Consider the following 456047-nt stretch of genomic DNA (forward strand, 5'->3'; position numbering starts at 1 on the left):
TGGTTCGCGCTGTGGCTGGCGTTTGTCGTGCGCCTGGGCATCGATGACCTGGCCAACCCTGTCCGTGATCACACCTGGCTGTTCATCACGGCGCCGATCATCTCGATCCCGCTGTTCATCCGCTTTGGTCTTTACCGTGCGGTGATGCGCTATTTCGGCAATGACGCACTGATCGCCATCATCAAGGCGGTGACCCTGTCGGCGCTGATCCTCGGTTTCATCATCTACTGGGCCAGCAACCACCAGAACGTGGTGCCGCGCTCGATCACCTTCAACTACTGGTGGCTGAGCCTGATCATGGTCGGCGGCCTGCGGCTGGCCATGCGCCAGTACTTCCTCGGCGACTGGTTTGCCACTGCCGTGCAGCACGTGCCCTTTGCCAACCGCGACGACGGCCTGCCACGGGTGGCCATCTACGGCGCCGGCTCGGCCGGTAACCAGCTGGTGGCGGCGCTGCGCATGGGCAAGGCCATGCGCCCGGTAGCGTTCATCGACGACGATGCCAGCATCACCGACCGGGTGATCGCCGGCCTGCAGGTGTACCAGCCGGAACAGCTGCAACGCATGATCGACGATACCGGCGCCGAAGAAATCCTGCTGGCGCTGCCCTCGGTCAGCCGCAGCCGTCGCCGCGAAATTCTCAACCTGCTGGAAGGCTACCCGCTGCACGTGCGCAGTGTGCCCGGCTTCATGGACCTGGCCAGTGGCCGGGTCAAGGTGGACGACATCCAGGAAGTGGACATTGCCGACCTGCTGGGACGCGACGCGGTGCCGGCGCAAGGCGACCTGCTACAGCACTGCATCATCGACCAGACAGTGATGGTGACCGGTGCCGGCGGCTCGATCGGCTCCGAGTTGTGCCGCCAGATCCTCGGGCAGACACCGCGCACCCTGCTGTTGTTCGATCACAGCGAATTCAACCTGTACACAATTGCCGGCGAACTGGAGCAACGCATCACTCGCGAAGGCCTGGCCGTGCAGGTGATCCCCATCCTCGGCTCGGTCCGCGATCAGGCCAAGATGCTCGACGTGATGCGCGCCTGGCAGGTGGACACCGTGTATCACGCCGCGGCCTACAAGCACGTACCGATTGTCGAGCACAACATTGCCGAAGGCCTGTCGAACAACGTGTTCGGCACCCTGTACACCGCCCAGGCGGCGCTGCAGGCCGGCGTTGCCAACTTCGTGCTGATTTCCACCGACAAGGCCGTGCGCCCCACTAACGTGATGGGCAGTACCAAGCGCCTGGCCGAAATGGTGCTACAGGCCCTTAGCCGTGAGCTGGCGCCGGTACTGATGGGCGAAACCGGCAATGTCTCGCAGGTGAACAAGACCCGCTTCACCATGGTGCGCTTCGGCAACGTGCTGGGCTCGTCGGGCTCGGTTATTCCGCTGTTCCACAAGCAGATCAAGGCCGGTGGGCCGCTGACCGTGACCCACCCGAAAATCACCCGCTACTTCATGACCATCCCCGAGGCCGCGCAGCTGGTGATCCAGGCCGGTTCCATGGGGCAGGGCGGTGATGTGTTCGTGCTGGACATGGGCGAACCAGTGAAGATCGTGGAGCTGGCGGAGAAGATGATTCACCTGTCCGGCTTCAGCATCCGCTCCGAGCGCAACCCGCTGGGCGACATCGCCATCAATTTCACCGGCCTGCGCCCGGGCGAGAAGTTGTACGAAGAGCTGCTGATCGGGGACAACGTGATTGCCACCCGCCACCCCATGATCATGAGCGCCCACGAGGACTACCTGCCCTGGGATGTGCTGAAGCAGCGCCTTGATGCCCTGCGCGCGGCGACTGCGGAAGATGACTTTGCCACCGTGCGACAGCTGCTGCGTGACACCGTAAGCGGCTATGTGCCTGGCGGCGAAATTGTGGATTGGCTGTACCAGCGCCGGCGCATGGAGCCCTGAACGCTGCACTTACAAAATGAACGGCGGTGCCGATACAGGAACGCCTACATGAACTTCAAACGCTGTGAAGTTTGAACGCGGGAATTGGGAAGAACTGAACGATGACTATTCTGGTAACTGGTGGTGCGGGTTTCATTGGCGCGAACTTCGTGCTGGACTGGCTGGCCGGCAATGACGAGCCCGTGGTCAATCTCGACAAACTCACCTACGCAGGCAACCTGCAGACCCTTAGCAGCCTGCAAGACGACGCGCGGCACATTTTCGTGCATGGCGACATTGGTGATTCCGCGCTGGTGGAACAGCTGCTGAAAACCCACCAGCCGCGCGCCATCGTCAACTTTGCCGCCGAGTCGCACGTCGACCGCTCGATTCACGGCCCGGAAGACTTCATCGAAACCAACATCGTCGGCACCTTCCGCCTGCTGGAAGCGGTACGCGCGTATTGGGGTGGCCTGGATGAGCCGGCGCGCAAGGCTTTTCGCTTCCTTCATGTGTCCACCGACGAAGTTTACGGTTCGTTGGCCGCCGGCGAACCGGCCTTTACCGAAACCCACCAGTACCAGCCCAACAGCCCGTACTCGGCCAGCAAGGCCGCTAGCGACCACCTGGTGCGCTCGTACCACCACACCTACGGCCTGCCGGTGCTGACCACCAACTGCTCGAACAACTACGGCCCTTACCACTTCCCGGAAAAACTCATCCCGCTGATGATCGTCAACGCCCTGGCTGGCAAACCGCTGCCGGTATACGGCGACGGCCAGCAGATTCGCGACTGGCTGTACGTCAAGGACCACTGCAGCGCCATCCGCCGCGTGCTGGAAGCCGGCAAGACCGGCGAGGTGTACAACGTGGGCGGCTGGAACGAAAAGCCCAACCTGGAAATCGTCAACCGCGTGTGCGCCCTGCTGGACGAACTGCGCCCCCGCGCCGACGGCAAGCCCTACGCCGAGCAGATCACCTACGTGACCGACCGCCCAGGCCATGACCGCCGCTACGCCATCGACGCCCGCAAGCTCGAGCGCGAACTGGGCTGGAAGCCTGCCGAAACCTTCGAAACCGGCATTCGCAAGACCGTGGCCTGGTACCTCGACAACCAGGAGTGGGTGCAGAACGTACAGTCCGGCAGCTACCGCGACTGGGTCGAGAAAAACTACGCAGGGCGTTCGGCATGAAGATTCTGCTACTGGGCAAGGACGGCCAGGTAGGTTGGGAGCTGCAGCGCAGCCTGGCCCCACTGGGCCAGGTGCTGGCGCTCAATTCCCGCAGCCAGGCACACTGCGGCGAACTGGCCAATCTGCCGGGCCTGGCCGAAACCGTGCGCGCCTACGCCCCCGATGTAATCGTCAACGCCGCCGCCTACACTGCCGTGGACAAGGCGGAGAGCGACCGCGAACAAGCCTTCAAGGTAAACGCCGAAGCCGTCGGCGTGCTGGCCCGCGCCGCCGCCGACTGCGGAGCATTGCTGGTGCATTACTCCACCGATTACGTGTTCCCGGGGCAGGGCACTCAAGCCTGGCGCGAAGACGACAGCGTCGGCCCACTGAATGCCTATGGCGAAAGCAAGCTGGCCGGCGAACAGGCCATCCAGGCCGCCGGTTGCCAGCACCTGATCTTCCGCACCTGCTGGGTGTATGCCGCACGCGGCAACAACTTCGCCAAGACCATGCTGCGCCTGGCCGCGGAACGCGACAGCCTGGGCGTGATCGACGACCAGCACGGCGCCCCGACCGGTGCCGAACTGATCGCCGACATCACCGCCCACGCCATCACCGCCACCCGCCGCGACCCGGCCCTGGCCGGCCTGTACCACCTGGCGGCGGCCGGCGAAACCACCTGGTGCGGCTACGCCCGTTACGTGCTGGAGCAGGCAGCGGCCCTAGGTGTGCCATTGAAAGCCCACGCCGAACAGGTCAACCCATTGACCACCGACGCCTACCCGACCCCGGCCAAGCGGCCGGCCAACTCGCGTCTGGACACCCATAAACTGCAGCAAGCCTTTGCCCTGAACCTGCCAGACTGGCGCCTGGGTGTGGCTCGCATGCTTACGGAAATACACGAGAAATGACCACTATGAAGCGTAAAGGCATCATTCTGGCGGGCGGGTCGGGTACCCGTCTGCACCCTGCGACCCTGGCTATTTCCAAGCAGCTGCTGCCGGTTTACGACAAGCCGATGATCTACTACCCGCTGACCACCCTGATGCTGGCGGGTATCCAGGACATCCTGATCATCTCCACCCCGCAGGACACCCCGCGTTTCGAGCAACTGCTGGGCGACGGTCACCAGTGGGGCATCAACATCAGTTACGCCGTGCAGGCCTCGCCAGACGGCCTGGCACAGGCCTTCCTGATTGGTGAAGACTTCATTGGCAACGACCTGTCGGCACTGGTGCTGGGCGACAACATCTATTACGGCCACGACTTCCAGCAACTGCTGCGCAACGCTATGGACCGCGGCGAAGGCGCCAGCGTGTTCGCCTACCACGTGCACGACCCCGAGCGTTACGGCGTGGTCGAGTTCGATGAGAAGGGCAAGGCGATCAGCCTGGAGGAGAAGCCGACCAAGCCGAAATCCAGCTATGCCGTGACCGGGTTGTACTTCTACGACAAGGACGTGGTCGAGATCGCCAAAGGCATCAAGCCGTCTGCGCGGGGTGAGCTGGAAATTACCGATTTGAACCGGGTGTACCTGGAACAGAACCGGTTGTCGGTGGAGATCATGGGGCGCGGGTATGCCTGGCTGGATACCGGGACGCATGATTCGTTGTTGGAGGCTAGCGGGTATATTGCGACTATTGAGCGGCGGCAGGGGTTGAAGGTGGCATGCCCGGAGGAGGTGGCGTACCGGCAGGGATGGATTGGGGCGGAGCAGCTGCTGAAGCTGGCTGAGCCGTTGGCTAAAAATGGGTATGGGCAGTATTTGAAGAGGTTGGTGGGGGATAGGGTTTATTGAGGAATTATATCTTCAATTTGACTACCCACCGTATAGTGGAAGTTGATTTTTACTGGTTAGCTAATATATATCGTTATGGTTCCAGTAAGATCGTGACTCACCAAGGTGTGTCACGATCTTTGTTAGAAATTCTATTGGCCATTAGATGGTGGTGTGATTCATGTCGCCTATAGATTTGACGCTACACTTGGCTAAAATTTGATCTTCTAGAATATCTTTATAAAATGCGATTATTTCCAGGTTGTCTATTGAGTCTGGAATGTCAAATTTTGCAGACGGTTCGGCCTCGTACCAGCGAACTGTATGACGAGTTCCGTTAACAATCAGATAGAATGCGAAATTCCCGCGCTCTTGAATTACGCCATTCTTTACTAAAGAACAATGTGCAAATATGCCTTGGTTGTTCCTATAGGCAGCAACATTAAGCTTCACCCCGGAGGATATCAATGGGGGATGCGGGAGAGGGGGGGGAATAGGCTCATCTGATCCTTTAAAGGCGGCTGACTTATTAATTATTTGTGCCAAAGCCTCTCTGTAATAGTTCTTGCAATAATGGAAGGCAGATGGCCCCCATTGGTGATGCTCGTCAGCCGTTAGGAGAGAAGGGTGGAAGGTAATAAATTGGTCTTCCCGCAATTCGCTGCGCAAGGCATCGTACATCCAAGCAAGCTCTATATTGGCTTTCTCGATAAAAGGATGCGCAACTGGAAACGGAGTATTTGTCTCAGTGTCAAATTTGGACGACCAGAAAACTTTGTTGATGATGACCTGGTCAATTTTCTTTAAGTCTTTCAAGAGCTGAAAGAATTTTCGCATTCCTTGGAGCCAAAGTTCGCGACGCTCAGTCGTACCCTGCTGGATTACCTTAAAGCCGGAGATGCTTTCATCATTGAGAAGGCCGCTTTCGGCCAGTTCATTCGAACTTGTAATTAGCTGGCCAGACGGCAAAGTTAAAAGATCGAATCGTTCATCAATTAGATCTATCAAAATAACATCGGCGGTAGAGAATTTATCTCTGGCGGATAAGATTTCCTTTGAAAAATCACATGCGACCATGCGGCGGCGAAACGCGGAAGGGATTCGGCTCAAAGCATTACTGTTCTCATAGGCATCGCTACACAATGAAGCCATTGATGACCGTGCATAGTAATCTACTAGCTTGAAATCCCGGCTTTCTTCTAGGTTGAAAATATCCCGAGATACGCAGCTACCATAAATTAATAAGTTTTTGATCACTATCTTTAAGCCTTCTTAAGTGAGCCTATCATTGAAATTGCATGCACAGGTCAGCTCACAAATTACGTTAAGTCAATGCCCTAAGGAGACCGCTTCCGTGTCGCATGGTTCAATTTTTTTTGTTGGGTAAACCGAGATCTACAGAGCAGAACAAGCTCATCGTAGGGCTCTCTACTGGGAAGCAGTATCCAAACTCGCATTATGAACAGAGCTGCTCGTATGTGGTAGAAATCAGAGTTTATTACCATGTTCTTTGAAAAACATCAAGGTTTATTTTATGTATATACATGTTGGATCCAAAATTGGCAGCTATCCTTCTTTAGGTAGAATGAGGGATCAAATTAAAGGCGCATGTTCATTATTGTAAGTGTGATTCTGGCTCATTAACTTTCTTCTAAAATTGAAGGATGGTTAGGGTGGTTAGCAAAAAGTGGTGGTCTTGAGGATCCTGCAGGGATCATTGAAAGTGCGTTATGCCCGTTGCACCATGGTTCGGATTATGTATAGCGCTTCATCGAGAGTCATGGTAATTATGTCTGGAGATGAGTTATGATAATCTTTTTTATGATGAGGGGCGTTAATGGAAGCCGTTCTGAGTGCCGCTAAGGAACTTATTGCAAAAGGCGAGGCGGACTTGTCAGCAGCAGGAAAACCATTCTGCGATCAGTTAACAGCTGAGCAGTGGCGTGTCGTTCGAGGGAAGAAGTTATCAGAAGCAGAGATTCATGCTATTGAGGAGTTGTCAATACATGCACACTTTGCAGACAAACCCCATGGTCGGCAGCGGTTGTATGAGCTAGCAAAAATTGCAAGGCTTGACGGAATGTTGAGTTCAGGCAACTCGCTTGAGTCGCTCATTTCCGGATTGGAGTCCGATATAAGATGTGGGATTAACATACCGTCGGCTTATGCGATGCTTGGTGCATCTCATGTAGCTGAGGGGCGCTATGATCTGGGCGTTTACTATTTTAATAAGTCGAATGCGATTGCAGGCCGTAATAATTGTATTACTGCATTTATGGGGTTGTCGCGTGCGATGCCAGCAATTGCCGCGTTTGAACGGCCTCGAACCAACTCAAGTGATAGCCCGCTTGTTTTTTTGAACGAAATAGTTAACTTTGCAGGTGGGCCGGTTGCGGTAGTCGCAGGTAATGCACTGTATGTCAACCGTTTTTTAGAGAATTATGCTAGATCGATTGCTGAAAAAGGATTAGGTTCCTTTAGCGGGATGCACGTCCATTGGGTGAAAGAAAAGAACGAACCATCTGATTCTATCGACTTGACAGTAAATAAAGCAAAATTGGCTTTCCCAAGCTTGAATGTGACGTTTGAGCAGGTTGAGGACGTATTGGATAAGAAGTCATATTTCGCTCAGTCTAGATTTCTAGTTGCGAGGCGTTTGAATGAACACTATCGCCTGCCACTATTGATTACTGATTTGGATTTTCAGTTGGGCCAAGATCCATCTGATGCAATTAAAAAGCTGAGCTTTATTGATGTCAGTTTTCTTCAGCACAGATCTAAAAGTGCTCAGTGGGCATTCCCTTGGCTACGCAGTATGGCGGGCAGTGTATGGGTAAATGATACTGATGCCGCCAGGGAGTTTTTCAGACTGATGGAGGTTGGATTTTCTTCTTGCTATAATCCGCATTGGTTTAATTGGGGGGTTGATCAGAATCTATTAACATCGGTTCTGGAGTACAGTCGTACAACGTTCCATTTGAATTTCGCTTCGTTTTCGGAGGTGGCAGGTCCCCATTTGTTTAATGTTCCAATGGATTTGAAGGCTGGCGTCAAAAGTCAAGCTATTTGAGTGGAGGCGACAGGCCAGCATTGAATGGCCTGTCGCCTTTTAGCTTAAACAAGATCCTGTATTCTAATTTTTTGAGGGGTATATTCAGATATGGCACCTTCGGAGAGATTTGTTTTAGTTGTGATATAAAAATACTAGGGTTCTCCAGGTCGAATCCTCCGAAGTCTAAAAACTTATACTTCCACCACTGAACCTCTTGAAGGTCATTGAGTAGCGTGTTGGATTCAAATCTCATTTTTATAAATTTCGCCGGATTTCCTCCGACTATAGTGTAGGGCTCAACATCTTTAATAATATGTGAGTTTCCTGCGATTACTGCTCCGTCACCAATTTTTAAACTGCCAGCGATCGTAACTCCTTCGCCAATCCAGACATCATTACCAATAGTTATCCCGTATTTTTCTGTGCCTTTGTACGGTGTAGGGGAAAACTTTTCTTCATCATCGAGTTCAGAGTGGATCTCAAAAAATTTTCTGTCGTACGTAAATGGGGAGGAAGATATTCTCTCATGAGGGTGGCGTGGGCCAAGTACCCGAACACCTGTTGCTATGGAGCAGTAACGCCCAATGGAGACGGAAACTGGCATTGAAGACATGCAATAAGTAAAGCTCCCGACGGAATACAAGTTATCGTGAACGGCCAGGCGGCATGTGGTTCAATTGCGAAATTAAAGGGAGCAATATTTCTTTATTTGGTACTGCGGTTGGGGGCGCAGTAGCAGGCTTACGCCTGACCCCAATTTTGTGCTGGGCAAGTGCAGTGATTATCGGAATGGCCGCGTACTTGTTCACTTGGGTATGCTCTATATGTTGTTTTCTGTTTTAGGGAGGGGCTTTGAGTGGCTAGAGATTTCTAAATATTGTTAATATACTAGTATTGGTGTGGTGTTCTTTTTGTTGATGTCTTGATTATGTCTTGAGCCATCTTTTTTTTAATTGTGGCACGTGAAAACTCGGCAACAAAATCTAGTCGAGGTGTGCTCTGTAGTTTTAGTTCCTCTAATGCTGTGATAGCTCCGTCAACGTCGCACGGGGAAAACAAGGCCACATTGTTTATACGTTTTTTGGCGAAGCGATTTGCATAACCTGATAGACCGCCCCATATGGGTTTGTTGGTTGCAGCGTACTCGAAGAGCTTTGAGGGTAGTACTCGTCGAAATGCCTTCAAGTTATTTAAGTGCAAAAAAAGTATGTCGGCTTCTTGGTATACACGAAGCAGTTGATCTCTTCTCATTGGTGCGGAAATTCTAACATTATTGACATTCGCATTTTCCAATGCACGCACCAGTGTTTTTTGCGCGCTACCTGCGCCGATTAGATGGAATTCTACTCTGTCTCGAAGTCGCTGAGCTAGTTCAGGAATAATTCGATGTAGTCCTTGGCCCGCTCCTATATTGCCCGCATAAACAATCCGTAATCGAGATTGGCAGAGTTCTGATGATGGTAACAGTTGTGTATATGCGGTTTTGACAAATAACTCATCAACCCCGTTCGTATAAAATGCAAAAGACCGTCCAGGGTAACGTGTGGCGAAATATGGTAGGAACCCAGGGGAAATGAGATTTACACGTAAAGCCGAATTAATAGTCCATCGTTCCAGTGGAGAAAATATGGAGGCTGCGACGCGTCCCCATCGAGACGGCAGTAAATCACGAATAGTATCTACAAATATATCGCGAATATCTAGATATAAACCGCAGCGGCTGCGCTTTGAGACTAGTGCTCCTAAAGACGCAGTCATCAAGCGGGATGAAGTGGAGAATACTAGCTTATAGCGCTTGCCATAGGTTAGTTTCAGTGTGTTCATGGCAAAGCACGCAAAGGCCCAAGCCTGATCTCTAATACCGCTGCGATGTGCGGGAATTTGAATGCGGCGAATGGTAAGGTTTTCTGACTGCTCTACACTAACTGCGTTCGCGATAAAAGAATGATAGCGGTTAGGTTGAGTAGTTATAATTTCAATCTCCACATCTGGCCCCAGTTCTTCGCGTAAAGCTTGGACCAATGCCCCTGCTCGAAAGGAACCAGCTGATAAATCCGGCGGATAATAAAAGCTAAGTAACAGGATTTTTGAGGCCATTACCGGGTCAGCGCTCCGAGGACATGATCATATAGCTCAACCAAGCGCGATTCTTGCTCCTCCCAATTTAGCTTGCATGCGGTTGTTCGAGCATTGGTCGCAAGCTTAGCGCGTAGCGAAACGTCAGCGACTAACTGGTTAAGGGCATTAGCTAATGCTGGCGAGTCATTGTGCGGGACGAGAAGACCTACTTCATTGCCCCGTACGATTTTTCGGATCTCAGGGAAGTCGGTAGCGACCACAGGCAAGCCTGCTGTTAAGTATTCGAACAGCTTATTGGAGTCAGTGGTGTAATGGTTAAGACAGGTGTTCTCAATTGGTTGAACGCCAATATCTGCTGATGCTGTATAGCTTGGCAAGTCTACAAGGCTGACCGTAGGGATAAAATATATACGCTCTTGTAAGTCTTTCTCGTTGGTTAATTGAGTCAGCGTTTGAGTTAGGCGTCCGCCGCCTATGAAAACAAAATAGGCATTTGGTACGAACGGCACGGTATGAATAAGTTTTTCTAACCCGCGGCCTTGCTGTAATCCGCCTTGGTATAGGATTATCGGCCATGAAGAATTTAGACCGAGTTCCTTCCGAATGCGGTTCGAAGCGTTAGAAGATGATAATCTAGGGCGGTTTTGTAAAACAGTAGGACGCTTTATATTATACGCGCGTGCGAAAAACTTCGCTCTGGCGTCAGTTGTAGTAATGCAGCCGTCAGCTTTCGGCATAAGTGCTTTTTCAACAAAACCCACCAATCGACGAAAGCTATTATAGCCTTCGCGACTAGTACTTATTTCATGTGCGTCATATACTAAATGCGATTTGCCTAATCTAGCTGCGAGCCATGCGGTGGGCAAAGTGTTTACATCATGGGCGTGTACTACGTCAGCTTGATAGCGCAGCATTTGAACCATGAGGCAAAGGTGGGTCCAGGTTCTTGTGATAACTCGTAGAAGCTGATGCTTAATGCTTAGAGTGCTCTTGTGCGAGCTTATGCCGTTGTTGCTGGCTCCATTAACCGCTGGCTTGCGCCATTTCCACAATGGGCTTCGTGCTACGCGAATAATTTCTATCCCGTCTGGGAGACGCTCACGTGCTTTGGTGACTCCAGGAGTGTGCAGAGCAAACACGCAAACTTGGTAACCTGATCGTTGAAGTGTTTGAGCTTCTTTAAGAACGCGGGCATCGTTTAGAAACTCATTCCAAACAACCATGGCTATACGCTTCATTTGACCACCGCAAGATTATCATTGTCTATTGATGACGCGAGCGCCGAAATTTCTGGAAGTAATTCAGCTGCGGATAGATAGTGCTGCCGTGATAAAAGCTGATCTAGCTTGTAGCAGAGGGCGGATAGCATAAGTTTTGTTTCATCAATCTGCTGGATGTCGTCACGATGTTGCTGCAGGTCGGCTAGCAATGAAGGTAAGCTAGCAGAGAGATTCTTGATTTGCAGGCAGGCACCAATCGGTTCAAGGCTCCAGTTGCCCCAGTAACTTATGTTTAGTACGCCGTTGCTTGATATTAGTATCTGGTCTTTACCGATTTGGCTATTGCTGATATAGAGTGGGATGCTTCGGAGAGTATCTCGGACCAGTTGCTTCAGTCCCATGAATTTTTTGATGTCATGGGTGTACTCATTGTTGCCTAGCGCAGTCCCGAAACTGTGGAGAACATTATCGCTCAAGCGATCCCAAAGGAGTGGGCGCGAACGTGAGTATTTTTGAATCAGGCTCTGGGGCGGAGTATAACGCATCAGGATTTTTGTAGAGGTCGCTTGGTGTATTCCAGTTTCAATTGCTGGAATCTTATCTAGTGATTGCGGCGAGAATATATGGCAGTGGAAGCCATCCAGAAGCGTTGCCTGGATAAGGGGCGCTGCAGGTATATTCGCAAGGTTTGGCTCTGTAAGGAGGGTTGCTTCATTGATTGCCAAAGTAGTTCTATTGGTGTTAAAGACTTTAATCAGGTAAGCGTCTTTTTGGCCGGTGTCTGTTTCGCTTTCTACCTCGATAGCGAATACATCATGGACGCCTGTTTGATGCCACTTGATATCGTGCTTAACGTATGGTTTTCCTGTCACCTCATGAATTAGGTCGTGCGCCCATAGTTTCGCATTGTCGCTGGTGAACAGACTCCAGAATTTTTCTGGTTTTCCGCGTGCTTCGCTAGGAAGCTTGTGATCTTTGAAGAACAGAGCGGAGATTTGTAAATGTTGCTCTTTTAGCGATACCAGGTCTTGAACAAGTAGCGTTGCTCGCTGCATGATTTGGCGTGTAAGAAGAATGCCAATGATAGCGGGTAATAATTTTGGCGGGGTGTCAGAGAGCAAGTCGTAAGCAAGATAAGAAAATGCAGCAAAAAAACCAATAGAACCGATCGGATTTATTGATTCATGATTTGTTTCATTGCCTTGTATGTTGCTGTTTTTCTTAATTCTTTTTCTTAGTTTTGTGATAATTCCCCAGCAAAGCCAAAAGGCTACTGTGGCAATAGTGAGTTCTAGATAGATATAGCCAAGTGCGGCTATTGTCAGGCCAAGAAATACAATAGCGGCTAGGCTTCGGGTAAACCTTAAGTATGCTTTGCTGGCTACTTCATTCTGGCCGTCAAAGAGAATTAACTTTCGACTGTTCAGTATGAGCCGTTCGCTACCTAGCTTAGTTAGTTTTTTTATTAGTGCTTCAGAAGTCAGGTATAGAACATAGAAAAGCGCAGCGGTACTACACAATAAAAGGAAAAGGTCTTTTCGCTCAAATGTTTTGAGGTACTCGGGGAAGTACGAAGGGATATTCGGTGAGCCTATAAGTATAATGGCTTTCAGTGGGAGGAATGATGCCGCTAGTAGGCTGATTTGAGCTGCTAGAGTCAGAATTATAATTGTTAGTGTGAGCCCCGGGATTATGCGAGTTATCTTGTTGGCTACGGAGTACATCCAGCGGCCAGCGTTGAAATTTAAAGACTTTATTTCGCTCATAATAACTTGCCTTGCTTCAGGCCTTCGCCTGAGTTAATCGTCGGGGCGTTTTGGCTTAATTTAGCTGCCAGGAAATTACAGCTTGGCTTGCAGTGCCTTTCTTGGGCTGAATTTGCTTGAAGTTGGCAACGATCAGCGCAGCGCTTGGCTTTTTGTAATAAACTTGAATTAGCGAATCGCTTTGAGTTCTGATTGTTGGTTTGTAACCGTTGGATTCAAAGGATTTATTAAAGTCTTGATAGGTAGAGTTTAGATCGGTCGAAGTTTCAAAGAAGTACAGTTGACGATCTTGATTGTCTTTTGTTGCGGTGTAGCTCTTGGTGATTTTAATGTTGTTGAAAGCGATCTGTTTACCTTCTTTTAGATCTACTTTCGCTACGTTCGGTGCGTCGCAGGCGGTCAGGAAGAGGGCCAGAATCGAATACAGAGCAATCTTTTTCATGTTTATTCCGAAATCACTTCAGTTTTGATGAGCTGTAATGGCAAACCGCGCTTTCAACGCGTTCTTCATTTCAAAGGCAACCATGGATGTATCGCCCTGTTGCATGAATCCAAGGCCGCTGATGCCCTTCACCAGCTGATCATCGTTCCAGCCAGTAACGATCGTGCAGGGGCAGTTCGAGGCGATGGTAACTCGATAGCTGGACGCAGGATGACGAATCTCCACGCCATCTTCAGTCTTTATCACCTCCGTGCCGTCACCGCAGTGGAACAGGCTGAACATGGGCTTGTCTTTCAGCGTGGTATGGATCTCGTCGCTGATGTCGAGCTGCAGGTATTCAAGATGACCTGTGATGCTGCGTTTGACGACAGTATCGGCAAAGGCGTCATGTGAGCCATGCAGGGCAAACTCATTATCAATGACCTCCCCGGCAAGTTGAGCGTGCCCTGGTTCAATGCTATATGGCACATCACCGATAACCGGATTGTTGTGCGAATAGGGACCTCTCAGGAAGCTTTGTATTGGTTTGAGGTACTCATGCGAATAGAAGCTTGGGTCGATCAGCCACTCAATACCATCCATGAACAATGTGAAAGACAGATTGTCCTGATGTTTGTGTGTTTTGCACAGCGAAGTTGCAAACATCGTCAGCATGTAAGCGGTCTGTGCGTGGTTGCCCTTGATAATCGCGTATCCTGCGGTCGGAAGGATCGTCGCGGACGCAGTTGGGTAATTCTTGCAATTACGTACCGTTTCCAGGTCCGGATTAGCACGGCGGAAGGTGTCGCCTTGCGCTGGGGAGCGATTATCCGGGTAGCGTAAGAAATCAGAGAACTTCAGCAATTCTTCAGCGACTGTGGGAATGGTCGTGATATGCGAACTCTGCTCCGCCAGCTCGCCGGCGAAGGCAATCAGGCGTTGTACACCCTGGTGATAGCCGATGGAGTTTTCTACAAATACCGCATAGCCGTTGTCGCGAACGATCAAGGTATCAAGCTGGTCGGTCAGGCGTGACAAGGCCAGTAACTGCCAGCGTTCGGAGCATGGGAAATCGGGCATGGCCAGGCTGGTCGCCAGCAGCGCCATATCCTGGAACCAGGCATGGTTGTGATAGCGGGATGCCTGGTGGGAGGCGTAGAACATCTCCGAAGCCAGCAACTGGGCGTGCTTGAAGATGGCTGCACGCAGGCGCACCATGAAACGGGTGTCGAACTGGTGCAGTACACCAATGTCCCAGATCATGAGGAACGCGAGCAGGCGCTCGGCGGTGCCGTGGTCATACCAGGCAAACTTCCTGTCCTCGTCAGCATTGAAGAAGCTTCGTTCCAGCCAGTTACTGGTGAACTCACGTGCCGGGAACAGAGGCGCTATGCTGCCTTCCTGCCGAGCATGCAGCATCAGGATGATTGCCGGATGCAGCGAATGCCACGAAAAACGATAGGTGCCAACCGCGTCGAGGTCGTCCGGCAACGTCAGTTGCCAATCCCAGTCCAGGCCAATGTTTCCATAGAGCGGGCAGATACCTTTTTGCAGGTAGTCATTCGCCTGAGTGGGTACATCCTTGAAGCATTTCTCCATGTACGCATACAGGGAGTCGCGAAGCGCTTCGGGCAGAGGCGTTCTTGCAAAACCTTCGGTCACCCAGGCAGCGGGCTGGTCGTTTTCATGCCAGCAGGTGAGGCGCTCGATTTCCAGTGTCGAGCCTTCTTCTCGCGGCTGCCCTTTGAAATAGAGCTTGATTTCTTCGAAATCGCAGGCCGGGGGCACAGCCCAGTCATTTTGAATACCGAATGCCAGATCGTTGTGCCCGATAGTAAAATCGATCCACTCACCTCGAGCGGCATTCACGATCTTCACATGGCGGTAGCTGCCTTCGAATGTGTAGCCCACACCGATATAGTTCAGCTTTTCCCAATCCGATATGCGGAACCTCAGGTGCAGGCCGTTTCCGTGGTAGCCCCGTGGCATTTTGAAACGTAGCTGGTAAACGCTCGCGCTCCCATTGAAGGTAAACACGGGATTACCATCCAGCATTGCGGCGCGCGCATTGCCACTGAAGCTCTGAAGGTTGAACGGCTCGTCGATTTCGCTACCGTGATTGCAGAACGATCTATAATCCAGAATGTCCCGGTCGGAAAGAAAGTCCAACGCCGGCTTATTCCCTCTGGCGATTGGTGCAGCCTCTATTTCGTCTTCCTTGCAGAAGTGATCACGGATTTTCTTGAGCATGTCTTTGTAGTGTTTTCTAAATAGTGAATAGGGCACGGCTCTCAGTGGCGCTATGGGGCGCTCAGTCAGTTCGCCGACAGGTGATCGCCATGCCCGCTGCGGCGGCAAGCCTGCTGCCGCGCGGTCAGAGATGCCAACAGTTGGCTCGGCGCCGGGATCATGCTTAGCAAATCAGCTCGATTTCACGGTTGATGATTGAATGCTTGGCGGTCTGTTTTTCAACACGTGCACGCGCGGCAGCGGACATCTTGCAGAACAATTCTGGCGATTCGATCACCCGCGCAATACCGTCGGCCATTGCTTGTGCGTCATCGCCAGGAGCAAGAATCCCACAATCGTCATCGACGAACTCAGGGATCGCAGTAACAGCGTTTGTCACGGCCACCAGACCGGAAGCCATCGCTTCGTCACGGGAGACCCCTTGGGCATCCATGCGGGTCGGACAGAGGAACAAGCCATATTGTTTGTGCAGAGCTGCAATTTCTTGATGCTTGAGGAAGCCGCGCTCGATCGTCACGTTGCTGAACTTACGCAGTGGGGCGAGGGTTTCGTCGAACAACACGCCATCACCGATCATGCGGAACTCAAGATCGTGGAAATACGGTTTCTTCGCCAACAGTTCGATCGCTTTGACACTCAGGTCGTTTGCGTACTTGGCCGACGCATAAGGGCGGATTGACAGCAACTTCATACGCTGCGCTTCCGGCTTGGCCTGGTACGAGAAGGTTTCCGTATCGATCGGGTTATGAATGATTTCATAGCGGTCTTCAGGGATACGGAAGCCGACATCCTCCATGACTTCTTCAGCGAAGTAGCGGGATACGAATACCAGTTTCAAATTGGCTGGCATGTTGCTCAGGGTCTCGCGCCAGAACGCCATGCGCTTTTCGCTCTCGGATTTTGCCAGCGCCAGCTGATGTTCATCGGAGTAGTTATACTCGCGACGCCACCAAGGCTGTACCTCCGCCCCGTGCACCCACACCACTACCTTGACCCGATGAGTGAAGCGCTTGAGCACTTCCCACATTTCGGGGTCCAGGAAGTGCACCAGCACACTTTTGTACTGGCCACTTTCAAGCATCTTGGCGAGCGTGGTCTGACACCCGGTTACCACATCTACGTTCTGGAACTCGTGATAACTGACCGCCTGGTTCTTGCGCATGCGGAAGATGTCGACATTCAGGTTTTGCTCCTGATACGCAATCACACGGCTGTGCACAAAGCCATTGCGATACAGGTCTTCATAAGCCGGGTAATGGTTAGTGACAACCAGGTGTTGCGAACGGCCCAGCATTTCCGAAGGTTGCAGGTTGCGATGGCCCAGCACCAGAGCCTTGATTTCGGTGTTGCCGGAAGCGTAAGCGCGCAGGCCGAAGCGCACGAAGGCGGCCTCCGGCGGAACTTCGCAAGTCTGGTTACGGTTGGCGTGCTGCATCACGTGGCTGATCCGCTGCTTCTCGGCATCGAGGAACAACACAACCAGTTGCAGGTTCAAGCCAGGCGTGCAGTCGAGGTAGAGCTTGAGCTTCCGGTCCTGGATATTCAGCTGGTCCAGACTCGCTTCATTCAGCGCATACACATACTCGTGCTTGCCATCTGCCAGCTTGGAGCTCACGCGCCAGTTATCGAGATCAACGGCCAGGTCGAGAAACTTGTTGTGTTTGACTCCGAACATCCCGGCCAAGGTGCGGCCGGTGATTTCCGGCGAGTCATGGCTTACCTTAAGAGGCGCAATGGCCTGGGCCCGCGCCTGTAGCTGGTCGATGCTCATGCCAACGTTCAAGTCCAGGTCATCAACCTTGGGGCTGATGTGGCCCTGTTGTGCTGAACCGTTCTCGCAATAGTTGAACGGATCAATAGCCAGGCCTTGTTCGTGTACGTACTCCAGCGAGGGCAGGCCCTTCAACCAGTTGAGCAATGGCTGGCCGGCAACCATTTCGGTGGCCACCAACGCGCGGCGTGCGCTCAGCTTTTGAGCAGGGCGGTATGCCTGTTCATTCGCCCGCAGTTCGGCTTCTTGTCCCTTGCAGGTGAAGTGAGCGGCTTTACCCACCATCTGCGCACGGCTGTAGCGTGTTGCCAGGGCAAGGTCCAGCAGGTAATTGGGCCCGTAATAGTCGCCCGGTACGAACGCGGCAACCCACGGCGTATTGCCAACCAGTTCGCCAAGGCTGGATTTCTTCAGCTGGGCTGGCTTGAACACCAGAATACGAGGGTCATCGCTGACGATGCTGCTCTGATAGGCATCGGTGATGATGACCATGCGCACCTGGTTGTAGGTCTGACGGTTCAAGTGGGCGCGCAACATGTCGAACTGCTGGCGATCTTGCGCTTCGCAGACCACCACGATTTCCGGCAGGCGCTGGGCCTTGGTGGTGCCTGTCACCTTGCTGACAACATATTCCAGGCGCTGGGTGTAGGTGTGCTCCTGCATGACTTTACGCAGGGCGGCGAGCTTCAACTTGTCACTATTTAGTGGGTCTTGGGCTAGCAGTTGCAGGCGGCGCAGCATTTCTTCGCCGTTGTCGGTGGTGACGACCAGGTCGCCGAACAACAGGCGCACTCCGCGCGAGAAGTTGCTGACGGTGATGGTGTTGCAGCCCAGCAGCTCAAAAACTCGACGCGCGAACATCGATTGCGATTGCTTGATCGAGTTGAGGTTGATCGCGTAGCGGTAGCCCTTGTAAGCCGTGTCGATTTTCTCGAAAGGCAGGGTACCTACGATGTAAGGCTGGTATTCCTCGGGGAACTGATAGTTCGCATCATTTTTGCCGAAGTTGCGGTCGAAGATTTCCAGCGGACGGAACTTGGGCAGCTCGCAGACGAAGTTGCCTAGGTCGCGGGTACGCTCCGGGTAGCGGGCATAGTAGGCGCCGGCAAAGCAGAAAGCGTCTTTGCGTTCGTACAACTCGATCGGATTATGCAGCGCTGGCTGGCAGGCGAACGGCAGCAGGTAGACACGGTCGTGACCGAGTGCGCCCTTGTAGCGGTGGATGCAGTCGATATCGGTGGTGAACACGTGATCGAAATGCTTGGCCGTGGTCAAGAAGGTTTCGAAGTGAACCGGGTCTTCCTTGTTCCAGAACACGGTCGGTACTTTGTTCTGGCGGCACCAGGCCAGGATATCCTGCAGTTCCTGGCTGTTGTGGCCGACTTTGCTGCCCCACAGTTCGTCCTTGCCGCGCCAGGCTGATTCGATGAACAGCAATTCCGGGCCGAAACCTTCCAGCTCCGCTTTCCAGTTGCCAGGCGTCAGTTGCATCAGGTCGCATTCATAGCGGTAGGAACCGAAGGTGAATTCGTCCATGACGCACGCCACTTTCAGGCGGCTCAAGGGTTGATCGGCCTGAAGCAGCAGCGTAGCGCGGCTCTGCTCGCTAGTCGGCAGGGCCACTGGCAGTTTGAGGTAGTTCTCATCCTGGACAATCGGTGCAGGAGGCAGCAGGGCTTTCATCGGTTCGTTGGCGATGCGCTTCTGTTCATTCTGCTGGCGTTGCTGGCTGGCCTTGCGGTACAGCCGCAGCAAGCGAACCGGCAGTTTCACCAGCCCGCCCAGGGAAGTGGCGCTGCTCTTTATCTGATAGCCCAGCTGGTAAGTGATGCTGGTGCGTGTCTTGACCAGACGCTGTTCGGCCAGGTGACGTTGCGTATTGGCACGGTGCAGATCTGCATTGAGCTCATCGATCTTGCGCTGCTGCGCGGCACTGCGTTCCAGCAACTGATTGAGGTTGGCCTTGAGTTGCGGGATCTGTTCAGTACTGACGGTACGGTACTTCATGTTCGCCGCACCCAGGCCTGCTTTCGACGAATTGAGCTCGTTTTCCAGCTGCATGCGCAGGCTCTGCCATTGTTCGTTTGTAGCCGCCAGGCTCGCTTCTGCGGCTTCGCGGCTGGCAGTCTCGAGCGTCAACTGTTCGATCAACGCATCGTTGGCCTGATTCAGCGAGGCAATGGTTTCTGCCTGTTCCGTCTGGGCGTCCTGTGCTTGGGAGTTGGCCTGGGTCAGTGCGTGCAGTTGTTCCTCTAGACCATTGCGTAGCTCCACCAGGGTATTGATGGTGTTGGCCTGGGCAGCATGTTCACGCTCATTGCGTGCCTGTGTTTCGCTCATCGTCTGCAACTGGCTTTCCAACTCAGCCTGACGTGCTTTCAACAGGGCGATGGTTTCTGCCTGTGCAGCATCGGCCCGTTGGGTTTGGGCCTGCAATTCCTTCATATACTCCAACTCGCTTTCAAGTTCGGCTTCCAGTTCCGCTTGGCGCATGCGCAGCGAAGTGATGCACTCATCTTTATCGGCAATATCCTGATTGCTCGTTTTTTGCAGCTGGTTCATTGCCTGTTTCTGCGTCTCCAGCGTGGCCTCCGAGGTCGCCAGTCGTTCGCGCAAGGAAGCAATGGTGTCTTCCAAGGCTGCGCTTGTCTGATCCGCCTGGGCTTGAGTTTCGGCCGATACCTGCCGTTGGCTTTCAAGGTCGGCTTGCAGAGCCGCCTGCTTGGCCCGAAGGGCAGTGATGGCTTCTATGTGACCGTCAATGGTCTGTTCGGCTTCGGTTGTTGCCTGTAGCTGATTTTCCAGCTTGGCTTGCATGGCGGCTTGCTGGGCACGAAGCACAGTAATTGTTTCTACATGACCATCGTTGATCTGCCGGGCTTGCACAAGTTGCCCGGACGATGCCGCTTCAAGCTCCGCCAGTTCCTGAATCCGCTGCCCCAGTTGGTCGTTGGCTGCAGCCAGTTCCCGGCATGCCTGGCTCCGAGCTTCTTCAAGCGCCTCGATTTGCTGTTCGAACTGGGCATGTTGCTTGGCACTAGCGAGATTTTTCGCGTTCGCCTCGTCCAGCTTGGCCCTGAGCGACTCGAGCTCTTCATTGAGTTCCAGAGTGCTGCGCGCGGCGGCCTGTTGAATTGCCGCAATGTCGGCATCACGGGTGTGCAGCTGTCTGGATAGCGCTTCAGCGTTCTGCGCTTCGGCCTTGAGATGGGCAATCTGTTCGTTGGCAGTGCGATACTTCTTGTTGGTATCCTCCAACTGCTTAGCGGTTACACCGAGGCTGGCGCGCAAAGCGCGCTCAATGGATTCGAAGGCTTTCTCAAGCTCCCGGACGCGATCGATCGTCAGCGAGTCAATAACGCCGGGCCTATGCGCTTCGCTCTTCACCGCCACAATACCCAGCCACTTGCCTAGCATCTTCACTTCAACGATCTGAAGATGCTCAGCCAGCAGTCGGAACGGCTCCATCAGGTAGAACGTGTGCTTGTGGTCAATGAAGTCATTGACCCCGAACGGCACGGTAATCACCAGGCGCCCCCCCTGCTTGAGCAGGTCGCGGGCTTTCTCGATGAACAGCTCTGGCCGCACCAGGTGTTCAAGCACTTCGCTGATGACAACGGTGTCCGGTTCTATCTCCAGCGTATCCAGCGCGAGGAAGTCCGAATTGATATACGTGACGTTCTGCTGGATGTGGGCCGGTTCAGCAGCCAGGTAGGCCTTGGCTTCTTCGATGGCTTGCGGGCTGGTGTCCACACCGGTGACCTGGCAGCCCTCACGGGCCAGCAGCAGGGGAACGATGCCCTGCGAGCAGCCGACATCCAGGATCCGGCGCCCTTTGACCTGGGCGCAGATCCAGTGGATGCGGGACTGCGTTTCCCGCATGAACTGATCCCCCAGCTTGCCGTAATAGGCTTCCATCACGCGGTCATGTATATCGGCCAAAGGTGAAGGCAGCTCAGTGTTCACGGTAGGTTTCTCAAGCGTGGGGTTGTTCATGCGGTTTGATCCATCAAGCCTGGGTGACGCCAGCGGCGTCGATCACGAATGCTGCTTCACGTACATTGAAGGTGCCGCGGAATTCGCGGTGCTTCACCAGCAGTACGTGGATGTCGGCGCTATCCTGCGCGTAGTCGAACGCCACATGCTCGTGGCGCGCCAGGCGCTGCGGCAAGGCTTCAATGTTCGGTTCCACCAGTTGCAGGGTGGCTTCCAGCTCATTGCCCAGGCGCTCGGCGATGCTCAGGGCCGGGCTTTCGCGCAGGTCGTCGATATCGGCCTTGAAGGCCAGGCCGTAGCAGGCAATTCTCACTTGCTGGGCCGACTTGCCTGGGTTCTTGATCAGGAAGTTGGCCAGGGCCATCTTGACCTTGTCGATCACCCACTCGGGCTTGCTGTCGTTGACCACGCGAGCGGTGCGGATCAGGCGCGCCTGTTCTGGGGTCTGGCTGACAATGAACCAGGGGTCGACGGCGATGCAGTGGCCGCCCACGCCAGGGCCTGGCTGCAGGATGTTGACGCGCGGGTGGTGGTTGGCCAGGCGAATCAGCTCCCACACGTCGATGTCCAGCTTGTCGCAGATGATCGACAGTTCGTTGGCGAAGGCAATGTTCACGTCGCGGAAGCTGTTTTCGGTCAGCTTGCACATTTCGGCGGTGCGGGCGTTGGTGACGATGCACTCGCCCTCAACGAAGGTGCGGTACAGGCGTACGGCCGCTTCGGAGCACTTCCTGGTCATGCCGCCGATGATGCGGTCGTTTTCCACCAGCTCGCGCAGCACATGGCCTGGCAGTACGCGCTCAGGGCAGTGGGCAACGCGGATGTCGGAGTCTTCGCCGTGGGTTTGCGGGAAGCTCAGGTCGGGGCGGGCCTGTGCCAGCCAGAAGGCCATCTGCTCGGTGGCGCCGACCGGGGAGGTGGACTCCAGGATGACCAGGTCACCCTTTTTCAGCACGGGCGCGATGGCCTTGCTGGCGGATTCGATGTAGCTCAGGTCCGGCTGGTGGTCATCTATGAACGGGGTCGGCACGGCGATCAGGAAGGCATCGGCAGCTTCCGGAACGGTGGAGGCACGCAGGAAGCCTTCGGTTACGGCGGCGTGTACCACCATGTCCAGCTCAGGCTCGACGATGTGGATTTCGCCACGGTTGATGGTGTCGACTGCGTGCTGGTTTACATCGATACCGATCACTTGCTTCTTGCGGGCGGCGAAAACGGCGGCGGTTGGCAGGCCGATATAGCCCAGGCCTACGACGGAAATCTTGCTGAAGCTCATGCTACTTCCTTGGAACGGGAGAAGTTGGAAAGTGCGTCGAGGATTCGCGCGCACGCTTTTCCATCGCCGTAGGGGTTGTGGGCGAAGCTCATCTCGCTATAGGTCGCATCGTCGGTGAGCAGCTTCGCCAGGTGTTCGGTGATCGAAGCCACGTCGGTACCCACCAGCTTGACGGTACCGGCGGCCACGGCTTCCGGGCGCTCGGTGGTGTCACGCATGACCAGTACCGGCTTGCCCAGGGCAGGGGCTTCTTCCTGGATACCACCGGAGTCGGTCAGGATCAGGTAGGAACGGGTCATCAGGTAAACGAACGGCAGGTAATCCAGCGGCTCGATCAGGTGAATGTTGTTGACGTCGGCCAGCAGACGGTTGACCGGTTCGCGCACGTTCGGGTTGAGGTGTACCGGGTAGACGATGTCCACATCAGGGAATTGACGCGCGGTTTGCACCAGCGCCTGGCAGATGCGCTCGAAACCGCCACCAAAGTTTTCGCGGCGGTGGCCGGTGACCAGCACCATGCGGCGCTCGGGGTTCAGGAAGCTGAACTGGTTTTCGAACTGGCTTTTCAGCTTGGGGCTTTCCAGCTTGCGGACCACTTCCAGCAGCGCGTCGATCACGGTGTTGCCGGTGGTGTAGATGGTCGTGGCGTCGGTGCCCTCACGCAGCAGGTTGTCCTGCGAGGTGGAGGTGGGCGCGAAGTGCAGTGCGGCCAGCGCGCCCGTCAGGCGGCGGTTGCCTTCTTCCGGCCATGGCGAATAAAGGTTGCCAGTGCGCAGGCCGGCTTCCACGTGGGCAATCGGAATCTGCTGGTAGTACGCGGCCAGGCTGGTGGCCAGGGTTGTTGCGGTGTCGCCGTGCACCAGTACCACGTCGGGCTTGAACTCAGCCAGCACAGGCTTGAGACCCCGCAGGATGGCAGTGGTCACATCGGTCAGGTCCTGACCGGGCTTCATAATGTTCAAGTCATAGTCGGGCGTGATCTCGAACAGCTCCAGTACCTGGTCGAGCATCTGGCGGTGCTGGCCAGTTACGCAAACACGCGACTCGAAACGGTCATCTTGGGCAAGGTTGAGGGCCAGGGGGGCCATTTTGATGGCCTCTGGGCGGGTGCCAAATACGGTGAGGGTCTTGAGGGACACGGCGACGGTCTTCTGTGTATTGAGTAAAGGCGATTGGATCTGGTGTTTACGGGGTGCAGATCACAGGTATTGCGCAAATCGGCCGGGGGGAGTGGCCTAGGGGGCTCCACACACGCAAGCGCGAACGGGGGGCTTTGAAGGTGGTGAAGAAAAATTCATGTGGCTCGGATCCTTCAAGCGTAGCGGTTGTCCAATGACCGCAAATTTATCATTTCGTCATCAAGATGACATCCCATGTGGCACGTTTTTTTCCGCTGATCGCCCGAATTTGCCCAAATCTATCGGGCGATTGGATCCTATTTTGAAGGTTACATCAAAAAAAACGATTGTTTGATGTTATTCAGACATCATGCCAATAAAGTCAATACAACCGAGACATACGACGAATGGGCTGGGGCCTTGTCCGGCAAGGGTTGTAGGAAAAACAACCTCTTTTGGTCTGAATGAAACCTTAGATAAACGGGAATTTACCTAGCGGCGATTTGCTATCGCCTTTATTTCATAAACTTATCCTGAATAGTGGCGTAAAGCCATTGCTTTTGGGTGGGCGAAGTTGCCTTTTTTAATGTCGGATTCGGTAACGATTAACTGGGTCGAGTGCCTTTTTGCAAAACGGCAGAGCCGCTAGGGTTGATTGCGCAGCTGAAGGAAACCGGCTGCTGGAAAATGACCAACCCAGGAGTGTTCACCATGCGTAACAACGTTCTGTCGTACTTGCTGCTGCCGCTGTTCGCCAGCCTGTCCTTTTCCCTTAGCGCCGCCCCGGCCAGCACCACGGCGATGGCCGAGCCGGTGCCGGTGGTAACCCCGCAGCAGGCCCAGCAGCCGCAGCGGCTGGACCTGAACACGGCTGATGCGCTTACTTTGCAGAAGGAGTTGAACGGGATCGGGAAGGCCAAGGCTGAGGCCATAGTGGCCTACCGGGAGGCCAATGGGCCGTTTGCTTCGGTGGATGAGCTGCTGGAGATCAAGGGGATTGGTAATGCGTTGCTGGAGCGTAACCGGGACAAGGTGATGGTGGAATAGGGGGAGGGGGCTGGGGTTTGTGTCCTGGCCCTGCCTTTGATAAAGATTCAATTCAGAGAACTGAATCCAAAAGCGGTCTGCGTACCCTGTGGGAGCGGCTTTAGCCGCGAACAACCAAACGCGGTGCATGGCACCGGCTGCGCCGGTATTCGCGGCTAAAGCCGCTCCCACAGGGACCCTGCTGATTCAATGAGTTATGTGCAATTCTATGAAAGCGGCCTTGCGACGGTACATGGACCGTATCAGCGGTCAGATCGTGCCAGCGACCAGCGGGGGTGCTAGCGGTCCTGCGCATCCTTGGCATCCGCTTCGGCATTGCGCTCATGTACCTTGCGCAGCTGTTCTTCGGTCAGTGGCAGTTTTTTTGCGGTGTCGCGCAGCAGCATCAGCCCGCCGACGATCGAGCCGAGGGCTATGATGAGTATCAGCCAGGCATACCAGGGCATTGTCGTTCTCCTTTGCTGGTGATGGGCAGCGCTTGTACAAATCTTGAGCAATTGCCCGTTCCGTTGGTTCAATTATAGGAGCCAGCCACTGTCGGGCCAATTCCGTGACCCGCGGGCCCCAAAGCCTGCGCCACTTCGTTTACAATGCGCGCCGTTTTCGACTTGCCAAGAGACCCTGCCCATGTCCGCCTGCCAGACGCCCCTGATCGTCGCCCTGGATTTCCCTACCCGTGAGGCCGCCCTGAAGCTGGCTGACCAGCTTGACCCTGCGCTGTGCCGGGTGAAGGTTGGCAAGGAGCTGTTCACCAGCAGTGCTTCGGGCATTGTCGAAACCCTGTGCGACAAGGGCTTCGAAGTGTTCCTGGACCTCAAGTTCCACGACATCCCCAACACCACCGCCATGGCGGTGAGGGCTGCGGCCGAGATGGGTGTGTGGATGGTGAACGTGCATTGCTCCGGTGGCCTGCGCATGATGGCGGCCTGCCGCGAAGAGCTGGCCAAGCGCAGCGGCCCGCAGCCGTTGCTGATTGGCGTGACTGTGCTGACCAGCATGGAGCGTGAAGACCTGGCCGGTATCGGCCTGGATGTCGACCCGCAAGAGCAGGTGCTGCGCCTGGCGGCGCTGGCCGAGAAGGCTGGTATGGACGGTTTGGTGTGCTCGGCGCTGGAAGCCCCGGCACTGAAGGCTGCGCACCCGTCGCTGCAACTGGTGACCCCGGGCATTCGCCCGGCGGGCAGCGCGCAGGATGACCAGCGCCGTATCCTCACCCCGCGCCAGGCACTGGATGCGGGTTCGGATTACCTGGTGATCGGCCGGCCGATCAGCCAGGCTGCCGACCCGGCGCAGGCGTTGGCTGCGGTTGTGGCGGAGATTCGTGGGTAAGTAGAAGTAGCCCGCGTTGTGAAGAAAGGCCGGCACGAGAGTGCTGGCCTTTTTTGTTTGGCTTGGTGCATGCACCGCCTTTGGCGGTGATCGCCGGCAAGCCGGCTCCCACAGAAGAGCGCAGCCTCACAGGCAGAGCTGGACCTGTGGGAGCGGGCGAGTCAGCTTTTGTATTTTGGGTTGTTCCCACAAAGCCTGTCAGTGCAGTTTGTTCTTGGCCAGTTCGATGTCGTTCATCAGGGCCTTGGCCATGGCCAGCAGGTAATCGGCTGAGCCCAGCAGCTTGTGGTCATCTTCCATGTCGCCTTCGCGTACAAGGTGCTTGATGTAGCCCAGCAGGACTGACACGTGCTCGTAGGCATCATCGATCGGTATGCCGGGTTGTACGCGGAGCAGGTCGAGGGTGGGGTTGCCAGCTTCGAGGAAGGTTTCCAGGCCTGCGGTGAGGATGGGGGAGGGGATGTACTTTTTCATGGTGAAAATCCAGTGCGTGATGAGGAGCAACCACCCGGATCTTTCTCACGGACAAAGGTGGCAGCCATTGCGCGGGGTGAGAAACCGGTGCACTGACGCCGGCCAAGCCGAAGCCTGCCCGCGAATGGCTGCCATTGAACAGTGGAGCAGCAGTGCATAACAGGTTCTCACACCCGGTCACCAACATGGCGACCCGGTGAAGTTATCCCTGAGGGATTTCCCCGACAATTCAGCTGCTTCCGACCGCTGCGTAGGATAGTTCGCTTGCTGCTTCAAGCTGAAGCGGTGGGGGCAAGGTTCAGGAAAGTCTGACGCGCTGCGAACGCGGTGCTGCAGTTATCGCCGGGGCCGCTGTGCGGCCCAATCGCCGGCAAGCCAGCTCTCATAGAACAACACATGACTCATTGGTTCGGCGAGGTTCTGTAGGAGCAGCCTTGTGCTGCGAAGAGGTCGGTACTGACAAAGCCTGTCTGTTGCTTGTACCGGCCTCTTCGCAGCACAAGGCTGCTCCTACAAAGGACGCGTCAGACGAGCGATATTTGTTCTCTGCGCGACAGCGCAGCCCAAAAGGGCTGGGTAATCTCTCACAGGTACAGCGTCGGGCTCGACGGTGGCGCTGTACCTGTGGGAGCTGGCTTGCCGGCGATGAGGCCAGTGTTGGCTACCTCAATCTCAAACCTTCAGCACCAACTTGCCAAAATTCTCCCCACTGAACAGCTTCAGCAAGGTCTCGGGGAAGGTCTCCAGCCCTTCCACCACATCCTCCTTGCTCTTCACCTGCCCGCTGGCCAGCCACCCGGCAATCTCCAGCGCGGCCTTGCCGTAATCCTTGGCGTAATCCATCACCACGAAGCCTTCCATGCGCGCGCGGTTCACCAGCAGCGACAGGTAGTTGGCCGGGCCTTTCACCGCTTCCTTGTTGTTGTACTGGCTGATCGCGCCGCAAATCACGATGCGTGCCTTGAAATTGATGCGGGTCAGCACGGCGTCGAGGATGTCGCCGCCGACGTTGTCGAAGTACACGTCCACGCCTTTGGGGCATTCGCGCTTCAGGCCGGCCAGCACGTCTTCGGCCTTGTAGTCGATCACCCCATCAAAGCCCAGTTCGTCCTTCAGGTACTGGCACTTCTCGGCGCCGCCGGCAATGCCGACCACGCGGCAGCCTTTGATCTTGGCAATTTGCCCGACAATGCTGCCCACCGCGCCAGCCGCGCCGGAAATGACCACGGTGTCACCGGCCTTGGGCTGGCCGACGTCCAGCAGGGCGAAGTAGGCGGTCATGCCGGTCATGCCCAGCGCCGACAGATAGCGGGGCAGGGGCGCCAGGTTGGGGTCGATCTTGTGCAGGCCCTGGGGTTCGCCAGTGAAGTAGTCCTGCACGCCAAGGGCGCCGCTTACATGGTCGCCCGGCTTGTAACTGGGATGGTTGGAGGCAACAACCTCGCCAACACCCAGCGCGCGCATCACCTGGCCCAGGGCCACGGGCGGGATGTAGGACTTGCCTTCGTTCATCCAGCCGCGCATGGCCGGGTCCAGCGACAGGTACAGGTTGCGCACCAGCACCTGGCCTTCGCCGGGTTGTTCGGCGGGCACGGTCTCGAAGCTGAAGTCGTCACGGCGCACGGCGCCGACCGGGCGTTTGGCGAGCAGGAAGCGGCGGTTGGTGTTGGTCATGGCGGGTCCTTGTGGGCAATGGAAGGGGGAGGCGTCAAATCTACCCTGTTGATGTAGGCAGGTCCTTAACATCACTGACAAGCATGGTAGCCCAACCGGTGGGGTGATGATGCTGCCCGGGCGGGTGGTGGCTGACTATGCTCTGAACCCCACCAAGCACGCTTTGGAGCACGCGATGAGCATGACCTTTTCCGGCCAGGTAGCCCTGGTCACCGGCGGCGCCGCCGGCATCGGCCGGGCAACCGCCCTGGCTTTCGCCCAGGAGGGCCTGAAGGTGGTGGTGGCCGACCTCGACCCGGCCGGTGGCGAGGCCACTGTGGCCCTGATCCACGCTGCGGGCGGGGAGGCGCTGTTCATTGCCTGCGACGTTACTCGTGACGCCGAGGTGCGCCAACTGCACGAGCGCCTGATCGCCGCCTATGGCCGGCTGGACTATGCCTACAACAACGCAGGTATCGAGATAGAGCAGGGCCGCCTGGCCGAGGGCAGCGAGGCGGAGTTCGATGCCATCATGGGCGTCAACGTGAAGGGTGTGTGGCTGTGCATGAAGTACCAGCTGCCGTTGCTGTTGGCCCAGGGCGGTGGGGCCATCGTCAATACCGCTTCGGTGGCGGGCTTGGGCGCGGCGCCGAAGATGAGCATCTACAGCGCCTCCAAGCACGCGGTGATCGGCCTGACCAAGTCGGCGGCCATCGAATACGCCAAGAAGGGCATCCGGGTGAATGCGGTGTGCCCGGCGGTGATCGACACCGACATGTTCCGCCGCGCCTATGAGGCCGACCCACGCAAGGCCGAGTTTGCCGCTGCCATGCATCCGGTGGGGCGCATTGGCAAGGTCGAGGAAATTGCCAGCGCCGTGCTGTACCTGTGCAGTGATGGCGCGGCGTTTACCACAGGGCATTGCCTGGCAGTGGATGGTGGGGCTACGGCGATCTGAGCCGATATCGATGTGGCCTTCTTCGCGGGTAAACCCGCTCCCACAGGTACTGCACCGCTCTCGGGTTGGGTGCGATCTGTGGGAGCGGGTTCACCCGCGAAAGGGTCGGGCCTGCCCACTCTGATGCCAGCCCACCCCCATCACCAGACACACCGCCAACCCTTTATGCTTAACTGTTTGCTCAAAACCAGCGAACGTTGGCGCGCGGCCACCGAGCTGGCCCAGGCAGTGCGTCAGGTAAGCCGTGGCAACCCGCAGGACCTGTTCGACTATTGCCCACCCCTGGGCCTGGCCAGCCTGCGCCAACAGCTGCACAAGCGCCTGGCGCAGCTGGGCATCGCCGCCGGCCCCGAACGTATCCTCACCACCCACGGCGCCAGCCACGGCCTGGACCTGCTGGTGCGCACCCTGCTGCGTCCGGGCGACACGGTCCTTGTGGAAAACCCCGGCTACTACAACCGTCTGGGCCCGGGTGCCAGGCCGCGATTTTGCCAGCCTGGAGCGCCTTGCACTGGAACACGACGTGCTGCTCACCCCCGGCAGCGCCTTCGATTACCAGGGCGCGGCCAGCGCCTGGCTGCGCATCAATGTCGCTTACGGGCAGGACTCCCGCGCCCAGGCCTTCCTTCAGCACGCAGGGCGACCTCTGCCAAGCTGATAGCGACACGCTCATAGCTATTTGACACTATTCTGACGTCAGGCCCTTGTTCATCGGCTGGCAACGTTGCCACCCTTGGCCTTCGGGATAACCTCGCACGCAGAAGGGGAATCGGCATGGGCACGAGCAAGCACGGTGTGCTGGCGAACCTGGGCATGGCACGCAAACTCGGCCTGGGCTTTGCCCTGGTGCTGGTGCTGACCCTGGCGGTGGCCGGCATTGGCATTGCCGCGTTGCACAGCGTTGGCCAGCGCTTCGACAGCTTGCGCCAGCTGGCCCAGTTCAATACTGACCTGCTGCGCTTGCGCCAGCACGAGCAGGCATTTGCCCTGCGCTCCGACCTGCAGCAGGCCGAGGCCTTGCGCAGCGGCTTGCAGGGCCTGGTCGAACGCGCCCGTGGCCTGCCGGCGCTGGCGGCGGCGGAAACCGACCTGGCAGCCTATGGCCAGGCGTTCGAGGCCTTTGTCGAGGCGGTGCAGGCCAAGGAGCTGGCGCTGGACATGGCCAGTTGGTCGGTGTCCAGCGTGGCCAATAACCTCGACGTACTGCAGGCCGGCCTGGCCGATGACGGCGTGTATACCCTCAAGCAGTCCCAGGGCCAGCAGGGCGGCGCGTTCCTCGAGCAGGCCGCGCAGGTGGCGCAGGTGTCGCGGCTGATGCTGCAGGCCATGGACGAAGCGCGGGTACGCCTGGAAAAAAGCCGCAAGGGCGAAGAGGGCGTCAGCCAGGAACGCATCGCCCAGACTGTAGAGGCCGCCAGCCTGGTTAGCCAGTTGCAGGGCGCTGTCAGCGATGCCGGCTACCAGAGTGTGTTGGGCGAAGTGGCGGGGCACATTGGTAGCTTCTCGGAAAAGCTTAACGAATACACGGACCAACTGGCCCGCGAGCAGGGCTTGAAGGCGCAGTTGCAGGCCAGTGCCGAGCAAGTCACCAACCGGGTCGACCAGGCTTACCTGGGGCAGGAGCAGGCCCTGCAGGGCGAACTGCAACGCAATGCCGTGGCCATCGGCCTGGCTACCGCATTGGCGCTGCTGGTAGGTGTGCTGGCAGCCTGGCTGATCACCCGCGCCGTGGTCGGCCCGCTCAAGCATGTGATTGCCCGCGCCCAGCGCATCGCTGCCGGCGAGCTGAGCTTCGACGCCCAGGCACCACGTCGTGACGAAGTAGGGCAGCTGATGCAGGCCATGCAGCAGATGGCGGCTGGCCTGTCGGGCATTGTCAGCGGTTTGCAGCAGGGCATCGAGCAACTGGCCGGCAATGCGCAGGCGCTGTCGGCGGTGACCGAACAGACCAACCGCGAGGTGGGCAGCCAGAAGGAAGAGACCGAGCAGGTGGCTACCGCCATGCAGCAGATGACCGCCACCGTGCACGATGTGGCGCGTAATGCCGAAGAGGCGGCGCAGGCGGCCCAGGCTGCGGATGAGAAGGTTGATTCCGGGCAACAGGTGGTGCGCCAGAGCATGCAGCGCATCGAGCAACTGGCGTCGGCGGCGGAGACGGCCAGCGCCGGTATCGACAGCCTCAGTGCCGAGATCCACACCATTGGCGACGTGCTGGAAGTGATCAAGAGCGTGGCTGAGCAGACCAACCTGCTGGCGCTGAATGCTGCTATCGAAGCCGCCCGCGCGGGTGAGCAGGGGCGTGGCTTTGCCGTGGTCGCTGACGAGGTGCGTGCGCTGGCGCGGCGTACCCGGCAGTCTACCGAGCAGATCGAGACCTTGGTCGCCAGCCTGCGGGGCAATGCCCAGCAGTCGGTGGCGCAGATTCGCGGCAGTACCGAGCTGGTGCGTTTGGCGGTGGCCGATGCGCTGCAAACCGAAAGCGCGCTGGGCAGTATCGCGGCGGCGGTGTCATTGATCCAGCAGATGAACCAGCAGATTGCCGCGGCGGCCGAGCAGCAGAGCTCGGTGGCAGAAGAGATCAGCCGCAGTGTCACGCAGATCCGTGGTAGTGCCGATCAGGCGGCGTTGGCGATGCAGGATAATGCCCGGTCGAGTATCGAGCTGGCGCAGCTGGGTACCGACCTGAAGGGGATGGTGGGGCATTTCAGGTTGTGATCTGGACCTGGGGCTTGTGTTGCCTGTACCGGCCCCTTCGCGGGTAAACCCGCTCCCACAGGAATACCACAATGCTGAATATTGTGTGATCCCTGTGGGAGCGGGTTTACCCGCGAAGAGGCCAGTACAGGCAACAAATACCTTCAGGCCCTGCGCGGGTTGAGGATCATCAAGGCCAGTACCCCCGCCACAATCCCCCAGAACGCCGAGCCGATCGAGAACAAGGTCAGCCCCGAAGCGGTCACCATGAAGGTAATCACCGCCGCCTCCCGTTCGCGCGCTTCGCTCATTGCCACGGTCAGCCCGTTCATGATCGAGCCGAACAGCGCCAGCGCCGCAATCGATAGCACCAGCTCTTTCGGCAGCGCCGCAAACAGCGCCGCCAAGGTCGCGCCGAACACCCCGGCAATGCCATAGAAAATCCCGCACCACACCGCCGCGGTATAACGTTTGGCCGGGTCTTCATGGGCATGCGGCCCGGTGCAGATTGCCGCGCTGATCGCCGCCAGGTTGACCCCATGCGAACCAAACGGCGCCAGCAGCAGCGAGGCAAAGCCGGTGGCCGAGATCAGCGGCGAGGCCGGCACCTGGTAGCCGTCGGCGCGCAGCACGGCCACACCCGGCATGTTCTGCGAGGTCATCGCCACCACGAACAGCGGAATGCCAATGCTGATGGTCGCCGCCAGCGAGAAGCTTGGCGTGGTCCACACCGGCGTGGCCATCTCCAGCCGGAAGCCGCTGAAGTCCAGCAGGCCCAGGGCGCCGGACAGCGCCGTACCCACCAATAGCGCGGCCAGCACGCAGTAACGCGGCGACAGGCGTTTGACCAGCAGGTAGCTGAAGAACATGCCCAGTACCAGCAGGGTGCGATGCTGGGCGGCAACGAAGATTTCGCTGCCGATCTTGAACAGGATACCCGCCAGCAGCGCCGAGGCCAGCGAGGCCGGGATGCGCTTGACCAGGCGCTCGAAGCTGCCGGTCAGGCCACAGATCAGCACCAGCACGGCACAGGTGATGTAGGCGCCGATCGCTTCGCCATAGCTGACCCCGCCCAGGCTGGTGATCAGCAGGGCGGCGCCGGGGGTGGACCAGGCCACGGTGATCGGTGTGCGGTAACGCAGCGACAGGCCGATGCTGCACACCGCCATGCCGATCGACAACGCCCAGATCCATGAGGAAATCTGCGCGGTGGTCAGCCCGGCTGCCTGGCCGGCCTGGAACATCAGCACCAGCGAGCTGGTATAGCCGGTGAGCATGGCGATGAAGCCGGCGACCACCGCCGACGGGGAGCTGTCTGCCAGGGGCCGCAGGCGTATGGAAGTGGCGTCGGTCATGAACAAAATCCTTGTAAAGGTGTAAGCAGTTTTTTCAGACTACAGCGAGCAAGGTTGATCCTTGCCATACAGCGGCCATTGCTTTTAGCCGTACAGTCGCCAACTATTGGGTGAAAATGCAGAACTGCACAGGCAGCCACAAGAATGGTGCCCGCTTTTGTAGGAGCAGCCTTGTGCTGCGAAGAGGCCGTTTCAGCCCATGCAGGTGCTGCGCCTGTAACGGCCTCTTCGCAGCACAAGGCTGCTCCTACAGGGCCAGGCGAGATCTTTGGCATAGAGGGGGAGAGGGGCGATGTACAAGGTCTATGGCGACTACCAGTCGGGCAACTGTTACAAGGTCAAGCTGATGTTGAGCCTGCTGGGCCGGCCATATGAATGGCACCCGGTGGACATTCTCAAGGGCGAGACCGAAACGCCCGAGTTCCTGGCGATGAACCCCAACGGCAAGGTACCGGTGCTGGAGCTGGAGGACGGCAGCTACTTGTGGGAGTCCAATGCCATTCTCAACTACCTGGCCGATGGCAGCGAGTTCCTGCCCACCGAGCCACGCCTGCGCACCCAGGTGTTGCAGTGGCAGTTCTTCGAGCAGTACAGCCATGAGCCGTACATTGCCGTGGCGCGTTTCATCCAGTTCTACCTGGGGTTGCCGGACGAGCGAGTGGAGGAATACCGCAAGCTGCACAAGGGGGGGTACAAGGCGCTGAAGGTGATGGAGCGGCAGTTGCAGATGACGCCGTACCTGGTCGGCGAACAGTATTCGATTGCCGATGTGGCGTTGTATGCCTACACCCATGTGGCGCAGCAGGGTGGGTTCGACCTGGCCGACTACCCGGCAGTGAGGGCCTGGCTGGAGCGGGTCAGCAGCCACCCGCGGCATGTGCCGATGGTTGGCTAGTTTCTAGCCTGTGCCGGCCTCTTCGCGGGTAAACCCGCTCCCACAGGGAAATCACAGGGCCTGAGGGCAGCGGAGTACCTGTGGGAGCGGGTTTACCCGCGAAAGGGCCAGTACAGGCCACCTGCAAACGGTCAGGCCGACGCGAACCGCTCATCCAGGTAGGCAATGATCGCCTTGGACTCATACATCCAGGTCACCTTGCCCGCTTCTTCAATACGCAGGCACGGTACTTTCACCCGGCCGCCACCTTCCTGCAGGGCCTGGCGGTGCACTGGGTCGTTCTTGGCATCGCGCAGCGCCACCGGCACGTTCAAACGGTGCAGGGTGCGGCGGGTCTTGACGCAGAACGGGCAGGCGTGGAACTGGTACAGCGCCAGGCCCTGGGCCGCTTGCTCGACGCGGGCCTGGGCGGCGGCGTCGCGCTTGCGCTTGGCCGGGCGGCTGATCCAGTCGCCGAACACGATGAGCTGGCCGAGGCCAACCCGCAGGGCTTTGACGATCATGGGCAACTCCTGAAATGAAAAAGCCGACCCGGCAGGGTCGGCTCGGGGTCAGCAGCCAATCACTTGATCAGGCTGAGGAACTCGCTGCGGGTGGCGGCGTTTTCGCGGAACTCACCCAGCATCACCGAGGTGATCATGGTCGAGTTCTGCTTCTCGACACCGCGCATCATCATGCACATGTGCTTGGCTTCGATGACCACGGCAACGCCGGCGGCACCGGTTACCTGCTGCACGGCCTCGGCAACCTGGCGGCTGAGGTTTTCCTGGATCTGCAGGCGGCGAGCGTACATGTCGACGATGCGCGCCACCTTCGACAGGCCCAGTACCTTGCCCTTTGGCAGGTAGGCCACGTGCGCCTTGCCGATGAACGGCAGCATGTGGTGTTCGCACATCGAATACAGCTCGATGTCCCGGACCAGCACCATTTCGCTGTTGTCAGAGCTGAACAGCGCGTTGTTGGTGACTTCTTCCAGTGTTTGCTCATAACCGCGGCAAAGGTACTTCATCGCCTTTGCAGCCCGCTTGGGCGTGTCGAGCAGGCCCTCACGGGAGACGTCCTCGCCAATCTGGCTGAGGATCTCGGTGTAGTTCTGTTCCAGGGACATGGATCTACCTGTGGGAAAAAATCGCAAAAACGAAGGGTACGGCGGTGAGGGCGGCGCTGCAAGCGCGGCGTTACTCGTCGCGGCCTTCGAGCATGGTTCGCTTGAGCATCACATACACCGCGCCGGTGCCGCCATGGCGGGCGCTGCACGAGGCAAAACCGAGCACCTGCGGGTGCTGGCGCAGCCAGGTGTTGACGTGGCTCTTGATCATCGGGCGCTTGCCGTCCAGGCGCGCGGCCTTGCCGTGGGTAACCCGCACGCAGCGCACTTCCAGTCTGGTGGCCTCGGCGATGAAATCCCACAGGGTTTCGCGGGCCTTTTCCACGGTCATGCCGTGCAAGTCGAGGCTGCCCTCGAACGGGATCTGCCCCAGCTTCAGCTTGCGCAGCTGGCCTTCCTGCACGCCGTCGCGGCGCCACAGCAGCTCGTCTTCGGCGCCAACGTCGATGACGAACTGGTCGGACATGCCGTCGATCACCAGCGCCTTGTCACTGCGCACGGTCGCCGCCTGGCGCAGGCCGGCCAGCTTCTGGCGGTCGGCCTTGGGCTTGCCGACTTCGGCGCGGTCGTGCGTGATCGGTCTGACACCGCGCACTTCGGCCTTGAACAGGGAAAAATCGTCGTCTTGCATGATGCCTCCACGTGGACGGCGTAGTTTACGCGACTGTGGGGCCTTGTGCAGCCTGTGCCGGCCCTTTCGCGGGTAAACCCGCTCCCACAGGGACCGCGTCAGCAGTGCCTCAATCGTGTTTTTTCATCAGGTGCGGCGACAGGTTCAGTTCCCGCCCGCGGCGCAGGCGAATGCGGCTGCGCCGCCAGAAGCGCACGCCCAGCCACAGCAGCAGCAAACCGGCCACGGTGAGGATGCCGGCCAGCGGTTCGTTGGCATTGAGCTCCGCCAGGGCAGGGTAGTTGCCCAGCAAGCCAGCAACGCCGGCCATCGCCAACAGCACGCCAAGGGTCGCCAGCATGGCCGACAGGCCGGCCGCCAGGCGGGCACCCCAGTTACGCGGTTCGCGCGGGCGCAGGCGCTTGGCGTCGAAACTGCCTTTGAGCTTCATTCCGCTCTCCTCTGTGGATATCCGGAATTCGACCTGGGGCCGCCCCTCGGGTTCCGCCCGGCTGCCGGGCGGTTGTACTCAGCCGCTCAGATCAGGCTGGCGGTGGGGGCCACGCAAGCGAAGTTGTCGGCCATCACGGCCATTTCGCACTGGTGGATCTGCGCGGCCGGGATCACCCTATCCTTGAATGCCAGGTCGCGGGTCGCCGAAGCGTCTTCCACCAGGGTGCAGCGGTAACCATAGTCCTTGGCGCGGCGTACCGTGGTGCTGACGCTGGAGTGGCTCATGAAACCGCAGACGATCAGGTCCAGGTGGCCCAGCGCCTGCAGGGTCTCATGCAGCTGGGTGTTCTTGAATGCATTGGGCATGCGTTTTTCAATGACGATTTCGCCTTCCAGCGGCTCCAGCCCCGGAATGAACTGGCCGGCCGGCCCTTGTGGGTCGAAGCGGCCACCGACAGTGCCCAGGTGGCGAACGTGGATGATCGGACGGCCGCTCTTGCGCGCGGCGTCGAGCAACCTGGCGATGTTGGCCACGGCCTCGTCCATGCCCGACAGCGCCAGGGGCCCGCTGAGGTACTCCTTTTGCGCATCGATGATGATCAGGCTGGCGTGGCTCAGCTTGGCCGGCGGGTAGTCGCGGCCAGTGAGGCGAAACATCGTGGTTGGAACGGACATCAAGGGCTCCTTGGATAGGGCTTTTGTATACCTATTCTCCCCTGCCTTGGCGCCAATGGGAATGGTTGACAACGCAAGCGGCATGGTTACTGGCTTGTGGCTAGCCATTGGGTAAGGCAAAGGAACAAATGTGCGGGTGGGGCTGTTAGACTTTTGTCCGGTCTGAATTAGGAGTACCCCGTGATCACATCCCGCCTGCGCACGCTGCGCGACTACATCCGCTGGGCGGTCAGCCGCTTCCACGAGCACGACCTGTTCTTCGGCCACGGTGCCGACAATGCCTGGGACGAGGCCCGCCTGCTGGTACTGGGGGCGGTGCACCTGCCGTGGGAGGTGGCCGACAGCTATCTGGACTGCATGCTCGAGGACGACGAGCGGGTACGCCTGCAGCACCTGTTCAAGCGCCGTATCGAAGAACGCGTGCCGGCCGCCTACCTGTTGGGCGAAGCCTGGTTCTGCGGCATGTCGTTCATCGTCGACGAGCGCGTGCTGGTGCCGCGTTCGCCGATTGGAGAGCTGATCGAGAAACGCTTCGAGCCGTGGCTGGCGAGCGCGCCGGCGCGCATTCTTGACCTGTGCACCGGTTCTGGCTGCATCGGCATCGTTGCCGCCGACGTGTTCCCCGAGGCCGAGGTAGTGCTGGCCGACCTGTCGTTCGAAGCGCTCGAAGTGGCCAACCAGAACATCGAACGCCACGGCCTGGACGGGCGCGTGTACACCGTGCAGGGCGACGGTTTTGGCGGTTTGCCAGGGCAACGTTTCGACCTGATCCTGTCCAACCCGCCGTATGTCGATGCCGAAGATTTCGACGACATGCCGGCCGAGTACCACCACGAGCCCGAGTTGGGCCTGGCCTGTGGCAACGATGGCCTGGACCTGGTGCGGCGCATGCTGGCCGAGGCGGCGGACCACCTCACCGACAAGGGCTTGCTGATTGTCGAGGTGGGCAACAGCCAGGTGCATGTCGAGGCGCTGTACCCCGAGGTGGACTTTGCCTGGCTGGAGTTCGAGCGCGGTGGGCACGGGGTGTTCATGCTGACCGCCGAGCAGTGCCGGCAGCATCAGGAACTGTTCAAGGCCCGGGTCTGATTCCAGGGCCTCTTCGCGGGTAAACCCGCTCCCACAGGTATAGCGTTGCCCTCAGGTGCGACGCGGACCCTGTGGGAGCGGGTTTACCCGCGAATTAGGCGACGCGGTCTCAGCGCGTGGCAATCCAGATCAGCAACCCCGCCTGGAACACCGCAAACGCCACCAGGCAGGTAATGGTAAAGCGCAACCCGCTGTCTTCACGCTGGTACTTGGCAACCCGTTCATCCCGCTCACGCAGTTGCCCTTCCTTCTCCTGCAACTGCTGGTCAGCCTGCTGCAGCAGGCCGGCAGCATCCAGTATCCCCACTCGCTGCAAGCGCTCGCTGTTCCATGCCCCCTTGAGCTCGCCCACCGTCATTTCCACGGTACGGCCCTTCAGATGCTGGCTGTCCTCGTACTCCACCTCGATACCCATCCCGCGCAGGCAGTGGTCACGACGCAGGCGTGAGTCTTCGTTCAGCGCATCCTTGCTCGGCAGCGCCATGCCCTCGATCCGGTAGTGCGACCACTTGCGCTGCAGCCATTGCGCGGCCTGGGCCAGCAGGAAGCGGCCGATGCCACGGTTCAGCGGCTCCAGTTGCAGGCCATGTTCATTGCCAATGCGCACCAGGCGCGCGGAGTGGTCGACGCGAATGTCCAGGCGGTTCTGTTCCTTGTGCACCTTCTGCCCGGGCAGCTGGATTTCCATGCGCAGCAGGCTGTGGGCCTTGTCGTGGCGTTCGGCATAGCCGAACTGCACGAAGCGCAGGGGCCGCGCGCCGGTGTTGCGGTCGGTGGGCAGGGCGGCCAGGCGCAACAGCTGGAAATGTTCGGGGGCCAGCTCGGCCCAGGGCAGGGCAGGGCTTTCCTCGGGCTCTTCGGCTGGCTCTACGGCGGCGGGGGCGGTTGTCATCAGGGCTTGTCCTTGGGTACGGGCATGCGGCAGGGGCTGCGCAGCAGGCCCCAAAGTTCCGCTAATACTGAAATATCGGCCGTACCGGCCAAGACCTGAGGGTCAGGCAGAAGGCAAATGCTGGATAAACGTCACAATCTGCTCGCCAAGCTCCCTTGCCAGCGGCAGTTCTGGGTTGAGGTAGCTGTCGCGCTGCTGGCTCATCGCCTTGGGGCTGATGCGCAGCATGTGGTTCATGCCATCGATCAGCACCAGTTGTGCATCCGGCTTGGCCGCCTTCAGTCGTTCGGCGTCGATCACGCCCACCTGCACGTCGTTGCGCCCCTGCACGATCAGCGCGGGCATGGGCAGGCGGGCGAAGGCCGCCGCCGGGTTTTGCTGGAACAGCGAAATCAGGTAGGGCTGCACGCTAGGGCGGAACACCTGACGCAGCGGCGCCGGTACCTCCAGGCTGGTCTGCCCGGCCTGCAGGCGGTCGAGCAGGGCGCTGCCGCCGGCCAGTTGTGCCGGCGGCAGGCGCTGGGCCAGCTGTTCGCGCAGCACGTCGGCCAGCGGTCGGCCGCTGCCAGCCAGTGTAATCACCGCGCTGGCGCCGGCCTGCTCGGCGGCCAGGCTGGCGATCAGCGCGCCTTCGCTGTGGCCGATCAGGATCAACGGGCCGAAGCGCGGGTCGGCCTTGAGCTTGCGGCTCCAGGCGACCACGTCGGCTACATAGCGCTCCACGCTCAGGTCACGCTCGTCGGGCGTGGCCGGCTGGCTGGCGGCCACCCCGCGTTTGTCGTAGCGCACGCTGGCGATGTGTTCGTTGGCCAGCAGCAGGGCCAGGCGCTTGAGGTTGTCGACCCGGCCTGACGCCGGGTTGTTGCCGTCTCGGTCGGTGGGGCCGGAGCCGGCGATGATCAGCACCACCGGTGGCGGGGTTGGCTGTTGCGGCAGCAGCAGGCTGCCGTGCAGCACGCCCTGGCCGGTATCGAGGTCGATCGGGCGTTGCAGCACGGTGGGGGCGGCGGCCTGGGCCAGGCCGGTGCACAGCAAGAAGAAGAGGGCGACGAGGCGCGACATCATGCGGTACTACATGGGGAGATGAGGGTTTGACCCAGTGTTTGCGGGAAGGTTCGAAGGGGAGGTTGCCTTTACTGGCTCTTCGCGGGTAAACCCGCTCCCACAGGTACAGCACAATTTTCGCATCTTGTGACTACCCTGTGGGAGCGGGTTTACCCGCGAAGAGGCCAGCACAGGCGATCAATCCATCTGTATACTGCCGCTTTCGTTCACTTCAGGCAGATCTCGCGGAGCGTCCATGTCCGGCAATACCTACGGCAAGCTGTTCACTGTCACCACCGCTGGCGAGAGCCATGGCCCGGCGTTGGTCGCCATTGTCGATGGATGCCCACCGGGCCTGGAGATTTCCCTCGCCGACCTGCAGCACGACCTTGACCGGCGCAAGCCCGGCACCAGCCGGCACACCACCCAGCGCCAGGAAGCCGACGAGGTGGAAATCCTCTCCGGCGTGTTCGAAGGCCGCACCACCGGCTGCTCGATCGGCCTGCTGATCCGCAACACCGACCAGAAGTCCAAGGACTACTCGGCGATCAAGGACCTGTTCCGCCCGGCCCACGCCGACTACACCTACCACCACAAGTACGGCGTTCGCGACTACCGCGGCGGTGGCCGCAGCTCGGCGCGCGAAACCGCCATGCGCGTGGCCGCCGGTGCCATCGCCAAGAAATACCTGGCCACCCAAGGCATCACCGTGCGCGGCTACATGAGCCAGCTGGGCCCGATCGAAATCCCGTTCAAGACCTGGGAGTCGGTGGAGCAGAACGCCTTCTTCAGCCCTGACCCGAGCAAAGTGCCGGAGCTGGAGGCCTACATGGACCAGCTGCGCCGTGACCAGGACTCGGTGGGTGCCAAGATTACCGTGGTCGCCGAAGGCGTGATGCCGGGCCTGGGCGAGCCTATCTTCGACCGCCTCGATGCCGAACTGGCCCACGCGCTGATGAGTATCAACGCGGTCAAGGGCGTGGAGATCGGCGCCGGCTTCGCCAGCGTGGCCCAGCGCGGCACCGAGCACCGTGACGAACTGACCCCGGAAGGCTTCCTCAGCAACAACGCTGGCGGCATCCTCGGCGGTATTTCCTCGGGCCAGCCGATCGTTGCACACCTGGCGCTGAAGCCGACCTCCAGCATCACCACCCCGGGCCGCTCCATCGACATCGACGGCAACCCGGTGGACGTCATCACCAAAGGCCGCCACGACCCGTGCGTGGGCATCCGCGCCACGCCGATCGCCGAGGCGATGATGGCCATCGTGCTGATGGACCATCTGCTGCGCCACCGCGCGCAGAATGCCGATGTGAAGGTGAATACCCCGGTGCTGGGCCAGCTCTGATTCGCCAGTACCGGCCTCTTCGCGGGTAAACCCGCTCCCACAGGAATATCACTGGGCCTGAGGGCAGTGGGGTACCTGTGGGAGCGGGTTTACCCGCGAAGAGGCCGGCACAGGTCCCCACAAGGCCACCCCATGCAACCAATCCCCTCCCACAGGAATATCACTGGGCCTGAGGGCAGTGAGGTACCTGTGGGAGCGGGTTTACCCGCGAAGAGGCCGGCACAGGTCCCCACAAGGTCACCCCATGCAACCAATCCCCTACTGGCGCCTGTCCAGCTTCTACCTGTTCTACTTCGCCCTGCTCGGTTCCACCGCTCCGTTCCTGGCGCTGTACTTCGACCACCTGGGCTTCTCTCCGGCACGCATCGGCGAGCTGGTGGCCATCCCCATGCTCATGCGCTGCATCGCCCCCAACCTGTGGGGCTGGCTGGGTGACCGCACTGGCCAGCGCTTGCTGATCGTGCGCCTGGGCGCGCTATCTACCCTGGCCACCTTCGCCCTGATCTTCCTTGGCAAAAGCTACGGCTGGCTGGCGCTGGTCATGGCCCTGCACGCATTTTTCTGGCATGCGGTGCTGCCGCAGTTCGAGGTCATCACCCTGGCCCACCTGCACGGGCAAACCGCGCGCTACAGCCAGGTGCGCCTGTGGGGCTCGATCGGCTTCATCCTCACCGTGGTCGGCCTGGGCCGGCTGTTCGAGTGGCTGAGCCTGGACATCTACCCGGTGGCGCTGGTCACGATCATGGCCGGCATCGTCGCCGCCAGCCTGTGGGTGCCCAATGCCCAGCCGGTGGAGCAGGGCGAGCGCGGCGGCGCGGGCGGTTTCCTGCAGCAGCTGCGGGCGCCCGGGGTGGTCGCGTTCTACGCCTGCGTGGCACTGATGCAACTCAGCCACGGGCCGTATTACACCTTCCTCACTCTGCACCTGGAACACTTGGGCTATGCCAGGGGGGCCATCGGTCTGCTGTGGGCACTGGGGGTGGTGGCTGAAGTACTGGTGTTCATGGCCATGAGCCGTATCTTCGCGCGGTTTTCGGTGCAGCGGGTGCTGCTGGCCAGCTTCGTGCTGGCGGCGCTGCGCTGGCTGTTGCTGGGCAACCTGGCCGGCGAGCCGGCGGTGCTGGTGTTTGCCCAGGTGTTGCACGCGGCCACCTTCGGCTGCTTCCATGCCGCCAGCATCGCTTTCGTGCAGGCCAGCTTCGGTGCCCGCCAGCAGGGCCAGGGCCAGGCGCTGTATGCGGCGCTGTCGGGCACTGGCGGTGCGCTGGGGGCATTGTATTCGGGTTACAGCTGGAAACTGCTGGGGCCCACCTTCACCTTTGGTATGGCCAGTGCCGCAGCCTTGGCTGCAGCCGTTATCATTGCCCTTTGTTCGCAACCGACCAGGACCCGCCCCTGATGAGCATTCTCAGCGTTTTCCACCCCTCCAGCCCGGAACTGCCGAACAAGGTGTTGACCCACCACGACGATATCGTTGCCACCCTGGCCGAGCAGGGCGTGCGCTTTGCCCATGCCGAGCATGGCCTGCGTGTGCGCCCTGGTACCGTCCAGGAGGAGGTACTGGAGGCCTGTCGCGAGCACCTTGACCAGCTGATGACGGCGCATGGCAGCAAGGCTTTCGTGGTACTCAACCGTGAGGGTGAGGCCCCTGCGCAGGTGGACGTTCGCGATGAGCATGTGCATGACGCCGACGAGGTGTTTGCCGTGGTCAGCGGGCGGGCTCAGGTTGGCCTGCGTGCGGGGGATTGGGTGTATTCGGTGCTGTGCGAGAAGGGCGACCAGCTGGTGCTGCCGGCGGGGACTCGGCGCTGGGTCGAGCTGGGCGATACACCGTTTTGCCTGGCGTTGCGGTTGTACGGCAGCGAGGAAGGGATGCAGCCGAGGTTTACCGGGGATGTGACTGCGCGGGCGTTTCTGGGCATTGATGAGTTGTGATGGCTTTGCCGGCCTCTTCGCAGCACAAGGCTGCTCCTACAAGTAAAACGCGAAGCTTGAGGCCAGCGCGGGCCCTGTAGGAGCAGCCTCGTGCTGCGAAGAGGCCAGATCAACCAACAAAAAACTCAGCGATAAGTCGGCAGGGCAAACCGCTGCTGGCTCTGCAGCATCGAAATCACCGGCAATTCACTGGCCTGCTCGGCCAAATCGCGGCGAATCGCACTGATCGCCCAGGACAGCTGCTCGGCACTGTGCAATTGCGCGTAGGTCAGCACGCGGCGGGTGACCTTGCCATCAGCTGCACGCAGGGTCAGCAGCACACCGCCGTCTGGGCGGGCCTGGGTATTCACCTGGTAGGCCGAAAATACCGAAACGAACTTTTCCTGGATGAGGTCCATATCAACTCCTGGCTGTTGCGTGGCAGACGTGAGTTGATGGTTGCAGTGACCGTGCCAGGAAGCATTTTCTGAAAAACCCTTTAATTTCAGTCGATTACGTATTTTTTGCCGAGGCGCTGTCGTGCAACCTGCATGGTCGTGCATTTTGCACAGTGCATATTGCACGACCCGCGGCCAGCTATCGCCCCGATAGAATCTGAACCTTTGACCCGGCAGCCTTGCCTGACAAAGACTTGGGCAACGATTTCTGCCAGGAGGTTCCAAATGTCCAGCCAACCCACGCCCACCACCATGACCGACGACGAGACCGCCGCCTTTGCCGAGCAGGTGTTCGAACGTGCCCGACAGGGCGATGCCGAGATGCTCGGACGCCTGCTGGCCAGCGGCCTGCCGGCCAACCTGCGCAACCACAAGGGCGACACCCTGCTGATGCTGGCCAGCTACCACGGCCACCACGACGCAGTGCGTGTGCTGCTGGCGCATGGCGCCGACCCGCTGATTGCCAACGATAACGGCCAACTGCCCATCGCCGGCGCCGCGTTCAAGGGTGACCTGGCCATGATTCGCTTGTTGCTGGAGCACGGCGTACCGGTGGACGCCGCCGCGCAGGATGGCCGCACCGCACTGATGCTGGCAGCCATGTTCAACCGCAGCGAAATCCTCGAGTACCTGCTGGCCCAGGGTGCCGACCCGGCCCGCCAGGATGCCCGTGGTACCACCGCACTGATGGCAGCGCAAACCATGGGGGCCGTGGACGCCGCAGCGCGCCTGCAAGTGCTGGCCGGCTAACCGCAAGGGGGCATTTGCGGCTATCCTTGGCGACTTTTCACCCGTCGCAGGCCCCCTTTCATGAAAACTCAGTTGCTCGAATTCATCAGCCTCATTGGCGCTGGCTGCATGCGCGAGGAAGACATCGAGCGCATCGCCGACGAGGCCGCCCAGGCCTACGCCGACCCCGCCGCCTTCCTGGCCGCCAACCCCGACATCAACTACGACGACAGTTTCCCCATTCCGCTGGGCGAATGGGTGGTGCTGGGCAGCCTGCCGGACACCGTGGTGTTCCAGGCCGACAGCTACCAGGACCTGTTCCAGCAGATTAGCGACTCGTTCGACCAGAGCGTGCCGTTCACCCTCAAGCCCAAACAACTGGCCCGCACCGAGCCGCTGACCGCGCTCAATCGCATTCAGGTGCAGATGGGGGCGCTGAACAAGGAGGCGGGTGGGTATGTTCTGCTCAACTTCAGCCAGTTGCTGGATGACGAGCTGCAGATGGTGATGGTAGGGCAGAACGACCTGGCGCGGGTGCTGGAGCTGGGGGCTGAGGTGGGGATCAAGGTCGAGCCGGCGCTTGAGGCATTGAAGGTCGCCGTACACGTCTGATTTCCGCGTTTGCTTCTTCGCGGGTAAACCCGCTCCCACAGGGACATCACTTCCCTCGGGCCCAGTGAGACCCCTGTGGGAGCGGGTTTACCCGCGAAGAGGCTGGCACAGGCAGCTTCAATCTTCAGCCCAGCGCGGTATCGAGGAACATCATCACCGCAAACCCACCCATCAACCCCAGGGTCGCCGCCGTCTGGTGCCCATTGCGGTGGGTTTCGGGAATCACCTCGTGGCTCACCACGAAGATCATCGCCCCCGCCGCCAGCCCCATGCTGACCGGGTAGGCCAAGGCAAAGCCGGTCGAAATCCCCAGGCCGATCACCGCACCCAGCGGCTCCATCAGCCCCGATCCGATCGCCACCAGCGCGGCTTTCAGGTTCGACAACCCGGTAGCGCGCAAGGCCAGCGCCACGGCCAACCCCTCGGGGATGTCCTGAATGGCGATGGCGCTGGTCAGCGGCAGGCCGATGTTCATGTCGCCATTGGCAAAGCTCACGCCAATGGCCATGCCCTCAGGCAGGTTGTGCAGGGTAATCGCCAGCACGAACAACCACACCCGGCTGATGCGCTCGGCCTCCGGGCCGCAAGGGCCGGTGCTTTCGTGTTCATGCGGGGTGAAGCGGTCCAGGCCCAGCATCAGCAGCACGCCCAGGCCCATGCCCAGCACCACGGTAAAGGCCGCGGCCGGGCCGTTGCCGGTAATTTCGCGGGCGGCATCCAGGCCCGGCAGAATCAGCGAAAACGAACTGGCCGCCAGCATCATGCCGGCGGCAAAACCCAGCATCACATCCTGGGTGCGGGCCCTGACATCGCGCAGCACCACTGCCAGCACTGCGCCCAGCGCCGTGGCGCCAAAGCCGGACAACCCGCCCAGCATGGCCAGGTGCAGGTTGTCGGCATGGTCGCCGTTCACTGCGTTCCACAGGCTGGCGGCCAGCAGTAGCAACACCGCCAGCAGGCTCAACCCCAGGCCAGCGCTGAGCCACGGGGTGTTCACGGCCTGCTGGCGCCAGGCATTCAGCAGCGAGGTTGGGGCGGCGCTTTGAGTGTGGGCGGGGGGCATGTGAACCTCGAATCATTGAATAACGGCAGTCTACTCAGGGACCTGTGCCAATCGCCAAGGATTCCCTTCTATCGCCTTGATAGCTGACTATGCTGTGCAGCAAAGCCTTTGACAGGAGTTTTGGCATGGGGTCGACGTTCAACAGTCTGGTAGGGCTGATCATCCTGGCGCTGGATATCTGGGCCATCCTGAATGTGATCAAGAGTGGCAGCGAAGTGGGCATCAAGGTGTTGTGGATCCTGCTGATCGCCTTGCTGCCGGTGGTGGGGCTGGTGATCTGGGCGATCGCCGGGCCGCGGGGGAATGTGCGGATCTGAATGGCTGTGCTGGCCTCTTCGCGGGTGAACCCGCTCCCACGGGGGGATCACTGGACCTGAGGGCAGTGATCTTCCTGTGGGAGCGGGCGTGCCCGCGAAGAGGCCGTAACAGACAAAAGCGGCAACACCCCCGTGACAAAATTTTCACATTGGTTTAAAGAGAATCCGCACCCGCACAATGCTGCGTTGGTATACACCTGCGCCATCTCCGCAAACCCGCAATCCTAGGACCTTCCCATTCATGGCTAACCTGGACGCCTTGAAGCAACGGGGCGCGCGAGCGTCGTTCTCGCCCACTCTGAAATCCCACCTGGCCTACACCCTGCTCAGTGGCCTGGTGATCATGCTGATGCTCAGCCTCGTGCGCCTGGCGCTGCTGGTCTACAACAGCGACATGATCGGCGATACCCCCAGCGCGACCGTCGCAGAAGGCTTCCTCAACGGTTTGCGCTTCGACCTGCGGGTAGTGGTGTACATCAGCATTCCGCTGCTGCTGGCCATCCTCAGTCCCTGGGCCATGGCCCGGCGTGGCCTGTTCCGTTTCTGGCTGACCATCACCTCGAGCGTGGTGATGTTCCTCGGCCTGATGGAAATGGACTTCTATCGCGAGTTCCACCAGCGCCTCAACGGTTTGGTGTTCCAGTACATCAAGGAAGACCCGAAGACCGTGCTGAGCATGCTCTGGTACGGCTTCCCGGTGGTGCGCTACCTGCTGGCCTGGCTGTTCGGCACCTGGCTGCTGAGCCTGCTGTTCAAGGGCATCGACCGCATGACCCGTGCCAACGGTGCCGGCGAGGTCACCCTGCAGCGCCGTGCAGCGCCATGGTACAACCGCCTGGCGGTGTTCATGGTGATCCTGCTGGTGGCCGTGGTCGCCGCCCGTGGCACCCTGCGTCAGGGCCCGCCGATGCGCTGGGGTGATGCCTTCACCACCGATTCCAACTTCGTCAACCAGCTGGGCCTGAACGGCACCCTGACCCTGATCGATGCTGCCAAGAGCCGCTTCGGCGAAGACCGCGCCAACATCTGGAAGCCGGTGCTGGAGCAGGACGTGGCCACGCAGAGCGTGCGCGAGCAGCTGCTGACAGCCAATGACACCCTGGTCGATGCCGACGAGGCTCCCATCCGCCGCGACTTCGTGCCGCCGGCCGAGCGCACCCTGCCGATCAAGAACGTGGTGGTGATCCTGATGGAAAGCTTCGCCGGCCACTCGGTGGGCGCGCTGGGCAGCCCCAACAACATCACCCCGTACTTCGACAAGCTGGCCAAAGAGGGCCTGCTGTTCGACCGCTTCTTCTCCAACGGCACCCATACCCACCAGGGCATGTTCGCCACCATGGCCTGCTTCCCCAACCTGCCAGGCTTCGAGTACCTGATGCAGACCCCGGAAGGGGGCCACAAGCTCTCCGGCCTGCCAGCCTTGCTCAGCGCCCGCGATTACGACGACGTTTACGTCTACAACGGCGACTTTGCCTGGGACAACCAGTCCGGGTTCTTCGGCAACCAGGGCATGACCACCTTCATTGGCCGTAACGACTTCGTCAACCCGGTGTTCTCCGACCCGACCTGGGGCGTGTCCGACCAGGACATGTTCGACCGCGGCGCCGAAGAGCTGGCCAAGCACGATGGCAAGAAGCCGATCTACGCGCTGCTGCAGACCCTGTCCAACCACACCCCGTACGCGCTGCCCAAAGACCTGCCGGTAGAGCCGGTAACCGGCCAGGGTCGCCTGGACGAGCACCTCACTGCCATGCGCTATTCGGACTGGGCGCTGGGGCAGTTCTTCGAGAAGGCGCGCAAGGAGCCGTACTTCAAGGAAACCCTGTTCGTCATCGTTGGCGACCATGGCTTTGGCAACCACCAGCAGGTCACCGAGCTGGACCTGGGTCGCTTCAACGTGCCGCTGCTGCTGATTGCCCCAGGCATCCAGGAGAAGTTCGGTGCGGTCAACCACACCGTGGGCACCCAGGTCGACATCGTGCCGACCATCATGGGCCGCCTGGGTGGCCAGGCCCGTCACCAGTGCTGGGGCCGCGACCTGCTCAACCTGCCTGAGGGCGACCAGGGCATGGGCATGATCAAGCCATCGGGCAGCGAGCAGATCGTCGGCCTGGTACAGGGCGACCGTATCCTGATCGAGTCCAAGGACATGACCCCGCGCATGTACCGCTACCAGCTGGGCAGCGAGTTCAAGGCCGAGCTGATCGAAAGCCCGGACCAGCCGGAAATGCTGAAGAAGCTGGAAGCGTATATCCAGACTGCGACCAAGAGCTTGCTGGATAACACTGCTGGTGTAGTGCACGGCACGCCTAAGTAAGGCTGCAACAGGGGCCGCTTTGCGGCCCATTCGCGGGTAAACCCGCTCCCACAGGGATATCACTGCCCTCAGACCCTGTGAAATCCCTGTGGGAGCGGGTTTACCCGCGAAGAGGCCGGCACAGACTGAACATTCTCTCCACCTCAAGGTCACTTGTTTCAGGCATTACACACCTGGTGTTCGTTGACTGAGAGGGTTCGTTCAATGAAAGAGTGGGAAGTCATCTTTGCCGACCAGAAAGGCGTGCTCACCACCCTGACGCTGCGCGGCGACCAGTGCCCCAGCGAAGAGGACGCCGCGCGGGCCATCCGTTCGCACCTGTTCCCGGTGATGGACGAGCTGGACCTCAACGACTTCCAGGACCGCACCATTTCCCCCACCGCACGCTGGCTGAAGGAGCAGAGTGGCGTGACCATCACCAGCATCCACGAAACGCCCTGAACCACACGTTTGCGTGGTGCCCTGGCAGGCACTACGCTGCATGAAGGTGCCGGCCTATTCTGCGGGGCGGCACCGCATCCCTTCGCGTCTTGCATCAGCTCGAACTGCCCGGCCGCTGCCGGCAGGTGCGTAGTGCACGGAAAGTCTATCCATCGCATTATTCAGGAGGACGTTTCATGAGCAGCCAGAACGACGATATCAGCAGCAACGTCCTGCGCCAGATGAAGGCAGGCGGTTTCGACTTCACCCAGATCCATCCCATCGAGTTCTACGCCATATTCCCCGACGAAGCAGGGGCCCGCCGTGCGGCCGGGCAGTTTCGTGGGGAATCGCTGAATGCCCAGGTCAAGGAGCTGGGCGACGGTGCATGGCATCTGGAACTGAGCAAGGTCATGTATGCCACCCATGGCGGGATTGGCGACTTTGAAGAGGCCTTCGAGCAGCTGGTGACACCTTATGGCGGTGAGGTGGAAGGGTGGGGGGTCAAGCAGGAGCGGCCCATAGCCTGAGATTTTGGGAATGTGGGGCCGCTTTGCGGCCCTTTCGCGACACAAGGCCGCTCTTACAGGCGTGCGTGTACCCTTGTAGGAGCGGCCTTGTGTCGCGAAAGGGGCGCAAAGCGCCCCCAGTTTCTCAAGGCCTGCGCCCAGCCATATGCCTCAAATAGGCCAGCAAGTCATCCAGCTCCGTTTCACTCAACACATTCTCCGCAAACCCCGGCATCTTTGCCTGCGGCCACTGCCGCAGGCTCTGTGGGTCACGAATCAGCTGGCGTAGATATTCAGGCCGAAAATACTCGGTCGGGTTATGCGGCATATTCAGGTCCGGCCCCACCTGTGCATCGCCTGCGCCATTCAACCTATGACACGCCAGGCAATTCTGCTGGAACAAGGCAAAGCCTCGGCGCACCGGGCTGTCGGCCGGCAACTTGGGGTCGGGCAGCAGCGCCGGAAAACGCGCTTCGACGGAGGCCAGCTTGCGAATCGTGGAAATCTGGAACGGCCACTGCTCTGGGCGGATACCGCTGGCCTGCGGTGCAGTCCACACCAGGTAGAACGGTCCTGCACTCGGCTTGCCTTGGCCCAGTGGTGGCCATGGCCGGTCAGGTTCCTCCACCGCCAGCCAGGCCTGTGCCGGCCCCTGCTGCAACAGTGGCGTCGCGGGCATTTCGGCGGCAAAACCGTCCAGCGCCACTGCCTGCAGGTGGTCGCTGGCGCTCACGCCGTCCAGCAGCGCGGCCAGCGGCACAGCCCGATAACGCATGGGCTGCTTGTAGGAAACGTCCTGGTCGATGCTGATGTCCCGGGCCTGCGGGTGGTCGAGCAGTTCTTCACTGCTCCATTGGCGCGTCGTAGCGCCCAGTTCAAGGTGCAGTTGCGCCGCCGACAGCGGCAGGCTCAGGAGCAACACTAACAGTGCAAGGCAGTGGCGCATGGGTAATCTCCGACCATCAAGGCCAGCAGGTTACCTGTGCGTTGCCTGTTGGCGCCACAGCGGCAGTCAGCCGAACAAACGTGTAAGGTTCGGCAGGATCAGCAGCAAAGTCGTGGCGAAGAGAATGAGCCCAGCTTGGCGAATTTTCGATTGTCTGAACATGGCGGACCGCCTTCTTGTTGTTATTCCTGAATACCCGTTGGCTTCCCTGTCGCGCTTCGGGTCGATCGCAGTGGCGTTGCGTGACGCCTGAACTGCCTGCCTCTTGAAAGTGGATATACAACCAACAGTAGGGTGTGCGTCATCCATGTTTGAGAACCCTTTGTTCTAATACTGTGGATCGTTGATTTCGTCTGGCTATGAGGCCAAGTGCCAGCCGGCTGGCATGCTCTCGCTAGACGGTGGCGCAAGTGCCAGCAGGGCACCGACGAAATGTGACCGTTCGTCAGTGCGGCCTACTTGCTTGTACGTGCCTTTCGCGTCAGTCTCTACAGCAGATTCCCACCCATGTCGTTCAGGACTATCCCTATGTCGTTACGCATCTGCATCCTTGAAACCGATGTCCTGCGACCGGAGTTGACCGCGCAGTACCAGGGCTACGGCAGGATGTTCGAGCAGCTCTTCTCGCGTCAGCCGATCGCCGCCGAATTTCGTGTGTACAACGTGATGAACGGCGATTACCCCGCCGACAATGAAGTGTTCGATGCCTATCTGGTGACGGGCAGCAAGGCCGACTCGTTTGGTACCGACCCGTGGATCCAGACGCTCAAGGCCTACCTGCTGAAGCTGTACGAGCGTGGCGAGAAGCTGCTGGGTGTGTGTTTCGGCCACCAGTTGCTGGCGTTGACCCTGGGTGGCAAGGCCGAGCGTGCCGAGCAGGGCTGGGGCGTGGGTATCCACCGCTATTCGCTGGCGGCCCATGCGCCGTGGATGGACCCGGAGGTGTCGGAGCTGACCTTGCTGATCAGCCACCAGGACCAGGTGACCGAGCTGCCGGAAGGCGCCACGGTGATCGCCTCCAGCGATTTCTGCCCGAACGCTGCGTACCACATTCGTGACCAGGTGCTGTGCTTCCAGGGGCACCCCGAGTTCGTGCACGACTACTCCCGCGCGCTGCTCGATGCGCGCCAGGAGTATCTGGGTGATGAGGTGTACCACAAGGCCGTGGCCAGCCTGGCCACCGAGCACCAGGGCGACCTGGTGGGGGAGTGGATGTTGCGGTTTATCCAGCAACCGGTGAGCAAACACGACGCGGCCTGAAGCCGAGCGCTGTTTTTGTAGGAGCAGCCTTGTGCTGCGAAGAGGCCCTCACGACCACATAGCATATGTTGGTCTTGCCGGCCTTTTCGCAGCACAAGGCTGCTCCTACAGGAAGCGCGCCGGGCCTGGGGTCAAAGCCAGCCAGACTTCTTGAAGCTGGCATACAGCGCGGTACAGCCCAGCCCGATTACCCCCAGTACCCCGAAGTACCCATAGTGCCACCCCAACTCCGGCATGTTCTGGAAGTTCATCCCGTAAACCCCGGCAATTGCCGTGGGGAACGCCAGGATCGCCGCCCAGGCTGCAAACTTGCGCTGCACGATGCTCTGCCGTGACGACTCCAGCAGCATGCCGATCTCGATGGTCTGGCTGGCGATGTCACGGATACCGGCCAGGTCTTCCATCTGCCGCGTCACGTGGATTTGCACGTCACGGAAGTACGGGCGCATGTTCTTGTCGATGAACGGGAAGCTCAGGCGCTGCAGTTCCTCGCTCACTTCCACCATCGGTGCCACGTAGCGGCGCAGGCGCAGGATGTCGCGGCGCAGGCTGTGCAAGCGGCGGATATCGTCTTCTTGCAGCGAACCGCCAAGCACGCTCTGCTCCAGCTCTTCGATCTCGCCATGAATGGCCTCGCTGACCGGCTGGTAGTTCTCGGTGACGAAGTCGAGCAGGGCGTACAGCACAAAGTCTTCGCCGTGCTCCAGCAGCAACGGCCGCGCCTCGCAGCGTTGGCGCACCAGGGCATAGGATTTGGAGTGGCCGTTGCGGCAGGTGATGATGTAGCCGTTGCCGGCGAAGATGTGGGTTTCGATGAACTCCAGCTTGCCTTCGTGGCGCACCGGCGAATAGGTGACGATGAACAGGGCGTCGCCGAAAGTTTCCAGCTTGGGCCGGCTGTGCTTTTCCAGGGCGTCTTCGATGGCCAGTTCGTGCAAATTGAACTGGCATTGCAGGTTGGCCAGTTCCTCAGCGTTGGGCTCTTCCAGGCCAATCCACACAAAATGCCCTGGCTTGCGTGCCCATTCGCTGCCTTCGTCGATGCTGATGTTGGTGACCTTTCTGCCGGCGCTGTATACCGCCGATGCCACGACTCGACCCATGGTTGTTCGCTTATTCCGGTTGGACACGGGTTACAGCTTGGGCTGTAGTGGGCTCAAGAGCAACCTAGCTCTTGGCCAGTTCCCCTTCCATGCGGTCGATGCATTGCTGCATCTGCCCGCGGCACTGTTCGATCAGCGCCGGCAGGTCCTGCAGGGTCATGCCCGCCGTGGCGATCGGTGGCAGCGAGCGCACGATCACCGTGCGCTGGCGCCAGCTGTTCAGGCTGAGGCGCCCGGCATAGCGGCTGACGCACACCGGCACGATCGGCACACCCGCCTCGATGGCCATGTGAAACGCGCCCTTCTTGAAGGCCAGCAGGTGCTCGCCGGGATTGCGCGTGCCTTCGGGGAAAATCCAGATCGAGGTGTCGTCCTGCAGTACCCGGGTGGTCTTCTGCATGGCCTTGCGTGCCTGGTAGGCATTCTTGCGGTCGACCAGCACGTTGCCACCCAGCCAGAACAGCTGGCCGAACAGCGGGATCCAGCCCAGGCTTTTCTTGCCGATGGCGACGGTGCGCTGCGGCACCACCTGGCCCAGCACGAACAGGTCGAAGTTGGACTGGTGGTTGGCGACGATCACGCAGCCTGGCGGCTGGTCCCACAGCGGGCCGACTTCGGCCTTCACCCTGATGCGCATCAGCCAGGTGGCCGGCAGGCTGTAGAGGCGTGCGAACACGCGGCTGTTGTCGGGGTTGAAGGGGCGGCACAGGCCAATGACCAGGCCCAGGGTACCAACCACAAGGAAATGCAGCGCCAGCAGGAACATGCGCAATGAATAAAGCATGGTACGACTCACACCAGACAGTCGCCGGGCAGTGTACGGATGTGCACTGGTCGGGGCAAACCCTGGTGCAAGCTTGTACTGGCCCTTTCGCGGGTGAACCCGCTCCCACGGGTACCTCACTGCTCTTGAGGCATGCGATATCCCTGTGGGAGCGGGTTCACCCGCGAAGAGGCCGGTACGGTCAACCTGTATAGTGCTGATCCAGCTCGATCGCCTTGTCCAGCGCCTCCAGCAGCTCTTTGCGCACCTTCAGCTTGGTGTGCTTGTGCGCCAGCATGTTCAGCTTCTTCAGCTCCCGCGCTTTCTCCAGTGCTGCATCCTGCAACTGCTCGGCCGGCACCACCTTGTCGAGGAAGCCGGCATCCACCGCGCCCTGCGGGTCAAACACCTCGGCATTGATCACCGAGCGGTGGAAGGCCGAGCGGCGCAGGCGGTCGCGGGCCAGTTCGATGCCGGCATGGTGCATGGTCATGCCGATCTGCACTTCGTTCAGGCACACCTTGTACGGCCCTTCGACGCCGATGCGATAGTCGCCCGACAGCAGCAGGAAGGCGCCCTTGGCCACGGCGTTGCCCGGGCAGGCGACCACTACCGGGAACGGGTGCGACAGCAGGCGACGGGCGAGGGTGGAGCCGGCGGTGACCAGGCTGATCGCCTCCTTGGGGCCGCTGGTCATCACCTTGAGGTCGTAGCCGCCAGACAGGATGCCGGGCTGCCCGGTGATGATCACCACCGCGCGCTCTTCGGTGGCGCGGTCGAGCGCGGCGTTGAAGGCGGCGATGACGTCTGGCGAGATGGCATTGACCTTGCCGTTGTTCAGGGTCAGGGTGACGATGCCGTCTTCGGCGTGGTAGGTAATCAGCTCGCTCATGGTAGAGTCCTTTTGTTGGCGTGGCGACGACGTTAACCAGCGCCAGGGGCGAGGTAAAGCAGTAAGGCTGACTGGTCGGTCAGCGTTCGCCGGGGCTCAAATGCAAATGCATGAAAAAATTGAAAAAAATGCTTGCCAAAGGGAAAGTCTTTCACTAAATTAGCGCACCTCGACAGGCTGCAAGGCTTGAAGGGAAACGGTGAAGTGTCCGAGTGGTCGAAGGAGCACGCCTGGAAAGTGTGTATACGAGAAATCGTATCAAGGGTTCAAATCCCTTCTTCACCGCCACATTCTACGAAGAGCCCCCGAGCTGAAAAGCCGGGGGCTTTTTGTTTTTGGGGCCTTCGGGGGCCGCTTTGCGGCCCATTCGCAGCACAAGGCTGCTCCTACAGGATGGGGTGCGCCCCTGTAGGAGCAGCCGTGTGCTGCGAATGGGCTGCAAGGCAGCCCTAAAAACCTAGAAGCTGACCGAAGCCGAAAGCCGAGCCGTCCGCGGCGCTCCCTGGAACAGGTAGTTATCCCCCAGGTAATCCCCCACATCGCGCCAATAACGCTTGTCGAACACGTTATCCACAGTCAGCCGCAGCACCGTGTCGTACCCCCCGATACGCGTACGGTAGCGGCTACCCACATCGAACACCGTATACCCACCAACTTCCACATTCCCCGCCTGGCTCGCATATTTGCTGGCGCTGTAGCGCGCCCCGCCCAGCAGTGCCAACCCCGGTACAGGCAGGGTGTATTCCGCCTGCAACGCCGCCCGGAACCTGGGGACGTTGATCGCCTGGTGGCCCTCATAGGCATCGGTATCGCTGTTCTGCACCCGCGCCCGAATCGCCGCAGCGCTGGCCTGCACCTGCAGGTTCGAGGTCACCCAGCCGCTGGCGCCCAGTTCCAGGCCGGTGTTCTTCTGCTGGCCTTGCTGCACGTAGGTGAAAGTGCCGGAGCCGTCCGGGCGCGCGTACTGGTACGCCTGGCGTATCTGGAACAGTGCGGCACTGAAGCTCAGGCCTTGCCAGTCATGCTTGAGGCCTAGTTCCAGTTGGTGTGAGGTCGTCGGTGCCAGGATTTCGAATCTGTTCTCGGCGAACCACGGTGCGGTACCGCCTGCCGACAGGCCTTTGGAATAACTGGCATATACCGTGGTATCCGGCTGCGGCTTGTAGATGAGCGCGGCGTTGGGCAGCAGTTCGTACTGCCGAGTATGGCGACCGGCAACGCCGTCCTCATTCCAGGTTTTCTCGTCCAGGCGTACTTCACGGGCACCCAGTACGGTCTGCCAGTGCTCGTTGAAGCTGATGCGGTCGCTCACGAACAACCCGTACTGGCGGCTGTCCAGGCGACGTTCGCTAGACCTGATGGGCTTGTCGGATGGATCGAAGGCCGGCGCACCGGTGTGGATATTGCCTGTACCTACCCATTCCATATAGCTGGGGCGCTGATCCAGCGTGCGCCGCTGCGCACTAGTGCCTACGGTCAGCTCATGCCCCACGCCCAGCCCATCGAAACGCCCGTTGAGCATGGCCTGCGCCTCGTCAGTACGGCGGGTGTCGTCCGGGCTGCGGAAGTCGTAGATGTCGTAGTCGCCGTTGCTGCCGAAGAACGCGCCTTCGCTCGAGCCCCAGGCAAACGAGCTGTAGTCATCGATCACCACCTTGCTGCGCGAGGCGCTCAAAGTCCCGGTCCAGGCTTCGTTGAAACGGTATTCGAAGCGCCCGCCCAGGTTCAGCGAATCGTTCTGCACCGGCTTGGCCCAGTGCTGGTAGGCCAGGCGGTCGTCCGGGTCGATGCCATGGGGTACTTCGCTGCCACCGAGCAACTGGTAACCCGGCACCGAGCGTTGTTCACGGTGCTGGTATTCGGCATCCAGCTGCAGGGTGGCATCCGGGTTGATCTGCCAGTCGAAGGCCAGCGAGGCGAAGTCGCGCTTGCCGTCGGCGTGGTCGACGTAGGAGCGGATGTCTTCATGAGCCAGATTGGCCCGCAGGCCAAACTGCCGCTCGCTGCCGAACCAGCCACCCAGGTCGGTGGCCAGGTAGCGCTCGCCCTGTTCGTTGGTCGACACCGTGACGCTGCGCACGTCTTCGGCGCGCTTGGTCACGTAGTTGATCAGGCCGCCCGGCTCCGATACGCCGCTCTGCAGCCCGGACAGGCCCTTGAGCAGCTCCACCTGCTGCTTGTTTTCCAGGGCCACGTTCTGCTCGCCGGCGATGGTCTGGCCATTGATTCGGTAGCTGCTGGCGGCATTCAGCTCGAAGCCGCGCACGTTGAAGTTTTCGTAGTAGCCGATGGGGGCGTAGCTTTCGCCCACCGAGGCGTCGCTTTGCAGCACTTCGCTGAGCTGGCGTACCTGGCGGTCTTCCAGCAGTTGCTGGCTGAACACGCTGATCGAGGCCGGGGTGTCGAGCAGGTGCGCGGGCTGGAAGCCGCCTACTGCTGCCTGGCGTGCCTGGTAGCCGTCGTTGGTGTAGGTATCGGAGACCTGCAGCGGAGCCAGTAGCACGCTGTCTTCGGCAAGCACATGGGGGCAATGCAGGGCCAGGCCCAGGCTGAGCAGGCTCAGGGGCAGGCGGGGGTGACGCGGGGGCATGCGGTGGGGCTCCTGGATGCGCGACACCTGCGCCGGCCTCTTCGCGGGTGAACCCGCTCCCACAGGAACAGCGCTGCCCTTGAGAGTGGCGCAGTTCCTGTAGGAGCGGGTTTACCCGCGAAGAGGCCAGTACAGGCCATAAAAAAGGCGGCATCTTAACAGCCGCCTTCAACATAAAACGATCCGGGCCCTGCGATATCCAGTCAGCCTTTGCTGGCCGGCCGCCTGTGCTGCTTCCAGTTGTCGTCGATCTTCGACCAGGTCTTGCCATCGGTAATGGCCATGAGCTTGCGCCCGTCCTTGAAAGTGGCCAGGAAGGTGGCTTCCTCTTCCTTGCCACCCAGCCACAGCCCGGCCAGCAACCCCACCGGCCCGGCCACCAGGGCCCCGGCCACGCCCCAGCCCAGGGCACTGCCCAGGCTGCGGCTGGATTCCAGGCTGGCCAGCCGCAGGTCGCTGATGCGTGCCAGGGAAATCCGCTCGCCCGGGGAGGGGCTGCGCGGGGTCTTGAGTGTGAGCGATCCATTGCGATACTCGCCTTCACCTTGCAAGAAATCGCCGGATTGCACCGTGAGTCTTGTCATAACGTTGTCCTGTCAGGGAAAGGGCATTGACCAGCGCCTACTGAGCGCTGACCCGGCAGGCAAGTCAACGGCCATGCGACGGAGGGTCGTGCGGTGCATTGTCGCTCAGGTCAATGGGCTTCAGGCGATCTGCAAAGCGTTCTTGCGCTTGCGCTCGGCCAAACCCCACGCCAGCAACGCCAGCCCGCCAATCACCAACCCGGCCAGCACAATCCCCATCCAGCCCTGGCGTTGGAACAGCTGCGTGCCCAGCAGCGATCCCAAGGCCCCGCCAATGAAGTAGCAGGTGATATACCCGGCATTCAGCCGCGTGCGCGCCTCGGGTCGCAGGGCAATTACCGCATTCTGGTTGCTCACGTGCACCAGTTGCACTGCCAGGTCGAGCATCAGCACGCCCAGCAGCAAGGCCAGCAACGACTGCTCGGCGAAGCCCAGCGGCACCCACGACAGCAGCAATACCACCAGGCCCACGGTGGTGCCCAGCGAACCCTTGCCACGGTCGGCCAGGCGACCCGCCCAGTTGGCCGACAGTGCACCCGCTGCACCGGCCAGGCCGAACAGGCCTATCACCGCGTCCGAATAGTGATACGGGCCTTTCGCCAGCAGGAACGCCAGTGGCGTCCAGAACAGGGCGAACAGGCTGAATGCCAGCAGGCCGAGCAGAGAACGCAGGCGCAGCACCGGTTCTTCGAGGAACAGGCGGAACACCGAGCCGATCAGCGCTGGGTATTTCAGCCCGGCATGGCTGTGGTGTTGTGGCAGGCTGCGGTACAGCGCCACGGCGGTGATGGCCATCAGCACCGCGGCCAGCACGTAGATGCTGCGCCAGCCACCCAGTTCGGCCATGAACCCGGCGGCGGTACGCGCCAGCAGGATGCCCAGCAGCAATCCGCTCATCAAGGTGCCGACCGCCCGCCCGCGCTGGTGTGGCTCGCTGAGGGTCGCGGCCATGGGCACGAGGATCTGCGCCACCACCGAGAACAGCCCGGTCAGCGCGGTGCCAAGTATCAGCCAGGGAAGGCTCGGTGCGCAGGCGCTGATGACCAGGCCAAGGGTGGAAATGGCAGTCATCACGGTGATCAGCCGGCGCTGCTCGAACAGGTCGCCCAGGGGCGCCAGCAGCAACAGGCCGGCGCCGTAGCTCAGTTGCGCGGCAATGACGATGCTGCCGGCACTGGCGGTGCTCAGGCCGAACTGCTGGGCGATGCTGTGCAGCAGTGGTTGCGCATAGTAGTTGCTGGCCACGGCCAGGCCGGTGGCGGTGGCCATCAGCAGGATCAGGGCGCGGCTGAGAGTGGGGGCGTTCATGCAGTTCTCGTGGCGGGCAGGAGTAAAGGGGGGATTATCGGAAAGTGTCGGGCACTACATCAATGCATTGTGCGGCAGAGCAGAGCGGGGGGAGGGGGAGGGTGGGCCGGTTGAGCCTGTGCCGGCCTCTTCGCGGGTAAACCCGCTCCCACAGGCACACCACTGGGTTCGGGGCCTGTGATATCCCTGTGGGAGCGGGTTTACCCGCGAAGAGGCCAGCACAGGCAACCCTTCATTCAGGCTGCAAACCCGCCATCGACCGTCAGGCTGGCCCCTGTGACATACCCCGCCTCAGGCCCCGCCAGGTAAGCCACGAAGCTGGCAATCTCATCCGCCTCGCCATAGCGCCCGATCGCCATCAGCGGGATCAAACTGTCTGCGAACTCGCCGCTGGCCGGGTTCATGTCGGTGTCCACCGGCCCTGGTTGCACGTTGTTCACGGTAATGCCTTTCGGCCCCAGGTCCCGGGCCATGCCGCGAGTCAGGCCGACCAGCGCCGATTTGCTCATGGCATAAGGGGCGCCACCGGCAAACGGCATGCGCTCGGCATTGGTGCTGCCAATGTTGATGATGCGCCCGCCTTGGCCCATGTAGCGTGCCGCGGCCTGGCTGGCGACGAATACGCTGCGCACGTTCACCGCTAGCATGTGGTCGAAGTCGGCCAGGTCGAACTCGGTCACCGGCGCTACCGCCAGTACACCGGCGTTGTTGACCAGGATATCCAGCCGGCCGAAGGCTTTCACGGTGTCATCCACGGCCAGTTGCACGGCCGCCGCGTCGGCACTGTCGGCACGCAGGGCCAGCGCCTTGCCGCCGGTTTTGGTAATTTCCTCAACCAGCTCCTGCGCCGGACCGGCGGAACTGACATAGGTGAAGGCCACCTGTGCGCCTTCGCGGGCCAGGCGTCGCACGATGGCTGCACCAATGCCGCGGGAACCGCCCTGTACCAGGGCCACCTTGCCTTCGAGTGAGTGTTGCTTGGACATGTTGATCTCCTGCTGGAAGCCAGGCCGGAATGCCTTGGATGGGCGCAGTATCGGCGCTTGATTACCTGCTGATAAGATGGCAATCACTATCAGCAGAGTAAACCTTTGGTTGCCAATCATGGCCATGGAATCATTTAACGCGTTGGAATGCTTCATCCGCAGTGCCGAAGTCGGCAGCTTTGCCGAAGCCGCCCGGCGCCTCAGCATTACCCCGGCTGCCGTGGGCAAGCATGTTGCCCAGCTGGAAGTACGCCTGGGGGTGCGGTTGTTCCAGCGTAGTACCCGCAAGCTGACCCTGACCGAGGCAGGGCAGCGATTTCTGGGGGAGGTCAGTGACAGCTTCCGCACCATCCAGTACGCCGTGGCCAACCTGGCCAGTAGCGAAGGCCAGCCGGCCGGGTTGTTGCGGGTAAGCATGGGCACGGTTTTCGGGCGCTTGTATGTGTTGCCATTGCTGGGTGAGTTCCTGCGTCGTTACCCGGCCATTACTCCGGACTGGCATTTCGACAACCGCCAGGTCGACCTGATTGGCCAGGGCTTCGATGCAGCGATTGGTGGTGGCTTCGATCTGCCGCCGGGGGTGGTGGCGCGCAAGCTGACCCCGGCGCACAGGGTGCTGGTGGCGGCGCCGGCGTACCTGGGCCGGCACCCGCCGATTGACGATCCGCAGGTGTTGCAACGGCATGACGGTATCCTGATCCGCTCGCCGCAGACTGGGCGGGTGCGCTCATGGCCGTTGACCAGCCGTTGGCAGGTGCAGCAGCCATTGCAGTTGCGCCAGACGATGACCATGAGCGATTCGGATGCGGCTTGCGCGGTGGCCGAGCAGGGCTTGGGAATTGCCCTGGTGAGCCTGCCGTTTGCCGTGCCGTACCTGGAAGGCGGGCGGCTGCGGCGGGTGCTGCCGGACTGGTATGTGGACGATGGGCATATCAGCCTGTATTTCGCCGAGCACAAGCTGTTGCCGGGCAAGACCCGGGCGTTTGTCGATTTTGTGGTGGAGCAGTTCGAGGAGCAGGGGCTGGCGCGGCGGTTCGATGCCTTGCAATCCGTGTAGGAGCAGCCTTGGGCTGCGAAGGGGCCGGTAAGGCAAAAGATCTTCTGTGTTGCTCATGGCCCCTTCGCAGCACAAGGCTGCTCCTACAAGGGGTATCACTGGCCTGAGGGGCGAAGAGGCCGGTTCAGACAACATCAACAATGAACAATGCCTGTGCCCCCAGGTTTACCTCATCATCAACCTTCTTACCGACCAGTTGTTGCCCCAGCGGCGAGCGCTGGGTAATCACCGTCACCAGCCCATCCCCCTCGCCAATCTTCAACCCCGCCGCCTCGGGCCCGAGGAACAGTCGGCGCTGCCTGCCATCTTCATCCTCCAGCGTCACCAGGTTGCTCACCTGCACCCCGCGTGCCGGGTCGTAATCGCGCAGCAGCAGTTGCTGGTAGGTCAGCAGCGCCTTGCGGATCTCGGCGCTGCGGCGGGCCTGGCCGGTGGCCAGGTACGAGGCCTCCAGGCCCAGGGTGTCGTACTTGTTCTCGGCGATGTTCTCTTCGGCAGTGGCGGCTTCGTACGCAGTTTGCGCCGCGCGGGTCAGCACATCCAGGTCCTGTTCGAGGGTGGCAACTATCTGCGCCAGCAGGCTGGGCTTGTCCATGGTCAGTAACAGAACTCCAGCACGTTGGCCTGGCTTTTGTCGGTGGGCGCGGTGCGGTTCTGCTGCAGCCAGAACTGGCACTTGGGGCTGTTGAGGTTGCGCGGGTTGCCCTGGGCGGCATCGGCGGCCTGTTGTAGCTCCTGCTTGTGCAGGATGTCCTTGTAGCGTTCGAACATTTCCGCCTGGGCATCCGCAGCAGGGGCTGGCGCTGGCGGCGCGGCAGGCCGGTACGCGGCGGGGGCCACGGCTTGGGCCAGTGGCTGTACCTGCTGTGGCCACAGTTGCAGGGCCAGCCACAGGCTGGCGGCGATCGCCACGGCGCCCAGCCACAGGCCAAAGGCGACGCACACGATCAACGGCAGCGGCTTGAGGGTGATCTTCAGTTCACGGTGGCGCGCCATGGCAGCCTCCTGGCAGGGTGTTCGGGGTGCATTGTCGCATGCGCCTGGGCATTTTTCCGCGCAGGTGCTTTTGTGAGCGACAATTTATACGCAGAATGCGCGGTTTTTCCGCTGGGCGAGGGCAGGGTACATGAAAGCCACTTGGGACATCTTCTGCAGCGTCGTCGACAACTACGGCGATATAGGCGTGACCTGGCGCCTGGCCCGGCAGCTGGTGGCCGAGCACGGCCTGGCTGTGCGCCTGTGGGTGGATGACCTCAATGCATTCACGCCCATGTGCCCCGGGGCCAATGCCACCGCCCCGCAGCAGTGGCAGCACGGTGTGGATGTTCGCCAATGGCCGGTAGCCTGGTTGCCGGTGGCGCCGGCTGATGTGGTAATCGGTGCCTTCGCCTGCCAATTGCCAGCAGCCTATGTGGAGGCAATGCGTGCTCGTGTCACGCCGCCGCTGTGGCTGAACCTCGAGTACCTCAGTGCCGAGGACTGGGTGGAAGGTTGCCATGGCTTGCCTTCGCCGCAGCCCAATGGCTTGCGCAAGGTATTTTTCTTTCCAGGTTTCACTGAAAAAACCGGTGGCCTGTTGCGCGAGGGCTCGCTGCTGGCACGGCGTGATGCGTTCCAGCAAGGTGCACGGCAGGCCTTCTTGCAGGGGCTTGGCGTAAACCCTGAAGCGGGGGCGTTGCTGATTTCCCTGTTCGCCTACGAAAACCCGCAATTGGGCAACTGGCTTGAGGCCCTGGCCTCAGGCGAGCAACCTTGCCACCTGCTGGTGCCGCAAGGGCGCGTTGTCGCGGGGCTCGGCCAGTGGCTTGGCGAGGCGGTACTGCAGGTGGGCAGCGTGCGCAAGCGCGGGGCGCTGACCCTGCAGGTGCTACCTTTCGTCAGCCAGGACGACTACGACCGGTTGCTGTGGAGCTGTGATTTCAATGCCGTGCGCGGCGAAGACTCGTTCGTGCGCGCGCAGTGGGCCGGGCAGCCGATGCTGTGGCACATTTACGTGCAGGACGAGAATGCCCATTGGGAAAAGCTCGAAGCGTTTCTCGCGCATTATCGACAGGGGTTGTCAGGCGATGCCGATGCCGCCCTGCTTGGCCTGTGGCGTGCCTGGAACATGGACCGCGACATGGGCCAGGCCTGGCAGGCAGCCCGTCAGCACTGGCCGGAACTGCAGCAGCATGCCCGGCTTTGGGCGGCGCGACAGGCTGCTCAGCCGGACCTTGCCACAGCGCTAGTACACTTTTACCGAAATTCGCTATGATACGCGGCCTCGATTTTTATAAATCCATCCAGATTCGGATACTTCGTAATGAAAACTGGTAAAGAACTGAAACCCGGTACCGTCCTGCGGATCGACAACGACCCGTGGCTGGTTCAAAAAGCTGAGTTCACCAAGTCGGGCCGCAACAGCGCGATCATGAAGACCAAGCTGAAGAACCTGCTGACCGGCTACAAGACCGAAACCGTCTACGGTGCAGACGACAAGCTGGACGACGTGATCCTGGATCGCAAAGAAGCGACCCTGTCGTTCATCAACGGTGACGAATACACCTTCATGGACACCACTGACTACACCATGTACGAACTGAACGCCGAGGACATCGAAGCCGTTCTGCCGTACATCGAAGAAGGCATGGAAGACGTCTGCGAAGCCGTGTTCTTCGAAGGCCGCCTGGTATCGGTTGAACTGCCGACCACCATCAGCCGCCAGGTTGTCTACACCGAGAACGCTGCACGCGGCGACACCTCGGGCAAGGTCATGAAGCCTGCCAAGCTGAAGAACGGTACCGAGATCTCGGTTGCCGACTTCATCCAGATCGACGAGTGGATCGATATCGACACTCGCGACAACAGCTTCAAAGGCCGTTCCAAGAAGTAATCCTTCTTGTGAAACGCAAAAAACCCGGCCTTGGCCGGGTTTTTTGTGCCTGCGATTCCTGCAGATCTCGATGCGTGCTCTTGCTCTTGCTTTTGTGGGAGCGGCCTTGTGTCGCGAAAGGGCCGCAAAGCGGCCCCGGCGATCTCAAGGTGTACCCAAGATTCCGGGGCCGCTTCGCGCCCCATCGCGACGCAAGGCCGCTCCCACAGCCCTACACGGTCACGTGCAGGCGCACATCCACATTGCCGCGGGTGGCGTTGGAGTACGGGCACACCTTGTGCGCCTTTTCCACCAGCCCTTCGGCATCGGCCTGGGCCAGGCCCGGCAGGTTGATGTGCAGGTCGATGTCCAGGCCGAAACCACCTGGAATCTGGCCAATGCCCACTTTCGCGGTGATCGAGGCGTCCGCCGGCAGGGCTTTTTTCTCCTGCCCGGCCACGAACTTCAGGGCACCGATGAAGCACGCCGAGTAACCGGCGGCGAACATCTGCTCGGGGTTGGTGCCGTCACCGCCTGCGCCGCCCAGTTCCTTGGGGGTGCTCAGGCTGACTACCAGCTTGCCGTCACTGGAGCGGGATTTGCCATCGCGCCCACCGGTGGAGGTAGCTTCTGCGATGTACAGCGGAGTGACCTTTTGCATCTTGAGCCTCGCTAATGTGCTGTGCGCTCCCCGTCTGGAGGAGGGCGCGGGTTGGTGTGGGATTTAAATTAGCGCGCAATTAGTTAGTGCGCAAGATAAATCATCACCGTTCATCTGAACGGCCATCGCACAGCATAGCTGTCAGAGGGTTTTCTGCAGGTTCTCGCGCAGCGCCAGCAGGTCGGCCTGCAGTTGTTGGAGCTGTTCCAGGCTGCGCCCGCTGGCCTTGAGGATGCACTGCGGCACTTCTTTGGCCTGCTGCTGCAAGGCGCGGCCCTTGTCGGTCAGCTGCACCAGTACCACCCGTTCGTCCTCGCGGCTGCGGTTGCGCTGCAGCAGGCCTTCGCTCTCCAGACGCTTGAGCAGCGGTGTCAGCGAACCGGGGTCGGTGAGCAGGTGCTGGCTGATCTCGCCTACGGTCAGGCCATCGTGCTCCCAGAGCACAAGCATGGCCAGGTACTGCGGGTAAGTCAGGCCCAGGGCCTGCAGCAGCGGTTTGTAGACCTTGGTCATCAGCAACGAGGTGGAGTGCAGGGCGAAACAGACCTGGTTGTCCAGCAGCAGCTCGTCACAGGAGGCTTGGGTGTCGGCGTTCATGCAGGTCCTTGAAGGTAATCAATGGGAAAGTCTGGCACGCGGATCGTTAGTGCGCGCTTTATTCGCGCAGTTCACTGCGCAAGGCCAGGTCCCAGGGTGGAATCGGGCTGAAGCGGCTCTTGAGAAATTCGAGCAGCAAACGGCTGCGAGAGTTCGTTTCATGTTCCAGGCGAAGTGCGTAAATACCGCTGGTTTCCGCTTTGGGCAAGCCACCGTCGCAAAACAACGGTATCAACTCGCCGCGCAGCAGGTATTCGCTGATCAGCCAAGTAGGCAGGTGGGCTATGCCTAAGCCTGCGAGCGCACCGAACAGCAGGGTTTCGGCGTTGTTGGCGGCCATGCGCATGCGTGAGGGGCGGTACAGGCGGGTTTGCCCGGCCACGTTGAAACGCCAGGCGAATGGTGGCGCAAGGCCGTCCCAGTCCAGGCCGTCGTGCCCTGGCAGCTCGCTGGGGCAGCTGGGCATGCCGCGGCTGGCCAGGTAGGCCGGGCTGGCGCAGGCGATGCGCACCATGTAGGCCAATGGCGTGGCGACCAGCCGGGTGTCGGCCAGGGGGCCGGCACGCAGCACCAGGTCGACCTCGCCCAGGTGGCTGCCATGCAGGTCGACGAAGCTGTCGATCAGGCGCAGTTGCACATCAAGGCCCGGGTAGGCGACCAGGAAATCGGCGATGGCCGGGGCCAGGTGACGGCGGCCGAATGCGGCGGGGGCGTCGATGCGGATCAGGCCTTCGGGGGCATTGCTCAGCGACACCGCTTCAGCGCGGGCCAGGCGCAGTTCCTCGATGATGCGCCTGGCCCGTTCGGCAAAGGCGTTGCCGGCAGGCGTGGCGCGCACGGCGTGGGTGCTGCGGGTGAACAGGCGGCTGCCCACGGCGCTTTCCAGGTTGTCGATGCGGCGGGCCACGGCGGAAGGCGTCAGCGGGTGGCGGCGGGCGGCGGCAGAAAAACTGCCGGTTTCCAGCACATCGAGGAACAGGCTTAGCTGGTCGGTCAGGGTATCGGGGCTCATGGCTGCCTTGCTTTTGCGAAAAACGCACAGCCATTGTGCGCTGCTGTGCGTTTCCCCGCCAGCCCGCAATCGTTAGCATGCTCGCATTATGTGTACAGGCGGATGAGGCCCCTGATGATCGAGTGGTTGTTGTATATCGTGCTGGGCGCAGCCCTGGGGACCATGGGTGGCCTGTTCGGCATTGGCGGCGGGCTGATCGCGATTCCGGCGCTGGGCGTGCTGTTCGGCCTGGACCAGCAACTGGCGCAAGGCACGGCGCTGGTGATGGTAGTGCCCAATGTGCTGCTGGCGCTGTGGCGTTATCACCAGCGTAACCGCATCGAGATGCGCCATGCGGTGCCGTTGTCGCTGTGCAGCTTCGTGTTCGCCTGGCTGGGGTCGATCTGGGCGGTGGGGCTGGATGCGCAATCCATGCGCCTGGGCTTTGTCGGCTTCCTGGTGGCCCTGGCGGTGTGGAACGTGGCGCGGATGTTCATGAAGGTAACGCCGCCCAGCGCCGAGTTGCGCTATGCCTGGCCGTGGCTGGGTGTACTGGGCAGCTTTGCCGGCACCATGGGCGGCTTGTTCGGGGTGGGTGGGGCCGTGGTGGCCACGCCGATCCTGACCAGTGTGTTCGGTACCACCCAGGTGGTGGCGCAGGGGCTGTCGCTGGCGCTGGCGGCGCCGAGTACCTTGGTAACCCTGGTGACCTATGGGGTGCACCACAGTGTTGACTGGGGGGTGGGGGTGCCATTGGCGGTGGGCGGCCTGCTGAGTATCAGCTGGGGGGTGAAATTGGCCCATGCGCTGCCGGAGAAGGTGTTGCGGGCGATGTTCTGTGTGTTTCTGGTGGGGTGTGCGGTGATGCTCGGGTTCGAGCTTTGAGATTTTGGGGCCGCTTTGCGGCCCATCGCGACACAAGGCCGCTCCAGGGGATCGCGTGCCCTTGTAGGAGCGGCCTTGTGTCGCGATGGGCTGCGTAGCAGCCCCAAGTTACTTGAACCCTTCGACAATGTAGTCGGCCATGCAGTCGGTAATCGGCGAAGGGTTCTGGGTACTGCGCACCAGCATCACATTGGCCACCGGCAACTGCGGCAACCCTTCGCTCTCGCCCAGAATGCGGATATTCCCGCCGATCAGGCTCTGCAACTGTGCGGTCACCGCCAACCCAGCGGTGACAATGGCGAAGATCGCTGCCAGGCTCGGGCTGGTATAGGCGATGCGGTAGTCGATGCCCTGGGCCTCCAGGGCATTGCAGGTCCAGGCCCGGCAGAAGCAGTCGGTGTTGAACAAGGCTACCGGCATGGGGCGTTGCTCCTGCGGGCAGAAGCCTTCCGCGGCGGCCCAGACCAGGCGTTCCTGGCGCAGCAGCTGGCCAATCTCGTTGCCCGGCTCACGGGTGACGATGGTCAGGTCCAGGTCCTGGCGCAGCATCAGTTGTTTGGAGGAGTCGCAATGCACCTCCACCTGCACCAGCGGGTAGGCCTGGGCAAAGCTCGACAGGATGGTCGGCAAAAAGCGCATGGCATAGTCGTCCGGCGTGCCGATGCGTACTACCCCGACCATGTGCGGCATGCGCAGGGTGTTGAACACTTCCCCATGCAACTTGAGGATGCGCCGCGCATAGCCGAGCAGCACCTGGCCCTCGGCGGTCAAGCGCACCTGGCGGCCATCGCGCTCGAACAGCTGGCGCTGGAGGATGTCCTCTTCCAGGCGTTTCATCTGCATGCTCACCGCCGACTGGGTGCGGTTGACCACCTCGCCAGCGCGGGTGAAGCCACCCTGCTCGGCGATGGCCACGAACGTGCGCAGTACGTCCGCGTCGAGGCTCTGGTAATGGGACATTGCATCAATCTCCGAGATGCATGGCATCAGAAACATTCGTTGGATTGATCTTATGCCTGGCAGGAGACTGGAGCCATCAACACGGAGGGCTTCACGATGAAAGGTCATGTCAGCAGCATCCAGCAACCTGCCTTTTCCCTGAACCACCTGTGGCATGCCGCCCTGCAGCGCCCTGCGCGATGGCTGCAGCTGTACCGCCAGCGCCAGGAACTGGCCAGCCTGAGTGATGCGACCCTGCACGACCTGGGGTTGAGCCGGGCGGATATCCAGCAGGAGGCCGAGCGGCATTTCTGGGATGATCCGTTGAGTAAGTGATGCCAAGCGTGGCAACAGATCTTGCTCTTGCTCGTTTCGGCTTTTGCTTTTGCTTTTGCTTCTAAGCGCGCGCCTGAACTATCGCGCGCCTAGAAGCAAGATCAAAAGCAAAAAGCGAAAAGCACTCAGCGCCGCACCTGCTTGAGGGTTTCGGCAATCAGGAACGCCAGCTCCAGGGACTGGTCGGCATTCATCCGCGGGTCGCAGTGGGTGTGATAGCGGTCGGACAACGCATCCTCGGTGATCGGCCGGGCGCCGCCGATGCATTCGGTGACGTTCTGCCCGGTCATCTCGATGTGGATGCCGCCGGCGTGGCTGCCCTCTGCCTGGTGCACCTGGAAGAACTGCTTCACCTCATCCAGGATCTGCGCAAAATCGCGGGTCTTGTAGCCGCTGCTGGCTTTGATGGTGTTGCCATGCATCGGGTCGGAGCTCCACAGCACTTTGCGCCCTTCGCGTTCGACCGTGCGGATCAGCCCCGGCAGGTGGTTGCCGACCTTGCCGGCACCCATGCGCACGATCAGGTTCAGGCGCCCGGGGTCGTTGGCTGGGTTCAGCGTGTCGATCAGGCGGATCAGTTCTTCGGGGTTCATGCTGGGGCCAACCTTTACCCCGATCGGGTTGTGCACGCCGCGCAGGAACTCCACATGGGCTCCGTCCAGCTGGCGGGTGCGGTCGCCGATCCACAGCATGTGCGCCGAGCAGTCGTAGTAGTCGCCGGTCAGGCTGTCCTGGCGCACGAAGGCTTCTTCATAGTTCAGCAGCAGTGCTTCGTGGGCGGTGAAGAAGCTGGTTTCGCGCAGCTGCGGCGCGCTGTCCAGGCCGCAGGCGCGCATGAATGCCAGGGTTTCGTCGATGCGGTTGGCCAGCTGGTGGTATTTGTCGGCCAGCGCCGAATTGGCGATGAAGTCCAGGTTCCACTTGTGCACCTGGTGCAGGTCGGCGAACCCGCCCTGGGCGAAGGCGCGCAGCAGGTTGAGGCTGGCGGTGGCCTGGTGGTAGGCCTGCAGCAGGCGTTCCGGGTCGGGGATGCGGCTTTTCGCATCGAAGCCGATGCCGTTGACGATGTCGCCACGGTAGGCGGGCAGGGTGATGTCGCCGATGGTTTCATCGCCCGATGAGCGCGGCTTGGCGAATTGCCCGGCCATGCGCCCGACCTTGACCACCGGGCAGCCGGCGGCGAAGGTCATGACAATGGCCATCTGCAGCAGCACCTTGAAGGTGTCGCGGATTTTCGCCGCCGAGAACTCGGCGAAGCTCTCGGCGCAGTCGCCACCCTGCAGCAGGAAGGCGCGGCCTTCGGTGACCTCGGCGAACTGCCGGCGCAGCTCGCGCGCCTCGCCCGCGAACACCAACGGCGGGTAGCTGGCCAGGGTCTGTTCGACCTTCAGCAGGTGCGCGGCATCGGGGTAGGTCGGTTGCTGCTGGATCGGCAGGGCGCGCCAGCTGTCGGGGCTCCACGGTTGGTTCATCTCGGGCTCGGTCTTGTCGGTTGTAGGCTATGGGCCATGGTAACAGTTGGCGCTGCGCTTGTTGCATCGAGGGTGTTGGCGGACAATGCGCGTTTTTGTGCGGGTAGGTGGTGAGCATGGCGGCGGAACGGGAAGAGCGGCTACTGGCACGGGTGCAGGACGCTTTTGGCGTCATCAGCGTGTATGAAGTCGACGACTACCGCTTTCTGGAATTCGGCGATGCGATCGAGCAGAGCTGCGTGTTCACGGCCGACCCCAGCTGGCTTGAGTACGACTATACCCGCGCCATGCTGGTGGGGGCGCTGTGCCACGAGCAGCCGGAGAGCGCGCTGTTTCTCGGCCTGGGTGCCGGCACGCTGACCCAGGCCTGCATGAAGTTCCTGCCGCTGGACGACATCGAGGCCATCGAACTGCGCCCGGACGTACCGCGCCTGGCCATGGAGTACCTGGGCCTGGATGACGATCCGCGGCTGTATGTACGCATCGGCGATGCGCTGGAGCTGTTGCCCACGGCGGAGAAGGCCGACCTGCTGTTCGTCGACCTGTACACCGACCATGGGCCGGGGGTGGGCCACCTGGCGTGGAACTTCCTGGAGAACTGCCAGCAGCAACTGAACCCGGGTGGTTGGCTGGTGATCAACCAGTGGGCCACCGACGACGGCAAGCCGCTGGGCGCGGCGTTGCTGCGCGGGTTGTACCACCGGCATTACTGGGAGCTGCCGGTGAAGGAGGGCAATGTGATCCTGCTGGTGCCGGCGGACCTGGAGCAGACGCTGGACCTGGATGGGCTGAAAGCCCGGGCCCAGGCGCTGGCACCGCGCCTGGGGTACTGCCTCGAGGGGCTGATCCGCGAGATTCGGCCGGCTACCTGAGTTGGCTTCTTCGCGGGCGTGCTCGCGAATCAGACGACGCGGTATCGCAGGCAGGAATCGTTTCAGCCGCACATTGCTGATGGCCCGACACTGGCCAGGCACCCTGAAAATATTCCTCACGTCTGCGCACGATTTCGGGTATAGTACGCGCCGGTCTTTTAGCGGACCGCAAAATCAGGTGGTGCAAACCCTCCGAGTCCAGCTTCGGCTGCACGTCCGCTAGGCGGACTTTCCCACGTTTTCTTTTTCAATCGTTTTCGCAAATCCCCGCCGCCAAAGCTGCCTGGGTGACCTGTCGGTCTTTCATGGCTTGTGCAGCTTTGGAGCATGGGTCTTTGCGGATGCACCTAGAGGCAGACCCATGACCCAGGAAACCGGCGGCTTCGCCGCTCTCGATCTCAATCCGAATATTGTTGCTGCCGTTCTGGCGACCGGCTACGAAGAGCCGTCCGCCATTCAGCAACAATCGATCCCGATCATCCTCGCCGGTCACGACATGATCGGCCAGGCGCAGACTGGCACCGGCAAGACCGCTGCCTTCGCCCTGCCGATCCTCAACAAGATCGATGTGAGCAAGCGCGAACCGCAAGCCCTGATCCTGGCGCCAACCCGTGAGTTGGCGCTGCAAGTTGCTACCGCTTTCGAAACCTACGCCAAGCAGATGCCGGGCGTGAATGTGGTCGCCGTCTACGGTGGTGCCCCGATGGGCCCACAGTTGCGTGCGATCCGCAACGGCGCGCAAATCGTCGTGGCCACCCCTGGCCGTCTGTGCGACCACCTGCGTCGTGACGAAAAAGTCCTGTCGACCGTGCAGTACCTGGTACTGGACGAAGCCGACGAGATGCTCAAGCTGGGCTTCATGGACGACCTCGAAGTGATCTTCGATGCCATCCCGGCCAGCCGCCAGACCGTGCTGTTCTCCGCCACCCTGCCGTCGTCGATCCGCTCGATCGCCGAACGCCACCTGCGCGAGCCCAAGCACGTCAAGATCCAGAGCAAGACCCAGACCGTTACCGCGATCGAGCAGGCCCACCTGATGGTCCACGCCGACCAGAAGATCCCGGCTGTGCTGCGTCTGCTGGAAGTGGAAGAGTTCGACGCGCTGATCGCCTTCGTGCGTACCAAGCAAGCCACCCTGGACCTGGCCTCCGCGCTGGAAGCCAAGGGTTACAAGGCTGCCGCGCTGAACGGCGACATCGCCCAGAACCAGCGTGAGCGCGTGATCGACTCGCTCAAGGATGGCCGCCTGGACATCGTTGTCGCTACCGACGTCGCTGCCCGTGGCCTGGACGTACCGCGCATCACTCACGTGTTCAACGTCGACATGCCGTACGACCCGGAGTCCTACGTACACCGTATCGGCCGTACCGGCCGTGCCGGTCGCGATGGCCGTGCACTGCTGCTGGTCACCCCGCGTGAGCGCCGCATGCTGCAGGTGATCGAGCGTGTAACCGGGCAAAAAGTTGCAGAAGCCCGCCTGCCGAATGCCCAGGCCGTGCTGGATGCTCGCATCAAGAAGCTGACCTCGAGCCTGGCGCCGCTGGTTGCTGAAGCAGAAGCCACCCACGGCGAGCTGTTCGACCGCCTGACCGCCGACCTGGGTTGCAGCGCGCGTGCCCTGGCTGCTGCCCTGCTGCGCAAGGCCACCAATGGCCAGGCGCTGGACCTGGCTGCGGTAGAGCGTGAGCAGCCGCTGGTGCCGAGCTTCGCCCCGCGTGGTGAGCGTACCGAACGTGGTGAGCGTGGCGAGCGTCCGGAGCGTGGTGACCGCGAGCGCCGTGCGCCGATGCCGCTGGCCGAAGGCCGTGTGCGTTGCCGTACTGCCCTGGGTGCCCGTGACGGCATCGCTGCCAAGAACCTGCTGGGCGCGATCCTCAACGAAGGTGGCCTGGCCCGTGACGCCATTGGCCGCATCCAGGTGCGCGACAGCTTCAGCCTGGTCGAGCTGCCGGAAGATGGCCTGGAGAAGCTGCTGTCCAAGCTCAAGGACACCCGCGTGGCCGGCAAGCAGCTGAAGCTGCGTCGCTACCGCGAGGATTGATCCTGGCGCAATGAAAAAATCCCCGGCTTTGGCTGGGGTTTTTTTTTGCCTGTGCCGGCCCTTTCGCGGGTAAACCCGCTCCCACAGGTACAGCACAAGCCTTGAAATCTGTCGAGACCCTGTGGGAGCGGGTTCACCCGCGAAGAGGCCCTTCAGTCGAACCGATAAATGTCCATCCCCAGCGCCCCCAAGGTAAACCCTTGGTGCACCACCCCGAACTTGCCCCCAGCCCCCAAGGCAAAGAACAGCGGCAGGAAATGCTCATCACTGGGATGGTTACGCACCGCAAACGGCGCCTGCTGCCGATAACCCAGCAACGCTTCCTGGTCATTCGCCCGCAGCTTTTCCACCACCCAATCCCTGAACGCCAGTGCCCAAGGCTCGATCACATCCGGGCCGGCATGCCAGTCCAGTTCGCCCAGGTTGTGGGTAATGCTGCCCGAGCCGATCAGCAGAACGCCCTGGTCGCGCAAACCCGCCAGCGCCTGGCCTACCTTGACCTGCAGCGCCGGCCCCATGTGGCTGGGCAGTGAAACCTGCACCACCGGAATATTCGCATCCGGGTACATCAGCGACAGCGGTACCCAGGCGCCGTGGTCGAATGGCCGCTGCGGGTCTAGGCGGGCTGTCAGTCCGGCAGCCTGCAGCAGTTCACTGACCTGGCCGGCGAGGGTGGGGTCACCCGGCGCCGGGTACTGCACCGCATACAGCGCCGGTGGGAAGCCGTAGAAGTCATGCCAGGTCTCTGGTTGTGCGCTGCCGGTAACCAGCAATTCGCGGCTTTCCCAGTGCGCAGATACCACCACGATCGCTTTCGGCCGGGGCAGGGCGTTGGCAAGCCCTGCCAGCGCAGGCCCGCTGGCGCCGGGTTGCAGGGCAAGCATGGGAGAACCATGGGAAATGAACAGGCTGGGCAGCATGGCGGGGTCCTGACGGTTAAGATGCAATCATCTTCGATCAACTACAGATCGAAATCCAAACCAACTTTTACCGACAAACCATCTAAAAATCAGGAGTGATCATGGAGCCAGCGTTCTGGCAGCAGCGGTGGGCCGACAACCAGATCGGCTTTCACCAGGCGCAGGTGAACCCCTATCTGCAGAGGTACTGGTCAACGCTTGGCCTGGCGCCGGGCAGCCGCGTGCTGGTGCCGTTGTGCGGCAAGAGCCTGGACCTGGCCTGGCTGGCCGGGCAGGGGTATCGCGTGTTGGGCGTAGAGTTGTCGCGGCAAGCGGTGGAGGCATTCTTCCGCGAGCATGGGCTTGAAGCCGAGGTGCAACAGCGCGGGGTTTTCGAAGTTTGGCGCAGTGGTGACGTTGAGCTCTGGTGTGGGGATTTCTTTGCGTTGAAGGTCGAGGATATTGGCGATTGCGCGGGGCTGTATGACCGGGCGGCGTTGATTGCCTTGCCGCCGCAGATGCGTGTGGCTTACATGCAGCTGTTGTCGGGCTTGCTGCCGGCGGGTTGCCAGGGGTTGGTGGTGACTCTGGATTATGACCAGGCTTTGCTGGACGGACCGCCGTTTTCGGTCGGGGATGAAGAGCTGCGGCAGGGGTTTACCGGGTGGCAGGTGGATGAGCTGGAGGCTGTGGAGGTGATTGAGGAAAGCCCGAAGTTTTTGCAGGCCGGGGTATCGAGTTTGTTGGAGCGGGTTTACCGGGTCAGCCGCTGACAGGTGTGTAGCCTGTCCCGGCCCTTTCGCGGGTGAACCCGCTCCCACAGGTACTGCACAACCTCAAGGTGTGTGGTGAACCTGTGGGAGCGGGTTTACCCGCGAAGAGGCCGGCACAGGTGTGCAAAAAAAGGGCGACCGAAGCCGCCCTTTTGTTTTACCGGTTGGATCAACCGCGACGGCGCAGGGCCTCGATACGGTCTTCCAGCGGCGGGTGGCTCATCAGCAGCCCGGCCAGGCCGTGCTTCAGGCCACCATTGATGCCGAAGGCCTTCATGGTGTCGGGCATGTGCACCGGCAGGCCTTGCTCCACGCGCAGGCGCTGCAGCGCACCGATCATCGCCGCGGTACCGGCCAGCTGTGCACCGGCTTCGTCAGCGCGGTATTCGCGGCGGCGCGAGAACCACATCACGATCATGCTGGCCAGAATGCCCAGGATCAGCTCGGCAACGATGGTCGCCACGTAGTAAGCAATGCCCTGGCCTTCTTCGTTCTTGAAGATCACCTTGTCGACGAAGTTGCCGATGATGCGCGCAAAGAACATCACGAAGGTGTTCACCACGCCTTGCACCAGCGCCAGGGTGACCATGTCGCCGTTGGCCACGTGGCCGATCTCGTGGGCCAGCACTGCGCGCACTTCATCGGGCGAGAAACGCTCCAGCAGGCCCTGGGACACGGCGACCAGCGCGTCGTTGCGGTTCCAGCCGGTGGCGAAGGCATTGGCCTCGTACGCCGGGAAGATACCCACCTCGGGCATCTTGATGCCCGCTTCACGGGACAGCTCTTCGACCGTTTGCAGCAGCCACTGCTCGTGGCGGGTGCGCGGCTGGCTGATGATCTGGGTACCGGTGGTCATCTTCGCCATCCACTTGGAGATGAACAGCGAGACGAGGGAGCCGGCAAAGCCGAACACGGCGCAGAACACCAGCAGGCTGCTGAGGTTCAGGTCGACCCCGTTGGCGGCCATGAACCCGTTGAAACCGAACAGGCTCAGGGTAATGCTTGCAACCAGCACCACCGCGAGGTTGGTGGCTACAAACAACAGAATGCGCATCATGGTTGTTACGTTCTCCTGACGGATGAGTTGTCGCTTACTGCGGGGTATATAAGGGGCCGGCCGTGCCGATTCAATCGGGCGACTATTTCAAACTGTGTACGGCGGAGTATGGCAGAGGATGGCGCGGGGGCTGTGGGATAGAGCGTTGCAGGATGTAAGAAACATCCTGTGGGGTTTTTGGGGGCTGCTTTGCAGCCCATTCGCAGCGCAAGGCTGCCCTACAGGTGCATGCGTTCTCCTGTAGGAGCAGCCTTGCGCTGCGAAGAGGCCATCACTTACTGCGAATAACCCTTCAGGAAGTTGCCGATCCGGCCAATCGCCGCCTCCAGGTCATCCACCCGCGGCAAGGTCACCACGCGGAAGTGGTCCGGCCACGGCCAGTTGAACGCAGTACCTTGAACGATCAGCAGCTTTTCCGACAGCAGCAGGTCGAGCACGAACTTCTCGTCGTTGTGGATCGGGCAAACCTTCGGGTCGATCTTCGGGAATGCATACAGCGCACCCATCGGCTTCACGCAGCTAACGCCCGGGATGTCGTTCAGCAACTCGTAGGTGCGGTTGCGCTGCTCCAGCAGGCGGCCGGGTGGCAGCACCAGGTCGTTGATGCTCTGGTAGCCGCCCAGCGCGGTCTGGATGGCATGCTGGGCCGGCACGTTGGCGCACAGGCGCATGTTGGCCAGCATGTCGATGCCTTCGATGTAGCTTTGCGCGTGGTGCTTGGGCCCGGAGATGATCAACCAGCCGGAGCGGAAGCCCGCCACACGGTACGACTTGGACAGGCCGTTGAAGGTCAGGCACAGCAGGTCGGGGGCCAGCGAGGCGGTGCTGATGTGCACGGCTTCGTCGTACAGGATCTTGTCGTAGATCTCGTCGGAGAACACCACCAGGTTGTGCTGGCGGGCCAGTTCCAGCATGCCCAGCAGCAGCTCTTTGGAGTACACCGCGCCGGTCGGGTTGTTCGGGTTGATGATTACCAGGGCCTTGGTGTTCGAGGTGATCTTGGCCTTGATGTCCTCAAGGTCGGGGAACCAGTCGGCCTGCTCGTCGCACAGGTAGTGCACCGGCTTGCCGCCGGCCAGGCTCACGGCGGCGGTCCACAGCGGGTAGTCGGGGGCAGGGATCAGCACTTCATCGCCGTTGTTGAGCAGCGCCTGCATCGACATCACGATCAGCTCGGACACGCCGTTACCCAGGTAGATGTCCTCGATGCCGACGCCTTCGATCTGCTTCTGCTGGCAGTACTGCATCACCGCCTTGCGCGCGCTGAACAGGCCCTTGGAGTCGCTGTATCCCTGAGCGGTGGGCAGGTTGCGGATCACATCCTGGAGGATTTCGTCAGGCGCCTCGAAGCCAAACGGCGCCGGGTTGCCGATGTTCAGCTTGAGGATGCGGTGGCCTTCCTCTTCCAGGCGCTTGGCGTGCTTGAGCACTGGGCCGCGAATGTCGTAGCAGACATTGGCGAGCTTGTTCGATTTGCTGAACTGCATGATGGGATCCCGATTGAGAAAACGCGCTACGCCCCGCCGAAAGGTTTGAAAGGGCAGGAAGCGGGTGCCAGACTGAACGCCTGGCACACGAAGCCAACTAATATACGTGCCACCCGCGCCCCGGAAAAGACGGTGCGCAGTGAAATTCAGCCTGCCGAGGTCCCTACATGCAAAAGATCGAGAAAACCCTGGAACAATGGCGGTCGATGCTCGACCCCGAGCAGTACCAGGTGTGCCGCCTCAAGGGCACCGAGCGGCCGTTCAGCGGCAAGTACAACAGCGAGCGTCGCGACGGCATCTACCATTGCATCTGCTGCGGGCTGCCGCTGTTCGATGCGCAGACCAAGTTCGATTCCGGCTGCGGCTGGCCGAGCTTCTACGCACCCATCGAGGAAAGCGCGATGATCGAGATTCGCGACACCTCCCACGGCATGATCCGCACCGAAGTCACCTGTGCCCGCTGCGATGCCCACCTGGGCCACGTGTTCCCCGATGGCCCGCCACCGACCGGCCTGCGCTACTGCATCAACTCGGTGTGCATCGACCTGCGCCCGCGCGACTGACCGGAGCCCGACCATGGCTGGATCGATACTGGACATCCCCTGTGTGACCCTGGGCGGCGAGCACAGGACGCTCGGCGACTTCCCCGGCAAGGCGCTGCTGGTGGTCAATACCGCCAGCCAGTGCGGCTTCACCCCACAGTACAAGGGGCTGGAGCAACTGTGGCAGGCCTACCGCGCGCGCGGTCTGGTGGTGCTGGGCTTCCCCTGCAACCAGTTCGGCAAGCAGGAGCCGGGCGATGCACGGGAAATTGCCCAGTTCTGCGAGCGCAATTTCGGCGTGAGCTTCCCGCTGTTCCGCAAGATCGAGGTCAACGGCCCCGGCAGCCACCCGCTGTTCGCCGAACTCAAGCAGCGCGCCCCGGGCATTCTGGGCAGCCAGAAGATCAAGTGGAACTTCACCAAGTTCCTGGTCGACCCGGCCTCTGGCCAGGTAACGCGCTACGCCCCCACCACCAAGCCGCAGGCCCTGGAAGCGGACATCGAGCGCCTGCTCAGCCGTTGACAGGCACCCAGTGGTCGACCAGCGCCAGCAACTCTTCACGGCGGAACGGCTTGGCCAGGTAGTCGTTCATGCCCGCTGCCCGGCAGCGCTCGCGCTCTTCGGGCATGGCATTGGCGGTGAGGGCGACGATTGGCAGGTCGGGCCAGCGACCGCTTTGGCGGATACGCCGGCTGGCCTCGTAGCCGTCCATCACCGGCATGTTGCAGTCCATCAGGACCAGGTCGAATTCGTCCTGTTCCAGTAGCTCCAGGGCCTCGGCGCCCTGGGTGGCCAGCTGCACCTGGCAGCCGAGCTTGGCCAGCATGCCCTTGGCCACCAGCTGGTTCACCGGGTTGTCCTCCACCAGCAGGATGCGCGCGCGGCCTTGTTCCAGGGTGATGGCCGGGGTCGCCAGCGGGTGTTCGGGCTCATGGCCCTGCAAGGTGCGGCGCAAGGTCTGGTACAGGGCGTTGCGCGCCAGTGGCCGGGCCAGTTGGTGCAGGGGGGCGAGGGCGACCGACTGTTCGCTGGGCAGGAAGTTGCCGTAGGCGGTCACCAGCAAGATAGGTGTTTTCAATGCCGGTCGCAGTTCGAACAGGTGGTCCAGGCTGTCGGTGATCAGCAGGTCGATGGCCGTGGCGTCGAGCCCCGCGCAACTGTCATGGTGCTGGTAGGCTAGGCCCCAGGCGGGCAACAGGTCCTGCAATAGTTCATCGAGGCCGCTACCGGCCGTGCTCAGCGCCGCCACGCGCCCGTGCAACGGTGCCGGCGCAATGGCCTCGGTGTGCACGGCCAGCGGCAGTTCGGCGGTGAAGCGGCTGCCGAAGCCGGGATTGGACTTGATATGCAGGTGGCCCTGCATGGCCTTGCACAGGTTGCGTGTCAGCGCCAGGCCCAGGCCGGTGCCGCCGTACTGGCGGGTGATGCCGGCGCCGGCCTGGGTGAATGGCTGGAAGATCCGTGCCTGGGCTTCTTCGGGGATGCCGATGCCAGTGTCGCGCACTTCCAGGCGCACACCGCCGACGATGGTCGACAGGCGCACATCCACGCGGCCGAAGCGGGTGAACTTGAGGGCGTTGGACAGCAGGTTGCTGACGATCTGCCGTACCCGCGTGGGGTCGCCAAGCACGCTGCTGGGGAAGTCGCGGGCGATCAGGCAGGTCAGCTCCACGCTTTGCGCGGTGTTCTGCGACAGCAGGTTGGCAGTGTCCTCGACCATCGAGCCCATGTCGAACGGAATGCGCTCCAGCTCCAGTTGGCCTGCATCGAACTTGGACAGGTCGAGAATATCGTTGAGCAACTCCACCAGCACCTTGCCCGAGTCATGGGCAATCGCCAGTTGCTGGCGTTGCTCGCTGGGCAGCGGGCTGTCCAGGGCGAGGGCGATCATGCCGAGCATGCCGTTGAGCGGGGTGCGGATTTCGTGGCTCATGTTGGCGAGGAAGGCGGCGCGTGCCTGGGCCATGTCCAGCGCCCGGCGGCGGGCTTCTTCCAGCTCCTGGTTGGACTGGCTCAGGCTGCTGTTGCTGGCCTTCAGCTCGTTGGTGCGTGCCGAGACGATATCTTCCAGCTCGTTGAGGTACTGGGTCAGGCGGTTTTCCGCGGTGCGCCGCTGATCGATCTCGGTGGCCATGCTGACGAACTGCTGGTTGGCGACCCTTACCAGTACGCCGATTTCGTCATGTTCATGTCCGGGTGGGCATTGCAGGCGGGTTTGCGTGGGTTTGCGCGGGTCGCTGCCGCTGAGCGCGCCAATTACCGTCACCAGCGGCTTGGTCAGCATCATGTAGAACAGCGCCAGGAGGATGCCGGTCAGCACCAGGCTACGGGCGAAGCCGTTGAGCAGGGTGATCCCGGCGCGGTCGAGAAAGCGGCTGCCGAAGGCGTAGGTGTCCACCTCCAGGTAGAGGGTGCCGAGGTTTTCCTCGGGCATGTGGGTCAGATACAGGCGTTCCTTGAACTGGCGCTGATCGCTGAACAGGAAGTCGCTGAGTGGCCGGTAGCGGTCCTCCAGGCGCGGCCGTTCGACGTCGGCCAGTACCGTTTCGTTGTTGTCGATCAGCCGCGCACGGATGATGGCCGGCGACTCCAGCAGGCCGCGAGTCAGCTCCAGCGCCAGTTCCGAGTCGATGTTGTAGGCGATGCGCGAGGCCGGGTTGTGGCTGATTTGCAGCAAGGCGCGTACTTCACGGTTGATGGACGCGTCTTCGCTGGCATAATCGATGCCGATCTGGATGAGACTGAGCAATGTTCCCAGGATGAAGCCGACCAGGACTGTCAACCGGGCTTGCTTGTATGACAGGCGATTGGTGAACTTGATATCCATGTGTCCCGAGCCGGTTTCACGTCCCTTGCGCTGCGCAAGCATAGCCGAATAGCCCCGGCTGCTGGTGGGTCTGTCACACATTCAGCCTTGATTGCTCTACTGGCTGTGCCGGCCTCTTCGCGGCTAAAGCCGCTCCCACAGGTACATCACAGGTCTCAAGGGCGGTGATAAACCTGTGGGAGCGGCTTTAGCCGCGAAGAGGCCGGCACAGCAGCCCCGAATCTGAATTTGCAGGAGCCCTGATGGACGCTCGCTTGATTGCTTTCCTGGACCGCGCCGAATCGGTACTGGCCCGCCTCGAACCCCTGTTGCCGGCCCAGCGCCCGAACATCGACTGGGCCACCACCCTGGCCGCGCGCTGGCAGCGTGATGGCCGCAGCGGCTACCTGCTGCCGCTGGAAGTCAGCCTGGACATTCGCCTGAGCGACCTGATCGGTGTCGACCAGCAGCGTGACCAGCTGGGCCGCAACACCCATCAGTTCATCAACGGCATGCCAGCCAACCATGCACTGCTGTGGGGCTCGCGTGGCACCGGCAAGTCGTCGCTGGTACGTGCCTTGCTGGCCGAGCACGCCGGTGCCGGCCTGCGCCTGATCGAGATCGAACGTGATCACCTGGCCGACCTGCCGCGTGTAGTCGAGCAGCTGCAGAAGCTGCCGCAGCGCTTCATCCTGTTCTGCGACGACCTGTCGTTCGAAGCCGGGGAGGGCGACTACCGGGTGCTCAAGAGCGTGCTAGACGGCTCGCTCGAGCAGGCTCCCGAAAATGTGCTGCTGTACGCCACCTCCAACCGCCGCCACCTGGTGCCGGAAAAGGAGAGCGACAACGAGAACTGGAAGCGCGTGGACGGCGAGCTGCACCCCAGTGAAGCGGTGGAGGACAAGATTGCCCTGTCCGACCGTTTTGGCCTGTGGCTGTCGTTCTACCCCTTCACCCAGGAACACTTCCTGAACGTGGTCGAGCACTGGATCGGCCAGCTCGCGCAAACTGCCGGCCTGGCCTGGCAGCGCAGCGAAGAACTCGACATCCTCGCCGTGCGCTGGGCCACCGGCCGCGGTAACCGTAATGGCCGTTGTGCCTATCAGTTCGCCCGCTACTGGGTCGGGCTGCAATTGCTGGAGCAAAAGTAAATGATCGACCTCAATGCCAGTGGCGCCGGCCTCGACGGCTACAACCTGCTGGCGGCGCAAGTGCAGGCGCTGTTTGCCGACGAGCGTGACTTCATCGCCAATGCCGCGCAGTTTTCGGCGTTCCTCTATAACCAGGTGGATGACCTGAACTGGGCGGGGTTCTACCTCAACCGCAACGAAGAACTGGTGCTGGGCCCGTTCCAGGGCCAGGTGGCATGCGTGCGCATCCCGTTCAGCAAAGGCGTGTGCGGGGCGGCAGCGGCCACCCGGCAGACCCAGCGGGTAGAGGACGTGCATGCGTTTCCGGGGCACATTGCCTGTGACAGCGCGTCCAACAGCGAGTTGGTGATCCCGCTGGTGAAGGAGGGCAGGCTGATTGGTGTGCTGGATCTGGACAGCCCCAAGCTTGGGCGCTTCAGTGAGGCGGATCAGGTGGGGCTGGAGCGGTTGGCGGCGATTTTTCTGGAGTTGACCGACTGTTGATATCTGTTGCCTGTACCGGCCTCTTCGCGGCTAAAGCCGCTCCTACAAGGATCGCACCAAGCCTGAGGGCGAGGCGGTCCCTGTGGGAGCGGCTTTAGCCGCGAAGAGGCCGGTAAAGGTTAAAGCATCAGTCGTACATCACCTTCTTCTTCCAGGTCTCTTCCTCATCGGTCTTGAGCCCCTGGGTCAGTTCATTCTGCTCGTCCTCCGCCGGGGCCATTCGGTCCAGCACCTGGGCATTGGCCCGGGCCAGCAGCTTCTCCAGGTACGTCAGCTGCTCTTCATACACCTTCGGTTCCGGCTGCTTGCGCAGGTACTGCACGCCGCGCTCGAAGGCCAGGCGCGCCTGGCCTGGCTGGTTTTTCTGCAGGGCCTGCTGGCCGAGGTTGTTGAAGAACTCGATATGCAGCAGCACCAGGATATGGCGGATTTCCTTGATCCATTGCTTGGCCTCGGGCGTGGGCAGGAAGCCCTCCTGGGCGGCGCGGGTCACCTGGTTGTGCAACGCTTCCAGCAGGAAGCGCACATCCTTGGCCTTGATCTCGGTCTGGATAGGGTTGGGCGGGTTGTTTACCGGGATTTGCGCACCCAGGGCAATCAGCCTCTCCAGTTCGGCGATGCGCGCCTTGATCTCGGCATTGTGCTTGTCCATCGCCAGTTGACGCTGGTTGAGGTTGAGCTCCAGGCGGGTCAGCAGCAACTTCAGGGCCGGGGTCATGAACTGGCCGGGGAAGGTCTCGGTGATTTCGCCACAGCGGCGCAGGCGGTCGGCCAGCTCGACCTTCATCCGGGCGCGTTCGAGCTTACCGTTCTCGACCACATTGTTTAGGTAGCCGATCACGATCAGCAACGCGATACCCGCCACGATGAGCAGGGTGATCAGAAGTGGTGTCACCGTTAATGCCTCATTGAAGAAGAATTACAGCTTTGAGTGTAGTGAGTTTGCCGGGGGGCGAATAGCGGCTTTAGCCGCGAAAGGGCCGGCACAGGATTGCTTCTCTCTATATCGGCAACCCATCCCGCATCTGCACCCCAACCCACCCGGAAGTCATTGATTTAAATAAATTTCTACAAAGGGGTTGACGCCTGTCCGAACCATCCATAGAATGCGCGCCACTTGCAGCGTAAAGCACACAGCGAAACGCGGCAGGGAGTGAAAGCAGGCAGTAATGCCAGCAGCGTGTCCCCTTCGTCTAGTGGCCTAGGACACCGCCCTTTCACGGCGGTAACAGGGGTTCGAGTCCCCTAGGGGACGCCAAATTGCGGGAATAGCTCAGTTGGTAGAGCACGACCTTGCCAAGGTCGGGGTCGCGAGTTCGAGTCTCGTTTCCCGCTCCAAATTTTGATCCACAGACTTCTACTGGGGTCTGTAGGTCATTGAAAAAAGGAGCTTCGGCTCCTTTTTTCATTCCAGCGAGTGCCACGGAAATCCACCCACAGCTACCGTTTTTGAGTGACCAAATAAGGCACAAGAATATGGGTGGGTTGGCTACCGGATAGTTGCTGGGGCTGAGCGGGAACCATGACGAGCATAGGGCCTAAGTCATTACTTAGGAGTCTCGAAATGGCGCTCTCTGATCTGACCGTCCGGCAGGCGAAGACCACCGGAAAACGCTACACCCTCTCCGACAACGACTGCCTGGGCCTGATGGTCTCAGCCGCAGGCGGCAAGTCATGGCAATTCCGCTACTACTGGCTGGGCAAGCAAAAGCGCCTGTGCCTGGGTGGCTATCCTGCCCTCAGCCTGCGCGAGGCCCGGACCGAGCGGGACAAGGCCCAGGCCCTGCTCGCCAGGGGGATCGATCCCCAGGTCGAGCGCGACCAGAAACGGCACGCGGCCAAGCTGGCGGGCGAATACACCTTCAAGACCGTCTTCGATGCTTGGGTAGAGCATCGCCGCAAGGAACTCAAGGAAGGCCGTCAGAGCACGCTTTCCCAGATCCTGCGCATCTTCAACAAGGACGTGCTGCCCACTCTGGGAAAGATGTCGATCTACGACATTCGTCGCCCCCAGCTCCTGGGCGTCCTGGCGGCGATCGAGAAGCGCAAGGCGTTCACCACCGCCGAGAAAGTCCGCACCTGGTTCAACCAGATGTTCCGATATGCGCTGGTCATCGCCGAGGGACTGGAAGTCAACCCGGCCGCGGACCTGGACGTGGTGGCCGAGCCCAAGCCCCCGGTGGCCCACAACCCCTACCTGCACCTGCCCGAGATGCCCGAGTTCCTTCAGAGGCTCCGGCTCTACAACCCCCGTGGCTGGCAGACCCAGCTTGGCGTCCGGCTACTGTTCCTGACCGGGGTGCGCACCGGCGAACTGCGGTTGGCCGAACCTGAACAGTTCGACCTCGACAGGGGCTTGTGGATCATCCCGCCGCAGATCGTCAAGCAGCTCCAGGACGAAATGCGCAAGGCGGGGAAGCGGCCGCAGGACGTGCCCCCCTATATCGTGCCGCTGTCCCTGCAGGCCATCGAGATCGTCCGCTACCTCCTGGGCGCAATGCGGCCGGCGCAAAAATACCTGCTGTCGCACCGTAGCGAACTCAAGAAGCGCATCAGCGAGAACACTCTCAACAAGGCCTTGCAGCTCATGGGCTACGAGGGGCGTCTGACCGGCCACGGCATTCGTGGCACCATCTCGACGGCGCTCAACGAGATCGGCTACCCCAAGATTTGGGTGGACGCGCAACTTTCGCACTCCGACCCGAACAAGGTGAGTTCGGCCTACAACCACGCCAAGTACGTGGAGCCGCGCCGCCGGATGATGCAGGACTGGGCCGATCGCCTCGACCTGCTCGAACAGGGCGAAGTGGGAGCCGCGAGCGCGCACCTGACCATCCGTATCGACGGGGTGCCGGCGATGGCGGAAGTGGAGGACGCGATGGACGCGGCCCCCGCGGTGGCCGAGCAGGCTCCCTCCGTCGCCCCGCCAGTGGTGGCCACGCCCATCGTCGTGACCCCGAACAGCGGCGGGATCACGTTCCAGCGGCTGTCGCAGGTGCCGCCACCGCCGACGCATGCCCCGGAGCCCGAAGTCTCTGCAATCCAGCGCGAGCGGGAAGAAATGCTGGCCATGTACGAGTCGCCGAACAACCTGCCGGTCCCGCTGTTCGGCAAGCTGGCCGGAAAATCCAAGGACCAGATCAACCGCGAGCTGAAGGCGGGCAAGCTGCTGTCCATCAGCTTGGGCAACCGGGGACAACGCGTTCCCGACTGGCAACTTGTACCGCTCAAGCACAGGCTGGCTCAGGTGCTCATGAATCAGTATCCACACGCGGATTCGTGGGACCTGTACCGCATGCTGACCCAGCCGCACCCTGACCTGGGGGACCGCGCGGCCATTGATACGGTCACGCCGACCAACGTGCCCGCGATCATCCGGGTCATCACGGGCGACTACCAGCACCATGCGGATACGCCCGAGACTATTGCCCCGCACCCCATCCCCGAGGATGTGCGGCAAAGCGTCCGCCGGTTGGTTGATAGCGCAGTGGTGCTTGAGGGTGCCTGACACTCGCGCTTCAACCTATGGCCGCGGGCGCCTGCTACGCAGCGCCTGCCCTGGCAACTTCCATCGCTCTGCGCTCGAACCGCTCAAAAACGGAGTCGGCTTGGGCGTGGGGCCGCTGCAGGTATGTCACGATCTCGTAGGGGCCGTCTGAAAGCGGGCGCATAGTGATCCCCCACGCATGGGCACGCTCAATGCGCGATTGCGCGGAGAGCCCCACTCCGTAGCCAGCGGTGACCCAAAGCGCCATCATCTCGAACGAAGTCACATGCTGAATGCTCTGTTGGCTCAACGGAAGGGAAGACAGTCGCTGATCGAGCAGTAGGCATGCCTCCGTCGGCCAGCGAAACACCGGATAGTCCAGAAGCTCGGCAAGCGTGATTTTCGCCTGGGCAAGTAAGGGGGACCCCAGCGGCATTGCAACGGCCATGTTCTCGACCCAGAGCGGCTGGCTTTTCACGGCCGGAGCACCAGTGTTCCGAAGCGACATTCCAGCGTCATAGCGGCCTTCCTCAAGGCCCGTCATCAGGTCGTCGCCTGAGGTCTCAAAGAACGCGATGGTGACTTCCGGCTCCTCCGCTCGCTGTAGGGCAAGAAGCGTTGTGAGGCAAGAGGATGGCACTCCAGGTGCGATAGCAAGCCTGAAATGGGAAAACTGGCTGGTGGCGTCATGCATGAGGGCCCCCAATAAGCGATCTGTCCAGAAAGGCAAACCAGCGTCGCAGGAAAGAGTGAAGTTTAACGTCGTTATTTTTAACGTGGTTAATTGTGGCAGATTGTTTGACGCTTCTGCTAATGCAGAAATCAACAATTCAGCCAGGCCGTCCTTCTGGCACATCGACGTATGAATCCGAGTCGGCGTTAGCCTTCGGACAGGCCGTGCGCGCTGCGCGCGTCGCTCAGGGAGTCGCGCAAGACGAGTTCGCATCTCGGGCAAGCATTTCGCGTTCTCACATGGGTAAGATCGAGCGTGGTGAGCACGTGCCCACGCTTCCGCTCATACTGAAAATTTCTACGGCACTCGGAATAAGCGCGGCTGACCTGATGACGGCGACCGAACGCAATCTGCGTGCCGACACTGATCCCTGAGTGTCTGGCCTGCCAGGCTTCGTCAACCGTCCGAAGAGTCGCGTAGGCGAACGATAAATCGCTCCACCGAAGCCGATAAATTGCTGCCGTCGGGCCGAAGCAGGTAGGTCGTGATCACGGCAGAATCCATCGCCAAGGGGCGGATCACCACATCCGGCCGTTGGGAGATGGGAATCTTGGTCGCCGTCATGAAGCCGATGCCGTAGCCGGCGCCGACCAAGGTGAGCATCATGTCGAGCGAGGATACTTCCTCGACAACATTCAGCTTGTGCTCCAACGTGTTGAGCAGCCGCTTGAGTTCGCGGCAATAGCCCTCGCATACCTGCGGGTCGCACAGGACAAGTGGATGGCCTTGGAGTTCTTGAAGTGGCACCTCCTTGTAGGTGAGCAATGAGTGTCGAGCTGGCACAGCAATCACCAGCGGGTCGCGCCAGATTGCTTCGGCAGCGATACCGTCGCCGACATCGGCCGTGTGCGCGAACCCGATCATGAAGTCGCCCGAACGCAAGCCACGCACTTGCTCTGCCAGAGGCACCTCTGACAAGCGTATTTCGATCTCCGGCTCCTCGGCGCGACAACGAGCCAGAAATGCCGACAGCCGTGGATCGATAGCTCCATCTGATACTGCAATGCGCAGGCTACCGCGCAAGCCCGCTGCCACAGCCTTGGCGTTTTCACGAGCCTGTTCCAGCACAGTGAATAGACGGCGTACATCTTGCAAGAAGACCGCACCCGCCGCCGTCAGAACTGTTCCTCGCCGGTTGCGGTCGAAGAGCACTACGCCCAACTCGTCCTCAAGTTCCTTGATGGCTCGTGATAGCGGTGGTTGTTCGATATGCAGGCGCTCAGCCGCCCGCGTGAAATGTAGCTCCTCAGCAAGAACTACGAAGCAGCGAAGATGGCGCAGCTCCATAGGCCACCCTCCCGTTCCGACTTATCCAACACTGTGCTATCTCCCTATAGAAGTGACTGCCATTCTGGCGGCGGCGAGTTCGGCCACGTCTTTGGAAACTTCTGGCTGAATGAGCCAGGGCTGGGTTGATCGTGCGATGGCCCGAGGCCGGCACAACACCAGGCGAGCCTGATCAAGTCCGTGGGGTGGTCAGGATCAGACGAAGGCTATGTCCAGCCATGCACGTCAATGGACGCCGTGCATCGCCTCCGTCCGACCCTTGGTCGATTGCGAACCAGGCGCCCGAACACGCCTGCGGTTGATCATCACCTGCGGATGCTGAGGCTCTGCTCCTGGCCCGAGCCAAGGCAAGTACCCCGTCAAAATCACAACGCCTTGGGGCAGCAGGCAAATGCCGGCGAAAATATTCGCCGGCTCCAGTTGCTGGCCGGGGACCTGCGGAGCCAGAATGCCTCTCACCAGAAAGTGTGAGACATCCTGATGCTTAGCCCGCGCCGGATGCTTACTGCCGCACTGAACCATGCGGGTCGATGACGTACTTGTATGCAGAACCCGCGTCGAACTCCTTGTACGCGGCGGGCGCGTCTTCGAGCTTGATGAACTTAGTGTTCATCATCGGCGAAAGGTAAGGCATGCGATCGTTCAGTATCGCCCGCATTAACGCGTGGTTGTAGTTGGCCGTCGGAGATTGACCAGCCGACATTCGCGGCGACTTGATCCAGGCGTTGGACCATTCCAGATCCATATGGCCTTTCTTGGCTTTCGGGTCTTTCGAGATCGGGTTTGCGCAGTACACACCGACCGTACTGGTCATTCCGCCGAAGCGGACATATTTGAGCATTGCGTTGGTAACAGCGCTCTCCACGATCTTGTCAGCCTCCGCGCCAAACCCGCGGCAGTCCACACCAACATAGTCGATGACGCGATCCACCTCCCTGTGCCCGGTAATGCGTTCGAGATGCTCCTCGATCGGCACGCCGTCGGAAAGGTTGATGGTTTCCACGCCGTGTGGCTTGAGAAGGTCCAGCCGCTCTTGAATGTAATCGGCAACGATGATGGCGCCTGCACCCAGAAGTCTGGCGCAGGCGGCACCCGCTCTGCCGACCGGCCCGGCACCGAAGATCAGGATGTTCTCGCCGACGACGTAGGCCGGTGCGGCTGGCCAGTCTGGGCCAGCGAACCCATGGAAAGCTGTGGGTAGTACGTCAGAGAGAAGGGTCAGATCGCGGATTTTTTCCATGGCGGCATCCTTGTCAGGGAAGCGAAGGAGATTGAAATCCGCATACGGTACGAAGAGATAATCACCTTGGCCCCCCGTCCAGCCACCGAGGTTGAACCCGTAGGCTCCGCAGTCGATTTCGGGGTTGGTGTTCTCGCATACATCGGAGCGCATATGCTTGCAGTTGTAACAACGCCCACACCCCACATTGAAGGGAACGGAAACGATGTCGCCCTTCTTCACGACTTCGACGTCTGATCCCACTTCGATCACTTCGCCGGTCATTTCATGGCCCATGGTCATTCCCTTGGGAACAGCAAACGAACCGCGATAAATGTGAAGGTCGCTGCCACAGATATTTGTGGTAACTATTTTGAGGATAGCGCCATGGGGTGCGCTTTTCCCTTGAGGGGTTATCAGCTCTGGAAATTTGAAGGTGTTGACCTTCATTTCCAAGGGCTTCTCGAAAGTCACGATTCGGTTACCGGTCGGAGTCATTTCGTCACCTCTGTGCGTTAATGTTTCCATCTTCTAAATCGAAGTGGGAAACGAGACTTACCGCTGTCAAGAAGAACGATCGTGGTACTGCCTAGCCGTTGGCCGCGTCTCCTTCTGCGGTCTTGACAGCATAGGATCAAGCTCAGAAGTGGTCAAACTGGAATAATCTATGTGCAGATAGGCACAATCTATCTACGCGGGCTCGTCGAGCCGTGCTCGTCTCCTAGCCGGGAGAGGGCAACGATCATCGCTACATCGCGCCTCCTAGCTTGATCTAGGAACAGTCAGCTCGACCCAGCGAAACATGAGGACGCCGCACGCAGCAGGTACTCCTGTCCCCCTAGTTGCCCCTGGACCTGGTGGACTTCGATGGGTTGCTCAGCACGTGGCGCCTGTTAGCGGCGCACACGGCATGCCTGCAATCTTCGCCTGGTTGAAGCAATACAGAGTTGCTCTTCAAGACTCGCTATTTCAGGGGGCTTTGAGATGAGTCTGCTTTGGGCTGGAACCGACGATGGATCGATATAACGGATTGAAGCGTGGCAGCGAGTTCGGGGGTGTGCACCATTTCGAGCAATGCACGCGATGACGGTGCCTCGAACGCATTTTTCCCAGCAACGAATCCGACATTTGAGTGCGACATTGGTCCATTGATTGCGATTGCGTGGAGATTTGGAATGTGCGCGAGTTGGCCGGCGAGAGATTGCGGAAGAACTGCCGAATATTTTCCTGTCGCCACGTGTGCCGATAGCACGTCAATTGAATCAGTGCGAATAGTCTGTGCGGTACATTGCGTCAGCCTATCTTGAATGGGTTCAGGTACTGCCGAGTTCAGCACGCAGAGTTGTCTATTGAGAACATGGTCCCACGTTGTGCTTCGGGGTTGCTGTGTTCTCGCGGCGTGAAAAAGGAAAATGCGTTCACGGTACAGAAGGTGAGTATCGAAGTCTTCCCCTGGGATATCCTCCAAATGCATGAGTGCGATATCCAAATTGTTTTCTCGAATCGCCTGTAGCAGGGAAGAAGCGCCGGAAACCAGAACTGATTGTTGAAGTAAGGGCGTTTTTTCAGCAAGGGCGATGCTTAATGTGGGCGCTACACCGGCAGTTCCTGGGAGTATCCCTAGCCGGAATTGCCCCTCTATACCTCGCCGTAGTGCGGAGAGTTCTCGCTCCAGCCCTTTGCAGTCGTCATACATCTGCTGAGCCCAAGACAGTACGCGCATCCCTTCAGAAGTGAGGCCGTCATAGCGTCGGCCATGACGCACGATCTCGACACCCATGTCTTCCTCCAATTGCTTAATGCCCGCGGAGAGTGTCGGCTGAGAAACATTGCAGCTTTTGGCCGCGTTGCCAAAATGGCCTTCACGGTGCAAAGCAAGCAAGTATTCAAAGTTTCTTACGATCATATATTTTCTTCTGATAAAGTTGATTAGATTTTATACTTTCACGAAAAACCCTGCGCACGCTTCGATCCGCGTCCAACCTTGGACACATAGCTGGCACGCATGAAAGGCTGCTGCGCGCAGTGCCCATACAGTAGGTTCGACTCGTCATCGACGGTCAGCACCACAACGCACGGGACAGCCAATAGCGCGAACACAGGTGCTTCGCGCTGTGGGGCGAGTCGTCCTCATGTAGCTTAGCAGTTGGCGCGTTCTGGAAGGGAGTAAGCGTGAGTGGTGAGGCACGCAACCGCAAAAGGCGGTGCTAAGCTCTTGAGCTGTTCGGGTCGTGGCCGCGAGTCGTTGAAGCGGCGAGAGAATGGAGCCTGCCGTGGCCGTTGTGGCGCAGCTAGTACACCATGCCCCCAGCGTTTCCTTAGCTGCGATTGACGGACATGCCTGGCGGTAGCTCAATAACAGCCATTTATGGATGAAGGAACGAGGGGAATGAGGCAGATGAAGATATTCACGATTGGATTCACTAAGACCTCCGCGCGGTCCTTCTTCACCAAGTTAAGTGCTTCTGGTGCCAAGCGCCTTGTCGATGTTCGCCTGAATAATGTTTCGCAATTGGCCGGCTTCGCTAAACGCGAGGATCTTCGATATTTTTCCGAGGCGTTGTGCGGGATGGAATATGAACATCTACCAGCACTTGCTCCAACCAAAGACATGTTCGAGGAATATAAAATAAAAGGGGGAGATTGGGATATCTACGCCAGGAAATTTCTGGATTTAATGTCGTCCCGAAAGATTGAGTCAATCGATAAAGAAAAGATTGATAACAGTTGCCTGCTTTGCAGCGAAGACAAGCCCCATCACTGCCATCGGAGGCTAGTGGCCGAGTACCTTGCAGGCAAATGGCCGAATGTTGAGATCGTGCATCTTTAGAGGGGCGACGTAGCTCCACGTTTCCAACGCCTCGTCTGGAGGGCTGAGAGAGACAAAGGCGCGTATCGGCGGGAGCCGGCGCCACACATTGGGCGTACAGAGCAACCTCGCCCGCCACGGCTCGATGTCGGCGCTCAACGAGGCGAGTGGCTCCAGGTGCATTGGCAGACGGGCCGCTGGCTGACGTCGTGGCGATCGGCGGATATGCACTGGGAAGCCCGCCCATGTGTTGGGCTATCATGTTGGCGACGCCTGCGCCCAGGTGGGGCGCGGCAGGATCGCCGTCATTTACACCCCAGTTTGGTACTGCTATAGGTCTTCTGAAATAGCCGATACATCAGGACAAATTGAAGTAGCTCAATTAGGAGATATCTAATGTCAACCGGTACGTTCATTCTGCACTCCAGCTATACGCCGGCGGGGGACCAGCCAGAGGCGATAGCGCGCCTACTGTCGGACATAGAAGAAGGTGCGACACACCAGACGCTGAAAGGTATCACCGGCTCAGGTAAGACCTTTACGATGGCGAATGTGATTCATCGTCTGAAGCGGCCCACATTGATCTTGGCTCCTAACAAGACGTTGACCGCGCAGCTTTATGGTGAAATGAAGCACTTCTTTCCCGAGAATGCTGTCGAGTACTTCGTTTCCTACTACGATTATTTTCAGCCCGAGATCTATATGCCGGGCACCGATCGTTTCATTCCAAAGGACTCGGCCATCAACGACCACCTTGAGCGCCTACGCCTGTCCACGACCAAATCCTTGATTGAGCGCCGCGATGTGATCGTCGTCGCTTCGGTGTCTTCAATCTACGGCCTGGGTGACCCGGATGCGTACCGAGCGTTACAGATCGCTCTGTCCCCTGGCGTCAAAATAAACCAGAGAGAGCTGATTCGTCGCTTGGCTCTGCTGCAATATGATCGCACTGAGCGCACTCTCAAACGTGCAACGTTTCGGGTGCAAGGTGATGTGATCGATATCTTTCCTGCTGATTCCGAGCATAGGGCAGTTCGGGTGGAACTGCTGGATGACTCTGTTGCGTCTGTTCAATGGCTAGACCCTGTTACAGGTAAAACGCTGGGGGCAATTGACCATTACTTGGTTTCGCCAAAGACGCTTTTTGCACCGCCCACGAATAAAATAGATTCCGCGTCCAAGAAGATACTCGCTGATATGGAAGAGCGGGTTGCCGAGCTTAACAGAAATAATCGCTTGGTCGAGGCAAACAGGCTGTACGAGCGGATCACGCATGACGTGGAGATGATGCGCGAGGTAGGCTATTGTTCGGGGATGGAGAATTATTCCTGCTACTTCAGCGACCGGGACCCGGCCTCGCCTCCGATCACATTGCTGGATTACCTGCCGAAAGATGGGCTTCTGTTCGTCGATGAATCCCACGTCATGGTGCCACAGATATCCGCAATGTACCGGGGGGATCAGGCGCGCAAGGAGACGTTGATAGATTACGGGTTCCGCTTGCCTTCGTCTAAGAACAATCGCCCGTTGAACTTTGGTGAATTCGAGAAGGTCAAGCCACAGACCATCTTCGTTTCCGCGACGCCGGGTGACTACGAGTTGAAGGTGTCGAAAGACAGGGTTGTCGAACAGGTTATCAGGCCGACGGGACTGCTTGATCCCGAGGTTGAGGTGCGCAAATCGGATGGGTACATAGATGATCTGCTTGCTGAAATATCGAAGTGCGTGAAGAAGAAAAATCGCGTGCTCGTGACCACGCTGACGAAGGTCAGTGCAGAAGAGCTAACGGATTTCTTGACGGACCATGGGATTCGAGCGCGCTACATGCATTCGGACATAAAAGCGGAGGATCGTGTTGAGATCATCAATGGCCTGCGCGCAGGAGAGTTCGATGTTTTGATTGGGATTAGCCTTTTGCGCGAAGGGCTGGATATTCCCGAGGCATCATTGGTTGCTATTCTCGATGCGGATCGGGCAGGCTTCCTGCGGTCGGCCCAGGCACTCATTCAGATGATAGGTCGAGTTGCTCGGAATGAAAACGGAAAGGCGATCTTGTACGCCGACGTGACGACTCCGGCGATGAAACAGGCGATCGATGAGACAAATAGGCGCAGGCAGCTTCAAATTGCCTTTAACGAAGAAAATGGAATTTCTCCGGTCTCCTCTGTGCGAAAACTAGCAGGAGAAGAGACGAGTACGGAGGAGCCCACAGTTCATACCGAGGCTTTTTGCGAGAATTTGTCCGACCTTTGCGACCAAATTACTGCCAAGGAGCAACAGTTGCTCGAATTTACTGATACTGGCGACGAGCAGCGCGTGGAAGATATCCGTCATCAGTTGGATGGGTTGTACCGGCAATTTATTTATATCTAATCGTTCGCCGGCATTGGATTGCATGGCCGACCGATCTGCACTTGGCGCAAGGGGCAGACGGTCGGCTCATCATTCAAACGGAGGGGTGAACCGCCGAGGCTCAGTGCCCCGCTTTCCAAGGCAGGTGTCCTACAGCGTCTTGCGGCGTGTCAGCGCAAAGCTGGCAACGATCCAACGGCGACCAGCATTTCATCAAATACCGCTCGAACCCTTCCCGGAATGGGGCCACGCTGAGGCCGATAGACGTACAACCCCCATGCCGGAGGTTCTTCGGTCTCCAGCACTCGCACGAGCTTCCCGCTGGCAATGTAGGGGGCAGCCATGTAGTCCGCCAGTTGCGCGAACGCGATTCCGGCCAACGCTGCCCCCATTTCCATGTCGGCGTTGTCGGCGACGAGGGTGGGAGCGGTGGGTGTCCACTGGCGTCCCGCCTTGAAGTGCCAAGGCCAGGGGCGGCCGGTATTGATATCCAAGGCCACGGTGACCGGCAGGCTGCTTAGCGCATCGATGTTTTCAGGTACACCCACTTTCTTGATCAGGCGCGGAGCGGCAACGATTGGGAGTCTCATGTCGGCCGCCTTGCGCGCGACGAAGCGGCTATCGCGCATGAATCCGACCCTGATCCCAACGTCAATCCCTTCGTCAACCGTGTTGCTGATGCGATCGGACAGGCGCACATCCAGAGTGATACCAGGATGACGCGCGGCCACGCGTTCCAGTGCAGGCAGCACCGCTCTGGTGCCCAAACTGTGCGGTGCGGTGATGCGAACCGTGCCGGACAGGGATGCCTGCTGGTCGGACCCAGGCGTCCGCCATAGATCCTCGAACCGCTCCAATGCCGGGCGCACCTGGTCTAACAGCCCTTCGCCGAAGGCGGTGATGCGCACCTGGCGTGTGCTTCGATGAAACAACACCTCGCCGTAGTGTTGCTCCAGTTGCTGGATGGCACGGGTGACACCTTGCGGAGAAGTCCCCAGCCGGACGGCCGCATCGCGAAAACTGCTGCTTTCGGCCGCCACCCGAAAGATGCGCAGTAGTTCCATTTCCTTGTTCATGACGAACACCTCATGGCCAGTTTCGCTGCTCGTTAATTGTTCCAGATAGTGGAATTATAAAATCGCAACAATTCCATATACAAGGGAGGCGCGGTTGCCCAAACTGGCAACACCCCCGAATGCTCCGCGCCTAACAACCCAACAAGGAACGCGAATGAACGCTGCGACTCTCATCACCGCCTACTACGACGCCTTCAACCGCGGCGATCGCGAGGCCATGCTGTCCATGTTGACCGATGACGTTGCGCACGACTTGAACCAAGGCGCTCGTGAGGTCGGTCGCGAAGCCTTCCGCGCCTTCCTGCGGCGCATGGATCGCTGCTATGGCGAGCAACTGCGCGGCATCGTGGTGATGGTCAGCGCCGACGGCCTGCGCGCAGGCGCGGAGTATGTGGTGCATGGCGAATACAAAGTGACGGACGACGGACTGCCGGAAGCACAGGGCCAGCGCTACGTGCTGCCGGGTGGCGCGTTCTTCGACATCCGCGATGGCAAGATCGCTCGTGTCACCAACTACTACAACCTCGGCGACTGGATCGCACAGGTCGGAGGGGATGCCTGAAATGACCAGCGACGTGCAGGTGCTGGTTCGTCGTGGATCGGACATTGCCGAATGGTTCGACACCGTGGCACATCTGCGGGCGAAGGTCTTCCGCAGCTTTCCATACCTGTACGAGGGCGACATCGAATACGAGAAGCACTACCTTTCCATGTACGCTCGTTCGGCAGACAGCCTGCTGGTGCTCGCGCTCGCTGATGACCTGGTCGTGGGTGCGTCCACGGGGTTGCCTCTCGGCGATGCAGAGCCGGCCTTCCAGGTGCCGTTCGCCGATCGAGGAGTCCCGATGGAGGCAGTGTTTTACTGCGGCGAATCAGTCCTGCTCCCGGCCTTCCGGGGGCTTGGCCTGGGCCACCGCTTCTTTGACGAACGCGAAGCGCATGCTCGTTCGTTGGGCGGCATGCAGTGGACATCGTTTGCGTCGGTGGATCGAGCAGACGACGATCCTCGGCGTCCTTCCAACTACCGCAGTAATGATCCCTTCTGGACCCGTCGTGGCTACGTGCGGCAGTCGGACATGAAGGTTACGCTGCCCTGGAAGCAGGTGGGTGAGCCAAGCGAAACCGAGCAGACGCTCACGATGTGGCTGCACTCCCTGGAGAACGCGAAATGAAAGTGGCAGTTGCGAAATACGCAGTGGGCCAGCCCACGGACTTCGAGGCATTTGCTGCGCGGCAGCGACTGGTTCTGGAGGAGGCGCGTCGTGGCGGGGCGGAACTGGCCGTGTTGCCCGAGTATCTATCCCTCGAACTGGCTGCAACGTGCGAGCCGAGCATTCGCCATGATTTCAACGCCTCTCTGGCCGCGCTGCAGGCCTTGCAGTCTCCGTGGCTGGCACTGTATGCCGACTTGTCGCGCGAGTTATGCATGACCATTCAGGCCGGTACGTTTTTGACCCAGGTTGGACTGAACCGCTATCGCAACCGGGCTTGGTGGTTTGCGCCTGACGGTACACGCGACTACCAGGACAAATTGCAGTTAACGGGGTTCGAGAAAGACACCGGCGTCATCGAGGGTGGCGACGAACTCAAGGTGTTCGATCTGAAAGGCGTGCGTGCCGGCATCGCTGTCTGCTACGACAGTGAGTTTCCATTGCCCGTGCGAGCCCAGCGAGAGGCGGGGGCGCGCCTGCTGCTGGTCCCGAGCTGTACCGACACCCGAGCAGGTGCAACCCGGGTCCGTGTGGGCTGCATGGCGCGGGCACTGGAGAACCGAATGTTCATCGCGCAGGCCGTGACGACTGGAACTGCCGACTGGAGTCCGGCGCTGGACACGAACACTGGCGAGGCCACGATCTACGCACCAATGGATCGTGGATTCCCGGAGGATGGCATTCTCGCGACGACTTGCGGCACGCAGACATGGGCGATCGCTGATCTTGACGTAGATGCGCTCGAACGAAACCAAGAACAGGCCCAGGTTGCAGTCGATCGCGACTGGGACGGTCAGATGTTGCCTGCACTGCGGAATGCTCGGTACTCGGGTCGTAAGGTCGCCTAGCCGGGGTCATCTTGATAGCTTCAGCTCGATGAATCCGTGTACATAGGCCATGTCTATCTGCACATAGATTTTTCCAGTTTGACCAGTTTTGAACTTGCCCCGATGCTGTCGATACATGCAAAAAATATTCATTGATTTGAATGTTTTGCGCTTCTTGGGAACAAATCTGTACTAGCCTGTAAGAGTGCTCGAAGAGCACAGAATTTGTGGCGAAGTTCGGCCGCATATACTATGGGGGAGTATTGTATAATGCGGCGATGTACCCAAGTAGAGAGGTGTTCGATGCCACACAGCCCGGAAGAAAAGAAGCAAGCACTGACGCGCATCAGGCGCATCAAAGGTCAGGTAGCGACTCTTGAGCAAGCGCTTGATGCAGGTGCGGAATGTCCTGCAATTCTTCAGCAGCTTGCGGCCGTTCGTGGGGCAGTCAACGGATTGATGGCAACCGTTCTGGAGAGCTATCTGCGGGAAGAGTTTCCCAGTAGCGAAATCAGGAGCGATTCGCAGAACAAGTCCATTGACGAGACCATCTCTATCGTCCGCTCCTATCTGCGGTAGAGGCACCAGGGTGCCCTCGGTGAGGGCAAATTTAGTTAGCTAGTAAAGGAAGCGACATCATGAAATCACGTGCAGCAGTTGCCTTTGGGCCAGGAAAGCCGCTAGAAATCGTCGAGATCGACGTCGAGCCGCCGCGCAAGGGCGAGGTGCTCATCAAGATCACGAACACCGGCGTTTGTCATACCGACGCCTTCACCCTGTCGGGCGACGACCCCGAAGGTCTCTTCCCGGTCGTGCTGGGTCATGAAGGTGCGGGTATCGTCGTGGAGGTGGGTGAAGGTGTGACCAGCGTGAAGCCTGGCGATCACGTCATTCCCCTCTATACCGCCGAGTGCGGCGAGTGCCTGTTCTGCAAGTCCGGCAAGACCAACCTGTGTGTCGCGGTTCGTGCAACCCAGGGTAAGGGGCTGATGCCCGATGGTACGACTCGCTTCTCGTACAACGGTCAGCCGCTTTACCACTACATGGGCTGCTCGACCTTCAGCGAATACACGGTCGTCGCCGAAGTCTCGCTGGCCAAGATCAACCCGGACGCCAATCCCGAGCACGTCTGCCTGCTGGGCTGCGGCGTGACCACCGGCATCGGCGCCGTGCACAACACGGCCAAGGTACAGCCCGGCGACTCGGTGGCCATCTTCGGCCTCGGCGGCATCGGTCTCGCTGCGATTCAAGGTGCACGCCAGGCCAAAGCGGGCCGCATCATCGCCATCGATACCAATCCGGCGAAGTTCGAACTGGCTCGTACCTTCGGCGCGACCGAATGTCTCAACCCGAAGGACTTCGACAAGCCGATTCACGAGGTTCTGATCGAGATGACCGGCTGGGGTGTCGATCACACCTTCGAGTGCATCGGCAACGTCGACGTGATGCGTTCGGCTCTGGAAGCTGCCCACCGCGGCTGGGGCCAGTCGATCGTCATCGGCGTGGCTGGTGCTGGCAAGGAAATTTCGACCCGCCCGTTCCAGTTGGTCACCGGTCGCACCTGGAAGGGTTCGGCTTTCGGTGGGGTCAAGGGCCGCACTCAGCTTCCCGGCATGGTGGAAGACGCAATGAAAGGCGAGATCGATCTCGCCCCGTTCGTCACCCACACCATGGGCCTCGACGACATCAACAAGGCCTTCGACCTGATGCATGAAGGCAAGTCGATTCGCACGGTGATCCACTACTGATCACCCACTATCCATTCAACACCAACCACCAAGGAAATTAACCATGTCCAATCCTGTCATTTCCGGCGACGGTATCTTCTCGCACGTCTTCGTCGGCGCCGCCGACCTCCAGAAGTCGACCGCGTTCTATGACGCCGCTCTGGGTGCTCTCGGCATCAAGAACCTCGGTCCTTTCGGCAACGGATGGGTGCTTTTCGGTCGCGAAAAGCCGGCTTTCATCATCGCTCGTCCGGGCAATGGTGAAGCGCCTTCCGGCAACGGCGTGACGGTCGGCTTTGCGGCCGCCACTCCCGCCGAAGTGGACGCCTTCCACGCCGCCGGCCTTGCCGCAGGCGGCACCGACGAGGGCCAGCCCGGCCCGCGTGGCCACCTGCCGGGTGCCTATGCGGCCTACCTGCGTGATCCGGCGGGCAACAAGGTTTGCGCGTACACCTTCGTCTGAAAGCCAGGAAGCTGAGGGCGTTCTGAAAAGGCCAGCACAAGCCTCTACACGGCGAGCCTATTGGACGGACCGTGTAGAGCGGTGCCCGCTCATGAAGATCGGCCCGCAGCCATGTGCGAAACGCATGGCTGCGGGCATTTGCTTTGAAGCGTGTTTTTCAACCAATGAGAAATGAGGTCGTTATGCAAGAGCCGGCCAACATCAATACGACGACCGTACAACCCGCCCCGACCGCCACCGTGTACGGCATGCCGGCCTATGCCGATCGTGCTGCGGCCGTGGGTGAAGTGCATGCGCGCCCGCATCTGTTGATTCAGGCCCCCCGCAGCATATTGCAGCTCGCTTTCATTACCGAAGGCGATCAGGCCAGGGATCAGATGGCGATGAGTGAGTTGTCTCATCGCTTCGGCGTTGCCGAACCCGACCATGCTACGCCGCTTCACGGCGTGACATGGGATGAAGGAGACCTGCACTGCGAAAAGCACACCGAGTTCTCGACGTATCTATGGTGCGCTTCGCTGGATTCCGAGACGGGAGAGCCGTGCGGCGAAAATCCGTTCAAGCATGGATTTGTTCCTCCCGGCCCGGTCGTATCCGGCATCCGTTTGAGACTTCTTCCGTGGACGCCGGAAACGGAGAAGGAGGTCGATCGCTTCGATCCTGCCAGCCTGTGCTACTCGCTGGTGGAGAACGGCTCTGCCGCCATCCTGACCGACTTTCGACAGGATGAGGATGGCCTGACGCAGATGCTCGTCCTGGCCCGCGATTTGACCCCGGCGCGGGCGGGTGCGCTGGCTCAACGTCTGCTGGAGATCGAGACTTACCGCACCTTGGCGTTGCTGTCCTTGCCGTTGACGCGGTCGATGACGTCGGAGCTGCGGCGCATGGAGTCGCGCCTTGCGGCGATCACCGACGAGATGTGTACGAGCTTGGTGGAACGGCGCGACAGCGACGTGCTGCTGTCCGAATTGACCGCCCTGGCTGCCGAGCTGGAAGCTGGCGTTGCGGCGAATCTCTATCGCTTCGGCGCCAGCCGTGCCTACTACGAGATCGTCGAGGAAAGGCTGGCAGCGCTTTCGGAAGAAGCCGTATCCGGGTACTTCACCTGGGCGGATTTCCTGCAGCGTCGCATCGCTCCCGCCATGCGGACATGCCAATCCGTAAAGGAGCGCCAGACCAAGCTCTCCGACAAGCTGACCCGGGCCATCGCGTTGCTGCGTTCCTGGATCGACGTCGAGCTTGAACGCCAGAACCGCGATCTGCTTGCGTCGATGAACAACCGGGCCAAGATGCAATTGCGCCTTCAGCAAACCGTCGAAGGCCTGTCGGTCGCGGCAATTTCTTATTACGTCGTGAGTCTTCTCGGCTATTTACTCAAGGGCATTCCGATGGTTCACGACAGCGTGGCGCCGGTGATGGCGGTTCTGGTGCCTGCGGTGATGCTGACGATCTGGTGGATCGTGCGCAGGATCAGACACGCCCACGGTGACACGGCAGCGGAAGAGAAATCTTCCTGAAGAGCTGCCGTCCTGGTGCGCGAGAGCTGCGCCGTTCCTTTGAACATAGGAGAACACCATGGAACGCATCGAACATCACGCCAGCTTTGATGGTTGGCAGGACGTTTATCAGCATGAATCCACGACGCTCGGTTGCACGATGAAGGTCGGCGTCTATCTGCCTCCGCAGGCACAGCACAGCAAGGTGCCGGTGCTGTACTGGCTTTCAGGCCTCACCTGCACCGAGCAGAACTTCATCACCAAGTCCGCCGTCCAGCGCTACGCAGCCGAACATGGCATTGCCGTCGTCGCGCCCGATACCAGCGCACGCGGCGAAGGCGTTGCCGACGATCCCGCCTATGACCTCGGACAGGGGGCGGGTTTCTACGTCAACGCCACGCAGGAACCCTGGGCTGCGAATCATCGGATGTATGACTACGTGGTGCAGGAACTACCGGCGCTGATCGAGGCCCACTTTCCCGTGACGGCGGAGCGGAGCATCAGCGGCCATTCCATGGGCGGGCATGGCGCCCTGGTCATCGCCCTGCGCAACCCGGGCCGTTATCGAAGCGTCTCGGCCTTCTCGCCCATCGTCGCGCCCACCCAGGTTCCCTGGGGACACAAGGCCTTCGAGGCGTACCTGGGCAGCGACCGGGAGGCGTGGAAGCAGTACGACACCGTGGAGCTGATTCGCACCGTGCAGGAGCGTCTGCCGCTGCTGGTGGATCAGGGCTTGGGCGACGAGTTCCTGGAGAGTCAGCTTCAGCCCGATCTGCTGCGCAAAGCCTGCGACGAGACGGGGCACCCGCTCACGTTGAATCTGCGCCCTGGCTACGACCACAGCTACTACTTCATTGCCAGTTTCATTGGCGAGCATATGGCATACCACGCATCGGCGCTGAAACGCTGAGAGAGATGAGATCAGGTTATGACAAAGACCTCCAAAAACCGACATCACGTCGTCATTATCGGAGCGGGCTTCGGCGGGATCGAGGTTGCCAACGAGCTTGCTGGTGCCGAGGTCGATGTGACGATCATCGATCGGCGCAATCATCACCTGTTCCAACCCTTGCTTTACCAGGTTGCAGGGGCGTCACTTTCGACATCCGAGATCGCATGGCCTATTCGCTATCTCTTCCGCAATCGCCCGGAAGTGAACACCTTGATGGCGGAAGTGGAAGGCATCGACCAGGACGCGCGTCAGGTCATTCTCAACAATGGCTCACGCCAAACCTACGACACGCTCGTACTCGCGACAGGCGCTACCCATGCCTATTTCGGACACGACGAATGGGGGGCTTTTGCGCCGGGGTTGAAGACGCTGGAAGATGCCACGGCCATTCGGGGCCGAATCCTCGCGGCTTTCGAGGAGGCCGAGCTCACGAGCGATCCTCAGCAGCGTGCCGCGCTGCAGACGTTCGTCATCATCGGTGGTGGTCCCACCGGGGTTGAATTGGCCGGGACCATCGCCGAGCTTGCACGAGACACGCTGGCGCGTGACTTCCGCTCTATTGACCCGAGCACGTCCCGGGTTGTACTGATCGAGGCGGGCCCGCGTCTGTTGTCGGTCTTTCCAGAGGATCTTTCGGCCTATACGCGCCAGGCACTCGAAAAGCTCGGGGTCGAGGTCGTGCTGGGTACGCCGGTCACCGAATGCTCGGCCGACGGCGTGGTGTATGGCGGCAAGCCCCTTTCGGCCAAGACCATCGTCTGGGCCGCAGGGGTCAAGGCGTCTCCCGCGGCTCGCTGGTTGGGTGCTGCGTCTGATCGTGCGGGTCGAGTGGTCGTTGGTCCCGACCTGACGGTGGCTGGTCGCCCGGAGGTCTTCGCCATCGGCGATACCGCCTCGTGCACTATGGCCGACGGGAAGCCCGTACCGGGCATCGCCCCGGCCGCCAAACAGCAAGGGAAGTACGTCGCCAACCTCATTGGACGGCGTTTGAAAGGCAAGTCCGCTGACGGGCCTTTCATATACCGGCATCAGGGGAACCTGGCCACCATCGGCCGCAGCCTGGCCGTGATTGACATGGGGCGGGTTAAGCTGCGTGGTGCCTTTGCGTGGTGGATCTGGAAGCTCGCGCATATCTACTTTCTGATCGGTACGCGAAATCGTCTCAGCGTCGCTTTGAGCTGGGTATGGAACCACAGCATCGGCTACCGCGGCTCTCGCATCATCATGCATGCGATTGCCGACAAAGAGCCCACAGCGTTGGATAAATCCGGCTCTCTGGATTGAGGTGCCCACCTTATCGGAACGTCAACTATCAGAAATGCCAGGGAGAGCAACTTGACCGATCTATTCACGACAAAGCCCAAGCCTCCCTTGGCCGAACTCCTGCGGCCCAAGACGCTGGATGAATTCGTCGGGCAACGGCACTTGCTCGGCCCCGGCAAGCCGCTGCGTCTCGCGTTCGAGGCGGGCAAGTTGCACTCGTTCATCCTCTGGGGGCCGCCAGGCGTGGGCAAGACCACCCTGGGGCGCCTGGCCGCCAGTGCGACCGACAGCCGATTCATCGCCATCTCGGCCGTGCTGGCCGGGGTGAAGGACATCCGGCAAGCCATCGACGAGGCCCAGGCTGAACTGGACAACCATGGTCGATCGACGGTGCTTTTCGTCGATGAGATCCATCGCTTCAACAAGGCGCAGCAGGATGCCCTGCTGCCCCATGTCGAGTCGGGGCTCCTGACCCTGGTGGGGGGGACGACCGAGCATCCGGGGTTGGCGGTCAATTCCGCACTGCTCTCGCGCGCGCAGGTCTATACCCTCGAACCGCTGTCCAGCGACGAACTGAACCAGCTCTACGAACGCGCACTGCCGCATCTCCAGGGCGTCAAGTTGGACGCGGACGCGCTGGACCTGCTAAAGGGCTTTGCCGATGGCGATGGCAGGCGCTTCCTCAATCTGCTTGAGCAGGTGACGAATGCGGCGTCGGGCGCGGGCAAGACCGTGGTCGATGGCGAGTTCGCCAATCTGTCCACGAGTCCATCGCTGCGCAGGTTCGACAAGGGCGGTGACGAGTTCTACTGGCAGCTCTCAGCCTTCCACAAGTCGCTACGGGGCTCCGACCCCGATGCGGCCCTGTATTGGCTGGCCCGCATCCTCGACGGCAGCGGCGACGTGAGCCAGGTGACCCGCCGCATGGTGGTGATGGCCAGCGAAGACATCGGCAATGCCGACCCGCAGGCGCTGCAACTGGCACTCAATGCCGCGCTGGCCTACGACAGGCTGGGCTCACCCGAAGGCGAGATACCGCTGGCCCAGGCGGTGACTTACCTCGCTCTGGCCCCCAAGTCGAATGCCGCCTATGCCGCCTGGGATCAGGCCAAGGCATTCGTCAAGCGCAGCGGCTCCCAGGCTGTGCCGCTCCATCTTCGCAATGCGCCGACGAAGCTGATGAAGCAGATGGGCTATCGCGAAGGCTACCGCTACGCGCATGATGAGCCCAACGGCTATGCCGCTGGGCAAACCTATTTTCCCGAGGGCGTGGCGCGGCCGGGCTGGTACCAGCCAACGGACAGGGGCGTCGAGCGAAGGCTGGGAGAAAGGCTCACTTGGCTGCGCTCGCTCGATGACGCGACGCCGCTAAGCCCGTACACTTGACCGATATCCCCCCCGAAATCGGCCCATCGCTACCTCACGAACTACAGAATAAGAACATGCCAGACGCTTCTCTCGGTGAATCCTCTGCGAATATCAGACGGAGTCGAGTTGCCCGCTATCTACGCACTGAGTCCGGGGCGGCGGTGCTGCTGGTGATCGTCACGGTTGTGGCGCTGGCGTGGGCGAACTCGCCGCTATCCGATGCCTATTTCGGGTTGTGGCACCTGGACGTCGGGTTCAACTTTGGGCCATTGGGCCTGCACATGGATCTGCATCACTGGGTCAACGACGGCCTGATGGTCGTCTTCTTCTTCCTGATCGGCCTGGAGGTGCGTCAGGAGTTCGCCCACGGATCGCTCCGGGATCGCAGCCGTGCCGGTCTCGCCCTGATCGCGGGTGTCGCGGGTGTCGTGCTTCCCGCTCTGGTGTACGTCCTGCTCGTGGGGCTGGCCGGAGGTCAGGGCCTGCACGGGTGGGGTGCGGTGGTCGGCACCGATACGGCGTTCATGCTGGGCACCCTGGCGATCGTCGGTCCGCGGCTGTCCGGTCAGTTGCGTGTGTTCCTGCTCACCCTGACCGTGGTCGATGACTTCCTCGCCGTGTCCATCATCGGCATCGTCTATAGCGAGGAGATCCGGGTCGTCCCGTTGTTGATCGCCCTCGCCAGTCTCGTTGCGCTGTGGTGGCTGGGGCGCACCCGCCAGTGGCGGGCAATGCCGTATGTGCTGATCGTGATCGTGCTGTGGCTCGCAACCCTGTACTCCGGCATCCATGCCTCCCTCGCCGGGATGGCCGCGGGGCTGCTGATCCCCGCCTATGCGACGCAACGTCACGGGGTCGTTGCGGCAAGACAACTGTTCCGCGACTTCTGGCAGTCGCCGAGTGCCGCATCGGCCCGCGCGGTGGACTGCGGGCTGTCCCGGGGTATCTCGGTGAACGAGCGATTGCACGAGTTCCTGCGGTTGCCGACGGCGCTGCTGATCGTGCCGATCTTCGCCTTGGCGAACGCCGGGGTGGACCTGCGTGGCGGGCTGCTCGCTGAGGCCTTCGGCTCGCCCGTGACCTGGGGCGTCATCGCGGGGCTCGTGCTCGGCAAGCTCCTGGGCATCGGGCTCACCACGCTCGTCGCCGTCCGTCTCGGCCTGGGCCGGCTGCCCGAGGGCGTCGGGGTGGGGAGCGTGTTCGGTGGGGCGGCGCTGTCCGGGATCGGCTTCACCGTGTCGCTGCTGATCATCGGGCTCGCGTTCGGCACGACCTCCGACCTGGGCCGCCAGGCGACGGTCGGCGTGCTCGTGTCGATGATGCTCGCCACGTTGCTCGGGTGGCTCATCTTCAAGGTTGCCGCTCGCAGGTGGGGTGAGGAGACCGCCGATCTGCCGATGGTGCTTGAGCCGCCGGTCGATCCCGAGGTCGATCACATTCGCGGGCCAGAGGACGCGCAGCTCACGCTGGTGGAGTACGTGGACTTCGAGTGCGAGTACTGTGCGCACGCTACCGGTTCTTGGGAGGATCTGCGCGCCCACTTCGGGGACGACCTGCGGTATGTGGTGCGCCACTTGCCGCACCACCCGCATGGGCCGATCGCCGCGCGTGCGTCCGAGGCGGCATCGAATCAGGGGATGTTCTGGCCGTGGCTGGACTTCGTGTTCACCCGTCAGCACGCGCTGGAGCGCGAGGATCTGATCGGCTACGCCGCAGAGCTTGGGCTCGACGTCGATCGGTTCATCGCGGATCTCGACAGCCCTGCGGTGATCGAGCGTGTCGAGCGCGACCTCGCCAGTGCGGTCGCCAGCGGTGCGCACGCCACGCCGACGTTCTTCGTCGAGGGTCGCCGCCTGCGCGGCAGCTACGACGCCCGCTCTGTCACCGCAGCGCTCGAAGCTAGCCGCCGCGGCACCCGAACTCAGGAAGTCCCGTCCTGAGCGGGACGAACTACCGGATAAAAACATGCCAAACAATTCTTTCGGTGAATCCTCTTGTACCGCTGCCGCCAGCGGCATGGTGGAAGTGCGCGGCGCGCGCGAGCACAACCTCAAGGACGTGGATGTCGCCATCCCGCGTAACGCGCTGGTGGTGTTCTCGGGTGTCTCCGGCTCCGGGAAGTCCTCGCTGGCCTTTGGCACCATCTATGCCGAGGCCCAGCGGCGCTACTTCGAGTCGGTGGCCCCCTATGCGCGGCGACTGATCGACCAGGCCGGCGTACCGGACGTCGATGCGATCGACGGCCTACCGCCGGCGGTGGCGCTGCAACAGCAGCGGGGCTCCAGCAACGCGCGTTCCTCTGTGGGCAGTGTGACCACCTTGTCCAGCCTGGTGCGGATGATGTATTCGCGCGCTGGCGCCTACCCAGCCAACCAGCCCATGCTGTACGCCGAGGATTTTTCGCCCAACACGCCGCAGGGAGCGTGCCCGACCTGCCACGGCCTGGGCCATGTGTACGAGGTGACCGAGGCCAACATGGTGCCCGATCCCTCCCTGAGCATCCGCGAGCGGGCGATCGCCTCCTGGCCCCCCGCCTGGCAAGGCCAGAACCTGCGCGACATCCTGGTCAGCATGGGCTACGACGTTGACCGACCGTGGAAGGACCTGCCGAAGAAGGATCGCGACTGGATTCTGTTCACCGAGGAAACACCGACGGTGCCGGTGTACGCCGGCTTCACGCCTGCCGAGACCCGCGCCGCGCTCAAACGCAAGATGGAGCCGAGCTACATGGGCACCTTCACCAGCGCCCGACGGTATTTGCTGCACACCTTTGCCAACACCCAGAGCGCGCTGATGAGAAAGCGCGTGTCCCGGTTCATGGAGGGCAAACCGTGCCCCACCTGCCACGGCAAGCGGCTCAAGCCCGAGGCGCTGTCGGTCACGTTCGCCGGCGTGGACATCGGCGAGTTCATGCAGATGCCGCTGGATCAGTTGGCGGCCTTGCTCGAACCCATCGCCCAGGGCGATTTCCGCGCCCATGCAGCGGGGGCGGCTACGGACAAGGAAGCGACCCGACGCGACCGTGCCGAACGCGCGGCCTCCGGCCGCGCCGTCCATGCGGTATCGCCCGACGTGCGCCGCACCTCGGCGCTATCGGAAGAAAAGCGCCTCGCCGCGCAGCGCCTGGCCGGTGGCGTGATGGCGCGCCTGCGTCAACTGCGTGGGCTGGGTTTGGGTTACCTGACGCTGGACCGAGCCACGCCGACGCTTTCGGCCGGCGAGTTGCAACGCCTGCGGTTGGCCACGCAATTGAGTTCCCTGCTGTTCGGCGTCGTGTACGTGCTCGACGAACCCTCGGCGGGCCTGCATCCCTCCGACAGCCAGGCCCTGTACGACGCGCTCGACCGGCTGCGCGATGCGGGTAACTCGGTGTTCGTGGTGGAGCACGACCTTGACCTGATGCGCCGCGCGCAATGGCTGGTCGATGTCGGGCCGGATGCCGGGGAGCGTGGCGGCCGCGTGCTCTACAGCGGCGAACCGGATGGCCTGCGCAAGATTGCCGAATCGCGTACTGCACGCTACCTGTTCGACGAGATCCCCGCGCCGGGAAGCCGAGCACGCGAAGCGACCGGCTGGCTGGAGCTGCAGGGCATTCACCGCCACAACCTGCATGGCGTGGATGCACGCATTCCGCTGGGCGTGCTAACAGCCGTCACGGGTATCTCCGGCTCCGGCAAATCCAGCCTCGTCGCGCAGGCCCTGCCGGAGTTGGTGCTGCTACACCTGGGCCACGAGCCTGAAGACGATGCGGCCGATAACGCCACCAGTGAAGGGCCGGCCGTGATCGAAGCGACCGGTGGTCATCTGGCGGGCGACGTGGACGCCATACAGCGCCTGGTGCAGGTGGACCAGAAACCGATTGGGCGCACGCCGCGGTCGAACCTGGCTACCTACACCGGCCTGTTCGATCATGTACGCAAGCTGTTCGCCGCCACGCCCGATGCGCGACGCCGCCGCTATGACGCCGGACGGTTCTCGTTCAACGTTGCCAAGGGGCGCTGCGAGACTTGCGAGGGCGAGGGTTTCGTGAGCGTGGAACTGCTGTTCATGCCCAGCGTGTACGCGCCGTGCCCTACGTGCCATGGCGCACGCTACAACGAGGCCACGCTGAAGGTGCAGTGGAACGGGCGCAACATCGCCGAGGTGTTGCAGATGACCGTGGACGAGGCCAGCGAATTCTTCGAGGGTGAAGATGCGGTGGCAAGGCCACTGCAACTGCTGCGTGATATCGGACTGGGCTATCTGCGCCTGGGGCAACCGGCCACTGAGCTTTCCGGTGGCGAGGCGCAGCGCATCAAGCTGGCGACCGAGCTTCAGCGCAGCCAGCGCGGCCGAAGCCTGTACGTGCTCGACGAGCCGACCACCGGACTGCATGCGTCGGATGCCGACCGGCTGCTGGTGCAGTTGCAGCGCCTGGTCGATGCCGGCAATACCGTGGTGATGATCGAGCACGACATGCGCGCGGTGGCCCAGGCCGACTGGGTGATCGACGTGGGGCCGGGCGCGGGCGCTGCCGGCGGCAGCATCGTAGTGGCGGGTTCCCCTCAGCAGGTGGCCCGAACGTCTGGCAGCCGAACCGCTCCGTTCCTTGCACAGGAGTTGGCGCGGGCCGAGTAGCTCAGTTCGCTAAATGTTGCCAGCTTTCGCGGGGCATTGATCGCCACACGGTGGTGGCGATCAATGCCCGAATCGCGTCATCCTTCCTGAGTCAGAGCAAGATAGGGATTGTTGGGCGGTATTTCGGGGAATGCCAAGGACCCATCTTCCAGGAGGTAGCCATGCAGTCGGCGGGACTTCCTCGGGCCCGTGACTTCACAAGTCCAAATGTTCAGGCCATTGGGGTGCTTGCGATGTAGCTGCAGCTTCTCGAAGCGCTTCTGCATCCACTGCCAATCCTGTTGATTCTCCTGCTTGGCAAGCGCGCCCACTTCGGGATGCTCCTGCGCATAGCGTTGGAACACACCAGGGCTGACCAGGTAGGCCGTGTCATTCACCGTATGCACGAGCGCCTTCGCGTCGTTGATGATGAGCCGTCGTGAGGCGATTCCCTGCTTCAGCCAAGCCATGAAATGTTCCCCGGATGGCTTCGTCGCCGATGACAGAGGCGTAGGCGCAGGTGCAGGTGATGGAAGGGAGGTTGCGGCTGTCGCTGGCGTGGGAGTGTGGAAGAACTCCTCGGCATCCTGGCCAACGCCGGCCGACTCACCCAAGCCCACCATCGCGAGCAAGTCCTCCATGACGTCGGGCATGGGCTGGGCTGCGGGAGGTGAAACGATGGTGGTGCCGTCGCCCTCCCAAATTGGAGGTTCTTGACCTCCCTGCGCTGGTTTCCCCGAGACAGTAGGCGCGGGAGCCGACGTGCTGGCATCGTTTTCTGCGGGCGTCGCGTCGATCTCTACCGTGCCTGCGAAAGGTGCTGGTCGCTCGCCAGACTCCCAGATCAGCGCGGGAGCGAGACGCAACAGGGTGAACGAATGGGACCAGCCGGTCGTGCTGGTCACGGTCGCGCGCCAGACCGCTTTGCCGTCCGAGGTAGGCTGGAGCATGCCGTGATCCTGCAGCACGTTGAACACGGCAGTGTTGTTCGCAGGAATGCCATCGATCCCTTGAGACAGGAGATGTGCGCGCAGTTTGTCCGAGACTGTCTTGCTCACCAGCCACAAACCATCCTCGGTGAGCCAGCCATCGGAGGCTTCCGGCTGGTTCAGCTTCAACTGTTCCTTGAGCAGGTAGCGCAACCCGTCCAGCAGCTTGCGTTGCAGTGCGTGCTTGGGCGCTGCCATGGCGCGGGCTGGATCGCCGCCCAACTCCTGAGCCACGGAAGCGCGGTCGGCCTGTACGACCAGTTCTCCCAGCACGCCGGCGTGCTCGTACTGTCCGGCCAGGACGTAAAGCAGCGGTGCCCAGAGAGATGGATAGCCGCTGAGCCAGTCCAGGATGTGGCGATCGAGCAGTTGGCGGTAGAGCAACCCCGTCGCGGCGCTGTGCAGGCGGTACTCGCGGTCTTCGCGGTAGCGGAATCGGTATGGCTGGACCAGAGGGTCATGCCACGGATGCCACACGGTCCCGTCGGCCAGTTCGACGTGCAGATCGACGGCGATCTTGCCAACGTCGTGGAGCAGCGCGGCATAGGCGACGGCGGCGGTCCAGGCCTCAGACTGCGCCGCCTGATCCTCGGGACTGGCACCGATGGGTAGCAAATGGGACTGCCGGAGCTTCAGGCTGTAGGCGACGATTTCCAGGCCGTGGTCCAGCATGCCGCCGGGGTATGCGTGATGATGCGCCTCGGAAGCCGGGAAGGCCTGGACCAGCTCGGCGTAGCGTTCCAGCGGCGCCCGGTACAAGGTGGCGAACTGCCTGCGCGAGAGCGACGTGCGCTGCCAGATGTGTTCCAGCAGCTTCTGTCGGCGCGGCGTCGCCAGCAGCGAAGCGGCCGACCCAGGCCGCAGCAGCCCTTTCGGGAGATCGATGGCGGGTGCTGGCGATGGATCGGCAGCGACCGAGGGCCGTTTTCGCTGGAACAGGGAGAGCATGTGAGGTGTCCTAATGACGGGCCGACCGGGAGGCCTTTTGGCCTTTTCGAGGTAGGGCCTTTCCCCTTGCACCCCATTCCCTTGCCATTTCGGCCCTTTGGCCTTTAACCGTTTCGGTATAGCGGGGCTTGGATTGCGGCTCCACCGTCAATGTGGAACTCGCTCGAATGCATTGGACGGCGACCAGGCGCTGGCCTCGGTCTATGCTGCGAAGACGCTGCTTCCGCCAGGTAGGTTGCTCTCTAGGCGACAAAGTTGACAAGCGCGACAAAGGCGACTAGAGTGAATCCTGTCTCAAACCTACTCGGGAGATGACCATGCCCACTGCCATTGAATTCATTGCCGACCGTCTGCCGCGCGTCACGGTGGAAGATGTGCGCCGCTTCGCGGATACCGTCGAAATCCGGGATGCCACGGCTTTCGCGGCCGAGTTGCAGGCGTTCGTCCACGAGCGTGTGGAAGCGGTGACACTGCCCGCTAACTTGGAGGGCGAGACCGTTGGTCAGGCCCTTGCACGCAAGGCGGCCGCGCTGCGCGCCGACACGCGCTGGGCACCGAATGAAACCGACGTCCAGCGAGGCCGCGCTGTGCTGCTGGAAGCCTTCAACCAGCCGCACAACCTGCCGCCCACCGAGTTCGCCAAGCTGGCGGACAAGTCGCGCCAGCAGATCTACAAGGACATCCTCGCGCGTCGGCTGCTGGCGCTGAACGTTGGGCCGCGCGGTCAGAAGCTGCCCGACTGGCAGCTCGACCCGGTAAAGCAGCAGTTGACCCAAACCGTGCTTCAGGAGGTCGAGGGTATCGATCACTGGACGATCTACCGCGCACTGTCCGAACCGCTCGAAGGCTTGGGCGGTCGCTCGCCGGTGGATGCGGTGACGCATGGCACGATCGACGACGTGGCCGAGGCCGTGTTCAACGTGCTGGGCGTTCAGGTGCATTGAAGCGAGACCGCCATGAGCCACGAGCTGCCTTCGTTCCTGATCGATGCCGGTGAACTGCTCCAGCATGTGAGCCGCGTCGTCTATCGGGGCAGCCCGCTGTACTATGGCCGCGGCAGCACCAATCGCTACGACGACCCGGCCCGGGCCTACGGCGTGCTCTACCTGGGGCGCGACCTGCCCACGGCGCTGATGGAGTCGGTGTTTCACAAGCATCAGTGGCTTGATGACGCGAAGCGCTCGATCGCGTTGAAAGAAGTCCAGGGCAGGATGGTGCGCGCCGTAGGGGTGGTGGCCGACGTGCTTCTGGCCGATCTCACGGCACCGGGCGTCATGGCGGGCTACTTTGGTCTGAACCTGGAGCAGTTGGCCAGCCGTGACTACACGCACACGCAGCAGGTGTCCGCCCAGGTGCATGCGATGCTCGGCGACGACGGCCAGCCGCTGTTCGACGGGGTGCTCTATCCGTCGCGCAACAACTATCCCGCCAAGAGCATCGCGCTGTTCGAGCGTGCGGAAACGAAGGTCAGCGTCATCGAGGACATCGATCTGGTTGACCATGCGGACTGGCCGCGTTTCGTTGCCACCTACCGCATCGGCGTGGAACCCGACCCCGGCCCGGTAGAACCGGATGACGGATCGTCCTGAAGCAGAAAGAGAACATATTGAAGCCCCAATCTGAATGACGTGGAGCACACCGGAATAGGCATCCCTCAGTAGCAGGAGACGACCATGAATACCACAACCCGCACCAGCACTGCAGAACGTCTCGGCCGCGCCTTTGGCCGCGGATGGCGCGCCTATGCTCGCGGCGAACGGCGGGCGTCGAACTGGCTGGTATCCAAGGGACTGCCGCGAGCTGGCGCCGCCGCGATTGTGTGGATAGTCAAGCTGGCCGCGCTCGGAGTGTTGCTCTACAGCACCTTCTGGCTGGCTCTGCTGCTGGTGTTGGTCATGGTGGTTGCCTGGATGGCCCGCAATGCCGACCTGGGCGATGAATTGCCCGAGCCAGAGTGGCGAAACGGACCAGCAGGGTTTGGCCTATACACCTACGACGGTTTTCGCATTGATCCTCATGTCGAGGACGATTAATTCGTCACAGAGCTGTGTTCTGGAGGTGCCGATAAATCTGCTCGCGTACTTCGGTGTCTGCCACTCCCCAGGTTTTCACCTGCTTTCGGATAGCGCGTGGAAGGTTGAGCAGAACCTCGTGGAGATCGGTATCGGACAGGGATTTGCCGGTCGCATCCAACACTGTGTCATGAAGGTTTGCCATGCACGCTTCAAGGTCATGTGCTTGATCATCAGCCGCAGCAAAATCTGCTGAGCCGTCTAGATGAATTGGGCCAGTGATGAAATCGACCCCTTGCAGCCGAAGCACGGCTTCGAGCACCGACTTTCCCTCGCCGCTCGGCACGATGGATGGGTAGCGAAGAGTGTTGGTGGTCATCGTGTGAAATCCTGGCGTTGCAGTTGGTCAGGATCGCTGCATCTTTCCCTACGATAAGCCTACTACGCCGCGGGGGTTGTCGGCGCAAAGATCACTTTTTCCCCACTGCATTGATCGCAATACTTCCACCCTTGCCGCCAGCGGCCTTGGCATCTCCGGTGGCCCCGGCGAGGCCTTGCAGCACGTTGCCGGCACGAACGCCCGCCCAAGCCAAGGCCATGATCCAGAATGTAGGCAGCACGATGAACATCGTGCCCATGACGAACATCAGGAGCAGGTCGCCAAAGGCATTGTTCAACCCCACCAGCGGATCGAAGTTAGTGTGTGGCCGGTTCCAGCCGAAGCCCCACCCATAGAGCGCATCGAGGATGGTGCTGTCGATCCAGCGTGCGAGTTGGAACCAGAAATCGGTGAAGAACAGCGCGAACTGCACGACGCTGACGGTGACGACCGTCTTCAGGTCATAGGTTCCGACGACCAGTACGAGCGGGATGCAGATGACCAGTGCCATCTTGAGCAAGGCAAGCACCATGGGCAGCGCTTGGCGCACCACGTCCATGGCGGGAAATGCGGCAAGTGCCCCGACCGCCATTCCTACATCCCCCGTGGCCCGCGTCACGATGTTCGGCAGGGTCTTGTCGATCTGGCCGCCGTAGTCGGTATAGACCGAACCCTGGGTGAGCTTCTGCTGTCGCGGTGACGCGATGGTACGGACCACCGAATCGTCCACCTCGGTACGGCTCAGGAACCCGGCCCAGCCCGCCAAGCGATTCAACAGGCTGGGGTCCACCTGGCTCAGCAGCCGTGCCCGCAGGCCGTTGCTGCCATCGGCCCACCACTGCCTGCAGGTCGGGTAGCCGCCGCCACTGGCCACCTGCGCAAGCCCTGCGTCGCGGGTGTCGTCATAGGGCCATGACTCGCGCGCCGTGCTGGAACGGTAGCTGTCGTAGTAGCCGCCGGTATCCGTGAAAAACCTCGAACCGATCCAGGTCACGTCGTTCATTTGAGCTTCGTCCAGCTCCGGCCGCGCCATGAACAATTTAGCGCGTGCAGGTCCGTAGCAGTCGTGTGTGAAATCGGCCACTTCCTGAGCCAGAACCGGGTCATTGATGCGGGTAGCGTCGATCTCCATGCGCATCTGTCGCAGGTCTGTCCCGCACGGGATTGCCGCCACCGAGGCGCTGGTGACGGCGCGCGAGAGCGCGTGCATGAAGGCCCACCAGACCGGCACCTTGGCACTCTGGTTGTTGATGGTGCTGAAGGACTGGGACCAGCCGGTATCCGTGGGCTGCGGCACGTTGACCTGGCACTGGGCCGAGCGCGAGCTGTCGTACTGAATTGTGTTGAGGTCCACGTCGATGAAGGGGATGCCGGCGAACATCACCACCACGATGGCGACGAACACCCGGTTCTCGATGCGTGCGGCCGAGAGCACGCCCTTGTTGCCTTCGTCGGCACCTTCCGCACGGGCCTTAAGCCATTCCTGCACGATGATCGCCACGAAGGGCAGTGCGAATACCCCGCTGGATACCAGTACCGCCCAGATGCCGTTGTTGACGATCCAGGACACCAAGGTCAGGTAGTACTCCAGGTAGTCGGTTGTGAAAAGCGTCATGGCTCGGACTTCCCCTCAGCCCTGCATCAACAGGCTGGCTTCAAGCGCCACGATGGCAACGACGCCGGCGATCTCGCTGCGTACCAGGCGGCGCCGCGCTTGCGCGTCGTCCTCACGCGCAAGCAGCCGGCGACGCATCCAGACCCAGCCGTAGGCCGTCGCGCCATACAGGCACAGCCGCCAGACCAGGAAGTAGCCCGCTGCTGCCGCCAGCCAACGCTCCCAGCCCGCGACGCTTCCGACGAGGTAGATGCCAACGATGTTGGCACCCACGGCGACGGCCGCGAGTACCACCGTCCACAGCAGCGCCTTCGCTGCGCGCCGGTTGAACAGCCAGCGCGGGCGCAGCCAGGCCGCACGCATCAGGCTCATGGCCGGCCTCCCGGATTGCCCTTCTGCAACTGATCGAGGCGGTCAGGCACCGGATCGCCTTCGTAGATGCCACGCGAGCCCGCCGCGCGCGTGCCGTGGCGCTGGATGATCGCCATGGGCGAGTTGTTCGCCAGCTCCCGGCGCAGCTCCAGCTCGGTCTTGAGGTTGCGAATCTCGCGATCGAGCGTGTCGCTCTCGTGGTTCACCGCCTCCACGGCGAGCTGGTTGGCCGCCACGTTGGGCTCCTTCTTGCCGGTCAGCAGCGTGCGTTGCAGCAGTAGCGCCTTCTCCAGCACCGACGCCAGCGCAACCTCGGACGCCAGGCGCTGCGACAGCAGGTGCTGGTCCGGTTCGTCGCGCAGTGCCTCGACCACGCCGCGCGTGATGGGCAGCGACGCGCTGCCGGCCTCCCGCAGGTTTTCGGGCGTCGTGTTCTTCGCCTTGGAGACCAGGTCCTGGAGCGCCTGCAGCTTGGCGTCGTACTCCTCCTGGATCAGGGGCGTCAGCCCGACGCCGGGCACCGTCTCCGTCTTGGTGCAGGCGTCGCAGGTGCGCTGCTCCTTCTCGCCGAGCACCCGTGTTGCCCACTCGATGGCCGCCTGCGGCGTGGTCCAGGTTTGGCACGACAGGCTCGTGCAACTGGCCGGAGCGATTGCCGACGTGTCGGTCACCCCGCGGCCATTGACCAGGTTGTAGCCCGCGCGGGTGACGTCACCGACCACCTTGATCGCGGGCTGACCGGAGCCGCCGGCATTGCTTCCCCCGACCCAGGGCACGCCATCGTTGCCACGGCGCGTCTCGGCCTGCTCGATGGCCGAGACGGCATCCGTGCTCGAAACAGCGTCACGCAGTGCCAACCCCTCTGCCATCTGGCTCCAGCCGAGTTGGCCGCCAGCCGTTTCGGCCATCTTTTCGGCCATGGCGCGGCACGTCAGCTTCGAGCGGTCGAAATCCAGCCGCGCTTGCAGAACGCCGTTGGTGAGCAGGTTGTAGAGGCCTGGATCTGCACGCTGGATGATCAACGCCGGCAGGGACGCCACAGCACTCGTAGCACTCTGGATCACCGAGGACATGATCTGCTGAAAGCCATTGGTGACACCGTTGAGTTGATTCTTCAACGTGGTCTGAATGCTCATGTCGCCGCAGATCAGATTGCTGTTCCAGCCGACACCCACGCCGAGCGAGCGCATGCCGGCTGCGCGGCCCATCGAAACGGCGCTGCCGCCGCCGATGGAGTACATGACGTCATCGCCGATGACGTTGCCGCTGGTCTGGTAGCCTAGTTGGCCCCAGGCCACGCCGCTTGCCAGAACCAACGCGCCGGTAATCGCCAAACAGATCATCTTGCCACGAGCCGGTGGGGAGAACTGCATAGAGTCGGAACGCTTCATCGCGACACCTCAAAGGAAATCAACGCTGCCAAGGAACACCTGTCCACGGCGTTCGCAGCAGGCATACGGCCGCCACAGCGCCCAGGCGTAGTCGCCTTGCTGGGCCTGGGTCAGGAAGCCGGTGCGTGGGAAAACCGTGCAGGACGAGGACAGGACGGGCGTGAGTTCCTGCCACTTGCCAGTCGAGGCATCACCCTCCATCAGCGCGCCGGCGGGCCAGTAGCCATCGCGGGCGTTGGCAAGCAGCGGCTGGTACACGTGCAACTGCCCCCGGCGAGTGACGATATCTCCCGCACGCTGGGCCACCACGGCCCCCGATTTGTGGTCGTCGGTCTGGTGCAGGAAGCCGCCGCGGGGATACACGTTGCCCCAAAGGCTCATCGTGGTGCGTGCGCCGACCTCGCGCATGCCGGGAATCAATGCCTCCGGGTAGGCCATCTCGGGCACGTTGTAGCGCCAGGCAAGCGTGTCCAAGGTGCTGAGCAGATACGGCATGAATGCCGTTCCCGCGCCCTCGCAGAAGTAGCCCGAGGACGAAACAAACTGGTTGAACACCTCGACGCCGGGATGGCCGATCACCTCGGCGTTCTTGAATTTCGCGAGATTGTTTTCGTGATCCTCGTTCGTCGTTCCATCGCCGCCCGCTTGGGCGGACGGATTGGCCGTACTCATCGCCCGGACTTCAACCCACGGGTTCTCGCCCGTGTTGCTGTAGCTGGAGACGACCGCATCGGGGATGTAGTGGCGCACCTTGACAGAGGTGCGCACCGTGCATCCTCCCCAGGTGCAGTAGAGCCAGTAGCAGATACCCACCACCCGGTACTCCAAGCAATCGGGCGAGGCCACCGAGGCAACGATGGCGGTGGTGTTCAAGGCGTAGCTACCCGTGGCGCTGAGCAGCATCAAGGAAGCCACGCCGGCCCGCATGCGGCGCATCAGGTCGAATGGTCGCGTCATGGCTGGGTCCTCCGACGCTGCTCGATGCGCGCGACAGCGCGGGCCACATCCGGCTCGCCATAGACCACGTAGCGCTGATCCACCACGACAGCCGGGATGCTGGTGATGCCCAGGCTCCATGCGTCGGTGACGCCCTGGTATGCGGAAGCGATGCGGCGCTGTAGGTCGGCGCCGCCTTGGTTCAGCCGACGCTTGACGGTGGCCGCCGCCTGTTCGGGGGCGGCGGGCAGTTCCGCAGAAAGCTCCGCTTCAATCCGGCGGGCTTCGTCTAGCACGATCAGCCGCTCGCCGCCCATGGTCTTGACCGGGTGGTGGCTGTCGGTGACGACCAGTACGTCGGCTGCGAAGGTGACGGGGCTGAACACGGCCAGGGACGCCGGCAGCGCCACGACGAGACCAAGGGTTCGCCAGCCCGACGCGAACGTGGAAAAGGATGCCGGCATGTCGCGTGCCCCGAAAGTTGATCAGGGCCATAGTCAAACGCGAACCCGATGCCACCCCAACAAACAATGCGCATCGCGGGCTGCCCGCATACCTGCTTGTCCCGCGCCATAAAAAAACGGAGGCCGAAGCCTCCGCGAGGATCAATGAAGCAATGCGACCGTTACAGCAGGCCTGACTCCGCAAAGGAGAACGGGGAACCTTGGCCTACGATGATGTGATCCAGTACCCGTACATCGATGAGCGCCAGCGCGGCCTGCAGTTGCTGGGTCAGCACACGATCCGCGCTCGACGGCTCGGAGATGCCCGAGGGGTGCTGGTGCGCGAAGATCACCGCGGCGGCGTTCAACTCCAGCACACGCTGTACGACGACACGTGGATAAACAGAAGTCGAGTTGATCGTGCCCCTGAACAATGGCTCGTAGGCCAGCACCTGGTGCATGCTATCCAGGAACACAGCGGCAAATATCTCGTTGGGTTCAGCGACCAGTTTCACGCGCAGATAGTCCCGCACGGCGGCCGGCCGGCTGAGGCATGGTCCAGCTTTGAAGATCCGTTTTTCCAGCAGCACGATGGCCTGCTGGATGATCCAGTCTTCGTGTTGGGCAGCTACGGCGGAAAGCGACTCCACACAGGAGTCATTGATGGCGAAAGACATGGCGAACCTCCAGACGGTGAGATCGGAGGGCGCGCGCCCCCGAGGGCAAGCCCTCCTGGGGATGAGAATGAAAAGATGCATCCATCACCGCGATTGGGGTGACCGTTCGCGGCCAGGATGCAAGGCGAACGAGTCGCGGTCAGCGCAGAGGACTGCGCCGTAGCCTTGAAGACCGGGGCTACCTGGGCATGTCGCCGACGACGTCGGCAGGCATTTCGGATGTGGGTGTGCTGGTCGGACCGTCAGCCGCCAGCATGTCCATGGCTGACAGCAAGGCATCGCCCTCGATCGGCCCCTGCAGCAGGATGGCCTGGCCCGTTTGGCGATCGAGCAGGCGCAGCGACGGCGTGGCGGTTACGCCGCTCTTGGTGGCTTCCGCAGCCTGGGCGCGGATAGCCGCACTGGGCCTTTCGCTTGCCATGCACTGCTCGACGGCTGGCGTCGATTCGGGGTAGCGCAAGCCATCGGGCAAGCCCTGGCCGTCGCTGCGCGTGTGGGCATAGACCCATTCGATCGCCTGCCAGAACGCGACATGCCCACCTGCTTCGGCAGCGCATTCCACTAGGCGTGCCTCGGCTGACGCGGCCGGCTCGTGCTCGGCCAGCGGCTGGTGGTGCCATTGCAGCGCCACGTCGGTGTTGTTGCCGATCCACCGCTTGAGCTGCGGGAAATATTCCCGGCAGAACGGGCACTCCAGGTCGGCATAGAGCGTCAGCGTGAAACGGCCTTTGGGGTTGCCCATTAGCCAGGGCGGCCCGGCCACCGGTGCCATGCTGACCGGCGTGGGCGGCTGCGGCGGGGATTCGCCGGGCGACCTCGACACAAGCCAGATCAGCAGCAGCGCGACCAGCACAGCAGCCAATGCCCAAGGCCAGCGGGGTCGCCCGTTGCGGCGGCGGAACGCCTGGACCTGCATCGGAATGGAAGGACGTTTCTGTTCCATGGCGTTCTCCGTCTTACGACAGTTCCAAGGCCGGCGACTCGATGCCGCGCGCCTGGTCGATCTTCTCGGCCACCTTGAAGGCCGCTTCCAGTTCGGTGCAGCCGTAGTGCTGCATGAGCTGGTAGCGCTCGGCCTTCTCTTCGGGTTCGGTCTGCGCCAACGCCAAGTACAGGCTGGGCGGCACGGCGCGGAACAGCACTTCCATGCTCTTGGAAAGGATGACGCCCTCGGTGAACTTGCCCGCTTCTTTGCGCGCCGAGAGCATCAGCGCTTTCTGCGCGGGCGAGAGTTCGCGGAAGCGTGCAATCTTCTCGACCTCATCGGGCGGCATCGACAGGCAGATCCACCACTCAATCATGTTGAGCATGGGCTCCGCGGCACGCGGCAGATCGTCGATATTTTGTGTAGCCAGCCAGAACCAGGCCCCTAGCTTGCGCCACATTTTTGTAATTTTTACAACGTAGGGCGCAAGCAGCGGGTTCTTCGTGATGATGTGGCCTTCGTCGGTCACATTGATGATCGGACGGCCCAGGTACTGGTCGCGCTCGGCGATGTTGTTCACCGTGCTGATCAGGCTGATGTAGGCGATGGAGAGCTGCGCGTTGTAGCCCTCCCGGGCATAGGTCGCGAGATCCACCAGCGTGATGTCGGCCTCGGGCCACGGCGTGCCATCGCGATCGAACATCTCGCCGTCCGTGCCTTGGCAGAACATGTCCATCGCGTCCGCCATCTCCAGCAGCCGCACGCGCCGCATCTCGGGCAGCGTCGGGTCCTGGCCGCGCGTGCGCAGCGCGTTGCGCACGTCGCGCGTGAGCACCGTGCGTTTCTCGGCCACGCAGTGCTCGGCGGCATCGAGGATGCACTGGCGGATCAGCGAGCGATCGGCCCGCGTCATCCGGGCTTCTTCCTTGTCCTCGCCGCCTGTGATCATCAGCCGTGCCGTGATCTCCAGTTCACCCAGCACGTCGCGCTGCTCGTCCTCCTCCATGACCGAGGAATCGGCTGGCAATTCTTCATCCAGTGCATCGGCATCCAGCGTCTGCACGTTGCCGGGCGTTTCGATCAGCCGGCGAGCGTCGGCGAACGGCGCTAGGCTGATGCCCGAGCCAGGAGCCAGCTTGACCCGGTTCACGGTCAGACCCAGGCGCTTTGCGAAGTCGCTGAACAAGCCGAAGCTGTTGCCGGCCTCCACGATGAACAGCCGCGGCCGGTAGATGGCCGTGACCTGGTTCAAGAGGTTGTTGAGCGTTGCGCTCTTGCCCGAGCCGGTGGGGCCGAACAGGAACAGATGGGCGTTCATCTGCCTGTCCAAGCGGTTCAGTGGATCAAACGTGATCGGCCCGCCGCCGCGGTTGAAGAACGTGTTGCCCGGATGACCCGTACCCTGGCTGCGACCCCACGCCGGCGAGAGATTCGCCACATGCTGGGCGAACATCAGTTGGGTGAACCAGTTCCGTCGATCTTGCGCAGGGTTGTAGCAGCACGGTAGCCAGCGCAGGTAGCTGTTGAGCGGCGCGACTTCATCGTCCTCGCGCACAGGCTGCAACCCCGCGTTGAGCATCACGTTGGCGAGGTCCAGACCGCGCCTGTCAAGTTCGGCTTCATCGCGTCCGCGCAGATAGAAGGCCAGCGTGCCGCGGTAGAGCTTGTGCGCGCTGCCGATGAGCGAGCGTGCCTCCTGCACATCCTTGAGCGTTTGTTCCGATGCCAGTGTTTCGCCGACAGCCTTCTTCGCCAGGTGATTCAGGTGCGATTCGAGGATGTCCTGGGGCGTCGCCACCATGGTCAGACACATCGTAGTGTCTTCGGGCATCTGATCGAAAAGCGTGTTGATAGCGTCCCCCTTGCGGGTTTCGCCGGTCAGGTGCCCCGTACCGGGCGGCATGCGTAGCCGGTCGGTGACCAGTACGCGATGCGGCATACCGTCGAAGTACCAGGTGCCGTGCTCGGCATCGGAGCGAGGCTGACCGAAGAATAGCCGTTGACTGAAGTCCCGACCACTCGCCAGCTCGATTTCACCTTCCTCCACCTCGTCGGGATAGCGGGCCAGCGCATAGAAGCGCTCTCGCTCCTCTGCGCCGGGCCCGAGCATCGTGGGGCGTGGGTTGAACCAACGCAGCAGCCAGTCGTGAACATCGGCCGCGACCATGCGCCGGGCCTGGATGCCGGCGTTCGCCAAGCCGCCGCAGAGGCGATCGCAGACGATGTTCAGCATTTGCTCGGGTGTCTGGCCGCGGCGGTTCGCCTGCCCGGCGGCCCGGCGATAGACCACCATGCGCACGCGCCGCGTCTGGCCGCGCCAGCGCAACCGCGTGACCACCGTATCCTCGAACAGTCCGCCGGGCTTGGCCACCGCGCGCAGGTGGTGGCCAAAGAAGCGGAGGTAGAACTCGGTGAAGGCCGTGCTGCGGGCGCGCGGCTGCACGTAGTCGCGTAGCGTCTGCATGTACTGGTCGAAGCTGGGCTCGTCCTGTGCATAGAGCTGGAGCACCCACGGGTTCTCATCCAGCTCATCGAACGAGTCCTGGAGCGCGTTTTCGAGCGCATCGCGGGCATGAGCGAGCCAGCCCGGCTCCCGACCTTCGGTGCCTAGCGGGACCAGTTCGTAGAAGGCCGCGACCGATTGCCCGTCCTCCAGCAGCATGGACTTCGACGGCGGCAGGAACTCCACCCACGGCAGCAGCTCCGCGAATGACTGCGCAACGTCGTACATCGCCTGCTCGTCCGCCACGGTCGCCGGCCTGCGGCCCTGGACCGTCGCTCCGGGTTCGGCAATGCCGGCCTGGCGCAACGCCTCGACGTGGCGCTGCCAGCCGTCCGGCTGCTCGTCATTGCCACCATCGGATGCAGCCAGCTTCGGCCAGGGGAGTTTCCAGCGCATCAGTAGTCCTCCACGCGCTCGCCCGGCATGGCGTACTGCACTCGCTGGTACAGGGGAAAGACCGTCGTGTAGCCCGGAACCGGCACGGGATCGGTGCCCGCCAGGTGCGGGTACACATACATGACAAGATCGGGGTTCGGCAGGCGGTGGAACTGGCGATAGACCTCGTTGCGCGCCGTGCGCGTGTAGCGCATCTGCTCGGTGGGCGCGGCCTCCACGTCGGCCTCGGTCAGCGGCCGGCGCAGGCTCTGGCGTGCATCGAGCAATTGCCTGCGCGCCACCTGGCCGGCGCCACCACCCCCGTCACCGGCGTTCTGCTGCCAGATGTCCATCATCGTGCTGTCGCCGTGGGGGAGCAGCTTTTCCTTGCTGGTGGCACAGCCGCCGAGCACCGCGACGGCGAGGGCCAGCGCCAGGGCCTTATTCAAGTTCGAGAGCATGGCTTTCTCCTGCGCGGTGATCGACCTTGCGGCCTTCGGGATCGAAGTCGATGGCGAGCGGCTTTTCGAGGTGGACGGCGACCTTCGCGCCGGGCTGGACATAGACAGCGGCGAACGCCTGGCCGTACAGCTTGTTCACCCAGTCGGCCATGTCGCGCACGCCACCGGCCAGGATGCGGCCCACGGCTTCATTGCCCGAGATACCGACGCTGCCGATGGAGCCGTCGGCGCCGACGTAGGACATCTGGCCGCTGTCGCTGTCGATCAGCGAGGCGACGCCGGCACCGGCGGCGGTAATCAGGGCTTGCGAGCCAAGGTACTGCTGGGCGTTGCTGCGCCGCTCCCCGCTGACGCAGGGAATGCCGTATGGGTCGCTGATCCAGCCCAGGCCTCCACTTTGAGAGTTCTGCTGCTGGTTGTTTTGCTGGTTGCCGTCGCGGTCTTCGGGGATGGTGCGGATCGTGCCGTCGTGGAAGACGAAGGTGATGCTGCGTACCTGGCCGCGCACGCACGAGAGCGTCCAGTCGCCCGATGCGGTGCCGCTGAACACGGCACCGGCCACGTCGGGAATGTCGATGCCATTGGCGGTCAGGTTGTCCTGTCCGACCAACACCTTGAAGGGGTACGGATCGTTGACGGTTCCGTCGATCGGCACGCGGCCGATCAGCGCCGTCATCGCCACCGACCCCATCAGTGTCGAATTGGTCGGTACGGTATAGACCGCCTTGGCGCTCTTCACGCCTGCGGCGCGTGCGCCCGCGTTCGCCACGGTTTCGGCCGTGGTTTCCAACGTGCTCTGCGCGGGGCCGAAGCTCGTCGGGAAGCTCATGCCGCTACCCGTGCCACGACTGCTGTTGCGCCCCTCGGCTTTCCTCGCATCGTCGGGTTCGACCCAGCGCACGCCGCCTTCCATGCCGGCCTCGTCGCCGTCACGCAGCCCCAGACCCACCGGCAGGTCGGCATGGCCGCCGCCACGTCCGCCGATACTGTCCAGGCGCCGTTGCAGGTCGGCCAGCAGTCCTTCGGTCTGCTGGCGCGCGCTGGCTGCCTGCTCTTGGTCGCGACGCAGGTTGGTGCGCTCGGAGTCGAGGGCCGAATTGATGCGCTGGTCAATGGAGTTCTCGCGCTGGCGCAGTCGCTGGTTTTCTTCGCGCTGGGATTTGTTGTCCGAGAGCGCGGTCTGAAGCTCGGTGCGCAACTGCTTCACTTGGGCAACGAGCGTCGCCACGGTGTCGCGCGGGGTATCGCCCTCGATGCCCAGCGCCTTCATTTCCGCTGGCGTGAGCTTGGCGCCGGCATCCGCGGTCGGTGGTGCCGAAGTGCTGCCTCCCGAGAACAGCCGGATGGCGACGAACAGCACCAGCACGGCAACCGGGATCATCAGCCACTTCAGGAGTCCATTACTGCGCATGGCGGACCTCCTTGCGGTCGGTGCCATCCTGGGAACCGGCTTCCGGTTGCGGGAGATGCACGGCCGGGTCGAAGCGGTTGACCGCTGGTAGCAGCGATTGCGCAAGGCCACGCCCGCGCGTCACCAGGTACAGGACGGTCGTGTCCTCGGGCGTCCCGCGCGGGCCAAGCGCCTCGTGTTGGAAGGTGGCGGTGAGGAAATCGCCTTGCAGCACGCGCGGGTCCAGGGTGATCCAGCCGCTGCTGCTGTTGGTCAGGCGCACGGCGGTCACCCACTGGTCTTCCAGACGCCATGACGCGAGCGCGACCGCGCGCACGGGCAGCGTCGGCATCAGCGTGCCGAGGTCGAGGCCACTGCGCAGGTTCACCCGCATGACGCTCGGCAGCGGCTCCACGGTGCGTAGCGGCGCGTAGAGGTTCTGTGCGGCGAAGCGCGTCAGGACAACCGACACCGGGGTCTCGCGTCGCGCCGCTCGCGCGCCGGCCTGGTCCTGGGCGCGCGCCGGAGCTTCGTTGTCATCGCCGGGCTGATCGCCATAGCGCGCCGGGGTGCTGTTGCCCTCGACGATGCGCACTGGTTCCAGCTCGGCTTCGCCGTCCTTGGCTGGCTCCGCCGCAATGTCCAGCAGGATCAGCGCGCCCGTGTCGGCGTCCTGCAATTGCAGCCGCGTGGGCTCGATCGGCTCGCTAGCACGCAGGTACACCGCGCCGCCCGCGCTCTGCACCCGTAGGCGCTCGCCGACGCCCGCAGGTACGCCCACGCGGACGTTGCGGTCGATGAACACGATGCGCTCGTGGCCGACCTTCAGCGGCACCGCCAACGGCATACGTTCCCAGCGCAGGATCTCCACCGCCTGGACAGCAGGAGCCGCGGCCACGGCCAACAGCCCCAGCAGCGTGAGTACAGGATGCTTCATGGGGTTTCTCCTTGGGGCGCTTGCGGAGACAGGCCACCAGACGCCGGGCGCGTCGGCTCCGGCGTGCTGATGCGCTGGGGCGCGCCCTCATAGCAGTCGAGCGCCAGGCCGAACGGGTTGCGGGCAGGATCGACGTCCACCCGCGTGACCTTCACGGGATAGCGCACCAGAGCGCGCTTGACTTGCTCGGCGCCGTAGTACTCGTCGGCGGTGATGTCCAGCGTCACTACCCAGTCGCGGTCGGAAACCACGCGTACGCGGGCCGTGGGGTCGTCGCCGTAGCCCCGGCCGGGGATTTCGTAGATGCCGCGCACGCGCTGGCGCAACTCGCCCGTGCTGCGGCGGTAGTCGTAGTCCGCGCGCAGGAAGGCCTGGCAGGATGGGGTGAGGTACGGCGAGAGCGTGTGGAGGTTGCGCGCGTAGTCCTCTTCGCCATTCGTCGGCCAGCGGTTGAGCGTCTGGAACACGTAGAACGTGAACGCATAGACCGATTCGGGCGGCACTTCCCACCACTTCCTGGTACTGCCGGAGCGCAGGTCAGGCGGAACGTGGATGGTCAGATCGCGGGGAGCGCTCCACCAGCCGCCACCCATGACCAGGGCGACGATGATCAGGGCGCCAGCACCCAGGCGAAGCGTCTTGATGTGCGCCTGCAGGTGGGTGATCTCGTTCTTGAAGCGGCTCATCGTGCGCTCCTTCGGGTGGTCCAGAAGCCGGAGCGCGAGATCAGCACATGGCCGCCTACCCAGCCCGCCATCAGCGGATGGCGTGTGGCAATGCGCCATTGCAGTTGCCGATACAGCCAGGTGTCGGGACGCCCGCGCTTGAGGCGGCGAAGAATGCCGCCGCCGATGAACACGCCGAAGGCCACGCCCAGGACGACGAACGTGGGTGCTAGCGCGATCGTGCGGAACACCCACGACAGCGGTGCGCCGACCAGCAGACCGGCGGCGCCGGACAGGCCGCAGCAGATCCACAGCTCGTCGGCGGTGAGACCGCGCACCACAACGGGATGTCGATTGAGCCGGTGCGGAAGGAACGTGACCGTCCCGTCCGCACGGACGTGCTGCTGCTCGGACATACCGGCCTCGCTTACAGGATGCCGGTGGCTTCGGTGAGCAGCCAGATGCCGATCACGAGCAGGACGGCGCCGATGGCGACCGTGAGGCCGAACTGGCCCCACGTCTTGCGGCCTGTGTGGATTTCCGCGTAGGTCCCGTAGGCGTGGTAGCACACGCCGATGAACATGGACGCCACCACCAGCAGAGCCACGAGCATGATGATGTCGTAGCCGTAGTTGCGGATCGTTTCCATGATGCCGTTGCCTGTGCCGCGGGTCGGGTTCTCCAACTGCGGCAGACCCTGCGCGAACGACAGCGCGGGCAGCGCTGCGGTGCCCAGGGCCACGGTGGCGCGCTGGGCAAGACGGGAAGTGAGGATGCGGTTTTGCATGGTCATGCCTTTCAGGTCAGGAGAGGAGGAAGAAAGTCAGGACGAGGTACATCGCGACGAATCGGATGCAGACGCCGAGGAACTGGCGCTGGTTGAGGCGGCTTTCGGACCACCCCACGTAGGCCGTTCGCATGGCCCAGACGCCCCAGACGAGCAGGACCGCGAACACGACGCCGACCAGGACGGTCGCCATCGCTGAAGGCGCGATGCCGCTGTTGGCTTGAAATGCCGAGACCTGGGCGCCGTTCATGGCTTGCCCTCCGTGGTCGTCGGCGGTGATGGCGGGACGATCCGCTCCGTGCGGTAGTCGCCGATCAGTTCGGAGGCGTCGCGCGGCTGGGCGCGCGACGGTGTGAGATGGGCCTGGATGCCGGCGCGCACGCGCGCCAGGTCAGCCAGCAGCCTCGGGTAATCGAAGTGGTAGCGCTCGCCCGGCTGGATGGGGGCATGCGTAGCGCTGTCGGCGACGGTGCGCTCCAGCGCGTCGAGCTGGCGCAGCGCTGCGACCAACTCCTGACGCTGCGCCGGGGACTCGGCCAACGCCATCGAGGACTGACCCAGTACAAGGGCCGTCACGAGAAAAGTGGGCACGCCGCGATGCGCGGCGCGCAGCCAGATCGGAGCCAACATCGCGCCATTCCTGTGTGATCAGCAATGGCTCGATCGTGGAGATCGGGGCTGTTTCAGGCCGCAAACAATAGGAACCTGCAGATGACCGGATTGATCTGCTAGAGGTACTTCTTGAAGCTGCCCGCAGTCAGGCTCACGGCCAGTCCCAGCAAGGCGGCGCTCGGCAACAGGATCAGCAATGGATGCACCGAGATCGGCAGCGCCAGGTACGTGATCCACGGCAGCACGGCCAGCGGCATGAGGCTGGCTTTCGCACGGTGGTAGATGAACCCGGATTCGCGGCCCGCGCCGAACCTGCGCACGTCGCGTCGCACCAGACCGTCAATCAGACCGACGAAAGCGGCCGTGAAGATCAGTGGCAACGTGAGCACCAGGACCAGCAGGCGCACCAGGAAGGTCAGCGTCGTGAAGGCTGCGGCGATGAGGTAGCTCTCGGCCCAGACATAGACTTGGCTGATGTAGTAGCGGAAGTTGCGCGTCTGCTCGTGGCTGGGCGCGCGGACGCGCTCGGCGGTCTGGCTCATGCGCGCCAGCAGCCCCGAGCGAACGAACACCCATTCGTAGCCTGTATCCACCAACTCGTGCGCCGTGCGCCCTGGCTCCTGCACGACCACGCTGCGCGTGAAGTGGCTGGACAGGTGCCCAAGCTCGTACTGCAACATCTGCTGGGAATGGCGCCAGCCCTGATCCTTCCAGAACAGGTGCATGCCGACGCACTCCACCACGATCGAGAACAGCAGCGAGCCAATCAATACCCCGAGCAGGCGAAATGGCAAGGTGATGGTGCCGACGATCAGACCCTGGCGCTGGTTCTGCTCCCGCTGCGCGGTCGAGGCGGCGTCCTTCATGGCGCGGCCTCGTCGGTACTGTGGTCGGTGTCGGTGGCCACCGCAGCAGGCTCGGCTGGAGCAGCATCGTCCAGCAGGTCATCGGGCAAGGCCGCATCCTGCAAGGCAGGGGAGCTAGTGAAATCCCACCACTGCGTGGCCTCGCTGTAGCTCTGGCGCATGTATCCGGCCAGTTGCTGCAGATCCGCCGGCATCACTTCATCCGGGTCTGGTGTCGGCAGCGGCATGCGAACCTTCCAAAGCTGGCCGCCTTGCAGCAGCGCGAAGCACTGGCCTTTTGGCAGGCCGACTACGTGCGATGGCTCGATCATCGGCACGCTGGACATGCTGATGCGGTCCTGGGTGTTCGACGTGAAATCCGTCGCGCCACGGATGTCCGAGCTGTCGGTCGCCCCTGAGACGATGGTGGTGGTATAGACCTCGACCTTCGGCAACTGCCGCGTCAGCAGTTCGGCGGTGGCCGTCTCGCGCACGCGCAGCATGAACAGGTTGTTGAAGTTGCCGATCACCTGGCCAGCTTTCGCGCGGTTGCCGATACGGGCCTCGATGTCCGAGAGGGTCTGCGTGTACGCGGTGACTTGCAGCCCGGCGCCGCCGCCTTTGTTGATAAGCGGCACGAATTCGTCACCCATGAGTTCATTGAATTCATCCGCATGGACGTTGATCGGCACGCGCGCGCCAGCCGAAGCGTCAGGCAGGCCATCGTCGATCCCGTGCTTGTAGATATGACCCGCGACCGAAACCAGGTCGGAGAACATGGAGTTGCCGACCGCTGCGGCAACCTCGGCGTCGGACAGCGCGTCCAGTCCCACATAGACGATGGCGCGCTTCCTGATGACTTGCATCCAATCGAAGATCGGGCGCGGGTCGGTCAGGTCGGAGTAGTTCGGGGCCAGGAGTTGGGCGATCTTGCCGCTGGTGAGCTTTTCCAGCAGCGGCAGCAACGATGCGACGATCTTGTCGAAGTAGGTCTTGTCGTACCGAACTGCCGAGCGCAGGCCGTCGAGCACCGGGTCGTAGTTGCGCGCCTGGGAGAGGTACTGCTCCAGCGCGACCACGCGCTTCTCGCGCCCGATCATGTTGCGCGGGATGTTCTTCTCGTTGAGCTTGGCCTCGATCTGGACGATCACCTCCCAGGCCTTGGGCTCGGTCTTGGCGAAGTAGTGCTGGGCGTACTCGATAAACAGTGCGTCGATGTTGATGACGTGCCGCTGGATCAGCATGTAGTCCGGGCGCTGCCCCAGTTCCACCAAAGCGCGGGCAATGATGTTGACGAAGCGCCACGCGAACTCCCGGAAGGCCGCGCTGTTGCCTTCACCGGAGAGTTGCCCTGCGATACGGGTGGCGACTTCCGAGATGCGACCGAAGCGTCCTACCGCGTTGTAGCGGGCGCTGATTTCCGGCCAACCGAGATGGAAGATGTAGAACTCGCCTTCACGGCCTGTGCGCTGGGCTTCGACGTACATCCGCTTCAGGAGATCCGCGTCGCCCTTGGGATCGATAACGATCACGACCTCGTGCTCGCCGGCAGCGTTCTTGCGACGGATGTCCTGAGTCACAAACAGCTCGGCCAGCCGCGTCTTGCCCACGCGCGTCGTGCCCAGCACCAGCGAATGTCCGACGCGCTCACCCAGCGGCAGGCTGACGTCCACCTCGTCGGGTTCGATGCCATGCAGCCGCGGCAGGCCACCTACAGGTGGCAGCGGGCGCACAGGGTTGAAAGGAACGTCCCAGCCCGTGAGAGCGGAGAGCCGGGACAGCGGGAACGGCGCGAATTCCAGCCGTTCCTCCAGCCGACGCGCCAGGCGATAGGCCGGTGTCGGCTCCGCGTAGCGGCGAAACTCCGGCCGGTATGTCTGCATGAGCCTATGGGTGTGCTTCTGCTCCCACAGGAATCCGCGCCCGATGAAAAGCCGCTGCTGGCTGACGGGCACATCCTTGCTTGTCATCACGTAGCGCGGCAGGCGGCGGATGTTGCGCCTGTAACGCAGGATGACGCGAGCGTCGCGGTAGCGGATCGCGCCGTAGGCGCCGAACGCCAGGGCGCTGCCGACGCCCATGGCAGGGCTCAGCGCGAGCGACCACGGGGCCACCAGGGACAGAAACGCGGCGCCTGCACACGCTGCGACGGTGTATAGCTCCACCGCTGGGCGTAGCAGAACCTCGATCGGCTGTTTCCCCGACATGGCTTCATTGCTCGATGCCGGTGGCCGTGATCAGCGCCGGGTAGTGCCGCAGGCCCAGGCGATCGGCCAGGTCGTCTCCGGCTACGGGCGCGAGCGGCACGCCCGGCACCAGGGCACGCAGCCGTGCCAGGCCCTGCGCGGTCTCGACATTGACCACCAAGCCGACCGCGCCGCGTTCGCGCAAAGCAATGCCGCGGCGCTGCAACCAGGCCCGGGAGGCGTCGTCGTCGCCGATGACCACGAACGGCCGCAGGCCGGGCGCTTCGATCACGCGCCGCGCGACGGTGCCAGGCGTGAGTTTGGCGCTGCGCACCGGCAGCATCGCTGCCTCGTCCGCGGGTGTGGCGGGAACCTGTGGCGTCGGAATGGGCGGCCGGGCCGGGACATCGGCGCGCGGCTGGAGGTTGAGGGCCTCGTAGTACGGCAGCGCCGACGTGCCACCGCGATCTTCGACCACGATCAGCGGATCGCCGGCACGCGATGCCAGCGGCAGACCCGCCAGCAGCACAAGCAGGCCCCGCAGGGCCAGATGGGATTTCGTCATGGGGAAGTCTCCTGGCGCGTGGCGAGCACCGCGGCGTTTGGGCGTGCGCCCTGCACACGCGCGAGATGGCGCGACACGCTGCGCCGGTAGCGGGCGGCGGGCTCGCCGCCCGCAGGACGGTGGTAGCGGCCGATCGCCAACAGCCAGTCTTCGCCGGACGTGTGCTGCTCCTTCAGGATCTCAGCGGCGATGGCGAGGTTGCGATAAGGGTCCAGCAGGTCGCACGCGCTGGTGAAGCGGTGCTTGTGGTAACCGAGGTTGATCTGGCCCAGGCCTGCATCGATGCGCGTGTGGGGCGTGGCGCGCATTGCCTGTTGCAAGCCCGAGCAGGCGTCGGCGCGCGTGGCGAAGCGGCGCGACTGGCCGGCGACATTGAGGGACCACGGCCACGGGACGATGCGCCCGTTGCGCCGAACACCGCTCTCCTGCAAGGCCACGGCGTAGAGTACGGTCGAGGGGATGCCCGCCCGCTGTGCGGCGAGCTGGTAGGCCGGTGGTGGAACCTCCTGGGCATGGACGGCGCAGGCGCACAGGCCGGTAGCAAGCAGCAGTGCGCGCAAGAGCTGCGAGACGGAGGTCGCTACGGTTGACGCTGCCATTGGCCGTTCACCTCGCGCACAGCCGCGGGCAAGTCACCGGGCAGGCCCAGCGACAGCCAGCGGCCGCCGTCGTGGTTGAGGGTAATGCTGCCGCTGCGCACGCGCGCCGGGTCGATCTGCGCGCGCTTGGCCCAGTCGCGGATGCGTGCATCGTCCTGGCGGCTGCCCACCATATACAGGTCGAACTCGGCACCCGAGGATTGCAGGCGCTGCACGAGCTGCCCACAGGCCGCGCAGCCGTCCTTGACGAACACCGCCATTCGGCCGCTGCCGCGCGCGGTGCCGGCGCCCGGCCCGTCGTCGGGCAGGTTCACGCGCTGCATGCCGGGGTTCAGGCGCTGCCAGGCTTCGTCGTAGGCGCGTTGGTAGGCGAGCAACTTCTCGACGCGGCGTGCCTCGATTTGCACCTGCAGCTCTGCATAGCGCCGCCGTTCTTCGTCGGTGCGTGCCTCGATGCCTAGGGCAGACAGCGGGTCCAGGTTGGGCGAGTAGATGCCCAGCGGCCCATCCATCAGCTCGCGGTAACGCACCCATTCCTGGGGTTGGAGGCCCCAGTTGCTTGCTACTCGGTCGTCCAGGACGCGGGCGGCCAGCGGGCGCTCCTGGCTCTGCGCATTGCGGGCGGGAGCCGTGGCTGACTGCTGCGCCCACGCGGGCCACTGGACTGAAGCCAGTAGGAGTGCGGAAAGGATGATCGACGGCTTCATGTGGTGTGCTCCGATCAGGGAATCGCCACGCGACGGGTCTGGTCGCCGGCTTGGAACACCGCGGCGCTGCCATCGATTGCCTGCAAGCGCCATGGGCCGACCGCATCACCGGGCAGCAGCACCTGAAGCTGGTCGGGCGTGAAGTCCCCACTGCTCGGCGCGACGGACACGCTGCGCTGGCCTGCGCGCAGTTCGGCGCCGACGATGCGGAACGGCAATGGCGGCGGTTCAGACTTGGCTGCGGGCTTGCTCGATGTGCGCGGCTGGACGGGGGCTGCTGCACGCGCGGCGGTCTGGCGCGTCTTGATCTGCTCGATCTCCGCGCGCAGCGCCTGAAGGTCGTCGGCGGCTGCGTAGCCGCTTAGTGTTTTCTCAACCTGGGAAGCGCGTGCTTCCAGGATTTGGCGGGTGTCTTTGAGGTCCGCCGCCGTTGCGACGGCCGGACGCTGCTGGATGGTCTCGATGGCCTCGGCCAGGGCCACCGCCTGCGCTTCGAGGCGTTGCAGACGGGAATCGAGCCGTTCCTGGTCGGCCTGGTCGCTCATCGCCTGGTAGCCGAGGGCCACGATGACGCTTAGACCGAGCAGCCAGAGCCAGAGCAGGCTTTGCACCACCACGGCGGCGGTCGGGCGACGCGAAGATTGCGGAGCGTTCATGGCTGGCCTCCTGGAGTGGAAGGCATCAGCGGGAAGGTCTGCACCGCATCGGCGGCGGTCGGTTCGGGCATGGGTTCGGCGGCCACGCTGTCGCCGGGCCGCTCGAAGCAAATCTGTCGTGCGCGGTCATCCGCGTGCAGTTCCCAGGCCGGACCAGCCAGGGTGAGCAGCGCATCGCGCAAGGTCATGGGACCGAGATGCAGGTGCGCCGCCGGGAGTGGCAGCTTATACAGCTCGATCACGGCATGCGCCGTTTGGCACAGGCTGTAGCCGCTGCGCTTGAGCACATGCCGCAGCCCATCGCCGACCGTGGCGCGGGCATCCTCGGGCATCGACACGTCGATGGTCTGCAACAGCAGGTCGCGCTGCGCCGCTGTAGGGGCCAGTTCGACCAGCGTGTAGCGGGCGTAGCGCACGACCGGGATGTACTCGGGCGCTTCGGGTTCGGGCGCGGCCGAGACTTCCTCGATGGTGTCGGGCGCGACCGGCGCAGTCGTCGTCGCGCAGCCACCGGCCAGCACCGACCAAAGCAGGCCGAGAAATCCCGCCAGCAGGCGGCGTTCGGGATGGTGAAACCAGGGTGGAGAGGGGCACATAGCTCGGCGTCCTGAAACATCGAGCCCTCACCATCGCCGCTCGGGCTACGAGCGGCAGCAAACAATGCGAACCAGACAGCGCCCGATTTGCCGGCAGCGCCTTCACCAAAGAAAGGCCCCAAGTTGGGGCCTGTGAAAATGGGTCTCTTATTTCTCGTCGTCGATGCCCATGCGCTCACGCATTTCGGCGAGGAACGCCTCGGGGGCCATCAGACCATAGCGTGCCAGGCGCACAGGGATGTCCTCCGCATCGAGGTTCCCATCTTCGATGCGCTGTCGCAGGAAATCCGCAATCTCGGCTTCCAGCTTCCGTTGGGTGTCGATGGCTTCGGACGGTTGGGTGTTGGTATTCATGGAAATCTCCTTGGGATGAAAAAAGCGCAGCCACCTCCACGGAGAACGTGGGCGTGGCTGCAAGGTGGGAACAACAGAAATGCCGGCGGCGCTAGGCCGGCTTGTGGCGTGGGAATCAGGCGGCGACCAGTTGCCGGGCCAGTGCGACCTCGACGGAATCACCATCCTGGTTCAGGACATCCAGCCCCGATTCGGGTACATCGCCCGAGGTGGACTGCGAGACCATGATCTTCTTGGCCATCAGTTCGAGGCATGTCATCTGCGAGGAACCGGCGTAGCCGAGATAGATCACGCGCACGGGGTGCTTCTGCCCGATGCGCCAGGAGCGGCGTGCCGCCTGCTGGAGCGAGTACACGTTGTAGCCCGACTGCATGAACACGATCGTCGGGAACTCCAACAGATCCAGCCCCGTCTTGACCAGCTCGGGGTTGGTGATGAGCACGTCGATGCCACGGTCCAGTTGCTCGGCGATCCAGTCTTCGCGGCGGCTGGCGTCCACGCTCGCGCGCAGCACCGCCACCTTGAAGCCCTCCTGCTCCAGCAGCACCTTCAGGCGCGACGTGGTGTCGCGCGTGCCGGTATAGACCGTGTAGGCCAGAACCTTGCGGCCTTGCGCCTTCTCCTCTTTGCAGATGTCGATCAGCTCGCGCTCTTTCGGTGTCACCTCGAACTCGTTGAACTGAGCCGGGACGAACGCCAAGGTGTTGCGCGTGCGCGGATGCACCACGGTCTCCGACCGGAAGCAGCAATCCGGCCAGGCCAGCAGCACGTTGAGGACCACACCCAGCAAGGTCGTATCGCGTCGCGCCAGAGCCTGTTTCAGCTCCGCGGTCAGCCGACCCGCCAGATCGCGGTAGGCCGCGGCTTGCGCCGTGTCCATCGCGACTTCGCGGAACTCCTCGTCATACGGCGGCAGGACGTTGCCGCCGATGTCCTTGAGCTTGAGGAAGATCGTGAACGGCAGGATGCAGCGCAAGACGCCCTTGGGGCCGAAGCCCGGAGCCTTGACCGTGCGCACCGATACCTTGGTGCCCTTGGCCGTCTTGTGCGCCGTGCCGGTGCTCTCGGAGTAGATGTCCTTCAAGACCCCGTGATCGCGCATGAACGCCATCGCAGCCGAGGTCATGCTGCCGCTCGTGGTCGGGCGGTAGCCGTCTTCGATCATCCGCCCAGGCAGGGCTCGGAACAGCAGATAGAACAGGTCGTCCCCATAGCCGCCCATCAGCGTGCCAGTCAGCAGCAAGGTCTTGCGAGCCTTCGCCGCCAGCACGCCCATGGCCTGGCCTTGGGCACTGCCGCCGTTCTTGTACTCATGGGCCTCGTCGGCGATGAGCAGGTCGAACGTGCCTTGCGGCAGGTACCTCTTGATGAACTCGGACGGTTGGTAGCCGCCCTCGCCGAAGCCGAACTCCATGTTGGCCATCGCGCGTTCCATGCGCGTGGCCTGACGGTCGGAAAAGACCAGTTCGCCGTTGCCGTCCATGAGGTTGATGAACTCATGCACGTTGTCCCCCAACATCGAGGCAAGGAAACCATCACCGAAGCGCTTCATGAGCTTCTGCGCGGTGATTTCCCCGATGGTCGGGATGCGCTTCAAGGCTTTGAGGACGGCCGAGGACTGATCGCTGCCGGACAGGCTGCGCGGGCGGATCAGCGTCCACAAGGGCGCGGCGCAATGGCTGCACTTCCTGCGGTACTCCTCGGCTTCAAGCGCGACCGGGTTGACCGGCTCGCCGTCGAGGTCGGTGATGACCGTGCCGCAGTCCGGGCATGCGGCGACGTCGCCGTGGCGGGTGCGTCGCTGGGTGAAGACAGGCTTCCAGTGGAAGCCCATCCGCATCCTCACGCGGCCCAGGACGAAGAACTCCTGACCCGTGGGCTGCACACCCAACTGCTCACGCAGCTTGATGAGCTTGACGAGCGTATCCGGCCCGTTAAGCACCCACACTTTGGCGCCCGCTACCGTCTCCTGGATCTCGCGCCGCCACTTGTAAACAAGGTGCGGCGGCGAAAGAACCAAGGTGCGGCGGTAGCCTTCGGCGTTGAGCACGGCGGCCGTGGCGATGCCGACGGTCGTCTTGCCGCAGCCCATTTCGCCATTGACGATCGCGGCATGTTCGCCACGGTCAATCAGCAGCTCGGCGGCGGCATGGACGACTTCGGCCTGGGCCTGGAACAGCTTGCGCTTGAGGCTGGCGACGATGAGCTGGCGATGTGCCTGCGGTTGGCCGGTATAGACCGGCGGATTAGCGCTGTTGAGGGCGTCGAGCAGTTCGTCGCCGAACTCGCCGACGAAATCCTGAAGGCTCAGGGTCAGAGGGGAAGATTCCGCATCGAGCAGTTCGCCCTGTACGGGCGCGGCTTCAGCGGCATTGGTTTCGAGATCGAGGGACATGGTGATGCTCCAAAGAAAATGGGGCATGCACCACCCCCAGCGGGGCAGTGGCATGCCCCGTGGTGGGAAGTAAATCGGCGCGTGGCCGAAGGTGGTTGAAGGTGCTGGCCTGGATGGCCAGCGGGTGAACCGTGCTCAGTCCTCGGACGGCAGAACGATGACGGTGGCGCGGCGCTCCGCGTCGGTAACGATGCGAATGGCCAGCCCCGGGTGGATCACGTAGTGCGATGCCAGCGAAGCACCTGATTGAAGTGCGGTGCTGTTGGCCTGCCATTGCTGGACGTTGACGTCGCCCCAGTCACCACGGGTGTGGCGCCTGAAGTACGGGATCGGGTCGAGGCGACCCGAGCGGACCAGGCGGTCAATGCCTTTGCTGAAGATAAGCGCCCCGATGGGGAACGCCAGCCTCTGGCAGTAGGTTTCGATGCGATGTGATGCCATGGGCTCCTCCTTGAAAGGTTATTGAGCCACGACACCCCTGGCGGAGTGAAGTGGCTCCGTCAGGTGGATGGGATGACGAGGTGGTGCCTTCAGATCAGGTCGCGCTCTTCGGGAAGCTGGACCACCGTGGTCTGGTGGTCTTCGCTGGTCTTCACGATCAGCACCAACTCCGGCGTGATGCGGTACTGGGAGATCATCAGGTTGTCCTGATCGAGTGCGACATCGTTGGCCTGGCGGGTGGCCTCGTCGATCTCGCCCCAGTCGCCGCGCACGTGGCGCTGTACATAGGACAAGGGATCGATGAGACCTCGGCGGGCCAGCCAGTGCACCTTTTCGCTCAACTGCAACGAGGCCGGTGCGAACAAGGGTTGCTTGTGCGGCGCGGGCCGCTGGAACAGACGTGAGAGCATGGTGTTTCTCCTTCGATGAAGTGCAGCAGGACGTCAGGCGTCCGGGGGATTAGCGGATGGTCAGCACCTCGCCCCGTGTCGGGGAGCCAGGCGTCATGTCCCACGCGCGGATGACGGGCACGAACTTGTCGGTGAGGATGCGGGTCTCGGCGATGGAGCCGTCGTCGCGTTCGGTGAATTCCCGCTGGAGCGTCTTGTCCTTGTGGGTGTCACCCTTGACGACGAGCACGCGCCCGGTCTGGGAGCGCACGACGCCGGAAATCGCACCCGCGGCCAAAGCCAGGGCGAGATGCCAGTGGGACAAGGCCCGCGCCGGTGGACGCAGCGATTGCTGCGCGGCCCCTAGGTGCGTGTCCAGAGACGGCCAGAGACCTTGCAGCCTGCCAACCTCGTCGGTGAACTGTTCGGGCTCCATCGTCACGCGGAAGAAGTGCTCCGGCTCGGCCGGACTGGCGGGGACGATGTACGGCAGGAACGGCCAGTCGCTCGGCAGTTCCTCGGGTTCGACTTCGCCAAGCCCAACCTGCAGCAGCAGATTGCGCACGGCCTTAATCGAATCCGACGCCAGCTCGCGCTGACGCACCCGACGGCCGAAGATCACCACCTGCTTGAACTGCGTCTCCACCGCTCGGTAGATGCGCAGGTCCGTGTAGTGGCGTGTCAGCCAGCCGACCAGCTCCGCGTCGAGCACGTAGCCGGGGACGATGAAGACCAGCACGCCGCCGTATTGCAGCAACGACAGACTGCGCTGATAGAACAGCTTTTCGAGACGGGCGCGGCCTTGGCCCTGATAGCCGATGTTGCCGTTGATGTCCTTGGACAGGTCGCCATACGGCGGATTCAGCCAGAGCAGCCCGAAGGACTGCTTGGAGACCATCGTGTCCATCAGGTCCGCGTGTAGGCAGTGATCGACCAGGCCGCGGGCATGGCGTGCCCGCTCCGCGTCGAACTCGACCGCGAACGCCTTGGCCTGCTCGCGCCCGAGGGCGTGGGCGGCTTCGGCGATCGCCACGCCTTCGCCGGCGCAGGGATCAAGGATGCACATCGGCCCGTCGCTGGGCATCAGTGCGTTGAGGGCTCTTTCGAGCGTGGGTTCGTCGGTTGGGTAGTAACCGTTCTTGGCGAAATTGCGGGCGAGCCGCGGGAACATGAGGGCCATGGAAGTCTCCTGGTTGGCGGGGGATGAATGGCGGAAGCACGCCAAGGCGTGCCTCCGTGGGTGGGTCAGGCCGCTACCGCTTCCGGCGTCCAGATCTTGGCCGGATACGGATAGGCCGTGAGCACGTCACTGCGGATCAGGGAACCCAGCGCCAGGGTCAGCGCCGGCACGTCGATGGCGAGCCGATGGCCTTCCAACGGCCCGAGGGCGAACGGAAGGCGGGCCAGCATCTCGCGGGTTTGCAGCAGTTCCAGCACGGTCTCGCGCCAGTGGTCGAGCAGCGGCAACGGGCAGGTGTCCCGCACCAGCATCCACAGGCGGTCAAGCCGGTGGGCGCTGCCCTGTGGCAGCAGTGCCAGTGCGCTGGCGTTGGCCTTGTCGGGCTTGACGCAGCGCCGGTCGAACAGCCACACGTTGGAGAGCGATCCGAACAGCGTTCGCCGGTAAGCGCGCGTGATGCGCTTTTCCAGGCGATCGACGTTGCCGATGAACACCGGGACGCTGCCGCCCTGGTCGGTGATGACGTGGAACTGGTCCAGTCCCTGCTCGTCGCGCCCGAGGGTCAGGCGAGCGAGGAACTGCTGGACGGCGGTGTCGCGCGCCCAGATGGACAGGAAGATCAGGTTGCCCTGGTCATCGCCGACGCAGGCGTCGGCCATCACGTCCGGGCATTCGTCGATGCGGTACAGCGTGGAAGAAGTATTGGTGGGCATGGTGGTGTCCTCGGATGAACGGGAACAGCATCGCCCGCTGGGGCAAGTACTGCCCCGGGGGGTGGAAGAAAATCGCTCAGTCCGGCTCGAACTGCCGGGTGTGCGGGTTGAAGTGAAGCGCCTCGTCCACCGCGGTGATCGGCGTGAAGCCGTCCAGGTAGATGTTGTTGAGGTACTGGTCGCGGTAGGTCAGTGCCTGCCGTGCCTGCTCCTCGGTGAGGCCGTTGTCGATGAAGTACCCCAGCATTTCTTCGTCGGAGGAAAGTTCGTCGTTGGACAAACTGCCTTCAACGAGCTTCAACAGCGAGGCGGGGAGCGCAGCCAGGATCGGGTCCATGTCGGTTCCTCCTGACTCAGGCCAACAGCGCCGCGGCGGGTGCCGTGGATGCCGTGGGGGTGCGACGCCGCGCGTGGTAGGCGCGAACGCCTGCACGCCAGTCGGCGGACTGCTCCGGCGCCATGTCGAGGTAGCTCAACGGGCACGAGTAGTAGTACGGGTGCATGGACTCGTCCAGCGGCTTGTAGCCCCACTGGTTGCCGCTGCGTTCCAGAAGATCGCAGCGGATGTAGCGCAGGGACTGGCCCGGTGCGAGATCACGATGCACGCCTTCGGCCTTGGCCGTCACTTCCGCGACGGACCAGAGGACGTTGCCGCGCAGCGTGTGGGCGATGACCTTCACGCTGGCGCGCTCGGTCTCCTGCTGTGCGATCAGTTCCGCGATCAGTTCAGACCGCGATTGAGGTGAGAAATACCAGCCCATGAGAGGCCTCCTGAAGAAGTAAAGCCGGAGGCCTCCCCGTGGGGAAGAACCCCCAGCGGGTGATGGAAATGCCGCGTGTGCGGCGAAGGAACCTATGCTTTGCCCTCAGTCCCAGTCGTCATCGTCGCGATCACAACCGGCCGGGCAGTAGCCGAACTCGATCCCATGCGAGCAGTAGCCATGCTCCGCATTCCAGTCCTGGGTTTCCTGCCGTTCGGCAGGTGTTGCGTAGTCCCATTCCCGGGTCGCGATTTCCAGCGCTTGAGTGCGCTGGTCATGCGGCAACCGACTGGCTTGCGCGTCGATCTCCGAGCTGAAAAGCGTGACCCAGTGATCCCAGGACAGGCCGCAACCACGTTGGGCATGCTCGGCGGCCGTCTTGCAAACGGCGCGCCACGCGGTTTCGTCCAGCGCGGAACGGGGTGTATCGCAAGCGATGGTGGACATGATGGAGACCTCCAGAAGAAAGCCGAGGCCTCCCCCCGCATGGGGAAGGAACCCCGGCGGGTGGATGAAGAACACCGCGGATGCGGCGTCCGCAATCACGCAGGTTGCAGTTCGGCCTGGCGGCTCCACTCCTGCGTCTTGAAGTCCAGCGCGTAGCCCAGTTCGCCCAGGCGGGCGATCTGCGCGCGCAGGGCGCGGCGGTCGATGGTCGAATCCAGCTTCACGGACTCGCCCAGCGGCCACAACAGGCCGAACAGCGCGGCGTCGCCATCCTCGGTGCTGCCGGCGGCAGCAGCCGCAGCAGGCGGCGCGTCCACGCCGAAGGGCGTGGTATCGACCAGCGGGTCCGCGGACGCCTGCACGGGTGCAGGTTTGGCGGACCTGGATGCCTTGGCGGGCTTGGCCGGCGTTGCCACAGGCTGCGTCCCTTGCTCTTCATCGAGCGGATCGACTTCCTGCGGGGCGAAGCTATGTGCTTCGGCCTTGCTCAGCTTGTCGATGCCGAAAAGTGTCATACCGTCCAGGTTGGCGCGCATCTCGAAACGCATGCTGCCGTCGCTGATCGGATAGCCTTTGAGGAAGATGTAGCGAAGAACGAACTCCCCTTGGTACTTGCCCTCGGGGTATTGCTCCAACTCCGCGTCTTTAATCGTGAATTTTCCGAGTTGGCATTCGAGCTTGCCAACATTGAACTTTCCGTTGCGGCCGTGAATGGTGCGCAGCGCGAGCTGGCCCGGGACGATGATGGGCGTGGCCGATTTCTCGGGTGCCGATGTGACTGCCATGATGCTTCTCCTTGAGGAATAGGAAAAAGGCAAGGCCCCGTGAGGGGCCATGCCGGATCAGAACGAAGCAGCCAATGCCGGCTCCTGCTCTTCGACTTCACCTGCGGGCTCGCGCTCGGCGGGCTTGACAGGCTGGTCGGCAGCGGTGTCGGCGGCGTCCTCGGCTTCGGGCGCGGGTGCGTCCTCGGCCTGCGCCTGGTTCGTCGGATAGACCTGCGTGCCGTCGATCTTGATCAGACCGATGTGGATCAGCGTCGATTCCAGGCTCGCTCCCGGCTCCCCGGCGCGCTCACCCTTGGTGCGGATGTACGGATCGATCTTCATGTCGTTCAACTTGAAGGCGATCAGCACCTTGCGGTCCCCTTCGATGGCCTGCACGCACCGGCGAACCAGGTGCTCGGCTTCAGGGGTGGCGACGATGGTGTCGAAGTACCGATAGTCCGGTTCACCGACAGGCCCGGCCAGAGCCGCGACGCAGCACGACAGGAACGGATCGCCATCCTTGGGGGTGACGTCCTTCGGACGGCTAAGGTAGCCGATGCCGCGGGTGATCAGCTCGTGCTGCTTGATGGAAGCCAGTTCGGCCCGGTCAAGCGGCTCGGCCTTGAGCAGTCGCGCCTTGAGAGACGCGGCGGCTTCACCCTTGCGCTCGCCCTTGTCGCGGATGTACGCATCGCCCCACAGGTCGCCGAGGCGGAAGCGCACCAGCGGGCGCTGCTTGGGATCGTCAACGCCGATGTAGCGCTGGACGAGGTTCTTGGCCTCGGCACCCGAGACCTTGACGTCGAAGTAGCGGTAGCTGGGGTCCCTGGCGGGGCCGACCAGCGCGGCAACGGTGCATGCCAGGAAAGGCTGCGCACGGCGGCCGCCCCGGACAGGCACTTCACGGACACGCTGGATATAGCCGATGCCCGAGGTGTGGAGGTCGAAATACGATTTCTCGTTGGACGTGGTGTTCATGGTGAATCTCCATAGGGAAGAAGCGGAGACACACCAGCCCCACGCATGCGGGGAAAGGTGCGTAACCCCGCGGTGGGTCGATAAGGCGAAAGCATCCGCCACCAGAGACTGGTGGCCGCTCGCGGATGGATGCGGTGCGAGCTGGCTCGGTCACGCAGTGGGAACTGCGACGCAACCTCGAAGACCGATGGTTGCCCGGCATGTCGCTGACAACGTCAGCAGGCATGGGGTCAGCATGGCCGGGCCTCGCGCGCGCGACAGCAATCAATCGGCATCCGGGCGCTTCCCATTTTTTCCAGGCTGCCCAGTTCCGCCCAAAAGAAAGCCCCCGAAATGGGGGCTTCAAGGGGTATGCGGACATTTTTGGACTACGCCGATTCCACCGCCGCCAGTGACAGATACGTAGCGGTGGCGGACAGCTCCAGATCATCTGAGCTTTGCAGAATGCGAGTGAAAACGCTGTCTTTCGGGTCGAAGAACTCGCCGAAGTCGTCGCCGCCAAGCTCGGCGCGTGCCAGTTCCCACCAGTCATCGAACGGGTCGGTATCCGGGTTGCAGCCGACGGCATAGGCCAGCAGCTTCACGCGGCCATCGGGGCGGCGCTCTCCGCGCTCGGCGAGGAAGTACACGCCCTGGTCCTTGGCCAGGGCGACGCGGCATTGGTTGGCGATGGCCTCGGCAAGCACGGGGCGCAGGTCGGAGCCTCTGAATCGCAGTGACATGGTTGAAATCTCCTGTATGGATGAAGAAAAAAAGCCCTCCACCGAAACGGATGGAAGGCTTGTGGGGCAGTCGCCGATAGGCTGTGGACTGATCAGTCGTGCCGCTAGGCTTCCTGTCTGGCACGTCAGGCTGGAATCGCCTGACGTTGCCGAGAGGCTTTGGCGTCGATCATGCTCACGTCGATCAGGCGCCAGCGCCCGTCGTCGATGAGCCGCTCCAGCACTTCACCGAGCATGTCGAAATACACCCCGTCGTGCCTATCGATCAACTCACCGTCGCGGTGCAGCTCCACCACGTAGGTGTCGCCGCCACGGTCGTAGAGGATCGTCACCTGACCCTCGAACTTGGTGGTTGAGACCGTGAAGCTGATCGCCGGCGGGGTCTCGATGATCTTGGAGGGCTTGGGATCGACCCAGGCGAAGTCGCGGGCACCTGCATCGACCAGCATGTGGGTGATGCACCGGAACCCGTCGGGCGCGGGCATCTCCTCCAACTGCTCGATGAGTTGGCCCAGCTCCATGCACTGCGGCTCGGGAATGGGCAGCTTGGCGGGTGCTTTGCCAAGGATATGCCTCGTGATGGTGTAAGGCGTGCCATCCGAAGTCTTCTCGGTGACGACTTCCGGGGTGTCCGCGCGCAGCCCGTCGAAACGTCGCCGGGCGTAGGGTTGGACATGGACCTTGGCGCCCTCGCTGGGAACGGTGGTCACCAGGTTGGGATCGAGCACGGCGAACTCGGAAGGCTTGAGCTTGACGACGATGGCATCGTCGGTCGCGGAGACTACCTTGCCGTTGAAGGGCTGAGGGTCGATGGCGAAGCCCAACGTCGAGGACTGCGGCTGATCATCGAATACGCGGTATTTGAACGAACGCACGTTACGAGGGACATGGCCCGCGACAAGCGAAGGCATCATGGATTTGATGAGGGAACGGTCCATGGGAATCTCCTTGAGGAAGAACAAGGGATTCCCCGCCCGCAAGGGAGAGGTCCCTTGTGGGTGGCGTGAACGGACGGGGTACGTCCATAGAAAGAAACGACCAGCACGGTTTCCCGCACTTGCAGCCTTGAAGGTCTCGGCTGCCAGGGCATGTGTCGGCAACGCCGACGAACATGGAGCAAGGATGGCTCTGGAATGGGCGGCCTGCTTGCAAGAAATCGCACAGCGTCGCACCCGCTTTCCTGCGCTGCGGACAAGAAAAAGCCCCTCGAAAGGGGCTTGGTTGGGTCAGGCTTCGTACACGAAGTAGTGCTCGCGCTGATGTGGGAAGAAGACATGCTTCCATGTATCGCCGCTGGTGTTGCCACCGTCGAAGACGACCATTTCGTAGTCGTCAATGTCGGTGTCCACCAGGTCGGCGCTGGCGATATGGCGCATGTGCAGCGTGCCGCTCATGCGCTCGAATACCAGGATCTGGCCGATGGCGTCGTCCTGGCCCATGGCATTGACGCAGGCGCCGAGCTGGTGCTCGAAGTCTGGCGTGCGCGAGATGAGGTCGGGGAACATGAGGTTGCTCCTATGAAAATGGACCAGCCCGGCTCCGGGAGGGAGACGGGCCGGTATGGGGGAGAACAAAGAGGAAGGATGTTGCGTCGAGCGGCTGCTAGGATTCGGCCAACGGCAGGCCCAACAGCACGGGTGCGTCGGCGTCGAGAATCAGGATGCGCACGTCGGCCTGGCCAGCCAGTTCAATGACGTTCGCCAGGTCATCCGGCATACCCTTGCTTCGGTGCTCCTGGCGAAGCTGCTCCGCACTGATGCCCTCGGCGTGGTCCAGGTTCTTGTCCGTCCAGGGGGTGGAGATCAGCTTGATGCCGATCGCCGGGCTGTACGGAACCCGGAACGCGATGAACAGGAATGCCTCCGGCGTAGCGAGGTCTGCCAGGTTGGCGAGGTATTGGCCGGTTTCTTGGCTGATGTGTGCGCTGCTGATTTCCCAGCACCGGCTGTAGTAGCCGGTCTCGAAACTCAGGCGCTGTACGACTTCCCGCGCTGCCTCTGCCGAATAGGCGTCGCCGACGTGGATGGGGCGACCGTCGAAGTCGTCGCCATGGATGGCATAGACCACGGCACCGATTACACCTTCGCCGCTGACACCTTCTGCGGTATCGCATTCGGCCAGCACCTCGGCACTCACGGGTTCGGGACCATTCCTGACCACGGCGAAATCGCTGGTGACGATGCACGAGGATGAAATCAGTTCCTCGTCGGAAAAGTGCTTTTGACTCGCGTGGATGATTCGCCAGACATGCGGGCTTCCGTCGTCGTAGCCGATGCACAGCGTGCGGACGATTTTTAGATTCCAGTAGCCGCGGAGAAAGGGATTGGGTTTCTGGGACATGGGAACTCTCCAGATTTGAATAATGGGGCCAATCCCCGCCACCGGGAATTGGACCCGGTGGGTTGAAAGTGGAAAATGCGTCAGTCGGCGCTGATCGTTGGCGTCTGAACCAGCCGTTCGGCGATGCGATGGCGCACATTTAGGCGAAATTGCTCATCGGTGATGCCGGCAAGCAGGTTGGCGGCCTCCAGCGCGATCAACGCTGAGGCCTCTTCGATGTCGGCGGCCAGGATGGTGTTGCGCAGTTGATCGCCGAGTTGAAGCGCCTGCGAGGACGTTCTGAAGACCTGGACCTCGCGGCTCAGGTAGCAGCCGTTGCCGCCGAACTCGAATAGCCTTGGCTTGCTGCAATACCAGCAGCCCTCAAACTGGATGGCGGTCAGGTTATGGCCGTCATCGAAGCGGGTAGCGATCAGAAGCAGGGCTTCCAGGTCGGCGCTGTCCTCGAATTGGTGGTGCTCGATCAGGTTCTCCCGCTCCCCGTCCTGGTCAGCACGGAAGTGCGCGGCCAGCCGTTCAAGCAGAGGCGGAATCGACAACTCAGCACATCTGTCCAGCGTGGATCATTGGTTTCGGCGATCTGGGCGATGTAGGCCTGCCCATTGCCGGGATGGTTTTCGTCGAGCGCGAAAGCACCGAACAGTGCCTTGATGACGGGAGTAACGCGGTTGAGCACGAGAACGCCCGTGCCTTCGTAGTAGTTGTTTGCCATGCTGGCTCCTTTCGAGAAGAGCGGAGCCAGCCCATGCGGACGATGGCATCCGCAGGGAATAGCCCAAGGCCGTTGGCGTCGGGCGATGGGGAAGAAAAATTGAGGGACATGGCCTTATGGGCGCATGTCCCTCACGGGGGGGCGAGAGGACAGTGGCGTGCCGGAGACCGGCTCACCAACCGCTGTAGTTCACCAGCAGGTCGGCGATGACCTTGCGGCGTTCCAGATCGAGACCGTCGAAGTCCGACAGCCCGTGGAAGCGGCAGCGCTTGAGCATGGCACCGCCCTCGCGCGCGTTGTAGAAGCTGACCATGGCGGACAGGAACATGCGTTCGCCGCTGCTCAGGACGCCGAGGGCATCGTTGAGCCGCAGCATGTCGGGACGCAAATCCCACTTGGTGTTGGCCTGGTTCAGGCCTTCACGGGTGCCGTCGCCGAACCACTCGGGACCAGCAATCTCGACACCGCGCTTCCAGGCCTCGAAGAAGGCTTGGGGCGCGGCAGCGAAATGCTGCTCTTCCCGCATGATCTGATCGACGACTTCCCGCGGCAGTAGCTGGTTCATGACGTGATTTCTCCAGTTGGATCAGGGAATGGCGAGCTGGGACCAGCCGCCTCTTTCGAGGGCGCGTTGAGCCGCGGCATAGCTGCGGAAGTACTCGCGGGATTCCCGCGAAACGGGACCTTCGGTATCGCGCGTGCCGATGTAGTGGCCGGCGGCGCTTTGCAAGACTTCGAGCGGCAGGAACTTGCCGCAGTAGGTCAGGGCCAACTGGCCGAAAGAGGCTTGCTGGGACATGGACGGGCTCCTTGGAAAAGCGGGGCCTTGTCCCTCACGGGATGGCAGCTCCCGCACGCGGTTGATAAAAAGCATCAGCGTCACGGGGACGCTCATCCGCAGAATTGATGCGATGCGGACTGGTGGGTGACGCGGGAGAGACCCGCGGCAGCCTGGAACCCTGGCTGCTGGCATGTGCTGACGAATCAGCGAACATGCAGGCAGCTTCGTGCGAGGGCTGCGTCGCGTCAGTTGGAAAACGGCATTCGGCCCAGCCCCGATTGATGAGCACCGGAAAAGAAAAGCCCCGCATCGAGTACGGGGCTGTCAGGAGGGTGCGGTGGCGCTGGGTCAATCGGGCTTGTCGCCCAGGACATGCTGCTTCCACAGGTCGAATGCCCGCTCGGGCGGAAGCTCGGCGAGGATGACGATGGGCTGGGCCTGCCTGGTGCGCAGCGACGCGAAGTACGCCTTGCGGTCGGCGATAGCCTTGAGCTTGATGCCTTTGATGAACAGCAGTTTGCCGTCCTTGATGAACAGCACCTTGTTGCCGATGTCGCGGTTGAAGGCGGCTCGCACCTTGCGCTCCGCGTGCATGGCATCGGCCAGTTCATCGACCAGGAAGTCGAGCGTCATGTCGATGTAATGAGGGTCTTCACCCTCCTGACCTAGATCGAGCGGCGCAGGCGGCAAGCCCTTGGCAAAGGCTTCGGCCTGAGCCAGCAGCGTCGTCTTGCCATTGAGCGCGCGGAGGAATGTCGAGCCGCCATGCCCGTCGTTGCGGGCCTCGGCGATGGGAGTGCCGTCGAACACGATGGTCGCGGTGAAGCACAGCGTTTCCTCGCTGGCGAAGTCGGCGACCTTGAGGTTCTTCAGCGTGATGCGGTCTTGCTTGGTGATGGTGTCCATGGGAAGTCCTGAAATCGACCGGGTGGCGACATGCCCCTGACGGGACGTGGCGACCATCCCGTGGGTTGGAGAAAGGAGGCATCGGTGCCCCGGTGGGCAGCGTTCGCCGGTGAGATGCCGAAGCGAACTGGTGGGTGGCGTGGGCGGAACCCACGGCAGCCTTGACACCCTGGCTGCGGGCTGCTGCCGATACATCGGCAATGCAGGGGGAGAATGGCGCGGCCGGCAGGCTGCGTCGTCGATCAATCCGAAGCGGTCGAGTCCGTCTTGTGCAGGCACTGCACCAGCCGGTTGCCCAGCCAAGCCATGCACGGGACGGCCATGGAGTTGCCAATCGCCTTGTAGCGCGGAGCGTCTGCGGCAGGCTTGCCGCGATAGGGGATCAGCGTGTAGTCGTCGGGCATGCCCTGCAGCCGCTCGCACTCCATGGGCATCAGCCGCCGCACCCGCCATTGCGACCAGTCCGCTGCACCGGATTCATTCCAGTCGTAGCGGAAATGTGCCTCGAAGTCGGGGGCCAGGACATGGGGCTTGTCTGCGCCGCCGCCGCTGGTACGCAACGCCGCCGCAACGCTTCCGCCCAGTTCGGCGGCAAGACCCTGCGTCCGTCCCCGCAGGGCAACGCAGGCCACCATCGGCACACCGTAGCCCGGCTTGCCGTTGGACAGGACGGTGCAAGACACCTGTCCATGGCCCGACTCGAAGCGCACTTCGCCGCGGTTGTTCTGCGCGAAGGCGATGGCGGGCACGACGCCTGCGTTCGCATGGCTGTTGCGATGCCCGCCGGCACGCAGCGTCGGCGTCAGTTCGATCGTGGCGTCCGCGCCGCTGCCCTGGGCGGTGAAGGCGATGATCGGCACGCCCTTTCCCGTACCGTCCTCGCTGCTGCCCTTGCCGTTGTTGGCGGTGTCGAGGGTGTGGGCGATGCTGCCGGCGATGGACTGCACCATGAACGTCTCGGTGCGGATGTCGTGCTTGGGACCCGCGGCCATCAGGCATGCCGCAACATCGACGGGGCCAATGCCGCCGCTGAATCCGAACGTCGTCGTGACCTTGCCGTAGGGCTGGTTCAGTCCAGCGAATCCTGCGTATCCGCCTGCTGCTGCAGCACCCGGTCCAGCAGCGCGGGCAGCTTCTTGCCACGGCGCACGGCCCGCAGAAGAATCCCCGCGCAGGCCTGTGCGCTCAAAAAGTACTTCGGAGGGATCGAGGTCATCACCACCACATGCCACAAGAAACACGCGCTTGCGGCGTTGGGCGACACCGAAATATTGAGCGTCGAGCACGCGCCAGGCGATGCGGCGGCGGGGTCCAGACACACAACCAGCGTGCGCCCATTTTTCCCCTGGCGGCTGGAGCGCACGGCTTTCTCCGGCCAGTGCTCCCAGGAAATGCCCGAAGGCATTGCTGCGGTCGTTGAGGACGCCGGGGACGTTTTCCCAGACGAGCGTTGCCGGCGGGCGGCGGTCTTGGTGGCGGGTTTGGTCGATGGCATTTGCAAGCTCCACATAGGCAAGGGTCAAGGCGCCGCGCGGGTCGTTCAGCCCCTGGCGCGCGCCGGCAACGCTGAACGACTGGCACGGCGTGCCGCCGACCAGGATGTCGGGCGCCGGCACGGTGCCGGCGCGCACCTGACGGGCGATCGCGGTCATGTCGCCCAGGTTGGGCACATGGGGGTAACGGTGGGCGAGCACGGCGCTCGGGAACGGCTCGATCTCGGCGAACCACGCGGCTTTGAGGCCGAGGGGTTGCCATGCGAGGCTCACGGCCTCGATGCCGCTGCACACGCTGCCGTACAGCAGTGGCGCGGCCTGGGGTGCACCGCGAAGGGTGCAAGGTTGCGGGTTCATGTCGGGTCTCCTGTTCGTGTGGCCCGGGGCGGGCCGGGACGTTGATAGGCAGGAGAAAGGCGCCGAAGGCCCTGCGGCCTTCGGCTCGGGAGGACAGAACCACCCGTGGGCTGGTGCAGGCCCGGTCGTCGCTAGAACCGTCTGCTCATCAGCAATCACACCCGGCGCATGTCGTGGTTCGCGCCGGCATCGTCTGGCGCACATCCGCGCACAAAGGGAGCCCGTTTTTGCGCCGGCGGGCACCGGCACCGAATACCGCTGACCACGAAGGGTCTCCGGGTGGCTCGCGCAGCTTGGCAAGCCACCGGGGGACCCTTCGCAGAGGCGGGAGAAATGCAGATCAGCAGAACGCGCAGGAGGCGGTTCGCGGAGAAGCTACCTTCAGGTCCCGCGGCCGGGGATGACCAAGCGGGACGCGCACACGGACAAGAAGGCGTTGCGCGCTGGGCGTCCCGCAGGGCGTGCGGAACACAGGCCGCGCCGCCGATGGCGGGCACGGCTCACGGGGAACGGGGTCGGTCAGGAGCCTTTGCGGCCGCTGCGGCGCGGGCGCGAGGCACCACGCTTGGACGTGCCGGATTCGACCGGCAGCGTGCCTTTGCAGTCGGGGTAGCGACTGCACGACCAGAATGGGCCGCTCTTGCCGGTGCGCTGGCGCGTCGGTGCGCCGCACTGTGGGCAAGGCGGTCCGTGGGGAACCTTGATGGACAGGGACGTGCTGCCGTACTGCGCGATCAACTGTGAGATCCATGCAGCCTGCTTGCCGATGAATACGTCCAGCGTGAGCTGTCCAGCTTCGATCATGTCCAGCGCCTGTTCCCAGACGGCGGTTGTCCCTGGGTCGGCAATCGCTGTGGGCACCGCGTCGATCAGGGTGAAGGCCGCATCCGAGGCGCGGATGGCGCGGCCCTTCTTCATGAGGTAGCCCCGCGTCAGCAGGCCACTGATGATGTTGGCCCGCGTCGCTTCGGTGCCGATGCCGACCGTATCCTTGAGCTTCTGTTTCAGGCGCGGGTCCGAGACCAGTTTGGCGACGCCCTTCATGGACTTGACCAACTCGCCCTGCGTATAGGGCCGAGGGGGCAGCGTCTTGAGCGCCTTCAGATCGACGTCGGCCACCTGACATGCCAGGCCCTCGCGCAGCGCGGGCAGTACCTGGCTGCGCGCCGCAGGGTCGCCATCCTCCTCGGATTGCGGTTCGGCCAGCACCAGGCGCCACCCCTTGACGACGACCTGCTTGCCGGTGGCCGCCAGCGTCTGCTGGCCGCAGGAGAGGTTCGCCACAGTGCGGTCGAACTCGTGGTGAGGAAGGAATTGCGCCAGGTAATGCGCCCGGATCAGCCGATACACTGCCAGTTCCTTCTCACTCATGGTCGAGAGGTTCGCCGGTTCGAGCGTCGGGATGATGCCGTGGTGAGCAGACACCTTCGCGTCGTTCCAGGCGCGTGAGCGTTGAGTGCGGTCGAGCTGGTCCATGATCGGTCGCAGCAAGGGATCGGTCTTGACCAGGCTGTCGAGGACCGTTGGCACCTCGGCGAACATGCTTTCGGGCAGGTAGCCCGAATCGGAGCGCGGGTACGTCGTGGCCTTGTGCGTCTCGTATAGGGCCTGAGCAATGTCTAAGGTCTCCTGCACATCGAGCCCAAGCTGCCTGGAACACACCTCCTGCAAGGTCCCCAGGTCGAACGGCAGCGGCGGGCCTTCCCGCACGCGCTCGGTTTCGACCGCCACCACCTGGGCGCTGTCCGCGGCGCGGATCTGCTGCGCGGCGTGCTGCGCGATGGGCTGCTGCAGGCAGCGGCCGGCGTCGTCGGTGCATGCTTTCGGGGGAACCCACTGCGCGGTGAAAGCCTGGCTGCCAGCGGACAGGGACACGTCGATGGCCCAGTACGGCACGGACACGAAGGCTGCGATCTCGCGATCCCGGTCCACGACCAGTTTGAGCGTCGGGGTCTGGACGCGACCGACCGACAGCACGCCGTCGTAGCCGGCCTGCCGCCCCAGCACCGTGAACAACCGGCTGAGGTTCATGCCGACGAGCCAGTCCGCCCGAGAGCGCGCCAGCGCCGAGTAGTACATCGGCAAGGTCTCGGCCGATGGCCGGAGCTTGCCGAGTGCGGCGCGAATGGATGCGTCGTTGAGCGCCGACAGCCACAGCCGCTCGATGGGGCCGCGGTAGCCGCACAGGTCGATGATCTCGCGCGCGATCAACTCGCCCTCGCGGTCGGCATCGGTAGCGATGACAAGCTGGGTCGCCTTCGCCAGAAGCGCCTTGACGACCTTGAACTGCGTGGCGGTTTTCGGTTTGACCTCGACCCGCCAATGCTGGGGAATGATGGGCAACTGCTCGATGGACCAGCGCTTCAACTGCTCGTCGTAGGCTTCGGGCGCTGCGGCTTCCACGAGATGGCCGATGCACCAGGTGACGGTGACGCCGGAACCGTTGAGGCAGCCTTCACCGCGCTGCGTGGCACCGAGAATCCGGCCAATGTCTTTGCCCTGGGAGGGCTTCTCGCACAAGAACAGCCGCATGTCCGTCCATCCCGATTCCCGTTGTTCATGGAGTTGCTGGAATCGAGGATGCCGAGCGCCACCTGGGGCAGCAGCAAACAAGCCGCATGCAGCGGCGACCGCTTTCACGGAATGGAATGGCTTGGGCGGGGTGGCGCGTGGCCGCAGGTGTGCGGACCGGAAGCCGCGATTTGCGGGAGCGCGTGGAAGTCGGTGGACGTTGGTGGAGCTATCCCCTGGGGATAGCTCGCGAGCGCATGGAGGGCGGCGAAGCATTGCGGCCGCCGCCCTCCATGCCGGTTCACTTCCTGCGCTTCGCCTCCTTCGGCGCGGTCGATTCTTGAGCGGCCTGGGGCTTCGGTTCTGCCTCCTGCGGCTTCGGACTGAGGGCCACGGACTCGATGCGGTACGGCAGGATGCCGACGCTGCGCGCATTGATTTGCCAGGTTTCGCGCGGCTGATCCTCGTTGTCCGTCCAAGGTTCGCGCTCCATGCGGCCGACGACCAGCACGCGCATGCCTTTCTGGTACAGGTCCTTCCAGTGCTCGGCGTCGCGGTGCCAGATTTCCACCGGCGCCCAGAAGCCGCCCCGGTCCTCGAACGTGCCATCCTTCTTCGGCACAGGGTTGTCGAAATAGACGTTCAGGCGTAGCAGGCGGCTGGGTTCGTCGTTGCCGTTGGGGAATTCGCGGTACTCCGGTGGCGAACCGATGTTGCCTTCGCCGGAAAAATGCGTGCTCATGGTGTGATCTCCGTGGTGGTTGAAATACCCGTGCCTCGTCGGCGCCGGGAGCGTGCTGGATGCCCGGCGCAATCACCGATCGCGCATTGCGGCGGGAATGGGCGTGAGCCGGCGCAGGTAGGCGTCGTCCGCCTCGGCCGCCTTGCTGGCGCATTCCTGCGCCTGCCTGCCCAGGGTGTGCAGCAGGCTGATCTGCATGTTCAACGTGATGCGCTGCAGCTCGATCGCGTGCAGGTCGGCCAGCAGGTTGACGGGTGTGCTGCTGCTGGCGACCAGCTCCCGCCACAGCGCCACGCCCATGGCCGATCTGTCGTGTCTGCGCCAGCGCAAGAAGACGGTTCCTGCGCCAGTGGTCTGTTGGGCCAGTTCGATGGGCAGCAGGTGGAAGGGGTGCCCGCATGCCTGCTCCAGCACCTGTCGCTGTGCCAGGGCAATCAACTCGTCGCGCATGGCGAAGCACTGGCTGGCCCAGGCCTCGAAGTCCCCTTTACCCTTAAAAGGCTTTAAAAGGCCTTTTAGATAGGCCGCGTGTTCCAGCCGCATGAAGGCACCCTGTTGCAGGCCTCGGAAGTAGCGGGTCGGTGGGTTCGGATCGCTCATGCCGGCTCGTCCTCGCCGGCTGCGGCTTCGGGCGACTCTGCGGTGGTGGTTTCATCGCCGGGCAGTGATGCTTCGGCAGGACCGTCGCCGCGCTGCTGCAGGCCACGGCGCACGATGGGCGGCGCAAACTTCGACCGGCGCGTGCCTTCCAGCACGTCCTGCGGCAGTTCGCCATACTTCTCCAGCGCTGCCCGCGCTGCGGCATTCTTCGACGCGAAGTCATCGCGTGTGCAGCCCGAATAGCGATACTGCTGGGCCAGCGAGAACAGGCTGCGCAGTGAATGTGCGCCCTCGTTGAGCCAGCGTTCCAAGGTGATGCGGTCAATGAGCGCGGTGTGATGGGCGAGGATCAGCTTGCGGGCGATGTCGTCGTAGTCGGCCAGGAGATAGACCGCGGCAAAGCCGAGCTGCGCGTTGACGAAGAGCGGGAGCTTGACCGGCTGCACGTTCAGGTTTTCGCCCAGGCTGAGCGCCGGCGGCACACTCGCCAGCGCCTGGTCCACCTGCTCGCGCAGCGATTGCAGCGTGACCTTGGTGTGGTCGAGCTTGTCCTCGATGCGCAGCATCCACCAGTCCGAGTACGGATCGTCCTGCTCCGAGCCCCGCCGCATCTTGTTCATCTGGGCGATATAGCCATTCAGGCCGACGATGCCCGGTCGCCCCTCGGCGGCGGCGCGACCATGCCAGATGCGGGAAGCGTGATGGGTGTGCAGGGTCAGCGACATCGCACTGCGCAGGGAGCCGAGATTCAGTTGCAGAGGTTCATTGGTTGCCATGGTGTCCGCTCGTTGTTGGAAAAGGAGCGGCCAGCTTCGACAGGAAGCGGAAGGCAGTCAGTCAAGAATCCGAATCCCGGCGGGCCCCGGTTTAGGGCGTGGCGGTTGCATGCGGCGCGAGCTATCCCCAGGGGATAGCTCCATGGAGCGCCAACGAACGCTGCACGCCGGGATCAGGGGGGGCAACGCCGATGCTGCGGCAGATGGTCGATCCCAGGCCTGCGACAGCTTGGCGTTGTGCCCAGCAGCGGAACTATCCCCAGGGGATAGCTCTACTGGCGGCCATGGGCATCTAGTTTCACCGCCTTGCATGCCGACTCACTTGCTGGCGAGCAGATTGCGTAGCCGCTCGATGTGCTGCTTGGCGACTTCTGGCGGCACTGGCTTACCCTGCGGCTGAGGTGGCGGTGCTGGTGGTGGTCGCTCGTTTGGCGGGACGGATGCCGATGGCGCGTCTTTCTTGGCCCAGGCATTGAACTCGCCATGGATGGCGCGCTGAATGATGCCGAACAGATACCCCGCAGGATTGCGGATGCCATGACTGCTGCATCGTGTGGCCCATTCGTCCAGCACGGCCTGTCTCAGCGCGGCATCAACCTGCTGCAATGCCACCCTGGCACCTGTCTGCTGCTCTGCCTTCAGTTCCGTGAAGCGCTTGGGCCATTGCAGATCGCCCAGCGCGCGCGCCTGCGCGGTAGTACGTACTTCATTAATACGACTACTACGTACTATACGGGCCATCTTCGGATTCCGAAGAGAGGCGTTTAGCACGGGTTTCGCCCCTGCTTCGGATTCCGAAGATGGGTCATCCGCATTCCGAAGAAGGCTCGATGCTCCTTCTTCGGAATCGTGGGCGGCGTCCTCCTGTGGATAACTTGCGGCGGCCGTGATGCCTTGGCTGGCGAGGCGTTCTGCCAGAACCTGCAGCCGCGACGGCAATGTGCGCCCGGAGAGCAGCGGATCTTCCGCGATCTCCTTAAGGGTGTTCAGGCCGACCATCTGGACGGCCTTGGCCGAATGGCCGAGGGACTGGCTGACCAGTGCCAGGTAGTCGGCGTCGAGCTGCATGGCCTCGAAGGGCGTCAGCGGTTCATCGTGCAGAACGTAGAGGTTGCCGAGGATGCGGCCGGTCTTGGGGTCACGCCGTCGCCGCACCAGGCTCAACCATCGGGTGAGGCGCAACAGCGTCAACGCTCGGGCCACGGTTTCATGCGAGGCCTGCCCGGCGCATGGCATCGATGCCAGCCAGGGTCGAAGCTGCTCATACGTCGGGAAGGCTGTCACGCCATCGTCGTTGAGCATCAGCCGGAACACCTGCCAGGCGTTGCGCTCCAGCGGCGTCAGGCGACGGTCGAGGAACAGTCGCCGCGGCACGGTCTCATGCCGGTTGCCGCTGAAGAGGAAGGCATCGCCGGACGTGGCGGGCGTCGGCGCAGGCATAGGTGCTGGCGCACTGGGCTTGGGCACGAGGTCTTTCAAGGCGGCGTCGAACAGGTCCGCGAGTGCGACGGGGCCACGGCGTGGTGCGGTGTCGTCCACGGCCATGGCTCAACCCAATCCTTGATCGACCCAGCTCTTGATCGAGGCCCAGACCACCGACAGAGGCAGCGACATGGCTTCGGCCAAGTCCATGGCGGCGTCGAGAATGGAGGTTTCGTCTTCGAGATCGACATTCCTGCTGCCGGTCACGGCCTTCCATTGCCGCCACAGATCCGTGTCCTGTTTCTCGTCCAGCACGGGGTGGCGGCCCTTGCGCTTGGGCAGGCCGAGGATTTCGCGGCGAAGCGCCACCTCCTGGTGGGTCAGGCCATAGAACCGACTGACCATCTCGGTGCTCGCACCCAGCCTGAGCATGCGATCGACCGTGGCGATTTCCTTCTCCACGTCCTGCGCCTGCTTGAGTAGTCGCCGGAGCACTTCGCGGTTCACCGTCACCGAGCACCAGGAGACGTTGGCGTTGGCGAGCACGCTGATCAGCGCGGGATGCTTGAGGGCGTCCAGTTCTTCCTCACCAAACCCCATCAGTTTGCACCGGCGCAGTTGCCCATTGCGCAGGTCATAGAGGGCCTGGGCGATGACGGCCTGGTTGAGTGGGTGTGGTGCGGACATGCTGGCCTCCCTCGCTCACGTTCCAAGGTCCGCAGCGCCGGCTTCAAGATCGAGCAGGCGCCGGGCCAGCCGCAGCAGCCGGAACAGCTTGACCAGCGCGGTGTCGCTCAATCGCTGGGCCGCATCACCCTGGCCGTGCAGCAACGCCGGCAGGTCGATGACGATTTGCCCGTCGTGCAGACCGACGTCGGCGGGCCGCTGACCGGCCAGGCACGCCAACAATGCGAGGACGGAACGGCCCAGCGGCGCCGGACTTTGGGTGCGGGCCCGGCAGGCGAAACCGATACCCTCTGCACGGTCATCAATGCACTCGTCCAGGTCTGCCTCGCTCGCGATTTCGCGGGCGAACTGTGCGATGTGGATGCGCAAGCGCTCGGCAGTATCCAAGCCGGGATCGATGTACCAGACATCGGAGATCGGATAGAGCCCGCCAGCCTGCACGGGGATGGACTGCAAGACGCTCGCCGAGAAGTCGGGAGGCAGCGCATCGCCCAACTGATCGGCGACCATGCGCTGGATGGACTGGAGCCGTTCGGTCGTCGGTGCTGGCGAGACGATGTGTTCCCGAAGCAGATCGCTCCCCGCCGCAGGGCTGGCCGGACCCGCCTGACTGGTATCCGTGTCGCTCTCGCGCGTCGAAGGCGTTGCCGCAGGTTGGCCTGCAGGCGGCGCTGCCGATGCAGCCCCTGCGGTGGGTGGCGCGGTGTTGGCAGGTGGGCGCGCGATGGTTTCCGACTCAGGCTCCGGCAACGCAGGCGGCGTCGAGGGCGGCGTTGGGTCGCTGATCAAGGCGCGCTGCCGGCTCTCGGATTCGGTCATGTCCAGGGCGAGCACGTCGTAATTGACACCCAGCAACTCGGCCATCTGGCCGATCAGCTCGTCCTGTACGCGCTGCGCGGAGAACTCGTCGGCCTGGACGTCGAATTGCGACAGCGCTTCCTGGAAAAATTCGTGGAAGTCCTGAACCAGGGAGCGGCCCTTGGCGTAGCGCTCCCACGCGAGCATGCAGGCTTTGCGCATGACCGACAGGCGTTCGACCTGATGGCGACCGAGGCCGCCATAGAGCACGGTGGGGATCGCGGGCAGGAGATACTGCACCGCGTCGTTCATGCGGCTGATGTGCGACTGTTGTACCGGGAAGCCATCGGCAGCGAGGCGGCGGGCCAGCTCGGACTGGCTCAAGGTAGTGCCACTTTCTTGCTCGTAGAACTCGCGTGCCTTCTCGACGCCGAGGGCGCGCTCGATGAACGTGAGGCCCCCGCGTAATTCGTTCTCGGCCAGGTGGCCGGTCAGCATGACGACTTCGCCGCGGCTGGGCCACGGCCGGAACAGGCACGATATACGGAAAAACCGCTCGTCCTTGGTCTCTGACCATAGTTCGCGCAGGATCGCCAGCCGCGTATTTCCGCCGTTGCGGATGATGTAGTGATCCTCACCTGGTCGGCGAGTGATGGCCGGCGCCGCGTCCAGACCTCGCTCGCGGATGGACGCCTTGATTTCCTCGTAGGCCGGGTTGCGTTTTTTCCTGGGATCGTGGTCGTAGGGGCGCAACTGATCTAGGGTCACGACCATGGGTGTGTCGGCGATCGGGTCGCTCAAGGTCGAGGCTGACGGGCCGCTGCGCTCGAACCCGGCCGCGAGCAGCTTGCCAGCCATCTGCTGGGAGGTGACCTCAGCCATGGCCGCCTCCCTGCGCTTGGTATCGGGCCTCGCGCTCGGCGCGGCGGATTTGCGCACGGGCATTCAGGGTCGCCCGGTGGTCGCTGGCCGTCGAGCTGGTGTAGATCGCGGCGCAGCCAGGCTTGGTGAACTTGAGGTGGCCGCCAGGCGTGCGTTTGACGTGCCAACCTTCGCCAACCGCGAACTCGATCAGGGCGCGAAGCCGCTTGTGGCCTCGGGCAAGCTCATGTGCGTTCGCCATGGGACCTCCCGGCATCAAGAGGGTGTGGCGGACGGCCGGACACCATGGCAAATCGGTGCCGCCATTGCGGAAATAGTTCGTCTGCGAGGCCGCGCATGGTGTCGAGCGCGGCGGGGGCGACTCTGCTCGGCGGCTGGCGGTATTCGACCCGATGCACTGGCAATCCGCGCGTAGCTGCACGCGGATACGCCTCGATGGCCGGCACGTCGGTGGCCAGCACGCGGATGCCGGCATGGTCCTGGAAAAGATCGCGCAGGGCCTGCTGGATCAGCCGTGCATTGGCTGACACAGGGTGGACGCGATTGATGAGCAGATGCAGAGGTGGAGGCTCGATGCCCAGGTGCCGGTAGGGCGCAATGTCTTCGAGCAACTGCATGGTGCCGCGCCGCAGCTCGCGCGCCGCGAGGATTTCCGGGGTCACGGGCGACAGCGCGAGGTTGGAGGCGAGTACCGCCATCTCCAGCAGCACCGATCGCGCGCCTTGGGTGTCGATCAGTACCAGGTCATAGAGAGGCGCCAGGACCGGCAAGAGATGGCGCAACCGCAGGCGCCCATCCGGCGCGTGCAGCAGCAAGGTGTTCAGCTCGCCTCGGTGGTCGTTGGAGAGCACCAAGTCCAGGCCCGCGACGATCGTGCGGGACACAAGCAACCCGAGGTCGCGCTCGTTGAAGGCCAGCAACTCGTAGATGCCACCAGGTGCGCGGTGGCCTAGCTCGTAGTACGAGGACAAGGTGGGCTGCACGTCGAGGTCGAGCAGTAGCACACGCAGCCCCGCGTCGGCGGCAAGCCCGCCGAGGTTCGCGGCCGTGGTGGTCTTGCCGACGCCACCTTTTGTTGAAATGATGGATACGACCTGCATGGCGTTCTCCGTGTGAGGATGGGAAGTCCGCTGGAGAACGGGTCAGGCCCGGTTGTTGACGCGCTCGGCGATCCACTGATCGATCTCGATGGAGTCCCAGCCGACCGCGCGCACGCCCAGGCGCAGCGCCTTCGGGAACAGGCCTTTGCGCATCAGGTTGTAGATGTGGGCGCGTTTGAAACCCGACTTGGTTTCGACTTCATCAAGCCGCAGGATGCGGCGCTCGCTTGCGGGCAGTGCAGGTGTTTGCGACATGGCGGTCACTCCTGAACGCTCAGTGGCGTTTGTTGGCGTGACCTCCATTCAATAGACATGGATGGGAAAAGACATTGCAAATGCAATCTCCGCGATTGCACATACAAGATGGAAAACCTCAGACTGTCGCGCTACGCAGCCGGCGTCTGGCCGTGGCGAACTTGCCGTTTAGCGTCCGCTCCGCGATCCCCATTGCGCCGCTGTGATGGGCGACCAATGCACTAACCACCGCCTCCTGAGTCTTGAAGCTGGAGTACGGCACGCCCGAAGGCGACTGGCCGAGCATCAGGTCCAGCATGCTGCCGATAATGTTCAGGTAGGTGGCTTCGGCGCGATCACTGATCAGGCACTGTGCGCCAGCAGAGGGCGCCATCTGCTTGAGAAGCGCCCCGTGCTTTTCCTGCAACTCATGCAGTTGGCGTTTGTACTGGTCCAAGGTGGACTTCAGGGCCAGGCGCTCGACTAGCATCGCCTGCCCAGTTTCCAGCGAGATGAAGGGATGGGCGATGCGCTCGCTTCGGGAGAAGAGGAAGCCCGGTCGTTGCTCGGGATAGTGTTGTCGCATCCAGCGCTTCAGATCGACGTGACGCACCGTCAGATCAGGGGAGTCGATCAGCGTGGAATCGCGCGTCGTGATGCCGTTCTGCCCGAAGGGCAGTTCTCCATTGAGGATGCCGTCGAAGATACGTTCGGTGCAAAGCCTCAGCTCGGCACAACGTGGGCAGTCCAACGACTGCGGCAGGCGCCTTGGCGACGAAATCGAAGCCAGGATCACCTGCTCGTATCGCAGCAGCCCGGCCCAGCGGATGGACGCTTCGATCGGGCGATAGAACACCTTTGATGTTGGTGCATCATTCTTGTTCTCGTGCATGCTCCGTCTCCTTCCAGGAGAAGAACTACATGACCGACTCCTTTGTCACCGACCTCATGGTCGGCCTGTCGTCTGTGCAGGAAGTGGGCACCTAAGGCCGCTTCGTCATGTGGTTTGAATACTTCTCACCAGTTCGCGCAACTGGTAGTCGTCGTGTGCTCGATGTGCAAAAATTCATCGATTAGAAGGTCGAGCATCGGGACGTAGGCTCGACAGTGACGCTCACGCTATCAGGGTCGTGAGAAGTTACGGTTTCTGCAAAACCGTCTAGGTATGACCTGATATGCCAGCGGTCTCAGGAGGCGTGAGGGGGCCGCAATCGTCGTCGAATGTCCAGCCGGACGCAGCAAACCCGCATCTGTCATGCTTGCCCCGTCATCCTGATATATCGACAAAGAATCGTGTGCGGAAACGCGGTGGCCAGCGTGCGCGTTCTTTCAAAGGAGCTTGAGCAGAAGGTCGCCTGTGAGTTGTGGTGCAGGCGTTCCCAGGTGGAATCCGACCTGTGCCATCACCAGAACCATCTGCCTGATCGTCTTCGCGATGATGGATGCGGGGCAGACAACCGGGCGTGGATGATGAGTTCGAGGCAGTCGCCTACGACGATGTACCGATCGTGGGTCTGGTGTACTGAGTGCAGCTCTTTGGACGTCTGTGGAACTCTTTGGACGAATTTGTTGCCGAGGACGAAAAACAAGGCTACAATTGAGGTCTTCGCTGGCCAGCCCAACGAAGAAAGTGTTTGGGAAACAACGACTTACTGTCCTAGTACACGTCTCGTTTCCCGCTCCAATTTATGATCTACAGACTTCCACTGACGTCTGTAAGTCGTTGAAAACAGGGGCTTCGGCCCCTTTTTTCATTCCAGGGCCGTCCACTGAAATCCACCGACAGCCAGCGTTTTTAAGGCCAGAATTGAGGCCAAAGAATGCGGGTGGATCCAGGATCGGATTGTTGCTGGGCCAGGAGTGGAGCCGTGACGAGCATTGAGCCTAAGTCTCAACTTAGGAGCTCGATGATGGCACTCTCTGATCTGATCGTTCGCCAGGCCAAGACCACTGGCAAACTCTACAACCTCCCCGATCTTGATGGCCTCGGCCTGGTGGTCTCACCGGTCGGCGGCAAGTCGTGGCACTTCCGTTACTACTGGCTCGGCAAGCAAAAGCGCATCTCTCTGGGTAATTACCCAGAGATCGGCTTGCGCGATGCCCGCATCCTGCGAGACGAAGCCAGAGCCCTGCTGGCCAAGGGCATCAACCCTCACACCGATCGCAAGCAGAAGCGGCACGCTATCCAGCTTGCGGCCGAGCACACCTTCAAGGCGGTCTTCGATGCCTGGGTGGAGCATCGCCGCAAGGAGCTCAAGGAAGGTCGCCAAAGCACGCTCTCGCAGATCCTGCGGATATTTGACCGTGATGTGCTGCCCAGCCTGGGCAAGATGTCGATTTTCGACATCCGCCGCCCCCAACTCTTGGGCGTGCTGGCAAAGATCGAAGAACGAAAGGCCTTCACCACCGCGGAAAAGGTTCGCACCTGGTTCCGGCAGATGTTCCGCTACGCCCTGGTAATCGCCGAGGGGATGGAAGTCAATCCGGCTTCGGATCTTGATGTCGTCGCGGCCCCCAAGCCGCCGACTGCTCACAACCCCTATTTGCGCCTGCATGAATTGCCCGACATGCTTCTCAAGCTGCGCGAATACCGTCGGCGGGGGCTGCAGACGCAGCTCGGCATCCGCCTGCTGTTCCTCACCGGCGTACGCACTGGAGAACTGCGCTTGGCGACCCCCGATCAGTTCGACCTGGACCGTGGTCTGTGGATCATCCCTCCAGAGTTCGTCAAGCAATTGCAGGATGAGATGCGCAAGGCGGGCAAGCGCCCGCAGGATGTCCCGCCCTATGTGGTTCCTCTGTCCCTGCAGGCCATTGAGGTCGTGCGGTACCTTTTCGGTGAAATGAAGCCGGCCCAGCGCTATCTTCTGGCGCACCGCAGCGAGCTCAAGAAGCGCATCAGCGAAAACACGCTCAACAGTGCTCTGCGCCGGATGGGCTACGAAGACCAACTGACCGGCCATGGCATCCGTGGCACGTTGTCGACTGCGCTCAACGAGGTTGGCTATCCCAAGATCTGGGTGGATGCCCAGCTGTCCCATTCCGATCCCAACAAGGTCAGCTCTGCGTACAACCATGCCAAGTACGTTGAGCCACGGCGCCGGATGATGCAGGACTGGGCCGACCGGCTGGATCTCTTGGAGCAGGGACACGTGGAGGCTGCGAGCGCGCATCTGACGATTCACATTGAAGGTGTGCCGGCGATGGCTGACGACGAGAAGATTGCCGAGGCTGCGATCGCGTCGGCCGTCAGCGGTGTGCCGTCCGCGGGTAGCGTGCCTATTGTTGTCAGCCCAGGGAGTCAGGGATTTGCATTCCAGCGCCTATCTCCAGTGCCGGTCGTGCAGGCCCCGGTGCCGCAGGAGCCGGAGGTGTCGGAGATCCAGCGCGAGCGCGAGGAAATGCTGGCGGTCTACGAGGCGCAGAGCAGCTTGCCCGTGCCACTGTTCGCCAAGCTGGCGGGCAAGTCCAAGGATCAGGTCAACCGCGAAGTGAAGGCCGGTAAGCTGCTGTCCATCAGTATTGGCAATCGCGGACAGCGCGTGCCCGACTGGCAATTGGTGCCGCTCAAGCTCAAGCTTACGCAGGTAATGCTGAAGCGGCTCCCTCACGTAGAAGCGTGGGAGCTGTATCACCTGCTGACGAAGCCTCACCAGGGGCTGGATGATCGGGCTGCCGTGGATGTTGTGACGCCGACCAACTTGGATAAGGTCGTGCAGGCGCTGCTGGGCCCTCAACGGCCGGCACCGGCGACTGCTACCGAATCATCTGGGTTCTCCGAGCCCATTCGTGAAAGCGTGAGGCGCCTGGTCGATAGTGCTGTCGCGCTGGAGGCTGTCTAGCGTTGTGCGAAGGGCGGCAACGCAGCGCCGCCCTTCGCCAAGAGTCGTCAACACCCAGTTCAACTTGCTCGGCTATGCGCCGCTCAGAAGGAGCACCACACTGGGTTAGCCTTGTGATGGCGGTTCTTCCGCATCACCTATGGCCTCCCGCAGTTTTGGACGAATCACGCCTTTGAGTTGAGCCTTCGCCCATTCGCTTCTCGCGTGAGTCTCGAAGCTGGCCAGAACCCACAGCGCGACATGGACCCGGGAGAGCAAAGCAACTGAGCCGGAACTGGCCGCAGTCGCGACCCAACTGTCTGCCTGATCCTCGGTCGCGGAAAGATAGTCGAGTATGCCGAGCGTGACGGGCTCTATGACCCCGGCGTCCGAATGCACGATTGATGTGCCATCGGGCATGTCCAGCGTCGGAAGCATGCGCAGCGATTGCGGCCCCCGATTTCCACGTAGAGGCACAGGGCACGTCCCAATCTGCAGCAGCAGGTTCGGGTCTTCTCTAGTGGCCCCATGTTCCCCGACCACCTCGAACGGCGTTGACGCAACGTGAGACAGGATCAGCCATGGGTGGATGTTCTTGTAGGTGACCTGTTCCTCATCGCCGAGGTCGATTTCGTGCTGCTCCCCATCGATGATGACCACGCCTTTGCCATCGGACTGGAACTCAATGTCCACCATGGCGCCATCGGGTAGCACCATCGCGTAGTGGCCGCCCGCGTCGAGCACTTCGCGCTCGGGAGGCATCTTCACCAGGGTGTTGATAAGGCCGACAGGCAGGCCGTTCGGACGTTTGGAGGCATCCACAATGGCTTGCGCTGCCACCACCTCGCCAAGCGGAAGATTACTTGCGGCGCCGGCGATCCAGGCAGCGGTCTCATGCAGATCTTCTTTCGAGCGTTTCACGACTTCATCGGCCAGCGCGTGCGCCATCTCGCTGGCCAGCAGCTCCGGCAGCCGAACCAGAACCGTCGCACCTGCTATATCGTGCATGCCAGGACGAACGAAACCATGACCGATCAGCCATTGCAGATCATCGGGCTCAAGTTCCCCTTTGACCGCAGAGCGTCGGATGAGGCCCATCTCCAATTGCTGGAGCACGATTTCTGGCGGCCGTGTTGTGTCCTGCGCATCCGCAATCATCGAGCGCGCCAGGCCCCTGAACCTGCGCCGCAGTTCGTGGTCGTGTGCGAAGCGCTCGCGAACGAGCGTCAACAGCCGCGGCCCGAGCAATGATGGCAGTGAAAGCGCCTGCGTTTCGGGCTTGCCCTTGAGCGCAGCATGACCAGAGGCACTGATCGCTCGCAGCACCCACGGCTCCCGGTACTCGGGCGCCATGTCGGCTCCATTCATCAAGTACAGACGGCGCTGCCCCAAAAGAGCTCGAGCAAGTTTGAATTCGCCGTCGCGCAAGTGTCCAACACTCACGACCTTGGATCGGCGTCCCAACGGTGAGAGCGAAAGCTGGTTTGGAGTTTTGAGTACGCTCTGCGCTACACCGTCGTCCATAGCGACCACCACTGCCAGGGAGGAGCCAAACGCATTGGATGAGAGATCTTCGATTTCCCGCACGGATGCAGCGTCTGCTGCACGCAGACCGTCAAATGCCAGGACGAGCCGCACGCCATCGTGATTTGAGATGCGGATGAGCCAGTCTCGCGCCTCTTGAGGCGATACGGGCCAGCTCAGCGATCGCGAGATTGAGTCGGCCAAGGTTTGTAGCACGCCACCGCCAACGCCCGCCTCGACGTACAGGGTGGCGAGGGTGTCGCTCTGCTCCGTCCGAGCGCATAGTTCGCGTAGCACATTGCTCTTGCCGGCGAGAGGAGGGCCTTGCAGCACCAGTAGCTTTTCCCCCGCAACCAGGTTTCGCCACAACTGGTGGGTGGCAGCGCGTGGGGTGAGGAAGTCAGCGGCGAACGGCAACGCAGGCTCATCCCAGGACGCAGTGAGCTCTTCGATCGTCTCGGTTGACACGAGGCGAACGGCTTGCATCCAAACATTCGGTGCGGTACCCATAAGGGTATCGATAGCATGCCGAATGTCTACACCGGCGACGCGGCTTGCTTGCGTAATGAGGTCTTTGAATGCGTCTTCTGTCGCAGTCGCCGGCTTCCATGGATTCCCTGTGGAGGTTTCTAGGATCCTGACATCAGTACCGTTCGTGACCACTACTATCGGCGCCGGAGGCTGCACTAGCCGCGCATACGAAAGACCTTGCGCTCCATCATCAGCGGTCAGCTTGATGCGGGGTCTCTTCAGCTCCATGACGGCCAGGGGCTTGCCATCTTTCTCAAGCAGGATGTCAAGTCGAGCATCGGCGCGAGATTTCCCATTCTCGACCAACAGGGTCTGCCGTCCGAATTTAAAGCTGAACTTGATTTGGTGTTTGATAGCACCGTCCGGCAGCCAAGGAAACGCCATTTTGATCGCTGCTCGGACGCGAGCTTCCAGATCGGCTTCTGTCTCTGTCGTTGTAGTCCGGTTGCTCGACATATCTCATTCCAAATCATCAACATTTCCATTGCAGTAGCAATGATGGGGGAACTTTCTGCCTTTGGATGCCGCTAGCGCATCGCTTTAGAGCGCCCTGTCGTCGCGCAAGGGGTTCTCGGCCCCGCGTCAGAAGTGCGTCGGATTTGCATGCATAGAAGGATTGGACACCATAATAGCCTGAGAGATTTTTGTCTCATCAGCTCGGTCAATTAGACATGCTTCGACTTGCTGCTCCAGGTCATCAAGCGCATCCATGAATAGATAATCCAAGCCCGGGGTGTCTCTCGAAACGTCGAGGACGCGCAAGTACGCATAGATTTCGTCGCTACAACGAGCAAGGTCGAGATTCACATCCTTTCGCGTAGGCGTTTTATTCTGTGTTGGCGTTTTAAGATGATCTTCTACTTCACTCTTTGTCACATGGCTCGATTGCTGATCACCTCTAGTCAATGTCCCCTGAGCGCACGCGCCGCCACACTGTATGAGCAGGGCTATGCCAAGGAACAGTCCCAGTCCTGAGCATTTTGCATAGCGCGTGCGACTTTTCTTGAAATTAGTGGGTGTTAGTGGCATGGGCGAATCCACGGAAATTATTGACCCCGAATCGAAGGGGAAAGGCATCTATCACCGCGATTCGGGGGTAAGTAGGGTGGCTATAACTAAACAGCTTGAGCTAGCAAGACACCACGGAACCGCTAGCGTCGTGACAAGTCCCACTGCGAGTGACACCATCTTTCGTAATAGATGTCTGTCCGCTATACGTCTTTCCGTCGGCGGCGGTCGCGGTTCCCTGATGCGTGAAGCCCTGTCCGTTCTGCCAGGTGCTGTTTCCATTGAATGTCCCGCCCTGTGCAGTTTGCCCATTTCGCTGGCGTGAGTAGCCCGCGTCATTGCCATTGATATAGCTGCTGCCCGAGCTCTGGCTATAGCCACCGAATGCGTTGCCTGCATAGGAACTGCCATTTCTGGTGGCATTGCCCGTTCCATCGGTGATGGTCTCATGGCGCCGGTCGTAGCCTCGGTTGTATCCAGCCCCGGCCTGGGCCGCATGAGTAGTAATCCCTCCAGAAGAATTTTGCTGAACTATGCGGCCCCTTCCAGCCCATTGGGCCGAAGCGTTGGCGGATAGCAGCAGGGCAAAGCCTGCGATTGCAGTGAAGGAAATTGAGCGGAAGCGAATGTTCATGAATCATCCTCGATGTCGGGCGTCACGCCCGGAAAAGCCCATGGCATCTGCGCCAAGATGGCTATCGCATTAGATCATTGACTGACGAGTAAGTCAATGAATGGATGATGACTGATCCGAGCGCGAGGTCGTGGCGTCAAGCCCCCCTCTGCTGAGGTCTGCTTTAGTGCTCTACAAGTTCGTGGGCCCGTGCCATCGGCGTATGCCGCAGCTGATGCGACCTACAGCACTCTGATGACTTCGGCCTCACCGATGCGCTGCCGTTGCAGTCCGAGCGCATCAGGTTGCGGTCATGTGAGCGCCAGAGTGCCACTGACGTCGTTGGGCCAGGCGAACTTGCCGCCGTGTAGCCGGCGCACTGCCGGCTACACGGCGATGCCGTCGTGCACGGCACCTTCATGCGATTGGCTCGGTGGTTGGGTCAATCCGGCCAGAAGAACGTCAGGCCAGCGTTGTTGTCGTACGGATTGAAGTTGAATTCCGGTCAGGCCGTGCCCTTCACCCTGTTGACATAGAGGCCATCGAACTAGTCGGTGAGATCCAGATTGACGACGCCGCTGACGCGACGTTCGGATTGGTGCCGCCGCCCGAACCGTCGAAGCCGTCCTTGAAGATCGTATCGCCGCCACCGACCGTCAGCTCCACAGGAACCGCAATGAGGCGATTGCTCGCATCGTTGCTGTGGACGCAGAGGTGGGCATCGTAGACGCCGTGCGTCAGGCTGGTCGCGTTGAACGTGACGGTCGTCGCGGTCGAGGCACCACCTGCGGTCGTGCCGCTGGCCGGAGCCACCGACAACCACGGCACATCTTCCGGAGCGGCGCAGCCACGGGACGGAACGGCGATCGAGAATGCCGAGATTTCGGTGCCGTTCGGGAACGGAGCGACTTCAGTGGCGAGGCCGGTCGACGTATCCAGCGTGTACATGACGCCCAGGGCGTTCCCGTCGTAGCCCGCGTACCACAGCACGCCGGTGGACGGATCGAAGTCGATGTCCTGCGCGTAGTTCGCGTTGAACCCGATCGGGCCGATCGCCTGGAAGGCGCCGCTGGTCTTGTCGATCGCGAGCAACTGATCGCCCGTGATGTCGAGGCCGTACATGTTGCCCGCCTGGTCGAATGCCGCACTGACCAGGAAGACGCCGTCCGACTCGCCGACCTGCGTGAACGCGCCGGTGGTGAGATCGACCGTGTACAGGTACGTCGTCGGGCCGGAGCGATCCGTGCAGAGGCCGTACATCGTGCTGGTCGACGCATCCCAGCGCAGCGCGCTACAACCAAAGCCGGTGCCTGGATCCGGATTGATGACGGTAACCGCGCCGGTGGTCGTGTCGATCGACGCGAAGCCGCCGGTGCTGTAGCCGATCAGGTATTCCTTGCTGAAATCGTTGTTCGCGAACGAGCCGCCGTAGTAGTCGCCGCCAATCGGGCCGATGGTGGTGAACGGATCGGGAGCCGCCGCATCGAACGAGTCGTAGTTGCCGCCGCCGTCGCCGTAGGACGGAACCTGGGCGATACCCGCCGGATGCGGACCGATGTGCGTGAACAGCGGCTTGCCGTCCTTGCCGCGCAGAACCGGTGCCCGCTTGCCGGACAGCTTCTGGTGCTGTTCCTCAGTCAATGCCCGTGCGTGGTAGGGCGTGGTCGGGAAGTGCGCGCGCACGTTGCCGGTGCTCGGGACTTCGTCGATGGTCCAGTTCAGGTCGCGGTTGCCGGTGTTGCCGATCGTCAGCGAGGCGGTTGAGGTGCCGCCAGCGTCGACGATCGCGCTGAGCGTGCCCGGATTGACCGAGATGACCGGTGCGCCGACATCGAGCGTTGCGCTCGCCGTTGCGGTGAACAGGTTGTTGATGACGCTCGGCGACCATGCGATCGACTGGCCGTCATGCAGCGAAGCGGTCATGAACGAATACTGGTTGGCGATCGACGCGTTCTGCTGGACGCCGACGGTGGCGCAGAGGCCCCCGTCGCAGACGGCCGGGTCGGTACCATTGAACGCGCCGTTCGCGGTGTACTCCACGTCGTTGTATTCGAACGAGAAGTTGCCCGTCGCTTCGTTGATGATGACTTCGAACGTCGCGCTGTCGGTGTTGTCCGGTGCGCCATCGTAATGCAACTGCGCGTCGTACTCGATGACGAACTGGCGGTTCGGCGCGGTGCCGAGCGTGGCGTAGTAGACCTGTCCCGGGTTGGACGTGTAGAAGTCGTCCCACAGCGGAATCAGCGACGGCAGCGCGTTCAAGTCGTCCATTGCGCCCGGCAACGCGGTGTTGAAGTACGTGATCCTAGACCCCGGCGAACCCACGTTGACCGCGCCGTTGTTGCCGATCGTCAGCACGTTCGATGTCGTGCCGTAGAACGGGAACGAGAACGGCATGGTGACGTCGGTGTGGCCGTCGTCGGACAGGTTCAGCGGCGTGCCCGTTGCCGAGATGTCGACGAAGTTGGACGCGCCGGTGTCGTCGTAGCCGTAGCCCAGCGTGCCGTCCTGCGACGTCCAGGTCGTCGTCACGGTGCCGTTGTTGGACGGTCCCGCGGTGACGTTGCGGTTGAACTGGATGCTGCCGCCATCGGACAGGTCTTCACGCGTCAGCGAGAACAGCGTGCCGCCGAGCGTGTCGGTGAGCATCTGGTAGCTGAGGTCGACACCGGTATGGTTGGTGACTGTGTAGCAGAAGTTGACCTGGTCACCGACGACGACGCTGAGGTTCGTCGAGGTGCCGCACTGCGCAGGATCGCCGTTGTCGAGCGCGAGCGTCAGAGAGAGTTCGAGGTCCGAACCGCCGCCGCCCGTGGTGCCGAGAACCTGGAATCCGAAATCACGGCCGGCAAAGGCGGTGACGCAGGTTCCGAGCGAGGTCCAATCGGGGCAGGCCGTATCCGTGGGGTAGAAGCCGCCGGGATTGCGCCAGGCGCCTTCGGCCCCGGTCGCGGTCGTGGTCTGCAGCCAGTAGAACGGCCAGTTTGTGTCGCCGACGCCGTTGATGAAGGCGACGGAGACCCAGTAGGTGCCGGCGTCGAGATCGCACGGCGTGTTCAGCGTGAGGCCGGCCAGCGTCGTGTGGGAGTCGTACATGCTCGGGTTGTTCGTCGACGCGAGCGACGTACAGACCGGCGTCGCGCCAGGCAGTCCGCCGTCATCCGGGTAGACGTAGACGTCTGCAGATTCGGTGACTTCCGTCGAGTAGAAGTTGAACGACAGGATACCGAAACCGGTGACGGTCCAGCCGCCGACACCGACGACGAAATCGTCTGCGGCATCCGCGCTGGGAGTCGTGAGTTCACTGCAGCTGCTGGACGCGCAACCGCAGCGGTTGGTCGTGCAGTTGATTGCCGGAGTTCCGTTCGAAGTCAGCGAAGCTGTCTGATCGTAGAGTACGGTGCCTGTGCCGCGATTGCTGTGAGCGATGCCGTGGTTGGCGAGCGAGATGCGGCCTCCCGCCGAGTGGCGCATCTGCGAATAGTTGCTTGCGGTTTTTTCCGATTGTGGGTGTCGGTGAATCTGTGCGATTTTTGCTTTAGAGCCGCCGGTCTGTGGTCCATAGTGAGTCTTGGCCGCATTGGCGTTGTTGGCGTTCGAGTCTGAGGCAGCGAGTGCCATCAGAACTGCGGCGGAGAGTAAAGAGAGCTTGCTGTAGATCCTGCTTTCGATCATGTGATCCCCATGGGGAGGCTGGCGCACGAGCGCCCGCGGAACATAGCAACCGTCGCAACGCAGTGGAAATAACTTTTCAGGAAGGGAATGTTCACGCGTCAAACTGCACGTTGTTCACAGGGGTGTGATACCGAAACAAACGGCGCTGCCAAGGGCGGAAACGCGGTATATCGCGGACGGGACCGGCGCCCGATCTTGGCGCAAAGTGCTCCATCGGCGACGCGGCACGCTCTGCGGTTACGGTCGCTCGACCATGAGCTAACCGCTCGTCCAGCTCGGCTGTGCCAACGCTTTGCGCAACGGATCAAGCAGATCGCCATAGAGCGCGCAGCGCGCCGTATTGCGCCGCATGGGCTCGCGCACTTGGTTCGCGCTCGCCGTGCGCACGCTCCGAACGGCTTCGTGGGAGCGCCGGGCGGCCGCGACTTGTCCGCATTGCCGGCGCGTAAACGTGGTTTCGGCATCGTGTTCCAGTCGTATTCGCTATTTCCCAACATGACGGTGGCCGAAAACGTCGGCTACGGCCTGCGCATACGTGGCGAAAGCCGCGACCGCATCGCCGCGCGGGTGACGGAACTGCTGGCGCTGATCAAGCTGCCCGACTACGCGCATCGCTATCCGCACCAACTGTCCGGCGGCCAACAACAACGCCCAGCAGCGCCTCGTAGCTGAAATCGTGCATGTGATGCGGGTAGCACGCATTCCAGAAGCGCCTCAAGCGGTCGTAGTCGCGCAAGAACGCGGCCATGTCCTGCAAGTCATAGCTGTAGCCATGGCCATCGCTGTCAAGACGCGTAGCACTATCGGAAGCCGTCATCGGAAGAGGATTGCCCAGAAGGAAAGGATCGCCCGGCACAGCGGACGGTTAGCTTAGCCAACGGCCGCGCGGGCGGCGGAAACTCAGGTCCCTTCCTCGTGCTTTCTCGTCACGGTGCGCGCGTTCGCGCACGCGGGCCAAACCTGTGCACGCCGCGTCGCTCGCGCGTCTGTCACCTCTGTACTTGTGAACATTTCTAAACGGTGCGCGGCGCGAGTTCGGCAGAGTAGTGTCCGAGCCCGCCGGATTGCCGGAACGCGCGAGGGGACCAACCATGCCCCGGCACAAAAGACGCAGCAGCGACAACGTGGTCAAGGACGGATGAGGGGATGTCCCGAGGTCGAACTTCAGTTTGCATCGGTAGATCTGGTTGGGCTTAGCTTGCATGCGCCTCCAGCTAAGTCGTATTCGATCTTTGCAGGTTATCTCCCCATTACTGCAGACATGATGGACTGGTGCAGCCAGCGCGGAGTAGCCCAGGTCAAAGCCGTGATAGCCTTGTTGCTAAATCCCGGAACCACACTCATGCGGCCTGCTTGTAATGCTCGGATCCCGGCACGAACAACGGGCTGGGGATCCATCATGATCATCTTTAGTGCCGGGGTAAGTGTTTGCTTCGCGCGCTCAGCAAACCCAGTGTCCGACATGCCCGGGCAAAGCGCCGTTACGATCACCCCGTCGCTCTTTAGTTCGCGATGAAGCGCTTCTGAAATTCTCAGCACGTAGGCTTTGGCAGCGGAGTAGACGGCAAAGTTTTTGACGCCCTGATAGGAAAGTAGGCTAGCAACCATCAAAATGCTTCCTGTTTTCCTGGACCGCATGTCTCTTCCGAAGAGGTACGTCATCGCTGTTAGGCTAGCAATATCAAGATCGATCATTGCTAATGAATAGTCCAAAGGCTGATCCAGGAAGGAGCCATTTAATCCATGGCCTGCATTGTTGATCAACACATCGACCACAATGCTACGCTCACGAAGACGCTGATGGAGGTCTGTGACCTCGTAAATCGAGGATAGATCTACTTGCTCTACGATCACGTCAACCTTCGCGGTTTCGCGCAACTCTTCAGCGAGTGATTCGAGTTTACTCAGGGTGCGTGCTACCAGAACGAGCGACCGACCCTGTGCCGCATATTGTTTGGCGAACTCAGCTCCGAACCCACTTGATGCCCCGGTCACAAGTACCCAAGATTTACTTTCTGATGTCATGTGGTAGCTCTCCAATCATGGCGGCGGCAAAAACTGAGTGCAACACCTGACCAATCCGGTACGGTGTGCCTATGTCTTATCACGAACTCAGTATTGAAGAACGCATCACCCTCCAGCTTGGCCAGCTTCAGGGGCTGAGCCAACGAGCCATCGCCAAGATGCTTGATCGCAGTCCTTCGACCATCAGCCGCGAACTTCGCCGTAATGGTGGCAACACCGAGCGCTATTCTGCCAGCCAAGCCCATCAGCAGATGCGCCAACGCCGCAAAAGCTGTCGGCCCGCGCGCAAGCTTGAGCCAGGTAGCGAACTGTTCGACCTTGTGGTCTACCTGTTGCGACAATGCTTTTCTCCTCAGCAAATTGCCGGCAAACTCAAACGCATGGAATTCCCGAAGCTTGAAGACGCCTACGTCTGTCGCGAAACGATTTACAACGCTATCTACGCCTTGCCGGTGGGCGAGCTTCGTAAAGAGCTGATCATCTGCCTGCGGCAAGGCAAAACCAGTCGCCGCCCGCGCTCGGGTGGGGTTGACCGGCGCGGCCAAATTCCCGACTTGGTCAGCATTCATGTTCGCCCGCCAGAGGTGGAAGACCGTTTGACGCCGGGGCACTGGGAAGGCGATCTGATTAAAGGCAAAGGCAACGCCTCTGCAGTGGGCACCCTGGTGGAGCGCAGCACGGGCTACCTGATGCTGGTGAAAATGCATGACGCCACCGCCACCTCGGCCGTAGAAGGCTTCAGTGCTGCACTGAACCGAATGCCGCTGGCAGCACGTAAGACGCTTACCTACGACCAAGGCCGTGAGATGGCGCGCCATGCCGAAATCACCCAGCGCACCGGCGTAGCTGTCTACTTCTGTGACCCGCACAGCCCTTGGCAGCGGGGCAGCAACGAAAACATCAACGGCTTGATCCGGCAGTACTTACCCAAAGGAACAGACTTATCGGCCCATAGCCAGGAGCAGTTGGACGCTATTGCGTACCAGTTGAACATCCGTCCGCGCCAACGTTTTGATTACCAATGCCCGATCGAAATGATGACGCAGATGATGGCTAAACATCACGAGAACTCCGCCTTAACTCAGTAACGTGGTGTTGCACTCAGCCTCTGAAACCGCCCATTCTTGAATTCGCTTGTAAGTGCACGCTGCTTCCTTTGGCTGGTTAATTGTTGAACTATAAATATTCAACCTCGGAGATCAGAGTTCTTCGCCGCAACTTCTAGACGCCAAATCGCGTGCGCGAGCAATGAAGCGATCTAAGGGTTCTGATATAGGTGAATCCCGACGCAGTAAGTATGTAGCGAGGGTCGCATCAGGCCAGTCTAGAGGTCGAAGCACAACGTCGGGATGACGACACATTACGCCCTGAGCGGCCGGTACGAGTCCTAGCCCATATCCTGCGGCCACCAGTGTCAGAAAGAGATCCAGAGAGCTAACGCGCTGAGCGATCACGGGATCTTTGTCCAGCGTCCTTAATAAACGATCAATCTGTCTCGTCTTACCCTCGAAGATCTTCGGATGGCATGCTATGAGGGGATAACGACCAACCTCGGTCAACGGGATCTTTTTGTGAATCAACACTGGATGTCGAGATGGGACGGCCACCATTAACGCATCCTTCCCGAGTAGTTCAGGAACGATGTCGTCGCCGACCTCGTCGGAACGCGCGAGACCTACATCACAATCACCCACTCGCAAGCTATGCAATAGCTCGGACAGCGGCATCTCAGTCAGCAGGATACCCACCTCGGGTTCTTCCTCGCGGCATCGCGCGAGAAGCGTGGGCAGCCATAGGTCGATTGCTCCATCTGAAATAGCGATACGGAGTGTGCTGCTATGCCCGCTTGCGACCGCTCTGACGTTTTCACGTGCAACTTCGAGATTGGCGAAAAGCCTTCGGGCATCTTGCAATAAAGCTGTACCTGCAGGCAGCAGGCGTGTCCCTCTGCGATTTCGTTCGAAGAGTTGCACCCCTAATTCGAGCTCTAATTCCTGGATTGCTCGCGACAAGGGCGATTGTTCGATATGCAAACGATAGGCAGCCCGAGAGAAATTGAGTTCTTCGGCAACGGCGATAAAGTAGCGCAGGTGGCGAAGGTCCATTTCCTTATGTTCCGGAGACTGGCGTAGAAAATTCAGCCGGGCGTTCCTGCGCCCCTGGCCGCACCTGTCGTACGCCATGGCGCGACGGATATGTCGACGCTGTGTCAACCCCGAAGGCAATGCAGCGCAATGTGCTTGGAGCATGGCTTGCAGGAGGCTCAGCATGGTCGGTACTCCAATATGGAGTCGATTCATCGGGCGCAATGGAAGTGGCTGTACTTTCCCGGCCTTTCCTCATTGAATCGCCACAGACTCGGAGCCAGGTGCCTGCCAACCACCGCCGAGTGATTTAAAGGCCGCGATCACTGCCTGAGCAGACTCCGTCTGCGCCTGCGCCCTGGCGTCAGAAGTCTGTAGAAGAGTGCCGTCAGCCTGGAGGACATCGATCAGACTGGCTGTGCCCTTCTGGTAAGCGATGAACGAAGATTGGCGTGCTTGGGTCAGAGAAGCTTCGCCGCGAGCAAGTGTGGCCGTCTGAATTTCTCGGTTGACGAGGGACGAGAATGCATTCTCAACATCTTCGGTCGCACGTAATACTGATTGGCGGTAAGCCGCCAAGGCTTCAGCTTCCTGGCCTTTGGCTTGATCAATCTGTGCGTTAATACGACCGAAGTCAAAGAGCCTCCAGCGCAAGCCCAGCACGGCTGACGACTGGCTGGCGCCATTGGAGAGCAGGTTGCCGCTAGAAATAGATGTTGCACTACCCAGCAGGGCGTTGAGGGAGAACTTTGGGTAATACTCGGAGATCGCAACACCGATGCGCGCGTTGGACGCAGCAAGGCGGCGTTCGGCCACGATGAGGTCCGGTCTGCGGCGTAGCAGATCAGCGGGCGTTCCAGCGGAGCTGATCTGCGGAGCCCTCGGAATTTCACCAATAGCTGCCAGTTCTGTGCGATGAGTACCCGGAGGTGTGCCCAGCATCACATCCAGGGCGTTCATTGCGGCATCCAGGCCGGTCTGGAGTACGGGGATAGTCGCCTGGACTTGTGCGAGCGAACCGTCGGTCTGTCGAACCTGATACTCCGCAGCCAATCCTTTGCTGTGCAAGAGCTGGACTTTTTCCAGGAGATCCTGTTGAGTCTTGACCTGTCGGTTCGCAATGTCCAGCCGGGTCTGCAGTCCGCGGATGGTGACGTAGATGTCGGCGGTTTGTGCGGCGACCGCCAGTCGCGTAGCGGCTGCTCCGGCCTCCGAGGCCTGGTACTCGGCGAGAGCGGCTTGGCGACCGCGGCGCAGTCCCCCGAATATGTCCAGTTCCCAGCTTGCGCCTAGGTTGGCCTCGTACGAGTTCCCGTATCGGTCAAAGTCCGGGGTAGTGTTGAGCACCTGCCCGAGCGGGGTTTCAATGGATTGATAAGCACGTCCAGCCTGGCCATTGATACTGGCTGAAGGCAATAATGCGGCTGTGGCGGCGCCGAGTCCGGCGCGCGCCTGGCTGACTCTGGCCGACGCTTGTGCAAGATCAAGGTTCTGCGCAAGCGCCCGGGCGACGAAATGACTCAGCATGGGATCTCCAAAGCTTTCCCACCAAACGGCAAGGTCGGCGGGTGTCGCCGCAGCGCGCCGCTCAACTGCCGGCTGAGCCACGTATCCCGCCGAGAGCGGAGCGTCTGGGCGGTGGTAGTCCGGACCAACCGCACAACCTGTCATGAGGCTGGCGCTCATAACTAGGGCAAGAGAGCGTGGGGAGAACATGAAGAGTCCTAGATTCAAGTGTCAAGGTGACTATATTACAGAAAGGTCACTAGTTGTCAATCCGGGCTCATGGAGCTAAGCTAGAAAAATGACTGAAAACAGCAATACATCCCACTCGCGTGGGCCTTCGGAGCACAGCGTCCGCGATCAGATCGTGGACGCTGCGACAGAGCATTTCGGTCACTATGGTTACGAGAAAACCACCGTGTCTGATTTGGCCAAGGCCATTGGCTTCTCCAAGGCGTACATCTATAAATTTTTCGATTCCAAGCAGGCGATCGGAGAGGTGATCTGCTCGAATCGGCTCGCTACCATCATGCAGGTCGTCGACTCGGTGATTGCCGACTCTCCTACGGCCTCAGAGCGGCTAAGGCGGCTTTTTGTGGCGTTGATCGAAACGGGTAGCGATCTGTTCTTTCGTGATCGCAAGCTCTACGACATCGCTGCTGTTGCTGCGCGGGATCAGTGGCCTGCGGTATACGAGCTCGAAGCGCACATGCGCCAGGTGATCCAGAACATCCTTTTGGAGGGGCGCGAGTCCGGCGAGTTTGAGCGTAAAACTCCGCTGGATGAGGCGGCAAATGCCATCTATCTAGTGATGCGGCCTTACGTCAATCCTGTGCAACTCCAGTACAACCTTGAAATGGCGCCAGTGTCGGCCGTCCAGCTATCAGCGCTCATCTTGAGGAGTCTGTCGCCATAGACTGTGCGTGACTATTGACAATATTGGTCACTAGTCGGAAGATGTGGTTCCTGTTCTGTTAATCCAAGTAAGGGAACCCATGCTTCGGCTACGACCTGCCTCCATTGCCGTTTGCTTGCTGCCTCTCGTCCTGACGGCGTGTGGCAAGTCCTCCACGGCCGATGATCCCCGCACTCACTCTCCGCTGGTGAGATCAGCGCCGGTCTCCAGTTCTTCAGGGTCCACCCGTTCCTTCACTGGCACCGTCGCCGCTCGCGTTCAGAGCGACTTAGGCTTTCGAGTCTCGGGAAAAGTGCTTGAGCGCCTGGTCGATACTGGTCAGGCCGTTAAGCGCGGTCAGCCATTAATGCGCCTTGACCCGATCGACCTTGAGTTGCAGGCGCGCGCGCAGCAAGAGGCAGTGACGGCGGCTCGGGCACGAGCCAAGCAGACCACGGACGACGAGGCGCGCTATCGCGATTTGGTCGCCGCAGGCGCTGTTTCAGCTTCTGCCTATGACCAGATCAAGGCGGCTGCCGACTCGGCCAAGGCTCAGCTAAGCGCTGCGATAGCGCAAGGCGATGTTGCCCGCAATGCCTCCGGCTATGCCGTTCTGTTGGCAGATGCTGACGGAGTGGTGATGGATACGCTGGCTGAGCCCGGGCAGGTCGTCAGTCCCGGGCAGCCGGTTGTTCGGCTGGCGCGGGCAGGCCAGCGAGAGGTTGTCGTTCATCTGCCTGAGACGCTGCGGCCGGCCTCAGGATCGACAGCACAGGCGACGCTTTATGGCAGTGGCACAAGCGCTGTACCCGCCAAGTTGAGGCAGCTTTCGAACTCTGCCGATCCTCTGACGCGTACCTTTGAGGCGCGGTATGTTCTTGATGGTGCGTTGGCTAGCGCGCCGCTCGGTGCAACCGTTGCCCTACAGATCGCGGAGGGAGCGGCGAACAAACAGGTGCTGCAGGTGCCAATCGCTGCTGTCTACGACCCAGGAAAAGGAACAGGCGTTTGGGTCATTGCGGGCACACCCACGAAAGTGACTTGGCGTCCGGTTGAAGTTCTGAGTCTCGCCGATGATTCCGCACGCGTGTCCGGTGATCTCAAGGTTGGCGAGCAGATTGTGGCGTTGGGAGCGCACTTGCTGCAGGACGGTGAGCAGGTTCGACTGGCCTCGCAGAGTGACGTCAGTGCGGCCGGGAGTCGTCCATGAGCGAGGGGCGTTTCAACTTCTCGGCGCTCGCTGTGCGCGAGCGCTCTATCACCCTATTCCTGATCTTCCTCATCGGCGCAGCCGGCATCCTGGCGTTCTTCGGGCTGGGTCGTGCGGAGGATCCGCCGTTCACAGTCAAGCAAATGACGGTCATTACTGCTTGGCCTGGTGCTACAGCGCAGGAAATGCAGGATCAGGTGGCTGAGCCGCTCGAAAAGCGCATGCAGGAACTGAAGTGGTATGACCGAACGGAAACCTATACCCGGCCGGGTATGGCTTTTACCGTAGTGTCGCTGGCCGATAGAACGCCGCCATCGGAAGTCCAGGAAGAGTTCTACCAGGCGCGCAAGAAGCTCGATGATGAATCGCGAAAATTGCCAGCGGGTGTAATCGGGCCGATGGTGAACGACGAATTTTCGGATGTCACTTTCGCGCTCTTTGCGCTCAAAGCCAAAGGTGAGCCGCAGCGGTTGCTGGTGCGAGATGCAGAGGCGTTGCGCCAGCGCCTATTGCATGTGCCGGGAGTGAAGAAGGTCAACATCATCGGTGAGCAGGCTGAACGGATCTTTGTGTCCTTCTCTCACGATCGCCTCGCAACGCTCGGGGTATCTCCGCAAGACATCTTCTCCGCCCTGAACAACCAGAACGTCCTTACGTCTGCTGGATCGATTGAGACGAAGGGGCCGCAGGTTTTCCTGCGTCTGGACGGTGCATTCGACAAGCTGGAGAAGATCCGAAATACGCCGATTGTGGTGCAGGGGCGTACGCTCAAGCTATCAGATATTGCAACGGTAGAACGCGGCTATGAAGACCCGGCGACTTTCCTGATTCGTAACAACGGTGAAGAGGCCCTTCTGCTCGACGTCGTGATGCGCGAAGGGTGGAATGGACTGGATCTAGGCAAGGCACTCGACGCCGAGACGGCCAAGATCAACGAGAACATGCCGTTGGGTATGGCTCTTGTGAAGGTTACCGATCAGTCTGTGAACATCGCATCGGCTGTCGATGAATTCATGGTCAAATTTTTCGTCGCGCTGCTTGTTGTGATGGTTGTTTGCTTCGTCAGCATGAATCGCCCAGGGTTCCGTAGACACCTCGCAGCCATAAACTATGGCTTAGGCGGAGGTGGTTATGAGCACGAAGCGGTACACCGATGAGTTCAAGATCGAGGCGGTCCGACAGATCGTTGAGTACGGCCGTCCGGTAGCGGAGGTTGCCGAGCGACTGGGCGTGTCGATCCATAGTCTTTACGGCTGGAAGCGGCAACAAGGCAAAGGCGATGTTGGCCGGCGTGTCGAGCAGGACCAGAACGCGGAAGTGCGCCGCCTCAAGGCTGAGCTACGCAGAGTCACTGAAGAGCGAGACATCCTAAAAAAAGCCGCCGCGTACTTTGCAAAGGGGTAAGAGCAAAGTACGCCTTCATGAAGCAACACGCAGATGAGTTCGGCCTCGCGGCGATGTGTCGGATGCTTGGCGTCCATCGCAGTGGCTACTACGCCTGGCTAAAAGAGCCGGCAAGCGCTCGCGACAAGGACGATCAGCGGTTGCTCGGCCTAATCAAGCACAGCTGGCTGGAAAGCGGCTCTGTGTATGGCCACCGCAAAGTGACCACAGATCTGCGCGAGCTTGGCGAGACGTGTAGTCGTCATCGCGTGGCACGCTTGATGAAGAGCGAGGGGCTGCGGGCAATGGTCGGCTACGGTCGGCGACCACGCCCATTGAGCGGCCCTGTTGGATCAGTCGCCAAGAACGTTCTGGCTCGCGGCTTCAAAGTCAGTGAGCCAAATCGCGCGTGGGTCACGGACATCACCTACATCCGCACGTACGACGGCTTCCTGTACTTGGCGGTAGTGCTTGATCTGTTTTCGCGTCAGGTCGTTGGATGGGCAACCCGACCAACTCAACATACGGACCTGGTTTTGCAGGCGCTATTGGCCGCAGTGTGGCGGCGCAAGCCAAGCCCCGGGCTTCTGCTTCACTCCGACCAGGGAACCCAGTTCACCAGCGAAGACTGGCAGAGCTTCCTGCGCGAGCACGACATCGTGTGCAGCATGAGTCGACGAGGAAACTGCCATGACAACGCAGCGATGGAGAGCTTCTTCCAGCTACTGAAGCGGGAGCGTATTAAGCGGAGGATCTACAGCAATCACGACGAGGCACGGGCCGACGTCTTCCAGTACATCGAGATGTTCTACAACCCAAAACGGCGGCACAGTTCCAACGACGGGCTGTCCCCGGTAGAGTTCGAGAAGCAGTACGCACTAAACGGCTGACGACTGTCTACAAAATCCTGGGCGATTCAGTAGGTCGCAAGCGCACGCTTCTTGGGCACATCGATGAGTAGCTTGCCTTCAACTTTGTACTGCCTACCGTCGGGTGCGATCATCGGCCGGCTTTGCTGCAACGCAATGCCCGTTGCATCCAAGATCGGGTTTCCGTCACTACCCACGATTGAATGGGCTGCATCGAGTTGAACCTGGGCGCCTGGATAGAAATCGGCAATGGGGGTCACTACGTTGTTGCCCACCATCGGCCGAACGAATCCAGCGATGACGAGCAACAACGCAAGACAGGCCAATATGATCTTCAGCGTGCGAATTCCCGCTGTTTTCGTACGTACTGCATCAGTCGAGAAGCGAGCGTAGAAGTACAGCGTTGTCCAGAAGAGCGGGAATCCAGCGGCAAGTACATAAACGGTACGAGATGGCGTAAAAAATGCCATCGCCATGAATGCCATGCTCAATAGATTGAATACACCCAACCAAACGGGAAGGTGGTTCCATATCTCACGGAAAAGGTACCGCACCCCGGAATAGGAGTTGCTGACATTTTCCGATGGCGGCGGCTTTAGTCCATTCCATGTTATGAGGCTCATGATCTTCAGGCTCTTGATTGGAGAAGATGTTGCGGGGATCTGAGGATCACTGGCCTTGAGATTGCGCCATGAACGTCTTGAGTTGATCCAGCGTCACGTAACCTTTTCCATCTGTATCTATCTCAGCGAAATGCTGGGCCACGCGAGGCATGCCCTTAGTGGCCTCTTCCTTTGTCAACTTTCCGTCGTGGTTGGCGTCGGCCTGCTGGAACCTGCTTTCCAGTACGTTTGCCATGCGGCCACGCATGGCGCCGCCGCCCATCTGAGGTTGGGCGGCGGCCATGCCGGAGACAACCAGCAGTCCAATAGTGATCAGTGTGCGCATCGAAATTTCTCCATGTTCCAAGTGGTTGGGGCGTCTCCCGCAGACGCAGCGGCGGTTCCGTTGCATCGAGAGGACAGCCTCATTGTGCCATTGACTTACTGGACAGTCAATGAACGAATGCGCTAGACTGTAACATCACTCATAGACACACGGGACTCCTTCATGCCGACAGAAAAACCACAAGGAATTCGGGCCCAGAAGAAGGCAGAGCGTCCAGGCGAGATCCTGCGGGAGGCGTTCGCCGAATTCGTCGACAAGGGTTTCATCGCCGCACGAGTCGAGGACATCGCCAAGCGCATTGGTGTCACCAAGGGTACGGTGTACTTCTATTTCGAGACCAAAGAGCGGTTGTTCGAGGAGGTCATGGCAAGCGTTTCGGCAGCCATAGCGAGCGATATTGCATCCATTCCGCTCGATACGCGGGGAACCTATGTCGACCAGTTGAAGAATTTCATTCTTTCCGTCTATGGCATGTTGGCCAAGCACCCGGAAGGTCGCGAAATGGTTCGACTTCTCATTGCTGAGGCGCCCCGCTTCCCGGAGTTGACTGAAAAGCATCACGATCATTTCATTGGCCCGGGCGTGGCCGCTATCAAACGAATTGTCACCAATGGCATCGCTGCAGGTGAGTTCACTGATTCGGCGTTGGCTGACTTTCCGCAGTTAGTGATGAGCCCTATCCTGGTGTTGACCTTTGGGCAGTTGCGTTTTGCAGGGCGTAGGCCCATTGACCCAAGAAAGTTCATCGAAGCCCACCTTGAGTTGGTGATCAACGGATTACGGGTGAGGTGTTGATGTTCTACTGCAGCGCTGCGGCTGCGAGTCGATACATGAAAAACAATGCCAGCGAGGTCCCTAAAAATGTGAAACGAGTAGCCCAAAGCAAGGTCGTGCTCAGCGTGGCATCCATATTTTTATTTCCACCTACCGTCCTACCAGCTGCAGCGCGAAGTTGCGCAGTTGGATGCCAGCTCTGGTTCTGGGGACCATGAACCGCCCTGTCATTCCCATGCGGCGGATATAGGGATCTACACGTGAACGATGTTGGGCCTCATACAGTGCCAGGGCTGTAGTGGGGGCGCCGCGATTTCTATCCAGTGCGTCGGCCAGCGTCTCCGCGCCCAGCATCGCCAGGCTAGACCCGTTGCCGAATAGCGAAGCGCATGACGCGGCATCGCCCAGGAGTGCGACTCTTCGGTCTCGCCAACGGGGCAGGCTCACGCGACATACTGCGTCGAAGTAGACATCCTCGGTATCTGCATAAGCTTTGAGCAGCTCCTCGGTTCTCCACCGTCCACCGGCATAGCAGTCCTGCAGCAGCATGCGCTGCGCATCGACATCGGTGTGTCCTACCCTTGCTCCACTGCGGAACAGGAACATCGCTAATGCAGACCCTAGGGCAGGGTGTACGACGAGTGCACGATCTGGCTCGTTATAGATGAGTACGCGGGTGGGATCGTTGGCTATTTCGGTTGTGTGGACGCTGGCGACATAGAGGCCCAACGCTTGAATATGACGCTCGTTGCCATCAAGTGCGAGCGCGCGCACGGAAGAATGAAGACCATCGCAGCCAATCAATAGATCGACGTGCTGGTCTATGCCTCTGGCAGACGTTACGTTTACGCCGGTTTCATCTTGGTCGATTCGGACTATTGTGTCGGCAAATCGGACCTCCACGTCGTCTGGCAATGCGTTCAGTAGAGCTGTTGCTAGATCGGCGCGCGGCACTTCTACTTCACGGCTGCTGCCTGGGGCTCGACTGTTGATTTCGGCGCGCGTTCGTCCTCGCGCATCAATAAAGGCAAATCGCTCCACGCGAGTAGCGACTGCGCGCAAGCTTGGAACGATTCCTAGCCGTTCTGCCGTGGCGAATGCTTCGCCGCGCACATCTACAGGATTCCCGCTAGTGCGCATGCACGGCGACCGCTCAACTAGAGTTACTTTCATGCCCATCCGAGCGAGCAGGACGGCCAACGTCGTTCCGGCGATGCCCGCCCCTTGAATCAGGATTTTCAGCTGCTTGACGTAACTTGCCATGGATTAAGCTGCGGCCAGTTTGCTGACGGCGGCGTCAATATGAGCGTGTGCCTGTTCGAGGCCAATGGCGCGCTGATCGGTACCCAGTTGTAGGCCTTCGGCGACGATCACATCCGGCGCATGGATACCGATGAAAGAGAGAATGGCTAATAGATAGCGGCTCGCGTATTCAAAGGCAGCACTTGGCGCTGAGGGCTCAAAAACACCGCCGCGGGTCAAGGCGATGATCACTCGTTTGTCGCCCATCAGTCCTTGCGCTCGACCATCCTTATAGTGGAAAGTCTGGCCGGGTATGACAATCCGATCGATCCAGGCCTTGAGCTGGCTCGGGATCGTGAAGTTGTACATCGGAGCTCCGATGACGATTACATCACTCTGCAGGAACTCTTCTAGCGCTTCCTGGCTCGCGATCCGCTCTTCGTCGTCCACCTCATGGGTCCGCTCTTTTATGGAGAGAGGATGTGCCTGCGGTAGATGTGCCAGCGTAAGGTGCGGCAAAGGCGACCCAGCCAGGTCTCGCGCAAGGACCTCTAGATCAGGTACTGCAGAGCGTAGCTGCTCGACAATCGCCGTTGTCAAGATCCGGCTCGCCGAGGACTCCCCTTGTATGCTCGAATCGATTCGTAGTAGTTTCATTTTGTAGGTCCCATAAAGTGACCTAGCCAATTTATGTGACTACTGTTAGTCTCGCAAGAACGCAAATGAATAGGACCTAGTCACATGGATTTGACCGTGCTCGGCACACATAGTCCTGAAGATTGCGGGCGGGTTAGCCGTGTTTTGGCACGCGTGGGTGACAAATGGAGCGTGCTGATCGTGATCTTGCTACGTACGGGACCTCGCCGTTTCAATGACATCAAACGCAACGTTTCAGGGATATCACAACAGATGCTAACGAGGGTCTTGCGTGGCCTGGAGCGCGACGGGATGCTGACCCGAACCGTTTACCCGACAGTCCCCCCCCAGGTCGAGTACGCTTTGACCGCGCTCGGGCAATCACTTGGGGAGCCAGTCCTGGCCTTGGGGCTGTGGGCGCAGCGACACATCGATAGCATCGAGGCGGCCCAAGCAGCGTTTGACGATAAGCAGCGTGATGCTCAGCCGCGTATGACAAGCCAAGCCACCTAACGTGGCCTATTGGCTAGCGGTTATCTCCAAAGCATCGGACGCAGCTTCCAAGGCCAGAGACGTATTCGGGGAGCGGCTTTTCTATCGCGTGAACAAGGCTCTGGGCGCGCCAACGATCAGCAACGAGGCGGGAGCTTCATTGTGATGTGGGGAGCGGAGTCAACAGGCAAACCTGATGTTCCCCTATCGGAGCGGCATGGGCTTGGACATGCACGGGACGTGTCAGTAGTGCGTTCTTTAGTGTCCCTGCTGTATTCCGCCTCTATAGCTTCACCGGTCGTCTCCCAAGAAGGAACAGCATCACTGCAATCAGGCAAACGACAGACTGAATGCCGCCTAGCGTGGTGACTGGTGTGGCATTGAGAGTGGATCCCAGCCAGGTCGTCAGTGCTGCCGCACTCATGGTTAGAAAGCCCAGCAATGCGGAGGCCAGCCCTGCTTCCCGACCAAACGGCCCCATTGCGATGGCAGTACCCAGAGGGTTAGCCAACCCCATGCCCCAGAGGTACATGATCACAGCCGGCACATACGTATGCGTCCGGCAATCCCGTCTTGAATCGCTAGTGGCGGCTTGGTAGCTTCGTGTCCACTTAATTTTGAACTGACCCCAAAAAGTTGGACTTATTCGAGACCAACTTGAAGAAATACACAGAGCAGCAAAAACTGGAAGCCGTCGAGACTTACCGGTCTGGCGACCTGGGGCTCCGTGCGACTGCGGCACGCCACGGCGTCGATGTCGCATCACTTCGCAAATGGGTTGCCGCGTTTGAAGCCATTGGCATCGCTGGCATTCAGCGGAAGCGGCGACAGACGTACGACGTAGAATTCAAGCTTGAGGTCCTGCGCAAGATCAAGTCGGACGATCTGTCCTATCGGCAAGCAGGAGCCCTGTTCAACGTCCGCCGCTTCGACTCCATCGCTGCGTGGGAGCGCGCATATGAAAAATATGGCATGACAGGCCTGATGTCCAAGAAACGTCCGCATCCCCCACGAGAAGTGCTAGCTACGACCCCTGCGAGTGGGCCAGACTGTACGGAACAAGAAACGCCGAGCCGCCAGGAATTGTTGGATGAGCTGGAAGCTCTTCGCACGGAGAACGCTTACCTAAAAAAATTGAAGGCCTTAGTTCAAGCTCAACCAAAATCAGCGCCAGGCAGCGAGCGCAAATTGTGATTGAACTAAGGCCTCAGTTCCCTCTCGCAGCGCTCCTCCGTACCGCAGGCCTAGCGCGGAGCACGTTCTACTACCAGCAGGCAGCCTTGCAGGTCGTTGACAAGTATGCGACCGTCAAACACCAGATCAAGGCGATCTACGAGCAACACAAGGGCCGATATGGCTATCGGCGCATCACTGAGGCCCTGCGTAGGCAAGGCCGCGTGGTCAACCACAAAACCGTGCAGCGGCTCATGGGAGATCTGCAGTTGAAGTCGCTCGTCCGCGTGAAGAAGTACCGGTCTTACCGCGGGCAAGTGGGGCAAGTCGCGCCGAATCTAATCGACAGAGACTTTGGTGCGACACGCCCAAACGAGAAGTGGGTGACCGACGTTACCGAGTTCAAGGTCGATGGGCAGAAACTCTACCTGTCGTCGGTCATGGACTTGTTCAACGGTGAGATCGTGGCGTACACGACCGCTCGGCGCCCGCTCTTTAAGATGATCGGCACGATGCTGAACAGGGCGTTCTCTCGTCTAGGTCCAGATGAGCGCCCAGTTCTGCATTCTGACCAAGGCTGGCAATATCAGATGGACAAGTACCGTCAACGCCTCAATGATCGTGCGATCACGCAAAGCATGTCCCGTAAGGGAAATTGTCTGGACAATGCTGCAATGGAGAGCTTCTTCGGGACGCTAAAATCGGAGTACTTTTACCTCAACAAGTTCACCAGCCTGGATGATCTGGAGATCGGCCTCAGGGGCTATATCCGCTACTACAATCAAGACCGGATCCGGCTGAAGTTGAACGGCCTGAGCCCCATCGAATATCGCCAGCGCTACGACACCAATTAGCCACCAACTGTCCAACTTTCGGGGGTCAGTTCAATTTAAGTGGACACCATTTCTAGCTTTTTAAGCCGCTGGGCAAACCTATTTTCCCGAGGGCGTGGCGCGGCCGGGTTGGTATCAGCCAACGGACAGAGGTGTTGAGCGCAGGCTGGGAGAAAGACTCGCTTGGCTGCGTTCGCTCGATGATGAGACGCCGCCAGAGGCGGACGCCTGATCGGTCCATCCGAAACCGGCTCATCGCGACTTCACGAACTACAGGAACAGGATAAGAACATGTCAGCCACTTCTTTCGGTGCATCCTCGGCGAATGTCAGCCTGGGACGCGTTGCCCGCTATCTGCGCACGGAGTCTGGTGCTGCGGTGCTGCTGGTGATCGTCACGGTCGTGGCGCTGGCGTGGGCGAACTCGCCGCTATCCGATGCCTATTTCGAGTTGTGGCACCTGGACGTCGGGTTTGACTTCGGGCCGCTGGGCCTGCACATGGACCTGCATCACTGGGTCAACGACGGCCTGATGGTCGTCTTCTTCTTCCTGATCGGCCTGGAGGTGCGTCAGGAGTTCGCCCACGGATCGCTCCGGGACCGCAGCCGTGCCGGTCTCGCCCTGATCGCGGGGGGCGCGGGTGTTGTGCTTCCCGCTCTGGTGTACGTCCTGCTCGTGGGGCTGGCCGGAGGTCAGGGCCTGCACGGGTGGGGTGCGGTGGTCGGCACCGATACGGCGTTCATGCTGGGCACCCTGGCGATCGTCGGTCCGCGGCTGTCCGGTCAATTGCGTGTGTTCCTGCTCACCCTGACCGTGGTCGATGACTTCCTCGCCGTGTCCATCATCGGCATCGTCTATAGCGAGGAGATCCGGGTCGTCCCGTTGTTGATCGCCCTCGCCAGTCTCGTTGCGCTGTGGTGGCTAGGGCGCACCCGCCAGTGGCGGGCAATGCCGTATGTGCTGATCGTGATCGTGCTGTGGCTCGCAACCGTGTATTCCGGCATCCATGCCTCTCTCGCCGGGATGGCCGCGGGGCTGCTGATCCCCGCCTATGCGACGCAACGTCACGGGGTCGTTGCGGCAAGACAACTGTTCCGCGACTTCTGGCAGTCGCCGAGTGCCGCATCGGCCCGCGCGGTGGACTGCGGGCTGTCCCGGGGTATCTCGGTGAACGAGCGATTGCACGAGTTCCTGCGGCTGCCGACGGCGCTGCTGATCGTGCCGATCTTCGCCTTGGCGAACGCCGGGGTGGACGTGCGTGGCGGGCTGCTCGCCGAGGCCTTTGGCTCGCCAGTCACGTGGGGCGTCATCGCAGGGCTCGTGCTCGGCAAGCTCTTGGGCATCGGGCTCACCACGCTCGTCGCCGTCCGTCTCGGCCTGGGCCGGCTGCCCGAGGGCGTCGGGGTGGGGAGCGTGTTCGGTGGGGCGGCGCTGTCCGGGATCGGCTTCACCGTGTCGCTGCTGATCATCGGGCTCGCGTTCGGCACGACCTCCGACCTGGGCCGCCAGGCGACGGTCGGCGTGCTCGTGTCGATGGTGTTCGCCACGTTGCTCGGGTGGCTGATCTTCAAGGTCGCCGCCCAGCGGTGGGGTGAGAAGACCGCTGACCTGCCGATGGTGCTTGAGCCGCCGGTCGATCCGGAGATCGATCACATCCGCGGGCCGGAGGACGCCCAGCTCACACTCGTCGAGTACGTGGACTTCGAGTGCGCGTACTGTGCGCACGCCACCGGTTCGTGGGACGATCTTCGCGCCCACTTCGGTGACGACCTGCGGTATGTGGTGCGCCAGTTGCCGCACCACCCCCACGGGCCGATCGCCGCGCGGGCGTCCGAGGCGGCATCGAACCAGGGGATGTTCTGGCCGTGGCTGGACTTCGTGTTCACCCGTCAGCATGCGCTGGAGCGAGAGGACTTGATCGGCTACGCCGCCGAGCTGGGTCTTGACATCGATCGGTTCATCGCGGATCTCGACAGCCCCGCAGTGATAGAGCGTGTCGAGCGTGACCTCGTCAGCGCGGTCGCCAGCGGTGCGCACGTCACTCCTACGTTCTTCATCGAGGGTCGTCGTCTGCTCGGCAGTTACGACGCCCGCACTCTCACCGCAGTGCTCGAAGCCAGTCGCCGCGGCCCTCGCACTCAGGAAGTCCCGTCCTGAGTGGGGCGAACTACAGGATAAGAACATGCCAAGCAATTCTTTCGGTGAATCCTCTTGTACCGCTGCGGCCAGCGGCATGGTGGAAGTGCGCGGTGCGCGCGAGAACAACCTCAAGGAGGTGGACGTCTCCATCCCGCGTAACGCGCTGGTGGTGTTCTCGGGTGTCTCCGGCTCCGGCAAGTCCTCGCTGGCCTTCGGCACCATCTATGCCGAGGCCCAGCGACGCTACTTCGAGTCGGTGGCCCCCTATGCGCGGCGCCTGATCGACCAGGCGGGCGTGCCGGACGTAGATGCGATCGACGGCCTGCCACCAGCGGTGGCGCTGCAGCAGCAGCGGGGGTCCAGCAATGCGCGTTCCTCCGTGGGCAGTGTGACCACCCTGTCCAGCCTGGTGCGGATGATGTATTCGCGCGCCGGCGCCTATCCCGCCAATCAGCCGATGCTGTACGCCGAGGATTTTTCGCCGAACACGCCGCAGGGGGCGTGCCCGACCTGCCACGGCTTGGGTCATGTGTACGAGGTGTCCGAGGCGATCATGGTGCCCGACCCCTCCCTGAGCATCCGTGAGCGGGCGATTGCTTCCTGGCCCCCCGCCTGGCAAGGCCAGAACCTGCGCGACATCCTGGTCAGCATGGGCTACGACGTTGACCGACCGTGGAAGGACCTGCCGAAGAAGGATCGCGACTGGATTCTGTTCACCGAGGAAACACCGACGGTGCCGGTGTACGCCGGCTTCACGCCCGCCGAAACCCGCGCCGCGCTCAAGCGCAAGATGGAGCCGAGCTACATGGGCACCTTCACCGGCGCCAGGCGCTACGTGCTGCACACCTTTGCCAACACCCAGAGCGCGTTGATGAGAAAGCGCGTGTCCCGGTTCATGGAGGGCAAACCGTGCCCCACCTGCCACGGCAAGCGGCTCAAGCCCGAGGCGCTGTCGGTCACCTTCGCCGGCGTGGACATCGGCGCGTTCATGCAGATGCCGCTGGACCAGTTGGCGGCCTTGCTCGAACCCATCGCCCAGGGCGATTTCCGCGCCCATGCAGCGGGGGCGGCTACGGACAAGGAAGCGACCCGACGCGACCGTGCCGAACGCGCGGCCTCCGGCCGCGCCGTCCATGCGGTATCGCCCGACGTGCGCCGCACCTCGGCGCTATCGGAAGAAAAGCGCCTCGCCGCGCAGCGCCTGGCCGGTGGCGTGATGGCACGCCTGCGCCAACTGCGTGGGCTGGGCCTGGGCTACCTGACGCTGGACCGGGCCACGCCGACGCTTTCGGCCGGCGAGTTGCAGCGCCTGCGGCTGGCCACGCAATTGAGTTCCCTGCTGTTCGGTGTCGTGTACGTGCTCGACGAGCCCTCCGCGGGCCTGCACCCCTCCGATAGCCAGGCCCTGTACGACGCGCTCGACCGGCTGCGCGACGCCGGCAACTCGGTGTTCGTGGTGGAGCACGACTTGGACCTGATGCGCCGCGCGCAATGGCTGGTGGATGTCGGGCCGGATGCTGGGGAGCGTGGCGGCCGCGTGCTCTACAGCGGCGAGCCGGATGGCCTGCGCAAGATTGCCGAATCGCGTACTGCACGCTACCTGTTCGATGAGATCCCCGCGCCGGGAAGCCGGGCACGCGAAGCGACCGGCTGGCTGGAGCTGCAGGACATTCACCGCCACAACCTGCATGGCGTGAATGCGCGCATTCCGCTGGGCGTGCTGACGGCCGTCACCGGCATCTCCGGCTCGGGCAAGTCCAGCCTCGTCGCGCAGGCCCTGCCGGAGCTGGTGCTGCTGCACCTGGGCCACGAGCCGGAAGACGATGTAGCCGAAAGCGCCACCAGCGAAGGGCCGGCAGTGATCGAAGCGACCGGCGGCCATCTGGCGGGCGACGTGGACGCCGTACAGCGTCTGGTGCAGGTGGACCAGAAACCGATCGGGCGCACGCCGCGGTCGAACCTGGCCACCTACACGGGCCTGTTCGACCATGTGCGCAAGCTGTTCGCTGCCACGCCCGATGCTCGACGCCGCCGCTATGATGCCGGACGGTTCTCGTTCAACGTCGCCAAGGGGCGCTGCGAGACTTGCGAGGGCGAGGGTTTCGTTAGCGTGGAACTGCTGTTCATGCCCAGCGTGTACGCGCCGTGCCCGACCTGCCATGGCGCGCGCTACAACGAGGCCACGCTGAAGGTGCAGTGGAACGGGCGCAACATCGCCGAGGTGCTGCAGATGACCGTGGACGAGGCCAGCGAATTCTTCGCGGGTGAAGACGCGGTGGCAAGGCCCCTGCAACTGCTGCGCGACATCGGACTGGGCTATCTGCGCCTGGGACAACCAGCCACTGAGCTTTCCGGTGGCGAGGCGCAGCGCATCAAGCTGGCGACCGAGCTTCAGCGCAGCCAGCGCGGCCGAAGCCTGTACGTGCTCGACGAGCCGACTACCGGGCTGCATGCGTCGGACGCCGACCGGCTGCTGGTGCAGTTGCAGCGCCTGGTCGATGCCGGCAATACCGTAGTGATGATCGAACACGATATGCGCGCGGTGGCCCAGGCCGATTGGGTGATCGACGTGGGGCCTGGTGCAGGCGCTGCCGGCGGCAGCATCGTGGTGGCGGGCTCCCCTCAGCAGGTGGCCCGAACGTCTGGCAGCAGAACCGCTCCGTTCCTTGCACAGGAGTTGGCGCGGGCCGAGTAGCTCAGTTCGCCAAATGTTGCCAATTTTCGCGGGGCATTGATCGTCGCCACACGACGGTGGCGATCAATGCCCGAATCGCGTCATCCTTCCTGAGTCAGAGCAAGATAGGGATTGTTGGGCGGTATTTCGGCGAGTGCCAAGGACCCATCTTCGAGGAGGTAGCCATGCAGTCGGCGGGACTTCCTCGGGCCCGTGACTTCACAGGTCCAAATGTTCAGGCCATTGGGCTGCTTTCGATGTAGCTGCAGCTTCTCGAAGCGCTTCTGCACCCACTGCCAATCCTGTTGCTTGTCCTGCCTGGCCAGCGCATCCACCTGGGGATGTTCCTGCGCGTAGCGCTGGAACACGCCGGGACTGACCAGGTAGGCGGTGTCGCTCACCGTATGCACGAGCGCCTTGGCGTCGTTGATGATGAGCCGTCGTGAGGCGATTCCCTGCTTCAGCCAAACCATGAACTGTTCCCCGGATGGCTTCGTTGCCGATGACCCAGGCGTAGGCGCGGGTGCAGGTGCAGGCGATGGAATGGACGTCGCGGCTGTTGCTGGCGCGGGGGTGTGGAGGAACTCCTCGGCATCCTGGCCAACGCCGGCCGACTCACCCAAGCCCACCATCGCGAGCAAATCCTCCATGACGTCGGGCACGGGCTGGGCTGCGGGCGGTGAAACGATGGTGGTGCTGTCGCCCTCCCAAATCGGAGGCTCTTGACCTCCCTGCGCTGGGTTCACCGAGACGGTAGGCGCGGGAGCCGACATGCAGGCGTCGTTTTCCGCGGGCGTCGCGTCGATCTCTACCGTGCCCGCGAAAGGTGCTGGTCGCTCGCCAGACTCCCAGATCAGCGCGGGAGCGAGACGCAACAGGGTGAACGAATGGGACCAGCCGGTCGTGCTGGTCACGGTCGCGCGCCAGACCGCTTTGCCGTCCGAGGTGGGCTGGAGCATGCCGTGGTCTTGCAGCACGTTGAACACGGCGGTGTTGTTCGCAGGAATGCCATCGATCCCCTGAGACAGGAGGTGTGCGCGCAGTTTGTCCGAAACCGTCTTGCTCACCAGCCACAAACCATCCTCGGTGAGCCAGCCATCGGAGGCTTCCGGCTGGTTCAGCTTCAACTCTTCCTTGAGCAGATAACGCAGCCCGTCGAGCAGCTTGCGTTGCAGTGCGTGCTTGGGTGCTGCCATGACGCGGGCCGGATCACCACCCAGCTCCTGAGCCACAGAAGCGCGATCAGCCTGCACGACAAGCTCGCCCAGGACCCCGGCATGCTCGTACTGTCCGGCCAAGACGTAGAGCAGCGGGGCCCATAGCGCCGGGTAGCCACTGAGCCAGTCCAAGACGTGCCGATCGAGCAGTTGGCGGTAGAGCAGACCTGTTGCAGCACTATGCAAGCGGTATTCACGATCCTCACGATAGCGGAAGCGGTACGGCTGGAGCAGCGGCCCGTGCCAGGGATGCCAGGTGTTGCCGTCGGCGAGTTCGACGTGCAGATCGACAGCGATCTTGCCGATGTCGTGCAGTAGTGCCGCGTAGGCGACGGCGGCGGTCCAGGCCTCGGACTGCGCCGCCTGGTCCTCGGGGCTGGCACCGATGGGCAGCAGATGGGACTGGCGCAGCTTCAGGCTGTAGGCGACGATTTCCAGGCCGTGGTCGAGCATGCCGCCCGGGTAAGCGTGATGGTGGCTTTCGGAAGCGGGAAATTGCTGGACCAGCTCGGCATATCGTTCCAGCGGCGTGCGGTACAGGGTGACGAACTGCTTGCGCGAGAGGGAGGTGCGCTGCCAGATGTATTCCAGCAGCTTCTGCCGGCGCGGCGTGGCCAGCAGCGATGCGGCCGACTCGGGCCGCAGCAGCCCTTTCGGGAGATCGAGGGCGGGCGCTGGCGACGGAGCGGCAGCGACCGGAGGTCGTTTCCGCTGGAACAGAAAGAGCATGCGGGTGTCCTGGTGGTGGGCCGAGCGGGGGGCCTTTTCGCCTTTTCGAGGTAGGGCCTTTCCCCTTGCACCCCATTCCCTTGCCCTTTCGGCCCTTTAGCCTTTAACCATTTGGGTATAGGGCGTGGGGCATTGACCGTCCACGGCCAATGCGAGGTTCGGCGGGCCGGATTGATGCGTGAAGGCTTGGTGTTCCCGCCCTACGATGGGCCGATTCTTGGACTCGGGAGGACGCCATGAGACCCCATATTGACATGGTAAGGAATATTCCTTACCATCAGGGCATCGCTATTAGGAGAACGGCCATGCCTGCCATTCATGAAGTTGCCACGCTGACCTCCAAAGGCCAGATCACGCTGCCCAAGCCCATCCGGCAGGCGCTCGGTGTCGATGCCGGCGGCAAGGTTGCGTTCGACCTGCGTGACGGAGAAGTCGTCGTGACCCGTGCCGACGCCGAGCACGAGGACCCCGCCATCGGTGCGTTCCTGAGTCTGCTGGCCCGCGACATCGAGGCGGGCCGGAACGTCCATGGTCTGCCCGAGGATCTAACTCGCGCCATGCTGGAGCAAGCGGGTCACGGCGTGAAGCTGGACGAGGAAATCGACGGCGAAGTGGAACTCTGATGCAACGGCATGGCTGGGCATTGCTGTTCCACGACTGTGTGATCGAGCAGTTGCAGAAGCTGCACGCAGCCGCACGGCGCGCGCAGGAGAACGACCCGGAGGGCTTCGAGTCCAACGCCAACGTCAAGCTCTTCCGGGCCTTGAACCAGTTGATATTAGATGTGGTGCCCGGTGATCCGGCACGCGACGAGTACCGCCAGGGCAACACCCTGGGGCTGGCCCACCGGCACTGGCGAAGGGCCAAGATCGGAAGGCGGTTCCGGTTGTTCTTCCGGTACGACTCGAAGGCCAAGGTCATCGTGTACGCCTGGGTCAATGATGAGCAGACCTTGCGGTCTTCGGGGAGCAAGTCAGATCCCTATGCCGTGTTCGAGAAAATGCTCGGACGTGGAAATCCACCAGACGATTGGAACGTATTGGTGCAGGCAAGCAAGCAGGATTGGAGCAAACTGGAATAGGCATTCCTCATGTAGCAGGAGACGACCATGAACACGACAACCCGCATCAGCACCGCAGAACGCCTCGGCCGCAGCGTTGGCCGTGGATGGCGCGCCTATGCGCGCGGCGAGCGAAGGTTGTCGTGTTGGCTCGCCTCCAAGGGGATGCCGCTTGCCGGGGCCACCGTGCTCGTATGGGTAGTGAAGCTGGTCGCGCTGGGATTGCTGTTCTACGCCGCGTTCTGGCTGGCGTTGGTGCTTCTGGTTGGGGTTGCCGCAGCATGGACGGCCAGCAATTCGACGGTCAATGATGATCGCTGGACGCAACCGGACGAACTGCGAAACGGCGAGGCAGGCTTTGGCCTGTATTCGTCCAGCGGTCAGCGGATCGACCCGCACGACCCGAACGATCCGTTCAACGACTGAAATGGGCGACCGATCAAAGCACCTTGCCGGTAACCTTGTTTACGCCTGATCCCGCGCTGTCGCGTGCTTCCTTGGAACCGACAGCCAGGTTCTGAGCGATTACCCCGGCTTTTACTCCGACCCACCCAAGCGCTGCCACCCAGAAAGTCGGCAGGACCAAGAACATCGTGCCGGTGACGAACATCAAAAGCATGTCGCCGAAGGCATTGTTCAGCCCCACCAGCGGGTCGAAGTTGGTATGCGGCCGGTTCCAGCCAAAGCCCCACCCGTAGAGCGCATCGAGGATGGTGCTGTCGATCCAGCGTGCGAGCTGAAACCAGAAGTCCGTGAAGAACAGCGCGAACTGGACGGTGCTGACGGTGACGACCATCTTCAGGTCATAGGTGCCCACGACCAGCACTAGCGGAATGCAGATCACGAGCGCCATCTTGAGCAGCGCGAGCACCATGGGCAGTGCTTGGCGCACTACGTCCATTGCCGGGAAGGCGGCGAGAGCCCCAACCGCCAAGCCAACATCGCTGGTGGCACGGTTGACGACATTGGGCAATGTCTTGTCGATCTGACCGCCGTAGTCCGTATAGACGCTGCCTTGGTTCAATTTCTGCTGCCGCGGTGACGCGATGGCGCGGATCACGGAGTCGTCCACCTCGGCCCGGCTCAGGAATCCAGCCCAGCCCGCCAGGCGATTCAGCAGGCTTGGGTCCACTTGCCCCAGCAGCCGCGCGCGCAGTCCGTTACTGCCGTCGGACCACCACTGCCTGCAGGTCGGGTAGCCGCCACCATTGGCAACCTGCGCAAGCCCAGCGTCGCGGGTGTCGTCATAGGGCCATGCCTCGCGCGCCGTGCTAGAGCGGTAGCTGTCGTAGTAACCGCCCGTGTCCGTGAAAAACCTCGAACCGATCCAGGTCACATCGTTCATCTGCGTTTCGTCCAGCTCCGGCCGCGCCATGAACAATTTGGCGCGAGCCGGTCCATAGCAATCGTGCGTGAAATCCGCCACTTCTTGGGCCAGCACCGGGTCGTCGATGCGTGTGGCATCGATCTCCATCCGCATCTGCCGCAGATCCGTGCCGCACGGGATCGCAGCCACCGAGGCGCTCGTGACGGCGCGCGAAAGCGCGTGCATGAAAGCCCACCAGACCGGAACCTTCGCCGACTGGTTGTTGATGGTGCTGAAGGACTGCGACCAGCCAGTTTGCGCGGGCTGCGGCACGCTGACCTGGCACTGCGCCGAGCGCGAGCTGTCGTACTGGATAGTGCTGAGGTCGACGTCGATGAACGGAATGCCGGCGAACATCACGACCACGATGGCCACAAATACTCGGTTCTCGATGCGCGCCGCCGAGAGCACGCCCTTGTTGCCTTCGTCGGCGCCCTCCGCTCTGGCCTTGAGCCATTCCTGGATGACGATCGCCACAAAGGGCAGCGCAAACACCCCGCTGGACACCAGCACGGCCCAGATGCCGTTGTTGACGATCCAGGACACGAGGGTGAGGTAGTACTCCAGGTAGTCGGTCGTGAAAAGCGTCATTGCCTCGATCTCCCCTCAAGCGGCCTGCATCAACAGGCTGGCTTCGAGCGCCACAATGGCAAGGACGCCGGCGACCTCTGCGCGGATCAGCCGACGTCGCGCCTGCGTGCTGTCTTCGCGGGCCAGCAGCCGACGGCGCATCCAGACCCATCCATAGGCCGTACCGCCGTACAGGCACAGTCGCCAGATGAAGAAATACCCTGCGGACGCCGCCAGCCACCGCTCCCAGGCCGCGACACTGCCGACCAGGTAGATGCCCGCGACGTTGGCCCCTACGGCGGCGGCCACGACCAGCACAAGCCATAGCAGGGTTTTCGCCGCGTGCCGGCTGAACAGCCAGCGTAGTGGACGCCAAGTCATGCGAGCCTCGCTCATGGCCGACCTCCCGGATTGCCCTTCTGGAGTTGGTCGAGACGGTCGGGCACCGGATCGCCCTCGTAGATGCCGCGCGAACCCGAAGCGCGCGTGCTATGGCGCTGAATGATGGCCATCGGCGAGTTGTTGGCCAGCTCGCGGCGCAGTTCCAGTTCCGTTTTGAGGTTCTGGATCTCGCGGTCGAGCGTATCGCTCTCCTTGTTCACGGCCTCCACCGCAAGCTCGTTGGCCGCGACGTTGGGCTCTTTCTTGCCCGTGAGCAGCGTGCGCTGTAGCAACAGCGCCTTCTCCAGCACGGAGGACAGCGCGACCTCGGACGCCAGGCGCTGCGACAGCAGGTGCTGGTCCGGCTCGTCACGCAGCGCCTCGATCACGCCGCGGGTGATGGGCAGCGATGCACTGCCAGCCTCGCGCAGGTTCTCGGGCGTCGTGTTCTTCGCCTTGGACACCAGATCCTGGAGCGCCTGCAGCTTGGCGTCGTATTCTTCTTGGATCAACGGCGTCAGCCCTACGCCGGGCGTCGTCTCGGTCTTGGTGCAGGCATCGCAAGTGCGCTGTTCCTTCTCGCCGAGTACGCGCGTGGCCCACTCGACGGCGGCCTGCGGCGAGGTCCAGGTCTGGCACGAGAGACTGCTGCAACTGGTCGGTGCGATGGACGATGTATCGGTCACGCCGCGGCCGTTGACCAGGTTGTAGCCGGCGCGGGTGACATCGCCGACGACCTTGATCGCGGGCTGGCCGGAGCCTCCCGCGTTGCTGCCCCCGACCCACGGCACACCGTCATTGCCGCGGCGCGTCTCGGCCTGCTCGACGGCCGAGACCGCATCCGTGCTCGACACCGCATCGCGCAGCGCCAAGCCTTCTGCCATCTGGCTCCAGCCGAGCTGCCCGCCCGCCGTCTCGGCCATCCTCTCCGCCATGGCACGGCACGTCAGCTTGGAGCGGTCGAAATCGAGCCGTGCCTGCAACACGCCATTGGTGAGCAGGTTGTAGAGGCCGGGATCGGCCCGCTGAATGATCAGTGCCGGCAACGACGCCACCGCGCTGGTGGCGCTTTGGATCACCGATGACATGATTTGCTGGAAGCCGTTGGTGACGCCGTTGAGCTGATTCTTCAACGTGGTCTGGATGCTCATGTCACCGCAGATCAAGTTGCTGTTCCAGCCCACGCCGACCCCGAGAGAGCGCATGCCAGCCGCACGTCCCATCGACACGGCGTTTCCGCCGCCGATCGAGTACATGACGTCATCGCCGATGACACTGCCGCCGGTCTGGTAACCCAGTTGGCTCCAGGCCACACCGCTCGTCAGCGCGAGCGCACCGGCCACCGCCATGACGATCCTCGTGCGACGTACCCGGCGGGAGAACGGATTGAATGCAGGACGGAACTTCATGGCACCACCTCAGAGGAAATCGACGCTGCCGAGAAACACCTGGCCCCGGCGTTCGCAGCACGCATAGGGCCGCCACAGCGCCCAGGCGTAATCGCCTTGCCGGGCCTGTGTCAGGGCGCCGCTGCGCGGGAAGACCGAGCAGGACGAGGACAGGACTGGCGTGAGTTCCTGCCACTTGCCCGTCGAGGCATCGCTCTCCATGAGCGCGCCAGCCGGCCAGTAGCCATCGCGGGAGTTGGCGAGCAGCGGCTGATAAACGTGGATCTGTCCCCGGCGCGTGACGACATCGCCTGCGCGCTGGGCCACCACTGCACTGGCCTTGTGGTCGTCGGTCTGGTGCAGGAAACCCCCGCGGGGATACACGTTGCCCCAGAGGTTCATCGTGGTGCGTGCACCGACCTCACGCATGCCGGGAATTAGCGCCTCCGGGTAGGCCATCTCGGGCACGTTGTAGCGCCAGGCCAGCGTGTCCAGGGTGCCGAGCAAGTACGGCATGAACGCCGTGCCCGCACCCTCGCAGAAGTAGCCCGAGGACGACACGAACTGGTTGAACACCTCGACGCCCGGGTGCCCGATGACGTCCGCGTTCTTGAACTTGGCGAGGTTGTTTTCGTGGTCCTCGTTCGTCGTTCCGTCCCCGCCGGTTTGGGCGGATGGGTTGGGCGTGCTCATCGGCCGGACTTCGATCCAGGGGTTTTCGCCGGTGTTGCTGTAGCTGGAGACGATCGCATCGGGGATGTAGTGGCGGACCTTGATGGACGTGCGTACCGTACAGCCCGTCCAGGTGCAGTAGAGCCAGTAGCAGATCCCGACGACGCGGTATTCGAGGCAGTCTGGCGATGCCACCGAGCCGACGATGGTTGCGGTGTTGAGCGCGTAGCTGCCCGTGGCGCTGAGCAGCAGAACGGACGCCACGCCAGCACGCAGGCGGCGCATCAGGTCGAATGGGCGGGTCACGGCTGGGCCCTCCAGTGCTGCTCGATGCGAGCGACTGCGCGGGCCACATCCGGTTCGCCATAGACGACGTAGCGTTGATCCACCACGACGGCCGGGATGCTGGTGATGCCCAGGCTCCACGCGTCGGTGACGCCCTGGTAGGCGGAAGCGATGCGGCGTTGGAGATCGGTGCCGCCGCTGTTCAGTCGGCGCTTGACGATGGCGGTCGCCTGCTCGGGTTCGGCGGGCAGTTCCGCAGAAAGCTCCGCTTCGATCCGGTGCGCTTCGTCCAGCTCGATCAGCCGCTCGCCGCCCATGGTCTTGACCGGATGGCGGCTGTCGGTGATGACCAGCACATCGGCAGCGAATGTGGCCGGACTAAAGACACCCAAGGACACCGGCAGTGCAACGGCCAGGCCAAGGGCTCGCCAGCTTGGCGCGAACCTGGGAAAAGATGCTGGCATGACACGTGCCCCGGAAGTTGATCAGGGCCATAGTCAAACGCCGAATCCGGTGCAGCCCCCACAAACAATGCGCATCGCGGACACCCCGCATACCTGCTTGCTTCGGGGCAAGGAAGAAACGGAGGCCGAAGCCCCCGTTGTGATCAATGAACGATGCGCTACAGCAAGCTGTGCTCCGCGAAGGAGTACGGAATCCCCTGGCCAACGATGATGTGATCCAGTACCCGAACATCGATCAGCGCCAGCGCTGCCTGCAGTTGCTGGGTCAGCGCACGATCGGCGCTCGACGGCTCAGTGACACCCGAGGGGTGCTGGTGCGCGAAGACCACTGCGGCGGCTTTCAGCTCCAATACACGCTGCACGACGACACGGGGATAGACCGCAGTCGAATTGATCGTGCCCCTGAACATCGGCTCGTAGGCCAACACTTGGTGCATGCTGTCCAGGAAAACGATTGCGAATACCTCGTTGGGCTCAGCGACCAGTTTTAGACGCAGGTAGTCCCGCACGGCGGCCGGTCGGCTGAGGCACGGTCCGACTTTGAAGATCCGTCTCTCCAGCAGCGCGATAGCCTGCTGGATGATCCAGTCCTCACGCTGGGCTGCGACAGCGGAAAGCGACTCCACGCAGGAGTCATTGACGACGAGAGACATGGCGAACCTCCGGATGATGAGATCAGAGGGCGCACGCCCTGGGAGGGCAAGCCCTCCTGGGGATGAGAACAACGGAACAAGGTGCATCCACCACCACGCAGAGGTGATTGTTCGCGGCCAGGATGCGGAGCGAACGGGGAGCGGTCAGCGCAGAAGACTGCGCCGTAGCCTCAAGGACCGCGGGCTACCTGGGCATGTCGCCGACAACGTCGGCAGGCATTTCGGTGGCGGGTGTGGCGGGTGGTTCATCAGCGGACAGCATGTCCATGGCCGACAGCAAGGCATCGCCTTCGATCGGTCCCTGCAGCAGGATGGACTGACCCGTCTGGCGATCGAGCAGGCGCAGCGACGGCGTGGCCGTCACGCCGCTTTTCGTGGCTTCCGCGGCCTGGGCGCGGATGGCCGCGTCGACCCGCTCGCTTGCCATGCACTGCTCGACGGCCGGCGTCGATTCGGGGTAGCGCAGGCCATCGGGCAGTCCCAGGCCGTCGCTGCGCGTGTGGGCATAGACCCACTCGACGGCTCGCCAGAAGGCAGCATGCCCGCCGGCTTCGGCGACGCACTCGACCAGACGCGCCTCGGCCAACGCGGCCGGCTCGTGCGCAGCCAGCGGCTGGTGATGCCATTGCAGGGTCACGTCGGCGTTGCTGCCGACCCAGCGCTTGAGCTGCGGGAAGTACTCCCGGCAGAACGGACATTCCAGATCGGCATAGAGCGTCAGTGTGAAACGGCCCTCGGGGTTGCCCATTTTCCAGGGCGGCCCGGCCATCTGCGCCGTGCTAGCCGGCGTGGGCGACTGCGATGAGGATTCGCCGGGCGACCGGGACACGAGCCAGATCAGCAGCAGCGCGACCAGCGCAGCAGTCAAGGCCCAAGGCCAGCGGGGCCGCCTGTGGCGACGGCGGAACGCCTGGACTTGTATCGGAATGGAAGGACGCTTCTGCTCCATGGTGTTCTCCGGCTTACGACAGTTCCAAGGCCGGCGACTCGATGCCGCGTGCCTGGTCGATCTTCTCGGCGACCTTGAAAGCTGCTTCCAGCTCGGTGCAGCCGTATTGCTGCATGAGCTGGTAGCGCTCTGCCTTCTCTTCGGGTTCGGTTTGCGCGAGCGCGAGGTACAGGCTCGGCGGCACGGCGCGGAACAGCACTTCCATGCTCTTGGAGAGGATGACGCCCTCGGTGAATTTCCCCGCCTCTTTGCGCGCCGAAAGCATCAGCGCTTTCTGCGCGGGCGAGAGTTCGCGGAACCGGGCGATCTTCTCTACCTCGTCCGGCGGCATCGACAGGCAGATCCACCACTCGATCATGTTGAGCATGGGTTCCGCGGCGCGCGGCAGATCGTCGATATTCTGCGTCGCGAGCCAAAACCAGGCACCCAACTTGCGCCACATCTTCGTGATCTTCACGACGTAGGGCGCGAGCAGCGGGTTCTTGGTGATGATGTGCCCTTCATCGGTCACGTTGATGATCGGGCGGCCCAGGTACTGGTCGCGCTCGGCGATGTTGTTCACCGTGCTGATCAGGCTGATGTAGGCGATGGAAAGCTGCGCGTTGTAGCCTTCGCGGGCATAGGTCGCCAGATCGACCAGGGTGATGTCGGCCTCGGGCCACGGCGTGCCGTCGCGGTCGAACATTTCGCCATCGGTGCCTTGACAGAACATGTCCATGGCATCTGCCATCTCCAGCAGCCGCACGCGCCGCATCTCTGGCAGCGTTGGGTCCTGGCCGCGCTCGCGCAGCGCGTTGCGCACGTCGCGCGTGAGCACCGTGCGCTTCTCGGCCACGCAATGCTCGGCGGCGTCGAGGATGCACTGGCGGATGAGCGAGCGATCGGCCCGCGTCATCCGGGCCTCTTCTTTATCCTCGCCGCCGGTGATCATCAGCCGTGCGGTGATTTCCAACTCGCCGAGTACGTCGCGCTGCTCGTCCGCTTCCATGGCCGATGCATCGGGTGGCATGTCCTCGTCCAGCACATCGGCATCCAGCGTCTGCACGTCGCTCGGCGTTTCGATCAGCCGACGCGCGTCGGCGAACGGCGCCAGGCTGATGCCCGAGCCTGGGGCCAGCTTGACCCGGTTCACAGTCAGGCCCAGGCGCTTGGCGAAATCGCTGAACAAGCCGAAGCTGTTGCCGGCTTCCACGATGAAGAGGCGCGGCCGGTAGATGGCCGTGACCTGGTTCAAGAGGTTGTTGAGCGTTGCGCTTTTGCCGGAGCCGGTGGGGCCGAACAGGAACAGGTGCGCGTTCATCTGCCGATCCAGGCGGTTGAGCGGGTCAAAGGTGATCGGCCCGCCGCCTCGATTGAAGAACGTATTACCCGGATGGCCCGTGCCCTGGCTGCGGCCCCAGGCCGGTGAGAGGTTCGCCACGTGCTGGGCGAACATCAGTTGGGTGAACCAGTTCCGTCGATCCTGGCTCGGGTTGTAGCAGCACGGCAGCCAGCGCAGATAACTGTTCAAAGGCGCGACTTCATCGTCCTCGCGCACGGGCTGCAAACCGGCGTTAAGCATCACGTTCGCCAGATCAAGGCCGCGCCGGTCCAGTTCGGCTTCATCCCGGCCGCGCAAATAGAACGCCAGTGTTCCCCGGTACAGCTTGTGCGCGCTGCCGATCAGCGAGCGGGCCTCCTGCACATCCTTGAGCGTCTGTTCCGATGCCAGTGTTTCGCCGACTGCCTTCTTCGCCAGGTGGTTCAGGTGCGATTCGAGGATGTCCTGGGGGGTCGCCACCATGGTCAGACACATCGTCGTGTCCTCGGGCATCTGATCGAACAGCGTATTGATCGCATCGCCTTTGCGAGTTTCGCCAGTCAAATGCCCCGTGCCGGGCGGCATGCGCAGCCGGTCAGTGACCAGCACACGATGCGGCATGCCGTCGAAGTGCCAGGTGCCGTGCTCCGCGTCCGAACGTGGCTGGCTGAAGAAAAGCCGCTGGCTGAAATCCCGTCCGCTCGCCAGCTCGATCTCACCGTCTTCTGTCTCGTCGGGGTAGCGTGCCAGCGCATAGAAGCGTTCGCGGTCCTCGACCCCAGGGCCGAGCAGCGTGGGACGCGGGTTAAACCACCGCAGTAGCCAGTCATGGACGTCGGCCGCGACCATGCGCCGGGCCTGGATGCCGGCGTTCGCCAGCCCGCCACACAGGCGATCACAGACGATGTTCAGCATCTGCTCGGGCGTCTGGCCGCGGCGGCTCGCCTGCCCGGTGGCCCGGCGATAGACGACCATGCGCACGCGCCGCGTCTGGCCGCGCCAACGCAGCCGCGTGACCACCGTGTCCTCGAACAGCCCGCCCGGCTTCGCTACCGCGCGCAGGTGGTGTCCGAAGAAGCGAAGGTAGAACTCGGTGAAAGCCGTATTGCGGGCGCGCGGCTGCACGTAGTCGCGCAGGGTCTGCATGTACTGGTCGAAGCTGGGTTCGTCCTGGGCGTAGAGCTGGAGTACCCAGGGGTTCTCGTCCAGTTCATCGAACGAGTCCTGGAGCGCGTTCTCCAAGGCGTCGCGGGCATGCGCGAGCCAGCCGGGTTCCCGGCCCTCGGTGCCCAGCGGCACCAGCTCGTAGAATGCCGCGACCGATTGCCCGTCTTCCAGCAGCATGGACTTCGAATCGGGCAGGAACTCCACCCAGGGCAGGAATTCCGCGAACGACGGCGCGACGTCGTACAGCGCCTGCTCGTCGGCCACGGTCGCCGGCCTGCGGCCATGGACCGCCGTGCCGGGTTCTGGGATGCCGGCCTGGCGCAAGGCCTCGACGTGGCGTTGCCAGCCCTCCGGCCGCTCGTCATCGCCTGCGCCGGATGCGGCCAGCTTCGGCGCGGCCGACTTGTGCCAGGGGAGTTTCCAGCGCATCAGTAGTCCTCCACGCGCTCGCCCGGCATGGCGTACTGCACGCGCTGGTACAAGGGAAAAACCGTCGTATAGCCCGGCACGGGCACCGGGTCCGTGCCTGCCAGGTGCGGGTACACGTACATCACCAGGTCGGGATTCGGCAGGCGCTGGAACTGGCGATAGACCTCGTTGCGCGCTGTGCGCGTGTAGCGCATCTGCTCGGCGGGCGCGGCCTGTACATCCATCTCGGTCAGCGGCCGGCGCAGGCTCTGGCGCGCGTCGAGCAATTGCCTGCGTGCCACCTGGCCGGCGCCACCGCCGCCGTCACCGGCGTTCTGCTGCCAGATGTCCATCATCGTGCTGTCGCCGTGGGGCAGCAGCTTTTCCTTGCTGGTGGCGCAGCCGCCGAGCACCGCGACGGCAAGGGCCAGCGCCAGGCCCTTATTCAAGTTCGAGAGCATGGCTTTCTCCTGCACGGTGATCGACCTTGCGACCTTCGGGATCGAAATCGATGGCGAGCGGCTTTTCGAGGTGGACGGCGACCTTTGCGCCGGGTTGGACATAGACGGCGGCGAAGGCCTGGCCGTACAACTTGTTCACCCAATCGGCCATGTCGCGCACGCCACCGGCCAGGATGCGACCTACGGCCTCGTTGCTGGAAATGCCGACGCTGCCGATGGAACCGTCTGCGCCCACGTAGGACATCTGACCGCTGTCGCTGTCGATGAGCGAGGCCACGCCAGCACCCGCCGCGGTGATCAGCGCCTGCGAACCGAGGTACTGCTGGGCGTTGCTGCGCCGCTCTCCGCTGACGCAGGGAATGCCATAGGGATCGCTGATCCAGCCCAGGCCCCCACTTTGAGAGTTCTGCTGCTGGTTGTTCTGCTGGTTGCCGTCGCGGTCTTCGGGAATCGTCCGAATGGTCCCGTCATGGAACACAAAGGTGATGCTGCGCACCTGGCCGCGCACGCAAGAGAGCGTCCAGTCGCCCGAGGCCGTGCCGGAAAACACGGCGCCCGCCACGTCGGGAATGTCGATACCGTTTGCCGTGAGATTGTCGGGACCGACCAGGACTTTGAACGGATACGGATCGTTGACCGTACCGTCGATCGGCACGCGGCCGATCAGCGCCGTCATTGCCACCGATCCCATCAGCGTCGAGTTGGTCGGCACCGTATAGACCGGCTTGGCGCTCTTGACGCCTGCGGCGCGGGCGCCCGCGTTCGCCACGGTTTGTGCCGTGGTTTCCAGCGTGCTCTGCGCGGGGCCGAAGCTCGTCGGAAAGCTCATGCCGCCACCCGTGCCGCGACTGCCGTTACGCCCATCAGCGGGCTTCGCGTCGTCCGGCTCGACCCAGCGCACGCCGCCTTCCATGCCTGCCTCGTCGCCGTTACGCAGCCCCAGGCCCACGGGTAGATCGGCGTGGCCGCCGCCGCGCCCGCCGATGCCTTCCAGGCGCCGCTGCAGGTCGGCGAGCAGTCCCTCGGTCTGCTGGCGTTCGCTGGCTGCCTGCTGCTGGTCGCGGCGCAGGTTGGAGCGCTCGGTCTCCAGCGCCGAATTGATGCGCTGGTCGATCGAGTTCTCGCGTTGGCGCAGGCGCTGGTTCTCTTCGCGCTGGGACTTGTTGTCGGACAGCGCCGTCTGCAGTTCGGTGCGCAACTGCTTCACTTGCGCCACGAGCGTCGCCACGGTATCGCGGGGGGTATCGCCCTCGATGCCCAGCGCCTTCATCTCCTCCGGCGTGAGCTTGGCGCCGGCATCCGCAGCGGGCGGCGCCGACGAGCCTCCACCCGAAAACAGCCGGATGGCGACGAACAGCACCAGCAGGGCCACGGGGATCATTAACCACTTCAGGAGTCCGTTACTGCGCATGGCGGGCCTCCTTGTCGTCGGTGGCCTCGGCTTCGGGCTGCGGCAGATGCACGGCTGGGTCGAAGCGGTTGATCGCCGGCAGCAGCGATTGCGCGAGGCCGTGCCCCCGCGTCACCAAGTACAGGACGGTCGTGTCCTCTGGCGTCCCGCGCGGGCCGAGTGCTTCGTGCTGGAAGGTGGCGGTGAGGAAATCGCCCTGCAACACGCGCGGGTCCAGGGTGATCCAGCCGCCGCTGCTATTGGTGAGGCGCACGGCTGTGACCCACTGGTCTTCCAGACGCCACGAGGCGAGCGCAACTGCGCGCACCGGCAGCGTCGGCACCAGCGTGCCGAGGTCGAGATCGCGGCGCAGGTTCACCCGCATGACGCCCGGCAGCGGCTCCACGGTGCGCAGCGGTGCGTAGAGGTTCTGCGCGGCGAAGCGCGTCAGCACGACCGGAACCGGGGTTTCACGCCGCGCTGCCCGCGCGCCTGCCTGGTCCTGGGCGCGCGCCGGGGCGTCGTCTGCTCCGTCGGCTTGATCGCCATAGCGCGTCGGGGCGCTGTCGCCCTCGACGATGCGCACCGGCTCCAACTCGGCTTCGCCGTCCTTGGCCGGCTCGGCCGCGATATCGAGCAGAATCAGCGCGCCCGTGTCGGCATCCTGCAATTGCAGCCGTGTGGGCTCGATCGGCCCGCTCGCGCGCAGGTACACCGCGCCGCCCGCACTCTGCACCCGCAAGCGCTCGCCGACGCCCGCGGGCACGCCCACGCGGACGTTCCGGTTGATAAACACGACGCGCTCCTGCCCGACACGCAGGGGCACGGCCAGGGGCATGCGTTCCCAGCGAAGGATCTCCACGGCCTGGGCAAAAGGAGCCGAGGCGACGGCCAGCAGCCCCAGCAGTGCGAGTACAAGGTGCTTCATGGGGTTTCTCCTTGAGGCGCTTGCGGAGACAGGCCGCCAGGTGCCGGGCGCGACGGCTCCGGTGTGCTGATGCGCTGGGGCGCACCCTCGTAGCAGTCGAGCGCCAGGCCAAACGGATTGCGAGCGGGATCGATGTCCACCCGCGTGACTTTCACGGGGTAGCGCACCAAAGCCCGCTTGACTTGTTCCGCCCCGTAGTACTCGTCTGCGGTGATGTCCAGCGTCACCACCCAGTCGCGGTCGGACACCACGCGCACGCGCGCCGTGGGGTCGTCACCGTAGCCGCGACCGGGGATTTCGTAGATGCCGCGCACGCGCTGACGCAGCTCGCCCGTGGAGCGGCGATAGTCGTAGTCCGCCCGCAGGAAGGCCTGGCAGGATGGGGTGAGGTACGGCGAGAGCGTGTGGAGATTACGCGCATAGTCCTCTTCGCCATTCGTCGGCCAGCGGTTGAGGGTCTGAAACACGTAGAACGTGAACGCATAGACCGATTCGGGCGGCACTTCCCACCACTTGCGGGTACTGCCGGAGCGCAGATCAGGCGGGACGTGGATGGTCAGGTCGCGCGGAGCGCTCCACCAGCCGCCGCCCATGACCAGGGCGACGATGACCAGCGCGCCAGCACCCAGGCGAAGCGTCTTGATGTGCGCCTGCAGATGGGTGATCTCGTTCTTGAAGCGGCTCATCGTGCCCCCCTTGCAGCAGACCTTCGGGTGGTCCAGAAGCCGGAGCGTGAGATCAGCACATGGCCGCCCACCCAGCCCGCCACCAGCGGATAGCGCGTGGCGATGCGCCACTGGAGTTGCCGATACAGCCAGGTGTCGGGACGCCCACGCTTGAGGCGACGCAGGATGCCGCCCCCGATGAACACGCCGAAGGCCACGCCCAGCACGACGAACGTGGGCGCGAGCGCGATCGTGCGGAACACCCAGGACAGCGGCGCACCGACCAGCAGGCCGGCGGCGCCGGACAGGCCGCAGCAGATCCACAGCTCGTCGGCGGTGAGGCCGCGCACGACAACGGGATGGCGGTTGAGCCGGTGCGGAAGGAACGTGACCGTCCCGTCAGCACGGACGTGCTGCTGCTCGGACATACCGGCCTCGCCTTACAGGATGCCGGTGGCTTCGGTGAGCAGCCAGATGCCGATCACGAGCAGCACCGCGCCGATGGCGACCGTGAGGCCGAATTGGCCCCAGGTTTTGCGACCAGTGTGGATTTCCGCGTAGGTGCCGTAGGCGTGGTAGCACACGCCAATGAACATCGACGCCACAACCAGCAGGGCCACGAGCATGATGATGTCGTAGCCGTAGTTCCTGATCGTTTCCATGATGCCGTTGCCCGTGCCGCGGGTCGGGTTCTCCAGTTGCGGCAACCCCTGCGCGAACGACAGCGCGGGCAGCGCGGCGGCGCCCAGAGCCACGGTGGCGCGCTGGACAAAACGGGAAGTGAGGATGCGGTTTTGCATGGTCAGGCCTTTCAGGTCAGGAGAGGAGGAAGAAACTCAGGACGAGGTACATCGCGACGAAGCGGATGCAGACGCCGAGGAACTGGCGCTGGTTGAGGTGGCTCTCGGACCACCCCACGTAGGCCGTTCGGATGGCCCAGACGCCCCAGACGAGCAGGACCGCGAACACGACGCCGACCAAGACGGTCGCCATCGCGGAAGGCGCGATGCCGCTGTTGGCTTGAAATGCCGAGACCTGGGCGCCGTTCATGGCTTGACCTCCGCGGTCGTCGGCGATGGCTCGACGGCCCGCTCAGTGCGGTAGTCGCCGGCCAGTTCGGAGGGGTCGCGCGGCTGGGCACGCGAAGGTGAGAGGTGGGCCTGGATACCGGCGCGCACGCGCGCTAGGTCAGCCAGCAGCCGCGGGTAATCGAAGTGGTAGCGCTCTCCCGGCTGGATGGGGGCATGCGCGGCGCTGTCGGCGACGGTGCGCTCCAGCGCGTCGAGCTGGCGCAGCGCCGCGACCAGTTCCTGGCGCTGCGTGGGGGGCTCGGCCAACGCCATCGGGGACTGGCCCAGCAGGAGGGCCGTCACGAGAAAAGTGGGCACGCCGCGATGCGCGGCGCGCAGCCAGATCGGAGCCAACATCGCGCCATTCCTGTGAAATCAGCAATGGCTTGATCGTGGAGATCAGGGCTGCTTTAGGCCACAAACAATAGGAACTGGGGCCGACCGGATTAGGTGCGCAGCGATCCGCAAATACAGGAGCGAACGACGCTTTGTTCTACAGTGCGTCCCAAGAAGATGGCTGTCCAGCACCCGGCCACAAACCCAGGGCGACGAGCCGTTGTTCCTTATCAGGCCACTCTTGTTTGCTGCGGCATGCGACTGTCCATCGCGCCGCGGCAACGCTGGGCTGCTGAAGGAGCGCCTGGAAGTAGATCGCATCCACGGGGGACAGAGAGTGGCCAAGCACGACGACCTTCTGGATGGCTCCCAACGCCTGAAAAAACGTCCTATGCTGGGCGATCAGTTCCTCGGAACGCTTGAAGGTGGCTGAGAAGTAGTCGTCGATGATGTCGTTGGCTTCAGCCACCCGGGTATCGATCTCCTCGATATCCGGACGGTCGTTGAGCGAGGGGCGGGATTGGGGATTCCAGGCGTGGCCCAAGACCAACTCATCGTCTGCCGCATCGGATCGGCCGTGGATGTGCAGAACACGTGCCAGATCGATGCCATAGAGAGTGTCCAACGTGCTCGTGTAGTTGAAGGTCAGGAACAGCGCCTGTGGATCCAGCGTCGCAAGCCGTCGCGGGGCGGTGTCGTGTGTCGGGATGGGCAAGTCTCGGATCCATTCGGCAAAGCGCGTCCGAAGCCCCTTGGACAGTCGCTCGACGACGTTCCCCACCTCGTACTGAAAGTCGTGGTGCCCTGAATCACTCCAGTCCTCGGCACCATAGGCCCCCATGAAGTGCCCCAAGTTGTCGACCAGCATATCGGCATCCAGTTCAGCCAGGGCTAATTCCAAGTCGCACCAGTCGTCTCCGGCTGGAAGGTAGTCCTCGACCTCGCGATGAATGTCCCGGTCTGTGGCCAGGACATACTCCTTGAACTGTCCGAGGCCCGATGGAATGCCGTGCCACAGGTCGAATCCATTGCCGACTACATAAAGCGTGGTGGGGTGCACGGTGTGCTCCTTAGGTCCCAAGAATCCGAAGTGTCTGGGCATTGAAGGTTATGGTCGATATAGTAATATCAAATAGCGTAAATAACCCATTTGAGGAGTCAGTCATGAGCGTCGTTGCAGACCGTCTCGGCGTGTCGACCCTTGTGGGTACGCCCAAAGAGATTCAGGCTCAACTCGCTCGGTCGCAGGCTGACCACGTGCTGGTGGTGGCGTTCGACCACATCAAGCCCAGTGTTTTCGCGGCATTGGCGGAAAACTTCACCAACGTCGCTTCATCCATGTTCGAGGTGCTGCTTGAACGTCAGGACCGCGAATCGCTCGAACGGCTGGCAGAAATGCTCGTGCCGCGCAATCCGCTGTCGCCCCGGCTGCTCAAGGAAGCGAGCCTGCTGGTGCAGGCGCGTAAGGCGGTGTTGGAAAGTGGAGACTGGTTGACCGCCGCGAACATCGCACAACTCGCGGAACTGAGCACCCGGAACCCGAGCGCTCAGCCCAATAAGTGGAAGAAGCAACGCCAAATCTTCGCTATCAACCACGGTGGCATCGATTACTTTCCGGACTACGGGCTGGATCGTGACGCTGGTTTCCGTCCACTGAAATCGCTGGCCAAAGTGATTGAAACCTTCGAAGGACACAAAGACGGCTGGGGCATGGCTTATTGGTTCCGCTCCGAAAACAGCTTCCTGGGTGGAAATCGTCCCCAGGATCTACTCGCTTCGGCACCGGACCGTGTCATTGCGGCCGCTGTGGATGAAATTCTTGAAATGACCCATGACTAAGCGATGCGCCAATCTGCCCGCCGATGGCGAGCCACCTAGTGAACCATCCTCGGCCGCGTCTGAGCCTTCGCACAACGACGTCGGTGCCTACGATGCCGTGCTCGAATTGGCCGACAGGATCGGAGTGTCCATTGTCCAGGGGAAGAGTTGAATGGAATGCTTCCGGATCGATGAAAGTGGTTATACCGGCTTTGACCTGATGAACCCTGAGCAGCGGTTCCAAGGAGCGACGGCCATCGCCATTGAGGATGACGAGGCCGGGCGCCTGATCCGGGAGCACTTTCCCAAGCTTCAGGCGGACGAACTCAAGTACCGGGCGTTGGCTCGGCGCCCAGCCAATCACCCCCGTCTGATGGCGCTGCAGCGCGACTTGCTAACCGACCACAAGTGCGTGACCTACGTCTGCGACAAGCGCTACCTGTTGCTGCTGATGTTCCTGGACTACGCGGTCGAGCCGTTCTACTACGAGCGCGGCATGGACTTCTACGAAGACGGGCAGAACTACTCGCTTGCGTCGCTGCTGTATACGGTTGGACCGACGCTCCTCGGCAAAGGCGCGCTCGACCGGCTGTTGGTCAGCTTCCAGCGCGCGGTGAAGGAAAAGAGCTCGGAGGCGCTTGGGAACCTGATCGATGCGGCGTGCGCATCGCGCTGGTGGGAACTGCCGGAAGCGCTTGGCCCGCTTGCGCAGTTCGCTGCCCCTGAATGCCTGAAGGCGATCGTCACGCCGGGCGTCAACACCGATGCTGCTTTCGTGGTGCTGCAGTCCCTGGTCAGTCGGATGGAAATCATGGCTGACGGCCCGTATCGGGTCGAGCACGATCAGTCCAAGAACCTGCTCACTTATCACGACCTGCTGCAGCGGTACATCCGCCATGAGAAACCGATCACGTTTCGTCAATCGGAGATCGCCAGCATCACCTTTCCGCTCAAGCTTCAGTCCGTGACTCAGATCGATTCAAAGCACAGTCCTGCAGTGCAAGTGGCGGACGTGATGATCGGCGCGGCCATCGAAGCGGCGAATACGCTTACCGGACAACGCGCCGGGGTACTGGATGCCGAGAAGGTCATGGCGCTGTACGCCGATCATCAACTGATCCATATGCTGCCCTCGATCGACTTCGAGGAGCAAAAGCGTTTCCGTCAGGGATCCCAAGCGGGGCAGGTCATCGACTATTTTGCTGAGAACTTCCACAAACCGTAATAGCGAATGGAAGCATGACCCGCCTGTGCCTACTGCGCTGGCGACCGATCAACATCATCAAGGACGCCATCGAAGCGTCTTCCTGTGTAGAGGGGGCTGCATGGCAAGCATTCATTCGGAGTACCACCGCTTCTTGGCGCACTTGGCGCAACGCCAGGTGCATGACGACGTGTGCCGGCTCGCGCATCTGGTGCTTGATCACCTGCAACCTCTGGCTGAAGTTGGTGCAGCGCGCCGTGGACGCTCCACCCGCATGGCGCCACTGGCCGTCGCCCATTTGGCGCAGATGCCGGTCGCGTACCAGGGAGATGGCCACGGACCCGAAGTCGGGCCGGCGCTGGGGCGCCTGCGCCAGCTTGAGGTGGGACCGTTTCGCGGATTCATGCGGCAAGAGACATTCGACCTCAGCCACGACATCACTTTGGTCTATGGCGCCAACGGTACCGGCAAGAGCAGCTTCTGCGAGGCGCTGGAAGTGGCGATGCTCGGCTCCATCAGCGAGGCCCAAGTCAAGCGGGTCGACCAACGGACATACTGCAACAATGCCCGGTTGCGTCGCCATGTCGCGCCCGTCCTGTCTTCCGGAGCACCAGACCAGGCCCAGGCTGTGCAGCCCAACGAAGCGGAGTACCGCTTCTGCTTCATCGAAAAGAACCGCCTCGATGACTTCGCCCGCATCGCGGCGCGTACTCCGGGCGATCAGCGGCAGCTCATCGCTACCTTGTTTGGCGTGGATCAGTTCAGCGACTTCGTGCGCGGCTTCAATCCCGCGCTCGACCAAGACCTGATGCTCGTCGGCGCCCAGGCTACTCAACTCGCGCAGCGGCGCTTGCAGTTGGCGAACTCTGAACAGACGATCGCTGCTTATCCGCAAAAGATCGCGGCGGTGGAGAACTCCGAGCAAGCGCTGGCGCAACGAATGTCGCCCGGCGCGACGTACCAGGCTTGCGTTGACTGGCTGCTCGGCACACCGGAGCAGCAAGGGCGGCTGCCGTACGTCCAGGCGCAACTGGTTGCCGTCCCACCTGCCGTTCATGAGGTGAGCCAAGCGCGGCTGCAGACGCTGCTGGATGAGGCTTATCACCTTCAAGGCCTGTGGCAGGCGGCCACCGGACAGCTTTCGGCGCGTGCTGGGGAAGTGTCGTACGCTAAGCTCTACGAGGCTGTGCTGGCCTTGACTGACGGGGCGACCACCTGTCCCGCATGCGGAACCGGATTGGCTGCTGTCGCACAGGATCCTTTCGCCAAGGCCCGCACGGGCCTGGAGCAGCTCGCGCAGTTGGCCACCCTCCAGCAGCAGGAAGCCGGCCTACGGACGCAGTTGAGCGAGGCGGTGCGGGCGCTGTGGGACGAGATGCGTCGGGTAGTCGCGGTTGGCGCAAACGCTTGTCCTGCACAGTTGCAGGCAGCAGGCCTGCCTCCATTGCCGCCTACCTCGACAGGCGCCTGGCTTGGCGCATGGGTCGATGGCGACCGGCGTGCCTGGAACGCTCTGCTGCAGGTCACGGAAATCATCGAGCGCGCCGACGCGCAAGCCCGCGAAGCGCATGCCCTGCGCGGGGCGCTGGCCCGGGAGCGGGACGCACTGGACCAGCACCGGCTGGAGATCGAACGGCTGCGGACCATACGCATGACAGCCGACCAAGAAATGGCCGCTGCCCGCCAGACCGTGGCCCAATTTGACGAGGCGAACCGTGAGTTGATCGAGTCGGTCGCAACCGAAGTGCCGGTAGTCGCGCACCACCTGCGGGTCAAGGCCGCCTACGACGGCTTCTTGCCCGAAATCCAAGCCTACTTGGCCGCATTGCCGGGCGTGCTGCTCCAGGGCCTCGGAGAACAGGCACGCAATCTGTACAACGCATTCAATCGTGCTGATCCGCCTGGCGACCTCTTGCACGCGTTGTGGCTGCCTGTCGCCGAAAACGGCAAGATCGAAGTAGAGTTCACCGGTGAGCCTGGCGTGCGCTATGACGCGCTGGTGGTCTTCAGCGAAGGGCATATCAAGTGCCTGGGTCTGGCGATTCTGCTGGCGAAGAACATCGCGCAGGGGTGCCCCGTGGTCATTTTCGATGACGTCGTCAACGCGATCGACGATGACCATCGTGACGGAATCTGGCGTACCTTCTTCGAGGATGGCTTGCTCGTCGGCAAGCAGGTCATCCTCACCTCACACGCCGAGGAGTTTCTGCACCGGATCCAGCAGGAATTGGGCGCCCGGCGGGCCGGGTCCATCAAGCGCTACAAGTTCCTCCCGCACCAGGGCGAGCATGAGCTGCGCGTTGACAGCGATCCACCGACGAAGAACTACGTCCTGTTGGCCCAGCAGGCGTTGGCAGCCGATGAGAAGCGTGAGGCGCTGCGCCAGGCGCGGCCCGCGCTGGAGAGTCTGACTGACCGTCTCTGGACTTGGCTGGGCCGGCGAGCAGATGGGCGCATCGAACTCAAGCTAGGCGGGCCACGCTCCCCCTGGGAATTGAACAACAAATGCGCAAAGTTGAGATCAGCCGTCGATCGCATCTCCGCGCAGCATGCTGGCGCGCCAGACGTCGTTGTCGCTTTGACCCGGCTGCTTGGTGTTGGTGCAGGAAGCATTGAATGGGGGTGTCTCAACAGCGGTGTCCACGATTCCCAGCGAGACCACGAGTTCGACCGCTCCTTAGTGAGAGTCATTGTCGAATCGATTACGGCGTTGGACGCTGCGTTAGATGTTCTGCAGAACCGATGAGCACTACAGCCACGCGGGACAGCATTCGCCTAAAGGTATTTCTTGAAGCTGCCCGCGGTCAGGCTCACGGCCAGCCCCAGCAAGGCGGCGCTCGGCAGCAGAATCAGCAGTGGATGCACCGAGATCGGCAAGGCCAGGTACGTGACCCAGGGCAGAACGGCCAGCGGCATCAGGCTTGCTTTCGCGCGGTGGTAGATGAAGCCCGATTCGCGGCCCGCGCCGAACCGGCGCACGTCCCTCCGCACTAGGCCGTCGATCAGGCCGACGAATGCCGCGGTGAGGATCAGCGGCAACGTGAGCACCAGGACCAGCAGGCGCACAAGGAAGGTCAGCGTCGTGAAGGCTGCGGCGATCAGGTAGCTCTCGGTCCAGACATAGGCCTGGCTGATGTAGTAGCGAAAGTTGCGTGTCTGCCCGTGGCTGGGTGCACGGGCGCGCTCGGCGGTCTGGCTCATGCGCTCCAGCAAGCCCGAGCGCACGAACACCCATTCGTATCCGGTATCCACCAGCTCGTGCGCCGTGCGCCCCGGTTCCTGCACGACCACGCTGCGCGTGAAGTGGTTGGACAGGTGCCCCAACTCGTACTGCAACATCTGCTGGGAGTGTCGCCAGCCCTCGTCCTTCCAGAACAGGTGCATTCCGACGCACTCCACGACAATGGAGAACAGCAGCGAGCCGATCAGCACCCCCAGCAGCCGGAACGGCAAGGTGATGGTGCCGACGATCAGGCCTTGGCGCTGGTTCTGCTCCCGCTGCGCGGTCGAGGCGGCATCCTTCATGGCGAGGCCTCATTGCCGGCGCTGTCGTCGGTGGCCACCGGGCCAGGTTCGGCCGCAGCGGCATCATCCAACAGGTCGTCGGGCAAGGCCCCGTCCTGCAACGCCGGGGAACTGGTGAACTCCCACCACTGCGTGGCCTCGCTGTAGCTCTGGCGCATGTAGCCCGCCAGTTGTTGCAGATCCTGCGGCATGACCTCATCGGGGTCCGGTGCCGGCAGCGGCATGCGAACCTTCCAAAGCTGGCCGCCCTGCAACAATGCGAAACATTGGCCCTTGGGTAAGGCGACGACGTGCGACGGCTCGATCATCGGCACGCTGGACATGCTGATGCGGTCCTGCGTGTTGCTGGTGAAGTCCGTCGCGCCGCGGATGTCCGAGCTGTCGGTCGCGCCGGAGACGATGGTGGTCGTATAGACCTCGACCTTCGGCAATTGCCGGGTCAGCAGTTCGGCGGTGGCCGTCTCCCTGACCCTCAGCATGAACAGATTGTTGAAATTGCCAATCACTTGACCCGCTTTGGCGCGGTTCCCGATACGGGCCTCGATGTCCGAAAGCGTCTGCGTGTACGCGGTGACCTGCAGACCGGCGCCGCCGCCTTTGTTGATCAGCGGCACGAACTCGTCACCCATCAGTTCATTGAATTCATCCGCGTGGACGTTGATCGGCACGCGCGTGCCAGCCGATGCGCCCGGCAGGCCGTCATCGATCCCGTGCTTGTAGATATGGCCTGCCACCGAAACGAGATCGCTGAACATCGAGTTGCCGACCGCTGCGGCGACCTCGGCATCGGATAGCGCGTCCAGGCCCACATAGACGACTGCGCGCTTTCGGATGACCTGCATCCAATCGAAGATCGGGCGGGGGTCGGCCAGGTCGGAATAGTTCGGCGCCAGAAGCTGGGAAATCTTCCCGCTGGTGAGCTTCTCCAGCAGCGGCAGCAAAGACGCGACGATCTTGTCGAAATACGTCTTGTCGTAGCGAACCGCCGAGCGCAGGCCGTCGAGCACCGGGTCGTAGTTACGGGCCTGGGATAGGTACTGCTCCAGCGCCACCACGCGCTTCTCGCGCCCAATCATGTTGCGCGGGATGTTCTTCTCGTTGAGCTTGGCCTCGATCTGGACGATCACCTCCCAGGCTTTGGGCTCGGTCTTGGCGAAGTAGTGCTGGGCGTACTCGATGAACAGCGCGTCGATGTTGATGACGTGCCGCTGGATCAGCATGTAGTCCGGGCGCTGCCCCAGTTCCACCAAGGCGCGGGCAATGATGTTGACGAAGCGCCACGCGAATTCCCTGAAGGCTGCGCTGTTGCCTTCGCCGGAGAGCTGCCCCGCGATGCGGGTGGCGACTTCCGAGATGCGACCGAATCGGCCTACGGCGTTGTAGCGTGCCGAAATGTCCGGCCACCCCAAATGGAAGACATAGAACTCGCCTTCGCGGCCCGCGCGCTTGGCCTCGACATACATCCGCTTCAGGAGATCGGCATCTCCTTTGGGGTCGATGACGATCACGACCTCGTGTTCGCCCGCGGCGTTCCTCCGGCGGATGTCTTGAGTGACGAAGAGTTCGGCCAAACGTGTTTTGCCCACCCTTGTCGTTCCCAAAACCAAGGAGTGGCCCACGCGCTCACCCAGCGGCAGGCTGACGTCCACCTCGTCGGGTTCGATGCCGTGCAGGCGCGGCAGGCCGCCCACTGGCGGCAGCGGCCGCACCGGATTGAAAGGCACGTCCCAGCCGGTGAGTTTCGATAGCCGGGACAGCGGGAACGGCGCGAACTCCAGCCGTTCCTCCAGGCGCCGGGCCAGCCGATAGGCCGGCGTCGGCTCGACGTAGCGCCGAAACTCTGGCCGGTACGTCTGCATGAGCCTATGGGTGTGTTTCTGCTCCCACAGAAAGCCGCGTCCCACAAACAGACGTTGCTGGCTGACCGGCACGTCCTTGCTGGTCATCACGTAGCGCGGCAGGCGACGGATGTTGCGCCGGTAGCACAGGATGACGCGGGCATCGCGGTAGCGGATCGCGCCATAGGCTCCGAACGCCAGCGCGCTGCCGACACCCATGGCGGGGCTCAGCGCGAGCGACCACGGGGCCACCAGGGACAGAAACGCGGCACCTGCACACGCTGCGACGGTATATAGCTCCACCGCAGGGCGAAGCAGAACCTCAACCGGCTGTTTGCCCGACATGGCTTCATTGCTCGATGCCGGTGGCCGTGATCAGCGCCGGGTAGTGCCTCAAGCCCAGACGCTCAGCCAGGTCATCGCCCGCCACGGGTGCCAGTGGCACGCCGGGCGCCAGTGCGCGCAGCCGCGCCAAGGTTTGTGCGGTCTCGACATTGACCACCAGGCCGACCGCGCCGCGCTCGTGCAAGGAGCCCGCATGGCGCTGCAGCCAGTCCCGGGAAGCCTTGTCGTCGCCAATGACCACGAACGGCCGCAGGCCCGGTGCCTCGATCACCCGTCGCGCGACGGTGCCGGGCGTGAGCTTGGCGCTGCGCACCGGCAGCATCGCAGCCTCATCCGCGGGTGTCGCGGGAACCTGCGGCATCGGGATGGGCGACCGCGCTGCACCGTTGTCCCGCGGCTGGAGGTTGAGTGCTTCGTAGTACGGCAGCGCCGATGCACCGCCACGGTCCTCGACCACGATCAGCGGCACGCCGGCACGCGAGGCCAGCGGCAGGATCGTCAGCAGCATGAGCAGGCCCTTGAACGTGAGATGGGCCAGATGGGATTTCGTCATGGGGAGGTCTCCTGGCGCGCGGCGGACGCCGCAGTGGTTGAGCGCGCACCCTGCACGCGGGCGAGGTGGCGGGATACGCTGCGCCGGTAGCGGGCGGCCGGCTCACCACCCGCGGGGCGGTGGTAACGGCCGACCGCCACCAGCCAGTCCTCACCGGGGGTGTGCTGTTCTTTCAGAATCTCGGCGGCGATGGCGAGGTTGCGGTACGGGTCAAGCAGGTCGCACGCGGTGCTGTAGCGCTGCTGGTGGTAGCCGAGGTTGATCTGCCCAAGGCCCGCGTCGATGCGCGTATGAGGCGTCGAGCGCATCGCCCGCTGCAAACCCGCGCAGGCGTCGGCTCGGGTCGTGTAGCGGCGCGACTGGCCGGCGACGTTGAGGGACCAAGGCCACGGGACGATGCGCCCGTTGCGTCGGATACCGCTCTCTTGCAGGGCCACGGCGTAGAGCACCGTCGAAGGGATGCCCGCGCGCTGGGCGGCAAGCTGGTAGGCCGGCGGCGGAACCTCCTGGGCATAGACGGTGCTGACGTACAGGCCAGCAGCGACCACCAGTGCGCGCAGCGGCGCCGTCAGGGTTGGCGCTGCCATTGGCCGTTCACCTCGCGTACGACCGCTGGTAAGTCGCCGGGCAGGCCCAGCGACAGCCAGCGGCCGCCGTCGTGGTTGAGCGTGATGCTGCCGCTGCGCACGCGGGCCGGATCGATTTGCGCGCGCTTGGCCCAATCACGGATGCGTGCATCGTCCTGGCGGCTGCCGACCATGTACAGGTCGAACTCGGTACCCGAGGATTGCAGGCGCTGCACGAGCTGTCCGCAGGCCGCGCAGCCGTCCTTGACGAACACCGCCATGCGGCCGCTGCCGCGCACTGCGCCGGCGCTGGGCTTATCGTCAGGCAGGTTCACCCGTTGCATGCCGGGGTTTAAGCGCTGCCAGGCTTCGTCGTAGGCACGTTGATAGGCAAGCAGCTTCTCGACGCGGCGCGCTTCGATTTGCACCTGCAGTTCTGCGTAGCGCCGCCGTTCCTCGTCGGTGCGGGCCTCAATACCCAAGGCGGACAGCGGGTCCAGGTTGGGCGAGTAGATGCCTAGCGGCCCGTCCATCAACTCGCGATAGCGCGTCCATTCCTGCGGTTGCAGGCCCCAGTCGCTTGCTACCTTGTCATCTGGGGTTCGGGCGACCAGCGGACGCTCCTGGCTCTGCGCATTGCGGGCCGGGGCGGTGGCCGGCTGCTGCGCCCAGGCGGGCAACTGGGCGGATGCCAGCAGGAGCGCGAAAAGGATGATCGACGGCTGCATGTCGTGTGCTCCGGTCAGGGAATCGCCACGCGACGGGTCCGATCGCCGGCCAGGAACACGGCGGTGTTGCCCTCGACAGCCCGCAAGCGCCACGGGCCGAGCGCATCACCTGGCAGCAGCACCTGAAGCTGGTCGGGCGTGGAGTCCGCGCTGCTCGGCGCGACGGACACGCTGCGCTGGCCAGCGCGCAATTCGGCGCCGACGACACGGAACGGCAGCGACGGCGGTTCGGGCTTGGCAACGGCCTTGCCCGATGTGCGCCGCCGGGCGGGTGCTGCGGCGCGCGGAACAGGCGCAGCGGTCTGGCGCGCCTTGATCTGCTCGACCTCCGCGCGCAGCGCCTGGAGGTCGTCGGCAGCGGCATAGCCGCTCAGCGTTTTCTCAACTTGGGCAGCGCGTGCTTCCAGGACTTGGCGGGTGTCTTTGAGGTCTGCCGCCGTTGCGACGGCCGGACGCTGCTGGATGGCCTCGATGGTCTCGGCCAGGCCCGTCGCCTGCGCTTCCAGGCGTTGCAGGCGGGAATCGAGCCGCTCCTGGTCGGCTTGGTCGTTCATGGTCTGGTAGCCCAAAGCTACGAAGACGCTGAGGCCGATCAGCCACAGCCACAGAAGGCTCTGCACCACCACGGCGGCGGCCGAGCGCCGGGCAGACCGCGGGGCGTTCATAGCTGGCCTCCCGAAACCGAAGGCTCCACCGGGAACGTCTGCACCGCGTCGGCGGCGGATGGCTCGGATGCAGGTTCGATAGCCGCGCTGTCGGCGGGCCGTTCGAAGCAAATCTGTCGTGCGCGATCATCCGCGTGCAGTTCCCAAGCCGGGCCAGCCAGTGTGAGCAGCGCATCGCGTAAGGTCATGGGGCCGAGGTGCAGGTGCGCCGCCGGCAGCGGCAGGGCATACAGCTCGGTCACCGCGTGCGCCGTCTGGCACAGGCCGTAACCACTGCGCTTGAGCACATGCCGCAGCCCATCGCCGACGGTGGCGCGGGCATCTTCGGGCATGGACACGTCGATGGTCTGCAACAGCAGGTCCCGCTGTGCAGCCGGGGGTGCTAGCTCGACTAGCGTGTAGCGACCGTAACGCACAACGGGGATGTACTCGGGCGTCTCGGGTTCGGGTGCGGCCGAGACTTCCTCGATGACATCAGGCGCGGGTGGCGCAGTCGTCGTCGCGCAACCGCCAGCCAGCACCGACCAGAGCAGGCCGAGGACTCCCGCCAGCAGGCGGCGTTCGGGATGGTGAAACCAAGGTGGAGTTGGGCACATAAGCTCGGCGTCCTGAAACATCGAGCCCTCACCATCGCCGCTTAGGCCGGGAGCAGCAGCAAACAATGCGGACCACGCTGCGTCCGATTTACCGGCAGCGGTCTAGTCGAACAAAATCGGCCTCGAGGGGGGCTGTAACGGAAAAGCTCGGTCGTGGTCGGCGGATGGAGGCCGGCCGCATGACTGCTACTATTTGTTAAAACACCAATGGATGGGGACGTAAATGAGGGTTTCTCGGGTCAGGTTGATCAATTTCGCCAATTTCTCGGATGTTGATGTCGAGACGGGGGAAAGCATCGTCATCGTTGGAGAGAACAAGGTTGGCAAGAGCAATTTCATTCGCGGCCTGCAGTTGATCCTTGATCCAGGTTTGTCTGAACGCGATCGACAACTGGGGCTTGAGTATTTCTGGGACGGACTTGGCGAAGACAAGGTTGGTGCGACCATTGAGGTCTCTGTGGATCTAACGGACTTCACAAACGATCCCCGGTTGATGGCCCACCTCAACGACTGCGTGATTAATCCTGGCCCTCCTATGGTGGCCCGACTCACCTATCGCTTCCAGCCTAAAGCGGGACTGGGGCGCGCCCCAGAATCGTTGAAAGACTATGAGTACATAATCTTCGGTGGTAACGATCCCGATATGCTCATTGGTGGCGCACTTCGCCGAATGTTGCCAATAGATGTTCAGGTAGCGCTGCGCGACGCTGAAAAGGACCTTGCGAGCTGGCGTAATTCGCCATTGAGACCGCTCATTGAGGATCTCGCAGCATCCCTGGATGATGACGCCCGCGAGGAGATCCAGAATCAGGTCGATGAAGCACAGCGAGAGCTGGCCGGTCATGAGGAAGTGGTCGCGACAGCGGAACGAATCAGCGAACGGTTGATCGCCATCGCCGGTGGGCAGCATGCCGTCCCGGTATCGCTCGGACTTGCACCTACGCGAGTCGATGCGTTGCTGCGTAGCCTTCGGCTGCTCATCGACAACGGTGTTCGCGGTGTCGGCGATGCCAGCCTAGGAACGGCAAATCTGATCTTCCTGGCCTTGAAGAGCCTCGAACTCGACCGCTTCGTCTCCGAGGGGGAGCGCGACCACACATTCTTCGTCGTCGAGGAGCCCGAAGCGCACCTGCATCCGCATGTCCAGCGTCTTGTCTATCGCTACTTCCTCGGCACAAGAGCTGAAGATGAGGACGAAGCCCCTCCGCTGACGACAATTCTCACTACTCACTCACCGCATATCGCAAGCGTTGCACCGATTAGGTCCATCGTTCTCCTGCGCCATAACGCAGCGGACGGAAAAACCATCGCGGTTTCAACCGCAAACGCACCTTTCACACAGAGGGATGAAGACGACCTCCAGCGCTACATCGACGTCACTCGCGGAGAAATATTCTTTTCCCGGGGAGTGATTCTGGTTGAAGGGGACGCTGAGCGCTTCATCATCCCCGCGTTCGCCGAGGCCCTCGGGATTCCTTTCGACATACTTGGAATCACTGTGTGCTCGGTCGGGGGGACGAACTTCACTCCTTATGTGAAGCTTTTGGGCCCTAAAGGGCTAAATATTCCACATGTAATTTTGACAGATCGCGACCCGGTCAATGGCAAACCTCCACTGGCCCACAGGCGATTAATTAATCTCTTGAACGAGGTCGATGAAGAATATGGCTACGATGACCTGGATATAGATGATGTGCTCAAGTACGCCGCGGAGTTTGGATACTTCGTCAACGAGAGCACGCTGGAATCCGACCTATTCGCTGCCGGAATGGCCGAGGCGATGAAGGCGGTAATCGAGCAGGAGTTGCCGCTGAGGCAAGTCACCCGGGACGCATTACAAGAGTGGGTGGCTGATCCGGATCAGGTCGATGAAGACCGGCTGCTGAAGTTGATTGAACGGATTGGCAAGGGGAGATTTGCACAGGCACTTGCGCCGTCGGTGTCTGAGGGCGTTTGCCCGGCCTACATTCGCTCTGCGCTGGAGCATATCCGCGATGCCGTCGCGTAACGTCGGTACAGCCTACCTGGCTCAGGCTGCCGAGTTGGCTGGAAATCCAGGGCAGTTGGCAGCTTACAACTCTCAAGGACATTGTGTGGTACTCGCCGGTCCCGGGAGCGGTAAGACCAAGACGCTCGTCCTAAAGCTCGCCCGAATCCTGGCCGAAGACGTCGAGTCCCCTCGTGGCGTTGCGTGCATCACGTACAGTCAGGAGTGCGCTCGCGAACTCGTTCGCCGAATTGAAAGCTTGGGACTTCAGCAGGCACCTAATCTTTTCATTGGTACAGTCCATGGGTTCTGTCTGCGTCATCTCTTGATGCCGTATGGACGCTTGGCCGGCCTGCCCATATCCTTCCCGCTTTCGGTGGCCACTCAACGAGTCAGTGATCGGTTGTTGAAGCAAACTGGAGACGCAATTTTCGGGCAGAACCATCCGTACAAGGTCATTGACCTCGGGCGGCATCGCCGTTCCGTGCTCAATCGAAATAGCGTCGCTTGGCGTAGCGAGGAGGAGCTCGCTGCGTGGGCCGAGGCCTACGAGGCCGCTCTGCGCGACGAGGGGCTGATTGACTACGATGACATGGTCGTCTTCGGCCAGCGTTTGATCGCCGAGCACGACTGGGTACTACCTCTGGTTCAGGCAAAATTCCCCGTGCTCGCGGTGGATGAGTACCAGGATTTAGGCGTGGCACTGCATCGCATCGTCAAACGCCTTGCCTTCGACGGGGGTGTCCGACTTTTCGCGGTCGGTGATGCGGATCAGTCGATCTATGGATTCACGGGCGCTGACGGCGCGTTGCTCATGGAGCTGGCCGCACGCGGAGACATCGAGCCTGTTAGGCTCCAACTGAATTATCGCTCTGGCACAGGGATCGTGACGGCGTCGGAGATGGCGCTCGGAGAAGTCCGGGGCTATCAAGCGAGCGATCCAGCTCGACAAGCGACCATTGAATTCGTCCTGCGGCCAGGTGGTATGGCCGATCAAGCCGCGCACGTTGTCGCGCAAATTATTCCGGCAGCATTGGCTTCTAAGCCGGGACGAACACTGGGTGATATCGCAATCTTGTACAAAGACTACCGCGCAGGCGATATCGTCTCCGAAGCTGTGACCGCCGGCGGTTTAGATTACATCCGCGTGGACACTGCGGCGCCTTACCGCAAGGTTTCCCTGACGAGCTGGGTGGAAGATTGTGCGGCGTGGTGCGCGGGCGGCTGGCGTGTCGGACGCCCACAATTGCGCGGACTGATCGACCGCTATCTCGCATTTCATCGAGCGAGCTTGGACGATGCACAAGCTAGGCGCGAGGGACAAGAGCTAACCGCTTTGCTATGGGCGTTACGCTCCGACCAGCAACCTGCGCGTGATTTTGTCGCTTCGCTGCGTAGCGGCATCGTTGACCGTCTGTTGGCTGCTGAATTGGCGCTTGCCGATCAGAAGGAACAACTCGATCGCATGACGGCAGCGCTCGCCGAAGGCGGCGCACTGGCTACGCTGGACATGACGAGTTTGGGCGGTAGGGACGGTTCGCCTGATCATCTAAATCTGCTGACACTCCACTCCGCAAAAGGGTGCGAGTACGATGTGGTCATCATGGTCGGTCTCGACCTCGGAAATCTACCGTGGCGCAACGAGAGTCCAGAGAAGTTGCGAGAAAGCCGCCGGCTGTTCTACGTGGGTCTCACACGTGCGCGTGACGAGGTCCACATGTTGTATTCGGGGTTCGTTGAGGGGCGCTATGGCCCGATGCGCCTTGGGCGCTCGCCATTCTTAGATGAGCTAGAGGCTCGAATGCGTGCCACCGGCATTTGAGTACTGGCCATAGGAACTGAGGAGCCCGGGCGTTTCTTCGGCACATGACAAGGAGCACCACAGCCGAACTACGTGTTTGCCGCCACGCGCTTGGCTGCGGCGAGCTCGTGTGAGCGTTTGGCGGCGCTACTCATCGAGTCCAGGTTATTAATACACCAAAGACCGTCAATGCAGAGAAAGCGATTGCTTAGCACTGCCTCAAGCAGGTCTGGAAGGGTCGCAGTAAAGAATCCGGCACCTTTGATCGTGGGCACTGGCTCTAGCTCAAGCATCGCGACGGGTAGATCAGGAAGGCACGGGCCGAAGTGTCCGCCTGGCGGGAACTTACCCCCAAATTCGGTGCGCAAGCGCTCCTTGCCCATGCTCTTTGCGAGAGTGCTGTATCGCTCCTGCCCCAACAACCAAAGCGACTTGACGCCCTCGTCGCTGTACCGCCCTTGGCGTTTACGGTAGTCGCGGAGCGACTGATACGACCTTTGGATCTCGACGGCCAACCTAACACCATTGCGCTCACCCCAAACGTCAGCCTGCCAGCGGCCTGCGTCACCCGAACCCGGCATTTCAACCGAAGCGCGGCAACCCAAGTCTTCGAGCACGCTGCGCACAAGTATCTTGGCCGCCAGATGCCATTGGCTTTCTTCGGAAGTAGTGCACGCACCTCCTAGATGTGCGAAGAATGGGTAGCCATTAGCACTGACCTTGGGGACCGCTGGAGCGCTGCAGCAAGGCATCTGCAGATCACCAACGCGGTAATTCCGTTGCAACTCGTGCCACTGCACCTGAGACATACGCAGTGCATTGGCTACACCAGTGCCGTCTGCATATGCGGCTTCGATCACCATAGCCATAGTGCCTCCTTAGATTTCGATATTGTCCGATCAGTTTAGCCTTCCCGGCGTTGGAAACGGGGGCGGCGATCAAATCCTCCGAGCAGCAATTTCCTAGAAAAACCGCCGGCACCCCAAAAGGGATGCCGGCAGACAGAGGATCAGGCGGTTACCAGTTGCCGGGCCAGTGCAACCTCGACGGAATCACCATCCTGGTTCAGGACATCGAGCCCGGATTCGGGCACATCGCCCGAGGTGGACTGCGAGACCATGATCTTCTTGGCCATCAACTCAAGGCAGGTCATCTGCGAGGAGCCGGCGTAGCCGAGGTAGATCACGCGCACAGGCTGTTTCTGCCCGATGCGCCAGGAGCGGCGTGCCGCCTGTTGGAGCGAGTACACGTTGTAGCCCGACTGCATGAACACGATCGTCGGAAACTCCAACAGGTCCAATCCCGTCTTGACGAGTTCGGGGTTGGTGATGAGCACGTCGATGCCACGGTCCAACTGCTCGGCGATCCAGTCCTCGCGGCGGCTGGCATCCACGCTTGCGCGCAGTACCGCCACTTTGAAGCCTTCCTGCTCCAGCAGCACCTTCAGGCGCGACGTGGTGTCGCGCGTGCCGGTATAGACCGTATAGGCCAGAACCTTGCGGCCCTGCGCCTTCTCCTCTTTGCAGACGTCGATCAGCTCGCGCTCTTTCGGCGTCAGCTCGAACTCAGAGAACTGAGCCGGGACGAACGCCAAGGTGTTGCGCGTGCGCGGATGCACCACGGTCTCCGACCGGAAGCAGCAATCCGGCCAGGCCAGCAGCACGTTGAGGACCACGCCCAGCAAGGTCGTATCGCGTCGCGCCAGAGCCTGTTTCAGCTCCGCGGTGAGCCGACCCGCCAGATCGCGGTAGGCCGCGGCTTGCGCCGTGTCCATCGCGACTTCACGGAACTCCTCGTCATACGGCGGCAGGACGTTGCCGCCGATGTCCTTGAGCTTGAGAAAGATCGTGAACGGCAGGATGCAACGCAACACGCCCTTGGGGCCGAAGCCCGGAGCCTTGACCGTTCTGACACTGACTTTCGTGCCTTTCGCGGTCTTGTGCGCCGTGCCAGTGCTCTCGGAATAGATGTCCTTGAGGACACCGTGATCGCGCATGAACGCCATCGAGGCCGAGGTCATGCTGCCGCTCGTGGTCGGGCGGTAGCCGTCTTCGATCATTCGCCCGGGTAGGGCTCGGAACAGCAGGTAGAACAGGTCGTCGCCGTAGCCGCCCATCAGCGTGCCGGTCAGCAGCAAGGTCTTGCGAGCCTTCGCCGCCAACACGCCCATGGCCTGGCCCTGGGCGCTTCCGCCGTTCTTGTACTCGTGTGCCTCGTCGGCGATGAGCAGGTCGAACGTGCCTTGCGGTAGGTAGCGCTTGATGAACTCGGACGGCTGGTAGCCGCCCTCGCCGAAGCCGAACTCCATGTTGGCCATCGCACGTTCCATGCGCGTGGCCTGACGGTCGGAAAACACCAGCTCGCCGCTGCCATCCATGAGGTTGATGAACTCATGGATGTTGTCGCCCAGCATCGAGGCCAGGAAGCCATCACCGAACTTCTGCATCAGCCTCTGCGCGGTGACTTCCCCGATGGTCGGGATGCGCTTCAAGGCTTTGAGGACAGCCGAGGACTGGTCACTGCCGGACAGGCTTCTCGGACGGATCAGCGTCCACAAGGGCGCGGCGCAATGGCTGCACTTCCTGCGGTACTCCTCGGCTTCGAGTGCGATCGGGTTGACCGGCTCGCCGTCAAGGTCGGTGATGACAGTGCCGCAGTCCGGGCAGGCCGCCACGTCTCCGTGGCGGGTGCGCCGCCGGGTGAAGACAGGCTTCCAATGGAACCCCATCCGCATCCTCACGCGGCCCAGGACGAAGAACTCCTGACCCGTGGGCTGCACACCCAACTGCTCGCGCAGCCTGATAAGTTTGACGAGGGTATCCGGACCATTGAGGACCCAGACCTTGGCGCCCGTCACCGTCTCCTGGATCTCGCGTCGCCACTTGTAAACCAGGTGTGGCGGCGAAAGCACCAGGGTGCGGCGGTAGCCTTCGGCGTTGAGGACGGCGGCCGTGGCGATGCCGACGGTCGTCTTGCCGCACCCCATCTCGCCATTAACGATCGCGGCGCGTTCGCCACGATCGACCAGCAGCTCGGCGGCGGCATAGACGACTTCGGCCTGGGCCTCAAACAGCTTGCGTTTGAGGCTGGCGACGATGAGCTGGCGGTGCGCCTGTGGCTGGCCGGTATAGACCGGCGGGTTAGCCCGATTGAGAGAGTCCAGCAATTCGTCGCCGAACTCACCGACGAAATCCTGAAGGCTCAGGGTCAGAGGAGAAGGTGCCGCGTCGAGCAGTTCACCCTGCACGGGAGTGGCTTCTGCGGCAGTAGATTCAAGATCGAGGGACATAGTGATGCTCCGAAGAAAAATGGGGCATGCACCACCCCCACAGGGGCAATGGCATGCCCCGTGGTGGGAGAAGAAACGCCGAACCGTCGGCGGTGGAAAGAGGTCAGCGAATGGTCAACACCTCGCCCCGAGTTGGGGAGCCAGGCGTCATGTCCCACGCGCGGATGACGGGAACGAACTTGTCGGTGAAGATGCGGGTCTCGGCGATGGAGCCATCGTCGCGTTCGGTGAATTCCCGCTGGAGCGTCTTGTCCTTGTGGGTGTCCCCCTTGACGACAAGCACACGCCCGGTCTTGGAGCGCACCACGCCGGAGATCGCACCCGCGGCCAACGCCAGGGCAAGATGCCAGTGGGAAAGAGCACGCGCCGGTGGACGCAGCGACTGCTGCGCGGCCCCCAGGTGCGTGTCCAGCGACGGCCAGAGGCCTTGCAACCGGCCAACTTCGTCGGCGAACTGCTCGGGCTCCATCGTCACGCGAAAGAAATGCTCCGGCTCGGCCGGAGTGGCGGGGACGATGTACGGCAGGAACGGCCAATCGCTCGGCAGTTCCTCGGCTTCGACTTCGCCAAGCCCCACCTGCAGCAGCAGATTGCGCATGGCCTTGACGCCATCGAGGGCCTGCTCGCGCTGGCGTGCCCTGCGGCCGAAGATCACCACCTGCTTGAACTGCGTCTCCACCGCTCGGTAGATCCGCAAATCGGTGTAGTGGCGTGTCAGCCAGCCGACCAGCTCCGCGTCGAGCACGTAGCCGGGGACGATGAAGACCAGCACGCCGCCGTACTGCAGCAGCGACAGGGTGCGTTGGTAGAACAGCTTTTCGAGGCGGGCACGGCCCTGGCCTTGATAGCCGATGTTGCCATTGACATCCTTGGATAGGTCGCCATACGGCGGGTTGAGCCAGAGCAGTCCGAACGACTGCTTGGAGACCATTGTGTCCATCAGGTCCGCGTGCAGGCAATGATCGACGAGGCCGCGGGCATGGCGTGCCCGCTCCGCGTCGAACTCGACGGCGAACGCCTTGGTCTGCTCGCGCCCGAGGGCATGGGCGGCTTCGGCGACAGCCACGCCTTCGCCGGCGCAGGGATCGAGGATGCACATCGTCCCGTCGCTGGGCATCAGTGCGTTGAGGGCTCTTTCGAGCGTGGGTTCGTCGGTCGGGTAGTAACCGTTCTTGGCGAAATTGCGGGCGAGCCGCGGGAACATGCGGGCCATGGAAGTCTCCTGGTTGGCGGGAAGGAATGGCGGAAGCACGCCAAGGCGTGCCTCCGCGGGTGGATCAAGCCGCTACCGCTTTCGGCGTCCAAATCTTGGCCGGATAGGGATAGGCGGTGAGTGCGTCACTGCGGATCAGAGAGCCCAGCGCCAGGGTCAGCGCCGGCACGTCGATGGCGAGCCGATGGCCTTCCAACGGCCCAAGGGCGAACGGAAGGCGGGCCAGCATCTCGCGGGTCTGCAGCAGCTCCAGCACGGTTTCGCGCCAGTGGTCGAGTAGCGGCAACGGGCAGGTGTCGCGCACCAGCGTCCACAGGCGGTCAAGCCGGTGGGCGCTGTCGCGTGGCAGCAATGCCAGTGCGCTGGCGTTGGCCTTGTCGGGCTTGACGCAGCGCCGGTCGAACAGCCACACGTTGGAGAGGGAGCCGAACAGCGTGCGCCGGTAGGCCCGCGTGATGCGCTTCTCCAGATGATCGACGTTGCCGATGAACACCGGGACGCTGCCGCCCTGGTCGGTGAGGATGTGGAACTGGTCCAGTCCCTGCTCGTCGCGCCCGAGGGTCAGGCGGGCGAGGAACTGCTGGACGGCGGTGTCGCGCGCCCAGATGGACAGGAAGATCAGGCTGCCCTGGTCGTCGCCGACGCAGGCGTCGGCCATCAGGTCCGGGCATTCGTCGATGTGGAACAGCGTGGTGGATGAAGTGTGTGCGTGCATGGTGGTGTCCTCGATGAAATGAGGGGCAGCACCGCCCGCAGGGGCAGCGAATGCCCCGTTAGGGATGAAGGAATGCGGATCAGGTGTTCGATCCGCTTGGGCGTTCAGAACGTCTGTTCGGTGAACGAGCCGTCGGCCTGATGCTTGACGACCCGGTTGCCAACGTTGCCCTCGCAGTCCTGTTGGACTTCGGTGAACATGCTTTCGGGCACGTCGATCTGGAAATGGCGCAGGACCACTCGGTAGTAGTCCAGGTCGTGGTTGAACGGGTCGCTCTCGTGCAGGTTGCTGTACAAGAAGTCGTCGCTCTCGACCTTCGCGGTATCGTCGATCAGCTCGGCCGGCTTCTCGATAAATAGGAAGAAGTAATTTGCCGGCCGGTCCCAGCCCAGTACGACAGTGATGGGAAAGCCCTTGTGAATGGTGTCGAAGTAGTGCCGACTCATGGTGATGTCCTCGGTGAATCGGAAACAGCACCGCCCCTGAGGTAGGTGCTGCCCCAAGCGGTGGAGAAAAGCCGCGCAAGCGGCGATGACGTGTGCCGGACCTCAATAGTCCGAATCGCAACCGGCCGGGCAATAACCCAGTTCGATTCCGTGCGAGCAATAGCCGTTTTCGGCGTTCCAGTCCTGGGTTTCCTGCCTTTCGGCCGGTGTGGCGTAGTCCCATTCCTGTGCGATCTGCAGCGCCTGTGCGCGATGTTCTTCGGGCAATCGACCAACTTGCGCGTCGATCGCCGAGCTGAAGCGCTCTACGTAGTAGTCGTGAGACAGTCCGCAACCCTTGGTGGCTTGTGCGGCTGCCGTCTCGCAGAGAGCCCGCCACGCGGGTTCATCCAGTGCAGAACGGGGTGTATCGCAAGCGATGGTGGACATGATGGAGACCTCCAGAAGAAAGCCGGGGCCTCTCCGCATAGGGAAAGAACCCCGGCGGGTGGATGAAGAACACCGTGCATGCGGTGTCTGCGATCACGCAGGTTGCAGTTCGGCCTGGCGGCTCCACTCCTGCGTCTTGAAGTTAAGCGCGTAGCCCAGTTCACCCAGGCGGGCGATCTGCGCGCGCAGGGCCCGGCGGTCGATGGTCGAATCCAGCTTGACGGACTCGCCCAGTGGCCAGAGCAGGCCGAACAAAGCGCTGTCGCCCCCTTCGGTGCCGTCGGGAGCAGCCGCCGCAGCGAGCGTCGGTGCGTCCACACCGAAGGGCGTGGTATCGACCAGCGGGTCCGCCGAGGCCTGCACGGGTGCGGGCTTGGCGGGTCTGGAGGCCTTGGCGGGCTTGGCCGGCGTTTCCGCAGGTTGCGTCCCCACCTCTTCATCGAGTGGATCGACTTCCTGGGTGGCGAAGCTGCGGGCCTCATCACGACTCAGTTTGTCGATGCCGTTGAGCGTCATACCATCGAGGTTGGCGCGGACTTCAAACCGCGCGCCGCCCGCGACCGGGTAGGACTTCGCGAAGATGTAGCGAATGACGAAATCCCCGTCGTACTTGCCTTCGGGGTACTGCTCCAACTCCGCGTCTTTAACCGCGAACTCGCCGATGGGGGTGGAAAGACGACCAACCGTGAACGGGCCGTTCTTGCCGCGGATGGTCCGCAACGTGAGCTGGCCCGGAACGACGATGGGTAGGACTGATCTCGTAGGTGCCGATGTGGCTGCCATGATGGTTCTCCTTGACGAATAGGAAAAAGGCAAGGCCCCGTGAGGGGCCATGCCGGATCAGAACGAAGCAGCCAATGCCGGCTCCTGCTCCTCGACTTCAACTTCGGACTCGCGCTCAGCGGGCTCGGCAGATTGGTCGGAAACGGCGTCGGCGGCAGTGTCGATGACGGCTTCGGTCGCGGGTGCGTCCTCCACCGGCGCTGCCTCGGCTTGTGCCTGGCTCGTCGGATAGACCTGGGTGCCATCGATCTTGATCAGACCGATGTGGACCAGCGTCGATTCCAGGCTTGCGGCCGGTTCCCCAGCGTGCTCGCCCTTGGTGCGGATGTACGGATCGATCTTCATGTCGTTGAGACGGAAGGCGATCAGTACCTTGCGATCCCCTTCGATGGCCTGCACGCATCGGCGAACCAGATGCTCGGCTTCAGGGGTGGCGACGATCGTGTCGAAGTACCGATATTCCGGTTCATCGACAGGTCCGGCGAGCGCGGCGATGGAGCACGACAGGAACGGGTCACCATCCTTGGGGGTGATGTCCTTCGGACGGTTGAGGTAGCCGATGCCACGGGTGATCAGCTCGTGCTGCTCGATCGAAGCCAGTTCGGCCCGCTCGATCAGCTCGGCCTTGAGCAGTCGCGCCTTGAGAGACGCGGCGGCCTTGCCTTGGTTCTCGCCCTTGTCACGGATGTACGCATCGCCCCAAAGGTCGCCGAGGCGAAAGCGCACCAGCGGGCGCTGCTTGGGATCGTCAACGCCGATATAGCGCTGAACGAGCTTCTTGGCCTCGGCACCCGAGACCTTGACGTCGAAGTAGCGGTAGCTGGGGTCCCTGGCGGGGCCGACCAGCGCGGCAATGGTGCATGCCAGGAAGGGCTGCGCACGGCGGCCGCCCCTGACGGGCACTTCACGGACACGCTGGATGTAGCCGATGCCCGAGGTGTGGAGGTCGAAATACGATTTCTCGTTCGAAGTGGTGTTCATGGTGAATCTCCATTGGGAAAAGCGGAGACACACCGAGCCCACGCATGCGGGGAAAGGTGCGTAACCCCGCGATGGGTTGATAAGGCGAAAGCATCCACCACCAGGGACTGGTGGCCGCTCGCGGATGGATGCGGTGCGAGCTGGCTTGGTCACGCAGTGGAAACTGCGCCGCAACCTCAAAGACCGATGGTTGCCTGGCATGTCGCTGACAACGTCAGCAGGCATGGGGTCAGCATGGCCGGCCCTCGCGCGCGCGGCAGCAATCAATTGGCATCCGGGTGTTCCCCTTTGTCCACGCAGCCCGGCTCAACGCAAAAAGAAAGCCCCCGGCGCGGGGGCTGCGAGAGTCGAGTGGCGGTTGCCGCGCTATGCGGGAGGCACCACCTCCAGCGACAGATGTGTGGCGGTGGCCGACAGCATCAGGTCGTCTTCGGTGTGCAGGATGCGCGTGAATACGCCGTCCTTCGGGTCGAAGTACTCCGCGAAGTCGTCGCCGCCCAGTTCGGCGCGCGCCAGCTCCCACCAGTCGTCGAACGGATCGGTATCCGGGTTGCAGCCGACGGCATAGGCCAGCAGCTTCACTCGCCCATCCGGGCGGCGTTCTCCCTGCTCGGCGAGGAAGTACACGCCCTGGTCCTTGACCAGGATGACGGGGCACTGGCTGGCGATGGCCTCGGTCAGCACGGGGCGCAGGTCGGAGCCTTTGAATCGCAGTGACATGGTTGAAATCTCCTGTGTGGATAGAGAAAAGGCCCTCCACCCGCCTGGATGGAGAGCCTGTGGGCACATGACCAATGGGCTGAAACGCCGTGGCGGGAGCCACGGGTCAGCCGAAGAACCGCCAGGATTCAGTCCCCGGCGTCATGCCGGCACCGCCTGGCGCTGCCGGGCAGCCTTGGCGTCGATCACGCTCACATCGATCAGGCGCCAACGTCCGTCGTCGATAAGTCGCTCCAACACTTCGCCGAGCATGTCGAAATACACCTCGTCATGCCGATCGACCAATTCGCCGTCGCGGTGCAGCTCCACCATGTAGGTGTCGCCACCTCGGTCGTACAGCACCGTCACCCGGCCCTCGAACTTCGCGGTCAAGACCGTGAAGCTGATCGCCGGAGGCGTCTCGATGATCTTGGACGGTGTCGGATCGACCCAGGTGAAATCCCGGGCACCGGCATCGACCAGCATGTGGGTGATACGCCGGAAGCCATCGGGCGCTGGCATTTCCTCCAACTGCTGGATGAGCTGGCCCAGTTCCATGCACTGCGGCTCGGGGATGGGCAGCTTGGCCGGCGCGGAGCCGAGGATGTGCGTCTTGACGGTGTAGGGAATGCCGTCGGACGTCATCTCGGTGCGCTCTTCCGGCGTGTCCGCCCGCAGCCCATCGAAACGGCGCCGTGCGTAGGGTAGGACATGCACCTTGGCGCCTTCGTCGGGGACGGTGGTCACCAGCTTGGAATCGAGCACAGCGAACTCGCTCGGCTTGAGCTTGACGACGATGGCGTCGTCAGTGATTGCGACTACCTTCCCGTCGAAGGGCTGGGGGTCGATGACGAAGCCCAATGTCGAAGACTGCGGCTGATCGTCGAACACGCGGTACTTGAACGACCGCACGTTGCGGGGCACGTGGCCTGCAACAAGCGAAGGCATCATGGATTTGATGAGGGAACGGTCCATGGGAAATCTCCTTGAGGAAGAAACAAGGGATTCCCCGCCCGCAAGGGAGAGGTCCCTTGTGGGTGTGGACGCGGCACGTCCGTGGAAAGCATCGACCAGCACGGTTTCCCGTGCTTGCAGCCTTGAAGGTCTCGGCTGCCTGGGCATGTGTCGGCAACGCCGACGAACATGGGGCAAGAATGGCCCGGGAGTGAGCGGCTCGCCCGCAGGAAACAGCACCCCGTCGCACCCGCTTTCCTGTGCCGTGGGCAAGAAAAAGCCCCTCGAAAGGGGCTTGGGGTCAGGCTTCGTACACGAAGTAGTGTTCGCGCTGACGCGGGAAGAACACGTGCTTCCACGTGTCACCGCTTGTGTTGCCACCGTCGAATACGACCATTTCGTAGTCGTCAATGTCGGTGTCCACCAGATCGGCGCTGTCGATATGGCGCATGTGCAGCGTACCGCTCATGCGTTCGAATACCAGGATCTGGCCGATGGCGTCGTCCTGGCTCATGGCGTCGACGCAGGCTCCAAGCTGATTCTCGAAGTCGGGCGTGGGCAAGATGAGGTCGGGGAACATGAGATTGCTCCTATGGAATTGAACCAGCCCGGCTCCTGGTGGGAGGCGGGCTGGCATGTGGGGGATGAAGGGGAAGGCTTGCGCGTCGTGCATCTGCTAGGTCTCAGCCAGTGGCAGGCCCAGTAGCGCGGGTGCGTCGGCATCTAGGATGAGGATGCGCACATCGGCCTGGCCGGCCAATTCAAGGATGTTTGCCAGGTCGTCAGGCATGCCCTTGTCCCGGTGCTCCTGTCGAAGCTGCTCCGCACTGATGCCCTCGGCATATTCCAGGTTCTTGTCTGTCCAGGGCGTGGAGATCAGCTTGACGCCAATCGCCGGGCTGTACGGAACCCGGAAGGCGATGAAAAGAAAGGCCTCCGGTGTTGCAAGGTCTGCCAGGTTGGCGAGGTACTGGCCGGTTTCTTGGCTGATGTGTGCACTGCTGATTTCCCAGCAGCGGCTGTAATAGCCGGTCTCGAAACTCAACCGCTGCACCACGTCGCGCGCGGCCTCCTCGGAATAGGTGTCACCGATGTGGACCGGGCGGCCGTCGAGGTCGTCGCCATGGATGGCATAGACCACGGCGCCCACCACGCCTTCGCCGTTGATGCCTTCAACAGCATCACATTCGGCGATCAGCTCGTCGCTGATGGCGTCAGTGCCGTTCCTGATCCACGCGAAGTCGCTGGTGACGATGCAGGGGGAAGAAACCAGCGCCCCGTCGGAGAGGTGCTGTTGGCTCGCGTGGATGTTTCGCCACACATGCGGACTTCCGTCCCCGTAGCTGATGCACAGCGTTCGGACGATTTTCAGATTCCAGTAGCCGCGTACAAAGGGATTGGGATTCTGGGTCATGGGATTTCTCCAGATTGAATAATGGAGCCAATTCCCGCCACCGGGAATTGAACCCCGGTGGGTTGAAAGTGGAAAAAGCGTCAGGCGGCACTGATCGATGGCTTTGGGCCAATCGGCGCAGGCTGACGGAAGAAAAATTGAGGGACATGGTCGCGTGGGCGCATGTCCCTCATGGGCAGTGAACAAAAAGACGGTGGTATGCCGGAGACCGGCTCACCAACCGCTGTAGTTCACCAGCAGGTCGGCGATGACCTTGCGGCGTTGCAGATCGAGACCGTCGAAGTCCGACAGTCCTTGGAAGTGGCAGCGCTTGAGCATGGCACCGCCCTCGCGCGCGTTGTAGAAGCTGAACATGGCGGACAGGAGCATGCGTTCTCCGCTGCTCAGGACGCCGAGAGCGTCGTTGGCACGCAGCATGTCGGGACGCAGGTCCCACTTGCTCTTGGCCTGGTTCAGGCCGTCGCGCGTGCCGTCGCCAAACCATTGCGGGCCTGCGATCTCGACGCCACGCTTCCAGGCCTCGAAGAAGGCTTGGGGCGCGGCGGCGAAGTGCTGCTCTTCCCGCATGATCTGATCGACGACTTCCCGTGGCAAAAGCTGGTTCATGACGTGATTCCTCAAGTTGGATCAGGGTGTGGCGAGCTGAGACCAGCCGCCTCTTTCGAGGGCACGTTGAGCCGCGGCATAGCTGCGGAAGTACTGGCAGGATTCCCGCGAAACGGGACCTTCGGTATCGCGCGTGCCGATGTAGTGGCCGGCGGCGCTATGCAGGACTTCGAGCGGCAGGAACTTGCCGCAATGGATCAAGGCCAATTGGCCGAAAGAGGCTTGCTGGGACATGGACGGTCTCCTTGGAGAAGCGGGGCCTTGTCCCTCACGGGATGGCAGCTCCCGCATGCGGTTGAAAAAAAATGCATCGGCGTCACGAGGACGCGCGTCCGCAGACTCGATGCGATGGCGGACTGGCGGGTGGCGCGGAGAGAATCCGCGGCAGCCTGGAAACCCTGGCTGCTGGCATGCTGCTGACGGATCAGCGACACATGCGGGCAGCTTCGTGCGCGAGGCGAGCCGCGTCAGCCGGAAATCGGCATCTGCAACAGCCCCGATTGGCGAACGCGGAAAAAAGAAAGCCCCGCAGCAAATGCGGGGCTGTCAGGAGGATAAGGCGAAGCTGGGTCAGCGAGTCTTGTCGCCCAGCACATGCTGCTTCCACAGGGCGAATGCCTCGTCCGGTCCCAGCTCTGCGAGGATGACGATGGGCTGGCCCTGACGGGCGCGCAGCGATGCGAAATACGCCGGCCGGTCTGCGATGGCTTTGAGCTTGATGCCCTTGAGGAACAGCAGCTTGCCGTCCTTGATGAAAAGCACCTTGTTGCCGACGTCGCGGTTGAACGCGGTACGCAGCTTGCGCTCGGCGTGCATGGCATCGGCCAGTTGGTCGACGAGGAAGTCGAGCGTGATATCGATGATCAGCGGTTCTTCATCCTCTCGATCGATGTCGAGCGAGGCCGGCGGCAGGCTCTTGGCGAATTCCTCCGCCTGGGCCAGCAGCGCGGCCAGGCCTTGCAGCGCACGCACGAACGTCGAGCCGCCGTGCCCGTCGTTGCGGGCCTCGGCGATGGGAATGCCGTCGAATTCGACGATGGCGGTGAAGCACAGCGTTTCCTCGCTGGCGAATTCGGCCACCTTGAAATTGTTCAGCGTGATGCGGTCTTGTTGGGTAATGGTTTCCATGGGAAGTCCTGAGTATCGACCGGGTGATGACGCGCCCCTGGCGGGACGCGGCATTCGTCCCGTGGGTTGGAGAAAGGAGGCATCGGTGCCCCGGTGGGCAGCGTTCGCCGATGGATGCCTGGGCGAACTGGCGGGTGGCGCGGGTGGAACCCACGGCAGCCTGGACACCCTGGCTGCTGGCTGCTGCCGACACGTCGGCAATGCAGGAGGAAGAATGGCGTGGCCGGTTGGCGGCGTCGTGCATCAATCCGATGCGCTCGATCCCGTCTTTTGCAGACACTGCACCAGCCGCTGACCCAGCCACGCGACGCAGGGCACGGCCATGGAATTGCCGATCGCCTTGTAGCGCGGGGCGTCTGCGGCAGGCTTGCCGCGATAAGGGACCAGGGTGTAGTTGTCGGGCATGCCTTGCAGAAGTTCGCATTCCACGGGCATCAACCGCCGCACGCGCCAATGCGACCAGTCTCCCGGGCCGGGGTCATTCCAGTCGTACCGGAAATGCGCCTCGAAGTCGGGAGCCAGCACATGGGGCTTGTCCGCGCCGCCGCCCAGCTCAGCGGCAAGACCATGCTGCCGTCCCCGCAGGGCAACGCAGGCCACCATCGGCACCCCGTAGCCCGGCTTGCCGTTGGACAGGACGGTGCAAGCCACCTGTCCGTGGCCGGACTCGAAGCGCACTTTGCCGCGATTGTTCTGCGCGAAGGCGATGGCGGGAACGACACCGGCGTTCGCATGGCTGTTGCGATGTCCGCCAGCACGTAGCGTCGGCGTCAGATCCATCGTGGCATCCGCGCCGCTGCCCTGGGCGGTGAAGGCGATGATCGGCACACCTTTGCCCGTACCGTCCTCGCTGCTGCCCTTGCCGCCGTTGGCGGTGTCGAGGGTGTGGCTGATGCTGCCGGCGAACGACTGCACCATGAACGTCTCGGTGCGGATGTCGTGCTTGGGGCCTGCGGCCATCAGGCATGCGGCCACATCGACGGGGCCGGTGCCGCCACTGAATCCGAACGTCGTCGTGACCTTGCCGTAGGGCTGCTTCAGTCCAGCAAATCCTGCGTATCCGCCTGCTGCTTCAGTACCAGATCCAGCAACACGGGCAGCTCCTTGCCACGGCGCGCTGCCCGCAGAAGAATCCCCGTGCAGGCCTGCACGCTCAAAAAGTACTTCGACGGGATCGAGGCCATCTCCACTACTTGCCACAAGAAACACACGCTTGCGGCGTTGGGCGACGCCGAAATATTGAGCGTCGAGCACGCGCCAGGCGATGCGGCGCCGGGGTCCAGACACACAACCTGCGTGCGCCCATTCTTGCCCTGGCGGTTCGAGCGCACGGCTTTCTCCGGCCAGTGCTCCCAGGAAATGCCCGAAGGCGTTGCTGCGGTCGTTGAGGACGCCGGGGACGTTTTCCCAGACGAGCGTGGCCGACATGCGGCCGTCTTGGTAGCGGGTTTGGTCGATGGCATTAGCTAACTCCACATAAGCAAGGGTCAAGGCTCCGCGCGGGTCATCCAGTCCCCTGCGTGCACCGGCAACGCTGAACGACTGGCACGGCGTGCCGCCGACCAGGATGTCGGGGGCCGGCACAGTGCCGGCGCGAACCTGGTCGGCGATCGAGGTCATGTCGCCTAGGTTGGGCACGCGCGGATAGTGGTGGGCGAGCACGGCGCTCGGGAACGGTTCGATCTCGGCGAACCACGCGGCTTCGAGGCCGAGCGGCTGCCATGCCAGGCTCACTGCCTCGATGCCGCTGCACACACTGCCGTACAGCAGTGGCGCGCAAGGTTGAGGGTGCATGTCGTCTCTCCTGTTCGTGTGGCCCAGGCCAATGGCCGGACCGGGACGTTGATAGGCAGGAGAAAGGCGCCGAAGGCCCTGCGGCCTTCGGCTCGGGAGGAAAGAAAAACCACCCGTGGGCTTATTGGCAGGCCCGGTCGTCGCTAGAACCGTCTGCTCATCAAGCAATCACACCCGGCCCATGTCGTGGCTGGGGCCGGCATCGTCTGGCGCACATCCGCGCACAAAGGGAGCCCGTTTTTGCACCGGCGGGCACCGGCACCGATTACCGCTGACCACGAAGGGTCTCCCGGTGGCTCGTGCAGCCTGGCAAGCCACCGGGAGACCCTTCGCAGAGGGCGGAAGAAACGCAGATCAACAGAACGCGCGTGGTGCGGCTCGCAGAGAAGCTACCTTCAGGTCCCGCGGCCGGGGACGGCTGGGCGGGACGCGCACACGGATCAAGAAGGCGTTGCGCGCTGGGCGTCCCGCAGGGCATGCGGCGGAGTGCGGGACAGGGGCCACGCCGCCGAAGGCGGGCACGGCTCACGGGGAACGGGGGCGGTCAGGAGCCTTTGCGGCCGCTACGGCGCGGGCGCGAGGCGCCGCGCTTGGAGCTGCCGGATTCGACTGGCAGCGTGCCTTTGCAGTCCGGGTAGCGGCTGCACGACCAGAACGGGCCGCTCTTGCCGCTGCGCTGGCGCGTGGGTGCGCCGCACTGCGGGCATGCCGGCCCTTGGGGAACCTTGATGGACAGGGAGGCGCTGCCGTACTGCGCAATCAACTGCGAAATCCACGCGGCCTGCTTGCCGATGAACACGTCCAGGGTGAGCTGTCCGGCCTCGATCATGTCGAGCGCCTGTTCCCAGACGGCGGTGGTGCCAGGGTCGGCAATCGCCGCAGGCACGGCATCGATCAAAGTGAAAGCCGCATCCGAGGCGCGGATGGCGCGCCCCTTCTTCACGAGGTAGCCGCGAGCGATCAGGCCGCCGATGATGTTGGCCCGCGTCGCTTCGGTGCCGATGCCAACCGTATCTTTGAGCTTCTGCTTCAGGCGGGGATCGGACACCAGCTTGGCGACGCCTTTCATGGACTTGACCAACTCGCCTTGCGTGTACGGTTTGGGCGGCAGCGTCTTGAGTGCCTTGAGATCGACGTCGGCCACCTGGCATGCCAGGCCCTCATACAGTTTCGGCAGCGCGGGCAGCACCTGGGCGCGGACCGCAGTATCGCCCTCGCCATCACCGTCTTCGGCCTGCGGCTCGGCGAGCACCTGGCGCCAACCCGGGATGACAACCTGCTTGCCCGTGGCCGCCAGGTTCTGCCCCCCGCACGAAAACTTGGCCACAGTGCGGTCGAACTCGTGGTGAGGGAGGAACTGCGCCAGGTAATGCGACCGGATGAGCCTGTACACGGCCAGTTCCTTCTCGCTCATGGCGGAGAGCTTCGCCGGTTCGAGCGTCGGGATGATGCCGTGGTGCGCCGTGACCTTGCCATCGTTCCAGGCGCGCGAGCGCTGCGAGCGGTCGAGCTGGCCCATGATCGAGCGCAGCGAGGGATCGGTCTTGAGCAGGCTGTCGAGAACGGTGGGCACTTCGGCAAACATGCTCTCGGGCAGGTAGCCGGAGTCCGAGCGGGGGTACGTCGTGGCCTTGTGCGTCTCGTACAGGGCTTGGGCAATCTCCAAGGTTTCCTGCACGTCCAGCCCAAGCTGCTTGGAACACACTTCCTGCAAGGTGCCCAGGTCGAACGGCAGCGGCGGGCCTTCGCGGACACGCTCAGTCTCCACCGACACGACGTGGGCACTGCCCGCAGCGCGGATCTGCTGCATGGTCTGCTGTGCGACCGGCTGCCGCAGGCAGCGGCCTGCGTCGTCGGTGCACGCATCGGGTGGAACCCATTGCGCGGCGAAAGTCGAACCGCCTGCGAACAGGGACACGGCGATGGCCCAGTATGGTACGGACACGAAGCGCGCGATCTCGCGGTCGCGGTCCACAACGAGCTTGAGCGTCGGGGTCTGTACGCGGCCGACCGACAGCACGCCGTCGTAACCCGCCTGTCGCCCCAGCACCGTGAACAGCCGGCTCAGGTTCATGCCCACGAGCCAATCCGCACGGGAGCGCGCCAGCGCCGAGTGGTACATCGAAAGCGTCTCGGCCGAAGGCCGCAGCTTGCCCAGTGCCGCCCGAATGGACGCATCGTTGAGCGCCGACAGCCACAGGCGTTCGATGGGGCCGCGGTAGCCGCAAAGCTCCACGATCTCGCGGGCGATCAATTCGCCCTCGCGGTCGGCATCGGTGGCGATAACCAGGTGAGTCGCCTTCGCCAAGAGCGCCTTGACGACCTTGAATTGCGTGGCGGTCTTCGGTTTGACCTCGACCCGCCAGTGCTGGGGAATGATGGGCAACTGCTCAACGGACCATCGTTTGAGCTGCTCGTCGTAGGCCTCGGGCGGCGCCGCCTCCACGAGATGGCCGATGCACCAGGTGACCGTGACGCCGGAACCGTTGAGGCAGCCTTCACCGCGCTGCGTGGCGCCGAGAATCCGGCCAATGTCTTTGCCCTGGGAGGGCTTCTCGCACAAGAACAGCCGCATATCCGTCCATCCCGATTCCTGTTGTTCATGGAGTTGCTGGGATCGAGGATGCCGAGCGCAGCCCCTGGCAGCAGCAAACAAGCCGCATGCGGCAGCGACCGCTTTCACGCCGATGAAATGGCGAGTGCGGGGAAGGTGCGTGGCCGGAAGTGTGCGGGCCGAGAGCCGCGATTTCCGGGAGCGCGCGTGGAACTCGGTGGACGTTGGTGGAGCTATCCCCTGGGGATAATTCGCAGCGCATGGAGGGCGGCGAAGCACTGCGGCAGCCGCCCTCCATGCCCGATCACTTCCTGCGCTTGGTCTCTTTCGGCGCCGTCGATTCCTGGGTGGCCTGGGGCTTCGGCTCTGCCTCCTGTGGCTTCGGGCTGAGGGCCACAGACTCGATGCGGTACGGCAGGATGCCGACACTGCGCGCGTTGACCTGCCAAGTCTCACGCGGCTGATCTTCGTTGTCCGTCCAGGGGTCGCGCTCCATGCGGCCGACGACCAGCACCCGCATGCCCTTCTGGTAGAGCTGCTGCCAGCGGTCGGCGTCGTGGTGCCAGAGTTCCACCGGCGCCCAGAAGCCGCCGCGGTCCTCGAACTCGCCGCCCTTGGTGGGGACGGGGTTGTCGAAGTACACGTTCAGCCGGAGCAACCGGCGAGGATCGTCGTTGCCATTGGGGAATTCGCGGTACTCGGGAGGCGATCCGATGTTGCCCTCGCCGATGAATTGTGTGCTCATGTTGGAATCTCCGTGGTGGTTGAAATACCCGTGCCTCGTTGGGCTCGGGCGCGTGCTCGGATGGCAGGCGCAATCACCGATCGCGCACTGCGGCAGGAACGGACGCGAGCCGGCGCAGGTAGGTGTTGTCCGCCTGCGCGGCCTTGCTGGCGCATTCCTGTGCTTGCCTGCCCAGGGTGTGCAGCAGGCTGATCTGCATGTTCAGCATGACGCGCTGCAGTTCGATCTCGTGCAGGTCGTGCAGCAGGTTGACCGGCGTGCTGGGGCTCGCCATCAGCTCCTGCCACAACGCCACGCCCATGGCCGATCGATCGTGCTTGCGCCAGCGAAGAAAGGTCGTGCCTGCGCCAGTGGTCTGCTGGGCCAGCTCGACGGGAAGCAGGTGGAAGGGATGCCCGCACGCCTGTGGCAGCACCTGTCGCTGCGCCAGGGCAATCAACTCGTCGCGCATGGCGAAGCACTGGCTGGCCCAGGCCTCGAAGTCCCCTTTACCTTTAAAAGGCTTTAAAAGGCCTTTTAGAGAGGCCGCGTGTTCCAGCCGCATGAAGGCTGGCTGTTCCAGACGACGGAAGTAGCGCGGTTCGCGGTTCGGGTCGCTCATGCCGGTTCGTCCTCGCCGGCGGCTGTGGACTTGGCCTCGGCCGAATCGGCGGCAGCGCCTTCGTCGGTGGGAGATGCGGCTGCGGCAGCGCTATCACCACGCTGTTGCAGACCACGGCGCACGACGGGCGGCGCAAACTTCGAGCGGCGCATGCCTTCGAGCACGTCCTGCGGCAGTTCGCCGAACTTCTCCAATGCTGCCCGAGCTGCGGCGTTCTTGGCCGCGAAGTCGTCGCGGGTGCAGCCCGAGTAGCGGTATTGCTGGGCCAGGCTGAACAGGCTGCGCAGCGCGTGGGCACCTTCGTTGAGCCAGCGCTCCAACGTCGAGCGATCGATCAGCGCGGTGTGGTGGGCGAGGATCAGCTTGCGGGCGATGTCGTCGTAGTCGGCCAGCAGATAGACGGCGGCAAAGCCGAGCTGCGCGTTCACGAACAAGGGGAGCTTCACCGGCTGCACGTTGAGGTTCTCACCCAGGCTCAACGCCGCAGGCACGCCGGCCAGTGCCTGGTCAACCTGCTCGCGCAGCGATTGCAACGTGGTCCTGGTCTGGTCGAGCTTTTCCTCGATGCGCAACATCCACCAGTCGCTGTACGGGTCGTCCTGCTCCGAGCCGCGCTTCATCTTGTTCATCACGGCGATGTAGCCGTTCAGGCCGACGATGCCGGGTCGCCCCTCGGCGGCGGCGCGGCCATGCCAGATGCGCGAGGCGTGGTGGGTGTGAAGCGTCAGCGACATCGCGCTGCGCAAAGAGCCGAGATTGAGTTGCAGAGGTTCGTTGGTTGCCATGGCGTCCGCTCGCTTGGGAAAAGGAGCGGTCAGGATCGGCACGCAACGGAAGGCAGTCAGTCAACAAACCGAAATGAACCGGGACCCGGTTGTCGTGGCAGCGGTGGCCTGTGACACGAGCTATCCCCAGGGGATAGCTCCATCGAAAGCCATGGAGCGCTGCTCGCGCAAATGGTGCGTGCGCTCATGCAACCGACGCCATTACGGCCCCCCTGGACCGAAGTGCCATGCCGTGCCTGTCGGCGTTACAGCTTGTAGTACATCTATCCCCTGGGGATAGCTCTACTGACGGCCATCGACGTCTGCTTCACGCCCTTGTCGCTCGTCGCGCTCAGCTACTGCGCAGAAGGTCGCGCAGCCGGTCAATGTGCTGCCGGGCCACCTCGGGTGGAACCACATTGCGCGGTGGTTCAGGCGGTGCATCTCGTGCAGGGGCAGGTGGCGGTGCTGACCCGGCTTGCTTGGCCCAGGCGTTGAACTCGCCACGGATGGCGCGCTGGATGATGCCGAACAGGTAGCCTGCCGGGTTGCGGATGGTGCTGCCGCGACAGCGATCCGCCCATTCGTCCAGCACGGCCTGGCGTAGCGGAGCATCGACCTGCTGCAATGCCACGATGGCGGCGGCCTGCTGCTCTTCCTTCAAGCCGAGAAAGCGATCAGGCAGGCGAACTCCTGGCATCGCACGCGCCTGCCCACGCTCACGCGCGGTAGTACGTACTTCATTCATACGACTACTACGTACAGTACGGTCCTGCTTCGGATTCCGAAGAGCGCCGTCTGACGCGGGTTTCGGCCCTGCTTCGGAATCCGAAGAGGGGTCATCAGAATTCCGAAGAAGGCTCGGCGCCCCTTCTTCGGAATCGTGAACCCTATCCTTCTGTGGATAACTCTCCTGCGACCCAATGCCCTGGCTCGCGAGGCGTTCGGCAAGGACCTGCAGCCGCGAGGGCAACGTGCGGCCAGACAACAACGGGTCTTCGGCGATTTCCTTGAGGGTGTGCAAGCCCACGACCTGGACGGCCTTGGCCGAATGGCCCAGGGCTTGGCTGACGAGCTCCAAGTAGTCCGGGTCGAGCTGCATCGCCTCGAAAGGCGTCAGGGGCTCATCGTGCAGGACGTAGAGGTTGCCGAGGATGCGCCCGGTCTTGGGGTCACGCCTGCGGCGCACGAGACTCAACCAGCGAGTCAGGCGCAACAGCGTCAGCGCCCGTGCCACGGTCTCGTGAGAGGCCTGTCCGGCGCAGGGCATTGACGCGAGCCACGGGCGAAGTTGCTCATACGTCGGAAACGCCGTGACCCCATCCTCGTTGAGCATCATCCGAAAGACTTGCCAGGCATTGCGTTCCAGCGGCGTCAGGCGTCGGTCCAGGAACAGCCGTCGCGGCACGCTCTCGTGCCGATTGCCGCTGAACAGAAAACCGTCGCCGGTTGCGGAGACAGGAGATGTTGCGGATGCGGGAGCTGGCGCGGACGCGGGCGGGCGAGGTTTCGGTGCAAGGTCTTTCAGCGCGCTGTCGAACAGATCAGCGAGGGCGACCGGGCCTTGGCGTGGTGCTCGTGGTGCAGCGTCGTCCACGGCCATGACTCAACCCAATCCCTGATCGATCCAGTTCTTGATCGCAGCCCAGACCACCGACAGCGGCAGTTCCATGCCTTCGGCGAGGTCCATTGCCGCATCAAGAACCGAGGTCTCATCCTCCAGCTCGACATTCCTGCTGCTGGTCACGGCCTTCCAGCGTCGCCACAGCTCGGTGTCCTGCTCCTCGTCCAGAACCGGATGGCGCCCCTTGCGTTTGGGCAGGCCGAGAACTTCACGCCGTAGCGCGACTTCCTGGTGCGTCAGCCCATAAAAACGGCTCGCCATTTCCGTACTGGCCCCCAGGCGCAACATGCGATCGACGGTGGCGATCTCCTTCTCCACGTCCTGCGCCTGTTTGAGCAATCGCCGGAGCACTTCCCGGTTCACCGAGACAGAGCACCACGAGACGCTGGCATTGGCCAGTACGCTGATCAGCGCCGGATGCTTGAGCGCATCCAATTCTTCCTCACCGAATCCCATCGCCTTGCAGCGGCGCAGTTGCCCGTTGCGCAGATCGTAGAGCGCCTGCGCGATGACGGCCTGGTTGAGTGGGTTAGGTGCGGACATGCGGGCCTCCCTCGCTCAGGTCCCAGGACCGAGAGCGCCGGCTTCCAGATCCAGCAGGCGCCGGGCCAGCCGCAGCAGACGAAACAGCTTGACCAGCGCGGTGTCGCTCAATCGCCGGGCCCCGTCGGCATGACGTTGGCCTTGGCCGTGCAACAGCGCTGGCAGGTCGGTGACGAAGTGCCCGCCGTCCAAGCCCACGTCGGCCGACTGCTGACCGGCCAGGGAAACCAGCAGCGCGAGCACGGCACGTGCGAGCGGCGACGAAACCTGGGTCGGGGCACGACACGCGAACCCGATGCCATCTGAACGATCCTCGACACACGCGTCCAGGTCGACCTCGCCCGCGATCTCGCGCGCGAACTGCGCGATGTGGACGCGCAGGCGGCCGGGTGCGTCGAGACCTGGGTCGATATGCCAGATGTCCGAGATGGGATAGAGGCCACCGGCCTGCACGGGAATCGACTGCAGCACGTTGGCCGAGAAGTCGGGCGGAAGCGCATCGCCCAACTGGTCGGCGACCATGCGCTGGATGGACTGGAGCCGCTGCGTCGTGGGTGCCGGAGAGACGATGTGCTCGTCAAGTAGATCGCCAGCCGCTGCCGCAGGGGTGGCTGCGGATGCCTCACGCGGGGCCGCATCGTCCTGGGGCCTTGTCGGCGCGGCGGCAGAGTGGCCTGCAGAATGTGCTGCTGTGGCGGGGGACGGTGCCGGTTCAATCGGCGGCCGTGCGATGGCCCCAGGCTCAGGCAATGCCGGCGGCGCCGATGGCGGGGTTGGGTCGCTGACCAGGGCGCGGTGGCGGCTCTCGGATTCGGTCAGGTCCAGGGCAAGCACGTCGTAGTCGATGCCCAGCAGCTCGGACATCTGACCGATCAACTCGTCCTGCACACGCTGCGGCGAGAACTCGTCGGCCTGGGTATCGAACTGCGACAGCACTTCTTGGAAGAAACTGTCGAAGTCGAGCGGCAGGGAGCGGCCCTTGGCATAGTGCTCCCACGTGCGCTCACTGGCCTTGCGCATGACCGACAGCCGCTCGACCTGGTGGCGACCGAGGCCACCATACAGCACGGTCGGGATCGCAGGCAGCAGGTAGCGCACCGCATCGGCCATGCGGCTGATGTGTGACTGCTGCACGGGGAAGCCGTCGGCGCCCAAGCGACGGGCCAGCTCGGACTGGCTCAAGGTCGTGCTGCTTTCCGCTTCATAGAACTCGCGCGCCTTCTCGACGCCGAGGGCGCGCTCGATGAACGTCAAGCCGCCACGCAGTTCGTTCTCGGCGAGGTGCCCGGTCAGCGCGACGATCTCCCCGCGCGCAGGCCACGGCCGGAACAGGCACGATATGCGGAAGAAGCGCTCGTCCTTCGTTTCTGTCCAGAGTTCGCGCAGGATCGCCAGCCTGGTGTTGCCGCCGTTGCGGATGATGTAGTGCGCCTCGCCAGGACGGCGTGTGATGGCTGGCGCCGCATCCAGGCCGCGCTCGCGGATGGAGGCCTTGATTTCATCGTAGGCCGAGTTGCGCTTTTTGCGGGGATCGTGGTCGTAGGGCCGCAACTGGTCCAGCGTCACGACCATCGGCGTGTCGGCGATGGGGTCACTCAAAGCCGTGGCCGATGGCCCACTGCGCTCGAACCCGGCGGCAAGCAGCTTGCCGGCCATGTCCTGGGAGGTCATCTCAGCCATGGCCGCATCCCTCGGCGTTGGCGGGCCGGGCCATGCGGGCCTCGCGCTCGGCTCGGCGGATCTGCGCACGGGCATTGAGGTCTGCCCGGTAATCGCTCGCTGTCGAGCTGGTGTAGATGGCGGCGCAGCCGGTCTTGGTGAATTTGAGGTGTCCACCCCGAGTACGTTTGACGTGCCAGCCTTCGCTCACCGCAAACTCGATCAGGGCGCGCAGTCGCTTGTGGCCACGGGACAGTTCATGTGCGCTCGCCACGGGACCTCCCGGTTTCAATAGAACGTGGAGGACGGCCGGACACGCGGGCGAATCTGTCTTGCCACTGCGGGAACAGTTCGCCGGCGAGCGTGCGCATGGTGTCGAGCGCAGCGGGCGCAACTCTGCCTGGTGGCTGTCGATACTCGACGCGATGCACCGGCATGCCGCGGGTTGCAGCGCGCGGATAGGCTTCGATGGCCGGCACGTCGGTGCCCAGCACGCGGATGCCCGTGTGATCCTGAAATAGGTCGTGCAGCGCCTGCTGGATCATGCGTGCGTTGGCGGACACGGGGTGGACACGATTGATGAGTAGGTGCAGCGGTGGCGGTTCGATGCCAAGGTGCCGATACGGCGCGATGTCCTCCAGCAACTGCATGGTGCCGCGCCGCAGTTCGCGGGCCGCAAGGATTTCCGGGGTCACGGGTGACAGCGCCAGGCCGGAGGCGAGCACCGCCATCTCCAACAGCACCGAGCGCGCGCCTTGGGTGTCGATTAGCACCAGGTCATAGAGCGGCGCCAGCGCCGGCAGCAGGTGGCGCAACCGCAGGCGCCCGTCTGGCGCGTGCAGCAGCAAGGTGTTCAGTTCACCCCGGTGGTCGTTCGAGAGCACCAGGTCCAGGCCCGCGATGATGGTGCGGGACACGAGCTGGTCGAGACCGCGCTCGTTGAACGCCAGCAGCTCATAGATGCCGCCGGGCGCGCGGTGAGCCAGATCGTAGTAGGAGGACAAGGTGGGCTGCACGTCGAGATCGAGCAGCAGCACGCGCAGCCCCGCGTCCGCGGCGAGCCCGCCGAGGTTGGCGGCCGTGGTCGTCTTGCCGACGCCACCTTTCGTTGAAATGATGGATACGACCTGCATGGCGCTCTCCGTTTGGCGATGGGAAGTCCGAGGGGGAGCGAGTCAGGTGCGGTTGTTAAGGCGTTCGGCGATCCACTGATCGATCTCGACCGAATCCCAGCCCACCGCGCGCACGCCAAGGCGCAACGCCTGTGGAAACTGGCGCTTCTTCATCAGGTTGTAGATGTGGGCGCGTTTGAAGCCGGACTTCGCTTCAACTTCATCGAGCCGCAGGATGCGGCGCTCGTGCGGTGGCAGTACAGGTACTTGCGACATGGCGGTCACTCCTGAACGCTCAGTGGCGTTTGTTGGCGTGACCTCTATTCAATAGACATGGCTGCAAAAAGACATTGCAAATGCAATCTCCGAGACTGCACATACAAGATGGAAGAATTCACGCGGCTGCGCTACGCACATTCTTCCTGGCGTTGGCGAACTTGCCGTTCAAGGTTCGCTCCGTGATGCCCATGGTGCCGCCATAGTGGGCGAGCAATGCGGTGACGATTGCCTCCTGCGTCTTGAAGCTGGAGTACGGCACACCCGATGGGGATTGACCCAGCATCAGCGTCAGCATGCCACCGATGATGTTCAGGTACGTGGTCTCCGCTCGATCACTGATCGCGCACTGCTTGGATGCCAACAGCACCGCGGACTGCTTGAGCAAGGCTTCGTGTTGCGCTTGAAGTTTGCGCATCTCACGCCGGCTATGGTCCAGCGCGGCCTGCAGAGCCTGCCGTTCCAGCAGGATTGCCTGTCCTGTTTCCAGGGTGATGGAGGGATGCGCCATGCGCTCGCTGCGGCTGAACAGGAATCCGGGTCGATGCTCAGGATAGTGAGTGCGCATCCAGCGTTTCAGATCGACGTGGCGGATGGTCAGATCGGGTGAACTCACCAACTCTGGGTCATTGAGCGTGATCCCGTTCTTGCCAAAGGGCAGTTCCGAGTTGAGGATGCCGTCGTAGATGCGTTCCGAGTACAGCCGACACTCGTTCCATCGCGGGCAGTCCAATGTCTGCGGCAGGCACCGCGGTGATGCGATCGAGGCGAGGATCGACGCCTTGTACCGCAACAACCCAGCCCACCGTATGGCAGCTTCGATGGGACGATAGAACACCTTTGATAATGGTGGCTCCTTGTGCATGTTTTCGTCTCCTTTCGGAAGCGCTACATCACCGGCTCCTTTCTCGCCCTGCCAAGGGCTGTTGTGTCGTTATGCCTGTGGCGGATGCCAGGGACGAATGCCCCGGAACGTGGGCGGACGAGATCATGGCATCCGCCACAGGTGGCCCTCTCTTGCTCAATGTGCAAGAATCGACCAGTTGCCGGCCCGTCGAGTAACAAGGAAGAAGCACGCTCGACAATGGCGCTCACGGTGCCAGCGTCATGGGGTGCGTCAGGCGTATCAAGACCGATTCGCTATGGTCTGATATCCCTACGGTTTCACAAGTCGCGCTGGGGCGCAGTCGTTGCTCAACGTCCAGAGGGACGCAGAGAAAACCGCGCGTGTGATGCTTGTTCTGGCATCCTGATATATCGACATAGCATCCAGCGATCCTGGGCTGTGGCCAGTTTGAGGCTGTTGCGCGCCGCTCCCACACGGTCGCCAGCTGACCAGGTGATGTGAACATGCGCCCCATCTTTCCTTGCTCGCCGCTTGGCCTTCATCACGAACAGCCTTGGGCTGTGGTGCGCACGGCATCAAACCAAGCGCGGTCTCAACGTTCGATGCTGATGCCATTCCTGACGCAAGGAGACCTGAGTGTCGAGCGGCGTTGCAGGGGCGGGCCTCTGGTAGCCGTGTATTCTGCGTCGGTTGTCAGGGGATGAAATGGCAGTCCTTGGACGCTGATGGAAGTTGTTGGATGAGTTTTGTTGCCGAGGGCGAAGAACAAGGCTATAATTCAGGCCTTCGCTGCTCACGGCGGCGAAGAATGTGATTGGGAAACAAGGATTTAGCGCCCTAGTGCCTGTCTCGTTTCCCGCTCCAGTTTCTCCGGCAACGCTTAATGGCGGGGCGGGAAAAGAAAATCCAGGCTGAATCGTGAGGTTCGAACCTGGTGCACTGAAAAGTGTCGTGTGTCCCCTTCGTCTAGTGGCCTAGGACACCGCCCTTTCACGGCGGTAACAGGGGTTCGAGTCCCCTAGGGGACGCCATTTGCGGGAATAGCTCAGTTGGTAGAGCACGACCTTGCCAAGGTCGGGGTCGCGAGTTCGAGTCTCGTTTCCCGCTCCAGTTTAAATACTGTGGCGTCTATGCGGTGCAGTGGTGGTGAAGGTCTTCAAGGCGCTTCACGCCGATAGCGGTAAAGTTTCACAATGCGGGAATAGCTCAGTTGGTAGAGCACGACCTTGCCAAGGTCGGGGTCGCGAGTTCGAGTCTCGTTTCCCGCTCCAAATCGAAGAACGAAGAAAGGGACGCAAGTCCCTTTCTTCGTTTTTGTCGTTTGTTTTTCTTCGCCATCCAGACCGCAGGGTATTAACCCTGCGGTCTTTTTTGCCTGTCATTTGTAGCTTACGGTAAAGCTCAGTGCTCCCTCGGCCAAGCCTGGCTTCACTATCGGCGAGCTCTGGTAGTAGCGGGCGAAAAAGTCCAGGCGGGTGATGCCGATTTCCACGGGCTTCATGCGCACTTCCGCTTGCAGGGGCATGGGGTTGCTTGTGTCGCCGCGCAGCAACTGGATTTCGACCCCGTCGGCGTCCGAGGCGCTGGTCAGGCTGAAGCGCCCTTGCGCGGGTACGGTAGGTTTCGAGCCATCGATACCATCCAGTTCTATGTACACATTGGCGGTACCGGGGAGGGGCGCGCTGGCATCTTTGCAGTCAACGAGGTTGATGTGGAAGGGGACGGGTTTCGTCGTTGTGCCAACCCCTTTGAAATCATCGGCCTTGTAGTCGCCCAAGTGTACGGGGTCGGCACTGACTGCATCGGCTTTCAGCGAGCATTGTGCCTGGTTGACTGTCGCGCTCAGGCGATACTCCAGGACCTTGCCCAGGTGATGGATGGACCCATGGAACAGTTCACCGTCTATGCGTTGTGGCCCTGACGCGATCGGGCCTGTCTTGATGAGCCATGCCTGGCCGTACAGCCTGGAAATTCTCAGGTTGAATGGCCCGGCGCCGGCCATGGTGCCGGTATAAGGGATGGTCGGCCTGCCATGGTCTGGGCGAAAGGTGTTGGGGGCGGAGCCATCGAAAGGGTCTAACAGTTCCAAGTACACGCCCACCCCCGGCACATTGGTCTGCATGACATAGCCGTCGACGTTCTTGCCATCTATAGGTGGCAGGCTGCCAGGAAATACCGGAGCGGTGTTGGGCAAGCGGGCGGTAGGTATGTCGAGGTCGTTCCAGAAGCAATTGATCACTGCGCCCTCATTGTTCGTCGTGTCCATTGCGCCGCGGCCGATGACGGTGCCTACAGGCGCATCGCGTGGCACCCAGAATGCGCCTATGTCGCGCTCATAGGTCATGTAGCTGCCGCCCGCATCAAACGCACAGCGTGCCTGTGCGGCGGTCGTCCATAACCCCAGGGCCAAGCTGCAACCGGCGAGCCACAGGCTGCGGTCCAGGGTGAGTCTGAGTATTTTCATAAAAGAGTTTCCTGGGGTTTTTCGTCAGGCAGGGCGGCGCTTGCGCCCGCCTGGGGAAGTGGGCAATTCAAGGTTTTCAGGCGGTAACCGCCGTCCTGTTCGAGGGCTTGCGGGTCGATGCTCAGTTGGCAGACGTCGTCACCGGCACCGCCCCAGATCACCTGTATCTGCTGGTGACCGGCCCTGCGCGCCGACACCAGGGCCTGGCCTGCTTGGCCGACGACTCCTAGCGTCACGCCATCGGCATCGACTACCTGGGCACCGAATGGCACGGGGTCGCCATTGGCCTGTAGCAGCGTCAGCACCAGGCGGGATACATGCTCGGCATTGAACGATGCCTTCATCACCGCACCGCGCCGTGGCACGACTTGTTGGCTGGCATTGCCAATCACCACCTCTGGTGAAAGGTCGTCGGTCTGCAGCACCAGATTATTGAGCCGGTAGGGGCGCAGGTACGGGACCAATGCATAGCCGTCGGCATTGGTACGCGCCGCCGGGGTGTTCTGTACACCAACGCCTGGCACGCCGGGTACATGAACCAGCGCCATGGTTTCCCCCAGATGGCTACCGAAGGCCACACCCTCGTCATGCAGCAGCACGGCGCCACTGGCATTCAACGACAGGCTGCGATAATCGCTGGCTTCGGTATAGCCCATGCCAATACTGGCCTGACTGCCCTGATAGGCCATGGACAGCGCGGCGCTCTTGCGCCCTTGGTTATCATTGGTCAGTGCGGTGTTGTAGCTAAGTCGGCTGTCCAACAAGCCGCCGTTCAGGCTGGCCCGTTCACTGTAGTGGCCATTCTCATGGCGCAGGTCGAAGCTGGCCTGTTGCTGGCGGCGAAAGTCCAGCGGCAGGTTCAGGCTCAGGCCGAAAGAGCGGCTAGCGTGGTTGCTGGTGTCCAGGGCCTGGGTGGCGAACAGGTTGACCCCCACCTTGCCCAGTTGCGTGTTGTACTGCAACTGGTACTGGCGGCGCTGGTAATTGGTTTGCCAGTAGGTGTCCTGGGAGAAGGTCAGACTCAGCGAACTGCGGTCACCTACGTTCTGGTAGACCGAAGCTTCCAGTCGGCTACGGCGGTTGCCAAGGTAATCGATGTTACTGCTGCGCTGTTGCACGGCCTCGTCGAAATCGCGGTAACCCTGGGTCGAGTAGCGGTAGCCGGCGAAGCGCAAGCTGGTACGGGTCTGGAAGCTTTTGCCGTAGCGCAGGGCAAGGCTGTGTCCCTGAACCTTGCCCTGTTCATGGCCCAGCTCGCTGGTAGCGCGAGTGACATCAAACGACAGTGCTCCCAGGTTGCCGACGTCGCGGGCCAGACCCAGCACGCTGGCGTTGTAGTACTCGCTGGAAAGCAGGCCGCCGTACAGAGTGGTGTCCCAGGCACCGCCACGGGCCAGGGTGGCTTGCCAGAAGACCGGGTTGTCCAGTTGCTGCGCGCTTTCATATTGGCCAACGGTGGCGCTGTAGCGCCAGATGCCTTCGCGCAACAGGCTGCCCATGGTCGAGTAGGGTTGGGTGAAGCGGCGTACCTGGCCATCGGCTTCGGTGATGACCACTTCAAGCTCACCATGGCTGGACCCTACGCTGAGGTCGTCGATGGCGTAGGGGCCGGGGGCGACGTAGGTAGCGTAGATGGGGTAGCCATTGTGCAGCACTTCGACCTTGGCACGGCTTTGCGCCACGCCACGGATTACCGGCGCATACTGCTGCAAGGTGTCGGGCAGCATGCCGCTGTCCGAGGCCAGCTGCGCGCCGGTGAAGCGCACGCTACGGAACATCTCGCTATTGGTGAAGGTTTCACCCAGTGTCAGATTGGCCTGCAGGCCAGGCAGGTCGCGCTGTGCATAGGTATCGCTACGTGTCCACTGGCGTTCACCATCGGGCGTCTGGCGCAAGGCCTGCTTGCTGCGCAAGCGCCAGGCACCCAGGTTGATACCACTGTTCAGGTACAGGTCCTGGCTATTACTGCTGCGGCCGTCGCGCTGGTTGCTGTGTTGGGCCGAGGCCTGGTAGTTGATGAACGCGGCATTGATGCCATTGCTCCAGCGTTCTTCCGGAATGCTGCCCGAACGGTCCTGGCGCAGGGCGATCTGCGGGATCGACAGAGCCAGGTGCAATTGTGCGGCATTGAACTCGGCGGTTGCCTGCGGGAGATACTGCGCCAGGTCCAGGCACTGCGAAGTGTCGGGCAGGGGAGCCTCCAGTGCTTGTTCACGCAGGTTCAGACTGCGCAGCAACTCGGCCGTGAGGCAGGGTTGCAGGCCGTCGCCGTGTGGGGCCTCGACGAAGTCGAGTTCCTGTTCCGGTAAGGTGTCGAAGTTGAGCGTGAGTTGAACCCGGTAGCGTCCGGGAGGCAGGCGTGCCTGCGTGGCCAGGTTGCGCAGGGCCAGGGCACCCGCTTCGGCGGGCTGGCCGGGTGCCTGGCGCATGAAGCCAGATTGGAAGGCCATATCGATTTGTTCGGCAGGTGCCGGGCTGGCCAAGGTCAGGGCCAGGCAACCGCCGAGCAGCGGCGGCAGCGGGGCGAGGCGCGGGCGCAACGGCATGAGCCTGCGCCGGTCGAGCTGGAGCATGAGCGAGTCCTGGGCGGCGCCGTCAGACGATGCACCGTTGGGCTCGTGTTAGGCGCCTGGTGCGATATTGGGAGTGGCGTGACGGCAGGTTGCGCTGCGGGATCACGGTTTACAGGCGAGGGCAGGGTAGGGGGGAAGAGGGGGCGGGAATGTAGGAATAGTCAGTAGTCGTGGTGGAAGGAGTCGATGACGAAGCAGGTGGCCCGCTAGCCGGTTCCCGCGGCTTATCAGCTGCGGGAACCGGTGCGATGGGCGTTATCGTTTTAGAGGGGCGGAGATAAAGTTTCCGGAGGTGTCTTTCTGCAAAACGTTGCCTGCTCGGTTACCCAGTGTTGTTAGGTCGAGCTTGAAGATTCCCGGGGGAGCTGGGGCCCTAGTTGCAGTGCGGGTCGCGGCCTTTGCTGCATTTTCGGCACCAAGGCCCGCTAGGGTGCTTGGTCCGTCGCTTACTAGCCCTGGCGTAGGCGAAGGCGAAGGCGAAGGCGAAGGCGTAGGTGTAGGCGTAGTTGTAGTGGGCGGGCTTCCTGGGGCAGTGGTTTGGGTTGCTGAGGAAGTAAAATTCACGTCCCGTACGGATGTGCGAGGCTTGAATTTGAAAATTTTAGCAGGGTTATTGATTACCTTAACCTTAGTCACAACTTTGACCGCGGAACTACTAGCCGACTTCACCGCCTTCACTGCCGCCCTCGTCGATGCCGAACCGTAGCCGCCGGCATACATGCCAATGACGCTGAACACTGTACTGATGTGGAACAGCGCATCCGACAGCTCAGGGTTTTCAATCATCTTTGCAGTTCCCACACCCTGGAGCGCGGCAGCGACACCGTTGGACGCTACCCCTACAACACCCGCCACATAGCCGGCCGTGATGCCGACGGTAGCCGGTGCCGTCCATGGCATGGCGATGGCCGAGACCACGAAGATGGCGGCGGTCGCAGCCACACCAAGCCAGACGTACCACGGTATCTTGGGTTTATTATCCGCGATGAGCTCCAGCGGTGCTTCGCGGCCATGTGTCACCGGTTGGCCACGGTGGCCGGTAGGGTCTTGCCAGTAGACCGGGTTGCCCAAGGCATAGCAGTACGGGTTGATGCCGGCTTCTTCGGGGGGAAGCGAATCTGGGCTATGGAAGCGCTTCAGGTGTGGGTTGTAGGCCCGATAGCCAAGACCCAGCAGGTACCAGCCCAACCAGCCCAACCAGCCAAGGGCGCGCTCACGTGCTTCGCCATTGAACGCCAACAGGCTGCGCAGTTCCTGTGCGCTGTCCTCAGGCAGTTGTTCGCCGTACGGTGAGTAGCATGCATAGCGCGTGGTCTGCTCTTCGCTTTCGCAAATCACACTACCAGTGTGGTCGGTGAGCAGGAAGGTGACAGGCCCCACAGCGTTCTGTTCGGCCACGTCCAGTTGATATTCCGCGCGGGGTTGGCCGCCAGTATGCAGGTACTGAGTCAGCAGTCCGTCCTCAAGGACACTGTCCATTTCATAGCCCAGGTAGCGTCGCTGCTGCCGACTGTTGTCGTTACTGGAATAAACCAGTTGGTCATGGCCGTCATAGCCATATCGCGCTTTCAGCGTGCCAGCCGCATCCAGCACTTGTTGCAGCCGCCCGAAGGTGTCGTAGTACAGCTTGTTACCACATTCGTCGTTGAGCATATTGCCCAGTGCGTCATAGCCGAACGACTGCTCGGCTGGGCAACCCTCCGGCGGCAAAGTGTGTGTGACTTTGTCCAGTTGATAAATATCATGGCTGGCATAGGTGAAGTTTGCATCGTCTCGTTGGCCATCGATGAAGGTCGTTCGGCAACGCTTGATATTGTCCACGTCGTCGAAACTGAATATCTGGGTCTTGATCTGTCGGCCATTCGCGACGGTTCGGGCGGTATCTTCCGGGCAGTCATACTTCGTCAGACGGCCAAGTTCGTCGTATTGGAATGTTTCGTGACGAACACGCCGCCCACCGCGTTCCAGCGTACGCGAATGCAGCATGTCATCGTCCTGCCATACCTGTGTGAAAGTCTGTTCGTGGCCGTTTACACTCAGCGTGCGGCTGATCTCTCGTCCTAACGTATCGTAGTACTGATTACAAAGGGCAACAGGTTGTTGTTCCGGGACGGGGTTGGTTGTATCGCGGGTTTCGGTCGACTTGAGCAGACCGATGTCGTTGTACGCCAAGGTGGATTTCAGTGGGCCTTGTACAATACTGCTGATTCGACCGAGGTCGTCGTACTCATAATTGCACGGCAACCCATCACTGTACCTGCGTTGTAGCGGCAGGCCTTGCCAGGACTGCTGGTAGAAAGTGCTGTACGGCATGCCGCCGTGCTCCTGCCAGTGTTCCTCTGCCAAGTCACCCTGGTCGGTGTAAATATAACTGCGTACCCCAAGGGCATTGCTGGCAGTGTTGATATCCGCGCTGCTGACGTCGTAATCGAAGTCGGCGTTCTCGGTGCTCAGCAACTGGCCTTGTTCTTCCACTGTGGCCGTGAGCTTTTTCGGTTGTTCGGTCAGTTCCGGCTCGTAGTCATAGCGGATGATATGCTTGCACTTGCCTTTGCCGGTCATTTCCAGCTTGTACGCCGTGCGCGTTTCGATCAGTTGAGTTGTGCCCCTGTAGGTATAACATTCCTCCCGTGAGCCCACCGCCAGACGCACCAGCCGATCAAGGCCGTCGAAGTTTCGTTGGTACAGGATCTGCACGGTGTTACTGCCAGCCACTTTCAGTTCAAGTCGCGTAACCAGTTCCCCCGCGCTATGGCTGGCGAATTCGCGCAACAAGGTCGCTCCGTTCGGCCGCTGGTTGCTGAACATTCTTCCCAGCGCGTCATATCTGAACTGGTTGGTACGGGTGATCACCCTGCTGCTGTCGACAGGGTCTCTGATGGTCTCGGTTTCGCTGAGGCAGCGGCCAAGTCCGTCATAGGTGTAGTCGGTGCGACCGACCTGTAATACAACTTTGTCTTTTTCCTCCACCTGTCGGTATTCGTAGATCGGCTTGCCGAAACGGTTCAGCTTGCTGATGTGCAACTGCAGACGCCTGCCTGGCAATTTCGGGCTTTCGATCCAGCGAGTCACCAGTCGCCCACCGGCCTCGAGTGGCGAGTTGTCGACGCGTTCCCTTACGCCATCCGGTCGAATCACTTCACTCCGTTGTCCCCAGCCATCGTAGGCGTAGCGGTTTACCAGCTGCAGCACGCGCTCTGCTTGTGAGCCATCGTTGGCCGGCAGATAGTCAAAGCTGGTTTCGCTGGCCAGGCGGCCAGCCGAGTCATAGCGAATTTGGGATACGGTGCGCGTGATGGGGTTGCCGCTGAGTGGGTGCTTGGCTGTGCGCTGCTCCTTGATAGGGCGGCGGCTGCCGTCGTAAACGATGCGGGTGATGACCCCTTTGCTGTCTGTGATTTCTTCAGCAGCGCGTATCTTTCCGTCATCCTCGAGGAACTTATAGGCCGTCGTGTGTGTAGCGGCAAATGACGTGCCCGGGCTAGCAGTTTGCCCGATGACGCGCCCCAGCAGATCGTGTCGATAGCGTGTGAACACGCCATTGGCGTCCTGTTCCAGTACTAACTGCCCGGTGTGCAAGGCAAAGGTGCTGATTGTCTTTCTCTGCAAGGTACCTGTGTAGTCAGTGAAGGTTTCGGTGTTTTGGCCCCAGCTCAGCGTGCCATCATCTGCCTTGACCTTTTCATACTTCCAACTGCTGACAGCTTTAGTGTCATTGATTTCCAGGACTTGCTTATCGAGTCGACCATGCAGGAACGGCAGGTCGGGCTTGTTGAGGTAGTGGCGCTTTTTACTGTTGAGTAAACGCCCGTCTTCTACCGGACCTTCGTACATGTCTTCCTGCTGCAGCGCCAGCCAATTTGGCAGGTCGGGCAGCTCTGGGTTGATGTTGGCTTGGGGAATCGCAGGTAGCTCGATGTATTTATACAGGCTGCTCAAGACCTGCGCCTTCGGTGCTTCTGGATCGTCTGTGCTGGCCGGGTAAATGGTGGCGGTCATGAGGTTGCGAACGAAGCCTTCCGGGTCTTCGGTGCCAGGATAGTAAGTGCGCTCCATACGCGAGCCGTCGGGTTTGATCTCTGTCAGCAGGTTGCCGTAATTATCGTAGAGGGTGATCGTTTCTTCACTGTCGCCTGGTTCCGAGGAGCCAGCCTGGTGCCAGCTTTTTATAACTTTATGTGGTAGCTGGAAGTATTCAGGCTGGTCCTTGAATTGTGTGTTTTCTTTTTCGTGGTACTTCGTACGGATCGTTTCGATGCAGCCTTGCTCGGTGGTGGTCTGCAGGGTCATCAGATGAAACCGGTTGAATGTACTGACGACCGTCCGCTGGATAGCCTTGCCGAGATAATGTTCGGCAGTCGAGGTGTATTCATAATGGGAGTTGGCGTACCTGTACAGTTGATCTGTGCCGTCATCTCCATAAATGAGGCCAGTGTTATTGCCAAGGAAGTTGTTGCTTGAAAATCGGTAGCGCGTTCGCATGTGGGTGTTGATATCGAGCAGGTCGGGCATGACCACGTGCTCGTCGACACAGGGCAATGTGCGCTCGATACCCGGATATTTATGGCCATCACCTTTGTAGGTTATCGTTTCCACGCCGCCATCTGGGTTTTTGATGCGATTTATGAAGTAAAGTATAACTTTTTCATTGCCTGTGCCTTGTTCATGGCTTTGATAATTCACGTCCCAGTATTCATCGGCCGAGGTGGGCAGGATTATTTTTCTGAGTTGTTCGCTGTCCAGCTTCAGCGTATAGCGCGCGCTGTCGGGAGTTTCCGGGTTGCTTGTAATACTGACCTGATCTGTTAATGAATAGTCGATTTTGAGCAAATTGCGTCCCGTATCGTCCGTGATCGAGGTCAGTCGTGGGTGATCTTTCTCTGTGTCGTACATGAACCTGATGCCATGGCCAGAGGCATTGGTGACGCGTGCCGTTACTGCTATATCGGGGTTGTTGCGTTGCGGTTCAAGAATCTCGATCAACCCAGACTTGTGGGCGATTCGAAAGCGCTTCCTGTTGTCTTTGCTGATGTTCTGGAAGTGAAAACTTTCCAACTTTCCTTCAGGAATTACAGGTTTTTCCCCGGGCCCGTTATCGTAAACTTTAAATGTCTCGCCGGTGTAAAGATCGAGCATGCCGGTGAGGGAGTTGAAGCGGCTGTTTTTTAGGTTCCAACCAATACCAAAACCGGCATTCGTACTATTCATCGGGTTGAAATCAAGTTGCCCGGGATAATCCGGGCCACACAAGTCATTGGCGTTCAGTGGTGGCAGGGCAATGGACTGGGTAAACAAGCCGGTGCGTGGGTCGACACTACTTTGCATGAAGCTGGAAAAATGGAAGGCATTCGATGTGGTTGCCATGGCGTTAGGTCCTGAGAGGTTGATGTGCTGGCCGCGCTGCAGCCCAAAAAGAAAACCTGAATGCGCAGTGGTTCTGCGTGCGCATGAAGCCCGCCTTATCCGCTTCTTCGAGTCGTGTCTTTTCAGCGGGCTGCCCAGGCATTACGAATATCAGAAGCGCTCAGCCTGTCTCGAAGGCTAAGAAAAAAACTACGCCTGCGCACCTGGTAAAACTGATAGGTGCGCATTGCCTGGAAAGCAGCGTGGCGCTGCCGGCTACCTGTTAATTCTGCTAGTTGTCTGCGCCACAGGCCTGCTCTAAAAATGACCTGGCATGTGATCGGATATCAGCGGGTGGCGCTACGGCAACGCTGTCTTGCGTTTCACTCCCTCATGTTCCCCTTATTGTGACCTGCGTATCTGATCTCGTTGTGAAGAGAGGTGCGTATGGAGTGGAGGTATTGATATGGTTGAGCGGCCGGGGCAACCGAATATTGGGCTTTTGAAATCCTCTTCGGTGGATTGCCTGGAACGAGATATCAAAAATAGTGGTTACCGTAAGGAGGATCTTCCAGCTCCTGGCATTCCTGACTTGACTGCGTCCAATGAGATTGATTTGGACAAGTTGGGTGCTAATGACTTGCGCACGACCATTCAGTACGACGGCATGAAGAAAGACGACAGGTTGCGCGTACGTTGGTTAGGGCGGAGTACAACCGGGAAGGCGTTCGACTATATAGGTAATTTTTATATAGAGGATAAAGACCTGCCCGGCGGGCTTGAAGTAAGCATCCAGAACCATTATCTGGTCGACGCTGCCGGCGGAGAGGTATTTTATTCCTACACCTATCAACCTGGCTCGTCTGAAGAAGCCGAGTCGTTGCGCAGGTTTTGCTACATCGGGCTCAGGCCGCGCTTAGGTGAAACGCTGTCAGTACTGCAACTGGTTCAGTCGCACGGCCTGATCATCCAGCCAGACAAGTTGCCTTCGGCCGGGCTGACAGCAATGGTGCCTCGCTATCAAGCAATGCGCGAGGGCGACAAGGTCACCTTCAGAGTCGTAGGGTATGAATCCGACGGTAACGAGGATGAGACCTGGACACGGCAGGTCACCGTAGGCAAGACCCATTTCGATAAACAAGCCATCAGTGAAGTAATTGGGAAGGGGTTCTTCAACTGGATTGAAGAGGGCTACGTGTTGGCGTCCTACACCATAGATTTCGTCGACGGCGGGCAGCTGGAGTCTCCGGTACAGCGTCTGACAGTCGATTCAGGCGCTACGCTACCCGGCTATCTCGATAAACCGTCAATTGACGGGTACACCGAGGGCGATCCGCTGGATCCCAGCAAACACCCTGATGGCTTGGTGGTCAAGGTGCCAGAATATCCTGGCATTGCGGACTCGGACTACATCGTCATGTTGTGGTCGATCCCGGGCGGGGGGCGGCAGTGGCTGCCATCCTTGCGTGTGGACCCGAGTACGCGAGCTTCCGACTCGATCGTCTTCCAGGTTGACCAGGAAATACTCGTCGAGAGCCAAAGCTCCAAGGTAAGTGTTTCTTTCCTGTATGGTCGCCAAGGTGCCGCGTTGCACTCGCAAGTACTGGAAGTGAATGTGCAGCGTGCACGTCTTCCTGATGCCCCGACGGTTGCCAAGGCTACTTCTGATGGTGCGGCAAATAGAGGTCTCATACTGGCGGGCGAGTCTACGGCTGGTGTTTATGTCGATGTGCCTGCGGCGGAGGTGCAAGAAGGAGAAGTGCCCCACGTTCATTGGTGGGGACGCACCCCGTTTGGCCAGTATATCGCCCAGGAACCGGCTTCCCCGGCCAACCCGCTGCGGTTCTGGATCCCCCCGGAATATGTGCCGGCCAATATGGGTAAAGGCGAGAAGGATTTTACCGAGCGCTTCGATGTTTTCTATCGTTTGACGCGAGGCGACGACTACGTCCAATCGCAACCTTACAAATTGCGTATCAAACCCTTGGCGACATCTACTTACCCATCTGTGAGATGTGAGGGTTTCGATGACGGCGGAGTATCCCTTGCCGCTGTGCCCGAGAAGGGGCTTGGGCTGATGTTGGATACTTGGACATTCGTAGCCGCAGGTCAGTTGCTGACTATCGAAATGTCCGGTGTGGACAAGGCGTCACAACCGGTCAGGGTCATCGTAAGGGACGCTAAAGCCGTCACGGTCGACGAGGCGAATAATGGGGTCAAGGAGTTACTCGCCAAAGACCATCTTAGAAAATTGAAAATAGATGATCGTTTCACGTTGAGCGCTCGGGTGAGCTTTAACGGAGGCGAACATTTCTTTCAATTCATTCCTTATTCATTGCCGCTGCGCAACTAACAGGTTGTTCACTGAGTGAATATAGGGGCGGTCCAGAATATTCGATTTTTAAACAGCGAGGAAACTAACATGGCTAGGCCGACACTGAGCGAGTATCTGACTTATATGGGCAAGGCGCCACGTACAAAAGGTTGGGGGGCCTTGTTGGTCTATGATCGCGCGAAAACCAACATGCTGCTGATGCAGGAGCATATTCTACGCGGGCAGCAAGGGGCTTGGATCGAACCGGTTTCCGGTGAAAAAGTTACCGAGAACGGCAAGATTTCCCGTCTTTCCAACTTTTCTTTCGGTGCGCCGGTCTTGTCGTTCGAGAACGCGAACATCGGTAGTTCGATGGCCATGCTGAGCATGCCCGTGCTCGGTGGCAAAATGACCGAGTGGAGCCGTCAGCAGGGGGCCAGCCAACCGAGTCTGATCGGTATCACCAACTTTGACCCCCTGACCGCGCCACGTGTGAAGATGAATATCAAGCTCAACGAAGGCGGCGGTGGAGTTGTGGGCGAGGATGGCCGGGTGACATTGGACCTGTCCAATAGTGAGGGTTATTACTTCGAGGTTAGTCAGTGGGAGGAACTGAATACAAAACTGGGAGAGTTGATTGAGGAGAAGTTTAAAGAGCCTGAAAGGGGAGAGCAAGTTTGGGAATTGAACAGGCTGGCACCGATTGAAGGTGGCCTTAACCCAACGTCCTTCAGGGTACGGACGCATTCGCTGGCCAAAGCGGGGAGTGCCGTTTCGAGTCCACTGCAGGAAGAACAGGAAGAGGGAGCGGTTATTGTCGGTGTCGCATTCAATGGCGACAAGAATGGCGATTTTCCAGCCGATGATAAGGATATGCCTTATTTCCTTCCTTCGCGAGACGGTGGGGCATACACAATGAATTTGTGTATGCATAATGAGGTTTGGATGGGCTCTGCAGTGAACACGCTGATGTCGGCTTTGCCGCATGTAAAGGTCAAAGGTCCAGAGTTTGTTTATGATAATCTAGGCTTTTTGCGGACTGTGGTTGTCGGCCAGTTCAACGTTAGTGTAATGGCTAACGCTTTTAAAGAAGAGCTGGGTGATATGAGAAATGTGAATATCGTTGCCAGCTTCAATCAGCCCATGGGTATTTTCAGTTTTAAACTGGAGGAAGGCTCTCTTCTGTTGACATGGACTGATGCCGGTACCTATGGAAATGTGGAGATTGCTTGGCTGGAGTGGATAGCTGGCTCGCTTTTGCCGTTCCGTCTTGAAAAGCAAACAGACGTGAACATATCGGCCATTTGCCGGGTGGCTGTCGAGGTTGATGGAGGCAAGCTCATCCTGAGGCCAGGCGAAACAAAGGTTTCATGTGACATGAAGCTCAAGGATACCAATCCGCTATTTCTAGCCCTCTTTGATAGAGTGGCTTCTGACTTCGAAGCGAAGACCAAAGCTTTTATAAGCGATATTTTTGATCATCTAGATGGCACCTTTGAGCTTATTGACCTGCTGCGTCTAAATGGTTTGTTGTTCCGCAACAATACACGACCTGTAATTGATACTTCCTGGACCTTTGGGGACCTTTCATTGCTGGGTGACCTGGCCCCTGCGCTCACATCTTTTGCAATCGATCCGCTTGACAAGGTCCTCCTCGCCGGTGGCCAGCAGAAGTTGACGCTGGTGCCCTGGCCGGAGGAAACCGTTACCTGGACCGTCAAGGCTGCCGATGATGGCTCTACCGATAAAACACTGGTGGGCGAGATCGTGGGGGATATATACAAGGCACCCGCAGCGGACAAGGTTCCCGGCACATTCCGCAACATCATTGTCACGGCCACGGCTGGCGAGAACAGCAGCAGTGCCCAACTGACCATCGTACCCAAACCGGTGGCGGTCAGCCCGAACCTGCTGAGTGCGAACTTCACTAAAGACAAACCGGAGCGCTATGTACTGGAGGGGGGGAGCGTAGATTCGGCGCTGACCTGGGAGAAGAGTGCCAACTTCAAGGGTATTTTGCGAGATCCGGAGCCTTCCGATTACAACGATCTTGTCATCCCTCGGGACAAGAAGTGCAAGATCTATGTCGCGCCTCAGAAAGATCCGGGCACAGGCCAGGACCGGCTCATGCAACTGGACCAGGTGCGGGTCAGTGGTGGGTGCCGCACGGAAACCATCGATATCATTACTGCATGGGACATGCCGTCGGCAACCATGACGGTCGACGCAGTGGGTAATGCACTCAAGCTGACGCTGACAGTCGCATCCTGGGAAGGAGATGATGAGGTTCTCCCACCCGAGAGAACGCAGTGGTACAAGGTTCTTGGCACCGGGAAAATCGATGACGCTAAGGGTACTTACACGCCAGGGGCAGACGAGGGCGATTACGTGATTATTGCCGGTGTTGCCAAGCAGAGTGGGCTGTCCTGGAATTACAGCGTACTGCCTATGCCTTACACCAACGTGGAAGCCCAGGTTTTCGCTGAGGTCAATGAGGCTTTTGATCGCCTGCAGGCAGCGAGGTCATGATCATGTCTGCTAATTCCAAACAAGACTTGCTCGATGAGTTGGCCAAGGGCGACAGCATGCGCCGCTGGGGCGCTGTACTGGCGCTTGGCCGGGATGCAGTCAACAGGGGGTTGCAAAGCAACTTCGTGGAGGCATTTACCGACTCTGGTGTGCTGCAGCCTATCAGTGGTGAGTTCTATATTGACCCTGGCACCAGGACTGAAAAGGTAGCTTTCGAAAACCTTACCCTGGGCCCGACGCAGTTGTCTTTCCAGGGCGCGTCGGGCAGCGGGCCACAGGTGCGGGTGCGTATGGAGCTGATCGCGGGGAGCTGTGCGTCTTCGACCTTCATGATCGGCAACGTCAATCGCCTCAGAAGAAGCCATGCCCTGGAAATGGGCATGGGCTATCAGTTCGAAGTCTATGGCCGCCTGAAGGTGCAGGCGCACGAGCACCTCGATAGGAGCTTGGTGGTGCTCGACCTGAGCGAGGCGGACAACCCTACCTGTACCTTGGGCTTCAGCAGCACCGCTGCGAACGCGATGGGCAAATTCATTCTCGAGAAGCTTCGCCAGCAGGGCGTGCTGGCCCGTCAGATACCGGTGCTAGCGTTCGATATATTCGGTCGTAACGGATTGTCCACTACCCGCATCGAGGTCGTGGCCCAACAAGCGCCTGCCGGCGGAGGCGGGGGTACTTCGCCGGTAGATGATGGCGCGCTGTTGGTACTGATGCAATTGGTCGCGGGTGTGGAAGCGGGCCAGCCAGGCAGCCCCTTGCCTTATTTGTTGCCGCGCAAGACTGACAAGGACAACTACGCCAGTGCATTGCTGATCAGTCGTCAGCGTGCGCCCATCGCTAAAGCGCGCCCGTCTATCGCCCTGGAGCAACTGGTTTTGCCCGATGCCTATCAAGTCGTGCTGGAGCAGGAAGAGCACAACCCGCATGACATGATCGTTTTCGGCGATGTCAGGGCCAGTAGCTACTCTCGGCAACTGCTGCCGAATATCGCAAGGGTTTCTGCAGGCAATGAGGTGCGCTTTGACGCCGGGGCCACTGTCAGCCGGTGGTCGGCGGCCGATGTGCATCATCCGCAAAACTCTGGCGAGATGGAAGGTGCCAAGTACACCGCTCCCAGTGTGCACACGTTCCCGGCGCAGCAACGCCTGGTGAAGATTACCGGTAGTTTGGCCAGTGGCAATGGGGAGGTGTCCAAGTCGTCGTTGCTGGTGGTGTCAACGGAGCAGCTGGCAGTTTCCCCGCGGGTGGTTATCTGGGCGAAAGGGGATGACCCTGTTCGGCTGACTGCATCCGAAGGCGGCAGGTTGGAGTGGGCGCTCGAGGGCAATGTGTTCGGTAGCATCGAGCGTGACCCGGCGGGCGACCAGAATACGCCCCATGCTCTTTTCACACCTGCTCCGCCTACGGATAACTCACCGATTCGCCTGCAGCGCATCCTGGTCAGGAACTGGGGGGAGGAGGAAGGTTATGCGACCGTGATCATCCTCGACAAGATTGCACCCTGGGAGGTACAACCCTTCCATGTATCCACGTTACCGGCCGATGGCAAAGTGTCTTTTTCCATGCCTGAGTTGCCAGAAGAGCCTCCAGCGGCGACGCTTGAGACGGCGTGGGACGACCACCCTGTCGTGCAAAGTACCCGATGGGTGCTGTATGGCGAAGGCGAACTTGATGAGGACAGCGGTCGATATACGGCGCCTGAGCAAAGCACCGGTCAAGCCAGTGTCGTGGCGGGTATCTACGGTGGCCAGGCGGGTATCGCAGTGATCGAGCATCATGCAGGGTCGCCTCGGGAAATGGCCCTGAGCAAACAGCGCTGGATATCCCTGCAGCATTTCTATGTCAGCCTGAACAATACATCCAGAAAAGTGGCCTTGGCTAATGGCAGGCAGCAGGTGGGAATTGATATCGAAATCAAGACTGACCTGGTTGAAACAGAAGTTGGCCCCGTTCCTATTCCAATCAGCGATGCCGAACTGGCCACGCTGGTATTGACACACAAGGATGGGACCAGGATCGACTGGCTGCCTGTGGGGACGGAAAGCCTCAAGACGGACGGTCGAAAGTGGGTAGGCAATAAAGCTCGCAATCGCTTCGATTATTACCCAGTCGCTTTCGCTGCGCCGACCACTGCACCTGAGGATGATCAGGCCACGCGCCGCGTAACGGTCTACCTTCAAACCACCCAGGCTGAAGTGACACACATCCGTGCCGAGTTCCGAGGCCATGATAACCAAGTCCACAGGTCATATGACAAGAGTGCGACGCGTGGCGAGGTAGAACTTGAGGGACGGGTAGTAGAACAGCTCAATGACGCGGATATAGAGCCATTCAAAGGTAAACGGATACGAGAGCAAGGTGGGTTCGATAAGGAGCGGAAAGATGGCACCTTGGATATCCATAATTATTGGAATTATACAACTGACTATTGGCTGCTCAAAGGCATAAGGCGCAGGTTTGTGGATGTACGCTTCGACCAGATTTCCATGGCGAAGTGGGAAAGTGAGTTGCTCGACGAAACATTCTGCAGTTACGTGGGAACTGCGTACTTTCCCCGTGCTCTTCCCGGTCAGCGTCCGATTGGTGGACGCATGGAGTACCAGGCTGAAATGGAATTGCTGGCGATTCCGCAAGCCGGTACAGCATTGGATCGCGTTATCAAGCCAAGTGAGATACCTGCAGAAGGCGCCGTGTTGTTTGTGCTCGAGCGGGTCGCGGACATGAAGTTCTGGTACGACCACAATGGCGTTCGATGGCGCGAAGGCTTGGGAGAGCCGATGCAACTCACGTTGATCGACAACTACGGCTCAGACCACACGCTGAAAGTCAGGTGGGGACGAAAAAATAATGACGGCTCCGTCGACTCATCGGATGTGCGTAACTATTTGCACTTCGAAATCATATCTGCTTGAGAAATATTAATGGGCACAGTGAACTGTGCTGGTTCTTTTATTGTGTTGGCTGCCCCTATGGTCAGGGGCAGCCACGCCCTGTTGAGGGATATATATGACGACGAAGTCGGTAGTGCACTCCAATGCTTTCAACTTCATGAGCTTTGTGCAAGGTGGCGTAGACTCTCGGACCGGGCAATATAGCCTGACTATCGAGCTGCCTGGTATGCCGGCCAACTACCTGAACGGCCCCAACTTGCCTTTGCACATCACGTTCAACCCCATGAACCCGGAAGACTCGGGGTTCGGCGCCGGCTGGCGTTTAGGCCTGAGCGAATATGACCTGGATAGCCAGATGCTCAGCCTGTACAGCGGTGAGCAATTCAAGGTCGTGGATAACGGGCCAGGCCGGAAAGGTAGGGTGCCGGAGCGCAAAATTGATAGTTTCCATTTCGAACATGTTCTTGTGGAAGGCGAAACCCGTTATCGCGTCGCGCACAAATCAGGTTTGATCGAGTTGCTCAAGGTGTACACGGTTCCTGCCCCGGAGCCAGGGCTGCCGGACCGACGGGTAGCGTTCCCGGCGCAGGTACTGGCACCGACCGGGCATGGTGTTTCCTTGCGGTACGACATTGTGCAGGTGCCATCACCGATGCCAGGTATCCCGGCGAAACGTGTGCCCTGCCTGGCTGAGATAGAGGATGACACCGGACGCAAACTGCTGAAGATCGATTATTCCCTCAGCGACCGGATATTCATCGATATCAACCCGGATACGCTGGCGCGTGCGCGTTATACACTGCTGCGCAATGGCAGTGAACTGGAGAAGGTCATACTGCCGACCAAAGATAATGCACGTTGGCAGTTCAAGTACAGGGTGATGGGCGAGGTGCGTTGCCTCGTAGCGCTGCAGACGCCTGTCAATGGCGCTGAAGAAATCATCTATGACGAAGCAGGACACAAGTTTCCCGGCAGTGATGGCAGGACACTGCCACGCGTAAAAAGTCATGTGGTCAAGCCGGGTGCGAAGCAGCCTGACATGCGTACGGACTACAGCTACAGCTCGAATAACTTCCTGGGTAACAACACAAGTATCACTTGGGAAGACAACGGTGAGGACAACCTGTACAAGAATGCCGACGTGACGTACCTCTACGATGCCACGGCCACGCATTTCAAAGGCGGCAAAGGGGTACGAACGGTCAAGTCCACGTTCAACCGTTTCCATTTGATGATCGAACAGGTCACTACGCAAAACGATTGCATTGAAACGCAAACCGTCAATTATCCTGAGGTACCGAACAGGCAATTCGAGGATCAGCCAGCGAATTTCCAGTTAGCTGAAACCACGATCACTTCTTGGCGCCAAGGCCTGTCGGGCACCCCCCGGGAAGAGAAGGAAATTACCCGCTACGATCTTTATGGCAACCTGACGGAAAAGATCGAGGCCAATGGCAAAACGACGGTATGGACATATTATCCGGCCCATGAGGACCCCGAGCAATTCGTGCGTCACATCAAGACCGAGGAAGTTATTCCGGCCGTTGGAGAAGGCCGCGCCGAAGCTCTGCGCAACCTGTACACCTACCGCTTGCTTTCCTCGCTGGCAGAGCAAGGCAAGGGAACCTTGCAGCGTCACCACGACCAACAGGTCCGGGTGCGTGATGAAGCGCCACTGTGGCACACCACTATCGAATATTATGCAGACTCCACCGATGTAGTTTCGTATGGCAGGCCGAAGGCGCTGACACAAGTGCTGAATGGCAAGAAGACCCTTACCGAGTATGTCTATGGCGAGGTGTCGATCGAAGGTCACCCGGCAGTACAGACTGTAGAAACCCTGACCGGGTTCGATCATGGCCAGCCGCTGCTCGCCCGCGAACAGGCGCATGTGAAGGGGGGGGCGAGCCGGCATTCGCAGAAGGTCAACACCCTCCAGCATTCGCTCTTGATCGGTGAGCCAATGCTCAACTACGACGACAATCAGGTGCAGATTGCCTATCTGTATGACGAACTGCGGCGTGTCATCCGCGAAACGGTCGACCCGTTCGGTGAGTTCAAAGCTTGGCGCAGCTACAACTATTACCTGTCTTCTGATGGTCAGCAGGCTTATCAGGAAGAGACTGATGTGAAGGGTGTGACCACCTGGATCTATGTGGATGGGCTCAATCGGGTTCAGCGGGTAGAGCGCCAGGACCCGGATTTTGGCGCTACCGCTAAAGCGAGAGCAACGCCGCGGCTCAGGAAAACCGCGCATTATGATGAGCTGGGCGATTTGCTGGAAGAGGTCCAGTACGAATGGCTGGAGCTGAAGAACCTGCCATTGTCCACCCGTTACGAGTATGACGATTGGCGCCAGCGTAGCTGCGAAATCGGCCCGGACGGTGTACGCAACTACACAGTGACCGATCCGGTCGGTTTGCCGGATCGGCTGGGGCCAATAGTTCGCGAGTGGCGAGAGTCCAAGTCACGATTGCTACGCAGTGGCACCACTATTACTCGTATGAACCTGTTCGAGCAGCCGGTCGATGTCCAGCGAGTGGATAACCGGGGACAAACCGAGAGTTTGCATCGGTATTACTACGATGGGTGGGGGCGTACTGTTCGGGAAGTGGATGCACGCGGGTATGAAACGTCGTCTGTTTACGATGAGTACGATCGGCTTGTCGACCAGACACTGCCTGATGGATCGGTGGTGCACCGTGACTACGCCCCGCATGCCAAGGGCGATCTGCCGACGTTGATCAAGGTGCAAGATGTTACGGATGGCAAGGATTATGTGATGGGTACGCAAACCTTCGATGGCCTGGATCGCATGATCGAGTCGGTAACCGGCGGGCGGGTGCGCACTCTGTTGTATGATCTCGGGCAGCACCAGCCGGCGGTAGTGATCACACCTGCCGGTAACCGCATCGACTACAAATATGTGCCGCAATTGAGTGAAGAACCGCTGCGTCGTACGTTCGCGGGTGACGACGCGAGCTACGTGTACGACAAGCAGAACGCGCGTTTGCTTAACTGCTCCGAGAACGACGAAGCGCTTGAGCGTGAGTATTTCAGCACTGGCGAACTGAAAACGGAAAGGCGTCAGCGGACCGGTGAGGAACTCTATGAGATGGCCTATGTGCACAGCATCGATGCTCGGTTGCTGAGGTACACGGATGTGCTTGGCAAGACCCAGTTCTATGAATACGACTCGGCAGGGCAGTTGCGCCAGACCAGCCTGGAGAATGTCACCAGTACTTTTGACTACGATGCATTGGGCAGGATGGCCAGCATTTTCACCGAAACCGAGGATGAGGACGGGACACATCGCAGCCTGCGAACCGAGCTGTTCTATGACGATTTCGACCGTGAAATCCTGCGACGTTTCGACTTTGGCGATACCGTTCAGACTTTGGCACAAGCCTACAACGCGGTAGATGGCATCATCAGTAAAACGCTGAAGGAGGGCGATGCGGAACTGCGCCACGAAGACTTCGAATACGACGATAGGGCCAGGTTACGGAAATATACCTGCCGAGGTGTAACTGACTATGTGCCTGTCGACCCCTATGGAAACAAGATCGAGGAGCAGCTTTTCCGCTTCGATGGCCGCGATAATATCACCCGGGTTCGAACCACCTTCAATGGCGGGAAGATTGACGCTACTTACCTGTTCGGCAATGAGGCGGATCCGGCACAATTGACGGGTATTGATATGATTTGGGCCGATGGGGGAACGGAACACATTCCGTTGGAGTATGACGGTGATGGCAATTTGAAACTTGACGAAGAGAAGCGTCAGTTGACCTATGATGCCCTGGGGCGCCTGTCGCAGGTGGTTGTACCTGCACAAGGTATTACAGCCAATTACGGCTATGACCCGCTAGACCGTCTGGCGTCGCAGGATGCTTGAAGCACGCGGGTAATCGAAAGAGCGGTATTTTAAATCGACAATGTAGTCGGAGCCTGCCTTTGTGCAGGCTTTTTCTTATCTTGGATGTCCAGGTTGACTTGTTGTCAACTGATAAAATTGTCAGTTCACCGAGTGTGCGTTGCGTGATTGAATGGTCCCTGTGATATTGGCTTTGAAATTAATGTTGACTTCAATCATGACAGGGTGGGCCATCGGAATGAGCAGCAAGATTCATACGCCAGCTGAGTCGACTCGGCAAACGGTAAGGCGCGCAAGAGCCGTGAACTCGGAAGGTAAGGCGCTGGTCAAGCCGGGTATAGATCCGACTCTGTTGGCAGACACCCGGGATGGTACGGTATTCAGCGCTGTTTTGACTGACGCCAAGAAGAATCTGGTCATCAGCATCGAGGCGTGGCCGTTGCTGGAAGGGACTCCGGCGGGTTTTTTTGATGTATTGGAAATCTATCATGCCTCCGCGAGCGGTGTGTCTACATTGCTGTGGAGTGAAGAGTATACAGGCGCTGATATTGGGAAGTTCCCACTTTCGATAGTCATAGATAAAGATAAGGTCGAGAGTTGGGTGGATGGGTCGCAGCTATTTAGCTACAAGGTCAAACCATGGAACGGCTCTGCGCCGACGGAATCTGAAGTGCTGAGCCTGATTTTTGACCGTATGCCTCCTTACGGTAATAGCACGCCTGTCGCGCTTCCTGCGTTGGGCTATGATGTTGTTGACGCGAATATTAACAATGTGTCGGTCGAGTTGCCGGACTATGACACGTACGCGGTTGGCGATAAGGTTTATGTTTACTGGCTGAATCATGTTCCGGAAGATCCATCCATGATATCTCCGGTTGCTTCCGATGTGATAGATGTATTGCCAAAGAGATTGAAGGTACCCGCTGATGAGATCAAGGCGGTGGGGGATGGCGGGGTGTATGTACTGTATGCACTGGTCGACAAGGCTGGCAATATCAGCAGGCTGTCATTGCCGATGGCTGTGGGGGTTGCCGTGGGAACGCTGCCCTCAGGGCTTCAGGACCCGGTCGTGCCGTTGGCGGCAGATGGCTTGATTGATCAGGAGGATGCCTGGGCCGGGGTAGTGGTGGAGGTTCCGAGCTTTGACAACTGGAAGTCGACCGATTGGGTGCAGGTCAGGTGGGGGGCGGTGGGGCTCGGCTGGCGTGAAATAGGTAGCGCTCCCAAGTTTCCGCTTGAATTCGTGGTCCTGCCCAAGCAATTGTGGGATCAATATGGCGCTACGAGCACGGGCAACGTAGAAACCAACGTCAGTTATGAACTGCGCCGCGGTGCGGTGCCGCAGGGCGGTAAAGACATTGATGTGGATGTGAACCTGGAGGTCATCGGGCCGACTGATCCAGGCACTGACCCTGGCTGGCCAGACCCAGTCAATCCGAAACTTTCGCTTGCTGAAGTTTTTGGCAGAAGTTCCGGTGCGCTGAATACATTGCTGCCGGAAGATGAGAAACAGGACGCTGTGCTGAAAGTCACAATCGATGCGGCTTTCAAAGAGGGCGATATTGTCAGTTTTTATTGGGATGATAAACATGTCGTCGAGATTGACTACACGCTGGTAGCCAAAGACTTGGGGGCGGAAATAAATGTGGATGTTCCCTGGGCTTATATCGAAGCGCGTAACAATGGCAGTGTGCCTGTGTGTTATATGGTCGAACGCCCTGGTGTGCCCAATCGTCCGAAGTCTCCAAGTACCATCGTCAATGTCGAAGCCATTGTTCTACGCCCGGATGCGCCCGCCTTTTTGGGGGGAAATACCAGTGAGAATCCGCCTGAAGGTTGGTTGACCTGCGGAGCCCTGTACGATGATGACAACCCTAGTCCATTGGATCCGGCAATCAGAGTATTGATAAAAGGCCTTGGTGATTATGGTTTGAAGGCAGGCGACCAATTGACCATGCATTGGTACGCTGTGCATAACTTTAGCGGTGAGGAGAGAATTGACGATACTGTGTTAGACGAGGTGATAGATCTGACGGAAGCAGACCTTACTGAGTTGGTGTGGCGTGTGCAGCCGTATGATGACTACATTCTGCCAATTTTTCATTATCACGCTACCATTCATTATGGGCGAGGGCGTGTTTATTACAGTTTTTCTATCGACGGAAAAACTGTTAATTCAGAGTTGGCGGAGCAAGTTGTTTCCATGCAGGATGCATCCGGTAGTTGTCCTCTCAGACCTTGAATGAAATATGGCGGTGTCTAGCCAACTTGGCATCGGCGTTGGTTTCATTTGGAGTTTAGGAATTTTCCTACAGAGATTTGGGAATTTCCCTTGTAGCCTTGTCGGTGATCGCCTTCCATTGGCAACGATGATCCGACATGAATGAGGTTTGAGGTTAATGAATAAAGGCCGGAAACTGTCTTTGAGCCCTTTAGTGCAAGCGCTCTGCATGGCGCCTATGATGCTTTTGGTCACCCCTGGTGTATCGGCAGTGACCACCGTCGAGGGTACGCTTGATATAGACAGTACTACCCCGCTCGACAACTATCGCCTGAACCCCAACGCCAGGCTCAATGCGGTGGGGGCTTCAATGAGTGATGTTGCTGTCGGTACTGGTGCGCACCTGAATATGCAAGCCAGCACGATCGAGGCCCAACGTGCGGATGGTATCGATCTGGTAGCGGGCGCCTCCGCCAGCATCGCCGGCAACTCTCGGGTGGTCAGTGACCGCTTTGGCTTACGCTTGCAGCATGATGGCAGCACAGGTGCTTCGGCCTTGGTCTCCGACAGCCATGTCGAGGGTGGCAGAGCCGGGGCTCTGGTGTCCGCTGCATCACGTCTGGTGCTGCAGGGCAGCACGCTGGTTGGCAACGGCACTGCACCTGCAGCCCAGTTGTTTGGCAACGCCGAGCTTTCGGCACAGGGCAGCTCGGTGGTTGGCGCCACTGACGGCTTGCTGGTACTTGCCGACCCCACGTTCTCGGGGGCCGCCAGGATCAACTTGGTTGGCTCGCGGGTCGAGGGCCAGGATGGTTCGGCGATTGTCGTGGGGCACTCCCTGATCGGCCCGACCAAGGCGGACATCGTCGTTGCCAGTGGTTCGAGCCTGGTGGCGAGCAACGGTAACCTGCTTGAAGTGGTGGGAGGGTCCGAGGCCACCATGACTGTGGACAATAGCCACCTGGTAGGGGATGTACGGGTCGAGGCAGGTTCCAGTGCGGCCCTGATCCTGGACAATCAGGCCAGCCTGACCGGGCACCTGGAGAACGTGGCCGGTTTGACTTTGAACAACCAGGCGCGCTGGAACATGGTACAGAGCAGTCAGGTTGGCAGCCTGGCCATGAATGGTGGCGTGGTCCGTTTCGGTGAGCCAGGGCAGTATCAGCGCTTGACGCTGGGTACGCTGGCCGGTAGCGGTACCTTCATCATGGATGCTGACTTCACAACCGGTGCGACAGACTTCCTTGAGGTAGGCAACGCTACCGGTAGCCATAGCCTGCTGGTGGGTAGCAGCGGTGCGGACCCCGTGAGTGAGAACGCCCTTCACCTGGTGCATGCGGCAGCAGGTGATGCCAGCTTCTCTCTGGTTAATGGCCCGGTGGATCTCGGTGCATTTTCCTACGAGTTGGTACAGCGTGGTAACGATTGGTTCCTCGATGGCACGCGTAAAGTGATCAGCCCTGGCACTGCATCGGTGCTGGCGCTGTTCAATACCGCGCCCACCGTTTGGTACGGTGAATTGACTACCTTGCGCAGCCGTATGGGGGAATTACGCCTGGATGAGCGCAAGGCAGGGGGATGGGCGAGGGCTTATGGCAACAAGTACCAGGTTTCGGACAGTGCGGGCAGCCCCTACAGCCAGGTGCAGCGTGGGTTCTCGATCGGGGTCGATGCGCCACTTCCATTTGGTGACGGCCAATGGTTGGCCGGCGTAATGGCGGGTCACAGCTCATCTGACCTGGACCTGATTCGCGGCAGCTCCGCTGAGGTCAAGAGCTATTATCTGGGGCTTTACGCCACCTGGCTCGATGCACAAAGTGGCTACTACTTCGATGGTGTGATGAAGGCCAACCGTTTCGATAACAGTGCCAAGGTTGCTCTCAGTGATGGCCAGCGCAGCAAAGGTGACTATGACAACCTGGGCTTGGGCATTTCCGCGGAATTCGGGCGCAACATCGACCTGGGGCAGGGTTACTTTGTCGAGCCCTACACCCAGTGGGCCATGGTCACGATCCAGGGTAAGGATTATCACCTGGACAATGGCCTGAAGGCTCAGGGTGACGATACCCGTTCGCTGCTTGGAAAGGCCGGGGCAACCGTGGGGCGTACCGTGCAGCTTTGCAAAGGGCGGCAGGTGCAGCCCTACGTACGTCTCGCCTACGCCCACGAATTCGTCGGCAGCAATGAGGTCAAGGTCAACGACAATCGGTTCGATAACGATCTGTCGGGCTCGCGCGCCGAATTCGGCATGGGTGTCGCCATCAGTTTGAACGAGCGCATGCAACTGCATGCCGATTTCGATTACGCCAACGGAGAAAAGATCGAGCAGCCGTGGGGGGCTAATGTCGGGTTCCGGTACAGCTGGTGATCACTAAGGAGAAGGAAGGCCTCGGCCTTCCTTTTTTGTGGGTCGGATTCAAAGAGGATGGTGATATGTACATCAAACCCGCGGGCTTTCTGTTCTGGCTGCAAAAGAAGTTAGCGAGCCTGTTTCGCAAGCGCCTGCTCGACCCTCCTTCTGCGCCGGCGGCGCTCGCGAACATCCCTGAGGGTGAGCTGAATTTGTTGCCGGTTGCGGCCCTTGGCCGGCCGTTGAGGATCGAAGTGCCCATCTGGCAAGAGTCCAACCCGATGCCTGGTCTTCCAGAGGTATTGACGCTGTACTGGAACGGAGTGGCGGTTGGTGAGCCAAAGCGTTGGGAGGATAAGATACCCGAGGACGAGCTTTTCGTGGAAGCCCCTGTAGCAGTGCTGCTGCACGGCACCCAGGAAGTCACTTATGAAGTGTATGGGTTCAATGGTGTTATCACACACTCCAGTCCGCTGACCCTTACGATTGATACTGTCCCCCCGGTACTCGGCGGCGATGAGGGGCTTTTGCTGTTTGATGAGGAAGTCGGACGCGAGGGGGTGACGGCACGCTATCTGGAAAAGCATGAAGATCGCTTACTCGCTGAGCTACCTGTTTACCAGAAGGCTGCGGTAGGCGATGTAATTATCTACTACTGGGACGATCGCCCCTTTGCCAATGACAAGCTTGGCGAATATACGATTACCAGGCAGGACACTTCTCAGCCGATTTTCCTGTCGATCGAAGGCGACGATATAAGATCGCGAGGCGATGGTGAGCGCTATGTCCACTATCAGATACGTGACCGCGCGGGCAATCTCAGCGCCCGGTCCAGGCCTGTGCCGTTGCAGATAGCTGCCGCTCCAATTCCCCGGACCTTGCCTTGGTTTGAAATACCCCAGGCAACAGGCTCTGGAGAAGCGTTGTCGTTGCAGTTGAATGACTACCGGCCTCCGATGGTGGTCATCGTTCCCGAAGAGGCCGTGATTTATCCGGAGGAGCGGGTGACCGTCATTTGGGGAGAGCCAGGTGATGCGGGTTATTTCACAACATCCGAAGTGTTGCCGGGTACAGATAAACGGTTCTTGATCCCTGAGAAGAATTTGCTGGCTTACAGTAACCAGGTACTCAAGGTTTCATACAAGGTTGATGACGGCATCGATGAGTTTCCCTCCACCCCGCGCAATCTGAAAGTCACGGCTCTCACAGAAAAACTGCCTCTTATCGAACTGATAGGTGCCACCAGCGATGGCTTCAGTCTGGCAAGTGCACCGGCCAGGGTGCCCGTACAGCTGGCTCCGTGGCGATTGATTGCGGTTGGGCAGCGCATCAGTATCTGGGTGACGGGGGTGTTGCAGAGCGGTGCCGAGGCTGGACCGCATCATGTCCTGACCGCGCATGCCATAAACGAAATGCAGGTGCGTCAGGGCGTTGGGGCAAACCAGGACGTCACCGTGCCGAAGACGTTTCTCGCCACCCTCAAACGTGACGCCCAGTTCACCCTGCATGTGCAGGTGAGTTTCGATGACGGGGCGCATTGGGTCGACTTCCCGGAATATCACCCTGTGCTGAAAGCCTGATCAGGCTCATGAGCGCCTTGCCGGGCTGGACATTGCTGGCGTTATGGCTCCGTAGTCATTGATGGTGGTGAAATCGACCTTCAGGTTGCCCTGGGCTGGCAGTGTTTTCAGCGGATAGGTTTGCCTGCCCAACGGGATGGCCATCTTCCTGGCATCGATTTTTTCGCTGCCCTTTGGGGTGATGAAGGTCAGCTGGTTGAAGGTGAAGTAGTAGGGAGTAGGGTTGTCCACCACCAGGTGCGGCTTGCCGTCTATGGATTGCACGGACCAAGTGAGGTTTTTTAGATGATCCTGTGGGCGACCCTTTAGCTGGCTGGGGCGGAAGAAAACCTTGATGCGTGTGCGCAGGGCGATGTTCAGCACATTGTCAGGTTTATCGTTGGCTTGCGGGATTTCCTGCAGGTTGAAGAAGAACAGTGACTCGCGGTCTTTTGGCAAGTCATTCGGCAGGCGGTTGAGCTGCACGGTCTGCTCGCTGCCCGGGTCGATGCGGAATAGCGCTGGCGAGGCAATCAAGGGGACCGCAGTGGTGCTGTCATCGGCTTCAGTATTGATCCAGGCTTGTGCGGCATAGGCCCGGTTGCTTGGGTTGGCCACGACGATGCTGGTGCTTTGTCGGTCACTGGGTTGGATGATACGGGTGGAGCTGATGGTCAGGGCGGCATTGGCGCTGAAGGGGGCGAGCAGGAGCATGCAGATGGCCAGGGCATAGGCCGAGGTCAGGTTGAACTTGCTTGAAGTCGGATGGCGCATGGGGAGTCTCTACAGGGGGCGTTGCGTGTGCCCCAGGCCCTGATCGAGCCTGGGGGCTTGTTGCTACTTGAGCGCGAACGTGTATTCGACCAGGACGTTTGCGTGGCCAGGCTCTACGGTCTTGTCGGTGGACTCGTAGTGTGCAAAGAAGTCCATCTCCGAGGGCAGGGTATCGTCGAGCGGATATGCGATGGATTCCTTATTGGGCTCCACGTAGTTTTGTGCTCTATCCAGGATGGCAAGCGCTATTCCTTTCGCGGCATCCGGGTCGATTTTGTCAAGGCCATATAGCTTTGTACCTGCTGTATCGTAAACGGGCTTGTACGTGACATAGCCATCTTGACCGCCGATTATACAGCCGGCACCTGGCGTGACCTTCAAGGCGAAACGAATCAGCTTGGACTTGCTACCTGTAGCTGGGAAGTCCTCCGCTCGCAGGCTGCCCATTTCAAGCCTGGGGATGCTGGTTCCGGTTCCTGGGATGACCAGGTCGATAGGGCAGGTACCACCGGGTTTGATCGAGCCGGCGAAGGTGATCGTGCCTGTATCTGCAAATGCTGTGCTGCTTGCCAGGCCAAAGGCGATGGCGAGAAGGGTTTTTTTCATTTTCTGATCCTGGGGGCGAAAAAACGGGCCGAACAGGCAAAAACTGTTCGGCGTGCAGGATAGAAAGGGGGGGCGGGGTGAAGCTGTAGGCGAAGTCTACCTTTGGTGAGGTAATTGGAGACATTGCAAGGCACGCTCGCAAGCGTGCGGTGTGCCGTGCATATCAGTGCTGGGTATTGTCGCCTTGAGCTTGGCTCATCAGACGCTTCTGCTGGTGCCAGTCGAACGCTTCGCCGCTCTGCTCGGCTTCGTAACGGCGTTCTTCCAGCTGCTGGTACAGGTCCAGCTCTTCGTCGGGCATGTAGTGCAGGCAGTCACCCCCGAAGAACCACAGCAGGTCGCGTGGCACCAGGTGGGCGATTTGCGGGTAGCGCTGGATCACCTGGCAGATCAGGTCCTGGCCCAGGTACTGGCTTTCCAGCGGGTCTTGCGGTAGCAGGGTCAGCAATTCGTCGAAACGCTCGAGAAACAGGGTGTGGCTTTCCTCCGGTACCTGCTCGGCTTCACCCAGAGCCACCAGAATGGTACGCAGGTGGTTCAGCAGTTGCAGGTGGTATTCCAGGTGGGGGTTGGCCATGGGGGCGGTCCTCGGGGTAGTTGAAACGGGGGCGGAGTATACGCCGGTTGAGGGCGGGTTGGGGACGGTGGTGGCTGCTCCGCCCCATTGCGCCTTGTGATTACCCGATGCGGCATGGTCGGCGAGCACCGCGTGCGAACCATGGACCTGTCAATTCTGCCAGGTGCGCACGCACGGGTATTGATCTAGATTCAAGCCCACACAACGACACTGCACCGTTGCTGGCGGTGATAGGCGTTCAGGGCACTCAATCTTCCACGCGAGGTGCGTATCATGGAAAAGGGCAACACCCCGGCACAGAACGGTGCCATCATGTTCTGGCACGAGTCCAACGTCAGCCATGGCCTGACCTTGCCAGCAGAGGGCAGTGGCGAAAGGGCCAATAAGACGGTTGATGCGAGTAACAGCAAGATTGCGATGAGTGACATCCCTTCTGCCTCGACCATTACGTTGAAGTACAGAAAGGCCCCAGACGATTGGGTTGTGCACTCATCCATCACATTCTTGACCACTCACAGGCCCGCGTCGCTCGACCGGACCGAATACAGCTATCTGCTGGGAACCTATTCCGTTGGCGACTTCGTCAGCGAAGGCCTGGGCCTGAAGGTGATTGCCAAAACGGGCTCAGCTCTCCTCCAGGCTGATATGAAAGCGAACCATAAAATAGATTGTGAAGTTCAGCTTTCCAAGTTCCCACCCAGTGCCTGAGCGGCCCTCAGGCACACGCGCTGTATTACGTGTTGCCAAGGTGTGGGACATTTCCCAAGAGACGGGGCCGCTTTGCGCCCCGTCGAAACACAAGACCGCTTGTACTCCAAAATCGCGTCTGGCAATCAGCAGGTCAACGTACCTTGCCCTGCCCCAGTAGCAACTGCGTTTTGTCGAAGGCGTCCACACCGATGACCGTGCGGCGGGCTTGCTCGGTTTCACGCAACCGTTGCCCCTCGTTCGGCTGCAGTGCGCCATGCTCGACTGCCGCATCGATCAGAGACTGCCCGGGTGCTGGCTGCAGCTTGCCCTCCTTGATCGCCTCATGAAGCACCTTGTGCAGTGGCACGGTTTCATCCAGCAAGTCGCAAGCCCGTTGCAGCGCTGCCACCGGGTCGCCCTCGCCTTGCGGCCTGAAGCAGCCAGCAAGGAGCTCTTCCAGCGCCGGGTCGCCCTTGCTGCGGCCGATCAGCGCCGCCACCTCTGCATCCAGTTCATCGCTCGGCCCGGTGTGGCGACGGCCGAAGGGGAACACCAGCACGCGCAACGCACAGCCGGCAAAGCGGTTGGGGAAGTTGTCGAGCAACCGGTCCAGGGCTGTTTCCGCCTGGCCCAGGCTTTCTTCCATCGCCCAGCGCAGCAAGGGCTGCATGTGTTCCGGTGAGCCCAGATCGTGATAGCGCTTGAGCGCAGCGCTGGCCAGGTACAGGTAACTCAGCACATCCCCCAGCCTTGCGCTCAGCCGCTCGCGGCGTTTCAGCGCGCCGCCCAGCAGCATCATCGACAGGTCAGCCAGCAGGGCGAAGGCTGCTGCCTGGCGGTTGAGTGCACGGAAGTAACCTTGGCTCAGGGCATCGCCGGGCACGGGTTCCAGTCGCCCCAGCCCCAGGCTGAGTATCAGTGTGCTGGCCGCATTGCCGGCGGCGAACATGATGTGTTTCATCAGCAGGTCGTCGAATTCCCTCAATGCCTGATCGCGGTCCTCGCGCCCGGACAGGGCCATTTCCTTGAGCACGAACGGATGGCAGCGGATGGCGCCCTGGCCGAAGATCATCAGGTTGCGCGAAAGGATGTTCGCCCCCTCGACGGTGATGAAGATCGGCGCACCTTGCCAGTTGCGCCCCAGATAGTTGTTCGGCCCCATGATGATGGCCTTGCCGCCATGCACGTCCATAGCGTGCTGGATGCACTCGCGGCCACGCTCGGTGAGGTGGTACTTGAGGATCGCCGACAGCACCGAAGGCTTCTCGCCCAGATCCACGGCCTTGGCGGTCAGCAACCGCGCGCTGTCCATCAGCCAGGCATTGCCGCCGATGCGTGCCAGCGACTCCTGGATGCCTTCGAATGCAGCCAGCGGGACATTGAACTGTTCGCGGATGTTGGCGTACTGGCCGGTGACCAGACTGGTGTATTTGGCTGCGCCAGTGCCCACTGCCGGCAGGGAGATGGAGCGGCCTACCGACAGGCAGTTCATCAGCATCATCCAGCCCTTGCCGAGCATGGCCTGGCCACCGATGAGGAAATCCAGCGGCACGAATACATCCTTGCCGCTGTTGGGGCCGTTCATGAACGCGGCGCCCAGTGGCAGGTGGCGTTTGCCGATTTCGACGCCGGGCGTGTCGGTAGGGATCAGCGCCAGGCTGATACCCAGTTCTTCCTGCTCGCCCAGCAGGTGGTCCGGGTCGTAGGCCTTGAACGCCAGACCCAGCAGGGTGGCGACGGGCCCGAGGGTGATGTAGCGCTTTTCCCAGTTCAGGCGCAGGCCGATGACCTCTTCGCCGTTCCATTGCCCTTTGCAGACCACGCCGGTGTCAGGCATGGCGCCTGCGTCGGAGCCGGCCAGCGGACCGGTGAGGGCGAAGCAGGGTATTTCATCGCCACGCGCCAGGCGTGGCAGGTAGTGGTTGCGTTGTTCGTCAGTGCCGTAATGCAACAGCAGTTCGGCCGGGCCGAGCGAGTTGGGCACCATCACGGTGGAAGCCAGGTCGCCGCTGCGGGTAGCCAGTTTCATCGCCACCTGGGAGTGGGCGTATGCCGAAAAGCCTTTGCCGCCGTACTCCTTGGGAATTATCAGGGCGAAGAAGCCATTCTGCTTGATATGCGCCCAGGCTTCGGGCGGCAGGTCCATGTCCTGGCCGATCTGCCAGTCGCTGACCATGGCGCACAGTTGTTCCGTCGGGCCGTCGATGAATGCCTGTTCTTCTTCGGTCAGCTGTGGAGCCGGGTAGGCGAGCAGGGTGCGCCAATCGGGACGGCCGCTGAACAGTTCGCCGTCCCACCACACGGTGCCGGCGTCGATCGCCTCGCGCTCGGTCTGCGACATCGGCGGCAGGGTGCGCTGGAACCACTTGAACACCGGACCGGTGAATACCTTGCGGCGCCATTCCGGCAGCGCCACCAGGGCGACTTTCAGGGCCAGCACTATCCAGATCAGGGTCAGCAGCCAGCCGGGAGCACTGCTGAAAATGCCCATCAGCAGTACATAAGCCGCCAAGATGCCAAGAATCTGCAAGGGCGCCAGGCGCCGGTGCGTGAGGTACGCCGCGCCGATCACCAGCACTACCAACCACAACAGCAACATAATCGGTCCTCCTTGGAACCAGGGGGGTAAGCCGTCCCAGACAGCTTAGACGCAATGCTGAGAATGGCCGGGTCAGAACAGTGACAGGGTATGGCGGCGGGAGTTTCAGGGCATTGTTTGTCTGTGCCGGCCTCTTCGCGGGTGAACCCGCTCTCATAGAACAACACATGACTCATTGGTTCGGCGAGGTTCTGTAGGAGCAGCCTTGTGCTGCGAAGAGGCCGGGGCTGACAAAGCCTGTCTATTGGCTGTACCGGCCTCTTCGCAGCACAAGGCTGCTCCTACAAAGGACGCGTCAGACGAGCGATATTGGTTCTCTGCGCGAAAGCGCAGCCCAAAGGGCTGGGCAATCTCCCACAGGTACTGCATCACTCTCAGGTCTGGTGCAGAACCCCGTGCGGGTTTACCCGCGAAGAGGCCGGTACAGGCGACGAAAGTCTGGAGTAGACTGCACCACCTCCGCATTCATTAGGACGTTGCCATGCTGAAGATCTGGGGTCGCAAGAATTCGAGCAATGTGCGCAAGGCGCTATGGATCGCCCACGAACTGGGCCTGGATTTCGAGTCGATTGACGCCGGCGGCGCCTTCGGCGTGGTCAACGAGCCGCACTACCGCGCGCGCAACCCCAACGGCCTGGTGCCGATGCTGGAAGACGGCGACCTGACCCTGTGGGAGTCCAACACCATCGTCCGCTACCTGTGCGCCGAGTACGGTGCGGAGCAGGGCTGGTACCTGGACGACCCGCGTCTGCGCGCCCTGGCAGACAAGTGGATGGACTGGACCACCTCGTCCTTCGCCACGCCGTTCCGCCCACTGTTCTGGGGCCTGTTGCGCACCCCGGAAGACCAGCGTGACTGGGTGGCGATCAACGCTGCGCACAAGCAATGCGCCCAGCTGCTGGCCATTGCCGACGAGGCCCTGGCCAAACAGCCGTACCTTTCCGGTGACCAGATCGGCATGGGCGACATCCCACTGGGTAGCTTCATCTATGCCTGGTTCGAAATGCCCATCGAGCGCCCGGCCATGCGTCACCTGGAGGCCTGGTACGAGCGCCTCAAGGCCCGCCCTGCATACCAGGCAGCGGTAATGACTGCGCTGACCTGATCGAACACCACGGCTACTTCGATAGTCATTATCAATACACATGACTGTACTTGTGCGGCCAGGCCAAGCACCATTGGCCGCACTCACTGCGCCAGTGCCTTTACCTGGCGTGTCCTGCACCTTTTTCTCGGTAAGTGACCCGCTATGAGTTCCGCCCTGTCCATCCGACAGCTGACCAAGACCTACGGCAACGGCTTCCAGGCCCTCAAGGGCATCGATCTGGATGTTGCCGAAGGCGACTTCTTCGCCTTGCTCGGCCCCAACGGCGCGGGCAAGTCCACCACCATCGGCATCCTCTCCACCCTGGTGAACAAGACCAGCGGCACGGTCAACGTGTTCGGCCACGACCTGGACCGCGAGCCGTCGGCGCTCAAGCGTTGCCTGGGCGTGGTGCCGCAGGAGTTCAACTTCAACCAGTTCGAGAAAACCTTCGACATCGTCGTGACCCAGGCCGGTTACTACGGCATCCCGCCCAAGGTGGCCAAGGAGCGTGCCGAGCAGTACCTGACCCAGCTCGGCCTGTGGGACAAGCGTGACGTGCAGTCGCGTTCGCTGTCGGGGGGCATGAAGCGCCGCCTGATGATTGCCCGCGCGCTGATCCACGAACCGCGCCTGCTGATTCTCGACGAGCCCACCGCCGGTGTGGACATCGAACTGCGTCGTTCGATGTGGAGCTTCCTCACCGAGCTGAACCAGAAGGGCATCACCATCATCCTCACCACCCACTACCTGGAAGAGGCCGAGCAGCTGTGCCGTAACATCGGCATCATCGACCACGGCACCATCGTCGAGAACACCAGCATGCGCCAGTTGCTGGGCAAGCTGCATGTCGAAACCTTCGTGCTCGACCTCAGGCAGGACCTGGCCACTGCACCGGTGCTGCAGGGCTACCCGTGCCGGCTGCTGACCCCGCACACCCTGGAAGTGCAGGTGGACAAGGACATCGGCATCACTGCGCTGTTCGGCCAGCTGGCGCTGCAGAACATCGAGGTGCAGAGCCTGCGCAACAAGACCAACCGACTCGAGGAGCTGTTCGTGTCCCTGGTGGAAAAAAACCTGTCGAAGGTGGCCGTATGAGTGTGGAGCTGCGCACCAACTGGGTCGCCCTGAACACCATCGTCTACCGCGAAGTGCGGCGCTTCCTGCGTATCTGGCCGCAGACCCTGTTGCCGCCAGCGATCACCATGGTTCTGTACTTCGTCATCTTCGGTAACCTGATCGGTCGGCAGATCGGCGACATGGGTGGCTTCAGCTACATGGAGTACATCGTGCCGGGGTTGATCATGATGTCGGTGATCACCAACTCCTACGGCAACGTGGTGTCGAGCTTCTTCGGCAGCAAGTTCCAGCGCTCCATCGAAGAGCTGATGGTGTCGCCGGTATCGCCACACACGATCCTCGTCGGTTACGTGCTGGGTGGCGTGCTGCGTGGCCTGGCGGTGGGCGTGATCGTGACTTTCCTGTCGCTGTTCTTCACCCACCTGCAGGTGCACCACCTGGGCGTGACCGTGGTCGTGGTGCTGCTGACCGCCACCATTTTCTCGCTGCTGGGCTTCGTCAATGCGGTGTTCGCGCGCAACTTCGACGACATCTCGATCATCCCGACCTTCGTGCTGACGCCGCTGACGTACCTGGGCGGGGTGTTCTATTCGATCAACCTGCTGCCGCCGTTCTGGCAGACCGTGTCGTTGGCCAACCCGGTGCTGCACATGGTCAACTCGTTCCGCTACGGCATTCTAGGGGTGTCGGATATCAGCATTGGTACGGCGATTACCTTCATGCTGGTCGCCACCGCGGTGCTCTACCTGGTGTGCGTTCGCCTGCTGGTCAGTGGCCGCGGCATGCGTGCCTGAAGCCTTGCACCGGCATTGGCGCAGACGCCACTGCCGGCCCACCCACCAGCGCCAGTAGAGCATGGTGGTGAAGTAGCCAAGGATGCCCAGCACCACACCGCATACCACCGAGCCGAGCAGGAAGGGTTGCCACAGCGTCGACAGCTGGTCGGTGATCCACTGGAAAGTCAGCTCGTCCGGCAGGGTGCGCGGCGGTACCTGCATCAGCCAGGCGCCGGTCATGTAGGTGACGAAGAACACCGGTGGCATGGTCAGCGGGTTGGTCAGCCACACCAGGCTGACCGCGATCGGCAGGTTGCCGCGCAGCGGAATGGCCAGCGCGGCGGCCAGCAGCATCTGCGCCGGCATCGGGATCAGCGCCGCGAACAGGCCAACGCCCATGGCCCTCGCCACCGAATGGCGGTTCAGGTGCCAGAGGTTCGGGTCATGCAGCAACTTGCCGAAAAAGCGTAAGGACTTGTGTTCCCGAATACTGGTCGGGTCCGGCATGTAGCGTTTGAAAAGTCGGCGCGGCATGTAGGCTCCCGGAGCATTGATCCGGGCAGTATGCCCTGATTCCCGCTCAGCCTCGTTTAGAGTTTGTGACAATTGTTGAGCAAGCGCTGCCGGCAATTGGGCTATGCCTCAGAAGGTGATTTCGCTTCTGGAGCTCTACTTCATGCGCACAGGGATGTTTGCGCTCGCGCTCGGGCTGTTGTGTCTGGGCTTTCTCCCCGCATTGCCATCGGTCGGATGGCTGGTGCTGCTGGCTGTAGCCGGTGGCCTCGGCCTGTTTACCCGGCTGTGGCCACTGGGCTGTTTTCTGTTGGGCCTGTGTTGGGCCTGCTGGTCTGCGCAGCAGGCGCTGGATGACCGCCTGGCAACCGGGCTGGATGGCCGCACCTTGTGGCTTGAGGGCCGGGTGGTCGGCCTGCCGACCCGGACTGCGCAGGGTGTGCGCTTCGAGCTGGACGCGGCCCGCTCGCGGCGGGCAGAGCTGCCGCAGCGCCTGCAACTGAGCTGGTTCGACGGCCCGCCGCTGCGCGCGGGCGAGCAGTGGCGGCTGGCGGTGACCTTGCAGCGCCCGGCCGGGCTGCTCAACCCGCATGGGCCGGACCGTGAGGCGCAATTGCTGGCGCGGCGGGTCGGTGCGACCGGTACGGTCAAGGCTGGGCAGTTGCTGGCGCCGGTTGTCGGCGGCTGGCGCGACACGCTGCGCCAGCGCCTGCTGGCAGTCGAGGCCAATGGCCGGCAGGCAGCGTTGGTGGCGCTGGTGCTTGGCGACGGGGCGGGCCTGGCCCGGGAGGACTGGCAAACGTTGCAGGCCACCGGCACGGTGCACTTGCTGGTGGTCTCTGGCCAGCACATCGGCCTGGTTGCCGGCTTGCTGTATGGCCTGGTTGCCGGGCTGGCGCGTTGGGGGCTGTGGCCCGCTCGTCTGCCGTGGGTGCCCTGGGCGTGTGGCCTGGCCATGGCTGCGGCACTGGCCTACGGTTGGTTGGCTGGTGGCGGTGTACCGGTGCAGCGTGCCTGCCTGATGCTGGCCGTGGTGTTGCTCTGGCGCCTGCGTTTTCGCCAATTGGGTGCGACCTTGCCGTTGTTGCTGGCGCTGGTTGCCGTACTGTTGCTGGAACCGCTGGCCGCGCTGCTGCCCGGGTTCTGGCTGTCGTTCGCGGCCGTGGCCACGCTTGTCTATTGCTTCAGTGCCCGCCTGGGCAGCTGGCGGCCCTGGCAGGCCTGGACGCGGGCGCAATGGGTGATTGCGATCGGCTTGCTGCCGGTACTGCTGGCTACGGGCTTGCCGGTGAGCTTGAGTGCGCCGCTGGCCAACCTTGTTGCGGTGCCGTGGGTCAGCTTGGCAGTGCTGCCATTGGCGTTGCTGGGCGCTTTGCTGCTGCCGTTGGGCGGGGTAGGGGAGGCGCTGCTCTGGCTGGCGGGCGGTTTGCTTGATGTGCTTTTCCGGCTGCTGGCGCTGGCGGCGCAGCAGCCGGCGTGGCTGCCAGCAGCCCTGCCGTTGTGGGCCTGGCTGCTGGTGTGCCTGGGCGCGCTGCTGGTTTTGATGCCCCGTGGCGTTCCACTGCGCGGGTTGGGTGGCGTAATGCTGCTGGCGCTGTGGGTACCCCGGGAGACGGTGCCGTTCGGCCAGGTCGAGGTCTGGCAGCTGGACGTCGGCCAGGGGCTGGCAGTGCTTTTGCGCACCCGGCATCACAACCTGCTGTACGACGCCGGGCCGGCCAGGGGAGAGAGCGACCTGGGCGAGCGGGTGGTGTTGCCGACCTTGCGCAAGCTGGGGGTGGGCAGCCTGGACCTGATGCTGGTCAGCCACGCCCATGCCGACCACGCCGGTGGTGCTGGCGCAATCATGCGTGGCCTGCCGGTCGAACGGGTGATCGGCGGCGAATTGCTGGATGACCTGCAACTGCAACCTTGCGTAAGTGGCGAGCAGTGGATGTGGGATGGCGTGCGCTTTTCGATGTGGCGCTGGGCCGATGGGCAGAGCAGCAATGACCGCTCCTGTGTGTTGTTGGTCGAGGCGCAGGGTGAGCGGTTGTTGCTGGCGGGAGACATGGAGGCCGGTGCCGAACGGGCCTGGCTGGCGGCCACGGAAGCACCGCGGATCGACTGGTTGCAGTCGCCGCATCACGGCAGCCGCAGTTCGTCCAGCGAGGCCTTCATCCGCGCCACGGCGCCGCGCGGGGTACTGATTTCGCGCGGGCGCAACAACAGCTTCGGGCACCCGCACTCGCAAGTGGTCGAACGTTATCGGCGGCATGGGGTGGTGATGCATGACACGGCGGAGCAGGGGGCGTTGCGGTTGGTGCTGGGGAGGCTGGGGGAGGTGGAGGGTGTGCGGGGGCAGAGGCGGTTTTGGCGGGTTCGGGTGCAGTAAGGTGTAGTGGCTTGCAGATGCTTGCCGTTACATCTTCAGCGCCTGTTGGATCGAGCGCCGCCCGCGCGGCGCTTCGCAGCACAAGGCTGCTCCTACATCTGTTTCGGGCCAATTATTCCTGAGGCAAAGGCGCGCGGCCCCTTGGCGTCCACCTCGATGTCGGGCCGGACGAACAAGGCGGTCGCGCGCGTTGGTACAGGCGTTACTGGCCCGAAACAGATGTAGGAGCAGCCTTGTGCTGCGAAGCGCCGCGCGGGCGGCGCTCGATCTCGCAGGCGCTGCAACTGTCATGGCGAACCCCCACCCCCCCACCCCCTCCGCAACCCCCACACGACCCAATTCCCTGACCTCCGGCAGATGAGCCCCCGGCGCGCCTATGGTAGAGTGGCGGCCTTTTTCCGAAGGGGCGTTTACTGTGTGGGAATTGGTCAAGTCCGGCGGTTGGATGATGCTGCCGATCATTCTGAGCTCCATCGCTGCCATGGCTATCGTCGTCGAGCGCCTGTGGACCCTGCGCGTCAGTCGCGTCACCCCGCCGCACCTGCTCGGCCAGGTGTGGATATGGATCAAGGACAAGCAACTGACCAGTGACAAGCTCAAGGCCCTGCGTGCTGATTCGCCATTGGGCGAAATCCTCGCCGCCGGCCTGGCCAACTCGCGCCATGGTCGCGAAATCATGAAGGAATGCATCGAGGAGGCCGCCTCGCGCGTCATCCACGAACTGGAACGCTACATCAGCACCCTCGGCACCATCGCCGCCATGGCCCCGCTGCTGGGCCTGCTGGGCACCGTGCTGGGCATGATCGACATCTTCAGCGCCTTCATGGGCTCGCAGATGACCGCCAACGCCGCAGTGCTGGCCGGTGGTATCTCCAAGGCCCTGGTCACCACCGCGGCCGGCCTGATGGTCGGTATCCCGGCGGTATTCTTCCACCGCTTCCTGCTGCGCCGTATCGATGAGTTGGTGGTGGGCATGGAGCAGGAAGCTATCAAGTTGGTGGAAGTGATCCAGGGCGACCGTGAAGTGGAAGTGGCCGGAGGCAAGGCGTGAAGTTCCGGCGCAATCGCCAGCGGGAGAACGTCGACATCAACCTGGCGTCGCTGATCGACGTGGTGTTCGTCCTGCTGCTGTTTTTCGTGGTCACCACCACCTTCACCCGCGAGACCCAGCTGCGCGTCGAGCTGCCTGAAGCCGCCAGCGCCGAACCGGCGGCGCCCGACCAGGGCAAGCTGGTGGAAATCACCATCAGCGCCGAAGGCGTGTACTCGGTGAACAACCACTTGCTGCCAAAGAGCGACCTGGCCACCCTGAGCGAAGCGATCGAGCGTGAGTCGGGCGGCGACAACAAGCTGCCGCTGGCCATCAGCGCCGACGGCAAGACCCCGCACCAGGCCGTGGTCACTGCGATGGATGCCGCCGGCAAGCTCGGTTTCAGCCAGTTGCGCATGACCACTGTCGAGGCGGCCCAGGGCACACCTTGATGGCCTTCGCCGACCGCCTGCTCGCCGCCTGGTACGCCGGGCACCCGGCCCTGGCGCTGCTGCGCCCGCTGGAGGCGCTGTATCGCCGCGTGGTCACGCGCAAGCGGGCGCGTTTTCTCAGTGGCGAAAGTGCCAGCTACCGGGCCCCGGTGCCGGTCATCGTGGTGGGTAACATTACTGTGGGTGGTACCGGCAAGACGCCGATGATCCTCTGGCTGATCGAGCACTGCCGCAAGCAGGGGTTGAAGGTGGGCGTGGTCAGCCGTGGCTATGGCGCCAAACCGCCGCAGCTACCCTGGCGCGTGCAGCCCGATCAGGCGGCCGGGCAGGCCGGCGACGAACCGCTGCTGATCGTGCAGCGCACCAGCGTGCCGCTGATGATCGACCCCGACCGCTCCCGCGCCGTGCAGGCATTACTGGCCAGTGAACCCCTCGACCTGATCCTGTGTGACGACGGCATGCAGCACTATCGTCTGGCGCGCGACCTGGAGTTGGTGCTGATCGATGCCGCTCGCGGCCTGGGCAATGGCCGCTGCCTGCCGGCGGGGCCGTTGCGTGAGCCGGCCGAACGCCTGCACGAGGCTGACGCGGTGCTGTTCAACGGCGCCAGCGCAGACCGCGCCGATGGCTTCGGCTTCTGCCTGCAGCCATCCGCCCTGGTCAACCTGCGCAGCGGCGAGCGCCGCGCGCTTGACCATTTCCCTGCAGGCCAACGCCTGCATGCGGTGGCCGGTATCGGCAACCCGCAACGTTTCTTCAATACCCTGCTGGGGCTAAACTGGCAGCCGGTGCCGCATCCCTTTGCCGACCATGCGCAGTTCAGCGCCCGGAGCCTGGCCTTCAGCCCGCCGCTGCCGCTGGTCATGACCGAGAAGGATGCGGTGAAATGCCGGGCCTTCGCCGCTGACGACTGGTGGTACCTGGCCGTCGAGGCGCAGCCCACGCCGGCTTTCAGCGCCTGGTTCGACAACCAGTTGCAACGCTTGCTGCGCAAGCCCTGAGCCCTTTTTCAATTCCCGGCCACCTGGCCTAAAGGAAGCCTCAAATGGACACCAAACTGCTCGATATCCTGGCCTGCCCGATCACCAAGGGCCCGCTCAAGCTCAGTGCCGACAAGACCGAGCTGATCAGCAAGGGTGCTGGCCTGGCCTACCCGATCCGCGACGGCATCCCGGTCATGCTGGAAAGCGAGGCACGCACCCTGACCGATGAAGAGCGTCTGGACAAATGAGCCTGGATTTCACCGTGGTGATCCCCGCCCGGCTGCGCTCCACGCGCCTGCCGGGCAAGCCATTGCTGTCGATCGCCGGCAAGCCGATGGTGCAGCATGTGTGGGAACAGGCCCGCAAGAGCGGCGCCAGCCGCGTGGTCATCGCCACCGACGACGCCAGCATCGTAGAGGCCTGCAAGGCCTTCGGCGCCGAAGTGCTGCTGACCCGTGCCGACCATGAGTCCGGCACCGACCGCCTGGCCGAAGTGGCCGTACACCTGGGGCTGCCGGCCGATGCCATCGTGGTCAATGTGCAGGGCGACGAGCCGCTGATCCCGCCGGTGATCATTGACCAGGTGGCAGCCAACCTGGCAGCGCATCCGGAAGCCGGTATCGCCACCCTGGCCGAACCGATCCATGAGCCGGAAACCGTGTTCAACCCCAACGCGGTCAAGTTAATCAGCGACAAGAACGGCCTGGCCTTGACCTTCAGCCGTGCACCGCTGCCCTGGGCCCGCGATGCGTTTGCCAAGGACCGCAACCTGTTGCCGGAAGGCGTGCCGTATCGCCGCCACATCGGCATGTACGCCTACCGCGTCGGCTTCCTGCAGGACTTCGTCAGTTGGGGCCCATGCTGGCTCGAGCAGACCGAAGCGCTGGAGCAGCTGCGTGCCCTGTGGCATGGCGTACGCATCCACGTCGAAGACGCCATCGAGGCGCCTGCCGTGGGCGTGGATACCCCTGAAGACCTGGAGCGCGTACGGCGCTTGCTGGAGGCCTGATGCGCGTCCTGTTCGTCTGCCTCGGCAATATCTGTCGCTCGCCCACCGCCGAAGGCGTGCTGCGCCATCAATTGCAGGCTGCCGGGCTTGCCGACCGGGTGCATGTGGCCTCGGCCGGCACCGGCGACTGGCACGTCGGCAAGGCGCCTGACAGCCGCACCTGCAAGGCAGCGCTGGCGCGTGGCTATGACCTTTCGCAGCAACGCGCTCAGCAGGTCAAGGCGGCGCACTTTGCCGAATATGACCTGATCCTGGCCATGGACGAGAGCAACCTTGGCCATTTGCGTGCGATGCGCCCGCACACGGCAGTGGGGGAGCTCGACCTGTTCCTGCGCCGCTATGGCGCAGCGCTGGATGAAGTGCCAGACCCGTACTACGGTGGCGCCGACGGCTTCGAGCAGGTGCTCGACCTGGTTGAAGCGGCGTGCCAGGCGCTGGTCCTGGAAATCAAGGGGCGGCTATGACAGTGCAGTGGCAGGAGCAGGTATCGCTCAAACCGTACAACACCTTTGGCATCGACGTGAAGGCGCGGTATTTCACCCAGGCACATGATGACCAGGAGGTGCGCCTGGCGCTGGCCCAGGCACAGCAAGGCGGCGTGCCGGTGCTGGTGATTGGCGGTGGCAGCAACTTGCTGCTGACCCGCGATATCGATGCGCTGGTGCTGCATATGGCCAGCCGTGGTCGGCGCGTGCTCAGCGACGATGGTGAACGTATCGTGGTCGAGGCCGAGGCCGGTGAGCCGTGGCACCCGTTTGTGCAGTGGGCACTGGCGCAGGGGTATTGCGGGCTGGAAAACCTCAGCCTGATTCCCGGCACCGTTGGCGCCGCGCCGATGCAGAACGTGGGCGCCTATGGCGTGGAGATCAAGGACATGTTCGTCGGCCTGACCGCCCTGGATCGCGAGACCGGCGAGTTGCGTGACTTCGGCCTGGCTGAGTGTGCCTTCGGGTATCGCGACAGCCTGTTCAAGCGCAACCCTGGGCGTTGGTTGATCCTGCGTGTGCGCTTTGCCTTGAGCCGTACGCTGCAGGCCCACCTGGACTACGGCCCGGTGCGCCAGCGCCTGGCGGAACAGGGCGTGACCGAGCCGACCGCGCAGGCGATCAGCGAGGCGATCTGCAGCATTCGCCGCGAGAAGCTGCCAGACCCGGCAGAGCTGGGTAATGCCGGGAGCTTCTTCAAGAACCCGGTGGTCTCGGCGGAACTGGTCGAGCGTATTCGTGCGCAGAACCCAGGGGTAGTGGCTTATCCCCAAGCCGATGGCCAGGTGAAGCTGGCGGCAGGCTGGTTGATCGAGCAGGCAGGCTGGAAGGGCCACCGCGAGGGGGATGCCGGGGTGCATCGTTTGCAGTCGCTGGTGCTGGTCAACTACGGCCAGGCGAGCGGGGCGCAGATGCATGCACTGGCGCGGCGGATCCAGGCCGATATCCTCGAGCGGTTCGGGGTCGAGCTGGAGATGGAGCCTAACCTCTACTGATTCAGTGCCTGGGCTGGCCCTTTCGCGGCTGAAGCCGCTCCCACAGGGACTTCATAGGGCCTGAGGGTGGTGGGGCCTGTGGGAGCGGGTTTACCCGCGAAGAGGCCGGTACAGGAAAAACGCCCAGCCAAGAAAAAGCCCCGCCAGTGCGAACTGGCGGGGCTTTTTCATTCAGCCTTGGCTATCAACCGTGATGAGGCTTTTGCTCATCGCTGGCTTCCAGGGCTGGCTCCTCGGTGGCTGCAGCAGCTTCCTGTGCGGCCTTGGCGGCAGCCTCGGCCTCACGCTTGCGGCGACGCACTTCACGCGGGTCGTTCGGCGCACGGCCGTTGGCCAGCATGACAGTGGCAGGTTCCACCGCCGCAGGGGCTTCGACCGGTGCGGGCTCGACGGCCACTGGTGCAGGCTCGGCCACCACTTCTGGCTGGGCTTCGACAACCGGGGCAGGTTGCTCGGCAACCGGAGCGGCTTCGACCACGGTCGGGGCCTGCTCGATTTCACCGGCTTCGACGGCAGGCGCTTCGACCGGTGCTTCGGCAACCACTACCGGTTCGGCAGCAGGTGCTTCGTCGACCACTGGCTGCGGAGCGACTTCGACCACTGGCTCGGCAGTTGCTTCGACCACGGCTACAGGCTCGCTGACCGGCTGCTCGACCACTGGGGCCTCGGCCACTTCTTCAGCCTTGGCGGCAGCTTCGACCTGCTCGAACTTCTCAGCCTGCTCGACCGGCTGGGCGACTTCGGCGGTGGCAAGCTCGGCCTGCTGGTTGGCCTGGGCTTCGGCGTCGGCACTGATGTTGCTGCTGGCGACAGCGGCAGTCACGGCCAGGCCGGCGGCCAGTTCGGCACCCAGCTCGGTGGCCTGGTGCTGTTGTGGCTGCTCTTCGCTGCCTTCTTCCTCGCTGCCATCGATCAGCTCGCCGTTGGCGTTGCGCTGACGCTCACGACGGTTGCTGCGACGACGCTGGCCACGGGAACGGCGGCGCGGGCGCTCGCCATCGGTGCCTTCCTGTTCGTCCTGCAGCAGCTCTTCGTTCGGCAGTTGCTCTTCGGCCAGCTCGGCAGCCTGCTCGGCGGCTTCTTCGGCTACGCGTGGCTGACGCTCTTCGCGTGGTGGGCGAGGGGCACGTTCTTCGCGTGGAGCACGTTCCTCGCGAGGAGCACGTTCTTCGCGAGGTGCGCGTTCTTCACGTGGAGCACGTTCTTCACGAGGTGCGCGCTCTTCACGTGGTGCGCGTTCCTCGCGAGGTGCACGCTCTTCACGTGGGGCACGTTCTTCACGGGCTACACGTTCCTCGCGCGGCTGACGTTCTTCACGCTCGGCAGGGGTGGCGTCCAGTGGCTCGCGCAGTTCGCGCACGCGCTCTTCGCCACGGTTGCCGCGGCGGTCTTCGCGTGGCTGGCGTGGAGCACGCTCTTCGCGTGGAGCACGTTCTTCACGCGGTGCACGCTCTTCGCGTGGGGCGCGTTCTTCACGTGGTGCACGCTCTTCGCGCGGGGCACGTTCTTCACGAGGTGCACGCTCGGCACGCTCTTCACGCGGCTTGCGCTCTTCGTCGCGGCGGCCGTTGCGGTTGCGGCTCTGCTGGCGGCCGTTGCGGCGTTCTTCGTTGCGTGGGCTGCGCTCGGCGGCCGGCTTCTCGGCGGCAGTGACAACCGGCGCTGCGGCAGGCTCTTCCTTGCCGGCGAACAGGCTTACCAGCGACTTCACCAGGCCTTTGAACAGGCTTGGCTCCGGAGCGACCGGGGCAGGGGCGACCGGTGCGGCTGGCTGCGGTTCTTCGACAGTGGCCGGTACCGGCGCGTTGGCGCGGGCCGGGGCGGTCTTGACTGCGGCTTCCTGGCGAACCAGGGTGCGGGTGGCGGTCGGCTGCGGCGCTTCTTCGGCTTCGGCGGCGGCGATCTCGTAGCTGGACTGGTTGCTCAGCACTTCCGGGTTGTCGTCGCGCAGGCGCTGGACTTCGAAGTGCGGGGTTTCCAGGTGATCGTTCGGCAGGATGATGATGCGCGCACGGGTACGCAGTTCGATCTTGGTGATCGAGTTGCGCTTCTCGTTGAGCAGGAAGGCAGCCACCGGGATCGGCACCTGGGCGCGAACTTCGGCGGTGCGGTCCTTCAGGGCCTCTTCTTCGATCAGGCGCAGGATGGCCAGCGACAGCGATTCGACGTCACGGATGATGCCGGTGCCGGAGCAGCGTGGGCAGACGATGCCGCTGCTTTCGCCCAGCGACGGGCGCAGGCGCTGACGGGACATTTCCAGCAGGCCGAAGCGCGAGATGCGGCCGACCTGGACGCGGGCGCGGTCGGCTTCCAGGCACTCGCGAACACGCTCTTCGACGGCGCGCTGGTTTTTCGCCGGGGTCATGTCGATGAAGTCGATGACGATCAGGCCGCCGATGTCACGCAGGCGCAGCTGGCGGGCGATTTCCTCGGCCGCTTCCAGGTTGGTCTGCAGGGCGGTTTCTTCGATGTCGCTGCCTTTGGTGGCGCGCGCCGAGTTGATGTCGATCGACACCAGGGCTTCGGTCGGGTCGATCACGATCGAACCGCCGGACGGCAGGTCGACCACGCGCTGGAAGGCGGTCTCGATCTGGCTTTCGATCTGGAAGCGGTTGAACAGCGGCACGCTGTCTTCGTACAGCTTCACCTTGCTGGCGTACTGCGGCATGACCTGGCGGATGAAGGTCAGGGCTTCTTCCTGGGCATCGATGCTGTCGATCAGCACTTCGCCGATGTCCTGGCGCAGATAGTCGCGGATGGCGCGGATGATGACGTTGCTTTCCTGGTAGATCAGGAATGGCGCGGCGCGGTCCTGGGACGCTTCCTTGATGGCGGTCCACAGTTGCAGCAGGTAGTCGAGGTCCCACTGCATTTCTTCGCTGCTGCGGCCAAGGCCGGCAGTGCGCACGATCAGGCCCATGTCGCCCGGCACGGTCAGGCCATTCAGGGCTTCACGCAGTTCGTTGCGCTCTTCGCCTTCGATGCGGCGGGAGATGCCACCGGCGCGCGGGTTGTTCGGCATCAGCACCAGGTAGCGGCCGGCCAAGCTGATGAAGGTGGTGAGGGCGGCGCCTTTGTTGCCACGCTCTTCCTTCTCGACCTGGACGATGACTTCCTGGCCTTCGCTCAGCACTTCCTTGATGTTGACCCGCCCTTCGGGGGCTTTCTTGAAGTATTCGCGGGAGATTTCTTTCAGCGGCAGGAAGCCGTGACGTTCGGAACCGAAGTCGACGAAGGCGGCTTCGAGGCTGGGTTCGATGCGGGTGATCTTGCCTTTGTAGATGTTGGCCTTTTTCTGCTCGCGCGCGCCGGACTCGATGTCCAGGTCGTAGAGACGTTGGCCGTCCACCAGGGCTACACGCAACTCTTCGGGTTGAGTCGCGTTAATCAGCATTCTTTTCATGTTGTACCGTCGGTTTCCGGGCTGCCGGAAACGGCGTTCGGCACACACGACGTCTCATGGTCGGTGCCAAGGTGCGCAAAGGGTGGCCGGGCCACCCCCGTGTCGAGCGACGTTCGGCACCAGCCGGTTGCCCAGCCTGCCGTTGTCGCGACGACGCGTCCTGTTTGCTGCGGTGCCAACAAGGCCCCGGTGGCTTCGAATTGGAATCCGAATCAACCAAGCGGGCCTTGTGCACTCAGTCAGGAGGAGGAATCAACCGTCAGCCGTGGACGCCCGGAGGCATCTGTTCAGGACCTTATCCGCTCGCCAGCCGTTCAGTGGGCTGGTGGGCCGGACGCGGTGCTACACGGTCCGAGGGCTGTGCATCTCCACCCTGCACGTATCCCTGATAATTCGGGTGCTGCCGCGCGCTGAATCCGCAACGGGTTGCATTTTTCGCCAGCGCAGGTTCTGCGCTGGCGCCATTCATGTCCAAGGCAGGTATTTCCGAAGCATTCGCCGGGCGTTGCGTGGAAGCGACGGGGCGGGCAGAGGTGCAGCGAAAAGAATCGGGTAAGCAGGTGAAACACCGCACTTGTCGTTTTTTTTCGGTCTTCTCTACACAGCGCTGGTGGCGATTCCAGGCAATTCGGTAAACTGGCGAAAACCCCGTAGGACGGCCTCGCGTCCTGGAGAATTGCGTTGGTCAGGGACCGGCTAGGAGCCTGGTGCCGCTGGCCTGCCGCTTTTGGCGGCGTTCGCGACTATAGCAGCAATGATTAAGTGCTTCAATTCCATAAAAAATTGTTATGATCCCGCCATGACGACCAATACCCCTCCGACTTCCGGCGTTCAGCTGATCGAAGTCGCGCCGGAGCTTGCCGGCCAACGCATCGACAATTTCCTCATCACGGCCCTCAAGGGCGTGCCCAAGACCCTGGTGTACCGCATCCTGCGCAAGGGTGAAGTACGGGTCAACAAGGGGCGCGTCAAGCCGGAGTACAAGATCCAGGCCGGCGACATCGTGCGGGTACCGCCCGTCCGCCTGCCGGAGCGTGACGAGCCCGCGCCGGTGGCCCAGGGCCTGTTGCAGCGCCTGGAAGCGGCCATTGTCTACGAAGACAAGGCGCTGATCGTGATGAACAAGCCGGCCGGCATCGCCGTGCATGGCGGCAGCGGCCTGAGCTTCGGCGTGATCGAGGCGCTGCGCCAGTTGCGCCCGGACGCCAAGGAGCTGGAGCTGGTGCACCGCCTGGACCGCGACACCTCCGGTCTGCTGATGATCGCCAAGAAGCGCAGCATGCTGAGGCACCTGCACGCCGCATTGCGTGGCGACGGTGTCGACAAGCGCTACATGGCGCTGGTGCGCGGCCACTGGCCGACCTCGAAGAAGCAGGTCAGCGCGCCGTTGCTCAAGAGCAACCTGCGCTCCGGCGAGCGCATGGTCGAGGTGAATGACGAGGGCAAGGAGGCGCTGACCCTGTTCCGCGTGCTGCGCCGCTTCGGCGAGTTCGCCACCATTGTCGAGGCGCGCCCGATCACTGGCCGTACCCACCAGATCCGTGTGCACACCCTGCATGCCGGGCATATGATCGCTGGCGACAGCAAGTACGGCGACGAAGACTTCAGTCGTGAAATTCGCGACTTGGGCGGCAAGCGCCTGTTCCTGCATGCCTACGCACTGACCGTGCCGCTGCCGGACGGTGGCGAGTTGAAGCTCGAGGCGCCGGTGGATGAAGTCTGGGCGAAAACCGTTGAACGTCTGAGTGCGTCCTGATCCATGAAAAAAGGCTATGAGCTACTGATCTTCGACTGGGACGGCACGTTGGCCGACTCGATCGGACGTATCGTCGAGGCCATGAACGCCGCCGCCGAGCGTGCCGGTGAGGCGCAAAGCAGCGAGGATGCGGTCAAGGGCATCATCGGCCTGGCTCTGGGCGAGGCGATCCACACCCTGTACCCGCACCTGGCGCCTGCTCAGGTCGAAAGTTTTCGTCAGCACTATGCCGATATCTACATGGCCCTGGACCAGCAGCCCTCGCCGCTGTTCGAGGGCGTGGTCGAGTCGCTGGATGCCTTCCGTGCCGAGGGTTACCGCCTGGCGGTGGCCACCGGCAAGGCGCGTCGCGGGCTGGACCGGGTGCTCAAGGCCAATGGCTGGGAGCAGTTCTTCGACATCACTCGCGCCGCCGACGAAACTCGCGGCAAGCCGCACCCGCTGATGCTCGAGGAAATTCTCGGGCATTGCGGTGTCGAAGCAGGGCGTGCGCTGATGGTTGGCGATTCGGCATTCGATCTGCAGATGGCCAGCAATGCCGGCATGCATTCGGTGGCCGTGGGCTATGGTGCCATGTCGCTGCAGGCACTGGCCGAGTTTGGTCCGCAGGTGTGCATCGATCATTTTTCCCAGTTGCGTGAGTGGCTGGGTGGTTCCGCAATTCCATTTCCAAGGTAGGTAAGCATGGCAGACGAATGGAAAGCCCCCGAGGCCGAACCCGAGGAGCGCGAAGAGCGCAAGAGCTGGAAACTGCTGGAAAAGACCCTGCTGGCAGGCGTTCAGGAGCAGCGCCGGGCGCGACGCTGGGGGATCTTCTTCAAGTTGCTGACCTTCGTCTACCTGTTCGGCATCCTGATCCTGTTCACGCCGTTGATGGACATGGACAAGGCAGCGTCGCGCAGTGCCAGCCATACCGCGCTGGTCGAGGTGCGCGGGGTGATTGCCGACCAGGAGCCAGCCAGCGCCGACAATATCGTCAAGAGCCTGCGCGAGGCGTTCAAGGACAGCAAGACCAAGGCTGTGGTGATGCGCATCAACAGCCCGGGAGGCAGCCCGGTGCAGTCGGGTTACGTGTATGACGAAATCCGCCGTCTGCGGGCTGAATATCCGGCCATCAAGCTGTATGCGGTCATCGCTGATCTTGGGGCTTCCGGAGCCTACTACATCGCCAGTGCGGCGGACGAGATCTATGCCGACAAGGCCAGCCTGGTGGGCTCGATTGGTGTGACGGCGGCCGGTTATGGCTTTGTCGGCACCATGGAGAAGCTGGGTGTGGAGCGGCGTACCTACACTGCAGGCGAGCACAAGGCCTTCCTCGATCCGTTCTCGCCGCAGAAGCCGGAAGAGACCGAGTTCTGGCAGGGCGTACTGAATACCACGCACCAGCAGTTCATTGCCATGGTCAAGCAGGGGCGGGGTGAGCGCCTGAAGGACAAGGAGCATCCGGAGCTGTTCAGTGGCCTGGTCTGGTCGGGCGAGCAGGCCAAGGAGCTGGGCCTGGTGGATGGGCTGGGCAGTGCCAGCTATGTGGCGCGCGAGATCGTGGGCGAGAAGGAGTTGGTGGACTTCACCGTGCAGGAGTCGGCGCTCGATCGCTTCTCCAAGCGCGTTGGCGCCAGCGTGGCTGAGCGCTTGGCGATGTGGATGGGCTTCCAGGGGCCGCAGTTGCGCTGAGGGTTCGTCGCCCGTTTTGCGGTGTTTGTGAGATCGAGCGCCGCCCGCGCGGCGCTTCGCAGCACAAGGCTGCTCCTACATCTGTTTCGGGCCAATTATTCCTGAGGCAAAGGCGCGCGGCCCCTTGGCGTCCACCTCGATATCGTGCCGGACAAACAAGGCGGTCGCGCGCATTGGCACAGGCGTTACTGGCCCGAAACAGATGTAGGAGCAGCCTTGTGCTGCGAAGCGCCGCGCGGGCGGCGCTCGATCTGTCAGGCGCAAAAAGTCTTGAGGCGAACTACGGGATAACCACCCCTTCCCTGGTCAACATATCCACCAGTCTAATCAACGGCAGCCCGATCAGGCTGGTCGCATCGCACCCGTGCGTGCTCTGGAACAGGCTCACTCCCAGCCCCTCGGCCTTGAAGCTGCCAGCGCAGTCCAGCGGCTGTTCCGCCGCCACATAGCGCTCCACCCGCTGCCGGTCCAGTTCGCGCAGGGTCACGGTAAACGGCACGCAGTCCACCTGGCAGTGCCCGGTGGCGCTGTTCAGCAACGCCAGCCCGGTCAGGAAGCTCACCTGCTGCCCGCTGCACTCCAGCAGTTGCTCGCAAGCCCGCTCGAAGGTGTGCGGCTTGCCCAGTACCTGCTCGCCCAGCACCGCAACCTGGTCCGAGCCAATGATCAGGTGCCCGGGGTGGCTGCCTGCCAGGGCCTCGGCTTTTTGCCTGGCCAGCCGCCGCACCAGCTCCACCGCCGGTTCGTCATCCAGGCGTCGCTCGTCTATATCGGGGCTTGCCCAGGTGAAGGGCAGGCGCAGGCGTGCAAGCAGTTCGCGGCGGTAGGCAGAGCTGGAAGCCAGTAACAGAGGAAGCATGGTAGACTCCTGAATCGGTTGAACAAATTCTATCACGCACGATGCCGCCGAATTTCCTTTGACAGGGGCGGGGGGCATCCCTAGAATGCTGCGCCTATGTTGAATGACCCGATTCCACCTCACGTTGACCCGCGCAAATTAGCCGATCGTGGCGTAACCCTTAACGGTTCGCTGCAGCTCGCTGATTTGGAAAGACTCTGCGACCCGCTTTCCGACAATGTCGGTACGGTGCAGGCGAAGTTCGATTTTGAACGAGATGAACAGCACGTGGTGGTTATCCACAGCGAGCTGGACGTCGAGGTCAAGATGGTTTGCCAGCGTTGTCTTGAGCTGGTCACCCTGCCGATCCACAGCGAATGTACATACGCCGTGGTGAAGGAGGGTGCGAATACCCAGTCGTTGCCGAAAGGCTATGACGTGCTGGAACTGGGCGAAGATCCTTTGGATCTGCAGGCATTGATCGAGGAGGAGCTTCTGCTCGCCTTGCCAATCGTGCCTGCTCATCATCCGGAAGAATGCCAGCAGCCGGCGGGCGCAGACGAGCCCGAATCGAGCAAGGACGAGGTATCGCGGTCCAACCCGTTCAGTGTTTTGGCGCAGTTAAAGCGTGACCCAAACGTTTAGGAGTTAATCAATTATGGCTGTTCAGCAGAACAAAAAATCCCGCTCTGCCCGTGACATGCGCCGTTCGCACGACGCCCTGTCGGAAAACGCGCTGTCGGTAGAGAAAACCACCGGTGAAGTACACCTGCGTCACCACGTTTCGCCAGAAGGCGTATACCGTGGTCGCAAAGTGGTCGACAAGGGCGCTGACGAGTAATCCTTGTCCGCTCAGATCATCGCGATCGACGCAATGGGCGGGGACTTCGGTCCCCGCAGCATTGTCCAGGCTAGCATTGCCTGCCTTTCGGCTACCCCCTCGCTGCACCTGACCCTCGTCGGTCAACCCTCCCTCCTCGAAGATCTTGTCAGCGGCCTTGCGGCTGCGGATCGCGCGCGCCTGCAAATCGTGGCCGCCAGCGAGGTGGTCGGCATGGACGAGCGGCCATCCCAGGCGCTGCGCGGCAAGCCGGACTCGTCGATGCGCATCGCCCTCGAACTGGTGCGCGACGGCAAGGCTCAGGCCTGCGTCAGCGCCGGCAATACCGGGGCGCTGATGGCGCTCTCGCGTTTCGTGCTCAAGACACTGCCAGGTATCGATCGGCCGGCCATGGTGGCGGCGATCCCGACCCAGACCGGTTACTGCCAGTTGCTCGACCTTGGCGCCAACGTCGACTGCAGCGCCGAGAACCTCTACCAGTTCGCCGTGATGGGCTCGGTGGCCGCCCAGGCGCTGGGTGTGCAGCGGCCGCGCGTGGCGCTGCTTAACATCGGTACCGAGGACATCAAGGGCAACCAGCAGGTCAAGCTGGCGGCCAGCCTGTTGCAGAACGCCCGCGGGCTCAACTACATAGGCTTCGTCGAGGGTGACGGGTTGTATCGCGGCGAAGCCGATGTGGTGGTGTGCGACGGGTTCGTCGGCAACATCCTGCTCAAGTCGAGCGAGGGGCTGGCGACGATGATCGGTGCGCGCATAGAGCAGTTGTTCAAGGGTGGCGTATTGTCGCGGGCAGCCGGGGCCGTGGCCATGCCGCTGCTCAAACGCCTGCAGGCCGACCTGGCACCGGCGCGGCACAATGGTGCGAGTTTCCTGGGGTTGCAGGGCATCGTCATCAAGAGCCATGGCTCGGCGGGGGTGCAGGGCTTCCAGAGTGCCATCCAGCGGGCGTTGATCGAGATTCAGGAAAACCTGCCGCAGCGCTTGCATGGGCGGCTGGAAGATTTGCTGTTGTAGCCTGTGCCGGCCTCTTCGCGGGTAAACCCGCTCCCACAGGTGCCCCATAACCTTTAGGTCTGTGGTAACCCTGTGGGAGCGGGTTTACCCGCGAAGAGGCCGGTGCTGAAGGAATAAAGACCTTAGGCATATCGCCGCTGAAGTGCTTAAATGTGACCGCTTGGTCCGCGTCTCCATCCAAGTTTTCAGATTCCGCGTCTGGCTAATGTCCGGCGCACCCTATCCGACGACAAGATCATAAGGGCTTGTTCAATGTCTGCATCTCTCGCATTCGTCTTTCCCGGTCAAGGTTCCCAGTCGCTGGGCATGCTCGCCGAGCTCGGCGCCGAGAAGCCAGTGATCATCGAAACCTTCAAGGAAGCGTCCGAGGCACTCGGTTACGACCTGTGGAAGCTGGTCCAGGAAGGCCCGGAAGAGCAACTCAACCAGACCGACAAGACCCAGCCGGCCATCCTCACCGCGTCCATCGCACTGTGGCGCCTGTGGCTGGAAGAGGGCGGTGCCAGGCCGGCCTTCGTCTCCGGTCACAGCCTGGGTGAATACAGCGCCCTGGTTGCCGCCGGCAGCCTGAGCCTGAAAGATGCCGTGCGCCTGGTCGAGCGCCGGGGCCAGCTGATGCAGGAAGCCGTGCCGGCCGGTCATGGCGCCATGGCCGCCATCCTTGGCCTGGACGACGCCGTGGTCGTGGAAGTCTGCGCCGAAGCGGCCGAAGACCAGGTGGTCAGCGCGGTCAACTTCAACTCGCCAGGCCAGGTGGTTATCGCTGGCAACAAGGCCGCCGTCGATCGCGCCATCGAGCTGTGCAAGGCCAAGGGTGCCAAGCGCGCCCTGCCGCTGGCGGTCAGCGTGCCGTCGCACTGCGCGCTGATGAAGCCGGCTGCCGAGCGCTTTGCCGAGTCGGTCAACGCCATCGAGTGGCACGCCCCGCAAATTCCCGTGGTGCAGAACGTCACCGCTGCCGTTGCCGCTGACCTTAATGCCCTCAAGCACGACCTGCTGGCGCAGCTGTACCAGCCAGTGCGCTGGGTCGAATGCGTGCAGACCCTGGCCGCTAACGGTGCGGTCAACCTGGTCGAGTGCGGCCCGGGCAAGGTCCTGGCCGGCCTGAACAAGCGTTGCGCCGATGGCGTGACCACCTACAACCTCAATACCCCTGACGCCGTCGCCGCCACCCGCGCGGCACTGGCCTGATTTGGAGAAGCTTGCATGAGCCTGCAAGGTAAAGTTGCACTGGTCACCGGCGCCAGCCGTGGCATTGGCCAGGCCATCGCCCTCGAGCTGGGCCGCCAGGGCGCGACCGTGATCGGCACCGCCACTTCGGCCTCCGGCGCCGAGCGCATTGCTGCCACGCTGAAAGAACACGGCATCACCGGTACCGGCATGGAACTGAACGTGACAAGCGCCGAATCGGTTGAAGCTGTGCTGGCCGCCATCGGCGAGCAATTCGGCGCACCGGCCATCCTGGTCAACAACGCCGGTATCACCCGTGACAACCTCATGCTGCGCATGAAGGACGACGAGTGGTTCGACGTGATCGATACCAACCTGAACAGCCTCTACCGTCTGTCCAAGGGCGTGCTGCGTGGCATGACCAAGGCACGTTGGGGCCGTATCATCAGCATCGGCTCGGTCGTCGGTGCCATGGGTAACGCCGGCCAGGCCAACTACGCGGCCGCCAAGGCCGGCCTGGAAGGCTTCAGCCGCGCCCTGGCGCGTGAAGTGGGCTCGCGTGGCATCACCGTCAACTCGGTGACCCCGGGCTTCATCGACACCGACATGACCCGCGAGCTGCCAGAAGCGCAGCGTGAAGCGCTGCAGACCCAGATCCCGCTGGGCCGCCTGGGCCAGGCCGACGAAATTGCCAAGGTTGTTTCGTTCCTGGCATCTGACGGCGCAGCCTACGTAACCGGCGCTACCGTGCCGGTCAACGGCGGGATGTACATGTAACACTGCAACTCAATGTGACGGATTTCGTAAAAAAAGAGTCATACTGCGAGCCTAAAATCCGTTATAAAGCTGCAACCAGATTCCAGGCAGCGGGTGTGGGGGTTGGTGTGAAGGCGTGTTTAGCTTGAAAAGCGAACGTCTTTCTATAAAATTAGCCACCGGCCAGCTGCCTGACATATGTCCATTAGGAGTGAAAACTAGGTATGAGCACCATCGAAGAACGCGTCAAGAAAATCGTCGCCGAGCAACTGGGCGTCAAGGAAGAGGAAGTGACTCTCGAGAAGTCCTTCGTCGATGACCTGGGTGCCGATTCGCTTGACACCGTTGAGCTGGTGATGGCTCTGGAAGAGGAATTCGAGACCGAAATCCCTGACGAAGAAGCCGAGAAGATCACTACCGTTCAAGCTGCCGTAGACTACGTCAAAGCCCACCAGGCCTAAGACGCTGTAGTCGACGCTTCTTGTCGGGAAAAACCGCACTGCCTTTGCCGGCGTGCGGTTTTTTCTTTGCGAGCACCCTGCGTTTTGCAGGTCGGTCTCGTTCACCGGGTATCAAGAGCTTGTTGCCATTTCATTCCATCGCTTGAATGCAATGGCAAGAAACTCTGTCATTAGAAAAGGAGAGTACTGTGTCGCGTAGACGCGTCGTGGTCACCGGTATGGGTATGCTGTCGCCACTGGGTACTGATGTACCGAGCACCTGGCAGGGCATTCTGGCTGGCCGCAGTGGCATCGGTCCGATCGAACACACGGATCTGTCTGCCTACTCCACCCGTTTTGGCGGCTCGGTGAAAGGCTTCGAGGTCGAGCAATACCTGTCGGCCAAAGAGGCCCGCAAGCTCGACCTGTTCATCCAGTACGGCTTGGCGGCCGGGTTCCAGGCAGTGCGTAATGCCGGTCTGGAAGTCACCGACGCCAACCGCCAGCGTATTGGCGTGGCCATGGGCTCGGGTATCGGCGGCCTGACCAATATCGAAGAAACCAGCCGCACCCTGCACGACTCGGGGCCGCGTCGTATTTCGCCTTTCTTCGTGCCAGGCTCGATCATCAACATGATCTCCGGCTTCCTGTCGATCCACCTGGGGCTGCAAGGGCCGAACTACGCCATCGCCACCGCGTGCACCACTGGTACCCACTGCATCGGTATGGCCGCGCGCAACATCGCCTACGGTGAAGCCGACGTGATGATCGCCGGCGGCGCCGAAATGGCTGCCTGCGGCCTGGGCATGGGCGGCTTCGGCGCCTCCCGCGCACTGTCCACTCGCAACGACGAGCCGACCCGGGCCAGCCGCCCGTGGGACAAGGGCCGTGACGGCTTCGTGCTGTCCGACGGTGCTGGTGCCCTGGTGCTCGAAGAACTGGAACATGCCAAGGCCCGCGGCGCGACCATCTATGCCGAACTGGTCGGGTTCGGCATGAGCGGTGACGCTTACCACATGACTTCGCCACCCGACACCGGTGAAGGCGCTGCCCGTTGCATGGCCAACGCCTTGCGCGATGCCGGCATCCAGCCGGAAGAGGTCAGCTACATCAACGCCCATGGCACCTCGACCCCTGCTGGCGACGTGGCCGAAGTGGCGGCGATCAAGCGCGTGTTCGGTGAGCATGCCTACAAGCTGGCGGTCAGCTCGACCAAGTCGATGACCGGCCACCTGCTGGGCGCCGCCGGTGCCGTAGAAGCGATCTTCAGCGTACTGGCAATCAACAGCCAGATGGCTCCGCCCACCATCAACCTGGACGAGCCGGACGAAGGCTGCGACCTCGACTTCGTGCCGCACCAGGCGCGCAGCATGCCGATCGATGTGGTGCTGTCCAACTCGTTCGGCTTTGGCGGTACCAACGGTTCGCTGGTATTCCGCCGGTTCGCCGGTTGATGCAAAGCTGGATCGATGGCCAGCCGGCGGCTGCAGTCAACCTGCAGAACCGCGGCCTGGCCTACGGCGATGGGCTATTCGAGACCATCGCCGTGCGCGACGGCCGGCCCAGCTTGCTGGACGGCCACCTCGCACGCCTGGCGCTGGGTTGCCAGCGCCTGGCGATCAGTACCGACCTGGCGCTGGTACGCGACGAACTCCTGCGCTATGCCAGCCAGCTCGGTGATGGCGTAGCCAAACTCATCCTTACTCGTGGTGACAGCCAGCGCGGTTACGCACCGGTTGCCGGTGCCGCGCCGCGGCGTATTCTGCAGGGCAGCCCGTTGCCCAGCTATCCTGTCGACAATGCCGAGCAGGGCGTGCAACTGTTTCCGTGCCAGACCCGGCTTGGGGAACAACCGCTGCTGGCCGGCCTCAAACACCTCAACCGCCTGGAGCAGGTGCTGGCCCGTGCCGAATGGCAGGACAGCGAACATGCCGAAGGCCTGATGCGTGATGGGCAGGGCAGGGTGATCGAAGGTGTGTACAGCAATCTGTTCCTGGTGCGCGATGGCGTGCTGTTCACGGCTGACCTCAGCCGCTGTGGCGTCGCTGGCGTGATGCGGGGCGCGTTGCTGGAACAGGCAGCGCTGCAGGGCATCCCGGTGCAGGTCTGCGACCTGCCGTTCGACGCTCTGGAGCAGGCAGATGAAGTATTTGTCTGCAACAGCGTCTACGGTGTCTGGCCCGTGCGAGGCGTTGCCGAGCTAAACTGGTCGCCGGGCCCGCTCACCCGTAAACTGCAGGCCGTTGCCCGTACGTTACTGGAAACCTGAATTCGTGAGACGTAAATTCCTGCTGCTGCTGGAAATGGGCTTGATCCTCGCCGGCCTTGCCGTGGGCTGGTCGGCCTGGAAGGTCAACTCGGTCCTGGAGCAGCCTCTGCACGTGACGCAGGAGCGCCTGCTGGACGTGCCCAATGGCACCACCCCCAACCGCATGTTCTATCGCATGCAGAACGAAGGGTTGCTCGACGACGCCGTCTGGTTGCGCCTGTACTGGCGTTTCAACATGGCCGGCACCCCTCTGCACACCGGTGAGTATCGCCTGACCCCCGGCATGACCGTGGAGCAGCTGTTCGATGCCTGGCGTCGGGCCGACGTGGTGCAGTACAACCTCACCCTGGTCGAAGGCTGGACCTTCCGCCAGGTGCGCGCGGCCGTGGCCAAGCATGAAAAGATCAAGCACACCCTGGACGGGCTGTCCGATTCGGAAGTGATGGACAAGCTCGGCCATACCGGAGTGTTCCCCGAAGGGCGCTTCTTCCCGGACACCTACCGCTTCGTGCGCGGCATGAGCGACGTCGAGTTGCTGCAGCAGGCCTATATGCGCCTGGACGAAGTGTTGGCCAAGGAGTGGGCCGAGCGCACCACCGACCTGCCATACCGCGACCCGTACCAGGCGCTGATCATGGCTTCACTGGTGGAGAAGGAAACCGGCATTCCTCAGGAGCGCGGGCAGATCGCCGGCGTTTTCGTGCGGCGCCTGCGCCTGGGCATGATGCTGCAGACCGACCCTACGGTGATCTACGGCATGGGTGAGCGCTACAACGGCAAGATCACCCGCGCCGACCTGCGCGAGCCGACGCCCTACAACACCTACACCATCACCGGCCTGCCGCCGACCCCGATCGCCATGGTCGGTCGCGAAGCGATTCACGCGGCGCTCAACCCGTCCGATGGCACCAGCCTGTACTTCGTCGCCCGTGGCGATGGCAGCCATGTGTTTTCCGACGACCTCGACGACCACAACTCGGCGGTGCGCGAGTTCCAGCTCAAGCGCCGTGCGGACTACCGCTCCAGCCCCGCGCCGCAATCGCAGCCAGAGCCACAACCACAATCAGGTACCGACGAGGCCGAACAACCCGAAGCCCCTGCCGACGAGTCTACCGCGCAGCCAGCGCCCGACCAGCCGCCTGTGCAGGACGCCCCTGCCGGCGGCGCGCAAGCGGCCGAACGGCCGATGCCTGACGAACAACATTAAGGACTGCCTGTGAGCGGCTTGTTTATTACTTTGGAAGGCCCGGAAGGTGCGGGCAAGAGCACCAACCGCGACTACCTGGCTGCGCGCCTGTGCGAGCAGGGCCTGGACGTAGTGCTGACCCGTGAGCCCGGCGGCACGCCGCTGGCCGAAAAGGTGCGTGAGCTGCTGCTGGCGCCCAGCGATGAAAGCATGGCGGCCGACACCGAGCTGTTGCTGTTGTTCGCTGCGCGTGCCCAGCACCTGGCGCAGGTGATCCGGCCGGCGCTGGCCCGCGGGGCCGTAGTCTTGTGTGACAGGTTTACCGATGCGACATACGCCTACCAGGGCGGCGGGCGTGGTTTGCCAGTCGAGCGTATCGCCATCCTGGAGCAATTCGTCCAGGGCGACCTGCGCCCGGACCTGACTCTGGTCTTCGATCTGCCGGTCGAAGTGGGCCTGGCCCGCGCCGCCGCCCGCGGCCGCCTGGACCGTTTCGAGCAGGAAGGCCAGGCGTTCTTCGAAGCAGTGCGCCAGGCCTACCTGCAACGCGCCGGCCGCGAACCACAGCGCTATACCCTGCTTGATGCCGCCCAGCCTCTGGAGGCCGTGCAGCGCTCCATCGATGCGTTGCTACCAGGCATCGTGGAGCGTTGCCGTGGCTGAGGCCTATCCCTGGCAGCAGGCCCTCTGGCAGCAACTGGCCGGCCGCAGCCAGCACGCTCACGCCTACCTGCTGCATGGGCCGCAGGGTATCGGCAAGCGGGCCTTGGCCGAGCGCCTGATGGCCCGCCTGCTGTGCCAGCAGCCCCAGGGCCTGGAGGCCTGTGGCGCGTGCAAGTCCTGCCTGCTGCTCAAGGCCGGCAGCCACCCGGACAACTTCGTACTCGAGCCCGAAGAAGCTGACAAGCCTATCAAGGTAGATCAGGTACGCGAGCTGGTGGCCTTCGTGGTGCAGACCGCGCAGCTGGGTGGGCGCAAGGTGGTACTGATCGAGCCAGTGGAGGCGATGAACGTCAACGCCTCCAACGCCTTGCTCAAGAGCCTCGAAGAACCCTCCGGTGATACCGTGTTGCTGCTGGTCACCCACCAGCCCAGCCGTCTGTTGCCGACCATCAAGAGCCGTTGCCAGCAGGTCGCCTGCCCGCAGCCCAGCCTGGCCCAGAGCCAAGCCTGGCTGGCCGGCGCGCTGCCCGACAGTGACGAGACCGATCGCGACGAGTTGCTGACCCTGGCTGCCGGTTCGCCGCTGATGGCGGTCAGCTTGCAGGCGCAAGGCGTGCGAGAGCAGCGTGCGCTGGTCACCGACGGGGTGAAGAAGCTGCTCAAGCAGCAGCAATCGCCCAGCCAGCTGGCCGATGCCTGGAACGGTGTACCGCTGCTGCTGCTGTTCGACTGGTTCTGCGATTGGGCGCACCTGATCCTGCGCTACCAATTGACCCAGGACGAGGAAGGGCTAGGCTTGGCCGATATGCGCAAGGTGGTGCAGTACCTGGCGCGGAAGAGCCGCCAGGCCAAGGTGCTGGAGGTGCAGGCATGGATCCTGGAACAGCGCCAGAAGGTGCTGGGCAAGGCCAACCTCAACCGCGCCCTGCTGCTTGAATCGCTGCTGGCCCACTGGCTGCAGTTGCCGGGCGCCCGCTGATTCTCATTTTTTCATGTGTGCCGTTATCCCATGCTCGTAGATTCCCATTGCCATCTCGACCGTCTAGACCTGAGCGCCCACCAGGGCTCCCTCGATGCTGCCCTGCAGGCGGCGCGTGAGCGCGGGGTCGGGCATTTCCTGTGTATTGGCGTCAGTGCCGAGAATGCTGGTGCGGTGAAGGCGCTGAGCGAGCGTTACACCGATGTCGATTGCTCGGTGGGCGTGCACCCGCTGGACCTGGCGCCGGGCGAAACGCCGGCGCTGGAATGGCTGCTGCGCGAACTGGCTCACCCACATGTGGTGGCGATTGGAGAAACCGGGCTGGATTACCACTACGAGCCGGAAGCAGCCGAGTTGCAGCAAGCCTCGTTCCGCCTGCACCTGGAGGCCTCGCGGCAGACCGGCAAACCGGTGATCGTGCATACCCGTGCGGCGCGTGCCGATACCCTGGCGCTGCTGCGCGAGGCCAATCTGCCGCAGGCCGGCGTGCTGCACTGCTTCACCGAAGACTGGGACATGGCCAAGGCGGCGCTGGACCTGGGGTATTACATTTCGTTGTCTGGCATCGTTACCTTCCGCAATGCCGATGCCCTGCGTGAAGTGGCGCGGCAGGTGCCGGTCGATCGTTTGCTGGTGGAAACGGATTCGCCGTACCTGGCGCCGATTCCGTATCGCGGCAAGCCGAATTTGCCGCAGTATGTGCGTGAGGTGGCGGAGTACGTGGCTTCGTTGCGCGGGGCCAGTTATGAGCAGTTGGCCGAACAGACCACTGCCAACTTCAAGCGTTTGTTCCCGTTGGCGCGGGTGGCCTGACTCGAAGGGTTGCGGGTGAGGGCACCTAGCAGCCCACACGTAATCCCAAAAATGCCCCCAACGCCCCCCCTCGAAACACCCAAAAAAAACCCGGGTTCTGGGGGGGGAATCCGGGTTAAGACCATTAGGAGTAAAACAAAGGTACGCGGTCCCTGAGCACCTTTATCGGCGCGCCACTTGGGGGGGATGCGCCGCGCCAACACTTCAAGTATTAGTCAGCTTTGGCGCAGTGCCAGTGCATATTGATCGATTTTTAAACAAATTTGGAATACGCCCACGTTTCATTCCTCCCGCAGCGCATGGCCATAAGCATCGTGAAACACAGACATGCTTGGATGATCCGTGCAATTTCTTGCAAGTTAGGCATAATAAACCGCTTCGATTGTCATCCAGTCCTTCCTATGCAGAAAGAACCTCGTAAGGTCCGTGAGTTTCGCCGTCGCGAACAGGAAATCCTCGACACCGCGCTCAAGCTTTTTCTCGAACAGGGAGAAGACAGCGTCACCGTCGAGATGATCGCCGACGCCGTGGGCATCGGCAAAGGCACGATCTACAAGCACTTCAAGTCCAAGGCGGAGATCTACCTGCGCCTGATGCTCGACTACGAGCGCGACCTGAACGCGCTGTTGCATTCGGCCGACGTCGATCGCGACAAGGAAGCCCTGTCGCGAGCCTACTTCGAGTTCCGCATGCGCGATCCGCAGCGTTACCGGCTGTTCGACCGCCTGGAAGAAAAGGTGGTCAAGGGCAACCAGGTACCGGAAATGGTCGAACAGCTGCACAGCATCCGTGCCTCCAACTTCGACCGCCTGACCCAGCTGATCAAGGGCCGTATCAGCGAAGGCAAGCTCGAAGACGTGCCGCCGTATTTCCACTATTGCGCCGCCTGGGCGCTGGTGCACGGCGCCGTGGCGCTTTACCACTCGCCGTTCTGGAGCAATGTGCTGGAGGACCAGGAAGGCTTCTTCCAGTTCCTGATGGACATTGGCGTGCGCATGGGCAACAAGCGCAAGCGCGACCCGGAACCTTCGAACTGAAGCATCCGCGTTCAGGCAATACGCAGTACCTGTAGGAGCAGCCTTGTGCTGCGAAAGGGCCGGTACAGCCAGCACACATCTGCAGGGCTGTACTGGCCCTTTCGCAGCACAAGGCTGCTCCTACCTATTTCGGCGATGTGCAGGGCTTGCAAAAACCTGATTTATGAGTCAGGTTTTGCCAGCCCCCATCATCCATGCCGGAGTCATTCATGATCGTCGATCGTCAAGGCAGGCGTTTTCGCAACCTGCGCGTCAGCCTGACGGCTGCCTGTAACTATGCCTGCACCTACTGCGTGCCAGACGGCAAGCGCCTGGTGGCAGCACAGGACGAATTGTCGGCGGAGGCCCTGGCTCGTGGCGTGGCCTACCTGATCGAAGCCGCCGGCATCGAACGCTTGCGCATCACCGGCGGTGAGCCATTGGTCAGTCCGCGCCTGGATGCTTTCCTGGCCGCCGTGGCCAAGCTCGACCTTGACGATATCTCGATGACTACCAATGGCCAGTTGCTGGCGCGCAAGTTGCCCCAGTTGCAGGCGGCAGGTATCCGCCGATTGAACGTTTCCCTCGACACCCTCGACCCTCAGGCGTTCCGCCGTATTGCCCGGGGCGGCGACCTGGCCAGCGTGCTGGCGGGCATGGAGCGGGCCAGCGCCATGGGCATGCAGATCAAGGTGAACATGGTGCCGATGCGTGGGCACAACCTCGATCAGGTGCTGCCGCTGCTGGATTACTGCCTTGAGCGCGGCTTCGAACTGCGCTTCATCGAGCTCATGCGCATGGGCCACCTGGCCCGTGACCAAAACGTCTTCCTGCAGCAGTTCGTCGGCCTCGACCAGCTGCTCGCACTGATTGCTGGCAAGCATGCCTACGTTCAGGTCGATGCGCCGCTGGACGCCACTGCCTTGCGTTATCAGGTGCCCGGCAAAGGCCACTTCGGCGTGATCGCCAACGAAAGCGTACCGTTCTGCCGCACCTGCTCGCGGCTGCGCCTGTCCTCCACGGGCTGGCTGCATGGCTGCCTGTCGTCGGGCAATCGCCATTTCGTCGGCGACCTTCTGGAAAAACCGCGCCATCAGGCGCTGCCGGCGCTGCAGCGCTTGCTGGTAAAGGCCTTGGCAGACAAGCAGGACCTGGCGTTCTCCGGCGATGTGATGGTGATGAAGGTGATTGGCGGCTGAAGCTGGCGCAAAAGCTGCATCCGCCAGCTATTCGCCGGTTTTTCGTCGCCGGCCACTGGAGGAAAGATGCGTAGCCTGGTTTTGCTGCTGGCGCTGATGGCGTTGGGCGGTTGCATGAATGTCAGCGATATGGGCGAGGGCGTCCGTTATCACATGAGCGATGCCGGTCTGCTGGACCACAGCGATACCCGTCGCACCCTGTCGATCCGCCTGCAGCCCGATTCGTTCATCTTCATCGGCCAGGGCGCGTTCGTGCCTCCGGGCAAGGGACCGGTGCCGCGGCAGAACGCGGTGGCCGAGCAGGCCTACAAGAGCTTCGTCGAATATTTCCCGCTGGTACGGCGCGCCCAAGGGCCACTGGGCCTGGAAGAGGCCATCGCCCAGGCGCGTTCGGTGGGTGCCGACTACGTGCTGTACACCCGCTTCGCGCGCACCGACGACCGTATCGGCAATGGCGACGAGTGGTATGACGAACAAGCGGTCGACCGCCTGGGCTGGGACACCGGCGTGGTGCAGATGATGCTCATCGAAACCAGCACCCGCTACCTGATCGACACTGCACGTATCAAGAGCCGTGGCGGTTTGTTGACGTTCCACGATAGAACCCCGGAGGATTTGCTTGGCGCGCCGATGCGCGAGTACGCTCGTAGCCTTCTGGGTGTGAGTGAATGAGGCAAGCGTGATGAGCGATTCCGGCAAGGCCAATGATCTTCTGGCGCAGATTCCCAAGGCCAAGGGCCTGCCGCCGGTGCATCTGTGGAACCCGGACTTCTGCGGTGACATCGACATGCGCATCGCCCGTGATGGCACCTGGTATTACCTGGGAACGCCGATCGGTCGCAAGCCGATGGTGCGGCTGTTTTCCACCATCATCCGCCGCGATGGCGATGACTACTTCCTGATTACCCCGGTAGAGAAGGTGGGCATCCGCGTCGACGATGCGCCGTTCGTGGCTGTGGCGTTGGATGTGGAAGGTGAGGGTGAGCAGCAGGTGCTGCGCTTCACCAGCAATGTCGAGGACCAGGTCGAAGCCGGGCCGGCCAACCCGCTGCGCGTGGTGATCGACCCGGTCACGCAGGAGCCATCGCCGTATGTGCTGATACGCAGCAACCTCGAGGCGCTGATTCATCGCAATGTGTTCTACCAGTTGGTAGAGCTGGCGGTGCCGCGTGAGATCGACGGGGAAGAGTGGCTTGGGGTCTGGAGCCACGGTGAGTTTTATCCGATCGGGCGTAGCAGCTGAGATCTCTGGTGCCTGCACCGGCCTTTTCGCGGGATCGCCCGATCCCACAGGGTTTTCTGGAGGCTTCAGGGGCTGCGCCGTACCTGTGGGAGCGGGCAAGCCCGCGAAGAGGACGGCACAGGCATTGATCGGCCTCTTGGTTTTTCCCCGAATTGGTCATTTGTCTCTCTGCCCCACAGGCCTAACCTGCAGGCAATTGCCATCCAGGAGAAGCCCCCATGAAACTCTTTAGCATCATCCTTCTTGCCCTGTTCGCCGCTCAAACCCCTGCCTGGGCGCACGGCGACGCTGCCGACCAGGTCAAGGTCCTGCAGCAGCAACAACCCTCGAACGCCCCCGGCAAGAGCGCCGTGATGCTCACCGTCAGCTACGCCCCCGGCCAGGCGTCACCCGCGCATCAGCACCCGGGCGCAGTGATGGCCTACGTGCTGGAAGGGGCAGTGGTATCGAAGCTCGATAACGAGCCGGAGAAAACCTACAAGGCCGGTGAATACTGGTACGAAGCCCCGGGTACCGTGCACAGCGTGTCACGTAACGCCAGTCAGAAGCAGTCAGCCAAGTTGCTGGTCTGGAGCCTGGTGGATGAAGGCAGTGCGGTCACATTGCCCTATCCGGCAGCAGGCTCGGAGCGCTGAGCCTGCCCCAGCCGGGTTGTAACTTCCTGCATCAGGTCCGGGTCCAGTACCTGGCAAGGCGCGACCTGCGCGTTGCTGGTGTAGAACGGCGGCAGATTTTGCGCCAGTCGAGCAACGTCCTTGGCAGTGCAGGCTGCTGGCAGCAATACATATTGCAGGCTTGAGGGGAAGGACGGCGCGGTGTGCCGTTCCATGGTGGAGCCATAGGCGCCAAGGGTCATGACCGCCTCGCTGCCGGCCGGGTCCGGAAAACGGAGCAGGACGAATGTGCAGAAACGGGGGTGGGTGAGATGCTGGTGTGCTTCGTCGCGGACCAGTGGGTCGTCATGGTTCATCAGGTTCCAGCGCAACGCGGCGTAGCTGCGAGTGGTCTCCATGAACGCAGTGCGAATGGGGGAGCGCGTTTCGTCACCGCCCAGGCAGGCCAGCAGATTGCCGAATGGGTCCAGCAAGGCTACGGCATTGCACGTATCTGCCGCGAGAGCTGTGTCGACCAATGGCTCGGCCAGTTCGATCCCGGGCAGGCGAGGGTCTGCACTTTTGCTGCGCAGGCTCCATGGGCTCAAGCCCGCCAAGGCCTGGCGTACCAGGCTCCGGTTGGGTAGGGTGATCGGGTCTTTCAGGGCAGATGGCGGGAGGCCGGCGTTGCTGCTTTCGTCGTGCACGTGGTTCACGCTGGCCTCGAACAACGAACGGGTAAGGCACATCGTTGCGGCGTCGATGCGTTCGCCAGCGTAGACCGGCCCTTGCGGCGGCCCGGCATAGTCGCGATCAAAAGGGCTGCCGACAGCATAGTAGCCCCACGTGGCTTGCGCGCGCAGACGAAGTGCGGCCGGCAGGCCGGGGAATTCGAAACGGCCGTCATGATTGACGCCGGCAAAGGTGTCGAGCGCACTTACGGCAACATTGAAGCCGGCAGTCAGCAAGGCGCCTGCGCACATGGCGCAGGGGTCGAGCGTGGTGATGACGGTCAGTTCATGCGTGGGGGGGAGGGCAAGGCGCTGCTGGTTGTCGAAATACCAGTCGACCAGCCGGCGCTCACCATGCCCTGTTGGGTCGTGAAGCCTGAATGCGGGTTGCGCCTGGCTGGCAGAGGGCTCCAGCACGCGGTTGTGCAGGGCGATCAGTACCTTGCCAGTGGCATTTTCAATGATGCAGCCACCCACGGCGAACGTTGCTTGTCGGCTTGCCAGGAGGGCCTGGTTGGCGGCGATTGCTACCGCTTGCTGAGCGTTCTGGGTGAAATCGTTGGCTTTCATGCTTGCCTGTGCTCGTCGAGGGATCTCGGACGATACAGCAGCCGTGCGCTGGCATGAGGGGATAAGTGCAACAAAAAACCTCCAGTGCTTGCGCATCTGGAGGTTTTCAATGTTTGGCTCCGCGACCTGGACTCGAACCAGGGACCCAATGATTAACAGTCATTTGCTCTACCGACTGAGCTATCGCGGAATCTGTGCGTATCTTACTGATTGCCCAGGGGAAGTCAAGCCACCCCTAGGCAAAACAATGAGTTACAGCACCTGCACGATAGCTTTGGTCACTACGTGGATGTTGCTCTGGTTCAGCGCGGCCACGGCGATGCGGCCGGTGTCCAGCGCATAGATGCCGAACTCGTTCTTCAGGCGGGCGACCTGTTCGACGGTCAGGCCCGAGTACGAGAACATGCCAACCTGGCGGCCAACGAAGCTGAAGTCGCGGTTGGCGCCATATTCGGCCAGCAGCGAAACCATCTGCTTGCGCATGCCGTGGATGCGCTCGCGCATTTCGGCCAGCTCGGTTTCCCACATCTGGCGCAGTTCGGCGCTGTTCAGCACGGTGGCAACGATGGTTGCACCGTGGGTCGGCGGGTTGGAGTAGGTGGTGCGGATCACACGCTTGACCTGCGACAGCACGCGGGTGCTCTCGTCCTTGGAGGCGGTGACGATCGACAGCGCACCGACGCGCTCGCCGTACAGCGAGAACGACTTGGAGAACGAGCTGGACACGAAGAACTCCAGGCCCGACTCGGCGAACAGGCGCACGGCGAAGGCGTCTTCGGCGATGCCGTCACCGAAGCCCTGGTAGGCCATGTCGAGGAATGGCACGTGGCCCTTGGCCTTGACCACTTCCAGGACGTTTTTCCAGTCGTCCAGGTTCAGGTCGACGCCGGTCGGGTTGTGGCAGCAGGCGTGCAGCACCACGATCGAGCCGGACGGCAGGTTGTTCAGGTCTTCGAGCATGCCGGCGCGGTTGACGTCGTTGGTCGGCGCGTCGTAGTAGCGGTAGTTCTGCACCGGGAAGCCGGCCGATTCGAACAGCGCACGGTGGTTTTCCCAGCTCGGGTCGCTGATGGCAACCACGGCGTTTGGCGACACACGCTTGAGGAAGTCAGCGCCAATCTTCAGTGCGCCGGTACCGCCGACGGCCTGCACGGTAACCACGCGGCCAGCGGCCAGCAGTGGCGACTCGGCGCCGAACAGCAGCTTTTGTACAGCCTGGTCGTAGGTGGCGATACCGTCGATCGGCAGGTAGCCGCGCGAGGCGTGCTGGGCGGCACGCTGGGTCTCGGCTTCGATCACGGCGCGCAGCAGCGGAATTCGGCCTTCCTCATTGCAATACACGCCCACGCCCAGGTTGACCTTGTCGGTACGTGGGTCGGCGTTGAATGCTTCGTTGAGGCCCAGAATAGGGTCGCGGGGTGCCAGCTCGACAGCGGAAAACAGGCTCATTGTTACCTTGGCTCTGATTGGAGTGTGATAGGACGTACACGCTCCAGCCCGAATGCACTGAAGCGGTGCACAAACGGGGAGTCAGTATAGTGATACCGACCGGTCACCGCGACAGTCCGGCATCGCTTTTCAGGTCATTTGCGCAAATATTTTTCGACCATTGGTCTAATAGCCGGGTCCACCGTAACAAGCGCTCACAGCTGTGCCTTGAAAGCGCCCCCCGGCGGGCGCATTTGGGTATAGACTACTGGCTAAATTTACAGTTGCTGCAACACCGCGAGGTCCGTCATGTCCGAGTTCCAGCTCGTCACCCGTTTCCAGCCGGCCGGCGACCAGCCCGAGGCCATCCGCCAGATGGTCGAAGGCATCGAGGCGGGGCTGTCGCACCAGACGCTGCTCGGGGTGACTGGGTCGGGCAAGACCTTCAGCATCGCCAACGTCATTCAGCAGGTGCAGCGGCCTACCCTGGTGCTTGCGCCGAACAAGACCCTGGCCGCGCAGCTTTATGGCGAATTCAAGGCATTCTTCCCCAACAATGCGGTGGAGTACTTCGTTTCCTACTACGACTACTACCAGCCTGAAGCCTACGTACCGTCGTCCGACACCTTCATCGAGAAGGACGCTTCGATCAACGACCACATCGAGCAGATGCGCCTGTCAGCGACCAAGGCATTGCTGGAGCGGCGTGACGCGATCATCGTCACCACCGTGTCTTGCATCTACGGCCTGGGCAGCCCCGAGACCTACCTGAAAATGGTCCTGCACGTGGACCGCGGCGACAAGCTCGACCAGCGCGCGCTGCTGCGCCGCCTGGCCGACCTGCAATACACCCGCAACGAGATGGACTTTGCCCGCGCCACCTTCCGCGTGCGCGGCGATGTGATCGACATCTTCCCGGCCGAATCGGACCTCGAGGCCATCCGCATCGAACTGTTCGATGACGAGGTGGAGAACATCGCCGCCTTCGACCCACTGACCGGCGAGGTCTTCCGCAAGCTGCCGCGTTTCACCTTCTACCCCAAGAGCCACTACGTCACCCCGCGGGAAACCCTGCTGGAGGCGGTGGAAGGCATCAAGGAAGAGCTCAAGGACCGCCTGGAGTACCTACAGAAGGCCAACAAGCTGGTCGAGGCCCAGCGCCTGGAGCAACGCACCCGCTTCGATCTGGAGATGATCCTGGAGCTTGGCTACTGCAACGGCATCGAGAACTACTCGCGCTACCTGTCCGGGCGCCCGGCCGGGGCGCCGCCGCCCACCCTGTACGACTACCTGCCGCCCGATGCGCTGCTGGTGATCGATGAATCCCACGTCAGCGTTCCGCAGGTCGGCGCCATGTACAAAGGCGACCGCTCGCGCAAGGAAACCCTGGTCGAATACGGCTTCCGCCTGCCTTCGGCGCTGGACAACCGGCCGATGCGTTTCGACGAGTGGGAGGACGTCAGCCCGCAGACCATCTTCGTATCCGCCACCCCGGGCCCCTATGAGGCCGAGCACGCCGGGCGCGTGGTAGAGCAGGTGGTGCGACCCACCGGCCTGGTCGACCCACAGGTGGAAGTACGCCCGGCGCTTACCCAGGTGGATGACCTGCTGTCGGAAATCCGCAAGCGCGTGGCACAGGGCGAGCGGGTGCTGGCCACCACGCTGACCAAGCGAATGGCCGAAGACCTTACCGACTACCTGGCCGACCACGACGTGCGGGTGCGTTACCTGCACTCGGACATCGACACCGTCGAGCGGGTGGAGATCATCCGCGACCTGCGCCTGGGTACTTTCGACGTGCTGGTGGGCATCAACCTGCTGCGTGAGGGCCTGGATATGCCCGAAGTGTCGCTGGTGGCGATCCTCGATGCCGACAAGGAAGGTTTCCTGCGCTCCGAGCGCTCACTGATCCAGACCATCGGCCGTGCTGCGCGTAACCTCAATGGCCGGGCCATCCTGTATGCCGACAACATCACCGGTTCCATGCAGCGCGCCATCGACGAGACCGAGCGTCGTCGCGAGAAGCAGATCGCCTTCAACCTGGCCAATGGCATCGTGCCCAAAGGTGTGGTCAAGGACATCACCGATATCATGGAAGGCGCCACCGTGCCCGGCGCGCGCAGCAAAAAGCGCAAGGGCATGGCCAAGGCTGCGGAGGAGAGTGCCCGTTACGAGGCCGAGCTGCGTACGCCGGGCGAGATCACCAAGCGCATCAAGCAGCTGGAAGAGAAGATGATGCAGTTCGCCCGCGATCTGGAGTTCGAGGCCGCGGCGCAATTGCGCGACGAGATTGCCCAGCTGCGCGAGCGGTTGATTACCAGCTGATTTCTTTACTGCCTGCACTGGCCTCTTCGCGGGTAAACCCGCTCCCACAGGATCGTTGTAATCCTTGAGCTCTGCGCAGTACCTGTGGGAGCGGGTTTACCCGCGAAGAGGCCGGCTCAGGCGACAACCCATTCAGTGGGCCTCCCCAGCCTTCAGCCCCTCCGGCAACTTGCGGGTCAACAACACCGCCACCATGCTCACCGCCAACCCGATCCCCACAAAGTGGAACGCATCGTTATAGGCCATGATCAACGCCTGCTGGTGAGTGATCTCGCTCAACTTGCCCAGCGCCGCATTGTCATTGCCCAGCCGCTCCGCCAGTTGCGCCAACCGTTCCGCCACCTGCGGGTTGCTCGGCACCACTGCCTCCCTCAGGTAATCGAAATACACCTTGGTCCGTGCATCCAGCAGCGTGGCCAGCAGCGCAATGCCGATCGCACCGCCCAGGTTACGCAGGATATTGAACAGGCTCGACGCCGAACCCGCATCCTGCGGCTGTATATACGCCGTGGCGATCAGCGAAATGGTCACCATGATCATTGGCTGGCCGATGGCACGGATGATCTGGATATGGTTGAACTGCGGCCCTGCAAAGTCCGGGTTGAGCACCCCCGAGCCGAAACTGGCGGCGCCGAACAGGCAGAACCCCAGGGCACACAACACCTTGGGCGACACCACTTTCATCAGTTGCGGCACCAACGGGATCAGGAACAACTGCGGGATACCCATCCACATGATCACCTCGCCGATCTGCAAGGCGTTGTAGCCCTGCACCTGCGCCAGGTACAGCGGCAGCAGGTAGATCGACCCGTACAAGCCCACCCCCATGCCAAGGCTGGCGATGCTCGACAGGCCAAAGTTGCGGTTGCCGAGGATGCGCAGGTTGATCAGCGGGTGTGGCTTGGAAAACTGCAGGATGACGAAGGTGATCAGGCTGACCAGGGCGATGCTGCCCAGGCCGACGATCAGCTGCGATTCCAGCCAGTCCTTGCGGTGGCCTTCCTCCAGGAACACCTGCAGGCAGCCAAGCCCCAGGCCCAGGGTGACGATGCCGGCGTAATCGGTGCTTTTCAGCAGTTCCCAGTGCGCGTCCTTCTTTTCCAGCCCGTACAGCAGGCCGGCGATCATCACCAGGCCCGGTGGGATATTGATGTAGAAAATGTACTCCCAGCCCCAGTTCTCGGTCAGCCAGCCGCCCAAGGTGGGGCCGATGGAGGGGGCGAAGGTGGCGGTCATGGCGAACATGGCCATGCCCTTGGCGCGGTGGTGTTCGGGCAGCTTGATCAGGGTCAGGGTGAAGGCCAGCGGGATCAGCGCACCGCCGGTAAAACCTTGCAGGGCGCGGAACAGGATCATGCTCTCCAGGTTCCAGGCCATCGAACACAACAGCGACGACAACAGGAAGCCGCCGGATACCCACACGGCCAGGCGCCGCGCCGACAGCAGCTGCACCAGCCAGGCGGTGAGCGGGATCATGATGATTTCCGCGACCAGGTAAGAGGTGGAAATCCACGAGCCTTCCTCCAGCGTCGCCGACAGTGCGCCCTGGATGTCCTTGAGCGACGAGTTGGTGATCTGGATGTCCAGCACCGCCATGAAGGCGCCGAGCATCACGCTCATTACCGCGATCCAGTCCCGCCTGGTCGGCTCCGCGGTGGGCCTGAGCAACTGGTCACCGGCCATTGTGGCCTTCGTTTTCGCTGCGCAGGTCGACGGTGGCGGTCACCGACATGCCAGGGCGGATCCGCCCGTGCAGCGGGTTGTCAGCGCGGAAGGTCAGCTTGACCGGAATGCGCTGCACCACCTTGGTGAAGTTGCCGGTGGCGTTGTCGGGCGGTAGCAGGCTGAACTGCGCGCCGGAGGCGGCGAAAAGGCTGTCGACCCGGCCTTCTATCGGTGTGTCGGGGTAGCTGTCGAACAGCAGCTCGGCACGCTGGCCGGGCTGCATGCGGCCGATTTGGGTCTCCTTGAAATTGGCCTGCACCCAGATGTCTTCATCCGGCACGATCGACAGCAGGTAGGCACCGGCCTGTACCACCTGGCCATTGCGCGCGTTGCGCTGGCCGATGCTGCCGCTGATCGGTGCACGGATTTCACAGCGGGTCAGGTTCAGTTCGGCTTGTGCCAGGTCGGCGCGGGCGTTGGCGATCTGCGCGTCGAGGCGCTTGAGTTCGGCGGTCAATGCGTTGACTTGCTGGCGCTGGCTTTGCAGGTCGGCACGGGCCTTGTCGACCTGCGATCCGGCGACATGGCTGTCCGCGGACAGGGTGGTGACCCGTTCTTCCGATACGAAACCTGGTTTGCGCAGCTTCTCGGCACGGCTCAGGTCCAGGCGCGAGCGGTCAAATGTAGCCTGGTTGGCCGCCACCTGGGCCTGGCCGGCGGCGATCAGGCTGGCTTGCTGGGTCAGGCGGCTTTGCGCCTGCACCTGCTCGGCTTCGCGGGTGGCCAGGGCGGCGCGGGCGCGTTGCACGGCCAGTTCGAAATCGGCGGCCTCCAGGCGCACCAGCAGGTCGCCTTTCCTGACGTGCTGGTTGTCCTCGACCCGCACCTCGTCGATGCGTGCGCCCAACTGGCTGGAAATGCGGGTGATCTCGCCCTGTACGTAGGCGTTGTCGGTGCTTTCGTAGAAGCGGCCCTTGAAGTACCAGTGGCCCAGGAAGGCGAGGGCGATGACGGCCACCAAGGTGAAGAAGACCAGCAGGCGGCGTTTGAGTTGGGCAGGCATGAGGACTATCGTTCCAGAAATGTAAATAAATTTAACAGCGGCACATGGCCAGTCGACAAGTGACGTTCGCGCCATTGCTGGAGCCCAATGCCTGCCTCCTGCTAACATCCCGCCTTTGTTTCATCTTTCGTTCGAGACTCTCCATGACCACCGTACGCACGCGTATCGCGCCATCGCCTACCGGCGACCCCCATGTCGGCACTGCCTACATCGCCCTGTTCAACTACTGCTTTGCCAAGCAGCACGGCGGTGAGTTCATCCTGCGCATCGAAGACACCGACCAGCTGCGCTCCACGCGCGAGTCGGAGCAGCAGATCTTCGATGCCTTGCGCTGGCTCGGCATCGAATGGAACGAAGGTCCGGACGTCGGCGGCCCGCACGGCCCTTACCGGCAGAGCGAGCGTGGCGAAATCTACGCCAGGTATGCCAAGGAGCTGGTTGACGCCGGCCATGCCTTCTACTGCTTCTGCACCGCCGAAGAGCTGGAGCAGATGCGCGCCGAGCAGCAAGCCCGTGGCGAAACCCCGCGCTACGACGGCCGCGCGCTGCTGCTGAGCGCCGAGGAGGTGCAGCGCCGCCTGGACGCTGGCGAGCCGCACGTTATCCGCATGAAAGTGCCGAGCGAAGGCGTGTGCGTGGTACCGGACATGCTGCGTGGCGATGTCGAAATCCCGTGGGACCGCATGGACATGCAGGTGCTGATGAAGAACGACGGCCTGCCGACGTACTTCCTGGCCAACGTGGTCGACGACCATCTGATGGGCATCACCCACGTGCTGCGCGGCGAAGAGTGGCTGCCATCGGCACCCAAGCTGATCAAGCTGTACGAATACTTCGGCTGGGAACAGCCCAAGCTGTGCTACATGCCGCTGCTGCGTAACCCGGACAAGTCCAAGCTGTCCAAGCGCAAGAACCCGACCTCGGTGACTTTCTACGAGCGCATGGGCTTCATGCCCGAGGCGATGCTCAACTACCTGGGCCGCATGGGCTGGTCGATGCCGGACGAGCGCGAGAAGTTCTCGCTGGCCGAGATGGTCGAGCACTTCGACCTGTCGCGTATCTCGCTGGGCGGCCCGATCTTCGACATCGAGAAGCTGTCCTGGCTGAACGGCCAGTGGCTGCGCGAACTGCCGGTCGAGGAGTTCGCCGCGCGCCTGCAGAAGTGGGCGTTCAACAGCGACTACATGATGAAGATCGCCCCGCACGTGCAAGGCCGGGTGGAAACCTTCAGCCAGGTTGCCCCGCTGGGCGGGTTCTTCTTCGAAGGCGCGCTGAAGCTGGACGCCAAGCTGTTCGAAAGCAAGAAGCTGTCGGCCGACCAGGTACGCCAGGTGATCCAGCTGATCCTGTGGAAGCTCGAAAGCCTGCGTCAGTGGGAAAAAGAGCGCATCACCGGTTGCATCCAGGCGGTGGTCGAGGCGCTGGAGCTGAAGCTGCGTGATGCCATGCCGCTGATGTTTGCCGCCATTACCGGCCAGGCCAGCTCGGTTTCGGTGCTGGACGCGATGGAAATCCTTGGCCCGGACCTGACCCGCTACCGCCTGCGCCAGGCCCTGGACCTGCTGGGTGGTGTGTCGAAGAAAGAAAACAAAGAGTGGGAAAAGCTGCTGGCCTCTATCGCCTGACAGTGGTCCCGAGGCCATAAGCCGAACTTGTGGGAGCGGGTAAACCCGCTCCCACGGGGCTCAGTGTTGAGTTTTGGCAAGGGGAGGGCGGTAAGTGATTGTTATCTGTGAAAAATTTTTTGAATATTTTGAAAAATTCGTTTGACAGCCCTGCAATCCGATCTTAATATGCGCCCCGTCCACAGCGATGAACGAAAACGAAACGCCAGGCACCCAGCCAGCGCTTCGGTTCAAAGCGACATTGTGGGGCTATAGCTCAGCTGGGAGAGCGCCTGCATGGCATGCAGGAGGTCAGCGGTTCGATCCCGCTTAGCTCCACCAAATTCCGCCTGGCAGCCAAGGCTGTCGGGCAAGACCGGGTCCAGCAACCGGGTCTTGAAGGTAAGAAGGTTCGTCCCCTTCGTCTAGTGGCCTAGGACACCGCCCTTTCACGGCGGTAACAGGGGTTCGAGTCCCCTAGGGGACGCCAGTTTTGCACAAGCGATGTTTCAGGATGTCGCTGGGCCGAGAGGCTAGAAATCCGGGGCTATAGCTCAGCTGGGAGAGCGCCTGCATGGCATGCAGGAGGTCAGCGGTTCGATCCCGCTTAGCTCCACCAATTTGCCGCGGTTCGCGAAAGCGGATCGGCACGAAGGTTACGTCCCCTTCGTCTAGTGGCCTAGGACACCGCCCTTTCACGGCGGTAACAGGGGTTCGAGTCCCCTAGGGGACGCCACTTTTCCTGCGTTTTGCAGGGCTTTAAAGGCTCGTCGATTACTGATGAGTCTTTTGTTTCGGGGCTATAGCTCAGCTGGGAGAGCGCCTGCATGGCATGCAGGAGGTCAGCGGTTCGATCCCGCTTAGCTCCACCATTTCTGCCGCGGTTCGCGTAAGCGGATCGGCACGAAGGTTACGTCCCCTTCGTCTAGTGGCCTAGGACACCGCCCTTTCACGGCGGTAACAGGGGTTCGAGTCCCCTAGGGGACGCCACGTTTACCCGCGTTTTGCGGGACTTTGAAGGCTCATTCGATTATTGAATGGGCCTTTTGTTTTTCTCCCCTACTCAAGATTTCGCGACCGACAGGCGGCTGCAGATTCTGCTTGCCAAAAAATATTATGCGAATAATATTTCGTTCATCATATTTTGATCGGCGAGTGGCCTGATGAGCGACAAGAAGAGCAGAACCCGCGAGCGCATTCTCGAGGCGGCGCGAAGTGCGCTGATCCAGCACGGCCCGGCCGAGCCCAGCGTCAGCCAGGTCATGGGTGCGGCAGGCCTGACCGTCGGTGGTTTCTACGCCCACTTCGACAGCAAGGACGAGTTGATGCTCGAAGCGTTCCGCCAGTTGCTGGGCGAGCGCCGCGCCTTGCTCGCGCAGATCGACCCCAGCCTCGATGGTGCCGGGCGGCGGGCGTTGGCCAGTGCTTTCTATCTGTCGCGCAAGCACCGTGATGCCGAAGTGCATGCCTGCCCGCTGCCCAATTCGCTGGGCGAGATGCAGCGCCTGCCAGAGGCCTTCCGCGAGGTTCTGGCCGAGCACATCGAGTTGATGACAGCCGCCATGGTCGACCGCCCCGAGGACGCCGACAAGGCATTGGCCGACCTGGCCCTGATGGTTGGTGGCCTGGCGCTTGCCCGTGCCCTGGGCACCAGCGAACTGTCCGATCGTATTCTGCGCGCCGCCAAATCGGCGGTGCTTTGAGCCTGGAGCATGGCGATGACTACCCTAAGCTGGATTCGTGGTGTCAATGGCACCTTGGGCCGCCTGGCCCCCGAGCATGTCGCGGGCAAGATGCGCCGTGCCTTCATGACCCCTCGCAACCTGCCGCCACGGGATTGGGAGTTGCCCGTGCTGGCCAGCGCCGAGCGCATCACTTTGCGCTTCGGCTTGTCGGCCTTGCGCTGGGGCAAGGGGCCGACCGTGCTGATGATGCACGGCTGGGAGGGGCGCCCGACCCAGTTTGCCGCGTTGATCGAAACCTTGGTCCAGGCGGGGCACACGGTGGTGTCGCTGGAGGGGCCGGGGCATGGCCGTTCGCCTGGCGAACAGGCAAATGTGGTGTTGTTTGCCCGAGCGCTGCTGGAAGCTGCCGCCGAGCTGCCGCCGCTGCGCGCGGTTATTGGCCATTCCATGGGCGGCGCCAGTGTATTGCTGGCCTTGCAGATGGGGCTGCGTACCGAGGCAGCGGTCAGCATCGCTGCCCCGGCGCGGCTATTGGGCGTACTGCGTGGCTTTGCCCATCGTCTGGGTCTGCCGGCGCGGGCGCGGGCTGCATTCATTCGCCAGGTGGAGCGGGATGTGGGCATGCAGATTGCGCGGCTGGATGTGACGGGTTACCAGTTGGAGTTGCCCGGGCTGGTGGTGCATGCCGCCGATGATGCCTTGGTCGCAGCCGATGAGGCCCGGGTTATCCACAAGGCCTGGTTCGATAGCCGTCTGATGCTGCTGGAGGCGGGTGGCCACCAGCGCGTGCTGTCCGACCCGCGCCTGAGTGAAGCGGTGCTGGAGCTGCTGGCCCGGGCTGGCGCACCAGCGCGGCAAAGTGCCTGATGATGTTGCCTGTACTGGCCTCATCGCCGGCAAGCCAGCTCCCACAGGTACAGCGCAAGCCTTTGAACCAGCGCAGACCCTGTGGGAGCCGGCTTGCCGGCGATGAGGCCGGTAAATCCTCCGCAAGGGCTGGACTTTTTTCTGCAGGGCCCTGCTAAATCCACTTTTGCTCCAAGGAAGCGAACATGAGCTGGGACCTGGCAACACCCTTCGTCATCGACCTGCGAGTCGGTAGCGAGGATATCGACGGCCTCGGCCATGCCAACAACGCGGTCTACGTTACCTGGCTGGAGCGCTGCGCCTGGCGCCATTCCCAACGCCTGGGCCTGGACCTGGCCGAATATCGCCGACTGGACCGGGCCATGGCCGTGGTGCGCCACGAAATCGACTACCTGGCCGCTGCCTACGAGGATGACGAGTTGCAACTGGCCACCTGGATCATCAACTGGGACCAGCGCCTGCGCATGACCCGGCGCTTCCAGCTCAAGCGCCCGCGCGACGGCGTGACTTTGCTGCGCGCCCAGACCACCTTTGCCTGCATCGAGCTGTCCAGCGGCAAGCCCAGGCGCATGCCGGCGGAGTTCCTCGACGGTTACGGCCCGGCGCTGATCGGCGCCTGAAACACCGGCAATTTTTGTTAGACTGCCGGCTTTTTCCACCGAGACCCCGACATGCAAATTGCCCTGGCCCCCATGGAGGGGCTGGTCGACAACATCCTGCGCGACGTGCTGACCCGCGTGGGCGGTATCGACTGGTGCGTCACCGAGTTCATTCGCGTGTGCGACCGCCTGCTGCCGCCTTCCTCGTTCGACAAGCTGGCGCCCGAGTTGCGCAATGGCGCACGGACCGCTGCAGGGGTACCAATGCGCGTGCAGTTGTTGGGGTCGGACCCTGTGTGCCTGGCGGAAAACGCCGCGCTGGCCTGCCAGTTGGGCGCGCCGGTGATAGACCTGAACTTCGGTTGCCCGGCCAAGACCGTGAACAAGTCGCGCGGTGGAGCGGTGCTGCTCAAGGAACCGGAGCTGCTGCACGCCATCGTGCGTGAAGTGCGCCGTGCCGTGCCCGCACATATCCCGGTCACCTCGAAGATGCGCCTGGGTTTCGACAGCCCCGATGGCGCGCTGGAGTGTGCCACGGCGCTGGCCGAAGGTGGTTCGGCGCACCTGGTGGTGCATGCGCGGACGAAGGTCGAGGGCTACAAGCCCCCGGCCCACTGGGAGTGGGTGGCGCGGGTGCAGGATGTGGTCAAGGTGCCAGTGTTCGCCAACGGCGAGATCTGGACCGTGGACGACTGGCGGCGCTGTCGTGAGGTCAGTGGTGCCGAAGACATCATGCTGGGCCGTGGGCTGGTTTCGCGCCCCGATCTTGGGCGGCAGATTGCCGCGGCGCGTGACGGGCGGGAGTACCAGCCGATGAGCTGGGACGACCTGCTGCCGTTGCTTCGCGAGTTCTGGCGTCAGGCCCAGGCCAAGTTGTCGCCGCGCTATGCACCGGGGCGGATGAAGCAGTGGCTGGCGATGCTGACCCGCAGTTATCCCGAAGCGGTTGTGCTGTTTGCCGAATTGCGGCGGGAGGATGACTGTGCGCGGATCAGCCGGTTGCTGGGGGTTGAGGCGGTTTCCTTGGAGGCTTGTGTTGCCTGATCCGGCCCTTTCGCGGGTAAACCCGCTCCCACAGGTTCGGCGCAGGTTTTGGAATGTGTGAGCTCCCTGTGGGAGCGGGTTTACCCGCGAAGAGGCCATCAAGCCCAACGCAGGAATCCAGATTTTTTCTGCTCCCCCTTGAAAGCATTTCCCCCGGCCATATCTCTTGAGTACGCGATGCCGAAGTCGGGTCGCGTAATGACTTACTTGCTGAATCTCAGGAGTTCATGACCATGACTACCGCTTTCTCTCTCGCTCCACTGTTCCGCCATTCCGTTGGTTTCGACCGTTTCAACGACCTGTTCGAATCCGCGGCACGTAACGAGGCCGGTAGCAGCTACCCGCCCTACAATGTGGAAAAGCATGGCGATGACCACTACCGTATCGTGGTTGCTGCAGCCGGTTTCCAGGAAGAGGACCTCGACCTGCAGGTTGAAAAAGGTGTCCTGACCGTGACCGGTAGCAAGCGCGACAATGGCCCTGCTGAAGTGACATACCTGCATCAGGGTATCGCGCAGCGCGCCTTCAAGCTGTCGTTCCGCCTGGCCGACCATATCGAAGTCAAGGCCGCCGGCCTGGCCAATGGCCTGCTCAGCATCGACCTGCTGCGCATCGTGCCTGAAGAGGCCAAGGCCAAGCGCATTCCGATCAATGGCGACAAGCCAGCACTGAACTGATCGTGTAGATGTGAAAAAGGGCACCCCCAGGGGTGCCCTTTTTATTGTGATCGCCTGAAGGCCGGCTCCCACAGGAATCGCATCTGCATCGGTTTCAGTAATCCGCCGGCGCCTCCAGCAACATCTGCCGGAACTCCGGCAACGGCAGCGGCCGGCTGTGCAAGTACCCCTGGTACAGGTGGCACCCCAGCCGTTCAAGGAACTCCAGCTGTTCGGTCAGCTCCACCCCTTCGGCAATCACCGTCAGATCCAGGCTGCGAGCCATGGCGACGATGGCGCGGACGATTTCGGCGTCGTTGGGGTCTTCCGGCGCATCGCGCACGAAGGTCTGGTCGATCTTCAGCGCATCCACTGGCAGGCGTTTCAGGTAGGTCAGCGAGGAATAACCGGTGCCGAAGTCATCCATGGCAAAGCTCACCCCGTAGCGCTTCAGCTCGCGCATCTTGCTGATGGTGTCCTCCAGGTTCTGGATGACGATGCCTTCGGTAATTTCCAGCGTCAGCATTTGCCGTGGCAGGCGGTAATCGTCCAGGCTGCGCAGCACCCGCCCGACAAAGTCGTTCTGGCGGAACTGCCGTGGGCTGATGTTCACGCACAAGCTGAAATCATCGGCGTCGATCAGCCCGTCGCCGAGCATGCGTGCGCAGGCATCGCAAGCTTCGTCGAGTATCCAGCTGCCAACCTCCAGGATCAGGCCGCTTTCTTCCAGCACCTGAATGAATTGCGCCGGTGGCTGCTGACCCAGTTGCGGATGATGCCAGCGCAGCAGCACCTCGGCACCGACGATGCGGTTGTCGCGCGCATCCACCTGTGGCTGGAAGTGCAGCGCCAACTCGCCGCGGGCCAGGGCCAGGCGCAGGTCGTTTTCCATGCGCAGGCGCTCGCTGGCAGCCTTCTGCATGGTGGTATGGAACAGCTGGGTGGTGTTGCGCCCGGAATCCTTGGCACGGTACAGGGCGATATCGGCACGCTTGAGCAGGTCGGCCGGGGTGGCGCCGTGGTCAGGGATCAGCGCCACGCCGATGCTGGGTGTTACCTGCAGACGCTGGCCATCCAGCGACATCGGCTCGGCCAGCAGTTCGCGCAGGGTATCGGCCAGCCCGCGGACTTTCTCTTCGACCAGCTCGCGGCTGCCTTCCAGGCCGCTGAGCAATACCACGAACTCGTCGCCACCCAGGCGCGCCACGGTGTCTTCCAGGCGCACACTGGCTTCCAGCCGCGCTGTGATGATCTTCAGCACCGTGTCGCCCACCGGGTGGCCCAGCGAGTCGTTGATGTGCTTGAAGTGGTCGAGGTCGAGGAACAGCAGGGCGCCGCGCAGGTTGTGGCGCCTGAGCAGGGCGATCTGCTGGCTCAGGCGGTCCATCAGCAGGGCGCGGTTGGGCAGGTTGGTCAGCGGGTCGTGGTAGGCCAGGTGGCGAATCTGTGCCTGGGCGTTTTTCAGCTGGCTGACATCGCGGGCGGTTACCAGCAGGCAGTCCACCTCATTGAGGGTGATCGGCTCCACCGACACCTCCACGGTAAGGATGTCACCGCGCTTGTTACGCCCTAGCATCTCGCGATGATGCACCCGGCCACGCTCGCGCAACTCGGCCAGCAGGGCGCTGCGCTGCTTGTCGTCGGCCCAGATGCCGATCTCGTACACCGTGCGGCCGACCACGTCGGCGGCGTTGTAGCCGGTCAGGCGGCAGAAACCGTCGTTGATTTCCAGGTAGCGACCGCTGTAGCGTTCGGTGATGGTGATGGCGTCAGGGCTGGAGTGGAAGGCCTTGGCAAACTTCTCCTCGCTGGACTTCAGCGCCGCCTCGGCGCGCTGCTGCTGGGTGATGTCGCGCAGGGTGGTAACACTGCAAGGCTGGTCATCGACGGTGATCAGGCGGCTGGAAATCACGCAGGTCAGCGGTGCCCCATTGCGGTGGTTGACCACTACGGCGACGTTGCTCAGGGCCTGTTCGCGGATTACCCGCTCGATGCGTTGCGCGCGCTCGATGGACTCCGCCCACAGGCCGATTTCCTCGGCGGTGCGGCCGATCACCTGCTCGGTGCTCCAGCCGAAGGTCTGGGTGAACGCCGGATTGATCTCGATGAACTGCCCGGTGTCCTGGCGGGTGACACAGATTGGGTCGGGGCTTACCTGGAACAGGCTGGCGAACTTCTCTTCCGAAGCGCTCAGGCGCTGTTCGCGCTCCACCTGGTCGGTGATGTCGAGCAAAGTGCCAGCCATGCGCAGCGGGTTGCCCTGCTCGTCGCGGTACAGCCGGGCGCGGCTTTCGATGTAGCGCGAGATGCCGTTTTCCAGCTGTACCCGGTAGGTGATCTGGTAGTTGCCTGCAGGTCCTTCGCGCAGGCTGCGGTAGGCCTGGCGCATCGAATTGCGCTCTTGCTCCGGGACCCCTTCGAAAAACGCGTCGAACGATTCGTGAAACGGGATGGGCGGCAGGCCGTGCAGCTGCGCGGCGCGCGCCGAACCGTACAGCATGCCGCTGGGAATATGCCAGTCCCAGGTGCCCAGCTGTGCCGAATCCAGGGCCAGGTCCAGGCGCTCCTGGCTGTCCTTCAAGGCCTGCTCGGCACGTTTGCGCTCGGTGGTGTCGATAAAGGTGCTGAGCAGGAAGGTCCCGCCCTCCAGTTCGATGCCCTGGGTACAGAGGATGCCGTCATGTACCTTGCCGCTGGTAGCGCGGAACTGGACTTCCATTATCAAAGGGCCAGTGTTGCCACGGGTCGACTCCAGCAACTGGTGGCGCTGTTCGGGGTTTGCCCACAGGCCAAGCTCCAGGCTGGTCTTGCCGATCACCTGGCTACCGGGCCAGCCGAACATGTCTTCGAAGTGCTGGTTGACCTCGAAGATCATGCCGTCGTGGCGTCGGGTGAGCAAAATGGCATTGGGGCTGAGGTGGAACAGGGTGGCGAAGCGTTTTTCCGAATTGATCAACGCCGTTTCCCGCTCGCGCTGGCGGGTGATTTCACGGATCACCCCGATCATCTGCGGCCGGCCGTTCGGGTCGTGGGTCAGGCTGCCGTTGATCTCCAGCCAGTGCAGGCTGCCGTCCGGCCAGCGGATGCGGTGGCGCATGGCCTGCTCCACCGGTTCGCCGTTGAACACTGCCTGGAACACCTGGCGTGTGCGCGCACGGTCTTCCTCCGGCAGCAGGTCGAGGTAGTCGATATCTGCGGGGAGCGGGCGCTGCGGGTCGAAGCCGAACAGAGCCTGGGTGCCCCGTGACCAGCTCACCCGGCCGCTGTCGATATCCCATAGCCAGGCTCCCAGCCGTGCGCCGTTGAGTGCGGCCAGCAACTGTGGGGCGTTCTGCCAGGCCTGTTCCGACTCCTGAGGGTCGGCCGCTGGTATGCGCGGCAGGCGCAAAAAGCGATTCGCTGATTTGGGCATCGGTACCAGACCTTTGGCGTATGACGCGTCCTTGGAGGTGGCAATACCGGGCTGACGACCGGTCAGGCGGGCCCCGCGTGGCTGTCGAGCAGGGCCATGAATGCCCTGGCCGCGTTCGAAAGCGTACGCTCCGTGTGCAAAATGTAGCCTAGCTGGCGAGACAGCTGTATGCCCGGCAAGGCGATGGGTGCAACCTGTTCGTCGAGCATGGTGCGCGGCAGCACGCTCCAGGCCAGGCCGATGGACACCATCATCTTGATGGTTTCCAGATAGTTGGTGCTCATGGCGATGTTCGGCGTCAGGCCCTGGCTTTCGAACAGGCGCTGAACAATGTGGTGGGTAAAAGTGTTGCCGCCCGGGAACACGGCCGGGTGGCGGGCGACGTCGGTCAGGCTGACCGTGTTGTTGTTGGCCAGCGGGTGCTCGGGAGCGGCGACGAAGTCCAGGGCGTCGTCCCATACCGGCACGGCCTTGACCAGGTGGTGCGGCTCGGGTGCCAAGGTGATAACGGCAATCTCCGCGCGGCCATGGAGGATTTCGTCGTAGGCCGCTTCCGAATCCATGAACTGAATATCCAGCGCCACTGCAGGGTATTCCCGGGTGAAGGCCCGCAGCAGCGGGGGTAGGCGGTGCAAGCCGATATGGTGGCTGGTGGCAAGGGTCAGCCGACCACTCACTTCCCCGGTCAAATTGGTCAGCGCGCGCCGGGTATCATCGAGGACGTTGAGGATCTGGTAGGCGCGGGGAAGCAGGGCGCGGCCCGCCTCGGTCAGGGTCACCTCGCGGCCCAGCCGGTCGAACAGGCGCACATCCAGTTGCTGTTCCAGTCCGGCGATGCGTTTGCTGACGGCCGGTTGAGTCAGGAACAGGCGGTCGGCCGCCCCGGAAAAACTACCGGTTTCGGCAATCGCGATGAAGGCGCTAAGGTTGGCCAGATCCATGGGGTCGCATTCCTGTTGGTTATCCAAAGCATAAAAATTATGAATTTGAGTTATTCAATCTAACCCCCTAGCATCGACCGCACAAGCCAAGGGGTCTTTGGCATAGAAAGACGCTGATGAGGAACAGTCTGATGGCTGGCAAAACGCTCTACGACAAACTCTGGGAAGCCCATGAGGTCAAGCGCCGTGATGACGGCTCGTCCTTGATCTACATCGACCGTCACATCATCCACGAAGTGACGTCGCCCCAGGCCTTCGAAGGCCTGCGCCTGGCCAACCGCAAACCTTGGCGCATCGACGCCAACATCGCCACGCCTGACCACAACGTGCCGACCACGCCAGAGCGCAAGGGCGGTATCGAGGCCATCGTCGACCAGGTGTCGCGCCTGCAGGTGCAGACCCTTGACGAGAACTGTGACGAATACGGCATCGTCGAATTCAAGATGAATGACGAGCGTCAAGGCATCGTCCACGTCATCAGCCCGGAGCAGGGTGCCACCTTGCCTGGCATGACTGTGGTCTGCGGTGACTCGCACACCTCCACCCACGGCGCCTTCGGTGCCCTGGCCCACGGCATCGGCACCTCCGAAGTGGAGCACGTGCTTGCAACCCAGTGCCTGGTCGCCAAGAAAATGAAGAACATGCTGGTGCGCGTGGAAGGCCAGTTGCCTGCCGGCGTGACCGCCAAGGACATCGTCCTGGCCGTGATCGGCAAGATCGGTACCGCCGGTGGTAACGGCCACGCCATGGAATTTGCTGGCAGCGCCATCCGCGAATTGTCGATGGAAGGCCGCATGACCATCTGCAACATGTCCATCGAAGCCGGTGCCCGCGTAGGCCTGGTGGCGGTGGACGACACCACTGTTGCCTATGTCGAAGGCCGCCCGTACGCGCCGAAGGGCGAGCAGTGGAAGCAGGCGGTCGAAGCCTGGAAAGGCCTGGTCTCCGACGCTGACGCGGTGTTCGACACCGTGGTCGAGCTCGACGCTGCGCAAATCAAGCCGCAGGTCAGCTGGGGCACTTCGCCGGAGATGGTCCTCGCTGTCGACCAGCGCGTGCCGGACCCGGCTGCCGAGCCTGACCTGATCAAACGTGGTTCGATCGAGCGTGCCCTCAAGTACATGGGCCTCGCCGCCAACCAGGCGATCACCGATATCAAGCTCGACCGCGTCTTCATCGGTTCGTGCACCAACTCGCGTATCGAAGACCTGCGCGCTGCCGCCGAAATCGCCAAGGGCCGCAAGGTCGCTGCCAACGTCAAGCAGGCGCTGGTGGTGCCGGGCTCGGGCCTGGTCAAGGCCCAGGCCGAGCGCGAAGGCCTGGACAAGATCTTCCTCGAGGCCGGTTTCGAATGGCGTGAGCCAGGCTGCTCGATGTGCCTGGCGATGAACCCGGACCGCCTGGAGAGCGGCGAGCACTGCGCGTCTACCTCCAACCGCAACTTCGAAGGCCGTCAGGGGGCCGGTGGCCGCACCCACCTGGTCAGCCCGGCCATGGCCGCCGCCGCCGCGGTGACCGGCCACTTCATCGATGTCCGCGAGTTGATCCAAGGGAGCGCAGCATGAAAGCTTTTACCCAGCACACTGGCCTCGTCGCGCCGTTGGACCGTGCCAACGTCGACACCGACCAGATCATCCCCAAGCAGTTCCTTAAGTCGATCAAGCGCACCGGCTTCGGCCCCAACCTGTTCGACGAGTGGCGTTACCTGGACGTGGGCCAGCCTTACCAGGACAACAGCAAGCGCCCGCTGAACAAGGAGTTCGTGCTCAACCACGAACGCTACCAGGGTGCCAGCGTGTTGCTGGCGCGGGAGAACTTCGGTTGCGGCTCCAGCCGTGAGCACGCCCCATGGGCGCTGGACGAGTACGGCTTCCGCAGCGTGATCGCGCCAAGCTTTGCCGACATCTTCTTCAACAACAGCTTCAAGAACGGCTTGCTGCCGATCATCCTCAGCGACGAGGAAGTTGACGAGCTGTTCAAGCAGGTCGAAGCCATCCCGGGCTATCAGCTGACCATCGACCTGCAGGCGCAGGCGGTGACCCGTCCGGATGGCAAGGTGCTGCACTTCGAGATCGATGCGTTTCGCAAGCACTGCCTGCTCAACGGCCTGGACGACATCGGCCTGACCCTGCAGGACAGCGATGCGATCAAGGCCTTCGAAGGCAAGCACCGCGCCGGGCAGCCTTGGCTGTTCCGGGATACCTGAATGATTTAGTTGGGTTTGCTGGCCTCATCGCCGGCAAGCCAGCTCCCACAGGAACTCCACAGGTCTGAAGGCTGTAGGTTCTCTGTGGGAGCTGGCTTGCCGGCGATAGGGCCAGTAGAGACAACCCGAAACCAGAAGGATCGAGACATGACCAGCACCCAGCACACCGATGTGGTCCAACGCCAGTTCGGCGAACAGGCCAGCGCCTACCTCAGCAGCGCCGTGCACGCCCAGGGCAGTGAATTCGCCCTGCTGCAGGCCGCGCTGGCGGGGCAGGGCCATGCCCGCGTGCTGGACCTGGGCTGCGGCGCCGGTCATGTCAGTTTCCATGTCGCCCCTCTGGTTGCCGAAGTGGTCGCCTACGACCTCTCGCAAGCCATGCTCGACGTGGTCGCCAGTGCTGCCGCCGAGCGCGGCCTGGCCAATATCACCACCGAACGCGGTGCCGCCGAACGCCTGCCGTTTGCCGACGCCTCGTTCGACTTCGTCTTCAGCCGCTACTCGGCCCACCACTGGAGCGACCTGGGCCTGGCCCTGCGCGAAGTGCGCCGAGTGCTCAAGCCGGGTGGCGTGGCGGCGTTCATCGACGTCATGTCGCCGGGCAGCCCGCTGCTCGACACCTACCTGCAAACGGTCGAAGTACTGCGCGACACCAGCCACGTGCGCGATTATTCCGCTGCCGAATGGCAACGCCAGGTCAGCGAGGCTGGCCTGCATGTGCGCAGCCACGCTCGCCAGCCGCTGCGCCTGGAGTTTTCCAGCTGGGTCGAGCGCATGCGCACCCCCGAGCCAATGCGCTTGGCAATTCGCCAATTGCAGCAAGCCATGGGTGAAGAAGTACGGCAGTATTACCAGATCGAGGCCGATGGTTCGTTCAGCACCGATGTGCTGGTGTTGTGGGCCGAGCGTTAAGAACTTTTCGGTGGGGCCCGCTTGGCCGCACCGCGTGATTGGATAGAGGAAAGCATGAGCAAGCAGATTCTGATTCTCCCAGGTGACGGTATCGGCCCGGAAATCATGGCCGAGGCGGTCAAGGTGCTGGAGGTGGCCAACGACAAGTTCCAGCTCGGCTTCAGCCTGGAGCACGATGTGATCGGTGGCGCCGCCATCGACAAGCACGGCGTGCCGCTGGCCGACGAGACCCTGGAGCGTGCGCGCAAGGCCGATGCCGTGCTGCTGGGCGCCGTGGGCGGGCCGAAGTGGGACAAGATCGAGCGTGACATTCGCCCCGAGCGCGGCCTGCTGAAAATCCGTTCGCAACTGGGCCTGTTCGCCAACCTGCGCCCGGCCATCCTCTACCCGCAACTGGCCGATGCCTCGTCGCTCAAGCCAGAGATCGTTTCCGGCCTGGACATCCTCATTGTCCGTGAGCTGACCGGCGGTATCTACTTCGGTGCCCCGCGTGGCCAGCGCGAACTGGAAGGCGGCGAGCGCCAGGCCTACGACACCCTGCCGTACAGCGAAAGCGAAGTGCGCCGCATTGCCCGTGTCGGTTTCGACATGGCCCGCGTGCGCGGCAAGAAGCTGTGCTCGGTGGACAAGGCCAACGTCCTGGCTTCCAGCCAGCTGTGGCGTGAAGTGGTCGAGGACGTGGCCAAGGACTACCCGGATGTGGAGCTGAGCCACATGTACGTCGACAACGCCGCCATGCAGCTTGTGCGTGCGCCCAAGCAGTTCGATGTGATGGTGACCGACAACATGTTCGGTGACATTCTGTCGGATGAAGCTTCCATGCTGACCGGTTCCATCGGCATGCTGCCTTCGGCGTCGCTGGATGCCGACAACAAGGGCATGTACGAGCCGTGCCACGGCTCGGCACCGGACATCGCAGGCCTGGGCATCGCCAACCCGCTGGCGACCATCCTGTCGGTGTCGATGATGCTGCGTTACAGCTTCAATCAGTCGGCTGCCGCCGAGGCGATCGAGAAGGCCGTGAGCCTGGTCCTGGACCAGGGGCTGCGCACCGGCGACATCTTCTCGGAAGGCTGCCGCAAAGTTGGTACGCAGGAAATGGGCGACGCAGTAGTCGCAGCGCTGCGGAATCTGTAATCTCTCTGGCCCGCCACCCAAAATTCCCGGTGGCGGCCCACTTTTAGCAAAGGTGTAGTTGCGATGAAACGTGTAGGTCTGATCGGTTGGCGCGGTATGGTCGGTTCCGTGCTCATGCAGCGGATGCTGGAGGAGCAGGATTTCGACCTCATCGAGCCGGTGTTCTTCACCACCTCCAATGTTGGCGGCCAGGGCCCGAACGTGGGCAAGGATACAGCTCCGCTCAAGGATGCTTATTCGATCGAAGAACTCAAGACCCTCGACGTTATCCTGACCTGCCAGGGCGGCGACTACACCAACGAGGTCTTCCCCAAGCTGCGTGAAGCCGGCTGGCAGGGTTACTGGATCGACGCCGCCTCGTCCCTGCGCATGCAGGATGACGCGGTGATCATCCTCGACCCGGTCAACCGCAAGGTCATCGACCAGCAGCTGGACGCGGGTACCAAGAACTACATCGGCGGCAATTGCACCGTCAGCCTGATGCTGATGGGCCTGGGTGGCCTGTTCGAAGCCGGCCTGGTCGAGTGGATGAGCGCCATGACCTACCAGGCGGCCTCGGGTGCCGGTGCGCAGAACATGCGCGAGCTGATCAAGCAGATGGGTGCTACCCATGCTGCCGTCGCCGATGACCTGGCCAACCCGGCCAGCGCCATCCTCGACATCGACCGCAAGGTTGCCGAGACCATGCGCAGCGAAGCGTTCCCGACCGAGAACTTCGGCGTGCCACTGGCTGGCAGCCTGATCCCGTGGATCGACAAGGAACTGCCGAACGGCCAGAGCCGTGAAGAGTGGAAGGCCCAGGCCGAGACCAACAAGATCCTCGGCCGCTTCAAGAGCCCGATCCCGGTCGACGGCATCTGCGTGCGCATCGGCGCCATGCGTTGCCACAGCCAGGCGCTGACCATCAAGCTGAACAAGGACGTGCCGCTGGCCGATATCGAAGGCATGATCAGCCAGCACAACCCTTGGGTGAAGCTGGTACCTAACCAGCGTGAAATCAGCATGCAGGAGCTGAGCCCGACCAAGGTTACCGGCACCCTGAACATCCCGGTTGGCCGCCTGCGCAAGCTGAACATGGGCTCCCAGTACCTGGGTGCGTTCACCGTAGGTGACCAGCTGCTGTGGGGCGCGGCCGAGCCGCTGCGCCGCATGCTGCGGATTCTGCTGGAGCGTTGATCGCTCCGGTCTGACCGAAAACCCGCGCTGGCGACAGCGCGGGTTTTTTTAGGTCTGAAAAAGCATTTTGGCTGCAAGGTGCTCGCCACGGCATTTTCAGCGCCTGTGAGATCGAGCGCCGCGCGGGCGGCGCTCGATCTCGCAGGCGCCAAATATCTCGCGACAAGCCCATAGCCGCCATCACGCATCAAATGCGGGACCCGTCATGCCCACCATAGGGCCAACAAAGACAAACGCCTACAATCCAAGTAAAGTGCCGCCCCCGCCGTTTTCTGCAAAAGGATCCCTTCCATGACACACCCTTTGGACATCGCCGTCGTCGGCGCCACCGGCAGCGTCGGTGAAGCCCTGGTGCAGATCCTCGAAGAGCTGGATTTCCCGGTCGCCACCCTGCACCTGCTGGCCAGCATGGAATCGGCGGGCAGTAGCGTGATGTTCGCCGGCAAGAAGCTGAAGGTACGTGAGGTGGACAGCTTCGACTTTGCCCAGGCCAAGCTGGCCTTTTTCGCCGCAGGCGCCGCAGTCAGCCGAAGCTTTGCCAGCAAGGCGCTGCAGGCAGGCTGCACGGTCATCGACCTGTCCGCAGGTCTGGACGACGCCCTGGCTCTGGTGCCCGAAGCCAACGCCGAACGCCTGATTGACCTGGCATTGCCCGCGCGCATCGTCAGCCCGTGCTCGGCCGCGGTTGCCCTGGCCGTTGCTCTGGCACCGCTCAAGCGCCTGCTGGATATCGAACGGGTGCAGGTGATGGCCGCGCTGGCGGTGTCCGCACAAGGTCGGGAAGCTGTCAACGAACTCGCCCGGCAAACTGCCGAGCTGCTCAATGCCCGGCCCCTGGAACCGCGCTTCTTCGATCGCCAGGTGGCGTTCAACATGTTGGCGCAGGTCGGTGCCGCCGATGAGCAAGGCCACACCGCCCTGGAGCGCCGCCTGGTCGGCGAGCTGCGTGTGCTGCTGGGCCTGCCTGAACTGAAGATTTCCGTGAGCTGCGTTCAAGTCCCGGTGTTTTTCGGCGATAGCTTCACTGTGGCGGTACAGAGCCGTCGCCCGGTCGATCTGGAGGCGGTCAACCAGGCCCTCGATGCGGCTGACAGCGTCGAACTGGTGGAGCGCGACGATTATCCGACTCCGGTAGGCGACGCAGTAGGCCAGGACGTGGTCTATGTTGGTCGTGTACGGCATGGTGTTGATGAAGACCAGCAGCTCAACCTCTGGCTGACCACCGACAACGTGCGCAAAGGCGCCGCGCTCAATGCTGTGCAAGTGGCGCAATTGTTGATTAAACACATGCCGTAAAAGATACTGGCGAGCACTATTGTCCTGCTCTGCATGCAGGTTTCAGGACGCTTCATACAAGGGAAGAGGTCATGCTTCGAATTCGCAAACTGGTTCTGGCCATGGCTGCAGCATCGGCGCTGTCGTCGGGCATGGCGAATGCCCTGGGTCTGGGGGAACTGACCCTCAAATCGGCACAGAACCAGCCCCTGGACGCCGAGATCGAACTGCTCGACGTGCGCGACCTCACCGCTGCCGAAGTGGCACCGAGCCTGGCGCCGCCGGAAGATTTCAGCAAGGCCGGGGTGGCATTCCCAACCTACCTCGAAGACCTAACCTTCACACCGGTGATCAACCCCAACGGCAAGAGCGTGCTGCGTGTTACCTCCAGCCAGCCGCTACCGGAGCCGGTGGTAAAGTTCCTGGTCCAGGTGATGTGGCCGCAGGGCCGCCTGCTGCGTGACTACAGCGTGTTGCTCGACCAGGCCAAGGCCCAGGGCGACAAGCCTGCGGCAGGCAATGTCGCGCCAGCGGTGACCGCTGCCGGCAGCTATACCACCCAGCGCCGGGACACCCTGTGGCAGATTGCCGCGCGCAATACCCAGGGCGGCTCGATCCAGCAGACCATGATCGCGATTCAGGCCCTGAATCCGGACGCGTTCATCGGCAACAACATCAACCAGCTGAAGGTTGGCCAGGTGTTGCGCCTGCCCGACCAGCAGCAGATCCAGAACATCCCGCAGGGCGAGGCGACCGCCGAGGTGGCCGAGCAGTATGCTGCCTGGCGTGAAGGCCGTCGCCTGGGCCCGCGTGCCCGCCAGCTGGACGCCACCCGCCGCGGTGCTGCCGAGGCAGCTCCGGCGCGTATCGCCCAGGGCGACAACCTGCGCCTGGTCAGCCCGGGCAACCAGGCCGGTACCGACCAGGCCAAGGCCCTCAATGACAAGCTGGCGGTGGCCCAGGAAAGCCTGGACACCAGTCGTCGCGACAACGAAGAGCTCAAGAGCCGCATGGCCGACCTGCAGAGCCAGCTGGACAAGCTGCAGCGTCTGATCGAGTTGAAGAACAACCAGCTGGCCCGCCTTGAAGCGCAGGGGGCGGCTGCACCGGCCGAACCGGTCGTTAAGCCTGCGCCTGACGCCGTCGATACCTCACCCAAACCGGTGTCTGCCGCCGAAGCTGCACCTGCCGCCGGCCAGCCAGGTAGCGTCGTCGACGAAATCATGGGCAACCCGCTGCTGCTCGGGCTGATTGCCGGTAGTGCCTTCCTCGTACTGTTGCTTCTGCTGCTGTTGCTGGCGCGCAAGCGCAAGGCCCAGCAGGAGGCTGAAAAACACCTGCGCATGGCGCGGGCGCTGGAAGAAGAGCAGGGCGCAGGCTTTGACAGCGATAGCGCAAGCTTCGATGGCGTAGAAGTCTCGGCGCCGAGCGTGACCCTGTCGCCGGCCGTGGTCGCCGCTTCGGCTGCCGCCGCCACCGCCGCGGAAAAAACGGCGGCGCCCGCCTTCGAAGCGCAACCTGAACCGCAAGCCGACCCGCATGCCGCGCTGCTGGCGGAAGTCGAGCAATGCGTGGCCGAAGGCCGCCTGAACCGCGCTACCGACCTGTTGGAACCTGCCGTGGCCGCCGCGCCGCAGCGTGACGACCTGCGCCTGAAACTGATGGATGTGTACGCCCGCCAGGGTGACCAGAGCGCGTTCGTCGAGCAGGAGCGCAAGTTGCCGGCCAGTGAGCAGAACAGTGCAGCGGTTGCCGGGCTGAAAGAGCGCTACCCGGCCATGCTCGGCCTGGCCGCTGTCGGCCTGGGCGCGGCGGCCCTGGCTGCCGAGATGGATGAGCAGTACGTGCAGGAGCTGTTGCAGGATCAGCCTGATACGCAAGTGGTTGCCGATGTGGCGCCGGAGGAAGTGCCGGCGGTCGAGCCAGAGGTGGCGATTGAACCAGAGGCCGTTGCCCTGGCGGAACCTGAAGCAACGCTCGAACCCGAAGTTGATCTGGATGCTGAGCTGGATGCCTTCGATGAAGTGCCGACCCTCGATGCGCCGGGCCTGGACGAGCAGGACCTGGACAGTGCCTTCGACCTGAGCCTGGGTGACGACCTGCCCGAGCAAGACCCGCTGGCAGCGCCGCTGCTGGACGAATCTGTGGCCCAGCAACCTGTAGTCGAAGAGCCGGTACTGGATGAACCCGTGCTGGAATCGGCTCAGCCCGAAGACGAGCCGTTTGCGGTGGACGCCGAGCTACAGGCCGACGCTGACGCCGAATTCGAGGCCATGCTGGCACAGGCCGAGCCACAGCCCGCTGTGGACCTGTCCGACTTCGACCTCGACATCAGCGAGCCGGTTGCCCCGGCCGCCCCGGCTGCGGTCGACGAAACCCCGGTGGATGTCGCTGCCGAGCTGGCTGCCTTCGACAGCGAGCCAGCGTTCGACCCGCTTTCCGAGTTCGATCTGCCATCCGACTTCGATCTTTCGCTGTCGCTGGAAGACGATTCACCGGCAGCCAAGAGCTTTGCCTCGGAGTTGGACGACGTCAACGCCGAACTGGACAAGCTGTCGCAGAGCCTCGAATCGCCGTCGTTGGAGCCGCATTTCACCAGCGAGGATGCGGCTGCTCAGCCCGAGCCCGAGCCACTGGACGACCTGGACTTCGACTTCTTCTCCGGTAGCGACGAAGTGGCCACCAAGCTTGACCTGGCCCGCGCCTATATCGACATGGGCGACAACCAGGGCGCACGCGACATCCTCGATGAAGTGGTCAAGGATGGCGACGACAGCCAGCGTCAGGAGGCCGAGGACATGCTCTCCCGGTTGGTCTGATGTAAGCAGGGCCGGCCTCTTCGCGGGCTTGCCCGCTCCCACAGGATCTCCACACATTTTCGACCTTGTGAGTAACCTGTGGGAGCGGGCGAGCCCGCGAAGAGGCCCTCAAATGCGGTGCATATTCAACGGCAGCCCTACACGGCTGCCGTTGTCGTTATAATCCCCGCCATTCCGTACACCCCCCACAGGTTTCATGCTCTTGGACATCATCGACACCGCCGCCGCCGAGTCTGCGGCCGAAGGCTACTTCCGCATCGCCCTGGGCGTGGAATACAAAGGCGCGCGCTATCGTGGCTGGCAGCGCCAGGCCAGTGGCGTGCCCAGTGTCCAGCAGGCCCTGGAGCAGGCCCTGTCCAAGGTGGCCAACGAGCCCATCTCGGTAATCTGCGCCGGGCGCACCGACGCCGGTGTGCATGGCTGCGGGCAGATCGTGCACTTCGACACCCGCGCCGTGCGCGATGAGCGCGCCTGGACCATGGGCACCAACTTCAACCTGCCCCATGACATCAGCGTGGTCTGGTCGCGGCCGATGCCGGCCGACTTCCATGCCCGCTTCAAGGCCTGCGCCCGGCGTTACCGCTACGTCATCTACAACGACCCGATCCGCCCGGCCCACCTGGCCGAGGAAGTCACCTGGAACCACCGCCCGCTGGATGTCGAACGCATGGCCGAAGCCGCGCAGTACCTGCTTGGTACCCATGACTTCAGTGCCTTCCGCGCCAGCCAGTGCCAGGCCAAGTCGCCGATCAAGCACATCTACCATCTGCGCGTCACCCGCCATGGCCAGATGATCGTGCTGGACGTGCGCGCCACGGCTTTCCTGCACCACATGGTGCGTAACATTGCCGGTGTACTGATGACCATCGGTGCCGGAGAGCGCCCGGTCACCTGGGCGCGTGAGGTGCTGGAAGGGCGCAACCGCCGCGAAGGTGGGGTCACGGCGCACCCATACGGCCTCTACCTGGTGCAGGTGGAGTACCCCGAGGAGTACGCGCTGCCCAAGCGTTACATCGGTCCACACTTTTTGACCGGTTACGAAGCATTGGCAGACTGACGGGCGAAAAGTCATTTGCTAACATCCGGCCTTTCACCGTAACAAGCAGGGTTCGCTGTCCATGAGCAATGTTCGCAGCAAGATCTGCGGGATTACCCGCATCGAAGACGCACTGGCCGCTGCCGAAGCGGGGGCCGATGCCATCGGCTTCGTCTTCTATGCCAAGAGCCCGCGCGCCGTGGACGTGCGCCAGGCGCGGGCGATCATTGCCGAGCTGCCGCCGTTCGTGACCACGGTCGGTTTGTTCGTCAATGCTTCGCGCTGCGAGCTGAACGAGATCCTCGAAGCGGTTCCGCTGGACCTGCTACAGTTCCACGGCGACGAAACCCCACAGGACTGCGAAGGCTACCACCGCCCCTGGATCAAGGCCCTGCGCGTACGCCCGGGCGACGACCTGGAGGCGGCCTGCCGGTTTTACGCTGGTGCCCGCGGCATTCTGCTGGACACCTACGTGCCGGGCGTACCCGGAGGCACCGGTGAAGCGTTCGACTGGTCGCTGGTGCCTGCGCGCCTGAGCAAACCGATCATCCTGGCGGGCGGGCTGTCTGCCGACAATGTCGGCCAGGCCATCGCCCAGGTGCGGCCATACGCGGTGGATGTCAGTGGCGGCGTGGAGCAAGCCAAGGGCATCAAGGACGCGGCGAAGATCGAGGCCTTCATGCGTGCGGTGAAACAGGCGTGATGGCAGATGTGACGGCTGGCTGCGCGCCATCGTCCATAGCTTTCGCAGCCCTGCGGGGCAGCCGCCTGTGCCTGTGGCGGCAACACAACACATTAGCGGTGGGGTGGCGCGCTGGTAGTCCCGGCGGCCGGTCCATCATCGTTTCATAAAGATTTTGAGCTCAAGGGCAGGGTAGGGCCGGCGACACCGGACCACGCCTGCCAATACTGGAGAAAGAAAGCATGAGCAACTGGTTAGTCGACAAACTGATCCCTTCGATCATGCGTTCCGAGGTGAAGAAGAGCTCGGTGCCTGAAGGCCTGTGGCACAAATGCCCGGCCTGCGAGGCCGTGCTGTATCGTCCGGAGCTGGAAAAGACCCTGGATGTCTGCCCCAAGTGCAACCACCACATGCGCATCGGCGCACGTGCGCGCATCGACATCTTCCTCGACGCCGATGGCCGTGCCGAACTGGGCGCCGACCTGGAGCCGGTCGACCGCCTGAAGTTCCGTGATGGCAAGAAGTACAAGGACCGCCTGGCTGGCGCGCAGAAGCAAACCGGCGAGAAGGACGCCCTGATCTCCATGAGCGGCACCCTGATGGGCATGCCGATCGTGGTCAGCGCCTTCGAGTTCTCGTTCATGGGCGGCTCCATGGGTGCCATCGTCGGCGAGCGCTTCGTGCGCGCGGCCAACTATGCCCTGGAGCACCGCTGCCCGATGGTCTGCTTCTCCGCCTCGGGCGGTGCACGCATGCAGGAAGCGCTGATCTCGCTGATGCAGATGGCCAAGACCTCGGCCGTGCTGGCGCGCCTGCGCGAAGAAGGCATCCCGTTCATCTCGGTACTGACCGACCCTGTGTACGGTGGTGTCTCCGCCAGCCTGGCCATGCTCGGTGACGTGATCGTCGGCGAGCCGAAGGCACTGATCGGCTTCGCCGGCCCGCGCGTGATCGAGCAGACCGTGCGCGAGAAGCTGCCGGAAGGCTTCCAGCGCAGTGAGTTCCTGCTGGAGCACGGCGCCATCGACCTGATCATCTCTCGTGGCGAGCTGCGCCCGCGTCTGGCCCGCCTGCTGGCGCAGATGACCGGCCAGGAAACCCCGGAGCAAGCGCGTGAGGCGGCTGCCGTCGCGTGATGAAACAACGATCCCTGGGCGAATGGCTCGCCTACCTCGAGCAGTTGCACCCCTCGGCCATCGACATGGGTCTGGAGCGGTCGCAGAAGGTGCTTGCCCGGCTGGCGCTGGGCAAGCTGGCGCCACGTGTGGTAACGGTGACCGGCACCAACGGCAAGGGCTCGACCTGTGCCTTCGTGGCCTCGCTGCTGCGTGCCCAGGGGTTGAAGGTTGGCGTGTACAGCTCGCCGCACCTGTTGCGTTACAACGAGCGGGTGCTGATCGATGGCCAAGAGGCCAGCGATGAGCGCCTGTGCGAAGCCTTCGCCGCCGTCGAGGCGGCGCGGGGCGAAATTTCCCTGACCTACTTCGAGATGGGCACTCTGGCCGCGTTCTGGTTGTTCTACCAGTCGCAGCTGGATGCCGTGGTACTGGAAGTGGGGCTTGGTGGCCGCCTGGACACCGTGAACGTGGTGGATGCCGACCTGGCCCTGGTGACCAGCATCGGCGTCGATCATGTCGATTACCTGGGTGATACCCGCGAGCTGGTGGCCTTCGAGAAGGCAGGCATCTTCCGTCAGGGCAAGCCGGCACTGTGCGGTGACCTGGATCCGCCTCAGCCGCTGCTGGACAAGGCCGCCGAACTGGCTGCGCCGCTGTTCCTGCGTGGTCGTGACTTCGACCTGGCCATTGCCGATGGCAGCTGGAGCTGGCGGGGTACTGCGGCTGATGGAGCGCCGGTAGAGCTGCTTGGCCTGCCTTTGCTCGACCTGCCCATGGAAAACGCCACGCTGGCCCTGCAGGCCTACCTGCTGATGGGGCTGCCCTGGGACGCCGGGCAGATTCGCCAGGCGCTGCTGGATACCCGCATCACGGGTCGCCTCGACCGTCGCCAGCTGAGCTGGCAGGGCAAGCCGGTGGAACTGTTGCTGGATGTCGGGCACAACCCGCACGCCGCGGAGTACCTGGCCCGGCGCCTGGCGGCCCGGCCGCTGAAGGGGCGCCGCCTGGCGGTGTTCGGCCTGCTCGCCGACAAGGACTTGGACGGTGTTGTCGCGCCGCTGCAGGGGCTGGTCGACGACTGGGCAGTGGCGCCACTGGATACCCCGCGCAGCCGCCCGGCTGCGGAGCTGGCCATGGCCTTGACGAACGTCGGCGCCGCGGTGAAGTCTTATGCCAGCGTCGATGCTGCCCTTGAAGGGCAATGCGCGCAGGCAACGGCGGATGACCAGATCTTGCTGTTCGGTTCGTTTTTCTGTGTTGCCCAGGCACTGGAATGGCTGGAGCGGCACGCCCAGGAGGGTGGAGTAGATGGCAGTGCTGGATAAAGGGATGAAACAGCGCATGGTGGGTGCGTTGGTGCTGGTGGCGCTGGCGGTGATTTTCCTGCCGATGCTGTTCACCCGCGAGGACGAGATGCGTCAGGTGCGCGTCGATGCCCCGCAGGCGCCGGCCATGCCAAGCCTGCCGGAAGTGAAGGTGGAGCCGGTCGCAGTGCCGGAGCCGCAGGCCATTGCGCAAGAGCCGCAACAGCCACCGGTGGTGGTGGACGAGTCCACCGCGCCGGCGAGCACGCCCAGCCAGCCGATTACACCGTCACCGCAGACCCAGCCTCAAGTGCAGGTGCAGCCCCAGCCTCAGCCTGCCAAGCCGCAGGCGCCTGTGGCCAAGGTCGAGCCTCAGCCGGCAGCCAAGCCGGCCGTGCCGACGGCGCCATCGAAGATCGACGTCAATGGCCTGCCGGTCAGCTGGTCGATCCAGTTGGCCAGCCTGTCCAACCGTGCCGGGGCCGAAAAGCTGCAGCAAACCTTGCGTAGCCAGGGTTACAACGCCTATATCCGCTCGGCGGGTGGCATGAACCGGGTGTACGTGGGGCCGCTGATCGAGCGGGCCGAGGCCGAGCGCGTGCGCGACGCCATCAACCGCCAGAGCAGCCTCAAGGGCTTCGTGGTGCGTTTCCAGCCTGAGCGCAGCTGAGTCTGGCTGACTCGGGCCCTTGTAGGAGCGGCCTTGTGTCGCGATCTGGCCGCATGGCGGCCCTAGCGATTTTGGCTGTTGTGCGGCCCGATCGCGACACAAGGCCGCTCCTACAGAAGTGCGCATGCTAATCCACCCGACATTCCGCTTACTCCCAGCCCGCCGCTCTGTTAAAATGCGCCGCCTCAAACGTCTGCAGGCAGCACCGTGGCATTTACCTTGGTTGATTGGGCGATCATCGCGATCATCGCCGTCTCCACACTGATCAGTCTCAAGCGCGGCTTCGTCAAGGAAGCCTTGTCCTTGCTCATCTGGATCATTGCCGGTGCGGTTGCCTGGATGTTCGGCGGTTCGCTCTCGGTGTATCTTGAAAGCTACATCCAGACGCCGTCGATGCGCGTCATCGCCGGCTGCGCCATTCTTTTCGTCGCCACCTTGCTGGTGGGGGCCATGATCAACTTCCTCATCGGCGAGCTGATTCGCGTGACCGGGCTGTCCGGCACCGATCGTTTCCTGGGCATGGCCTTTGGCGCCGCGCGCGGGGCCTTGCTGGTGGTGGTGGCCATCGGGCTGATCAGCCTGGGGCCGGTTCAACAAGACACCTGGTGGCAGGAATCACGCCTGATACCACAATTTCTCTTGGTCGCCGACTGGTCGAAAAACCTGATCCTGGGTTTTACCGGCCAGTGGACACCTAGTGGGCTGATCGGCACTCCAGCTGATCTTCCGTTCAAGGAACAGTTGCTCGGGCCGGCAAAGCCCTGAGCACTATTCACTCAAGTTTCGTCAAAGTAGGGGTTGCGTCGCATGTGTGGCATCGTCGGTATCGTCGGTAAGTCGAACGTCAATCAGGCGCTGTATGACGCGCTTACGGTCCTCCAGCACCGCGGCCAGGACGCTGCCGGTATCGTGACCAGCCATGACGGCCGGTTGTTCCTGCGCAAGGATAATGGCCTGGTGCGCGACGTGTTCCAGCAGCGCCACATGCAGCGCCTGGTCGGCAGCATCGGTATCGGCCACGTGCGCTACCCGACGGCGGGCAGCTCGACCTCGGCCGAGGCGCAGCCGTTCTACGTCAACTCGCCGTATGGCATCACCCTGGCGCACAACGGCAACCTGACCAACGTCGAGCAGCTGGCCAAGGAGATCTACGAGTCCGACCTGCGCCACGTCAACACCAACTCCGACTCGGAAGTACTGCTGAACGTGTTCGCCCATGAGCTGGCGGTGCGTGGCAAGCTGCAGCCGACCGAAGAAGACGTGTTCGCCGCGGTTTCCCACGTGCACAGCCGCTGCGTTGGCGGTTACGCCGTGGTGGCGATGATCACCGGCTACGGCATCGTCGGCTTCCGCGACCCCAACGGCATCCGCCCGGTGGTGTTCGGCCAGCGTCACACCGACGAAGGCGTGGAATACATGATCGCTTCGGAAAGCGTGGCCCTGGACGTCCTCGGCTTCACCCTGATCCGCGACCTGGCGCCGGGCGAAGCGGTATACATCACCGAAGAAGGCCAGCTGCACACCAAGCAGTGCGCCGAAGCACCGAAGCTGCAACCGTGCATCTTCGAGCATGTCTACCTGGCCCGCCCTGACTCGATCATGGATGGCGTGTCGGTGTACAAGGCCCGTCTGCGCATGGGTGAAAAACTGGCCGACAAGATCATGCGCGAACGTCCCGAGCATGACATCGACGTGGTCATCCCGATCCCGGACACCAGCCGCACCGCGGCCCTGGAGCTGGCCAACCGTCTGGGCGTGAAGTTCCGCGAAGGTTTCGTCAAGAACCGCTACATCGGCCGTACCTTCATCATGCCAGGCCAGGCCGCGCGCAAGAAATCGGTACGCCAGAAGCTCAATGCCATCGAACTGGAGTTCCGCGGCAAGAACGTGATGCTGGTGGACGACTCGATCGTGCGCGGCACCACCTGCAAGCAGATCATCCAGATGGCCCGCGAAGCCGGCGCCAAGAACGTCTACTTCTGCTCCGCAGCTCCTGCCGTGCGCTACCCCAACGTCTACGGCATCGACATGCCGAGTGTTCACGAACTGATCGCCCACAACCGTACCACCGAACAGGTGGCCGAGTTGATTGGCGCCGACTGGCTGGTCTACCAGGACCTGCCGGACCTGATCGACTCGGTCGGTGGCGGCAAGATCAAGATCGATCAGTTCGATTGTGCGGTGTTCAACGGTGAGTATGTCACTGGCGATATCGACGAAGCCTACCTCGACCGCATCGAGCAGGCTCGTAACGACCTGGCCAAGGCCAAGAACCAGGCGGTCAGTGCGATCATCGACCTCTACAACAACTGATTTCGGGAGCGACGGCATGACGGATCAATGGGATGCCGGACGACTGGACAGTGACCTCGAGGGTGTCGGTTTCGACACCCTGGCGGTGCGCGCCGGTCAAAACCGTACACCGGAGGCCGAGCACAGCGAAGCGCTGTTCCTGACCTCCAGCTATGTGTTCCGCACGGCTGCCGATGCGGCCGCACGCTTTGCCGGCGAAACGCCAGGCAACGTCTATTCGCGCTACACCAACCCGTCGGTGCGTGCCTTCGAGGAGCGCCTGGCGGCGATGGAAGGCGCCGAGCAGGCTGTGGGCACCTCCACCGGCATGGCGGCGATCCTCGCCGTGGTGATGTCGCTTTGCAGTGCCGGTGACCATGTGCTGGTGTCGCAGAGTGTGTTCGGCTCGACCATCAGCCTGTTCGAGAAGTACTTCAAGCGCTTTGGCGTGCAGGTGGACTACGTGCCACTGGTCGACCTCGCCGGCTGGGAAAAGGCCATCAAGGCCAATACCAAGCTGCTGATCGTCGAATCGCCGTCCAACCCGCTGGCAGAGCTGGTCGATATCACCGCGCTCAGCGAAATCGCCCATGCCCACGGCGCCATGCTGGTGGTGGACAACTGCTTCAGCACCCCGGCGCTGCAGCAGCCGCTGAAGCTGGGTGCCGACATCGTGTTCCACTCGGCCACCAAGTTCATCGACGGCCAGGGCCGCTGCATGGGTGGCGTGGTTGCCGGCCGTGCCGAGCAGATGAAAGAAGTGGTGGGCTTCCTGCGTACCGCAGGCCCCACCCTCAGCCCGTTCAACGCCTGGATCTTCACCAAGGGCCTGGAAACCCTGCGCCTGCGCATGCGTGCGCACTGCGAAAGCGCCCAGCTGCTGGCCGAATGGCTGGAGCAGCAGGAGGGCGTGGAGAAGGTGCATTACGCCGGCCTGCCGAGCCACCCGCAGCACGAACTGGCCAAGCGCCAGATGAGTGGCTTCGGTGCGGTGGTCAGCTTCGAGGTCAAGGGTGGCAAAGAAGGCGCCTGGCGCTTCATCGACGCTACCCGGGTGATTTCCATCACCACCAACCTGGGTGACAGCAAGACCACCATCGCCCACCCGGCCACCACCTCCCACGGTCGCCTGACGCCGCAGGAGCGTGAAGCCGCGGGTATCCGCGACAGCCTGATCCGGGTTGCCGTGGGCCTGGAAGATGTGGCCGACCTGCAGGCCGACCTGGCGCGCGGGTTGGCGGCACTGTGATTGAAATTCGCGGCGGCACGCCCGGCCATAACGGCCGGGTAGCCCTGGTGACCGGTGCCGCACGCGGCATCGGCCTGGGTATTGCCGCCTGGTTGATCTGCGAAGGCTGGCAGGTGGTGCTCAGCGACCTCGACCGCCAGCGCGGCGCAAAGGCGGCCAAGGCGCTGGGTGACAATGCCTGGTTCATCACCATGGACGTTGCCGACGAGGCCCAGGTCAGCGCCGGGGTGTCGGAGGTGCTGGGGCAGTTTGGTCGCCTGGACGCGCTGGTGTGCAATGCGGCCATCGCCAACCCGCACAACCAGACCCTGGAAAGCCTGAGCCTGGCGCAGTGGAACCGGGTGCTGGCGGTCAACCTCAACGGCCCGATGCTGCTGGCCAAGCATTGTGCGCCGTACCTGCGTGCGCACAATGGGGCGATCGTCAATCTCACCTCCACCCGGGCACGGCAATCCGAACCCGATACCGAGGCCTACGCAGCGAGCAAGGGCGGCCTGGTGGCCTTGACCCATGCCTTGGCCATGAGCCTGGGCCCGGAGATTCGCGTCAATGCGGTGAGCCCGGGCTGGATCGATGCCCGTGATCCGTCGCAGCGCCGTGCCGAGCCGTTGACCGAGGCGGACCATGCCCAGCACCCGACGGGCAGGGTAGGGACGGTGGAAGACGTGGCGGCCATGGTTGCCTGGCTGTTGTCTCGGCAAGCGGCGTTCGTCACCGGCCAGGAGTTCGTGGTCGATGGCGGCATGACCCGCAAGATGATCTACACCTGAGCCTTGTGCATATCCTGTACCGGCCTCTTCGCGGGCACGCCCGCTCCCACAGATGCAGCGCAGTTCTCAAGACCTGTGCGGTACCTGTGGGAGCGGGTTTACCCGCGAAGAGGCCGCCACAGGCAACCGAACCGCTTTTTGCTCCTTTCTGAAAAAAATTCAATGGGGCTATTGACTTAGCTTCGCCACCTGCGTAAATTTCGCGGCCTCAGCGAAGCAAACGCAACAAGCAACATCGCGAGGGTGATTAGCTCAGCCGGGAGAGCATCTGCCTTACAAGCAGAGGGTCGGCGGTTCGATCCCGTCATCACCCACCACTTCCTGAGATGTTCCTGGTGCTTCAGGTTTCGCAAGAAACCGATAGCCAGAGAGGAACGCACTGCGCAGCGGTAGTTCAGTCGGTTAGAATACCGGCCTGTCACGCCGGGGGTCGCGGGTTCGAGTCCCGTCCGCTGCGCCATTTTTCAGTATCAGATGGGTGCCTGGCACCGGTCTGAAGCCACAAGGTAAACGCCTTGGGCTGATCCCAGTTTCAATCGGGCGAAAGCCTGAACGATACGCAGCGGTAGTTCAGTCGGTTAGAATACCGGCCTGTCACGCCGGGGGTCGCGGGTTCGAGTCCCGTCCGCTGCGCCATCTTCGTTTCAAGGTCCCTTGAACACCTTGAAGCAAACACAAAAGGAGCGATCACGTTATCGCTTTTTTTGTGCCTGTCCTGAGGCCATCGCGCCGGAAGGGTAGACCCAGGTTTCAATCGGGCGCAAGCCTGAATGATACGCAGCGGTAGTTCAGTCGGTTAGAATACCGGCCTGTCACGCCGGGGGTCGCGGGTTCGAGTCCCGTCCGCTGCGCCATCTTCGCTTCGAGGCCCCTTGAACGTCTCGAAGCCACGAGAAAGCGACCTTAGGGTCGCTTTTTTCGTTTTTGCGTCTGGCAATTGCCGCCCTTGATCCAGATTTACACGAACCTGACAGACTCTTCACCGATCAGCGGTTCCTGTGCCTGCCTGCTGTGTTGCACAATAGGCACCTTCTTGACTTACCCGGAATTCGCAATGACCAGATCTTCCGTCTTTGGTGCGCTCGGGCTGGCCCTGGTGCTGGCGGGCGTGACCGGTTGTTCCTCGAAAAAAGCCGCCGTCTACGAGCACGAGAACTTCGATGACTCGGGCACCTTCTCGCGCAGCTTCCCGGTGAGCGATGCCGGCTCCTGCGAGGCCGCCCGACGCGCCTTGCTCAGCCAGGGTTACATCATCACCAGCAGCGGCGCCAACCAGGTGGTGGGCAACAAGAGCTTCCAGCAGAACAGCGAGAACCACCTGCAGATCAGTTTCAACGTCACCTGTGCGCCGGATGTGAGCGACGAGCAGCGTTCGACCATGTTTGCCAACGCCCTGCAGGACCGCTACGCCCTGAAAAAGTCCAACACTTCCGCCAGCCTGGGCGTTGGTGTACTGGGGTCGGTTTCGATGCCGATCGGCTCCAGCGACGACTCGATGGTCAAGGTGGCCAGCGAGACTGTGACAGCGGCGCAGTTCTATGATCGCTATTTCGCCCTGGTTGAAAGCTACCTGCCAAAGCCCAAGCCTAAACAGGAGAGCAAGGCCAAGGTCGAGGAGCCCGCGCCGAAGGTCGACGCGCCAGCGGCTGCCTTGGGGCTGCCGGAGCAGGCCGCCGCAGCGCCGATGGCTCCGGCCCCGGTGGCGGCGCCTTTGGTTGAAGCGGCGCCAGCCCCGGCCCCTGTAGCCCCGGCCAGCGAGGCGGTAGCAGCGCCGGTGCTGGATGACAGCCAGGGCTCGCAGCCAGTGGCGCCGCCGGCTGAGGCTGCGCCTATTGAAGTACAACAGCAAGCACAGCCTGCCGAGGCCGCTGAGCCCGCGTCCCCCGCCCTCTGATGGCTTGCCTGTAGGGGTAAACCCGCTCCCACAGGTACTGCGCAGTTCTCAACATCTGCGCAGTACCGCCATGGGGCAAAATCCTCCGTGCCCATGAACTTGGCCCTGTGCTGTGCAACTGCCCCGGTCCGAACAGCTTACGGAGGTCCCCAAGGCGCGCTGCGGCTTGGCGAAGCCTTCCCAATTCGCTTTTTTCTGAATCGACAGCTACAAGGCGTACTTCTTGGCCCCGGCAACACAGATGACAGCCCCCAGCGTCACCACAAGCATCATCCAGCTGACCTGTTCGTGCAGCAGCAACGCTGCCAGCCCAAGCCCCATGAACGGCTGAAAGAGTTGCAACTGGCCTACTGCTGCAATGCCACCCTGGACCAGCCCTCGGTACCAGAACACAAAACCGATCAGCATGCTGAACAGTGAAACGTAGCCGAGGCTGAACCACGCAGGGGCGCTTACTCTGGCGAAGGCATCTGGTGTCGGAAGATTAGTGATTGTCAGTAGTAGCATCAGCGGCAACGCCACCAGCAACGCCCAACTGATCACCTGCCAACCCCCCAACGTCCGCGACAGCCGCGCCCCTTCGGCATAACCCAACCCACAGACGATGACCGCCGCCATCATCAGCAAATCGCCCAGCGCCGATGCCTCCCCACCATTCATAAGCGCATAACCAACGACGATTCCGGCACCCGTCAACGAGAACAACCAGAACAGTGGCCGAGGTCGCTCACCGCCCCGCAGCACGGCAAACCCTGCGGTACACAGCGGCAGCAGCCCGACAAAGACAATGGAATGCGCAGAGGTTACATGCTGCAGGGCCAGTGCCGTCAGCAGCGGGAAACCGATTACCACGCCCAACGCTGTTACCGCCAATGACCACAGGTCACCACGTTCAGGGCGAGGCTGGCGCAGCACAAGCAAGAAAAGCGCCCCCAACAGAGCGGCAATCGTTGCCCTGGCACAGGTCAGGAACGTCGGTTCGAAGGCCGTCACTGCCACACGGGTGGCCGGCAGCGAGCCGGCGAAGATGGCGACGCCTATGAAGCCGTTGATCCATCCGCTTGTTGATTTTTCCATCGCCCAGTCCTCGATAAGTCTGGGTTCAGTACATCACTGACGCGTTCACCAAGGCCATGTACAATCCAATACAGTTTGACCGAACTGTTATGCACATTAATCCAGCACAGTTGAGGGTGCGATGAAACGCAGTGGAACGCTGATTCGGACCGTCATGGGTGAGGTGCAGGCGAGGATAGCCTCCCGGACCTACACACCCGGTACGCGGATCCCTTCGGTCCGGGCAATGGCGCAGGCCATGCAGGTATCGGTTTCTACCGTACTTGAGGCCTATGAACGGTTGATGGCAGAGGGGGTGCTCAGCGCCCGCCCTGGCTCTGGCTACTACGTGGCAGGGCCCGTGGCGCCCTTGGCACTGACCGAACTCGGCCCCAGGCTCGATCGTGAGGTCGACCCGCTGTGGATCTCGCGGCAGTCTCTTGAAACCTCCAGCGATGCGCTGAAACCAGGGTGCGGGTGGCTTCCTGCCTCCTGGATGTACGAAGCCGGCATGCGTAAAGCGCTGCGAGTCGCTGCCCGTTCCGACACGGTAAAACTGGCCGAGTACGCGTCGCCGCTCGGGCATCCGCCGCTCAGGCAGTTCCTGTCGCGACGGCTGGCTGGCATCGGCATCGAAGCCCCGCTGGAACAGATCATGCTCACCGAGTCGGGCACCCACGCCATCGACCTGATTTGCCGTTTTCTGCTGGAACCGGGGGACACGGTCCTGGTCGACGACCCCTGCTATTTCAATTTTCACGCACTGCTCAAAGCCCACAGGGTGAAGATTGTCGGGGTACCTTACACGCACACGGGCCCGGACATCGAGGCGTTCGGCGCAGCCCTGCTCAGGCACGCACCCAGGTTGTACATCACCAATTCCGGCATCCACAACCCAACCGGGGCCAGCCTGTCCCCGGTCACCGCGCACAGGCTGCTGAAGCTGGCCGACACCTCTAGCCTGGTGATCGTGGAGGACGACATCTTCGCGGATTTCGAGAATACGCCCGCGCCACGGCTGTCTGCCTTCGACGGCCTCTCGCGTGTGATTCAGATAGGCAGCTTTTCCAAGACCATCTCTGCTTCAATCCGATGCGGCTACATCGCCGCCCGTGGTGAATGGATCGAGAGCCTGGTCGACCTGAAGATCGCGACCACCTTCGGCGCTGGACGCTTGGCCGCGGACATCGTCTATCAAGCGATTACGGATAGCGGGTACCGAAAACACATGGAAGGTGTCCGCCACCGGTTAGGCGAGGCAATGGACAGAACGGTGCCGAGGCTTCAGGCCATTGGTATCAAGCCGTGGATGATTCCCCAGGCAGGCATGTACCTCTGGTGCCAGCTCCCTCAAGGCAAGGATGCAGCAACGCTGGCCAGGGCCTGCCTGAATGAAGGTGTAGTGCTGGCGCCCGGTAATGCGTTCAGCCAATCCATGACGGCGGGGGATTTCCTGCGCTTCAACGTTGCTCAATCGGGTGACGGCAAACTCTACGAAGTGTTGAAAAGGGCGCTGAGTGCGCAGTCGCCAGAGCACTTAGTGCCAGGCTGAGCTTGTCATGGGGCACACCTGCGGCGACAGAAATGGCTACGGCATGCTCGCGCACTGCACGGGGGAGCACAGCCAGCACTGCGCACGCGTAGTTCGGCTTGGGCCTGCCGTCTAAAGCCTGCATGACCTACAAACGGCTAATATCAAGTAGCACGGGGCTAACGATTGCTGGGCACCGGATCATAAGCTTGTCATGATTCCTTCATCCTTCCTGACTAGGGTGAGGCGACAGTTACCAGGAAAAATGAGTGAAGAGGGCTTAGGGCTATGGACGAATACCAAGAAGAACTTCTCGAATTCCAGGCTTATGAACTGGACACCCCGGAACCGGCTGACGACGCTACAGAGCTCTAGCCCGCCCGCCGCTGGCTGCGGCGAAACTCTCCCGGTGTAAGGCCCGTCCAGCGCTTGAACGCGCGCTGGAAGGCCTCGGCCGACGCAAACCCCAGCAGATAGGCAATCTCGCCGAAGGCCAACTCCGTATCGCGAATATAGGTCTCGGCCAGGTCGCGCCGTGTTTCACTGAGCAGGTCGCGAAAGCGCGTGCCTTCCTCGGCCAGTTTGCGGCGCAAGGTCCAGGTCGGCAGTTGCAGGTGCAGCGCCACTTCTTCCAGGTCCGGTTCACGGCCACCATTTAGCAACGGGCCCAGCAGGTGGGTAATGCGCTCACCCAGGCTGCGCACCCGCGTACGCTGCAGCATTTCCGCCTCGCACAGCTGTAGCAGGTGCTGCCAGGTGCTCGGGCAATGCCTGGGGTTGGCCAGCTGCAGCGTGGTCCGGCTCAGGCGCAGCTGGTTACTCGCTGCTGCGAACTGCACGGGTGTGCTGCACAGCGGCTGGTAGCGCGCGGCATAGGCGGGTGCGGCGAACTCGATGTCCATATGTTCGGCCTGCACGGTCGTACCGGCCAGGTCGGCAAGCTGGGCGAGCCAGCCGGCAAGTAGCGAATCGACCACGAAACGGTTGTAGGCGTTGTAGGGGCTGATGGAGTAGAAGCGCAGCCAGGCGCCCTGGGCATCTTCCTGAAAACTGGAGTGGCCGCGGTAGTTGGCGGCGTATAGCGGTTCGAAGCGCAACAGGGTACGTGCCGCCTCGCCCAGGTTCGGTGCCTGGGCAGCGGTGACCCCGGCCAGGCCGGCATGCGCCAGGCGGCTCAGGCGCCCCATGTGCAGGCCCAGCGCGGCCTCGCCGCACAGCTCGATGGCAGCGTGCCCCAGGTGCATGTAGCGCGGGATCGACAAGCGCGCACCGGCTTCGCCCAGGCGTGCCGCGTCCAGGCCATAGCGGCGCAGCAGCGGCTCGGGGTCGTGGCCCAGTTCACGCAGGGCCTCGGTCAGCGGTTGGACAAAACCAACCGACAGGTCACCCAGGCGCACGCGGGGGCGGGCCATGGGCTTACAACCACAGGTTCAACAGGCGGGCTCCAGGGCTGGGGGTGCCTGCCAGCAATTCACCCGCCTGGCGGGCAAAGCCCTGGCCGTCGCTGCCCTGTTCCCAGAACTGCCCGCGCATGAACACGCTCATGCTGCTGACGCTGGTTCCGGCCGATTGGGTCAGTCGCTGCCATGCAGCCTGTTCGCTGACTTCGCCGCGCCGCAAGGGCAGCCCGGCGCTGGCATCCTGATGGCGATTGCCGCGCCAGGGCGCTTGCCAGCTGCCCTTGCCGCTGAGGAACACCGGGTTGGCGATCAGTTGTACTGCCTGTTGGGCCAGTTGTTGGTGGTTTTCCGGGTACCAGCTGTCGCTGCCCACCAGCACGCCCAGGCGCCCGGCAGGGGTTTGCAATACCTGCAGCGGGTGCTGGCGGCCATCGTGCACATAGCGGCGCATTTCGCTGTCGGGGAACTGCTGGCGTTGCGGTTGGCCCAGCAGCGAGCCGTCGCCGGCGAACACCACGCTGCTGTTGAACAGCGGGCCGCTGCCGGCATGCAGCACGCCCTGTTTCACGTAGGGGGCGGGCAGCACGATGGAGCCGGCCACCAGTGTGACATTGAATTCCTTGGCCAGGCCACCGAACAGTTGCTGGTAGTCCGCAGCCATCTGCTCGGCTTTCATGCGCAGGTGCGCGTCGGCGCGCCAGTCGTCCCCGTCGGCACGGAGCATGGCCAGGCCATAGCGCAGCGGGTTGCTCAGTTCCAGCCATTGCAGGGCTTCGCGGCTTTGCGTGACTTGATAAAGCTCGTTCTTTTCGCCACGCGCCCACAGCCAGGTGCCGATGTGCTCGGGTAGCACCACCACCGTGCGCGGGCCGACCAGCCCTTGGGTGCGGGCTTGCTCCAGGTAGGCCGCGAGCTTGCGGTGCAGGCGTTGCAGGTTCTGGTAGTCGCCCGGGAACAGCAGCGGTTCGACGCCAAGCAGGTTGCCGTGCTCGCCCGGCACGCCATGGTTCAGCGCCAGTTCGATGCGCAGGTCGGACAGGTAATGGCCTTCCGGGCGCTGCTGGGTCCAGAAACCGTAGCCGCAGAGGGCGGCGATCATCACCAGCGCCAGGGCGCTTGCCAGGAGTTTTCGCATGAAGCAGGACAGCGCCTTGGAAACAAGAGTTTCCTAGGGTAGTCGCGCTGTGCGCGAGGATCAATAACTTGTCAGTTTCGATCATTGAGCCCGTTCAAACGTCTGTTTAATGTCGCAGGCAGACAAACGACGGGGTCCGCCAGCCGGTGAGGCACCCGCATTCCGTGAATACGCCACCTGGGGACCTTTCCATGGCCGCCGACCGCTACCCGCACCTGCTCGCACCGCTGGACCTGGGCTTCACTACCTTGCGCAACCGCACCCTGATGGGCTCGATGCATACCGGCCTCGAAGAGCGCCCGGGCGGCTTCGAGCGCATGGCGGCGTACTTTGCCGAGCGCGCCCGCGGTGGCGTCGGCCTGATGGTCACCGGCGGCATCGCGCCCAACGATGAGGGTGGGGTGTATTCCGGGGCGGCCAAGCTCAGCACCGAGGAAGAAGCCGACAAGCACCGCATCGTCACCGAGGCGGTACACGCTGCCGGCGGCAAGATCTGCCTGCAGATCCTGCATGCCGGGCGCTACGCTTACAGCCCTCGGCAGGTGGCACCCAGCGCGATCCAGGCGCCAATCAACCCGTTCAAGCCCAAGGAACTGGACGAGGCGGGTATCGAGAAGCAGATCGCCGACTTCGTCAATTGCGCGGTGCTGGCCCAGCGCGCCGGTTACGACGGCGTCGAGATCATGGGTTCGGAAGGCTACTTCATCAACCAGTTCCTCGCCGCCCACACCAACCACCGCACCGACCGCTGGGGTGGCAGCTATGAAAACCGCATGCGCCTGGCGGTGGAGATCGTCAACCGGGTGCGCGGCGCGGTCGGGCCGAACTTCATCATCATCTTCCGCCTGTCGATGCTCGATCTCATCGAGGGCGGCAGCACCTGGGACGAAATCGAGCTGCTGGCCAAGGCCATCGAGCAGGCCGGCGCGACCTTGATCAATACCGGTATCGGCTGGCACGAAGCGCGTATCCCGACCATTGCCACCAAGGTGCCGCGTGCGGCCTTCAGCAAGGTCACCGCCAAGTTGCGCGGCGTGGTGAACATTCCGCTGATCACCACCAACCGCATCAATACTCCGGAGGTGGCCGAGGCGGTGCTGGCCGAAGGCCATGCCGACATGGTCTCGATGGCACGTCCGTTCCTGGCCGACCCGGACTTCGTCAACAAGGCCGCTGCTGGTCGCGGCGACGAGATCAACACCTGCATCGGCTGCAACCAGGCCTGCCTGGACCATACTTTCGGCGGCAAGCTGACCAGTTGCCTGGTCAACCCGCGTGCCTGCCACGAGACCGAGCTCAACTACCTGCCTGTGCGCACCGTGAAGCGCATTGCCGTGGTCGGCGCAGGCCCGGCCGGCCTGGCGGCAGCCACGGTGGCGGCCGAGCGCGGCCACGCGGTGACCCTGTTCGATGCCGCCAGCGAGATCGGCGGGCAGTTCAATGTGGCCAAGCGGGTACCGGGAAAGGAAGAGTTCCATGAAACCCTGCGTTACTTCCGCAACAAGGTCAAAAGCACGGGCGTGGACTTGCGCCTGAACACCCGGGTCAATGTGCAGGCCCTGGTGGACGGTGGCTACGACGAGATCATCCTGGCCACCGGCATCGCCCCGCGCACGCCGGCTATCCCCGGTGTCGAGCATGCCAAGGTGCTCAGCTACCTCGACGTGCTGCTCGAGCGCAAGCCGGTGGGCAAGGCTGTCGCGGTGATTGGTGCGGGTGGCATCGGTTTCGACGTTTCCGAATACCTGGTGCACCAGGGCGTGGCCACCAGTCAGGACCGTGAGGCGTTCTGGAAGGAGTGGGGCATCGATACCCATCTGCAGGCACGTGGTGGCGTGGCCGGGATCAAGGCCGAGCCGCATGCCCCGGCGCGGCAGGTGTACCTGTTGCAGCGCAAGAAATCCAAGGTGGGTGACGGCCTGGGCAAGACCACCGGCTGGATTCACCGCACCGGGTTGAAGAACAAGCGGGTGCAGATGCTCAACAGCGTCGAGTACCTGGGCATCGACGATGCCGGCCTGCACATTCGCGTGGCCGATGGCGAGCCGCAGGTGCTGGCGGTGGACAACGTGGTGATCTGTGCCGGGCAGGAACCGCTGCGCGAACTGCAGGACGGGCTGGTGGCGGCGGGGCAGTCGGTGCACCTGATTGGTGGGGCCGATGTGGCGGCCGAGCTGGATGCCAAGCGGGCGATCAATCAAGGTTCGAGATTGGCGGCTGAGCTCTGAGATCGCCGGGGCCGCTTTGCGGCCCTGTGGGAGCGGGTTCACCCGCGAATAAGGCTGCGCGGTGTATGGCACTGGCTGCGCCGGTGTTCGCGGGTGAACCCACACAGGGACGCAAAGCAGCCCCAGGCTTTCACTGGTAAACTCGCACGATGCACTTTGACCTGCCCCAAGCCCCCCTGCAGCCCCTGATCCTGCCCTGGCTGCAACAAGCCCAGGTAGAAGCCGCCATCCTGCGCCTGGACCTGATCGACCCGCTGATCAGCGGCAACAAATGGTTCAAGCTACGCCATCACCTGCAACAGGCCAGCGCCAGCAACGCCCCGGGCCTGATCAGCCTCGGCGGCAACCATTCCAACCACCTGCACGCCCTGGCCGCTGCCGGCAAGCGCTTCGGCTTTGCCACCGCCGGCCTGCTGCGTGGTCACGCCCAGGACACGCCAACCGTGCGTGACCTGCAGACGCTGGGCATGGAACTGCACTGGCTGGGCTATGGCGGCTACCGCGCACGAAACCAAGCGGGTTTCTGGGACCCTTGGCAGGCACGCTACCCGGGTTGGCACTGCATCCCCGAAGGGGGAGGCGGGCTTGCCGGTGCACAGGGTTGCGCGCTGATCATGCAGCAGGCACGGGCGCAGATCGCGGCACTGGGCTGGTCGGGTTACGACGCCTGGTGGCTGGCTACCGGAACGGGGACTACCCTGGCCGGTCTGGTAATGGCCGAGGCGGGCGCACATGTGGTGCATGGTGCATTGGCGGTACCCAGGGACCATGGTGTGCCGGAGGCGGTAGCAGCACTGGCCGGCGCGCATGGCTACCAACTGCACGACGCCTGCCGTGGCGGTTTCGGCAAATTCGACGCTGATCAGTTGGCGTTCATCGCTGATTGCGAGCGGCACACAGGCGTGCCGCTCGAAGCCCTCTACACCGGCAAGGCTCTGCTGGCCCTGCGTGAGCAGGTCGAGGCCGGGCTGTTCGCGCCCGGCACCCGCCTGATCGTGGTGCACACCGGCGGCCTGCAGGGCCGGCGCGGTTACTTGTAGGGCAGCATGCGCAGCAGCGTGTTGTCGCGCTGCACATAGTGGTGATAGAGCCCGGCCAGCGCGTGCAGGCCGATCAGCCAGTAGCCCCAGCTGCCGATGCGTTCATGCCAGCCTTTGATGAACTTGGCCTGGTCGGGATTCGGGCCGATCAGGTGCGGCAGCTCCAGGCCGAAGAACGGCACTGGTTTGTCGGCGGCACTGAGGATCAGCCAGCCGGCCAGCGGCAGGATGATCATCAGCAGGTACAACGCCAGGTGCATCAGGTGCGCGAGGCCGGTCTGCCAGGCCGCAGGCTTGGGCACGATGGGTGGAGTCGGGCGGCTCAGGCGGATGGCCAGGCGCAACCAGACCAGCACGAACACGCTGAGCCCGAGCATGAAGTGCAGGTCCTTCATCAGGTTGCGTTCGACGCTGTCCTTGGGGAACAGGCCACGCAGTTCGATTAGGGCGTAGACAGCGGCCAGCAGCACCAGCATCAGCCAGTGCAGGGCGATGGACAGGCGCGCGTAATGGGTCGTGGGGGTGGATGAAACCATGATCGGTCCTCGTCATCAGGTCGGAATAGCGCTCTTGCCGGCGCTCAGGAAGTACTGTAGTGGCTACGGGGTAACAAATCTTTGCGCCAGGTCTGTGAAAATTGTGTTGTCTGCACCGGCCCTTTCGCGGGTGAACCCGCTCCCACAGGCACAGCGCTGAGCCAGAGACCTGTGCAGTACCTGTGGGAGCGGGCAAGCCCGCGAAGAGGCCGGAACAGCCTGCATCATGCCTCGGGTGTAAATGGCCAACTGTCAGCCACCAGAAACACCCGCTCGGCCTCCTGCCACGCCCCGTCAGCCTCTTGCTCCAACCTCACCAGCAACTGCGCCGGAGCCTGCCGTTCCAGCACATGCAGCCACGCCGCAAACTGCTCCACCGCCCAGCACTCATGCGCCTCGACCCGCGCCGGCGCCAGCCAGGCATGCCGTTGCAGCGGCTGCCATTGCTCACCTTCGCCCATGACCCAGTCCCGCCGCCGCAACCAGCGCCCGCGCAAGTGCTGCGGGTTGGCGCCCTGTGGTGGCTGCGCATGCCCGGGCCACGGGTAGAACAGATAGCCACCCAGCCACACATGCGCCTGCACCTGCTCCACCCCCAGCCGGGCCAGCACCTCGCGGCTGTGTGCCCCCGCCGACATGGGCAACTGGTGCCGTGCCAGGTGCGCCAGTTTGCTTCCCAGTCGGTCATGGCAGCCTGGCCCTAGCCAGGCGTCGGGGTCGTGCCCGGGGTGTTCCGGACCCAGGTACAGCTTGATGGCCAGTTCCAGGTGGTGCACACCATCGCGGTCGCGCAGCACCACATCCAGCTCGCCCAGGGTGCGCCCGCCTTCGCGAATCGCCAGGTTGGCCGCCAGCAGTTCGATGCCCGGGGCCTGGCCCAGGGCGAATTGCCACAGCCGTTCGTAGTAGTGCCCCAGGCGCCGGCTACCCAGCTGCGCCAGCCAGTCGCGCAATGGGCGGTCATTGTCATCCAGCGCCCGCAGCCAGTCTGCCAGGCGCTGTGGCTGGTCCGCCCACAGGCTGCCCGCCAGCGGGTGGCGCTGGGGGCAGGGCGGGGTGCTGAGCAACGGGGGCGACAGCAGGGCCCAGGCCAGGTCGCGCACGTTGGGGCGGCGTAGCTGCCGGGGCAGGTCGTGGAGCAGGGCGAATGGCATCATCCTGCGAGCATAGCCGGTTTGCCGCTACCCGGTGGTTTCGCCCATAATCGCGGCATAGTCACCCGCCGCAGAGCCTCGCAGGAGCCCCATGGAGCAATTTCGCAATATCGGTATCATTGGCCGCCTTGGCAGCTCCCAGGTGCTCGACACCATTCGCCGACTGAAAAAATTTCTTATCGAGCGCCACCTGCACGTGATCCTCGAGGACACCATCGCCGAAGTGTTGCCTGGCCATGGCCTGCAAACCTCCACCCGCAAGCTGCTGGGCGAGGTCTGTGACCTAGTCATTGTGGTCGGCGGCGACGGCAGCCTGCTGGGCGCCGCCCGCGCCCTGGCCCGGCACAACATTCCGGTGCTGGGCATCAACCGTGGCAACCTGGGCTTCCTCACCGACATCCGCCCCGACGAGCTGGAAGAGAAGGTCGCCGAAGTGCTCGACGGCCACTACCTGGTGGAAAACCGCTTCCTGCTGCAGGCCGAGGTACGCCGCCACAACGAAGCCATCGGACAGGGTGATGCGCTGAACGATGTGGTGCTGCACCCGGGCAAGTCCACGCGCATGATCGAGTTCGAGATCTACATCGATGGCCAGTTCGTCTGCAGCCAGAAGGCCGACGGCCTGATCGTCGCCACCCCCACCGGCTCCACCGCCTACGCGCTGTCGGCCGGCGGCCCGATCATGCACCCCAAGCTCGATGCCATCGTCATCGTGCCGATGTACCCGCACACCCTGTCGGGCCGGCCGATCGTGGTCGACGGCAACAGCGAACTGAAGATCGTGGTGTCCAAGGACCTGCAGATCTACCCGCAGGTATCCTGTGACGGCCAGAACCACTTCACCTGCGCCCCCGGCGACACCATCACGGTGAGCAAGAAACCGCAGAAGCTGCGCCTGATCCACCCGCTGGACCACAATTACTACGAGGTCTGCCGCACCAAGCTCGGCTGGGGCAGCCGGCTGGGAAGCAGGGACGACTGATGCTCGATCCGGCGCGTAGTTTCGACATCATCGGTGACGTGCACGGTTGTGCGCTGACCCTTGAACGCCTGCTCGACGCCCTCGGTTACAAGCGTGTGGCAGGCGTGTGGCGCCACCCGCGGCGCCAGGCGCTGTTCCTTGGCGACATCGTCGACCGCGGGCCACGCATCCGCGAGGCGCTGCACATCGTCCACGACATGGTCGAGGCCGGCCAGGCGTTCTGCATCATGGGCAACCACGAGTACAACGCGCTGGGCTGGGTCACCCCGGCACTGCCTGGCAGCGGCAAGGCCTTTGTGCGCGAGCATACGCCACGCCACGCCCGGCTGATCGACGAAACCCTGACCCAATTTGCCCACCACCCCGCTGACTGGCACGACTTCGTCAACTGGTTCTACGAATTGCCGCTGTTCGTCGACGCCGGGCGTTTCCGCCTGGTGCATGCCTGCTGGGACCCGCGGCTGATCGAGCCGCTGCGCCAGCAGTACCCCGACGGGCGCATCGACGAACACTTCATCCAGGCCTCGGCGGTGAACGGCAGCTTTGCTGCCACCGTGTGCAACCGCCTGCTGCGCGGCACCGACATGCGCCTGCCGGACGGCCTGACCCTCACCGGTGGCGACGGCCTGACCCGTGCCTTCTTCCGTACCAAGTTCTGGGAAGAAGACCCGCAAACCTACGGCGACATCGTGTTCCAGCCAGACGCCCTGCCCGCGGAAGTGGCCAGCACCCCGCTCAGTCACAGCCAGAAGAACGCCTTGCTGCGCTATGCCGAAGACGAGCCCATGCTGTTCGTCGGCCATTACTGGCGCAGCGGCCGCCCGGCGCCGATCCGCGCCAACCTGGCCTGCCTGGACTACAGCGCCGTGCTCTATGGCAAGCTGGCCGCCTACCGGCTGGATGATGAAACCCGCATCGACCCGCACAAGTTCGTCTGGGTCGACGTCGACCGCCCACAGGCCAACCAATGAACATTATCGAAGTGATGCGCCTGCCGCTGTCGGTCGACCTCAGCGGCTTCGTTCACCTGCTGCAGCGCCTGCAGGTGCCGCACCGGGTCAGCGAGGAGGGCGATGCCCAGGTGCTCTGGGCCCCCGACACCCTGGCCGCAGACGTCCGCGAACTCTACCAGCGCTACCCCGACGGCAACGCCGACCTCGAACTTGCACAGGACCCTGTGGGAGCGGGTTTACCCGCGAATAGCCCCACACAACCCTCCCTGGCAGAACAGGCCAAAGCCTGCAAAGTCACCACTATCACCCTGCTGCTGTGCTTCATCGTCGCCGGCCTCACCGGCCTTGGCGACAATTTCACCACCATCAGCTGGTTCACCTTCCTCGATTTCCGCGTCCAGGGCGACTACCTGTACTTCAGCCCGCTGGCGCAAAGCCTGGACCAAGGCCAGTGGTGGCGCCTGGTATCGCCCATGCTGCTGCATTTCGGCGTGCTGCACCTGGCCATGAACAGCCTGTGGTACTGGGAGCTGGGCAAACGCATCGAACTGCGCCAGGGCCCGTGGGCGCTGCTGGGCCTGACCCTGCTGTTCAGCCTGGTGTCCAACCTGGCCCAGCACTACAGCAGCGGGCCGAGCCTGTTCGGTGGCCTGTCCGGCGTGCTGTACGGCCTGCTCGGGCACATCTGGCTGTACCAGTGGCTGGCACCCGACCGTTACTTCAACCTGCCCAAGGGCGTACTGGTGATGATGCTGATCTGGCTGGTGGTGTGCCTGAGCGGCGTGATCGACACCCTGGGCCTTGGCCAGATCGCCAACGCTGCCCACGTCGGCGGGCTGCTCATCGGATGCCTGACCGGGCTCTTGGGTGGGGCGCTTGCCCGGCGTAAACTGTCGGCTTGAATCAGGAGACACTATGTCCACTTTCGCGCAAATGATCGAAAACATCACCCCGGAAATCTACGAGAGCCTGAAACTGGCCGTGGAAATCGGCAAATGGTCGGATGGCCGCAAGCTCACTGCCGAGCAGAAAGAGCTGTCGCTGCAGGCGGTAATCGCCTGGGAGATGAAAAACCTGCCCGAAGACCAGCGTACCGGCTACATGGGCCCGCAGGAATGCGCCTCGAAGTCCGCGCCGATCGCCAACATTCTGTTCAAGTCGGACTCGGTACATTGATCGAACTCGCTCGTGGCTCGTTGAGCAAGATGGCGGTAAGCCTGCAGGCGCCAGTGGTGCAGTACAGCTTTCGCCTTGATGACACGCAGGTGCCGGTCAACCCGTTTATCGGCCAGCGCCTGCGCCTTGAGTATCTTGGCGCCATTCACTGCAGCCATTGTGGCAAGCGCACCAAGACCAGCTTCAGCCAGGGTTACTGCTACCCGTGCATGACCAAACTGGCCCAGTGTGACGTGTGCATCATGGCCCCGGAAAAGTGCCACTATGACGCCGGCACCTGCCGCGAACCGTCGTGGGGCGAACAGTTCTGCATGACCGACCATGTGGTCTACCTGGCCAACTCGTCGGGGATCAAGGTCGGTATCACCCGCGCCACCCAGCTGCCCACCCGCTGGCTCGACCAGGGCGCCACCCAGGCCCTGCCGATCGTGCGCGTGGCCACCCGCCAGCAGTCCGGCCTGGTCGAAGACTTGCTGCGCAGCCAGGTGCCGGACCGCACCAACTGGCGCGCCCTGCTCAAGGGCGATGCCGAGGAGCTCGACCTGGTGGCCATTCGTGAACAGGTCTTCGACGCCTGTGCCGATGGCCTGCGCGAGCTGCAGGGGCGCTTCGGCCTGCAGGCGATCCAGCCGCTGGCCGACGCCGAAGTGGTGCAGATGAAGTACCCGGTCGAGGCCTACCCATCGAAGATCGTCAGCTTCAACCTCGACAAGGACCCGGTAGTGGAAGGCACGCTGCTGGGCATCAAGGGCCAGTACCTGATCTTCGACACCGGTGTGATCAATATTCGCAAGTACACGGCCTACCAGTTGGCCGTGCTCCAGTAAAAAGGACCTGCACATGCGTACCGAACAACCGCAAGTGATCTACCTCAAGGATTACCAGGCGCCCGAGTACCTGATCGACGAGACGCACCTGACCTTCGAGCTGTTCGAGGACCATACCCTGGTTCACGCGCAACTGGTCATGCGCCGCAACCCGGCACGCGGTGCCGGCCTGCCGCCACTGGTACTCGATGGCCAGCAGCTGGAGCTGCTGCGCGCCTCGCTGGATGACCAGGAACTCCAGCCGGGCGACTACCAGCTCGACGCCGACGGCCTGACCGTGCAGCCCAAGGCCGAGCGCTTCACCCTCGACACCAGCGTGAAGATCCACCCCGAGAGCAACACCGCGCTGGAAGGCTTGTACAAGTCGGGCAAGATGTTCTGCACCCAGTGCGAGGCCGAAGGCTTCCGCAAGATCACCTACTACCTCGACCGCCCGGACGTGATGAGCACCTTCACCACCACGGTGATCGCCGAGCAGCATCGCTACCCGGTATTGCTGTCGAACGGCAACCCGATCGGCAGCGGGCCGGCAGACGATGGTCGCCACTGGGCGACCTGGGAAGACCCGTTCATGAAGCCGGCCTACCTGTTTGCCCTGGTGGCCGGTGACCTGTGGTGCGTCGAGGACAGCTTCACCCGCCAGTCCGGCCGTGACGTGACCCTGCGCATCTATGTCGAGCCCGAGAACATCGACAAGTGCGACCACGCCATGGTCAGCCTGAAGAAGTCCATGCGCTGGGACGAAGAAGTCTATGGCCGCGAGTACGACCTGGACATCTTCATGATCGTCGCGGTCAACGACTTCAACATGGGCGCCATGGAAAACAAGGGCCTGAACATCTTCAACTCCAGCTGTGTGCTGGCCCGTGCCGAAACCGCCACCGATGCCGCCCACCAGCGCGTCGAAGGCGTGGTTGCCCACGAGTATTTCCACAACTGGTCGGGCAACCGCGTCACCTGCCGTGACTGGTTCCAGCTGTCGCTGAAGGAAGGCTTCACGGTGTTCCGCGATGCCGAGTTCAGCGCCGACATGAACTCGCGCACGGTCAAGCGCATCGAAGACGTGGCCTACCTGCGTACTCACCAGTTCGCCGAAGACGCTGGCCCCATGGCCCACCCGGTGCGCCCGGACAGCTTCATCGAGATCTCCAACTTCTACACCCTGACCGTGTACGAGAAGGGCGCCGAAGTGGTGCGCATGGTTCGTACCCTGCTGGGCGCAGACGGCTTCCGCAAGGGCAGCGACCTGTACTTCGAACGCCACGATGGCCAGGCGGTGACTACCGACGATTTCATCAAGGCCATGGAAGACGCCAACGGCGTCGACTTCACCCAGTTCAAGCGCTGGTACAACCAGGCCGGCACCCCACGCCTGGAAGTCAGCGAGGCCTATGACGCGGCCGCGCAAACCTACAGCCTGACCTTCCGCCAAAGCTGCCCGCAGACCCCGGACAAGGCCGAAAAACTGCCGTTCGTGATCCCGGTGGAGCTTGGCCTGCTGGATGCCGCAGGCGACGACCTGCCGCTGCAACTCGCCGGCGAAGATACGGCGCAGGGCACCAGCCGCGTGCTGTCGGTGACCGAGGCCGAGCAGACCTTCACCTTCCAGGGCATCCAGGCCAAGCCGCTGCCGTCGCTGCTGCGTGGCTTCAGTGCACCGGTCAAGCTGAGCTTCCCCTACGACCGCGACCAGCTGATGTTCCTGATGCAGCACGACAGCGACGGCTTCAACCGCTGGGAGGCGGGGCAGCAGTTGTCGGTGCAGGTGCTGCAGGAGCTGATCGGCCAGCATCAGCGCGGCGAGGCACTGAAGCTCGACCAGCGCCTGATCACCGCCCTGGGCACCGTGCTCGGCAACGAGTCGCTGGACCCGGCCATGGTTGCCGAAATGCTCTCGCTGCCGGGTGAGGCCTACCTCACCGAGATCAGCCAGGTGGCCGACGTGGACGCCATCCATGCTGCCCGCGAGTTCGCCCGCCAGCAGATCGCCGAGCAGCTGTTCGACGCCCTGTGGGCGCGCTACCAGGCCAACCGCGAAGTGTCGCGCAGCACCGCCTACGTGGCCTCGGCCGAGCATTTCGCTCGCCGCAGCCTGCAGAACATCGCGCTGTCGTACCTGATGCAGAGCGGCAAGCCGCAGGTGCTGCAGGCGACTTTGGAGCAGTTCGAGCACTGTGACAACATGACCGAGCGCCTGACCGCCCTGGCCGTGCTGGTCAACTCGCCGTTCGAGGCCGAGCGGGCCAAGGCGCTGGAAGCCTTTGCCGAGCACTTCAAGGACAACCCGCTGGTCATGGACCAGTGGTTCAGCGTGCAGGCGGCCAGTACGCTGCCGGGCGGGCTGGCGCGGGTCAAGGCGCTGATGCAGCACCCGGCGTTCACCCTGAAGAACCCGAACAAGGTACGTGCGTTGATCGGCGCCTTTGCCGGGCAGAACCTGGTCAACTTCCATGCGGCGGATGGCTCCGGCTACCGCTTCCTGGCGGACCTGGTGATCGAGCTGAATGCGCTGAACCCGCAGATCGCTTCGCGGCAACTGGCACCGCTGACCCGCTGGCGCAAGTATGACGATGCGCGTCAGGCCCTGATGAAGGGCGAGCTGGAGCGAATTCTGGCTTCTGGTGAGTTGTCCAGTGATGTGTATGAGGTTGTGAGCAAGAGCCTGGCTTGAGTTTTCCGTAGCCTGAACCGACCTCTTCGCGGGTAAACCCGCTCCCACAGGTCCTGCACCGCTTTCACGGGCTGTGCAGGACCTGTGGGAGCGGGTTTACCCGCGAAGCTTTTGGAGCCGACAACAAAACATAACACCCCGCCCGTTGTGTTCCCGCAAACATCCCCGCTACGATCCCCTCAAGCTATTGCGGGCCTCTAGATCAGGCTTTTCGCAGTACCTGCAGTGCATTGACCACCAGACAAGAACACAACAGGGGGACAGTCATGAGGGAACAGAACAGGCGCTTTGCCTGGCCATTGGCAGCCAGCGCGGTACTGGCGCTGGGGCTCGGCGTGTGGGCTGACAGCGTGCAAGCCGCTGCCGCCGACGAATATTCCACCGAATCGGCCAAGGCCAGCCAAAGCCTGCTGATCGACGCCACCCATGCCGGTAAGCGCCTGGTGGTAGTGGGCGATCGCGGTCATATCCTGTTCTCCGACGACCAGGGCAGAACCTGGACCCAGGCGCGGGTGCCCACCCGGCAACTGTTGACCGCAGTGTTCTTCCTCGACGACAAGCGCGGCTGGGCCGTCGGCCACGATGCGCTGGTGCTCGCCAGCAGCGATGGTGGTGCCACCTGGAGCAAGCAGTTCGAAGACCTGTCCCGCGAAGCACCCTTGCTCGATGTCGCCTTTCTCGACGCCCGGCACGGCTTTGCCGTAGGTGCCTACGGCGCCTTGCTGGAAACCACCGACGGCGGCCAGCACTGGCAGGACGTGGCCGAGCGCCTGGACAACCCCGACCAGCTGCACCTGAACGGTATCGCCCAGGTGCGTGACGCGGGCCTGTTCATTGTCGGCGAGCAGGGCGGCATGTTCCGCTCAGCCGACAACGGCCAGACCTGGGCCAAGGTTCAAGGCCCCTACGAGGGCTCGCTGTTCGGCGTGATCGGCACTGCACAGCCGCGCACATTGCTGGCCTACGGCCTGCGCGGCAACCTGTTCCGCTCCACCGATTTCGGTGACAGCTGGCAACCGATCGAGCTCAAGGCCGCACGTGGCACCCTCGAATTCGGCCTGGCAGGCGCTACGCTTGTCGAGGACGGTAGCCTGGTGCTGGTCGGCAATGGCGGCAGCGTGCTGCGCAGTACCGATGACGGCCAGACCTTCAGTGTCTACAACCGCGCCGACCGCATTGCCCTGGCCGGCGTCAGCGGCCTGGCCGATGGCGGCCTGCTGCTGGTAGGGCAGGGTGGCGTGCACCTGGCTGACCCGCAGGGTGCTGACCAGGAGGTGCGTCCATGACCAGCAGGGAGAGCATCACCATGCACCCGCATCACCAGGACAAGGCCACGTTGCTCGAACGCCTGATCTTCAACAATCGCCCCGTGGTCATCGCCCTGTGCGTGCTGGTCAGCATCTTCCTGTTCTGGCAGGCCACGCAGATTCGCCCGTCCACCAGCTTCGAGAAGATGATCCCGCTGCAGCACCCGTTCATCGAGCAGATGATGGAGCACCGCAACGACCTGGCCAACCTCGGCAACACCGTGCGCATTTCGGTGGAGGCCGTGAATGGCGACATCTTCGACAAGGACTACATGGAGACCCTGCGGCAGATCCATGACGAAGTGTTCTACATCCCTGGCGTCGACCGTGCCGGGCTGAAGTCGCTGTGGAGCCCCAGCGTGCGCTGGAGCGAGGTCACCGAGGAAGGCTTCTCGGGTGGCGAGGTGATCCCCAACACCTACAACGGCTCGCAGGACAGCCTCGACACCCTGCGCGACAACGTGCTCAAGTCTGGCCAGGTGGGGCGACTGGTGGGCAACAACTTCAAGTCCAGCATCGTCGATGTGCCACTGCTGGAGAGCTACCCCGACCCGCAGGACCCAGGCAAGCAGGTGAAGCTGGACTACCAGCAGTTCTCGCACCAGCTTGAAGAAAAGATCCGTGACAAGTTCCAGGCGCAGAACCCCAACGTGAAGGTGCACATCGTCGGCTTCGCCAAGAAGGTCGGCGACCTGATCGACGGCCTGGTGATGGTGGCGATGTTCTTCGGCGTCGCCCTGGCCATCACCTGGGTGCTGCTGTACTGGTTCACCTGGTGCATCCGCAGCACCATCGCCGTGCTCATCACTACCCTGGTGGCAGTGGTCTGGCAGTTGGGCCTGATGCATGCAGTGGGCTTTGGCCTGGACCCGTACTCGATGCTGGTGCCGTTCCTGATCTTCGCCATCGGCATTTCCCACGGGGTGCAGAAGATCAACGGTATCGCCCTGCAGTCGAGTGACGCCGACAACGCCCTGACCGCCGCCCGGCGCACCTTCCGCCAGCTGTTCCTGCCGGGGATGATCGCCATCCTCGCCGACGCCGTGGGCTTCATCACCCTGCTGATTATCGACATCGGCGTGATTCGTGAACTGGCCATCGGTGCTTCCATCGGTGTGGCGGTGATCGTGTTCACCAACCTCATCCTGCTGCCGGTAGCGATCTCGTACGTCGGCATCAGCAAGAAGGCCGTCGAGCGCAGCAAGCAGGACGCCACACGCGAGCACCCGTTCTGGCGCCTGTTGTCGAACTTCGCCAGTGCCAAGGTGGCGCCGGTGTCGGTGGCCCTGGCGCTGGTCGCCTTCGCCGGTGGCCTGTGGTACAGCCAGAACCTGAAGATCGGCGACCTCGACCAGGGCGCGCCGGAGCTGCGCCCGGACTCGCGCTACAACCAGGACAACAACTTCATCATCAGTAACTACTCGACCAGTTCCGATGTGCTGGTGATCATGGTCAAGACCCCGCCGGAAAGCTGCTCGATCCACTCGACCATGGCGCCGATCGACGAGCTGATGTGGACCATGCAGAACACCCCGGGCGTGCAGTCGGCTATTTCCCTCGTGACCGTGTCCAAGCAGGTGATCAAGGGCATGAACGAGGGCAGCCTGAAATGGGAAACCCTGTCGCGCAACCCGGACATCCTCAACAACTCCATCGCCCGCGCCGACGGCTTGTACAACGGCGACTGCTCGCTGGCGCCGGTGCTGGTGTTCCTCAACGACCACAAGGCCGAAACCCTGGAGCGGGTCACTGCCGTGGCCAAGGCGTTTGCCGACAGCCACAACAAGGAAGGCCTGCAGTTCCTGTTGGCGGCGGGCAATGCCGGGATCGAAGCGGCGACCAACGAGGTGATCAAGTCGGCCGAACTGACCATCCTGATCCTGGTGTACATCTGCGTGGCGGTGATGTGCCTGATTACCTTCCGCTCGTTCGCCGCCACCCTGTGCATCGTCCTGCCGCTGGTGCTGACCTCGGTGCTGGGCAACGCGCTGATGGCCTACATGGGCATCGGGGTCAAGGTGGCGACCTTGCCGGTGGTGGCGCTGGGTGTGGGCATTGGCGTGGACTATGGCATCTACATCTACAGCCGGCTGGAAAGCTTCCTGCGCGCCGGTTTGCCGTTGCAGGAGGCGTATTACGAGACCCTGCGCTCGACCGGCAAGGCAGTGCTGTTCACCGGCTTGTGCCTGGCCATCGGCGTGTGCACCTGGATTTTCTCGGCGATCAAGTTCCAGGCGGACATGGGGCTGATGCTGACCTTCATGCTGCTGTGGAACATGTTCGGTGCGCTGTGGCTGCTGCCGGCGCTGGCAAGGTTCCTGATCAAGCCTGAGAAGATGGTGGGCAAGGAGGGGGGCTCCATTTTCGCTCATTGAATTGCCGGGGGCCGCTTTGCGGCCCATTCGCAGCACAAGGCTGCTCCTACAGAAGGTTCGCGGTCCCCCTGTAGGAGCAGCCTTGTGCTGCGAATGGGCTGCAAGGCAGCCCCAAGGCTATAATGCCAACTCATTTCAGATTGGTACCCCCATGTCCCCCCTCGCCACCGCCCTGCAGTCCTGCGACATGCTCCTGATCGACGGCCTGCACGCCTTCGACTTCACCTCCGATGAATCCGGCCTCACCATCGAATGCATGGACGGCCGCCAGCTCCGCCGCTGGACCTTCACCCCCGAGCAGATCACAGCTGCCATCGCCGTGGGTGACGAGTGGCAACTCGACGATGCCGACGGCGCGCATCGGCTAGTCTGTATGAGTGCCTTTCGCGCCCCGGATGATGACGAAGATGAATCGGATCTGGACGAGCCTGCTGACCGCTAGCCTGATGAGCCTGACCATCCATGCCCACGCCGCCACCTTGCTGGTGGGCAGTTACACCGATGGCGCCAGCCAGGGCATCTACCGCTACGGGTTCGACGAAAAGACCGGTCATATCGACCCGTCGCCGCAGCAGGTGGTGGAGAGTGTCAGCCCTTCATGGCTGGTGCTGTCGGCCGATCAACGCCAGCTCTTTGCGGTCAACGAAACGCCGAAGGGCGGGGTCAGCAGTTTCGCCGTCAGTGCAAAAGGCGAGATCAAGCTGCTCAACCAGGTGCCCAGCCAAGGTGACGAGCCTACCCACGCCAGCCTCAGCCAGGACCAGCGTTATCTGTTCGTCGCCAACTACGCGGTCAAGCCCGATCCCGGCGGCAGCCTGGTGGTAGTCCCGGTGGCCAAGGACGGCAAGCTCAAGCCGGTGGTGCAACAGGCCCGGCACAAGGCGAGCGGGGTCAACCCCGAGCGCCAGGCTAGCGCCCATGTGCATTCGCTGGTGCTGTCACCGGACGGCCGCCACCTGTATGCCAGCGACCTGGGTGCCGACAAGGTGTACATCTACCGCTACGACGGTGCCAGCGCAGACCACCCGTTGACGCCGGCGATCCCCGCGTCGGTGGACCTGCCGCCGGGCAGCGGGCCGCGCCACCTGTTGTTCGACGCCAAGGGTCGGCACGCCTACCTGACCCTGGAAATGAGTGCCGAAGTGGTGATGTTCGACGTGCAGGAGGGCAACCTGGTCGAACGCCAGCGCCTGCCCCTGACCGAGAGCAAGGAAGCTGCGGCGAAAGCGGCAGGTGGCTTGCACCTGTCGGCAGACGGGCGCTTTCTGTATGTGAGCAACCGAGGCACGGCCAACGAGATCGTGGTGTTCAGCGTGGGCAAGCAGGATGGCCAGCTGACGTTCCTGCAGCGCCGTTCAGTGGAGGGGGATCATCCCCGCGAGTTCGCCCTCGACCCGAGTGACAACTTCCTGCTGGTGGCCAACCAGAAGAGCAACCAGATCGTGGTGATACGCCGCGATCCGCGCAGCGGCAAGCTGTTGGAGACGGTGCAGACGCTGAAGCAGGATGCGCCATCGGACCTGAAGTTCATCGAGTGATATCGATCGGCGTGATAGTCGATACTGGCGCAATGAATTTTTGCCTGCGGCTTCGGCGGCGTAAGTTTGACCCAAGGCCCAAACGGGCCAACGTCAAACCACCGCCGTCGAGGTCAGCCCAGATGAACTTCAATCTCTTCCCGGTCATTGCCGCATCCGCCATTTCCGCTTCGGTCGTATTGCCAGCGCATGCCCATGCCGACAGCAGCGGCAAGGCGTCCGCTACCCATAGCTACACCGAACAGTACCTGCGCCAGAGTGCCAATTTCCATGCGGCATTGAGTGGCAAGCACACCCATTGAAGCTGACTCGGTCCCTGTAGGAGCGGCCTTGTGTCGCGAAAGGGCCGCAGAGCGGCCCCGGCAATTTCTGCTGTGACGCAAAAACCTGGGGCCGCTGCGCGCCCCTATCGCGACACAAGGCCGCTCCTACAAGGGATCGCGTGAAGCTACCTGGCCATGACTGACCTGAACAGCTCCGAAGCCAGCCACCCCTCCAGCCAGCTCCGCACCCGCGGATAAGCCGCCTCGGCGAACCACTGCGGTTCGACCCCGGCAAACTGGCGCATCAGGGGCAGCAACGCGGCATCGGCAATGCTCGGGTGCGTGGCCAGCAAGTAGGGCCTGCCTGCCAGCAGGCCTTCGAGCTCCGCCAGCCAGGCCTCGGCCTGCTGGCGGTAATGCTCGCGGGTATGCTCGGGGTAGCGCTCGGCATACTTGTACAGGTTCACCTGCGCCTTGAACGTGCTGTCGTTGCGCGCAATCAGTGTTTCAGCCTGCTGCGCCGCCACAGGGTCGGCCTGCAGCCGCCAGTCCTGGGGGTCGTTTTGCGCCAGCGCCCAGCGCATGATGTCCAGGCTTTCTTCGAGCACCCCGGCACCGGTATCCAGTACCGGCACCGTGCCCTTGGGTGACAAGGCCAGCAGTTCTGCCGGCTTGTTCTTCATCGCTACCTCGCGAATCTCCACCTCGCACCCCGCATAGCGCAGGGCCAGGCGCGCGCGCATGGCCCAGGGGCAGCGGCGGAACGAGTAGAGGATCACCCGCACACCTCCACGTCACTCAGGCCATTGCCTTGGCGGCGCACCTGGATCTGCACCGGGATGCGTTCGTGCATTTCCTGCACGTGGGAAATCACCGCCACCTTGCGGCCCTGGGCCTGCAAGCCGTCGAGTGCATCCATTGCCAGTTGCAGCGACTCGGGGTCGAGGCTGCCGAAGCCTTCATCGATGAACAGCGATTCGATGCGCAGCGTGCTGGAGGCCATCGAGGCCAGGCCCAGGGCCAGGGCCAGCGACACCAGGAAGGTTTCCCCGCCAGACAGCGAGTGCACCGAACGCAATTCGTCACCCATCTCGGTGTCCAGCACCAGCAGGCCGAGGGCGCTGCCGCCGCGCTTGAGGCGGTAGCGGCGGGCCAACTGGCGCAGCTGGGCGTTGGCGTGGTGCAGCAGCAGGTCGAGGTTGTAGCCCTGGGCGATCTTGCGGAACACATCGCCCGAGGCCGAGCCGATCAGTGCGTTCAGGCGAGCCCAGCGTTGCCACTGCTGGTGGGCCTGTTCGATTTCCGCCGCCAGCGCCTGGTGCGCCTGTTGGCGACGCTGGTCATCGGCCTGCTGTGCACGCAGTTCGGCGCATTGCTGCTCATGGCCGGCCAGGCGTTCGCGCAGTTCGCTCAGGGCCTGTTCCAGGGCGTCGGCCGAGGTGTCCACAGTCATTTGCGCGGCATGTTGCTGCAGGCGTTGTTCACGTTCCTGCAGCAGCACGCGGCCCTGTTCGATGGCCTTTTCGGCGCCTTGCAGGCGCTGGCGCAGTTCATTTACCTGCGCGTCCTCCATGGCCAGCAGGCGATCCAGGCCGGCGTCGTCCAGTTCCGGGTGTTCTGCGCGCCACTGGGCGATCTGGCCCTGCAACTGCTGGCACTCGGCGTCCAGCGCCTGCTGCTGCTGGGTGTTGGCCTTGAGTTCGCTGGCCAGTTGCACGCCTTGGGTACGCAAGTCCTGCAGGCGCTGGGCAGTGTCGGCATCGAGGGCGCGGGCCTGCTCCAGCGCGGCGTCCATATGCAGTTGCCAGGCTTCGGCGCTGGCGTGCCCGCCAAGCAGTTCGCCAAGCGAAGCCTGGGCCTGTTGGCGCTGCTCGTCGAGGGCGGCAAGTTTCTGCTGCAGCTGCTGCTGGGTCTGCACGCGTGCCTGCTGCTGGTCGCGCAGCTTGTCCAGCTGGGCCTGGCGGGCTTGCTGTTCTTCCTGCTCGTCCTTGCGCTGCTCCAGTTGCTGCAGGCGTTGGGCGATCTGCTGGTCCAGGGCGAGGAAGGCATTGGCCGGGTCGTCGTTCAAGGCCTTGAGGGCCTCTTCGGGCAATACGCCGGCAAGGTCCTCAAGGCCTTGCTGCAACTGCTGCTCGTCGCTGGCCAGGGCCTGGTGCTGTTGCTCCAGGTGGCGCTGGGCCTGCTGTTGCGCCTGCTGGGCGGCCTGCAATTGCTGGTTGAGACGGGCTGCATCTTTTTGCAGGGCGAGCAGGGCGCTCTGGCGTTTCTCGTCCTGGCCGATTTCTTCGTCCAGGCGCCGCAGCTGGCTGTCGAGCCAGGCACTGCGGGCATTGTCGTCCTGCGGGGCCAGGGCCGGCCACAGGCTGTGCGCCTGCACCTGGGCCACCAGCGGTTGTAGCTGTTCGCCCAGTTGCTGCTGTTGCTGCTGGTAATCCTTGAGCTGGGCGTTGACCACGCCCAGCTGGGTGCGCAGCTCCACCAGCTTGCTGTTGAGGGTTTCGACCTGCTTCTGCGCCGCGTCTTCCTCGGCCTGATCATGGCGACCCAGGCTTTGCAGCAGCGCTTCAGGCTGGTGGAACGGGTGCTCGGCGCTGCCGCACACCGGGCAGGGTTCGCCGTCGCGCAACTGGCCGCGCAACTCTTCGACGCTGGTGTTGCGTGCCAGGCGCTGGCGTTCCAGCAACTGGCGGGTGAGGTTGAGCGCTTGCTCGGCGGCTTCCAGCTCGGCCTTGGCGGCGGTGCCTTCGGTAATCAGTTGCTGGCGCTGCTGCATGGCCTGCTGCTGACGCACGCGCACGGCCTCCAGCTGCTGGCGCAGTTCCAGTTCACGGCCATGCAGGCGTGACAGTTCTTCCACGGCGCGCTGCTGCTTGCGGTTGTCCTGCAGCATGCCACCCAGCAGGTCGATCTGTTCTGCCAGGGCCTGGGGTTCGGCCTTGGCTTCGCGGAACAGCAGCTCGAAGGCATCGCGCTCGGCCTGCAAGTGCGCATTGGCCTGACTGGCCTGGGCCTGTAGGCCGGGCAGCTCTTCACGGCCTTTGGCCAGGCGGCCACCGATCAGCATCACTTGCTTCAGTTGCGGCAGGTAGGCGTGCCAGGCATTGGCCAGGCCCGCCAGGTGCTGGCTGTCGGCGAGCGCGGTGTCGATCTGCGCCAGTTGCTGCAGGCTGCGCTGCTGGTTGTCTTCCAGCTGCTGCAGGTGCTGCTGGCCTTCGGCGACCTGCTGCTCGGCCTGCTGGCTGGCACTGCGCTGTGCTGCCAGCTCCTGGTCCAGGCGGGCCAGGTTGTCCTGGGCGGCAAAGGCCTGGCGCAGGCGAGGGGCGTTCTCGCTGTGTTGGGCCTGGCTATCGGCAAGCGCCTGACGCGCGGCGCCCAGTGCCTGTTCGAGCTCGCTGGTGCGCACTTGCAGCTCGGCTTGCTGCTGCTGTTGTTCGGCGATCTTCGCTACCAGCGGTGCCAGTTGCGCGGTCAGTGTCTGCTGGCGGTGGAACTGGTGACGCTGCGGGGCCAGGCGCTCCAGGCGCACCAGGTCCAGGCGCTGGTCAGCCAGTTGTTGCCAGCCCTGCTCGGCGGCCTGCAGCGCGGTGCCGGCTTCGGCGTGCTGGGCCTGCAACTGGCGCTGCTCGTTCAGCCAGTTGCGTTGCTGTTCCAGCTGGCGCTCGCCGGCCTGGTCGGCCTTGAACTGCTGTTGCGCCTGTTCCAGGCGCTGGTCGAGCTCGGCGCGGGCTTCGGCGGCCATCGGCAGCAGGTGGCTGGCACGGTCCTTCAGGGCATTGTGGGCCTCGCCGGCTTCGCGTGCCTTGCTGAAGGCCCGCTGGCCCAGGCGGGTGTAGATGGCGGTGTTGGTGAGCTTTTCCAGCAGCTCGCTGCGTTCTTTGTCGTCGGCCTTGAGGAAGGCGCCGAATTCGCTCTGGGCCAGCATCACCGCGCGGGTGAACTGTTCGAAGTTCAGGCCCAGGCGGGCTTCGACCAGTTGCTTGTATTCGTTCTTGCCGCTGCCCAGCACCTGCTCGCTGTCCAGGTCATAGAAGCTCTGGCGGCTGTGCTGCAGCTTGCCGTTGGCCTTGTCGCGGGCGCGGTTGGCTTCCCAGCGGGCGCGGTAGCGGCGGCCATCGATGCCGACGAAATCGACTTCGGCAAAGCCGCTGCCGGTGCCGCGGCGCAGCAGGTTGCGCGGGTCGGAGGTAGGGATCTCGCCGTCTGCATCCGGCACCTTGGCCTCGCGGCCAATGTCGTTCAGCCGTGGCACGGTGCCGAACAACGCCAGGCACAGGGCGTCGAGCAGGGTACTCTTGCCCGCCCCGGTAGGCCCGGTGATGGCGAACAGGCCGGCGCTGGCCAGCGGTTCGGCGGTGAAATCGATATCGACCGGGCCGGCCAGGGATGCCAGGTTCTTCAGGCGGATGGCGAGAATCTTCATGGCTGTTCCTCTTCCTGCTGCACGTCCTGCAACAGCAGGGCGAAGTCGGCCAGCGCCTGTTCGTCGGCGGGGTTGCCATAGGCCTGCTCCCAGGCGCGGCTGAACAGGTCCTGCGGGGTCATCTGGGCCAGTTCGACAAAGGCCATGTCATCGTCTTCGGCATTGTTGCGGCCGGCGTATTCGGCGCTGATGCGGATCAAGCGCACGGCCTTGCCTTGCAGTGCGGTTTCGATCTGCTGGCGCAGGTCGGGTTGCGGCTCATCCAGTATCACCCGCACCTCCAGCCAGGGCTGGCGGTTGGGGTCTTCGAGCAGGTCGATCACTGGCAGCTCGGCCAACTGTTCCAGTAGTTCGCCCAGTGGTGCCGGGCCGACCCGTTGCAGGGCTACGGCGCGCGGTACCGGGCGTGGTTCGACGCTGACCAGGCCAGTGCCGTCCAGCTCCACTTCCAGCACTTGGTGCGGGTAGTTGATTTCGGCGAACGACAGCGGGATCGGCGAGCCGCTGTAGCGGATGCGTTCTTCGCGGTTGACCTTCTGCGGCTTGTGCAGGTGGCCCAGGGCGACGTAGCTGATGGCCTTGTCGAACAGCTTGGCCGGCAGCGCCTCGGCGTTGCCGATGATCAGGCTGCGCTCGGAGTCCTCCGACACCGCGCCACCGGCCATGTGCGCGTGGCTGATGGCGATCAGCGCCTGGTCCTTCTTGCGCTTCTTTTGCGCGGCGGCGATCAGCTGCTGGTGCACCTGGGTTATGCCTTGCAGGTAGTCGTCACCCAGTTGCGGGCCGGTCACTTCGGCCGGGCGCAGGAAGGGCAGGGCCAGGCACCAGGCGGCGACCTTGCCGCGGCCGTTGGTCAGCGGAATCAGCAGGCGCTCGGCGTCCAGCTGGCCCTCGTCCAGCCAATGCACACGGCCCAGGGCATGGGTGCGCAGGCGGCGCATCAGCGCCGCGGGCAGCTCGATGCGCGAGCCGGAGTCGTGGTTGCCGGCGATCATCACGATGTCCAGCTTCGGCTGTTGCTCGTGGGCCTGGACGATGAAGTCGTAGAGACGTTCCTGGGCTTTGACCGGCGGGTTGACCGTGTCGAAGATATCCCCGGCGATCAGCAGCGCATCCGGCTGGCGCAGGCGCAGCTGGCCGAGCAGCCAGTCGAGGAAGCAGGCGTGTTCGAAGTCGCGTTCCTGGCCGTGCAGGCTTTGGCCCAGGTGCCAGTCGGAGGTATGAAACAGACGCATGGATGACCTGTTGGTGTCGAGTCGAGCAAGCGGGGGCTTGGCGTGAATGATGGGCTTCGCGGAGCCGGGTATGGTAACCCAAGGCAGTACGGCAGGGCAGTTGCTGCCCGCAGGTAAGTGCGAGTGCCGGTTATTTTGTAACTCCCTGATTCTGCGGGGCCCTGTGGGAGCGGGTTCACCCTCGACCAAGGGCAAAGCCCTTGCCAGGCGCATATTTTGCCGCAAAGTGGCGCCGTTGCTGAGTTAGCGTTCCATCTCGACGATGGGTACTTGCGTGCTGTGTAGGAAAGCGAGAAATCACCCGGTTTCTCGGTCCTACAAACGCACATTTCCCTCAACATATCGTTCATTGTTAGCCCCTCGATCATTGCCCTAACCTCCGAGCGCTTCGAGCATTCAAGGACAATGCAATGATCATGGACTTGGCCGAGCGCCTTACGCCGCAGCATCGCCGACTGTTCAAGTTTCATCATTTGGCTGACCCCGACCAGCCTCTGCTGCTGGAATGTTTCAAGGGCGCCGAAGGCCTTTCGCAGCCGTTCGCCTACGAGCTGCTGTTGATCTGCGACGGGCCGCACCTAGCGCTCAAGTCGATGATCGGCCAGCAGGTGAGCATCGAGATCGAACTGGCCGATGCCGCGCCGCGCTTCATCAACGGCTACCTCACCCGCTTTGCCAGTCTGGGTAGCGATGGCGCCCTGGACCGCTACAGTGCGATCCTGAGCCCTTGGCTGACGATGCTCACTCACCGCACCGACACGCGCATCTTCCAGAACTGCACGGTCGCAGAGGTGCTCGCTGACGTTTTCGCCCTGTATCCACGCTACGTTGCCTATGCGCTGCGCTTGAGTCGTGTGCACAAGCGCTACACCTACATCACCCAATACCGCGAAAGCGACCTCAACTTCGTCCAGCGCCTGCTGGATGAAGCAGGGCTGTTTTACTTCTTCGAGCACAGTGCTGAAGCCCACACGCTGATCATCTGCGACGACTCCACCTTGCTCGACGTGCTCCCCGAGCAAGCGCAAATCCGCTTCCACAGCGCCTCGGTCACCGAAACCGCCGACTCGATCACCCAGTGGTGCGGTCATCGCCAGTTGCAGGCCGGCAGCATGGCCGCGCAGACCTTCGACTACCGCCAACCGCGCAACCGCCTGCCGGTGGCCATGCGCAGCCTGAACGAGCAGGGCGCCGTGCAGCGCTTCGAGGTCTACGACCCCGGCCAGTACACGCACAGCACATATGACGAAGGCGAGGCGTTGTTACGGCGACGCATCGAAGCACTGGAACTGCGCGGCAAGCAGTTCGAAGGCGCCAGTAACTGCCGCGCCATGAAGCCCGGATACGCCTTCGAGCTGCTGCAGCACTACGCCCACGACCAGGGTGCCGTCGAAGACCGCCAGTTCCTGCTGATGAGCGTGGAAAGCGAAGGCCACAACAATTACCTTACCGGCCAGCAGGCCAGCTACTTCAACACCTTCAGCTGCGTGCGCAAGAAGATCCCGTTCCGCCCGCAACTAAGCACGCCCAAGCCGACCATCGCCGGCCCGCAGACCGCGATCATCGTCGGCCCACCGGGTGAGGAGATCTTCACCGACGAACTGGGCCGGGTGAAGATCCAGTTCCACTGGGACCGTAATGGCAAGTACAACGACCACAGTTCGTGCTGGGTGCGCGTCGCCCAATCCGGTGCCAGCGGCGGCTTCGGCAGCATCCAGATCCCGCGTGTGGGCGACGAAGTGGTCGTGGTGTTCCTCGACGGAAACCCCGACCGCCCGCTGATCATGGGCAGCCTGTACAACAGCACCAACACCCCGCCATGGTCGCTGCCGGCGAACAAGACCCAGAGTGGTTTCCTGACCCGCTCTACTAAAGGTAAAGGGTCGAACGCGAACTTCTTCCGTTTCGAAGACAAGGCTGGTGCTGAGCAGATCATCATGCACGCCGAGCGCAATCTGGATACTGAGGTTGAGGCAGATGACAGTCTCAAGGTGGGCGGGAATAGAACTATCACTGTCGAGGGCAGACATTCCGAAACCATTAAGCTGGAAACCAGTATTGCGGTGGAGGAGGGCTCGTATTTTGTGACGGTGGACCAGGGTGAGGTAAAAATAAAAGCGGCAAAGTCAATCACCTTGGAGGTGGGAAAAAGCACGCTTGTAATGAACTCGGATGGCACGATTACACTGTCAGGCATCTCCGTGGACGTTGCAGGCAGCAAAATAATCAATTTGAACAAGTCTTGATTAGCGACAAGGAAAAGTCCCATGCGTAGAAACATCTACGATCGATTATCTGAACGGCGTGAACGCGAAGAGCGCCTTGAGCGTGAGCGTCTAGAAGAGGAGGCTCGCAATGCAGAGCCCCCTCCACCAGAGCGTTTTCTTACAAATGAGTTGAGTTTCATTCGTCCAGAGAATTTAAAAGACAAGACATTTCACGTCTTTACTCTGACGGACATCGGACCTAGCCCGTTCTCGTTCGTCGTGGGGCGTTCGCCGGTGGAGCCGGATACGGACTTGGAGACGCTTGCGCAACAACTGCTTGGTGAGTTGAAAAAGACGTTGTCCCATGTTCAGTGGATCGAACTGGTTTCCCCGGTAGAGGTAGCTGGATTAGAGGCCCGACGTGTCGAGTTCCGTTGGCGACAACAAGGCCAACCGGTTCATCAAGTACAGCTAATTTTTCTGCATCAGGATGAGTACAAGCGGCCTTTGCTCATGCAAATTACCGGTACGAGCAACAGTCCCAAAGGCATGACGGCGGAGGAGCGTAGTGCTTTCGATAGGTTGGTTGAAAGTCTTCAACTGCGCTATCTGCCTGTGAACGAGGGGGATGCTGAACAGGCCGAATCAGCATGACTGCGGCTGCTGCGAGACTAGATGATCCAATCGAGCACTCCAGCGCTTTAGGTGGATTGCTTGCTGGCTTAGCAATTGGTGCAGGCGCGGTACTCATAGGTATTGCCGTTATCGGGACCGGCGGGCTTGGGGCTGTAGCGCTAGCCGCGATGGTTGGAGCGGGAGCAGCCACTGGCGCTGGAATCGGTCAACTGATTGGTAGCCTATCTTTCGCTTGTAGTGAAACAGGGTAAATACGATCAGGCTCAAGTAACGTTTATATAAATGGGAAGCCTGCTGCGAGGGCTCATCTGGATAATGCCGAGTGTTCGGATCATCCAGGGGGACCTAAGATATTGGCCCAGGGTAGTGACTCGGTTTATATCAATGGTCAGCCTGCGGCTCGAGTCGGTGACCGGACAGTTTGTGATGCAAAAATAAGTGCTGGCTCCCCTAATGTGTGTATAGGAGGGGGAACAGCGACGACTGATGCAATTGACCCGGAAGTTCCTGTTTGGCTTGAGCGTGCGGTGATGGCGTTGGGGCTGGCTAGTGCTTTTGTACTGGCAAGTCCAGTGTTGGTGATGGCGGGGTTGGCTGGTGGTATTGCGGGCGGAATGGCTGGGCATTGGGCTGGCGGTGAGCTATTTGGTGAAGGTTCTGATGGCCAGAAACTGATGGCATTTGGTGGGGCTTTGCTTGGAGGGGGTATTGGCGCAAAGGGTGGCAAAGCCTTTGATGCCCGTTACGAAATTAAAGTGCAAGGTTTTGGTTCTAACCTTGGAAACGTTAAGGCAGTGCCGAAGAAAGTACCCGTGGATAGCCCTGATGCTAGTCCGCCATTGCGGGGGGCGGATGGTAGGTTTGTTAAGACCAGTGAGAACCCTGTTCAGTATAATCGAAAATCCCAATATCCAAGTGGTTATCGTGCGGGTGTTAAAGATAAGGTCTTGGATGCTAATACTATCCAAGATGGACCAGATGCAGGGAAAATTCTTACAGCTGATATGGATGTTGTCCATAGGAACGATCCCCGAATCACAATTGAACACAACAAGCCAGTCGTTGAACACTGGAACGGACAAGGCTATAATTCTAATCGCGCTGCACGGAATGATTTTTACAATGAAGTAGATAATATGAGTATTCGATTGCGTTCTGCTAACAGTTCCGGTGGCGCTAAAATGGCTGCGGATGGCGTGAGGTATAGGCAGGACGTAGGGCCTGATTATGAATGAGGTTGGTATGTTCTCTAAAGATGACTTATTGCAGTCCTTTGCTTGCGTGGAAGAATACGCCGGTTGCTATTTTTTTCAGCACAAGCTTCCAAAAGTGGTATATGAATATTGTTTGAAAAGTACAGATAGGAAAGATTTGCTGGTTATATCTGAGGGCGTAAGTGACAGGGTGTTTTCTGTGGAGGTTGTTGAGCAGGCGCCTGACTCCTTGAGTCAGGATAAGACTATAATATTCGATATTGCGCCGAATAAGTATGGTTTTACTCATGTGTTGGTTGTGCCCAATACTTATAACGGCAGCTTGAAAGGACGGCTGGACGGTAAGCGAGGGAACTTGTATCTTTGTATTCCTATACATCGGTGTGAATTTTCGGGAGGCGAATCTGAGGGTGAATTTAAAGAAATGATTCAGCGTATGATTCCTGTCTTTCGTTGGAATAGGAGCGCTTGTCCTAAAATTAAAGTGTATTTTGATAATCCGGGGACTGAAGCCGGCACCGATGAGTCTGGCGTGTTGATGAAGTATCCTGCACTATTATCAGAGATAGAGAATCTCAATGGTGTAGTTAGTGGATTTATTGAGATTACAAACTATAAGGGCGAAGTGGTGGAAGTCCTATCTCCAAAAAAAGAGGTGTTTACTCTAGTTCGTAACCGGAAAGATGAAGAAGTGCTCACGCATTCTCAATTGGTCGAGGTTTTGAACGGTTTTATTTTTGCTGGATGATGGCGTTTGCTAGGCAGAAGTTTCTGGGATTGGCGGTCTTTAAAATGCAAATTTTAGGTGACGACTGCTGGCGTTGAGGCGGTCGGATGTTTTGCTTTCTATTTTAACACTGGCCCTGGCGAGATTGCCGAAGACTCCGGCGTACCGCTGAAGTCGATGATGGGCCAGCACGTCAGCATCGAAATCGAGTTGGCCGAAGGCGCCCGCGCTATATACCTGACGCGCTTTGCCAGCATCAGCAGCATGGCCCGTTACACCGCCACCTTCAACCCGTGGTTCACGATGCTCAAGAACTGCTTCGACACGCGGATCTTCCAGGGCACCACGGTCGAGGAAGTGGTCACCGAAGTGTTCGCCATCTATATTTGGGTCCGTAAATGACTATTCCAAGCGAACAGTGCAAGGCAGTAGCTAGGCATGCTTTGAAGGTTTTTGGGGGTGAGCTCAAGGTTCAAGCTTATTATGATGACTTTAGAAGTATTTCGGTAGATGTACTGACTACCCTGGACTCTTTGCATGTGGGGGTGAAGTCTTTAGGTACGATAGGGTTGTCGGAAGTTCCACTATTTGCTGGTGATGGCGAGGAATTTTCTACTCGTGTAGAGCTCTGTGCCGGGGCTTTGACTGAAGAGACCTACTGGGAAAATGCAATAGCTTCCGCAGCTTTCTTTATCCGAAAAAGCCAACGTTATGTAATGCCGGGTGATGTAATTGTTGATGTGTTCAATGATTACCTAAAGGCTCCAAAAAAGCCTCATATGTATTTGACAATTCCTTTCATGTGGAACGATGCTCATTTTCCACAGCTTGAATTTAACTCGCTAAAAATAAATTGGTTGCAGTGCATAGCGATTTATGAAGATGAGCGTGCTTTCATCGAGAAATTCGGAGGCGATGTTTTTGACGATTTGTTGTCTGATCAAGAGATAAATACGCTTGATCCTGATCGTCTTCCTGTTGATCTATCTCGATTTAAGTGATTTTAATTTAGTTTTACGGGGGCGGCAGCTGATCGGCGCCCGCACCAGCTGGGCCACCGACGTGCTCGGCCGCGAGCTGGAAGTGCAGTACAACCCCGACCACCGGGTGATCGCCAGCCGCGACTACGGCGGCGAACGCTACGCCACCGAGCTGGACGACAATGGCAACATGGTCGACCTGACCTTGGCGGACGGTAGCTGCCTGCAATTCAAGTACGACGAATTCTCCCGTCTGCTCGAAGAGACCGACCCGCTGGGCCGCAAGACCACCTACGAATATCACCACCTGACCACGCTGGTGACCCAGGTCAGTTACCCGGATGGCAGCACCTGGCGGGCGCGCTACGACGCCAAGGGCAACCTGCTCGCCGAATTCGATGCCCTGGGTCAAATGACCGAATACCTGAACAGCGATGACGGCCTGCCGCACACCATCATCGACGCGACCTACAAGTCCAAGTACCTGTGGTGGAACACCCTGGCCCAGGTCGAGCGTTACCAGGATTGTTCGGGCAAGAACACCTGGTACCGCTACGACGAACGCCAGCACCTCGTCGCGGTAACCGATGCGCTGAACCAGACCACCACGCTGGAGCGCAAGCCCGACGGTGAGGTGCTGCGCATCAGCCATCCCGACAACACGGCGGAAACTTTCACCTACAACGACCTTGGTCAGGTGCTCGACCACACCGATGGCAAAGGCCAGATCACCCGCCTGCTACGCACTTCCCGTGGTTTGCCGAGCAACCGCCGGGACCCGAAAGGAGGTGTGGTTCGTTACGAGTACGACAAGGCTTGGCGCCTGACCGGGTTGGTAAACGAGAACAACGCCACGTACCGCTTTGCCTATGACGCCTCGGATCGGCTGATTGAAGAGGTGCGGATCGATAATCTGACCCGGCGCTTCAGCTACAACGCGGGTGGCCATCTCACCCGACTGGATGAGATCGGCTATGGCGAAAATGCCGAGCGCCCGGAGCGGCATACGCTGTTCGAGCGTGACACCATTGGCCGGTTGGTCGCCAAGATCAACCGCGATGCGAGCCAGACCTTCGCGTACGACGACGGCGACCGGTTGCTGAGCATCGAGCGGCAGCCGACCGGGATCGGCAAGCAGCTAGGGATCAGCGAAGAAAAGCTAGAGTACACTTACGATTTGCTGGGCCGGCTGATCAAAGAAATCACCTCCGACGGCACGCTCGGCTACGAATACGACCCGCTCGGCAATCTGACTACGCTAACCCTGCCAGATGGTCGTAAGGTCAACTACCTGTACTACGGCAGTGGGCACCTGCACCAACTGAACCTGGACGGTCAGGTGATCAGCGACATGGAGCGTGATGACCTGCACCGTGAGGTTTACCGGACCCAGGGCAAGCTCACCAGTTGTTTCGGTTATGACGCGATGGGACGCAAGGCTTGGCAGTTTGCCTCGAGCTTGCCGGCTGACAAGCTCTCGCAGGTGCACAACACCGGTATCAATACCTCATTGCTGGTGGAGCATGCGTACAACCCGATTCACCGCCGTTATCAGTACGACCCGGCAGGTGAACTGGTGCGTACGCTCGACAAGCTGCGTGGCGAGATCAAGTACGAGTACGAAGCGAACGGCCAGTTGCGCAGCCGCGATACGGGCTCGCTGGTTGGCAGCGAAGAGTTTCGTTACGACCCTGCGGGCAACCGCCTGGATTTCAATGCCCGGCAATTTGCCAAGTCCAGGGACAACCGCATCACACACTGGCGGGACCAGGAGTACCGTTACGACCCGTGGGGCAACCTGATCGAGAAGCGCTCGGGGCATAGCAAGCTGCAGAACTTTAGCTATGACTGCGAGAATCGGTTGGTGCGGGCGGAGACGCTGGTCAACGGCAAGTTGGAGAGTACCGGGCACTACCGTTACGACAGCTTGGGGCGGCGAATAGCCAAGCAGGCGGAAATCAACGGCAATGTCGAACAGAAGCGCTTCCTCTGGCAAGGCTTGCGGATGCTGCGCGAAGAAACGCCGGGGCAAAACATCTTGTACCTGTACGAGCCGGGTAGCTATGCACCGTTGGCGCGGGTCGATCAACTGGAAGGGGAAGAGCAGAAGGTCTATTACTTCCATACTGACCATATGGGGTTGCCGCTGGAACTGACGGATAGTAATGGCGAAATAGTCTGGCAAGTCTCATATCGGTGCTGGGGGTGGACTGACAAATTTATAGTTAATGATGTTGACCAGAATCTACGGTTTCAAGGTCAATATTTCGATGATGAAACAGGCTTTCATTATAATCTGTTTAGATTTTATGAGCCTGAAGTAGGACGGTTTATCACACAAGACCCGTCGGGGATTTTAGGTGGGGATAATCTATATGCATATGCTCCGAACCCTATATCTTGGTTGGATCCTGCTGGTCTTTCGCCTAGTAAGCTTCTTGCTGCAGCCATGGCCAAAGCCGGAAACACGGTCCCGCCAGGGTATGCCGCACACCATCTCATTCCCACTAATGTTGTCAATAAATCTAGTCTAATTCAAGAGGCTATGAAGCGGGGGTTATATAATCCGAATGGCACAAGTAATGGTTCGCCGTTACCTACGACTTCGGCTGAGTCATTAGCCTCAGGTAAGCCATTGCACAGTGGCGGGCACTTGGGGTCATATTATGATACTGCGCGAAACCGCTTGATGATAGCGGAGCAAAAAATTGGTAATCTAGCAGCAGCCTCTGATAAAGAGTTGCTCAGAAAAATTGGAGCTGTTGAGCGTAGTATGCGTATGAGTCTCGGGTCAGATACTATTCGATTACAAAGTACAGATCCTAGGCCAAAAGGCACCCGCTCGACATGCTAGGAGGAAAAATGAACTATTATTCAATGTGTCATGAAGTAGTGGAAGGTGGCTATACAGATGGAGATGTAGTGTTCCACCCACCTCTATCTGATTATTATCAGATAGGGATGAGTCTCTCCTTGATTGGTGTGTCGGTTTCTGTGGTTTTGGATAAAAAGGTTCGCGCTCTTGGGTCTGATTTTTTCTTGACAACTTCCGGTGCTTTTTTTGTATCCCAGGAGTTTAAGGATGTTCTTGGGGGGCTAAATACTAACCTGCAGTTTTCCCCCGCAGATGTAAAGCACTCTAATGGAAAGCCTACGGTCAAAAAGTATTATTTCATTCACGCTAATGACAGGTGCGCATGCTTTGACTACGGGCTATCGGAGTACTCTGGTAAGTCTTTGGTTATGAGTAAGATTAAGGCCGGTGAGCTGGCGGCTGATTACAAGGTCCGAGGCGTAAAGAAGATGTGTATTGATGAGACAAAGACTGGTTCGCTGGACCTTTTCTTTGTGGCAGGTGTGATCTGGATCGACCCTATTGTCTCAGAGGTATTGGTGCGCAAGATTGAAAGCAATAAATTGCTGGTCAGGTTCAGTGCTATTGGGTAACTGAAAGCTGATCATTTACTTGTGCGTGATTTTCTATATGAATCGTTTATAGTTGGGTGGAATAACATACAGCTCAGGGTGACTGAGTAGAAGCCAGAGTACGCCTACGACCTGCTGGGGCGGCTGACCAAAGAAATCACCCCCGACGGCACGCTCGGCTACGAGTACGATCCGCTCGGCAACCTGACTACGCTGACCCTGCCGGATGGCCGCAAGGTCAACCACCTGTACTACGGCAGCGGGCACCTGCACCAGCTGAACCTGGATGGCCAGGTGATCAGCGACATGGAGCGTGACGACCTGCACCGGGAGGTGTACCGGACCCAAGGCAAGCTCACCAGTTGCTTCGGTTATGACGCGATGGGGCGCAAGGCGTGGCAGTTTGCCTCGAACTTGCCGGCAGACAAGCTCTCGCAGGTGCACAACACCGGTATCAATACCTCATTGCTGATGGAGCATGCGTACAACCCGATTCACAGCCGTTACCAATACGACCCGGCAGGTGAACTGGTGCGTACGCTCGACAAGCTGCGTGGCGAGATCAAGTACGAGTACGAAGCGAACGGCCAGTTGCGCAGCCGCGATACGGGCTCGCTGGTTGGCAGCGAAGAGTTTCGTTACGACCCTGCGGGCAACCGCCTGGATTTCAATGCCCGGCAATTTGCCAAGTCCAGGGGGCTGAGGATGCTGCGTGAGGAGACGCCGGGGCAGAGCATCTTGTACCTGTACGAGCCGGGTAGCTATGCGCCGTTGGTGCGGGTTGATCAGGTGGAAGGGGAGGACCAGAAGCTTTATTACTTCCATACGGACCAGATTGGTACGCCGCTGGAGCTGACGAACAGTGACGGCAAGATCGTTTGGCAGGCGACTTATCGTTCTTGGGGGGCAATAGAGAGTCTGCCCATCAATGAGATCGAGCAGAATCTGCGCTTCCAAGGCCAGTACTTTGATGACGAGACGGGACTGCACTACAGTACCTTCCGTTACTACGATCCCGAGATCGGGCGTTTTGCCACTCAGGATCCAATTGGACTTCTTGGAGGAATCAACCTTTACCAATATGCTGTCAATCCACTCGGTTGGTTAGATCCACTAGGATGGGCTGGAAACCCTGCTAATGCTACGCATATCGCATACGAAGGTGTAAAGGATGGTAAGCCTTATATTGGTTACGCAAGCAAGCCAGGACTAGGTCATTCAGCCCAAGATGTACTGGGCTATCGATATTCAAGCACTGCGCACTTTGATGTGGCGCCTGAGCCATTCTTTGTCGGTGATGGCCAAGCTGGAAAAGATATTGCGAGGGGATTGGAACAGAGGGTGTTTGAGGATGGAGGCGGCCTGAAAGGAACATCTAATAAACGAAATCCGGTGGGGGTGAATAATCCAAGTAGAGATCGTTATCTCGCGGCTGCTGATGAGCATAGAACTTCGAGTGGAAAGGCAAAAACTAGCAGAAAGGTAAAGGGGGCTGCATCATGTTGAAGTCTTTGAAGTGGCAGGAAGGTTTGGTTGTAAGTATAAAGGTGGAAGAGGGTTATTACGCTATTTCGCAAATGAGAAACAACCATCTTTTGGAGGTTTTTGACATTTTTTCTAGCAATGATGATTGGGTGGGTGTGGATTTAAACAATATCGATTTACTGTTCACGATTTTTGTTTCGATAAAAAATATCAAGAAAATTTTTTCGCGTGTAGTATCTAGCGAACTGGTTGCGCCAAATAAACGACCTGTTGAGCGTCGTATGCTTTCAGCAATATTTGGTACTCCCGGAAACACTGGTGCAAAGCTCATAGAGTTGTCGGAGGGGTATTCAAATATTGGTGGCAAAATAATCAAAGACTTCCTTTCACCTGATGGAGACCTGGAGTTAATTCGTCGCTATGAACTTTGTGGGATGGTAGGCGATCCCGAGAAAATTGTTTCGCGAATTAAAAACTATCGGGAAACTGGAGTGAACTGGGATCCGTCGAAAGAATTCTTGTTTCCTGGTATCCAGCGGCCATCGCAATAAAAATGTCGGGCATCTAATATGAGATGCATCAGTGCGGAAAATTTTTTGGAGTCAGTTGCAATATTTGGATGGCGGAGAAAGCTTCTATCTTGAGTCATGGCGAGGAGATTGGTAGACATTGAGTGCTTTTTCGTAATCTTTGCTGTGGCTTTCTGGTTCTTTAAAATATAGGTTTGATTTAGACGGCTGATTTTTGCCCTCTAATTTAGTTTTCTTTTGCTTTTAGGAAGTTGTATGCAACTGTCGGTATTTCTATAGCCAGTACCGGGAAGTCCATTCAACCCTGTGCCTTCGGAGCTGAGGTGTATGAAAATGAATTGGCCTGAATCTTTAAAGCAGCGTATTGTAACCGAGCTTAAAGGTTATGATGTGTATTTCTCACCCGGCGATGTCCCTGTGGATATCGATTTCCCCAAACAGTGGCGTGGATTTGGCTTTACAAATAGTGGGAAAAAACATATTCCTGCGGAATGGGCTGAGTTTTCCGAACTTTTGCCTTGGGTAAGCGCGTGGCTAGAAAAATGTGTGTTAGGAACGGTTTTGGCTGTGAGTGATCGCCCATACCTCATGTATGCATATAGTGAAGGTGGTGATTTATGCTTCTATATGGGCGGGGCTCCACTAGGCGTTGAAGGGTCAGGTTTCGATGGTTATCCTAGTTTTCCTGCGAGCTTCCGGCAGTTTTATTCAAGATTGCATAATGGTTTTGGATTCTATATTGGTTGCACTATGGGGCCGTCGAGGTTGGAGGACTTTGTTGCTGTCAAGGAACTGTGCGATGAAGATTATCCAGCACTCCCTGATATGGTGGCGGTATTTTCTAGCGGCGCTGGTGATTATTTGGCTTTGGGGAATGGCTCACACAAGGGTCAGGCTTTTATCTGGTGGCATGAGAAACCAGAAAACCCGACAGAAGGAATCGAATTATGGGATGTGATGGATTCGTGGATGTCTATTTTTTTGGAGAACTCCGACTCTAATGAATAATAGAGTGGCAAAGTGGCGGTAAAGTAATGAGTGCAGATGGCGAGAAGGTTTATAGGGATGATCCAAGGTTAACTATAGAACAATGTCTGTCATTGCGATTGTCATGGAGGGGGCTGGGGTCTCAGCTTCAGCCCTTATGAAGCTCCATCGTGTACTTGGTGTCCCATTGTTGCAGTTGAAATCAACGATTCTGGCGCATGAGCCAGTATTAGAGTTGGAGATTTTTGACGGCGACTACCACGATCATGCAAAAATGATTCGATCAGTTTGTGCTGTGCTAACTGCGGAAAAAGTAGATGCGTCTTATTACGAAATTCCCTATGGTCAGCAATATGTAGGGAACCCCAAATTATCCATTTGGAAAATCGATTCAAGTCTGGTGGAGGGTATATTGAGTGCGGCTGATGATGAGGTGGAGCGACAGTCCAATAGTTAGTCTAATAGGGGGTATACGAAGTTCCTTAGCGGCACCCGCATTCACCTGCACTACGACAACCCGCTGGGTCGCCTGAGCGACATCAATCGTGTGGTGAACAACGAATTTCTGATCGCGCCGATCTGGAAGCCTTGAGCGTTCTGTGACTTGGCTCTCGCTTTGCGGGAGGTATCAAGCTTGCCCTCAAAGGCATGCTGATTTACCCTCCGAACCGGCCATGATCATGGCTATTCGACACTCACGGACGACGATCACAGGAGTCACCAATGGAAGGCATCCCACAAACCCAATCCACCCCAGATAACCTCAAGCCAAAATGGCGGGAGCGTTTCGCTTTCTTCGATCAGTACGGCGCACCCACCTCCGAGCCCTACAAAGCCGCTTTCCGCGCCTTGCCATTTGGCAAGAAGCTGCTGATCAACAACAACTTCATCGCCTTTTTCTTCGGCCCGATCTACTGGTTCGTGCTGGGACTGTGGAAGAAGAACCTGGTTATGCTGGCCATCATGATCGCCATCGGTGTTCTCCTGAGCTACTACGAGATCGCGACGGGTAGCGAGATCCCGCGCCCGTTGGATAACGGCATCAGCATGGCGTTTGCGTTTCTGTACAGCTTCCTGACCAACCGTGCCTACTACCTGAAGCAGACCAAAGGGCAGCAGAGCTGGAACCCGTTCGAGGGGCAGCGGTTCATCTGAGCCGTCAGCCAGGTCAACCGGTGCTCGCAGGTTGATGAAGCCCTCTCTCCGATCACGGTCTTTGTAGGAGCGGCCTTGTGTCGCGAAAGGGCCGCAAGGCGGCCCCGGCGATTTTGCGGTGATGCGCAGATCCTGGGGGCGCTTCGCACCCCTTTCGCGACGCAAGGCCGCTCAGGGGCCGCGCATGTCTTGGGGCTGTGTAATCAGTGCCGGGTGATATCCCCGGTTTGCCGGTGCAACAGCAACTCGGCCAGGGCCTTGGTCATCTGTACGTGATGCACCGCGTTGACCAGCATGTTGATGCCGGGCTCGCCGGCATTGGCGCAGATGTATTCGTCCAGCGAGTCTTCGATGCCGGCCATCAGCTGGAGGGTGTGGATCAGGGCGTCAACCGAGGGGGTGTCCTGGTTGATGGTGTAGAAGGGGCGAGCCGTTAGTTTTGCGGGTGGATCGGGGACGATCTTTTTCATGATTCAAACCCTTTGCTTGATCAGAGAATGCCACCACCGCAACCTTCTCACGGGTTTAGGTGGCAGCCGTGCGCGGGGTGAGAAACCGAGGAAGCAAAGGAAAACTCGGCCAGACCGAAGTCTGCCCGCGCGCGGCCGCCATGAAAGCTGGCGGAAATTTGCTTATCGTCGGGTTCTCACACCCGGTCACCGAAGCGACCCGGAAACGTTATCCGTGAGGTGTTTCCCCGACAACAGCGATAGTTCGGCAGCGCGCGTAGGATAATTCCTAAGCGGGTTGATCCTGAAGCATTGGGTTGCAGGTTCAGAAATATCTTACGGTGGCACCGGCTGCGCCGGTGTTCGCGGGCACGCCCGCTCCCACAGGGGTCGTGTAAGCAGTCAATGACTGTAGGAGCAGCCTTGTGCTGCGAAGAGGCCGGTATGACAAAAGACTGTCTGTGGCAGTCATGGCCTCTTCGCAGCACAAGGCTGCTCCTACAGGCCGGCGCGGTCATTGTGGGGGCGGGTTTACCCGCGAAGAGGCCTGCACAGGCAGCACATCACTTGGGATATAGCGGCGGCAGGCTGCCGTTCTCGCCGGTCGGCAGCAATACCTGCTCAGCCGGCGGAATCGTACCGATCGCCCGCCACAAATCTTCACCCTGCCAATACTGCCCGCTCTCGCTATACAGCGCCCCGTTCAACCCATCCAGTGCATCCGACAACGGCACGAACCGCGCCGCCATCTCGGCCAGGGTCTCCGGCTGCTGGCGGGCCCAGGCGTCCAGCGCCTGGCGGGTTGCCTGTGGGTCGTTGGCCTGGCACGCGCGCTTGAGATCATCCAGCAAGGTACGCGGGCTCGGCCCGGCCTGCGCGGCACGCAGCACCGCTGGCTGCGAGCGGGCGCGCCACCACAGGGCAAAGCCCAGCACGGTGGTGAGAGCGAACACCAGGGTGGCCAGCTGCCAGGGCCACAGCAAGCTGCTGGCACTGCTGTTGTCGCCGACCGGGGTGTCGGCGCTCAGCGCCGGGTTGTCCTGCACATTCAGCGTGCGCGCCGGCAGGCTGCTGTGCTCCAGGTGGTCTTCTCGGGTATTCCACCAGGCCACTTCCAGCGCCGGCAGGGCCAGCGCGCCGCTGTGGGTCGGCACCAAGGCTTCGCGCTCTTCGCGGTTGGCAATCATCCCTCGTTCGCTGATTTCGTTGCGCAGCAATGGCTGGTCGGGGTACCGGCGCAGGCCGGTGATTTCGGTGGCTGGCAGCGGTGGCAGCTGGGTGCTGGACAAGCCTTCGGCACGCAGGGTGATGTTGCGGGTCAGCGAGTCGCCAATCTGCACCTGCTGGTTGCCAGGGTCGGGGTTCCAGTGCTCTTCAAGTGTCAGGCTGCGGGCCGGTAGCCAGGGCACGCCAGCAGGCCAGGCCGCCGGAATCGGCCGCACGGCCAGGCGCAATGGCAACGAGCTGACCTGCACCTGGTGGCCGGCCCGGGCCGTGCCGTTGGCTTGCGGGGCCTCGTCCTGGCTGGCGGCGGCGGTGGCGGTGAAAGTCAACGGTGGGATGTCGAGGGTGCCGCTTTGTTGGGCATACACGGCATAGCGGGTTTCGATCACGCCGTGGCGGACGCCGTTGATTTCCTTTTCATAGGTGCGCGACTCACCCAGCGGTTCGACCTTGGCATTTTCCAGTTGCAGCGGGCTGAGGCTGCTGTCGTCGTACAGTGCCACTGAATGGTAGATGCGCAGGGTGAGCACGGCCTGGGCCTGGACGTAAACCTCGCTGCTGTCGAGCGTGGCTTCGATGAACACCTGCGAGGCACTGTCCTGGCGGCTGGCATCGGCCTGCAGCACTTGCAGTTCGATGGCCTGGCTGTGCGACTGGCCCAGTTGCAGTTCGGGGATGCGCAGGCTGCCGCTGCGCCGCGGCAGCAGGGTGATGATCCAGCGGGTACTGGCGCGGGTTTCGCCGTCGAGGCTGTGCAGGCTGTTCAGCTGGCGCGTGCCGCGCACTTCGAAGTCACCCTCCAGCGCGCGCAGGTCGGGCTTGCCGAACTGGGTGACGTCCTGGCTTTCCAGAGTCAGCTCCAGGCTTTCGCCGGCTTCCAGGCGGGTACGGTCGACGCTGGCCCGCAGCAACGGTTCGGCCTGGGCCAGTACAGCCCACAGCAGACAGAGGAGAAAGACGCCGAAGCGACTCATCGTGAGGTTTCCTGATGCAATTGCTGTTCATACCAGAATTTGCGCCGCAGCAGCTCCGCCGGGTTGTCGGGGATCTCCCGCAGCCATTGTTCCAAGGCCTGGCGCTGTTCGGTATCAAGGCTGGTCGATACCGGGCGCTGCGGCGGCTGGATGACGCTGTCGTCCGCGCCCGCTTGGTTGCCAGGCGTTACCTGGCTGTTGCTGCTGCCTTCTCCGGGCTGTTCGGCGCTGGCCTGTTCGTCGTTGCCGGGCGTGCCCTGGGCCGGGCTGCTGGCCGAGCTGCTGTTGCCTTCGGTTTCGCTGCCGGGCGTGCCTTGGGTATCGCTGCTGGCCGGTTGTTCCTCGGCAGTGGCCTCGCGCTGTTGCAGCAGTTGCTGCACCAGTGCCTGATTGTCCAGCGCCGCTTGCAGGTCGGGCTGGCGTTCCAGGGCTTGTTCGTAGGCGTCCAGCGCAGCTTCCAGCTCACCGCTGCGGGCCAGGGCGTTGCCTCGATTGTAGTGTGCGGCGGCGGTGTCGCCTTGGGAAAAGGCTTCGGCAGCGCCGGCATAGTCGCCGGCCTGGTACAGGGCCATGCCGCGCCATTGCGGGTCCTGGAACTGGCGCGCGGCGCTGGCCGGGCGGTTCTGCTCCAGCAGGCGCTGGCCTTGCTGGTCGGGGCGCAGCCACAGGTCGTTGAACTCGAAGGCCTGGCTGGGCTGGGGCAGGGCCAGCAGCAGCGGCAGGCAGAACAGCCAGCCGCGTCGGCCGGCACAGGCGGCCAGCAGCAACAGCGGCAGCAGCAGCCAGTACCCCTGGTCGGCCCAGCTGTCCAGTTGCAGGGTCTGGCCATCATTGCGCCCGGTGCGCGGGCTGTCGAACAGGCCCAGGCCACGCAGGTCGAGGTCGTCGATGCGGGCATGCCGGTAGCGCCCGCCGGTGCCGCTGATGAAGCCCTTGAGGCTGGCGCTGTCCAGGCGTGGCAACAGGATGCCGCCCTGGTCGTCCTTGAGGTATTCGCCATTGGCCTGGCGCACCGGTGCGCCTTCGCGGCTGCCGATGCCCAGCATCAGCAGGCTCGGGCCCTGGCGGCCGAGGGCCTGGGCGATGCCTTCGCGCTCCGGGGCGCTGAGCGACGAGCCGATCAGCAGCAGGCGGCCCTGGCCCAGGCCGCTCTGGGCAAGCAGGGCGAGGCCTTTTTGCACGGCCAGGTCGGCGCGCTGGCCGGGCTTGGGCATGATCGATGGGTCGACCGCCTCGAGCAGGTTGCGGCTGGTGGCCAAGTCATCGGACAGCGGCACCAGGGTGTGTGCGGAGCCAGCGTAGACCACCAGCGCGGTCTGGCTGTCGCGGCGGTGCTCCAGCAGGTCGAGGATTTTGCGCCGCGCCTGCTCCAGGCGGTTGGGCGGGCTGTCCTCGGCGAGCATCTGCGGGGTCAGTTCGAGCAGGATCACCAGTGGGTCGGCCGGGCGCTGGCGGCTTTCTTCCACGCGCTGCCAACTGGGCCCGAGCAGCGCCAGGATCACCAGCACCCAGGCCAGGCCCAGCGCCACCCACGGCAGCTTGCTGGTGCTGCCGCTGCCACCGCCGAGCAGGACGCCATGGAACGCCGGTGGCAGAATCATCTGCCAGCGCCCGGCGCGCTTGCGCCGGTGCCACAGTTTGTACAGCAGCCAGGCGAGCAGGGGTACGGCCAGCAGCCAGAGCGGGCGCAACCATTCGGGCCACAGTTCGATCATCGCCGCCTCCTCAGGCGCAGGCGCTTCAGGCGCTGGCGCCATTCCGGGTGCGGTTGCAGGAAGCGCGGCTTGCGCAGCAGGCGGTGCAGCAGGTTGTCGGGCCATTGCACGGCCAGCACCAGCAGCACGCTCAGCAGCAGGGCAAGGGCCAGGGGCCAGGCATACAGGGCCTTGGCCGTGCGCGCCTGGGTCGGTTGCTGGGCCACCGGTTCGAGCTGGTCGAGGGTGTCGCCGATGGCGTCCAGTTCGGCGCCGTCATGGGCGCGGAAGTAGGTGCCGTGGGTGATGTCGGCAATTTCCTTGAGCGAGGCTTCGTCCAGGTCCAGGCTTGGGTTCAGGCCGAGCAGGCCGGGGGTGCCGCTGGCTTCGGGGTTGGCGCCGATGCCGATGGTATAGATACGCACGCCTTCCTGGGCTGCCAGGCGGGCGGCGGTCAACGGGTGGATCTGCCCGCCATTGTTGGCGCCGTCGGTGATCAGTACTAGCACCCGGCTTTGTGCCGGCCGTTGACGCAGGCGCTTGACCGCCAGGCCAATGGCGTCGCCGATGGCGGTGTTCTTGCCGGCGATGCCGATCTGCGCCTCGTCGAGGAAGGTACGCACGGTACGTCGGTCGAAGGTGAGCGGGGCCTGCAGGTAGGCCTGGCTGCCGAACAGGATCAGGCCCACGCGGTCGCCTTCGCGGTCCTGCAGAAAGTCGCCGAGCAGCGCCTTGACCAGGTCGAGGCGGCTGATTTCTTCGTTCTGCCACTGCATGTCGGGGAAGTCCATCGACCCGGACACATCCACCGCCACCAGCAGGTCGCGGCCGCTGGCAGCCACTGGCACCGGCTCGCCCAGCCATTGCGGGCGGGCGGCGGCGCACAGCAGCAACAGCCAGATGACGACAAAGGGCGCCTGCTGGCGCCAGGTTGGCAGGTTGAGCCGCGCGCGGCGCCCGGCCAGGCCTTCCAGTTCGTCGAGGAAGCCCACCTTGAGCACCGGTTCGCCGCTGTCGGCGGCCGGCAACACCAGGCGCGCCAGCCACGGCAGCGGCAACAGGGCGAAAACCCACGGCCAGGCCAGTTCAAACATGCTTGCGAATCCAGGTTTCGACGGCTTGGCTGAGCCCGGCGATGGCCTTGTCGTCGAGCTTGCACTCGGGTTTGTAGGCGCCCTCTACCAGTACCATCCAGCGGGTCAGGCCGGCGGCCGGGCAGCGGTTGTCGAGAAACGCCAGCCACTGGCGGCCGTTGAGGGTATGGCTGTTGGCGCCTGGGTAGTGGCTGCGGCACAAGCGCTTGAGCAGGGCGTTGATCTGTTGCAGCCACGCCCCGGCCGGCGCGCCATCGTAGGGGCGCGGCAGGCGGGCCAGTTCGGCCAGTGCTTCCACGCGTACCGGGTCCAAGGGTTGTTCGGCACGCACGATACGACGTTTGCCCGGGCGCCAGTGGCGCACCCGCCACAGGCCCCAGGCCAGCAGCGGCAGTACGGCCAACAGAAGCCACCAGCCGGGTGCAGGTGGCCAAAGGCCGATCGGCGCAGGGGCGATCAGCGGCTGCAGTTGATCAAGCGGGTTCATTGGCCGCTGCTCTTCATGACGCGCTCCGTGGCCGCTGGGCGTTCAGGTATTCGCGCAACTGCTCGATCATGTCGCTTTGGGTGCTCAGTGGCATCAGCAGCACGCGCAGCTTTTGCGCCATCAGCTCCCAGCGCTCGATACGCGCTTCGGCCTGCTGGCGGTAGGCCTGGCGCAGGTTGGCGTCCAGGGTGTCGAGCTCCAGCTGCGCGCTGCGCTGGGCGAAGCGCAGCAGGCCGGCGGCGGGCAGGGCATGGTCGAGCGGGTCGGACACCGGCATCAACAGCAGGTCGCAATGGCGCGAGAGCATGGCCAGGTGCTGCTCCACCTGTGCAGTGAGCGAGCGCTCATCGCAGATCACGATGGCCAGGCTGCCGGGGCGCAGCACTTCGCGGGCGCGGCGCAGGGCCAGGCCGAGGCTGTCGGCACCGGGCGTGGCCTCGGTGTGCAGCGCCTGGTTGACCTTGGCCAGGCGGTTGAGCAGTTGCAGCAGGCTCTGCTTGCTGCGCCGGGGCTTGATTTCGTGGTGCTCGTTGTCGCCGAACACCAACCCGCCAATGCGGTCGTTATGGCCCAGCGCGGCCCAGCCGAACAGCGCTGCAGCCTGGGCGGCCAGCACCGACTTGAACATCAGCCCAGAGCCGAAGAACAGCCGTTGGCTCTGCTCGACAAGAATGAAGATGGGCCGTTCGCGCTCTTCGTGGAACAGCTTGGTATGCGGCTCCTGGGTACGCGCGGTAACCCGCCAGTCGATGTTGCGCACATCGTCGCCAGCCTGGTAGACGCGCACCTGGTCGAAGTCCACGCCGCGCCCGCGCAGCTTGGAGTGGTGCAGGCCCACCAGCGGGCTGCGCTGGCCGGGCCGGGAAAACAGCTGGATTTCGCGCACGCGGTGGCGCATGTCGATCAGCTCGGCAAGGCCGATGCGGATGCCGGGTTCGGCCAGCGATGCAGTGGGCATGGGCTCAGGCAACGGCGACGACGTCGAGGATGCGCTGGACCACGCGGTCCTGGTCGATCCCTGCCGCCTCGGCCTCGAACGAGAGGATGATGCGGTGGCGCAGCACGTCGAACAGCACCGCCTGGATGTCTTCGGGGCTGACGAAATCGCGCCCGGCCAGCCAGGCGTGGGCGCGCGCGCAGCGGTCCAGCGAAATGGAACCACGCGGGCTGGCGCCGTAGGCGATCCAGTCGGCCAGTTCGGCGTCGAACTTGGCCGGAGTGCGGGTGGCCATCACCAGCTGCACCAGGTATTCCTCCACCGCGTCGGCCATGTACAGGCCGAGGATTTCCTTGCGGGCGGCGAAGATCGCCTGCTGGCTGACCCGGCGCTCGGGCTTGGTCTCGCCGCCCAGGGCTTCGCCACGGGCCTGCAACAGGATGCGCCGCTCTACCGCAGCGTCGGGGAAGCCGATTTTCACGTGCATCAGGAAGCGGTCGAGCTGGGCTTCGGGCAGCGGGTAGGTGCCTTCCTGCTCGATCGGGTTCTGTGTAGCCATGACCAGGAACAGCGGCGACAGGTCGTAGGTGCTGCGGCCCACGCTGACCTGGCGTTCGGCCATGGCTTCGAGCAGTGCGGACTGCACCTTGGCCGGGGCGCGGTTGATTTCGTCGGCCAGCACCAGGTTGTGGAAGATCGGCCCCTGCTGGAACACGAAGCTGCCGGTTTCCGGGCGGTAGATTTCGGTGCCGGTGATGTCGGCCGGGAGCAGGTCGGGGGTGAACTGGATGCGATGGAACTGCGCCTCGATGCCTTCGGCGAGCTCTTTGATGGCCTTGGTCTTGGCCAGGCCCGGCGCGCCTTCGACCAGCATGTGGCCGTCTGCCAGGAGCACGATCAACAGCCGCTCGACCAGTTTCTCCTGGCCTAGGATCTGGGAAGAAAGAAAGGTGCGCAGCGCGATCAGCGCTTCACGGTGTTCCATCGGTGACGGTTCCTGGTATGGGGCCGCAGGCGGCTGGAAGCAGCTGCCCTGGCAAGGGGTGATACTTTAATCCATCCGGGGGGGTGGCGACCAATGGCGGTAGGGAAATTTATCCTTGCCGGGGGCCATGCAGGTCCGGAAATGTCCTGTATATCGCTGGCCATTGGCTGATGTTCCGCAGCAGCGTGCTGGCGCCTGCTTGTGCTTTTGGTACAAGCAGGAAGCACGACGATGGACCTGAACAGCTGTAGCACTGCACGCATCACGCCGGTCACCCTGCATTTTGGCGTGTTCTTCGATGGCACCGGTAACAACCTGAGCAATGTGATGCCGGTGGATGCACCGGGGAACAAGGGGGGCAGTTATGCCAATGCCTTGAGCAATGTGGCCCTGTTGCATGCACTGTACCCGACGCAGGGGGCCAATGCTGATGGGACCATGGCGTTTCTGAAGCGCTATGTCGAGGGCGTGGGCACCCTGGCGGGGGAGGCGGATCATGCCTATGCCTCGGCCACCGGGTGTGGGCGTAGAGGGGCCGAGGCGCGGGTCACCGAGGCCTTGGCGGGGATTGCCGGGCAACTGCGGGACTGGTGCCAGGCGCACCCACAGGCAAGGCTCGAGCGGGTCGAGTTCGACTTGTTCGGTTTCAGCCGCGGCGCTGCGGCTGTGCGTCATCTGGCCAACCTGCTGCATGATGGCGGCAGCAGCCTGTTGGCTGTGCCCTGTGGCATCGTGATCAACTTCATAGGCCTGTTCGACACGGTTGCTGCGATTATCGCGCCGCTGCAGGGCGACTTCGATCCTGCCGACGACCGCCATGGTGGCTTGCGCCTGGGCCTGGGCGCGGGCATTGCCCGGCAAATGGTGCAACTGGTGGCGGGGGACGAGCAGCGGCACAACTTCCCGCTGGTACGCAGCGGCCATGACATCGTGTTGCCGGGCGTGCACTCGAACATTGGCGGTGGTTACCCGGATACCACGCAGGAGCAGGTGCTGCTGTGCAAACCGCATTCTCAGCGGGTGCCGCTGAGAATGCGCGCCGAGCACACGCGTGTGCATGCCACAGTCAGTGCGTTGCTGGCGTCGTCGTTTGGCGAAATGGGCGCGCCCAGGCCGCGTGTGCTGGCCTGGGAGGTTCCGATTGCCGGTGGCCTGCCTAGCGAGGCGCAGAAACAGGTGTATGCGGCGGTGTACCGCGAACGGGAAGTGGCGGGGCAGCTGTCGCGGGTGTACCTGAGCATCATGCGGGAGCTGGCGGTGCGCGCTGGTGTGCCGTTTGCGCAACTGGGCGGGCAGGTCGAGCACCGGCTGCCGGATGAACTGCTGGGCATCAGCCGCAAGTTGCATGCGTTTGCCCTTGGTGAATGCGAACAGCTTGGGTTGACCGAGGATGAGCAGCGATTGTTGCGAGACAGGTACGTGCATGCATCAGCGAACTGGAATGCGTTGAAGGGGTTGCACGGCAGTGTGCTGGATGTGTTGTTCGTCAATCGGCCGGGGGCAGGTGGGCGGGTGGTGCATGCCAATCCGGTCGCCTGAGTAGCCAGTGCGCAGATGAATCAATGGCCATGTGCTGTTCTGCAGGGTCTGCCTTGCATTGCGAAAGGGCTGCAAAGCAGCCCTGGGGCTAGACAGGCTGTCGGTGCTTCCTGGCCAGGTAGGCTTCCTGTGCCAAGGTCAGCAGCACCGTCAGCAGCATGAACACGATCGATGCCACGAAGATGCCATGAGGCAGGCGTTGGTCGAGCATCCAGCCAAACGCCACCGGCCCGAGGGCACCGCCGATGCTGAAGCCGGTCGAGACCAGCCCGAACGCTTTGCCCTCGGCGCCGCTCGGTGCCGCCGCCTTCACCAGCATGTCCCTCGACGGGGCGATGATCCCGGTCAGCAAGCCAATGGCACCGAGAACCACCACCAAGCCCCAGCCCCGAAGCAGCCCGAGGGCCACCAGCGTTGTCAACGCGGCAGCCAGGGCAAAGGCCGAGGCCGCCACCAGGCCGTGACGCCGGGTCCGGTCAGCCAAGGCCCCACCGCACAGTACACCTGCAGCACTGCTGAGCAGAAAGGCCGTGAGTGCCGTGTTGGCCCAGGCCAGGGTCAGGTCTTGGCCCTGGACCAGGGCGGCCACGGAGAACTTCTCGATGGCACTGGTGCTCAGGTTGAGCAAGATGAACAGGACCGTCAGCAGCCCGAGCATGGGCGTGAACAGTTGCGCGCGACCTGCTGCAGTGGGGCCAGAGCCGCCTTTGCCAGGCTTGGCAACGTGGTGGATTCCACTGCCTGGAACCGATATCAACAGCAAGGCGGCAACCCCCGCAGCCGCGCCCGCCATCAGGGCAGCCTGCGTGCCGAATAGTGCAGCGATGCCTAGAAATATCGCTGGCGTTACCGCCGAGCCGAGGAAGCCGGCAAAGGTATGGATCGAGAACGCCCGCCCCAGGCGGCCTTGTTCGATGCCGTTGGCCAGCAGCGCGTAGTCGGCCGGGTGGTACACGCCATTGGCCAGGCCGGCCATGGCCATCGCCACCAACAGCAGGATGTAGCTGGGGCTGACAGCAACCAGCAGGAAACTGATGCTGCCCAGCAGCAAGCCCGCCTTGAGCACCTTGCGCGCACCGTAGTGGTCGACGGCATAGCCTAGCGGTGCCTGCACCAGGGCGGAGACGATATTGAACACGGCCAGGGCTGCGCCGAGTTCGACGAACCCTACCCCCAGCAAGTCGGGGAGCACGGGTAGCAGCGCCGGGATAAGCATGATGTGCACATGGCTGACGAAGTGTACGGCAGCAATTTGGGTAAGAAGCTTGGGGCCAGCTTTGGGCATGTCGATACCTGTTGTACGGCGTGCGCACCTGGCGCACGGCAGGATGGTGGAAAGCCCGCTTATCGGGAGAAGTGGCAGAAACCGGGTAGGCGGCCGTTCAGTACGGCATAGGCCAGCAAGCCAATGACCAGCCCCCAGAATGCCCCGCCAATGCCAAACAGGTTGATGTTGGCTGCCGCGGCCAGGAATGTGATCAGTGCCGCTTCGCGTGAACGGGCATCTGCCATTGCGTTGGCCAGGCTGGCGCCGATGGTGCCCAGCAGTGCAAGGCCGGCCAGCGTGGTGATGAAGGTGGCCGGCAGGGCCATGAACACACTGGCCAGGGTGACCCCGAATACCCCTACGAGGATGTAGCAGACACCGGCAGCGATGCCCGCGACCCAGCGTTTGCCCGGGTCTTCGTGGGCTTCCTTGCCAGTGCAGATGGCGGCGGTGATGGCAGCGATGTTGAAGGCGTGCGACCCGAACGGTGCCATCAGCAACGACCCCAGGCCAGTGACTGCCACGATCGGATTGGCGCTGGTCTTGAAGCCATCGTTGCGCAGCACCAGCATGCCTGGCATGTACTGACCGGTAAGGGTGATCAGGAACAACGGCAGGGCCACGCTCAGGGCGGCGTTGAGGGAGAAGGTGGGTGCGGTGAACAACGGCGTGGCGAATTCCAGCCTGAGCGCTGTCAGGTCCACCTGGCCCTGCAGTAGCAGGTAGCCCAGGCCTAGCAGCAGAATGCCTACTACGGCATAGCGGGCGGTAAAGCGTTTGAATGTTACATAGGCCGCGATCAACAGCCCGGCCAGGGCGGGGTCGACCGACAGGCCGCCGAATGCACCAATGCCGAATTGCAACAGGATACCCGCCAGCAGGCCGGCGGCAATTCCGCCCGGGATGGCCCGCACCAGGCGCTCGAAGTAACCGGTCACTCCCAGCATCACGAAGCCGGCTGCCGACAGCAGGTAGGCACCGATGGCGTCGCTGTAGGGCACGCTGGCCAGCGCTGTGACCAGGAACGCAGCGGCCGGCGTGGACCAGGCGGTGATCACCGGCTCGCGGCTGTACCAGGACAGGACCAGGCCACTGAGCCCGACGCCGATCGACACTGACCAGACCCACGAGGAGGTCAGCGCCGGGCTCAGCCCGGCCAGCTTGGCGGCCTGGAACACCAGGATGAAGGTGCCGCCATAATTGACTATTACCGAAACGATCCCCGCCACCACGGGGTGAAGGATGTCTGTCAGCCGTAGCGGGGTTGGAACAGTGTGTGCGGGCGTGTTCATCGAGGCCTCGATCGTTCTGGCGCATAGGGTTGGAAAGGCTGGTTTTTATAGCCCTAGAATGGCCGGTATAGCCCCACCACTTTTCCACACATGGCCATACCAATGTTCAAGCATGCACAACTGGAGTCGGTGAAAGCCTGGATCGGCGACCCAGAGCGCGCGTCACTGCCTTTGCACGTAAGAATCCAGCGTGCGATACGCCAGCTTGTTCTCGAAGGGGCGTTGCCCGTGGGCAAGGCGTTGCCCGCCTCCCGTGCGCTGGCGGCCTCGCTGGCTGTGTCACGGGATACGGTCGAGGCTGCATATGGCCAACTGCACGCCGAAGGCTTCATCGAGCGCCGGGTGGGCAGTGGCAGCTTCGTTTCACCCCGTGCGCAGCACCTGCCGGCCCAGCCCCGGGGCCGCAAGGTGAAAGCCCCGGACGAACCGCCGGCAATCAGCCGTCGTGGCCAGGCGCTATGCCAGGAGGGCGGAGTGCACAATTTCTTCGTTTCTCGGCCGTTTGCGCCGGGGGTGGCGGAAACCCGCAACTTCCCGTTGCAGGCCTGGGAAAAGCTGCAACGGCAGGTGTTCAAGGAACATGGCTCCCAGGCATTGCAGCCCAGTAGCGCGCAAGGTACCGAGCCACTGCGGCGGGCTATTGCCGATTACGTCAATCTTGAACGTGGCGCACAGGCCACGGCTGACCGCGTGCTCATCCTTACCAGTTCACAGCAGGCGTTCAGCCTGTGTGCTCACGTATTGGCCGACGCGGGCGACCAGGTGGTTATCGAAGACCCGGCCTACCATGGGGTCAGGAAGGCGCTGGGTGCTGCTGGCCTGCATTGCATCGCCGTGGCCGTGGACACGGACGGCATGCAGGTCGCGCAGATAACACGGCTGGCTCCCCATGCCAGGGCTGTTTTCCTGACCCCTTCGCATCAGTTCCCTACTGGTGTGACCCTGTCCCTGGACCGGCGTCTGGCGGTGATCGAGTGGGCCCGGCAACAACGCGCCTGGATCATTGAGGACGATTACGACAGCGAGTTTCACTATGCCGGCAAACCCACCGCGTGCGTGCAAGGCCTGGATGCCCACGACCGTACGGTTTACATCGGCACGTTCACCAAGTCCCTGTTCGCCGGCTTGCGCATTGCCTACATGGTCTTGCCGCCGCAACTGGTCGAGCCGATGACCGCTGCGCGAACCTTGCAGGACGGGCATACGGCTTCGCTGGCACAACTGACCTTGGCCAGGTTCATCGAAGGCGGGCACTTCGGCGCCCATGTGCGCTTGATGCGGGCGATCTATGCGGAGCGCCGCGATGCCCTGGCGGCATTGGTGCAGGCACAGCTGTCGGACTTTCTTGTCGCGCGTGTGCCCGCAGGCGGCATGCAGATGCCTTGTGTTTTCACCAGGCCGATGCCTGAAGAGCAGGTCGTGAAGGCGGCGCAGGCCGCTGGCATAGACCTGCTGGGGCTAAGTGGCCTGTATGCGTCGACGAAAGGGGAGGCGGGATTGCTGATGGGGTTTGCGGCGCATACCCCTGGCGAGCTGGCGATGGCCGTGGCGAAACTGGCGAAGGTGTTGCGCCAGGTCGAGTCTGGCCAAGGGCGAGCAACGTTGCCAGGATGAAGCCCGGCAGCAAGACGCCGCCGGGCAGTTGTCACGGTCAGTCGGCCAGTTCTACCAGCATGCTCTTCAGGTAGTCGCTGCCTTGCGCATCCAGTGGTTGCAGGGGCAGGCGTGGAGCGCCGACATCCTGGCCGAGCATCTTCAAACCGGCCTTGATGGTGGTGGGCAGGCCACGGCGGGTGATGTACTCCAGCAGTTCATACTGCCGGTAGAACAACGCGCGAGCTTCGGCCAGGTTGCCTTGCTGCACCGCGTCCCACAGCGCCAGGTTCAGCGCCGGGATCAGGTTGGGCGCGGCGGTGCACCAGCCGGTGGCGCCGGCCACCAGGGCTTCCAGGGTGAGCGGGTTGCAACCGTTGTAGAAGGCCACCTGGCCATCGGTGGCCTTGAACAGGCGGTGCATGCGCTGGATGTCGCCGGTGCTTTCCTTGACCATGGTCACATTGGGCACTTCGCCGAGGATGCGCAGGATCAGCTCCACCGACAGGTCGGTGCCGCTGGTGCCCGGGTTGTTGTAGAGCATGATCGGAATGTCGATGGCCGCGCCCACCGCCTTGTAGTGGGCGACCACTTCGGCTTCGGTGAGCTTCCAATAGGAGATGGGCAGCACCATCACCGCCGTGGCGCCGCAGGCCTGTGCCAGGCGGGCGCGCTGCACGGTGCGTGCGGTGGTCAGGTCGGAGACGCTGACCACGCTGGGCACGCGGCCGGCGATGCGTGCCTGGCTGAAGCGCACCACCGTTTCCCATTCGCTGTCGGACAGGTAGGCGCCTTCGCCGGTGCTGCCCAGCGGTGCGATGGCGTGCACGCCGTCTTCTATCAGGCGGTCGATGGACAGGCCCAGGGCATCCAGGTCGAGCGCGCCGTCTGCCGTGAAGGGAGTGATGGTGTAGCCGATAACGCCGCGAATTACAGGTGTAGACATAACCAGGCACCTTTGCCGTTGTTGGGGAAAGAGTACAGCTTCAGTCAGCCCAGGCAGTCGCCATGGGCACGCAAGGCACGGCGCGCGTAATAGCTGAACGCGGCACCATGACGTTTGGGGGTGGAGATCCAGTCGTGGGCTTCCTTGCCCAGGGCATCCGGGATGGGGCGAATTTCACCGGCGCCCATGGCCAGCAGCTGCATCTTTGCCGCGCGCTCGAACAGCATGGCAAGGACGCAGGCTTCCTCGATCGAGCGGCCGGCGATCAGCAAACCGTGGTGGGAAAGCAGGATCGCGCGCTTGTCGCCGATCGCCCTGGAGATGATTTCACCTTCTTCGTTGCCCACTGGTACGCCAGGCCATTCCTTGAGGAACGCGCAGTCGTCGAACAGCGGGCACAGGTCCATGTGCGAGATCGCCAGTGGCACTTCCAGCATCGACAGGGCGGCGCTGTGCAGTGGGTGGGTGTGGATGATGCAGTTGACATCGGGGCGTGCGCGGTACAGCCAGCTATGGAAGCGGTTGGCCGGGTTGGCCATGCCGCGGCCTTGCAGCACGGTGAGGTCTTCGTCGACCACCAGCAGGTTGGAAGCGGCGATCTCGTCGAAGCCCAGGCCGAGTTGTTGCGTGTAGTAGGTGCCAGGCTGCTCGGCGCGGGCGGTGATCTGCCCGGCCAGGCCCGAATCGTGGCCACCGTCGAACAGGATGCGGCAGGTAAGGGCGAGTTTCTGGCGAGGAGTGTAGGTGTTGTCGGCCAGCGCCGTCAGCATCTGCTGCTGGGCGAGTTTGACGAGCTGATCCTTGGGGGTGTGCATGGTGGTCGTCATGGGCTGTACCTGCATGAAGGGCCTATAAAGGCTGATTGGCGCGAAGCGCTATCAGGACACAAAATCGATATTAATGACACAAAGTGTCATTTGCAAGCGATGTGTCATCACCACTGCCGCTCATCCGATGTGGTCCAGTGCAATCCGTTATGGCCCGCATACGTAACTGGTATTACTTGCTGCGACCGCACGCTGTTTAGCATCGACCGGGTCTTAAACCGCGACGAGAACAACAACGTGAACCTCGCAACCCTAACCAGTCGAAGTGCAAGATACTGGCCTGAGCGCTTGGCGGTGATCGACCGCCACACTCGCCTCACCTTCGCGCAGCTTGAACAGCGGACCAATCAGTTGGCCTCGGCCTTGTTGGCCCATGGCATCACCAGCGGCGAACATGTCGCGATCCTGGCTCCCAACCGGGTCGAGCTGGTGGAGGCTGAGGTGGCTTTCTACAAGGCCGGCCTGGTCAAGGTCCCGGTCAATGCACGCCTGGCGCTGGATGAAGTGATCCAGGTACTGAATGACGCCTGCAGCGTCGCGCTGATCGCCGACCCGCAAGCTGCCGAGGCCTTGCTGGCGCGCAGGCAGGAGGTGCCTGCGCTACGCCTGATCGTTACCCTTGGCGAGCAGGGCGGCGATATCGGCTACGGCGCACTGCTGGCCCAAGGCAGCAGCCAGCCGGTCAGTTGCGATCTGCCTGACGATGCACTGGCCGTATTGCACTACACCTCGGGCAGTTCCGGTGTGCTCAAGGCAGCAATGCTCAGCGTCGGCAACCGCAAGGCGCTGATCCGCAAGAGCATCGCCAGCCCCACCCGGCGTGCCGGCCCAGGCGACATCATGGCCCATGTCGGCCCCATCACCCATGCCAGCGGCATGCAGCTGATGCCGCTTCTGGCGGTGGGTGCCTGCAGCCTGTTGCTGGAACGCTACGATGACCAGTTGCTGCTCGAGACCATCCAGCGCGAGGGCGTGACCCGGTTGTTCCTGGTGCCGGCCATGATCAACCGTCTGGTCAATTTTCCCGGGGTCGAGCGCTATGACCTGAGCAGCCTGCGCCTGGTGATGTATGGCGCAGCGCCAATGGCGCCAGCGCTGGTCAAGCGGGCTATCGAAGTGTTCGGGCCGATTCTGGCCCAGGGCTACGGCGCTGGCGAAACCTGCTCGCTGGTGACGGTGCTGACCGAGCAGGACCACCTGTGCGAAGGCGGCGACTACCGCCGGCTGGCCTCGTGCGGACGATGCTACTTCGAGACCGACCTGCGTGTGGTGAACGACGATTTCCGCGATGTCCAGCCAGGCGAGGTGGGCGAGATCGTGGTCAAGGGACCGGACATCATGCAGGGCTACTGGCGCGCACCGCATCTCACCGCCGAGGTTATGCGTGATGGCTACTACCTCACCGGCGACCTGGCCACGGTGGACCAGCAGGGCTACGTGTTCATCGTCGACCGCAAGAAGGAAATGATCATTTCCGGTGGCTTCAACATCTACCCCAGCGAAGTCGAGCAGGTGCTCTACAGCTTGCCGCAAGTGTTCGAGGCTGCCGTGGTAGGCGTGCCCGACGAACTGTGGGGCGAAGCGGTGCGGGCAGTGATCGTGCTCAAGCCTGGCATGCAGCTGCAGGAGCACGAGGTGATCGAGCATTGCGCCCAGGCTCTTGCCGGGTTCAAGAAACCGCGCGGTGTGGACTTCGTCAGCGAGCTGCCGAAGAACCCCAACGGCAAGGTGGTGCGCCGCCTGATTCGAGACGCCTACTGGCAAAACAGCGAACGCCGCATCTGACTTGAGGAATTGCCATGTACCAGCCAAGCGAAAAGGCCAAACAGATCATCGAGGCCATCGGCGGCTTCGTTCGCAACGAAATCCTGCCCCTGGAGCAACGCGCCGGCCTCAGCTGGGCCGAACCGCACCCGCGTGAGGTGCTGCAGCAGGTGTGGCAACGCTCGTGCGAGCAGGGCTTCTACAACATCATGCTGCCCGAAACGATTGGTGGTGCAGGATTGAGCGTGTCCGACCTGTGTGCGGTGAAGGAGGCCACGGTGCTGACGGGCTCTATGCTGGCGCCGCACATTCTCGGCGAGCTTTCCGGGCCGCCGCGTATCGGCCACCTGTTCAAGGTGGCCAGCCCGGCCCAGGTCGAGGCTTTCCTGCAGCCGGTGTGCCGAGCCGAAAAGGCCGTGTGCTTCGCGCTGACCGAAAGTGAAGCCGGGTCCGATGCCACGGCGATCAGGACTACCGCTCGGCGCGACGGCGAGCATTACGTGCTGAGCGGGGCCAAGCGCTACATTTCCGGGGCGCCTTATGCCGATATCGCAATACTGCTCGCGGTCACCGGCCCCGGGCGTGGCGCCCAGGGGATCTCGGCATTCTTTGTCGAGCTGGATGCGCCGGGCGTGCGGGTGGAAAGCGATTACTCGGTCATGTCCGGTGGCGGCGCCCATGGCGACATCCTTCTCGATGAGGTACGAGTGCCGGTGGCTAACCGCATTGGCGAGGAGGGGCAGGGCTTCAAGCTGGCAATGGGGCGCATCACTCTCAATCGTCTGCTGCATTGCCCAACCATGCTGGGCATGGCGGGCCTGGCGCTGAACCTGACGGTCGACTACGCCCGCACTCGCAAGCAGTTTGGCCAGCCGATCGCGATGTTCCAGTCGATCAATCACATGATCGCCGACATGGCCACCGAACTGCATGCGGCACGCAGCATGGTCTATGCCACTGCCGCGGTGAATGACGCCGGTGGCGATATCCGCACCCAGGCGCCGATGTGCAAGCTGTTCGTATCGGAAACGGCCTTCCGTATCGCCGACCGCGCGGTGCAGATTCATGGGGGTGCCGGGCTGTTGCGGGGCAACCCGGTGGAGTGGATCTTCCGTGCGACCCGTATGATGCGCATTCTTACCGGGACCAGCGAAATCCAGCGCAACACCATTGCCAAGGGCGTGCTCATGCCCGAGCAGTAAAACTGCACGCCCGGCCTCGAGTGGCCGGGCTCTCCCACAAGAACAATAAGAGAGATCGACATGACTCATACTGACTCCCGCGCGCGTGCAGGCACGGCCTGGATGATAGCGGTACTGCTGGCACTGCTTATGCTGGTGAACTTCCTGGACAAGGTGGTCATCGGCCTTGTAGCGGTACCCATGTCCAGGGAACTGGGTTTGTCCCCGGCCGAGTTCGGCCTGGTGGGCGGCGCGCTGCACTGGTTCTTCGCCATCTCTGCAGTGGTCGGTGGCTTCATGGCCAACCGCCGGCCGACCCGCACCCTGCTGTTGGGCATGGGCGCGTTCTGGGCGCTGATCCAGTTGCCCATGCTGTTCGTCACCTCCCTGTGGGCTATTGTCGCTTGCCGGGTGCTGCTGGGCATCGGCGAAGGGCCGGCGTCACCGGTGGCAACCCATGCCTTGTACAAGTGGTTCCCCAACGACCGGCGCAACCTGCCGGTGGCGCTGTTGCATACCGGTAGTGCACTTGGGCTGCTGGTGGCAGGCGCAATGATTCCATGGATCAGCGTGCACTATGGCTGGCGCATGAACTTCATCGTGCTGGCCTTGATCGGTGCGGCGTGGTGCGTGCTGTGGTGGGCATTGGGGCGCGAGGGTACTCTTGACCGCAGCCGCCCCGGCCAGCCCAGGGAAGAACAGGCGCACATCGCCTACCGCCGTCTGCTCGGCGACCGCACCGTGCTGGGCAATTACCTGTGCCACTTCGCCGCCAATTGGTCGCTGGCCCTGACCTTGACGTGGGTGCCGAGTTATCTGGAAACCGGGTTGGGCATCGACCCGATCATGACCGGTCGGGTGTTCGTGCTTTTCGTGGTGGTGACCACGCCGCTGAGCCTGTTCATGGCCTGGCTGTCGCAGCGCATGATGCGCGCCGGGGTGGCGACACGCTGGTCGCGCGGAGCCTTCGTGTCCCTGTGCCTGATTGCCAGCGGGTTGTTGTCGGCGGCATTGTTCCTGCCGGGCCTGGGGAATGTCGAGCGAATCATCAGCCTGACTTTCAGTGGCGGGCTGGCGCTGGTCATGTACTCGGTGGGGCCAGCCATGCTGGCGGAGTTCACGCCCAGCGGGCAGCGTGGCGGCATCCTGGCTATCGGCAATGGTATCGCTTCGCTGGCCGGGCTGGCGGCACCCGTAGTCACGGGGTTTCTGGTGCAGGGCGCCGGAGCCGACCACCCGGCAGGGTATGGCCAGGGCTTCCTGGTATGCGGGGCGGTGCTGGTCATTGCCGGGTTGACAGGGTTGGTATGGATGGACCCTCAGAAAACCCGCCAACGGCTGCTTCAGGTGGGCACGGCTGCGCTGGCCCGGGCCTGACCTGCGCTGCGTTCAGAGGCTCTGCTGGGGGAGGGGGCACGCTCTATCAGGGTGCCTTTCCAGCGCTCGCTGCGCACCGCATCCACGAGCAGCCCGCGCACCAGGTCGCGCATGCAGGCGGCGGCGAACGACAATGGCTTGTGTTGCGAATGGGCCAGGGCAATCGTACGAGTGATGCGCGGCTCCACGATCAGCCGCGCGCTGGCCGGGGCGGCCAGGTCCAGCAATGGCGGCCAGTTGCTGATGGTCGCCGCCAGGCCGGCGCGTACCAGGCTGGCTATGCCGGGCGCAGACTGCTGTTCATAGCTTGAATCCAGGGCTACGCCGGTTTCCATGGCCGCCTGCTCGATGCGCCTGCGCAGGTGCAGGCTGCGCGGCGGCATTACCAGCCGGCTCGACGCGGCCTCGGCCAGGGTGATCGGTGAGTCGTCCGGACCATGCGCAGGCAGGCCGACCCAGTACAGGTCTTCGGAGAACACGGGCTCGGCGACAATGTGCGCCAGCTCCTCCGCATTGGGCACCACACCGAAATCCACCTTGCCCAGCTCGATCGCCTGGCCGCCTTCGCGGCTAAGGCCGTCCCATACGGTGAGCTTGATACCAGGAAAGCGCGCCTGCGCCTGGGTGATGATGGCTGGCAACAACAGCGCCGAAGCCGTGGCCGGAATCGAGATGGCCACGTGGCCCTTGGGGTTGCCGCGGCTGGATTTGAGTTCGTCCTTGACCGAATCAAGCTTCTGTATCACCGAGCGTGCCACTTCGTACAGCTGGCGCCCTGCATCGGTCAGCTCGATGCCGTCATGCTGGCGCGCCAGCAACTGCATTTCCAGCTCGCTTTCCAGCAGTCCTATCTGACGGCTCAATGCTGGCTGGGCAATGAACGCGTGGCGCGCGGCGTTGGAGAAGCTGCCGGCTTCGACAATGGCAATCAGGTAACGCAGCTGTTTCAAAGTCATGGCAATTCTCAGGCTATGCCGAAGTGGTATGGCAACTATCGAGAGACGTTATTTGTTCAGCTCTAGTGGCCTACTTAGTATCGGGGAACACCGGATCGAGGATAACAGAAACTTTCACTTATTTACCCAGCCCCTTTTACACAAGCCTTTGCGCCGTGTTTCGGCGCTAACTCGCAACTCACTCTCGAATAAACACAATAAGAGGTTAAGAGTGATGGCATTTCGTGCTTCTGGTCTTTCGGGACCGTTGTCGCTGCTTGCGTCGTCTGCACTTTTTTCTGTGCCTGCCCTGGCTGTTCAATTTAATCTGGGAGAGTTTGAAGGACAGTTTGATTCAGCGTTTTCGTTTGGTACCAGCATTTCCACTGCCAACCCGGACCCGGCTTTGCACAATAGTGCAAACAGTGATGACGGCCGCCTGAACTTTGCCTCGGGTGATGTATTTTCGGCAGTGTTCAAAGGTACCCATGATCTGGAGCTCAAACATGCCAACCTGGGTGTGTTCCTGCGTGGCACCTACTGGTACGACACGGCGCTGCGCGACCATGACCAGCGCTTCAAGCAGGTCGAGGACAACAACCGCAAGCGCTCGGCCAAGACCGCAGGTACCCAGCTGCTCGACGCCTTTGGCTACTACCTCTACGACATCGATGGCCAGCCAGGCTCGGCAAGGCTGGGCAAGCAGGTAGTGAACTGGGGCGAGAGCACCTTCATCCAGGGCGGGCTGAACGTCATCAACCCCTTCAACCTGGCGGCGCTGCGCCGCCCAGGTTCCGAGGTGAAGGACGCGCTGGTGCCGGTGAACCTGTTCTACTTCACGCAGAACCTGACCGAGGCGTTGTCGGTCGATGGCTTCTACCAGTTGGACTGGGACCAGACCCAGCTCGACAACTGTGGCACGTTCTTCTCCAACAACGACTTCCTGCCCGATGGTTGCGATGGCCTGGACGTGGGAGCCAGGTTGCTTGGCAACCCGGCTGCCGTGGCCGGCCTTGCACCGTTTGGCGTGAACCTGACCAGCGAAGGCGTGCGCATACCCCGGGGCAGTGACCAGGATGCCCGCGACGGCGGGCAGTGGGGTGTGTCGTTGCGCTGGTACGTGGCGGCGCTGGATACCGAGTTCGGTGCCTACGCAGCCAACTATCACAGCCGCACGCCTTATCTGGGGACGGTCAGCAGCCCTTATTTCGACAACAGCCGCTTCGCCCCCCGGTTGTGCGCCAACCTGGGTATCGGCCCGGCCGGTTGCGCCGGGTTCCTCGGCTCCGCTGCCGGTCAGTCGCTGGTCGGTGCATTGCGCCTGGGTACCTCCCAGTACCGTGTGCAGTACCCCGAGGACATCCGCATGTACGGGTTGTCGTTCGCCACCACCCTGCGCAGCGGTACGGCCCTGCAGGGTGAGTTGAGTTACCGGCCGAATATGCCCATGCAACTCAACGGTACCGACATCATCCAGTCGCTGCTCAACGTCGAGGGGCGTTCACCTTTGCTGGGCGACGGGCTGCGGCCAGAAAGCGCCAGCACCCTGTTCGACGGCTACCGGCGCAAGGAGGTGACCCAGCTTCAGGTGACCGCCGTACATGCCTTCAGTCAGGTGCTGGGGGCCAACCAGATGCTACTGGTGGGCGAGGCCGGGGCCACCTACGTCGGCGGGCTGGAGGGCGGCGGAGGCCCGCGTTACGGCCGCTCGGGTACCTTCAACAGTGGCGAGTTGGCGGACAACAGCGTCTGCCGGGCGATTTCCAAGACGCCAGAGCACTGTAATGACCAAGGCTTCATGACCCCGTTCTCCTGGGGCTACCGGTTACGCGCGACCTTGACGTACCCCAACGTGATCGCCGGCTTCGACCTGCGGCCGAACCTGTCCTGGTCGCACGATGTGCACGGTACAGGCCCGGTGGAAGGCTCGGCTTTCAGCGAAGGCTCCAAGGCCATGAGCGTCGGGCTGGATGCGACGCTTGCCAGTACCTACAGCCTGAGCCTGTCGTACACCGACTTTATCGATGGCGACTATGGCACCCGTGGTGACCGGGACTTTGTCTCGCTGAGCCTGGGCGTCACCTTCTGAGGGCATGATGATGAATATGCGAATGGTGATGATCGGCCTGTTCTGGGCCAGCGGCGCGCTGGCTGCGACAGGCCTGCCAGACAACCTGACCCCTGTGGGCGCCGAACGCGCGGCCAGCCCGGACGGCCGTATCCCGGCCTGGCAAGGCGGGTTGAGCGTCGCCCAGCAGCGCCTGGGTGACAACGGCACGCCGCTGGATCCGTATGCCGCCGAGCAGCCGCTGTACCGGATCACGGCGGCCAACTATCGGCGTTACCAGGGCCAGCTTTCCGACGGCCAGGTAGCCTTGCTCAAGCGCTTCCCGCACACCTTCGAACTGCCGGTCTACCCCACCCATCGCAGTGTCGCGGTGCCTGCCGGCGTCGCCGCCTCGGCCGCCCGCAATGCAGCGCAGGCGCAGCTGGATGACCAGGGCAACGGCCTGCGCGGGTTCAATGGAGTGATTGCGTTTCCCCGGCCGGACAACGGGCTGGAAGTGATCTGGAACCATCTGACCCGGCACCGCAATGCCAGTTACATTCAGATGTCCGACAGCGTCACACCGTTCAAGAACGGCCGCTTCGTGCTGATGAGCGCGCGCCAGGATGTAGCCCGCCCGGAAGGCCTGGGTGGGCTGGGTGCAAGCAATGTGTTGTATTACTTCACCTACCGCATGACGGCACCATCACGGCTTGCCGGTGATGCCATGGTGGTTCACGAAACCCTTGACCAGGTAGCCGAGCCCCGCTTGTCCTGGGTCTACAGTGCCAGTCAGCGGCGTGTGCGGCGCGCGCCGAACATCGCCTACGACACCACGGGGCCAGGCACCGCAGGCCTGCGTACTGCCGACAGCCGCGACATGTTCAATGGCGCCCCCGACCGTTACCAGTGGAAGCTGCTGGGCAAGCAGGCCCTGCACGTGCCGTACAACAGCTACCGCCTGGCATCGCCCGAGCTGCGCTATGCCGAGCTGATCAGGCCTGGTCATGTCAATCCGGCGCCCACACGCTACGAGCTGCACCGGGTGTGGGTGGTGGAGGCGACGCTGAAGCCCGGCGCACAGCACATCTACGCCAAGCGACGCTTCTATGTGGACGAAGACACCTGGGCCATTCTCGAAACCGACAGCTACGATGCTGGCGGCCATCTGTGGCGTACATCACAGGCCCACAGCTTCTACCACCCAGGCGGCGAGGTGGCGGTCAACGCAATGGAGGTCACCTATGACCTCAAGAGTGGCCGCTACCATGCGTCGGGGCTGATCAACCAGCAACGTCGCCCGTTCGACTTCAATGTTCGCACCAGCCTTTCGTATTTTTCTCCTGGCGCCCTGCGCAGCTTTGGCGTGCGCTGATGGACGCCTTTGAACCACGGCCGGACTGGGCTCGGCGTCTGCTGGGGCAGGGCGAGGCGCCCGACCCTCGCTTCACCTTGGCCAACGAGCGCACGTTCCTGGCCTGGATCCGTACCGCGCTGGCGTTGCTGGGAGGTGGCATTGCCATCGAGACCTTTGCCGGCCAGGCCCTGCAGGCGCCGCTTCGGCTCTGGCTTGTCGGCAGCCTGATGTTGCTGAGCATGTTGCTGAGCGCTGGCGCCTGCCTGCGCTGGCTGCGGGTGGAGCGTGCCTTGCGTCAGCTCCGGCCATTGCCGCTGCCGGCGCTGGTGCCGCTGTTGGCCCTGGGTTGCCTGATCGCGGCGTTGATGGCCGCTGTCGTGTTGTGGCCGCGCTGGCATGCCTGATCCGGGCTTGCAGGCCGAACGCACCGAACTGGCTTGGCGGCGTACCTGGTTGGCGCTGGTGGCGGTCGCGGGGTTGGCTTTGCGACAGGGCGACCTGGCGCTGGCGGCAGTAGTCGGCTTCGCAACGCTGACGCTGTTGACCCGCCAGGGGCGGCGCTACAGCGAGGGGCTGGCGATGTTGCGGGCCGAGCGCGGTCAGCCTGCGATTCTGCCGGTAATGGCACTGGGTAGCGCGGTGTGCCTGATGGCGCTGGCAGGGTTGTACCGGTTGGCGAACGGGGGCTGAAACCCCTCCCACAGATACGATGTGAATCCAGACGCCATTGCGGTACCTGTGAGAGCGGGCTTGCCGGCGAAGATGCCGGCGCTCAGGGGGTCACGATGTTGAAACGGGAATCGGCGTTCTCCAGGCCGCCCATGAAACGCAGGAACTTCACCCGTTCACCTTCGATGGAGATCTCGCCCAGCGTGGCCTCCTTGAGGAACCCGGTCTGCTTCAGGGCAATACGGTCCAATGTCTGTTTGCTCATGCTCACCTGCACATCGGCCTGGGCGTGACGAGTCAGGTCGCGATGGGTGAGCACGCCGTTGCGCAGGGTCAGGGCGTAGTCTTCACCCAGGTCGGTGAAGCGCCAGTTGATGCTCAGGTCGCTCTCCGCCGCCTTGAAGGCATCCACCCGTACCCCAAGGTAATCGAAGAACAGGCTTGGGGTCAGTGCCCGCACCATGTCGTCGGCATTGCCGCCACTGCCGGTGGCGGCGGCTATTCCACCGCGCAGCTCCTGGGCGCCGCTGAGGTAGGCGTTGCGCCAGGTAGCGTTCTCGCTCTGGTAACCCAGCTGTTCCAGCGCATCGGCCTGCAGTTCGCGCGCTGCGGTATTGCCCGGTTCGGCGAATACCAGATGGTTCACCAGCTGCGCGACCCAGCGGTAGTCACCTTCGGCAAAGGCTTGGCGTGCCTGGGCCAGCACCTGATCAGCGCCACCCATTGCCGCCACGTAGCGCTTGCCGGCAGCTTGCGGCGGCAGTGGGTCGAGGTTGGCCGGGTTGCCATCGTAAAAGCCCATGTAGCGTTGGTAGACCGCACGTACGTTATGGCTTAGCGAGCCATAGTAGTCGCGGCTGTACCACTTGCTTGCCAGGCGCGGCGGGAGGTTGGCCAGGCTCTGGGCGATTTCCATTGGTGTCTGGCCCTGGTTGATCAGGCGCAAGGTCTGGCTATCGATGAAGGCATACATGTCGCGCTGGTCGGCCAGGTACTCGCGGATTGCCGGCCCGCCCCAGGTCGGCCAGTGATGCTGGGCGAACACTACCTCGGCCTGGTCGCCGTAACGCAACAGCGATTGGTCCAGGTAGTGCGCCCAGACTTTCGGGTCGCGTACCAGCGCACCGCGCAGGGTCAGAACATTGTGCTGCACGTGGGTGGCATTCTCGGCCATGCACAGAGCCTTGAGCCCAGGGAAGTAGATGTTCATCTCCGCTGGCGCTTCGGTGCCAGGGGTCAACTGGAACTCTACCTCCACGCCGCTGAGGGTCATGCGTTGCAGCGGCTGGCTGATTTCCAGCGTCGGCGCTATCAGGCTGACGGTGGCGTTGGCCGGCACCCCTTTGCCCAGGCCGGCATCCACTTGGCCGCGTGGCCCGCGGGGCAGCGGGGCACCGTACATGTACTGGGCGCGGCGTTTCATGGCCGGGCCGGCCAGCACGTTTTCGCCGATGGCATGCTCGAAGAAGCCTTCGGGTGCAATGACCTGGACCTTGCCGGCCTTTACGTCCGCCTCGTCGATCACCCCGCGCGCGCCGCCGAAATGGTCGATGTGCGGGTGGGTGTAGATCAGCGTGGTCACCGGCTTGCGCGGGCGGTGCCGAAAATACAGTTCAAGGCCGGCCTTTGCGGTTTCGACGGCCAGCAGCGGATCGAGCACGATCAGCCCGTCCTGGCCTTCAACGATGGTCATGTTGGCCAAGTCCAGGCCGCGGATCTGGTAGATGCCTTCGGTGACCTTGAACAGGCCGGCGATGGTGTTCAGCTGGGCGATGCGCCACAGGCTCGGGTTTACCGTGGCCGGGGCCTGCGTCGGGTCGAGAAAACGATACTGACCCAGGTCCCACACAGTCTTGCCATCGGCGGTCGCGACCGGCCCGTCGAAGCGTTCAAGCAGCCCGCGCCGGGCCGCTTCGAAATCCCCGTGGTCATCGAAAGGCAGGCGTTGCAACCATTGCTGGTTGCTGGCCTGGGTGGCCGGGGTGGCATCCTTTGCCGCCGTAGTGGCCAGGCTCGGGAGGGGCGCCAGCAGGGCGAGCGTCAGCATCGACAGTGGGAAGCGCATGGTGTGTCCTTGTTGTTATGGTGGCGGACCACTGTAGGGGACGGGTTCGGGCACCAGCCAATACCAGAGCGGCATGGTTGCCATCGCATTTGCTGATGGCCTCAGGCAGGCGGAAGCTCCATGATCTGCTCCACCAGCCAGGCCAGGGCGGGGTCGTGCCGACGATGGGTCAGGTGCACCAGTTCCAGCTCGAACGGCTCCAGGGCGAAGGGCAGTTCATGCACCGCCAAGGGCAGCAACCTGGCGAACTGCTGCGCAAGTTGCCGCGGCAGCACCACGCACATCTCGGTGGCGGCGGCCAGATGCGCTGCTTGAAGGTAGTTGGGGGTGGTGTAGGCAATTTTCCGGGTCAGGCCTTGTTCGGCCAGCCATTGGTCGACCATGCCGCGGGTCTGGCCACCGTGTACCCAGATGTGCCGCAAACCAAGAAACGCCTGAAGATCCAGTGCCTGGTCCGGCGCCAGTTGCGGATGCTTCTGGCGCAGCGCGACTTGCAGGGTTTCACGCCTCCAGGGGCGGCGGCTGAAACGTGCCGGCACCTCATCGAAGCGCCCCAGTACCAGGTCGAGGTCGCCGCGGTCCAGCGCGTCGGCCGGCAGGTTGGGAGCCAGGTGCACCACATCGATGCGCAAGTGCGGGGCCAGTACCTGCAGGCGTGCCAGCAGCGGTGGCATGCACAACTGTTCGACGAAGTCGGTGAGGGCGATGCGCAGCTGACGGTGGCTGCGCTGTGGCTCGAAGGCATCGCCAGTGGCCAGGGTCTGCTCGATTTGTTGCAGCGCCGCTCGAATCGGCCCTTCCAGCGCCAACGCCCGTGGCGTAGGGCGCATGCGCCGGCCCACACGAACCAGCAGCGGGTCGCCCAGCTGGTCGCGCAACCGCGCCAGGGCGTTGCTGACAGTGGGCTGGGTCAGGGCCAGGCGTTCAGCCGCCCGTGAGACATTCTGCTCGCGCAGCAACATGTCGAAGACCCGCAGCAGGTTCAGATCGAAGTTGGAAATATTCATGGGCAGAATATATGGCATACGAAATTGAAATTTCAAAAATACCTGCGGCCTGCTTAGGGTGATGCCTGTCCTCATACCTACAACAAGCAGGAGCGTTGCGCGTGAATACCCCCTTTCCGATCAACCAGGTGGCCGTGATAGGCGTAGGTACCATGGGCCGCGGCATTGTCATCAGCCTCGCCAGTGCCGGGCTGTCGGTGCTGTGGCTCGACAGCAACGCATCAGCCCTGGACGCTGGCCTGAGCATGGTCAGCCAGGCCTTGACCCAGCAGGTGGAGAAGCAGCGTGTCACCCAGGCCGAGGCCGAAGCCTGCCTGGCGCGAGTGCAGGCGGTGGATGGCTACGCCGCGCTGGCCCAGGCCGATCTGGTGATCGAGGCAGTGTATGAAAGCCTTGAACTGAAACAGGAAATCTTCCGGGCCCTGGACCAGCACCTCAAACCGGAGGCGATCCTGGCCAGCAATACCTCGGCGCTGGACATCGACGCGATCGCGGCGGTGACCCTGCGACCGTCGCACGTACTGGGCCTGCATTTCTTCAGCCCCGCGCATGTCATGAAGCTGCTCGAGATAGTGCGCGGCGCGCACACCGACCAGGCGGTGCTCCATACCGCCCTGGCGCTGGGCGAGCGCCTGGGCAAGGTGGCGGTAGTGGCCGGCAATTGCCCCGGTTTCATCGGCAACCGCATGCTGCGCAGTTATGTCGCCGAAGCGCGCAAGTTGCTGCTCGAAGGCGCACTGCCGCACCAGGTGGATGCGGTGCTGCAACAGTTCGGTTTTGCCATGGGCCCGTTCCGCATGTACGACGTGGTCGGTATCGACCTGGAATGGCGTGCCCGCCAGCTGGCCAGGCAGGGCATGCACGATCCACTGGTGCAAGTGGATAATGCGCTGTGTGATCTGGGCCGGCTGGGTCAGAAGACAGGGAAGGGCTATTACCGTTATGCACCTGGCAGCCGCCAGGCCGAGCATGACCCCGAGGTCGACGCCCTGGTGCTCAAGATTTCCAACGACCTGGGTTACCGACGCCGGGGCATCAGCGCCGAGGAAATCGTCGAGCGCTGCCTGCTGGCGCTGGTCAACGAGGGCGCGAAGATTCTGCAGGAAGGCATCGCTGCCAGCAGCGCCGACATCGACCGGGTGTGGCTCAACGGCTATGGCTTCCCTGCGGCCACAGGTGGCCCGATGCGCTGGGCCGATGACCAGGGTGCAGCATTCGTCCTGGCTCGGCTGGAATACCTGCAAAGCGTACTGGGCGAGCACTGGCGCCCGGCCGCTCTGCTCTGCACGCTGGTGGCCAACGGCAAGCGTTTCGAGCAGCAGGCGGAGGTTCAGGCATGAACTACCAGGCTCCCTTGCGCGACATGCGCTTCGTGCTGCACGAGCTGTTCGACGTTGCCGCCCATTGTCAGCAGCTGGGTATCGAACTGGACCGCGACACACTCGACGGCATACTGGAAGAGGCCGCGCGCTTTACCGGCGAGGTAGTCGCTCCGCTCAACCGCAACAGTGACGAGCAGGGCTGCCAGTTGGCTGATGGGGAGGTCATCACGCCCGATGGTTTCCGCGACGCCTACCGGCAATACGTGGCCCATGGCTGGGCCAGCATGACCGGGCCGCAGGCTTACGGCGGGCAGGGCCTGCCGCAAATGGCCTCGGCCAGTTTCCACGAAATGCTGATGGCCGCGTCGTTGTCGTTCCGCATCTACTCCGGCCTCACCGAAGGTGCCGTGCTGGCTTTGCATCGCCATGGCAGCCCGGCGCTGCAGCAGTCCTATCTGGCGCGCATGGTCAGTGGCGAGTGGGCCGGCACCATGTGCCTCACCGAGCCGCAGGCCGGCACCGACCTGGCCTTGCTGCGCACCCGTGCCCAGCCGCAGGTCGACGGTTCCTATCGCATCACAGGCAGCAAGATCTTCATCAGTGGCGGCGAACAGGACCTGACCGACAATATCGTTCATCTGGTACTTGCACGCCTGCCCGATGCGCCGGCCGGGGTGCGGGGCATCAGCCTGTTCCTGGTGCCCAAGCTGCTGCCGGGCGGCGAACGCAACGCGTTGGGCTGTGGCGCGCTGGAGCACAAGATGGGCATCAAGGGCGCCTCGACTTGCGTGATGAATTTCGACGGTGCCCAGGGATGGCTGGTAGGCGAGGCCAACCAAGGCCTGGCGTGCATGTTTACCATGATGAACGACGCCCGTTTCCAAGTCGGCCTGCAAGGGCTGGGCATTGCCGAAGCGGCCTTCCAGGGGGGGCTGGCCTATGCACGCGAGCGCTTGCAATCGCGCGCGCTGACCGGCCCGGCGGCGGCGGACAGGCCGGCCGATCCGATCATCGTCCACCCGGATGTGCGACGCATGCTGCTTACCCAGAAAACCCTCATCGAGGGCTGCCGAATGCTGGCCATCTATACCGCCCGGCAGCTCGACCTGGAGCACGCAGCGGCAAGCGATCAGGCACGCAAGGGCGCAACCCGGCGGGCTGCACTGCTGATTCCGATCGTCAAGGCGTTTTTCACCGATGTCGGGCAGGAGGTCGCCAGCCTTGGCGTGCAGCTATATGGCGGACACGGTTATATCCGCGAGTGGGGCATGGAGCAGTTGATGCGCGACAGCCGCATCACCCAGCTCTATGAAGGCACCAACGGCATCCAGGCTCTCGACCTGGTGCGCCGCAAGCTGCTGGGCGACGGCGGGGCCGAGCTGAACTTGCTGGTCGATGAACTGGCCCTGCATGTCGAGGCGGCTGGTGTCGGTGGTGGTCTGCATGCCATGGCGACAGCGGTCGGGCAGCGCCTGGAGGAATGGCGTGCGCTGGCAGGCCATGTAGTCGAGGCTTGCCAGCGTGACCCTCAGGAAATGGGCGCGGTCTCGGTGGACTTCCTGGCCTACTCGGCCTATGTGCTGCTCGCAGCGTTTTGGCTGCAGGCAGCCGTGCGCGCCGAGACGGCGCTGGCTGGCGGCAGTGCCGAAACGGATTTCTACCGGGCCAAGCTGCACGCGGCGCAGTTCTACTGGCGACGCGTCCTGCCCCGCGCCACCGCGCACCGCGAAGCCCTGCTGGGCGGTGCAGATTGCCTCATGGCACTGCCAGCGAGTGACTTCGCCTTCTGACGCAGGGCCAACGACGACAAGGAGAGCCAGATGCAGCCTTTCAGCTTTGCCACTACCGGGCAGATCCTCTGCGAAGCGGGCGCGGTGCAGCGCCTTGCCACTCTGTGCCGCGAGCGCGGCGCACGGCGCGTGCTGATCGTCAGTGACCCCGGTATCGCCCGCCTGGGCATGCTCGATGATCTGCTACCGGGATTCACGACGGCCAAGGTCGGCGTGGCGATCTTCAGCGAGGTTACCGCCGACCCCAGCGAAGCTTGTGTACTGGCAGCCACCCAGCGGGCCCGGCATATCGGTGCCGACCTGGTGGTGGGCTTTGGCGGCGGCAGTTCGATGGATGTTGCCAAGCTGGTCGCGCTGCTGGCCCACCGCGACTGCAACCAGCCGCTTGCCGAACTCTATGGCATGGACAAGGCCAAGGGCCGACGCCTGCCGTTGATCCAGGTGCCGACCACGGCCGGCACCGGTTCGGAGGTGACGCCGATCGCCATCGTCACCACCGGCGCCACCAGCAAGATGGGCATCGTCTCGCCGCTGCTGCTGCCGGACCTGGCGGTACTCGATGCCGTCTGCACGCTCGGCCTGCCCCCGGCAGTAACCGCCGCAACCGGTATCGATGCCATGGTGCATGCCATCGAAGCCTATACCAGCCGCCTCAAGCGCAACCCGCTGTCCAGCCTGCTGGCGCGCGAGGCGCTGCGGCTGCTGGCGGAAAACCTGGATCAGGCCGTGCACAATGGCGGCAATCTGGATGCGCGTCAGGCCATGCTGCTGGGCGCCTGCCTGGCCGGCCAGGCGTTTGCCAATGCCCCGGTGGCGGCGGTGCACGCGCTGGCTTATCCGTTGGGTGGGCACTTCCACATTCCCCATGGCCTGTCCAATGCATTGGTGTTGCCGCATGTGCTGCGTTTCAACCTGCCCGTGACGGTGACGGACTATGCCCAGCTGGCGGTGCCCCTGTTGGGCGCACGGTTGCAGCCTGGCGACCTGTACCGGCAGGCTGATCAGTTCGTCGAGGAACTGGCCGCGCTGGGCGCCCGCTGCGGTTTGCCTGGGCGGCTGCGTGATGCCGATGTTCCGCGCCATCGCCTGCCGCAACTGGCAGAAGATGCCATGCAACAGCAGCGCCTGCTGGTCAACAACCCGCGTGAAGTCACCCAGGCCGATGCACTGGCCATCTACGAGGCTGCCTACTGATGAGTGTGCATCGGCAACGTGACTACTACCGGCACTACACGCCAATCGCCACCCGCTGGCATGACAATGACGCCTACGGGCACGTGAACAACGTGGTCTATTACGGCTTTTTCGACAGCGCCGTGAACCGCCTGCTGATCGAGCAGGGCGGACTGGATATCCACCATGGCGCGGTGATTGCGCTGGTGGTCAGTTCGGCCTGCGACTACCAGTCGCCTGTAGCGTTTCCGCAGGGCATCGAGGTGGGCTTGGCGGTAAGCCGGCTGGGCAACACCTCGGTGCAGTACCAGTTGGCCGTATTCATCCAGGGCCAATCCCTGGCTTGCGCCACCGGACGCTTCGTCCATGTATTCGTCGACCGGCAGGGCCGACGCCCGGTCCCGGTGCCTGCCCGCTTGCGGCAGGTGTTGAGCGAACTGCAGCCTTTACTCCCCGAGGAATTTCGACCATGAAAGACGCCGTGATCGTAGCCACTGCCCGCACACCCATCGGCAAAGCCATGCGTGGCGCCTTCAACGACCTGAAAACCCCCAGCATGACTGCCGTCGCCATTCGGGCAGCCGTCGAGCGGGCTGGTATCGAGCCGGCGCAGGTGGAGGATCTGGTGCTGGGTACCGCCATGCAGAGTGGTACCGCCGCGATCAACCCTGGCCGACTGTCGGCGCTGGCTGCCGGCTTGCCGCAATCGGTCAGCGGGCAGACCCTCGACCGCCAGTGTGCGTCGGGCCTGATGGCCATCGCTACAGCGGCCAAGCAGATCATTGTCGATGGTATGCAGGTGACCATCGGCGCCGGCCAGGAGCAGATCAGCCTGGTCCAGCAGGTGCACAACCAGCTGGCCAGCGAGGCCTATGACCCTGCCGTTCTGCGAGTGAGCGAACACGCCTACATGCCGATGCTGCAAACCGCCGAGTTTGTCGCCCGCCGCTATGGCATCAGCCGGGAAGCGCAGGACGCCTATGCCTTGCAGTCGCAGCAACGCACTGCAGCGGCGCAGGCGGCGGGGTTGTTTGCCGATGAAATCGTGCCCGTCTCGGCACGCAGGAAGGTGGTCGACAAGCTGTCCGGTGCAGTGAGCCATGAGGAAGTCTGCCTCAGCCAGGACGAAGGTAACCGGCCGGCGACCACCCTGGCAGACCTGCAAGGGCTGAAGCCAGTTGTCGAAGGCGGCTGCGTGACGGCCGGCAATGCCAGCCAGCTGTCTGATGGCGCCAGTGCCTGCGTGCTGATGGAAGGCGCACTGGCCGCAAGGTCGGGCAAGGCGCCGCTGGGGCTGTATCGCGGTATCGCCGTGGCCGGTCTGGCTCCTGAGGAAATGGGTATCGGCCCGGTGCTGGCGGTGCCCAGGTTGCTGCACCAGCATGGCCTGAACGTGGACGACATCGGTCTGTGGGAGCTGAACGAAGCGTTCGCCTGCCAGGTACTGTATTGTGCCCAGCGTTTGCAGATAGACCCTGCGAAGCTGAACGTCAATGGCGGTGCCATTGCCATCGGCCACCCCTACGGCATGAGCGGTGCACGGATGGTCGGGCATGCGCTTCTGGAGGGCAGGCGGCGCGGGGTGAAGTACGTGGTGGTGACCATGTGTGTTGGCGGCGGGATGGGCGCGGCAGGGCTGTTCGAAGTGCTGTAGGGCATCCATCAGGCCAGCCCCGGCGTCTGCGGCTGGCCGCGGGGTGGCCTGCAAGTCTGAACGGCGGCTCGTTCGGGGTCTGCAGCCTGAGTCAGTCAGGGCGCGCCGAACAGCATCGTCCAGTACACGCCGTTATCGCTACGCGAGTTCTCGGCAAAGGCCGCACCCACCTGGGTAAACATCGGGTTCATCAGGTTGGCGCAATGCCCGGGGCTGGCCAGCCAGCCTGCCATCGCCTTGCTCGGTGACCCTTGGCCGGCGGCAATGTTCTCGCCGATCTGCCGCCCACGGTAGCCGGCATCCCATGCCCGATCCGCAGGTAGATCACCGTCGAGGTCGCGGTGCGCAAAGAAGTTGTCGTTGGCCATCGCCCGGCTGTGGCGCTGCGCCGCCGTTCCCAGGGCGGTGTTCCAGGCCAGCGGGCGTGCAGCGGCAAAGCGCTTGCGACCACACAGGCGTGGTTTCGCCCGTGCAGCGTTCACCTGTGCCAGCAACGCTCTGCTTGCCGATCGCCCATCGCCAAGCTGGGCATCGAGCAGGGGCCGAGCCAGCAGCACCCGCCACTCGTTGCGTGAGCGACTCACACCGATATCGGCATATTGGCTATCGAGCAGCGCCGTGCAGTAGTCGCTGCGCAGCATGTCGAAGGCCTCCTCGGCATCTTGCGCGCCGACCAGGCGGATGGCCCGCACCTTCACGGCCTGATAACCCGCAGCCTTCAATCCTTCCCGCAATGCCCCGCCGTAGCCGACCGGCAACGCCAGTTTCGGCTTCAGCACCAGCGGCGTCGAGCCCCGGATAATGCGCCGCTCGCAGCGCTGTGGCTGGGTGCGATAGTCGTTGATGGCTGCCACCAGTTGCCTTTCCCCGCTGGCATGGGCGGGGTTGGCGAACAGGTGGAAAAAAGGAATGAGGCAGAGCGAGACAAAGGGGGAGCGACGGACTGCGTGGCGCATGGGGTGAATGGCTCTGGTGAATGGCGGCGGCAAGGCCGAATTTAGGGCTCGGCTAAGACTGTGCGCCTCAATCCAGGTTCACTGGTGGCGGGTACAAATTTGTAGCTGGAGCTTCGGTACTCAAACGAAGGCAATCCAGGCCAGGGTTTCATGCATCCCCGATCAAGCCGGTAACCCCGCCAACCTCAACCCTTCGGCAAATCGGGCCAGATCCTCATCGCGGTAAATCGGCAGCCACTGGCGCAAGGTCGACACCCTTAACCCTGGGTCTTGTGCCCGCAAGCGCTCCATCGCCCGGTGCGCGCTGTCCATCCGCCCACTCAGTGCATGGCTGGCCGCCAGCAGGGCCACCGCTGCCAGCAGGCTGGGCAGATTCCCCAGCGACTTTTCCGCCCACTCCACAGCCTCATCCAGCCGCCCGGCAAAGAAATGCGCCAACGCCATGCCCACCTGCATGCGAAACATCTCCGGGTCCAGTGGGCTCAGCCGTGTGGCGTGCTTGAGATTGTCGATGGCGGTCTGTGTCTCGCCGCGTAACGCCCTGAGTATCCCGCCCAGGTACCAGGCCGGCGCCAGGTTGGAGTTGAGCAGGCGTGCCCGGTCAAGCAGCGCTATCGCGCCGTCCAGGTCACCCGTCAGATGCCCCAGGGCATGGCCGCCGCGGGTCAACGCCACGGCATCGTCACGCCCCAGTTCCACTGCCAGGCGCGCAAGCCGGGCACCTTCGGTGATTTCCTGGGCGCGATCATCCATCCAGCCATTGAGCTTGCGCCAGAAGTAGCACCACGCCGCCATGCCATAGGCCGAAGCGAACTCAGGGTCCAGTTCGATGGCTTGGTAGTACAGCGGTAGAGCCTGGGCGATGGCGTCGCGGGTACCGTTATGCAGCTTGGCCGTGCCGCGCAGGTAGTAATCGTAGGCGCACAGGTTGCCGGTGGGCTTGCGCTTGGCCCGTTCGATCTCCGCCCGTTCCAGCTGCGGGGCGATGGCGCCCACCACGCTTTCGGTCACCTGGTCCTGCAACTCGAACAGGTCGTCTAGCCGCCCCTCGAAACGCTCGGCCCACAGATGCTCGCCGCTGGTGGCGTCGGTCAGCTGGCCGGTGATGCGTAGCCGCTTGCCAGCCTTGCGCACGCTGCCTTCGAGCACATAGCGCACGCCCAGTGCCTGGCCAACCTGCTGCACATCGATGCGCTGGCCTTTGAAGGTGAAGCTCGAGTTGCGGGCGATGACGAACAGCCAGCGAATGCGGGACAGGGCGGCGATGATGTCCTCGACCATCCCGTCGGCGAAATAGTCCTGCTCAGGGTCACCGCTGAGGTTCTGGAAGGGCAGCACGGTGATCGACGGTTTATCGGGCAGGGCAGGCCCGCAGGCGACGGGAACAGGTTCGGATGGGGCCTGTGCCGCGCTGCTGGAAGGCTCGCGGACCAGGCCGACGAAGCGGTAGCCCTTGCGCGCGATCGTGCGTACCAGGCGCTGCTCTTCACCGGAATCGCCGATGGCTTTGCGCACGGCATTGATATGGCTGGTGATGGTCGATTCCGAGACGATCTTGCCGTTCCACACGCGCGCCAACAACTCGTCACGCCCCAGCACCTGGTCGCGGTGACTGACCAGTTGCAAGAGCAGGTCGAACACCTGCGGGCCGATGGCCACGGCCTTCCCGCACAGGGTCAGCTCCCTGCGCTGTTCGTCGAGCACATAGTCGTCAAACTCGAATGGCACGTGACATCCCCTCGCACGCCCTAGGCTTCGTGTCCGAGGCGACTGTTCAGTGGTATGGGCCGATGATACGGCAGCGCAAAGCTGGCTGCACATGCCAGGGCGTGGATTGAACAGTTTGGACGGAAATTCAAGCAAGCCTGGAGGCAAATCCAGCCGGTGCGCAAGGACTCTGCACAGGGCGGCGGCGCATGCTTGAACCACCACGACGGCAATGGTTGCAGTCGTGAACGTGGAGACAGCCCCAATGAAAATCGTGGTGATCGGAGGCACTGGCCTCATTGGTTCGAAGCTTGTCGATGGCCTGCGCGAGCGCGGCCACGATGCCGTTGCGGCAGCGCCGAGCACGGGGGTGAACAGCATCACCCGCGAGGGATTGGCAGAGGCGATGAACGGTGCGGATGTGGTTGTGGATGTGGCGAATGCCCCCTCCTGGGAGGACCAGGCAGTGCTCGATTTCTTCGAGACGTCCACCCGCAACCTGCTGGCAGCCGAGAAAGCTGCAGGGGTCAAGCATCATGTCGCGTTGTCTATCGTGGGCAGCGAGCGATTGCCGGAAAATGGCTACTTCCGGGCCAAGGTCGCCCAGGAGGCGCTGATCAGGCAGTCCGCGCTGCCGTACACCATTCTGCGCGCCACGCAGTTCTTCGAGTTCGTCGAAGGCATTGCCCAGGCAGGGACGGTGGGAGAGGAGATTCGCCTGTCGCCGGCGCTGTTCCAGCCTTTGGCCGCGGATGACGTGGTCGCGGCGCTGATCGATGTGGCGTTGGCGCCACCCGTGCTCGGCACGCTGGAGGTCGCCGGGCCAGAGGCCGCGCCACTGGATGAACTGGTGCGCCGCTTCCTGCGCCTGCGTGGCGATACACGCAAGGTGGTGCCGGATGTGCACGCCCGCTATTTCGGTGCCGAGCTCGATGACAAGTCGCTGACTCCCGGCAGCGGCGCGCGGCTTGGCAAGATCCGCTTCGAAGACTGGCTGGCTCGCCAGTGAGCGATTCAACCCCTATCCCGAACCGAAGGAGCATCACCATGTTCAGCCGCCCCCTCCTGGCCGCCGCGTTCACCGTGCTGGCCATAACCCCGGTAATCGCCGCCGAGCGGCCAGTCAGCAAAGTCACCGTGGTCTTCGACAGACCACTGCCCAACGTGCCAGGCAAAAGCATGCGCGGAGTGATCGTCGACTACGCCCCCGGGGCCGCGTCGCCCGCGCATCGGCATCCGAAATCCGCATTCATCTATGCCACGGTGCTGGAAGGCGAAGTGCGCAGCAGCGTCAATGGCGAGCCAGCCAAGGTCTACAAACCTGGCGAAAACTGGTACGAGGCACCGGGCGCTTTCCATGGCGTCAGTGCCAACGCCAGCGACAGCAAGCCGGCCAAGCTGATGGCCGTGTTCGTGCTCGACAGCAATGAGACGGTACTGGTCACGCCGAGCGAGAAGTAGGCCTTCGGCCCTGTTGGCAGTGCCATGCCACCAGGGCCGAATACAGGACAACGCATCATGAACACACATGAACCTGAGCAGGCCCGCGCGGCGGTGATGCCGCAGCCTGCACGGATGAAGATAGTGGGCGTCGTGCTGTGCGTGGCAGCGATACTGTTGCTGGCTGTGGGCTGGCTGACGTTGCGCTCTGCTGACGCCGCCTTTACCGACAACGCCTATGTGCGTGGAGATGTAACGTCGCTGGCGGCCAAGGTGTCGGGTTACGTGACGGCGGTGGAGGTCGGGGACAATCAGCAGGTCAGAGCCGGTGACGTGTTGTTCCGTATCGATGACCGCGACTACCGTGCGCACCTGGCCCAGGCGCAGGCCAACCTGAAGGCTGCCGAGGCGCGTCTTGGCGATGTCGACGCTCAGACACGCCTGCAGCAGGCGCAGGTCCGCCAGGCCGAGGCGCAGCGCCAGTCGGCCCAGGCCGAGCGGCAGCTGGCCAGCAAAACCCACGAGCGCAGCCGCAAGCTGATTCAGTACAGTGCAATCAGCCAGGCCTTGGTCGATCAGACCGACGCCGCCCGAAGCAGCGCCGAGGCCGCGCTGAAAGCTGCGGCGGCGACACTCGATGCTCAGCGTCAGCGTATCGCCGTGCTGGATGCCCAGCGCGAGGCGGCCGTGGCGGCTATCGCCCAGGCCAGGGCCGCGCGCGACCTGGCGCTGATCGAGCTTGAACATACCGTGGTGCGGGCGCCGGTTGCCGGAGTGATTGGTAATCGCCAGGTACGGGTCGGACGATTCGTTATGCCGGGTGCTGCCTTGCTCGATCTGGTCACGGTCGACGGGGTATGGATCGTGGCCAACTTCAAGGAAACCCAACTGGAGCAAATCCAGCCTGGGCAGCGGGCACGGGTCACCCTGGATGGCTACCCGCAGGACAGCCTCGAAGGCGTGGTAGACAGCTTCGCACCTGGCAGCGGCGCGGCGTTCAGCCTGTTGCCGCCGGACAACGCAACGGGCAATTTCGTGCGTGTGGTGCAGCGGGTGCCGGTGAAGATTCGCCTGGCCCACAACCCGTTGCCCGGGCGCATCGTGCCGGGGCTGTCGGCGCGAGTGCGGATCGAGGTCGGAGGTGGCTCGTGAGCACCCGGAAGGTGGGCGTCAGGTGGCTTAAAGGGTGGCTGCTGGTTGCTGGCATCGTACTGGCTGCGCTCACCGACGCCATCGCCAGCAGCGTGCTGGCGATAGGGCGCAACGACATCATGGGCGATACCCATGCCACGCCGGATGAATTCGCCTGGCTGGACGTTGCTTACACCGCCTGCAAATTGGCAGGGTTCCTGTTCGCGCCCTGGCTGCTGGGCAGGCTGCCACCGCGCGCGGTGATCATCGGAGCGACCCTGGCCATGGGGTTGGCCTGTGTCGGTGCGGCGCAATTGGTGAGCATCGAGCTACTGGTGGCTTTGCGCGCCTGCCAAGGCCTGGCAGGCGGTGTATTGCTGGTGGCGGGGCAGACACTGATCTTTCTTGCCTGCCCGCGGCGGCAGCAGCCGGTCTTGCAAGGCTTGTTCGCCATTGGCGCGGTGGTCGCGCCAGCGGCACTCACGCCGTCGATGCAGGGGTGGTTGATCGATAGCCAGGATTGGACCTGGATATTTCTCAGCGTTGCGCCGCTGACCTTGGCGGCGACCGGCCTGTTGCTGCTGGTCGAGCTGCCTGCCCATGGCCTGCCAGGCCGGCGGTGCTTCGATTGGCCGGGCTGGGTACTGGCGGCCACCGCGTTGCTGTGCCTGACCTACCTCCTGACCCAGGGCAGCCGCTGGGATTGGTTCGAGACAGCACACATGTGCTGGGCCGGTGTGGTCGGTGGCGCGGCGTTGTTGCTGTTGCTTGGCCAGCAACTGACGGGTAATGGGCAGGGGTTGCTGGACTTCAGTCTGTTCCGGTCGAGTGATTTCACCTTCGCCTTCATTGTCAGCTTCGTTGCTGGCGCGGCATTGTTCGGCAGCGCCTTTGTGATACCGGCTTTTGCCTTGTCCATGCTGGGTTTCACCGCCACCGACGCCGGCCTGTTGCTTCTACCCAGTGGCGTGGTGTTCATCGCCGTGCTGCTGGGGGTGGCGTACCTGATCCAGGTGCGTGGTATCGCGCCTTTTGCCACTGTGCCGTTTGGCATCCTGGCAATCATGGCGGCGATGTGGATGCTTTCGGGCTCGACCCGCGAGAGTGGCATGCACGACATGATGGCCGCGGTCATGCTGCGCGGTGCCGGGCTGGGGTTGCTGTTTCTGTCGCTGACTCTGATTGCCTTTGGCAGGCTGGGCCGGCACAGAGTGGCCAGCGGTATCGGACTTTTCAATACCGGGCGGCAGGTGGGTGGGCTTTTGGGGGTGGCAGGATTGCAGACGCTGCTCGACCAGCATGGCGTGCTCAATGCCCAGACGCTTGGTGTGCATGTGAGCACAGGCGCGACGGCGGTAAATGAACGGCTTGATTCGGTGACGTCGATGTTGCGGCTTGAGGGTATTGACCCGCCGGCAGCTGGACGAGTGGCCATGAGCCTGTTGTCGCAGGCAGTGACGGGGCAAGGGGCGGTGATCGCCTTCGACACGGCGTTCATCGCTGTGGCGGTGCTGTTCGCCGTGGCAGCGCCGCTGCTGGTGTGCATCAAGTTGCTGTTGGCGCGCATGGCCGGGAAACAGGACGCCGGGCAATCTCATGAAGGTGAGTTGCCGGTTTCACGTCGTGAGCTTTCGCTGTAAAACGGCGCTGTGCCTAATTTGAATGCAGCAACAAGGTAAAACCGCAATGACACAAGCTACCGATCAGGCTTTTTACGACCGCGCGGATGCGCATATCGAACTGGCGAACCAGCAGATCGAGAAAATCGAAGACCTGGGCAAGGTCAGCGCCTCACTGACCTTCGGCGCCTCGCGCTTCAATGCCTGGATGAGCGCCCGCAGTTTCAAGACCAGTGCGGAACTGGCTGCCGCGCGGGAGGAGCTGTTGAAGTATTTCTGCGAGCAGTACCGGATGATGCTCGAGGACAACCTGGACGAGCACATCGAGCATTTCGACCGGTATGTGCTGGGCAAAGGCGACTGAGCCATGGGAATAGATGGCTCATCGATTTAGCGGGTAATTGTAGGAGCAGCCTTGTGCTGCGAAGAGGCCAGTAATGACAATGCGTATCTGTTGCCTGTACCGGCCTCTTCGCAGCACAAGGCTGCTCCTACAAAGTGGAGTGCATGCCTTATCGGGCCTTCTTCTCCAGAATCCGCGGCCCGGTACCTTCCTTGCCCAGCACATCCTCGGGGTTGCGCAGTGGGCAATCTTCCAGCGACAGGCAGCCGCAACCAATGCAGTTGTCCAGGCTGTCGCGCAACGCTTCCAGGGTGCGGATGCGGGCGTTCAGGTCTTCGCGCCAGGCGGTCGACATCTCGCCCCATTGCGCTGCCGTGAGCTTGCTGTTGGGCGCATAGCGGCTGAAGGCCTGCTTGATCTCGTCAAGCGGAATACCCGTGCGCTGCGCCACCTTGATGATAGCCAGCGTGCGCAGAACCAGTGAAGGATAGCGGCGCTGGTTACCCGCCGTACGGACGCTGGCGATCAGCCCCTTGGTCTCGTAGAAGTGCAGCGCAGAAACCGCCACGCCGCTGCGTTTGGCCACTTCCCCTACCGTTAGCATCCGTGTGTTGTCCGCTGCCATGCCTGTTGACCTCAAGTTAACTCGAGCTCTTATAGTCCTGCCCGATCTTCCCCGCAACCGCTTTCCCTGATGATCGGAGCACTGCATGAACAAAAGGACGTTACTGGCCTGGGCTGGCGCTGTTGCAGGTGTGCTGGCCGCTGCCTATGCATTGGTCGGAAGTGGCTCGGCGCCGCCGGCTGCGGCGGCATGGCCGGCGACCAAGGTGGCGCTGGCCACGGCCGAGCAAGTGCAGCTGGCACGGCAGAACTTTGCTTCGGGGGAGCTGGAGGCGGTCAACCAGGTACAGGTGGCGGCCGAGACGGCGGGGCGCATCACCCGCATCGCCTTCGAGTCGGGGCAATGGGTGAGTGCAGGGCAATTGCTGGTACAGCTGAACGATGCCCCGGAGCAGGCCCAGCGCGTGCAGTTGCGCGCCAGGCTGCGCAATGCCGAAGTGGTGCTGCAGCGCAGCCGCAAGCTGCGTGCGGTGAACGCCGTGTCACAGGAGTTGCTCGACAATGCGGCCACCGCCGTGGACGTGGCCAGCGGTGAGCTGCTGCATGTCGAGGCGCTGATCGCGCAGAAGGCAATTCGCGCGCCGTTTGCCGGCAAGCTCGGCATTCGCCGGGTGCATCAGGGCCAGTACCTGAGTGCCGGTGAGACCATCGCTAGCCTGGCCGACATCAGCCAGCTGCACGTCAATTTTTCCTTGGGCGAACAAGCCGCCCCCGAAGTGCACGTGGGGCAACTGCTGGCGCTGACGGTGGATGCGGTGCGCGGGCAGGACTTCCAGGCCCGGGTGGTCGCGGTGGACCCGGTGGTGAGCAAGGCGCGCCTGGTGCAGGTGCAGGCGGCCTTGCCGAACCTGGGCGGGGAGTTGCAGCCGGGTATGTACGCCGGCGTGCGCCTGAATGCCGCGCAGCCGTCAAGCGTGCTGGCCGTGCCGGAAACCGCGATCACCTACACCGCCTACGGGCAGACGGTGTTCGTCGCTACCCGGGACCCTGAACAGGGCACCCGGGTCAGCCGGGTGCGGGTGACTACCGGTGAGCGCTGGCAGGGGCGGGTGGAGATCACCTCAGGCCTGGCACCCGGTGACCAGGTGGTGGTTTCCGGCCAGTTGAAACTGAGCGACGGCATGCCGGTCGAGCCAGTGGCTCAGGACAGTCTGCAGGCCAGCCAGGGAGGGCGGGAATCGTGAAGTTCACCGACCTCTTTGTCCGCCGCCCGGTGCTGGCGCTGGTGGTCAGCAGCCTGATCATCCTGTTGGGGCTGTTTGCCATGGGCAAGCTGCCGATCCGACAGTACCCGCTGCTGGAAACTTCCACCATCACCATCAGCACCGAGTACCCGGGCGCCTCTGCCGAGCTGATGCAAGGCTTCGTGACCCAGCCGATCACCCAGGCGGTGTCGTCGGTCGAAGGCATCGACTACCTGTCCTCGTCGTCGCAGCAGGGGCACAGCCTGATCACCTTGCGCATGGTGCTCAACCGCGATTCGACCCAGGCGCTTGCCGAGGCCATGGCCAAGGTCAACCAGGTGCGCTATCGCCTGCCGGAAAAGGCCTACGACCCGGTGGTGGAGCTGTCGGCAGGTGACTCCACGGCGGTGGCCTACGTGGGCTTTGCCAGCGAAACCTTGTCGATACCCGAACTGAGCGATTACCTGTCGCGGGTGGTGGAACCGCAGTTCTCCGGCATCGACGGTGTGGCCAAGGTGCAGTCGTTCGGCGGGCAGCGCCTGGCCATGCGCCTTTGGCTGGACAGCGAACAGATGGCCGGGCGCGGGGTGACGGCCGCCGACGTGGCGCAGGCGGTGCGTGCCAACAACTACCAGGCGACGCCGGGGCAGGTGCGTGGGCAGTACGTGCTGGCCGATATCCAGGTGGACACCGACCTGACCCGGGTCGAGGACTTCCGCGAGCTGATCATCCGCAACGATGGCACCGACCTGGTGCGCCTGCGCGATGTCGGCACTGTCGAGCTGAGCGCGGCGGCCACCCAGACCAGCGCCACCATGAACGGCAAGCCCGCCGTGCACCTGGGGCTGTTCCCCACCCCGACCGGCAACCCGCTGGTGATCGTCGAGGGTATTCGCCAGCTGCTGCCGCAGATCCGTCAGACCCTGCCACCCGGGGTGGAGGTCGCGCTGGCCTACGAGACCGCGCGTTTCATCGACGCCTCGATCGACGAGGTGCTGCGCACCCTGGTGGAGGCCATGCTGATCGTGGTGCTGGTCATCTGGCTGTGCCTGGGTTCGCTGCGCAGCGTGGTGATCGCGGTGGTGGCCATCCCGCTGTCGATGCTCGGTGCGGCGGGCCTGATGCTGCTGTTCGGCTTCAGCCTGAACCTGCTGACTTTGCTGGCGATGGTGCTGGCCATCGGCCTGGTGGTGGACGATGCCATCGTGGTGGTGGAGAACGTGCACCGTCATATCGAAGAGGGCAAGTCGCCGATTGCCGCGGCGCTGGCCGGGGCGCGGGAAATCGCCGGGCCGGTGATCGCCATGACCCTGACCCTGGCCGCCGTATACGCGCCGATCGGCTTGATGGGCGGTCTGACCGGCACGCTGTTCCGTGAGTTTGCCCTGACCCTGGCGGGGGCGGTGATCGTGTCCGGCATCGTCGCGCTCACCCTGTCGCCGGTGATGAGTTCGCTGTTGTTGCAACCCGGCCAGCAGCATGGCGCCATGGCCAACATGGCCGACCGCCTGTTCGGCATGCTGACCGGGGCCTATGGGCGAGTACTTGCCTACGCCCTGTCGCATCGCTGGATCAGTGGTGGTGTGGCGCTTCTGGTGTGCCTGAGCCTGCCTTGGCTATACCTGCTGCCGCAGCGCGAACTGGCCCCGCCCGAGGACCAGGCGGCGGTGCTGACGGCCATCAAGTCGCCGCAGCATGCCAGCCTGGATTATGTGGAGCGCTTTGCCCTGAAGCTGGACCAGGTGATGAAGTCCCTCGCCGAAACCACCGACACCTGGATCATCAACGGCACCGACGGCCCGGCCGCCAGTTTCGGCGGCATCAACCTCAGCGCGTGGCAGGCCCGCGAGCGTTCCGCCGCGCAGGTGCAGGCGCAGTTGCAGCAGGCCGTGGCGGACATCGAGGGCAGCAGCATCTTCGCCTTCCAGGTGGCCTCGCTGCCGGGTTCCAGCGGTGGCTTGCCGGTGCAGATGGTGTTGCGCAGCGCACAGGACTACCCCGAGCTGTACCAGACCATGGAAATGATCAAGCAGCGCGCCCGCGACAGCGGCCTGTTCAGCGTGGTGGACAGCGACCTCGACTACAACAACCCGGTGGTCAAGGTGCGCATCGACCGCGCCAAGGCGGCCAGCCTGGGCATCAGCATGCAGGCCATCGGCGAGTCGCTGGGTGTGCTGGTGGGTGAACAGTACCTCAACCGCTTCGCCCTGTTCGGGCGCTCCTACGACGTGATCCCGCAAAGCATCCAGGACCAGCGCCTGACGCCGGCAGCGCTGAACCGCCAGTACGTGCGCGCCGAAAACGGCACCCTGGTGCCGCTGGCCACGGTGGTGCACCTGGACATCGAAGTGGCGCCCAACCGCTTGCTGCAGTTCGACCAGCAGAACGCCAGTACCCTGCAGGCGATCCCGGCGCCCGGTGTGTCGATGGGTAATGCCGTGGCATTTCTCGAACAGCTTGCCGCCGAACTGCCACCTGGCTTCAGCCATGACTGGCAATCGGAGTCGCGCCAGTACGTGCAGGAGGGCTTTGCCCTGATGTGGGCGTTTCTCGCCGCCCTGGTGGTGATCTACCTGGTGCTGGCCGCGCAGTACGAAAGCCTGGTGGACCCGCTGATCATCCTGGTGACCGTGCCGCTGTCGATCTGCGGTGCGCTGCTGCCGCTGGCGCTGGGCTGGGCCACGCTGAACATCTACACGCAGATCGGCCTGGTGACCCTGATCGGCCTGATCAGCAAGCACGGCATCCTGATGGTGGAGTTCGCCAACGAGATCCAGGTGCGTGACAACCTCGACCGTGCCGCCGCCATCGTCCGCGCCGCGCAGATACGCCTGCGGCCGGTGCTGATGACCACGGCGGCGATGACCTTCGGCGTGCTGCCACTGCTGTTCGCCAGCGGTGCCGGGGCCAACAGCCGCTTTGGCCTGGGGGTAGTGATCGTGTGCGGGATGCTGGTGGGGACCTTGTTTACCCTGTTTGTGCTGCCGACGATCTATGCCTTGCTGGCGCGAGACCATCGGGTGACCACGGTGCGGGGGCAGCAGTTGGTGGAGGCTGAGCGGGTGCTGGACATGTGAGGTAAACCTGGCCACTGCTTACAGGGATCGCGCAAGTTTTGGGATATCGAGCATGGCGCTGGTTTGATCAGCCAGGCGACCGGTCGCGGCGCATCTGGCTAACCAGGGTAAAGCGGTCATCCGGGTGCACCGTCTCGGACACCGCCATCAGGTCGCCGTTTTCCTCGCGGTAATGGCGAATGATCTTCAGCCCCGGTGAGCCTGCCTCGGCCTTCAGCACCCGGGCCATTTCCGCGCTCAGCAACACTGCCCGCACCTGCTGGTCGACCACCGCGATCGCGCGGCCATAGTGCTGCTCGATCAGCCCCGCAATCAGCTGGTCGGGGTGCTCGCGGGCCATCTCGATGACCTCGGCATAGTCGCGCTGCGCGTACACATCGGTCCAGCACAGCGGCGCCGCGTTGTGCACGCGGTCGACACGGATGCTCGACACGCAGAAGTAGTGCTCGCCCGGTACCAGCCCCAGCCGCGCCGCCTCGCTCAGGTCGGCGACGAAGTGGCGCACGTCCTGGATTTCCCGTTGCTGCGTTTCCGCCAGGTGCGCCAGGTCCGCCACGCTGGCCAGTGACTGCGAGTAGCCACCGCGCGGGCTGCTGGCCTCCACCCGGGTGCCTACGCGCTTGCGCCGCGATACCAGCCCTTGGTTGAGCAACTGGTTGATCGCCGCGCGCACCGTGTGTCGGCTCACATCGTACAGGTCGCACAGCTCGAACTCGGTCGGCAGCAGGCTGCCCACCGGGTAGCGGCCGCTGGCGATGCCTTCCATCAAGTCCTTTGCCACGGTGGTATAACGCGTCGGGTTCATACCTTTGGTCTGTCTCGCGAATTTGTATCAGCAGCAGGGGCGCAAAGTCGTCCCGAAAATCAAGCCTGAGCAGGCAAGCTCATATGCAGCAAGGGGAACGGCCGGCCTTCGCCATCCAGCGGTGAGCGGCCGGTCTGGATGAAGCCGTAATGCCGGTAGAACCCCACTGCCTGCGGGTTCTGCTCGTTGACATCGACGCTCATCGCGCTGCGCTTCTGGCGGCCGAAATCAAGCAGCGCGCGGCCTATGCCCTGGCCGTGGCGCTCGGGGGCGACGAAGAGCATTTCCACGTGGTTGCCATTGAAACCGATGAAGCCCAGCGGGCGGTCTTCGGTGTCAACCGCGACCCAGAGCTCGACGGCCTGGAAGTAGACGTCGCGCAATTGCGGCAGCAGTGCGTCGATATCGGACGCTTGCAGAAAGTGGTGCGTGGCGCGCACGGCGCGCAGCCAGATATCGAGCAGTTGCGGGTGGTCTGCAGCGATACTTTGGCGAATGATCATGGAGTCATGCCTGGGCGGTGTATGGCCGGGGAGGCCGGGAGGAAGAAAAAGGGTACCCGGATTGTGTGGGGCAGGGCAATGGATGGTGGGGCAGGTCACCAGCTGATGTGTTGCCCGGGCCGGCCCTTTCGCGGGTAAACCCCCACAAGTAGGCACTGCCCTCGAGCCCGGCGCCGTACCTGTGGGAGGCTTTAGCCGCGAACACCGGCATAGCCGGTGCCATGTACCGCGTTGGATTCTTCGCGGCTAAAGCCGCTCCCACAGGGTACGCGTACCGCTTGCGAATTCAGTTCTCTACGCGGCAGCGCAGCCCAACGCGCTGGGCAATCTGCCTGAAAAACGGTATCTAGATGCCCGCCTCCAGGCCCAGCAAGTCCTGCACCGTCTGCCTGCGGCGAATCATCCGTAGCGCTCCATCCTCGATCAGGAACTCCGGCAGCAACGGCCGGCTGTTGTAGTTCGATGACATCGACGCGCCATAGGCCCCGGCGTCGTGGATCACCAGCAGGTCACCCACCTGCGCCTGGGGCAGGTCGTGCGGGGTCAGTTCCTGGTCATCCTGGGTGAACACATCACCCGACTCGCACAGCGGCCCGGCCACCACGGTCGGCTGCCGTGGGCGGTCAACCGGCTGGCCGTCGGCGTCGAGCAGGGTCATGCGGTGGTAGGCCCCGTACATCGCTGGGCGCATCAGGTCGTTGAAACCGGCGTCGATCATGACGAAGGTATTGCGGCCCACCTGCTTCACGGCGCGTACCTCGGCCACCAGGTAGCCCGATTCCGCCACCAGGAAGCGCCCTGGCTCGATCTCCATGCGCACGGGGTGGCCCAGCATCGCTTCGATTTCCTTGCGGGCCACGGCCCAGGTCCGGGCGTAGCGTTGCAGGTCGACCGGCTTGTCGCTGCTGCGGTACGGGGTGGAAAGCCCGCCGCCAATGGAGAACGCCTCGATGTCCACGCCCAGGCGGCCGATCAGCTCGATCATCGAGCGGGCCACTTGCTCCAGGTGCTGGTAATCCACCCCCGAGCCGATGTGCATGTGCACCCCTACCAGGTGCAGGCCATGGGTTTTCACGCAGGCCAGCGCTTCGCCCAGCTCTTCGTGCCAGATGCCGTGCTTGCTGTTCTCGCCGCCGGTGTTGGTCTTGCGGCTGTGGCCATGGCCGAAGCCGGGGTTGATGCGGATCCACACGCGATGGCCGGGCGAGCGTTCACCCAGTTGGCGCAGCATGTCGATGGAGCCGGCGTTGACTTCGATCTTCGAGGCCACCACCCGCTCCAGGGTCGGTCGGTCCAGCGCGTCGCAGGTCAGCACCACGCCGGCAGGGTCGCCATCCACGCTGGCGCCCGCGGCAAAGGCCCGCTCCATTTCGCCCAGCGACACTGCGTCCAGCACCAGGCCGTGGGCGCGCATCAGGCGCAGCACATGCAGGTTGGGGTTGGCCTTCTGGGCGAAGCGCACGGTTTCGAACACCTTCAGCTGTTCGACACGCTCGGCGATGGTGCCGGCGTCGTAGGCCCACAGCGGCGAGCCGTGCTGGCGGACAGCCTCGGCCAGAAGAGTGAAGGGTGCAGTCATGGTGGCGCTACTCATAAAAGGAAGGCCACGAGAATGAGCCAAAGCAGGAATTCAGAAAAATAGCTATTTTTCTGTCAGCCATTCATATCTGATATGACCATTACCGACTTGCCAGGTGTTGCCCGTGAAACTGTCCGTCCGCCATATCGAAGTGTTCCGCGCCATCATGGCCGCTGGCAGCGTCACCGGTGCGGCGCGCCTGCTGTTCACCTCGCAGCCCACCGTCAGCCGCGAACTGGCGCGGCTGGAGCAGGTAACCGGGCTGAACCTGTTCGAGCGCGAAGGTGGCCGCCTGGTGGCGACGGCCCAGGCGCTGCTGTTGATCGAGGAGGTTGAACGGGCCTACGTAGGGCTGGAGCGCATCGACCGCTTTGCCCAGGCCATCCGCAATTTCGAGCAGGGCCGGCTGGCCATTACCTGCCTGCCGCTGTTTTCCCAGACCTTGCTGCCCAAGGCTTGCCAGCGCTTTCACCAGCAGCACCGGAGCGTGAGCGTGAGTATCCTGGCGCAGGAGTCGCCGTTGCTGGAGGAGTCGCTGGTTGCCCAGCAGCATGACCTGGGCCTGACCGAGGTAGAACAGATACCGCGTGGCGCCTACGGCGAATTGCTGTTCAGCGCCAACATGGTGTGCGTGCTGCCCGACGGGCACCCGTTGCAGGCCAGGGCCGAGCTGGAGCTGAGCGATTTCCACGAGGTCGACTTCATCAACCTGGCCAGCCTGGACACTTACCGGCAGCGCCTGGACCAGCACTTTCGCGCGGCAGGGGTGAACCGCCGCACGGTCATCGAGACCACCAGTGCTGCCTCGGTGTGCGCCATGGTCAGGCAAGGCCTGGGGGTGGCGATCATCAACCCGCTGAGCGGCCTGGAGGCGGCGCAGGGCGGGTTACCGATCCGGCGGTTGCGGGTGTCGGTGCCGTATCAGGTGATGCTGATCAGGCCGGACCACCGGCCGGCGTCGGCGGCGGTGGAGCCGTTTTGCCAGGCGTTGCGGCAACAGGCCCGGGAGATGCAGGCGGCACTGATCTGAAGCCTGGCGCGGCCTTTGTAGGAGCGGCCTTGTGTCGCGATGGGCCGCAAAGCGGCCCCAGAATCTCGGCGTCACGGCATACATTGCTGGGGCCGCGTTGCGACCCATCGCGACACAAGGCCGCTCCTACAGGGATCGCGCAAGCGTTTGGATTTCTGTATGGCTCAGAGTTCGCAGACGAAGGTGCCGGTCCCGGCCAGGATGTTCTCCAGGGTTTGCTTCACTTCATCCATGTCACTCAGCTCGCTGGTCAGGTTGATCTCCAGCACCTCATCCCCCTTCAGCGCATCCCGGTCGCCGGCCGCCACTTCGATCAGCAGGCGCTTGGCGCTCAGGGTCACTTTCAGGCCATCCAGCGTCGACGGCTCGTCATCCAGGGTCAGGTCGACGGTGTCTTCGTCCGGGTAGCGGGTCAGCAGGAACATCTGACCCTTGTCGCTGTGGCAGCACAGGGTCGCCATGTTGTCTTCCTCGTCATCGCAAGGGGTGGCGAACAGCAGGGCAGTATTGATTTGCATGGACAAGGCTCGGATCAAAGGAAACGGAAGGGAATTCTGACAGTCTTGCCGACAGGCATAAACGTAAAGTTACCGCCCCTTGACCGAAATTGTCGCAGCGCTGCAAGCCTTGATGACCGATCAGTCGTTAAGCTTCGGCGAGCCCTGGGCGTGCCTGCGCACGTTCAACGCCTGGTTTTACCGTCCGCCTTGCCACGGGTTGGCTATCGTTGATCCGTAGACGGCGCACGCAGCGACGCTTCAATTATTACAAAGCCCAAGCGGAGTACCACAGATGGCGTTCTTCACCGCAGCCAGCAAAGCCGACTTCCAGCATCAACTGCAAGCGGCCCTGGCGCAGCACATCAGCGAACAGTCCCTGCCACAAGTCGCGCTGTTCGCCGAGCAGTTCTTCGGCATCATCTCTCTGGACGAACTCACCCAACGCAGGCTTTCCGACCTGGCCGGCTGCACCCTGTCAGCCTGGCGCATCATCGAGCGTTTCGACCCCGAATACCCGCAAGTACGGGTGTACAACCCCGATTACGAGCGTAATGGCTGGCAATCGACCCACAGCGTGGTCGAAGTGCTGCACCACGACCTGCCGTTCCTGGTCGACTCGGTACGCACCGAGCTCAACCGCCGCGGCTACAGCATCCACACCCTGCAGACCACCGTGCTCAGCGTGCGCCGCGGCGCCAAGGGCGAGCTGCTTGAACTGCTGCCCAAGGGCACCCAAGGCGAGGGCGTACGCCATGAGTCGCTGATGTACCTGGAGATTGACCGTTGCGCCAACGCCGCCGAGCTGACGGTACTGGCCCGCGAGATCGAGCAGGTGCTGGCCGAGGTGCGGGTGGTGGTGGCCGACTTCGAACCGATGAAGGCCAAGCTGCGCGAAGTGGTTGCGGAGGTGGAGCAGACCGCCTTTGGCCCGGCGCAGAACGAAAAGGGCGAGGTCAAGGCTTTCCTCGAGTGGCTGCTGGATAACCACTTCACCTTCCTGGGCTATGAAGAATTCACCGTCAAGGGCGACGCCGATGGCGGCCAGATGGTCTACGACGAGCAGTCGTTCCTCGGCCTGCCGCGCCGCCTGCGCGTGGGCCTGACGAGCGACGAGCTGCGCATCGAAGACTATGCCGTGGCCTACCTCAACGAACCGTTGCTGCTGTCGTTCGCCAAGGCCGCGCTGCCAAGCCGCGTACACCGCCCGGCCTACCCGGACTACGTGTCGATCCGCCAGCTGGACGCCAATGGCAAGGTGATCAAGGAGCACCGCTTCATGGGCCTGTACACCTCGTCGGTGTACGGCGAAAGCGTGCATGCCATCCCTTATATCCGGCAGAAGGTCACCGAAGTCGAGCGCCGCTCGGGCTTCGATCCCAAGGCCCACCTGGGCAAGGAACTGGCCCAGGTGCTGGAAGTGCTGCCGCGCGACGACCTGTTCCAGACCCCGGTCGACGAGCTGTTCAGCACCGTCATGTCGATCGTGCAGATCCAGGAACGCAACAAGATCCGCGTGTTCCTGCGCAAGGACCCATACGGCCGCTTCTGCTACTGCCTGGCCTATGTGCCGCGGGAAATCTACTCCACTGAAGTGCGGCAGAAGATCCAGCAGGTGCTGATGGAGCGCCTGAAGGCCAGCGACTGCGAGTTCTGGACCTTCTTCTCCGAATCGGTGCTGGCACGTGTTCAGCTGATTCTGCGGGTAGACCCGAAAAACCGCATCGACATCGACCCGCAGCAGCTGGAACGCGAAGTGATCCAGGCCTGCCGTTCGTGGCATGACGACTACTCGGCGCTGGTGATCGAGAACTTCGGCGAAGCCCAGGGCACCAACATCCTCGCCGACTTCCCCAAAGGTTTCCCGGCCGGCTACCGCGAGCGCTTCGCCGCGCACTCGGCGGTGGTCGACCTGCAGCACGTGCTGAACCTGTCGGAAAGCAAGCCGCTGGCGATGAGCTTCTACCAGCCATTGACCCAGGTCGGGGAACGCACCCTGCACTGCAAGCTGTACCACGCCGACACGCCGCTGGCGCTGTCCGACGTGCTGCCGATCCTGGAGAACCTTGGCCTGCGCGTACTCGGCGAGTTCCCGTACCGCCTGCGCCATGCCAGTGGCCGCGGCTACTGGATCCACGACTTCGCCTTCACCTACAGCGAAGGCCTGAGCCTGGACATCCAGCAGCTCAACGACACCCTGCAGGATGCCTTCATCCACATCGTCCGCGGCGATGCCGAGAACGACGCCTTCAACCGCCTGGTGCTGACCGCCGGCCTGCCATGGCGCGACGTGGCGTTGCTGCGCGCCTACGCCCGTTACCTGAAGCAGATTCGCCTGGGCTTCGACCTGGGCTACATCGCCAGTACCCTGAACAACCACACCGACATCGCCCGCGAGCTGACCCGGTTGTTCAAGACCCGCTTCTACCTGGCGCGCAAACTCACCCAGGAAGACCTGGATGACAAGCAACTGCGCCTGGAGCAAGCCATCCTGACCGCGCTGGACGACGTGCAGGTGCTCAACGAAGACCGCATCCTGCGTCGCTACCTGGACCTGATCAAGGCCACCCTGCGCACCAACTTCTACCAGCCGGACGCCAACGGCCACAACAATTCGTACTTCAGCTTCAAGTTCAACCCCAAGCTGATCCCCGAACTGCCTAAACCAGTGCCCAAGTTCGAGATCTTCGTCTACTCGCCACGGGTCGAAGGCGTGCACCTGCGCTTTGGCAACGTCGCCCGCGGCGGCCTGCGCTGGTCCGACCGCGAGGAAGACTTCCGCACCGAAGTGCTGGGCCTGGTGAAAGCCCAGCAGGTCAAGAACTCGGTCATCGTGCCGGTCGGCGCCAAGGGCGGCTTCCTGCCGCGCCGCCTGCCGCTGGGCGGCAGCCGTGACGAGATCGCCGCCGAAGGCGTGGCGTGCTACCGCATCTTCATTTCCGGCCTGCTCGACATCACCGACAACCTCAAGGACGGTGGCGTGGTGCCGCCGGCCAACGTGGTACGCCATGACGATGACGACCCGTACCTGGTGGTGGCGGCCGACAAGGGCACCGCGACCTTCTCGGACATCGCCAACGGCATCGCCATCGACTACGGCTTCTGGCTGGGCGACGCCTTCGCCTCGGGCGGCTCGGCCGGTTACGACCACAAGAAGATGGGCATTACCGCGCGCGGCGCCTGGGTGGGCGTGCAGCGCCACTTCCGCGAGCGCGGCATCAATGTGCAGGAAGACCCGATCACCGTCATTGGCGTCGGCGACATGGCCGGCGACGTGTTCGGCAACGGCCTGCTGATGTCCGACAAGCTGCAATTGGTGGCGGCGTTCAACCACCTGCACATCTTCATCGACCCGAACCCGGAGCCTGCTTCCAGCTTTGCCGAGCGCAAGCGCCTGTTCGACCTGCCGCGCTCGGCCTGGAGCGACTACGACACCAGCATCATGTCCGAAGGCGGCGGTATCTTCCCGCGCAGTGCCAAGAGCATCGCCATCAGCCCGCAGATGAAAGAGCGCTTCGCCATCGAAGCCGATCGCCTGACCCCGACCGAGCTGCTCAATGCGCTGCTCAAGGCACCGGTAGACCTGCTGTGGAACGGTGGCATCGGTACCTACGTCAAGGCCAGCACCGAGAGCCACGCCGATGTCGGCGACAAGGCCAACGACGCGCTGCGGGTCAATGGCAACGAGCTGCGCTGCAAGGTGGTGGGCGAGGGCGGCAACCTGGGCATGACCCAGCTTGGCCGGGTCGAGTTCGGCCTGCATGGCGGCGCCACCAACACCGACTTCATCGACAACGCCGGCGGCGTGGACTGCTCCGACCACGAGGTCAACATCAAGATCCTGCTCAACGAAGTGGTGCAGGGTGGCGACATGACCGAGAAGCAGCGCAACCAGCTGCTGGGCAGCATGACCGACGAAGTGGCCGGGCTGGTGCTGGGCAACAACTACAAGCAGACCCAGGCGCTGTCGCTGGCGGCCCGCCGCGCCCGCGAGCGGATTGCCGAGTACAAGCGCCTGATGGCTGACCTGGAGGCCCGAGGCAAGCTGGACCGTGCCATCGAGTTCCTGCCGTCCGAAGAGCAGTTGGCCGAGCGCCTGGCCGCCGGTCAGGGCCTGACCCGCGCCGAGCTGTCGGTGCTGATCTCGTACAGCAAGATCGACCTCAAGGAACAGCTGCTCAAGTCGCTGGTGCCGGACGATGACTACCTGACCCGCGACATGGAAACCGCCTTCCCGCCGTCGCTGGTCAGCAAGTTCGCCGAGTCCATGCGCCGCCACCGCCTGAAGCGCGAGATCGTCAGCACCCAGATCGCCAACGACCTGGTCAACAACATGGGCATCACCTTCGTCCAGCGCCTGAAGGAGTCGACCGGCATGAGCCCGGCCAACGTGGCCGGGGCCTACGTGATCGTGCGCGACATCTTCCACCTGCCGCACTGGTTCCGTCAGATCGAGGCTCTGGACTATCAGGTGCCGGCGGAAATCCAGCTGACCCTGATGGACGAGCTGATGCGCCTGGGCCGTCGTGCCACCCGCTGGTTCCTGCGCAGCCGCCGCAACGAGCAGGACGCTGGGCGCGACACCGCGCACTTCGGGCCGAAGATCGCGCAACTGGGGCTCAAGCTCGACGAGTTGCTCGAAGGCCCGACCCGCGAGCGCTGGATGGTGCGCTACCAGGGCTTCGTCGAGGCTGGTGTGCCGGAGTTGCTGGCGCGCATGGTGGCTGGCACTACCCACCTGTACACCCTGTTGCCGATCATCGAGGCGTCGGATGTTACCGGCCATGACCCGGCGCAGGTGGCCAAGGCGTTCTTCGCCGTGGGCAGCGCACTGGACCTGACCTGGTACCTGCAGGAAATCAGCAACCTGCCGGTGGAGAACAACTGGCAGGCGCTGGCCCGCGAGGCGTTCCGCGACGACATCGACCTGCAGCAGCGGGCGATCACCATCTCGGTACTGCAGATGGCCGATGCACCGGAAGACATGGACGCCCGCGTGGCGCTGTGGGCCGAGCAGCACCGGGGGATGGTGGAGCGCTGGCGCGCCATGCTGGATGACCTGCGCAATGCAACGGGTACCGATTATGCGATGTACGCGGTGGCCAACCGCGAGCTGGTCGACCTGGCCATGAGCGGGCAGGCGGCGGTGGTGCCGTCCTGAGCCATGAGCTGAAATGAAAAGCCCCGGCAGTGATGCCGGGGCTTTTTTTATTCCTGTGCTGGCCCTTTCGCGGGTGAACCCGCTCCCACAGGGATATCACAAGACTTGAGTGCAATGAGGTCCCTGTGGGAGCGGGTTTACCCGCGAAGAGGCCGGTACAGGCTTACTTGAACCTGCGCTCCACCCCTTTCTCCACCAGGATCTTCGCCGAAATCTCTTCCACCGAAAAATGCGTGGAATTGATGTTGGGAATGTTCTCCCGGCGGAACAGGTTTTCCACCTCGCGCACTTCGAACTCGCACTGGGCAAAGCTGGAATAGCGGCTGTTGGGTTTGCGCTCGTGGCGGATGGCGGTGAGGCGGTCGGGGTCGATGGTCAGGCCGAACAGCTTGTTGTGGTGCTTTTTCAGCACCGCCGGCAGCTGCAGGCGCTCCATGTCGTCCTCGGTCAGCGGGTAGTTGGCGGCGCGGATGCCGAACTGCATGGCCATGTACAGGCAGGTGGGGGTCTTGCCGCAGCGCGATACGCCTACCAGGATCAGGTCGGCCTTGTCGTAGTAGTGGGTGCGTGCGCCATCGTCATTGTCCAGGGCGAAATTCACCGCCTCGATGCGTTCCATGTAGTTGGAATTGCCGCCAATGGAGTGCGACTTGCCGACGGAATACGACGAATGGGCAGTCAATTCCTGTTCAAGTGGGGACAAAAACGAAGAAAAGATGTCGATCATGAAGCCATTCGAGGTAGCCAGGATCTCACGGATGTCCTGATTGACGATGGTATCGAAGATGATCGGGCGTACACCATCGCGCTCGGCCGCAGCGTTGATTTGCTGGACCATGGTCCGCGCCTTTTCCGGCGAATCGATGTAGGGACGGGTGAATTTATTGAACGGAATGCTCTCGAATTGAGCGAGCAGACTCTGGCCCAGGGTTTCGGCGGTGATGCCGGTGCCGTCGGAGATGAAGAACGCGGTTCGTTTCATTTGCGATCTGGGCCTTAAGCTGATGACGTTTCTTGGATATGATAAGTTCGGTTTGCCGAATGCGGCTGTCGGCATTCTCACTTATTTTCCAGGTACAGGCCACAAGCGTCCGGCCAAGTCAACGAAGGCAGGCGGGCGCCCTTGAGCTTTTCCAACACAGTTAGTGGAGAGATCACCTTGGTAGAGTACGTAGTTTCCCTCGATAAGCTCGGCGTCCATGATGTGGAGCATGTGGGGGGCAAGAACGCATCCCTGGGCGAGATGATCAGCAACCTCGCAGGTGCTGGTGTATCGGTGCCGGGCGGCTTTGCCACTACGGCGCAGGCGTACCGCGATTTTCTCGAACAGAGTGGTCTCAACGACCGTATCCATGCCGCGCTCGACGCACTCGATGTGGATGACATCAACGCCCTGACCAAGACCGGCGCGCAGATTCGCCAGTGGGTCATGGAAGCCGACTTCCCGGCACGTCTGGATTCGGAAATCCGTACGGCCTTCGCCGAAATGGCTGCCGGCAACGACAACATGGCCGTTGCCGTGCGTTCCTCTGCCACCGCCGAAGACCTGCCGGACGCCTCGTTCGCCGGCCAGCAGGAAACCTTCCTCAACATCCGCGGCGTCGACAACGTGATCCGCGCGGCCAAGGAAGTGTTCGCCTCGCTGTTCAACGACCGTGCCATCGCCTACCGCGTGCACCAAGGCTTCGACCACAAGCTGGTGGCCCTGTCCGCCGGCGTGCAGCGCATGGTCCGCTCCGAAACCGGCACCGCCGGCGTCATGTTCACCCTCGACACCGAGTCGGGCTTTCGCGACGTGGTGTTCATCACCGGCGCCTACGGCCTGGGCGAAACCGTGGTGCAGGGTGCGGTCAACCCTGACGAATTCTACGTGCACAAGAACACTCTGCAGGCAGGCCGCCCGGCCATCCTGCGCCGCAACCTGGGCAGCAAGGCAATCAAGATGGTCTATGGCGAAGAAGCCAAGGCCGGCCGCTCGGTCAAGACCGTCGAAGTGGACCGCGCCGAGCGCGCGCGCTTCTGCCTGACCGATGCCGAGGTCAGCGAGCTGGCCAAGCAGGCCATGATCATCGAGCAGCACTACCAGCGCCCGATGGACATCGAATGGGCCAAGGACGGTGACGACGGCAAGCTGTACATCGTCCAGGCGCGCCCCGAGACGGTGAAGAGCCGCTCCAGCGCCAACGTCATGGAACGCTACCTGCTGAAAGAGAAGGGCACCGTTCTGGTCGAAGGCCGCGCCATTGGCCAGCGCATCGGCGCCGGCAAGGTCCGCGTGATCAACGACGTATCGGAAATGGACAAGGTCCAGCCGGGCGACGTGCTGGTCTCCGACATGACCGACCCGGACTGGGAACCGGTGATGAAGCGCGCCAGCGCCATCGTCACCAACCGTGGCGGGCGTACCTGCCACGCGGCGATCATCGCCCGTGAGCTGGGCATTCCGGCCGTGGTCGGTTGCGGCAACGCCACCCAGGTGCTGAAAGACGGCCAGGGTGTGACTGTGTCCTGTGCCGAAGGCGATACCGGCTTCATCTTCGAGGGCGAGCTGGGCTTCGATGTGAAGCAGAACTCGGTCGACGCCATGCCCGACCTGCCATTCAAGATCATGATGAACGTCGGCAACCCGGACCGTGCCTTCGATTTCGCCCAGCTGCCCAACGCCGGTGTCGGCCTGGCGCGCCTGGAGTTCATCATCAACCGCATGATCGGCGTGCACCCCAAGGCGCTGCTGAACTACGCCGGCCTGCCAGCCGACCTGAAGGACAGCGTCGACAAGCGCATCGCCGGCTACAACGACCCGGTAGGCTTCTATGTCGAGAAGCTGGTCGAGGGCATCAGCACCCTGGCTGCGGCCTTCTACCCGAAAAAGGTCATCGTGCGCCTGTCGGACTTCAAGTCCAACGAGTACGCCAACCTGATCGGCGGCAAGCTGTACGAGCCGGAAGAAGAGAACCCGATGCTCGGCTTCCGTGGCGCTTCGCGTTACATCAGCGAATCGTTCCGTGACTGCTTCGAGCTCGAGTGCCGTGCGCTCAAGCGCGTGCGCAACGAGATGGGCCTGACCAACGTCGAGATCATGGTGCCGTTCGTGCGTACCCTGGGTGAAGCCAGCCAGGTTGTCGACCTGCTCGCCGAAAACGGCCTGGCACGTGGCGACAACGGCCTGCGCGTGATCATGATGTGCGAACTGCCGTCCAACGCCATCCTCGCCGAAGAGTTCCTGGAGTACTTCGACGGCTTCTCGATCGGCTCCAACGACCTGACCCAGCTGACCCTGGGCCTGGACCGTGACTCGGGCATCATCGCCCACCTGTTCGACGAGCGTAACCCTGCGGTGAAGAAGCTGCTGGCCAACGCCATTGCCGCGTGCAACAAGGCTGGCAAGTACATCGGCATCTGCGGCCAGGGCCCGTCGGACCACCCGGACCTGGCCAAGTGGCTGATGGAGCAGGGTATCGACAGCGTGTCGCTGAACCCGGATTCGGTACTCGAAACCTGGTTCTACCTGGCGGAAGGCCAGGGCGCGGTCTGATGCAGTAAAACGCGGGGGTACGTCTGGCGTACCCCCGCCTGGTTTTTTCCAGGGCGAGCTCCAGCAATGGATCCCGCCCTTTTTTGTGCACCAAGCAACCTTATGCAAAGCAGCAGCACTCTATTCCCCGTGGCCCTGCTCAGTGCCGAACGCCGCGGCGACCTCAGCGAAGACGTATATCGGATCAAGGCCGGCAACAGCCCTGACCCCAGCGTCGAGCTGGCTGTCACCCGCCTGGGGCTGGCCGATCAGGGGCAGGCCCAGGGCGTACCGGTCATTCTCTTGCACGGCAGCTTCTCCAACCGCCGCTTCTGGTATTCCCCCAAAGGGGTTGGCCTGGGCGCCTATCTCGCCCGCGCCGGCTTCGATGTGTGGATCCCGGAAATGCGCGGCCATGGCCTGTCGCCGCGCAACCATGACTGGAAGCACAACAGCGTTGCCGCCTATGCCCGCGATGACCTGCCGCTGATTGCCGCGTTCGTGCGCGAGCAGTCGGGCCAGACGCCGCACTGGGTCGGCCATTCCCTGGGCGGCACGACCCTGGCGGCAGCGCTGGGCGGTGGTTTTCTGGCTGCCGAACAGGTGGCCAGCGTGGCGCTGTTCGGTACCCAGATCAGCCGCGTGTACTGGCCGCTGAAGGTGCCACCGCTGGCCTGGGGGGCCAAGCTGCTGCTCAAGCGCTGGGGGCAGATTTCCGGGCCTCGTTTCAAACGTGGGCCGGAGGATGAGCCGATCGGCCTGGCCCTGGAAAGCATGCGCTGGCATGGCCTGTTCGGGCGCTTTGGCGATAAACAGAGCGACTGGTGGGCGGGGCTGGCCAAGGTGGATGTGCCGCTGCTGGCCGTGGCTGGTGCGGGGGACTTCCAGGACCCGGTGTGGGCCTGCCGCAAGCTGTTCGAGCAATTCGGCGGTGAGCGCAAGCAGTTTCTGCGGCTGGGGCTCGAGGAAGGCTTCGACGCTTTCGGGCATGTCGACATGCTGGTGAGCAAGGCCGCGCAGGTGCAGGTGTGGCCGCTGGTGGAGCGTTGGCTGCGGGATCCGCTGGTGCCGGTGCATGAATCCACGGTGGTGGCGGAGCCTGTGCCCGTCGGTTGAATGGGTTGCGCCTGTGCTGGCCTCTTCGCGGGTAAACCCGCTCCCACAGGAATTGCACAGGGCTCGGGTGCAGTGAAAACCCTGTGGGAGCGGGCGTGCCCGCGAAAGGGCCGGTACAGGCAAAACACAACTGACTGCTTGGTCCCGGATGACTGCAATGGGCTCTACGGTGTAGCCTTGGCCGATACCCGCTTTCGTTGTGACTGACAGGAGCTTCCCATGCAGCATTACGTTACGCCCGACCTGTGTGATGCCTACCCGGACCTGGTGCAGGTGCTGGAACCGATGTTCAGCAATTTCGGCGGCCGCGATTCGTTCGGCGGCCAGATCGTCACCATCAAGTGCTTCGAAGACAACTCGCTGGTCAAGGAGCAGGTCGAGCTCGATGGCAAGGGCAAGGTCCTGGTCGTCGATGGTGGCGGCTCGCTGCGCCGCGCACTGCTCGGCGACATGCTCGCCGAGAAGGCCGCCAGGAACGG

General features: G+C 62.2%; 396 protein-coding genes, 17 tRNA genes and 8 pseudogenes (2 of these 421 only partly in view). 205 read left to right on the forward strand and 216 right to left on the reverse strand.

Going from position 1 to position 456047, the window contains the following annotated elements; translation table 11 throughout:
• From E5221_RS07225 to rfbA, 4 genes are all read left to right on the forward strand, one after another.
• Positions 1-1914, forward strand: the 3' portion of a protein-coding gene (locus tag E5221_RS07225) for a nucleoside-diphosphate sugar epimerase/dehydratase (protein ID WP_247847061.1). 84 nt of this gene lie to the left of the window's left edge; the window shows 1914 of its 1998 coding nt (coding positions 85-1998); its start codon lies off the left edge, out of view; its stop codon occupies positions 1912-1914.
• A 101-nt stretch (positions 1915-2015) separates the two neighbouring features.
• Positions 2016-3086: a dTDP-glucose 4,6-dehydratase gene (gene rfbB, locus E5221_RS07230; protein WP_061550843.1), complete on the forward strand. Its 1071-nt coding sequence runs from the start codon at positions 2016-2018 to the stop codon at positions 3084-3086.
• Positions 3083-3979, forward strand: a complete 897-nt coding sequence (gene rfbD / locus E5221_RS07235) for a dTDP-4-dehydrorhamnose reductase (RefSeq protein WP_247847062.1) — start codon at positions 3083-3085, stop codon at positions 3977-3979. Before rfbB ends, rfbD begins: the two co-directional genes overlap by 4 nt.
• A 5-nt stretch (positions 3980-3984) precedes the next feature.
• A complete protein-coding gene (rfbA, locus tag E5221_RS07240) occupies positions 3985-4866 on the forward strand; it encodes a glucose-1-phosphate thymidylyltransferase RfbA (protein WP_247847728.1) in 882 nt (293 codons plus the stop codon).
• A gap of 141 nt (positions 4867-5007) precedes the next feature.
• On the opposite strand, the gene E5221_RS07245 is transcribed toward rfbA, so the two are convergent.
• A complete protein-coding gene (locus E5221_RS07245) occupies positions 5008-6102 on the reverse strand; it encodes a DUF6270 domain-containing protein (RefSeq protein WP_247847063.1) in 1095 nt (364 codons plus the stop codon).
• A 580-nt stretch (positions 6103-6682) separates the two neighbouring features.
• Between E5221_RS07245 and E5221_RS07250 the strand changes: the two genes are divergently transcribed.
• Positions 6683-7915 (forward strand): hypothetical protein, encoded by a 1233-nt coding sequence (locus tag E5221_RS07250; RefSeq protein ID WP_247847065.1) that lies wholly within the window; start codon positions 6683-6685, stop codon positions 7913-7915.
• Here E5221_RS07250 and E5221_RS07255 read toward each other — a convergent pair.
• The 9 genes from E5221_RS07255 to wecB all read right to left on the reverse strand — a co-directional run bounded on the left by E5221_RS07255 (position 7908) and on the right by wecB (position 23815).
• Entirely contained in the window at positions 7908-8510 is a 603-nt protein-coding gene (locus tag E5221_RS07255) for a CatB-related O-acetyltransferase (RefSeq protein ID WP_247847067.1), read from the reverse strand. The two genes, E5221_RS07250 and E5221_RS07255, sit on opposite strands and share 8 nt — an antisense overlap.
• A 275-nt stretch (positions 8511-8785) precedes the next feature.
• The gene (locus tag E5221_RS07260) at positions 8786-9994 is read right to left on the reverse strand and encodes a glycosyltransferase family 4 protein (RefSeq protein WP_247847069.1); all 1209 of its coding nucleotides are present in this window, start codon (positions 9992-9994) and stop codon (positions 8786-8788) included.
• Positions 9994-11214: a glycosyltransferase family 4 protein gene (locus E5221_RS07265; RefSeq protein ID WP_247847070.1), complete on the reverse strand. Its 1221-nt coding sequence runs from the start codon at positions 11212-11214 to the stop codon at positions 9994-9996. The genes E5221_RS07260 and E5221_RS07265 overlap by 1 nt, the downstream gene beginning before the upstream one ends.
• Entirely contained in the window at positions 11211-12962 is a 1752-nt protein-coding gene (locus E5221_RS07270) for a hypothetical protein (RefSeq protein WP_247847071.1), read from the reverse strand. Before E5221_RS07270 ends, E5221_RS07265 begins: the two co-directional genes overlap by 4 nt.
• A 55-nt stretch (positions 12963-13017) precedes the next feature.
• Entirely contained in the window at positions 13018-13404 is a 387-nt protein-coding gene (locus E5221_RS07275; RefSeq protein ID WP_247847073.1) for a hypothetical protein, read from the reverse strand.
• Between the two features lie 18 nt (positions 13405-13422).
• Positions 13423-15633: a heparinase II/III family protein gene (locus E5221_RS07280; RefSeq protein WP_247847074.1), complete on the reverse strand. Its 2211-nt coding sequence runs from the start codon at positions 15631-15633 to the stop codon at positions 13423-13425.
• Between the two features lie 163 nt (positions 15634-15796).
• Positions 15797-21400 (reverse strand): glycosyltransferase, encoded by a 5604-nt coding sequence (locus E5221_RS07285; protein ID WP_247847076.1) that lies wholly within the window; start codon positions 21398-21400, stop codon positions 15797-15799.
• A 13-nt stretch (positions 21401-21413) separates the two neighbouring features.
• The gene (wecC, locus tag E5221_RS07290; RefSeq protein WP_247847078.1) at positions 21414-22676 is read right to left on the reverse strand and encodes a UDP-N-acetyl-D-mannosamine dehydrogenase; all 1263 of its coding nucleotides are present in this window, start codon (positions 22674-22676) and stop codon (positions 21414-21416) included.
• Positions 22673-23815, reverse strand: a complete 1143-nt coding sequence (gene wecB, locus E5221_RS07295; RefSeq protein WP_282189725.1) for a UDP-N-acetylglucosamine 2-epimerase (non-hydrolyzing) — start codon at positions 23813-23815, stop codon at positions 22673-22675. The genes wecC and wecB overlap by 4 nt, the downstream gene beginning before the upstream one ends.
• Positions 23816-24505: 690 nt before the next feature.
• Here wecB and E5221_RS07300 point away from each other — a divergent pair.
• Complete coding sequence (locus tag E5221_RS07300) at positions 24506-24841, forward strand: ComEA family DNA-binding protein (protein ID WP_247847079.1); 336 nt, start codon at positions 24506-24508, stop codon at positions 24839-24841.
• A gap of 278 nt (positions 24842-25119) precedes the next feature.
• Here E5221_RS07300 and E5221_RS07305 read toward each other — a convergent pair whose 3' ends face one another.
• Positions 25120-25287, reverse strand: coding sequence for a DUF2897 family protein (locus tag E5221_RS07305; protein WP_010952850.1), 168 nt, complete (start codon positions 25285-25287; stop codon positions 25120-25122).
• Between the two features lie 181 nt (positions 25288-25468).
• Here E5221_RS07305 and pyrF point away from each other — a divergent pair, with 181 nt between their 5' ends.
• Positions 25469-26170, forward strand: a complete 702-nt coding sequence (gene pyrF / locus E5221_RS07310) for an orotidine-5'-phosphate decarboxylase (RefSeq protein WP_015269338.1) — start codon at positions 25469-25471, stop codon at positions 26168-26170.
• A gap of 198 nt (positions 26171-26368) precedes the next feature.
• Here pyrF and E5221_RS07315 read toward each other — a convergent pair whose 3' ends face one another.
• Together E5221_RS07315 and E5221_RS07320 are read right to left on the reverse strand one after the other, a co-directional pair.
• Positions 26369-26644, reverse strand: coding sequence for a DUF3077 domain-containing protein (locus E5221_RS07315; RefSeq protein WP_247847080.1), 276 nt, complete (start codon positions 26642-26644; stop codon positions 26369-26371).
• Between the two features lie 672 nt (positions 26645-27316).
• Positions 27317-28318 (reverse strand): NADP-dependent oxidoreductase, encoded by a 1002-nt coding sequence (locus tag E5221_RS07320; RefSeq protein WP_085721740.1) that lies wholly within the window; start codon positions 28316-28318, stop codon positions 27317-27319.
• Positions 28319-28493: 175 nt separating this feature from the next.
• On the opposite strand from E5221_RS07320, the gene E5221_RS07325 reads away from it, so the two are divergent.
• The 3 genes and pseudogenes from E5221_RS07325 to E5221_RS07335 all read left to right on the forward strand — a co-directional run bounded on the left by E5221_RS07325 (position 28494) and on the right by E5221_RS07335 (position 31970).
• Positions 28494-29255 carry an SDR family oxidoreductase gene (locus tag E5221_RS07325; RefSeq protein WP_039614939.1) on the forward strand — a complete coding sequence of 254 codons (762 nt, stop codon included), beginning with the start codon at positions 28494-28496 and terminating at the stop codon, positions 29253-29255.
• 213 nt (positions 29256-29468) lie between these two features.
• Positions 29469-29714 (forward strand): annotated as a pseudogene (locus E5221_RS07330) (aminotransferase class I/II-fold pyridoxal phosphate-dependent enzyme); the annotation flags it as partial.
• 315 nt (positions 29715-30029) lie between these two features.
• Positions 30030-31970: a methyl-accepting chemotaxis protein gene (locus E5221_RS07335; protein WP_247847081.1), complete on the forward strand. Its 1941-nt coding sequence runs from the start codon at positions 30030-30032 to the stop codon at positions 31968-31970.
• Positions 31971-32113: 143 nt separating this feature from the next.
• Here E5221_RS07335 and E5221_RS07340 read toward each other — a convergent pair whose 3' ends face one another.
• Positions 32114-33304 (reverse strand): benzoate/H(+) symporter BenE family transporter, encoded by a 1191-nt coding sequence (locus E5221_RS07340; protein ID WP_054572721.1) that lies wholly within the window; start codon positions 33302-33304, stop codon positions 32114-32116.
• 292 nt (positions 33305-33596) lie between these two features.
• Between E5221_RS07340 and E5221_RS07345 the strand changes: the two genes are divergently transcribed.
• Positions 33597-34199, forward strand: coding sequence for a glutathione S-transferase family protein (locus tag E5221_RS07345; protein WP_013971500.1), 603 nt, complete (start codon positions 33597-33599; stop codon positions 34197-34199).
• A 131-nt stretch (positions 34200-34330) separates the two neighbouring features.
• On the opposite strand, the gene E5221_RS07350 is transcribed toward E5221_RS07345, so the two are convergent.
• The 5 genes from E5221_RS07350 to E5221_RS07370 all read right to left on the reverse strand — a co-directional run bounded on the left by E5221_RS07350 (position 34331) and on the right by E5221_RS07370 (position 37045).
• Positions 34331-34702, reverse strand: a complete 372-nt coding sequence (locus tag E5221_RS07350) for a glutaredoxin (RefSeq protein WP_003260822.1) — start codon at positions 34700-34702, stop codon at positions 34331-34333.
• A 59-nt stretch (positions 34703-34761) separates the two neighbouring features.
• Positions 34762-35307: a GTP cyclohydrolase I FolE gene (gene folE, locus E5221_RS07355; protein WP_013971502.1), complete on the reverse strand. Its 546-nt coding sequence runs from the start codon at positions 35305-35307 to the stop codon at positions 34762-34764.
• Between the two features lie 70 nt (positions 35308-35377).
• Positions 35378-35938: a Smr/MutS family protein gene (locus E5221_RS07360; protein WP_247847082.1), complete on the reverse strand. Its 561-nt coding sequence runs from the start codon at positions 35936-35938 to the stop codon at positions 35378-35380.
• A 109-nt stretch (positions 35939-36047) separates the two neighbouring features.
• A complete protein-coding gene (locus E5221_RS07365) occupies positions 36048-36368 on the reverse strand; it encodes a hypothetical protein (RefSeq protein ID WP_247847084.1) in 321 nt (106 codons plus the stop codon).
• Between the two features lie 86 nt (positions 36369-36454).
• Entirely contained in the window at positions 36455-37045 is a 591-nt protein-coding gene (locus tag E5221_RS07370) for a cysteine hydrolase family protein (protein WP_015269349.1), read from the reverse strand.
• Between the two features lie 180 nt (positions 37046-37225).
• Here E5221_RS07370 and prmB point away from each other — a divergent pair, with 180 nt between their 5' ends.
• Entirely contained in the window at positions 37226-38134 is a 909-nt protein-coding gene (gene prmB, locus E5221_RS07375) for a 50S ribosomal protein L3 N(5)-glutamine methyltransferase (RefSeq protein WP_247847085.1), read from the forward strand.
• Positions 38135-38243: 109 nt separating this feature from the next.
• Here prmB and E5221_RS07380 read toward each other — a convergent pair whose 3' ends face one another.
• Positions 38244-39026, reverse strand: a complete 783-nt coding sequence (locus tag E5221_RS07380) for a hypothetical protein (protein WP_182328573.1) — start codon at positions 39024-39026, stop codon at positions 38244-38246.
• Between the two features lie 102 nt (positions 39027-39128).
• Positions 39129-40091 (reverse strand): alpha/beta fold hydrolase, encoded by a 963-nt coding sequence (locus E5221_RS07385; protein ID WP_038409098.1) that lies wholly within the window; start codon positions 40089-40091, stop codon positions 39129-39131.
• 235 nt (positions 40092-40326) lie between these two features.
• Between E5221_RS07385 and aroC the strand changes: the two genes are divergently transcribed.
• The 3 genes from aroC (at position 40327) to E5221_RS07400 (ending at position 43353) form a co-directional block, all read left to right on the forward strand.
• The gene (gene aroC, locus E5221_RS07390) at positions 40327-41418 is read left to right on the forward strand and encodes a chorismate synthase (RefSeq protein WP_061552392.1); all 1092 of its coding nucleotides are present in this window, start codon (positions 40327-40329) and stop codon (positions 41416-41418) included.
• Between the two features lie 244 nt (positions 41419-41662).
• Positions 41663-42817 carry an MFS transporter gene (locus E5221_RS07395; RefSeq protein WP_247847087.1) on the forward strand — a complete coding sequence of 385 codons (1155 nt, stop codon included), beginning with the start codon at positions 41663-41665 and terminating at the stop codon, positions 42815-42817.
• Complete coding sequence (locus tag E5221_RS07400; RefSeq protein ID WP_247847088.1) at positions 42817-43353, forward strand: oxidase; 537 nt, start codon at positions 42817-42819, stop codon at positions 43351-43353. Before E5221_RS07395 ends, E5221_RS07400 begins: the two co-directional genes overlap by 1 nt.
• Positions 43354-43478: 125 nt before the next feature.
• Here E5221_RS07400 and E5221_RS07405 read toward each other — a convergent pair whose 3' ends face one another.
• Positions 43479-43751, reverse strand: a complete 273-nt coding sequence (locus tag E5221_RS07405) for a DUF3509 domain-containing protein (RefSeq protein ID WP_013971511.1) — start codon at positions 43749-43751, stop codon at positions 43479-43481.
• Between the two features lie 264 nt (positions 43752-44015).
• Between E5221_RS07405 and E5221_RS07410 the strand changes: the two genes are divergently transcribed.
• Positions 44016-44540 (forward strand): ankyrin repeat domain-containing protein, encoded by a 525-nt coding sequence (locus tag E5221_RS07410; protein WP_039614927.1) that lies wholly within the window; start codon positions 44016-44018, stop codon positions 44538-44540.
• 60 nt (positions 44541-44600) lie between these two features.
• Entirely contained in the window at positions 44601-45131 is a 531-nt protein-coding gene (locus E5221_RS07415; protein WP_013971513.1) for a hypothetical protein, read from the forward strand.
• Positions 45132-45255: 124 nt separating this feature from the next.
• Here the strand turns inward: E5221_RS07415 and E5221_RS07420 are convergent, their stop codons facing one another.
• Entirely contained in the window at positions 45256-46194 is a 939-nt protein-coding gene (locus tag E5221_RS07420; RefSeq protein ID WP_039614928.1) for a ZIP family metal transporter, read from the reverse strand.
• 125 nt (positions 46195-46319) lie between these two features.
• Between E5221_RS07420 and E5221_RS07425 the strand changes: the two genes are divergently transcribed.
• The 4 genes from E5221_RS07425 (at position 46320) to E5221_RS07440 (ending at position 49778) form a co-directional block, all read left to right on the forward strand.
• Positions 46320-46511, forward strand: a complete 192-nt coding sequence (locus tag E5221_RS07425) for a PLDc N-terminal domain-containing protein (RefSeq protein WP_012271091.1) — start codon at positions 46320-46322, stop codon at positions 46509-46511.
• Between the two features lie 241 nt (positions 46512-46752).
• Positions 46753-48828 (forward strand): LTA synthase family protein, encoded by a 2076-nt coding sequence (locus E5221_RS07430; protein WP_247847090.1) that lies wholly within the window; start codon positions 46753-46755, stop codon positions 48826-48828.
• A gap of 204 nt (positions 48829-49032) precedes the next feature.
• Entirely contained in the window at positions 49033-49269 is a 237-nt protein-coding gene (locus E5221_RS07435; protein ID WP_015269359.1) for a hypothetical protein, read from the forward strand.
• Positions 49270-49445: 176 nt separating this feature from the next.
• A complete protein-coding gene (locus tag E5221_RS07440) occupies positions 49446-49778 on the forward strand; it encodes a ribonuclease E inhibitor RraB (RefSeq protein ID WP_003260395.1) in 333 nt (110 codons plus the stop codon).
• A 124-nt stretch (positions 49779-49902) separates the two neighbouring features.
• On the opposite strand, the gene E5221_RS07445 is transcribed toward E5221_RS07440, so the two are convergent.
• Positions 49903-50703 (reverse strand): cytochrome c, encoded by an 801-nt coding sequence (locus E5221_RS07445; protein ID WP_061552387.1) that lies wholly within the window; start codon positions 50701-50703, stop codon positions 49903-49905.
• 66 nt (positions 50704-50769) lie between these two features.
• Complete coding sequence (locus E5221_RS07450) at positions 50770-51012, reverse strand: hypothetical protein (protein ID WP_128637193.1); 243 nt, start codon at positions 51010-51012, stop codon at positions 50770-50772.
• Between the two features lie 219 nt (positions 51013-51231).
• On the opposite strand from E5221_RS07450, the gene E5221_RS07455 reads away from it, so the two are divergent.
• A complete protein-coding gene (locus tag E5221_RS07455; protein ID WP_038409106.1) occupies positions 51232-51963 on the forward strand; it encodes an amidotransferase in 732 nt (243 codons plus the stop codon).
• 131 nt (positions 51964-52094) lie between these two features.
• Here the strand turns inward: E5221_RS07455 and E5221_RS07460 are convergent, their stop codons facing one another.
• The 3 genes from E5221_RS07460 to E5221_RS07470 all read right to left on the reverse strand — a co-directional run bounded on the left by E5221_RS07460 (position 52095) and on the right by E5221_RS07470 (position 54721).
• A complete protein-coding gene (locus E5221_RS07460; RefSeq protein WP_015269363.1) occupies positions 52095-53066 on the reverse strand; it encodes a magnesium and cobalt transport protein CorA in 972 nt (323 codons plus the stop codon).
• Between the two features lie 64 nt (positions 53067-53130).
• The gene (locus tag E5221_RS07465) at positions 53131-53850 is read right to left on the reverse strand and encodes a lysophospholipid acyltransferase family protein (protein ID WP_247847091.1); all 720 of its coding nucleotides are present in this window, start codon (positions 53848-53850) and stop codon (positions 53131-53133) included.
• A 181-nt stretch (positions 53851-54031) separates the two neighbouring features.
• On the reverse strand, positions 54032-54721 hold the full coding sequence (locus E5221_RS07470) for a crotonase/enoyl-CoA hydratase family protein (protein ID WP_013971521.1): 690 nt from the start codon (positions 54719-54721) through the stop codon (positions 54032-54034).
• A gap of 198 nt (positions 54722-54919) precedes the next feature.
• Between E5221_RS07470 and E5221_RS07475 the strand changes: the two genes are divergently transcribed.
• Positions 54920-55009: transfer RNA gene (locus tag E5221_RS07475), tRNA-Ser, on the forward strand.
• Between the two features lie 169 nt (positions 55010-55178).
• Here E5221_RS07475 and E5221_RS07480 read toward each other — a convergent pair.
• The 4 genes from E5221_RS07480 to E5221_RS07495 form a co-directional block, all read right to left on the reverse strand.
• Positions 55179-57311 (reverse strand): TonB-dependent siderophore receptor, encoded by a 2133-nt coding sequence (locus E5221_RS07480; protein ID WP_061552385.1) that lies wholly within the window; start codon positions 57309-57311, stop codon positions 55179-55181.
• 203 nt (positions 57312-57514) lie between these two features.
• Entirely contained in the window at positions 57515-57895 is a 381-nt protein-coding gene (locus tag E5221_RS07485) for a hypothetical protein (protein ID WP_015269367.1), read from the reverse strand.
• A gap of 120 nt (positions 57896-58015) precedes the next feature.
• Positions 58016-59203: an MFS transporter gene (locus E5221_RS07490; protein ID WP_061552384.1), complete on the reverse strand. Its 1188-nt coding sequence runs from the start codon at positions 59201-59203 to the stop codon at positions 58016-58018.
• 236 nt (positions 59204-59439) lie between these two features.
• On the reverse strand, positions 59440-60189 hold the full coding sequence (locus E5221_RS07495) for a 3-oxoacyl-ACP reductase family protein (RefSeq protein ID WP_096010006.1): 750 nt from the start codon (positions 60187-60189) through the stop codon (positions 59440-59442).
• Between the two features lie 118 nt (positions 60190-60307).
• Between E5221_RS07495 and E5221_RS07500 the strand changes: the two genes are divergently transcribed.
• Positions 60308-61246, forward strand: coding sequence for a LysR family transcriptional regulator (locus E5221_RS07500; RefSeq protein WP_247847093.1), 939 nt, complete (start codon positions 60308-60310; stop codon positions 61244-61246).
• Positions 61247-61370: 124 nt separating this feature from the next.
• On the opposite strand, the gene E5221_RS07505 is transcribed toward E5221_RS07500, so the two are convergent.
• Positions 61371-61841: a GreA/GreB family elongation factor gene (locus tag E5221_RS07505; RefSeq protein ID WP_061552381.1), complete on the reverse strand. Its 471-nt coding sequence runs from the start codon at positions 61839-61841 to the stop codon at positions 61371-61373.
• A 2-nt stretch (positions 61842-61843) separates the two neighbouring features.
• The gene (locus tag E5221_RS07510; protein ID WP_061552380.1) at positions 61844-62242 is read right to left on the reverse strand and encodes a hypothetical protein; all 399 of its coding nucleotides are present in this window, start codon (positions 62240-62242) and stop codon (positions 61844-61846) included.
• Between the two features lie 130 nt (positions 62243-62372).
• Between E5221_RS07510 and earP the strand changes: the two genes are divergently transcribed.
• Positions 62373-63500, forward strand: coding sequence for an elongation factor P maturation arginine rhamnosyltransferase EarP (gene earP, locus E5221_RS07515; protein WP_061552379.1), 1128 nt, complete (start codon positions 62373-62375; stop codon positions 63498-63500).
• A 48-nt stretch (positions 63501-63548) separates the two neighbouring features.
• The gene (gene efp / locus E5221_RS07520) at positions 63549-64118 is read left to right on the forward strand and encodes an elongation factor P (protein ID WP_013971530.1); all 570 of its coding nucleotides are present in this window, start codon (positions 63549-63551) and stop codon (positions 64116-64118) included.
• A 211-nt stretch (positions 64119-64329) separates the two neighbouring features.
• Here efp and E5221_RS07525 read toward each other — a convergent pair whose 3' ends face one another.
• From E5221_RS07525 to E5221_RS07535, 3 genes are all read right to left on the reverse strand, one after another.
• Positions 64330-64758 (reverse strand): organic hydroperoxide resistance protein, encoded by a 429-nt coding sequence (locus E5221_RS07525; protein ID WP_013971531.1) that lies wholly within the window; start codon positions 64756-64758, stop codon positions 64330-64332.
• A 141-nt stretch (positions 64759-64899) separates the two neighbouring features.
• Complete coding sequence (locus tag E5221_RS07530; protein ID WP_003260416.1) at positions 64900-65355, reverse strand: MarR family transcriptional regulator; 456 nt, start codon at positions 65353-65355, stop codon at positions 64900-64902.
• A 58-nt stretch (positions 65356-65413) separates the two neighbouring features.
• Entirely contained in the window at positions 65414-66367 is a 954-nt protein-coding gene (locus E5221_RS07535) for a LysR family transcriptional regulator (protein WP_013971533.1), read from the reverse strand.
• A 114-nt stretch (positions 66368-66481) separates the two neighbouring features.
• On the opposite strand from E5221_RS07535, the gene E5221_RS07540 reads away from it, so the two are divergent.
• Positions 66482-67231 (forward strand): sulfite exporter TauE/SafE family protein, encoded by a 750-nt coding sequence (locus E5221_RS07540; RefSeq protein ID WP_061552378.1) that lies wholly within the window; start codon positions 66482-66484, stop codon positions 67229-67231.
• Positions 67232-67339: 108 nt separating this feature from the next.
• On the opposite strand, the gene E5221_RS07545 is transcribed toward E5221_RS07540, so the two are convergent.
• Positions 67340-68191, reverse strand: coding sequence for a LysR substrate-binding domain-containing protein (locus E5221_RS07545; protein WP_247847094.1), 852 nt, complete (start codon positions 68189-68191; stop codon positions 67340-67342).
• Positions 68192-68287: 96 nt separating this feature from the next.
• Between E5221_RS07545 and E5221_RS07550 the strand changes: the two genes are divergently transcribed.
• On the forward strand, positions 68288-68506 hold the full coding sequence (locus tag E5221_RS07550) for a DUF1127 domain-containing protein (protein WP_003260420.1): 219 nt from the start codon (positions 68288-68290) through the stop codon (positions 68504-68506).
• A gap of 125 nt (positions 68507-68631) precedes the next feature.
• Here the strand turns inward: E5221_RS07550 and E5221_RS07555 are convergent, their stop codons facing one another.
• Positions 68632-69978, reverse strand: a complete 1347-nt coding sequence (locus E5221_RS07555; RefSeq protein ID WP_247847096.1) for a 3-deoxy-7-phosphoheptulonate synthase class II — start codon at positions 69976-69978, stop codon at positions 68632-68634.
• A 116-nt stretch (positions 69979-70094) separates the two neighbouring features.
• Between E5221_RS07555 and E5221_RS07560 the strand changes: the two genes are divergently transcribed.
• Together E5221_RS07560 and E5221_RS07565 are read left to right on the forward strand one after the other, a co-directional pair.
• On the forward strand, positions 70095-70850 hold the full coding sequence (locus tag E5221_RS07560) for a spermidine synthase (protein WP_061552375.1): 756 nt from the start codon (positions 70095-70097) through the stop codon (positions 70848-70850).
• A gap of 327 nt (positions 70851-71177) precedes the next feature.
• Positions 71178-72891: pseudogene (locus tag E5221_RS07565) on the forward strand (DEAD/DEAH box helicase).
• Between the two features lie 152 nt (positions 72892-73043).
• Here E5221_RS07565 and E5221_RS07570 read toward each other — a convergent pair.
• Positions 73044-73811, reverse strand: a complete 768-nt coding sequence (locus E5221_RS07570) for a class III extradiol ring-cleavage dioxygenase (protein WP_061552374.1) — start codon at positions 73809-73811, stop codon at positions 73044-73046.
• 101 nt (positions 73812-73912) lie between these two features.
• Between E5221_RS07570 and E5221_RS07575 the strand changes: the two genes are divergently transcribed.
• Positions 73913-74563 carry a thiopurine S-methyltransferase gene (locus tag E5221_RS07575; protein ID WP_247847097.1) on the forward strand — a complete coding sequence of 217 codons (651 nt, stop codon included), beginning with the start codon at positions 73913-73915 and terminating at the stop codon, positions 74561-74563.
• 169 nt (positions 74564-74732) lie between these two features.
• On the opposite strand, the gene htpX is transcribed toward E5221_RS07575, so the two are convergent.
• A complete protein-coding gene (htpX, locus tag E5221_RS07580) occupies positions 74733-75620 on the reverse strand; it encodes a protease HtpX (protein WP_003259721.1) in 888 nt (295 codons plus the stop codon).
• Between the two features lie 275 nt (positions 75621-75895).
• Entirely contained in the window at positions 75896-77107 is a 1212-nt protein-coding gene (locus E5221_RS07585) for a pyridoxal phosphate-dependent aminotransferase (protein ID WP_061552373.1), read from the reverse strand.
• Positions 77108-77274: 167 nt separating this feature from the next.
• On the opposite strand from E5221_RS07585, the gene msrB reads away from it, so the two are divergent.
• Entirely contained in the window at positions 77275-77670 is a 396-nt protein-coding gene (msrB, locus tag E5221_RS07590; protein WP_015269381.1) for a peptide-methionine (R)-S-oxide reductase MsrB, read from the forward strand.
• A 13-nt stretch (positions 77671-77683) separates the two neighbouring features.
• Positions 77684-78172: a glutathione peroxidase gene (locus E5221_RS07595; protein ID WP_247847099.1), complete on the forward strand. Its 489-nt coding sequence runs from the start codon at positions 77684-77686 to the stop codon at positions 78170-78172.
• Here the strand turns inward: E5221_RS07595 and E5221_RS07600 are convergent.
• Positions 78162-80519: a response regulator gene (locus E5221_RS07600; protein ID WP_247847100.1), complete on the reverse strand. Its 2358-nt coding sequence runs from the start codon at positions 80517-80519 to the stop codon at positions 78162-78164. The genes E5221_RS07595 and E5221_RS07600 overlap by 11 nt on opposite strands.
• Positions 80520-80719: 200 nt before the next feature.
• Here E5221_RS07600 and E5221_RS07605 point away from each other — a divergent pair, with 200 nt between their 5' ends.
• Complete coding sequence (locus E5221_RS07605; protein WP_061552371.1) at positions 80720-81607, forward strand: ATP-binding protein; 888 nt, start codon at positions 80720-80722, stop codon at positions 81605-81607.
• A complete protein-coding gene (locus E5221_RS07610) occupies positions 81608-82090 on the forward strand; it encodes a GAF domain-containing protein (protein WP_003260813.1) in 483 nt (160 codons plus the stop codon).
• A gap of 127 nt (positions 82091-82217) precedes the next feature.
• Here E5221_RS07610 and E5221_RS07615 read toward each other — a convergent pair whose 3' ends face one another.
• A complete protein-coding gene (locus E5221_RS07615) occupies positions 82218-82985 on the reverse strand; it encodes a hypothetical protein (RefSeq protein WP_015269386.1) in 768 nt (255 codons plus the stop codon).
• Positions 82986-83272: 287 nt separating this feature from the next.
• Between E5221_RS07615 and E5221_RS07620 the strand changes: the two genes are divergently transcribed.
• The 3 genes from E5221_RS07620 to E5221_RS07630 all read left to right on the forward strand — a co-directional run bounded on the left by E5221_RS07620 (position 83273) and on the right by E5221_RS07630 (position 85598).
• Positions 83273-83348 (forward strand) — tRNA-Glu (locus tag E5221_RS07620).
• Positions 83349-83352: 4 nt separating this feature from the next.
• A tRNA-Gly gene (locus tag E5221_RS07625) sits at positions 83353-83428 on the forward strand.
• 226 nt (positions 83429-83654) lie between these two features.
• Positions 83655-85598 carry an integrase arm-type DNA-binding domain-containing protein gene (locus tag E5221_RS07630; RefSeq protein WP_023435196.1) on the forward strand — a complete coding sequence of 648 codons (1944 nt, stop codon included), beginning with the start codon at positions 83655-83657 and terminating at the stop codon, positions 85596-85598.
• A 34-nt stretch (positions 85599-85632) separates the two neighbouring features.
• On the opposite strand, the gene E5221_RS07635 is transcribed toward E5221_RS07630, so the two are convergent.
• Positions 85633-86271, reverse strand: coding sequence for a substrate-binding domain-containing protein (locus E5221_RS07635; protein WP_029885977.1), 639 nt, complete (start codon positions 86269-86271; stop codon positions 85633-85635).
• A 119-nt stretch (positions 86272-86390) separates the two neighbouring features.
• Here E5221_RS07635 and E5221_RS07640 point away from each other — a divergent pair, with 119 nt between their 5' ends.
• Positions 86391-86684 carry a helix-turn-helix transcriptional regulator gene (locus tag E5221_RS07640; protein ID WP_009459591.1) on the forward strand — a complete coding sequence of 98 codons (294 nt, stop codon included), beginning with the start codon at positions 86391-86393 and terminating at the stop codon, positions 86682-86684.
• 22 nt (positions 86685-86706) lie between these two features.
• Here the strand turns inward: E5221_RS07640 and E5221_RS07645 are convergent, their stop codons facing one another.
• The 3 genes from E5221_RS07645 to E5221_RS07655 form a co-directional block, all read right to left on the reverse strand.
• Positions 86707-87597: a LysR family transcriptional regulator gene (locus E5221_RS07645; RefSeq protein WP_023435198.1), complete on the reverse strand. Its 891-nt coding sequence runs from the start codon at positions 87595-87597 to the stop codon at positions 86707-86709.
• 502 nt (positions 87598-88099) lie between these two features.
• A complete protein-coding gene (locus tag E5221_RS07650; RefSeq protein ID WP_009459598.1) occupies positions 88100-89314 on the reverse strand; it encodes a glutathione-independent formaldehyde dehydrogenase in 1215 nt (404 codons plus the stop codon).
• A gap of 466 nt (positions 89315-89780) precedes the next feature.
• Positions 89781-90722, reverse strand: coding sequence for a LysR family transcriptional regulator (locus E5221_RS07655; protein ID WP_054572497.1), 942 nt, complete (start codon positions 90720-90722; stop codon positions 89781-89783).
• Positions 90723-91205: 483 nt separating this feature from the next.
• On the opposite strand from E5221_RS07655, the gene E5221_RS07660 reads away from it, so the two are divergent.
• Both E5221_RS07660 and uvrB (E5221_RS07665) read left to right on the forward strand, forming a co-directional pair.
• Positions 91206-91646, forward strand: coding sequence for a DUF488 domain-containing protein (locus tag E5221_RS07660; RefSeq protein WP_023435199.1), 441 nt, complete (start codon positions 91206-91208; stop codon positions 91644-91646).
• 375 nt (positions 91647-92021) lie between these two features.
• Positions 92022-93998, forward strand: coding sequence for an excinuclease ABC subunit UvrB (gene uvrB, locus E5221_RS07665; protein WP_023435200.1), 1977 nt, complete (start codon positions 92022-92024; stop codon positions 93996-93998).
• A 149-nt stretch (positions 93999-94147) separates the two neighbouring features.
• Here the strand turns inward: uvrB (E5221_RS07665) and E5221_RS07670 are convergent, their stop codons facing one another.
• Positions 94148-95053 (reverse strand): LysR family transcriptional regulator, encoded by a 906-nt coding sequence (locus tag E5221_RS07670; RefSeq protein ID WP_023435201.1) that lies wholly within the window; start codon positions 95051-95053, stop codon positions 94148-94150.
• A gap of 154 nt (positions 95054-95207) precedes the next feature.
• On the opposite strand from E5221_RS07670, the gene E5221_RS07675 reads away from it, so the two are divergent.
• From E5221_RS07675 to E5221_RS07730, 12 genes are all read left to right on the forward strand, one after another.
• Positions 95208-95615, forward strand: coding sequence for a ketosteroid isomerase-related protein (locus tag E5221_RS07675; protein ID WP_023435202.1), 408 nt, complete (start codon positions 95208-95210; stop codon positions 95613-95615).
• A gap of 1 nt (position 95616) precedes the next feature.
• Positions 95617-96225: a GNAT family acetyltransferase gene (locus E5221_RS07680; protein WP_023435203.1), complete on the forward strand. Its 609-nt coding sequence runs from the start codon at positions 95617-95619 to the stop codon at positions 96223-96225.
• On the forward strand, positions 96222-97112 hold the full coding sequence (locus tag E5221_RS07685) for a carbon-nitrogen hydrolase family protein (protein WP_006402492.1): 891 nt from the start codon (positions 96222-96224) through the stop codon (positions 97110-97112). The genes E5221_RS07680 and E5221_RS07685 overlap by 4 nt, the downstream gene beginning before the upstream one ends.
• 282 nt (positions 97113-97394) lie before the next feature.
• Positions 97395-97670, forward strand: a complete 276-nt coding sequence (gene frmR / locus E5221_RS07690; RefSeq protein ID WP_007182548.1) for a formaldehyde-responsive transcriptional repressor FrmR — start codon at positions 97395-97397, stop codon at positions 97668-97670.
• Between the two features lie 59 nt (positions 97671-97729).
• Complete coding sequence (locus E5221_RS07695) at positions 97730-98839, forward strand: S-(hydroxymethyl)glutathione dehydrogenase/class III alcohol dehydrogenase (protein WP_023435204.1); 1110 nt, start codon at positions 97730-97732, stop codon at positions 98837-98839.
• A gap of 43 nt (positions 98840-98882) precedes the next feature.
• Positions 98883-99281 (forward strand): VOC family protein, encoded by a 399-nt coding sequence (locus E5221_RS07700; protein WP_023435205.1) that lies wholly within the window; start codon positions 98883-98885, stop codon positions 99279-99281.
• Between the two features lie 182 nt (positions 99282-99463).
• Positions 99464-100798: a DUF3422 family protein gene (locus E5221_RS07705; protein WP_023435206.1), complete on the forward strand. Its 1335-nt coding sequence runs from the start codon at positions 99464-99466 to the stop codon at positions 100796-100798.
• A gap of 58 nt (positions 100799-100856) precedes the next feature.
• Positions 100857-101687 carry an S-formylglutathione hydrolase gene (gene fghA, locus E5221_RS07710; RefSeq protein WP_023103887.1) on the forward strand — a complete coding sequence of 277 codons (831 nt, stop codon included), beginning with the start codon at positions 100857-100859 and terminating at the stop codon, positions 101685-101687.
• 18 nt (positions 101688-101705) lie between these two features.
• Positions 101706-103013: an NAD(P)/FAD-dependent oxidoreductase gene (locus tag E5221_RS07715; protein WP_023103888.1), complete on the forward strand. Its 1308-nt coding sequence runs from the start codon at positions 101706-101708 to the stop codon at positions 103011-103013.
• A 51-nt stretch (positions 103014-103064) separates the two neighbouring features.
• Entirely contained in the window at positions 103065-104378 is a 1314-nt protein-coding gene (locus E5221_RS07720; protein WP_006402503.1) for a replication-associated recombination protein A, read from the forward strand.
• 56 nt (positions 104379-104434) lie between these two features.
• Entirely contained in the window at positions 104435-106300 is a 1866-nt protein-coding gene (gene nhaA, locus E5221_RS07725; protein WP_029885974.1) for a Na+/H+ antiporter NhaA, read from the forward strand.
• A gap of 25 nt (positions 106301-106325) precedes the next feature.
• The gene (locus tag E5221_RS07730) at positions 106326-108977 is read left to right on the forward strand and encodes an excinuclease ABC subunit UvrA (protein WP_029885973.1); all 2652 of its coding nucleotides are present in this window, start codon (positions 106326-106328) and stop codon (positions 108975-108977) included.
• A 77-nt stretch (positions 108978-109054) separates the two neighbouring features.
• Here the strand turns inward: E5221_RS07730 and mobH (E5221_RS07735) are convergent, their stop codons facing one another.
• A complete protein-coding gene (mobH, locus tag E5221_RS07735; RefSeq protein ID WP_023435209.1) occupies positions 109055-110893 on the reverse strand; it encodes a MobH family relaxase in 1839 nt (612 codons plus the stop codon).
• 317 nt (positions 110894-111210) lie between these two features.
• Between mobH (E5221_RS07735) and E5221_RS07740 the strand changes: the two genes are divergently transcribed.
• From E5221_RS07740 to E5221_RS07750, 3 genes are all read left to right on the forward strand, one after another.
• On the forward strand, positions 111211-111837 hold the full coding sequence (locus tag E5221_RS07740) for a hypothetical protein (RefSeq protein WP_029885972.1): 627 nt from the start codon (positions 111211-111213) through the stop codon (positions 111835-111837).
• 12 nt (positions 111838-111849) lie between these two features.
• Entirely contained in the window at positions 111850-112482 is a 633-nt protein-coding gene (locus E5221_RS07745; RefSeq protein ID WP_029885971.1) for an RES family NAD+ phosphorylase, read from the forward strand.
• An 84-nt stretch (positions 112483-112566) separates the two neighbouring features.
• Complete coding sequence (locus E5221_RS07750) at positions 112567-112926, forward strand: DUF3742 family protein (RefSeq protein ID WP_029885970.1); 360 nt, start codon at positions 112567-112569, stop codon at positions 112924-112926.
• A gap of 4 nt (positions 112927-112930) precedes the next feature.
• Here E5221_RS07750 and E5221_RS07755 read toward each other — a convergent pair whose 3' ends face one another.
• The 55 genes and pseudogenes from E5221_RS07755 to E5221_RS08025 all read right to left on the reverse strand — a co-directional run bounded on the left by E5221_RS07755 (position 112931) and on the right by E5221_RS08025 (position 159907).
• Entirely contained in the window at positions 112931-113284 is a 354-nt protein-coding gene (locus tag E5221_RS07755) for a hypothetical protein (protein ID WP_029885969.1), read from the reverse strand.
• 91 nt (positions 113285-113375) lie between these two features.
• Positions 113376-114899, reverse strand: coding sequence for a conjugal transfer protein TraG N-terminal domain-containing protein (locus E5221_RS07760; protein ID WP_029885968.1), 1524 nt, complete (start codon positions 114897-114899; stop codon positions 113376-113378).
• 15 nt (positions 114900-114914) lie between these two features.
• Positions 114915-115271 carry a hypothetical protein gene (locus tag E5221_RS07765; RefSeq protein WP_029885967.1) on the reverse strand — a complete coding sequence of 119 codons (357 nt, stop codon included), beginning with the start codon at positions 115269-115271 and terminating at the stop codon, positions 114915-114917.
• A complete protein-coding gene (locus E5221_RS07770; RefSeq protein WP_029885966.1) occupies positions 115268-116662 on the reverse strand; it encodes an integrating conjugative element protein in 1395 nt (464 codons plus the stop codon). Before E5221_RS07770 ends, E5221_RS07765 begins: the two co-directional genes overlap by 4 nt.
• Positions 116663-116671: 9 nt before the next feature.
• The gene (locus tag E5221_RS07775; protein WP_029885965.1) at positions 116672-117619 is read right to left on the reverse strand and encodes a TIGR03756 family integrating conjugative element protein; all 948 of its coding nucleotides are present in this window, start codon (positions 117617-117619) and stop codon (positions 116672-116674) included.
• A complete protein-coding gene (locus tag E5221_RS07780) occupies positions 117616-118062 on the reverse strand; it encodes a TIGR03757 family integrating conjugative element protein (protein ID WP_029885964.1) in 447 nt (148 codons plus the stop codon). The genes E5221_RS07775 and E5221_RS07780 overlap by 4 nt, the downstream gene beginning before the upstream one ends.
• Before the next feature lie 161 nt (positions 118063-118223).
• Positions 118224-118718: a DNA repair protein RadC gene (gene radC / locus E5221_RS07785; RefSeq protein ID WP_024007868.1), complete on the reverse strand. Its 495-nt coding sequence runs from the start codon at positions 118716-118718 to the stop codon at positions 118224-118226.
• A 178-nt stretch (positions 118719-118896) separates the two neighbouring features.
• Positions 118897-119661 carry a DsbA family protein gene (locus E5221_RS07790; RefSeq protein ID WP_029885963.1) on the reverse strand — a complete coding sequence of 255 codons (765 nt, stop codon included), beginning with the start codon at positions 119659-119661 and terminating at the stop codon, positions 118897-118899.
• 13 nt (positions 119662-119674) lie between these two features.
• The gene (locus E5221_RS07795; protein WP_029885962.1) at positions 119675-122542 is read right to left on the reverse strand and encodes a conjugative transfer ATPase; all 2868 of its coding nucleotides are present in this window, start codon (positions 122540-122542) and stop codon (positions 119675-119677) included.
• Positions 122542-122982: a TIGR03751 family conjugal transfer lipoprotein gene (locus E5221_RS07800; protein ID WP_029885961.1), complete on the reverse strand. Its 441-nt coding sequence runs from the start codon at positions 122980-122982 to the stop codon at positions 122542-122544. The genes E5221_RS07795 and E5221_RS07800 overlap by 1 nt, the downstream gene beginning before the upstream one ends.
• The gene (locus tag E5221_RS07805) at positions 122963-124393 is read right to left on the reverse strand and encodes a TIGR03752 family integrating conjugative element protein (protein ID WP_023464783.1); all 1431 of its coding nucleotides are present in this window, start codon (positions 124391-124393) and stop codon (positions 122963-122965) included. Before E5221_RS07805 ends, E5221_RS07800 begins: the two co-directional genes overlap by 20 nt.
• Positions 124383-125309, reverse strand: a complete 927-nt coding sequence (locus E5221_RS07810; RefSeq protein WP_033972374.1) for a TIGR03749 family integrating conjugative element protein — start codon at positions 125307-125309, stop codon at positions 124383-124385. The genes E5221_RS07805 and E5221_RS07810 overlap by 11 nt, the downstream gene beginning before the upstream one ends.
• Positions 125306-125995, reverse strand: a complete 690-nt coding sequence (locus E5221_RS07815; protein ID WP_009459666.1) for a PFL_4703 family integrating conjugative element protein — start codon at positions 125993-125995, stop codon at positions 125306-125308. The genes E5221_RS07810 and E5221_RS07815 overlap by 4 nt, the downstream gene beginning before the upstream one ends.
• Positions 125992-126390, reverse strand: a complete 399-nt coding sequence (locus E5221_RS07820) for a TIGR03750 family conjugal transfer protein (protein ID WP_009459668.1) — start codon at positions 126388-126390, stop codon at positions 125992-125994. The genes E5221_RS07815 and E5221_RS07820 overlap by 4 nt, the downstream gene beginning before the upstream one ends.
• An 11-nt stretch (positions 126391-126401) precedes the next feature.
• A complete protein-coding gene (locus E5221_RS07825) occupies positions 126402-126761 on the reverse strand; it encodes a TIGR03745 family integrating conjugative element membrane protein (RefSeq protein WP_024308620.1) in 360 nt (119 codons plus the stop codon).
• Between the two features lie 16 nt (positions 126762-126777).
• Positions 126778-127011 (reverse strand): TIGR03758 family integrating conjugative element protein, encoded by a 234-nt coding sequence (locus tag E5221_RS07830; RefSeq protein WP_009459672.1) that lies wholly within the window; start codon positions 127009-127011, stop codon positions 126778-126780.
• Complete coding sequence (locus tag E5221_RS07835; RefSeq protein WP_033972373.1) at positions 127008-127391, reverse strand: RAQPRD family integrative conjugative element protein; 384 nt, start codon at positions 127389-127391, stop codon at positions 127008-127010. Before E5221_RS07835 ends, E5221_RS07830 begins: the two co-directional genes overlap by 4 nt.
• Positions 127392-127489: 98 nt before the next feature.
• Complete coding sequence (locus E5221_RS07840) at positions 127490-128239, reverse strand: TIGR03747 family integrating conjugative element membrane protein (protein ID WP_033972371.1); 750 nt, start codon at positions 128237-128239, stop codon at positions 127490-127492.
• Positions 128236-130425 carry a type IV conjugative transfer system coupling protein TraD gene (gene traD, locus E5221_RS07845; RefSeq protein WP_033972370.1) on the reverse strand — a complete coding sequence of 730 codons (2190 nt, stop codon included), beginning with the start codon at positions 130423-130425 and terminating at the stop codon, positions 128236-128238. The genes E5221_RS07840 and traD (E5221_RS07845) overlap by 4 nt, the downstream gene beginning before the upstream one ends.
• A gap of 4 nt (positions 130426-130429) precedes the next feature.
• Entirely contained in the window at positions 130430-130969 is a 540-nt protein-coding gene (locus tag E5221_RS07850; protein ID WP_029886384.1) for an integrating conjugative element protein, read from the reverse strand.
• Positions 130966-131568, reverse strand: a complete 603-nt coding sequence (locus E5221_RS07855) for a transglycosylase SLT domain-containing protein (RefSeq protein WP_029886383.1) — start codon at positions 131566-131568, stop codon at positions 130966-130968. Before E5221_RS07855 ends, E5221_RS07850 begins: the two co-directional genes overlap by 4 nt.
• Positions 131550-132275: a TIGR03759 family integrating conjugative element protein gene (locus E5221_RS07860; RefSeq protein ID WP_009459680.1), complete on the reverse strand. Its 726-nt coding sequence runs from the start codon at positions 132273-132275 to the stop codon at positions 131550-131552. Before E5221_RS07860 ends, E5221_RS07855 begins: the two co-directional genes overlap by 19 nt.
• Before the next feature lie 14 nt (positions 132276-132289).
• Complete coding sequence (locus tag E5221_RS07865) at positions 132290-132931, reverse strand: hypothetical protein (RefSeq protein ID WP_029886382.1); 642 nt, start codon at positions 132929-132931, stop codon at positions 132290-132292.
• The gene (locus E5221_RS07870) at positions 132928-133527 is read right to left on the reverse strand and encodes a PilL N-terminal domain-containing protein (RefSeq protein ID WP_029886381.1); all 600 of its coding nucleotides are present in this window, start codon (positions 133525-133527) and stop codon (positions 132928-132930) included. The genes E5221_RS07865 and E5221_RS07870 overlap by 4 nt, the downstream gene beginning before the upstream one ends.
• A gap of 147 nt (positions 133528-133674) precedes the next feature.
• Positions 133675-133881, reverse strand: coding sequence for a hypothetical protein (locus E5221_RS07875; RefSeq protein ID WP_009459683.1), 207 nt, complete (start codon positions 133879-133881; stop codon positions 133675-133677).
• A 115-nt stretch (positions 133882-133996) separates the two neighbouring features.
• Positions 133997-136276, reverse strand: a complete 2280-nt coding sequence (locus E5221_RS07880; protein WP_033972367.1) for a helicase-related protein — start codon at positions 136274-136276, stop codon at positions 133997-133999.
• A 135-nt stretch (positions 136277-136411) separates the two neighbouring features.
• Entirely contained in the window at positions 136412-136717 is a 306-nt protein-coding gene (locus E5221_RS07885) for a hypothetical protein (RefSeq protein ID WP_009459685.1), read from the reverse strand.
• Between the two features lie 89 nt (positions 136718-136806).
• The gene (locus E5221_RS07890) at positions 136807-137127 is read right to left on the reverse strand and encodes a hypothetical protein (protein ID WP_033972366.1); all 321 of its coding nucleotides are present in this window, start codon (positions 137125-137127) and stop codon (positions 136807-136809) included.
• A gap of 49 nt (positions 137128-137176) precedes the next feature.
• On the reverse strand, positions 137177-138331 hold the full coding sequence (locus E5221_RS07895) for a DUF6094 domain-containing protein (RefSeq protein WP_219795426.1): 1155 nt from the start codon (positions 138329-138331) through the stop codon (positions 137177-137179).
• Positions 138332-138351: 20 nt separating this feature from the next.
• Positions 138352-138999, reverse strand: a complete 648-nt coding sequence (locus E5221_RS07900) for a hypothetical protein (protein WP_033972364.1) — start codon at positions 138997-138999, stop codon at positions 138352-138354.
• A gap of 76 nt (positions 139000-139075) precedes the next feature.
• Positions 139076-139336, reverse strand: a complete 261-nt coding sequence (locus E5221_RS07905; RefSeq protein ID WP_033972363.1) for a hypothetical protein — start codon at positions 139334-139336, stop codon at positions 139076-139078.
• A gap of 16 nt (positions 139337-139352) precedes the next feature.
• The gene (locus E5221_RS07910) at positions 139353-139760 is read right to left on the reverse strand and encodes a hypothetical protein (protein WP_033972362.1); all 408 of its coding nucleotides are present in this window, start codon (positions 139758-139760) and stop codon (positions 139353-139355) included.
• Positions 139761-139865: 105 nt separating this feature from the next.
• Positions 139866-140207 (reverse strand): hypothetical protein, encoded by a 342-nt coding sequence (locus tag E5221_RS07915; protein WP_033972400.1) that lies wholly within the window; start codon positions 140205-140207, stop codon positions 139866-139868.
• A gap of 95 nt (positions 140208-140302) precedes the next feature.
• The gene (locus E5221_RS07920; RefSeq protein ID WP_033972360.1) at positions 140303-140992 is read right to left on the reverse strand and encodes a DUF3275 family protein; all 690 of its coding nucleotides are present in this window, start codon (positions 140990-140992) and stop codon (positions 140303-140305) included.
• Between the two features lie 57 nt (positions 140993-141049).
• On the reverse strand, positions 141050-141952 hold the full coding sequence (locus E5221_RS07925) for a DUF3577 domain-containing protein (protein ID WP_033972358.1): 903 nt from the start codon (positions 141950-141952) through the stop codon (positions 141050-141052).
• Between the two features lie 368 nt (positions 141953-142320).
• The gene (locus E5221_RS07930; RefSeq protein WP_009459699.1) at positions 142321-142674 is read right to left on the reverse strand and encodes a DUF3085 domain-containing protein; all 354 of its coding nucleotides are present in this window, start codon (positions 142672-142674) and stop codon (positions 142321-142323) included.
• A 125-nt stretch (positions 142675-142799) separates the two neighbouring features.
• On the reverse strand, positions 142800-143612 hold the full coding sequence (locus E5221_RS07935) for a hypothetical protein (RefSeq protein ID WP_033972355.1): 813 nt from the start codon (positions 143610-143612) through the stop codon (positions 142800-142802).
• A gap of 288 nt (positions 143613-143900) precedes the next feature.
• Entirely contained in the window at positions 143901-144179 is a 279-nt protein-coding gene (locus E5221_RS07940; protein WP_033972353.1) for a hypothetical protein, read from the reverse strand.
• A gap of 97 nt (positions 144180-144276) precedes the next feature.
• The gene (locus tag E5221_RS07945; protein ID WP_017512403.1) at positions 144277-145014 is read right to left on the reverse strand and encodes a hypothetical protein; all 738 of its coding nucleotides are present in this window, start codon (positions 145012-145014) and stop codon (positions 144277-144279) included.
• Between the two features lie 80 nt (positions 145015-145094).
• Positions 145095-145726, reverse strand: a pseudogene (locus tag E5221_RS07950) (hypothetical protein).
• Between the two features lie 172 nt (positions 145727-145898).
• Positions 145899-146291, reverse strand: a complete 393-nt coding sequence (locus E5221_RS07955; RefSeq protein ID WP_023103928.1) for a hypothetical protein — start codon at positions 146289-146291, stop codon at positions 145899-145901.
• A gap of 21 nt (positions 146292-146312) precedes the next feature.
• Positions 146313-146525 (reverse strand): hypothetical protein, encoded by a 213-nt coding sequence (locus tag E5221_RS07960; protein WP_003290186.1) that lies wholly within the window; start codon positions 146523-146525, stop codon positions 146313-146315.
• A gap of 330 nt (positions 146526-146855) precedes the next feature.
• Positions 146856-147413, reverse strand: a complete 558-nt coding sequence (locus E5221_RS07965; protein ID WP_023103929.1) for a hypothetical protein — start codon at positions 147411-147413, stop codon at positions 146856-146858.
• Between the two features lie 242 nt (positions 147414-147655).
• Entirely contained in the window at positions 147656-149263 is a 1608-nt protein-coding gene (locus tag E5221_RS07970) for a DNA cytosine methyltransferase (RefSeq protein ID WP_033972351.1), read from the reverse strand.
• A 519-nt stretch (positions 149264-149782) separates the two neighbouring features.
• Entirely contained in the window at positions 149783-151795 is a 2013-nt protein-coding gene (locus E5221_RS07975; RefSeq protein WP_033972349.1) for a DNA topoisomerase III, read from the reverse strand.
• Positions 151796-152075: 280 nt separating this feature from the next.
• Positions 152076-152516 (reverse strand): single-stranded DNA-binding protein, encoded by a 441-nt coding sequence (locus E5221_RS07980; protein ID WP_024008204.1) that lies wholly within the window; start codon positions 152514-152516, stop codon positions 152076-152078.
• 72 nt (positions 152517-152588) lie between these two features.
• Entirely contained in the window at positions 152589-153116 is a 528-nt protein-coding gene (locus tag E5221_RS07985; RefSeq protein ID WP_009459718.1) for a DUF3158 family protein, read from the reverse strand.
• Positions 153113-153892, reverse strand: a complete 780-nt coding sequence (locus tag E5221_RS07990; RefSeq protein ID WP_033972347.1) for a PFL_4669 family integrating conjugative element protein — start codon at positions 153890-153892, stop codon at positions 153113-153115. Before E5221_RS07990 ends, E5221_RS07985 begins: the two co-directional genes overlap by 4 nt.
• Positions 153893-154210: 318 nt before the next feature.
• Positions 154211-155437, reverse strand: a complete 1227-nt coding sequence (locus E5221_RS07995; RefSeq protein ID WP_033972345.1) for an STY4528 family pathogenicity island replication protein — start codon at positions 155435-155437, stop codon at positions 154211-154213.
• A gap of 3 nt (positions 155438-155440) precedes the next feature.
• Entirely contained in the window at positions 155441-156001 is a 561-nt protein-coding gene (locus E5221_RS08000) for a DUF2857 domain-containing protein (protein WP_033972344.1), read from the reverse strand.
• A 15-nt stretch (positions 156002-156016) separates the two neighbouring features.
• On the reverse strand, positions 156017-157681 hold the full coding sequence (locus E5221_RS08005) for a ParB family protein (protein WP_033972343.1): 1665 nt from the start codon (positions 157679-157681) through the stop codon (positions 156017-156019).
• A complete protein-coding gene (locus E5221_RS08010) occupies positions 157674-157922 on the reverse strand; it encodes a hypothetical protein (protein WP_019726333.1) in 249 nt (82 codons plus the stop codon). The genes E5221_RS08005 and E5221_RS08010 overlap by 8 nt, the downstream gene beginning before the upstream one ends.
• Positions 157906-158781 carry a ParA family protein gene (locus E5221_RS08015; RefSeq protein WP_033972342.1) on the reverse strand — a complete coding sequence of 292 codons (876 nt, stop codon included), beginning with the start codon at positions 158779-158781 and terminating at the stop codon, positions 157906-157908. Before E5221_RS08015 ends, E5221_RS08010 begins: the two co-directional genes overlap by 17 nt.
• Before the next feature lie 42 nt (positions 158782-158823).
• Positions 158824-159036 carry an AlpA family transcriptional regulator gene (locus E5221_RS08020; protein ID WP_009459729.1) on the reverse strand — a complete coding sequence of 71 codons (213 nt, stop codon included), beginning with the start codon at positions 159034-159036 and terminating at the stop codon, positions 158824-158826.
• A 118-nt stretch (positions 159037-159154) separates the two neighbouring features.
• The gene (locus tag E5221_RS08025; protein ID WP_033972340.1) at positions 159155-159907 is read right to left on the reverse strand and encodes a hypothetical protein; all 753 of its coding nucleotides are present in this window, start codon (positions 159905-159907) and stop codon (positions 159155-159157) included.
• 1018 nt (positions 159908-160925) lie between these two features.
• Between E5221_RS08025 and E5221_RS08030 the strand changes: the two genes are divergently transcribed.
• Positions 160926-162857, forward strand: coding sequence for an integrase arm-type DNA-binding domain-containing protein (locus E5221_RS08030; RefSeq protein WP_198346977.1), 1932 nt, complete (start codon positions 160926-160928; stop codon positions 162855-162857).
• A 105-nt stretch (positions 162858-162962) separates the two neighbouring features.
• Here the strand turns inward: E5221_RS08030 and E5221_RS08035 are convergent, their stop codons facing one another.
• The 4 genes from E5221_RS08035 to E5221_RS08050 all read right to left on the reverse strand — a co-directional run bounded on the left by E5221_RS08035 (position 162963) and on the right by E5221_RS08050 (position 170187).
• Entirely contained in the window at positions 162963-165347 is a 2385-nt protein-coding gene (locus E5221_RS08035) for a type I restriction endonuclease (RefSeq protein WP_034021374.1), read from the reverse strand.
• Between the two features lie 126 nt (positions 165348-165473).
• Positions 165474-165920, reverse strand: coding sequence for a hypothetical protein (locus E5221_RS08040; protein WP_114260892.1), 447 nt, complete (start codon positions 165918-165920; stop codon positions 165474-165476).
• Between the two features lie 100 nt (positions 165921-166020).
• Entirely contained in the window at positions 166021-166533 is a 513-nt protein-coding gene (locus E5221_RS08045) for a hypothetical protein (protein WP_114260891.1), read from the reverse strand.
• A 498-nt stretch (positions 166534-167031) separates the two neighbouring features.
• The gene (locus E5221_RS08050; protein ID WP_060546574.1) at positions 167032-170187 is read right to left on the reverse strand and encodes a hypothetical protein; all 3156 of its coding nucleotides are present in this window, start codon (positions 170185-170187) and stop codon (positions 167032-167034) included.
• A gap of 87 nt (positions 170188-170274) precedes the next feature.
• Between E5221_RS08050 and E5221_RS08055 the strand changes: the two genes are divergently transcribed.
• A complete protein-coding gene (locus E5221_RS08055) occupies positions 170275-170859 on the forward strand; it encodes an ATP-binding cassette domain-containing protein (protein WP_198346975.1) in 585 nt (194 codons plus the stop codon).
• A gap of 567 nt (positions 170860-171426) precedes the next feature.
• Here E5221_RS08055 and E5221_RS08060 read toward each other — a convergent pair.
• Positions 171427-172212, reverse strand: a complete 786-nt coding sequence (locus tag E5221_RS08060) for an SDR family oxidoreductase (protein WP_034021365.1) — start codon at positions 172210-172212, stop codon at positions 171427-171429.
• A gap of 71 nt (positions 172213-172283) precedes the next feature.
• On the opposite strand from E5221_RS08060, the gene E5221_RS08065 reads away from it, so the two are divergent.
• The gene (locus tag E5221_RS08065) at positions 172284-173300 is read left to right on the forward strand and encodes an IS30 family transposase (protein WP_110679346.1); all 1017 of its coding nucleotides are present in this window, start codon (positions 172284-172286) and stop codon (positions 173298-173300) included.
• A gap of 111 nt (positions 173301-173411) precedes the next feature.
• On the opposite strand, the gene E5221_RS08070 is transcribed toward E5221_RS08065, so the two are convergent.
• Together E5221_RS08070 and E5221_RS08075 are read right to left on the reverse strand one after the other, a co-directional pair.
• Positions 173412-174317, reverse strand: a complete 906-nt coding sequence (locus E5221_RS08070) for a LysR substrate-binding domain-containing protein (protein ID WP_060427634.1) — start codon at positions 174315-174317, stop codon at positions 173412-173414.
• A 234-nt stretch (positions 174318-174551) separates the two neighbouring features.
• Positions 174552-176012, reverse strand: coding sequence for an efflux transporter outer membrane subunit (locus E5221_RS08075; protein WP_034021363.1), 1461 nt, complete (start codon positions 176010-176012; stop codon positions 174552-174554).
• 88 nt (positions 176013-176100) lie between these two features.
• On the opposite strand from E5221_RS08075, the gene E5221_RS08080 reads away from it, so the two are divergent.
• From E5221_RS08080 to E5221_RS08095, 4 genes and pseudogenes are all read left to right on the forward strand, one after another.
• Positions 176101-176715: a TetR/AcrR family transcriptional regulator gene (locus tag E5221_RS08080; protein WP_034021360.1), complete on the forward strand. Its 615-nt coding sequence runs from the start codon at positions 176101-176103 to the stop codon at positions 176713-176715.
• Between the two features lie 79 nt (positions 176716-176794).
• Entirely contained in the window at positions 176795-177904 is a 1110-nt protein-coding gene (locus tag E5221_RS08085; RefSeq protein ID WP_034021357.1) for an efflux RND transporter periplasmic adaptor subunit, read from the forward strand.
• Positions 177901-179008: pseudogene (locus E5221_RS08090) on the forward strand (efflux RND transporter permease subunit); the annotation flags it as partial. The gene E5221_RS08085 and the pseudogene E5221_RS08090, both read left to right, overlap by 4 nt.
• 27 nt (positions 179009-179035) lie before the next feature.
• Positions 179036-180177 (forward strand): IS3-like element ISStma9 family transposase gene (locus E5221_RS08095; protein ID WP_087944428.1). Its coding sequence is split into 2 segments (ribosomal slippage): positions 179036-179273 and positions 179273-180177, totalling 1143 coding nucleotides; the frame shifts between segments, so codons are not numbered across the junction.
• 26 nt (positions 180178-180203) lie between these two features.
• Here E5221_RS08095 and E5221_RS08100 read toward each other — a convergent pair.
• Together E5221_RS08100 and E5221_RS08105 are read right to left on the reverse strand one after the other, a co-directional pair.
• Positions 180204-180779: a hypothetical protein gene (locus E5221_RS08100; protein ID WP_055646740.1), complete on the reverse strand. Its 576-nt coding sequence runs from the start codon at positions 180777-180779 to the stop codon at positions 180204-180206.
• Positions 180780-180825: 46 nt separating this feature from the next.
• Positions 180826-181104, reverse strand: a complete 279-nt coding sequence (locus tag E5221_RS08105; RefSeq protein WP_034081111.1) for an EF-hand domain-containing protein — start codon at positions 181102-181104, stop codon at positions 180826-180828.
• A 162-nt stretch (positions 181105-181266) separates the two neighbouring features.
• Here E5221_RS08105 and E5221_RS08110 point away from each other — a divergent pair, with 162 nt between their 5' ends.
• Positions 181267-181899: a TetR/AcrR family transcriptional regulator gene (locus tag E5221_RS08110; RefSeq protein WP_099815552.1), complete on the forward strand. Its 633-nt coding sequence runs from the start codon at positions 181267-181269 to the stop codon at positions 181897-181899.
• A gap of 129 nt (positions 181900-182028) precedes the next feature.
• Here the strand turns inward: E5221_RS08110 and E5221_RS08115 are convergent, their stop codons facing one another.
• Both E5221_RS08115 and E5221_RS08120 read right to left on the reverse strand, forming a co-directional pair.
• Entirely contained in the window at positions 182029-183141 is a 1113-nt protein-coding gene (locus E5221_RS08115; protein ID WP_060427508.1) for an FAD-dependent monooxygenase, read from the reverse strand.
• Positions 183142-183144: 3 nt separating this feature from the next.
• Positions 183145-183777 (reverse strand): NAD(P)H-dependent oxidoreductase, encoded by a 633-nt coding sequence (locus tag E5221_RS08120; RefSeq protein WP_034021348.1) that lies wholly within the window; start codon positions 183775-183777, stop codon positions 183145-183147.
• A gap of 84 nt (positions 183778-183861) precedes the next feature.
• On the opposite strand from E5221_RS08120, the gene E5221_RS08125 reads away from it, so the two are divergent.
• A complete protein-coding gene (locus E5221_RS08125) occupies positions 183862-184269 on the forward strand; it encodes a helix-turn-helix domain-containing protein (RefSeq protein ID WP_060427511.1) in 408 nt (135 codons plus the stop codon).
• A gap of 262 nt (positions 184270-184531) precedes the next feature.
• Here E5221_RS08125 and E5221_RS28870 read toward each other — a convergent pair.
• Positions 184532-184789, reverse strand: a pseudogene (locus E5221_RS28870) (Bcr/CflA family drug resistance efflux transporter); the annotation flags it as partial.
• Between the two features lie 116 nt (positions 184790-184905).
• Between E5221_RS28870 and E5221_RS08130 the strand changes: the two are divergent.
• The 3 genes from E5221_RS08130 (at position 184906) to E5221_RS08140 (ending at position 191088) form a co-directional block, all read left to right on the forward strand.
• A protein-coding gene (locus tag E5221_RS08130; RefSeq protein ID WP_099815557.1) for an IS3 family transposase occupies positions 184906-186275 on the forward strand; the annotation gives its coding sequence in 2 pieces (ribosomal slippage) (positions 184906-185394 and positions 185397-186275; 1368 coding nt in all).
• 270 nt (positions 186276-186545) lie between these two features.
• Positions 186546-188411, forward strand: a complete 1866-nt coding sequence (gene nhaA / locus E5221_RS08135) for a Na+/H+ antiporter NhaA (RefSeq protein WP_247847101.1) — start codon at positions 186546-186548, stop codon at positions 188409-188411.
• A gap of 25 nt (positions 188412-188436) precedes the next feature.
• Complete coding sequence (locus E5221_RS08140; protein WP_182275274.1) at positions 188437-191088, forward strand: excinuclease ABC subunit UvrA; 2652 nt, start codon at positions 188437-188439, stop codon at positions 191086-191088.
• 80 nt (positions 191089-191168) lie between these two features.
• Here E5221_RS08140 and mobH (E5221_RS08145) read toward each other — a convergent pair whose 3' ends face one another.
• Entirely contained in the window at positions 191169-193013 is a 1845-nt protein-coding gene (gene mobH, locus E5221_RS08145; RefSeq protein ID WP_182275275.1) for a MobH family relaxase, read from the reverse strand.
• A 305-nt stretch (positions 193014-193318) separates the two neighbouring features.
• On the opposite strand from mobH (E5221_RS08145), the gene E5221_RS08150 reads away from it, so the two are divergent.
• From E5221_RS08150 to E5221_RS08160, 3 genes are read left to right on the forward strand one after another with little or no spacing between them, the layout of a single operon-like run.
• Positions 193319-193636 (forward strand): type II toxin-antitoxin system PrlF family antitoxin, encoded by a 318-nt coding sequence (locus E5221_RS08150; protein ID WP_009876619.1) that lies wholly within the window; start codon positions 193319-193321, stop codon positions 193634-193636.
• Positions 193636-194094, forward strand: a complete 459-nt coding sequence (locus tag E5221_RS08155) for a type II toxin-antitoxin system YhaV family toxin (RefSeq protein WP_009876618.1) — start codon at positions 193636-193638, stop codon at positions 194092-194094. The genes E5221_RS08150 and E5221_RS08155 overlap by 1 nt, the downstream gene beginning before the upstream one ends.
• Before the next feature lie 27 nt (positions 194095-194121).
• Positions 194122-194499 (forward strand): DUF3742 family protein, encoded by a 378-nt coding sequence (locus E5221_RS08160; protein WP_011871459.1) that lies wholly within the window; start codon positions 194122-194124, stop codon positions 194497-194499.
• A 13-nt stretch (positions 194500-194512) separates the two neighbouring features.
• Here the strand turns inward: E5221_RS08160 and E5221_RS08165 are convergent, their stop codons facing one another.
• The 17 genes from E5221_RS08165 to E5221_RS08245 all read right to left on the reverse strand — a co-directional run bounded on the left by E5221_RS08165 (position 194513) and on the right by E5221_RS08245 (position 209586).
• Positions 194513-196030, reverse strand: coding sequence for a conjugal transfer protein TraG N-terminal domain-containing protein (locus E5221_RS08165; protein WP_009876616.1), 1518 nt, complete (start codon positions 196028-196030; stop codon positions 194513-194515).
• A 15-nt stretch (positions 196031-196045) separates the two neighbouring features.
• The gene (locus tag E5221_RS08170) at positions 196046-196405 is read right to left on the reverse strand and encodes a hypothetical protein (RefSeq protein ID WP_009876615.1); all 360 of its coding nucleotides are present in this window, start codon (positions 196403-196405) and stop codon (positions 196046-196048) included.
• Positions 196402-197799 (reverse strand): integrating conjugative element protein, encoded by a 1398-nt coding sequence (locus E5221_RS08175; protein WP_023106340.1) that lies wholly within the window; start codon positions 197797-197799, stop codon positions 196402-196404. Before E5221_RS08175 ends, E5221_RS08170 begins: the two co-directional genes overlap by 4 nt.
• Before the next feature lie 9 nt (positions 197800-197808).
• On the reverse strand, positions 197809-198756 hold the full coding sequence (locus E5221_RS08180) for a TIGR03756 family integrating conjugative element protein (RefSeq protein WP_009876613.1): 948 nt from the start codon (positions 198754-198756) through the stop codon (positions 197809-197811).
• On the reverse strand, positions 198753-199199 hold the full coding sequence (locus E5221_RS08185; protein ID WP_011871456.1) for a TIGR03757 family integrating conjugative element protein: 447 nt from the start codon (positions 199197-199199) through the stop codon (positions 198753-198755). The genes E5221_RS08180 and E5221_RS08185 overlap by 4 nt, the downstream gene beginning before the upstream one ends.
• Positions 199200-199357: 158 nt before the next feature.
• Positions 199358-199852, reverse strand: a complete 495-nt coding sequence (locus tag E5221_RS08190) for a JAB domain-containing protein (protein WP_009876611.1) — start codon at positions 199850-199852, stop codon at positions 199358-199360.
• A gap of 184 nt (positions 199853-200036) precedes the next feature.
• On the reverse strand, positions 200037-200801 hold the full coding sequence (locus E5221_RS08195) for a DsbA family protein (protein ID WP_011871455.1): 765 nt from the start codon (positions 200799-200801) through the stop codon (positions 200037-200039).
• Between the two features lie 13 nt (positions 200802-200814).
• Complete coding sequence (locus E5221_RS08200) at positions 200815-203697, reverse strand: conjugative transfer ATPase (protein WP_009876609.1); 2883 nt, start codon at positions 203695-203697, stop codon at positions 200815-200817.
• Positions 203697-204137 (reverse strand): TIGR03751 family conjugal transfer lipoprotein, encoded by a 441-nt coding sequence (locus tag E5221_RS08205; protein ID WP_003158644.1) that lies wholly within the window; start codon positions 204135-204137, stop codon positions 203697-203699. Before E5221_RS08205 ends, E5221_RS08200 begins: the two co-directional genes overlap by 1 nt.
• Positions 204118-205548 (reverse strand): TIGR03752 family integrating conjugative element protein, encoded by a 1431-nt coding sequence (locus E5221_RS08210; RefSeq protein ID WP_011871453.1) that lies wholly within the window; start codon positions 205546-205548, stop codon positions 204118-204120. The genes E5221_RS08205 and E5221_RS08210 overlap by 20 nt, the downstream gene beginning before the upstream one ends.
• Positions 205538-206455, reverse strand: coding sequence for a TIGR03749 family integrating conjugative element protein (locus E5221_RS08215; protein ID WP_099814793.1), 918 nt, complete (start codon positions 206453-206455; stop codon positions 205538-205540). Before E5221_RS08215 ends, E5221_RS08210 begins: the two co-directional genes overlap by 11 nt.
• Positions 206452-207141, reverse strand: a complete 690-nt coding sequence (locus E5221_RS08220; protein WP_009876605.1) for a PFL_4703 family integrating conjugative element protein — start codon at positions 207139-207141, stop codon at positions 206452-206454. Before E5221_RS08220 ends, E5221_RS08215 begins: the two co-directional genes overlap by 4 nt.
• Positions 207138-207548: a TIGR03750 family conjugal transfer protein gene (locus E5221_RS08225; protein WP_003158639.1), complete on the reverse strand. Its 411-nt coding sequence runs from the start codon at positions 207546-207548 to the stop codon at positions 207138-207140. The genes E5221_RS08220 and E5221_RS08225 overlap by 4 nt, the downstream gene beginning before the upstream one ends.
• A 12-nt stretch (positions 207549-207560) precedes the next feature.
• A complete protein-coding gene (locus E5221_RS08230; RefSeq protein WP_009876604.1) occupies positions 207561-207920 on the reverse strand; it encodes a TIGR03745 family integrating conjugative element membrane protein in 360 nt (119 codons plus the stop codon).
• Between the two features lie 16 nt (positions 207921-207936).
• Positions 207937-208170 (reverse strand): TIGR03758 family integrating conjugative element protein, encoded by a 234-nt coding sequence (locus E5221_RS08235; RefSeq protein WP_009876603.1) that lies wholly within the window; start codon positions 208168-208170, stop codon positions 207937-207939.
• Positions 208167-208547, reverse strand: a complete 381-nt coding sequence (locus E5221_RS08240; protein WP_009876602.1) for an RAQPRD family integrative conjugative element protein — start codon at positions 208545-208547, stop codon at positions 208167-208169. The genes E5221_RS08235 and E5221_RS08240 overlap by 4 nt, the downstream gene beginning before the upstream one ends.
• Before the next feature lie 136 nt (positions 208548-208683).
• A complete protein-coding gene (locus tag E5221_RS08245) occupies positions 208684-209586 on the reverse strand; it encodes a bacteriophage abortive infection AbiH family protein (RefSeq protein WP_017514686.1) in 903 nt (300 codons plus the stop codon).
• A gap of 104 nt (positions 209587-209690) precedes the next feature.
• Here E5221_RS08245 and E5221_RS08250 point away from each other — a divergent pair, with 104 nt between their 5' ends.
• The 3 genes from E5221_RS08250 to E5221_RS08260 all read left to right on the forward strand — a co-directional run bounded on the left by E5221_RS08250 (position 209691) and on the right by E5221_RS08260 (position 214294).
• Positions 209691-210365 carry a hypothetical protein gene (locus tag E5221_RS08250; protein ID WP_011871451.1) on the forward strand — a complete coding sequence of 225 codons (675 nt, stop codon included), beginning with the start codon at positions 209691-209693 and terminating at the stop codon, positions 210363-210365.
• A 151-nt stretch (positions 210366-210516) separates the two neighbouring features.
• Complete coding sequence (locus tag E5221_RS08255) at positions 210517-211569, forward strand: DUF3800 domain-containing protein (protein WP_011871450.1); 1053 nt, start codon at positions 210517-210519, stop codon at positions 211567-211569.
• A 100-nt stretch (positions 211570-211669) separates the two neighbouring features.
• Entirely contained in the window at positions 211670-214294 is a 2625-nt protein-coding gene (locus tag E5221_RS08260) for an ATP-binding protein (RefSeq protein WP_011871449.1), read from the forward strand.
• A gap of 29 nt (positions 214295-214323) precedes the next feature.
• Here E5221_RS08260 and E5221_RS08265 read toward each other — a convergent pair whose 3' ends face one another.
• From E5221_RS08265 to E5221_RS08295, 7 genes are read right to left on the reverse strand one after another with little or no spacing between them, the layout of a single operon-like run.
• Positions 214324-215073: a TIGR03747 family integrating conjugative element membrane protein gene (locus tag E5221_RS08265; RefSeq protein ID WP_009876598.1), complete on the reverse strand. Its 750-nt coding sequence runs from the start codon at positions 215071-215073 to the stop codon at positions 214324-214326.
• Positions 215070-217256, reverse strand: coding sequence for a type IV conjugative transfer system coupling protein TraD (gene traD, locus E5221_RS08270; RefSeq protein WP_011871448.1), 2187 nt, complete (start codon positions 217254-217256; stop codon positions 215070-215072). The genes E5221_RS08265 and traD (E5221_RS08270) overlap by 4 nt, the downstream gene beginning before the upstream one ends.
• A gap of 4 nt (positions 217257-217260) precedes the next feature.
• The gene (locus tag E5221_RS08275) at positions 217261-217809 is read right to left on the reverse strand and encodes an integrating conjugative element protein (RefSeq protein ID WP_012112328.1); all 549 of its coding nucleotides are present in this window, start codon (positions 217807-217809) and stop codon (positions 217261-217263) included.
• Positions 217806-218396, reverse strand: coding sequence for a transglycosylase SLT domain-containing protein (locus E5221_RS08280; RefSeq protein ID WP_012112327.1), 591 nt, complete (start codon positions 218394-218396; stop codon positions 217806-217808). The genes E5221_RS08275 and E5221_RS08280 overlap by 4 nt, the downstream gene beginning before the upstream one ends.
• Positions 218378-219103: a TIGR03759 family integrating conjugative element protein gene (locus tag E5221_RS08285; RefSeq protein ID WP_012112326.1), complete on the reverse strand. Its 726-nt coding sequence runs from the start codon at positions 219101-219103 to the stop codon at positions 218378-218380. The genes E5221_RS08280 and E5221_RS08285 overlap by 19 nt, the downstream gene beginning before the upstream one ends.
• A 14-nt stretch (positions 219104-219117) precedes the next feature.
• On the reverse strand, positions 219118-219768 hold the full coding sequence (locus tag E5221_RS08290; protein ID WP_012112325.1) for a hypothetical protein: 651 nt from the start codon (positions 219766-219768) through the stop codon (positions 219118-219120).
• Positions 219765-220364: a PilL N-terminal domain-containing protein gene (locus tag E5221_RS08295; protein WP_041536874.1), complete on the reverse strand. Its 600-nt coding sequence runs from the start codon at positions 220362-220364 to the stop codon at positions 219765-219767. The genes E5221_RS08290 and E5221_RS08295 overlap by 4 nt, the downstream gene beginning before the upstream one ends.
• 244 nt (positions 220365-220608) lie before the next feature.
• Between E5221_RS08295 and E5221_RS08300 the strand changes: the two genes are divergently transcribed.
• Positions 220609-222372: an AAA family ATPase gene (locus E5221_RS08300; protein WP_227335318.1), complete on the forward strand. Its 1764-nt coding sequence runs from the start codon at positions 220609-220611 to the stop codon at positions 222370-222372.
• Positions 222359-224173 carry an ATP-dependent helicase gene (locus tag E5221_RS08305; RefSeq protein ID WP_012112322.1) on the forward strand — a complete coding sequence of 605 codons (1815 nt, stop codon included), beginning with the start codon at positions 222359-222361 and terminating at the stop codon, positions 224171-224173. The genes E5221_RS08300 and E5221_RS08305 overlap by 14 nt, the downstream gene beginning before the upstream one ends.
• A 68-nt stretch (positions 224174-224241) precedes the next feature.
• Here the strand turns inward: E5221_RS08305 and E5221_RS08310 are convergent, their stop codons facing one another.
• From E5221_RS08310 to E5221_RS08445, 27 genes are all read right to left on the reverse strand, one after another.
• Entirely contained in the window at positions 224242-225021 is a 780-nt protein-coding gene (locus E5221_RS08310; protein WP_012112321.1) for a competence protein CoiA family protein, read from the reverse strand.
• 140 nt (positions 225022-225161) lie between these two features.
• Positions 225162-227441 carry a helicase-related protein gene (locus tag E5221_RS08315; protein ID WP_247847103.1) on the reverse strand — a complete coding sequence of 760 codons (2280 nt, stop codon included), beginning with the start codon at positions 227439-227441 and terminating at the stop codon, positions 225162-225164.
• 103 nt (positions 227442-227544) lie between these two features.
• Entirely contained in the window at positions 227545-228693 is a 1149-nt protein-coding gene (locus tag E5221_RS08320; RefSeq protein WP_227335317.1) for a DUF6094 domain-containing protein, read from the reverse strand.
• 25 nt (positions 228694-228718) lie between these two features.
• A complete protein-coding gene (locus tag E5221_RS08325) occupies positions 228719-229369 on the reverse strand; it encodes a hypothetical protein (RefSeq protein WP_012112318.1) in 651 nt (216 codons plus the stop codon).
• A 104-nt stretch (positions 229370-229473) separates the two neighbouring features.
• Positions 229474-229815 carry a hypothetical protein gene (locus E5221_RS08330; RefSeq protein WP_099814795.1) on the reverse strand — a complete coding sequence of 114 codons (342 nt, stop codon included), beginning with the start codon at positions 229813-229815 and terminating at the stop codon, positions 229474-229476.
• Positions 229816-229917: 102 nt separating this feature from the next.
• The gene (locus tag E5221_RS08335; RefSeq protein ID WP_099814796.1) at positions 229918-230244 is read right to left on the reverse strand and encodes a hypothetical protein; all 327 of its coding nucleotides are present in this window, start codon (positions 230242-230244) and stop codon (positions 229918-229920) included.
• A 93-nt stretch (positions 230245-230337) separates the two neighbouring features.
• Positions 230338-231027, reverse strand: coding sequence for a DUF3275 family protein (locus E5221_RS08340; protein WP_099814797.1), 690 nt, complete (start codon positions 231025-231027; stop codon positions 230338-230340).
• 57 nt (positions 231028-231084) lie between these two features.
• On the reverse strand, positions 231085-232008 hold the full coding sequence (locus tag E5221_RS08345) for a DUF3577 domain-containing protein (protein WP_099814798.1): 924 nt from the start codon (positions 232006-232008) through the stop codon (positions 231085-231087).
• A gap of 366 nt (positions 232009-232374) precedes the next feature.
• The gene (locus E5221_RS08350) at positions 232375-232728 is read right to left on the reverse strand and encodes a DUF3085 domain-containing protein (RefSeq protein WP_099814799.1); all 354 of its coding nucleotides are present in this window, start codon (positions 232726-232728) and stop codon (positions 232375-232377) included.
• Between the two features lie 141 nt (positions 232729-232869).
• Positions 232870-233682 (reverse strand): GTPase, encoded by an 813-nt coding sequence (locus tag E5221_RS08355; RefSeq protein WP_099814800.1) that lies wholly within the window; start codon positions 233680-233682, stop codon positions 232870-232872.
• Positions 233683-233962: 280 nt separating this feature from the next.
• On the reverse strand, positions 233963-234241 hold the full coding sequence (locus E5221_RS08360) for a uridylate kinase (protein WP_099814801.1): 279 nt from the start codon (positions 234239-234241) through the stop codon (positions 233963-233965).
• Positions 234242-234337: 96 nt separating this feature from the next.
• Positions 234338-235075 carry an ABC transporter substrate-binding protein gene (locus tag E5221_RS08365; RefSeq protein ID WP_099814802.1) on the reverse strand — a complete coding sequence of 246 codons (738 nt, stop codon included), beginning with the start codon at positions 235073-235075 and terminating at the stop codon, positions 234338-234340.
• Between the two features lie 213 nt (positions 235076-235288).
• Positions 235289-235681: a hypothetical protein gene (locus E5221_RS08370; protein ID WP_099814803.1), complete on the reverse strand. Its 393-nt coding sequence runs from the start codon at positions 235679-235681 to the stop codon at positions 235289-235291.
• Between the two features lie 21 nt (positions 235682-235702).
• On the reverse strand, positions 235703-235915 hold the full coding sequence (locus tag E5221_RS08375; RefSeq protein ID WP_073664035.1) for a hypothetical protein: 213 nt from the start codon (positions 235913-235915) through the stop codon (positions 235703-235705).
• Between the two features lie 336 nt (positions 235916-236251).
• Positions 236252-236809, reverse strand: a complete 558-nt coding sequence (locus E5221_RS08380; protein WP_099814804.1) for a hypothetical protein — start codon at positions 236807-236809, stop codon at positions 236252-236254.
• Positions 236810-237052: 243 nt separating this feature from the next.
• Complete coding sequence (locus tag E5221_RS08385) at positions 237053-238603, reverse strand: DNA cytosine methyltransferase (RefSeq protein ID WP_099814805.1); 1551 nt, start codon at positions 238601-238603, stop codon at positions 237053-237055.
• A gap of 544 nt (positions 238604-239147) precedes the next feature.
• Positions 239148-241178 carry a DNA topoisomerase III gene (locus E5221_RS08395; protein ID WP_003116834.1) on the reverse strand — a complete coding sequence of 677 codons (2031 nt, stop codon included), beginning with the start codon at positions 241176-241178 and terminating at the stop codon, positions 239148-239150.
• Between the two features lie 283 nt (positions 241179-241461).
• A complete protein-coding gene (locus E5221_RS08400; protein WP_003098976.1) occupies positions 241462-241902 on the reverse strand; it encodes a single-stranded DNA-binding protein in 441 nt (146 codons plus the stop codon).
• A gap of 73 nt (positions 241903-241975) precedes the next feature.
• Positions 241976-242503 carry a DUF3158 family protein gene (locus E5221_RS08405; protein WP_003098978.1) on the reverse strand — a complete coding sequence of 176 codons (528 nt, stop codon included), beginning with the start codon at positions 242501-242503 and terminating at the stop codon, positions 241976-241978.
• Positions 242500-243288, reverse strand: coding sequence for a PFL_4669 family integrating conjugative element protein (locus tag E5221_RS08410; RefSeq protein ID WP_012112316.1), 789 nt, complete (start codon positions 243286-243288; stop codon positions 242500-242502). Before E5221_RS08410 ends, E5221_RS08405 begins: the two co-directional genes overlap by 4 nt.
• A gap of 331 nt (positions 243289-243619) precedes the next feature.
• Entirely contained in the window at positions 243620-244870 is a 1251-nt protein-coding gene (locus E5221_RS08415) for an STY4528 family pathogenicity island replication protein (protein WP_012112315.1), read from the reverse strand.
• Between the two features lie 3 nt (positions 244871-244873).
• Positions 244874-245434 carry a DUF2857 domain-containing protein gene (locus E5221_RS08420; RefSeq protein WP_012112314.1) on the reverse strand — a complete coding sequence of 187 codons (561 nt, stop codon included), beginning with the start codon at positions 245432-245434 and terminating at the stop codon, positions 244874-244876.
• A gap of 15 nt (positions 245435-245449) precedes the next feature.
• Entirely contained in the window at positions 245450-247114 is a 1665-nt protein-coding gene (locus E5221_RS08425; protein ID WP_012112313.1) for a ParB family protein, read from the reverse strand.
• The gene (locus E5221_RS08430; protein ID WP_012112312.1) at positions 247107-247367 is read right to left on the reverse strand and encodes a hypothetical protein; all 261 of its coding nucleotides are present in this window, start codon (positions 247365-247367) and stop codon (positions 247107-247109) included. The genes E5221_RS08425 and E5221_RS08430 overlap by 8 nt, the downstream gene beginning before the upstream one ends.
• On the reverse strand, positions 247351-248226 hold the full coding sequence (locus E5221_RS08435; RefSeq protein ID WP_012112311.1) for a ParA family protein: 876 nt from the start codon (positions 248224-248226) through the stop codon (positions 247351-247353). The genes E5221_RS08430 and E5221_RS08435 overlap by 17 nt, the downstream gene beginning before the upstream one ends.
• Before the next feature lie 42 nt (positions 248227-248268).
• Positions 248269-248481, reverse strand: coding sequence for an AlpA family transcriptional regulator (locus E5221_RS08440; protein ID WP_012112310.1), 213 nt, complete (start codon positions 248479-248481; stop codon positions 248269-248271).
• Between the two features lie 118 nt (positions 248482-248599).
• A complete protein-coding gene (locus E5221_RS08445; RefSeq protein WP_012112309.1) occupies positions 248600-249346 on the reverse strand; it encodes a hypothetical protein in 747 nt (248 codons plus the stop codon).
• Positions 249347-250283: 937 nt separating this feature from the next.
• Between E5221_RS08445 and E5221_RS08450 the strand changes: the two genes are divergently transcribed.
• The 3 genes from E5221_RS08450 to E5221_RS08460 all read left to right on the forward strand — a co-directional run bounded on the left by E5221_RS08450 (position 250284) and on the right by E5221_RS08460 (position 250599).
• Positions 250284-250359: transfer RNA gene (locus tag E5221_RS08450), tRNA-Glu, on the forward strand.
• A gap of 3 nt (positions 250360-250362) precedes the next feature.
• A tRNA-Gly gene (locus E5221_RS08455) sits at positions 250363-250438 on the forward strand.
• A gap of 85 nt (positions 250439-250523) precedes the next feature.
• Positions 250524-250599: transfer RNA gene (locus E5221_RS08460), tRNA-Gly, on the forward strand.
• A gap of 107 nt (positions 250600-250706) precedes the next feature.
• Here E5221_RS08460 and E5221_RS08465 read toward each other — a convergent pair.
• The 3 genes from E5221_RS08465 to E5221_RS08475 form a co-directional block, all read right to left on the reverse strand.
• A complete protein-coding gene (locus E5221_RS08465) occupies positions 250707-251792 on the reverse strand; it encodes a fimbrial protein (RefSeq protein ID WP_247847105.1) in 1086 nt (361 codons plus the stop codon).
• Positions 251789-254365, reverse strand: a complete 2577-nt coding sequence (locus tag E5221_RS08470) for a fimbria/pilus outer membrane usher protein (protein ID WP_247847106.1) — start codon at positions 254363-254365, stop codon at positions 251789-251791. The genes E5221_RS08465 and E5221_RS08470 overlap by 4 nt, the downstream gene beginning before the upstream one ends.
• A gap of 255 nt (positions 254366-254620) precedes the next feature.
• The gene (locus E5221_RS08475) at positions 254621-259729 is read right to left on the reverse strand and encodes an RHS repeat-associated core domain-containing protein (RefSeq protein ID WP_247847107.1); all 5109 of its coding nucleotides are present in this window, start codon (positions 259727-259729) and stop codon (positions 254621-254623) included.
• Between the two features lie 445 nt (positions 259730-260174).
• On the opposite strand from E5221_RS08475, the gene E5221_RS08480 reads away from it, so the two are divergent.
• The 7 genes from E5221_RS08480 (at position 260175) to E5221_RS08510 (ending at position 277470) form a co-directional block, all read left to right on the forward strand.
• A complete protein-coding gene (locus tag E5221_RS08480) occupies positions 260175-262061 on the forward strand; it encodes a hypothetical protein (RefSeq protein WP_247847108.1) in 1887 nt (628 codons plus the stop codon).
• A gap of 69 nt (positions 262062-262130) precedes the next feature.
• The gene (locus E5221_RS08485) at positions 262131-264551 is read left to right on the forward strand and encodes a hypothetical protein (protein ID WP_247847110.1); all 2421 of its coding nucleotides are present in this window, start codon (positions 262131-262133) and stop codon (positions 264549-264551) included.
• Positions 264548-267463, forward strand: coding sequence for a hypothetical protein (locus E5221_RS08490; protein ID WP_247847112.1), 2916 nt, complete (start codon positions 264548-264550; stop codon positions 267461-267463). The genes E5221_RS08485 and E5221_RS08490 overlap by 4 nt, the downstream gene beginning before the upstream one ends.
• A gap of 94 nt (positions 267464-267557) precedes the next feature.
• Positions 267558-271340 carry a sugar-binding protein gene (locus E5221_RS08495; RefSeq protein ID WP_247847113.1) on the forward strand — a complete coding sequence of 1261 codons (3783 nt, stop codon included), beginning with the start codon at positions 267558-267560 and terminating at the stop codon, positions 271338-271340.
• A 217-nt stretch (positions 271341-271557) separates the two neighbouring features.
• Positions 271558-273561, forward strand: coding sequence for a hypothetical protein (locus tag E5221_RS08500; RefSeq protein WP_247847115.1), 2004 nt, complete (start codon positions 271558-271560; stop codon positions 273559-273561).
• A 208-nt stretch (positions 273562-273769) separates the two neighbouring features.
• Positions 273770-275908: an autotransporter outer membrane beta-barrel domain-containing protein gene (locus E5221_RS08505; protein ID WP_247847116.1), complete on the forward strand. Its 2139-nt coding sequence runs from the start codon at positions 273770-273772 to the stop codon at positions 275906-275908.
• A 65-nt stretch (positions 275909-275973) separates the two neighbouring features.
• On the forward strand, positions 275974-277470 hold the full coding sequence (locus tag E5221_RS08510; protein WP_247847118.1) for a hypothetical protein: 1497 nt from the start codon (positions 275974-275976) through the stop codon (positions 277468-277470).
• 6 nt (positions 277471-277476) lie between these two features.
• On the opposite strand, the gene E5221_RS08515 is transcribed toward E5221_RS08510, so the two are convergent.
• The 3 genes from E5221_RS08515 to E5221_RS08525 form a co-directional block, all read right to left on the reverse strand.
• Complete coding sequence (locus E5221_RS08515) at positions 277477-278223, reverse strand: molecular chaperone (RefSeq protein WP_247847119.1); 747 nt, start codon at positions 278221-278223, stop codon at positions 277477-277479.
• A 63-nt stretch (positions 278224-278286) separates the two neighbouring features.
• Positions 278287-278829, reverse strand: a complete 543-nt coding sequence (locus E5221_RS08520) for a fimbrial protein (RefSeq protein ID WP_061552368.1) — start codon at positions 278827-278829, stop codon at positions 278287-278289.
• A gap of 163 nt (positions 278830-278992) precedes the next feature.
• Positions 278993-279406 (reverse strand): PA2817 family protein, encoded by a 414-nt coding sequence (locus E5221_RS08525; RefSeq protein WP_247847120.1) that lies wholly within the window; start codon positions 279404-279406, stop codon positions 278993-278995.
• Positions 279407-279679: 273 nt separating this feature from the next.
• Between E5221_RS08525 and E5221_RS08530 the strand changes: the two genes are divergently transcribed.
• The gene (locus E5221_RS08530) at positions 279680-280114 is read left to right on the forward strand and encodes a hypothetical protein (RefSeq protein ID WP_247847121.1); all 435 of its coding nucleotides are present in this window, start codon (positions 279680-279682) and stop codon (positions 280112-280114) included.
• Between the two features lie 133 nt (positions 280115-280247).
• Here E5221_RS08530 and E5221_RS08535 read toward each other — a convergent pair whose 3' ends face one another.
• Positions 280248-282695 carry an acyl-CoA dehydrogenase gene (locus E5221_RS08535; protein WP_247847123.1) on the reverse strand — a complete coding sequence of 816 codons (2448 nt, stop codon included), beginning with the start codon at positions 282693-282695 and terminating at the stop codon, positions 280248-280250.
• Positions 282696-283176: 481 nt separating this feature from the next.
• Between E5221_RS08535 and E5221_RS08540 the strand changes: the two genes are divergently transcribed.
• The 3 genes from E5221_RS08540 to E5221_RS08550 all read left to right on the forward strand — a co-directional run bounded on the left by E5221_RS08540 (position 283177) and on the right by E5221_RS08550 (position 285653).
• Positions 283177-283800, forward strand: coding sequence for a glutathione S-transferase (locus E5221_RS08540; protein ID WP_182328560.1), 624 nt, complete (start codon positions 283177-283179; stop codon positions 283798-283800).
• 144 nt (positions 283801-283944) lie between these two features.
• The gene (locus E5221_RS08545) at positions 283945-284877 is read left to right on the forward strand and encodes an ABC transporter ATP-binding protein (RefSeq protein WP_013971560.1); all 933 of its coding nucleotides are present in this window, start codon (positions 283945-283947) and stop codon (positions 284875-284877) included.
• Entirely contained in the window at positions 284874-285653 is a 780-nt protein-coding gene (locus E5221_RS08550) for an ABC transporter permease (RefSeq protein ID WP_015269397.1), read from the forward strand. The genes E5221_RS08545 and E5221_RS08550 overlap by 4 nt, the downstream gene beginning before the upstream one ends.
• A gap of 9 nt (positions 285654-285662) precedes the next feature.
• Here E5221_RS08550 and E5221_RS08555 read toward each other — a convergent pair.
• Positions 285663-286169: pseudogene (locus E5221_RS08555) on the reverse strand (DUF2062 domain-containing protein); the annotation flags it as partial.
• Positions 286170-286311: 142 nt separating this feature from the next.
• On the opposite strand from E5221_RS08555, the gene E5221_RS08560 reads away from it, so the two are divergent.
• The 8 genes from E5221_RS08560 (at position 286312) to murB (ending at position 293476) form a co-directional block, all read left to right on the forward strand.
• Positions 286312-288522, forward strand: a complete 2211-nt coding sequence (locus E5221_RS08560) for a DNA internalization-related competence protein ComEC/Rec2 (RefSeq protein WP_247847124.1) — start codon at positions 286312-286314, stop codon at positions 288520-288522.
• A 415-nt stretch (positions 288523-288937) separates the two neighbouring features.
• Positions 288938-289573, forward strand: coding sequence for a MotA/TolQ/ExbB proton channel family protein (locus tag E5221_RS08565; protein WP_003259970.1), 636 nt, complete (start codon positions 288938-288940; stop codon positions 289571-289573).
• Entirely contained in the window at positions 289570-290004 is a 435-nt protein-coding gene (locus E5221_RS08570) for a biopolymer transporter ExbD (protein WP_013971564.1), read from the forward strand. Before E5221_RS08565 ends, E5221_RS08570 begins: the two co-directional genes overlap by 4 nt.
• Entirely contained in the window at positions 290004-291005 is a 1002-nt protein-coding gene (gene lpxK, locus E5221_RS08575; protein WP_247847126.1) for a tetraacyldisaccharide 4'-kinase, read from the forward strand. The genes E5221_RS08570 and lpxK overlap by 1 nt, the downstream gene beginning before the upstream one ends.
• A gap of 44 nt (positions 291006-291049) precedes the next feature.
• Positions 291050-291235, forward strand: a complete 186-nt coding sequence (locus tag E5221_RS08580; RefSeq protein ID WP_011532874.1) for a Trm112 family protein — start codon at positions 291050-291052, stop codon at positions 291233-291235.
• Entirely contained in the window at positions 291232-291996 is a 765-nt protein-coding gene (gene kdsB / locus E5221_RS08585) for a 3-deoxy-manno-octulosonate cytidylyltransferase (protein ID WP_182328556.1), read from the forward strand. Before E5221_RS08580 ends, kdsB begins: the two co-directional genes overlap by 4 nt.
• The gene (locus E5221_RS08590; protein ID WP_003259973.1) at positions 291996-292460 is read left to right on the forward strand and encodes a low molecular weight protein-tyrosine-phosphatase; all 465 of its coding nucleotides are present in this window, start codon (positions 291996-291998) and stop codon (positions 292458-292460) included. The genes kdsB and E5221_RS08590 overlap by 1 nt, the downstream gene beginning before the upstream one ends.
• Entirely contained in the window at positions 292457-293476 is a 1020-nt protein-coding gene (gene murB / locus E5221_RS08595) for a UDP-N-acetylmuramate dehydrogenase (RefSeq protein ID WP_061552362.1), read from the forward strand. Before E5221_RS08590 ends, murB begins: the two co-directional genes overlap by 4 nt.
• A 184-nt stretch (positions 293477-293660) precedes the next feature.
• Here murB and rne read toward each other — a convergent pair whose 3' ends face one another.
• Entirely contained in the window at positions 293661-296879 is a 3219-nt protein-coding gene (gene rne, locus E5221_RS08600) for a ribonuclease E (protein ID WP_247847128.1), read from the reverse strand.
• A 799-nt stretch (positions 296880-297678) separates the two neighbouring features.
• On the opposite strand from rne, the gene rluC reads away from it, so the two are divergent.
• From rluC to sppA, 3 genes are read left to right on the forward strand one after another with little or no spacing between them, the layout of a single operon-like run.
• Entirely contained in the window at positions 297679-298635 is a 957-nt protein-coding gene (gene rluC / locus E5221_RS08605; RefSeq protein WP_013971570.1) for a 23S rRNA pseudouridine(955/2504/2580) synthase RluC, read from the forward strand.
• A gap of 3 nt (positions 298636-298638) precedes the next feature.
• Entirely contained in the window at positions 298639-299313 is a 675-nt protein-coding gene (locus tag E5221_RS08610) for an HAD family hydrolase (RefSeq protein ID WP_039614721.1), read from the forward strand.
• Between the two features lie 6 nt (positions 299314-299319).
• Positions 299320-300309: a signal peptide peptidase SppA gene (gene sppA, locus E5221_RS08615; protein WP_013971572.1), complete on the forward strand. Its 990-nt coding sequence runs from the start codon at positions 299320-299322 to the stop codon at positions 300307-300309.
• A gap of 280 nt (positions 300310-300589) precedes the next feature.
• On the opposite strand, the gene E5221_RS08620 is transcribed toward sppA, so the two are convergent.
• Positions 300590-301168, reverse strand: coding sequence for a nucleoside triphosphate pyrophosphatase (locus E5221_RS08620; RefSeq protein WP_061552360.1), 579 nt, complete (start codon positions 301166-301168; stop codon positions 300590-300592).
• Between the two features lie 96 nt (positions 301169-301264).
• On the opposite strand from E5221_RS08620, the gene E5221_RS08625 reads away from it, so the two are divergent.
• The 17 genes from E5221_RS08625 to E5221_RS08705 all read left to right on the forward strand — a co-directional run bounded on the left by E5221_RS08625 (position 301265) and on the right by E5221_RS08705 (position 315371).
• A complete protein-coding gene (locus E5221_RS08625; RefSeq protein ID WP_012313431.1) occupies positions 301265-301792 on the forward strand; it encodes a YceD family protein in 528 nt (175 codons plus the stop codon).
• 13 nt (positions 301793-301805) lie between these two features.
• A complete protein-coding gene (gene rpmF, locus E5221_RS08630; protein ID WP_003247154.1) occupies positions 301806-301988 on the forward strand; it encodes a 50S ribosomal protein L32 in 183 nt (60 codons plus the stop codon).
• A gap of 33 nt (positions 301989-302021) precedes the next feature.
• A complete protein-coding gene (gene plsX, locus E5221_RS08635) occupies positions 302022-303002 on the forward strand; it encodes a phosphate acyltransferase PlsX (protein ID WP_015269409.1) in 981 nt (326 codons plus the stop codon).
• A gap of 252 nt (positions 303003-303254) precedes the next feature.
• On the forward strand, positions 303255-304193 hold the full coding sequence (fabD, locus tag E5221_RS08640) for an ACP S-malonyltransferase (protein WP_080604850.1): 939 nt from the start codon (positions 303255-303257) through the stop codon (positions 304191-304193).
• A 15-nt stretch (positions 304194-304208) separates the two neighbouring features.
• Positions 304209-304949, forward strand: a complete 741-nt coding sequence (gene fabG / locus E5221_RS08645) for a 3-oxoacyl-ACP reductase FabG (protein WP_003247160.1) — start codon at positions 304209-304211, stop codon at positions 304947-304949.
• A 203-nt stretch (positions 304950-305152) separates the two neighbouring features.
• Positions 305153-305389 (forward strand): acyl carrier protein, encoded by a 237-nt coding sequence (acpP, locus tag E5221_RS08650; RefSeq protein ID WP_013971576.1) that lies wholly within the window; start codon positions 305153-305155, stop codon positions 305387-305389.
• A 188-nt stretch (positions 305390-305577) separates the two neighbouring features.
• Positions 305578-306822 (forward strand): beta-ketoacyl-ACP synthase II, encoded by a 1245-nt coding sequence (gene fabF / locus E5221_RS08655; RefSeq protein ID WP_015269411.1) that lies wholly within the window; start codon positions 305578-305580, stop codon positions 306820-306822.
• Positions 306822-307637: an aminodeoxychorismate lyase gene (pabC, locus tag E5221_RS08660; RefSeq protein WP_054572817.1), complete on the forward strand. Its 816-nt coding sequence runs from the start codon at positions 306822-306824 to the stop codon at positions 307635-307637. The genes fabF and pabC overlap by 1 nt, the downstream gene beginning before the upstream one ends.
• A 4-nt stretch (positions 307638-307641) precedes the next feature.
• Positions 307642-308844: an endolytic transglycosylase MltG gene (mltG, locus tag E5221_RS08665; RefSeq protein WP_013971579.1), complete on the forward strand. Its 1203-nt coding sequence runs from the start codon at positions 307642-307644 to the stop codon at positions 308842-308844.
• A 9-nt stretch (positions 308845-308853) separates the two neighbouring features.
• A complete protein-coding gene (tmk, locus tag E5221_RS08670; protein ID WP_247847130.1) occupies positions 308854-309486 on the forward strand; it encodes a dTMP kinase in 633 nt (210 codons plus the stop codon).
• On the forward strand, positions 309479-310465 hold the full coding sequence (locus E5221_RS08675; RefSeq protein WP_247847131.1) for a DNA polymerase III subunit delta': 987 nt from the start codon (positions 309479-309481) through the stop codon (positions 310463-310465). Before tmk ends, E5221_RS08675 begins: the two co-directional genes overlap by 8 nt.
• A gap of 30 nt (positions 310466-310495) precedes the next feature.
• On the forward strand, positions 310496-311278 hold the full coding sequence (locus tag E5221_RS08680) for a TatD family hydrolase (protein WP_061552356.1): 783 nt from the start codon (positions 310496-310498) through the stop codon (positions 311276-311278).
• Positions 311279-311679: 401 nt separating this feature from the next.
• Complete coding sequence (locus E5221_RS08685; protein ID WP_003260720.1) at positions 311680-312315, forward strand: TetR/AcrR family transcriptional regulator; 636 nt, start codon at positions 311680-311682, stop codon at positions 312313-312315.
• A 209-nt stretch (positions 312316-312524) separates the two neighbouring features.
• Positions 312525-313493: a radical SAM protein gene (locus E5221_RS08690; RefSeq protein WP_061552355.1), complete on the forward strand. Its 969-nt coding sequence runs from the start codon at positions 312525-312527 to the stop codon at positions 313491-313493.
• 66 nt (positions 313494-313559) lie between these two features.
• A complete protein-coding gene (locus E5221_RS08695) occupies positions 313560-314165 on the forward strand; it encodes a DUF4823 domain-containing protein (RefSeq protein ID WP_247847132.1) in 606 nt (201 codons plus the stop codon).
• Between the two features lie 10 nt (positions 314166-314175).
• Positions 314176-314736: a DUF1285 domain-containing protein gene (locus tag E5221_RS08700; RefSeq protein ID WP_039615451.1), complete on the forward strand. Its 561-nt coding sequence runs from the start codon at positions 314176-314178 to the stop codon at positions 314734-314736.
• A 218-nt stretch (positions 314737-314954) separates the two neighbouring features.
• Positions 314955-315371 (forward strand): cupin domain-containing protein, encoded by a 417-nt coding sequence (locus E5221_RS08705; RefSeq protein WP_061302922.1) that lies wholly within the window; start codon positions 314955-314957, stop codon positions 315369-315371.
• Here E5221_RS08705 and E5221_RS08710 read toward each other — a convergent pair.
• The 3 genes from E5221_RS08710 to E5221_RS08720 all read right to left on the reverse strand — a co-directional run bounded on the left by E5221_RS08710 (position 315344) and on the right by E5221_RS08720 (position 318079).
• Entirely contained in the window at positions 315344-316630 is a 1287-nt protein-coding gene (locus E5221_RS08710) for a nucleoside deaminase (protein ID WP_247847134.1), read from the reverse strand. The two genes, E5221_RS08705 and E5221_RS08710, sit on opposite strands and share 28 nt — an antisense overlap.
• A 114-nt stretch (positions 316631-316744) precedes the next feature.
• Positions 316745-316820 (reverse strand) — tRNA-Asn (locus E5221_RS08715).
• Between the two features lie 62 nt (positions 316821-316882).
• Positions 316883-318079, reverse strand: a complete 1197-nt coding sequence (locus E5221_RS08720) for an amino acid aminotransferase (protein WP_013971589.1) — start codon at positions 318077-318079, stop codon at positions 316883-316885.
• Positions 318080-318367: 288 nt separating this feature from the next.
• Between E5221_RS08720 and uvrB (E5221_RS08725) the strand changes: the two genes are divergently transcribed.
• A complete protein-coding gene (gene uvrB / locus E5221_RS08725) occupies positions 318368-320383 on the forward strand; it encodes an excinuclease ABC subunit UvrB (protein WP_039615454.1) in 2016 nt (671 codons plus the stop codon).
• A 132-nt stretch (positions 320384-320515) separates the two neighbouring features.
• Here uvrB (E5221_RS08725) and E5221_RS08730 read toward each other — a convergent pair whose 3' ends face one another.
• Complete coding sequence (locus E5221_RS08730; RefSeq protein WP_061552352.1) at positions 320516-322066, reverse strand: MDR family MFS transporter; 1551 nt, start codon at positions 322064-322066, stop codon at positions 320516-320518.
• Entirely contained in the window at positions 322056-323111 is a 1056-nt protein-coding gene (locus E5221_RS08735) for an HlyD family secretion protein (RefSeq protein ID WP_247847135.1), read from the reverse strand. The genes E5221_RS08730 and E5221_RS08735 overlap by 11 nt, the downstream gene beginning before the upstream one ends.
• 143 nt (positions 323112-323254) lie before the next feature.
• Here E5221_RS08735 and gltX point away from each other — a divergent pair, with 143 nt between their 5' ends.
• The 12 genes from gltX to E5221_RS08795 all read left to right on the forward strand — a co-directional run bounded on the left by gltX (position 323255) and on the right by E5221_RS08795 (position 329587).
• Positions 323255-324736, forward strand: coding sequence for a glutamate--tRNA ligase (gene gltX, locus E5221_RS08740; protein WP_025338230.1), 1482 nt, complete (start codon positions 323255-323257; stop codon positions 324734-324736).
• A 245-nt stretch (positions 324737-324981) separates the two neighbouring features.
• Positions 324982-325057: transfer RNA gene (locus E5221_RS08745), tRNA-Ala, on the forward strand.
• A 72-nt stretch (positions 325058-325129) separates the two neighbouring features.
• Positions 325130-325205, forward strand: a tRNA-Glu gene (locus tag E5221_RS08750).
• Between the two features lie 53 nt (positions 325206-325258).
• Positions 325259-325334, forward strand: a tRNA-Ala gene (locus tag E5221_RS08755).
• Positions 325335-325375: 41 nt separating this feature from the next.
• Positions 325376-325451: transfer RNA gene (locus tag E5221_RS08760), tRNA-Glu, on the forward strand.
• Between the two features lie 60 nt (positions 325452-325511).
• Positions 325512-325587: transfer RNA gene (locus E5221_RS08765), tRNA-Ala, on the forward strand.
• A 42-nt stretch (positions 325588-325629) separates the two neighbouring features.
• Positions 325630-325705: transfer RNA gene (locus E5221_RS08770), tRNA-Glu, on the forward strand.
• 173 nt (positions 325706-325878) lie between these two features.
• A complete protein-coding gene (locus E5221_RS08775; RefSeq protein ID WP_039615373.1) occupies positions 325879-326418 on the forward strand; it encodes a TetR/AcrR family transcriptional regulator in 540 nt (179 codons plus the stop codon).
• A gap of 15 nt (positions 326419-326433) precedes the next feature.
• On the forward strand, positions 326434-327267 hold the full coding sequence (locus E5221_RS08780; RefSeq protein WP_003260276.1) for an alpha/beta fold hydrolase: 834 nt from the start codon (positions 326434-326436) through the stop codon (positions 327265-327267).
• Positions 327268-327452: 185 nt separating this feature from the next.
• Positions 327453-327887, forward strand: a complete 435-nt coding sequence (locus E5221_RS08785) for a thioesterase family protein (protein ID WP_003260275.1) — start codon at positions 327453-327455, stop codon at positions 327885-327887.
• A 51-nt stretch (positions 327888-327938) separates the two neighbouring features.
• Entirely contained in the window at positions 327939-328910 is a 972-nt protein-coding gene (locus E5221_RS08790; RefSeq protein ID WP_247847137.1) for a tRNA-dihydrouridine synthase, read from the forward strand.
• A 233-nt stretch (positions 328911-329143) separates the two neighbouring features.
• Positions 329144-329587, forward strand: coding sequence for an Hsp20 family protein (locus E5221_RS08795; protein WP_061552349.1), 444 nt, complete (start codon positions 329144-329146; stop codon positions 329585-329587).
• Positions 329588-329681: 94 nt separating this feature from the next.
• Here the strand turns inward: E5221_RS08795 and E5221_RS08800 are convergent, their stop codons facing one another.
• Together E5221_RS08800 and E5221_RS08805 are read right to left on the reverse strand one after the other, a co-directional pair.
• Complete coding sequence (locus E5221_RS08800; RefSeq protein ID WP_061552348.1) at positions 329682-332978, reverse strand: PAS domain S-box protein; 3297 nt, start codon at positions 332976-332978, stop codon at positions 329682-329684.
• 62 nt (positions 332979-333040) lie between these two features.
• A complete protein-coding gene (locus tag E5221_RS08805; protein ID WP_247847138.1) occupies positions 333041-333919 on the reverse strand; it encodes a LysR family transcriptional regulator in 879 nt (292 codons plus the stop codon).
• 131 nt (positions 333920-334050) lie between these two features.
• Here E5221_RS08805 and leuC point away from each other — a divergent pair, with 131 nt between their 5' ends.
• From leuC to E5221_RS08910, 21 genes are all read left to right on the forward strand, one after another.
• Positions 334051-335484 (forward strand): 3-isopropylmalate dehydratase large subunit, encoded by a 1434-nt coding sequence (gene leuC, locus E5221_RS08810; protein WP_013971600.1) that lies wholly within the window; start codon positions 334051-334053, stop codon positions 335482-335484.
• Positions 335481-336125, forward strand: coding sequence for a 3-isopropylmalate dehydratase small subunit (leuD, locus tag E5221_RS08815; RefSeq protein ID WP_247847139.1), 645 nt, complete (start codon positions 335481-335483; stop codon positions 336123-336125). Before leuC ends, leuD begins: the two co-directional genes overlap by 4 nt.
• Before the next feature lie 147 nt (positions 336126-336272).
• A complete protein-coding gene (locus E5221_RS08820) occupies positions 336273-337037 on the forward strand; it encodes a class I SAM-dependent methyltransferase (protein ID WP_247847140.1) in 765 nt (254 codons plus the stop codon).
• Between the two features lie 54 nt (positions 337038-337091).
• Positions 337092-338174: a 3-isopropylmalate dehydrogenase gene (gene leuB, locus E5221_RS08825; protein WP_061552346.1), complete on the forward strand. Its 1083-nt coding sequence runs from the start codon at positions 337092-337094 to the stop codon at positions 338172-338174.
• Positions 338175-338237: 63 nt separating this feature from the next.
• Positions 338238-339350 (forward strand): aspartate-semialdehyde dehydrogenase, encoded by a 1113-nt coding sequence (asd, locus tag E5221_RS08830; protein ID WP_003260268.1) that lies wholly within the window; start codon positions 338238-338240, stop codon positions 339348-339350.
• Positions 339351-339641: 291 nt separating this feature from the next.
• Complete coding sequence (locus E5221_RS08835) at positions 339642-340646, forward strand: aspartate-semialdehyde dehydrogenase (RefSeq protein ID WP_247847141.1); 1005 nt, start codon at positions 339642-339644, stop codon at positions 340644-340646.
• A 71-nt stretch (positions 340647-340717) separates the two neighbouring features.
• The gene (locus E5221_RS08840; protein ID WP_247847143.1) at positions 340718-343444 is read left to right on the forward strand and encodes a FimV/HubP family polar landmark protein; all 2727 of its coding nucleotides are present in this window, start codon (positions 340718-340720) and stop codon (positions 343442-343444) included.
• A 196-nt stretch (positions 343445-343640) separates the two neighbouring features.
• Positions 343641-344501, forward strand: coding sequence for a tRNA pseudouridine(38-40) synthase TruA (gene truA / locus E5221_RS08845; RefSeq protein ID WP_061552342.1), 861 nt, complete (start codon positions 343641-343643; stop codon positions 344499-344501).
• A 61-nt stretch (positions 344502-344562) separates the two neighbouring features.
• The gene (locus E5221_RS08850) at positions 344563-345183 is read left to right on the forward strand and encodes a phosphoribosylanthranilate isomerase (RefSeq protein WP_061552341.1); all 621 of its coding nucleotides are present in this window, start codon (positions 344563-344565) and stop codon (positions 345181-345183) included.
• 221 nt (positions 345184-345404) lie between these two features.
• Complete coding sequence (gene accD, locus E5221_RS08855; RefSeq protein ID WP_013971609.1) at positions 345405-346298, forward strand: acetyl-CoA carboxylase, carboxyltransferase subunit beta; 894 nt, start codon at positions 345405-345407, stop codon at positions 346296-346298.
• Positions 346298-347605 (forward strand): bifunctional tetrahydrofolate synthase/dihydrofolate synthase, encoded by a 1308-nt coding sequence (folC, locus tag E5221_RS08860; RefSeq protein WP_061552340.1) that lies wholly within the window; start codon positions 346298-346300, stop codon positions 347603-347605. The genes accD and folC overlap by 1 nt, the downstream gene beginning before the upstream one ends.
• On the forward strand, positions 347589-348254 hold the full coding sequence (locus tag E5221_RS08865) for an SPOR domain-containing protein (protein ID WP_247847145.1): 666 nt from the start codon (positions 347589-347591) through the stop codon (positions 348252-348254). The genes folC and E5221_RS08865 overlap by 17 nt, the downstream gene beginning before the upstream one ends.
• 207 nt (positions 348255-348461) lie before the next feature.
• On the forward strand, positions 348462-349019 hold the full coding sequence (locus E5221_RS08870; RefSeq protein ID WP_013971612.1) for a CvpA family protein: 558 nt from the start codon (positions 348462-348464) through the stop codon (positions 349017-349019).
• Positions 349020-349061: 42 nt separating this feature from the next.
• Entirely contained in the window at positions 349062-350567 is a 1506-nt protein-coding gene (purF, locus tag E5221_RS08875) for an amidophosphoribosyltransferase (protein ID WP_247847147.1), read from the forward strand.
• 16 nt (positions 350568-350583) lie between these two features.
• Positions 350584-351795, forward strand: a complete 1212-nt coding sequence (locus tag E5221_RS08880) for an O-succinylhomoserine sulfhydrylase (protein ID WP_003258500.1) — start codon at positions 350584-350586, stop codon at positions 351793-351795.
• Positions 351792-352565: an SDR family oxidoreductase gene (locus E5221_RS08885; RefSeq protein WP_013971614.1), complete on the forward strand. Its 774-nt coding sequence runs from the start codon at positions 351792-351794 to the stop codon at positions 352563-352565. The genes E5221_RS08880 and E5221_RS08885 overlap by 4 nt, the downstream gene beginning before the upstream one ends.
• A gap of 241 nt (positions 352566-352806) precedes the next feature.
• A tRNA-Val gene (locus E5221_RS08890) sits at positions 352807-352882 on the forward strand.
• A gap of 66 nt (positions 352883-352948) precedes the next feature.
• Positions 352949-353025 (forward strand) — tRNA-Asp (locus E5221_RS08895).
• 99 nt (positions 353026-353124) lie between these two features.
• Positions 353125-353201 (forward strand) — tRNA-Asp (locus tag E5221_RS08900).
• Between the two features lie 141 nt (positions 353202-353342).
• Positions 353343-353419 (forward strand) — tRNA-Asp (locus E5221_RS08905).
• A 200-nt stretch (positions 353420-353619) separates the two neighbouring features.
• Complete coding sequence (locus E5221_RS08910; protein WP_247847149.1) at positions 353620-354459, forward strand: DUF2242 domain-containing protein; 840 nt, start codon at positions 353620-353622, stop codon at positions 354457-354459.
• A 207-nt stretch (positions 354460-354666) separates the two neighbouring features.
• On the opposite strand, the gene E5221_RS08915 is transcribed toward E5221_RS08910, so the two are convergent.
• The gene (locus tag E5221_RS08915) at positions 354667-355536 is read right to left on the reverse strand and encodes a DMT family transporter (protein ID WP_061552337.1); all 870 of its coding nucleotides are present in this window, start codon (positions 355534-355536) and stop codon (positions 354667-354669) included.
• Positions 355537-355657: 121 nt separating this feature from the next.
• On the opposite strand from E5221_RS08915, the gene E5221_RS08920 reads away from it, so the two are divergent.
• Positions 355658-357067, forward strand: a complete 1410-nt coding sequence (locus tag E5221_RS08920; RefSeq protein ID WP_061552336.1) for a PLP-dependent aminotransferase family protein — start codon at positions 355658-355660, stop codon at positions 357065-357067.
• A 350-nt stretch (positions 357068-357417) separates the two neighbouring features.
• Here the strand turns inward: E5221_RS08920 and E5221_RS08925 are convergent, their stop codons facing one another.
• Both E5221_RS08925 and E5221_RS08930 read right to left on the reverse strand, forming a co-directional pair.
• A complete protein-coding gene (locus E5221_RS08925; protein WP_247847150.1) occupies positions 357418-358458 on the reverse strand; it encodes an AraC family transcriptional regulator in 1041 nt (346 codons plus the stop codon).
• Positions 358459-358462: 4 nt separating this feature from the next.
• Positions 358463-359581, reverse strand: coding sequence for a nitrilase-related carbon-nitrogen hydrolase (locus E5221_RS08930; RefSeq protein ID WP_013971619.1), 1119 nt, complete (start codon positions 359579-359581; stop codon positions 358463-358465).
• Between the two features lie 191 nt (positions 359582-359772).
• On the opposite strand from E5221_RS08930, the gene E5221_RS08935 reads away from it, so the two are divergent.
• Both E5221_RS08935 and E5221_RS08940 read left to right on the forward strand, forming a co-directional pair.
• Positions 359773-361809 carry an NADPH-dependent 2,4-dienoyl-CoA reductase gene (locus tag E5221_RS08935; protein WP_247847151.1) on the forward strand — a complete coding sequence of 679 codons (2037 nt, stop codon included), beginning with the start codon at positions 359773-359775 and terminating at the stop codon, positions 361807-361809.
• Positions 361810-361958: 149 nt separating this feature from the next.
• On the forward strand, positions 361959-362849 hold the full coding sequence (locus tag E5221_RS08940) for a pyridoxal-phosphate dependent enzyme (protein WP_061552333.1): 891 nt from the start codon (positions 361959-361961) through the stop codon (positions 362847-362849).
• Here E5221_RS08940 and cybB read toward each other — a convergent pair.
• Both cybB and E5221_RS08950 read right to left on the reverse strand, forming a co-directional pair.
• Positions 362840-363385, reverse strand: a complete 546-nt coding sequence (gene cybB / locus E5221_RS08945) for a cytochrome b561 (protein ID WP_013971622.1) — start codon at positions 363383-363385, stop codon at positions 362840-362842. The genes E5221_RS08940 and cybB overlap by 10 nt on opposite strands.
• A gap of 224 nt (positions 363386-363609) precedes the next feature.
• Positions 363610-364542, reverse strand: coding sequence for a DUF1853 family protein (locus tag E5221_RS08950; RefSeq protein WP_247847153.1), 933 nt, complete (start codon positions 364540-364542; stop codon positions 363610-363612).
• Between the two features lie 88 nt (positions 364543-364630).
• Here E5221_RS08950 and E5221_RS08955 point away from each other — a divergent pair, with 88 nt between their 5' ends.
• From E5221_RS08955 to E5221_RS09005, 11 genes are all read left to right on the forward strand, one after another.
• The gene (locus E5221_RS08955; protein WP_013971624.1) at positions 364631-365521 is read left to right on the forward strand and encodes an NAD(+) kinase; all 891 of its coding nucleotides are present in this window, start codon (positions 364631-364633) and stop codon (positions 365519-365521) included.
• Positions 365521-366492 (forward strand): metallophosphoesterase, encoded by a 972-nt coding sequence (locus E5221_RS08960; protein WP_013971625.1) that lies wholly within the window; start codon positions 365521-365523, stop codon positions 366490-366492. Before E5221_RS08955 ends, E5221_RS08960 begins: the two co-directional genes overlap by 1 nt.
• Positions 366489-367376 carry a rhomboid family intramembrane serine protease gene (locus tag E5221_RS08965; protein WP_023662506.1) on the forward strand — a complete coding sequence of 296 codons (888 nt, stop codon included), beginning with the start codon at positions 366489-366491 and terminating at the stop codon, positions 367374-367376. The genes E5221_RS08960 and E5221_RS08965 overlap by 4 nt, the downstream gene beginning before the upstream one ends.
• Before the next feature lie 13 nt (positions 367377-367389).
• Positions 367390-367650, forward strand: coding sequence for a DUF1315 family protein (locus E5221_RS08970; RefSeq protein ID WP_003260154.1), 261 nt, complete (start codon positions 367390-367392; stop codon positions 367648-367650).
• The gene (locus tag E5221_RS08975) at positions 367647-368477 is read left to right on the forward strand and encodes a DUF2797 domain-containing protein (protein ID WP_061552330.1); all 831 of its coding nucleotides are present in this window, start codon (positions 367647-367649) and stop codon (positions 368475-368477) included. Before E5221_RS08970 ends, E5221_RS08975 begins: the two co-directional genes overlap by 4 nt.
• Positions 368478-368490: 13 nt before the next feature.
• The gene (gene pepN, locus E5221_RS08980; protein ID WP_247847154.1) at positions 368491-371148 is read left to right on the forward strand and encodes an aminopeptidase N; all 2658 of its coding nucleotides are present in this window, start codon (positions 368491-368493) and stop codon (positions 371146-371148) included.
• A 266-nt stretch (positions 371149-371414) separates the two neighbouring features.
• On the forward strand, positions 371415-372434 hold the full coding sequence (locus E5221_RS08985) for a YCF48-related protein (RefSeq protein WP_247847156.1): 1020 nt from the start codon (positions 371415-371417) through the stop codon (positions 372432-372434).
• A gap of 20 nt (positions 372435-372454) precedes the next feature.
• Positions 372455-374830: an RND family transporter gene (locus E5221_RS08990; protein WP_024086538.1), complete on the forward strand. Its 2376-nt coding sequence runs from the start codon at positions 372455-372457 to the stop codon at positions 374828-374830.
• Positions 374831-374981: 151 nt separating this feature from the next.
• Positions 374982-375272 (forward strand): DUF5629 family protein, encoded by a 291-nt coding sequence (locus E5221_RS08995; RefSeq protein WP_013971631.1) that lies wholly within the window; start codon positions 374982-374984, stop codon positions 375270-375272.
• Positions 375238-376368 (forward strand): lactonase family protein, encoded by a 1131-nt coding sequence (locus tag E5221_RS09000; protein ID WP_247847157.1) that lies wholly within the window; start codon positions 375238-375240, stop codon positions 376366-376368. Before E5221_RS08995 ends, E5221_RS09000 begins: the two co-directional genes overlap by 35 nt.
• A gap of 122 nt (positions 376369-376490) precedes the next feature.
• Positions 376491-376670 (forward strand): hypothetical protein, encoded by a 180-nt coding sequence (locus E5221_RS09005; protein ID WP_039614541.1) that lies wholly within the window; start codon positions 376491-376493, stop codon positions 376668-376670.
• Between the two features lie 146 nt (positions 376671-376816).
• Here E5221_RS09005 and E5221_RS09010 read toward each other — a convergent pair whose 3' ends face one another.
• From E5221_RS09010 to E5221_RS09020, 3 genes are read right to left on the reverse strand one after another with little or no spacing between them, the layout of a single operon-like run.
• Positions 376817-377410 carry a glutathione S-transferase gene (locus E5221_RS09010; protein ID WP_247847159.1) on the reverse strand — a complete coding sequence of 198 codons (594 nt, stop codon included), beginning with the start codon at positions 377408-377410 and terminating at the stop codon, positions 376817-376819.
• Complete coding sequence (locus E5221_RS09015; RefSeq protein ID WP_247847160.1) at positions 377407-381051, reverse strand: AAA family ATPase; 3645 nt, start codon at positions 381049-381051, stop codon at positions 377407-377409. The genes E5221_RS09010 and E5221_RS09015 overlap by 4 nt, the downstream gene beginning before the upstream one ends.
• Positions 381048-382286, reverse strand: coding sequence for an exonuclease SbcCD subunit D C-terminal domain-containing protein (locus E5221_RS09020; protein WP_247847162.1), 1239 nt, complete (start codon positions 382284-382286; stop codon positions 381048-381050). The genes E5221_RS09015 and E5221_RS09020 overlap by 4 nt, the downstream gene beginning before the upstream one ends.
• A gap of 410 nt (positions 382287-382696) precedes the next feature.
• On the opposite strand from E5221_RS09020, the gene tssI reads away from it, so the two are divergent.
• The 13 genes and pseudogenes from tssI to E5221_RS09085 all read left to right on the forward strand — a co-directional run bounded on the left by tssI (position 382697) and on the right by E5221_RS09085 (position 395633).
• Positions 382697-384532 (forward strand): type VI secretion system tip protein TssI/VgrG, encoded by a 1836-nt coding sequence (gene tssI, locus E5221_RS09025; RefSeq protein WP_182328533.1) that lies wholly within the window; start codon positions 382697-382699, stop codon positions 384530-384532.
• Positions 384533-384553: 21 nt separating this feature from the next.
• Entirely contained in the window at positions 384554-385147 is a 594-nt protein-coding gene (locus E5221_RS09030; RefSeq protein ID WP_061552322.1) for a DcrB-related protein, read from the forward strand.
• A 233-nt stretch (positions 385148-385380) separates the two neighbouring features.
• Positions 385381-386364, forward strand: a complete 984-nt coding sequence (locus tag E5221_RS09035; protein ID WP_348984759.1) for a PAAR domain-containing protein — start codon at positions 385381-385383, stop codon at positions 386362-386364.
• Positions 386365-386371: 7 nt separating this feature from the next.
• Positions 386372-387091, forward strand: coding sequence for a hypothetical protein (locus E5221_RS09040; protein WP_247847163.1), 720 nt, complete (start codon positions 386372-386374; stop codon positions 387089-387091).
• Positions 387092-387214: 123 nt separating this feature from the next.
• Positions 387215-387451, forward strand: a pseudogene (locus tag E5221_RS09045) (contractile injection system protein, VgrG/Pvc8 family); the annotation flags it as partial.
• A gap of 17 nt (positions 387452-387468) precedes the next feature.
• Positions 387469-388071, forward strand: coding sequence for a suppressor of fused domain protein (locus E5221_RS09050; protein WP_247847165.1), 603 nt, complete (start codon positions 387469-387471; stop codon positions 388069-388071).
• Between the two features lie 37 nt (positions 388072-388108).
• Positions 388109-390904: pseudogene (locus E5221_RS09055) on the forward strand (RHS repeat-associated core domain-containing protein); the annotation flags it as partial.
• An 8-nt stretch (positions 390905-390912) separates the two neighbouring features.
• Complete coding sequence (locus tag E5221_RS09060; RefSeq protein WP_247847168.1) at positions 390913-391497, forward strand: DUF1629 domain-containing protein; 585 nt, start codon at positions 390913-390915, stop codon at positions 391495-391497.
• Between the two features lie 285 nt (positions 391498-391782).
• Entirely contained in the window at positions 391783-392982 is a 1200-nt protein-coding gene (locus tag E5221_RS09065) for an RHS repeat-associated core domain-containing protein (RefSeq protein WP_348984756.1), read from the forward strand.
• Complete coding sequence (locus E5221_RS09070) at positions 392976-393512, forward strand: hypothetical protein (RefSeq protein WP_247847170.1); 537 nt, start codon at positions 392976-392978, stop codon at positions 393510-393512. Before E5221_RS09065 ends, E5221_RS09070 begins: the two co-directional genes overlap by 7 nt.
• A 312-nt stretch (positions 393513-393824) precedes the next feature.
• Positions 393825-394499 carry an SMI1/KNR4 family protein gene (locus E5221_RS09075; protein WP_247847171.1) on the forward strand — a complete coding sequence of 225 codons (675 nt, stop codon included), beginning with the start codon at positions 393825-393827 and terminating at the stop codon, positions 394497-394499.
• An 82-nt stretch (positions 394500-394581) separates the two neighbouring features.
• Positions 394582-394935 (forward strand): hypothetical protein, encoded by a 354-nt coding sequence (locus tag E5221_RS09080; protein WP_247847173.1) that lies wholly within the window; start codon positions 394582-394584, stop codon positions 394933-394935.
• 266 nt (positions 394936-395201) lie between these two features.
• Entirely contained in the window at positions 395202-395633 is a 432-nt protein-coding gene (locus E5221_RS09085) for a DUF2628 domain-containing protein (RefSeq protein WP_013971637.1), read from the forward strand.
• Positions 395634-395836: 203 nt separating this feature from the next.
• Here the strand turns inward: E5221_RS09085 and E5221_RS09090 are convergent, their stop codons facing one another.
• From E5221_RS09090 to E5221_RS09120, 7 genes are all read right to left on the reverse strand, one after another.
• Positions 395837-396103, reverse strand: a complete 267-nt coding sequence (locus E5221_RS09090) for a hypothetical protein (RefSeq protein WP_061552318.1) — start codon at positions 396101-396103, stop codon at positions 395837-395839.
• Between the two features lie 542 nt (positions 396104-396645).
• Positions 396646-398280: a BatD family protein gene (locus E5221_RS09095; protein WP_015269458.1), complete on the reverse strand. Its 1635-nt coding sequence runs from the start codon at positions 398278-398280 to the stop codon at positions 396646-396648.
• Entirely contained in the window at positions 398277-399995 is a 1719-nt protein-coding gene (locus E5221_RS09100) for a tetratricopeptide repeat protein (RefSeq protein WP_247847174.1), read from the reverse strand. The genes E5221_RS09095 and E5221_RS09100 overlap by 4 nt, the downstream gene beginning before the upstream one ends.
• Complete coding sequence (locus E5221_RS09105; RefSeq protein WP_015269460.1) at positions 399992-401068, reverse strand: VWA domain-containing protein; 1077 nt, start codon at positions 401066-401068, stop codon at positions 399992-399994. The genes E5221_RS09100 and E5221_RS09105 overlap by 4 nt, the downstream gene beginning before the upstream one ends.
• Entirely contained in the window at positions 401061-401555 is a 495-nt protein-coding gene (locus E5221_RS09110; protein WP_015269461.1) for a DUF4381 domain-containing protein, read from the reverse strand. The genes E5221_RS09105 and E5221_RS09110 overlap by 8 nt, the downstream gene beginning before the upstream one ends.
• 13 nt (positions 401556-401568) lie before the next feature.
• Positions 401569-402513, reverse strand: a complete 945-nt coding sequence (locus E5221_RS09115) for a DUF58 domain-containing protein (protein WP_013971643.1) — start codon at positions 402511-402513, stop codon at positions 401569-401571.
• 4 nt (positions 402514-402517) lie between these two features.
• The gene (locus E5221_RS09120) at positions 402518-403477 is read right to left on the reverse strand and encodes a MoxR family ATPase (protein ID WP_013971644.1); all 960 of its coding nucleotides are present in this window, start codon (positions 403475-403477) and stop codon (positions 402518-402520) included.
• A 231-nt stretch (positions 403478-403708) separates the two neighbouring features.
• Between E5221_RS09120 and E5221_RS09125 the strand changes: the two genes are divergently transcribed.
• The gene (locus E5221_RS09125) at positions 403709-405016 is read left to right on the forward strand and encodes a DUF2235 domain-containing protein (protein WP_247847176.1); all 1308 of its coding nucleotides are present in this window, start codon (positions 403709-403711) and stop codon (positions 405014-405016) included.
• Between the two features lie 88 nt (positions 405017-405104).
• Here E5221_RS09125 and E5221_RS09130 read toward each other — a convergent pair whose 3' ends face one another.
• Positions 405105-406301 (reverse strand): MFS transporter, encoded by a 1197-nt coding sequence (locus tag E5221_RS09130; RefSeq protein WP_182328523.1) that lies wholly within the window; start codon positions 406299-406301, stop codon positions 405105-405107.
• Positions 406302-406360: 59 nt separating this feature from the next.
• Positions 406361-407575, reverse strand: a complete 1215-nt coding sequence (locus E5221_RS09135) for a benzoate/H(+) symporter BenE family transporter (protein WP_024086547.1) — start codon at positions 407573-407575, stop codon at positions 406361-406363.
• 102 nt (positions 407576-407677) lie between these two features.
• On the opposite strand from E5221_RS09135, the gene E5221_RS09140 reads away from it, so the two are divergent.
• On the forward strand, positions 407678-409189 hold the full coding sequence (locus E5221_RS09140) for a PLP-dependent aminotransferase family protein (RefSeq protein ID WP_123084817.1): 1512 nt from the start codon (positions 407678-407680) through the stop codon (positions 409187-409189).
• A 37-nt stretch (positions 409190-409226) separates the two neighbouring features.
• On the opposite strand, the gene E5221_RS09145 is transcribed toward E5221_RS09140, so the two are convergent.
• Complete coding sequence (locus E5221_RS09145) at positions 409227-410114, reverse strand: dihydrodipicolinate synthase family protein (RefSeq protein ID WP_061552313.1); 888 nt, start codon at positions 410112-410114, stop codon at positions 409227-409229.
• Positions 410115-410158: 44 nt separating this feature from the next.
• Positions 410159-410941, reverse strand: coding sequence for an aldolase (locus E5221_RS09150; protein WP_061552312.1), 783 nt, complete (start codon positions 410939-410941; stop codon positions 410159-410161).
• Between the two features lie 237 nt (positions 410942-411178).
• Here E5221_RS09150 and E5221_RS09155 point away from each other — a divergent pair, with 237 nt between their 5' ends.
• The 3 genes from E5221_RS09155 (at position 411179) to E5221_RS09165 (ending at position 415263) form a co-directional block, all read left to right on the forward strand.
• On the forward strand, positions 411179-412726 hold the full coding sequence (locus tag E5221_RS09155; protein WP_061552311.1) for an AMP-binding protein: 1548 nt from the start codon (positions 411179-411181) through the stop codon (positions 412724-412726).
• 14 nt (positions 412727-412740) lie between these two features.
• Complete coding sequence (locus tag E5221_RS09160) at positions 412741-413907, forward strand: acyl-CoA dehydrogenase family protein (protein WP_039614529.1); 1167 nt, start codon at positions 412741-412743, stop codon at positions 413905-413907.
• Positions 413908-414009: 102 nt separating this feature from the next.
• Positions 414010-415263, forward strand: coding sequence for an MFS transporter (locus E5221_RS09165; protein WP_039614528.1), 1254 nt, complete (start codon positions 414010-414012; stop codon positions 415261-415263).
• Here the strand turns inward: E5221_RS09165 and E5221_RS09170 are convergent.
• Complete coding sequence (locus E5221_RS09170; protein WP_247847178.1) at positions 415230-416219, reverse strand: LysR family transcriptional regulator; 990 nt, start codon at positions 416217-416219, stop codon at positions 415230-415232. The genes E5221_RS09165 and E5221_RS09170 overlap by 34 nt on opposite strands.
• 214 nt (positions 416220-416433) lie before the next feature.
• On the opposite strand from E5221_RS09170, the gene E5221_RS09175 reads away from it, so the two are divergent.
• Genes E5221_RS09175 through E5221_RS09190 form a run of 4 tightly spaced genes read left to right on the forward strand, consistent with a single transcriptional unit; the run spans position 416434 to position 420292 of the window.
• Positions 416434-418287: a DUF1302 domain-containing protein gene (locus E5221_RS09175; protein ID WP_247847179.1), complete on the forward strand. Its 1854-nt coding sequence runs from the start codon at positions 416434-416436 to the stop codon at positions 418285-418287.
• A 22-nt stretch (positions 418288-418309) separates the two neighbouring features.
• Positions 418310-419620, forward strand: coding sequence for a DUF1329 domain-containing protein (locus E5221_RS09180; protein ID WP_082810638.1), 1311 nt, complete (start codon positions 418310-418312; stop codon positions 419618-419620).
• Complete coding sequence (locus tag E5221_RS09185) at positions 419620-420006, forward strand: DUF202 domain-containing protein (RefSeq protein WP_061305941.1); 387 nt, start codon at positions 419620-419622, stop codon at positions 420004-420006. Before E5221_RS09180 ends, E5221_RS09185 begins: the two co-directional genes overlap by 1 nt.
• On the forward strand, positions 419999-420292 hold the full coding sequence (locus E5221_RS09190; protein WP_039614524.1) for a DUF202 domain-containing protein: 294 nt from the start codon (positions 419999-420001) through the stop codon (positions 420290-420292). The genes E5221_RS09185 and E5221_RS09190 overlap by 8 nt, the downstream gene beginning before the upstream one ends.
• 82 nt (positions 420293-420374) lie before the next feature.
• Here E5221_RS09190 and E5221_RS09195 read toward each other — a convergent pair whose 3' ends face one another.
• Both E5221_RS09195 and E5221_RS09200 read right to left on the reverse strand, forming a co-directional pair.
• The gene (locus E5221_RS09195) at positions 420375-422336 is read right to left on the reverse strand and encodes an alkyl sulfatase dimerization domain-containing protein (RefSeq protein ID WP_247847181.1); all 1962 of its coding nucleotides are present in this window, start codon (positions 422334-422336) and stop codon (positions 420375-420377) included.
• A gap of 101 nt (positions 422337-422437) precedes the next feature.
• Entirely contained in the window at positions 422438-423361 is a 924-nt protein-coding gene (locus E5221_RS09200; protein WP_247847182.1) for a LysR family transcriptional regulator, read from the reverse strand.
• 83 nt (positions 423362-423444) lie between these two features.
• On the opposite strand from E5221_RS09200, the gene E5221_RS09205 reads away from it, so the two are divergent.
• From E5221_RS09205 to E5221_RS09225, 5 genes are read left to right on the forward strand one after another with little or no spacing between them, the layout of a single operon-like run.
• Positions 423445-424683, forward strand: a complete 1239-nt coding sequence (locus E5221_RS09205) for a 3-hydroxyacyl-CoA dehydrogenase (RefSeq protein ID WP_247847184.1) — start codon at positions 423445-423447, stop codon at positions 424681-424683.
• The gene (locus E5221_RS09210) at positions 424680-426455 is read left to right on the forward strand and encodes an acyl-CoA dehydrogenase C-terminal domain-containing protein (RefSeq protein ID WP_247847185.1); all 1776 of its coding nucleotides are present in this window, start codon (positions 424680-424682) and stop codon (positions 426453-426455) included. The genes E5221_RS09205 and E5221_RS09210 overlap by 4 nt, the downstream gene beginning before the upstream one ends.
• 30 nt (positions 426456-426485) lie before the next feature.
• Positions 426486-427649 carry an iron-containing alcohol dehydrogenase gene (locus tag E5221_RS09215; RefSeq protein ID WP_031325707.1) on the forward strand — a complete coding sequence of 388 codons (1164 nt, stop codon included), beginning with the start codon at positions 426486-426488 and terminating at the stop codon, positions 427647-427649.
• Entirely contained in the window at positions 427649-428101 is a 453-nt protein-coding gene (locus tag E5221_RS09220) for a thioesterase family protein (protein WP_003260181.1), read from the forward strand. Before E5221_RS09215 ends, E5221_RS09220 begins: the two co-directional genes overlap by 1 nt.
• Positions 428098-429282: an acetyl-CoA C-acyltransferase gene (locus E5221_RS09225; RefSeq protein ID WP_061552305.1), complete on the forward strand. Its 1185-nt coding sequence runs from the start codon at positions 428098-428100 to the stop codon at positions 429280-429282. Before E5221_RS09220 ends, E5221_RS09225 begins: the two co-directional genes overlap by 4 nt.
• A gap of 95 nt (positions 429283-429377) precedes the next feature.
• On the opposite strand, the gene E5221_RS09230 is transcribed toward E5221_RS09225, so the two are convergent.
• The gene (locus E5221_RS09230; RefSeq protein WP_061552304.1) at positions 429378-430238 is read right to left on the reverse strand and encodes a CAP domain-containing protein; all 861 of its coding nucleotides are present in this window, start codon (positions 430236-430238) and stop codon (positions 429378-429380) included.
• 162 nt (positions 430239-430400) lie between these two features.
• Positions 430401-431966 (reverse strand): winged helix-turn-helix domain-containing tetratricopeptide repeat protein, encoded by a 1566-nt coding sequence (locus tag E5221_RS09235; RefSeq protein WP_247847187.1) that lies wholly within the window; start codon positions 431964-431966, stop codon positions 430401-430403.
• Positions 431967-432210: 244 nt separating this feature from the next.
• On the opposite strand from E5221_RS09235, the gene E5221_RS09240 reads away from it, so the two are divergent.
• From E5221_RS09240 to E5221_RS09260, 5 genes are read left to right on the forward strand one after another with little or no spacing between them, the layout of a single operon-like run.
• Positions 432211-432954: an SDR family oxidoreductase gene (locus E5221_RS09240; protein WP_085721106.1), complete on the forward strand. Its 744-nt coding sequence runs from the start codon at positions 432211-432213 to the stop codon at positions 432952-432954.
• Between the two features lie 38 nt (positions 432955-432992).
• Positions 432993-433406 carry a cupin domain-containing protein gene (locus E5221_RS09245; RefSeq protein ID WP_003260184.1) on the forward strand — a complete coding sequence of 138 codons (414 nt, stop codon included), beginning with the start codon at positions 432993-432995 and terminating at the stop codon, positions 433404-433406.
• A 57-nt stretch (positions 433407-433463) separates the two neighbouring features.
• A complete protein-coding gene (locus E5221_RS09250) occupies positions 433464-434537 on the forward strand; it encodes an HlyD family secretion protein (RefSeq protein WP_039614514.1) in 1074 nt (357 codons plus the stop codon).
• On the forward strand, positions 434534-436156 hold the full coding sequence (locus E5221_RS09255; protein ID WP_247847189.1) for an MFS transporter: 1623 nt from the start codon (positions 434534-434536) through the stop codon (positions 436154-436156). The genes E5221_RS09250 and E5221_RS09255 overlap by 4 nt, the downstream gene beginning before the upstream one ends.
• 46 nt (positions 436157-436202) lie before the next feature.
• The gene (locus tag E5221_RS09260; RefSeq protein WP_015269483.1) at positions 436203-436499 is read left to right on the forward strand and encodes a DUF3144 domain-containing protein; all 297 of its coding nucleotides are present in this window, start codon (positions 436203-436205) and stop codon (positions 436497-436499) included.
• Between the two features lie 148 nt (positions 436500-436647).
• Here the strand turns inward: E5221_RS09260 and soxR are convergent, their stop codons facing one another.
• Positions 436648-437103 carry a redox-sensitive transcriptional activator SoxR gene (soxR, locus tag E5221_RS09265; RefSeq protein WP_039614512.1) on the reverse strand — a complete coding sequence of 152 codons (456 nt, stop codon included), beginning with the start codon at positions 437101-437103 and terminating at the stop codon, positions 436648-436650.
• An 85-nt stretch (positions 437104-437188) separates the two neighbouring features.
• Here soxR and E5221_RS09270 point away from each other — a divergent pair, with 85 nt between their 5' ends.
• On the forward strand, positions 437189-438286 hold the full coding sequence (locus E5221_RS09270) for an efflux RND transporter periplasmic adaptor subunit (RefSeq protein ID WP_247847191.1): 1098 nt from the start codon (positions 437189-437191) through the stop codon (positions 438284-438286).
• On the forward strand, positions 438283-441363 hold the full coding sequence (locus E5221_RS09275; RefSeq protein ID WP_247847192.1) for a MexW/MexI family multidrug efflux RND transporter permease subunit: 3081 nt from the start codon (positions 438283-438285) through the stop codon (positions 441361-441363). Before E5221_RS09270 ends, E5221_RS09275 begins: the two co-directional genes overlap by 4 nt.
• A gap of 67 nt (positions 441364-441430) precedes the next feature.
• Here the strand turns inward: E5221_RS09275 and E5221_RS09280 are convergent, their stop codons facing one another.
• From E5221_RS09280 to lysA, 3 genes are all read right to left on the reverse strand, one after another.
• Positions 441431-442168 (reverse strand): GntR family transcriptional regulator, encoded by a 738-nt coding sequence (locus E5221_RS09280; RefSeq protein ID WP_247847194.1) that lies wholly within the window; start codon positions 442166-442168, stop codon positions 441431-441433.
• 59 nt (positions 442169-442227) lie between these two features.
• Entirely contained in the window at positions 442228-442671 is a 444-nt protein-coding gene (locus E5221_RS09285; RefSeq protein WP_061552300.1) for an acetyltransferase, read from the reverse strand.
• Between the two features lie 346 nt (positions 442672-443017).
• On the reverse strand, positions 443018-444250 hold the full coding sequence (gene lysA, locus E5221_RS09290; protein WP_061552299.1) for a diaminopimelate decarboxylase: 1233 nt from the start codon (positions 444248-444250) through the stop codon (positions 443018-443020).
• A 124-nt stretch (positions 444251-444374) separates the two neighbouring features.
• Between lysA and E5221_RS09295 the strand changes: the two genes are divergently transcribed.
• Positions 444375-445280 (forward strand): LysR family transcriptional regulator, encoded by a 906-nt coding sequence (locus E5221_RS09295; protein ID WP_247847196.1) that lies wholly within the window; start codon positions 444375-444377, stop codon positions 445278-445280.
• A gap of 164 nt (positions 445281-445444) precedes the next feature.
• Here the strand turns inward: E5221_RS09295 and E5221_RS09300 are convergent, their stop codons facing one another.
• A complete protein-coding gene (locus tag E5221_RS09300) occupies positions 445445-445798 on the reverse strand; it encodes a hypothetical protein (RefSeq protein ID WP_031324624.1) in 354 nt (117 codons plus the stop codon).
• Positions 445799-446072: 274 nt separating this feature from the next.
• On the opposite strand from E5221_RS09300, the gene E5221_RS09305 reads away from it, so the two are divergent.
• A complete protein-coding gene (locus E5221_RS09305) occupies positions 446073-450938 on the forward strand; it encodes an NAD-glutamate dehydrogenase (RefSeq protein WP_247847198.1) in 4866 nt (1621 codons plus the stop codon).
• Between the two features lie 163 nt (positions 450939-451101).
• Here E5221_RS09305 and E5221_RS09310 read toward each other — a convergent pair whose 3' ends face one another.
• A complete protein-coding gene (locus E5221_RS09310; RefSeq protein WP_024086557.1) occupies positions 451102-451920 on the reverse strand; it encodes a pyruvate, water dikinase regulatory protein in 819 nt (272 codons plus the stop codon).
• A 177-nt stretch (positions 451921-452097) separates the two neighbouring features.
• Between E5221_RS09310 and ppsA the strand changes: the two genes are divergently transcribed.
• The 3 genes from ppsA to rraA form a co-directional block, all read left to right on the forward strand.
• Positions 452098-454473, forward strand: a complete 2376-nt coding sequence (gene ppsA, locus E5221_RS09315; protein ID WP_015269493.1) for a phosphoenolpyruvate synthase — start codon at positions 452098-452100, stop codon at positions 454471-454473.
• A 66-nt stretch (positions 454474-454539) separates the two neighbouring features.
• A complete protein-coding gene (locus E5221_RS09320; RefSeq protein WP_039614899.1) occupies positions 454540-455568 on the forward strand; it encodes an alpha/beta fold hydrolase in 1029 nt (342 codons plus the stop codon).
• A 219-nt stretch (positions 455569-455787) separates the two neighbouring features.
• Positions 455788-456047: the 5' portion of a ribonuclease E activity regulator RraA gene (gene rraA, locus E5221_RS09325; RefSeq protein ID WP_013971668.1), read on the forward strand. 232 nt of this gene lie beyond the right edge of the window; only the first 260 of its 492 coding nucleotides appear in the window; its start codon is at positions 455788-455790; its stop codon lies off the right edge, out of view.

This window comes from Pseudomonas sp. A2, assembly GCF_023100865.1.
Classification (GTDB): domain Bacteria; phylum Pseudomonadota; class Gammaproteobacteria; order Pseudomonadales; family Pseudomonadaceae; genus Aquipseudomonas; species Aquipseudomonas asiatica.

What these genes read in the sequence shown, in the direction of transcription:
- rfbB (WP_061550843.1), top strand. Translation starts at nt 2,016, where the DNA reads ATGACTATTCTGGTAACTGGTGGTGCGGGTTTCATTGGCGCGAACTTC.
- rfbD (WP_247847062.1), top strand. Translation starts at nt 3,083, where the DNA reads ATGAAGATTCTGCTACTGGGCAAGGACGGCCAGGTAGGTTGGGAGCTG.
- rfbA (WP_247847728.1), top strand. Translation starts at nt 3,985, where the DNA reads ATGAAGCGTAAAGGCATCATTCTGGCGGGCGGGTCGGGTACCCGTCTG.
- E5221_RS07250 (WP_247847065.1), top strand. Translation starts at nt 6,683, where the DNA reads ATGGAAGCCGTTCTGAGTGCCGCTAAGGAACTTATTGCAAAAGGCGAG.
- E5221_RS07255 (WP_247847067.1), bottom strand. Translation starts at nt 8,510, where the DNA reads ATGTCTTCAATGCCAGTTTCCGTCTCCATTGGGCGTTACTGCTCCATA.
- E5221_RS07260 (WP_247847069.1), bottom strand. Translation starts at nt 9,994, where the DNA reads ATGGCCTCAAAAATCCTGTTACTTAGCTTTTATTATCCGCCGGATTTA.
- E5221_RS07265 (WP_247847070.1), bottom strand. Translation starts at nt 11,214, where the DNA reads ATGAAGCGTATAGCCATGGTTGTTTGGAATGAGTTTCTAAACGATGCC.
- E5221_RS07270 (WP_247847071.1), bottom strand. Translation starts at nt 12,962, where the DNA reads ATGAGCGAAATAAAGTCTTTAAATTTCAACGCTGGCCGCTGGATGTAC.
- E5221_RS07275 (WP_247847073.1), bottom strand. Translation starts at nt 13,404, where the DNA reads ATGAAAAAGATTGCTCTGTATTCGATTCTGGCCCTCTTCCTGACCGCC.
- E5221_RS07280 (WP_247847074.1), bottom strand. Translation starts at nt 15,633, where the DNA reads ATGCTCAAGAAAATCCGTGATCACTTCTGCAAGGAAGACGAAATAGAG.
- E5221_RS07285 (WP_247847076.1), bottom strand. Translation starts at nt 21,400, where the DNA reads ATGAACAACCCCACGCTTGAGAAACCTACCGTGAACACTGAGCTGCCT.
- wecC (WP_247847078.1), bottom strand. Translation starts at nt 22,676, where the DNA reads ATGAGCTTCAGCAAGATTTCCGTCGTAGGCCTGGGCTATATCGGCCTG.
- E5221_RS07300 (WP_247847079.1), top strand. Translation starts at nt 24,506, where the DNA reads ATGCGTAACAACGTTCTGTCGTACTTGCTGCTGCCGCTGTTCGCCAGC.
- E5221_RS07305 (WP_010952850.1), bottom strand. Translation starts at nt 25,287, where the DNA reads ATGCCCTGGTATGCCTGGCTGATACTCATCATAGCCCTCGGCTCGATC.
- pyrF (WP_015269338.1), top strand. Translation starts at nt 25,469, where the DNA reads ATGTCCGCCTGCCAGACGCCCCTGATCGTCGCCCTGGATTTCCCTACC.
- E5221_RS07315 (WP_247847080.1), bottom strand. Translation starts at nt 26,644, where the DNA reads ATGAAAAAGTACATCCCCTCCCCCATCCTCACCGCAGGCCTGGAAACC.
- E5221_RS07320 (WP_085721740.1), bottom strand. Translation starts at nt 28,318, where the DNA reads ATGACCAACACCAACCGCCGCTTCCTGCTCGCCAAACGCCCGGTCGGC.
- E5221_RS07325 (WP_039614939.1), top strand. Translation starts at nt 28,494, where the DNA reads ATGAGCATGACCTTTTCCGGCCAGGTAGCCCTGGTCACCGGCGGCGCC.
- E5221_RS07335 (WP_247847081.1), top strand. Translation starts at nt 30,030, where the DNA reads ATGGGCACGAGCAAGCACGGTGTGCTGGCGAACCTGGGCATGGCACGC.
- E5221_RS07340 (WP_054572721.1), bottom strand. Translation starts at nt 33,304, where the DNA reads ATGACCGACGCCACTTCCATACGCCTGCGGCCCCTGGCAGACAGCTCC.
- E5221_RS07345 (WP_013971500.1), top strand. Translation starts at nt 33,597, where the DNA reads ATGTACAAGGTCTATGGCGACTACCAGTCGGGCAACTGTTACAAGGTC.
- E5221_RS07350 (WP_003260822.1), bottom strand. Translation starts at nt 34,702, where the DNA reads ATGATCGTCAAAGCCCTGCGGGTTGGCCTCGGCCAGCTCATCGTGTTC.
- folE (WP_013971502.1), bottom strand. Translation starts at nt 35,307, where the DNA reads ATGTCCCTGGAACAGAACTACACCGAGATCCTCAGCCAGATTGGCGAG.
- E5221_RS07360 (WP_247847082.1), bottom strand. Translation starts at nt 35,938, where the DNA reads ATGCAAGACGACGATTTTTCCCTGTTCAAGGCCGAAGTGCGCGGTGTC.
- E5221_RS07365 (WP_247847084.1), bottom strand. Translation starts at nt 36,368, where the DNA reads ATGAAGCTCAAAGGCAGTTTCGACGCCAAGCGCCTGCGCCCGCGCGAA.
- E5221_RS07370 (WP_015269349.1), bottom strand. Translation starts at nt 37,045, where the DNA reads ATGTCCGTTCCAACCACGATGTTTCGCCTCACTGGCCGCGACTACCCG.
- E5221_RS07380 (WP_182328573.1), bottom strand. Translation starts at nt 39,026, where the DNA reads ATGACAACCGCCCCCGCCGCCGTAGAGCCAGCCGAAGAGCCCGAGGAA.
- E5221_RS07385 (WP_038409098.1), bottom strand. Translation starts at nt 40,091, where the DNA reads ATGATGTCGCGCCTCGTCGCCCTCTTCTTCTTGCTGTGCACCGGCCTG.
- aroC (WP_061552392.1), top strand. Translation starts at nt 40,327, where the DNA reads ATGTCCGGCAATACCTACGGCAAGCTGTTCACTGTCACCACCGCTGGC.
- E5221_RS07395 (WP_247847087.1), top strand. Translation starts at nt 41,663, where the DNA reads ATGCAACCAATCCCCTACTGGCGCCTGTCCAGCTTCTACCTGTTCTAC.
- E5221_RS07400 (WP_247847088.1), top strand. Translation starts at nt 42,817, where the DNA reads ATGAGCATTCTCAGCGTTTTCCACCCCTCCAGCCCGGAACTGCCGAAC.
- E5221_RS07405 (WP_013971511.1), bottom strand. Translation starts at nt 43,751, where the DNA reads ATGGACCTCATCCAGGAAAAGTTCGTTTCGGTATTTTCGGCCTACCAG.
- E5221_RS07410 (WP_039614927.1), top strand. Translation starts at nt 44,016, where the DNA reads ATGTCCAGCCAACCCACGCCCACCACCATGACCGACGACGAGACCGCC.
- E5221_RS07415 (WP_013971513.1), top strand. Translation starts at nt 44,601, where the DNA reads ATGAAAACTCAGTTGCTCGAATTCATCAGCCTCATTGGCGCTGGCTGC.
- E5221_RS07420 (WP_039614928.1), bottom strand. Translation starts at nt 46,194, where the DNA reads ATGCCCCCCGCCCACACTCAAAGCGCCGCCCCAACCTCGCTGCTGAAT.
- E5221_RS07425 (WP_012271091.1), top strand. Translation starts at nt 46,320, where the DNA reads ATGGGGTCGACGTTCAACAGTCTGGTAGGGCTGATCATCCTGGCGCTG.
- E5221_RS07430 (WP_247847090.1), top strand. Translation starts at nt 46,753, where the DNA reads ATGGCTAACCTGGACGCCTTGAAGCAACGGGGCGCGCGAGCGTCGTTC.
- E5221_RS07435 (WP_015269359.1), top strand. Translation starts at nt 49,033, where the DNA reads ATGAAAGAGTGGGAAGTCATCTTTGCCGACCAGAAAGGCGTGCTCACC.
- E5221_RS07440 (WP_003260395.1), top strand. Translation starts at nt 49,446, where the DNA reads ATGAGCAGCCAGAACGACGATATCAGCAGCAACGTCCTGCGCCAGATG.
- E5221_RS07445 (WP_061552387.1), bottom strand. Translation starts at nt 50,703, where the DNA reads ATGCGCCACTGCCTTGCACTGTTAGTGTTGCTCCTGAGCCTGCCGCTG.
- E5221_RS07450 (WP_128637193.1), bottom strand. Translation starts at nt 51,012, where the DNA reads ATGGATGACGCACACCCTACTGTTGGTTGTATATCCACTTTCAAGAGG.
- E5221_RS07455 (WP_038409106.1), top strand. Translation starts at nt 51,232, where the DNA reads ATGTCGTTACGCATCTGCATCCTTGAAACCGATGTCCTGCGACCGGAG.
- E5221_RS07460 (WP_015269363.1), bottom strand. Translation starts at nt 53,066, where the DNA reads ATGGGTCGAGTCGTGGCATCGGCGGTATACAGCGCCGGCAGAAAGGTC.
- E5221_RS07465 (WP_247847091.1), bottom strand. Translation starts at nt 53,850, where the DNA reads ATGCTTTATTCATTGCGCATGTTCCTGCTGGCGCTGCATTTCCTTGTG.
- E5221_RS07470 (WP_013971521.1), bottom strand. Translation starts at nt 54,721, where the DNA reads ATGAGCGAGCTGATTACCTACCACGCCGAAGACGGCATCGTCACCCTG.
- E5221_RS07480 (WP_061552385.1), bottom strand. Translation starts at nt 57,311, where the DNA reads ATGCCCCCGCGTCACCCCCGCCTGCCCCTGAGCCTGCTCAGCCTGGGC.
- E5221_RS07485 (WP_015269367.1), bottom strand. Translation starts at nt 57,895, where the DNA reads ATGACAAGACTCACGGTGCAATCCGGCGATTTCTTGCAAGGTGAAGGC.
- E5221_RS07490 (WP_061552384.1), bottom strand. Translation starts at nt 59,203, where the DNA reads ATGAACGCCCCCACTCTCAGCCGCGCCCTGATCCTGCTGATGGCCACC.
- E5221_RS07495 (WP_096010006.1), bottom strand. Translation starts at nt 60,189, where the DNA reads ATGTCCAAGCAACACTCACTCGAAGGCAAGGTGGCCCTGGTACAGGGC.
- E5221_RS07500 (WP_247847093.1), top strand. Translation starts at nt 60,308, where the DNA reads ATGGCCATGGAATCATTTAACGCGTTGGAATGCTTCATCCGCAGTGCC.
- E5221_RS07505 (WP_061552381.1), bottom strand. Translation starts at nt 61,841, where the DNA reads ATGGACAAGCCCAGCCTGCTGGCGCAGATAGTTGCCACCCTCGAACAG.
- E5221_RS07510 (WP_061552380.1), bottom strand. Translation starts at nt 62,242, where the DNA reads ATGGCGCGCCACCGTGAACTGAAGATCACCCTCAAGCCGCTGCCGTTG.
- earP (WP_061552379.1), top strand. Translation starts at nt 62,373, where the DNA reads ATGAAAGCCACTTGGGACATCTTCTGCAGCGTCGTCGACAACTACGGC.
- efp (WP_013971530.1), top strand. Translation starts at nt 63,549, where the DNA reads ATGAAAACTGGTAAAGAACTGAAACCCGGTACCGTCCTGCGGATCGAC.
- E5221_RS07525 (WP_013971531.1), bottom strand. Translation starts at nt 64,758, where the DNA reads ATGCAAAAGGTCACTCCGCTGTACATCGCAGAAGCTACCTCCACCGGT.
- E5221_RS07530 (WP_003260416.1), bottom strand. Translation starts at nt 65,355, where the DNA reads ATGAACGCCGACACCCAAGCCTCCTGTGACGAGCTGCTGCTGGACAAC.
- E5221_RS07535 (WP_013971533.1), bottom strand. Translation starts at nt 66,367, where the DNA reads ATGAGCCCCGATACCCTGACCGACCAGCTAAGCCTGTTCCTCGATGTG.
- E5221_RS07540 (WP_061552378.1), top strand. Translation starts at nt 66,482, where the DNA reads ATGATCGAGTGGTTGTTGTATATCGTGCTGGGCGCAGCCCTGGGGACC.
- E5221_RS07545 (WP_247847094.1), bottom strand. Translation starts at nt 68,191, where the DNA reads ATGTCCCATTACCAGAGCCTCGACGCGGACGTACTGCGCACGTTCGTG.
- E5221_RS07550 (WP_003260420.1), top strand. Translation starts at nt 68,288, where the DNA reads ATGAAAGGTCATGTCAGCAGCATCCAGCAACCTGCCTTTTCCCTGAAC.
- E5221_RS07555 (WP_247847096.1), bottom strand. Translation starts at nt 69,978, where the DNA reads ATGAACCAACCGTGGAGCCCCGACAGCTGGCGCGCCCTGCCGATCCAG.
- E5221_RS07560 (WP_061552375.1), top strand. Translation starts at nt 70,095, where the DNA reads ATGGCGGCGGAACGGGAAGAGCGGCTACTGGCACGGGTGCAGGACGCT.
- E5221_RS07570 (WP_061552374.1), bottom strand. Translation starts at nt 73,811, where the DNA reads ATGCTGCCCAGCCTGTTCATTTCCCATGGTTCTCCCATGCTTGCCCTG.
- E5221_RS07575 (WP_247847097.1), top strand. Translation starts at nt 73,913, where the DNA reads ATGGAGCCAGCGTTCTGGCAGCAGCGGTGGGCCGACAACCAGATCGGC.
- htpX (WP_003259721.1), bottom strand. Translation starts at nt 75,620, where the DNA reads ATGATGCGCATTCTGTTGTTTGTAGCCACCAACCTCGCGGTGGTGCTG.
- E5221_RS07585 (WP_061552373.1), bottom strand. Translation starts at nt 77,107, where the DNA reads ATGCAGTTCAGCAAATCGAACAAGCTCGCCAATGTCTGCTACGACATT.
- msrB (WP_015269381.1), top strand. Translation starts at nt 77,275, where the DNA reads ATGCAAAAGATCGAGAAAACCCTGGAACAATGGCGGTCGATGCTCGAC.
- E5221_RS07595 (WP_247847099.1), top strand. Translation starts at nt 77,684, where the DNA reads ATGGCTGGATCGATACTGGACATCCCCTGTGTGACCCTGGGCGGCGAG.
- E5221_RS07600 (WP_247847100.1), bottom strand. Translation starts at nt 80,519, where the DNA reads ATGCTTGCGCAGCGCAAGGGACGTGAAACCGGCTCGGGACACATGGAT.
- E5221_RS07605 (WP_061552371.1), top strand. Translation starts at nt 80,720, where the DNA reads ATGGACGCTCGCTTGATTGCTTTCCTGGACCGCGCCGAATCGGTACTG.
- E5221_RS07610 (WP_003260813.1), top strand. Translation starts at nt 81,608, where the DNA reads ATGATCGACCTCAATGCCAGTGGCGCCGGCCTCGACGGCTACAACCTG.
- E5221_RS07630 (WP_023435196.1), top strand. Translation starts at nt 83,655, where the DNA reads ATGGCGCTCTCTGATCTGACCGTCCGGCAGGCGAAGACCACCGGAAAA.
- E5221_RS07635 (WP_029885977.1), bottom strand. Translation starts at nt 86,271, where the DNA reads ATGCATGACGCCACCAGCCAGTTTTCCCATTTCAGGCTTGCTATCGCA.
- E5221_RS07640 (WP_009459591.1), top strand. Translation starts at nt 86,391, where the DNA reads ATGCAGAAATCAACAATTCAGCCAGGCCGTCCTTCTGGCACATCGACG.
- E5221_RS07645 (WP_023435198.1), bottom strand. Translation starts at nt 87,597, where the DNA reads ATGGAGCTGCGCCATCTTCGCTGCTTCGTAGTTCTTGCTGAGGAGCTA.
- E5221_RS07650 (WP_009459598.1), bottom strand. Translation starts at nt 89,314, where the DNA reads ATGACTCCGACCGGTAACCGAATCGTGACTTTCGAGAAGCCCTTGGAA.
- E5221_RS07655 (WP_054572497.1), bottom strand. Translation starts at nt 90,722, where the DNA reads ATGATCGTAAGAAACTTTGAATACTTGCTTGCTTTGCACCGTGAAGGC.
- E5221_RS07660 (WP_023435199.1), top strand. Translation starts at nt 91,206, where the DNA reads ATGAGGCAGATGAAGATATTCACGATTGGATTCACTAAGACCTCCGCG.
- uvrB (WP_023435200.1), top strand. Translation starts at nt 92,022, where the DNA reads ATGTCAACCGGTACGTTCATTCTGCACTCCAGCTATACGCCGGCGGGG.
- E5221_RS07670 (WP_023435201.1), bottom strand. Translation starts at nt 95,053, where the DNA reads ATGAACAAGGAAATGGAACTACTGCGCATCTTTCGGGTGGCGGCCGAA.
- E5221_RS07675 (WP_023435202.1), top strand. Translation starts at nt 95,208, where the DNA reads ATGAACGCTGCGACTCTCATCACCGCCTACTACGACGCCTTCAACCGC.
- E5221_RS07680 (WP_023435203.1), top strand. Translation starts at nt 95,617, where the DNA reads ATGACCAGCGACGTGCAGGTGCTGGTTCGTCGTGGATCGGACATTGCC.
- E5221_RS07685 (WP_006402492.1), top strand. Translation starts at nt 96,222, where the DNA reads ATGAAAGTGGCAGTTGCGAAATACGCAGTGGGCCAGCCCACGGACTTC.
- frmR (WP_007182548.1), top strand. Translation starts at nt 97,395, where the DNA reads ATGCCACACAGCCCGGAAGAAAAGAAGCAAGCACTGACGCGCATCAGG.
- E5221_RS07695 (WP_023435204.1), top strand. Translation starts at nt 97,730, where the DNA reads ATGAAATCACGTGCAGCAGTTGCCTTTGGGCCAGGAAAGCCGCTAGAA.
- E5221_RS07700 (WP_023435205.1), top strand. Translation starts at nt 98,883, where the DNA reads ATGTCCAATCCTGTCATTTCCGGCGACGGTATCTTCTCGCACGTCTTC.
- E5221_RS07705 (WP_023435206.1), top strand. Translation starts at nt 99,464, where the DNA reads ATGCAAGAGCCGGCCAACATCAATACGACGACCGTACAACCCGCCCCG.
- fghA (WP_023103887.1), top strand. Translation starts at nt 100,857, where the DNA reads ATGGAACGCATCGAACATCACGCCAGCTTTGATGGTTGGCAGGACGTT.
- E5221_RS07715 (WP_023103888.1), top strand. Translation starts at nt 101,706, where the DNA reads ATGACAAAGACCTCCAAAAACCGACATCACGTCGTCATTATCGGAGCG.
- nhaA (WP_029885974.1), top strand. Translation starts at nt 104,435, where the DNA reads ATGCCAGACGCTTCTCTCGGTGAATCCTCTGCGAATATCAGACGGAGT.
- E5221_RS07730 (WP_029885973.1), top strand. Translation starts at nt 106,326, where the DNA reads ATGCCAAACAATTCTTTCGGTGAATCCTCTTGTACCGCTGCCGCCAGC.
- mobH (WP_023435209.1), bottom strand. Translation starts at nt 110,893, where the DNA reads ATGCTCTCCCTGTTCCAGCGAAAACGGCCCTCGGTCGCTGCCGATCCA.
- E5221_RS07740 (WP_029885972.1), top strand. Translation starts at nt 111,211, where the DNA reads ATGCCCACTGCCATTGAATTCATTGCCGACCGTCTGCCGCGCGTCACG.
- E5221_RS07745 (WP_029885971.1), top strand. Translation starts at nt 111,850, where the DNA reads ATGAGCCACGAGCTGCCTTCGTTCCTGATCGATGCCGGTGAACTGCTC.
- E5221_RS07750 (WP_029885970.1), top strand. Translation starts at nt 112,567, where the DNA reads ATGAATACCACAACCCGCACCAGCACTGCAGAACGTCTCGGCCGCGCC.
- E5221_RS07755 (WP_029885969.1), bottom strand. Translation starts at nt 113,284, where the DNA reads ATGACCACCAACACTCTTCGCTACCCATCCATCGTGCCGAGCGGCGAG.
- E5221_RS07760 (WP_029885968.1), bottom strand. Translation starts at nt 114,899, where the DNA reads ATGACGCTTTTCACAACCGACTACCTGGAGTACTACCTGACCTTGGTG.
- E5221_RS07765 (WP_029885967.1), bottom strand. Translation starts at nt 115,271, where the DNA reads ATGAGCCTGATGCGTGCGGCCTGGCTGCGCCCGCGCTGGCTGTTCAAC.
- E5221_RS07770 (WP_029885966.1), bottom strand. Translation starts at nt 116,662, where the DNA reads ATGAAGCGTTCCGACTCTATGCAGTTCTCCCCACCGGCTCGTGGCAAG.
- E5221_RS07775 (WP_029885965.1), bottom strand. Translation starts at nt 117,619, where the DNA reads ATGACGCGACCATTCGACCTGATGCGCCGCATGCGGGCCGGCGTGGCT.
- E5221_RS07780 (WP_029885964.1), bottom strand. Translation starts at nt 118,062, where the DNA reads ATGCCGGCATCCTTTTCCACGTTCGCGTCGGGCTGGCGAACCCTTGGT.
- radC (WP_024007868.1), bottom strand. Translation starts at nt 118,718, where the DNA reads ATGTCTTTCGCCATCAATGACTCCTGTGTGGAGTCGCTTTCCGCCGTA.
- E5221_RS07790 (WP_029885963.1), bottom strand. Translation starts at nt 119,661, where the DNA reads ATGGAACAGAAACGTCCTTCCATTCCGATGCAGGTCCAGGCGTTCCGC.
- E5221_RS07795 (WP_029885962.1), bottom strand. Translation starts at nt 122,542, where the DNA reads ATGCGCTGGAAACTCCCCTGGCCGAAGCTGGCTGCATCCGATGGTGGC.
- E5221_RS07800 (WP_029885961.1), bottom strand. Translation starts at nt 122,982, where the DNA reads ATGCTCTCGAACTTGAATAAGGCCCTGGCGCTGGCCCTCGCCGTCGCG.
- E5221_RS07805 (WP_023464783.1), bottom strand. Translation starts at nt 124,393, where the DNA reads ATGCGCAGTAATGGACTCCTGAAGTGGCTGATGATCCCGGTTGCCGTG.
- E5221_RS07810 (WP_033972374.1), bottom strand. Translation starts at nt 125,309, where the DNA reads ATGAAGCATCCTGTACTCACGCTGCTGGGGCTGTTGGCCGTGGCCGCG.
- E5221_RS07815 (WP_009459666.1), bottom strand. Translation starts at nt 125,995, where the DNA reads ATGAGCCGCTTCAAGAACGAGATCACCCACCTGCAGGCGCACATCAAG.
- E5221_RS07820 (WP_009459668.1), bottom strand. Translation starts at nt 126,390, where the DNA reads ATGTCCGAGCAGCAGCACGTCCGTGCGGACGGGACGGTCACGTTCCTT.
- E5221_RS07825 (WP_024308620.1), bottom strand. Translation starts at nt 126,761, where the DNA reads ATGCAAAACCGCATCCTCACTTCCCGTCTTGCCCAGCGCGCCACCGTG.
- E5221_RS07830 (WP_009459672.1), bottom strand. Translation starts at nt 127,011, where the DNA reads ATGAACGGCGCCCAGGTCTCGGCATTTCAAGCCAACAGCGGCATCGCG.
- E5221_RS07835 (WP_033972373.1), bottom strand. Translation starts at nt 127,391, where the DNA reads ATGTTGGCTCCGATCTGGCTGCGCGCCGCGCATCGCGGCGTGCCCACT.
- E5221_RS07840 (WP_033972371.1), bottom strand. Translation starts at nt 128,239, where the DNA reads ATGAAGGACGCCGCCTCGACCGCGCAGCGGGAGCAGAACCAGCGCCAG.
- traD (WP_033972370.1), bottom strand. Translation starts at nt 130,425, where the DNA reads ATGTCGGGGAAACAGCCGATCGAGGTTCTGCTACGCCCAGCGGTGGAG.
- E5221_RS07850 (WP_029886384.1), bottom strand. Translation starts at nt 130,969, where the DNA reads ATGACGAAATCCCATCTGGCCCTGCGGGGCCTGCTTGTGCTGCTGGCG.
- E5221_RS07855 (WP_029886383.1), bottom strand. Translation starts at nt 131,568, where the DNA reads ATGGCAGCGTCAACCGTAGCGACCTCCGTCTCGCAGCTCTTGCGCGCA.
- E5221_RS07860 (WP_009459680.1), bottom strand. Translation starts at nt 132,275, where the DNA reads ATGAAGCCGTCGATCATCCTTTCCGCACTCCTACTGGCTTCAGTCCAG.
- E5221_RS07865 (WP_029886382.1), bottom strand. Translation starts at nt 132,931, where the DNA reads ATGAACGCTCCGCAATCTTCGCGTCGCCCGACCGCCGCCGTGGTGGTG.
- E5221_RS07870 (WP_029886381.1), bottom strand. Translation starts at nt 133,527, where the DNA reads ATGTGCCCCTCTCCACCCTGGTTTCACCATCCCGAACGCCGCCTGCTG.
- E5221_RS07875 (WP_009459683.1), bottom strand. Translation starts at nt 133,881, where the DNA reads ATGAATACCAACACCCAACCGTCCGAAGCCATCGACACCCAACGGAAG.
- E5221_RS07880 (WP_033972367.1), bottom strand. Translation starts at nt 136,276, where the DNA reads ATGTCCCTCGATCTCGAAACCAATGCCGCTGAAGCCGCGCCCGTACAG.
- E5221_RS07885 (WP_009459685.1), bottom strand. Translation starts at nt 136,717, where the DNA reads ATGGCATCACATCGCATCGAAACCTACTGCCAGAGGCTGGCGTTCCCC.
- E5221_RS07890 (WP_033972366.1), bottom strand. Translation starts at nt 137,127, where the DNA reads ATGCTCTCACGTCTGTTCCAGCGGCCCGCGCCGCACAAGCAACCCTTG.
- E5221_RS07900 (WP_033972364.1), bottom strand. Translation starts at nt 138,999, where the DNA reads ATGCCCACCAATACTTCTTCCACGCTGTACCGCATCGACGAATGCCCG.
- E5221_RS07905 (WP_033972363.1), bottom strand. Translation starts at nt 139,336, where the DNA reads ATGGACCCGATCCTGGCTGCGCTCCCCGCCTCGCTGTTGAAGCTCGTT.
- E5221_RS07910 (WP_033972362.1), bottom strand. Translation starts at nt 139,760, where the DNA reads ATGGGCTGGTATTTCTCACCTCAATCGCGGTCTGAACTGATCGCGGAA.
- E5221_RS07915 (WP_033972400.1), bottom strand. Translation starts at nt 140,207, where the DNA reads ATGTCCACCATCGCTTGCGATACACCCCGTTCCGCGCTGGACGAAACC.
- E5221_RS07920 (WP_033972360.1), bottom strand. Translation starts at nt 140,992, where the DNA reads ATGGCAGTCACATCGGCACCCGAGAAATCGGCCACGCCCATCATCGTC.
- E5221_RS07925 (WP_033972358.1), bottom strand. Translation starts at nt 141,952, where the DNA reads ATGAACACCACGTCCAACGAGAAATCGTATTTCGACCTCCACACCTCG.
- E5221_RS07930 (WP_009459699.1), bottom strand. Translation starts at nt 142,674, where the DNA reads ATGTCACTGCGATTCAGAGGCTCCGACCTGCGCCCCGTGCTTGCCGAG.
- E5221_RS07935 (WP_033972355.1), bottom strand. Translation starts at nt 143,612, where the DNA reads ATGGACCGTTCCCTCATCAAATCCATGATGCCTTCGCTTGTCGCGGGC.
- E5221_RS07940 (WP_033972353.1), bottom strand. Translation starts at nt 144,179, where the DNA reads ATGTTCCCCGACCTCATCTCGCGCACGCCAGACTTCGAGCACCAGCTC.
- E5221_RS07945 (WP_017512403.1), bottom strand. Translation starts at nt 145,014, where the DNA reads ATGTCCCAGAAACCCAATCCCTTTCTCCGCGGCTACTGGAATCTAAAA.
- E5221_RS07955 (WP_023103928.1), bottom strand. Translation starts at nt 146,291, where the DNA reads ATGAACCAGCTACTGCCGCGGGAAGTCGTCGATCAGATCATGCGGGAA.
- E5221_RS07960 (WP_003290186.1), bottom strand. Translation starts at nt 146,525, where the DNA reads ATGTCCCAGCAAGCCTCTTTCGGCCAGTTGGCCCTGACCTACTGCGGC.
- E5221_RS07965 (WP_023103929.1), bottom strand. Translation starts at nt 147,413, where the DNA reads ATGGACACCATCACCAAGCAAGACCGCATCACGCTGAAGAACCTCAAG.
- E5221_RS07970 (WP_033972351.1), bottom strand. Translation starts at nt 149,263, where the DNA reads ATGAACCCGCAACCTTGCACCCTTCGCGGTGCACCCCAGGCCGCGCCA.
- E5221_RS07975 (WP_033972349.1), bottom strand. Translation starts at nt 151,795, where the DNA reads ATGCGGCTGTTCTTGTGCGAGAAGCCCTCCCAGGGCAAAGACATTGGC.
- E5221_RS07980 (WP_024008204.1), bottom strand. Translation starts at nt 152,516, where the DNA reads ATGAGCACGCATTTTTCCGGCGAAGGCAACATCGGTTCGCCACCGGAG.
- E5221_RS07985 (WP_009459718.1), bottom strand. Translation starts at nt 153,116, where the DNA reads ATGAGCGATCCGAACCCACCGACCCGCTACTTCCGAGGCCTGCAACAG.
- E5221_RS07990 (WP_033972347.1), bottom strand. Translation starts at nt 153,892, where the DNA reads ATGGCAACCAATGAACCTCTGCAACTGAATCTCGGCTCCCTGCGCAGT.
- E5221_RS07995 (WP_033972345.1), bottom strand. Translation starts at nt 155,437, where the DNA reads ATGGCCGTGGACGACACCGCACCACGCCGTGGCCCCGTCGCACTCGCG.
- E5221_RS08000 (WP_033972344.1), bottom strand. Translation starts at nt 156,001, where the DNA reads ATGTCCGCACCACACCCACTCAACCAGGCCGTCATCGCCCAGGCCCTC.
- E5221_RS08005 (WP_033972343.1), bottom strand. Translation starts at nt 157,681, where the DNA reads ATGGCTGAGGTCACCTCCCAGCAGATGGCTGGCAAGCTGCTCGCGGCC.
- E5221_RS08010 (WP_019726333.1), bottom strand. Translation starts at nt 157,922, where the DNA reads ATGGCGAACGCACATGAGCTTGCCCGAGGCCACAAGCGGCTTCGCGCC.
- E5221_RS08015 (WP_033972342.1), bottom strand. Translation starts at nt 158,781, where the DNA reads ATGCAGGTCGTATCCATCATTTCAACAAAAGGTGGCGTCGGCAAGACC.
- E5221_RS08020 (WP_009459729.1), bottom strand. Translation starts at nt 159,036, where the DNA reads ATGTCGCAAACACCTGCACTGCCCGCAAGCGAGCGCCGCATCCTGCGG.
- E5221_RS08025 (WP_033972340.1), bottom strand. Translation starts at nt 159,907, where the DNA reads ATGCACGAGAACAAGAATGATGCACCAACATCAAAGGTGTTCTATCGC.
- E5221_RS08030 (WP_198346977.1), top strand. Translation starts at nt 160,926, where the DNA reads ATGGCACTCTCTGATCTGATCGTTCGCCAGGCCAAGACCACTGGCAAA.
- E5221_RS08035 (WP_034021374.1), bottom strand. Translation starts at nt 165,347, where the DNA reads ATGTCGAGCAACCGGACTACAACGACAGAGACAGAAGCCGATCTGGAA.
- E5221_RS08040 (WP_114260892.1), bottom strand. Translation starts at nt 165,920, where the DNA reads ATGCCACTAACACCCACTAATTTCAAGAAAAGTCGCACGCGCTATGCA.
- E5221_RS08045 (WP_114260891.1), bottom strand. Translation starts at nt 166,533, where the DNA reads ATGAACATTCGCTTCCGCTCAATTTCCTTCACTGCAATCGCAGGCTTT.
- E5221_RS08050 (WP_060546574.1), bottom strand. Translation starts at nt 170,187, where the DNA reads ATGATCGAAAGCAGGATCTACAGCAAGCTCTCTTTACTCTCCGCCGCA.
- E5221_RS08055 (WP_198346975.1), top strand. Translation starts at nt 170,275, where the DNA reads ATGTTCACGCGTCAAACTGCACGTTGTTCACAGGGGTGTGATACCGAA.
- E5221_RS08060 (WP_034021365.1), bottom strand. Translation starts at nt 172,212, where the DNA reads ATGACATCAGAAAGTAAATCTTGGGTACTTGTGACCGGGGCATCAAGT.
- E5221_RS08065 (WP_110679346.1), top strand. Translation starts at nt 172,284, where the DNA reads ATGTCTTATCACGAACTCAGTATTGAAGAACGCATCACCCTCCAGCTT.
- E5221_RS08070 (WP_060427634.1), bottom strand. Translation starts at nt 174,317, where the DNA reads ATGGACCTTCGCCACCTGCGCTACTTTATCGCCGTTGCCGAAGAACTC.
- E5221_RS08075 (WP_034021363.1), bottom strand. Translation starts at nt 176,012, where the DNA reads ATGTTCTCCCCACGCTCTCTTGCCCTAGTTATGAGCGCCAGCCTCATG.
- E5221_RS08080 (WP_034021360.1), top strand. Translation starts at nt 176,101, where the DNA reads ATGACTGAAAACAGCAATACATCCCACTCGCGTGGGCCTTCGGAGCAC.
- E5221_RS08085 (WP_034021357.1), top strand. Translation starts at nt 176,795, where the DNA reads ATGCTTCGGCTACGACCTGCCTCCATTGCCGTTTGCTTGCTGCCTCTC.
- E5221_RS08100 (WP_055646740.1), bottom strand. Translation starts at nt 180,779, where the DNA reads ATGAGCCTCATAACATGGAATGGACTAAAGCCGCCGCCATCGGAAAAT.
- E5221_RS08105 (WP_034081111.1), bottom strand. Translation starts at nt 181,104, where the DNA reads ATGCGCACACTGATCACTATTGGACTGCTGGTTGTCTCCGGCATGGCC.
- E5221_RS08110 (WP_099815552.1), top strand. Translation starts at nt 181,267, where the DNA reads ATGCCGACAGAAAAACCACAAGGAATTCGGGCCCAGAAGAAGGCAGAG.
- E5221_RS08115 (WP_060427508.1), bottom strand. Translation starts at nt 183,141, where the DNA reads ATGGCAAGTTACGTCAAGCAGCTGAAAATCCTGATTCAAGGGGCGGGC.
- E5221_RS08120 (WP_034021348.1), bottom strand. Translation starts at nt 183,777, where the DNA reads ATGAAACTACTACGAATCGATTCGAGCATACAAGGGGAGTCCTCGGCG.
- E5221_RS08125 (WP_060427511.1), top strand. Translation starts at nt 183,862, where the DNA reads ATGGATTTGACCGTGCTCGGCACACATAGTCCTGAAGATTGCGGGCGG.
- nhaA (WP_247847101.1), top strand. Translation starts at nt 186,546, where the DNA reads ATGTCAGCCACTTCTTTCGGTGCATCCTCGGCGAATGTCAGCCTGGGA.
- E5221_RS08140 (WP_182275274.1), top strand. Translation starts at nt 188,437, where the DNA reads ATGCCAAGCAATTCTTTCGGTGAATCCTCTTGTACCGCTGCGGCCAGC.
- mobH (WP_182275275.1), bottom strand. Translation starts at nt 193,013, where the DNA reads ATGCTCTTTCTGTTCCAGCGGAAACGACCTCCGGTCGCTGCCGCTCCG.
- E5221_RS08150 (WP_009876619.1), top strand. Translation starts at nt 193,319, where the DNA reads ATGCCTGCCATTCATGAAGTTGCCACGCTGACCTCCAAAGGCCAGATC.
- E5221_RS08155 (WP_009876618.1), top strand. Translation starts at nt 193,636, where the DNA reads ATGCAACGGCATGGCTGGGCATTGCTGTTCCACGACTGTGTGATCGAG.
- E5221_RS08160 (WP_011871459.1), top strand. Translation starts at nt 194,122, where the DNA reads ATGAACACGACAACCCGCATCAGCACCGCAGAACGCCTCGGCCGCAGC.
- E5221_RS08165 (WP_009876616.1), bottom strand. Translation starts at nt 196,030, where the DNA reads ATGACGCTTTTCACGACCGACTACCTGGAGTACTACCTCACCCTCGTG.
- E5221_RS08170 (WP_009876615.1), bottom strand. Translation starts at nt 196,405, where the DNA reads ATGAGCGAGGCTCGCATGACTTGGCGTCCACTACGCTGGCTGTTCAGC.
- E5221_RS08175 (WP_023106340.1), bottom strand. Translation starts at nt 197,799, where the DNA reads ATGAAGTTCCGTCCTGCATTCAATCCGTTCTCCCGCCGGGTACGTCGC.
- E5221_RS08185 (WP_011871456.1), bottom strand. Translation starts at nt 199,199, where the DNA reads ATGCCAGCATCTTTTCCCAGGTTCGCGCCAAGCTGGCGAGCCCTTGGC.
- E5221_RS08190 (WP_009876611.1), bottom strand. Translation starts at nt 199,852, where the DNA reads ATGTCTCTCGTCGTCAATGACTCCTGCGTGGAGTCGCTTTCCGCTGTC.
- E5221_RS08195 (WP_011871455.1), bottom strand. Translation starts at nt 200,801, where the DNA reads ATGGAGCAGAAGCGTCCTTCCATTCCGATACAAGTCCAGGCGTTCCGC.
- E5221_RS08200 (WP_009876609.1), bottom strand. Translation starts at nt 203,697, where the DNA reads ATGCGCTGGAAACTCCCCTGGCACAAGTCGGCCGCGCCGAAGCTGGCC.
- E5221_RS08205 (WP_003158644.1), bottom strand. Translation starts at nt 204,137, where the DNA reads ATGCTCTCGAACTTGAATAAGGGCCTGGCGCTGGCCCTTGCCGTCGCG.
- E5221_RS08210 (WP_011871453.1), bottom strand. Translation starts at nt 205,548, where the DNA reads ATGCGCAGTAACGGACTCCTGAAGTGGTTAATGATCCCCGTGGCCCTG.
- E5221_RS08215 (WP_099814793.1), bottom strand. Translation starts at nt 206,455, where the DNA reads ATGAAGCACCTTGTACTCGCACTGCTGGGGCTGCTGGCCGTCGCCTCG.
- E5221_RS08220 (WP_009876605.1), bottom strand. Translation starts at nt 207,141, where the DNA reads ATGAGCCGCTTCAAGAACGAGATCACCCATCTGCAGGCGCACATCAAG.
- E5221_RS08225 (WP_003158639.1), bottom strand. Translation starts at nt 207,548, where the DNA reads ATGTCCGAGCAGCAGCACGTCCGTGCTGACGGGACGGTCACGTTCCTT.
- E5221_RS08230 (WP_009876604.1), bottom strand. Translation starts at nt 207,920, where the DNA reads ATGCAAAACCGCATCCTCACTTCCCGTTTTGTCCAGCGCGCCACCGTG.
- E5221_RS08235 (WP_009876603.1), bottom strand. Translation starts at nt 208,170, where the DNA reads ATGAACGGCGCCCAGGTCTCGGCATTTCAAGCCAACAGCGGCATCGCG.
- E5221_RS08240 (WP_009876602.1), bottom strand. Translation starts at nt 208,547, where the DNA reads ATGTTGGCTCCGATCTGGCTGCGCGCCGCGCATCGCGGCGTGCCCACT.
- E5221_RS08250 (WP_011871451.1), top strand. Translation starts at nt 209,691, where the DNA reads ATGAGCGTCGTTGCAGACCGTCTCGGCGTGTCGACCCTTGTGGGTACG.
- E5221_RS08255 (WP_011871450.1), top strand. Translation starts at nt 210,517, where the DNA reads ATGGAATGCTTCCGGATCGATGAAAGTGGTTATACCGGCTTTGACCTG.
- E5221_RS08260 (WP_011871449.1), top strand. Translation starts at nt 211,670, where the DNA reads ATGGCAAGCATTCATTCGGAGTACCACCGCTTCTTGGCGCACTTGGCG.
- E5221_RS08265 (WP_009876598.1), bottom strand. Translation starts at nt 215,073, where the DNA reads ATGAAGGATGCCGCCTCGACCGCGCAGCGGGAGCAGAACCAGCGCCAA.
- traD (WP_011871448.1), bottom strand. Translation starts at nt 217,256, where the DNA reads ATGTCGGGCAAACAGCCGGTTGAGGTTCTGCTTCGCCCTGCGGTGGAG.
- E5221_RS08275 (WP_012112328.1), bottom strand. Translation starts at nt 217,809, where the DNA reads ATGACGAAATCCCATCTGGCCCATCTCACGTTCAAGGGCCTGCTCATG.
- E5221_RS08280 (WP_012112327.1), bottom strand. Translation starts at nt 218,396, where the DNA reads ATGGCAGCGCCAACCCTGACGGCGCCGCTGCGCGCACTGGTGGTCGCT.
- E5221_RS08285 (WP_012112326.1), bottom strand. Translation starts at nt 219,103, where the DNA reads ATGCAGCCGTCGATCATCCTTTTCGCGCTCCTGCTGGCATCCGCCCAG.
- E5221_RS08290 (WP_012112325.1), bottom strand. Translation starts at nt 219,768, where the DNA reads ATGAACGCCCCGCGGTCTGCCCGGCGCTCGGCCGCCGCCGTGGTGGTG.
- E5221_RS08295 (WP_041536874.1), bottom strand. Translation starts at nt 220,364, where the DNA reads ATGTGCCCAACTCCACCTTGGTTTCACCATCCCGAACGCCGCCTGCTG.
- E5221_RS08305 (WP_012112322.1), top strand. Translation starts at nt 222,359, where the DNA reads ATGCCGTCGCGTAACGTCGGTACAGCCTACCTGGCTCAGGCTGCCGAG.
- E5221_RS08310 (WP_012112321.1), bottom strand. Translation starts at nt 225,021, where the DNA reads ATGGCTATGGTGATCGAAGCCGCATATGCAGACGGCACTGGTGTAGCC.
- E5221_RS08315 (WP_247847103.1), bottom strand. Translation starts at nt 227,441, where the DNA reads ATGTCCCTCGATCTTGAATCTACTGCCGCAGAAGCCACTCCCGTGCAG.
- E5221_RS08325 (WP_012112318.1), bottom strand. Translation starts at nt 229,369, where the DNA reads ATGCACGCACACACTTCATCCACCACGCTGTTCCACATCGACGAATGC.
- E5221_RS08330 (WP_099814795.1), bottom strand. Translation starts at nt 229,815, where the DNA reads ATGAGTCGGCACTACTTCGACACCATTCACAAGGGCTTTCCCATCACT.
- E5221_RS08335 (WP_099814796.1), bottom strand. Translation starts at nt 230,244, where the DNA reads ATGTCCACCATCGCTTGCGATACACCCCGTTCTGCACTGGATGAACCC.
- E5221_RS08340 (WP_099814797.1), bottom strand. Translation starts at nt 231,027, where the DNA reads ATGGCAGCCACATCGGCACCTACGAGATCAGTCCTACCCATCGTCGTT.
- E5221_RS08345 (WP_099814798.1), bottom strand. Translation starts at nt 232,008, where the DNA reads ATGAACACCACTTCGAACGAGAAATCGTATTTCGACCTCCACACCTCG.
- E5221_RS08350 (WP_099814799.1), bottom strand. Translation starts at nt 232,728, where the DNA reads ATGTCACTGCGATTCAAAGGCTCCGACCTGCGCCCCGTGCTGACCGAG.
- E5221_RS08355 (WP_099814800.1), bottom strand. Translation starts at nt 233,682, where the DNA reads ATGGACCGTTCCCTCATCAAATCCATGATGCCTTCGCTTGTTGCAGGC.
- E5221_RS08360 (WP_099814801.1), bottom strand. Translation starts at nt 234,241, where the DNA reads ATGTTCCCCGACCTCATCTTGCCCACGCCCGACTTCGAGAATCAGCTT.
- E5221_RS08365 (WP_099814802.1), bottom strand. Translation starts at nt 235,075, where the DNA reads ATGACCCAGAATCCCAATCCCTTTGTACGCGGCTACTGGAATCTGAAA.
- E5221_RS08370 (WP_099814803.1), bottom strand. Translation starts at nt 235,681, where the DNA reads ATGAACCAGCTTTTGCCACGGGAAGTCGTCGATCAGATCATGCGGGAA.
- E5221_RS08375 (WP_073664035.1), bottom strand. Translation starts at nt 235,915, where the DNA reads ATGTCCCAGCAAGCCTCTTTCGGCCAATTGGCCTTGATCCATTGCGGC.
- E5221_RS08380 (WP_099814804.1), bottom strand. Translation starts at nt 236,809, where the DNA reads ATGGAAACCATTACCCAACAAGACCGCATCACGCTGAACAATTTCAAG.
- E5221_RS08385 (WP_099814805.1), bottom strand. Translation starts at nt 238,603, where the DNA reads ATGCACCCTCAACCTTGCGCGCCACTGCTGTACGGCAGTGTGTGCAGC.
- E5221_RS08395 (WP_003116834.1), bottom strand. Translation starts at nt 241,178, where the DNA reads ATGCGGCTGTTCTTGTGCGAGAAGCCCTCCCAGGGCAAAGACATTGGC.
- E5221_RS08400 (WP_003098976.1), bottom strand. Translation starts at nt 241,902, where the DNA reads ATGAGCACACAATTCATCGGCGAGGGCAACATCGGATCGCCTCCCGAG.
- E5221_RS08405 (WP_003098978.1), bottom strand. Translation starts at nt 242,503, where the DNA reads ATGAGCGACCCGAACCGCGAACCGCGCTACTTCCGTCGTCTGGAACAG.
- E5221_RS08410 (WP_012112316.1), bottom strand. Translation starts at nt 243,288, where the DNA reads ATGGCAACCAACGAACCTCTGCAACTCAATCTCGGCTCTTTGCGCAGC.
- E5221_RS08415 (WP_012112315.1), bottom strand. Translation starts at nt 244,870, where the DNA reads ATGGCCGTGGACGACGCTGCACCACGAGCACCACGCCAAGGCCCGGTC.
- E5221_RS08420 (WP_012112314.1), bottom strand. Translation starts at nt 245,434, where the DNA reads ATGTCCGCACCTAACCCACTCAACCAGGCCGTCATCGCGCAGGCGCTC.
- E5221_RS08425 (WP_012112313.1), bottom strand. Translation starts at nt 247,114, where the DNA reads ATGGCTGAGATGACCTCCCAGGACATGGCCGGCAAGCTGCTTGCCGCC.
- E5221_RS08435 (WP_012112311.1), bottom strand. Translation starts at nt 248,226, where the DNA reads ATGCAGGTCGTATCCATCATTTCAACGAAAGGTGGCGTCGGCAAGACG.
- E5221_RS08440 (WP_012112310.1), bottom strand. Translation starts at nt 248,481, where the DNA reads ATGTCGCAAGTACCTGTACTGCCACCGCACGAGCGCCGCATCCTGCGG.
- E5221_RS08445 (WP_012112309.1), bottom strand. Translation starts at nt 249,346, where the DNA reads ATGCACAAGGAGCCACCATTATCAAAGGTGTTCTATCGTCCCATCGAA.
- E5221_RS08465 (WP_247847105.1), bottom strand. Translation starts at nt 251,792, where the DNA reads ATGAAAATACTCAGACTCACCCTGGACCGCAGCCTGTGGCTCGCCGGT.
- E5221_RS08470 (WP_247847106.1), bottom strand. Translation starts at nt 254,365, where the DNA reads ATGCTCCAGCTCGACCGGCGCAGGCTCATGCCGTTGCGCCCGCGCCTC.
- E5221_RS08475 (WP_247847107.1), bottom strand. Translation starts at nt 259,729, where the DNA reads ATGGCAACCACATCGAATGCCTTCCATTTTTCCAGCTTCATGCAAAGT.
- E5221_RS08480 (WP_247847108.1), top strand. Translation starts at nt 260,175, where the DNA reads ATGGTTGAGCGGCCGGGGCAACCGAATATTGGGCTTTTGAAATCCTCT.
- E5221_RS08485 (WP_247847110.1), top strand. Translation starts at nt 262,131, where the DNA reads ATGGCTAGGCCGACACTGAGCGAGTATCTGACTTATATGGGCAAGGCG.
- E5221_RS08490 (WP_247847112.1), top strand. Translation starts at nt 264,548, where the DNA reads ATGATCATGTCTGCTAATTCCAAACAAGACTTGCTCGATGAGTTGGCC.
- E5221_RS08495 (WP_247847113.1), top strand. Translation starts at nt 267,558, where the DNA reads ATGACGACGAAGTCGGTAGTGCACTCCAATGCTTTCAACTTCATGAGC.
- E5221_RS08500 (WP_247847115.1), top strand. Translation starts at nt 271,558, where the DNA reads ATGAGCAGCAAGATTCATACGCCAGCTGAGTCGACTCGGCAAACGGTA.
- E5221_RS08505 (WP_247847116.1), top strand. Translation starts at nt 273,770, where the DNA reads ATGGCGCCTATGATGCTTTTGGTCACCCCTGGTGTATCGGCAGTGACC.
- E5221_RS08510 (WP_247847118.1), top strand. Translation starts at nt 275,974, where the DNA reads ATGTACATCAAACCCGCGGGCTTTCTGTTCTGGCTGCAAAAGAAGTTA.
- E5221_RS08515 (WP_247847119.1), bottom strand. Translation starts at nt 278,223, where the DNA reads ATGCGCCATCCGACTTCAAGCAAGTTCAACCTGACCTCGGCCTATGCC.
- E5221_RS08520 (WP_061552368.1), bottom strand. Translation starts at nt 278,829, where the DNA reads ATGAAAAAAACCCTTCTCGCCATCGCCTTTGGCCTGGCAAGCAGCACA.
- E5221_RS08525 (WP_247847120.1), bottom strand. Translation starts at nt 279,406, where the DNA reads ATGGCCAACCCCCACCTGGAATACCACCTGCAACTGCTGAACCACCTG.
- E5221_RS08530 (WP_247847121.1), top strand. Translation starts at nt 279,680, where the DNA reads ATGGAAAAGGGCAACACCCCGGCACAGAACGGTGCCATCATGTTCTGG.
- E5221_RS08535 (WP_247847123.1), bottom strand. Translation starts at nt 282,695, where the DNA reads ATGTTGCTGTTGTGGTTGGTAGTGCTGGTGATCGGCGCGGCGTACCTC.
- E5221_RS08540 (WP_182328560.1), top strand. Translation starts at nt 283,177, where the DNA reads ATGCTGAAGATCTGGGGTCGCAAGAATTCGAGCAATGTGCGCAAGGCG.
- E5221_RS08545 (WP_013971560.1), top strand. Translation starts at nt 283,945, where the DNA reads ATGAGTTCCGCCCTGTCCATCCGACAGCTGACCAAGACCTACGGCAAC.
- E5221_RS08550 (WP_015269397.1), top strand. Translation starts at nt 284,874, where the DNA reads ATGAGTGTGGAGCTGCGCACCAACTGGGTCGCCCTGAACACCATCGTC.
- E5221_RS08560 (WP_247847124.1), top strand. Translation starts at nt 286,312, where the DNA reads ATGCGCACAGGGATGTTTGCGCTCGCGCTCGGGCTGTTGTGTCTGGGC.
- lpxK (WP_247847126.1), top strand. Translation starts at nt 290,004, where the DNA reads ATGGCCTTCGCCGACCGCCTGCTCGCCGCCTGGTACGCCGGGCACCCG.
- E5221_RS08580 (WP_011532874.1), top strand. Translation starts at nt 291,050, where the DNA reads ATGGACACCAAACTGCTCGATATCCTGGCCTGCCCGATCACCAAGGGC.
- kdsB (WP_182328556.1), top strand. Translation starts at nt 291,232, where the DNA reads ATGAGCCTGGATTTCACCGTGGTGATCCCCGCCCGGCTGCGCTCCACG.
- E5221_RS08590 (WP_003259973.1), top strand. Translation starts at nt 291,996, where the DNA reads ATGCGCGTCCTGTTCGTCTGCCTCGGCAATATCTGTCGCTCGCCCACC.
- murB (WP_061552362.1), top strand. Translation starts at nt 292,457, where the DNA reads ATGACAGTGCAGTGGCAGGAGCAGGTATCGCTCAAACCGTACAACACC.
- rne (WP_247847128.1), bottom strand. Translation starts at nt 296,879, where the DNA reads ATGAAAAGAATGCTGATTAACGCGACTCAACCCGAAGAGTTGCGTGTA.
- rluC (WP_013971570.1), top strand. Translation starts at nt 297,679, where the DNA reads ATGACGACCAATACCCCTCCGACTTCCGGCGTTCAGCTGATCGAAGTC.
- E5221_RS08610 (WP_039614721.1), top strand. Translation starts at nt 298,639, where the DNA reads ATGAAAAAAGGCTATGAGCTACTGATCTTCGACTGGGACGGCACGTTG.
- sppA (WP_013971572.1), top strand. Translation starts at nt 299,320, where the DNA reads ATGGCAGACGAATGGAAAGCCCCCGAGGCCGAACCCGAGGAGCGCGAA.
- E5221_RS08620 (WP_061552360.1), bottom strand. Translation starts at nt 301,168, where the DNA reads ATGCTTCCTCTGTTACTGGCTTCCAGCTCTGCCTACCGCCGCGAACTG.
- E5221_RS08625 (WP_012313431.1), top strand. Translation starts at nt 301,265, where the DNA reads ATGTTGAATGACCCGATTCCACCTCACGTTGACCCGCGCAAATTAGCC.
- rpmF (WP_003247154.1), top strand. Translation starts at nt 301,806, where the DNA reads ATGGCTGTTCAGCAGAACAAAAAATCCCGCTCTGCCCGTGACATGCGC.
- plsX (WP_015269409.1), top strand. Translation starts at nt 302,022, where the DNA reads ATGGGCGGGGACTTCGGTCCCCGCAGCATTGTCCAGGCTAGCATTGCC.
- fabD (WP_080604850.1), top strand. Translation starts at nt 303,255, where the DNA reads ATGTCTGCATCTCTCGCATTCGTCTTTCCCGGTCAAGGTTCCCAGTCG.
- fabG (WP_003247160.1), top strand. Translation starts at nt 304,209, where the DNA reads ATGAGCCTGCAAGGTAAAGTTGCACTGGTCACCGGCGCCAGCCGTGGC.
- acpP (WP_013971576.1), top strand. Translation starts at nt 305,153, where the DNA reads ATGAGCACCATCGAAGAACGCGTCAAGAAAATCGTCGCCGAGCAACTG.
- pabC (WP_054572817.1), top strand. Translation starts at nt 306,822, where the DNA reads ATGCAAAGCTGGATCGATGGCCAGCCGGCGGCTGCAGTCAACCTGCAG.
- E5221_RS08680 (WP_061552356.1), top strand. Translation starts at nt 310,496, where the DNA reads ATGCTCGTAGATTCCCATTGCCATCTCGACCGTCTAGACCTGAGCGCC.
- E5221_RS08685 (WP_003260720.1), top strand. Translation starts at nt 311,680, where the DNA reads ATGCAGAAAGAACCTCGTAAGGTCCGTGAGTTTCGCCGTCGCGAACAG.
- E5221_RS08690 (WP_061552355.1), top strand. Translation starts at nt 312,525, where the DNA reads ATGATCGTCGATCGTCAAGGCAGGCGTTTTCGCAACCTGCGCGTCAGC.
- E5221_RS08695 (WP_247847132.1), top strand. Translation starts at nt 313,560, where the DNA reads ATGCGTAGCCTGGTTTTGCTGCTGGCGCTGATGGCGTTGGGCGGTTGC.
- E5221_RS08700 (WP_039615451.1), top strand. Translation starts at nt 314,176, where the DNA reads ATGAGCGATTCCGGCAAGGCCAATGATCTTCTGGCGCAGATTCCCAAG.
- E5221_RS08705 (WP_061302922.1), top strand. Translation starts at nt 314,955, where the DNA reads ATGAAACTCTTTAGCATCATCCTTCTTGCCCTGTTCGCCGCTCAAACC.
- E5221_RS08710 (WP_247847134.1), bottom strand. Translation starts at nt 316,630, where the DNA reads ATGAAAGCCAACGATTTCACCCAGAACGCTCAGCAAGCGGTAGCAATC.
- E5221_RS08720 (WP_013971589.1), bottom strand. Translation starts at nt 318,079, where the DNA reads ATGAGCCTGTTTTCCGCTGTCGAGCTGGCACCCCGCGACCCTATTCTG.
- uvrB (WP_039615454.1), top strand. Translation starts at nt 318,368, where the DNA reads ATGTCCGAGTTCCAGCTCGTCACCCGTTTCCAGCCGGCCGGCGACCAG.
- E5221_RS08730 (WP_061552352.1), bottom strand. Translation starts at nt 322,066, where the DNA reads ATGGCCGGTGACCAGTTGCTCAGGCCCACCGCGGAGCCGACCAGGCGG.
- E5221_RS08735 (WP_247847135.1), bottom strand. Translation starts at nt 323,111, where the DNA reads ATGCCTGCCCAACTCAAACGCCGCCTGCTGGTCTTCTTCACCTTGGTG.
- gltX (WP_025338230.1), top strand. Translation starts at nt 323,255, where the DNA reads ATGACCACCGTACGCACGCGTATCGCGCCATCGCCTACCGGCGACCCC.
- E5221_RS08775 (WP_039615373.1), top strand. Translation starts at nt 325,879, where the DNA reads ATGAGCGACAAGAAGAGCAGAACCCGCGAGCGCATTCTCGAGGCGGCG.
- E5221_RS08780 (WP_003260276.1), top strand. Translation starts at nt 326,434, where the DNA reads ATGACTACCCTAAGCTGGATTCGTGGTGTCAATGGCACCTTGGGCCGC.
- E5221_RS08785 (WP_003260275.1), top strand. Translation starts at nt 327,453, where the DNA reads ATGAGCTGGGACCTGGCAACACCCTTCGTCATCGACCTGCGAGTCGGT.
- E5221_RS08790 (WP_247847137.1), top strand. Translation starts at nt 327,939, where the DNA reads ATGCAAATTGCCCTGGCCCCCATGGAGGGGCTGGTCGACAACATCCTG.
- E5221_RS08795 (WP_061552349.1), top strand. Translation starts at nt 329,144, where the DNA reads ATGACTACCGCTTTCTCTCTCGCTCCACTGTTCCGCCATTCCGTTGGT.
- E5221_RS08800 (WP_061552348.1), bottom strand. Translation starts at nt 332,978, where the DNA reads ATGCCCAAATCAGCGAATCGCTTTTTGCGCCTGCCGCGCATACCAGCG.
- E5221_RS08805 (WP_247847138.1), bottom strand. Translation starts at nt 333,919, where the DNA reads ATGGATCTGGCCAACCTTAGCGCCTTCATCGCGATTGCCGAAACCGGT.
- leuC (WP_013971600.1), top strand. Translation starts at nt 334,051, where the DNA reads ATGGCTGGCAAAACGCTCTACGACAAACTCTGGGAAGCCCATGAGGTC.
- leuD (WP_247847139.1), top strand. Translation starts at nt 335,481, where the DNA reads ATGAAAGCTTTTACCCAGCACACTGGCCTCGTCGCGCCGTTGGACCGT.
- E5221_RS08820 (WP_247847140.1), top strand. Translation starts at nt 336,273, where the DNA reads ATGACCAGCACCCAGCACACCGATGTGGTCCAACGCCAGTTCGGCGAA.
- leuB (WP_061552346.1), top strand. Translation starts at nt 337,092, where the DNA reads ATGAGCAAGCAGATTCTGATTCTCCCAGGTGACGGTATCGGCCCGGAA.
- asd (WP_003260268.1), top strand. Translation starts at nt 338,238, where the DNA reads ATGAAACGTGTAGGTCTGATCGGTTGGCGCGGTATGGTCGGTTCCGTG.
- E5221_RS08835 (WP_247847141.1), top strand. Translation starts at nt 339,642, where the DNA reads ATGACACACCCTTTGGACATCGCCGTCGTCGGCGCCACCGGCAGCGTC.
- E5221_RS08840 (WP_247847143.1), top strand. Translation starts at nt 340,718, where the DNA reads ATGCTTCGAATTCGCAAACTGGTTCTGGCCATGGCTGCAGCATCGGCG.
- truA (WP_061552342.1), top strand. Translation starts at nt 343,641, where the DNA reads ATGCTCTTGGACATCATCGACACCGCCGCCGCCGAGTCTGCGGCCGAA.
- E5221_RS08850 (WP_061552341.1), top strand. Translation starts at nt 344,563, where the DNA reads ATGAGCAATGTTCGCAGCAAGATCTGCGGGATTACCCGCATCGAAGAC.
- accD (WP_013971609.1), top strand. Translation starts at nt 345,405, where the DNA reads ATGAGCAACTGGTTAGTCGACAAACTGATCCCTTCGATCATGCGTTCC.
- folC (WP_061552340.1), top strand. Translation starts at nt 346,298, where the DNA reads ATGAAACAACGATCCCTGGGCGAATGGCTCGCCTACCTCGAGCAGTTG.
- E5221_RS08865 (WP_247847145.1), top strand. Translation starts at nt 347,589, where the DNA reads ATGGCAGTGCTGGATAAAGGGATGAAACAGCGCATGGTGGGTGCGTTG.
- purF (WP_247847147.1), top strand. Translation starts at nt 349,062, where the DNA reads ATGTGTGGCATCGTCGGTATCGTCGGTAAGTCGAACGTCAATCAGGCG.
- E5221_RS08880 (WP_003258500.1), top strand. Translation starts at nt 350,584, where the DNA reads ATGACGGATCAATGGGATGCCGGACGACTGGACAGTGACCTCGAGGGT.
- E5221_RS08910 (WP_247847149.1), top strand. Translation starts at nt 353,620, where the DNA reads ATGACCAGATCTTCCGTCTTTGGTGCGCTCGGGCTGGCCCTGGTGCTG.
- E5221_RS08915 (WP_061552337.1), bottom strand. Translation starts at nt 355,536, where the DNA reads ATGGAAAAATCAACAAGCGGATGGATCAACGGCTTCATAGGCGTCGCC.
- E5221_RS08920 (WP_061552336.1), top strand. Translation starts at nt 355,658, where the DNA reads ATGAAACGCAGTGGAACGCTGATTCGGACCGTCATGGGTGAGGTGCAG.
- E5221_RS08925 (WP_247847150.1), bottom strand. Translation starts at nt 358,458, where the DNA reads ATGGCCCGCCCCCGCGTGCGCCTGGGTGACCTGTCGGTTGGTTTTGTC.
- E5221_RS08930 (WP_013971619.1), bottom strand. Translation starts at nt 359,581, where the DNA reads ATGCGAAAACTCCTGGCAAGCGCCCTGGCGCTGGTGATGATCGCCGCC.
- E5221_RS08935 (WP_247847151.1), top strand. Translation starts at nt 359,773, where the DNA reads ATGGCCGCCGACCGCTACCCGCACCTGCTCGCACCGCTGGACCTGGGC.
- E5221_RS08940 (WP_061552333.1), top strand. Translation starts at nt 361,959, where the DNA reads ATGCACTTTGACCTGCCCCAAGCCCCCCTGCAGCCCCTGATCCTGCCC.
- cybB (WP_013971622.1), bottom strand. Translation starts at nt 363,385, where the DNA reads ATGGTTTCATCCACCCCCACGACCCATTACGCGCGCCTGTCCATCGCC.
- E5221_RS08950 (WP_247847153.1), bottom strand. Translation starts at nt 364,542, where the DNA reads ATGATGCCATTCGCCCTGCTCCACGACCTGCCCCGGCAGCTACGCCGC.
- E5221_RS08955 (WP_013971624.1), top strand. Translation starts at nt 364,631, where the DNA reads ATGGAGCAATTTCGCAATATCGGTATCATTGGCCGCCTTGGCAGCTCC.
- E5221_RS08960 (WP_013971625.1), top strand. Translation starts at nt 365,521, where the DNA reads ATGCTCGATCCGGCGCGTAGTTTCGACATCATCGGTGACGTGCACGGT.
- E5221_RS08965 (WP_023662506.1), top strand. Translation starts at nt 366,489, where the DNA reads ATGAACATTATCGAAGTGATGCGCCTGCCGCTGTCGGTCGACCTCAGC.
- E5221_RS08970 (WP_003260154.1), top strand. Translation starts at nt 367,390, where the DNA reads ATGTCCACTTTCGCGCAAATGATCGAAAACATCACCCCGGAAATCTAC.
- pepN (WP_247847154.1), top strand. Translation starts at nt 368,491, where the DNA reads ATGCGTACCGAACAACCGCAAGTGATCTACCTCAAGGATTACCAGGCG.
- E5221_RS08985 (WP_247847156.1), top strand. Translation starts at nt 371,415, where the DNA reads ATGAGGGAACAGAACAGGCGCTTTGCCTGGCCATTGGCAGCCAGCGCG.
- E5221_RS08990 (WP_024086538.1), top strand. Translation starts at nt 372,455, where the DNA reads ATGCACCCGCATCACCAGGACAAGGCCACGTTGCTCGAACGCCTGATC.
- E5221_RS08995 (WP_013971631.1), top strand. Translation starts at nt 374,982, where the DNA reads ATGTCCCCCCTCGCCACCGCCCTGCAGTCCTGCGACATGCTCCTGATC.
- E5221_RS09000 (WP_247847157.1), top strand. Translation starts at nt 375,238, where the DNA reads ATGAATCGGATCTGGACGAGCCTGCTGACCGCTAGCCTGATGAGCCTG.
- E5221_RS09005 (WP_039614541.1), top strand. Translation starts at nt 376,491, where the DNA reads ATGAACTTCAATCTCTTCCCGGTCATTGCCGCATCCGCCATTTCCGCT.
- E5221_RS09015 (WP_247847160.1), bottom strand. Translation starts at nt 381,051, where the DNA reads ATGAAGATTCTCGCCATCCGCCTGAAGAACCTGGCATCCCTGGCCGGC.
- E5221_RS09020 (WP_247847162.1), bottom strand. Translation starts at nt 382,286, where the DNA reads ATGCGTCTGTTTCATACCTCCGACTGGCACCTGGGCCAAAGCCTGCAC.
- tssI (WP_182328533.1), top strand. Translation starts at nt 382,697, where the DNA reads ATGATCATGGACTTGGCCGAGCGCCTTACGCCGCAGCATCGCCGACTG.
- E5221_RS09030 (WP_061552322.1), top strand. Translation starts at nt 384,554, where the DNA reads ATGCGTAGAAACATCTACGATCGATTATCTGAACGGCGTGAACGCGAA.
- E5221_RS09040 (WP_247847163.1), top strand. Translation starts at nt 386,372, where the DNA reads ATGTTCTCTAAAGATGACTTATTGCAGTCCTTTGCTTGCGTGGAAGAA.
- E5221_RS09050 (WP_247847165.1), top strand. Translation starts at nt 387,469, where the DNA reads ATGACTATTCCAAGCGAACAGTGCAAGGCAGTAGCTAGGCATGCTTTG.
- E5221_RS09060 (WP_247847168.1), top strand. Translation starts at nt 390,913, where the DNA reads ATGAACTATTATTCAATGTGTCATGAAGTAGTGGAAGGTGGCTATACA.
- E5221_RS09065 (WP_348984756.1), top strand. Translation starts at nt 391,783, where the DNA reads ATGGAGCGTGACGACCTGCACCGGGAGGTGTACCGGACCCAAGGCAAG.
- E5221_RS09070 (WP_247847170.1), top strand. Translation starts at nt 392,976, where the DNA reads ATGTTGAAGTCTTTGAAGTGGCAGGAAGGTTTGGTTGTAAGTATAAAG.
- E5221_RS09075 (WP_247847171.1), top strand. Translation starts at nt 393,825, where the DNA reads ATGAATTGGCCTGAATCTTTAAAGCAGCGTATTGTAACCGAGCTTAAA.
- E5221_RS09080 (WP_247847173.1), top strand. Translation starts at nt 394,582, where the DNA reads ATGTCTGTCATTGCGATTGTCATGGAGGGGGCTGGGGTCTCAGCTTCA.
- E5221_RS09085 (WP_013971637.1), top strand. Translation starts at nt 395,202, where the DNA reads ATGGAAGGCATCCCACAAACCCAATCCACCCCAGATAACCTCAAGCCA.
- E5221_RS09090 (WP_061552318.1), bottom strand. Translation starts at nt 396,103, where the DNA reads ATGAAAAAGATCGTCCCCGATCCACCCGCAAAACTAACGGCTCGCCCC.
- E5221_RS09095 (WP_015269458.1), bottom strand. Translation starts at nt 398,280, where the DNA reads ATGAGTCGCTTCGGCGTCTTTCTCCTCTGTCTGCTGTGGGCTGTACTG.
- E5221_RS09100 (WP_247847174.1), bottom strand. Translation starts at nt 399,995, where the DNA reads ATGATCGAACTGTGGCCCGAATGGTTGCGCCCGCTCTGGCTGCTGGCC.
- E5221_RS09105 (WP_015269460.1), bottom strand. Translation starts at nt 401,068, where the DNA reads ATGTTTGAACTGGCCTGGCCGTGGGTTTTCGCCCTGTTGCCGCTGCCG.
- E5221_RS09110 (WP_015269461.1), bottom strand. Translation starts at nt 401,555, where the DNA reads ATGAACCCGCTTGATCAACTGCAGCCGCTGATCGCCCCTGCGCCGATC.
- E5221_RS09115 (WP_013971643.1), bottom strand. Translation starts at nt 402,513, where the DNA reads ATGCCCACTGCATCGCTGGCCGAACCCGGCATCCGCATCGGCCTTGCC.
- E5221_RS09120 (WP_013971644.1), bottom strand. Translation starts at nt 403,477, where the DNA reads ATGGAACACCGTGAAGCGCTGATCGCGCTGCGCACCTTTCTTTCTTCC.
- E5221_RS09125 (WP_247847176.1), top strand. Translation starts at nt 403,709, where the DNA reads ATGGACCTGAACAGCTGTAGCACTGCACGCATCACGCCGGTCACCCTG.
- E5221_RS09130 (WP_182328523.1), bottom strand. Translation starts at nt 406,301, where the DNA reads ATGCCCAAAGCTGGCCCCAAGCTTCTTACCCAAATTGCTGCCGTACAC.
- E5221_RS09135 (WP_024086547.1), bottom strand. Translation starts at nt 407,575, where the DNA reads ATGAACACGCCCGCACACACTGTTCCAACCCCGCTACGGCTGACAGAC.
- E5221_RS09140 (WP_123084817.1), top strand. Translation starts at nt 407,678, where the DNA reads ATGTTCAAGCATGCACAACTGGAGTCGGTGAAAGCCTGGATCGGCGAC.
- E5221_RS09145 (WP_061552313.1), bottom strand. Translation starts at nt 410,114, where the DNA reads ATGTCTACACCTGTAATTCGCGGCGTTATCGGCTACACCATCACTCCC.
- E5221_RS09150 (WP_061552312.1), bottom strand. Translation starts at nt 410,941, where the DNA reads ATGACGACCACCATGCACACCCCCAAGGATCAGCTCGTCAAACTCGCC.
- E5221_RS09160 (WP_039614529.1), top strand. Translation starts at nt 412,741, where the DNA reads ATGTACCAGCCAAGCGAAAAGGCCAAACAGATCATCGAGGCCATCGGC.
- E5221_RS09165 (WP_039614528.1), top strand. Translation starts at nt 414,010, where the DNA reads ATGATAGCGGTACTGCTGGCACTGCTTATGCTGGTGAACTTCCTGGAC.
- E5221_RS09170 (WP_247847178.1), bottom strand. Translation starts at nt 416,219, where the DNA reads ATGACTTTGAAACAGCTGCGTTACCTGATTGCCATTGTCGAAGCCGGC.
- E5221_RS09175 (WP_247847179.1), top strand. Translation starts at nt 416,434, where the DNA reads ATGGCATTTCGTGCTTCTGGTCTTTCGGGACCGTTGTCGCTGCTTGCG.
- E5221_RS09180 (WP_082810638.1), top strand. Translation starts at nt 418,310, where the DNA reads ATGGTGATGATCGGCCTGTTCTGGGCCAGCGGCGCGCTGGCTGCGACA.
- E5221_RS09185 (WP_061305941.1), top strand. Translation starts at nt 419,620, where the DNA reads ATGGACGCCTTTGAACCACGGCCGGACTGGGCTCGGCGTCTGCTGGGG.
- E5221_RS09190 (WP_039614524.1), top strand. Translation starts at nt 419,999, where the DNA reads ATGCCTGATCCGGGCTTGCAGGCCGAACGCACCGAACTGGCTTGGCGG.
- E5221_RS09195 (WP_247847181.1), bottom strand. Translation starts at nt 422,336, where the DNA reads ATGCGCTTCCCACTGTCGATGCTGACGCTCGCCCTGCTGGCGCCCCTC.
- E5221_RS09200 (WP_247847182.1), bottom strand. Translation starts at nt 423,361, where the DNA reads ATGCCATATATTCTGCCCATGAATATTTCCAACTTCGATCTGAACCTG.
- E5221_RS09210 (WP_247847185.1), top strand. Translation starts at nt 424,680, where the DNA reads ATGAACTACCAGGCTCCCTTGCGCGACATGCGCTTCGTGCTGCACGAG.
- E5221_RS09215 (WP_031325707.1), top strand. Translation starts at nt 426,486, where the DNA reads ATGCAGCCTTTCAGCTTTGCCACTACCGGGCAGATCCTCTGCGAAGCG.
- E5221_RS09220 (WP_003260181.1), top strand. Translation starts at nt 427,649, where the DNA reads ATGAGTGTGCATCGGCAACGTGACTACTACCGGCACTACACGCCAATC.
- E5221_RS09225 (WP_061552305.1), top strand. Translation starts at nt 428,098, where the DNA reads ATGAAAGACGCCGTGATCGTAGCCACTGCCCGCACACCCATCGGCAAA.
- E5221_RS09230 (WP_061552304.1), bottom strand. Translation starts at nt 430,238, where the DNA reads ATGCGCCACGCAGTCCGTCGCTCCCCCTTTGTCTCGCTCTGCCTCATT.
- E5221_RS09240 (WP_085721106.1), top strand. Translation starts at nt 432,211, where the DNA reads ATGAAAATCGTGGTGATCGGAGGCACTGGCCTCATTGGTTCGAAGCTT.
- E5221_RS09245 (WP_003260184.1), top strand. Translation starts at nt 432,993, where the DNA reads ATGTTCAGCCGCCCCCTCCTGGCCGCCGCGTTCACCGTGCTGGCCATA.
- E5221_RS09250 (WP_039614514.1), top strand. Translation starts at nt 433,464, where the DNA reads ATGAACACACATGAACCTGAGCAGGCCCGCGCGGCGGTGATGCCGCAG.
- E5221_RS09260 (WP_015269483.1), top strand. Translation starts at nt 436,203, where the DNA reads ATGACACAAGCTACCGATCAGGCTTTTTACGACCGCGCGGATGCGCAT.
- soxR (WP_039614512.1), bottom strand. Translation starts at nt 437,103, where the DNA reads ATGGCAGCGGACAACACACGGATGCTAACGGTAGGGGAAGTGGCCAAA.
- E5221_RS09270 (WP_247847191.1), top strand. Translation starts at nt 437,189, where the DNA reads ATGAACAAAAGGACGTTACTGGCCTGGGCTGGCGCTGTTGCAGGTGTG.
- E5221_RS09280 (WP_247847194.1), bottom strand. Translation starts at nt 442,168, where the DNA reads ATGAACCCGACGCGTTATACCACCGTGGCAAAGGACTTGATGGAAGGC.
- E5221_RS09285 (WP_061552300.1), bottom strand. Translation starts at nt 442,671, where the DNA reads ATGATCATTCGCCAAAGTATCGCTGCAGACCACCCGCAACTGCTCGAT.
- lysA (WP_061552299.1), bottom strand. Translation starts at nt 444,250, where the DNA reads ATGACTGCACCCTTCACTCTTCTGGCCGAGGCTGTCCGCCAGCACGGC.
- E5221_RS09300 (WP_031324624.1), bottom strand. Translation starts at nt 445,798, where the DNA reads ATGCAAATCAATACTGCCCTGCTGTTCGCCACCCCTTGCGATGACGAG.
- E5221_RS09305 (WP_247847198.1), top strand. Translation starts at nt 446,073, where the DNA reads ATGGCGTTCTTCACCGCAGCCAGCAAAGCCGACTTCCAGCATCAACTG.
- E5221_RS09310 (WP_024086557.1), bottom strand. Translation starts at nt 451,920, where the DNA reads ATGAAACGAACCGCGTTCTTCATCTCCGACGGCACCGGCATCACCGCC.
- E5221_RS09320 (WP_039614899.1), top strand. Translation starts at nt 454,540, where the DNA reads ATGGATCCCGCCCTTTTTTGTGCACCAAGCAACCTTATGCAAAGCAGC.